General features: G+C 37.4%; 442 protein-coding genes, 2 tRNA genes, 1 other RNA gene, 6 pseudogenes, 5 riboswitches and 2 other annotated features (2 of these 458 running past the window's edge). Of the genes and pseudogenes, 370 read left to right on the top strand and 81 right to left on the bottom strand.

Annotated features, from left to right (window positions below; all coding sequences use genetic code 11):
- A protein-coding gene (locus tag AC4G3O_RS03280) for a DUF2339 domain-containing protein (RefSeq protein ID WP_490551296.1) crosses the window boundary here: on the bottom strand, positions 1 to 1160 show its 5' portion. It extends 490 nt beyond the left edge of the window; the window shows 1160 of its 1650 coding nt (coding positions 1–1160); it begins with the start codon at positions 1158 to 1160; its stop codon lies beyond the left edge, outside the window.
- Between the two features lie 289 nt (positions 1161 to 1449).
- Between AC4G3O_RS03280 and AC4G3O_RS03275 the strand changes: the two genes are divergently transcribed.
- The 5 genes and pseudogenes from AC4G3O_RS03275 (at position 1450) to AC4G3O_RS03255 (ending at position 4836) form a co-directional block, all read left to right on the top strand.
- Complete coding sequence (locus AC4G3O_RS03275; protein ID WP_491135800.1) at positions 1450 to 1731, top strand: YesK family protein; 282 nt, start codon at positions 1450 to 1452, stop codon at positions 1729 to 1731.
- Between the two features lie 232 nt (positions 1732 to 1963).
- Positions 1964 to 2487, top strand: a pseudogene (locus AC4G3O_RS03270) (DUF2199 domain-containing protein).
- 243 nt (positions 2488 to 2730) lie between these two features.
- Positions 2731 to 3534: a hypothetical protein gene (locus AC4G3O_RS03265; RefSeq protein WP_066107704.1), complete on the top strand. Its 804-nt coding sequence runs from the start codon at positions 2731 to 2733 to the stop codon at positions 3532 to 3534.
- 419 nt (positions 3535 to 3953) lie between these two features.
- Positions 3954 to 4406, top strand: a complete 453-nt coding sequence (locus tag AC4G3O_RS03260) for a WapI family immunity protein (protein WP_139891691.1) — start codon at positions 3954 to 3956, stop codon at positions 4404 to 4406.
- Between the two features lie 151 nt (positions 4407 to 4557).
- Positions 4558 to 4836: a DUF3784 domain-containing protein gene (locus AC4G3O_RS03255; RefSeq protein ID WP_066107697.1), complete on the top strand. Its 279-nt coding sequence runs from the start codon at positions 4558 to 4560 to the stop codon at positions 4834 to 4836.
- A 111-nt stretch (positions 4837 to 4947) separates the two neighbouring features.
- Here the strand turns inward: AC4G3O_RS03255 and AC4G3O_RS03250 are convergent, their stop codons facing one another.
- A complete protein-coding gene (locus AC4G3O_RS03250; RefSeq protein WP_308810535.1) occupies positions 4948 to 5871 on the bottom strand; it encodes an alpha/beta hydrolase in 924 nt (307 codons plus the stop codon).
- 131 nt (positions 5872 to 6002) lie between these two features.
- Positions 6003 to 6638 (bottom strand): class I SAM-dependent DNA methyltransferase, encoded by a 636-nt coding sequence (locus AC4G3O_RS03245; protein WP_139891998.1) that lies wholly within the window; start codon positions 6636 to 6638, stop codon positions 6003 to 6005.
- A 181-nt stretch (positions 6639 to 6819) separates the two neighbouring features.
- Here AC4G3O_RS03245 and AC4G3O_RS03240 point away from each other — a divergent pair, with 181 nt between their 5' ends.
- The 3 genes from AC4G3O_RS03240 (at position 6820) to AC4G3O_RS03230 (ending at position 10627) form a co-directional block, all read left to right on the top strand.
- Positions 6820 to 7062, top strand: coding sequence for a YqkE family protein (locus tag AC4G3O_RS03240; RefSeq protein WP_306821548.1), 243 nt, complete (start codon positions 6820 to 6822; stop codon positions 7060 to 7062).
- A gap of 237 nt (positions 7063 to 7299) precedes the next feature.
- Positions 7300 to 8997, top strand: coding sequence for a methyl-accepting chemotaxis protein (locus tag AC4G3O_RS03235; protein WP_066107687.1), 1698 nt, complete (start codon positions 7300 to 7302; stop codon positions 8995 to 8997).
- Positions 8998 to 9127: 130 nt separating this feature from the next.
- On the top strand, positions 9128 to 10627 hold the full coding sequence (locus AC4G3O_RS03230; protein ID WP_140461619.1) for an aminotransferase class V-fold PLP-dependent enzyme: 1500 nt from the start codon (positions 9128 to 9130) through the stop codon (positions 10625 to 10627).
- Positions 10628 to 10681: 54 nt separating this feature from the next.
- On the opposite strand, the gene AC4G3O_RS03225 is transcribed toward AC4G3O_RS03230, so the two are convergent.
- Together AC4G3O_RS03225 and mciZ are read right to left on the bottom strand one after the other, a co-directional pair.
- Positions 10682 to 11602 (bottom strand): aldo/keto reductase, encoded by a 921-nt coding sequence (locus AC4G3O_RS03225; RefSeq protein ID WP_491135799.1) that lies wholly within the window; start codon positions 11600 to 11602, stop codon positions 10682 to 10684.
- A 64-nt stretch (positions 11603 to 11666) separates the two neighbouring features.
- Positions 11667 to 11801 carry a Z-ring formation inhibitor MciZ gene (gene mciZ, locus AC4G3O_RS03220; protein ID WP_077248152.1) on the bottom strand — a complete coding sequence of 45 codons (135 nt, stop codon included), beginning with the start codon at positions 11799 to 11801 and terminating at the stop codon, positions 11667 to 11669.
- An 80-nt stretch (positions 11802 to 11881) separates the two neighbouring features.
- Here mciZ and AC4G3O_RS03215 point away from each other — a divergent pair, with 80 nt between their 5' ends.
- Together AC4G3O_RS03215 and AC4G3O_RS03210 are read left to right on the top strand one after the other, a co-directional pair.
- Positions 11882 to 12433, top strand: coding sequence for an NUDIX domain-containing protein (locus AC4G3O_RS03215; protein WP_139891700.1), 552 nt, complete (start codon positions 11882 to 11884; stop codon positions 12431 to 12433).
- Positions 12434 to 13609 carry an endonuclease Q family protein gene (locus tag AC4G3O_RS03210; RefSeq protein ID WP_066107675.1) on the top strand — a complete coding sequence of 392 codons (1176 nt, stop codon included), beginning with the start codon at positions 12434 to 12436 and terminating at the stop codon, positions 13607 to 13609.
- A 46-nt stretch (positions 13610 to 13655) separates the two neighbouring features.
- On the opposite strand, the gene AC4G3O_RS03205 is transcribed toward AC4G3O_RS03210, so the two are convergent.
- Positions 13656 to 14225, bottom strand: coding sequence for a GNAT family N-acetyltransferase (locus tag AC4G3O_RS03205; protein ID WP_066107671.1), 570 nt, complete (start codon positions 14223 to 14225; stop codon positions 13656 to 13658).
- 137 nt (positions 14226 to 14362) lie between these two features.
- Here AC4G3O_RS03205 and spoIIM point away from each other — a divergent pair, with 137 nt between their 5' ends.
- The 15 genes from spoIIM (at position 14363) to lysA (ending at position 27503) form a co-directional block, all read left to right on the top strand.
- Positions 14363 to 15004 carry a stage II sporulation protein M gene (gene spoIIM / locus AC4G3O_RS03200; protein ID WP_066107668.1) on the top strand — a complete coding sequence of 214 codons (642 nt, stop codon included), beginning with the start codon at positions 14363 to 14365 and terminating at the stop codon, positions 15002 to 15004.
- Between the two features lie 179 nt (positions 15005 to 15183).
- Complete coding sequence (fur, locus tag AC4G3O_RS03195) at positions 15184 to 15669, top strand: ferric iron uptake transcriptional regulator (protein ID WP_066107665.1); 486 nt, start codon at positions 15184 to 15186, stop codon at positions 15667 to 15669.
- A 112-nt stretch (positions 15670 to 15781) separates the two neighbouring features.
- Positions 15782 to 16012, top strand: a complete 231-nt coding sequence (locus AC4G3O_RS03190) for a YqzK family protein (RefSeq protein ID WP_066107661.1) — start codon at positions 15782 to 15784, stop codon at positions 16010 to 16012.
- A 6-nt stretch (positions 16013 to 16018) separates the two neighbouring features.
- A complete protein-coding gene (gene xerD / locus AC4G3O_RS03185) occupies positions 16019 to 16909 on the top strand; it encodes a site-specific tyrosine recombinase XerD (RefSeq protein WP_066107858.1) in 891 nt (296 codons plus the stop codon).
- Between the two features lie 313 nt (positions 16910 to 17222).
- Positions 17223 to 18398 (top strand): phosphopentomutase, encoded by a 1176-nt coding sequence (gene deoB, locus AC4G3O_RS03180; RefSeq protein ID WP_490551301.1) that lies wholly within the window; start codon positions 17223 to 17225, stop codon positions 18396 to 18398.
- A gap of 14 nt (positions 18399 to 18412) precedes the next feature.
- A complete protein-coding gene (locus AC4G3O_RS03175; protein ID WP_139891702.1) occupies positions 18413 to 19237 on the top strand; it encodes a purine-nucleoside phosphorylase in 825 nt (274 codons plus the stop codon).
- 765 nt (positions 19238 to 20002) lie between these two features.
- On the top strand, positions 20003 to 21181 hold the full coding sequence (locus AC4G3O_RS03170) for a D-alanyl-D-alanine carboxypeptidase family protein (RefSeq protein WP_066107653.1): 1179 nt from the start codon (positions 20003 to 20005) through the stop codon (positions 21179 to 21181).
- A gap of 123 nt (positions 21182 to 21304) precedes the next feature.
- Positions 21305 to 21655, top strand: coding sequence for an anti-sigma F factor antagonist (gene spoIIAA / locus AC4G3O_RS03165; RefSeq protein WP_066107855.1), 351 nt, complete (start codon positions 21305 to 21307; stop codon positions 21653 to 21655).
- Positions 21656 to 22102, top strand: coding sequence for an anti-sigma F factor (gene spoIIAB, locus AC4G3O_RS03160; RefSeq protein ID WP_066107650.1), 447 nt, complete (start codon positions 21656 to 21658; stop codon positions 22100 to 22102).
- A gap of 13 nt (positions 22103 to 22115) precedes the next feature.
- A complete protein-coding gene (sigF, locus tag AC4G3O_RS03155; RefSeq protein ID WP_066107647.1) occupies positions 22116 to 22871 on the top strand; it encodes an RNA polymerase sporulation sigma factor SigF in 756 nt (251 codons plus the stop codon).
- 137 nt (positions 22872 to 23008) lie between these two features.
- Positions 23009 to 23626 carry a stage V sporulation protein AA gene (locus tag AC4G3O_RS03150; RefSeq protein WP_066107645.1) on the top strand — a complete coding sequence of 206 codons (618 nt, stop codon included), beginning with the start codon at positions 23009 to 23011 and terminating at the stop codon, positions 23624 to 23626.
- Entirely contained in the window at positions 23619 to 24032 is a 414-nt protein-coding gene (locus AC4G3O_RS03145; protein WP_140461617.1) for a stage V sporulation protein AB, read from the top strand. The genes AC4G3O_RS03150 and AC4G3O_RS03145 overlap by 8 nt, the downstream gene beginning before the upstream one ends.
- Positions 24033 to 24054: 22 nt before the next feature.
- On the top strand, positions 24055 to 24657 hold the full coding sequence (gene spoVAEA, locus AC4G3O_RS03140; RefSeq protein WP_066107642.1) for a stage V sporulation protein SpoVABEA: 603 nt from the start codon (positions 24055 to 24057) through the stop codon (positions 24655 to 24657).
- On the top strand, positions 24617 to 26089 hold the full coding sequence (locus AC4G3O_RS03135) for a spore germination protein (protein ID WP_490558138.1): 1473 nt from the start codon (positions 24617 to 24619) through the stop codon (positions 26087 to 26089). Before spoVAEA ends, AC4G3O_RS03135 begins: the two co-directional genes overlap by 41 nt.
- Positions 26090 to 26195: 106 nt before the next feature.
- Positions 26196 to 27503, top strand: a complete 1308-nt coding sequence (gene lysA, locus AC4G3O_RS03130; RefSeq protein ID WP_490558137.1) for a diaminopimelate decarboxylase — start codon at positions 26196 to 26198, stop codon at positions 27501 to 27503.
- A 39-nt stretch (positions 27504 to 27542) separates the two neighbouring features.
- Here the strand turns inward: lysA and AC4G3O_RS03125 are convergent, their stop codons facing one another.
- Positions 27543 to 28415, bottom strand: a complete 873-nt coding sequence (locus AC4G3O_RS03125) for a DUF1002 domain-containing protein (RefSeq protein WP_066107633.1) — start codon at positions 28413 to 28415, stop codon at positions 27543 to 27545.
- Positions 28416 to 28788: 373 nt separating this feature from the next.
- On the opposite strand from AC4G3O_RS03125, the gene AC4G3O_RS03120 reads away from it, so the two are divergent.
- Positions 28789 to 29154 carry a GNAT family N-acetyltransferase gene (locus tag AC4G3O_RS03120; RefSeq protein ID WP_066107629.1) on the top strand — a complete coding sequence of 122 codons (366 nt, stop codon included), beginning with the start codon at positions 28789 to 28791 and terminating at the stop codon, positions 29152 to 29154.
- Between the two features lie 32 nt (positions 29155 to 29186).
- On the opposite strand, the gene AC4G3O_RS03115 is transcribed toward AC4G3O_RS03120, so the two are convergent.
- The gene (locus AC4G3O_RS03115) at positions 29187 to 29711 is read right to left on the bottom strand and encodes a DUF309 domain-containing protein (protein WP_148629915.1); all 525 of its coding nucleotides are present in this window, start codon (positions 29709 to 29711) and stop codon (positions 29187 to 29189) included.
- Between the two features lie 172 nt (positions 29712 to 29883).
- Positions 29884 to 29979, bottom strand: a complete 96-nt coding sequence (locus AC4G3O_RS03110) for a YjcZ family sporulation protein (protein ID WP_066107625.1) — start codon at positions 29977 to 29979, stop codon at positions 29884 to 29886.
- A gap of 175 nt (positions 29980 to 30154) precedes the next feature.
- Between AC4G3O_RS03110 and AC4G3O_RS03105 the strand changes: the two genes are divergently transcribed.
- The 7 genes from AC4G3O_RS03105 (at position 30155) to AC4G3O_RS03075 (ending at position 35495) form a co-directional block, all read left to right on the top strand.
- The gene (locus AC4G3O_RS03105) at positions 30155 to 30922 is read left to right on the top strand and encodes a segregation/condensation protein A (protein ID WP_066107623.1); all 768 of its coding nucleotides are present in this window, start codon (positions 30155 to 30157) and stop codon (positions 30920 to 30922) included.
- Entirely contained in the window at positions 30909 to 31487 is a 579-nt protein-coding gene (scpB, locus tag AC4G3O_RS03100) for an SMC-Scp complex subunit ScpB (protein ID WP_066107622.1), read from the top strand. Before AC4G3O_RS03105 ends, scpB begins: the two co-directional genes overlap by 14 nt.
- Before the next feature lie 12 nt (positions 31488 to 31499).
- The gene (locus tag AC4G3O_RS03095; RefSeq protein WP_139891710.1) at positions 31500 to 31877 is read left to right on the top strand and encodes a hypothetical protein; all 378 of its coding nucleotides are present in this window, start codon (positions 31500 to 31502) and stop codon (positions 31875 to 31877) included.
- A gap of 222 nt (positions 31878 to 32099) precedes the next feature.
- A complete protein-coding gene (locus tag AC4G3O_RS03090; protein ID WP_139891712.1) occupies positions 32100 to 32588 on the top strand; it encodes a DUF3907 family protein in 489 nt (162 codons plus the stop codon).
- A gap of 148 nt (positions 32589 to 32736) precedes the next feature.
- Entirely contained in the window at positions 32737 to 33606 is an 870-nt protein-coding gene (locus AC4G3O_RS03085) for a superoxide dismutase (RefSeq protein WP_491135798.1), read from the top strand.
- 155 nt (positions 33607 to 33761) lie between these two features.
- Entirely contained in the window at positions 33762 to 34274 is a 513-nt protein-coding gene (locus AC4G3O_RS03080) for a MogA/MoaB family molybdenum cofactor biosynthesis protein (protein ID WP_491135797.1), read from the top strand.
- 201 nt (positions 34275 to 34475) lie between these two features.
- On the top strand, positions 34476 to 35495 hold the full coding sequence (locus AC4G3O_RS03075; protein WP_491135796.1) for a ThiF family adenylyltransferase: 1020 nt from the start codon (positions 34476 to 34478) through the stop codon (positions 35493 to 35495).
- Positions 35496 to 35636: 141 nt separating this feature from the next.
- On the opposite strand, the gene moaC is transcribed toward AC4G3O_RS03075, so the two are convergent.
- Positions 35637 to 36125: a cyclic pyranopterin monophosphate synthase MoaC gene (moaC, locus tag AC4G3O_RS03070; RefSeq protein ID WP_066107605.1), complete on the bottom strand. Its 489-nt coding sequence runs from the start codon at positions 36123 to 36125 to the stop codon at positions 35637 to 35639.
- Between the two features lie 65 nt (positions 36126 to 36190).
- On the opposite strand from moaC, the gene AC4G3O_RS03065 reads away from it, so the two are divergent.
- The 16 genes from AC4G3O_RS03065 to AC4G3O_RS02990 all read left to right on the top strand — a co-directional run bounded on the left by AC4G3O_RS03065 (position 36191) and on the right by AC4G3O_RS02990 (position 51560).
- The gene (locus AC4G3O_RS03065) at positions 36191 to 37447 is read left to right on the top strand and encodes a molybdopterin molybdotransferase MoeA (RefSeq protein ID WP_491135795.1); all 1257 of its coding nucleotides are present in this window, start codon (positions 36191 to 36193) and stop codon (positions 37445 to 37447) included.
- 181 nt (positions 37448 to 37628) lie between these two features.
- On the top strand, positions 37629 to 38075 hold the full coding sequence (locus AC4G3O_RS03060) for a molybdenum cofactor biosynthesis protein MoaE (RefSeq protein WP_066107853.1): 447 nt from the start codon (positions 37629 to 37631) through the stop codon (positions 38073 to 38075).
- Complete coding sequence (moaD, locus tag AC4G3O_RS03055; RefSeq protein WP_066107599.1) at positions 38072 to 38305, top strand: molybdopterin converting factor subunit 1; 234 nt, start codon at positions 38072 to 38074, stop codon at positions 38303 to 38305. Before AC4G3O_RS03060 ends, moaD begins: the two co-directional genes overlap by 4 nt.
- Before the next feature lie 132 nt (positions 38306 to 38437).
- A complete protein-coding gene (gene moaA / locus AC4G3O_RS03050; protein ID WP_491135794.1) occupies positions 38438 to 39454 on the top strand; it encodes a GTP 3',8-cyclase MoaA in 1017 nt (338 codons plus the stop codon).
- Between the two features lie 255 nt (positions 39455 to 39709).
- Complete coding sequence (gene modA, locus AC4G3O_RS03045; RefSeq protein ID WP_139891720.1) at positions 39710 to 40492, top strand: molybdate ABC transporter substrate-binding protein; 783 nt, start codon at positions 39710 to 39712, stop codon at positions 40490 to 40492.
- A 9-nt stretch (positions 40493 to 40501) separates the two neighbouring features.
- Positions 40502 to 41158, top strand: coding sequence for a molybdate ABC transporter permease subunit (gene modB, locus AC4G3O_RS03040; RefSeq protein ID WP_066107591.1), 657 nt, complete (start codon positions 40502 to 40504; stop codon positions 41156 to 41158).
- Positions 41159 to 41480: 322 nt separating this feature from the next.
- A complete protein-coding gene (locus AC4G3O_RS03035; protein ID WP_491135937.1) occupies positions 41481 to 42608 on the top strand; it encodes a D-alanyl-D-alanine carboxypeptidase family protein in 1128 nt (375 codons plus the stop codon).
- Entirely contained in the window at positions 42601 to 43194 is a 594-nt protein-coding gene (locus AC4G3O_RS03030) for a nucleoside recognition domain-containing protein (RefSeq protein ID WP_066107588.1), read from the top strand. Before AC4G3O_RS03035 ends, AC4G3O_RS03030 begins: the two co-directional genes overlap by 8 nt.
- Positions 43194 to 43724 carry a spore maturation protein gene (locus AC4G3O_RS03025; protein WP_139891721.1) on the top strand — a complete coding sequence of 177 codons (531 nt, stop codon included), beginning with the start codon at positions 43194 to 43196 and terminating at the stop codon, positions 43722 to 43724. The genes AC4G3O_RS03030 and AC4G3O_RS03025 overlap by 1 nt, the downstream gene beginning before the upstream one ends.
- Positions 43725 to 43948: 224 nt before the next feature.
- Entirely contained in the window at positions 43949 to 44677 is a 729-nt protein-coding gene (gene rluB / locus AC4G3O_RS03020; RefSeq protein ID WP_066107581.1) for a 23S rRNA pseudouridine(2605) synthase RluB, read from the top strand.
- An 86-nt stretch (positions 44678 to 44763) separates the two neighbouring features.
- Positions 44764 to 45291 carry a thiol-disulfide oxidoreductase ResA gene (resA, locus tag AC4G3O_RS03015; RefSeq protein WP_066107578.1) on the top strand — a complete coding sequence of 176 codons (528 nt, stop codon included), beginning with the start codon at positions 44764 to 44766 and terminating at the stop codon, positions 45289 to 45291.
- Positions 45292 to 45306: 15 nt separating this feature from the next.
- Positions 45307 to 46965, top strand: a complete 1659-nt coding sequence (gene resB, locus AC4G3O_RS03010) for a cytochrome c biogenesis protein ResB (protein ID WP_066107574.1) — start codon at positions 45307 to 45309, stop codon at positions 46963 to 46965.
- Positions 46946 to 48124, top strand: a complete 1179-nt coding sequence (gene ccsB / locus AC4G3O_RS03005; protein ID WP_066107571.1) for a c-type cytochrome biogenesis protein CcsB — start codon at positions 46946 to 46948, stop codon at positions 48122 to 48124. Before resB ends, ccsB begins: the two co-directional genes overlap by 20 nt.
- 338 nt (positions 48125 to 48462) lie before the next feature.
- Entirely contained in the window at positions 48463 to 49182 is a 720-nt protein-coding gene (locus tag AC4G3O_RS03000) for a response regulator transcription factor (RefSeq protein ID WP_066107568.1), read from the top strand.
- Complete coding sequence (locus tag AC4G3O_RS02995) at positions 49182 to 50954, top strand: ATP-binding protein (protein WP_491135793.1); 1773 nt, start codon at positions 49182 to 49184, stop codon at positions 50952 to 50954. The genes AC4G3O_RS03000 and AC4G3O_RS02995 overlap by 1 nt, the downstream gene beginning before the upstream one ends.
- A gap of 120 nt (positions 50955 to 51074) precedes the next feature.
- The gene (locus AC4G3O_RS02990; protein WP_491135792.1) at positions 51075 to 51560 is read left to right on the top strand and encodes a mannitol dehydrogenase family protein; all 486 of its coding nucleotides are present in this window, start codon (positions 51075 to 51077) and stop codon (positions 51558 to 51560) included.
- 87 nt (positions 51561 to 51647) lie between these two features.
- Here the strand turns inward: AC4G3O_RS02990 and serA are convergent, their stop codons facing one another.
- Positions 51648 to 53231, bottom strand: a complete 1584-nt coding sequence (serA, locus tag AC4G3O_RS02985; RefSeq protein WP_491135791.1) for a phosphoglycerate dehydrogenase — start codon at positions 53229 to 53231, stop codon at positions 51648 to 51650.
- Positions 53232 to 53614: 383 nt separating this feature from the next.
- Positions 53615 to 53745, top strand: a riboswitch (FMN riboswitch).
- A gap of 177 nt (positions 53746 to 53922) precedes the next feature.
- On the opposite strand from serA, the gene AC4G3O_RS02980 reads away from it, so the two are divergent.
- Complete coding sequence (locus AC4G3O_RS02980; protein ID WP_066107555.1) at positions 53923 to 54510, top strand: ECF transporter S component; 588 nt, start codon at positions 53923 to 53925, stop codon at positions 54508 to 54510.
- A 54-nt stretch (positions 54511 to 54564) separates the two neighbouring features.
- Here the strand turns inward: AC4G3O_RS02980 and AC4G3O_RS02975 are convergent, their stop codons facing one another.
- On the bottom strand, positions 54565 to 54813 hold the full coding sequence (locus AC4G3O_RS02975) for a ferredoxin (RefSeq protein WP_066107552.1): 249 nt from the start codon (positions 54811 to 54813) through the stop codon (positions 54565 to 54567).
- Positions 54814 to 55032: 219 nt separating this feature from the next.
- On the opposite strand from AC4G3O_RS02975, the gene AC4G3O_RS02970 reads away from it, so the two are divergent.
- From AC4G3O_RS02970 to AC4G3O_RS02740, 47 genes and pseudogenes are all read left to right on the top strand, one after another.
- The gene (locus AC4G3O_RS02970; RefSeq protein WP_066107549.1) at positions 55033 to 56088 is read left to right on the top strand and encodes a YpbB family protein; all 1056 of its coding nucleotides are present in this window, start codon (positions 55033 to 55035) and stop codon (positions 56086 to 56088) included.
- Between the two features lie 2 nt (positions 56089 to 56090).
- Positions 56091 to 57566, top strand: coding sequence for a RecQ family ATP-dependent DNA helicase (locus AC4G3O_RS02965; RefSeq protein WP_491135790.1), 1476 nt, complete (start codon positions 56091 to 56093; stop codon positions 57564 to 57566).
- A gap of 4 nt (positions 57567 to 57570) precedes the next feature.
- Complete coding sequence (locus AC4G3O_RS02960) at positions 57571 to 58164, top strand: CPBP family intramembrane glutamic endopeptidase (RefSeq protein WP_066107543.1); 594 nt, start codon at positions 57571 to 57573, stop codon at positions 58162 to 58164.
- 113 nt (positions 58165 to 58277) lie between these two features.
- The gene (locus tag AC4G3O_RS02955) at positions 58278 to 58736 is read left to right on the top strand and encodes a YpbF family protein (RefSeq protein WP_066107539.1); all 459 of its coding nucleotides are present in this window, start codon (positions 58278 to 58280) and stop codon (positions 58734 to 58736) included.
- A 93-nt stretch (positions 58737 to 58829) separates the two neighbouring features.
- Positions 58830 to 59480: a CBS domain-containing protein gene (locus tag AC4G3O_RS02950; RefSeq protein WP_066107536.1), complete on the top strand. Its 651-nt coding sequence runs from the start codon at positions 58830 to 58832 to the stop codon at positions 59478 to 59480.
- A gap of 83 nt (positions 59481 to 59563) precedes the next feature.
- Complete coding sequence (locus AC4G3O_RS02945) at positions 59564 to 60349, top strand: metallophosphoesterase (RefSeq protein ID WP_491135789.1); 786 nt, start codon at positions 59564 to 59566, stop codon at positions 60347 to 60349.
- Between the two features lie 74 nt (positions 60350 to 60423).
- Entirely contained in the window at positions 60424 to 61014 is a 591-nt protein-coding gene (locus AC4G3O_RS02940; RefSeq protein WP_490558129.1) for an adaptor protein MecA, read from the top strand.
- Between the two features lie 263 nt (positions 61015 to 61277).
- Positions 61278 to 62543 (top strand): Glu/Leu/Phe/Val family dehydrogenase, encoded by a 1266-nt coding sequence (locus AC4G3O_RS02935; RefSeq protein ID WP_066107527.1) that lies wholly within the window; start codon positions 61278 to 61280, stop codon positions 62541 to 62543.
- 181 nt (positions 62544 to 62724) lie between these two features.
- Positions 62725 to 63699, top strand: a complete 975-nt coding sequence (locus AC4G3O_RS02930) for a YpdA family putative bacillithiol disulfide reductase (RefSeq protein ID WP_066107522.1) — start codon at positions 62725 to 62727, stop codon at positions 63697 to 63699.
- A 37-nt stretch (positions 63700 to 63736) separates the two neighbouring features.
- Positions 63737 to 64702 (top strand): asparaginase, encoded by a 966-nt coding sequence (locus AC4G3O_RS02925; protein WP_066107519.1) that lies wholly within the window; start codon positions 63737 to 63739, stop codon positions 64700 to 64702.
- A 108-nt stretch (positions 64703 to 64810) separates the two neighbouring features.
- The gene (gene prsW / locus AC4G3O_RS02920; RefSeq protein WP_066107516.1) at positions 64811 to 65491 is read left to right on the top strand and encodes a glutamic-type intramembrane protease PrsW; all 681 of its coding nucleotides are present in this window, start codon (positions 64811 to 64813) and stop codon (positions 65489 to 65491) included.
- 419 nt (positions 65492 to 65910) lie between these two features.
- A complete protein-coding gene (sleB, locus tag AC4G3O_RS02915; RefSeq protein ID WP_066107513.1) occupies positions 65911 to 66759 on the top strand; it encodes a spore cortex-lytic enzyme in 849 nt (282 codons plus the stop codon).
- Between the two features lie 10 nt (positions 66760 to 66769).
- On the top strand, positions 66770 to 68131 hold the full coding sequence (ypeB, locus tag AC4G3O_RS02910) for a germination protein YpeB (RefSeq protein WP_066107512.1): 1362 nt from the start codon (positions 66770 to 66772) through the stop codon (positions 68129 to 68131).
- A gap of 121 nt (positions 68132 to 68252) precedes the next feature.
- A complete protein-coding gene (locus tag AC4G3O_RS02905) occupies positions 68253 to 68912 on the top strand; it encodes a flagellar brake protein (protein ID WP_066107509.1) in 660 nt (219 codons plus the stop codon).
- Between the two features lie 49 nt (positions 68913 to 68961).
- Positions 68962 to 69141 (top strand): DUF5359 family protein, encoded by a 180-nt coding sequence (locus AC4G3O_RS02900; RefSeq protein ID WP_139891728.1) that lies wholly within the window; start codon positions 68962 to 68964, stop codon positions 69139 to 69141.
- Positions 69142 to 69269: 128 nt separating this feature from the next.
- On the top strand, positions 69270 to 69950 hold the full coding sequence (cmk, locus tag AC4G3O_RS02895) for a (d)CMP kinase (RefSeq protein WP_066107501.1): 681 nt from the start codon (positions 69270 to 69272) through the stop codon (positions 69948 to 69950).
- On the top strand, positions 69947 to 70528 hold the full coding sequence (locus tag AC4G3O_RS02890) for a lysophospholipid acyltransferase family protein (protein WP_066107498.1): 582 nt from the start codon (positions 69947 to 69949) through the stop codon (positions 70526 to 70528). Before cmk ends, AC4G3O_RS02890 begins: the two co-directional genes overlap by 4 nt.
- A 141-nt stretch (positions 70529 to 70669) precedes the next feature.
- Positions 70670 to 71809 (top strand): 30S ribosomal protein S1, encoded by a 1140-nt coding sequence (rpsA, locus tag AC4G3O_RS02885; protein ID WP_491135788.1) that lies wholly within the window; start codon positions 70670 to 70672, stop codon positions 71807 to 71809.
- A gap of 414 nt (positions 71810 to 72223) precedes the next feature.
- The gene (locus AC4G3O_RS02880; RefSeq protein WP_066107492.1) at positions 72224 to 72850 is read left to right on the top strand and encodes a YphA family membrane protein; all 627 of its coding nucleotides are present in this window, start codon (positions 72224 to 72226) and stop codon (positions 72848 to 72850) included.
- 285 nt (positions 72851 to 73135) lie between these two features.
- Positions 73136 to 74446 (top strand): ribosome biogenesis GTPase Der, encoded by a 1311-nt coding sequence (gene der, locus AC4G3O_RS02875; protein ID WP_066107491.1) that lies wholly within the window; start codon positions 73136 to 73138, stop codon positions 74444 to 74446.
- Positions 74447 to 74467: 21 nt separating this feature from the next.
- Complete coding sequence (locus tag AC4G3O_RS02870; protein ID WP_066107488.1) at positions 74468 to 75502, top strand: NAD(P)H-dependent glycerol-3-phosphate dehydrogenase; 1035 nt, start codon at positions 74468 to 74470, stop codon at positions 75500 to 75502.
- Between the two features lie 264 nt (positions 75503 to 75766).
- Positions 75767 to 75967: a DUF2768 domain-containing protein gene (locus AC4G3O_RS02865; protein ID WP_066107485.1), complete on the top strand. Its 201-nt coding sequence runs from the start codon at positions 75767 to 75769 to the stop codon at positions 75965 to 75967.
- Positions 75960 to 76703 carry a YphF family lipoprotein gene (locus tag AC4G3O_RS02860; RefSeq protein ID WP_491135787.1) on the top strand — a complete coding sequence of 248 codons (744 nt, stop codon included), beginning with the start codon at positions 75960 to 75962 and terminating at the stop codon, positions 76701 to 76703. Before AC4G3O_RS02865 ends, AC4G3O_RS02860 begins: the two co-directional genes overlap by 8 nt.
- A 284-nt stretch (positions 76704 to 76987) precedes the next feature.
- Entirely contained in the window at positions 76988 to 78466 is a 1479-nt protein-coding gene (gene spoIVA / locus AC4G3O_RS02855) for a stage IV sporulation protein A (RefSeq protein WP_066107482.1), read from the top strand.
- Between the two features lie 393 nt (positions 78467 to 78859).
- A complete protein-coding gene (locus AC4G3O_RS02850; protein WP_049670554.1) occupies positions 78860 to 79132 on the top strand; it encodes an HU family DNA-binding protein in 273 nt (90 codons plus the stop codon).
- 173 nt (positions 79133 to 79305) lie between these two features.
- Positions 79306 to 79872, top strand: a complete 567-nt coding sequence (gene folE / locus AC4G3O_RS02845) for a GTP cyclohydrolase I FolE (protein WP_066107479.1) — start codon at positions 79306 to 79308, stop codon at positions 79870 to 79872.
- A 32-nt stretch (positions 79873 to 79904) separates the two neighbouring features.
- Positions 79905 to 80132, top strand: coding sequence for a trp RNA-binding attenuation protein MtrB (mtrB, locus tag AC4G3O_RS02840; RefSeq protein WP_066107475.1), 228 nt, complete (start codon positions 79905 to 79907; stop codon positions 80130 to 80132).
- 127 nt (positions 80133 to 80259) lie between these two features.
- On the top strand, positions 80260 to 81018 hold the full coding sequence (locus tag AC4G3O_RS02835; RefSeq protein ID WP_491135786.1) for a heptaprenyl diphosphate synthase component 1: 759 nt from the start codon (positions 80260 to 80262) through the stop codon (positions 81016 to 81018).
- A 45-nt stretch (positions 81019 to 81063) separates the two neighbouring features.
- Positions 81064 to 81777, top strand: coding sequence for a demethylmenaquinone methyltransferase (locus AC4G3O_RS02830; protein WP_139891730.1), 714 nt, complete (start codon positions 81064 to 81066; stop codon positions 81775 to 81777).
- A gap of 33 nt (positions 81778 to 81810) precedes the next feature.
- Positions 81811 to 82773: a heptaprenyl diphosphate synthase component II gene (gene hepT / locus AC4G3O_RS02825; RefSeq protein ID WP_139891731.1), complete on the top strand. Its 963-nt coding sequence runs from the start codon at positions 81811 to 81813 to the stop codon at positions 82771 to 82773.
- 89 nt (positions 82774 to 82862) lie between these two features.
- The gene (gene ndk, locus AC4G3O_RS02820) at positions 82863 to 83309 is read left to right on the top strand and encodes a nucleoside-diphosphate kinase (RefSeq protein ID WP_139891732.1); all 447 of its coding nucleotides are present in this window, start codon (positions 82863 to 82865) and stop codon (positions 83307 to 83309) included.
- 192 nt (positions 83310 to 83501) lie between these two features.
- Positions 83502 to 84301 (top strand): annotated as a pseudogene (locus tag AC4G3O_RS02815) (CheR family methyltransferase).
- Between the two features lie 161 nt (positions 84302 to 84462).
- Entirely contained in the window at positions 84463 to 85635 is a 1173-nt protein-coding gene (gene aroC, locus AC4G3O_RS02810) for a chorismate synthase (protein ID WP_140461596.1), read from the top strand.
- Positions 85635 to 86750, top strand: coding sequence for a 3-dehydroquinate synthase (gene aroB, locus AC4G3O_RS02805; RefSeq protein WP_490551317.1), 1116 nt, complete (start codon positions 85635 to 85637; stop codon positions 86748 to 86750). The genes aroC and aroB overlap by 1 nt, the downstream gene beginning before the upstream one ends.
- Positions 86747 to 87112 (top strand): chorismate mutase, encoded by a 366-nt coding sequence (gene aroH, locus AC4G3O_RS02800; RefSeq protein WP_139891735.1) that lies wholly within the window; start codon positions 86747 to 86749, stop codon positions 87110 to 87112. The genes aroB and aroH overlap by 4 nt, the downstream gene beginning before the upstream one ends.
- 26 nt (positions 87113 to 87138) lie before the next feature.
- Positions 87139 to 88245, top strand: coding sequence for a histidinol-phosphate transaminase (hisC, locus tag AC4G3O_RS02795; RefSeq protein ID WP_491135785.1), 1107 nt, complete (start codon positions 87139 to 87141; stop codon positions 88243 to 88245).
- A gap of 20 nt (positions 88246 to 88265) precedes the next feature.
- Complete coding sequence (locus AC4G3O_RS02790; RefSeq protein WP_491135784.1) at positions 88266 to 89369, top strand: prephenate dehydrogenase; 1104 nt, start codon at positions 88266 to 88268, stop codon at positions 89367 to 89369.
- A 19-nt stretch (positions 89370 to 89388) separates the two neighbouring features.
- Positions 89389 to 90687: a 3-phosphoshikimate 1-carboxyvinyltransferase gene (gene aroA, locus AC4G3O_RS02785; RefSeq protein WP_066107439.1), complete on the top strand. Its 1299-nt coding sequence runs from the start codon at positions 89389 to 89391 to the stop codon at positions 90685 to 90687.
- Positions 90688 to 91123: 436 nt separating this feature from the next.
- Positions 91124 to 92371: a tetratricopeptide repeat protein gene (locus AC4G3O_RS02780; protein ID WP_254654729.1), complete on the top strand. Its 1248-nt coding sequence runs from the start codon at positions 91124 to 91126 to the stop codon at positions 92369 to 92371.
- Positions 92372 to 92398: 27 nt separating this feature from the next.
- Complete coding sequence (locus tag AC4G3O_RS02775) at positions 92399 to 92956, top strand: ReoY family proteolytic degradation factor (protein ID WP_066107436.1); 558 nt, start codon at positions 92399 to 92401, stop codon at positions 92954 to 92956.
- 189 nt (positions 92957 to 93145) lie between these two features.
- Positions 93146 to 93598: a DUF2487 family protein gene (locus AC4G3O_RS02770; RefSeq protein WP_066107433.1), complete on the top strand. Its 453-nt coding sequence runs from the start codon at positions 93146 to 93148 to the stop codon at positions 93596 to 93598.
- A 182-nt stretch (positions 93599 to 93780) separates the two neighbouring features.
- Positions 93781 to 94284 (top strand): Rieske (2Fe-2S) protein, encoded by a 504-nt coding sequence (locus AC4G3O_RS02765; RefSeq protein ID WP_139891739.1) that lies wholly within the window; start codon positions 93781 to 93783, stop codon positions 94282 to 94284.
- A gap of 13 nt (positions 94285 to 94297) precedes the next feature.
- Positions 94298 to 94972 (top strand): menaquinol-cytochrome c reductase cytochrome b subunit, encoded by a 675-nt coding sequence (gene qcrB / locus AC4G3O_RS02760; protein ID WP_066107427.1) that lies wholly within the window; start codon positions 94298 to 94300, stop codon positions 94970 to 94972.
- A 45-nt stretch (positions 94973 to 95017) separates the two neighbouring features.
- Complete coding sequence (locus AC4G3O_RS02755) at positions 95018 to 95803, top strand: menaquinol-cytochrome c reductase cytochrome b/c subunit (RefSeq protein WP_066107424.1); 786 nt, start codon at positions 95018 to 95020, stop codon at positions 95801 to 95803.
- Positions 95804 to 96052: 249 nt separating this feature from the next.
- A complete protein-coding gene (gene lhaT / locus AC4G3O_RS02750) occupies positions 96053 to 96658 on the top strand; it encodes a lipoprotein heptaprenylglyceryl N-acetyltransferase LhaT (RefSeq protein ID WP_491135783.1) in 606 nt (201 codons plus the stop codon).
- 59 nt (positions 96659 to 96717) lie between these two features.
- A complete protein-coding gene (locus tag AC4G3O_RS02745; RefSeq protein WP_491135782.1) occupies positions 96718 to 97512 on the top strand; it encodes a sporulation protein YpjB in 795 nt (264 codons plus the stop codon).
- A gap of 101 nt (positions 97513 to 97613) precedes the next feature.
- Positions 97614 to 98291, top strand: coding sequence for a zinc metallopeptidase (locus tag AC4G3O_RS02740; protein ID WP_491135781.1), 678 nt, complete (start codon positions 97614 to 97616; stop codon positions 98289 to 98291).
- Positions 98292 to 98336: 45 nt separating this feature from the next.
- On the opposite strand, the gene AC4G3O_RS02735 is transcribed toward AC4G3O_RS02740, so the two are convergent.
- Positions 98337 to 99209, bottom strand: coding sequence for a YitT family protein (locus AC4G3O_RS02735; protein ID WP_491135780.1), 873 nt, complete (start codon positions 99207 to 99209; stop codon positions 98337 to 98339).
- Positions 99210 to 99354: 145 nt separating this feature from the next.
- Between AC4G3O_RS02735 and AC4G3O_RS02730 the strand changes: the two genes are divergently transcribed.
- From AC4G3O_RS02730 to AC4G3O_RS02645, 18 genes are all read left to right on the top strand, one after another.
- On the top strand, positions 99355 to 99687 hold the full coding sequence (locus AC4G3O_RS02730; protein WP_491135779.1) for a nucleotide pyrophosphohydrolase: 333 nt from the start codon (positions 99355 to 99357) through the stop codon (positions 99685 to 99687).
- Between the two features lie 3 nt (positions 99688 to 99690).
- Complete coding sequence (dapB, locus tag AC4G3O_RS02725) at positions 99691 to 100485, top strand: 4-hydroxy-tetrahydrodipicolinate reductase (protein WP_066107408.1); 795 nt, start codon at positions 99691 to 99693, stop codon at positions 100483 to 100485.
- A gap of 13 nt (positions 100486 to 100498) precedes the next feature.
- A complete protein-coding gene (gene mgsA / locus AC4G3O_RS02720) occupies positions 100499 to 100903 on the top strand; it encodes a methylglyoxal synthase (RefSeq protein WP_066107405.1) in 405 nt (134 codons plus the stop codon).
- Positions 100904 to 100913: 10 nt separating this feature from the next.
- Positions 100914 to 101621 carry a bacillithiol biosynthesis deacetylase BshB1 gene (bshB1, locus tag AC4G3O_RS02715; RefSeq protein WP_491135778.1) on the top strand — a complete coding sequence of 236 codons (708 nt, stop codon included), beginning with the start codon at positions 100914 to 100916 and terminating at the stop codon, positions 101619 to 101621.
- Complete coding sequence (gene bshA / locus AC4G3O_RS02710) at positions 101618 to 102769, top strand: N-acetyl-alpha-D-glucosaminyl L-malate synthase BshA (protein ID WP_066107399.1); 1152 nt, start codon at positions 101618 to 101620, stop codon at positions 102767 to 102769. Before bshB1 ends, bshA begins: the two co-directional genes overlap by 4 nt.
- A complete protein-coding gene (locus AC4G3O_RS02705; RefSeq protein WP_066107396.1) occupies positions 102766 to 103950 on the top strand; it encodes a CCA tRNA nucleotidyltransferase in 1185 nt (394 codons plus the stop codon). The genes bshA and AC4G3O_RS02705 overlap by 4 nt, the downstream gene beginning before the upstream one ends.
- Entirely contained in the window at positions 103923 to 104915 is a 993-nt protein-coding gene (locus AC4G3O_RS02700) for a biotin--[acetyl-CoA-carboxylase] ligase (RefSeq protein ID WP_491135777.1), read from the top strand. Before AC4G3O_RS02705 ends, AC4G3O_RS02700 begins: the two co-directional genes overlap by 28 nt.
- 291 nt (positions 104916 to 105206) lie before the next feature.
- On the top strand, positions 105207 to 106043 hold the full coding sequence (panB, locus tag AC4G3O_RS02695; protein ID WP_066107390.1) for a 3-methyl-2-oxobutanoate hydroxymethyltransferase: 837 nt from the start codon (positions 105207 to 105209) through the stop codon (positions 106041 to 106043).
- Positions 106040 to 106882, top strand: a complete 843-nt coding sequence (gene panC, locus AC4G3O_RS02690) for a pantoate--beta-alanine ligase (RefSeq protein ID WP_491135776.1) — start codon at positions 106040 to 106042, stop codon at positions 106880 to 106882. Before panB ends, panC begins: the two co-directional genes overlap by 4 nt.
- Before the next feature lie 20 nt (positions 106883 to 106902).
- Positions 106903 to 107286, top strand: a complete 384-nt coding sequence (gene panD, locus AC4G3O_RS02685) for an aspartate 1-decarboxylase (protein ID WP_066107385.1) — start codon at positions 106903 to 106905, stop codon at positions 107284 to 107286.
- Positions 107287 to 107546: 260 nt separating this feature from the next.
- Positions 107547 to 110150, top strand: a complete 2604-nt coding sequence (locus tag AC4G3O_RS02680) for an exonuclease domain-containing protein (protein ID WP_491135775.1) — start codon at positions 107547 to 107549, stop codon at positions 110148 to 110150.
- Positions 110151 to 110251: 101 nt separating this feature from the next.
- Positions 110252 to 110422: a YpmA family protein gene (locus tag AC4G3O_RS02675; protein ID WP_066107380.1), complete on the top strand. Its 171-nt coding sequence runs from the start codon at positions 110252 to 110254 to the stop codon at positions 110420 to 110422.
- Between the two features lie 17 nt (positions 110423 to 110439).
- Entirely contained in the window at positions 110440 to 110916 is a 477-nt protein-coding gene (locus AC4G3O_RS02670) for a cell wall elongation regulator TseB-like domain-containing protein (protein WP_066107378.1), read from the top strand.
- A 17-nt stretch (positions 110917 to 110933) separates the two neighbouring features.
- Complete coding sequence (locus AC4G3O_RS02665; RefSeq protein ID WP_140461588.1) at positions 110934 to 112130, top strand: pyridoxal phosphate-dependent aminotransferase; 1197 nt, start codon at positions 110934 to 110936, stop codon at positions 112128 to 112130.
- 312 nt (positions 112131 to 112442) lie between these two features.
- Positions 112443 to 113735 carry an asparagine--tRNA ligase gene (gene asnS, locus AC4G3O_RS02660; protein WP_491135774.1) on the top strand — a complete coding sequence of 431 codons (1293 nt, stop codon included), beginning with the start codon at positions 112443 to 112445 and terminating at the stop codon, positions 113733 to 113735.
- Positions 113736 to 113835: 100 nt separating this feature from the next.
- A complete protein-coding gene (locus AC4G3O_RS02655) occupies positions 113836 to 114522 on the top strand; it encodes a DnaD domain-containing protein (protein ID WP_491135773.1) in 687 nt (228 codons plus the stop codon).
- 83 nt (positions 114523 to 114605) lie between these two features.
- Complete coding sequence (gene nth / locus AC4G3O_RS02650) at positions 114606 to 115265, top strand: endonuclease III (RefSeq protein ID WP_066107366.1); 660 nt, start codon at positions 114606 to 114608, stop codon at positions 115263 to 115265.
- On the top strand, positions 115262 to 115774 hold the full coding sequence (locus AC4G3O_RS02645) for a YpoC family protein (protein ID WP_491135772.1): 513 nt from the start codon (positions 115262 to 115264) through the stop codon (positions 115772 to 115774). The genes nth and AC4G3O_RS02645 overlap by 4 nt, the downstream gene beginning before the upstream one ends.
- 96 nt (positions 115775 to 115870) lie before the next feature.
- Here AC4G3O_RS02645 and AC4G3O_RS02640 read toward each other — a convergent pair whose 3' ends face one another.
- Positions 115871 to 116896, bottom strand: a complete 1026-nt coding sequence (locus AC4G3O_RS02640; RefSeq protein WP_491135771.1) for a Gfo/Idh/MocA family protein — start codon at positions 116894 to 116896, stop codon at positions 115871 to 115873.
- Between the two features lie 167 nt (positions 116897 to 117063).
- Between AC4G3O_RS02640 and AC4G3O_RS02635 the strand changes: the two genes are divergently transcribed.
- Genes AC4G3O_RS02635 through AC4G3O_RS02600 form a run of 8 tightly spaced genes read left to right on the top strand, consistent with a single transcriptional unit; the run spans position 117064 to position 124584 of the window.
- Positions 117064 to 118044 carry a helix-turn-helix domain-containing protein gene (locus AC4G3O_RS02635; protein WP_490551329.1) on the top strand — a complete coding sequence of 327 codons (981 nt, stop codon included), beginning with the start codon at positions 117064 to 117066 and terminating at the stop codon, positions 118042 to 118044.
- On the top strand, positions 118037 to 119203 hold the full coding sequence (locus AC4G3O_RS02630; RefSeq protein WP_490558122.1) for a Gfo/Idh/MocA family protein: 1167 nt from the start codon (positions 118037 to 118039) through the stop codon (positions 119201 to 119203). Before AC4G3O_RS02635 ends, AC4G3O_RS02630 begins: the two co-directional genes overlap by 8 nt.
- Positions 119200 to 119694, top strand: a complete 495-nt coding sequence (locus AC4G3O_RS02625; protein ID WP_491135770.1) for a hypothetical protein — start codon at positions 119200 to 119202, stop codon at positions 119692 to 119694. The genes AC4G3O_RS02630 and AC4G3O_RS02625 overlap by 4 nt, the downstream gene beginning before the upstream one ends.
- Positions 119691 to 120659, top strand: coding sequence for a Gfo/Idh/MocA family protein (locus AC4G3O_RS02620; RefSeq protein ID WP_491135769.1), 969 nt, complete (start codon positions 119691 to 119693; stop codon positions 120657 to 120659). Before AC4G3O_RS02625 ends, AC4G3O_RS02620 begins: the two co-directional genes overlap by 4 nt.
- Before the next feature lie 15 nt (positions 120660 to 120674).
- On the top strand, positions 120675 to 121535 hold the full coding sequence (locus AC4G3O_RS02615; RefSeq protein ID WP_491135768.1) for a sugar phosphate isomerase/epimerase family protein: 861 nt from the start codon (positions 120675 to 120677) through the stop codon (positions 121533 to 121535).
- A gap of 23 nt (positions 121536 to 121558) precedes the next feature.
- Complete coding sequence (locus AC4G3O_RS02610; protein ID WP_139891753.1) at positions 121559 to 122803, top strand: ABC transporter substrate-binding protein; 1245 nt, start codon at positions 121559 to 121561, stop codon at positions 122801 to 122803.
- 11 nt (positions 122804 to 122814) lie between these two features.
- The gene (locus AC4G3O_RS02605; RefSeq protein ID WP_139891754.1) at positions 122815 to 123744 is read left to right on the top strand and encodes a carbohydrate ABC transporter permease; all 930 of its coding nucleotides are present in this window, start codon (positions 122815 to 122817) and stop codon (positions 123742 to 123744) included.
- A 12-nt stretch (positions 123745 to 123756) separates the two neighbouring features.
- A complete protein-coding gene (locus tag AC4G3O_RS02600) occupies positions 123757 to 124584 on the top strand; it encodes a carbohydrate ABC transporter permease (RefSeq protein WP_139891755.1) in 828 nt (275 codons plus the stop codon).
- Positions 124585 to 124846: 262 nt separating this feature from the next.
- Here AC4G3O_RS02600 and AC4G3O_RS02595 read toward each other — a convergent pair whose 3' ends face one another.
- Both AC4G3O_RS02595 and recU read right to left on the bottom strand, forming a co-directional pair.
- Positions 124847 to 127591, bottom strand: coding sequence for a transglycosylase domain-containing protein (locus tag AC4G3O_RS02595; RefSeq protein ID WP_491135767.1), 2745 nt, complete (start codon positions 127589 to 127591; stop codon positions 124847 to 124849).
- 36 nt (positions 127592 to 127627) lie between these two features.
- The gene (gene recU / locus AC4G3O_RS02590) at positions 127628 to 128245 is read right to left on the bottom strand and encodes a Holliday junction resolvase RecU (RefSeq protein ID WP_066107357.1); all 618 of its coding nucleotides are present in this window, start codon (positions 128243 to 128245) and stop codon (positions 127628 to 127630) included.
- 667 nt (positions 128246 to 128912) lie between these two features.
- Here recU and AC4G3O_RS02585 point away from each other — a divergent pair.
- From AC4G3O_RS02585 to AC4G3O_RS02575, 3 genes are all read left to right on the top strand, one after another.
- Entirely contained in the window at positions 128913 to 129167 is a 255-nt protein-coding gene (locus AC4G3O_RS02585) for a hypothetical protein (RefSeq protein ID WP_066107354.1), read from the top strand.
- 70 nt (positions 129168 to 129237) lie between these two features.
- Complete coding sequence (locus AC4G3O_RS02580) at positions 129238 to 129600, top strand: YppE family protein (RefSeq protein WP_066107351.1); 363 nt, start codon at positions 129238 to 129240, stop codon at positions 129598 to 129600.
- Positions 129601 to 129666: 66 nt separating this feature from the next.
- A complete protein-coding gene (locus AC4G3O_RS02575) occupies positions 129667 to 130320 on the top strand; it encodes a YppG family protein (RefSeq protein WP_225983585.1) in 654 nt (217 codons plus the stop codon).
- A gap of 33 nt (positions 130321 to 130353) precedes the next feature.
- On the opposite strand, the gene AC4G3O_RS02570 is transcribed toward AC4G3O_RS02575, so the two are convergent.
- On the bottom strand, positions 130354 to 130794 hold the full coding sequence (locus AC4G3O_RS02570; RefSeq protein WP_066107346.1) for an Hsp20/alpha crystallin family protein: 441 nt from the start codon (positions 130792 to 130794) through the stop codon (positions 130354 to 130356).
- A 333-nt stretch (positions 130795 to 131127) separates the two neighbouring features.
- Here AC4G3O_RS02570 and AC4G3O_RS02565 point away from each other — a divergent pair, with 333 nt between their 5' ends.
- From AC4G3O_RS02565 to rnpB, 7 genes are all read left to right on the top strand, one after another.
- Complete coding sequence (locus AC4G3O_RS02565) at positions 131128 to 131910, top strand: alpha/beta fold hydrolase (protein ID WP_066107345.1); 783 nt, start codon at positions 131128 to 131130, stop codon at positions 131908 to 131910.
- Positions 131911 to 132001: 91 nt separating this feature from the next.
- Positions 132002 to 134296: a DEAD/DEAH box helicase gene (locus AC4G3O_RS02560; protein ID WP_066107342.1), complete on the top strand. Its 2295-nt coding sequence runs from the start codon at positions 132002 to 132004 to the stop codon at positions 134294 to 134296.
- A complete protein-coding gene (locus tag AC4G3O_RS02555; protein ID WP_066107339.1) occupies positions 134286 to 135587 on the top strand; it encodes a ribonuclease H-like domain-containing protein in 1302 nt (433 codons plus the stop codon). Before AC4G3O_RS02560 ends, AC4G3O_RS02555 begins: the two co-directional genes overlap by 11 nt.
- 290 nt (positions 135588 to 135877) lie before the next feature.
- Positions 135878 to 136189: a CotD family spore coat protein gene (locus AC4G3O_RS02550; protein WP_491135766.1), complete on the top strand. Its 312-nt coding sequence runs from the start codon at positions 135878 to 135880 to the stop codon at positions 136187 to 136189.
- Positions 136190 to 136257: 68 nt separating this feature from the next.
- Entirely contained in the window at positions 136258 to 136812 is a 555-nt protein-coding gene (locus AC4G3O_RS02545; RefSeq protein WP_066107337.1) for an SLOG family protein, read from the top strand.
- A gap of 73 nt (positions 136813 to 136885) precedes the next feature.
- Positions 136886 to 137194 carry a cell division regulator GpsB gene (gene gpsB, locus AC4G3O_RS02540; protein ID WP_066107334.1) on the top strand — a complete coding sequence of 103 codons (309 nt, stop codon included), beginning with the start codon at positions 136886 to 136888 and terminating at the stop codon, positions 137192 to 137194.
- 68 nt (positions 137195 to 137262) lie between these two features.
- An RNA gene (rnpB, locus tag AC4G3O_RS02535) (RNase P RNA component class B) lies at positions 137263 to 137646 on the top strand.
- A gap of 144 nt (positions 137647 to 137790) precedes the next feature.
- On the opposite strand, the gene AC4G3O_RS02530 is transcribed toward rnpB, so the two are convergent.
- The gene (locus tag AC4G3O_RS02530) at positions 137791 to 139035 is read right to left on the bottom strand and encodes an MDR family MFS transporter (RefSeq protein WP_139891763.1); all 1245 of its coding nucleotides are present in this window, start codon (positions 139033 to 139035) and stop codon (positions 137791 to 137793) included.
- A gap of 105 nt (positions 139036 to 139140) precedes the next feature.
- Here AC4G3O_RS02530 and AC4G3O_RS02525 point away from each other — a divergent pair, with 105 nt between their 5' ends.
- From AC4G3O_RS02525 to AC4G3O_RS02515, 3 genes are all read left to right on the top strand, one after another.
- Positions 139141 to 140790: an ABC transporter substrate-binding protein gene (locus tag AC4G3O_RS02525; protein WP_181162013.1), complete on the top strand. Its 1650-nt coding sequence runs from the start codon at positions 139141 to 139143 to the stop codon at positions 140788 to 140790.
- A 120-nt stretch (positions 140791 to 140910) separates the two neighbouring features.
- Positions 140911 to 142050 carry a THUMP domain-containing class I SAM-dependent RNA methyltransferase gene (locus tag AC4G3O_RS02520; RefSeq protein ID WP_066107325.1) on the top strand — a complete coding sequence of 380 codons (1140 nt, stop codon included), beginning with the start codon at positions 140911 to 140913 and terminating at the stop codon, positions 142048 to 142050.
- A gap of 904 nt (positions 142051 to 142954) precedes the next feature.
- Positions 142955 to 144463, top strand: a complete 1509-nt coding sequence (locus tag AC4G3O_RS02515) for a carboxypeptidase M32 (RefSeq protein WP_491135765.1) — start codon at positions 142955 to 142957, stop codon at positions 144461 to 144463.
- A gap of 528 nt (positions 144464 to 144991) precedes the next feature.
- On the opposite strand, the gene AC4G3O_RS02510 is transcribed toward AC4G3O_RS02515, so the two are convergent.
- From AC4G3O_RS02510 to AC4G3O_RS02500, 3 genes are read right to left on the bottom strand one after another with little or no spacing between them, the layout of a single operon-like run.
- The gene (locus AC4G3O_RS02510; RefSeq protein WP_066107318.1) at positions 144992 to 146647 is read right to left on the bottom strand and encodes a b(o/a)3-type cytochrome-c oxidase subunit 1; all 1656 of its coding nucleotides are present in this window, start codon (positions 146645 to 146647) and stop codon (positions 144992 to 144994) included.
- Positions 146647 to 147123, bottom strand: coding sequence for a cytochrome c oxidase subunit II (locus tag AC4G3O_RS02505; protein ID WP_066107315.1), 477 nt, complete (start codon positions 147121 to 147123; stop codon positions 146647 to 146649). The genes AC4G3O_RS02510 and AC4G3O_RS02505 overlap by 1 nt, the downstream gene beginning before the upstream one ends.
- A gap of 22 nt (positions 147124 to 147145) precedes the next feature.
- A complete protein-coding gene (locus AC4G3O_RS02500) occupies positions 147146 to 147295 on the bottom strand; it encodes a cytochrome c oxidase subunit 2A (protein WP_066107311.1) in 150 nt (49 codons plus the stop codon).
- Positions 147296 to 147608: 313 nt separating this feature from the next.
- Positions 147609 to 147725, top strand: a riboswitch (purine riboswitch).
- Between the two features lie 138 nt (positions 147726 to 147863).
- On the opposite strand from AC4G3O_RS02500, the gene AC4G3O_RS02495 reads away from it, so the two are divergent.
- Positions 147864 to 148460, top strand: coding sequence for a xanthine phosphoribosyltransferase (locus AC4G3O_RS02495; RefSeq protein ID WP_077248146.1), 597 nt, complete (start codon positions 147864 to 147866; stop codon positions 148458 to 148460).
- Positions 148447 to 149763 carry a nucleobase:cation symporter-2 family protein gene (locus AC4G3O_RS02490; protein ID WP_491135764.1) on the top strand — a complete coding sequence of 439 codons (1317 nt, stop codon included), beginning with the start codon at positions 148447 to 148449 and terminating at the stop codon, positions 149761 to 149763. Before AC4G3O_RS02495 ends, AC4G3O_RS02490 begins: the two co-directional genes overlap by 14 nt.
- 334 nt (positions 149764 to 150097) lie before the next feature.
- Here AC4G3O_RS02490 and AC4G3O_RS02485 read toward each other — a convergent pair whose 3' ends face one another.
- The 3 genes from AC4G3O_RS02485 to AC4G3O_RS02475 all read right to left on the bottom strand — a co-directional run bounded on the left by AC4G3O_RS02485 (position 150098) and on the right by AC4G3O_RS02475 (position 151345).
- Positions 150098 to 150523: a spore coat protein gene (locus AC4G3O_RS02485; protein WP_066107306.1), complete on the bottom strand. Its 426-nt coding sequence runs from the start codon at positions 150521 to 150523 to the stop codon at positions 150098 to 150100.
- A 33-nt stretch (positions 150524 to 150556) separates the two neighbouring features.
- Positions 150557 to 150988, bottom strand: a complete 432-nt coding sequence (locus AC4G3O_RS02480) for a spore coat protein (RefSeq protein ID WP_066107304.1) — start codon at positions 150986 to 150988, stop codon at positions 150557 to 150559.
- A 129-nt stretch (positions 150989 to 151117) separates the two neighbouring features.
- A complete protein-coding gene (locus tag AC4G3O_RS02475; RefSeq protein WP_066107303.1) occupies positions 151118 to 151345 on the bottom strand; it encodes a hypothetical protein in 228 nt (75 codons plus the stop codon).
- A gap of 250 nt (positions 151346 to 151595) precedes the next feature.
- On the opposite strand from AC4G3O_RS02475, the gene AC4G3O_RS02470 reads away from it, so the two are divergent.
- From AC4G3O_RS02470 to AC4G3O_RS02435, 8 genes are all read left to right on the top strand, one after another.
- Positions 151596 to 151727 carry a hypothetical protein gene (locus AC4G3O_RS02470; RefSeq protein ID WP_257469017.1) on the top strand — a complete coding sequence of 44 codons (132 nt, stop codon included), beginning with the start codon at positions 151596 to 151598 and terminating at the stop codon, positions 151725 to 151727.
- Between the two features lie 199 nt (positions 151728 to 151926).
- Positions 151927 to 152052 (top strand): hypothetical protein, encoded by a 126-nt coding sequence (locus AC4G3O_RS02465; protein WP_257469018.1) that lies wholly within the window; start codon positions 151927 to 151929, stop codon positions 152050 to 152052.
- Between the two features lie 110 nt (positions 152053 to 152162).
- Positions 152163 to 155804: a dynamin family protein gene (locus AC4G3O_RS02460; RefSeq protein WP_491135763.1), complete on the top strand. Its 3642-nt coding sequence runs from the start codon at positions 152163 to 152165 to the stop codon at positions 155802 to 155804.
- Positions 155776 to 156615: a sulfurtransferase gene (locus tag AC4G3O_RS02455; protein WP_139891772.1), complete on the top strand. Its 840-nt coding sequence runs from the start codon at positions 155776 to 155778 to the stop codon at positions 156613 to 156615. The genes AC4G3O_RS02460 and AC4G3O_RS02455 overlap by 29 nt, the downstream gene beginning before the upstream one ends.
- A 90-nt stretch (positions 156616 to 156705) precedes the next feature.
- Positions 156706 to 157596, top strand: a complete 891-nt coding sequence (locus AC4G3O_RS02450; RefSeq protein ID WP_066107294.1) for a 5'-3' exonuclease — start codon at positions 156706 to 156708, stop codon at positions 157594 to 157596.
- Positions 157597 to 157741: 145 nt separating this feature from the next.
- On the top strand, positions 157742 to 158206 hold the full coding sequence (locus AC4G3O_RS02445) for an NUDIX hydrolase (RefSeq protein WP_066107291.1): 465 nt from the start codon (positions 157742 to 157744) through the stop codon (positions 158204 to 158206).
- A gap of 139 nt (positions 158207 to 158345) precedes the next feature.
- The gene (locus AC4G3O_RS02440) at positions 158346 to 158615 is read left to right on the top strand and encodes a DUF6123 family protein (RefSeq protein ID WP_066107287.1); all 270 of its coding nucleotides are present in this window, start codon (positions 158346 to 158348) and stop codon (positions 158613 to 158615) included.
- A gap of 140 nt (positions 158616 to 158755) precedes the next feature.
- The gene (locus AC4G3O_RS02435) at positions 158756 to 159490 is read left to right on the top strand and encodes a DUF5694 domain-containing protein (protein ID WP_491135762.1); all 735 of its coding nucleotides are present in this window, start codon (positions 158756 to 158758) and stop codon (positions 159488 to 159490) included.
- 156 nt (positions 159491 to 159646) lie between these two features.
- On the opposite strand, the gene AC4G3O_RS02430 is transcribed toward AC4G3O_RS02435, so the two are convergent.
- Both AC4G3O_RS02430 and AC4G3O_RS02425 read right to left on the bottom strand, forming a co-directional pair.
- Entirely contained in the window at positions 159647 to 160042 is a 396-nt protein-coding gene (locus AC4G3O_RS02430; protein ID WP_491135761.1) for a VOC family protein, read from the bottom strand.
- Positions 160043 to 160092: 50 nt separating this feature from the next.
- Complete coding sequence (locus tag AC4G3O_RS02425; RefSeq protein ID WP_491135760.1) at positions 160093 to 160488, bottom strand: reverse transcriptase-like protein; 396 nt, start codon at positions 160486 to 160488, stop codon at positions 160093 to 160095.
- A gap of 130 nt (positions 160489 to 160618) precedes the next feature.
- Between AC4G3O_RS02425 and AC4G3O_RS02420 the strand changes: the two genes are divergently transcribed.
- Together AC4G3O_RS02420 and AC4G3O_RS02415 are read left to right on the top strand one after the other, a co-directional pair.
- Complete coding sequence (locus AC4G3O_RS02420) at positions 160619 to 161284, top strand: reverse transcriptase-like protein (protein ID WP_491135759.1); 666 nt, start codon at positions 160619 to 160621, stop codon at positions 161282 to 161284.
- An 8-nt stretch (positions 161285 to 161292) separates the two neighbouring features.
- The gene (locus tag AC4G3O_RS02415; protein WP_491135758.1) at positions 161293 to 161508 is read left to right on the top strand and encodes a zinc-finger domain-containing protein; all 216 of its coding nucleotides are present in this window, start codon (positions 161293 to 161295) and stop codon (positions 161506 to 161508) included.
- A 24-nt stretch (positions 161509 to 161532) separates the two neighbouring features.
- On the opposite strand, the gene cspD is transcribed toward AC4G3O_RS02415, so the two are convergent.
- On the bottom strand, positions 161533 to 161733 hold the full coding sequence (cspD, locus tag AC4G3O_RS02410; protein WP_066107270.1) for a cold-shock protein CspD: 201 nt from the start codon (positions 161731 to 161733) through the stop codon (positions 161533 to 161535).
- Between the two features lie 212 nt (positions 161734 to 161945).
- Here cspD and AC4G3O_RS02405 point away from each other — a divergent pair, with 212 nt between their 5' ends.
- A complete protein-coding gene (locus AC4G3O_RS02405) occupies positions 161946 to 162932 on the top strand; it encodes an HD-GYP domain-containing protein (RefSeq protein WP_491135757.1) in 987 nt (328 codons plus the stop codon).
- Between the two features lie 88 nt (positions 162933 to 163020).
- On the opposite strand, the gene metA is transcribed toward AC4G3O_RS02405, so the two are convergent.
- Positions 163021 to 163929, bottom strand: a complete 909-nt coding sequence (gene metA, locus AC4G3O_RS02400; RefSeq protein ID WP_066107265.1) for a homoserine O-acetyltransferase MetA — start codon at positions 163927 to 163929, stop codon at positions 163021 to 163023.
- Between the two features lie 151 nt (positions 163930 to 164080).
- Here metA and AC4G3O_RS02395 point away from each other — a divergent pair, with 151 nt between their 5' ends.
- The 11 genes from AC4G3O_RS02395 (at position 164081) to AC4G3O_RS02345 (ending at position 174620) form a co-directional block, all read left to right on the top strand.
- Entirely contained in the window at positions 164081 to 165769 is a 1689-nt protein-coding gene (locus AC4G3O_RS02395) for a formate--tetrahydrofolate ligase (protein ID WP_491135756.1), read from the top strand.
- A 37-nt stretch (positions 165770 to 165806) separates the two neighbouring features.
- On the top strand, positions 165807 to 166313 hold the full coding sequence (locus AC4G3O_RS02390) for a hypothetical protein (protein ID WP_139891778.1): 507 nt from the start codon (positions 165807 to 165809) through the stop codon (positions 166311 to 166313).
- Positions 166314 to 166372: 59 nt separating this feature from the next.
- Positions 166373 to 166849 carry a glutathione peroxidase gene (locus AC4G3O_RS02385; RefSeq protein ID WP_139892004.1) on the top strand — a complete coding sequence of 159 codons (477 nt, stop codon included), beginning with the start codon at positions 166373 to 166375 and terminating at the stop codon, positions 166847 to 166849.
- 122 nt (positions 166850 to 166971) lie between these two features.
- Positions 166972 to 167814 (top strand): DegV family protein, encoded by an 843-nt coding sequence (locus tag AC4G3O_RS02380; RefSeq protein ID WP_491135755.1) that lies wholly within the window; start codon positions 166972 to 166974, stop codon positions 167812 to 167814.
- The gene (locus AC4G3O_RS02375) at positions 167799 to 168425 is read left to right on the top strand and encodes an HD domain-containing protein (protein ID WP_257469019.1); all 627 of its coding nucleotides are present in this window, start codon (positions 167799 to 167801) and stop codon (positions 168423 to 168425) included. Before AC4G3O_RS02380 ends, AC4G3O_RS02375 begins: the two co-directional genes overlap by 16 nt.
- Entirely contained in the window at positions 168422 to 170314 is a 1893-nt protein-coding gene (locus AC4G3O_RS02370) for an ABC-F family ATP-binding cassette domain-containing protein (RefSeq protein WP_491135754.1), read from the top strand. Before AC4G3O_RS02375 ends, AC4G3O_RS02370 begins: the two co-directional genes overlap by 4 nt.
- A gap of 72 nt (positions 170315 to 170386) precedes the next feature.
- Complete coding sequence (locus AC4G3O_RS02365) at positions 170387 to 171529, top strand: conserved virulence factor C family protein (protein ID WP_491135936.1); 1143 nt, start codon at positions 170387 to 170389, stop codon at positions 171527 to 171529.
- A 204-nt stretch (positions 171530 to 171733) separates the two neighbouring features.
- Complete coding sequence (locus tag AC4G3O_RS02360; RefSeq protein ID WP_066107248.1) at positions 171734 to 172165, top strand: BrxA/BrxB family bacilliredoxin; 432 nt, start codon at positions 171734 to 171736, stop codon at positions 172163 to 172165.
- A gap of 130 nt (positions 172166 to 172295) precedes the next feature.
- Complete coding sequence (locus AC4G3O_RS02355; RefSeq protein WP_066107246.1) at positions 172296 to 173072, top strand: class I SAM-dependent methyltransferase; 777 nt, start codon at positions 172296 to 172298, stop codon at positions 173070 to 173072.
- Positions 173073 to 173159: 87 nt separating this feature from the next.
- A complete protein-coding gene (locus AC4G3O_RS02350; protein WP_139891782.1) occupies positions 173160 to 173753 on the top strand; it encodes a YpjP family protein in 594 nt (197 codons plus the stop codon).
- A gap of 102 nt (positions 173754 to 173855) precedes the next feature.
- The gene (locus AC4G3O_RS02345; RefSeq protein ID WP_139891783.1) at positions 173856 to 174620 is read left to right on the top strand and encodes a TerC family protein; all 765 of its coding nucleotides are present in this window, start codon (positions 173856 to 173858) and stop codon (positions 174618 to 174620) included.
- A 45-nt stretch (positions 174621 to 174665) separates the two neighbouring features.
- Here AC4G3O_RS02345 and AC4G3O_RS02340 read toward each other — a convergent pair whose 3' ends face one another.
- Positions 174666 to 174821, bottom strand: a complete 156-nt coding sequence (locus AC4G3O_RS02340) for a hypothetical protein (RefSeq protein ID WP_180349947.1) — start codon at positions 174819 to 174821, stop codon at positions 174666 to 174668.
- 309 nt (positions 174822 to 175130) lie between these two features.
- Between AC4G3O_RS02340 and AC4G3O_RS02335 the strand changes: the two genes are divergently transcribed.
- On the top strand, positions 175131 to 175829 hold the full coding sequence (locus tag AC4G3O_RS02335) for an anthrax toxin lethal factor-related metalloendopeptidase (RefSeq protein WP_491135753.1): 699 nt from the start codon (positions 175131 to 175133) through the stop codon (positions 175827 to 175829).
- 17 nt (positions 175830 to 175846) lie between these two features.
- Positions 175847 to 176803, top strand: coding sequence for a thymidylate synthase (locus AC4G3O_RS02330; RefSeq protein ID WP_139891785.1), 957 nt, complete (start codon positions 175847 to 175849; stop codon positions 176801 to 176803).
- 220 nt (positions 176804 to 177023) lie between these two features.
- Here the strand turns inward: AC4G3O_RS02330 and AC4G3O_RS02325 are convergent, their stop codons facing one another.
- On the bottom strand, positions 177024 to 177353 hold the full coding sequence (locus AC4G3O_RS02325) for a hypothetical protein (protein WP_066107225.1): 330 nt from the start codon (positions 177351 to 177353) through the stop codon (positions 177024 to 177026).
- Positions 177354 to 177636: 283 nt separating this feature from the next.
- Here AC4G3O_RS02325 and AC4G3O_RS02320 point away from each other — a divergent pair, with 283 nt between their 5' ends.
- The 10 genes from AC4G3O_RS02320 to AC4G3O_RS02275 all read left to right on the top strand — a co-directional run bounded on the left by AC4G3O_RS02320 (position 177637) and on the right by AC4G3O_RS02275 (position 183915).
- Entirely contained in the window at positions 177637 to 177897 is a 261-nt protein-coding gene (locus tag AC4G3O_RS02320; RefSeq protein WP_066107222.1) for a metal-sensitive transcriptional regulator, read from the top strand.
- Positions 177898 to 177965: 68 nt separating this feature from the next.
- The gene (locus AC4G3O_RS02315; RefSeq protein WP_491135752.1) at positions 177966 to 178442 is read left to right on the top strand and encodes a DsrE/DsrF/DrsH-like family protein; all 477 of its coding nucleotides are present in this window, start codon (positions 177966 to 177968) and stop codon (positions 178440 to 178442) included.
- Positions 178443 to 178514: 72 nt separating this feature from the next.
- On the top strand, positions 178515 to 178820 hold the full coding sequence (locus AC4G3O_RS02310; protein ID WP_139891786.1) for a rhodanese-like domain-containing protein: 306 nt from the start codon (positions 178515 to 178517) through the stop codon (positions 178818 to 178820).
- Between the two features lie 37 nt (positions 178821 to 178857).
- On the top strand, positions 178858 to 179436 hold the full coding sequence (locus tag AC4G3O_RS02305) for a sulfurtransferase TusA family protein (RefSeq protein ID WP_066107211.1): 579 nt from the start codon (positions 178858 to 178860) through the stop codon (positions 179434 to 179436).
- 2 nt (positions 179437 to 179438) lie between these two features.
- Positions 179439 to 180566: an MBL fold metallo-hydrolase gene (locus AC4G3O_RS02300; protein ID WP_491135751.1), complete on the top strand. Its 1128-nt coding sequence runs from the start codon at positions 179439 to 179441 to the stop codon at positions 180564 to 180566.
- Positions 180567 to 180588: 22 nt separating this feature from the next.
- Positions 180589 to 180816 carry a sulfurtransferase TusA family protein gene (locus AC4G3O_RS02295; protein ID WP_066107202.1) on the top strand — a complete coding sequence of 76 codons (228 nt, stop codon included), beginning with the start codon at positions 180589 to 180591 and terminating at the stop codon, positions 180814 to 180816.
- A 64-nt stretch (positions 180817 to 180880) separates the two neighbouring features.
- Positions 180881 to 181660, top strand: a complete 780-nt coding sequence (locus AC4G3O_RS02290) for a sulfite exporter TauE/SafE family protein (RefSeq protein ID WP_373925469.1) — start codon at positions 180881 to 180883, stop codon at positions 181658 to 181660.
- 229 nt (positions 181661 to 181889) lie between these two features.
- Positions 181890 to 182645: an SDR family NAD(P)-dependent oxidoreductase gene (locus tag AC4G3O_RS02285; RefSeq protein WP_491135750.1), complete on the top strand. Its 756-nt coding sequence runs from the start codon at positions 181890 to 181892 to the stop codon at positions 182643 to 182645.
- A gap of 12 nt (positions 182646 to 182657) precedes the next feature.
- A complete protein-coding gene (locus AC4G3O_RS02280; RefSeq protein WP_139892006.1) occupies positions 182658 to 183104 on the top strand; it encodes a MarR family winged helix-turn-helix transcriptional regulator in 447 nt (148 codons plus the stop codon).
- Between the two features lie 271 nt (positions 183105 to 183375).
- Complete coding sequence (locus AC4G3O_RS02275) at positions 183376 to 183915, top strand: hypothetical protein (RefSeq protein WP_066107189.1); 540 nt, start codon at positions 183376 to 183378, stop codon at positions 183913 to 183915.
- Between the two features lie 258 nt (positions 183916 to 184173).
- Here the strand turns inward: AC4G3O_RS02275 and AC4G3O_RS02270 are convergent, their stop codons facing one another.
- Positions 184174 to 184704 carry a CotY/CotZ family spore coat protein gene (locus tag AC4G3O_RS02270; RefSeq protein WP_066107185.1) on the bottom strand — a complete coding sequence of 177 codons (531 nt, stop codon included), beginning with the start codon at positions 184702 to 184704 and terminating at the stop codon, positions 184174 to 184176.
- Between the two features lie 121 nt (positions 184705 to 184825).
- Here AC4G3O_RS02270 and AC4G3O_RS02265 point away from each other — a divergent pair, with 121 nt between their 5' ends.
- The 18 genes from AC4G3O_RS02265 to AC4G3O_RS02180 all read left to right on the top strand — a co-directional run bounded on the left by AC4G3O_RS02265 (position 184826) and on the right by AC4G3O_RS02180 (position 201606).
- On the top strand, positions 184826 to 185185 hold the full coding sequence (locus tag AC4G3O_RS02265; protein WP_148629829.1) for a DUF1360 domain-containing protein: 360 nt from the start codon (positions 184826 to 184828) through the stop codon (positions 185183 to 185185).
- A gap of 250 nt (positions 185186 to 185435) precedes the next feature.
- On the top strand, positions 185436 to 185807 hold the full coding sequence (locus tag AC4G3O_RS02260) for a hypothetical protein (protein WP_139891793.1): 372 nt from the start codon (positions 185436 to 185438) through the stop codon (positions 185805 to 185807).
- Between the two features lie 71 nt (positions 185808 to 185878).
- Positions 185879 to 186817: a glycosyltransferase family protein gene (locus AC4G3O_RS02255; protein WP_491135749.1), complete on the top strand. Its 939-nt coding sequence runs from the start codon at positions 185879 to 185881 to the stop codon at positions 186815 to 186817.
- A gap of 193 nt (positions 186818 to 187010) precedes the next feature.
- Positions 187011 to 187946, top strand: a complete 936-nt coding sequence (locus AC4G3O_RS02250) for a glycosyltransferase (protein ID WP_066107176.1) — start codon at positions 187011 to 187013, stop codon at positions 187944 to 187946.
- Positions 187947 to 187999: 53 nt separating this feature from the next.
- Positions 188000 to 189028 (top strand): hypothetical protein, encoded by a 1029-nt coding sequence (locus AC4G3O_RS02245; RefSeq protein ID WP_491135748.1) that lies wholly within the window; start codon positions 188000 to 188002, stop codon positions 189026 to 189028.
- A 40-nt stretch (positions 189029 to 189068) separates the two neighbouring features.
- A complete protein-coding gene (locus tag AC4G3O_RS02240; RefSeq protein WP_066107169.1) occupies positions 189069 to 189845 on the top strand; it encodes a GT-D fold domain-containing protein in 777 nt (258 codons plus the stop codon).
- A gap of 91 nt (positions 189846 to 189936) precedes the next feature.
- On the top strand, positions 189937 to 190944 hold the full coding sequence (locus AC4G3O_RS02235) for a glycosyltransferase family 2 protein (protein ID WP_491135747.1): 1008 nt from the start codon (positions 189937 to 189939) through the stop codon (positions 190942 to 190944).
- A gap of 285 nt (positions 190945 to 191229) precedes the next feature.
- Entirely contained in the window at positions 191230 to 191718 is a 489-nt protein-coding gene (locus tag AC4G3O_RS02230) for a dihydrofolate reductase (RefSeq protein ID WP_491089634.1), read from the top strand.
- Between the two features lie 26 nt (positions 191719 to 191744).
- Positions 191745 to 192473, top strand: coding sequence for a lysophospholipid acyltransferase family protein (locus AC4G3O_RS02225; protein WP_491135746.1), 729 nt, complete (start codon positions 191745 to 191747; stop codon positions 192471 to 192473).
- Positions 192474 to 192748: 275 nt separating this feature from the next.
- On the top strand, positions 192749 to 194017 hold the full coding sequence (gene ilvA / locus AC4G3O_RS02220) for a threonine ammonia-lyase IlvA (RefSeq protein ID WP_491135745.1): 1269 nt from the start codon (positions 192749 to 192751) through the stop codon (positions 194015 to 194017).
- A 148-nt stretch (positions 194018 to 194165) separates the two neighbouring features.
- Entirely contained in the window at positions 194166 to 194360 is a 195-nt protein-coding gene (locus tag AC4G3O_RS02215) for a twin-arginine translocase TatA/TatE family subunit (RefSeq protein ID WP_066107160.1), read from the top strand.
- A 79-nt stretch (positions 194361 to 194439) separates the two neighbouring features.
- On the top strand, positions 194440 to 195183 hold the full coding sequence (tatC, locus tag AC4G3O_RS02210; protein WP_066107156.1) for a twin-arginine translocase subunit TatC: 744 nt from the start codon (positions 194440 to 194442) through the stop codon (positions 195181 to 195183).
- A gap of 330 nt (positions 195184 to 195513) precedes the next feature.
- Entirely contained in the window at positions 195514 to 196356 is an 843-nt protein-coding gene (locus tag AC4G3O_RS02205) for a DegV family protein (protein WP_066107152.1), read from the top strand.
- 142 nt (positions 196357 to 196498) lie between these two features.
- Positions 196499 to 198109 (top strand): sensor histidine kinase, encoded by a 1611-nt coding sequence (locus AC4G3O_RS02200; protein ID WP_066107148.1) that lies wholly within the window; start codon positions 196499 to 196501, stop codon positions 198107 to 198109.
- A gap of 125 nt (positions 198110 to 198234) precedes the next feature.
- Positions 198235 to 199335, top strand: coding sequence for a metallophosphoesterase (locus AC4G3O_RS02195; protein ID WP_066107145.1), 1101 nt, complete (start codon positions 198235 to 198237; stop codon positions 199333 to 199335).
- A gap of 157 nt (positions 199336 to 199492) precedes the next feature.
- Positions 199493 to 200077: an SCO family protein gene (locus tag AC4G3O_RS02190; RefSeq protein WP_175354300.1), complete on the top strand. Its 585-nt coding sequence runs from the start codon at positions 199493 to 199495 to the stop codon at positions 200075 to 200077.
- A 94-nt stretch (positions 200078 to 200171) separates the two neighbouring features.
- On the top strand, positions 200172 to 201035 hold the full coding sequence (locus tag AC4G3O_RS02185) for an SGNH/GDSL hydrolase family protein (RefSeq protein ID WP_491135744.1): 864 nt from the start codon (positions 200172 to 200174) through the stop codon (positions 201033 to 201035).
- A complete protein-coding gene (locus AC4G3O_RS02180; RefSeq protein WP_491135743.1) occupies positions 201010 to 201606 on the top strand; it encodes a YpmS family protein in 597 nt (198 codons plus the stop codon). The genes AC4G3O_RS02185 and AC4G3O_RS02180 overlap by 26 nt, the downstream gene beginning before the upstream one ends.
- A 53-nt stretch (positions 201607 to 201659) precedes the next feature.
- On the opposite strand, the gene AC4G3O_RS02175 is transcribed toward AC4G3O_RS02180, so the two are convergent.
- The gene (locus tag AC4G3O_RS02175; RefSeq protein ID WP_066107128.1) at positions 201660 to 202397 is read right to left on the bottom strand and encodes a DUF4397 domain-containing protein; all 738 of its coding nucleotides are present in this window, start codon (positions 202395 to 202397) and stop codon (positions 201660 to 201662) included.
- Between the two features lie 166 nt (positions 202398 to 202563).
- Between AC4G3O_RS02175 and msrA the strand changes: the two genes are divergently transcribed.
- The 3 genes from msrA (at position 202564) to AC4G3O_RS02160 (ending at position 204606) form a co-directional block, all read left to right on the top strand.
- Complete coding sequence (gene msrA / locus AC4G3O_RS02170; protein WP_373925470.1) at positions 202564 to 203088, top strand: peptide-methionine (S)-S-oxide reductase MsrA; 525 nt, start codon at positions 202564 to 202566, stop codon at positions 203086 to 203088.
- Positions 203089 to 203123: 35 nt separating this feature from the next.
- A complete protein-coding gene (gene msrB, locus AC4G3O_RS02165; RefSeq protein ID WP_066107820.1) occupies positions 203124 to 203513 on the top strand; it encodes a peptide-methionine (R)-S-oxide reductase MsrB in 390 nt (129 codons plus the stop codon).
- Positions 203514 to 203829: 316 nt separating this feature from the next.
- Positions 203830 to 204606 (top strand): DUF7683 domain-containing protein, encoded by a 777-nt coding sequence (locus AC4G3O_RS02160; protein ID WP_066107121.1) that lies wholly within the window; start codon positions 203830 to 203832, stop codon positions 204604 to 204606.
- A 118-nt stretch (positions 204607 to 204724) separates the two neighbouring features.
- Here the strand turns inward: AC4G3O_RS02160 and AC4G3O_RS02155 are convergent, their stop codons facing one another.
- Complete coding sequence (locus tag AC4G3O_RS02155) at positions 204725 to 205825, bottom strand: SGNH/GDSL hydrolase family protein (protein ID WP_491135742.1); 1101 nt, start codon at positions 205823 to 205825, stop codon at positions 204725 to 204727.
- Between the two features lie 148 nt (positions 205826 to 205973).
- Between AC4G3O_RS02155 and AC4G3O_RS02150 the strand changes: the two genes are divergently transcribed.
- From AC4G3O_RS02150 to AC4G3O_RS02110, 9 genes are all read left to right on the top strand, one after another.
- Positions 205974 to 206135 (top strand): YjcZ family sporulation protein, encoded by a 162-nt coding sequence (locus tag AC4G3O_RS02150; RefSeq protein ID WP_066107118.1) that lies wholly within the window; start codon positions 205974 to 205976, stop codon positions 206133 to 206135.
- Positions 206136 to 206344: 209 nt separating this feature from the next.
- Entirely contained in the window at positions 206345 to 207808 is a 1464-nt protein-coding gene (locus AC4G3O_RS02145) for an NAD(P)/FAD-dependent oxidoreductase (protein WP_066107115.1), read from the top strand.
- 320 nt (positions 207809 to 208128) lie between these two features.
- Entirely contained in the window at positions 208129 to 208353 is a 225-nt protein-coding gene (locus AC4G3O_RS02140) for a YozE family protein (RefSeq protein ID WP_077248138.1), read from the top strand.
- 102 nt (positions 208354 to 208455) lie between these two features.
- On the top strand, positions 208456 to 210210 hold the full coding sequence (locus AC4G3O_RS02135) for an ATP-binding protein (RefSeq protein ID WP_066107114.1): 1755 nt from the start codon (positions 208456 to 208458) through the stop codon (positions 210208 to 210210).
- A 386-nt stretch (positions 210211 to 210596) separates the two neighbouring features.
- Positions 210597 to 211295 carry a germination protein YodN gene (yodN, locus tag AC4G3O_RS02130; protein ID WP_066107111.1) on the top strand — a complete coding sequence of 233 codons (699 nt, stop codon included), beginning with the start codon at positions 210597 to 210599 and terminating at the stop codon, positions 211293 to 211295.
- Between the two features lie 225 nt (positions 211296 to 211520).
- Positions 211521 to 211841: a YodL domain-containing protein gene (locus AC4G3O_RS02125; RefSeq protein ID WP_066107108.1), complete on the top strand. Its 321-nt coding sequence runs from the start codon at positions 211521 to 211523 to the stop codon at positions 211839 to 211841.
- Between the two features lie 102 nt (positions 211842 to 211943).
- Positions 211944 to 212648 carry a purine-nucleoside phosphorylase gene (deoD, locus tag AC4G3O_RS02120; RefSeq protein WP_066107105.1) on the top strand — a complete coding sequence of 235 codons (705 nt, stop codon included), beginning with the start codon at positions 211944 to 211946 and terminating at the stop codon, positions 212646 to 212648.
- Positions 212649 to 213034: 386 nt separating this feature from the next.
- Complete coding sequence (locus AC4G3O_RS02115; RefSeq protein ID WP_066107103.1) at positions 213035 to 213844, top strand: M15 family metallopeptidase; 810 nt, start codon at positions 213035 to 213037, stop codon at positions 213842 to 213844.
- A 63-nt stretch (positions 213845 to 213907) separates the two neighbouring features.
- Entirely contained in the window at positions 213908 to 215389 is a 1482-nt protein-coding gene (locus AC4G3O_RS02110; protein ID WP_254654731.1) for a S41 family peptidase, read from the top strand.
- A gap of 81 nt (positions 215390 to 215470) precedes the next feature.
- Here the strand turns inward: AC4G3O_RS02110 and AC4G3O_RS02105 are convergent, their stop codons facing one another.
- Positions 215471 to 215719, bottom strand: a complete 249-nt coding sequence (locus tag AC4G3O_RS02105) for a DNA alkylation repair protein (RefSeq protein WP_066107097.1) — start codon at positions 215717 to 215719, stop codon at positions 215471 to 215473.
- A 227-nt stretch (positions 215720 to 215946) separates the two neighbouring features.
- Here AC4G3O_RS02105 and AC4G3O_RS02100 point away from each other — a divergent pair, with 227 nt between their 5' ends.
- Both AC4G3O_RS02100 and AC4G3O_RS02095 read left to right on the top strand, forming a co-directional pair.
- Positions 215947 to 216306 carry a FixH family protein gene (locus tag AC4G3O_RS02100; protein WP_139063859.1) on the top strand — a complete coding sequence of 120 codons (360 nt, stop codon included), beginning with the start codon at positions 215947 to 215949 and terminating at the stop codon, positions 216304 to 216306.
- 859 nt (positions 216307 to 217165) lie between these two features.
- Positions 217166 to 217648 (top strand): DUF6385 domain-containing protein, encoded by a 483-nt coding sequence (locus AC4G3O_RS02095; protein WP_066107089.1) that lies wholly within the window; start codon positions 217166 to 217168, stop codon positions 217646 to 217648.
- Positions 217649 to 217689: 41 nt separating this feature from the next.
- Here AC4G3O_RS02095 and AC4G3O_RS02090 read toward each other — a convergent pair whose 3' ends face one another.
- On the bottom strand, positions 217690 to 218157 hold the full coding sequence (locus AC4G3O_RS02090) for an Hsp20/alpha crystallin family protein (RefSeq protein WP_066107084.1): 468 nt from the start codon (positions 218155 to 218157) through the stop codon (positions 217690 to 217692).
- Between the two features lie 156 nt (positions 218158 to 218313).
- Here AC4G3O_RS02090 and AC4G3O_RS02085 point away from each other — a divergent pair, with 156 nt between their 5' ends.
- Complete coding sequence (locus tag AC4G3O_RS02085; protein WP_066107081.1) at positions 218314 to 219078, top strand: SDR family oxidoreductase; 765 nt, start codon at positions 218314 to 218316, stop codon at positions 219076 to 219078.
- A gap of 109 nt (positions 219079 to 219187) precedes the next feature.
- Here the strand turns inward: AC4G3O_RS02085 and AC4G3O_RS02080 are convergent, their stop codons facing one another.
- The gene (locus AC4G3O_RS02080; protein ID WP_066107078.1) at positions 219188 to 220552 is read right to left on the bottom strand and encodes an MATE family efflux transporter; all 1365 of its coding nucleotides are present in this window, start codon (positions 220550 to 220552) and stop codon (positions 219188 to 219190) included.
- 181 nt (positions 220553 to 220733) lie between these two features.
- On the opposite strand from AC4G3O_RS02080, the gene AC4G3O_RS02075 reads away from it, so the two are divergent.
- The gene (locus AC4G3O_RS02075) at positions 220734 to 220883 is read left to right on the top strand and encodes a YflJ family protein (protein WP_077248137.1); all 150 of its coding nucleotides are present in this window, start codon (positions 220734 to 220736) and stop codon (positions 220881 to 220883) included.
- Between the two features lie 64 nt (positions 220884 to 220947).
- Here the strand turns inward: AC4G3O_RS02075 and AC4G3O_RS02070 are convergent, their stop codons facing one another.
- Together AC4G3O_RS02070 and AC4G3O_RS02065 are read right to left on the bottom strand one after the other, a co-directional pair.
- Complete coding sequence (locus tag AC4G3O_RS02070) at positions 220948 to 221505, bottom strand: GNAT family N-acetyltransferase (protein ID WP_490994199.1); 558 nt, start codon at positions 221503 to 221505, stop codon at positions 220948 to 220950.
- Between the two features lie 278 nt (positions 221506 to 221783).
- Positions 221784 to 222584, bottom strand: coding sequence for an undecaprenyl-diphosphate phosphatase (locus AC4G3O_RS02065; protein WP_491135741.1), 801 nt, complete (start codon positions 222582 to 222584; stop codon positions 221784 to 221786).
- A 143-nt stretch (positions 222585 to 222727) separates the two neighbouring features.
- On the opposite strand from AC4G3O_RS02065, the gene AC4G3O_RS02060 reads away from it, so the two are divergent.
- The 6 genes from AC4G3O_RS02060 (at position 222728) to AC4G3O_RS02035 (ending at position 226986) form a co-directional block, all read left to right on the top strand.
- Positions 222728 to 223051 (top strand): DUF4870 domain-containing protein, encoded by a 324-nt coding sequence (locus AC4G3O_RS02060; protein WP_066107071.1) that lies wholly within the window; start codon positions 222728 to 222730, stop codon positions 223049 to 223051.
- A gap of 124 nt (positions 223052 to 223175) precedes the next feature.
- Complete coding sequence (locus AC4G3O_RS02055; RefSeq protein WP_148629809.1) at positions 223176 to 223982, top strand: hypothetical protein; 807 nt, start codon at positions 223176 to 223178, stop codon at positions 223980 to 223982.
- Between the two features lie 96 nt (positions 223983 to 224078).
- A complete protein-coding gene (dapF, locus tag AC4G3O_RS02050; RefSeq protein WP_491135740.1) occupies positions 224079 to 225062 on the top strand; it encodes a diaminopimelate epimerase in 984 nt (327 codons plus the stop codon).
- Positions 225063 to 225092: 30 nt separating this feature from the next.
- Entirely contained in the window at positions 225093 to 225770 is a 678-nt protein-coding gene (locus AC4G3O_RS02045) for a phosphatase PAP2 family protein (RefSeq protein ID WP_491135739.1), read from the top strand.
- Positions 225771 to 225922: 152 nt separating this feature from the next.
- Entirely contained in the window at positions 225923 to 226261 is a 339-nt protein-coding gene (locus tag AC4G3O_RS02040; RefSeq protein ID WP_139891815.1) for a hypothetical protein, read from the top strand.
- Between the two features lie 566 nt (positions 226262 to 226827).
- Positions 226828 to 226986 carry a hypothetical protein gene (locus AC4G3O_RS02035; protein WP_175354299.1) on the top strand — a complete coding sequence of 53 codons (159 nt, stop codon included), beginning with the start codon at positions 226828 to 226830 and terminating at the stop codon, positions 226984 to 226986.
- Between the two features lie 208 nt (positions 226987 to 227194).
- Here the strand turns inward: AC4G3O_RS02035 and AC4G3O_RS02030 are convergent, their stop codons facing one another.
- Entirely contained in the window at positions 227195 to 227791 is a 597-nt protein-coding gene (locus tag AC4G3O_RS02030) for a class I SAM-dependent methyltransferase (RefSeq protein WP_066107055.1), read from the bottom strand.
- Between the two features lie 124 nt (positions 227792 to 227915).
- A riboswitch (SAM riboswitch) is annotated at positions 227916 to 228017 on the top strand.
- Between the two features lie 94 nt (positions 228018 to 228111).
- On the opposite strand from AC4G3O_RS02030, the gene AC4G3O_RS02025 reads away from it, so the two are divergent.
- From AC4G3O_RS02025 to AC4G3O_RS02005, 5 genes are all read left to right on the top strand, one after another.
- Positions 228112 to 229971 carry a bifunctional homocysteine S-methyltransferase/methylenetetrahydrofolate reductase gene (locus AC4G3O_RS02025; RefSeq protein ID WP_491135738.1) on the top strand — a complete coding sequence of 620 codons (1860 nt, stop codon included), beginning with the start codon at positions 228112 to 228114 and terminating at the stop codon, positions 229969 to 229971.
- Positions 229968 to 233411 carry a methionine synthase gene (gene metH / locus AC4G3O_RS02020; protein ID WP_066107049.1) on the top strand — a complete coding sequence of 1148 codons (3444 nt, stop codon included), beginning with the start codon at positions 229968 to 229970 and terminating at the stop codon, positions 233409 to 233411. The genes AC4G3O_RS02025 and metH overlap by 4 nt, the downstream gene beginning before the upstream one ends.
- A tRNA-Ser gene (locus tag AC4G3O_RS02015) sits at positions 233410 to 233479 on the top strand. Before metH ends, AC4G3O_RS02015 begins: the two co-directional genes overlap by 2 nt.
- Positions 233480 to 233718: 239 nt before the next feature.
- Positions 233719 to 234465, top strand: a complete 747-nt coding sequence (locus AC4G3O_RS02010) for an SDR family NAD(P)-dependent oxidoreductase (protein WP_066107046.1) — start codon at positions 233719 to 233721, stop codon at positions 234463 to 234465.
- A gap of 188 nt (positions 234466 to 234653) precedes the next feature.
- Positions 234654 to 235649, top strand: a complete 996-nt coding sequence (locus tag AC4G3O_RS02005) for a hypothetical protein (RefSeq protein ID WP_066107041.1) — start codon at positions 234654 to 234656, stop codon at positions 235647 to 235649.
- 410 nt (positions 235650 to 236059) lie between these two features.
- On the opposite strand, the gene AC4G3O_RS02000 is transcribed toward AC4G3O_RS02005, so the two are convergent.
- From AC4G3O_RS02000 to AC4G3O_RS01990, 3 genes are all read right to left on the bottom strand, one after another.
- Entirely contained in the window at positions 236060 to 237280 is a 1221-nt protein-coding gene (locus tag AC4G3O_RS02000) for a dicarboxylate/amino acid:cation symporter (RefSeq protein ID WP_066107037.1), read from the bottom strand.
- A 289-nt stretch (positions 237281 to 237569) separates the two neighbouring features.
- A complete protein-coding gene (locus AC4G3O_RS01995; RefSeq protein ID WP_066107032.1) occupies positions 237570 to 238340 on the bottom strand; it encodes an NADPH-dependent oxidoreductase in 771 nt (256 codons plus the stop codon).
- A 314-nt stretch (positions 238341 to 238654) separates the two neighbouring features.
- On the bottom strand, positions 238655 to 239332 hold the full coding sequence (locus tag AC4G3O_RS01990) for a helix-turn-helix transcriptional regulator (RefSeq protein WP_066107029.1): 678 nt from the start codon (positions 239330 to 239332) through the stop codon (positions 238655 to 238657).
- A gap of 742 nt (positions 239333 to 240074) precedes the next feature.
- On the opposite strand from AC4G3O_RS01990, the gene sdaAB reads away from it, so the two are divergent.
- The 19 genes from sdaAB to trhA all read left to right on the top strand — a co-directional run bounded on the left by sdaAB (position 240075) and on the right by trhA (position 263482).
- Positions 240075 to 240773, top strand: a complete 699-nt coding sequence (gene sdaAB, locus AC4G3O_RS01985) for an L-serine ammonia-lyase, iron-sulfur-dependent subunit beta (protein ID WP_066107026.1) — start codon at positions 240075 to 240077, stop codon at positions 240771 to 240773.
- A gap of 23 nt (positions 240774 to 240796) precedes the next feature.
- Entirely contained in the window at positions 240797 to 241675 is an 879-nt protein-coding gene (sdaAA, locus tag AC4G3O_RS01980; RefSeq protein WP_066107021.1) for an L-serine ammonia-lyase, iron-sulfur-dependent, subunit alpha, read from the top strand.
- A 228-nt stretch (positions 241676 to 241903) separates the two neighbouring features.
- On the top strand, positions 241904 to 243223 hold the full coding sequence (locus tag AC4G3O_RS01975) for an amino acid permease (RefSeq protein WP_066107018.1): 1320 nt from the start codon (positions 241904 to 241906) through the stop codon (positions 243221 to 243223).
- 520 nt (positions 243224 to 243743) lie between these two features.
- Positions 243744 to 244967 carry a beta-ketoacyl-[acyl-carrier-protein] synthase family protein gene (locus AC4G3O_RS01970; RefSeq protein ID WP_066107015.1) on the top strand — a complete coding sequence of 408 codons (1224 nt, stop codon included), beginning with the start codon at positions 243744 to 243746 and terminating at the stop codon, positions 244965 to 244967.
- Positions 244964 to 246409 carry an ATP-binding protein gene (locus AC4G3O_RS01965; RefSeq protein ID WP_491135737.1) on the top strand — a complete coding sequence of 482 codons (1446 nt, stop codon included), beginning with the start codon at positions 244964 to 244966 and terminating at the stop codon, positions 246407 to 246409. Before AC4G3O_RS01970 ends, AC4G3O_RS01965 begins: the two co-directional genes overlap by 4 nt.
- Positions 246410 to 246578: 169 nt before the next feature.
- Positions 246579 to 247445, top strand: a complete 867-nt coding sequence (locus tag AC4G3O_RS01960) for a GNAT family N-acetyltransferase (RefSeq protein WP_066107013.1) — start codon at positions 246579 to 246581, stop codon at positions 247443 to 247445.
- A gap of 215 nt (positions 247446 to 247660) precedes the next feature.
- A complete protein-coding gene (sucA, locus tag AC4G3O_RS01955) occupies positions 247661 to 250501 on the top strand; it encodes a 2-oxoglutarate dehydrogenase E1 component (RefSeq protein WP_066107008.1) in 2841 nt (946 codons plus the stop codon).
- A gap of 16 nt (positions 250502 to 250517) precedes the next feature.
- Complete coding sequence (odhB, locus tag AC4G3O_RS01950) at positions 250518 to 251771, top strand: 2-oxoglutarate dehydrogenase complex dihydrolipoyllysine-residue succinyltransferase (protein WP_066107005.1); 1254 nt, start codon at positions 250518 to 250520, stop codon at positions 251769 to 251771.
- A 353-nt stretch (positions 251772 to 252124) separates the two neighbouring features.
- Positions 252125 to 252374: a binding site (T-box leader), on the top strand.
- 42 nt (positions 252375 to 252416) lie between these two features.
- Positions 252417 to 252652: a binding site (T-box leader), on the top strand.
- Positions 252653 to 252703: 51 nt separating this feature from the next.
- Positions 252704 to 254095 (top strand): anthranilate synthase component I family protein, encoded by a 1392-nt coding sequence (locus tag AC4G3O_RS01945; protein WP_175354298.1) that lies wholly within the window; start codon positions 252704 to 252706, stop codon positions 254093 to 254095.
- On the top strand, positions 254076 to 254669 hold the full coding sequence (locus AC4G3O_RS01940; RefSeq protein ID WP_066107002.1) for an anthranilate synthase component II: 594 nt from the start codon (positions 254076 to 254078) through the stop codon (positions 254667 to 254669). Before AC4G3O_RS01945 ends, AC4G3O_RS01940 begins: the two co-directional genes overlap by 20 nt.
- Positions 254662 to 255699, top strand: a complete 1038-nt coding sequence (trpD, locus tag AC4G3O_RS01935; RefSeq protein WP_066106999.1) for an anthranilate phosphoribosyltransferase — start codon at positions 254662 to 254664, stop codon at positions 255697 to 255699. Before AC4G3O_RS01940 ends, trpD begins: the two co-directional genes overlap by 8 nt.
- Positions 255684 to 256475 (top strand): indole-3-glycerol phosphate synthase TrpC, encoded by a 792-nt coding sequence (gene trpC, locus AC4G3O_RS01930; RefSeq protein ID WP_066106995.1) that lies wholly within the window; start codon positions 255684 to 255686, stop codon positions 256473 to 256475. The genes trpD and trpC overlap by 16 nt, the downstream gene beginning before the upstream one ends.
- Positions 256472 to 257089 (top strand): phosphoribosylanthranilate isomerase, encoded by a 618-nt coding sequence (locus tag AC4G3O_RS01925; RefSeq protein WP_066106992.1) that lies wholly within the window; start codon positions 256472 to 256474, stop codon positions 257087 to 257089. Before trpC ends, AC4G3O_RS01925 begins: the two co-directional genes overlap by 4 nt.
- Positions 257090 to 257094: 5 nt before the next feature.
- On the top strand, positions 257095 to 258297 hold the full coding sequence (gene trpB / locus AC4G3O_RS01920) for a tryptophan synthase subunit beta (RefSeq protein WP_491135935.1): 1203 nt from the start codon (positions 257095 to 257097) through the stop codon (positions 258295 to 258297).
- Entirely contained in the window at positions 258287 to 259087 is an 801-nt protein-coding gene (gene trpA, locus AC4G3O_RS01915; RefSeq protein ID WP_491135736.1) for a tryptophan synthase subunit alpha, read from the top strand. The genes trpB and trpA overlap by 11 nt, the downstream gene beginning before the upstream one ends.
- A gap of 122 nt (positions 259088 to 259209) precedes the next feature.
- Positions 259210 to 259695, top strand: a complete 486-nt coding sequence (locus AC4G3O_RS01910; protein ID WP_066106986.1) for a DinB family protein — start codon at positions 259210 to 259212, stop codon at positions 259693 to 259695.
- 564 nt (positions 259696 to 260259) lie between these two features.
- Positions 260260 to 260877 (top strand): 5'-nucleotidase, lipoprotein e(P4) family, encoded by a 618-nt coding sequence (locus tag AC4G3O_RS01905; protein WP_066106983.1) that lies wholly within the window; start codon positions 260260 to 260262, stop codon positions 260875 to 260877.
- Between the two features lie 431 nt (positions 260878 to 261308).
- Entirely contained in the window at positions 261309 to 262769 is a 1461-nt protein-coding gene (locus tag AC4G3O_RS01900; protein WP_491135735.1) for an NAD(P)H-hydrate dehydratase, read from the top strand.
- A gap of 68 nt (positions 262770 to 262837) precedes the next feature.
- A complete protein-coding gene (gene trhA / locus AC4G3O_RS01895; RefSeq protein WP_066106977.1) occupies positions 262838 to 263482 on the top strand; it encodes a PAQR family membrane homeostasis protein TrhA in 645 nt (214 codons plus the stop codon).
- Positions 263483 to 263540: 58 nt separating this feature from the next.
- Here trhA and AC4G3O_RS01890 read toward each other — a convergent pair whose 3' ends face one another.
- Positions 263541 to 264245, bottom strand: coding sequence for a type 1 glutamine amidotransferase domain-containing protein (locus tag AC4G3O_RS01890; RefSeq protein ID WP_148629792.1), 705 nt, complete (start codon positions 264243 to 264245; stop codon positions 263541 to 263543).
- 580 nt (positions 264246 to 264825) lie between these two features.
- Here AC4G3O_RS01890 and AC4G3O_RS01885 point away from each other — a divergent pair.
- The 6 genes from AC4G3O_RS01885 to AC4G3O_RS01860 all read left to right on the top strand — a co-directional run bounded on the left by AC4G3O_RS01885 (position 264826) and on the right by AC4G3O_RS01860 (position 271668).
- On the top strand, positions 264826 to 266121 hold the full coding sequence (locus AC4G3O_RS01885) for an ABC transporter substrate-binding protein (protein ID WP_066106955.1): 1296 nt from the start codon (positions 264826 to 264828) through the stop codon (positions 266119 to 266121).
- 86 nt (positions 266122 to 266207) lie between these two features.
- Entirely contained in the window at positions 266208 to 267167 is a 960-nt protein-coding gene (locus AC4G3O_RS01880; RefSeq protein ID WP_066106952.1) for a carbohydrate ABC transporter permease, read from the top strand.
- Positions 267164 to 268006, top strand: coding sequence for a carbohydrate ABC transporter permease (locus tag AC4G3O_RS01875; RefSeq protein ID WP_066106949.1), 843 nt, complete (start codon positions 267164 to 267166; stop codon positions 268004 to 268006). The genes AC4G3O_RS01880 and AC4G3O_RS01875 overlap by 4 nt, the downstream gene beginning before the upstream one ends.
- A 90-nt stretch (positions 268007 to 268096) precedes the next feature.
- A complete protein-coding gene (locus AC4G3O_RS01870; RefSeq protein ID WP_066106946.1) occupies positions 268097 to 269101 on the top strand; it encodes a LacI family DNA-binding transcriptional regulator in 1005 nt (334 codons plus the stop codon).
- 144 nt (positions 269102 to 269245) lie between these two features.
- On the top strand, positions 269246 to 270157 hold the full coding sequence (locus AC4G3O_RS01865) for an ROK family protein (RefSeq protein WP_077248133.1): 912 nt from the start codon (positions 269246 to 269248) through the stop codon (positions 270155 to 270157).
- A gap of 80 nt (positions 270158 to 270237) precedes the next feature.
- The gene (locus AC4G3O_RS01860) at positions 270238 to 271668 is read left to right on the top strand and encodes a glycoside hydrolase family 1 protein (RefSeq protein WP_066106940.1); all 1431 of its coding nucleotides are present in this window, start codon (positions 270238 to 270240) and stop codon (positions 271666 to 271668) included.
- Positions 271669 to 271983: 315 nt separating this feature from the next.
- Here AC4G3O_RS01860 and AC4G3O_RS01855 read toward each other — a convergent pair whose 3' ends face one another.
- Positions 271984 to 272331: a hypothetical protein gene (locus AC4G3O_RS01855; RefSeq protein ID WP_491135734.1), complete on the bottom strand. Its 348-nt coding sequence runs from the start codon at positions 272329 to 272331 to the stop codon at positions 271984 to 271986.
- Positions 272332 to 272504: 173 nt separating this feature from the next.
- Here AC4G3O_RS01855 and AC4G3O_RS01850 point away from each other — a divergent pair, with 173 nt between their 5' ends.
- A complete protein-coding gene (locus AC4G3O_RS01850; RefSeq protein ID WP_066103349.1) occupies positions 272505 to 272828 on the top strand; it encodes a hypothetical protein in 324 nt (107 codons plus the stop codon).
- 46 nt (positions 272829 to 272874) lie between these two features.
- Positions 272875 to 273432 (top strand): hypothetical protein, encoded by a 558-nt coding sequence (locus AC4G3O_RS01845; protein ID WP_491135733.1) that lies wholly within the window; start codon positions 272875 to 272877, stop codon positions 273430 to 273432.
- A gap of 471 nt (positions 273433 to 273903) precedes the next feature.
- On the opposite strand, the gene AC4G3O_RS01840 is transcribed toward AC4G3O_RS01845, so the two are convergent.
- Positions 273904 to 275106: an ROK family transcriptional regulator gene (locus tag AC4G3O_RS01840; protein WP_491135732.1), complete on the bottom strand. Its 1203-nt coding sequence runs from the start codon at positions 275104 to 275106 to the stop codon at positions 273904 to 273906.
- A gap of 398 nt (positions 275107 to 275504) precedes the next feature.
- Between AC4G3O_RS01840 and AC4G3O_RS01835 the strand changes: the two genes are divergently transcribed.
- From AC4G3O_RS01835 to AC4G3O_RS01760, 16 genes are all read left to right on the top strand, one after another.
- The gene (locus AC4G3O_RS01835) at positions 275505 to 276764 is read left to right on the top strand and encodes a PTS sugar transporter subunit IIC (protein WP_066104263.1); all 1260 of its coding nucleotides are present in this window, start codon (positions 275505 to 275507) and stop codon (positions 276762 to 276764) included.
- Between the two features lie 230 nt (positions 276765 to 276994).
- Positions 276995 to 277894, top strand: coding sequence for a DUF7916 family protein (locus AC4G3O_RS01830; RefSeq protein WP_066103358.1), 900 nt, complete (start codon positions 276995 to 276997; stop codon positions 277892 to 277894).
- A gap of 163 nt (positions 277895 to 278057) precedes the next feature.
- Positions 278058 to 278375: a PTS sugar transporter subunit IIB gene (locus tag AC4G3O_RS01825; RefSeq protein WP_302621338.1), complete on the top strand. Its 318-nt coding sequence runs from the start codon at positions 278058 to 278060 to the stop codon at positions 278373 to 278375.
- Positions 278376 to 278417: 42 nt separating this feature from the next.
- Positions 278418 to 278738, top strand: a complete 321-nt coding sequence (locus AC4G3O_RS01820; RefSeq protein ID WP_066103365.1) for a PTS sugar transporter subunit IIA — start codon at positions 278418 to 278420, stop codon at positions 278736 to 278738.
- A gap of 465 nt (positions 278739 to 279203) precedes the next feature.
- A complete protein-coding gene (locus AC4G3O_RS01815; protein WP_262365969.1) occupies positions 279204 to 279905 on the top strand; it encodes an NAD(P)-dependent oxidoreductase in 702 nt (233 codons plus the stop codon).
- A gap of 413 nt (positions 279906 to 280318) precedes the next feature.
- Positions 280319 to 281491 (top strand): amino acid deaminase/aldolase, encoded by a 1173-nt coding sequence (locus tag AC4G3O_RS01810; RefSeq protein ID WP_491135731.1) that lies wholly within the window; start codon positions 280319 to 280321, stop codon positions 281489 to 281491.
- On the top strand, positions 281491 to 282798 hold the full coding sequence (locus tag AC4G3O_RS01805) for a D-arabinono-1,4-lactone oxidase (protein ID WP_491135934.1): 1308 nt from the start codon (positions 281491 to 281493) through the stop codon (positions 282796 to 282798). Before AC4G3O_RS01810 ends, AC4G3O_RS01805 begins: the two co-directional genes overlap by 1 nt.
- A gap of 770 nt (positions 282799 to 283568) precedes the next feature.
- Entirely contained in the window at positions 283569 to 285128 is a 1560-nt protein-coding gene (locus tag AC4G3O_RS01800) for a response regulator (RefSeq protein ID WP_491135730.1), read from the top strand.
- A gap of 15 nt (positions 285129 to 285143) precedes the next feature.
- Positions 285144 to 286925 (top strand): sensor histidine kinase, encoded by a 1782-nt coding sequence (locus tag AC4G3O_RS01795; protein ID WP_066103380.1) that lies wholly within the window; start codon positions 285144 to 285146, stop codon positions 286923 to 286925.
- Between the two features lie 164 nt (positions 286926 to 287089).
- A complete protein-coding gene (locus tag AC4G3O_RS01790; protein WP_139891839.1) occupies positions 287090 to 288382 on the top strand; it encodes an ABC transporter substrate-binding protein in 1293 nt (430 codons plus the stop codon).
- 275 nt (positions 288383 to 288657) lie between these two features.
- Positions 288658 to 289473, top strand: coding sequence for a carbohydrate ABC transporter permease (locus AC4G3O_RS01785; protein WP_077248036.1), 816 nt, complete (start codon positions 288658 to 288660; stop codon positions 289471 to 289473).
- Positions 289466 to 290290 (top strand): carbohydrate ABC transporter permease, encoded by an 825-nt coding sequence (locus tag AC4G3O_RS01780; RefSeq protein WP_066103387.1) that lies wholly within the window; start codon positions 289466 to 289468, stop codon positions 290288 to 290290. The genes AC4G3O_RS01785 and AC4G3O_RS01780 overlap by 8 nt, the downstream gene beginning before the upstream one ends.
- A gap of 269 nt (positions 290291 to 290559) precedes the next feature.
- On the top strand, positions 290560 to 293724 hold the full coding sequence (ebgA, locus tag AC4G3O_RS01775) for a beta-galactosidase subunit alpha (protein ID WP_491135729.1): 3165 nt from the start codon (positions 290560 to 290562) through the stop codon (positions 293722 to 293724).
- 76 nt (positions 293725 to 293800) lie between these two features.
- Positions 293801 to 294055, top strand: coding sequence for a hypothetical protein (locus tag AC4G3O_RS01770; RefSeq protein ID WP_066103393.1), 255 nt, complete (start codon positions 293801 to 293803; stop codon positions 294053 to 294055).
- Positions 294027 to 295682 (top strand): beta-N-acetylhexosaminidase, encoded by a 1656-nt coding sequence (locus AC4G3O_RS01765; RefSeq protein ID WP_491135728.1) that lies wholly within the window; start codon positions 294027 to 294029, stop codon positions 295680 to 295682. Before AC4G3O_RS01770 ends, AC4G3O_RS01765 begins: the two co-directional genes overlap by 29 nt.
- A gap of 328 nt (positions 295683 to 296010) precedes the next feature.
- The gene (locus tag AC4G3O_RS01760; RefSeq protein ID WP_139891844.1) at positions 296011 to 297924 is read left to right on the top strand and encodes an NAD(P)/FAD-dependent oxidoreductase; all 1914 of its coding nucleotides are present in this window, start codon (positions 296011 to 296013) and stop codon (positions 297922 to 297924) included.
- Between the two features lie 207 nt (positions 297925 to 298131).
- Here AC4G3O_RS01760 and AC4G3O_RS01755 read toward each other — a convergent pair whose 3' ends face one another.
- Positions 298132 to 299283: a YhgE/Pip domain-containing protein gene (locus AC4G3O_RS01755; protein WP_139891845.1), complete on the bottom strand. Its 1152-nt coding sequence runs from the start codon at positions 299281 to 299283 to the stop codon at positions 298132 to 298134.
- A 129-nt stretch (positions 299284 to 299412) separates the two neighbouring features.
- Here AC4G3O_RS01755 and AC4G3O_RS01750 point away from each other — a divergent pair, with 129 nt between their 5' ends.
- The 3 genes from AC4G3O_RS01750 to AC4G3O_RS01740 all read left to right on the top strand — a co-directional run bounded on the left by AC4G3O_RS01750 (position 299413) and on the right by AC4G3O_RS01740 (position 301372).
- On the top strand, positions 299413 to 299997 hold the full coding sequence (locus AC4G3O_RS01750) for a TetR/AcrR family transcriptional regulator (RefSeq protein WP_066103403.1): 585 nt from the start codon (positions 299413 to 299415) through the stop codon (positions 299995 to 299997).
- A gap of 216 nt (positions 299998 to 300213) precedes the next feature.
- Positions 300214 to 300693: a metal-binding protein gene (locus AC4G3O_RS01745; protein ID WP_180349953.1), complete on the top strand. Its 480-nt coding sequence runs from the start codon at positions 300214 to 300216 to the stop codon at positions 300691 to 300693.
- 436 nt (positions 300694 to 301129) lie between these two features.
- Positions 301130 to 301372 (top strand): hypothetical protein, encoded by a 243-nt coding sequence (locus AC4G3O_RS01740; protein WP_066103409.1) that lies wholly within the window; start codon positions 301130 to 301132, stop codon positions 301370 to 301372.
- 389 nt (positions 301373 to 301761) lie between these two features.
- Here the strand turns inward: AC4G3O_RS01740 and AC4G3O_RS01735 are convergent.
- Together AC4G3O_RS01735 and AC4G3O_RS01730 are read right to left on the bottom strand one after the other, a co-directional pair.
- Positions 301762 to 302076, bottom strand: a pseudogene (locus tag AC4G3O_RS01735) (transposase); the annotation flags it as partial.
- 41 nt (positions 302077 to 302117) lie between these two features.
- Positions 302118 to 302567, bottom strand: a complete 450-nt coding sequence (locus tag AC4G3O_RS01730; protein ID WP_066103412.1) for a NanQ anomerase/TabA/YiaL family protein — start codon at positions 302565 to 302567, stop codon at positions 302118 to 302120.
- A gap of 354 nt (positions 302568 to 302921) precedes the next feature.
- Positions 302922 to 302968, top strand: a riboswitch (PreQ1 riboswitch).
- A 125-nt stretch (positions 302969 to 303093) separates the two neighbouring features.
- Here AC4G3O_RS01730 and queF point away from each other — a divergent pair.
- The 4 genes and pseudogenes from queF to AC4G3O_RS01710 all read left to right on the top strand — a co-directional run.
- The gene (queF, locus tag AC4G3O_RS01725; protein ID WP_066103416.1) at positions 303094 to 303594 is read left to right on the top strand and encodes a preQ(1) synthase; all 501 of its coding nucleotides are present in this window, start codon (positions 303094 to 303096) and stop codon (positions 303592 to 303594) included.
- A gap of 54 nt (positions 303595 to 303648) precedes the next feature.
- On the top strand, positions 303649 to 304320 hold the full coding sequence (gene queC, locus AC4G3O_RS01720; RefSeq protein WP_066103419.1) for a 7-cyano-7-deazaguanine synthase QueC: 672 nt from the start codon (positions 303649 to 303651) through the stop codon (positions 304318 to 304320).
- Positions 304320 to 304859 (top strand): VUT family protein, encoded by a 540-nt coding sequence (locus AC4G3O_RS01715; protein WP_066104272.1) that lies wholly within the window; start codon positions 304320 to 304322, stop codon positions 304857 to 304859. Before queC ends, AC4G3O_RS01715 begins: the two co-directional genes overlap by 1 nt.
- A gap of 50 nt (positions 304860 to 304909) precedes the next feature.
- Positions 304910 to 305070, top strand: a pseudogene (locus tag AC4G3O_RS01710) (IS3 family transposase); the annotation flags it as partial.
- A gap of 64 nt (positions 305071 to 305134) precedes the next feature.
- Here the strand turns inward: AC4G3O_RS01710 and AC4G3O_RS01705 are convergent.
- The 4 genes from AC4G3O_RS01705 to AC4G3O_RS01690 all read right to left on the bottom strand — a co-directional run bounded on the left by AC4G3O_RS01705 (position 305135) and on the right by AC4G3O_RS01690 (position 310407).
- Positions 305135 to 305845, bottom strand: coding sequence for a hypothetical protein (locus tag AC4G3O_RS01705; protein WP_066103422.1), 711 nt, complete (start codon positions 305843 to 305845; stop codon positions 305135 to 305137).
- Positions 305846 to 306237: 392 nt separating this feature from the next.
- Positions 306238 to 307899: an FAD-dependent oxidoreductase gene (locus tag AC4G3O_RS01700; protein ID WP_139891848.1), complete on the bottom strand. Its 1662-nt coding sequence runs from the start codon at positions 307897 to 307899 to the stop codon at positions 306238 to 306240.
- Positions 307900 to 308443: 544 nt separating this feature from the next.
- Entirely contained in the window at positions 308444 to 309496 is a 1053-nt protein-coding gene (locus AC4G3O_RS01695) for an SMI1/KNR4 family protein (RefSeq protein WP_077248010.1), read from the bottom strand.
- A gap of 341 nt (positions 309497 to 309837) precedes the next feature.
- Positions 309838 to 310407: a biotin transporter BioY gene (locus tag AC4G3O_RS01690; protein WP_139891851.1), complete on the bottom strand. Its 570-nt coding sequence runs from the start codon at positions 310405 to 310407 to the stop codon at positions 309838 to 309840.
- Between the two features lie 200 nt (positions 310408 to 310607).
- On the opposite strand from AC4G3O_RS01690, the gene AC4G3O_RS01685 reads away from it, so the two are divergent.
- Positions 310608 to 312140: a hypothetical protein gene (locus AC4G3O_RS01685; protein ID WP_139891852.1), complete on the top strand. Its 1533-nt coding sequence runs from the start codon at positions 310608 to 310610 to the stop codon at positions 312138 to 312140.
- A 103-nt stretch (positions 312141 to 312243) separates the two neighbouring features.
- Here AC4G3O_RS01685 and AC4G3O_RS01680 read toward each other — a convergent pair whose 3' ends face one another.
- On the bottom strand, positions 312244 to 312528 hold the full coding sequence (locus tag AC4G3O_RS01680; RefSeq protein WP_066103440.1) for a hypothetical protein: 285 nt from the start codon (positions 312526 to 312528) through the stop codon (positions 312244 to 312246).
- An 88-nt stretch (positions 312529 to 312616) separates the two neighbouring features.
- On the opposite strand from AC4G3O_RS01680, the gene helD reads away from it, so the two are divergent.
- From helD to AC4G3O_RS01640, 8 genes are all read left to right on the top strand, one after another.
- Positions 312617 to 314857, top strand: coding sequence for an RNA polymerase recycling motor HelD (gene helD / locus AC4G3O_RS01675; protein WP_490551474.1), 2241 nt, complete (start codon positions 312617 to 312619; stop codon positions 314855 to 314857).
- Between the two features lie 126 nt (positions 314858 to 314983).
- The gene (locus AC4G3O_RS01670; protein ID WP_066103443.1) at positions 314984 to 315892 is read left to right on the top strand and encodes an ABC transporter ATP-binding protein; all 909 of its coding nucleotides are present in this window, start codon (positions 314984 to 314986) and stop codon (positions 315890 to 315892) included.
- Positions 315889 to 316644, top strand: a complete 756-nt coding sequence (locus AC4G3O_RS01665; protein ID WP_066103446.1) for an ABC transporter permease — start codon at positions 315889 to 315891, stop codon at positions 316642 to 316644. Before AC4G3O_RS01670 ends, AC4G3O_RS01665 begins: the two co-directional genes overlap by 4 nt.
- A 26-nt stretch (positions 316645 to 316670) precedes the next feature.
- Complete coding sequence (locus tag AC4G3O_RS01660; RefSeq protein WP_222861897.1) at positions 316671 to 317573, top strand: DUF1848 domain-containing protein; 903 nt, start codon at positions 316671 to 316673, stop codon at positions 317571 to 317573.
- 47 nt (positions 317574 to 317620) lie between these two features.
- Entirely contained in the window at positions 317621 to 318481 is an 861-nt protein-coding gene (locus tag AC4G3O_RS01655; RefSeq protein WP_491135727.1) for a CvfB family protein, read from the top strand.
- Positions 318482 to 318492: 11 nt separating this feature from the next.
- Positions 318493 to 319056 (top strand): HAD-IA family hydrolase, encoded by a 564-nt coding sequence (locus tag AC4G3O_RS01650; RefSeq protein WP_148629781.1) that lies wholly within the window; start codon positions 318493 to 318495, stop codon positions 319054 to 319056.
- 524 nt (positions 319057 to 319580) lie between these two features.
- Positions 319581 to 320204, top strand: coding sequence for an ECF transporter S component (locus tag AC4G3O_RS01645; RefSeq protein WP_066103455.1), 624 nt, complete (start codon positions 319581 to 319583; stop codon positions 320202 to 320204).
- Positions 320205 to 320599: 395 nt separating this feature from the next.
- A complete protein-coding gene (locus AC4G3O_RS01640) occupies positions 320600 to 321313 on the top strand; it encodes an AAA family ATPase (protein ID WP_066103458.1) in 714 nt (237 codons plus the stop codon).
- A gap of 173 nt (positions 321314 to 321486) precedes the next feature.
- Here the strand turns inward: AC4G3O_RS01640 and AC4G3O_RS01635 are convergent, their stop codons facing one another.
- Positions 321487 to 323079: an ABC-F family ATP-binding cassette domain-containing protein gene (locus tag AC4G3O_RS01635; RefSeq protein ID WP_066103460.1), complete on the bottom strand. Its 1593-nt coding sequence runs from the start codon at positions 323077 to 323079 to the stop codon at positions 321487 to 321489.
- A gap of 352 nt (positions 323080 to 323431) precedes the next feature.
- On the opposite strand from AC4G3O_RS01635, the gene AC4G3O_RS01630 reads away from it, so the two are divergent.
- The 36 genes and pseudogenes from AC4G3O_RS01630 to AC4G3O_RS01455 all read left to right on the top strand — a co-directional run bounded on the left by AC4G3O_RS01630 (position 323432) and on the right by AC4G3O_RS01455 (position 365980).
- The gene (locus AC4G3O_RS01630; protein ID WP_066103463.1) at positions 323432 to 324301 is read left to right on the top strand and encodes a 3D domain-containing protein; all 870 of its coding nucleotides are present in this window, start codon (positions 323432 to 323434) and stop codon (positions 324299 to 324301) included.
- A gap of 244 nt (positions 324302 to 324545) precedes the next feature.
- Positions 324546 to 325640, top strand: coding sequence for an SEC-C metal-binding domain-containing protein (locus tag AC4G3O_RS01625; RefSeq protein WP_491135726.1), 1095 nt, complete (start codon positions 324546 to 324548; stop codon positions 325638 to 325640).
- A gap of 175 nt (positions 325641 to 325815) precedes the next feature.
- On the top strand, positions 325816 to 326367 hold the full coding sequence (locus AC4G3O_RS01620; RefSeq protein ID WP_066103469.1) for a mismatch-specific DNA-glycosylase: 552 nt from the start codon (positions 325816 to 325818) through the stop codon (positions 326365 to 326367).
- Positions 326368 to 326587: 220 nt separating this feature from the next.
- Positions 326588 to 326788, top strand: coding sequence for a cold-shock protein (locus tag AC4G3O_RS01615; protein ID WP_066103471.1), 201 nt, complete (start codon positions 326588 to 326590; stop codon positions 326786 to 326788).
- An 81-nt stretch (positions 326789 to 326869) separates the two neighbouring features.
- Complete coding sequence (locus AC4G3O_RS01610; protein ID WP_066103474.1) at positions 326870 to 327067, top strand: cold-shock protein; 198 nt, start codon at positions 326870 to 326872, stop codon at positions 327065 to 327067.
- A gap of 173 nt (positions 327068 to 327240) precedes the next feature.
- On the top strand, positions 327241 to 327897 hold the full coding sequence (locus tag AC4G3O_RS01605) for a GTP pyrophosphokinase (protein ID WP_225983575.1): 657 nt from the start codon (positions 327241 to 327243) through the stop codon (positions 327895 to 327897).
- An 83-nt stretch (positions 327898 to 327980) separates the two neighbouring features.
- Positions 327981 to 328397 (top strand): CBS domain-containing protein, encoded by a 417-nt coding sequence (locus AC4G3O_RS01600; protein WP_066103476.1) that lies wholly within the window; start codon positions 327981 to 327983, stop codon positions 328395 to 328397.
- Positions 328398 to 328662: 265 nt separating this feature from the next.
- Positions 328663 to 330972 (top strand): ATP-dependent DNA helicase, encoded by a 2310-nt coding sequence (locus AC4G3O_RS01595; protein ID WP_491135725.1) that lies wholly within the window; start codon positions 328663 to 328665, stop codon positions 330970 to 330972.
- A gap of 12 nt (positions 330973 to 330984) precedes the next feature.
- Positions 330985 to 331461, top strand: a complete 477-nt coding sequence (locus AC4G3O_RS01590; RefSeq protein ID WP_066103479.1) for a dCTP deaminase/dUTPase family protein — start codon at positions 330985 to 330987, stop codon at positions 331459 to 331461.
- 104 nt (positions 331462 to 331565) lie between these two features.
- Positions 331566 to 331715, top strand: a complete 150-nt coding sequence (locus AC4G3O_RS01585; protein WP_139063809.1) for a lmo0937 family membrane protein — start codon at positions 331566 to 331568, stop codon at positions 331713 to 331715.
- Between the two features lie 367 nt (positions 331716 to 332082).
- On the top strand, positions 332083 to 333228 hold the full coding sequence (locus tag AC4G3O_RS01580) for a histidine kinase N-terminal domain-containing protein (RefSeq protein ID WP_066103480.1): 1146 nt from the start codon (positions 332083 to 332085) through the stop codon (positions 333226 to 333228).
- Between the two features lie 641 nt (positions 333229 to 333869).
- Positions 333870 to 335411 (top strand): acyl-CoA synthetase, encoded by a 1542-nt coding sequence (locus tag AC4G3O_RS01575; protein WP_491135724.1) that lies wholly within the window; start codon positions 333870 to 333872, stop codon positions 335409 to 335411.
- 869 nt (positions 335412 to 336280) lie between these two features.
- Positions 336281 to 337153 (top strand): R2-like ligand-binding oxidase, encoded by an 873-nt coding sequence (locus AC4G3O_RS01570; RefSeq protein WP_139891860.1) that lies wholly within the window; start codon positions 336281 to 336283, stop codon positions 337151 to 337153.
- A 29-nt stretch (positions 337154 to 337182) separates the two neighbouring features.
- Positions 337183 to 338700, top strand: a complete 1518-nt coding sequence (locus AC4G3O_RS01565; RefSeq protein ID WP_148629779.1) for an aldehyde dehydrogenase family protein — start codon at positions 337183 to 337185, stop codon at positions 338698 to 338700.
- 35 nt (positions 338701 to 338735) lie between these two features.
- The gene (locus tag AC4G3O_RS01560) at positions 338736 to 339938 is read left to right on the top strand and encodes an iron-containing alcohol dehydrogenase (protein WP_066103486.1); all 1203 of its coding nucleotides are present in this window, start codon (positions 338736 to 338738) and stop codon (positions 339936 to 339938) included.
- 44 nt (positions 339939 to 339982) lie between these two features.
- A complete protein-coding gene (locus tag AC4G3O_RS01555; protein ID WP_491135723.1) occupies positions 339983 to 341500 on the top strand; it encodes a class I adenylate-forming enzyme family protein in 1518 nt (505 codons plus the stop codon).
- Positions 341501 to 341598: 98 nt separating this feature from the next.
- Positions 341599 to 343740 carry a sigma 54-interacting transcriptional regulator gene (locus AC4G3O_RS01550; protein ID WP_491135722.1) on the top strand — a complete coding sequence of 714 codons (2142 nt, stop codon included), beginning with the start codon at positions 341599 to 341601 and terminating at the stop codon, positions 343738 to 343740.
- A gap of 91 nt (positions 343741 to 343831) precedes the next feature.
- Positions 343832 to 344920, top strand: coding sequence for a CaiB/BaiF CoA transferase family protein (locus tag AC4G3O_RS01545; protein ID WP_066103489.1), 1089 nt, complete (start codon positions 343832 to 343834; stop codon positions 344918 to 344920).
- A 264-nt stretch (positions 344921 to 345184) separates the two neighbouring features.
- Positions 345185 to 346321 (top strand): acyl-CoA dehydrogenase family protein, encoded by a 1137-nt coding sequence (locus AC4G3O_RS01540; RefSeq protein ID WP_066103491.1) that lies wholly within the window; start codon positions 345185 to 345187, stop codon positions 346319 to 346321.
- Positions 346322 to 346334: 13 nt separating this feature from the next.
- Positions 346335 to 347486, top strand: coding sequence for a thiolase family protein (locus AC4G3O_RS01535; protein WP_491135721.1), 1152 nt, complete (start codon positions 346335 to 346337; stop codon positions 347484 to 347486).
- Between the two features lie 48 nt (positions 347487 to 347534).
- Positions 347535 to 348305, top strand: a complete 771-nt coding sequence (locus tag AC4G3O_RS01530) for a 3-hydroxyacyl-CoA dehydrogenase (protein ID WP_139891865.1) — start codon at positions 347535 to 347537, stop codon at positions 348303 to 348305.
- 22 nt (positions 348306 to 348327) lie between these two features.
- Complete coding sequence (locus tag AC4G3O_RS01525; RefSeq protein ID WP_491135720.1) at positions 348328 to 349110, top strand: enoyl-CoA hydratase/isomerase family protein; 783 nt, start codon at positions 348328 to 348330, stop codon at positions 349108 to 349110.
- 47 nt (positions 349111 to 349157) lie between these two features.
- On the top strand, positions 349158 to 349940 hold the full coding sequence (locus AC4G3O_RS01520; protein WP_491089583.1) for an enoyl-CoA hydratase/isomerase family protein: 783 nt from the start codon (positions 349158 to 349160) through the stop codon (positions 349938 to 349940).
- A gap of 149 nt (positions 349941 to 350089) precedes the next feature.
- The gene (locus tag AC4G3O_RS01515) at positions 350090 to 351265 is read left to right on the top strand and encodes an acyl-CoA dehydrogenase family protein (RefSeq protein WP_148629774.1); all 1176 of its coding nucleotides are present in this window, start codon (positions 350090 to 350092) and stop codon (positions 351263 to 351265) included.
- A 32-nt stretch (positions 351266 to 351297) separates the two neighbouring features.
- The gene (locus AC4G3O_RS01510) at positions 351298 to 352491 is read left to right on the top strand and encodes a thiolase family protein (protein ID WP_491135719.1); all 1194 of its coding nucleotides are present in this window, start codon (positions 351298 to 351300) and stop codon (positions 352489 to 352491) included.
- Positions 352492 to 352494: 3 nt separating this feature from the next.
- The gene (locus tag AC4G3O_RS01505; RefSeq protein ID WP_491135718.1) at positions 352495 to 353781 is read left to right on the top strand and encodes an acetyl-CoA hydrolase/transferase family protein; all 1287 of its coding nucleotides are present in this window, start codon (positions 352495 to 352497) and stop codon (positions 353779 to 353781) included.
- Between the two features lie 99 nt (positions 353782 to 353880).
- A pseudogene (locus AC4G3O_RS01500) lies at positions 353881 to 354994 on the top strand (acyl-CoA dehydrogenase family protein).
- 46 nt (positions 354995 to 355040) lie between these two features.
- Positions 355041 to 356213: an acyl-CoA dehydrogenase family protein gene (locus tag AC4G3O_RS01495; protein WP_139891871.1), complete on the top strand. Its 1173-nt coding sequence runs from the start codon at positions 355041 to 355043 to the stop codon at positions 356211 to 356213.
- Positions 356214 to 356397: 184 nt separating this feature from the next.
- Positions 356398 to 356969, top strand: a pseudogene (locus tag AC4G3O_RS01490) (nucleotidyltransferase family protein).
- Positions 356970 to 357377: 408 nt separating this feature from the next.
- Positions 357378 to 358445, top strand: a complete 1068-nt coding sequence (locus AC4G3O_RS01485; RefSeq protein WP_491135717.1) for a GntR family transcriptional regulator — start codon at positions 357378 to 357380, stop codon at positions 358443 to 358445.
- A gap of 221 nt (positions 358446 to 358666) precedes the next feature.
- Positions 358667 to 359746: a multiple monosaccharide ABC transporter substrate-binding protein gene (gene chvE, locus AC4G3O_RS01480; protein WP_066103512.1), complete on the top strand. Its 1080-nt coding sequence runs from the start codon at positions 358667 to 358669 to the stop codon at positions 359744 to 359746.
- 107 nt (positions 359747 to 359853) lie between these two features.
- Positions 359854 to 360933 (top strand): multiple monosaccharide ABC transporter substrate-binding protein, encoded by a 1080-nt coding sequence (gene chvE / locus AC4G3O_RS01475; protein ID WP_066103515.1) that lies wholly within the window; start codon positions 359854 to 359856, stop codon positions 360931 to 360933.
- Between the two features lie 80 nt (positions 360934 to 361013).
- A complete protein-coding gene (gene mmsA / locus AC4G3O_RS01470) occupies positions 361014 to 362549 on the top strand; it encodes a multiple monosaccharide ABC transporter ATP-binding protein (protein ID WP_066103518.1) in 1536 nt (511 codons plus the stop codon).
- A complete protein-coding gene (gene mmsB / locus AC4G3O_RS01465; protein WP_491135716.1) occupies positions 362546 to 363709 on the top strand; it encodes a multiple monosaccharide ABC transporter permease in 1164 nt (387 codons plus the stop codon). The genes mmsA and mmsB overlap by 4 nt, the downstream gene beginning before the upstream one ends.
- A 31-nt stretch (positions 363710 to 363740) precedes the next feature.
- The gene (locus tag AC4G3O_RS01460; protein ID WP_066103523.1) at positions 363741 to 364724 is read left to right on the top strand and encodes an aldo/keto reductase; all 984 of its coding nucleotides are present in this window, start codon (positions 363741 to 363743) and stop codon (positions 364722 to 364724) included.
- Between the two features lie 215 nt (positions 364725 to 364939).
- Positions 364940 to 365980, top strand: coding sequence for an aldose epimerase family protein (locus AC4G3O_RS01455; RefSeq protein WP_139891872.1), 1041 nt, complete (start codon positions 364940 to 364942; stop codon positions 365978 to 365980).
- Positions 365981 to 366062: 82 nt separating this feature from the next.
- On the opposite strand, the gene AC4G3O_RS01450 is transcribed toward AC4G3O_RS01455, so the two are convergent.
- Together AC4G3O_RS01450 and AC4G3O_RS01445 are read right to left on the bottom strand one after the other, a co-directional pair.
- Entirely contained in the window at positions 366063 to 366455 is a 393-nt protein-coding gene (locus AC4G3O_RS01450; RefSeq protein ID WP_066103528.1) for a DUF1648 domain-containing protein, read from the bottom strand.
- Between the two features lie 184 nt (positions 366456 to 366639).
- Positions 366640 to 367563, bottom strand: coding sequence for an NAD(P)/FAD-dependent oxidoreductase (locus AC4G3O_RS01445; RefSeq protein ID WP_066103529.1), 924 nt, complete (start codon positions 367561 to 367563; stop codon positions 366640 to 366642).
- A 152-nt stretch (positions 367564 to 367715) separates the two neighbouring features.
- Here AC4G3O_RS01445 and AC4G3O_RS01440 point away from each other — a divergent pair, with 152 nt between their 5' ends.
- Positions 367716 to 368504, top strand: coding sequence for an SDR family oxidoreductase (locus AC4G3O_RS01440; protein WP_066103531.1), 789 nt, complete (start codon positions 367716 to 367718; stop codon positions 368502 to 368504).
- A 330-nt stretch (positions 368505 to 368834) separates the two neighbouring features.
- Here AC4G3O_RS01440 and AC4G3O_RS01435 read toward each other — a convergent pair whose 3' ends face one another.
- Complete coding sequence (locus AC4G3O_RS01435; protein ID WP_066103533.1) at positions 368835 to 369710, bottom strand: phosphatase PAP2 family protein; 876 nt, start codon at positions 369708 to 369710, stop codon at positions 368835 to 368837.
- Between the two features lie 250 nt (positions 369711 to 369960).
- On the opposite strand from AC4G3O_RS01435, the gene AC4G3O_RS01430 reads away from it, so the two are divergent.
- The 5 genes from AC4G3O_RS01430 (at position 369961) to AC4G3O_RS01410 (ending at position 374148) form a co-directional block, all read left to right on the top strand.
- Positions 369961 to 370404 carry a hypothetical protein gene (locus AC4G3O_RS01430; RefSeq protein WP_225983572.1) on the top strand — a complete coding sequence of 148 codons (444 nt, stop codon included), beginning with the start codon at positions 369961 to 369963 and terminating at the stop codon, positions 370402 to 370404.
- A complete protein-coding gene (locus AC4G3O_RS01425; protein ID WP_066103535.1) occupies positions 370392 to 370682 on the top strand; it encodes a YxcD family protein in 291 nt (96 codons plus the stop codon). Before AC4G3O_RS01430 ends, AC4G3O_RS01425 begins: the two co-directional genes overlap by 13 nt.
- A 200-nt stretch (positions 370683 to 370882) precedes the next feature.
- Positions 370883 to 372025 (top strand): acyl-CoA dehydrogenase family protein, encoded by a 1143-nt coding sequence (locus tag AC4G3O_RS01420; protein WP_491135715.1) that lies wholly within the window; start codon positions 370883 to 370885, stop codon positions 372023 to 372025.
- An 84-nt stretch (positions 372026 to 372109) separates the two neighbouring features.
- Positions 372110 to 373729 (top strand): long-chain fatty acid--CoA ligase, encoded by a 1620-nt coding sequence (locus tag AC4G3O_RS01415; RefSeq protein WP_148629769.1) that lies wholly within the window; start codon positions 372110 to 372112, stop codon positions 373727 to 373729.
- 164 nt (positions 373730 to 373893) lie between these two features.
- Positions 373894 to 374148 (top strand): sigma-G-dependent sporulation-specific acid-soluble spore protein CsgA, encoded by a 255-nt coding sequence (locus AC4G3O_RS01410; protein ID WP_066103540.1) that lies wholly within the window; start codon positions 373894 to 373896, stop codon positions 374146 to 374148.
- 177 nt (positions 374149 to 374325) lie between these two features.
- Here the strand turns inward: AC4G3O_RS01410 and AC4G3O_RS01405 are convergent, their stop codons facing one another.
- Complete coding sequence (locus tag AC4G3O_RS01405) at positions 374326 to 375063, bottom strand: cyclase family protein (protein WP_139891876.1); 738 nt, start codon at positions 375061 to 375063, stop codon at positions 374326 to 374328.
- A gap of 419 nt (positions 375064 to 375482) precedes the next feature.
- Here AC4G3O_RS01405 and fbp point away from each other — a divergent pair, with 419 nt between their 5' ends.
- The gene (gene fbp / locus AC4G3O_RS01400) at positions 375483 to 377411 is read left to right on the top strand and encodes a fructose-1,6-bisphosphatase (RefSeq protein ID WP_066103543.1); all 1929 of its coding nucleotides are present in this window, start codon (positions 375483 to 375485) and stop codon (positions 377409 to 377411) included.
- A gap of 73 nt (positions 377412 to 377484) precedes the next feature.
- Here the strand turns inward: fbp and AC4G3O_RS01395 are convergent, their stop codons facing one another.
- Positions 377485 to 377826, bottom strand: coding sequence for a hypothetical protein (locus AC4G3O_RS01395; RefSeq protein ID WP_148629768.1), 342 nt, complete (start codon positions 377824 to 377826; stop codon positions 377485 to 377487).
- A gap of 226 nt (positions 377827 to 378052) precedes the next feature.
- Between AC4G3O_RS01395 and AC4G3O_RS01390 the strand changes: the two genes are divergently transcribed.
- Both AC4G3O_RS01390 and AC4G3O_RS01385 read left to right on the top strand, forming a co-directional pair.
- On the top strand, positions 378053 to 378631 hold the full coding sequence (locus AC4G3O_RS01390) for a copper resistance CopC family protein (RefSeq protein ID WP_139891877.1): 579 nt from the start codon (positions 378053 to 378055) through the stop codon (positions 378629 to 378631).
- A 3-nt stretch (positions 378632 to 378634) separates the two neighbouring features.
- On the top strand, positions 378635 to 379723 hold the full coding sequence (locus AC4G3O_RS01385; RefSeq protein WP_139891878.1) for a copper resistance D family protein: 1089 nt from the start codon (positions 378635 to 378637) through the stop codon (positions 379721 to 379723).
- 539 nt (positions 379724 to 380262) lie between these two features.
- Here the strand turns inward: AC4G3O_RS01385 and AC4G3O_RS01380 are convergent.
- The 5 genes from AC4G3O_RS01380 to AC4G3O_RS01360 form a co-directional block, all read right to left on the bottom strand.
- A complete protein-coding gene (locus AC4G3O_RS01380; protein ID WP_148629767.1) occupies positions 380263 to 380754 on the bottom strand; it encodes a hypothetical protein in 492 nt (163 codons plus the stop codon).
- A gap of 6 nt (positions 380755 to 380760) precedes the next feature.
- Complete coding sequence (locus AC4G3O_RS01375) at positions 380761 to 381177, bottom strand: hypothetical protein (RefSeq protein WP_066103550.1); 417 nt, start codon at positions 381175 to 381177, stop codon at positions 380761 to 380763.
- A 222-nt stretch (positions 381178 to 381399) separates the two neighbouring features.
- Positions 381400 to 381999, bottom strand: coding sequence for a DUF6944 family repetitive protein (locus tag AC4G3O_RS01370; protein WP_066103552.1), 600 nt, complete (start codon positions 381997 to 381999; stop codon positions 381400 to 381402).
- Positions 382000 to 382373: 374 nt separating this feature from the next.
- Positions 382374 to 382447: transfer RNA gene (locus AC4G3O_RS01365), tRNA-Arg, on the bottom strand.
- A 146-nt stretch (positions 382448 to 382593) separates the two neighbouring features.
- Complete coding sequence (locus AC4G3O_RS01360) at positions 382594 to 383082, bottom strand: STAS domain-containing protein (protein WP_066103554.1); 489 nt, start codon at positions 383080 to 383082, stop codon at positions 382594 to 382596.
- Positions 383083 to 383900: 818 nt separating this feature from the next.
- Between AC4G3O_RS01360 and AC4G3O_RS01355 the strand changes: the two genes are divergently transcribed.
- Both AC4G3O_RS01355 and AC4G3O_RS01350 read left to right on the top strand, forming a co-directional pair.
- Entirely contained in the window at positions 383901 to 385208 is a 1308-nt protein-coding gene (locus AC4G3O_RS01355; protein ID WP_066103556.1) for a hemolysin family protein, read from the top strand.
- A 73-nt stretch (positions 385209 to 385281) separates the two neighbouring features.
- Positions 385282 to 386343 (top strand): hemolysin family protein, encoded by a 1062-nt coding sequence (locus tag AC4G3O_RS01350; RefSeq protein ID WP_066103558.1) that lies wholly within the window; start codon positions 385282 to 385284, stop codon positions 386341 to 386343.
- A gap of 79 nt (positions 386344 to 386422) precedes the next feature.
- Here AC4G3O_RS01350 and AC4G3O_RS01345 read toward each other — a convergent pair whose 3' ends face one another.
- Complete coding sequence (locus tag AC4G3O_RS01345) at positions 386423 to 386566, bottom strand: hypothetical protein (protein ID WP_491135714.1); 144 nt, start codon at positions 386564 to 386566, stop codon at positions 386423 to 386425.
- A gap of 315 nt (positions 386567 to 386881) precedes the next feature.
- Here AC4G3O_RS01345 and AC4G3O_RS01340 point away from each other — a divergent pair, with 315 nt between their 5' ends.
- The 6 genes from AC4G3O_RS01340 (at position 386882) to AC4G3O_RS01315 (ending at position 397071) form a co-directional block, all read left to right on the top strand.
- Complete coding sequence (locus tag AC4G3O_RS01340) at positions 386882 to 389044, top strand: DNA topoisomerase III (protein WP_066104290.1); 2163 nt, start codon at positions 386882 to 386884, stop codon at positions 389042 to 389044.
- Positions 389045 to 389134: 90 nt separating this feature from the next.
- Positions 389135 to 390061 carry a manganese-dependent inorganic pyrophosphatase gene (locus tag AC4G3O_RS01335; RefSeq protein ID WP_066103560.1) on the top strand — a complete coding sequence of 309 codons (927 nt, stop codon included), beginning with the start codon at positions 389135 to 389137 and terminating at the stop codon, positions 390059 to 390061.
- A gap of 379 nt (positions 390062 to 390440) precedes the next feature.
- On the top strand, positions 390441 to 390896 hold the full coding sequence (locus tag AC4G3O_RS01330; RefSeq protein ID WP_491135713.1) for a YueI family protein: 456 nt from the start codon (positions 390441 to 390443) through the stop codon (positions 390894 to 390896).
- A 165-nt stretch (positions 390897 to 391061) separates the two neighbouring features.
- Complete coding sequence (locus AC4G3O_RS01325; protein ID WP_066103563.1) at positions 391062 to 393302, top strand: DEAD/DEAH box helicase; 2241 nt, start codon at positions 391062 to 391064, stop codon at positions 393300 to 393302.
- 86 nt (positions 393303 to 393388) lie between these two features.
- Positions 393389 to 393570, top strand: a riboswitch (cobalamin riboswitch).
- Between the two features lie 167 nt (positions 393571 to 393737).
- The gene (locus AC4G3O_RS01320; protein WP_491135712.1) at positions 393738 to 396002 is read left to right on the top strand and encodes a ribonucleoside-diphosphate reductase subunit alpha; all 2265 of its coding nucleotides are present in this window, start codon (positions 393738 to 393740) and stop codon (positions 396000 to 396002) included.
- 16 nt (positions 396003 to 396018) lie between these two features.
- Positions 396019 to 397071, top strand: coding sequence for a ribonucleotide-diphosphate reductase subunit beta (locus AC4G3O_RS01315; protein WP_491135711.1), 1053 nt, complete (start codon positions 396019 to 396021; stop codon positions 397069 to 397071).
- Positions 397072 to 397116: 45 nt separating this feature from the next.
- On the opposite strand, the gene AC4G3O_RS01310 is transcribed toward AC4G3O_RS01315, so the two are convergent.
- Positions 397117 to 397269, bottom strand: coding sequence for a YpzG family protein (locus tag AC4G3O_RS01310; protein WP_077248014.1), 153 nt, complete (start codon positions 397267 to 397269; stop codon positions 397117 to 397119).
- A 1088-nt stretch (positions 397270 to 398357) separates the two neighbouring features.
- On the opposite strand from AC4G3O_RS01310, the gene AC4G3O_RS01305 reads away from it, so the two are divergent.
- The 7 genes from AC4G3O_RS01305 to AC4G3O_RS01275 all read left to right on the top strand — a co-directional run bounded on the left by AC4G3O_RS01305 (position 398358) and on the right by AC4G3O_RS01275 (position 404219).
- Positions 398358 to 398960, top strand: coding sequence for a DUF6438 domain-containing protein (locus tag AC4G3O_RS01305; protein ID WP_139891881.1), 603 nt, complete (start codon positions 398358 to 398360; stop codon positions 398958 to 398960).
- A gap of 133 nt (positions 398961 to 399093) precedes the next feature.
- Positions 399094 to 400197 (top strand): branched-chain amino acid aminotransferase, encoded by a 1104-nt coding sequence (locus AC4G3O_RS01300; RefSeq protein WP_066103569.1) that lies wholly within the window; start codon positions 399094 to 399096, stop codon positions 400195 to 400197.
- A 174-nt stretch (positions 400198 to 400371) separates the two neighbouring features.
- Positions 400372 to 400803, top strand: a complete 432-nt coding sequence (locus tag AC4G3O_RS01295) for a MarR family winged helix-turn-helix transcriptional regulator (RefSeq protein WP_066103571.1) — start codon at positions 400372 to 400374, stop codon at positions 400801 to 400803.
- Positions 400804 to 400833: 30 nt separating this feature from the next.
- Entirely contained in the window at positions 400834 to 401700 is an 867-nt protein-coding gene (locus tag AC4G3O_RS01290; RefSeq protein ID WP_491135710.1) for a YitT family protein, read from the top strand.
- Between the two features lie 127 nt (positions 401701 to 401827).
- Positions 401828 to 402562 (top strand): gamma-glutamyl-gamma-aminobutyrate hydrolase family protein, encoded by a 735-nt coding sequence (locus AC4G3O_RS01285; protein ID WP_491135709.1) that lies wholly within the window; start codon positions 401828 to 401830, stop codon positions 402560 to 402562.
- 101 nt (positions 402563 to 402663) lie between these two features.
- Positions 402664 to 403143, top strand: a complete 480-nt coding sequence (locus tag AC4G3O_RS01280; RefSeq protein ID WP_066103576.1) for an acyl-CoA thioesterase — start codon at positions 402664 to 402666, stop codon at positions 403141 to 403143.
- 734 nt (positions 403144 to 403877) lie between these two features.
- Positions 403878 to 404219, top strand: coding sequence for a PTS sugar transporter subunit IIA (locus AC4G3O_RS01275; protein WP_218975783.1), 342 nt, complete (start codon positions 403878 to 403880; stop codon positions 404217 to 404219).
- A gap of 461 nt (positions 404220 to 404680) precedes the next feature.
- Here AC4G3O_RS01275 and AC4G3O_RS01270 read toward each other — a convergent pair whose 3' ends face one another.
- Positions 404681 to 404932: an alpha/beta-type small acid-soluble spore protein gene (locus AC4G3O_RS01270; RefSeq protein ID WP_066103579.1), complete on the bottom strand. Its 252-nt coding sequence runs from the start codon at positions 404930 to 404932 to the stop codon at positions 404681 to 404683.
- Positions 404933 to 405050: 118 nt separating this feature from the next.
- Between AC4G3O_RS01270 and AC4G3O_RS01265 the strand changes: the two genes are divergently transcribed.
- Positions 405051 to 405806 (top strand): exodeoxyribonuclease III, encoded by a 756-nt coding sequence (locus AC4G3O_RS01265; RefSeq protein WP_491135708.1) that lies wholly within the window; start codon positions 405051 to 405053, stop codon positions 405804 to 405806.
- 153 nt (positions 405807 to 405959) lie between these two features.
- On the opposite strand, the gene AC4G3O_RS01260 is transcribed toward AC4G3O_RS01265, so the two are convergent.
- The 3 genes from AC4G3O_RS01260 to AC4G3O_RS01250 are packed head-to-tail and all read right to left on the bottom strand — an operon-like array spanning position 405960 to position 409010.
- The gene (locus AC4G3O_RS01260) at positions 405960 to 406349 is read right to left on the bottom strand and encodes a DUF3021 family protein (protein WP_066103583.1); all 390 of its coding nucleotides are present in this window, start codon (positions 406347 to 406349) and stop codon (positions 405960 to 405962) included.
- 57 nt (positions 406350 to 406406) lie between these two features.
- Positions 406407 to 407681 carry an MFS transporter gene (locus tag AC4G3O_RS01255; protein WP_066103586.1) on the bottom strand — a complete coding sequence of 425 codons (1275 nt, stop codon included), beginning with the start codon at positions 407679 to 407681 and terminating at the stop codon, positions 406407 to 406409.
- A 12-nt stretch (positions 407682 to 407693) separates the two neighbouring features.
- Complete coding sequence (locus AC4G3O_RS01250) at positions 407694 to 409010, bottom strand: alkaline phosphatase family protein (protein WP_066103587.1); 1317 nt, start codon at positions 409008 to 409010, stop codon at positions 407694 to 407696.
- Positions 409011 to 409320: 310 nt separating this feature from the next.
- Here AC4G3O_RS01250 and AC4G3O_RS01245 point away from each other — a divergent pair, with 310 nt between their 5' ends.
- The 3 genes from AC4G3O_RS01245 to AC4G3O_RS01235 all read left to right on the top strand — a co-directional run bounded on the left by AC4G3O_RS01245 (position 409321) and on the right by AC4G3O_RS01235 (position 415197).
- Positions 409321 to 410139 (top strand): pyruvate, water dikinase regulatory protein, encoded by an 819-nt coding sequence (locus tag AC4G3O_RS01245; RefSeq protein ID WP_066103589.1) that lies wholly within the window; start codon positions 409321 to 409323, stop codon positions 410137 to 410139.
- Positions 410139 to 412802: a pyruvate, phosphate dikinase gene (gene ppdK, locus AC4G3O_RS01240; protein WP_491135707.1), complete on the top strand. Its 2664-nt coding sequence runs from the start codon at positions 410139 to 410141 to the stop codon at positions 412800 to 412802. The genes AC4G3O_RS01245 and ppdK overlap by 1 nt, the downstream gene beginning before the upstream one ends.
- A 214-nt stretch (positions 412803 to 413016) precedes the next feature.
- Positions 413017 to 415197, top strand: coding sequence for an ATP-dependent Clp protease ATP-binding subunit (locus tag AC4G3O_RS01235; RefSeq protein WP_491135706.1), 2181 nt, complete (start codon positions 413017 to 413019; stop codon positions 415195 to 415197).
- 103 nt (positions 415198 to 415300) lie between these two features.
- On the opposite strand, the gene AC4G3O_RS01230 is transcribed toward AC4G3O_RS01235, so the two are convergent.
- The 3 genes from AC4G3O_RS01230 to AC4G3O_RS01220 all read right to left on the bottom strand — a co-directional run bounded on the left by AC4G3O_RS01230 (position 415301) and on the right by AC4G3O_RS01220 (position 420352).
- On the bottom strand, positions 415301 to 416788 hold the full coding sequence (locus tag AC4G3O_RS01230; protein WP_139892017.1) for a potassium/proton antiporter: 1488 nt from the start codon (positions 416786 to 416788) through the stop codon (positions 415301 to 415303).
- 171 nt (positions 416789 to 416959) lie between these two features.
- The gene (locus AC4G3O_RS01225) at positions 416960 to 417961 is read right to left on the bottom strand and encodes a sugar kinase (RefSeq protein ID WP_066103594.1); all 1002 of its coding nucleotides are present in this window, start codon (positions 417959 to 417961) and stop codon (positions 416960 to 416962) included.
- 84 nt (positions 417962 to 418045) lie between these two features.
- Positions 418046 to 420352: a glycoside hydrolase family 2 protein gene (locus tag AC4G3O_RS01220; protein ID WP_490551541.1), complete on the bottom strand. Its 2307-nt coding sequence runs from the start codon at positions 420350 to 420352 to the stop codon at positions 418046 to 418048.
- Between the two features lie 217 nt (positions 420353 to 420569).
- Here AC4G3O_RS01220 and AC4G3O_RS01215 point away from each other — a divergent pair, with 217 nt between their 5' ends.
- The 3 genes from AC4G3O_RS01215 (at position 420570) to AC4G3O_RS01205 (ending at position 426365) form a co-directional block, all read left to right on the top strand.
- Positions 420570 to 421805, top strand: coding sequence for a helix-turn-helix domain-containing protein (locus AC4G3O_RS01215; protein WP_491135705.1), 1236 nt, complete (start codon positions 420570 to 420572; stop codon positions 421803 to 421805).
- 94 nt (positions 421806 to 421899) lie between these two features.
- Positions 421900 to 422571: a DUF3885 domain-containing protein gene (locus AC4G3O_RS01210; RefSeq protein ID WP_139891885.1), complete on the top strand. Its 672-nt coding sequence runs from the start codon at positions 421900 to 421902 to the stop codon at positions 422569 to 422571.
- A 296-nt stretch (positions 422572 to 422867) separates the two neighbouring features.
- The gene (locus AC4G3O_RS01205) at positions 422868 to 426365 is read left to right on the top strand and encodes a S8 family peptidase (RefSeq protein ID WP_066103602.1); all 3498 of its coding nucleotides are present in this window, start codon (positions 422868 to 422870) and stop codon (positions 426363 to 426365) included.
- Positions 426366 to 426402: 37 nt separating this feature from the next.
- Here the strand turns inward: AC4G3O_RS01205 and AC4G3O_RS01200 are convergent, their stop codons facing one another.
- Positions 426403 to 426558 carry a hypothetical protein gene (locus AC4G3O_RS01200; protein ID WP_175354253.1) on the bottom strand — a complete coding sequence of 52 codons (156 nt, stop codon included), beginning with the start codon at positions 426556 to 426558 and terminating at the stop codon, positions 426403 to 426405.
- Positions 426545 to 426874 carry a hypothetical protein gene (locus AC4G3O_RS01195; RefSeq protein WP_066103604.1) on the bottom strand — a complete coding sequence of 110 codons (330 nt, stop codon included), beginning with the start codon at positions 426872 to 426874 and terminating at the stop codon, positions 426545 to 426547. The genes AC4G3O_RS01200 and AC4G3O_RS01195 overlap by 14 nt, the downstream gene beginning before the upstream one ends.
- Positions 426875 to 427076: 202 nt before the next feature.
- On the opposite strand from AC4G3O_RS01195, the gene AC4G3O_RS01190 reads away from it, so the two are divergent.
- Genes AC4G3O_RS01190 through floT form a run of 3 tightly spaced genes read left to right on the top strand, consistent with a single transcriptional unit; the run spans position 427077 to position 429871 of the window.
- Positions 427077 to 427751, top strand: a complete 675-nt coding sequence (locus tag AC4G3O_RS01190; protein ID WP_140461504.1) for a PspA/IM30 family protein — start codon at positions 427077 to 427079, stop codon at positions 427749 to 427751.
- Positions 427752 to 427771: 20 nt separating this feature from the next.
- The gene (locus AC4G3O_RS01185) at positions 427772 to 428305 is read left to right on the top strand and encodes an NfeD family protein (RefSeq protein ID WP_066103608.1); all 534 of its coding nucleotides are present in this window, start codon (positions 427772 to 427774) and stop codon (positions 428303 to 428305) included.
- Between the two features lie 15 nt (positions 428306 to 428320).
- The gene (floT, locus tag AC4G3O_RS01180; RefSeq protein WP_066103610.1) at positions 428321 to 429871 is read left to right on the top strand and encodes a flotillin lipid rafts scaffold protein FloT; all 1551 of its coding nucleotides are present in this window, start codon (positions 428321 to 428323) and stop codon (positions 429869 to 429871) included.
- 103 nt (positions 429872 to 429974) lie between these two features.
- On the opposite strand, the gene AC4G3O_RS01175 is transcribed toward floT, so the two are convergent.
- Positions 429975 to 430427: an OsmC family protein gene (locus tag AC4G3O_RS01175; protein WP_066103613.1), complete on the bottom strand. Its 453-nt coding sequence runs from the start codon at positions 430425 to 430427 to the stop codon at positions 429975 to 429977.
- A 430-nt stretch (positions 430428 to 430857) separates the two neighbouring features.
- Here AC4G3O_RS01175 and AC4G3O_RS01170 point away from each other — a divergent pair, with 430 nt between their 5' ends.
- From AC4G3O_RS01170 to AC4G3O_RS01100, 15 genes are all read left to right on the top strand, one after another.
- The gene (locus tag AC4G3O_RS01170) at positions 430858 to 431808 is read left to right on the top strand and encodes a peptidylprolyl isomerase (protein ID WP_077248015.1); all 951 of its coding nucleotides are present in this window, start codon (positions 430858 to 430860) and stop codon (positions 431806 to 431808) included.
- Between the two features lie 153 nt (positions 431809 to 431961).
- Positions 431962 to 432534: a nitroreductase family protein gene (locus tag AC4G3O_RS01165; RefSeq protein WP_066103616.1), complete on the top strand. Its 573-nt coding sequence runs from the start codon at positions 431962 to 431964 to the stop codon at positions 432532 to 432534.
- A 144-nt stretch (positions 432535 to 432678) separates the two neighbouring features.
- Entirely contained in the window at positions 432679 to 433263 is a 585-nt protein-coding gene (locus tag AC4G3O_RS01160) for an RBBP9/YdeN family alpha/beta hydrolase (RefSeq protein WP_066103618.1), read from the top strand.
- Between the two features lie 28 nt (positions 433264 to 433291).
- Positions 433292 to 433936, top strand: a complete 645-nt coding sequence (locus AC4G3O_RS01155; protein WP_491135933.1) for an SDR family oxidoreductase — start codon at positions 433292 to 433294, stop codon at positions 433934 to 433936.
- A 408-nt stretch (positions 433937 to 434344) separates the two neighbouring features.
- A complete protein-coding gene (gene kamA / locus AC4G3O_RS01150; RefSeq protein ID WP_491089561.1) occupies positions 434345 to 435760 on the top strand; it encodes a lysine 2,3-aminomutase in 1416 nt (471 codons plus the stop codon).
- Positions 435757 to 436026 (top strand): YokU family protein, encoded by a 270-nt coding sequence (locus tag AC4G3O_RS01145; protein WP_066103622.1) that lies wholly within the window; start codon positions 435757 to 435759, stop codon positions 436024 to 436026. Before kamA ends, AC4G3O_RS01145 begins: the two co-directional genes overlap by 4 nt.
- A gap of 96 nt (positions 436027 to 436122) precedes the next feature.
- On the top strand, positions 436123 to 436782 hold the full coding sequence (locus AC4G3O_RS01140; protein WP_491135704.1) for a CoA transferase subunit A: 660 nt from the start codon (positions 436123 to 436125) through the stop codon (positions 436780 to 436782).
- The gene (locus AC4G3O_RS01135) at positions 436779 to 437435 is read left to right on the top strand and encodes a 3-oxoacid CoA-transferase subunit B (protein ID WP_066103624.1); all 657 of its coding nucleotides are present in this window, start codon (positions 436779 to 436781) and stop codon (positions 437433 to 437435) included. The genes AC4G3O_RS01140 and AC4G3O_RS01135 overlap by 4 nt, the downstream gene beginning before the upstream one ends.
- 85 nt (positions 437436 to 437520) lie before the next feature.
- Positions 437521 to 438867 carry an aminotransferase family protein gene (locus AC4G3O_RS01130; protein WP_490558021.1) on the top strand — a complete coding sequence of 449 codons (1347 nt, stop codon included), beginning with the start codon at positions 437521 to 437523 and terminating at the stop codon, positions 438865 to 438867.
- A 3-nt stretch (positions 438868 to 438870) separates the two neighbouring features.
- The gene (locus AC4G3O_RS01125) at positions 438871 to 440169 is read left to right on the top strand and encodes an aminotransferase class III-fold pyridoxal phosphate-dependent enzyme (protein ID WP_490558020.1); all 1299 of its coding nucleotides are present in this window, start codon (positions 438871 to 438873) and stop codon (positions 440167 to 440169) included.
- 3 nt (positions 440170 to 440172) lie between these two features.
- Positions 440173 to 441624, top strand: coding sequence for an aldehyde dehydrogenase family protein (locus AC4G3O_RS01120; RefSeq protein ID WP_491135703.1), 1452 nt, complete (start codon positions 440173 to 440175; stop codon positions 441622 to 441624).
- A gap of 22 nt (positions 441625 to 441646) precedes the next feature.
- On the top strand, positions 441647 to 443149 hold the full coding sequence (locus AC4G3O_RS01115; protein ID WP_225983725.1) for a M81 family metallopeptidase: 1503 nt from the start codon (positions 441647 to 441649) through the stop codon (positions 443147 to 443149).
- On the top strand, positions 443146 to 443622 hold the full coding sequence (locus AC4G3O_RS01110) for a GNAT family N-acetyltransferase (protein WP_066103634.1): 477 nt from the start codon (positions 443146 to 443148) through the stop codon (positions 443620 to 443622). The genes AC4G3O_RS01115 and AC4G3O_RS01110 overlap by 4 nt, the downstream gene beginning before the upstream one ends.
- A 498-nt stretch (positions 443623 to 444120) precedes the next feature.
- The gene (gene ahpC, locus AC4G3O_RS01105) at positions 444121 to 444684 is read left to right on the top strand and encodes an alkyl hydroperoxide reductase subunit C (RefSeq protein WP_066103636.1); all 564 of its coding nucleotides are present in this window, start codon (positions 444121 to 444123) and stop codon (positions 444682 to 444684) included.
- 174 nt (positions 444685 to 444858) lie between these two features.
- On the top strand, positions 444859 to 446526 hold the full coding sequence (locus AC4G3O_RS01100) for an FAD-dependent oxidoreductase (protein WP_140461497.1): 1668 nt from the start codon (positions 444859 to 444861) through the stop codon (positions 446524 to 446526).
- Between the two features lie 15 nt (positions 446527 to 446541).
- On the opposite strand, the gene AC4G3O_RS01095 is transcribed toward AC4G3O_RS01100, so the two are convergent.
- A complete protein-coding gene (locus AC4G3O_RS01095; protein WP_491135702.1) occupies positions 446542 to 446916 on the bottom strand; it encodes a hypothetical protein in 375 nt (124 codons plus the stop codon).
- A gap of 274 nt (positions 446917 to 447190) precedes the next feature.
- Between AC4G3O_RS01095 and AC4G3O_RS01090 the strand changes: the two genes are divergently transcribed.
- Positions 447191 to 448069, top strand: coding sequence for a GNAT family N-acetyltransferase (locus AC4G3O_RS01090; protein WP_491135932.1), 879 nt, complete (start codon positions 447191 to 447193; stop codon positions 448067 to 448069).
- A gap of 126 nt (positions 448070 to 448195) precedes the next feature.
- Here AC4G3O_RS01090 and AC4G3O_RS01085 read toward each other — a convergent pair whose 3' ends face one another.
- Both AC4G3O_RS01085 and AC4G3O_RS01080 read right to left on the bottom strand, forming a co-directional pair.
- The gene (locus AC4G3O_RS01085) at positions 448196 to 448432 is read right to left on the bottom strand and encodes a hypothetical protein (RefSeq protein WP_139891889.1); all 237 of its coding nucleotides are present in this window, start codon (positions 448430 to 448432) and stop codon (positions 448196 to 448198) included.
- A gap of 205 nt (positions 448433 to 448637) precedes the next feature.
- The gene (locus AC4G3O_RS01080) at positions 448638 to 449132 is read right to left on the bottom strand and encodes a hypothetical protein (protein WP_139891890.1); all 495 of its coding nucleotides are present in this window, start codon (positions 449130 to 449132) and stop codon (positions 448638 to 448640) included.
- A gap of 101 nt (positions 449133 to 449233) precedes the next feature.
- Between AC4G3O_RS01080 and AC4G3O_RS01075 the strand changes: the two genes are divergently transcribed.
- The 4 genes from AC4G3O_RS01075 (at position 449234) to AC4G3O_RS01060 (ending at position 454853) form a co-directional block, all read left to right on the top strand.
- On the top strand, positions 449234 to 450271 hold the full coding sequence (locus tag AC4G3O_RS01075) for a threonine synthase (protein WP_491135701.1): 1038 nt from the start codon (positions 449234 to 449236) through the stop codon (positions 450269 to 450271).
- 23 nt (positions 450272 to 450294) lie between these two features.
- Positions 450295 to 452169, top strand: coding sequence for a squalene--hopene cyclase (shc, locus tag AC4G3O_RS01070; protein WP_491135700.1), 1875 nt, complete (start codon positions 450295 to 450297; stop codon positions 452167 to 452169).
- A 93-nt stretch (positions 452170 to 452262) separates the two neighbouring features.
- Positions 452263 to 453078: a pyrroline-5-carboxylate reductase gene (proC, locus tag AC4G3O_RS01065; protein ID WP_491135699.1), complete on the top strand. Its 816-nt coding sequence runs from the start codon at positions 452263 to 452265 to the stop codon at positions 453076 to 453078.
- A 224-nt stretch (positions 453079 to 453302) separates the two neighbouring features.
- Positions 453303 to 454853, top strand: a complete 1551-nt coding sequence (locus AC4G3O_RS01060; RefSeq protein ID WP_491135698.1) for a hypothetical protein — start codon at positions 453303 to 453305, stop codon at positions 454851 to 454853.
- Between the two features lie 36 nt (positions 454854 to 454889).
- Here the strand turns inward: AC4G3O_RS01060 and AC4G3O_RS01055 are convergent, their stop codons facing one another.
- Positions 454890 to 455582 (bottom strand): LrgB family protein, encoded by a 693-nt coding sequence (locus AC4G3O_RS01055; RefSeq protein ID WP_139891895.1) that lies wholly within the window; start codon positions 455580 to 455582, stop codon positions 454890 to 454892.
- On the bottom strand, positions 455567 to 455956 hold the full coding sequence (locus AC4G3O_RS01050) for a CidA/LrgA family protein (RefSeq protein WP_139891896.1): 390 nt from the start codon (positions 455954 to 455956) through the stop codon (positions 455567 to 455569). The genes AC4G3O_RS01055 and AC4G3O_RS01050 overlap by 16 nt, the downstream gene beginning before the upstream one ends.
- Positions 455957 to 456723: 767 nt before the next feature.
- On the opposite strand from AC4G3O_RS01050, the gene AC4G3O_RS01045 reads away from it, so the two are divergent.
- The 4 genes from AC4G3O_RS01045 to uxaC all read left to right on the top strand — a co-directional run.
- Positions 456724 to 458133, top strand: coding sequence for an MFS transporter (locus tag AC4G3O_RS01045; protein ID WP_066103662.1), 1410 nt, complete (start codon positions 456724 to 456726; stop codon positions 458131 to 458133).
- A 284-nt stretch (positions 458134 to 458417) separates the two neighbouring features.
- Entirely contained in the window at positions 458418 to 459278 is an 861-nt protein-coding gene (locus AC4G3O_RS01040; RefSeq protein WP_066103664.1) for an SDR family oxidoreductase, read from the top strand.
- 88 nt (positions 459279 to 459366) lie between these two features.
- Positions 459367 to 460011, top strand: a complete 645-nt coding sequence (locus AC4G3O_RS01035) for a bifunctional 2-keto-4-hydroxyglutarate aldolase/2-keto-3-deoxy-6-phosphogluconate aldolase (RefSeq protein ID WP_066103666.1) — start codon at positions 459367 to 459369, stop codon at positions 460009 to 460011.
- Between the two features lie 33 nt (positions 460012 to 460044).
- Positions 460045 to 461373: the 5' portion of a glucuronate isomerase gene (gene uxaC / locus AC4G3O_RS01030; RefSeq protein ID WP_491135697.1), read on the top strand. It continues 90 nt past the right edge of the window; 1329 of the gene's 1419 nt are visible here — the first part of the coding sequence; it begins with the start codon at positions 460045 to 460047; its stop codon lies off the right edge, out of view.

The raw sequence follows: 461373 nt of genomic DNA, 5'->3' as shown, positions 1-461373 counted from the left end.
GCTATTGTCCCTAATATACTCTTCCTTATTTGAGCAAAATAGTAAACTAGTACGGCTTGCATGGTAAAGAGGATTAATTTTGATGATGGATCAATCACTATATCGTTTAGCAGTATAAATATGTAGAACATCGAAATAACAAAGAAAATGTTTTTTAGTTCAGTGTGACTTTTATTTTTCACGTAACTAAGCAAAGAGTATACGATGGCCATTATTGAATAGAACGTGTATTGGTAGCTTGGTGTTTGATCAAACACATCAACTCCGATTAAGAGCATGAATAATGAACCGATCGTGATAGCTGGAATATACATATTTTTAACAAATATGTTGTTTGTTTTAAATGTTAAATAAATAATAAAGAAATGCTGAATAGCGATTGTGAGGAACGTTAAGGTTGAAATTTCCCCACTGCCTACTAATCCAAAAAATAATACAGTGAACATAAATGCATAGTTTGCCACATTCCAAGTGATTTTATATTGCCCTCTAAGAGATTCTAGTATTAATCCTATAAATACAGCAGTTTCGTATATATAAAATACATATTCATTCCCTTTGTCTCCTGCAAATAGGAAAGGGTAAAAATAAGCACCTACTCCTATAATGGTAAGCAAGGATTGAGATTTGTATTTTCTCGATAGATAAACTCCTATATATATTCCGAGCGCTAATAAACATACAGTCACATAGAATGGGATAATGTGGTACAAAACATTACCGGAGAAGACAGATATAAGATAAACAATTATACTTCCGCCTAACAATACTATTCCTAACGTATTCTTTGCCTTTTTATATTGCTTTTCTCCAATGATATATAAGAATCCAGCTAATAAGAAACCAACTATTACACGAACCACGGGATTTATCCATCCGTTTTCAGATGCTGCCATAAAAGCCCAAATAACTCCTAAAATAAAAACGAATATAAATATTCTAGGTAACCAAGTTGAGATCATAGATTCAAAGCTGATTAATTCTTTTTCTGGTTTTATTTCAGGTTTTTTGATATTTCTTTTTATCTCAACTTTTTCACTTTTGTTTTCCACATTAAGATTAACTTCATTATGTATGGTTCTTAACTCTTTTTTTAACTCCACTAACTCTTCTTCCATATATCTTATTCGTTTGGATAAATCATAAATTTTATCGTCCAACCATTCCGCCTCTTCTCTGTTTAATCATTTACACACCTCTAAACTCAGAATTTTCAGTATCTCATTTCCCTTATTATACCAGTATTTTTTCTGTAAACATATGCTAAAAGGAGGTGGGTATTAATAATTCAATCTTTATGTTATTTACGTTTCGAATCCTAATATGTTTATTTAAATTTTCCCTCTTTCACTAAATAGGTCTAAGAGTATGGAAAAAACAACTTTAAATATTCAGATTATTGTGTTAGTATTAATCATCTTTAAAATGGAATTTTATAGGAGGTTTGTTATGTTAGTCTTTGTCCCGGTTGGTTTAGGTGTAATTATTGGCATTATCTTTATTGTTATAACTTATTTTCTTAAGAAATATCAAAGCGCTTATACAAAATTGCCCCCTTTTTTATCCTTACTAACTTCTGTTGTGATTTTCATCATCAGCTTTCAAGTAAGGGGTTTTGAAGGTGCTGCATATGGAATACTTGCAATTACTCTTTTATTTTTCACACCGTTTATCTTTGCTATGTCTTCTATAGGCAAAAAAAAAGGATGCATTCTTGTAAACAATGATTAACAGTTTTATCAATAAATTGTTAGACGTTGAGAATAAATGTATTTAAACAAACAGGGCGTTGATTTAAGAAGAATTAATGCCTTTTTGTGTTGAATTTCTAATGGAAGTAGGGGCAGGTGAGCTCTAAAGGGACTATGATAAAATTACAATAATAAATGTATATAAAAACCAATTAAGGTTTTAATCCGGGGAGATAAAGTTAATCGAAAACGATTTTATGGGGGATATTTAAATGAGTAAATATAATGAAGGTTATTTATGTGGCTGCTGTGGAAAGTTCCACGATGAGCTCCCTATGAGCTATAGTAGCCCTGTTCCTGACTATTGCTACGATATACCGTTAGAAGAACAAGAAGAACGGATTGAAATGAATGAAGATTTGTGCATAGTGAACGATGAACATTTCTTTATACGTGGATGTATAGAAATTCCTGTGAAAGACGGAGATGGACCGTTTATTTGGGATGTCGGGTTTCATTGAGTGAAACAAATTTTAATAAAACAATTGAATATTGGGCTGTGGAAGGAAGAGAAGATAAACTAGAACCGATGTTTGGTTGGTTATCAACTGATATTTCTTGTTACCCCAATACAGTAAATTTAAAAATAAATGTACACACTCGACCACTTGGAATCCCCCCTTACATAGAGATGGAACCAACTAACCATCCCTTAGCTATTGAACAAAGAAAAGGTGTAACAATGGAACGTATAAAGAAGGTTGCTGAAGAATTATGTAATGAAGAGGAACAATAATACCTCATTCTAATTCAGCTGACGGAGGCATTGATTCAAGAAGGTCAATGCCTTTTTATAATGGGCTTATAATTGGATTGGTAAAGATCAACGAAGTATCAAACAAATAGGGCGTAATAAAAGAACTCATAAGATAGGATATCAAAGGAGATTCTAAATAATAGAATTGCTTTTTTCGACATGGACAAATTTTCAGAGCTAGTATTTACCAAAATGGTAATTATATTTAAGGAGATGTGATAAATGCTTGGTATTTTACTTTTGATTTTGGGCTTGGCGGCGTATCTATATTTTAAGCGTCAAAAAGAAAGCCCAGTAAATCGAAATCAACAAACGACGCGTGAGGCTGAACCAATAAAACAAGAAACTATACAGACCGTTATGCCGCCAAAAAATGAGACTGCACAAGACGCTGAAATCTTAAAACAAGAGCAAGCGCCCGTTGTATCTATTGAACCTGTTGAACAATCAAGCCCGGTTGAAAAGCTGGAAAAAGAAACCGTTACCGTTACATTTTCAGATGGAACAACTAAGGAATATAACCTTAACTTAACACTTAATGACAGCCATATTTGCTTGTTATCTGACGGCGGGAAAACGTATCATACACACGTTAATTGTTTTAAGAACTGGCCTGCCGAATATCAAGAAAATTTTAAAGGATGGAAAGCAATAGCAACAGATGAAGCAGAAAAAATGGGCTACAGAAAATGCAAATATTGTAATGAAGCTGATAGAACAGAATGGGACTATTACAAGGACACTAAACCCCTTAAAACTTTCACTGTCACTCATAGGGATGAATTTGCTATTACAGAGATTTATAACGTAGGTAATGAAGTAAATACGGGCTATGATTTTGAAAAGGACAAAGACACGTTAGAAATAGACTATGAAGAAATTTGTTATATGCCAAAAAGCGCAAGAGATTTCTTTGATGAGAATTACGGCGATTATAAAATGTTTGTATTAGATGTGTATGAAAATGACAATGGAAAAGTGAAGCTTAAGATTGGAATATTTGAGGAATTAGGGAAAAATAATTGATGATAAAGTATAAAACCGCCTAATGGATAGGCGGTTTTATTATATGTAAGGCGAGGGTATCCTTAACGGGTTCTGTTGTGTAATACAAAAATGAACCTATTTCTAAGGTAAAGAAGTATAGTTATTAATTTTAGATATACATCGAGCTTCTAAAGTGTTAGATAAGAACAGCCCATATCTCTTATGGTTAAGTAAAGTCGATATTTTGATTTTTACATATGTTTAATTAACTAAGGGATATGATATAGAACTTTGTAGAATATGAAAAATCAGAAGAAGTTTTTAATTTCTATACCAATAGATTAGATGAAAAGGGACGATAGATAGTGGAGAGTTGCATTAAAACGAACTGGAGCATAGATCCAGGGAGGATTAATGTTCTTTTCTGTTGAACTCTTAAGGAAGAAATGGAATTCGCAATGGTTATTATTGAACATGAGCTTTCTGGGAAACGAGTTGAAACTATGAATGGTTTTACTGTTAAAGGCAATCAAGGCTTTATCCGAATTGAATCACAAAATATAAGTGGTTTTCCTGAAGATACAAGTCATTTTGGTGGTTATGATGCTGTGGGCATCGTTGAAATTAAGAGCGGAAACTATTATGTCTTAGGTGAATTGTGGTTTACGACTGGGGATATATATAAGTTTTATAAGCAATTAGATAAGTGCTATCGTGAACTTAAAGGAATGGCTACTTTTTGGAATTACGAAACTTCTCTTAAATTAGAGGTTGTATTCAATCAAATGGGGCAAGTTGTTTTACAAGGTTACTTTAAGGAAAAAGCACATATGGAAAATGAATTACACTTTGAAATGGAATGTGACCAAACTTTTTTATCCTCAACATTAGAGGACTTGAGATCATGTTGACCATTACGGAAATACAAATGGAATAAAAAAGTAAGTTCTTATCTTACTTAGGGCATTGTTCTAATATCAGGAGCTGTGTAGGGGCAGGTTAGCGAAAGAAATAATATTATAAGATATATAATACAAATGCTGTATAAAAGGAGGAGAAATGGTGGAGCTTTTTGTTGGTCTTATCACTGCAGGGTTTCATTTTTTGCTTGCTTATATCATTTGGGGAAAGGGGAAAGTGCATATTTTAGCAGGATATGTGGAAGGTCAAGTTAAAGATAAAAAGAAACTTTCAAAGTATGCGGGCATATTATTTATTGGCCTTGGCATTATATCTGTTTTTTTCCCTTTGGTTCCGGACAGTTTTTTCTATTATGTATTTGCATTATATATTTTATGGCTTTTGATTGGTATTGTTGTTATCAATGTCAAAATAAAATAGAACATATCCTTGGTCAACCTTATAATACGAATGGGGTTTAGTTGAATAACGAGTTAAATGAACAATAGCAAAAATAATCCTTACGAAAACAGCCATTAAAAAAGTGCCACCCTAGAAGAAAGGGGGCACATGTGCTTTAAGAAAAGAATCGATTACTTTTTCATAAGCTTCAGGATTCGTATTATAGGATTGGGCATGTTGGCCTTTTTCGGCTAGGTACAGCTGTTTCGGTCCTTTTTTGTGTTCATATAATTCCTCGCTCATGGTTGAGGGAATATACGCATCCTCTAAACTATGGATAAAAAGAACAGGGCTTTTTATATTCTCTACTGCCTTTAAAGGAGAAACCTCTCTAAATGAATAGCCATCTCTCCGTTTAAGCCACCAATCCCCGAAGGGAAGAACCATCCATTTTGGAAGACGAAAGTCTTTTTTTAGGCGGTAAGCTATTTGCTCGGAGAATTCGGAGAATGGACAATCCGCTATGTAAAAATCAGCTCCATCCTCAACGGTGCCGGCATATAGTAACAGGGTGACCGCACCCATTGATTCACCGTGGATACCAAGCAAAATATCATGACCCTTTTGAGCCTTTAATTCATCAACAATAGCGGCAAGATCATCTTTTTCATAATATCCGTAGCTGCTTGTTTTTCCTTCCGAATCACCATGGCGGCGATGATCATAAATGACGGTGTTAAATCCTTTTTTTGCAAATAAATTGACATAGCGAATCGAATTCCATTTATTTTCAGTGATTCCGTGCGCAATGATCATCCATTTTTTTGATTCCTTATGTGGTTCTGCAAATATAGCATGAATCCGGTATCCATGTTTGGATTGAATCCATTTCTCCTCCTGAGGCAGTTTTTGAAAGGAAGCAGTGTCAAAACGGCCTGCCTCGATTTCACGTTTCCGAACGACCTCAACATCTTTTCGTTTCATATACATCAGCATGTTAGAGAAGAATACGCCAATTCCGATTATGTATGCAATCATGACACCGAAGATAAAATACCATCTTTTCTTTTTCAAATGAAACCCTCCGAAAAACACATTATCATCCTTTAGTTTACCATTCTGCAGAGAAAACAAACATTGAAATAATAGGCAGATTCACAAACGAAAAACCCTATATTGCTATAGGGATAGATGCTAGTGTTTAATTATTGTTTAGTGGCATGCATGAGCCAGACAAATGTATTTAGCTGCTCAAATGTTACATGAAATTGATGCTTTTCCAGGATTGATTTCAAGTAAGGGATCGTCGTGTAATATTCAGTTCGTAAATCCTCTGCTAATCGATCGAAATTGTTGCGCTCAGCGTTATCAATGACCGCCTGCTGATCCTCTTTCGTTAAAAACATCGTATCCGCAAAAACGATTTTTCCGCCTGGTGTTAGAAGATTGGAGTATAGAGCAAAAGCTTTCTCTTTTTCCTCATCGGTTAAATGGTGAAAGGCATAGGTGCTTACAAATGTGTCGACTCCATTTTCAACCGGAAAGTGAAAGAAATCACCGTCTACAATTGATAAGGATCCGAGCTTTTTCTTTGCCTTTTTTCTCATTTCTGTGGAAGGCTCAATTCCGAGAACTTGGTTTCCTTTTTCCAGTAGCCGTGCAGTCAAATTCCCTGTTCCGACTCCGAATTCGATTACAGAGCCTTCCGCATGGGATGCAACTGTTTCTAGGATTTGTTCATAATGTAAAAAAACATCGGTATATTGGTCATCAGAACCGGATACCGTTTCATCATAATTAGCAGCCCATTCATCAAATAGCTGGTCAAATTCTCTGCCCATCATACCCCTCCTTTAGTTCCTAATAAATCATATCATATTTATATGAATAATATGGTATAAAGTTACAATTTTTGCCTTAAATAGGAAAAAGGAAATAGAGGCTATTAAAAAGTATTAAAACCATACCTGACTTAATTTGACTGACCCATTATAATAGAAAGAAAAAAGGAGCTAATATCCGATGATGAAACATAAACCATCCAAGAAAAACGATGATGGCTCAATTAGCTTGGGAGATCTGCTAAATCAAGATATTTTGAGCCAATTGCAGAATAAAAAAGGTGAATTAAAGGAAGAAGAGCAACGTCGAATACAGCAAATGGAAAAACAAAAGCGTGAGGAACGAAAACGCCGCGAGAAAAATAAAAGCTTTGAAGAGCTATTAAATGAGAGCAATCTGAACTGGAAGCAGTTTAAGGGATAAAGGAAGGGACCACCCTAAATGTAATGCACTCTTAAAAGGAAGTTGAACACTACCTTTTCGAGGCACTGCAAAGCAGGGTGGTCTTTTTATTTGTATAAGTAAATAGTTCTAACCACTATTTACCATTATTTCTGCAAAAAATTATAGGTTTCTCCACAAAATGGTTACATATTACGCAGAACTGGCCGATATAGATAACGGGAAGATATATCGGGAATTTTTGGAGGAATTTTAGAGATGAATATCAGGCGAAAAATTGTTATCACTTTTATCAGCGTTACTGTTTTAAGTTTAATAGTAGCTGCTGTTCTCGCTTACAATCTGTATTCGAATGAAAAGCGCATTCAGGAAATAAATAAGAGTTCCTTAGAGATTGTACTACTAACAGATCAAATGAAAGTCAATGTTATTCAGGTGCAGCAGGTATTCAAAGGAATCAGTGCTACGAAAGGCTCGGACACGATTGATACTTATTCGTTGGCTGATACGTATGCAGAAGAATTTAAGAATCATGCCGAGGATTTAAAAAAACTGGGTGTATCATCCGGAAAATTGGATTCATTAGCAGATTCCTTTACCGAGTTTTATCAATCCGGGCAGCTAATGGCTGAGAGTTTCACAGAAAAGGGGATAGAAGCTGGTAATGAGCCTAAGGTGATCTTTACTCAATTTGAACAAACTATGGAACAGCAGCTTGGTGACTTACAGAAACAGGCTGTTGATGGAATTCATAAGGATATAAATCAATTGACAGAGCAGACGAGAAAGGCCTTAACGACTGCGTTAACGGTTTTTGTTATGAACCTAGCGATCGGCTACACCATGGTTTATAGAGTGACACGTCCGGTTACGCGGGGAATAGAGAAGTTATCTAAACAAGTCATGTTGATTGCCAAGGGAAATTTAACAGAACCAATTGTTGCAGAAACAAAGGATGAAATCGGCACACTTGCGAGTGGAATGGAACAAATGCGTACAGAGCTTGTGTACTTAATAGGTGCCATCAAGGAATCATCTGATAAAATCCATGCCAATACCGTTAAGATGGCAGAGGGTACTCAGCAAACCGGTGTGGCTGCTGATCAAATTGCCACCACTGTTTCGTATATCGCATCTGGAATTGATACTCAATCACATAAAGCTAACCATATCTTTGAGACAATGGTGAATATTACAAAACAGGTTGAAACAGGGACTTATTTTACAAAAGAAACATTGGGCAATGCAGAGGAATCATCACTTATAGCAAGGGATGGACAAGTGATGATTCTCGAAGGACTGCAGGTATTAGTAGCACTTGGTGACGATATTGCTCATGCCAACGAACAAGTGAAGCATTTAGGCGAACGAGCAAATGAAATTGAAAATATAATTCGGTTTATTACAGATATTTCGGCCCAAACGAACCTATTGGCTCTGAATGCAGCTATTGAAGCCGCAAGAGCGGGGGAGCAAGGGAGAGGCTTTGCAGTAGTGGCAGATGAAGTACGTAAGCTGGCCGAACAGACAAATAAAGCTACTGAAGAGATCAAGGATTTAATTAATAAAATTCAAAAAGACACATTTAACACGATGAACGTTATGGAAAATAATTTAAATCAGTTCCGTACTCAGGTTGAAACAGTGATGGAAGGCAGCAGTACACTGACAATCATAAATGAAAAGGTTGGGTATACAAAGAATCATTTAGAGAAATTAACTGAGTCCTTTCAAATGATTAATGAAGATGTTAAAAGAGTTGAGGGCATGATTGAAGAGACATCCACAACCATTCAGGAATCAGCGGCTTCTGCTGAAGAAGTTTCTGCATCCGCAGAGGAACAGAATGCGATGGTAAAAGAGACAGCAGAATATGCTAATGGACTTGCTCAAATTACAAATGAACTTATTGCTCTGACAGGGAAATTTAAAACTGAGAAATCAATGGAAGAATAATGGAAGGCCCTCATCACTGAAAAGTGATAGGGCTTTTTTGTAAGAAAGTACTATTTTCTCCACGGCAATAACCAATAGGCTTTTTATTCATATACTGTTACTGACTTATGCAGATAGAAGGTGAACAGGATTGCTGAGGGCAAGAATTGGAAATCATCAGCGAGAATGGTTTGGAGAGCTGGAGCAATATTTCCATGATTTTCGCAAATACATTATAGGAAATGACAAAACGTTTTCAACCCCATACGGAGAAAAGCCGATTATATATGCGGACTGGACAGCAAGCGGAAGATTATATAAACCGATAGAGGATAAAATCACGAAGGAATTTGGACCGTTTATGGCAAATACCCATACGGAATCAAACCAAACCGGCTCATTCATGACGAATGCGTATCATCATGCAAAGAAAATCATAAAAGAGCATGTAAACGCTGGTCCGGATGATGCGATTCTCCTTGATGGCTTTGGAATGACGTCGGTCATTAACAAATTTCAACGTATACTTGGCTTGCGCATACCAGAAAAATGGGAATCGAGGCTTGAACTAAAGCCTGAGGAAAGACCGGTTGTATTTATTACCCATCGGGAACATCATTCCAACCATACCTCCTGGCTTGAGACGATTTCCGATGTAGTTATCGTGGAACCTGATCAAAAAGGGAATGTCAGTCCGGAGCAATTAGAACGGCAGTTACAATCCTATTCAAACAGACCGTTGAAAATCGGTGCTTTTACCGCATGCTCCAATGTAACCGGACTCATTACTCCATATCACGAACTGGCAAGCGTGATGCATAAGCACGGTGGTATCTGTGTGATAGACTTTGCTGCATGCGCTCCATATGTAAATATCAATATGCATCCCGAGAATCCTGCAGAACAGCTGGATGCGATTTGTTTTTCTCCGCATAAATTCCTGGGCGGACCCGGTACGAGTGGTGTTTTAATTTTTAATAAAAATTTGTATCACAACCACATACCTGATCATCCTGGCGGCGGCACTGTCAATTGGACGGATCCGTGGGGAAACAAAAGCTATTATGAGGATATTGAAACGAGGGAGGACGGTGGAACACCAGGAATCCTGCAATGCATTCGAACAGCATTATGTATAAGGCTAAAGGAGGAAATGGGGGTAGACAATATGTTGGCAAGAGAGAAAGAATTGCTTTCCATCCTTCTTCCGGGATTGTTATCCATACCTGAAATTAAGGTTCTCGAACCAGAGAAAGAAGAACGATTGGGTATTATTTCATTTATGATTCCGGGGGTACACTATAATCTGATTGTTAAACTATTAAATGACCGGTTTGGAATTCAGGTACGGGGCGGATGTTCCTGTGCGGGAACGTATGGGCATTATTTATTGGGAATCTCCAAGGAGAGTTCCCAACAAATCATGGAATTGGTTGATCAGGGCAATTTAGAGGTTAAACCTGGATGGATTCGATTTTCCATTCATCCAACCATGACGAATGCGGAAGCCTACCAATTTATTTCAGCCATGAAATGGATTGTTGACCATTTCGAAGAGTGCCAGCAGGATTATGTGTATGATTCAAAAACGAATGATTATTTTTATTGTGATTACCAACGGGAAGATTTCGACTGGTTATTCTATGTATAGGATAAAAATAAGAAAAGGAATCAGGCTATTTAGATGAAATAGCCTGACTCCCGTTTAATCGCGATGTGTCTCATATTTATTTGCTTTAGTTAAGGAGCGCAATAGTTCCAGCTCTTTGGCTGCTAACGGTTTGCTGTTTATAGCCTTTATATTTTCAAGTAATTGTTTTTCGCTGCTTGCCCCAGGGATCACAGCAGCTACCGCTTTAGAAGAGAGGATATATTGTAAAGCCAGTTCATTCATGGAACGGCTCGCTATTTTTTCTTGAATGGATGGAAGCAGAGACTCTAGCTCCTCATATGTATAGTCCAAATATCCATTTTCGCGGATAGAATCGGAAGCTTTATTTAACATTTCCTCTGTTAAAAGGCCTTTTGCTACAGGACCTCTGGCAATGATGCTGATTTGATGCTCCTCCAGTAATGGCATCCATTCCTCCGGTCTTCGATCGAGAAGACTGTATTGCATCATGACCGATATGATACTTGAGTGGTTTGCAAATTCCTTGATGACATTGGGACGGATGGAGGAAATGCCGTACTCACGTATATAGCCTTCTTTCTTTAATTCTTCAAAGGCGGAAATGGTTTCATCCAAGGGATCGTCTATTGTACCGCCATGAAGCTGGTATAAATCGATATAATCGGTCTGTAAACGCTTTAGGCTATCCTTTACGGCCTGCTTAATATAGGTTCGCGAAGGGTCCCAGGACCATGAAGTTTTCTCGTCATTCCATCTGTTACCTGCCTTTGTAGCTAATATCAGGTTCTGTCGATATGGTTTTAACACCCTTCCGACCATTTCCTCATTAAGGCCAAAATCATACAAATCGGCTGTATCAAAATAGTTGATTCCGTGTTCGATAGCTGTCTCCAGTATTAGTCGGGCTTGTTTTTCGTCTTTGCCGAGAGACATGCATCCTAGTCCCATCTCCGTAACATATAAGTCAGATTCTCCAATTTGTCTCTTTTTCACAGGAAATCTCCTTTCGCTATTACAGTGTGTCTTTTCTTTATTGTAATGGAAGGAGTTAAATCCGTCATTTTATTTGCCGAGCGGCCTGCAGCCAGTCCGTAACATACACATATTGATTGCTATATTGCTTTAATTTCTCTTTTACTTCCCAAGCTTTTCCGCTCAAAATGATTTGATTGTCACTGATCCATATTTTCATAACGCACCCCTTTGGACATGCTATATGGTAAAATGTATGAACAGAGGAATGCTTTTTAGAACAAAAGGAGAGATTTAACGATGTACAAATATGAAGAGAAAACGATCAAATCAGAACCTATTTTTAAAGGAAGAATTTTAGATGTACGTGTGGATGAAGTGCTTCTTCCGAATGGAAAGACGTCGACCAGAGAATTAATTAAACATCCTGGAGCGGTCGCAGTGATTGCCGTTACAGATGAAAATAAGCTCGTGCTTGTTGAGCAATACCGTAAGCCGATGGAAAAAGCGTTAGTTGAAATTCCTGCCGGTAAATTGGATGCCGGTGAAGATCCAAGAGATTGTGTGGTTCGCGAGATGGAAGAGGAAACCGGATATGCCTGCGAGTCCATTGAACATATTATTTCCCTCTACACATCGCCTGGATTTGCAGATGAGATTGTACATATTTACCTGGCTAAGGGTCTTTCTAAAAAGGAAGATGCAAGAGGCCTTGATGAGGATGAATTCGTGGACTTGATGGAAGTCACATTAGAAGAGGCTTTGGAACTGATTAAAGAAGAGAGAATTCAGGATGCCAAAACAGCCTATGCGGTTCAATATTTACAGCTCCAAGAGGCACTGTCTAAATAAATGAAGACATATTACGCGGATTTTCATATTCATGTGGGGAGAACGAAATCTGGGAAGCCTGTCAAAATTACAGGAGCGCGGACCCTAACGATTTCAACTATTCTTGAATATGCTGCGACAAGAAAAGGACTCGATATGGTTGGGGTCATCGACTGCCATGTTCCTGAGGTGATAGAAGAACTTGAGGGGCTCATGGCAAAAGGAGAGATGAAAGAACTCGAGGGCGGCGGTCTTCAACATAAAGACGGTACCGTTTTGATTCCTGGGAGTGAGATTGAAATCAATGATGCAAACTGCAAAGGGCCCATTCATGTGCTGGCTTATTTTCCTACTCTTGAAAAAATGAAGCTGTTTTCGGAATGGTTTGCAACGAGAGTTAAAAATAATACTCTCAGCTCTCAGCGTATTTATGAGAGTGCTACCGTATTGCAGAAAAAAGTAAAGGATTTGAGCGGGTTATTTATCCCTGCACATATTTTCACTCCCCATAAAAGTTTGTACGGCAGAGGGGTCTTAAAGAGCCTAAACGAGGTTCTGAATCCAGACTGGATTGACGCTGTTGAGCTGGGGCTCAGTGCTGATACGACAATGGCATCCAAGTTAAGCGAGCTGAACCGCTATCCCTTTTTAACAAATAGTGATGCACATTCGTTGCCAAAGCTGGCTCGTGAATATCAAAAACTGTTGCTGCAGGAGCCTAACTTTACCGAATGGCATAAAGCACTTCAACAAGAAGAAGGACGTGCCATTTTAGCTAATTACGGACTGAATCCGTATTTAGGTAAATACCATGAAACAGTTTGCGAGAATTGCGGCGAAACTCTAGCTGTGTATTCAGAGCGCTGTCCTTATTGCGGCTCTAATCAGGTGACACGTGGAGTAGCTGAACGTATCAATGATCTTGCAGATGCAGAGCTGGGAGATGTTCTGCAAGAGAGACCGCCTTATATTCATCATATCCCGCTTGAGTTTATTCCAGGGCTAGGACCGAGAACATTGGATAAATTAGTAGCTGGTTTTGGTTCAGAAATGGCTGTCATCCATGAAGCCAGCCTGGAGGAGCTAAAGGGGCTAGTTCCTGAAAAAATAGCCATGCTCATCTATCAGGCACGGGGTGGTACATTGTCTCTGCAAAAAGGCGGAGGCGGTATTTACGGGAAGATTATTACGGATTAATGGAGAAAAAGGGCAGTGAATAGCATTCACTGCCCTTTTTTCTATTTTACAAATCACTTCTGATTTTAGAGAAAATGCATGTATCACGAAGGGAGGTACCTGTAGAATCATAGCTGTCGTGTCTTAATGTCCCTTCAAGAGTGTAACCCAGTTTTTCAGGAATCCGTCTGGAGTTTATGTTTTTTGAATCACAGCGAATTTCCACCCGGTTAGCTAGTAATTTATCGAATGTGAAGTTCGTCAATAATTCAACAGCCTCTGTCATATATCCTTTTTTAGTGTAACGAGAATCCATCCAATATCCGATCTCGAACTTTCTTGTTTCCCAATTCATTCTATGTAGTCCGGTGGAACCAAGGAAAATATTATCTTCTTTTCTCATCACATATAGACGTATATCTTCTCTTAAAATAAACTCTGCCTGTGCTCTTCGTAAATTGTCCTCTGTCTCCTCTAATGTCTGATCTCGATTAGCCCAGGGCATCCAGGGTTTTAAATCTTCTTTTGAAGCCAATATGGCATCATGGACCATAGGCCCGTCTCCCGGCTTGCAAGAACGCAAATAAATTCGGCTTCCATCAAGTTTTTCTGGTATGTCCATCAGGATCGGATTCATGCCAATCTCCTCCTTTTATGTAAATTAAAGAGATTATATCATACTATTTAGACTAGTAAGAATTTATTTTTTACTAGAATACAATCTCTAGTAAATACATAGAATCTAGTAATGGAACCGGAGAGGAGAATTCCCCTGTGAAAAAATCGTATTATAAAAGAGCTTTGCTTTTTCATATTAAAGATCATTTATCTATTTTCATTTTTATTATGGTCCTATTCCTGATGGGAATCATTTTTGGGGCAATTATTGTCAACAGCTTATCTTTAACTCAGAAAGAGGACCTGTTTTATTATTTGTCTCAGTTCTTCGGAGAATTAAAGCAAGGGAAAGTCAGTGCAAGCAGTGAAATTTTCATCTATAGCTTTCAGGAGAATGCGAAGTTTATTATCTTAATGTGGATTCTTGGAATCTCGATTATCGGGTTACCAATGATTTTAATCCTTCTTTTTATAAAAGGAATCGTGATCGGCTTTACTGTCGGTTTTTTGGTTAGCCAAACAGGGTGGCAGGGCTTTATGCTTGCGTGTGTATCCATTTTACCTCAGAATATCATCCTTGTACCCGTAACCATTATCATGGCATCATGCGCCGTCATTATCTCCATTAAAATGATTAAACGCCAATTTTTAAAATCAAGCCGCGAAAAATTAAGGCCTTATTTTTTCCAGTATTCTCTGTTGCTTGGAATGGCCTTAGTGTCTTTTGTTGTTGCAGCCTTGATTGAATCCTTTTTATCACCGGGGCTAATGAAAGCTGTAATTGATAATATGAGTTAATAATAATTATTAGATAATAATCATTATTATAAGTTGTTTATAATTATTATATTTTACATGGACGTTTTTTTTGCTATACTATAAATGGTGATAGAAGGCCGGACTCATAATCCCTTTTTGCCTTCTTCTATAATATGATGATGAAATCCGGACAGATTCAGCGGCGAGGAGGAAAAGGGTTGGAATCTAGATTAGATCGAATAAAAAAGCAATTACATTCTTCAAGTTACAAGCTGACGCCGCAGCGAGAGGCCACGGTTAGAGTGTTGCTCGAGAATGAAGAAGACCATTTAAGTGCAGAGGATGTATATTTGCTCGTTAAAGAAAAAGCACCGGAAATCGGTTTGGCAACTGTATATAGAACGCTTGAATTGCTTACTGAGCTTAAAATAGTAGATAAAATTAATTTTGGTGATGGGGTATCCCGTTATGATTTGCGACAAGAGGGAGCAGCGCATTTTCATCACCATTTAGTCTGTATAGAATGTGGAGCAGTAGATGAAATTCTTGAAGATTTATTAGATGATGTAGAACCGATTGTTGAACAGAAATTCAGATTCAAAATTAAGGATCATCGCCTGACATTTCATGGGGTTTGCCATCGTTGCCAAGATAAAAAAGAAGAGCCGGAGACTGCAGGGTCCGGGAATAACCATGCAAGATAAGCCTTTCCGTTGTGGAAAGGTTTTATCTTTTACTCATAAAACGTGGATGATATGTATAAAACATGTCCAAACAGGCATAAATTGATAAAAAGGCCTGGAGGACTAGAGAATTATGAGAAATTTGATTAAATTATTTTGGCAAACAAGCAAGGTATTCATCATGTTTGTTGGCTTTACGATATTATTTTATTTTGCTATTGTTTGGTTTAATGAGGAATATGAAAATTATCATCGCTATGACGAGCCTAAGGGAACGGCTGTAAAGGTTTTTCAATCCATCAATGATGAAGAGGAGCCTGGATGGAGAGAAAGACTCTTTCTATTTTATTTAGATGGGGAGTAAATGAAAATGAAAGATCCATTGCAGGATTTTATCCATTATTTAACAATCGAAAAAGGGTTGGCTAAAAACACCCTCCTATCGTATAAACGAGATTTGGATTCCTATTATAAGTTTTTGAAAAATCAACAAATTGACAACTGGAAGGACGTTTCCCGTGTTCATATTGTCCAGTTCCTGGGTAAATTAAGGGATGATGGAAAATCGTCCAAAACGCTGGCACGCCATACAGCTTCCATTCGATCCTTCCATCAATTTTTATTAAGGGAACGTATTTCGGAAACAGATCCGTCTGTCTTGATTGAAAGCCCTCATACTGAGAAATCATTGCCAAAGGTTTTAAGCCAGGAGGAAACGGAGGCATTGCTGAATGCACCTAACCCAGCTGACGCTTTCGGTATACGGGATAAGGCTATTTTAGAGCTGCTCTATGCAACTGGTATGCGGGTTAGTGAATTAATAGAGTTAAATATTGATAATGTACATATAGAAATGGGATTTGTTCGCTGTATAGGGAAGGGAAATAAAGAGCGAATTATCCCGGTGGGGCAAATGGCCCTTGATTCGATTACCACCTACTTAACATCAGGTAGACCTAGATTGGTTAGCCAAAAGAATAAATCGGATGCTTTATTTTTGAATCATCACGGCGGACGTCTCAGCCGCCAAGGGTTATGGAAAATTATCAAGAAGCTTGCTGAGCAGGCGAATATTCAAAAGTCATTGACACCTCACACCCTTCGCCACTCATTTGCCACTCATTTACTAATGAATGGTGCGGATTTGCGGGCTGTTCAGGAGATGCTCGGACATGCTGATATCTCGACAACACAAATATATACACATGTCACGAATGTCCGTTTAAAGGATGTATACAGTAAGTTCCATCCCCGAGCTTAAAAGGGGATTCTCTAAGTTTAGGATAGTTACGGCGGCCTCCGGTAAGGGATGCCGTCTTTATTTTTGAACACGTTTCTAAAAAGAAATAAGCAGTAGGTCTAAAGACTTTTTGAATATTGAGTGAATACCGAAAAATAAAACTATTAAAATTTGGTAAACTTAAATTGGCAACGTTTCCCCGGTGATGTAAAATAAAGAAGTCAGACCTCTGACGCCTGCAACTTTTGACCCGTAAATTCCACTGAAATTTATGGAAGATTACAGGCGTTGAGAAAGGGTAACCTACATATAAAAGAAGCTGGAGGTTTCAGGTATGAAATTTAAGCGAGTATTTTTAACTGTAATGGATTCTGTTGGGATTGGTGAAGCGCCAGATGCAGAGAAATTTGGCGATAAAGGTTCGGATACACTTGGACATATAGCTGAAAAAATGAATGGGTTGAACATGCCTGTCATGGGTAAATTAGGCTTGTCAAACATCAGAGAAATTAAAGGGATTCAAAAGGCAGAAAAGCCAATGGCTTATTATACAAAAATGCAAGAGGCATCCAATGGGAAAGATACGATGACTGGCCACTGGGAAATTATGGGGCTGCGCATTGATACACCGTTCCGTGTATTTCCGGATGGATTTCCGCCGGAATTAATTCAGGAGCTGGAAGAAAAGAGCGGCAGAAAAATTATTGGGAATAAACCGGCGAGCGGTACAGAAATCCTAGTAGAATTGGGAGAAGAACACGTAAAAACCGGAGCATTAATCGTGTACACTTCTGCTGACTCCGTTCTGCAAATTGCAGCTCATGAGGATGTAGTACCTCTTGAGGAGCTCTATCGTATCTGTGAAATTGCCAGAGAAATGACTCTTCGTGAAGAATATATGGTAGGCAGAATTATTGCTCGCCCATTCGTTGGAGAGCCTGGTGATTTCAAACGTACGCCAAATCGCCATGATTATGCGTTAAAACCATTTGGACGCACGGTAATGAATGAGTTGAAGGATAGTAACTTTGATGTAATCTCCATTGGGAAAATTGCTGATATCTACGATGGCGAGGGCGTAACAAAAGCGCTTCGCACAACAAGTAATATGGATGGAATGGATAAGCAGGTCCAAACATTGGACATGGACTTTACTGGTCTAAGCTTCCTGAACCTTGTTGATTTTGATGCTGTATTTGGCCACAGACGCGATCCTATTGGGTACGGTAAAGCATTAGAAGAGTACGATGGAAGATTGCAGGAAGTACTGGATAAAATGAAGGAAGACGATCTGCTAATTATTACAGCAGACCATGGTAATGATCCGGTTCATCCTGGAACAGACCATACGAGAGAATATGTTCCTTTACTTGTATACTCCAAACAATTTAAAGAAGGTAAAGAACTGCCGATCCGCAGTACATTTGCGGACATTGGTGCAACCGTTGCTGATAACTTCGGTGTGAAAATGCCTGAGCATGGAGTAAGCTTCCTTAAGGAACTAAATTAAAAGGAGAGAACAGAATGTTTGAAAAAGTAAATGAAGCAGCAGCGCATATTTTAGAGGTATCCGGTCAAAAGCCGGAACTAGGATTGATTCTTGGTTCAGGGTTGGGAGTATTGGCTGATGAAATTGAAAATGCCACTGTAATCCCATACAGTGAAATACCTCATTTCCCAGTTTCTACTGTTGAAGGACATGCCGGCCAACTTGTTGTTGGAACGCTGGCAGGCAAAACAGTAGCGGCTATGCAGGGGCGTTTCCACTATTATGAAGGATATTCCATGCAAGAAGTTACATTCCCGGTACGTGTTATGAAGGCAATGGGAATGACGCATATACTTGTAACAAATGCAGCAGGCGGAGTAAATGAAAGCTTCAAGCCTGGTGATTTGATGATTATCACAGATCATATTAATTACATGGGCGCACACCCATTAATTGGACCGAATCACAGTGAGTTTGGACCAAGATTCCCTGATATGACAAGTGCTTATACAAAATCATTAGTGGAATTGGCAGAACAAGTTGCTTCTAAACAAAATATTGCGATTCAAAAAGGTGTTTACATTGGATTTACAGGTCCTACTTATGAAACACCAGCAGAAGTAAGAATGGCACGTATTTTAGGCGGAGATGCAGTGGGAATGTCAACAGTTCCTGAAGTTATCGTTGCTGCTCATGGAGGCATGAAGGTACTCGGTATTTCATGCATTACAAACATGGCTGCTGGAATCCTGGATCAGCCTTTGGCACATGACGAGGTAATTGAAACGACTGAAAAAGTAAAATCTACGTTCTTGAACTTAGTGAAATCAATCGTATCAGAAATGAAAATTGAAGCGTAAGTAAGTTTTAACAGGAGGCTGTCTAATAGTTTTTATTAGATAGCCTCTATTTTTTTACGGTTAATAGTAGGAGTAAGATGCCATGCGTAATGACATGCTAGGGTAAAATGAATAAATAATTCGCTTTTGCCTGATATAAATTGCTCTAGTGTCCAAATTTGGTTCAATTACTGTGTAAATCGTTCGTTCAAATGCTTAATGATCGCACAATAGCCATGCTAATCGCTTAAGAGTCTTACATGATCGCTCAATCACCGGAATTCCCGCTCAATTAACCTCATTTTCCGCTAATTGCTTTACCGTTCGCTCAATAAATTGAAATATCGCTCAATTCCACTCCCTTTTCGCTCAATTCCTTTCAAAATCGAACTATTGCTATAAAATTTCGCTCAATTGTTTATAGGTTGCCTGTTATATAGATGAAATTTAAATACTGATTATAAAAAGCAGACTGAAAAGTCTTCACTTTAACCAATTCCCTTTAAAAATAAGGATGTTTTTATGATTTACAGGCTCAAATTTCTCTCCTCTCGAGTTTTGCTCGATAATTTAATTTCAGAACATCTAATGTTAGTTAATTTGGTTCCTACTAACACAGAAATAGCTAGAGTTCCCTTTGAAATTAAGACTGCATATTTAAAATCTTCATTCAAATTAGTTAGGTCCTCATCAGGAAATATAATTTTATCTGAGATAAGATTCTGGACTGTATAAAAGTGGTGTTGTTGGTAAAACTGGAATTTATCATGAGTAGGAGGTCTGTCCATGAAACGGTATGTTTCAGCTTTATTAGTAGTAGTGTTCACTTTAAGTATGTCTGTACCATCATTTGCAGCCGAAAAAACAAAAACGGCGGAATTAGATTTAGCACCTAAAACGAAGTCAGCAATACTGATAGAAAAGGATACGGGTTCTGTCATATATGATAAAAATAAAGATGAGCGGCTGTCTCCCGCCAGCATGACGAAGATTATGACTATGCTGTTAATCATGGAGGCATTAGATCAAAAGCGTATAACGATGGAAGATAAAGTTCGAACAAGTGAATATGCTGCCTCAATGGGTGGTTCGCAAATCTTCCTTGAACCAGGTGAGGAAATGACAGTTGAGCAAATGCTTAGAGGAATTGCGATTGGTTCAGGGAATGATGCCTCCGTTGCCATGGCTGAAAAAATTGCTGGAAGCGAAGAGGAATTCGTGAAAAGAATGAATGCCAAAGTGCAGGAATTGGGATTGAAGAACACTAAATTTCAAAATTGTACGGGACTGCCGACAACTGATCATTACAGTTCAGCATTTGATATGGCGACTATAGCAAAAGAGTTACTAAAGCATGAGGAAATCACAAATTTTACGAGTTTATATGAATCTTACTTACGTGAGGATTCAGATAAAAAATTCTGGCTTGTGAATACGAACAAACTGGTGAAATTTTACCCAGGTGTGGACGGATTAAAAACAGGTTTTACACATCAAGCAGGATATTGCTTAACCGCAACAGCTAAAAAAGATAATTTACGAGTCATTGCAGTTGTATTTGGAGCTGAGAATCCAAAGGAACGAAATTCTCAAATTACAAAAATGCTGGATTATGCCTTTGCTAATTATCAATCACGTCCGGTCTATAAGAAAGAACAGCCTCTTGCACTTTTGAAAATTGAAAAAGGTCAACAGAAGAAAGTAAGTCTGGTCACAAACGATTCAGTTTCTCTTTTAAATAAAAAAGGGGAAGACAATGTGAATATCCGTCCGAATATCGTACTGAAAAAAGATGTACAGGCCCCAATCAAAAAAGGGGATCAGCTTGGTGTCTTAAAAATGATGAGAGACGACAAAGTAATTTCAGAAACCCCTCTTATTGCATCAAAAGATGTAAAACGAGCAAGCTGGTTTGATTTATTTAAGCGTTCTTTCGGCATGTTTACCCATACCGGCGACGAATAAGCATTGGTATGCGAAATTAAACGAATAGAAAGAGAATATCACTAGTTTTGTCTTTAAGAAGGAATTGAAGTGGAGCTTGGCGAAAATCACCACTATACTTTCTTTGAAGGGGGCAAAGGTACTGTGAGTCTAGAAATTGATATGAAGACGATTGAGGATATATTATGTATTCGCCTGAAGGGAGAATTGGATCATCATACGGCGGAGGATTTAAAGAACAAGGCATCTCAATTAATAGAAACTGGTGGCATTCGCCATATCATTTTAAATTTGGGCGAGTTGAGTTTTATGGATAGCTCCGGTCTTGGGGTGATCTTAGGCAGATATAAACAAATTCAGCAATTTGAAGGGGAAATGATTGTTTGTGCCATCTCGCCTTCTGTTCATAGGTTATTTGAGATGTCCGGAATGTTTAAAATTCTTCGTCTTGAATCTTCAGAGGAAGCAGCTATACAGGGATTGGGGGTAGCGTAAATGAAAAACGAAATGGCTATAGAATTTTCTGCATTGAGTCAAAACGAATCATTTGCACGGATTACGGTGGCAGCTTTCATCGCGCAATTGGATCCTACACTTGATGAGTTAACCGAAATTAAAACGGTTGTATCGGAGGCGGTCACCAACGCGATTATCCATGGATATGAGGGAGATGCCAAGGGCAAAATCTATATCACTGCGATATTGGATCTTGAGGAAGAAAGAGTGGAACTGACAATCCGGGATAATGGCATTGGAATCAGAGATATCGATGAAGCAAGGCAGCCTTTGTATACAACAAAGCCAGAATTGGAAAGGTCCGGTATGGGCTTTACCATAATGGAGAACTTTATGGATGAGATTTATATCGATTCATCCAGAGGTGAAGGAACAGAGGTAAGGCTTATGAAAAATCTTTCCAAAAGCAAAGCTTTATGTAATTAAGGAGACTAATACAATGGATGTGGAAGTCAAAAAGGGTAAAAAGACCGCCCAGCTTAAGGACGAAGAGGTAAAAACACTTATACTTCAAAGCCAGCAAGGTGACCAATTAGCTAGAGACGAAATCATCCAGAAAAACATGAGGCTTGTATGGTCAGTTGTACAAAGATTTCTTAACAGAGGATATGAACCAGATGACTTATTTCAAATAGGGTGTATTGGTTTATTGAAATCTGTAGATAAATTTGATTTATCCTATAATGTTAAATTTTCAACCTATGCAGTTCCCATGATTATTGGAGAGATTCAGCGTTTCATTCGTGATGACGGCACGGTAAAAGTCAGTCGTTCATTGAAGGAAATGTCCAACAAAATCAGAAGAGCGAAGGATGAATTATCTAAGCACTTCGGACGGACGCCAACCATTACAGAAATCAGTGAGTATTTGGATTTATCACCTGAGGAAATCATTATGGCACAGGAGGCAAGCCGATCGCCTTCTTCAATCCATGAAACGGTTTATGAGAATGACGGCGATCCGATTACCTTGCTAGACCAAATAGCAGATAGTTCAGAGACAAAGTGGTTTGAAAAAATTGCTTTGAAAGAGGCAATCGCCTTATTGGATGAACGAGAGAAATTAATTGTTTATTTACGGTATTATAAGGATCAAACGCAGACGGAGGTTGCAGAGAGGCTAGGAATCTCCCAGGTACAAGTATCTAGATTAGAAAAAAAGATTTTAAATCAAATGAAAGACCGTATGGACTAGAGTGCTGGTTCGTACGGTTTTTTTTGCGATTGAATGTATCTCTCTATAAACTAATTTATGATTTTTGGTATGGTTCCTGATTTTTCTAACCATACTATAAATACATGTGAATTTAGGAAATGGGGATGAAAATATTCATGGAGGAATGTGTTTATATCCGTTTAAAATATCGGGCGAAAGTTTTGCCGAACCATCCGATAAGACTTTCGGATATTGCCAATATAATTGGGACAGACGAAGTAAAAGAAAAGGTTGGAAGTTTAGTTCTGGGTGAATTTTCGAAGAATAAAAATGTTTTTATTCTGGATGTAACGGTTGTTCTCCAAGCAATTTTTCAGCATTTTCCCGAAATGAAAATGGACACCTATGGCCCATCGCAAACAATTGTAGAGGTAGAACGTAAAACGAAGAAAGTATCGAACCTTTTGTTTATTCTTGTGTGGATTGTCCTTTTTATAGGGGCTGGCTTTGCGATTATGAATTTTCATGAGGATGTCAGTATGAGGGAGCTGCATGAACGTCTCTATTATATGATTACCGGTAAGCATTCTGCAAATCCACTTGTATTTCAAATACCCTATTCATTTGGACTCGGAATTGGGATGATTTTGTTCTTTAATCATATTTTCACAAAAAGATTAAATGATGAACCAAGTCCAATGGAAGTAGAGATGTTTAACTATCAGCAGGATTTAGATCAATACATCATTATGAATGAAAACAAACATTCGATTACTTCCGTAAAAGATGACTGAGTTCGTTTTTGTGCTGATAGTTGGATTCTCAGGTGGGGTATCGGTCGGAGCCGGATATGTGGCTTTCCTGACTGTCCTTAATATTATACCAAGGCTTACACAGCTTACGAAGGTTAAATCTGTTCATTATTTTGAAAGTGCGGTTATACTCGGAGCAATAGGTGGGACCATATCCAGCTTATGGGACTTTTCATTGGGATTAACTCCGATACTCCTATCAATCATGGGCATATTTAGCGGCGTTTTTAACGGGATGCTAGCAGCAGCTTTGACAGAGGTTTTAAATGTCTTTCCGATCTTGGCAAAAAGAATCGGAATGCAGGAGCGGATTCTATATATTCTGATGGCGCTTGTTCTCGGGAAAATAATGGGCTCACTATTTCAGTGGATTGTTTATAATCAATAAAAGTCATAGGGCGGTGAAAGAGTTGAAAGGGAAGCGAAATATCATCATTATCACAGATGGAGACGAATATGCGAAAAGAACGATCGAACATGTAGCAAAAGAAATCGGCGGTCGCTGCATTTCATCCTCCTATGGAAATCCAACAAAAATGGGCGGAGCTGAACTGATTAAACTCATTAAATCTGCAGCCCATGACCCGGTGTTGGTTATGTTTGATGACAGTGGTCTGGTCGGAGAAGGGGCTGGTGAGCAGTTAATGAAATATGTTGCGGAACACCCTGATATCAATCTTCTTGGAATTCTTGCCGTTGCTTCAAAAACGAAACAGGAAGAATGGACAAAAGTAGATGTCTGTATTGATCGCGAAGGGAATCTTACCGGATTTGGCGTTGATAAATTTGGAATACCAGAAATGGATGTTAAACGAATTAATGGAGATACAGTCTATAGTATCGATTCTATTCATGCACCTATTGTTGTCGGTATTGGTGATATAGGCAAAATGTCTAAATATGATGATATTGCTAAAGGCAGTCCCATAACACTTAGTGCTGTAAAACTGATTCTCGAAAGGAGTGGATACCATGCAGGCCAATCAAAAGGAGAAAACACCCATATCGAGTGACATACAGGCCGTAAAGCAATACATGGAGAAAAATGTGGGTCTTGGAGTAAGTTTTGATTTAGGAGTAAGAGAAATCCTGATTCGCGATACAATGATGCAAATGTATTATGTTAATGGTTTGTGTGATACCAGTTTTATCATAGAGATTTTAGAGACATTGACTGATATTAATGAACAAGAAGACAATGCCTTGGATGTCCCTATCTATGACCTGGTTAAAAATCGGCTAGTACAACAATCTGTCGAGGTTGTTCAAACGATGGATGAAATGGTAGATCAGGTATTGTCAGGCTTGATTTCCATTATTGTTGCAGGCAGCGGAAAAGCTCTGATCGTAGATGTGAGGAGTTATCCGGGGAGACAGCCCCAGGAACCGGATACAGAGAGGATCACAAGAGGAGCAAGGGACGGTTATGTTGAAAATATTATTATTAACACTGCCTTAACACGCAGGAGAATTCGCGATGAACGTTTGCGATTCGAAATTATGCGTGTTGGAGAACGCTCCAAAACAGATATTGCGATTGGATATATTGATGGGGTAGCTAATCCGAAGCTCGTTAATATCATTCGGGATGAACTGAAATCAATTGAAATTGATGGATTGACGATGGCCGAAAAAACGGTTGAGGAATATTTGGTCAATCAAGGGTATAATCCTTATCCAATGGTTCGCTATACCGAGCGGGCAGATGTAGGAGCCAACCATTTACTCGAAGGGCATGTCCTTATTTATGTAGATACGTCGCCAAGTATCATGATTACACCGACGACCTTTTTCCATCATGTCCAGCATGCAGAGGAATACAGACAGGCAGCTTCAGTGGGCACCATTCTTAGATGGTTCCGTTTTCTCGGTATTTTTGCTTCTCTTTTTATATTGCCATTATGGTTATTATTTGTATTGGAACCCCATTTGCTACCAGAAACTATGAAGTTTATTGGTCCGCAGGATGATGCACATGTTCATATTCTATTACAGATTGCTGTAGCGGAGGTTGGAATTGAACTGCTCAGAATTGCTTCGATACATACACCTGCTCCTTTATCATCAGCCATGGGACTTATTGCTGCCGTCCTAATTGGTCAAATAGCCATTGATGTTGGTTGGATGGTACCTGAGGTATTACTATATGTAGCCATTGCATCGATTGGCAGTTTTGCCACTCCAAGCTTGGAGCTCGGCTTGGCCAATAAATATATGCGGTACCTGATTTTAATTTTTACTGCTTTGTTCCATGTACCCGGGTACATGGTTGCCAATACGCTCTTCGTTTTTTTCCTAACCAGATTAAATACGTTATCTACACCTTATTTATGGCCGTTTATCCCATTTGCACCTAAAGCGCTTTCGAATATTATTATCAGAAGGCCGGTGCCTGGCAGACATTTAAGACCGCGGATTTTACATCCGGTGGATCGTACAAAATAATTCATTTTGAATTAGGGTATTAGTGTGATAAAGTAGTTATACTATTCAAAAAATAGACAGCATTAATGGCTGTCTATTTTTGTTATAACGTCAAGGAGGAGTTTACATGCACTTTTATGGGACAGGAAAAATGAGTGAACATGGCCATTTAGAAATAGGGGGAGTAGATACTGTTTCTCTTGCAGAGCAATATGGCACTCCCTTATACATATATGATGTGGCTTTAATTAGAGAACGGGCAAGAATGTTCAGAGATACGTTTGGCAGGCTGGGTGTTGATGCTCAGGTGGCCTATGCGAGCAAAGCTTTTTCTTCCATAGCGATGTTTCAGCTTGCTATGGAAGAAGGGCTATCTTTGGATGTAGTTTCTGCAGGCGAATTGTATACAGCCCTCCAGGCCGGATTTCCGGTTGAACGGATTCATTTACATGGAAATAATAAAAGTGTTGATGAATTAGAAATGGCGCTTGAAGCGGGGGTTGGCTGTATCGTAATTGATAATTTTCACGAGATTGCTATTTTAGAAGAGCTGTGCAAAATGAAAGGTAAACGATGCTCCATACTTTTACGGGTAACTCCTGGAATTGAAGCGCATACTCATGATTATATTCTAACAGGACAAGAGGATTCTAAATTTGGATTTGATCTATGGAATGGCCAGGCGGAACAAGCTCTGCAAATTGTACTGCGGAGCGAGTATTTTGACGTACTGGGTATACACTGCCATATTGGTTCACAAATATTTGAAACAACCGGATTTATTTTGGCCGCTAAAAAGATTAGTGAACAAATTGCGAATTGGAATCAAACATATGGATTTTCACCAAAGGTTTTAAATTTAGGTGGTGGTTTTGGAATCCGTTATACAGAAGAAGATGAGCCTATTCCTGTCTCTCGCTATGTAGAAGAAATTGTGAGTGAAGTAAAATCCGATTTTGAAGAAGCTGGTCTGTCTATGCCGGGAATCTGGATTGAACCAGGGCGCTCATTGGTGGGGGATGCCGGAACAACCATTTACGAAATTGGATCAAGTAAGCATGTGCCGGGAACTCGTAAATATTGGGCGGTTGATGGAGGAATGAGTGATAATATTCGTCCTGCTCTCTATCAGGCAAATTATGAAGCTGCTCTTGCCAATCGCCTGAATGATGAAGTATTTGAAGAAGTAGCCATAGCAGGGAAGTGCTGTGAAAGCGGGGATATGTTAATTTGGGATCTTCCGCTGCCTAAGGTTAAGCCTGGGGATCTGCTGGCGGTCTTTTGTACAGGTGCATATGGTTACTCAATGTCCAATAACTACAACAGGCTCCGTCGTCCTGCGGTTGTGTTTGTAGAAAATGGGGAATCGCGTCTTGTTGTGAAAAGAGAGAGTCTTGAAGATCTAATAAAAAATGACCTGCCATTATATGAATAAATAATTAGAGGCTGCCATTTCCGGCAGCCTCTAATTGTATTAGGAGAATAAGGATTTAATTGCGTCGATTAGACTTACAAAAAATGCTTTTAATTTATCAAGGAAGGATTGCCCTTCTTCTGATTGAAGATAATTGGTCACTTTATCTTTAGCGGCATTTATTTGCTCTCCAACTTTGTTCCAGTCAATTCCTAGATCCTGAAGCTTGTTAAATAAATCGATTAGGCTCTGGATCTGTTGCTCCGTTAACGTGATGCCAAGCTGCTCTGCTGCCTTTTCGATGATGCTGCGCAAATCAGCATCATTTTGAGGCGGGTTAACAGCGATCTCTTCTTTAATGGACTCAACCAGTGATGTAGCTTCATCTGTACCGATTTGGTCACCTAGTTTGGCTGTTTCAACCATTTCTTCATTGGCGGCTTGTTTTTGTTCCTCAGATATTTTGGTGTCTGTTGTCACTTCGTATGCTTTAATTAAGCCCGTTAAGGCAGCTGTACCGGAAACTTCAAAAGGAGCCGTAACATAAATCTCTGCATCTTTTATACCGGCAGTTGCCAAGGCGTTTTTATACATATCTTCTGTTACCCAATTGATATTTTTCGTTTTGACCGTAATCCCGGAACCTTTGGCAGCAATCGTAATGGATGAAGAGGAGATTGCTTTTGTTCCAATCAGTCTGCTTGCAATTTTACCATCCAAGTATTTATGCTCTTCTGAATTAGAAACTGTTACAATCTCTACATCCTTTGGAGCGTCCATTTCAGCTAACAATAATTTTTTTTGTTCCTGAGTCAGGTTTTCGCCAAGTGTAACGACCATGTCGCCTCTTTGCATATCAGCCAAAGCTACACTAGGGATGAGAAAACTAACTGCCAACAAAACTGACATTAATTTTAAAAGCTGTTTTTTCATTGTGATAACCTCCCGTACCAGTTAGACGTAAAAAAATGATAAAAGTTTCATTTTTTTATGTTGTTATAGTAATCTAGGCAAACAAATTGCCAATTGTGTTAACTCTGTCATATTATAATGGAATTGGAAGATTGTCTATTCTTTCTTGCGTTCTTTTACAGTTATTTCTATCCATTTTGGCTATATTGTATAGGGTACGAATCGTTAGAATTGTATATATAAAGCCTTTTTGGGATAAAATGTATGTCTGTTGTCTAGCATGGCAAAGAAAGGACTTTGCATTTGTGTCAGTTGAATTCATTGTTAAAAACTAGTATGATAAGAAAGATTATTAAATACCATTCTATTATTCTCATTTAATGAGGGATCAAACATGTTAATTAGATACAAGAAGAGCTTTGAAAAAATCGCAATGGGTTTATTATCTTTTATGCCTGATGAAAAAGATTTAAAGAAGCTCCAGAATACTGTTAAATCATATGAAACAGAATCAGACAGGCAACTATATCTTTGGAAACAAGATGAGGACATTATAGGTCTGATCGGGGTAGATTTGGATGGAAAGACGGTTACGGTAACCGATTTATCCGTTAATCCCTCTCATAGGGGTCTGGGAGTTGGCCATGAAATGGTAAACTGTCTGATTGAATTATATGAGGGATACGAAATTATTTCCAGAGATATAACAGCGGAGTTTATTTCAAAATGTCTGGATTGTGAAGCCGATAATAAAGCATGAAAATAGAGAAACCCTTATTTAAGAGGGTTTCTCTATTTATTTTTGCTGCGCTTTTGAAGTTGCTTGAATCGTTCCTGAATAACATCTGTACGATCACGGGTAGAATGCCTATTCACTAATAATGGATCAGTAAGATTGCTGCTGCAATTCCATGAATATCCATATTCTTTGCAAATGGTTTGGCAGGCCGCGAGCAAATCTGGATCTTCAATCGGCAAAAATGGACTTTTGTATGGTTCATTGTTTTTTAACCTATGTATGGAGTCAGTCAGTAATTGGAGTAAACCATCTGAATCCATACCTAATTGATGCATTTCTTCGGTATGTTTGTTTAAAATTTGCTTTGATTTTTGTAAGGTGCGAATAGCTCCTGATTCATTATTTCTGCGGTAATGATACATACCGACGGCCAGCTGGATAAATCCGACCCATACAGATTCTCGATCTAACGGGAGATGTTTTTTCCAGTACTCTTCAAGTATTTCATGGCATTCAAAATAATCTCTGCTTCCATGAAATTCGGCTAAGTACTGAATGAACTCAATTGGGTAGTTCATTTGGTTATTGTCACCTCAATATCTCTCTATGATTATAGATAAATATACATGAACGAACATGGATAAGAAAAGAATAAGGATTTTAAATGGTGAGAAGAGCGGGATTATCTAGCTGATAACAATAGAAACAGGCTACCTAGTCGACAGCCTGTTCCTTAGATTAATCATTTAATTAACACCAAGCTACTCCAACAATTACGAGTAGAATGAATAACACTACGATTAGCGCAAATCCGCTACCGTAACCTCCAACTGCGCCATCTCCCATTTGTGAATCCTCCTCTTTGGATCTTTTCTTTACATTGTCATACTATGTAATCCATACTGGAATGTATGGGCTTTTGCCCACCTTTTAGAAAATCAATTTGTTCATTCTATTGGAAAGAAGCTTGAGTTAAATTATACTTAAACTAGTTGAAATAAGTAGGAGTGCCTATAAAGAGATGAGTTATAAAATAAAGATAGATGCATTTGAAGGTCCACTCGATTTATTACTGCATCTAATAAATCGATTAGAAATAGATATTTATGATATTCCTGTTTCTGAAATCACCGAACAATATGTTGCCTATATCCACACCATGAAGGAGCTGGAACTGGATATAGCCAGTGAATATTTAGTCATGGCGGCAACACTTTTAGCTATTAAAAGTAAAATGCTCCTACCCAAACATGAAGAGGAATGGGATGAGGAAGAGGATGAATTCTTGATGAGTGACGATCCTCGTGAAGAATTAGTTACACAGCTGCTTGAATATAAAAAATATAAAGAGGCGGCTGATGAGTTTAAAAATATGGAAGCTGAAAGGGCGTTATTATTTACTAAACCTCCGATTGATTTATCGCCATATACGGAAGATGTAAAAACGGAACGCCATGACTTAGATGTCAGCCTTTATGATATGCTGAGCGCCTTTCAAAAATTAATGAGACGAAAAAAATTAAGAAAACCGTTACAAACTCGAATTACACGTCAGGAAATTACGATAGATAAACGGATTCAGGAAATAAAGGATTATCTTAAGGAAAAAAGAGAAAAGGTCTTATTTACCTCTCTCTTTAACACAGAGGAAAAAGAGCAGTTAGTTGTCACCTTTCTTGCTGTCCTGGAATTGATGAAGCAAAATGAAATTCAGGTGGAACAAACAAATAACTTCGAGGAAATTTTCATAGAATGGAAGCAGGAGGATTTTACAGTTGGATATCGTTAATTGGAAATCAATATTGGAAGCATTACTTTTTGCGGCAGGTGATGAAGGGTTATCTCTTGAGCAAATTTCATCCGTAATGGAAGTGACAGAAGAAGAGGCAAAAGATGCGTTATATGATCTTAAAGAGCTATATCAAAATGAAGATCGCGGGATCTGTGTTGTTGAATTGGCCGGTGTCTACCAATTGGCGACAAAAAAAGTGCATGCACCCTATTTGAAAAAGCTTGTTGAAACACCTTCGGCACACACACTTTCGCAGGCTTCACTGGAAACATTGGCGATTATCGCCTATAAACAGCCTATAACCAGAATTGAGATTGAGGCTATCCGCGGTGTCAAAACGGAACGCCCTTTACAAACCTTAATGGCCAAGGCTTTAATTCAGGAAACGGGTCGTGCAGAAGGGGCGGGAAGACCCTATTTATACGGAACGACCAAGGAGTTTTTGGATTACTTCGGTTTAAAATCTTTGGACGAGCTGCCGGCGCTGCAGGATGACACAGATGATGGATTTAATGACGAGGAAGCAGATTTGTTTTTTCATAAATTCCAAGAGATGGAATAAGGAGGATGAAGCTTGAAAATCTTGTCTTGTATAGGATATGAGTTAGAAAAGGAAAAACCCAATTCACCTGAGGATTTTTTCAATCGTTCAACCGTGACATACAAGCAAAATGGAAAAATAAAAGAATTTCAGGTTATTTATCTTCGGTATTTTGAAGAAGTTTTGTTAGAACAAAAGGCTGAGTGGATGTCCCCAGTTCGGGAATTACTGACTGGATATACGTTGAGAGATATTGTTGCCCTCCTTTGTTTGTTGCAAAATTCGCATTTTCATGAAAGAAAACGGGTATATATAAATTCTGAGGCTATCTTTTTAACTATTTTTAAAGATTTACCATACGCCCGAATAAAAGAAATTTTAAATAAAATGGAAAAAAATCCAGAAGTTTGAGCTTGAATTGTCGTATAATAATGTAAATTATTCCTCCCTGAACGTTAATCAACAATAAAAAGTAGGTTGAATATGGTAAACTATTTAGTAACTGAGCTTAAAAGAAACGATTATGGCCAGGGAAGGTTAAGAGTTTGTTGTCCTATTAGAAAGTAAATGAACACAAGGAATAGTGGAGTTTTACATGATCAAAGTGTTTGAATTTTTAAGGGAGGGTTCCGGTTGGGTAATACATTAGTGAAGAGCCAGTTGGAGGATGTAACAACATTTTTGGAGCAAACAGTACAAACTCTCGAGATTTACATGAATGAAATGACAATTGATCGTTTGATGGAGGAAAAAAGCGGCGATGAGCTCTATTATAAGGGCTTGTTTTCAACAATCCGCAAGCTGCTGGTTTATTGTGAAGAAGGCTTAGAGGCTTGCAGGATTGTCCTTAAAAACGAACCATTTAATAAAGGCGCTGCAGAGCGAGTTCTTTACCGCGTATATCATAAATGTATTGAAGAATATTTTGCTCCAAAAAGTGATTTATGGTTTGAGGACAGCCGTTCAGCGTATACAGGGCGCAATTGTATAAAATTCCGTGAAGAAGCACCAGAAAGCTTGAAAAGCCTGATTACAAAACTGGAATTTGATGTTCAAAAAATCAGAGAAGAACTTGAATACTATGAAACCGATTATCGGACAAAGATGGTTCAATCAAATTAACAGGATATGAAGTGCGATTACGTATAGTGTAATCGCATTTTTATTTGGATTTATTTTTAATTGGAAAGTCATACCTATTTCATTGAAAAAATAAGAATTAAGTCAACCTCCTCTTGAATATTGTTGTATGACGGGGAGGTTGATGAATATGAATCCTTTTAAAAAGTATTGGGAAGAAGTAGATAAATGGAAGACTGCGATTGTTGAATGGGCAACCAATCAAGAGGAGTCATTTCGAAGCTTGATCATGGAGCGGGTTGATAATCTCACGGCCCTTTTAAACAGCATGAAAAATAAAACTCCATCCCAACATGAGCTAATAAAGCTTCAAAATATGATGGAGGAGCTGGATGAATCTGTTCAAAAGGCACATAATGGCGATTCATATGTACCGCCTGGAAGACATACCTTGCCGCCATTGCCATACTCCTATGATGCTTTGGAGCCCTTTATAGACCGGGAGATTATGAAATTGCATCATACTATTCATCATCAGACATATGTAGATGGTCTGAATAAAGCCGAAACTAAAATGAAAGAAGCCCGCGATAAGGATGACTATGACCTTTTAAAGCATTGGGAGAGAGAAGCTGCGTTTCACGGATCAGGGCATTATTTGCACACTATATTTTGGTACAATATGAAGCCTGATGGCGGTGGGGAACCAACAGGTGAATTAATGAACTTTATTAAAAGAGATTTTGGCAGCTTTGCAAAATTTAAAAAGGAATTTACCGAAGCTGCCAAAAAAGTGGAAGGTGTAGGCTGGGCGATTTTAGTTTGGTCCAATCGAGCCCATCGGCTGGAAATTTTACAATCTGAACGGCATATGATTCTGACGCAATGGGATACAATCCCTTTATTAGTATTGGATGTTTGGGAACACGCGTATTATTTACAATACAAGACCGATCGTCCGGCTTATATAAACAACTGGTGGAATTTGGTGAATTGGGACGATGTTAGCGAACGATTTGAACAGGCACGGAAAATTGGCTGGAAAATATATAAGAAATAAAAGTACGTTCAAATACACCAGGTTTATTCTTAAAGGTTGACCAAGACTTTGGTTGACCTTTTTAGTTGAGGTCTAGTTTATCCCCTTATACTTCCTTACTGGGCAATCTATTACTTCCAATATTTGTGATAATATGATGGGAGGGAGGGATAGGCATGAGTTTAATAGAGCATCGGGGATCGGCTCCGGATTGTGTGAAGGTAATGGTGCTTACGGTAAGTGATACAAGAGATGAGCATATGGATCGAAGCGGGCAGCTTATGATGTGTTTGTTGCAGTCAGCTGGACATATCATTACGCGCTACCAAATAGTGAAGGATGAGCAGGATGCGATTCAGCAGGAACTCTCAGCTGGGTTAGAGGATAAAGAGGTTGATGCCATTATTTGTAATGGCGGTACTGGGATTGCCTATCGGGATGTAACGATTGAAACAATTAAGGGTTTACTAGATAAAGAAATGCCAGGGTTTGGTGAGATTTTTCGAATGCTGAGTTATCAGGAGGATATTGGTTCCGCAGCTATTTTATCCAGAGCCATCGCCGGAGTAACGCAAGGGAAGGTAATCTTCGCAACACCTGGTTCCACTGGGGCAGTGGAGCTGGCAATGAATAAATTGATTTTGCCGGAGTTAGCACATGTCGTAAGAGAACTGAAAAAGGATCTATAAGGTATAAAAAAGATAAAGCCTTCATGTAATAGGTTTCATCTTTTTTAGTCAAATAATGATTCACTGGTGAGGTCTATTGTATTTAATTTTCTGATAATATAAAATGGAATACAATCCATTATCTGGTCGGCAGATTGGAGAACGTGTAAGACTATTAAAGAGATGAGTAGATAGTTCGTTTAAATAAAGGAGCCAATGAACATGGGTACCCGATTTTCTAGGCAAGAGTTGTTTAAGCCTATTGGCTGCGATGGTCAAATACGCTTGGCTGAATCAACAGTAGGTATTATCGGTTGCGGTGCACTTGGATCGGTAATAGCGGAGACACTTGTTCGTGCAGGTATAGGGGCGATACATTTAGTGGATCGTGACTTTGTAGAAATGTCCAACATACATAGACAGCAGTTATTTGTGGAGAAAGATGCTTTAAATCTGACAGCTAAAGTGATAGCTGCTGAGCAACGATTGAAGGAAATCCGTTCAAATGTTCACCTCTTTACGTATTTAGAAAATGCAGATGGTACACTCATCGAAGACATAGCAGAAAAATGTGATATCTTGGTAGACGCAACTGATAATTTTGAAACAAGAATGGCTATAAATGATGCTGCACATAAATATGGGATACCTTGGGTGTATGGGGCCTGTGTAAGTGCGAGTGGCACTGTTTTCACTTTCATACCGGGTAAAACGGCTTGTTTCAGATGTCTTTTCCCGGCTTTGCCCTCGTTAAATGAAACCTGTGATACGGTTGGAGTTATTGCTCCAGCCGTTCAAATTACAGCAGCCCATCAATGCACAGAGGTAATGCAATGGTTAACTGGTCATCCGGAGAAGTTGCGGGAAAAAGTATATCATTTTGATGTTTGGAATCGCACCAGCTTAGAGGTTGGAGTGGCTCGTATTAAAAAAGAGGATTGTCCTACATGCGGGCATTGTCCTGTATATCCTTCGCTCGAAAAAAGTGAAGAAATGAAATCGATGGTGTTATGCGGGAGAGACACTATACAAATCATCCCTCAAGCTAATCGCCGTGTATCTTTAGAAGATGCAGAGCGACTGGCAATAAGGCAGGGATATCGATTTAAAAAGACTCCTTATTTTATCCAATTTCATACAGAACAATATCGAATAATCTTGTTTACAAATGGGAGATTGTTAATACATGGGTTGAAGGATAGCACGGAAGGACGAAATTTATTTCATCAAATGTTTGGGTAGTACAGTGTCGGAAAAAGGTCATGGAAGACTGGACAACTGTGTCTAGCTTGCTGCAGGAGAAATGGAAGGAAGTCCATTCGGTTAACTTTTATAAAATATATAGCTAACCGAAAAGTGTAGCTAAACCTTCAATTTATCTCTTCAGCTACGCGTGTAATCACCGTTTTTGCCACCAGTCTTTTTCAAAAGCATGGTTGGCCCAATGACCATTTCTTTACCGGAGGCTTTACACATATCATAAATGGTTAATGCTGAAACAGATGCTGCCGTAAGTGCTTCCATTTCGACACCGGTCGCACCTATTGTTTTAACTTCAGTAAGAATACTAATTTCATAATGGGAGTTTGCTTCATCTATTTCCCAATTGAATTCGATATTGATACCAGATAGCGGGATAGGGTGACACATAGGAATAATAGAAGATGTTTGTTTGGCAGCCATAATTCCAGCAACCTGGGCAACGGCAAAGACATCTCCTTTTTTATTTGAATAATCAAAAATTTGAGCATAAATATGTTGGTTTACAAGAATAGAAGATTTAGCAAGAGCAGTCCGAACGGTTTTATCTTTATGGGAAACATCAACCATTTTGGCACGACCCTGTTCATTGAAATGAGTGAATTCTGTCATGGAAAAACATCCTTTCTATATGATTTATCCATAGTATAGCATTCTATTTGTAAGGAGATAAAAGAATGGTAGAAAAAAGAATACCAATTCCAATTTCAGCAGCAATAGAGAAAATTTTGCAAGAAATACAGCCTGCTTCAGCTGAAATGGTCCCTTTGTCAGAAGCTTATGGTCGAATTTTAGCGGAGCCGATTATTGCTAAACATGATGTTCCTCCATTTGATCGATCGGCATATGATGGATTTGCCATTCATTCGTCCGACTCAGTTGGAGCCTCAGACGAGCATCATGTATCTTTTCACGTAATTGATGAGGTTGGAGCTGGATATATTTCGAAAAAGACACTTGCTCCCGGAGAAGCCATTCGAATTATGACTGGGGCAATGATGCCTAAGGATGCAGATGCTGTTGTTATGCTGGAACAGGTGATAGAAAAGGAAGATCACATATCTATTTATAAATCATTCGGAATGAATGAAAATGTTTCTCCTAAAGGAGAAGATGCCAGGAAAGATGAACGGCTTATCGAAGAGGGGGCGGTCATTACACCAGGTGTGATTGCATTGCTGGCGACCTTTGGATATGCGCACGTGAAAGTAGCCAAGAAGCCAGTAGTTGGTATTTTATCTACAGGTACAGAATTATTGGAAGTAGAGGATGATCTTGTACCAGGCAAAATCCGCAATAGTAACGGACCCATGATTGAAGCACAGCTGAAACGGATGGGAATTGAAAATCATACATATGGTATTCAAGCGGATAATCTAAAGCAATCCCTACAAACAGTGGAAAGAGCAATTGAAGAGACAGATTGTCTTATTACAACTGGTGGTGTTTCAGTTGGAGATTTTGATTTTATGCCAGTCATTTATTCACATCTTGGAGCGAATGTCTTATTTAATAAAGTAGCCATACGCCCAGGTAGTGTTACGACAGTAGCAGTGAATAATGGAAAGTATTTATTTGGTTTATCTGGAAATCCATCTGCCTGTTATTCGGGCTTTGAATTATTTGTTCGTCCTACCCTGTTAAAAATGATGGGTAGCTGTAAACCGTTTATGCCAAACGTAAAGGCTGCATTAGCAGAAGATTTTTTGGATGCTAATCCGTTTACTCGTTTTATTCGAGCAACGTATGAAGTAACTTCTTCAGGATTAAGCGCGACTCCTGCTGGTTTTAATAAATCGAATGCGGTTACATCCATTGCTAGGGGAAATGCATTTATCGTTCTCCCCGGTGGAAAAAAGGGCTGGAAGGCTGGAGATGAAGTTGATTTATTGCTATTGGGAGTAGAGGAAGGTGCATCTCGATGGATGCTATGAAAGTTTGATTAATCGTAGGTTTATAAAAATAGGGGAAAACAACACTTATGGGAACCGGTTGGATATTATCAAAAAATCTATGTCCGTCAGTAAACATATGATGTCGCAGTCGGTAGAAGAAGAGTCATTGAATAGATGGATGCTAGTGATGGATGCTAGATTATACAGGGATGTGATGATCATGAAACCATTTGAAATAGTTCAAGATCCAATAGAGGTTCAAAAATATGCAGATTATGTATTACACGAGGGAGCGGGCGCAGTAACCGTGTTCTCCGGTCATGTAAGGGAATGGACAAACGGTGTTCGAACATTATCCTTGGCATATGAAGCGTATGGACCAATGGCTGAAAAAAAGCTGGCGGAAATTGGTAGAGAAATTGAAATGAAATGGCCGGGTACACGAGTGGCGATTGCTCATCGTATTGGACAATTGGAAATATCAGATATAGCCGTTGTTATAGCTATTTCTTCACCTCACAGAAAGAATGCTTATGAAGCAAACGAATATGCGATTGAACGGATTAAACAAATTGTTCCAATTTGGAAAAAGGAGATTTGGGAAAATGGGGAAGTATGGGTGGGGAATCAACATAAAAAGCCATTATCAGAGGAGTCAATAAAATGATAAAAATTCTCTATTTTGCAAGTATGCGAGACTTGACCGGTAAAGCGGAAGAGAACATCGAACGAATGGAATGGTCTGTCCGAGAGTTGCTGCAATGGGCAGAAGAAACCTATCCAAACTTCGAAAAGCATTCAGTCCTTGTTGCGATAAACGAAGAATATGTGACAGAAGATGAGAAAATTAGAGATGGAGATGTGGTGGTGTTTATACCTCCAGTTAGTGGAGGTTAAAGAAAACGCGTTTTTACAGCTGTTAAGGACAGTAAGAGTTAGATGGATAAATGAAATTCCGCCGGAGAATACAAAGGGTGGTATTTGATAATATCAATGACCTGGAAACCGAATGAAAAGAAGGGAATAACCATGACCTCACAGTCTTTATTGGATAAATTAAAAAGACCGATTCGTGATTTGCGGCTATCAGTTACGGATCGCTGCAATTTCCGCTGTACATATTGTATGCCTAAAGAAATCTTTGGAGATGATTATGCGTTTTTAAAGAAACAAGAGCTTCTGACATTTGAGGAGATAGAACGAACAGTCCGTTTATTTGCAGGTCTTGGTGTAAAAAAGCTGCGTTTAACAGGCGGGGAGCCCTTATTACGAAGTCATTTATCTAAATTAGTTGAAAGGTTAGTGAAAATAGAGGGAATTGAGGATATTGGTTTAACTACGAATGGTCTTTTGCTTTCAAAGTATGCTCATGACTTATACAATGCTGGGCTAAGACGTTTAAATATTAGTCTTGATTCTTTAGATAACGAAGTATTCGGTCAGTTGAATGGTCGTGGCATTCAGCCCTCTATTATTCTTCGTAATATAGAGAATGCCGTTAACCTTGGCTTTCAGGTCAAGGTTAATATGGTCGTACAAAAGGGAGTCAATGATCATGATATCATCCCAATGGCTTCTTATTTTAAAAAGATGGGTGTAACTCTGCGCTTTATCGAATTTATGGATGTAGGTAATGATAATGGATGGAGTTTCAAAGAGGTTGTAGCGAAAAAAGAACTATATGAAAAGCTGTCTAAGGTTTTCGATTTAGAGGCTGTTGATGAGCAATATTTTGGAGAGGTAGCTAAACGCTATCGCTATAAAGATAGCAAGAGCGAAATTGGTTTTATCACATCCGTGTCGGATTCTTTTTGTTCTTCCTGTACAAGGGCACGGGTTTCATCGAATGGACATCTTTATACGTGCTTGTTTGCCTCAAAGGGCTATGATTTAAAAAAATTAATCCGTAGAGGTGTAACAGATGAGGAACTGCTGGACCACATTCGTCAAGTTTGGGAATTGAGGGCGGACCGTTATTCTGATGAACGGACGGAACAAACGATATCTAATAGAAAAAAGATAGGGATGTTCTTTATAGGTGGTTAATAGATCAATTTACTAGATTTTTTTAGTGAAGTCCTAAGAAGGACTGGTCAAGGAACATAGGCTAAGAATATCACGTTATGAGGCTAAGCCTTTGTGACCCACACCCCCTGTTACCCATCTTAAAGGGGATCCATAAACCCTTGAGGAACCAGGAGACTAAGCTGGATTAAGTGAAATCAGAAACGCTCTTCATTAAAATTAGACTGAATCTTGAGATGATTTCTGTTTAAGTAGGTATACATCAAGGAGGATTACATGAAAAAATCTGTATCGATTTTTACAATGCTATTCCTTTTAGTCATTACTCTAGTTGCATGTTCTGAACAAGAAGTTAAAGAAGAAAAAGTAGAACTAAGAATTTCAGCTGCAGCTAGTTTGCAGGATGCGCTAAGAGACATTCAAGCTGTTTTTGAAAAAGAAAATCCAGAAATGAATATTACATATAATTTTGCTGGCTCCGGTGTGCTTCAGCAGCAAATCATGCAAGGTGCTCCTGTGGATTTGTTTTTATCATCTTCAGAAGATAAGTTTGAATCATTAATTACGGCAGAAATGATTGCGGACGGGGAGCATATCAATTTATTAGAAAATGAACTTGTTTTAATTGCTCCGAGTCCTAATGAAACTAACAAAATTAGTGGTTTTGAAGATTTAATGAATGGAACAATCGATAAGATCGCAATTGGTATTCCTGAATCTGTTCCTGCAGGAAAATATGCCAAGGAAACATTAGAAGTACTAGAAATATGGGATGAGGTAGAGAGTAAACTCATTTTAGCAAAAGATGTTCGACAAGTTCTGTCGTATGTTGAAACAGGTAATGTAGACGCTGGTATTGTATATAAAACAGATGCTCTTGTATCAGATAACAGTAGGATCATCTCGACGGCAAATAAAGAACACCATACACCTATTATGTATCCTTTAGGTATTCTAAATGATACAAAATTTCCTGTTGAAGCAAAGAGATATTATGACTTTCTTCAATCGAAGGAAGCAACGGCCATATTTGAGGAATACGGATTCATAGTGAACTGAGGAATGAATATGTTACATGAATTTTTATCACCTATTATTCTTTCAATTGAAATAGCAGTGGTTTCGGGAATAATTGTTATCATATCAGGGACATTTATTGGCCGCTATTTAGCTATGAAATCTTTTAAGGGAAAAGCGGCTTTTGAGACATTTCTTATGTTGCCTCTAGTTCTGCCGCCATCAGTAGTAGGATTTATTTTGATTGTCTTGTTGGGAAAGCAAAGTATCATTGGACAAGCAATTGAGTGGATTTTTGAGAAGCCAGTCATATTTACTTGGTGGGCGGCTGTCATTGCTGCTACGATTGTGGCTTTTCCCCTTATGTATCAATCAGCTAAGTCTGGTTTTCAAGGTATTGACCATGAAATCGAAGATGCTGCTCGAGTAGATGGAGCAAGTAAATGGCAGGTTTTTCTTCATGTTTCCCTTCCGTTAGCATCGAGAGCGCTTATGACGGGCGGTATTTTAAGCTTTGCTCGAGCATTGGGGGAGTTTGGCGCTACTTTAATGTTTGCTGGAAATATTCCAGGCGTTACGCAAACAGTTCCGATAGCTATTTATACAGCCCTTGATTCGGGCAACATGCTCATGGCATGGATGTGGGTTTTAGCTATATTCTTACTATCTTTTCTCATGCTGTTCGTGATTCAATTAAAAAAAGAGTGAAGATTCATCACTGATCGTAAATGGGCAACGAAGTTTACATAAACTTTTAGTTGCCTTTTTTTATGTAATTATTACCTGAAGAATTTTAGCATCCTCCTTCATACATAATCTAATTCACTTATCACTCACCCTGAATAACCTGTCTTCGAATATTTAAGAAATTAAGCGCATAGACTTGTACAAAAACATGAAGGGGACGAGTGTGGTGAAAGTGTACTCTTTCAAATATAAACGTAAGAAATATAACTCGAAACGTAATCTTTCAGTAAAGAACGATCCAATCCGCTTAGTGTTATGGAAGCTGGCAGGCACCATCCTCATTATGATTTTGTGTTTGGCAAGTTTACTTTCGCCGATAAAAACAGTTTCTGCACAAGCGCAAGAACTTGAAAGAATCCAAACAGGGGCTAAAAGTGCAATTATGATTGAGCAGAGCACCGGCCGGATTTTATATGAGAAGGATGTCCATACAAAACGAAGGATAGCGAGTATTACTAAAATTATGACCGCAATTCTTGCGATTGAATCGGGGAAGATGGATAAAACTGTAACGGTGACAGATGCGATTTTAAAAGCAGAGGGATCGGCGATCTATTTGCAGGTAGGAGAAAAAATAAAATTAAGCGACCTTGTTTATGGACTTATGCTCAGATCAGGAAATGATGCGGCGATTGCCATTGCTGAATATGTGGGAGGAAGTGTGGAGGGTTTTTCTGCATTAATGAATCAGAAAGCAGAATGGATTGGCATGAAGAACAGTCATTTCACCAATCCGCATGGTCTTGACGATTCTGATAACCATTATTCCACAGCCTATGATATGGCAATCCTAACTAAGTATGCGATGGGGAATAAAATGTATCAGAAAATTGCCGGAACTAAGATCCATCGGGCACCCAACCCGAATGAAGTATGGGACCGTGTTTGGAAAAACAAAAACAGGCTGTTAACGGAAAAATATAAATACACCACAGGCGGTAAAACAGGTTATACAAAAAAAGCGCGCCGCACGCTAGTGACAACTGCATCCAAGGATGGATTGGATCTTATTACGGTTACTATCGATGATTCTACAGATTGGGCTGATCATATAGCTCTTTTTGAGGCGGGATTTAACAATTACACATTAACTGAAGTAGTACCGCGTGGAGACATAAAAACGATAAAAAAAGGATTTTATAAAAATAAAGCTTATTTAAAATCATCGTTATCCTACCCGCTTACGCAAAAAGAACAAGAGGAGGTCGAAGTAAAGTATGAACTGAAAAAGCCCAAAAAACAGTGGAAAAAAGGAAAAAATCTTCCGGCTAAGGTTGGAAAGGTGAATTTAATTCTTGATGGACAAACGCTTATATCTAAACCGGTTTATCTACATAAAAAAGATCAAACTGTCTTCGATATATGGAAAGACGTCTTCTATACTTTTTCAGGTGTAAACACAAATGGTTAATTATATATGGGTCGGAATCAGTATAATTGGAATCATTTATGCGATGTTTACTGGAACAATGGCGGAAGTTAATGAAGCGATCTTTAAGAGTGCAAAAGAATCGGTCACTCTATGCTTCGGCCTTATGAGTGTCCTTGTTTTTTGGCTGGGCATCATGAAGATTGCAGAAGAGGCAGGTCTATTGGATAGTTTAACACGTTTGACAAAGCCAATCGTATCCAGGCTTTTCCCAGATGTGCCGCCAAATCATCCTGCAATGGGATATATCGTATCCAATATAATGGCGAACACATTTGGACTGGGAAATGCAGCTACACCCCTGGGTATAAAGGCGATGGAACAATTAAAGGACTTAAATGGCGGAAAGGATACAGCAAGCCGCTCTATGATTACGTTTCTGGCATTGAATACCTCTGGGCTGACGCTTATTCCAACAACCGTCATAGGAATCCGCATTCATTATAATTCAGCCAATCCGACAGAAATTGTCGGCCCGACCTTTTTGGCAACCGTCATTGCAACGATAGCAGCTATTATTTTAGATCGGTACTTCTACTGGAAAAGAGTAAGAAAGGGGATGGATTGATGCACTGGATCTCAACCATATCAATTTGGATGATACCTGTGGTTATCTTGCTCATCCTTGTCATGGGTGCCATAAAGAAGGTCCCGACCTACGAGAGTTTTGTGGAAGGCGGAAAAGATGGGATAAAAATCACATTTTCGATTATTCCCTATCTCATTGGTATGATGGTGGCCATTTCTATTTTTCGTGCTTCAGGTGCTATGGATTTGCTGATAGGCTGGATGAAACCGGTATTAAACTTCTTAGGTGTGCCTTCAGAGGTAGTACCTTTAGCCTTAATAAGACCCATATCGGGAAATGCTTCTCTCGGCATGGTCAGTGATTTGATTGCCACATATGGACCTGACTCTTTTATAGGGAAGGTTGCTTCCACAATCCAGGGGAGCACGGATACAACCTTATATGTCTTAACTGTTTATTTCGGTGCAGTAGGAATTAAGAAAATGGGAGATGCTTTAAAGGTGGGATTGTTAGCTGACCTCGTCGGGATTGGTGCGGCAATCTTATTAGCTGCTATTATGTTCCAATAGACACAAATTTGTCACAAAATGCTAAAAGAAGTGAAAAAATAGTCAGATTTAACAAAAATCGGTATAAAAAGCCGATTTTTTTGTGTTTCTTAGTAAGTAATGAAATAATATGCGTGATAGGACATATCACTTTCTGCAAAAACAAAGTATAATGAACAACTAGGTAGAATGCCTATTATTTGAGTAAAGAATACAGAAAAAGTAAAATTAGACAGGTGATTAAAATGGAAAGATTACAAAAAGTGATAGCACAGGCAGGAATCGCCTCCCGAAGAAAAGCGGAACAGTTAATCGTAGAAGGCAAAGTAACTGTTAACGGTAAGATTGTAAAAGAGCTTGGCGTTAAGGTTGGCCCAAATGATCAAATAGAGGTAAGTGGAGTACCTGTAGAAAAGGAAGAACCGGTATATTTTCTGCTTTATAAGCCAAGAGGTGTCATTTCCGCTGCCAACGATGACAAAGGGAGAAAGACCGTAACAGATTTATTTCCACTGATCAAACAACGGATTTATCCAGTAGGCAGACTGGATTACGATACATCAGGTTTGATCCTGCTGACGAATGATGGTGAGTTTGCCAATGCCCTGATGCATCCAAAGTACGAAATAGAAAAAACGTACGTAGCGAAAATTCAAGGTATTCCATCCCGCGAAATAATAAAGAAATTGGAACGTGGTGTTCAATTGGAAGACGGTAAAACAGCCCCTGCGAAAGCTAAATTGCTATCAATGGATCGCAGAAAACAGTCCTCTATTGTAGAGCTGACGATTCATGAGGGCAGAAACCGCCAAGTCCGCCGTATGTTTGAAGCGATTGGGATGCCCGTTATCAAACTTAAACGTGAAAGATATGGATTCTTGACGTTGCACGGTGTTAGTCCTGGAGATTACAGAGAGTTAACACCACATGAAGTAAAGCAACTGCGTTCTATGGCGCTTCATAAAGATAAGTAAATACAACCGTAGCGCTGCCCTAAATTAGTGCCTTTCTGGCAGCGCTATATTCTTGTGTGTCTAAAGCATAGCGGGAGGGAACTTTTTTGACCAAACAAAAGCGTAAATGGATGAGAATAGGGGTTCTGGCCCTTTTAGCTGGAGCCGTCATTTATGTGGTATTTTCGAGTTTAACCATGGACAAGGAAAAAACCCTTAAAATGAATGAAACCGCTCCAAACTTTGCTCTGACAGATCTTGAAGGGGTTAAGCATGTGTTAGAGGATTATAAGGGGCAGGGAGTGTTTCTGAATTTCTGGGGGACGTGGTGTAAACCATGTGAATATGAAATGCCTTATATTCAAAGTCAATATGAAGTGTTCAAAGATAAAGGTGTACAGGTATTAGCTGTCAATGTAAATGAATCTGATTTTGTCGTGAATAAATTTGTTCAAAGACATGGGCTTACTTTTCCGGTTGTCATCGATAAGGACAATCAGGTGCAGCATCAGTATCTGATTAATCCCTTGCCGGCCACATTTTTAATTGATAAAAATGGTAAGGTCGTAGATTCAACCACTGGTAGTTTAACTGAAGAGAAGATTCAAAAGATGATGGAGAAAATACAGCCATAACAAGGGGTAATAAGGATGAAGGAAATAACTTGTGAATGTGGTCATGTTAATCCATATGGAACGATATTTTGTGAAGCATGCGGTAAGGTGCTCAATAAGGAAGAAGAAGAAAAAAAATTATTGGATATGAAATATGAAGGCAGTGCCAGAAGATCGCAAACCTACAATAAATCAGTAGTTGATAAGATTTGGAATTTTTTCTCATCCGTAAAGGTTGGCGTAACCTTAATCATTCTTCCATTAATTGCAGCTTCTATCGGTACCATCTTCCCGCAAGAAATGTATATTCCAAATGGAGAACCCGCTGAAACGTTTTATGAAAGTAAGTACGGCTGGTTTGGTGAAGTGTATTATGAGTTAGGATTACATAATTTATATAGTTCATGGTGGTTTTTACTGTTAGTGTCCCTCTTAGGAGTTTCACTTGTTATCGCCAGTCTTGACCGCTTTATTCCGCTATTCAGAGCTTTAAAGAATCAGAGAGTAATCAGGAATGAGGGTTTTTTACGCAGACAGCGGATTTTTGGTGAAGCTGATATAGCAGAGGAAAAAGAAAACTATGAATTAATCAAAACGAGATTAAAAGAAAAGCGTTATAACATAAGAGAAGAGAACGGCAATATTTTAGCAGAGAAGAACCGTTTTTCGAGGTGGGGTCCTTATGTTAATCATATAGGCCTGATCATTTTCTTAATTGGCGGAATGTTGCGTTTTATTCCAGGGATGTATGTGAATGATTACCTCAGAATTCAAGAAGGTGAAAAGAAAGCTGTACCTGGAACGAATGGTGAGTACTTTGTTGAAAACCATAAATTTACTGTAGAAGTTTATGATAAAGATAAGGAAAAAGAAGAGTTTGAGGCAACGCTTGACCGGGTTGGTACGGTCGTAAAAAATTATCAAACAGATGCCACTCTTTATCAAGCGGTAGGGGATACCTTGCCAGGGGAAGAAGTAAAGCTTGAAAAAGTTAAAGATTATCCGATACGTGTAAATGAACCTTTGAAATTTGATTCCTTTGCTTTATATCAAACATCCTACGAGGAAAACATGACTAAAATGTCATTCACCTTAATTGATAAAGCAACTGAAAAGGAGCATGGCAACTTAACCGTTGATTTGAATAATCCGAAAGATAGCTATGACCTGGGTAATGGGTACTCCGTGCACCTGGAGAGTTATTTTCCTGATTTTGAATTTAATGAGAATGAGCAGCCGACAACAAAGAGTCGATTTCCAAATAACCCTGCGTTTATCTTCAAAATGGTATCACCAGAGCATCCAGAAGGAGAAGTTAGCTTTGTTGCGATTAAACAAACCCTTGAGCCTTTGGGTGAGACCGAATATAAACTTAAATTCAAAAATATAGAGACAGGTTTTGCAACTGTATTAACAGTACGTAAAGACCTAACTTTATGGGTACTTGCGCTCGGAGGGCTTATCTTTATGATTGGCGTTATACAGGGGGCTTATTGGAATCATAGGCGTATTTGGATTCAAAAGAGTGGGGATAAAATATTTGTGGCCGCTCATACGAATAAAAACTGGTTTGGTATCAGGCGGGAGATTAATGAAATATTAGAGGGGACTTCTATTCCATTACCGTATGATCAAGCCGAAGGGGAAGAGATTCAAGAAAGAGGGGGAAAACAGAGTGGCGACTTTAAGCAGTAATTTGCTATATATTGCTTTTGTGCTGTACTTAATAGCAACTTTTGTATTTGCGGGATCCATAAAAGGTAAGAACGATAAGTGGAGTTATGAAAAATGGGCAAAAGCTGGAATTATTATCACTATTATTGGATTTATTGCACAGCTGGGTTATTTTATCACACGTTGGATAGTGTCAGGACATGCTCCTGTCAGTAATCTATTTGAGTTTACAACATTCTTTGGAATGATGTTGGTTGGAGCATTTATAATGATTTATTTCATATATAAAACAGCCATTCTGGGAGTATTCGCGCTTCCGATTGCGCTGTTAGTTATTGCGTATGCCAGCATGTTTCCACGGGATATCTCGCCGCTTATTCCGGCATTAAAAAGTGATTGGCTGTATATACATGTTACTACTGTAGCAGCGGGAGAAGCTATTTTAGCAATAAGTTTTGTGGCCGGATTAATTTATCTGATACGGGCTGTTAAACAAACGAAAGCATCAAAAAGTACGTTTTGGCTGGAAGCCGTTTTATTAGGATTAATTTGTACGATTGGTTTTGTTGTATCTACTACTATGTTTTCTATAGCTGATTATAAAACTGAATATACTTGGGTCAATAAGAGCGGTGCAGAGCAAACAGAGGAATATAATATGCCGGCGTTGTTTGTCCCGAAGGAAGCAAAATTGGTTTCCGGTACAGGGATGGATCCGTTAATTGAATTGCCATTAATAATCAATTCAAAAAAACTGAATACAGTAGTTTGGTCCATCATGATAGGTGTCGTGCTATATGGAGTGCTGCGTTTAATTTTACGTAAGCGTATAGGAGCAGCTATACAGCCGTTGGCAAAATCAGTGAATTTAGATTTACTTGACGAGGTTGGATACAGATCCATTCTAATCGGATTCCCTGTATTTACTTTGGGAGGGTTGATATTTGCCATGATTTGGGCCCAAATAGCCTGGTCAAGATTTTGGGGTTGGGATCCTAAAGAAGTATGGGCTTTAATTACATGGCTATTTTATGCAGCATTTCTGCATCTGCGCATATCGAAGGGGTGGCATGGCGAAAAGTCAGCCTGGCTTGCAGTTATAGGATTTATTATCATTATGTTTAATCTTATCGCGGTGAATTTAATTATCGTTGGATTACACTCATATGCTAGCAATTAAGAAAAAAGAGGACTTCCAAGTATGGAAGCCCTTTGTTCTTAACTCTTCTTTAGAAAATCAGGCTTAAGCTATTAACTGCAATTATATTCCGATTTATGATGCTTTTACTATTTTTAAGTTGGATGACAACTGAATAGGAAGTTAGGCAAAATCTTATATTAAAAAAATCTGGTTGTATGATAGATATTATTTTTCTATAAATTTAACTTTATAGAATCGCTTTATTTATGTAAATATTCACTTTTCTATTCCTAAATATTTAGTATGCATGTATAATAAAACTGATATCGTGGATAAATTTGTATCGTTATTAGTTAATGCTTAAGGAGGTCCGGGTGATGGAAGAGAACAACATACGATTGCTTATAGTAGATGATGAGGACCGTATTAGAAGACTATTGAAAATGTATTTAGAGCGCGAAAAATATACAATTGATGAGGCTGCTAATGGGGAAGATGCTTTAGAACTTGCTTTGGCGAATGATTATGATTTAATCCTTCTGGATTTGATGATGCCTGGCAAGGATGGAATTGAGGTTTGTAAAGAACTGCGTGAAAAAAAGGCAACACCTGTTATTATGTTGACTGCTAAAGGTGAAGAAATAAACCGAGTGCAAGGTTTTGAAGCAGGCACGGATGATTATATCGTAAAGCCTTTTAGTCCAAGGGAAGTAGTCTTACGAGTGAAAGCATTGTTAAGAAGGTCATCGAAAAATTCCTATATTCAATCAGAGACCTCAACTAAAGATGTTGTCGTCTTTAATCATCTAACGATCGATAATGATGCGCATAGAGTATTGGCGGACGGTGTAGAGGTTGCATTAACACCTAAAGAATATGAACTATTATACTTTCTCGCTAAAACCCCGGATAAAGTGTATGATCGGGAACAATTGCTAAAAGAAGTTTGGCACTATGAATTCTTTGGGGATTTACGTACCGTTGATACACATATTAAAAGATTAAGAGAAAAATTAAATAAAGTATCTGAGGATGCAGCTAGAATGATTGTAACCGTTTGGGGTGTTGGTTATAAATTCGAGGTAGTCAACGACTAATGTTTTGGAAAAGTGTAGTCGGGAAACTTTGGATGACCATTATTTTGCTGTTTTCCTTCGTTCTATTCATCTTAACTGTATTACTGCTGGAGTTTTTCCATAATCAAAGTATGGAGGAAGCTAAATCTTCTTTGTTTCGAACAGCCAAACAAGTTGAAATGATTTTAGAGGAACATTCAGATATCGAGCAATCAACACAAATTGTTTGGCAAATCATCGATCCGAATAAGGATATTGTTATTATTTTAGATGATACCAATATATACAGCAGTTTGAATGATTTGAATAAGAAAGAAGTCTATCAACTCTTTTCTCGTGATGAAACCTTAAAAAAGTCATTAGTGAATGATAGACAAGTTTCAGAAACCACTTATCTATCGTCTATTTTGGGCGGGGATAATGTTACTCAGGGTACAATTGTCGGAATTCCAATCACTAATGACGGAATGGATGGCGCCATCTATGCATTTCAGTCTGTAGACTCGAGTGAGAGTACAAACGCACAAACGACAATCTTCATCTTGATAGCTGTCGGGATCGGGATTGTTTTAACGACGATTTTTGCGTTCTTCCTGTTATCAAGAGTGACTGCTCCGCTTAGAAAAATGAGGGAAGCAGCATCTGAATTGGCCAGAGGAAAATTTGACATGAAGGTTCCCATTTTAACAAACGATGAGATTGGCGAATTGGCGATTGCATTCAATCAAATGGCACGGCAGCTGAAGTATAATATGACGGCATTACAGCAGGAGAAAGAGAATTTATCGAATATTTTAATTAATATGGCTGATGGAGTGATCATGTTTAACAGAGACGGTGAAATTCTTGTAACGAATCCTCCAGCAGATGACTTTTTAAGGTATAGTTTTTTGGATGAAACCATTCAAAAAAAACAGTCTGGAAACCAAGTCCCTGATGCATTAAGCGATTTATTCCTCGAGGTTAAGGGAACGGGAAAAGCTAAAATAGCCGAGATTACCACGCAGGGGCACGATTGGGTAATACTTATGAATCCCCTTTACCGTCAAAATGATATCCGTGGAGCTGTAGCTGTATTAAGGGATATGACGGAGGAACGCCGGCTTGATAAGATGAGAAAAGATTTTATTGCCAATGTATCGCATGAGCTTCGTACGCCTATTGCTATGCTTCAAGGATATAGTGAAGCAATTATAGATGATATTGCGGAAACAGCAGATGAGAAAAAAGAAATGGCACAGGTCATATATGATGAATCATTAAGAATGGGACGCTTGGTTAATGAACTCTTAGACTTGGCTCGAATGGAAGCAGGACATCAGACTTTAAATATTGAGGAAGTAGAAGTTGGCAGCTTTCTTGGTAGAATATCGAAAAAGTTCCAGCGGGCAGCTCAGGAAAAAAATGTTGATGTCTATACAACCCTTGACCATCCTGAGGCGCTTGTTGAGCTGGACCCTGACCGCATTGAACAGGTATTCACCAACTTGATTGATAATGCCCTGCGCCATACACCTGGGGGAGGTGAAGTGCAAATTATCCAAAGAACATTGGATAATGGTACTCAATTTGACGTGAAGGATTCTGGTGTAGGTATTTCTGAGGAAGAGCTGCCTTTTGTTTTCGAAAGGTTTTACAAGGTTGATAAAGCAAGAACAAGAGGGAGATCTGGCACAGGACTTGGCCTTGCAATAGCAAAAAATATTATTCATGGTCATGGCGGTAAAATAGATGTCTACAGCAAGGTTGGACAGGGTACGACATTTACATTTTTCCTGCCAGCGAAAAAGTAGAATTAAGAAGATAATTCTTGTTACACAAGGAACTGTTTGATGAAAGCATATCACTTAGGTGATGTGCTTTTTTGCATTCTGATACTGGACATTTTATAGGAGAGCTATTGAATCCTGTTAGTGGTATTTAACATTAAAAACTCTACGGAACGGTGTACAAGCACTTTTCCGGATACACCTGGGCGGATCGCCACGGATACTTCACAGAAACTAGGAATCCGTTTTGGGGAGACTATCAAATCATATGTACAAAGAAATGACCTTCATATAACTGATTTAACATTTATTCCTTTAACGATTGCGGCTTGGTGCCGTTATCTACTTGGTGTGAATGATGCTGGCAAAAAAATGAACATCAGTCCTGATCCTATTTTAGAAGATTTGCAGCAGTATCTTCATGTAATCGGGTTCGGCCAACCTGAATCAGTCAGTAACCAATTACAACCTATTCTTTCAAACGAAAGAATTTTTGGGGTGGACTTATACGAAGTTGGCTTAGGGAATACAATCGAAGAATTTTTTAAGCAACTGATTGGGGGACCCGGAGCTGTAAGAGAGACATTGCATGAGCAAATCCAAAAACATGAGAGTAAAGTGGCTTATTGAACTGAGACTAAGTAATTTTAATAGAATATAAGAGGAAAGGGCATCCATAAGCTAAGCCAGCTTATGAGATGCCCTATTCTTATTATTCTATGCCTCACTCAAATTAATTGCTTTGGCGACGGATATTTCATCATTGCCGGCAAGTTCATTTATGACGGAATGAGGAATTTTTTCATCAAATGTAAGGATCATAATGGCTTCACCGCCGGCTTCTTTCCGTCCTACCTGCATGGTGGCAATATTGAGATTAAGATCGCCGAGTTTTTTACCGACAATGCCAATCACACCTGGTCTGTCGTGGTGCTGGATATATAGGATATGGCCATCAGGGTAAAAGTCGATTTTGAAGTCATCGATGGCAATGATACGCGGCCCATATTCTTTTATATAGGTTGCTTTCATTTCAATTTGTCTGGTATCGCCTTTAATTCTTACCGTTATACTATTTGAATAACCATATGTTTCGTTTGAGATTTTTTCACCTATAGTGATGGAACGTTCCTTAGCGTATAACAGGGCATTTACTTCGTTGATGGTGACATCAGCCCGTTCTTTAAAAAATCCAGAAACAAGTGATTTTGTTAAAATTGATGAATCAAAATCAAAAGCATCACCGCCATATGTAATGGAAATTTCTTTTATGCCTTCGTTTATATATTGTGATAGGAAAGAGCCAAGTTTTTTCACTAATTGATAATATGGCTGTATTCTATTAAATAATTCAGCAGGTATAGCTGGTAAATTGATGGAGTTTGACACTGGTATTCCATCCACAAATGAGACTACTTCTTTTGCCACCTGCTTAGCCACATTTAATTGCGCTTCAGCAGTGGACGCTCCAAGGTGAGGTGTGACAATGATTTGATCCAAGGACAATAATTTATTATTCACCGGAGGTTCTTCTACAAATACATCCAGTGCAGCTCCGGCTACTTTTCCCTCAAGAACCGCATCATATAAAGCGTCCTCGTCAATTATGCCTCCTCTGGCACAGTTGATCAGATAGACACCGTCTTTGCATTTATGTATTGTATTTTTGTTTAATAAGCCTCTTGTATCCTTATTTAATGGGGTGTGGACGGTGATGAAATCAGATACTTGAAGCAGGTTATCGAGTGAACCGACCGTTATGCCTAATTCTTTTGCCCGATCTGACGTAATGAAAGGATCAAAGGCAAAAATATTCATCTGAAAAGCTCTCGCCCGCTTGGATAATTCAGTACCAATTCTCCCCATACCAACGATTCCTAACGTCTTACCTTTTAATTCAGCTCCGGCAAAGCGATTTCGCTCCCAAGCACCATTTTTTAAAGATTGGTGAGCCTGAGGAATGTTTCGGGCCAGGGATGCCATCATGGCAAAAGTGTGTTCAGCGGTAGAAATTGTATTGCCATCCGGTGCATTGACCACAATGATTCCACGACTTGTACAGGAAGGAACATCTATATTGTCGACCCCTACGCCAGCCCGGGCTACAATTTTTAGGTTTGTCATTTTTTGAAGTAAATCATTTGTTACTTTTGTAGCACTTCTAACTAAAAGTGCATCAAACAGATGCAATTCACTGCTTACTTCATCTATCTTTTTTTGGACAACCTCGATGTCATTCCTGCCAATGAATGGTGTTAAACCATCAGGCTTTATTGAATCAGCTATGAGCACTTTAAACAATCTTGTCACCATCCTGTAGAAGTATTTAATCTTGTTTCCACTCTACAAGACTTATAATCTGTGTGTCAATCAAGATTCAACATTGCAAGCGCTTACTATTTTAAAATTTTGGAAAAGTCTAATTTTTGTTGCCGGCAGATACTAAAAAGACTTCATTTTCTATAATTTAGACGGCTTAGTTGGTTCGAGGAAAATAGAGGTGAGGCCATTAATTTATGAATTTTTTACAAATATATATTTTTTGATCTATTTATATAGTGATTCTAATCTCTTGTATTATTTAGTTTAGTGGGATAAAATCAATATAGAAATGGTCTAGTTAAATATACAGGTGGAATGTCTAGCCTGATTATTTTTCTAAAGCATTTTACTAATTAAATACGGTCTATCTTCGGGGCAGGGTGAAATTCCCTACCGGCGGTGATGATTTATAATCTAAGCCCGCGAGCCTGTAAAGGCAGGATTTGGTGAGATTCCAAAGCCGACAGTATAGTCTGGATGGGAGAAGATGGAGGTCTCTGTTAACGTTCAAAAAACGATCTTTCGTGAACGTTTTGTTTCACATTGCCTTTTTCTCCCTTTATCTAATTAAGATAAAGGGATTTTTTATGGCATGGCTTCATGATTGACGTTTTAGGCAGAGCCTTTCTTCTGGAAGAGGTAGTACCAAACCTAAAGGAGAGAGGAAATAATGAAAAGCAGTGGTGTAAGTAAGATTCAAAAAATGGTTACGATTGGGATGTTGGGTGCGATTGGATATGTTCTGATGATTATTAATTTTCCATTCCCTGGTTTTCCAACATTTCTACAAATTGATTTTAGTGATATTCCAGCTTTAATTGCGGCCATCATTTTTGGGCCGGTTGCGGGTATCCTGGTAGAATTATTAAAAAATATTCTGGATTACATGATGACAGGAAGCGACACAGGAATTCCGATTGGGCATTTTGCTAACTTTATCGGAGGCGTCGCGTTTATCCTTCCAGCCTACTATTTTTATAAAAAAATCGGCACCAAAAGAGGCATGGTGTACGGACTTGTAGGAGGCACAATCGTATTAGCTTTATTTATGAGTCTTGTCAATTACTTCATTTTGCTGCCAAGCTACAGTGTGTTAATGAATTGGAACATGTCTGGTACAGAGATTCGAGCAATGATCACCACGGCGATCATTCCTTTCAATTTAATAAAAGGAACCTTAATTGCCATTGTATTTATGCTGTTATTCACTAAAATGCAGGGCTGGTTTTCGAAGCAATCTGTATTGCGAAATGTATAAAATAGATTAAATAAAAGCCTCTGCGAAACCGCAGAGGCTTTTATTAATGGGAGACTATTCGAATTTTAATGCGTCTCCGTCAAAGGATTCGTCAGCAACTTTAATAGAATCTGTTGGGCAACCTTCGAAAGCATCCATCATGTCATCAAGCAGAACATCTGGAATTTCGACAATACCTTGGTTATCATCTAAAGTAACAAATGCAATACCTTCATCATCATAATCGTAAATATCTGGAGCTGCTGCTCCGCAAGCACCACAAGCAATGCAAGTTTCTTTGTCAACAATAGTAAATTTAGCCATGCTAAATACCTCCCAGGTAAAAAAATATATATTTTGATACCGAACTGGATATCAAACCCCTCACCTTATTGTAAAACTCATGGTATAACTTTTCAATAGCCAATATTTCGCGTGTTTTTAGCGAATAAAGGAAAAATAGGCTATTGAATTTTAAGCATGAGGGTACAACTATTTGGTAAGATAAAAAGTGTCAGACATGTAGGATAAAGGGGTTAAAACATGATTATACCATATTTTGACGGATTAATACTGTATTTAATAAATGCATTAAAGGGGCAAAGAACAGTATATTCCCCTTTACATATACTTAATGGGAAAAAATCCTCTCAGCCCATTCAAGATGCTCGTTTGTTTAATATATCTCGGTTTTTTGGCGTACTTCCAAAGTTAAAAAGAGAGACTTGGGATCAAAAGATTATTGAATTAACCAAAAAAGGATATATAAAAGAAACAGGTATTAATACCTATGTCTGTACGCAGCATGGTAAACAAGCACTTTCCTTTTGGGAAAAGGATTATCCTCAGTTAACTAACCTGGATGGTCGTACCTTTCAAGATGCAGCTCATGGATTTTGGATGAGGCTGCAATTATTGGTACAAACGTCGTCCTGTTTGCTAAATGGCAATCATTCTTTCATTGCGGTTTCCCGTAATCAAGAGGAACAACTGTTAGTGAAAAAATTATTTAAAAAGATTCCTCTCTCTTCAATGGAATTGGCCCAGCTTCTATATCAGGAGCTTGATGATTTATTAAGTAATGTAAATGAAGCCGGAGCAGAATTAATTGTTTCAGCCTTCTCAGGTCACCAGCATGCGGGTTTGACAATCGAACAGGCTGCACGAAAGCTTAATATAGATGTATTTTATGCGAGACTTCTCTTTTGGGATACTATTCATTATATGCTTAAAGCCAGTGTTCAGTCTCCTTATATACTATTGAAAGAACTTGTGCTTATAGGTAAACCTGTTCAATCTCTTTTAACTGCTTCTACGCAAAGAACATTAAAAATGCTGCAAGCCGGGATGTCCAAAGAAGAAGTAGCAGCCGTACGGAATTTAAAAACGAATACGATTGAAGATCATCTTGTTGAAATCGTTTCAAACGTACCTGATTTTCCGATAGATGATTTTGTAAGTGCAACAGAGAAAGAACAAATCAAACAGGCCATTGCTACTAATGAAACAAAACAGTTAAGATCTTTAAAAATGGTCCTTCCATCTGAGATAACTTATTTTAAAATCAGGCTCGTTATGGCAACTATAAAGGAAGTGTAAGTATGCAGCCGCTAGAAGCTCAATTAGAAAAAATGTTCGGATTCCAAACGTTTCGAACTGGACAGAAGGAAGTGATAGAATCCATTATCACCGGCAAAGATACACTTGCTATGCTGCCAACTGGGACCGGTAAAACCTTGTGTTTTCAGATGCCCGGATACTTGATGGATGGATTGGTTATTATCATTTCACCATTGTTGGCTCTTATGCAAGATCAGGTAGAACAAATGAAGGCGAAAGGCGAAAAAAAGGTTGCCTCCTTAAATTCATTTTTAACCCTGCAGGAACGGGATATGGTGCTGAGGTCATTATCATTATTAAAATTTTTATATATCTCGCCAGAAATGCTGCAATCCAGATTTATTTTAGATAAATTAAAAAAGCTCAACATTGCATTGTTTGTTGTAGATGAAGCGCACTGTATATCACAATGGGGTTATGATTTTAGACCGAGTTATTTGCAGCTCGGCCGTATTAGAGAAGAACTGAATAACCCATTGACCTTAGCTTTAACAGCTACTGCTACTCCTGAGGTTCAAGAGGATATTTTAAAAAATTTATGTATGGAGGATGCGGCGAGAGTAATCCATAGTGTGAACAGGGAGAATATCAGTATCCTGGTAGAAGAAGCCGCTGATTATCAGCATAAGCTTCAAATTTTAATTGATGCACTGAATAAAGTGCCAGGTGCAGGGGTTATATATGTATCCAGCCGAAAACTTGCTGAACAATTAAGTGGATTTCTACTAGAAAAGGGCTTTGGTGGTGTTGCTTATTATCATGGCGGTATGGAAACTAGTGACCGAATCCTGATTCAGCAGCAATTTTTATCTGGGCAGTTAAGAATCATAGTGGCCACCAATGCATTTGGTATGGGGATTAATAAAAATGATATACGATTTATTTTACATGTAAACATGCCGTTGAGTGTGGAGGCATATGTACAGGAAATAGGCAGGGCTGGAAGAGATGGATTGCCGGCAGTGGCCATATTGTTATATTCAGAAGGAGATGAATGGCAAGCTTCCCATCTGATTGAAAGAGATTTTCCAATTCGTTCAGAAATTGAATGGGTTATTCATCATGAGGCCTCCAATCTTACAGCTGAGGAGTTTATTGGTGATGACAAAATAGAACGGATAAAAGAATTAAATAAGGCTTTATTAAAGGGGAATATTCTTGACCCCTATGAACGAATTGAGCGAATAGATGTAGAACTGGAAAATCGAAAAAAAGAAAAACTCATGAAATTATATCTATTGAAAAAATGGATTCTTTCCACTGAGTGCAGAAAGAGCAGCATCGCTTCCTATTTTAATCAGGAGCTACAGAATAAAACAAAGACTTGCTGTGACCGGTGTGGAGCAACACTAGATGCACTTATCGCTATCCTTCCAAAACAACGGCAAGACATTCCTCGGGAAGATCAAAATTGGCGTATGCAATTGAAACAATTATTTACTGGAAGGGCAGAGTAAACAAATGAAAAATAAACAGGCAGAGCTCGTGAGTCAGTTAAAGGATGAAGAACTATACAAGGCATTGATTCAAACTCAATTGCTTTTGCTTATAATCTCCTCTTTTTTGGGGATATGGGTCTTTGATGATATACAGGAGTTTTTATTGTTATTTGATTTTCAAGATTGGTCTATCCTTCTTATAGGAATCCCAGCAGGATTGCTGGTAGTTCTCTACGACTTACTTTCGATGAGGTATCTTCCCGAGAGATACTTTAATGATGGCGGAATCAATCAACGTATTTTTAGTTCTCTCAATGGACGGCAACTAGTCTTTATTGTCCTTTTAGTTTCTATCAGTGAGGAATTATTATTCAGGGGTATCATTCAAACATATGTTGGTTTATGGATGGCCAGCCTCATATTTGCACTAATCCATATAAGGTATTTATATAATGTATACTTGTTTGTGAATATCTTACTGTTAAGTTTCTTTATTGGGTTTATCTATGAGTGGACAGGCAATTTATTTGTTACAATCGCGATGCATTTCACCATTGATTTAATCCTTGGATTTGTCATAAATAAGCAAGCTGGCAAGGTAAAAGCAGTCTTATAATAGATTTAGTAAAAGTAAGCATGTATAGGGAACGGGTAAATAAATAATGGACAAGAATTACATAATTGACCGCTTCTTTTCATAAACATGATTATGAAAAGGAGAGGTGGTTTATGGAAGCGTATATCAATGATTTGGACGAACATACCGATGAGGCTACAAAAATAATGCTCAACAATGTGGTGAAAAGAAAACGCAAGTTCGATCATTATAAATCCCGTCATTTTTTATTTATTTACATTACATTAGGTTTAACAGCAATTCTAGTTGTTTATGTATATAAGAACATTATTCCTCTTTATTCTTATTCTTTTATGTCCATGTATAACTATTTTTTTGACAATGAGTTTATCATTCTCTGTATGCTAATGCTTGCCTTTATGTATGGAGGGATGCTTTATTACAAAAAAAAGATGGACAAGGCAGAAAAGGAATTTCACGCACTGCGATGTGAGATTATAGATAGGAGTAAGGATCTATGGAAAAATGATGTAGCTTGGAAAAATAGACATATCCTCTTTAATAAATTTAAAGATTTATATGATATTAATCTTTTTCACGAAAATAAATAATTTTTCACAAAATAGGCAGGTAAAGTCTGAGATTTGTCGAATAAGTATCAATTATAGGGAATGTTTATACTAGATTGCGGTGGGGGTGCTTTGATGTTTGTAAAGAATATCATGATTTCAAAATATCATTGTCATACGGTTTCTTACAATGATACTCTTCAAGAGGTTTTCTCGGTGCTGGATGAACATCAAATTGAGGGAGTGCCAGTTCTTAAAGGAAATAAGTATATAGGTACGATCACAAGGTATCGAGTATACAAAGCAGCCTTCTTATCAGAGCTGCCGAGAGATATTTTTTTAAAGGAAACAAAAGCAGAATCGATCGCTGAGGTAAACAAAACATTAAAAGAAGACGAAATATACGAAAATATATTTTTGGACTTAAAAGAGACACCTTTATTAGCCGTAGTGGATGATTACGAGTATTTCCATGGCATTGTTACGCGCTATGATATAATTGAACAATTCCAGAGTACCTTTGGCGTTCATGTACCTGGTGTGAGGATAGCATTAACTACAGTCGAAACCAAGGGGCGTATTGCCAGGTTAACTGAGATTGCAAGGCAATATCAGCAACAAATAATTTCATTAGTTACCTTTGATGAAACCGATAAACTTTTAAGGCGCATTGTCATTAAAGTAGTGAAAGCGCCGAATGTAGATAAATTTATCCGTAAATTAGAGGAATCAGGCTTTAGAGTCTTGCATATTGATGAAAAAGTTTTGCATATTGATCAAAAATAAAGATATAAATAAATGTAGAGCTAGTCATTTATTAGGCTGGCTTCTTTTAGTTATAAGATATAAAGGATTGAAAGGGAGATACTATGGCAGTGCTGTTCTTTTTTGGTTTATTAATTGCTTTATGTGTGTGCTTACTCATATATATGTACAGGCTTGCGCATCAGGACCGAGTGATTGATCATACGTTTGAATTCAGTACATTTCCAAGTGATGAGACCATCACAATCTTTTTTATTTCAGATATACATAGGCGGGTCATCAGTAATGAAATTATTGGGCAGGTAAAAGGGAAGGCTGATTTTGTTTTAATTGGCGGTGACCTAGCTGAAAAAGGGGTACCGCTAGATAGAATAAAAGAAAATTTAACTAAATTAAAAAGTGTAGGTCCTGTTTATTTCATATGGGGTAATAATGATTATGAAATAGATAGACATGAACTGGATGCACTTTTTGTAGAGTTGGATATCCATGAATTACTAGATACAAGCGTACTGTTTGAAACAAAGGATGGCGGTAAAATACGCCTGCTTGGAATTGACTTTTATGATGAAGAGGAACAAACGGGGCGGCTTGATTTGGCAATGGAAGAAGTGGAATCTGACAGTTTTAGAATTCTAGCCAGTCATACTCCGAAAATTGAAAAGGAAATTGAGAAATCATATGGAATTGATTTAGTATTGAGCGGCCATACACATGGGGGACAAATTAGGATTTTTGGAATGGGCAGATATAAATTAGGCGGCGTCAGCGAGAGGAATGATACGACCAACCTAACAAGTAATGGATATGGAACAAGCTTACTTCCGCTGCGATTAATGGCAAAACCTGAGACTCATTTAATCCATTTAAAGAAGTTAACTCCTTCATGATTTTAAAACAAGGTACCGACTGTGACTCCCTTCATACAATGGAATGGAGAGAGTAGCTACAGGAGGATTTTTTCATGAAGCTTAAACAAATCAATCCGACATTGTTCAAACTATTTATTCCCTACGATGAATTGGAAGACAGAGGTGTTACCTGTCAGGTGCTAACCAGTCATTCGGTGGAAACCCATAGCTTTTTTTATCATATTATTCAAGAAGTGCTTGAAGAATGTGGGAATTTGGTTGCTGGATTTTTTCAGATGGATGTATACTCTTATCCATGCTACGGAATCTATATAATTTTAAAAAGGGATGCGTACAATTTAAACGAAGATCTCGAAGAAGAAGAAGAAATAGAAGGGTACCTATCTGTTAATATAATGAAGCGAGATCAAGTCATATATGAATTTGCGGAGTTTGATGATGTGGTACAAGCTTGCAGAATTATAAAGACTAGCTGGAATGTGAAAGGAATCCTTTATTTTTGGAAGTCCAAATACTATTTAGAGATAAAAGAAGATACTCTTATAAACCAAGCAACTCTTATGTCTATTCTTTTGGAGTTTGGAGAATTCTCGACCTTGAGTAAAGAATACCTGTCGGATTACGGACACAGGATAAGTAAAGAGAATATAATTACTATTATAAAAAAATATTTCCTATCATAATCGCATCTAAAAGATGTGGTTATTTTTATTTAATCTAAGCGTGTTTATAAAGGCCAAAACAGTACTCTTGCACTTTCCAGGCTTTATTAAGTATACTGAATTTATAAAAGCGAATAATAAATCTGAATATTTTTTCAAAAATTTTTGTTTTGTAATTTTTAACCCTATTATTCTATTATTTCACTTTCCAGACAATTGCCAAAGTTGTATACTTATGCTGGTAGGAAAATATTACTTATTATACATCTGTAGGAGGTACTATAATGACAGCCGACCATCATTCCACTGAGGACAAACTAGATGTTTTAAAATCGACTCAGACTGTCATCCATAAGGCTTTAGATAAGCTTGGATATCCAGAAGAGGTATTTGAATTATTGAAGGAACCGCTTCGTATGCTAACTGTGAAAATCCCTGTTAAAATGGACGATGGTTCTGTAACGGTTTTCACTGGTTATCGTGCTCAACATAATGACGCTATAGGTCCGACAAAAGGTGGAATTCGTTTTCATCCTAATGTTACAGAGAATGAGATTAAAGCTTTATCCATATGGATGAGTTTGAAATGTGGCATTGTAGACTTACCGTATGGAGGGGCAAAAGGCGGTATCATATGTGATCCGCGCAATATGTCTTTTCGGGAATTGGAAAGGCTTAGCCGTGGATATGTCAGGGCGATAAGCCAATTGGTCGGTCCTACAAAAGATATCCCGGCACCGGATGTTTTCACCAATTCACAGATTATGGCCTGGATGATGGATGAATACAGTCGTATAGATGAATTTAACTCTCCGGGATTTATTACCGGTAAACCGCTTGTTCTTGGCGGTTCACATGGCAGGGAATCAGCCACTGCCAAAGGGGTAACTATTTGTATCCATGAAGCGATTAAAAAACGTGGAATGGATTTAGTAGGAGCGAAAGTTGTTGTCCAAGGCTTTGGAAATGCAGGAAGCTTTTTGGCAAAATTCATGCATGATGCCGGTGCCAAGGTAATCGGTATTTCAGATGCAAATGGGGCTTTACATGATCCCGATGGCCTTGATATTGATTACTTGCTGGATCGTCGAGACAGCTTTGGTACAGTAACCAACCTATTCACGAATACGATAACCAACCAAGAATTACTTGAACTGGAATGTGATGTTTTGGTACCTGCCGCAATTGAAAATCAAATTACAGACGAAAACGCTCACAATATACGAGCGAAGATTGTCGTTGAAGCTGCTAATGGTCCAACCACTTTGGAAGGAACGCGTATTCTAACAGATCGCGGTATACTGTTAGTACCGGACGTTTTAGCTTCTGCCGGTGGTGTTACAGTATCTTATTTTGAATGGGTACAGAATAATCAAGGATACTATTGGACTGAAGAAGAAGTTGAGGAAAAATTACAAAAAGTAATGGTTAAATCATTTAATACCATCTACGATACAGCTCAATCCCGCCGTGTAGACATGCGCCTCGCTGCCTATATGGTTGGGGTACGGAAAATGGCCGAAGCATCGCGTTTCAGAGGCTGGATTTAATACTGCAAACAATAAGAAAGTTTTCTGTCCCTCGTGAGATAGAAAACTTTTTTGCATGTGGTGGATGAGTTTAGGTTCTAAAAATGTTATTCTAAAAGGGTTATTTAAATATTCATTGAGAAGTACTAGATACTACATACAAATTGAAATTCCAGTTTACGGTTATTTGGAGGAAAGAAGTATGCACTATGAAGAAGCAATTGTGATTGGCGGCGGACCATGTGGTATGTCAGCTTCCATTAGTTTAAAGGAAATTGGTAAAAATCCATTGATTATTGAAAAGGGGAATATTGTTAATTCGATTTATCATTACCCAACACATCAAACCTTTTTCTCAACCAGTGAGAAATTAGAAATTGGGGATGTCGCTTTCATTACTGAAAATCGGAAACCTATTCGACTCCAGGCATTAACATACTATAGAGAAGTAGCGAAGAGGAAGAATCTCAGAATAAATACATATGAATGTGTGGAAGTAATAGAAAAGCAGAAGAATGGATTATTTAGAATAAAAACAACCAAAAATGAATATGAAACACCATACTGTATCATTGCAACGGGCTATTATGATCAACCAAATATGATGAATATACCAGGTGAAAATTTGGATAAGGTATACCATTATTTCAAAGAAGGACATCCTTTCTACGATATGGATGTGGTTGTGATCGGTGGCAAAAATTCAAGCGTAGATGCTGCGCTAGAGCTTGTAAAAGCGGGAGCAAGAGTAACAGTCATATATCGGGGAAATGTTTATTCAAAAAGCATTAAACCTTGGATTTTGCCCGAGTTTGAATCATATGTCCGCAACGGAATTATCAAAATGGAATTTAATTCAGTCGTAAAAGAGATTAAAGAGCAAACTGTCATTTATGAAAAAGAGGGGCAAATAATCGAAATACAAAATGATTTTGTTTTTGCTATGACAGGGTACCATCCGGATTACAGCCTTCTAACCAATGTAGGTGTTGAAATACAAAGTGATACAGGGAAACCAATGATTGATGAGCAAACAATGGAAACAAACATAGAGAACCTATTTGTGGCTGGTGTGATTGTGGCCGGAAATAATGCTAATGAAATTTTTATTGAGAATGGAAGATTTCATGGTGGACAAATAGCAAATGCGGTAAAAGATAAGGAAGGGTTGGAGTAGCATTAAGAATGCTTGATTACTTGTTAAGAGGTGTAAAATGAAGAAAATTTCACTAATTACGACTGGTGGAACGATTGCCAGTAAAGAAATCTCTAAAGGACTTCTGAATTCGGGTGCTATGAGTGGTGAGGAATTAGCAGCACTCTGTCAGTTGCCGGAGGGTTTCGATATAAAAATTATAGATTTAATGCAAAAGCCTTCCATGCATATTGGTTTCGAAGATATGGTTTTAATAAAAGAAGCCATTGAAAAGGAATTGGAGGATGAAGGAGTTTGTGGAGTGGTAGTCACTCATGGAACGGATTCGTTAGAGGAAACGGCTTATTTTCTTGATCTAACAACTAAAGATCCAAGACCAATAGTGGTAACAGGCTCACAGCGCTCCCCTCAGGATGTCGGAACCGATGTATATTCCAATTTACGGAATTCAATCTATGTAGCCGCAAATCAACACTTAAAGCATAGCGGAGTTTTGGTTGTCTTTAATGAGCGGATATATTCTGCAAGATACGTGAAAAAAGTCCATGCTTCGAATCTCCAGGGCTTTGAATCATTTGGTTATGGATATCTTGGAATCATCGATAATGATGTAGTCAGCGTCTATCAAAAGCCGATCTATAATGAATCTTACAAAATCGGTCCGGAAATACCGCGCGTTGATATCGTAAAATGCTATACAGGTGCAGATGGGATTATGATTGATGCCGCTGTAAATGCCGGCGCACGTGGAATTGTGCTAGAAGGAGTCGGCCGTGGGCAAGTAACACCTTTAATGGTCAACTCAATCCAATCTGCTTTGGATAACGGGATAACAATTGTTATCAGTACAAGTGCGGAAGAAGGAAAAGTGTATCCTGCCTATGGATACCACGGCAGTGCTCATGACCTGCAAAATAGGGGTGTGATTCTAGGTGAGGATTATGACAGCAAGAAGGCAAGATTGAAATTGGCCATATTATTATCCAATGGTAATGTCGATATCAAGGCTGCGTTTAAGTTGTAGGGTTCGAATTACACTAATCACATGAAAGCTGTGAGAATTCTTGATTTTCTTTTTTTTTCGTCCGTGTTACGATTAAAGGACGAAAGAGTAAAAAAGAGAGGGTAATCCATGTTAAATATATTAACAGCGGGCGTTGCACCTGGTATAGCCTTGCTAATTTATTTTTACCTGAAAGATCAATATAACACTGAGCCTGTATCAGTTGTATTTAAAGTATTTATCTATGGTGCGTTATTTGTCATACCTGTTATGTTTATTCAATATGTCATCCAGGCAGAAGGGCTTTTTCTTTCTGTTTGGGCTGATGCCTTCTTTGAAAAGGGAATGGTAGAAGAGCTGATTAAGTGGGCTTTATTCCTTTGGTTGATCTATGGCCATGTTGATTTTGATGAACCCTATGATGGAATTGTTTATGGAGTTTCTATTTCTTTGGGGTTTGCAACATTGGAAAATATCCTCTATTTATTTTCGAATGGGCTTGAATATGCATGGGGAAGAGCGATGTTCCCTGTTTCAAGTCATGGACTGTTTGGGGTCATCATGGGCTTTTATTTTGGGAAAGCCAAATTCCAAACCCAGCCCAGGTTAAAGCTGACTTATATGCTGACAGCCTTGTTCATTCCGATTGCCTTGCATGGTTCCTTTAACTATATATTGATGGAGCAGGAAAAATGGTATGTATATTTAATTCCATTTATGTTCTGTCTATGGGGTCTCGGACTTTGGAAAGTAAAAAAGGCAAGAATTTTAACAGAAAAGGCTTTTAAACAGTCATTTGAATCAGTTTAATAAACTGTAAACTGCAGTAAAATAGAAACAAACACTAAATCTAAATCTGCTTCTTTTTAGGAGTAGATTTGATTAGGGTTTGTTTTTTTTATTTTAAAGGATGTTTTATCTATTTATGTTGTCTGCGGCTTTAATCCTCCAGGGTAAATAAAGGTCATGAATTCATCCTGAAATTGTTGCTTATTATGTTACAAAGAATATGCTTCATACCCCACTGCTTCTACAATCCTAAATGATTTTTCCCTACCTCCATTCAACTTTGCTTTTCTCTGCTATCAGCTCAAAAAGCTTTTGTATGCAACTTATTTTTATAATCATCAATCCTCTAGTTTGAAAATGATTTTCATGTTGGACTGAATATTTTATATGTGTTTGCAAAAACTACCCTTACTGTCATTAATTCTACAGGAGGGCATGAAATGAAGGGTTTAGTAAGGAAGTTAGTATCCTTTTCAATAATTGGTTGTTTTTTATTCCTCTCACCCATTTTTGATATCCAGACTGAAGCATTTACCAATCAAGTGATTCAAAGGGGAGCTGTCGGAGATGATGTCATCGAATTACAGGCGCGTCTTCAAAATATAGGCTTTTATCATGGAAAAATAGATGGGGTCTTTGGATGGGGAACATACTGGGCATTGCGTAATTTTCAGGAACAATTCGGCTTACCTATTGATGGGTTAGGTGGAGCAAAGACTAAAAGTAAACTGGTTAGCGCCTCTAATTACAATGCTTCCTGGGTGAAAAAACAAATCAATTCAGGAAATGAGTTTACTTATTATCAGGGAACTCCAATTGAGCATCAAGTTAAGCCAAAATCATCATCGAATAAAACGACAAAATCAACAAATACGGCGAAAAAGAACACATCCACAAAGACGACCGGTACAGCTGCAAATATACCAGCTGGATTTTCGGAAAGTGATATAAAGTTAATGGCGAACGCAGTTCATGGTGAAGCGAGAGGTGAACCATACGAGGGTCAGGTAGCAGTTGCTGCGGTTATTTTGAATAGGGTCCAAAGTTCATCGTTTCCAAATACAGTTTCAGGGGTTATATTTCAGTCGGGAGCATTTACTGCGGTAGCTGACGGACAAATCTGGCTTGAACCTAATGAGAGTTCAAGAAACGCAGTTATAGATGCTATCAATGGTTGGGATCCGACCGGTGAAGCTGAATATTATTTTAACCCGGAAACAGCGACAAGTTCATGGATATGGAGTCGTCCGCAAATAAAAAAAATCGGCAAGCATATATTCTGCAACTGAGGTGAATGTAATGATAAGAAATATCGTGATTGCTGTATTGCTAATCGGTTTAGTTGGAACAGCGTACTGGGCATATCAGGATCATCAAGAAAAAATAGCTATCATGAATCAAACCGAGAATAATTATCAGCGTGCCTTTAATGATCTGAACTATCAAATTGATGTGTTAAATGATAAAATCGGGACGACATTGGCTATGAATACAAAGGATTCTCTATCTCCGGCATTGGCTGAGGTTTGGAGATTAACAAGTGAAGCACATAATAATGTTGGTCATTTGCCCCTAACATTAATGCCATTTCATGAAACGGAGAAATTTTTAACAAATATCGGTGATTTCGCCTATAAGACATCTGTGCGAGATTTAGATAAAAGTCCGCTATCTGATGAAGAATATAATACATTAAAAGCTCTGTATAGTGACGCAACGGAAATAAGAGATGAGCTAAGGAGTGTTCAAAGGAAAATCAGCGACAATGATTTACGTTGGATGGATGTGGAAACAGCCTTGGCGGATACGAAGGGGGACAGCCAACGGGACAACCAAGTTATTGATGGACTTAAAACGATAGATAAAAATGTAAAGTCAATTGGACAAAAAAGTGAATATGGACCTACATTTACATCTGTGGAGGAAAAAAACATAGATTATAAAAATTTGTCCGGAAAAGAAATAACCCGTAAGGAAGCAATTGAACTGGCAAAAAAATATACAGGTGTCTCTAATGCTAAAACTGTCAGCGTAACTGCAAATAAGGATGGTTCAAAATACGAGTTCTATCATGTGAATTTGAAGAGTGCTTCTACAGGTAATATGATTGGAATCGATTTGACTAAAAAAGGTGGACATCCAATTTATATTATTAATGATCGTCAAGTATCCGATGCTAAGATCGGGTTAAACGATGGATATAAGAAAGCTCGGCAATATCTGAATAACATGGGCTATCAGAATATGGAGTTATTTGAAAGTACTCAATATAATAATGTTGGTGTTTATACGTTTGTAACGGTTAAAGATCAAGTGAGGATCTATCCTGAAGCAATCCGTATCAAAGTAGCACTAGATAATGGAGATATCATCGGATTGGGAGCAGACGATTATCTTCAAAATCATGATAAGGAAAGAAAAATTAATAAACCGGCTATCACTGAAAAAGAAGCTGAAAAGCAAATCAGTGGAAAAGTAATGATTATGGAAAAAAGATTAGCCGTTATCACAAATAATTTATATGAAGATGTACTCTGTTATGAATTTATGGGAACAGTAGGCGATGATACCTACCGAATTTTTATTAATGCTGAAAACGGGCATGAAGAAAAAGTAGAAATCATGCATGAAGCAAGAAAAGTGTATGATGATGTCTCATAAAAAATAATCTAAGGAAAAGGCTGGAAACGGTCTTTTCCTTTTTTGTATCCTCTGTCATAATAGTACATAAGTCCTTGTTTTGGAATATTCTTACACATGTCAGAGGGGAAATGGTTTAACTATGTTAACAATCGGAATGACCATCATACTTGAGAAGAGCCAATTAGATCAGCCTGAAACATATAGATGCAAGTTAATGGATGTTAGAGATGGGATTCTTTATATTGATTATCCAGTTAATATATATACGAACAGAATAGATTACTTAATAAATGGAACGAATTTCAGGGGAACATTTGTTGGAAAGGATCAAAATACCTATCTGTTTAATACGGAAATCCAGGGAAGAGTAAGGGAAAATATACCTTTGCTGCTTTTAGATTATCCTGGTGATGAATATCTGGAAAAAATTCAGCGAAGAGAATATGTGCGTGTAAGCTTGTCCACAAAAGTAAATGTACAGCCCATTAATAATGAATTCCCCCCCTTTACGGCATTAACAACGGATATTAGCGCAGGAGGAGCAGCAATCATTGTTCCTCAAAATTTAAAGATTGATACTCATACTAATCTAATACTGCAGTTTACATTTGAGATGAGAAATAGGGAAGTGTGTGAACTACCCATTCAGGTACAAGTGAAAAGAATTGTCGAAGTTTTGAATAATAGAAAAAAAGTATCTGTCGAATTTACCGAAATCACTGAAGCAGAACGGCAAATTTTGCTGCGTTATTGTTTTGAAAGGCAATTGGAGGAAAGAAACAGAGGTTTTGGGGATTAAATACATATCTGTATGGACAAACTCATAAGTAAGAGGAGGATTGTTCCATATGAATGCGGTAGAGCGATTTATCAAGAAAATGGCTATCATTCAACTTTTATTTTTATTATTTTTTCAGCTTGTTTTTCATCGTGAACATACCTTTACTAAATGGAAAACACTCGCAAGATATGAAGGCGTCATCGAAAATAATTATACAGCGATTATGGATGCAATTTCCAATAAATGAATATTTAGGTTTTCTAAAGACAAAGTAAAGTACTTTGTCTCATTTTTTTACATTCATATTGATTTATATCCTGTAAAGCTGTGTTAAAATAGTCATGATTAATTTTTGTGTACAACAAGGAGGAACAAATGAAAAAGAAATTATCGATTGCTATTGATGGTCCTGCTGCTGCAGGTAAAAGCACAGTAGCGAAAATTATTGCTAGAAGGCTAACATACATATATATTGATACAGGTGCAATGTACAGGGCTTTAACTTATAAGGCATTAAATAATGGAATAGATCCGAATAACGAAGCAGCTCTTTATGATCTATTAATGTCTACGGATATAAAATTGCAGAATAGTGAACAAGGACAAGATGTACTGGTTGATGGAGTTATTGTATCTGAAGAGATAAGAACGCCGAATGTAACTAAAAATGTTTCCGCTGTCTCTCAGCATAAACTGGTCCGTGAAGAAATGGTTCGACGACAACAGCTCCTGTCTGAACAAGGCGGCGTTGTAATGGATGGCAGAGATATAGGTACTCAAGTTATGCCAAATGCTGAAGTCAAAATCTTTATGCTTGCAAGTGTAGATGAGCGTGCCAAAAGAAGACATGAAGAAAATATCTTAAAAGGGTTTGACTCGGATATTGAACAATTAAAACAAGATATTGCGGCCCGTGATAAATTTGATTCAGAAAGAGAAGTATCTCCTTTGAAAAAAGCAGCAGATGCAATTGAACTTGATACAACAAGTCTTTCAATTGATGAAGTGGTGGATGCTATTATGAAGATAGCGAATGAGAAAGGAGTATATGGATGAGCTTTTATAGATTTGCCAGGGGCGTAGTAAAGATAGCTCTAACTCCCTTATACCGTGTCTCAGTTTCAGGAAGAGAACATTTTCCTGAGACAGGCGGTGTTTTATTATGCTCCAATCATATCAGTGAATTAGACCCGCCAGTTGTAGGGATGACGTGCCCGCGGGATGTTCATTTTATCGCTAAAGAAGAACTGTTTAATGTACCTGTTCTTAAAACTATTTTACCGCGTGTTCATGCCATTCCTATTAAAAGAGGTATGAGTGACCGGAATGCCTTGCGAAAGGGATTGGGTGCTTTAAAAGATGGACATGTCTTAGGTCTGTTTCCTGAAGGAACTCGCAGTAAGACAGGCGAATTGGGAGAGGGTCTTGCGGGTGCAGGCTTCTTTGCGTTGAGAACGGACGCTAAAGTTATTCCCTGTGCCGTGATTGGTTCCTATAAACCATTTTCTAAAACAAAAGTTATATACGGTCCTCCAATTGACATGGAAGAATACCGTAGTCAAAAAGCCTCCCCTGAGGAAGTGACGAAAGTCATAATGGCTCATATAAAGCAATTGATTGATCAAAACCGCTAAACATCCTGCTTGACAAATAGTACAAATTATAAGAAGTTAGAAAAAAGAGATTATTTAGAATATTGTTTAATACTGGCGGATTAGTGGTATTAAATATAAATTGAAAGGTAATTGAACCCGTGATCGTTAGGAGGAGTACATATGACAGAGGATATGAACAATATTAATGTAACCGAGTTTAATGTAGGCCAAAGAGTGCGTGGGACTGTAACTAAAGTTGAAGAAAAACAAGTCGTAATTGAAGTTGAAAATAGTAAGCATGATGGCATTGTCCCTATCAGTGAGCTCTCCAGTCTGCACGTTGAAAAAGCTTCAGATGTGGTGAAGGAAGAGGACGAGCTTGAGTTTGAGATTATCAAAGTCGAAGATGAAGCTCTGATTCTATCGAAAAGAAAAGTAGATGCAGAAAAAGCGTGGGGAGACCTGGTTGTTTCATTTGAAAATGGTGAAATAATTGAAACTGAGGTTAAAGACGTTGTAAAAGGCGGTCTAGTTGTTGACTTGGGAGTACGTGGATTTGTACCTGCCTCGCTTGTCGAAGATTATTTCGTTGAAGATTTCTCTGACTACAAAGGGAAAGAGCTAGCGTTTAAGATTGTAGAGCTGGACCAAGAAAAAAACCGCTTAATCCTTTCACACAGAGATGTTGTGCGTGAAGAGAAAGAAAAGAAAAAAATTGGCGTTCTGGAATCTTTACAGGCTGGCCAAGTCCTTAAAGGAACGGTTCAGCGAATAACTGATTTCGGCGCATTTGTTGATATTGGAGGTATTGATGGTTTAGTTCATGTATCTCAGCTTTCTCATGAACATGTGGACAGACCTTCAGATGTTGTCTCAGAGGGAGACAACGTCCGAGTCAAGATTTTATCTATTGACCGTGATACTGAAAGAGTTTCATTATCCATAAAAGAGACCCTGCCTGGACCTTGGTCAGATATTACTGATAAAGCAAAAAAAGGCAGTGTTTTGGAAGGGACGGTTAAACGTCTTGTATCCTATGGTGCTTTTGTGGAAGTATTCCCTGGTGTAGAAGGTTTGGTGCATATTTCTCAAATTTCACATAAACATATCGGCACTCCTCATGAGGTTATGTCTGAGGGAGATGTTATTAAAGTTAAAGTGCTTGACGTGAATGAGGATGAGCACAGATTATCTCTAAGTATTAAAGAATTGCAAGAAAATCCAGCTGCTGAAATGGATAACTATGAACTCCCTGAAGAAACAAGAGGCTTCCAATTAGGTGAAATGATTGGAGAGCAGTTAAAGAATTTAAAAAAATAAAGTAATGTGTTAGATGCCCTTACAGGCTTGCATGCTTTAGGTTTAATATTAAGTAAAAATCAGCCCTTCTCAGGTATAGAGAAGGGCTGTTTCTATGTATAAACAAAAAATCGAATAAAGTTACCAATCAGCGTTATGCTTCACTCTGTATTATTTAGTTTTGTGAAATGACCCGAGGATTAGAGTGTAACTTGGTCGTGATTGCGATTAAAGGGCCAGAATTAGCGTGGCTGAAAAAATCTGTTATGTAGAATATCTGTTTATGAAAGTGAGGGTGTCTTTGGGTATCTACTGAATTTATAGAAAAGAATCGAATGCCCTGCTTACCGAAGATGTGTTAAATAAATCAATTTCCTATTACATTTGAAATGTTTAAAAAAATTGAAAGTTGGCATACTGCTAAGGGAGGTTTTTATGCATGAAGGTTATTTATTTTTCAGTTTAATGTGGCTTGGGTGTTGGTATTTTATTTTTATATCAGATGAATCGGTTAAGATAAGACGGAGAGGAATGATCAGACTATTGGCAGGGATTTGCTTTGCCGGTCTGTCCATCCATATATTCAGTATACATTTAAATCTGTTTTTTATTGCGGCCCTGCTTTGGTCTTTTTATCAATGGAGACATTGGACGAATAAAGAATTAATTAGAATGACAGTCGCTATTTTTTTTATTACTATTGCCTTTATATGTATTAGAATTTATTCAGTTCTATATCCAGTATGGTTTATTGTAAACTGGATTTATATTGCGGCCGGTATGCTGGTTGTACTGAGTATAATCTTTTTAGAATCAACTAAAAGGGTCAGTATACTTAGTGTTGCCATTATACTTGGTGAAGCAGTTTATTCAGGGATTTTATATGTTTACGGGTTTCCAGTTAAAGCGATAGGTACATTTGAATCATTGGACCTTTTGTTACTGGCGATAACCATTACTATCCTTTTAAATAAAACCAATAATCTATGGACAAAAAGAATACCGAGGCGAAGGATTTATCATCAGCAGCATGTAGGGTTAAAAGGTAAGGGCGTTAGATAAAAACCTGTTGGATAAATTCCATTAAGAAAAGTAATTTAGTTTACTTTTTACCGAGAATATTGAAAGGAAAACTCCAAGGGAGTTTAAATTTCACGTCAAAAATAGTAAGGAAATATAGCAGAAGAGTTGTTACTTTGCGAAACGTTTGCTATCATAATATAGTTAGACCCTTCTTTATGATTAAGAAGGGTTCTTTTTTCATAAAATATAAATACATTAAACATGCTAACAATTCAGTGAAAATAAACAGGAATTTAGCTAGGATAGTTGAAAGGATGAACGACCATGCCAAAACCAGTTGTAGCCATAGTAGGCAGGCCGAATGTAGGGAAATCTACAATATTCAATCGGATTGTAGGAGAAAGAATATCAATTGTAGAAGACGTAGCCGGAGTAACCAGAGACAGGATTTATAGTTCTGGAGAATGGTTAAACCATGAATTCAATATTATTGATACAGGCGGTATTGATATAGGGGATGAACCGTTTTTAGAACAGATTCGTCAACAGGCAGAGATTGCTATTGATGAAGCGGATGTTATTATTTTTATGACGAGTGGCAGAGAGGGATTGACTTCTGCTGATGAAGAAGTGGCAAAAATTCTTTATCGTTCAAAGAAACCAGTAGTCGTTGCTGTAAATAAAGTGGATAACTTTGAGATGCGCGATCAGATCTATGATTTCTATGCATTGGGCTTTGGTGAACCAATAGGAATCTCTGGCTCTCACGGAATTGGAATTGGGGATTTGCTAGATGCTGTTGTACAAAGCTTCCCTGATCACCAAGCACCTGACTATGACGAAGATGTGATTAAGTTCAGCTTGATCGGTAGACCGAATGTTGGAAAATCCTCATTAGTTAATGCGATTTTGGGTGAAGAGCGCGTTATTGTAAGTAATATCGCAGGAACAACAAGAGATGCGGTCGATTCTCCATATAAATATAATGGCGATGATTATGTCATCATTGATACCGCTGGAATGAGGAAAAAAGGTAAGGTATACGAAAGTACTGAAAAGTACAGTGTTTTACGTGCATTACGAGCTATTGAACGTTCAGATGTTGTCCTAGTGGTCCTCGACGGGGAAGAAGGCATTATTGAACAGGATAAAAAGATTGCTGGGTATGCCCATCAGGCAGGACGAGCTATCGTTATTGTAGTGAACAAATGGGATGCAGTTGAAAAAGATGATAAAACGATGAAGAAGTTTGAAGAGAAAATCAGGGCTGAATTCCAGTTCCTTGACTATGCTCCAATTGTGTTCTTGTCTGCTAAAACGAAAGCACGTATCCATACTTTGCTTCCAATGATTAATTTGGCAAGTGAAAACCATGCACAGCGTATCCAAACGAATGTCCTGAATGATGTTATAATGGATGCAGTAGCAATGAATCCAACGCCGACCCATCACGGCAAAAGGTTGAAAATATATTATGCTACACAAGTGGCCGTTAAGCCGCCATCCTTTGTTGTCTTTGTAAATGATCCAGAATTAATGCACTTCTCCTATGAACGCTTCCTGGAGAATAAAATTAGAGATGCATTTGGATTTGAAGGAACGCCTATAAAAATATTTTCTCGACTACGTAAATAATTTTTTTGAGGAGTGGAGTCTATGCAACAATCAGTCACCATTTTGGGAGCAGGTTCGTGGGGAACTGCACTTGGAATTGTCCTTGCAGATAACGGACATGCGGTAAAAATCTGGGGGCATGAGTTAGAACATGTCAATGAGATAAATCGTGAACAGGCAAATATTCGTTATTTACCTGATGTCAAGCTCCCTTCCGCTATTAAGGCATACTATGATTTGGAAGAGGCATTGTCTGGCTCAGAGGTTATTGTTTTTGCTGTACCGACTAAAGCAATTCGTGAAGTGGCCCGCAAGGTTAAAGCGATTGTCCAGGATAAAGTGACAATCGTCCATGTAAGCAAAGGGATAGAGCCAGATAGCTTGCTGCGTATATCTGAAATGATAGAAGAAGAAATTTTGGATATAGCAAAAGATATCATTGTTCTCTCCGGCCCAAGCCATGCTGAAGAGGTAAGCAGAAGGATTCCTACAACCGTTACGGTTGCTTCTAAAAATATGGAAGCAGCAGTGCGTATTCAGGATTTATTTATGAACCAAAATTTCCGCGTGTATACAAACCAAGACTTAGTTGGTGTGGAAATTGGGGGTGCCTTGAAAAACATTATTGCCTTAGCAGCTGGGATTACGGATGGACTTGGATACGGAGATAATGCCAAAGCCGCTTTGATGACTCGCGGTCTTGCAGAAATCACTCGTCTGGGTGTGAAGATGGGAGCAAACCCGTTAACATTCCTTGGATTAACAGGTATCGGTGACCTTATTGTAACATGTACAAGCGTCCATTCAAGAAACTGGCGTGCCGGTAATATGCTTGGAAAAGGAAAGAATCTTGAAGAGGTTCTTGAAAGCATGGGAATGGTTGTTGAAGGCGTGAGAACAACGAAGGCAGCTTATCAGTTGTCGGAGAAATACCAAGTGAAGATGCCAATTACGACTGCCTTGTACGATGTCCTGTTTAATGACAAGGATATTAAGACAGAAGTAGATGATCTTATGACTAGAAGCAAGAAGCATGAAATGGAAGATTTGATGGATAGCATGATTAATAATCATTAATTAATGATTTTCTCAAAAAATAGGCATTTGTTACTTGCTGAGATGGTCATTTAAACATAGTATACTTTATAAAAGACTGAGCCAGCATAAACTTAGTCTAAGTCTATATATTTAGTCCAGGACGGAAGTTTGGGTATATAAAACCCGAGCTTCCGTTTTTGTTTTCTTTTAGGTATATTTTGGGTTATAATAGCAAAGGTTGAAAAAATATTATTCTTTTTAAAAATATGGTAAAAAGAATTGATGAAAAAGGGGTGCCGAATATTGAGCATAGCAATGCAAAAAATGTGGATTTCGATTGCTGGGATGGGCTTAATGGCAATCGCAGTGCTGGCTATATATCTAAGCAGATATAAATTAAAGGGTATATTAAAATATCTTTTAGCCACGATAGCCTATGTATCTATGTTTATAGCAGCCATTATTATGGTCATTATTATTGTGAGTGGTCCTACAAATGGATAAAGTGTTGAATAAGAAACTACATAAAATATCTGGAATGACATTCTTGCTGTGTACAATTCTTTTTCTATCCGGGTGTATGTATCCGCAGGAGAATTTACAGCAAAACCAGGTACCCTATGAAGATCAGGTCGAATCCGTTCAGAAAGCTGTTTTGGAATATAGAAATGATAATGGCGGCAACCTGTTGCCGATTGTGACAAAGGATCAAGATACACCGTATTATATGAAATACATAATTGATTTTCAGAAATTGGTTCCAAAATATATGTCTGAAATTCCGGGAAATGCCTATGAAAATGGCGGGATTTTTGAATACACACTCGTTAATGAAGAAACAAATCCAACTGTTAGGCTGATTGATTTACGTTTAGCCGAGACAATACGGGATACCAAGCTGCAAATTCAATCACAGGGCTATCCTGCGTTTGAAGAAAAAATTGGTACCAATGTCTATGCACTCAACTATAAAAATATGGGATTTGACAAGGAACCTACCGTGAAAAGTCCCTTCACAGGTAAATCGTTACACCTTGTTTTAGGCGAAGATGGCGAATTGTACATTGACTATACACCGGATTTATATGATTTACTTATTGATCGTTCGGCGGGATTTAAAAAGGGTGAAGATATAAGAGCAGAGTTAGTGAAAGACAGCCTCTTTGTTCCTGCCTATTCATTGCCTTATACATGGGATCAAATAGCAAATAAACCTGTCTTTATGGCAATTGAGGAATAACCTTTCTTTTACAAAATATATTGTAAAAGAAAGGTTTTTTTTATTCCAGATTGTATTTTAAATTTTGACATCTCCTGAATAATTCGGTGCTTTATCATGATACTCCGAATAATTGGTTCATTTTTAATCAAAATAGCAGTCGGTTGTTTACATAAAAGGAGAGGAGAGAAAAAACTAGTCATAAGTTTAATGGGCTATAGCATAAATATATAGTGTCCAAGTTTATAAGACTATCAATAATTACGTATATGTACTCATATATGGAGGAATCGGGAGGGGATCTCTTGGAAAGGGTCGATATATTTAAGGATATAGCCGAGAGAACCGGCGGCGATATATATTTAGGAGTAGTTGGAGCCGTTCGGACGGGTAAATCTACATTTATTAAGAAATTTATGGAGTTGGTTGTTCTTCCTGGTATGAAAAGTGAAGCTGAAAAAGCACGTACGATTGATGAATTACCACAAAGTGCAGCAGGAAGAACGATCATGACTACGGAACCTAAATTTGTGCCGAACCAGGCAGCGCAGGTTCAGGTAGACGAAGGGTTAGAGGTCAATATTCGTATGGTTGACTGTGTAGGATATACCGTTCCTGGTGCGAAAGGATATGAGGATGAGAATGGGCCAAGGATGATTCATACGCCTTGGTATGAAGAGCCAATTCCGTTTCATGAAGCAGCTGAAATTGGCACTCGTAAGGTCATACAGGACCATTCTACAATTGGCGTTGTAGTGACGACAGATGGGTCAATAGGAGAGATACCAAGGTTAGACTATGTAGATGCTGAGGAAAGGGTCGTAGAAGAGCTAAAAGAGGTTGGAAAGCCTTTTATCATGATTATTAATACAGTCAGCCCTTATCACCCGGATACAGAGATTCTGCGTGCTAAGCTTCAGGAAAAATATGATATCCCGGTGCTTGCCATAAGTGTTGAGAGCATGCGGGAAGGGGATGTGTTAAATGTCCTGCGGGAAGCATTGTTTGAGTTCCCTGTTCTGGAAGTGAATGTGAATCTACCTAGATGGGTTATGGTGCTTAATGAAAATCATTGGCTGAGGGTCAGCTATCAGGATGCTATAAGAGAAACGGTTCAGGATATTAAAAGGCTTAGAGATGTTGATAGACTCGTCCATCTTTTTGAAGAGTATGAGTTTGTTGGTCATGCTTCATTGGCTGGGATTGAAATGGGCCAGGGAGTAGCCGAAATAGATTTATCAGCACCTGATGAATTGTATGACCTGGTTCTAAAAGAGATTGTGGGTGTTGAGATACGAGGGAAGGATCATTTGCTTGAATTAATGCAGGATTTTGCTTACGCGAAAGCGGAGTATGACCAGGTCGCGGATGCCCTTAAAATGGTTAAACAAACGGGTTATGGTGTTGCTTCTCCTTCTCTGGCGGATATGAGTCTGGATGAACCGGAAATCATTAGACAGGGATCCAGGTTTGGAGTTAGGCTGAAAGCTGTGGCGCCATCCATTCATATGATAAAAGTAGATGTTGAATCAGAATTTGCCCCTATAATCGGAACAGAGAAACAAAGTGAAGAATTGGTTCGTTATTTAATGGCGGATTTTGAAGATAATCCTCTGAGCATCTGGAATTCAGATATATTTGGCCGCAGTTTGTCTACTGTAGTTCGTGAGGGAATCCAAGCTAAATTAAGTTTGATGCCGGAGAATGCACGATATAAATTAAAGGAAACGCTTGAAAGAATCATTAATGAAGGATCTGGCGGATTAATTGCCATTATTCTTTAACAGATACAGAGGGTTTTACGGACCGTAACGGATCCGTAATCCTCTGTATTTTTTTGCAAAAATCAAGTGTTTTTATAAATGCTTTAACTTTCAAAATACCTCAAATAAGAAGATATGGCAATAAAAATAGAAAAATAACCTACATTATTCGAATAAATGCCTGTAAATTCGCCAATTTACTTGATATGGTCTATGGATTATGATAATCTTTTATCAGAAATCAAGTTCAAAGCAAAAACCCTTATATATCAATGTTTATCAATGGTTTTTTATGTTAAAAATGATTAATGACAAAATATTTCAAGTTTTTGTTTTGACTGATGAAAATATTTCATTACAACTTAAAAAGTATTGAAGTAGAATGGAAGCATACTTTGGGAGGAGGTGAATGGCATGAACAAAACAGAATTAATCAACGCTGTTGCTGAAGCTAGCGAGCTTTCTAAAAAAGACGCAACTAAAGCAGTAGACGCAGTGTTCGAATCCATTTTAGAAGCTCTTAAAAATGGAGATAAAGTACAATTGATTGGTTTCGGTAACTTTGAAGTTCGTGAGCGTGCTGCTCGTAAAGGACGTAACCCGCAAACTGGTGAGGAAATCGAAATCAGTGCCAGCAAAGTACCTGCATTCAAACCAGGGAAAGCACTTAAAGACGCTGTTAAGTAATTTTTACATACGATTTTACTTGAATAAGCGCTATACGCGATTAGAGTCATTACCAATTTCTTTGGTAATGACTCTTTTTCTATTATGAAGTCCATAATCTATGGCTCTAAGAATAAAATGTGCTACTATGGAAATAGTTGAAATTAGGTATAGCAATGGGAGGAAGACATAAAATGAGTGAAATCAATCGCGGTAAAATAGAAGAAGCAGTGACAATGATTTTGGAGGCTCTTGGGGAAGATCCAACAAGGGAAGGGCTCCTGGACACACCTAAACGTGTAGCAAAAATGTATGAAGAGGTATTTTCCGGATTGAGACAGGATCCTAAAGAATATTTTGAAACGGTATTCGGTGAAGATCATGAAGAATTAGTCCTTGTTAAGGATATCCCTTTTTATTCTATGTGTGAGCACCATCTCGTGCCATTCTTTGGAGTGGCACATGTGGCCTACATACCAAAAGGCGGACGTGTTACAGGTTTGAGTAAATTAGCCAGAGCGGTCGAAGCAGTGAGCAGAAGGCCGCAATTACAGGAACGGATTACATCAACTGTTGCAGATTCTATTATGGACACACTGGCTCCTCATGGAGTGATGGTCGTAGTTGAAGCTGAGCATATGTGCATGACTATGAGAGGTGTTAAAAAACCAGGATCGAAGACAATTACTTCCGCAGTAAGAGGAACATTGGCGACAGACTCAATCTCCCGTCAGGAAGTATTAAGCTTAATTAATAAATAATCATGAGATAAAAGTTGAAAAGGAGTAAGAGAATGGAGAACCTTCAATCAAATGATTTTGTAGTTATAAAAGCATTGGAAGATGGAGTGAGTGTTATTGGATTAACCAGAGGTGAGGATACTAAATTCCATCATTCAGAAAAGCTTGATAAAGGTGAAGTGTTATTTGTTCAATTTACAGAACACACATCAGCTATGAAAATCAGAGGAAAAGCGGTTATGTACACGCCATACGGTGAAATAGAAAGTGAAAAGGAATAACCGATTATCTATTCTCTCCTTTTAAACCATTCGACAGCAATTTAAAAGGATAGTAAGATAAGTATGATGAATACGTAATGTGCCGATTATGGTACGGAATCAGAAGTGGAAGCATGGGTGATTACCATTGGATAGCATCAATAATGAAGTCATACAATTTAATAGTGAGATAAAGAAACTTATCTATCATTCTTTAATATTAGATCATATTGATCGGCCAGTCATAAATGATGATATGATAGCGGTTGTGGTTAAAATTCTGCGTGATGCTAATGTGGATCAAAAGTTTATGCCATATTACATAGTATCTGTCATGCTTATGCAAATTGCCCTGGATACCCATGAGGGAGTTTCAAACACAGAGGAATCCGAAAGTCCGGCAAAATTAAGGAAACGGCAGTTATCGATTTTGGCTGGAGATTATTATAGCAGTATGTATTATCATATATTGGCGAAAACAAAAGATATCGAGTTTATTAACCTAATGTCCAGGGGAGTTCAGGAAGTGAATGAGGCTAAGGTACACTTATATATGGATAAGGATGCTGATATAGATACATTAGTAAAGTATCTTAAACAGATTGAAACCATACTGGTCGAAAAAACAGCTGAGTATTTTAACGTAATTGAACAAAAGGATTTGTTTATAGACTTTTTATTATGGAATAGATTAATGGCAGAATTGGACGGTTATCAAAATAAGTGTAACTCTAAATTTATTCAAGCCTTACAATCAATACATAGTGTAAATGATGAAACTGCTGATAAAATATCAGATTTACTTAAAAGGGAAATTACAAAGGTAAGTGATAGATTAAGATCAGCTATGTTGCAATACAATTTTAAGGATGAAATGGTTTTACGGATTGAGACAAGTATAAGGTAATCTTGAAAACATATAAAAAGACGATGTGGGGAAAGGGAATTCATAATGAAACAACAAACAAAAGAGGAACGTGTACACGGTGTCTTTGAAAAGATTTCTGATAATTATGATTCTATGAATTCAGTAATCAGTTTCCAGTTACATAAGCGTTGGCGTGCCGATACGATGAAAAAAATGGATGTTAAACAGGGAGATCAGGCACTGGATGTATGCTGCGGTACAGCTGACTGGACGATAGCGCTGGCGAGACAGATTGGCGACTCTGGTAAGGTAACGGGTTTGGACTTCAGTAAAAATATGCTCAAGATTGGCGAACAAAAGGTTAAAAAGGAGCAGTTAAATAATGTGGAACTGCTTCATGGGAATGCAATGGAGCTTCCCTTTGAAGATAATACATTTGACTTTGTCACAATTGGATTTGGTCTTCGGAATGTCCCTGACTACTTAACGGTATTGAAAGAAATGAACCGTGTTCTGAAACCGGGTGGCATGGCTGTTTGTTTAGATACTTCTCAACCGACGTTACCGGTTTACAGACAGCTATATTATTTTTATTTTAAGCATATTATGCCTCTCTTGGGTAAATTATTGGCTAAGAGTTACAAGGAGTATTCCTGGCTGCAGGAATCTGCATCTGATTTTCCAAGTGCACCGGCATTGAAAAGACTCTTTGAAGAAGCCGGTTTTGTGAAGGTTAAATATAAACCTTATTCCGGTGGTGCAGCTGCGTCTCATTTTGGATTCAAACAATCAAAATAAAGGGCGCATATTAGTTTAACGGGAAGTGGAACTATGAAATTACCAAAATTGTATTCAATTTTCAGACAGGATATCCAATTAATCGAAAAAGAGCTGCGTTCATCGATACAAACTGAATGCAGACCACTTCAGGAAGCATCTATGCACACTCTGAAAGCTGGAGGCAAACGCATACGCCCTGTTTTTGTACTGCTCACCGCAAAATTTGGAGAGTATGATATTAATCAAATTAAGCATGCTGCAGTTGCTCTGGAACTTATTCACTCAGCATCATTAGTACATGATGATATCATTGACGAAGCCAAACTGCGTAGGGGATCACTGACGGTTCGTTCCAAATGGGATAATAAAATGGCTACTTATACAGGAGATTACATATTTGCCAGGGCTCAGGAGCTTATGACTCATATTAAAGATCCATTGGCACATCAGGTAGTAGCTAAAACCATCATGGAAGTCAGCATTGGCGAAATAGAACAAATACGTGATAAATACAATTTTGATCAAAATCTACGTAACTATTTAAAGCGTATTAAACGAAAAACGGCTGTCTTAATTGCGGCCAGCTGCCAATTAGGTGCGATCAGTGCAGGGGTATCGGAGGATATACACAAAAAATTATTCTTGTATGGATACTATGTGGGCATGTCCTTTCAAATAATGGATGACATACTTGATTTCACGGCCTCTGAAAAAGATCTGGGGAAACCTGCGGGTAGTGATTTGTGGCAGGGGAATATTACCTTACCTGTTTTGTATGCCTTACAGCAACCGCAATTGGCCAAGCTTATCCGAACTGTTCACGAAGATATGAGGTTAGAAGAGTTGCAGCCTATACTCGAATCTATCAAGCAATCAGGAGCAATCGAGAAATCCATCGACTTAAGCAATGCTTACCTGGATAAAGCATTTGATATTCTAGAATTATTGCCAGAGTCGAAGAATACGGATTATTTATATGAAATAGCAAGATTTATCGGAAAAAGGAAATACTAAAATGCTATTTCCTTTTTTGTTTGCTTTATACATGTAAATAATGGTATTATTCTTTCTGAAAGCCCATACATACGAACAGAGGTGTAATTATGGAAAAAACATTTTTAATGGTTAAACCAGATGGTGTACAAAGAAATTTAATCGGGGAAATTGTATCACGTTTAGAAAGAAAGGGCTTTCAGCTTGTTGGAGCGAAATTGATGATGATTCCAACAGAGGCGGCTGAAAAGCATTACGAGGAACATAAAGAGCGTCCTTTCTTTGGTGAATTGGTTGACTTTATTACATCAGGACCAGTTTTTGCAATGGCATGGCAAGGGGAAAATGTGATTGCGACTGCTCGTCAAATGATGGGATCTACCAATCCAAAAGATGCTGCTCCTGGTACAATTCGCGGAGATTATGGTGTAACGGTAGGCAAAAACATTATCCATGGCTCTGATTCACCTGCAAGTGCCGAGAGAGAACTTGGAATCTTCTTTAAAGAAGAAGAGCTTGCTGAATATACAAAATTAGCGAATGAGTGGATTTATTAAGTAGATAGATAAAGATTAAGGGCTGTCAACAAGGTTGGCGGCTTTTTTAATTGCATACCTTACCGGTTTATGGGGGTTTATAGAATAGATCATGTGATCGTTATGGGCATACGTAATAAGTGTGGTTATATCATTGAATCTGCTAATTTTGTATACTTATAGTAAAAGAATTTATTGGAGTCGTAGGGGTATATGATAAAAATTAATGATGACTATCAGGGGTTTGTTAAAGGGATTAACTATTTAACAGGAATCAATTTATCTTTATATAAGGAAGCGCAAATGAAAAGAAGAATTACCTCCTTATATGAAAAACAAGGTTTTAATGGGTTTCAGGATTATTACAATCATCTTCGTAAAGACCAGTATTTATTAAATGAGCTTCTGGACCGTATGACGATTAATGTTTCGAACTTCTTTCGGAATTATAGAAGGTGGGAGGTTTTGGAGAAGGAGATTCTGCCAGAATTATTGTCTGAAAAAAAGACTTTGAAAATTTGGAGCGCCGCTTGTTCAACTGGTGATGAACCCTATTCACTTGCCATGGTGCTAACCCGCTTAAATGCCCTGAATCGTGTCTCTATCCTGGCAACCGATATAGATCAGAATGCCTTAGAAATTTGCAGGAGAGGCATTCAGAAAAATCTTTGGGGGAAGTACCAGTAGAGTTAAAGAATAAGCATTTCGAATTCGTGGATGGATTTTATCATATTAATCAACAAATAAAAAATGCGGTCACGTTCAAGAAACATAATTTACTGGCTGATTCGTATGGCCAATCATACGATTTAATCATATGCCGTAATGTTTTGATTTATTTTACGGATGAAGCAAAGGGTTTATTATATAAGAAATTTTCCCAATCACTTCGTCCTGGCGGAGTTTTGTTTGTGGGCAGTACTGAACAGATCTTCAACCCAACTGTATATGATTTTATCAGTACAAATACGTTTTTTTATAAAAAGAGAAATCATCATAGGGTACATAGCTAATAGACATACTGAAATGAAAGATAATCAGGAGACGTCGGCAGAGAGTGAATGGTAGTACCTTGTTAATCTGATGTACAATATAAGCAAGAAAATTACCATAAGAATAACAGTATATGATATATTATTACATAAATGCTTTAAAGTGATGAAGGAGGAGCCTTATGAGATATATAACTGCTGGGGAATCCCACGGCCCCCAATTAACAACTTTAATAGAAGGATTACCTGCAGGAATGCCGTTGTCTGAGGAAGATATCAACAAGCATCTTGCCAGGAGACAAAAGGGATATGGACGCGGTAGAAGAATGCAAATTGAAAAAGATACAGTAGAGATTACAGCAGGAATTCGTCATGGCAGGACATTAGGATCACCTGTTGCTCTGCAAGTTAAAAACCGGGACTGGACTCATTGGACCCATGTCATGGGAATTGAGCCAATTGATGAAAAGGCAGAAGACGAAATTAAACGTAAAATCACAAGACCGCGCCCAGGGCATGCTGACCTGAATGGCGGTATGAAATATGGACATAGGGATTTGCGCAATGTTTTAGAGCGCTCGTCTGCAAGAGAAACAACTGTCCGAGTGGCAGCGGGAGCTGTTGCGGTGAAACTGCTTAGTCTGCTTGGTATAGAAATTGTTTCGCATGTTGTTGAAATCGGTGGCATTAAAGCAGCTGAAACAGAGGTTAAGGATATTAAAGAGATCCAACAGCTGGCAGAGGATTCTCCGGTTCGCTGTCTTGATGAAAAAGCTGCTGAGAAGATGATGGAAGCCATTGATTTGGCTAAAAAGAATGGCGATACATTAGGTGGTGTCGTTGAAGTAGTGGCGACTGGAATGCCTGCTGGTGTCGGGAGCTATGTTCATTATGATCGTAAACTAGATGCAAAAATTGCAGGTGCAATCCTTAGTATTAATGCATTTAAGGGTGTCGAATTCGGGATTGGCTTTGAAGCGGCCAGAATTCCAGGCAGTCAGGTGCATGATGAAATCATTTGGGAGGAAGGACAGGGATATAGCCGTAAAACGAATCGCCTAGGCGGTTTTGAAGGCGGAATGACAACTGGAATGCCTGTAGTAGTGCGTGGAGTTATGAAACCAATCCCTACCTTGTATAAGCCGCTCAAAAGTGTGGATATTGACACGAAAGAGTCGTTTACAGCCTCGATAGAACGCTCTGATGCATGTGCTGTTCCGGCAGCGGCAGTCGTTGCTGAGCATGTGGTAGCATGGGAGCTTGCCAATGCAATCATTGAACAGTTTTATTCTGATCGGATGGAGACATTGGTTGAATCCGTTAATCAGCAAAGAATGTATGCGAGGGAATTCTAATGGAAACTATTCAAATTAAAACTTCTTCAAAGGAGTATCCGATTTTTATAGGTGATGGAGTGATTGAAGAGCTCCCTATATTTTTGGAGAAAAATTTCAAAGGAAAACCAAAAGTATATATGATATCGGATGAACTGGTATCGTCTCTTTATTCTGAGCTGATTAAAACGTTGTTGGCCAAACGTGGCTATGAAGTAATCATCCATGCCGTACCAACAGGAGAAAGAGCAAAATCATTCTCTGTATACGAAGAATGTTTAACGGTAGGATTTGAAAATAAACTTGATCGTGACAGCCTCGTGTTAGCTCTGGGCGGGGGAGTGGTTGGAGATTTAGCTGGATTTGTAGCTGCGACCTATATGAGAGGTATTCCCTATATTCAACTGCCAACAACCTTGCTGGCTCATGACAGTGCAGTTGGAGGAAAAGTGGCTATTAATCATCAACTGGGTAAAAATCTAGTAGGCTGTTTCTATCAACCGGAGGCAGTCTTCTATGATAGTTCCTTTTTATCCACTTTACCAGAGAAGGAATGGCGCTCAGGATTTGCCGAGTTAATTAAGCATGCCCTACTATGCAGTAAATCCTTTTATGACGATTTAAGAAATCAGTATTGCAGTATTTCTGACCTGCAATCCAAATCATTGGCTTCGTATATAAAAAAAGGGATTTCTGTTAAAGCTACTATTGTATCGGAGGATGAAAAGGAGAAAGGCTCGCGTGCTTTTCTTAATTTTGGTCATACATTAGCTCATGCGATTGAAGGGGCAGCTGGATATGGAGTGGTAACCCACGGGGAAGCTGTAGCCTTTGGTATGTTATTTGACCTATATTTGAGCCAAAAGTATGCTGATTTTTCTTTTAATCTAACTGCATTTAAGGATTGGTTAACCAATTTAGGCTATCTACAAATACCAAAAGAAATTTTATCAGCAGAATTATTGCTGCCATTTATGAAACTTGATAAGAAAAATAAACAAGGGACAATAGCGACGGTCCTTTTAAATGATTATGGCAGCCCAGCCTTACATTCCTATTCTGATACGGAAATACAAGACGAATTAACCTATTTCTTAAACAATATAGTCGGAAGGGAGAATGGTTATTCATTATGATGAGAGGCATCCGAGGAGCCATTACCATAGAAGCAAATAAAAAAGAACTCATTGAAAATAAAACAGAAATCTTACTTCGAGAAATGATCGAACAGAATCATCTTCAGGCAGAGTCTATTGCATCTATATTCATATCTGTCACAGATGATATAGATGCAGGGTTTCCAGCTGCTGTTGTTAGAAAAATAGATGGATTTACATATGTTCCCGTTATGTGCATGCGTGAAATTCCAGTACCGGGTTCCTTATCATTGGCCATACGGATTATGATTCATGCCAATTTGGATACAGCCCAAAAGAATATCAAGCATATTTATCTGGAGGGGGCTACGGTCCTTAGACCTGATTTAACAGAGAAATAGACAATAAAAAAGGGGGAACTGGAGCTTTGAAATGGAAGAATCATTTATATACATTAGAGCCTTATAAGCCAGGCAAACCAATTGAGGAAGTAAAAAGGGAGTTTGGGTTGGAGGAGATCATCAAACTGGCATCAAATGAAAACCCATACGGATATTCATCCGAAGTCGCAAAAACGCTGAAGGAAACAGAATGGTCACTTCCCTTGTATCCGGATGGCGGAGCCGTTAATTTGCGTGAAGTCTTATCTAACTATTTAGGAGTTGAAAAAAATCAGCTTATCTTTGGAAATGGTTCAGATAATATCATCCAAATGATAGCAAAGGCGATTCTTGCTCCAGGTGTGAATACGGTTATGTCTACGGGTACCTTTAGTCAGTACAGCCATAATGCCATTTTGGAGCAGGCAGAGATCAGGGAGGTGCCGCATATAAATGGCAGACATGATCTTGACGGCATGCTTCGTCAGATTGATGCTGACACGGGGATTGTGTGGATTTGTTCTCCTAATAATCCGACAGGCGAATACATAAGAGGTGAGGAGCTTCTCCCATTTTTGAGTCAGGTTCCTAACGATGTATTAGTTGTATTTGATGCAGCTTATTATGAGTACGTCACAGCTATAGATTATCCTGAAATCTTGCCGTTAATTAATCAGTTTGATAATTTAATCCTATTGCATACTTTTTCCAAGATTTACGGGATGGCGGCTTTGCGTATTGGTTATGGAGTGGCTAATTCCGATATTATCCGTATGCTTGAGCCTGCAAGAGAGCCGTTTAACGTCAATGCATTAGCTCAAAAGGCTGCGATTGCTGCTATAAGTGATCAACAATTTATTGAGGAATGCAAACAAAAAAATAGAGATGGCCTTCAGCAATATTATGAATTTTGTAAGATTCATAACTTAAGTTACTATCCATCACAGGCAAATTTCATCTTAATCGATACAGGTCATGATGGGGATGAAGTCTTTCAGTATTTAATGAGAAAAGGCTTTATCGTTCGTTCCGGCCAGGCTTTGGATTTCCCTACATCCATTAGGATTACAGTTGGTTCTGACCAGCAGAATGAAGCTGTTTTGAAAGAGCTGAAAAATTTCCTTTTGATGAAAGAAAATAAAGAAACCAAATAGATAGTAGGTGAGGTGCCTCCATGCGTGGGAATGTATTAATGATAGGTCTTGGTTTAATTGGAGGATCCATTGCTTTATCTATTAAAAAGGAACATCCGAAGGCATTGATACTAGGGTATGATGTGGATCGAAAACAGGTGCAGCTGGCAAAAGCATTAAAAGTAATAGATGAAGAGACTTTGGATTATAAAGAGGCAGCTGGAAGAGCAGATGTTATCATTATCGGAGTCCCGGTGCAAGCTACATCAACCGTTATGGAAAGCCTGTCAGCATGTACGCTGAAAAAAAGCGTTATAATTACGGATGTAGGAAGTACAAAGGCAAAGATCATGAAAGAAGCAGAGCGTTTGTTTAGCATGAATTATACGTTTATAGGCGGTCACCCAATGGCTGGATCTCATAAAAGCGGAGTAGCTGCGGCAAAAGTGCATCTTTTTGAAAATGCTTTTTATATATTGACAGCTTCTGCTCATGCAGGTGTTAAAGAGGTTGCTGAGCTGAAGATGTGGCTGAAGGGGACGAAAGCCAAATTCATTGAAGTGGATGCTCATGAGCACGATTTAATGACAGGTGTCATCAGTCATTTGCCGCATATTATGGCAGCCTCGATTGTTAATCAGGCTGAACAGGCTGAAGCGAAACATGATTTAGTTGCAAGACTTGCTGCCGGAGGATTCAGGGATATTACCCGAATAGCTTCATCCAGTCCTCAAATGTGGAAGGATATTCTGATTCAAAATGATCAAGTATTAATCGATCTTTTGGACTCCTGGATAGATGAAATGTCAGAGGTGAGAGAATGGATTCGTACGAAGGATGAGGAAAGATTATATTCCTTTTTCCAAAGTGCAAAAATGTTTCGTGATGAGATGCCGGCCCGTAAAAAGGGTGCAATTCCTTCCTTTTATGATTTATATGTGGATGTCCCGGATTATCCAGGAGTCATTTCGGAGATTACCGGTTATTTAGCAAAATCTAATATAAGTATTACTAATATAAGAATCATTGAGACGCGTGAAGAAGTGTACGGTGTATTGGTGATCTCCTTCCAATCAGGTGAAGATCGCAAACTAGCGGTGGAATGTTTACGTGATGCAACTAATTACGATACTTATTATGACTGAGATAAAAAGGAGGAAAGGCATGGGAAAAATCCTATTATTCAAAAACCCCCAGTTGAAAGGCACGATTGAAGTGCCGGGAGATAAATCTATTTCGCACAGAGCGGTCATGTTTGGGGCAATAGCGGAAGGGAAAACGACGGTATATCATTTCTTAGAGGGTCAGGATTGCTTAAGTACTATTGAGTGTTTTCAAAAAATGGGTGTGGATATACAAAGAGAAGGCGATAAGGTCACCATCCAGGGTAATGGATATGGCGGTTTAAAGGAGCCGATTGGCTTGCTTGATGTCGGCAATTCAGGGACAACCATCCGACTGCTTATGGGGTTACTCGCCAACCAGCCCTTTTCTATCACTTTCACTGGTGATGAATCCATTGCAAAAAGGCCAATGAGAAGAGTGGTAGATCCGCTGAGGAAAATGGGAGCAAGAATATCCGGAAAAGAGGATGGTAACTTTATACCGCTTGAAATGAACCAAGGTGAGCTGTCAGGTATTGAATATGAGCTTCCGGTAGCAAGTGCCCAGGTGAAATCAGCTATTCTTTTGGCTGGATTACATGCGAAAGGAACCACAACGGTCATTGAAAAAGCAGCCACGAGGGATCATACTGAACGGATGATTGAATCGTTTGGGGGGAGCATCCATATCGACGGCAATATGATCAGAGTTACAGGAAATCAGGTGCTGAGCGGAAAGGATGTTCATGTTCCCGGAGATATCTCCTCTGCAGCGTTTTGGATGGTTGCCGGTACCATTGTACCAAACAGTGAGATTATATTAAAGAACGTTGGGCTGAATCAAACAAGAACGGGGATTATTGATGTTTTGAAAGAAATGGGAGCAAATATTGAAATTCAGTTAGACAAACTCGGAGAACTTGCGGAAGAATCCGGTACGGTTACAGTAAAAACTTCCTCTTTAAAGGGGATAACAATTGCCGGAGATATCATTCCAAGGTTAATTGATGAGCTGCCTGTTATTGCCCTGTTAGCTTCACAGGCTAAGGGAAAAACCGTCATTAAAGATGCTGCTGAGTTAAAGGTTAAAGAAACAAATCGAATTGATGCCATCGCTACTCAATTGGGTGCGCTTGGTGTTGATATAACTCCAACAGACGATGGTTTAATCATTGAGGGAGAACAAACCTTGCATGGAGGTACGGTGGACAGCCTGGGGGACCACCGTATCGGAATGACATTGGCGATTGCTTCACTGCTTTCCAAAGACTCTGTAGTATTAAACAATGCTGATGCCATTTCAGTATCCTATCCAGGTTTCTTTGATGATTTAATTAAGCTTGTATCCATTCAGAAATAAAAGAGAGGGGAACCTCTCTTTTTTGGTACTAAAATTTCTGATAGTTTCATAGCATGTCTAAAAGAAAGTCAATGAAACCCTTGCCTTTACACATGTAAAAATGGTTGATAGGGCGGTGAAAATGTAATCAATTAAATGGATAGATAGAATGAAATGGAAGAGTACGATTCGGTCGCTTTTTGTTAAATGATAAAGTATACTTATATAACCTTAAAATTAAGACTCCAAGCTCTATACCACAAAAAAATCATTTAATTTCCTTATCAGATAAATATTTTTTTCTGGAGTTTCCATTAGCTCTTTATACAGGTTAAAAAAAGTGAGTATAATAGGGGTAATAACAAAATTTTAGAGGCTCCGGATTGGACGAACATTATTTTGCCGAATGACCAGCAGATTTGTTATAGATTTAGGGAAACAGAAAGGAATACCAATGATGAAAATTGAATCAATTATAAAAAAACTGATGCAAGGTGAATTTGAAGAAGCTAAAAAACATATAAATCAGATTAAGCAATCCAACAATGATGACGATGTTTATACCTTGGCGGAAGAAATCGCTTCACTTGGGTTTATGGAAGAGGCAAAGGAGCTTTTTGAAGAATTGCTGAAGCGTTATCCCGATGAAGGAGAGATTTTATTTTCATTGGCTGAAGTATCAACTGAATTGGGGCAGGAAGAGGAAGCATTGTTGTATTTAGAGAAAATTGATCAGGAAGATCCGATGTACCCAGGAGCACTCCTATTATTAGGGGATTTATATCAGGGAATGGGTATGGAGGAGGTCAGTGTTCAAAAGCTGAAAGAGGCCAATCGAATTTTACCGGATGAACCTATTGTAAAATTTGCTCTTGCAGAACTTTATTATCAACAAGGACATTTCCGTTCGGCTGTAGAATTATATAGCAGTATCTTAAAGAATGAGACTGTAATAAATGGCGTTTCAATTTATAAGAGATTAGCCTTATCACTTGTATCATTGGGCGAATTTGAAGAGTCGCTCCCTTATTTCAAGAAAGCTGGCAGGGAGGATGATGACGTAAATTTATTGTTTGAATATGGATTTGCTGCGTATCATGCAGGAGAATTTCCAACGGCAATAGCTAAGTTTACAGAGCTTAAGGAAATAGACCCTGCCTATCATTCACTTTATTTGTATTTAGCCATGGCCTATGAAGAGTCCCTTGATTTGGAAAAAGCACTGGATGTTGCAGAAGAAGGGATTAAGGAAGATCCTTTCAATAAGGAAATATTCCTGTATGGTGCTGAGCTAGCAACTAAGCTTGGAAATACAGAGAAAGCTATTAAATGGCTATCGGAGGCTATTGCGATTGATCCGGGTTACCTCGAGGCAATTCTAACTTTAGGCAAGCTTTATTTACACGAAGAAATGTTTGACCATGTCATTGATTTGGTATCCTCTGTTAGAGCGATGGGGGAGGATGACCCGCAATTTAATTGGCTCCTGGCAACGGCATATTCAGAGCTTGAGGAGTATAGTGAAGCATTATCATGTTACAAAGAGGCACATGAATTTTTTGGAGATAATAGAGACTTTTTACATGAATACGGTTATTTCTTGCTGGAAGACAGTAAATTTGAAGAGGCCAGGTCGATATTTAAGACATTACTCCACGAAGACCCAAGCAATGATGAGTATATTGATATTTTAGAACGAATTTAACTAATTTGTACAGAGGAGGGCTCCACCTTGAAAACCCCTGTTTCTGTCGATGAGAAGAAGGAATTTATACGCTGGTTTCTGAACCATTACCAATTAAAGCGCAGAGAATGTGTATGGATATTAAATTACTTAATGAGTCATGATCAGCTCATGATGAATGTTCATTTCGTGGAAGGAGCTAAGTATTGTCCAAAAGGAATGGTCATGTCCACTCATTGTGTGGAAGATGTGCCATTTAGATTCTATAAGAGTAATATCATGACAACTGACGCAGAGAAGTCATTCCATGATATACGGCTTAATAAGGACGAGGATATCTACATACAATTGAATTTCAGGACAGCCTACTCATCCTATCAGTATGCAGCCGTACTTGAGGAAAATCCTTATCAGCCAAAAAACCTCCCCGGTAATGAACAGGATCAATATATTGCAGAAAATATTTTAAAAATCAGTCTATCAAGATTCGAAGAGGAACGGTTAGCACAGATGATTGATGAGGCAATTGATAACCGTGATATAGAATTATTTAATAAATTAAGCAGTCAGTTGAAAAGAATCCGATCTCAGGAATCTTTTAACTAATAGCAGCCACACATATTTCTTTGAGAGAAAGAGATTATGTGTGGTCTTTTTTATGCTTCCACGCTTGATTTGGCAGTTGCTTATCCCAGCAGGATGAGGAACAAAGATTTCTCCCTGAATTGTAAGCTTATTTGTATATATTTTACTTATTATGTTTTACAATGGAAAAAGAAGTCGAGGGGGAAAATTATGAAATATCAGTCAGTTGATACAGAATTATTTAGTAAATCCAAAGAATATATTGATACTATAGTTATCCCGTTAAATCCGGTTGATTTTGATGATACATTTAGCCAGACGGTATCATCCTATGAATTTATGACATTGCTGACGCATGAGCTCGAAAAAGAATTAAAGGGCCGTCTATTTTTAGCCCTACCTCTGCCATATATTAAAAATAGTAAGACAGAGGAGAAATTAAATCTCTTGTCTGTTTGGGTAGATTATTATAGAGGTCAGGGATTTAAATATATCCAATTTCTCACTACTGACAGTAAATGGACAAGTATAGATGAGAGCGGACATGTTTTATGGATACCGGCAATCCCCATCGAAAAAATGCCTCTTGATGCGATTAAAACAGTTATAAGTGATCAAATGAAACAGCTTGTTGATATACTAACAGAATCCTGGAATAAATGATGTTTTTGTAAGTAAATAGTATATTGGTATAAAACAGGAAAAATAAAACATGTATTTCCTTAACTGGGAGTTTATTGACCTATTAAAAATATTAGGATATTATTGTAATGTCCTAGTTTTATGGAGTTTGTGCAATTTTCTATTTTGTATGACTTTTTCGATATAAGGGGGGGAGAAATTTTATGAGCAGCCAAAAAGTATCAAGACGCCAATTTCTGAATTATACGCTTATGGGCGTTGGGGGGTTCATGGGAGCGGCAACACTTATGCCTATGCTGCGTTTTGCAGTCGATCCAGCTTTGAAAGCGAATGCATCTGGGGAGTTCATTAATACTGGAATGAAAATATCTGAGATTACTGAAACACCAACTCGTGTCGATTATAAAACTGAGGTTAAAGATGGTTGGTACGAAGCTGAAGAGACAAGAACAGCATGGGTTTACAAAGATGAGAACGGCAAGATAGTTGCCCTTTCTCCGGAATGTAAACACTTGGGGTGTACGGTGAACTGGGAAGGATCAGAAGATCATAAGAATGAATTTTACTGTCCATGTCACGGGGGGCGTTACGAAAAGAATGGTAAAAACATTCCGAAAACACCTCCAATCGGGCCGCTCGATGTTTACGACAAGCAGGAAAAAGATGGAGTATTATACTTGGGCAATGCAAAAGAAAACGAAGTGTAGGGAGGCATAATCAATGCTTAATAAAATGTACGATTGGATTGATGAGCGATTGGATATCACGCCATTATGGCGCGACATTGCTGATCATGAAGTCCCTGAGCATGTAAACCCTGCCCATCACTTTTCGGCATTTGTTTATTGTTTTGGGGGATTGACGTTTTTCATCGTAGTCATTCAAATTTTATCCGGAATGTTTTTAACCATGTATTATGTGCCGGATATTAAAAATGCATGGGAATCTGTTTATTATTTACAAAATGAAGTTGCTTTTGGTCAAATTGTTCGGGGCATGCATCACTGGGGAGCAAGTGTCGTCATTGTCATGATGTTTTTACATACTCTTCGTGTGTTCTTCCAGGGTGCCTATAAAAAGCCACGTGAACTAAACTGGATTGTTGGAGTATTAATTTTCTTTATAATGCTAGCTCTAGGATTGACAGGGTATCTGCTTCCTTGGGATATGAAAGCGTTATTCGCTACAAAAGTAACGTTGACCATTATCGATTCGGTGCCATTCATCGGGCCATACTTAAAAACGTTGCTTGCTGGTGACCCTACGATTGTCGGGGCGCAAACCTTAACGCGTTTCTTTGCGATTCATGTATTCTTCCTTCCAGCGGCGCTTATTGGACTAATTGCAGCTCACTTCTTAATGATACGCAAACAGGGAATATCAGGACCGCTATAAGATATTAGTTGAAAATGGAAATGTTACGAAGGAGGGGATATCCTTATGCATCGTGGTAAAGGAATGAGATTTGTAGGGGATTCAAGGATAAGCGCAGATAGAAAACCGAATATTCCAAAAGATTATTCAGAGTATCCAGGAAAAACAGAAGCCTTTTGGCCCAATTTCTTGCTGAAAGAATGGATGGTAGGTGCTGTATTTTTAGTAGGTTTTTTATGTCTTACAGTTGCCCATCCATCACCGCTCGAAAGGATTGCTGACCCAACAGATACGGGATATGCGCCTTTACCTGACTGGTACTTTATGTTTTTGTATCAATTGCTTAAATATTCATATGCTTCCGGGCCATATAATTTAATCGGGGCTTTGGTTATTCCGGGACTAGCTTTTGGTGCATTAATGCTTGCACCGTTTCTGGATCGCGGACCGGAACGCAAACCAACTAAACGGATTTTCCCAGTAGGTTTTATGTTGCTTGCATTTGCAGCTATATTTTACCTAACATGGGAAACTGTTTCTCAACATGACTGGGCAGCAGCAAAGCTGCAAGGACAAATTGTTGAGGATGTAGCAATCGATAAAGAGTCAGAGGGATATAAATTATATCAAGGACAAGGCTGTGTAAGCTGTCATGGGGACTCCTTACAGGGTGGAAATGGTCCTAAATTACTTGGTACAAAATTAGAGGTTGATGAAATCGGTCATATCGCTGTAAATGGTACCGAAAATAAAAAAATGCCACCAGTTTTTAAAGGTTCTGATGAAGAATTAAAAACTCTGGCAGAATTTATTAAGGGAGCAAATGCAGGCGGAGATTCAAAAGGGGAATAATGTTTTTTTGAGGGGTGCTCAGATGAGTACCCCTTTTGTCTGCTAAGATGATCGCCATAGTCGTCGTAATCATGTTGACAAATGAGGTATAGTTATTTGTATTATTAATAATATGGGGCGGCCAGTGAGCTTCCACCTGAATTGAAAAGCTCATATTTAGAGAGAAATTTAGAGTAGGGATGATTTGGCTGAAAATCAAGTAATCGAGCAACTTTATTTGGAATAATTCAGATTGTGATGGAGGATATTATGAATAGCTGGCTTTATGCTGTATTAAGAAATCAGACATTTTTATGGATCTTATTCACTGTTAATCTTTTGGGAACAATATACGGATATTATTGGTATAAAGGGCAGCTTGAAATAACACCAGTAGCCTTTCTTGCTTTTGTACCAGACAGTCCAACTGCCAGTTTATTTTTTTGTATTGCTGTTATTGGCTGGCTTTTAGGGCGCAATTTTGGTTTATTTGAAGCCTTAGCAATCGTTTCTCTTTTTAAATATGGTATTTGGGCAGTTGTCATGAATATATTAACTTTCTCTGTAGAGGGTTATGTATCTTTGATCGCTGTCATGCTGATTCTATCGCATGCTGCAATGGCAATTGAAGGAATTCTTTATGCTCCATTTTATCGGGTTAAACCATGGCATTTAACCGTGGCTGGGATTGTCGTGTTACATAATGAAATCATTGATTATGTTTATGGGATGATGCCGACGTATAGTGTTTTGTATCAGTATATCCCTCAAATTGCTTATTTCACTTTTTGGCTGAGTGTACTTTCGATTGGAGTAGGGTATTGGTTTACTCTTCGTAAAAATCGGGAAATATACTCCATTCATCTCAGGCAATAAATGGTTCTAGTCTTGTCCCTTCACACATACGATTAAGTAGTATGAGGAGGGATATTTTTATGAAGTTTAAATCTTTATTTATCTCAATAGCCATTATAATATCATCAGGATTCATTACGACCTATGCTAACGGACCTGATAAACAAAATTCGTTAGAGACCCTTGCTGATCAATCCCTTCAATTTGCAAAAGTAGATAGACGTGATGAAGCAGAGCGTTTATTGGAAGCATTTTCAGATAAATTTTATGATCAGGCAATTGAGAGCTCAAACTATACAATGGATGAAATTAATATTATAACGATTGCCTATGAGGAAGCCATTCAAACTGTGAAAAATGAAGAAAAAACAGATGATGAGGTAATCAATGAAATAACGAAATTCCGATTAGTACTTGATGCAGTTCATAGTGATGGCGCACCATTATGGGCGAGTTTAAAGGATAGCATGATCTCTGCTGCAGGGGAAACAAAAGTATCGATCCAGAAACAGGATTCCATTGCTTTTCAGGAAAAGTTAAATCATTTATTAACGATTTACAATATTATATATCCATCGTTAAAAATAGATGTTACACCTGAACGTTTTCAGCAAGTGGATGCCCATATTCAATTCATTGATCAATATCGTCCACAAGTCTTTTCTGATCAATCACAAACTGATATGATTTCCTTAGAGGAGCAGCTGCGTGATATATTTGAGGAAGCAGAAAAAGATGATGCAGATCCATCCCTTTGGTGGGTAATCATTTCAACAGGAAGTATTATAATTATGACCTTATCCTATGTTGGATGGAGGAAGTATAAAGCTTCAGATGATCAGCTTCATACAAAAAAGAAAAAACAGAATTTTTGATAAAATTTTGAATAATATCTATCCATTGACAGATGTAATACGACATTATTACAATTACCATAACACAACTATAAATAACAGAAATGAAATGGAGGATATAAATGAGCTTTTTAATTTATTTTATACTGCTTTTAATTATCCCAATTTATGCACAAATGAAAGTTCAAAGGGCTTACAAGAAATATTCACAGGTTCCTGCATCGAATGGTTACACGGGTGCGGAAGTTGCCCGTAAGTTGTTGGACGAAAATGGTTTGTACAATATACGAGTAGAAGAAACACATGGAGTATTAAGTGACCACTATGATCCTACAAATAAAGTGGTAAGATTATCATCAAGTAACTATCATGGTCATTCACTCGCCGGCACCGCTGTCGCAGCTCATGAGGTTGGCCATGCCATTCAGGATAAAGAAGATTATTCCTTTATGAGAATCCGTCATAAGCTAGTACCAGTTGCTAATATCGGTTCTAACTTTTCCTGGATTTTAATTTTAGCTGGGCTGTTGCTTGGCAGCTTAAATCTAGCATGGCTGGGAGTATTGTTTATGGGGGCAGCCGTGTTATTCCAATTCGTTACACTGCCGGTTGAATTCAATGCCTCTAACCGTGCTATGAAACAGGTTGTTGCTTTAGGTGTAATCGGGGCTGATGAAGAAAAGGAAACGAAAAAAGTCTTAGATGCCGCAGCCTTAACATATGTTGCAGCTGCAGCAGTTGCTGTACTTGAATTGTTACGATTTGTATTTATGCTAACCGGCATGAATGGTGAAGATTAATAAGAGAAACCCCCTTCGTATATGAAGGGGGTTTTCCTATATTGCTTATTTTTCAAGCGGATTTTTATTTTCATCCAACGTAAATCCTTCACCAAGTACATCATGTACGACAGATACGGAAACAAATGCATGTGGATCAATGGATGTAATAATGCTCTTAAGGCGTACAATTTCATTGCTGCCTACAACGCAATAAATCACATCGCGCTCCTGTTTGGTATATGAGCCAACCCCTTTGAGTAATGTAACACCGCGTTCCATTTGTTGATTAATCTTTTCAGCTATCACGGAATTGGAGTTGCTTATAATCATCACACCACGGGCTGCATATGCACCCTCTTGGATAAAGTCAATTACACGGCTGCCAATATAAACGAGGACAAGTGTATACATGGCTTGTTTATATTCCAAATACGTTACGAGTGATAAAACGATAACGCAGAAGTCAAACATAAACATGGTTTTTCCCATGCTCCAGCCTTTATATTTGAACATGAGCCGTGCGATGATGTCGACTCCGCCAGTCGTTCCGCCGTAACGGAAAATAATTCCTAAACCGACACCGATGCACACACCTGCAAATAAAGCCGCGAGCATTAGGTCATCCTTTAAAGGAATATGCATTTGATATTTTTCGAAAATCGCAATAAATACAGATACAGCGATGGTACCGATAAGTGTATACAAAAAGGTTTTTTTGCCCAACAGTTTATATCCTACAAAGAAAAGAGGTATATTTAATAAAATATTGGTAATCGAAGGGCTAATACCAGTTAAGTTATAAATTAAAAGGGTAATCCCTGTAAATCCCCCTTCACCTAATGCGTTTTGCATATTAAAATGAACAAGGCCAAAAGACATTATTGCAGCCCCTAATAATATCAGTATGACGTTTTTAAGCTTTAAGTTGAAAAACACATTCTAACCCCTTCCTTGCTAACTCAATTATTATTATAGTGTACAATTGAGGAAAAATAATGAATGATATCCTTTTGCATTCTATCATATTTATTGTTCGAAAACTAAGAAATACGCTAACATTAAGAGAAAAGGGTGTAACTGTATGGAACATAAGAAAACAATCGCTGACTTACAGCAGGAAGTAGATCAATACATAGGGCAATTTAAAGAGGGATACTTCAGTCCGCTTGCCATGACAGCGAGACTTACAGAAGAGCTTGGAGAATTGGCGAGAGAGATTAACCATTATTATGGTGAAAAACCAAAAAAAGAATCTGAAAAAGAAAAAGAGATTGAAGAAGAATTGGGAGATGTTTTATTTGTGCTAATTTGCATGGCCAATTCGCTGAATATTGATTTACAGGATGCACATGACAGGGTGATGGAGAAATTCAATTCCAGGGACAAAGACCGCTGGACAAGAAAGGAAGAATGATTGATGATTAATGTCATAATTGCAGGGCCGCGAGGTAAAATGGGGAAAGCAGCAGTAAATTTAGTGATGAATACAGAACATTTTCATTTAGTAGCTGTATTGGATCATAAGAATGATGGGTTGAAATTAAGTGAAATAGATGGATTTACCGGTATAGATGTTCCAATTTATACAGATCATGAAAAATGTTTCTCAGAAGTTAAAGCGGATGTACTGATTGATTTGACCACTCCGGAGTCTGGAAGAATCCATACATTGTCAGCATTATCACACCATATCCGTCCGGTTGTTGGAACGACCGGCTTTTCAGATGAAGATTTAAATGAAATCAAAAGAATTTCAAAAGAAAACGGAATTGGGTGTATTATTGCACCGAATTTTGCTGTTGGTGCTGTGTTAATGATGAAATTTGCCAAGCAGGCAGCTAAATATTTTCCGGATGTCGAAATTATTGAATTGCATCACGATCAAAAGCTTGATGCTCCTTCAGGAACAGCTATAAAAACAGCACAATTAATTTCTGAAGAAAGACAAATAAAAAAACAGGGACATTTAAATGAAAAAGAAACAATAAAAGGTGCACGCGGTGCAGACTATGAAGGAATGAGAATACATAGTGTACGCTTACCTGGCCTTGTTGCGCATCAACAGGTCATGTTCGGCGGAGAAGGTCAGACATTTACTCTAAGACATGATTCATATGATCGAAACTCTTTTATGAGCGGAGTTAAATTGTCGGTGGAAACCGTCATGAATATAGAAGAATTAGTATATGGATTAGAAAATATTATTGATTAAGGAGCACTGTTCCATGAAAATCGCATTGATTGCACATGACAAAAAGAAAGACGACATGATTCGATTTACGCTTGCTTATAAACATATCCTAAAAGAGCATCAGCTTTTTGCTACCGGTACAACGGGAAAGCGAATACAGGATGAAGCAGGCCTGTCAGTTCATCGTTATCAGTCCGGACCACTCGGGGGAGATCAACAAATTGGGGCGATGGTTGCAGTAAATGATATTGATATTATTATTTTCTTCAGAGATCCATTGACTGCGCAGCCGCATGAACCGGATGTGTCCGCTTTAATGCGTTTGGCGGATGTTTATTCCATTCCATTGGCAACTAATATGGGAACGGCTGAAATGTTAATACATGGTTTAGAACGCGGAGACCTTAAATGGAGAAATATTGTTAGGGAAAAGGAGTAATATGCCCACAATGAAGACAGACATACTATGTTTTGGCGCCCATTCCGATGATGTGGAAATCGGAATGGGGGGCACAATAGCAAAATATACAGAATTAGGCCATTCCGTTGTCATCTGTGACTTAACCGAGGCGGAGCTTTCATCGAATGGTACTCCCACAAACAGATTGAAGGAAGCCAAACAGGCAGCTGCTATCTTAGGTGTAAAGGAACGCTTGAATTTAAATATCGGAGATCGGCAATTATATCCCACACCTGAAAACATCTCAAAGATTGTTTCTGTTATAAGAACATACAAGCCTGAAATCATCTTTGTACCCGCTGTTCCTGACCGTCATCCGGATCATGGACATTGTGCAGCTTTGGTCGAAGAGGCTGTCTTTTCAGCTGGTATTAGGAAATATGAGGATGAAAGTAAGCTGAAGGCCCATAAGCCGAAGCATGTTTTTTATTACATGATCAATAGCTTTCATCCGCCCGATTTTTGTGTGGATATCAGCAGCTATTTTCATTGTAAATTATCCAGTTTAAAAAGCTATTCCTCTCAATTTATTAAAACGGATGATGGGGTTGTGACCCCTCTTACAGAAGGATATCTCGAAGCAATCGAAGGCAGAGAGCGGGCATATGGAAGAGAGGCAGGCGTGTTATTTGCAGAAGGATTTAGAACGAAAAAACCTCTTTTACTTGATCAAGATTTGTTAGGTGGAAAGAAATGAAAAAGTTAAAAATTGGAATTGTTTGTTATCCTACTGTCGGCGGATCAGGGATTGTTGCGACCGAATTAGGAATTAAGCTGGCGGAGAAGGGACATGAGATTCATTTTATAACATCCAGTGTACCGTTCCGCTTAAAAAAGCGATACTCAAATATATATTTTCACCAGGTTGAAGTTAATCAATATGCCGTTTTTCAATATCCTCCATATACCTTGTCATTGGCCAGCAAGATAGCCGAGGTGGTCAAAATGGAAGAGCTTGATATCATTCATGCCCATTATGCGATGCCGCATGCCGTTTGCGGAATTTTGGCCAAGCAAATGACCTCCTCTGGCCTAAAGGTAGTAACGACTCTCCATGGTACGGATATTACGATACTAGGGTATGATTCTTCTCTGCAGGACATGATTAAGTTCGCTATTGAAAAATCCGATGCGGTTACGGCCGTGTCTCATGAACTTGTTAAAGAGACATATGAATTAATTCAACCGGATCAAGAAATCCAAACAATTTATAATTTTATCGATTATCCGGCGCCTGAACCGGATGCTGGTAATGTGGCTAATTTAAAAGCAGAGCTCGGAATTAAAGAAGATGAAAAAATTGTCATTCACGTCTCGAATTTTCGGAAGGTGAAGCGTGTACCTGATATCATTGACACTTTTGGAGCCGTGGCAGACAAAATACCGAGTAAACTTTTATTGGTAGGCGACGGACCGGAAATGTCTTTTGTAAGTAAAAAAATTAAAGCAATGGGCTTACAGGAGAAAATAATTCTGTTAGGAAAACAGGAAAATCTACAGGAGCTCTATTCCATTAGTGATGTATGTGTCCTTATGTCAGAAAAAGAAAGTTTTGGGTTAGTACTTCTTGAGGCGATGATCTATGGCGTTCCATGTCTTGGAACCAAAATTGGGGGAATTCCTGAGGTTATTGAAGATGGGATTAACGGATACACCATCGAGCTAGGAGATATCGAAGATGCCTCTATGCGATTGTTGGAATTGCTTGAAAATGATTCGCTGAGAATAAATATGGGTAATAACGCTATTCATAAAATTAAAGATCATTTTCAAACCGAACATATCGTGAATCAATATGAGGACTTGTATTATTCATTATTGAAAAATGGGGAGAAGGATGAATGAACCAGGAATTTATCAGAGCGCGTCCTGTTTTGGATCAGTTAACGGCGAAGGGCTATGAAGCCTATTTTGTTGGTGGAGCCGTTAGGGATACTTTAATGGGGAAGGAAATTGATGATGTGGATATTGCTACCTCCGCCACTCCCGAGCAAGTAAAGGAAATTTTCACCCATACAGTAGACGTTGGTATTGATCATGGAACTGTATTAGTGCTTTATAAAGGAGACTCGTTTGAGATCACGACATTTAGAACAGAATCTGCATATAAAGATTATCGACGGCCAGATTCAGTCATCTTTGTAACCTCTTTGCATGAGGATTTAAAGAGAAGAGATTTTACGATGAATGCAATTGCCATGGACCAGGATGGAAAATTGTATGATCCATTTGATGGAGAAAAAGCTATACATACAAAGGTAATCGAGACGGTTGGTCCGGCGGATGAACGATTTAGTGAGGATGCGCTAAGGATTCTTCGTGCTGTTCGATTTGTAAGCCAGCTAGGGTTTACATTGCATGAAAATACACGATCGGCATTACGGAAAAATGCCGATTTACTCTTACATATAGCACAGGAACGGAAAACAGCTGAGTTTCAAAAAATGGTTCTTGGGCAATATCCAGAAAAAGGGTTAAAAATTGCTGCAGACGAAGGTTTGCTAGCCTATTTTCCGGGTTTTGGTCAATTTGCGGCTCATATAGAGCAGTTTCTTGCACTACCCTTAAACCGTTGTGAATCATTTGAAGAATGGATGGCTTTGATTGCCCTCTTTAATGGTCAGGATCAATCCCTATACAGTCACTGGAAGCTTTCTTCAAGTCAAATGAAAAAAATAGGTCTGTTGATCCGTGAAACGAAGAAAAGAGAGAGTTCCTCATTTACTCCCTATACCATTTATCAGCTTGGCCTTGAAAACACCCTGAGCGTGGAAAGGGTTTGGTCAGTATATCATCATGCGGACCCAGACTACGACGCAATCACTGATCTGCATGCTCGTATGCCAATTCATAAGGAAACTGTTATAGAGGTTTCCGGAAACGACCTGATGAAATGGGCTGATAAACCAGGTGGACCGTGGATTAAGGAGCTTATGCATGAAGTGATTAACGGAATTCTGGATCATAAGGTCCCGAATAAAAAGGAGTTAATTAAACAATGGCTCATTCAAGAGAACAAACTTTAAAGCATGAGATTGCCAAAGCATTTGCGAAAGCTGGAGAGGATTATATATCAGGACAGGCATTAGCTGATTTAGTTGGCTGTTCAAGAGTGGCGATATGGAAGCATATTGACCAGCTGCGTCAGGAAGGCTACGAAATTGAGGCTGTAAAGAAAAAGGGGTATCGGCTCTTGATGAAATTAGATTCTCTAAGGGCCACTGATATTCTAATGGGGTTACAGACTGAATTTGTAGGACAATCTATATATTCTTATGATACAGTCTCATCCACTCAAGTTGTTGCCAGAGAACTTGCGGGAAGCGGAGCTAAAGATGGTACAGCTGTGATTAGTGATGAACAAACGGAAGGTACAGGGCGATTAAAAAGAAAGTGGCATTCTCCTTCAAATGGAGGGATCTGGTTAAGTATGATTATGAGACCTGATATTCCTCCCTACCATGCCCCTCAGCTCACGTTGTTAACAGCTGTAGCTGTTGTTCAGACACTAAACAAATTTGGTGTGAATGCAGGAATCAAATGGCCAAATGATGTGTTGGTAGAAGGAAGGAAGATTGCGGGAATACTAACAGAGCTTCATGCGGAGTCCGATCAAATTCATCATGTGATTATCGGCATTGGCATGAATATAAACCAGCCCCTTGAATCGTTTCCTGATGAGTTAAAAGAGATCGCTACTTCTGTCTTAATCGAGAAGAAACAAAGAGTAGATCGATCTGAATTTTTACAAAGCTTTTTTAAGAATTTTGAAGATATATATCTACTTTATTTAGAAAAAGGTTTTGAACCAATAAAACAGCTTTGGGAAAAGCTTACCATTACCATTGGGAAGAAGGTCACCGTCCAAAGCCTGCGAGGATCTTTAACTGGCTTGGCAACCGGAATTAATGATGATGGTGTATTGATTATCATGGATGATGAGCAAAAAAGCCATTTGGTTTATTCCGGAGATATAACTGTGCATCAATAATGGACAATATTAAGCGGTTGTTTTTAAAAAAAGAAATTAATTGAAAATGAGTTAATATATGGCATATAAAAATGACTGAATGTTATAATTCATAGAAGGGCGGGAGCGGAAACGACCTGCACCTTGTATAGTAGTCATTTTAAATAGATTTATAATTCTGCCTGTATCCAAGAAAGGACCGGGACAGAGGGATAAAAGCTATTATGCCAATCCATCCTTCTGTAATTAGAAGGATTTTTTATTTGGTAAATAGGTTTTTCTCTCCTCGGAATGAAAAGGAGGAAAGAAAAAATGAAATTTGCTGTGGATTTTTTGAAACTAAAAGAAAACAGAGAAAAAATTTCAATGCTGACTGCGTATGATTATCCATCTGCTAAACTGGCAGAACAAGCGGGGGTCGATATGATTCTTGTAGGTGACTCTCTTGGAATGGTTATTTTAGGATATGATTCTACTGTTCCTGTCACTATCGAGGATATGATTCATCATACGAAGGCTGTTAAAAGAGGCGCACCTAACACATTTATCGTGACGGATCTGCCGTTTTTGACGTATCACACAACAAATGAGGAAGCGTTAAAAAATGCTGCAAGACTTATGCAGGAGGCAGGGGCTGATGCGGTCAAAATGGAGGGTGCCGGAGATGTTATTAGCAAAATAAAAGCGATGACAGATGCAGGTATACCGGTAGTAGCGCATTTAGGCTTAACACCGCAATCAGTTGGTGTACTTGGAGGTTATAAAGTCCAGGGTAAAACAAGTGAGGCGGCAATTAAACTTTTGGAGGATGCGAAAAAGTGTGAAGAAGCCGGGGCAATGGCCGTTGTGCTCGAATGTGTACCTTATCAGGTCGCTGAACATATATCGAATGAACTAATAATCCCAACAATCGGGATTGGTGCTGGTAACGGTACGGATGGTCAGGTTCTCGTTTATCATGATGTTTTATTATATGGTGTAGGCAGAGTGGCCAAGTTTGTAAAATCCTATGCTAATTTAAATGATGTGATTGGCTATGCTTTGTCTGAGCATATAAAAGAAGTGAAATCGGGAATTTTTCCGGATCGTGATCACTCATTCACGATGAAGGAAGAAGAACTAGCCTCATTGTATGGAGGAGAAAAATGAAGATTATCAGCCAGATAAATGAACTGCGTGAAGTACTTGATTTAGAGAGGGAAAAGAAACATTCCATCGGATTTGTCCCAACTATGGGATATTTGCATGAAGGACATCTATCACTTATTCAAGAAGCAAGAGAGAAAAATCATGTGGTAGTTATCAGTATATTTGTAAATCCGCTTCAATTTGGTCCTAATGAGGATTTTGATAAATATCCACGCGATATGGAACGGGATGAAGAGCTGGCACGAAATGCAGGGGTGGATTATTTATTTTATCCAACAGTTCAGGAAATGTATGGGGATAAGCAAACCCTGACGGTAAAAGTGCATGAGCGCACCGATGTACTTTGCGGAAAATCCAGACCGGGTCATTTTGATGGAGTGGCGACTGTTTTGACAAAATTGTTCACTATTGTCCATCCGACTCGAGCTTATTTTGGGCTGAAGGATGCTCAACAGGTTGCTGTAGTAGAAGGGATTATCCATGACTTTAATTTCCCGATTGAACTGGTTGGTGTTGAGATTAAGCGTGAAGAGGATGGTCTTGCATTAAGCTCCAGAAACATTAATTTAACAGAGCAGGAAAGAGAAGAAGCTCCATTTATCTATAAAAGTCTTTGCAAAGTGAAAGCTGAGCTGCAAAAAGGTGCCAGTCCCGCGGAAGCGCTTGAAAAGGGGAAAGAGTATTTACAGTCCCATATCAATGGTCAAATCGATTATTTTGAAGGATTATCCTATCCGGACTTGAGTGAGATTACAGAGCATGATCAAAAGATAATCTTTGCAGTGGCGGTTCAATATACGTCTGTTCGTTTAATCGACAACATTATCATAAATTTATAGTCATACAAGGGGGTAAGATTATGTTTCGCAATATGATGAAAGCAAAGCTTCACAGAGCAACAGTTACTGAGGCAAACTTAAACTATGTAGGCAGTATCACAATTGATGAAGATTTATTAGATGCGGTAGATATGCTTCCAAATGAGAAAGTTCAGATTGTAAATAATAATAATGGTGCACGTTTTGAAACATATATCATTCCCGGTAAGAGAGGCAGTGGTGTAATCTGCCTAAATGGAGCTGCTGCCCGTCTAGTTCAGGAAGGTGATAAAATAATCATTATATCCTATGGATTAATAGAAGAAGCTTATGTAAGAAGCCATCGGCCTAAAGTGGCTGTTCTTGATGAGTATAATACAATTGTTGAAATGCTTGGAGCCGAACCAGAGGCAACGATCATTTAATGACTTTGTTAATGAACAAACGCTGATCCCCTTAAATCTTTAAGGGAACCAGCGTTTGTTTTTTATTAACCAATAGTCTTCATTCTTCTTTGATTAATAAGGCTGGTTTTGATATAACAGTAGATAATGGGTAACGATAAATGATATGAAGAGTGTATGATAGGGGACCCAAAAAATAAAATGGAAAATAAGGTGCCATTGTGAATTTTTCCATCAGCTAAACAGAAGCAAGTTAGAGAAGAAGTGAGCAGGTGTTAAATATGAAAAGTAAGTATGTAGTAATCGACTTGGAGACTACAGGTAATAACCCTAAAAATGGTGATCGCATCATTCAAATTGCGGCTAACGTCATTGAAAATGGTGAAATCACATACCAATATTCATCTTACATAAATCCAGGGAGGTCCATCCCTCTATTCATACAGGAATTAACCGGTATTACGGATGCAGACGTGGAGAATGCACCGACATTTAAAGAGTTGGCACCCTACATTATTGGTGTATTGGATGAGGCTGTTTTTGTTGCTCATAACGTATTATTCGATTTGACATTTTTACAGGCTGAATTGGAACGTGTAGGGTATGAGCGTTTTCTTGGATATACCGTAGATACGGTGGAACTAGCAAAAATCGTCAATCCTGGAATGTCGAGTTTTAAACTAGAGGAGTTAGGAAAAGCCTATGGCTTTCTTCATGAGCGGCCACATCAAGCAGACAGTGATGCTTATGTAACGGCTCTTTTGTTTATCGAGTTTTACAAACAATTAAAGAAATTGCCGAAACCTACCATTAAATCATTATACAGATTATCATTTTTATTAAAAAGCGAGCTTAAAGAATTATTGGCTGAGATATTAAATGAATATTCAACGATGAGTGAGCCATGGAGACCAGATCTAGATATTTATCGTGGTATCGCAATTGTTAGGCAGAAATCAATTGAAAGCCTAACACAACAGGAGAATGAAAAAAAACATATTTCTCTTGATGAATCAGCGTTACATAACATATTAAAGAAGAGCTTTAAGAGTCATAACGTTAGTTTAGTAGAAGATGGGACACGGGATTTTACCGGACATATAAAAGCCTTTTATGAATATGCCAATGAAAATCATGTACAGGTAACCATAGCTGCCCATACTAAACATACAGCTGAACAGTTAATGGGTATTTTTCAGAGGGATTATTCTTCTAAAATGATTCAAAATCAAGTTAGCATATTGCATTCTAAGGAGCAGTATTTAAGTTTGCCGAAGTTCGAGCAATCGATGCGGGAAAAACAACAAAATTACGAAAGTACAATCGCAAAAATGCAAATATTAGTCTGGTTAACCATGACAAATACAGGCTGTTTGGAAGAGCTTAATTTATCCTCGGGGGGAAGAGAATATTGGAAGGAAGTAGCCCACCATGCCCATTTGCATCCACGCTTGCTTAAGCCGTGGACGGAACGGGATTTCTATTCGAGACAGATGCTGGCTGCTAAGCAGGCAAAGATTATTCTTAGTACTCATGACAGTCTAATTTCGGATATTCAAACAGGGGATTTCTTAAGCGAGTGCCCTAATATAGTACTTGAGGAAGCTAATTATTTTCCATCCTCTGTTGAAAGCGGATTAACGAAAGAGCTGAGCTATGTAGAAGTGAGGAATCTCTTGAATAAAATTGGAACTTTGGATAATCGGCAATTACTGAGATCTGTCATATTACTTTTAAAGGAAAAAACAACCGGTCCATATAATGAAAATCAACTGGCTGTTTTATTGGAAGAAATCGCATGCAGTGTGGAGAGTTTTTTTGAGGCATTGTTCACATATGGAATGAAAAGCAAAAAGGATATGGACGGACCTAGAGTGCAATGTAAGCTTGATTTTTCTGAGCTGGAGAATAAAAAATACATGGATCAATTATTAAAAGAAGCCAATGATCTGTATGACTCTCTCGGTTTATTAGTAGTACAATTTCAACAGATCCTTGGTGAGTTGAACCAAGTACCAATTGAAAAATTAAAGCGAAGTCAATTTAACATTATTGATGAATTAACAAAATTATCGGGGGAAATAAATTTAATCCGAGTTACTTTAAATAGGTTTTTTAAGAGTCTGGATACAAATGATGAGGTTTGGGCGAGTTGGAATGTAAAGGGAAATAGAAATTCAGTCCAAATATATGCCCAGCCCTTATCGGTCTCAAAATGGGTTAATCGAAACTTATTAAAGCCGGATAGCCATATTTTATTTATTTCAGATGTCTTGACGGTAGGTGGATCCTTCCATTTTATTTCACAACAATTAGGTGTTCAGGAAAACAAGTTGAGTAGCCTGGTGATCCCCCCGGTAAAAGAGCAATATTTAACGATATTGACTCCATTGAAGGAAAAGTCGGGATATACGCTGATTGATTTTGTGAAAAAGCAACAAAAGCCCTTAATCCTTCTTTTTCAATCACAAGAATCATTAAAAACAATATATAATGATATGAAGGGATTAGCAGAATTTACGCACATACAGTTGCAGGCTCAGGGACTATCCTCCGGTTCTGCCATGAAAATGCTGCGAAATCATCTTGCTGTTGACCAATCAATTCTCTTAATGAATTACACTGGCTGGGATCAGGTTTGGCATACTTATAATGGCCGATCAATGATTTTAATGGTTGAGCCTCCAGTCGAAATGAACAGCACGATTCCAGATGAGGATTTAATATCTGAGTTAATCATTAATTTAAGAAGCTTGCTTAATACTTCTCCGAATTATAAAAAAGACAGCAAATGGGTCTTGATCGAGAATGATTTGATTCGGAGTGATAGAAGTATGTTTGAACATGGTCTAAATTACGTAAAGCCAATATACAGGAATATGTAAGGAATTTAATGTTTGGCTCGCTTTTTTAGTAAAGTAAAGCTATTTGCAATTTTATTTTGGTATAATGTGTACGAGAGCGCTACGTTTTGGGAGGACTTACAATGGAGAGTAAGGTAGAGCTATTATCAAGTGTTAAATTGACATACACGAATGATTTATATAAAATCGTTGATTCTTTAAATAAAACGTTGAAAAAAGAGAATTTAATGTTTGGCTTGGCATTAGATAAACAAGATCAACAAACAGCTGTTTTTTCAATATACCGTACATAACTTGAAAGGAAATAGATATGAAAAAAGTAATTTGGAGCATAGTGATTATTATCCTGATTGGCAGTGGCTTTTTTATTCAGGCTATCTATGCTGGTGACAGCACCAGGAAAGACGCTGAAAAGAGTGCAGAAGATATTGCCAGAGAAACAGCTGGAATGACAGAAGTGGATGATTTCTATTTATATAATGGAAATGAGACATGGAGTGTAATAACTGGCAAAACAGCAGATGGCAAAAAAATCGGTGTTTGGGTGCCGGATGATAAGAAAAAGAAAAGCCAGATTATTGCCCTCTCAGAAGGTATTAGTAAAAATAAAGCCATTGCAATCGTGAAAGAAAAAAAGAATGTGAAGAAGATTGTGTCTGCCCATTTGGGAATGGAAAATAATCAACCCTTATGGGAAGTAACCTATAAAAATAATAAAGACCTTTATGGGTATTATTACCTGAATTTCAAAACAGGCAATTTAATACGTAATTACGATAATCTGTAGGATGGAGATGGAACCGGATGAAATTAGCAAAAAGAGTATCAGCATTAACACCATCATCAACACTAGCAATAACAGCCAAAGCAAAAGAGCTTAAAGCCCAAGGTCTGGACATTATTGGACTTGGAGCAGGAGAACCAGATTTCAATACTCCAGCTAACATACTCGAAGCAGCGCAAAAGTCCATGCGGGATGGCCACACAAAATATACACCTTCTGCTGGATTGCAATCCCTGCGCAAGGTTGTCGCAGATAAACTGCAAAAAGATCAAGGACTAACATACAGTAACGGCCAAATTTTTATCGCTTCAGGTGCCAAGCACGCTTTATATACACTTTTTCAGGCAATTTTGGATGAAGAGGATGAAGTGCTGATTCCTACTCCATATTGGGTAAGCTATCCGGAACAAGTTAAATTGGCAGATGGAGTGCCTGTTTATATTGAAGGTAAAGAAGAAAATCAATTTAAGGTAACGCCTTTACAGATTGAAAAAGCAATTACTGAAAAAACGAGAGCGCTTATTATCAATTCACCAAGCAATCCTACCGGTATGATATACACAGCTGAAGAATTACAGGCGATTGGTGAGGTATGTTTAAAACATGATATTATTATAGTTTCAGATGAAATTTATGAGAAATTGGTCTACCACAACCATGAACATGTATCGATAGCAGAGCTTTCCGAAGAGCTTAAGCAGCAAACAATCGTCATTAACGGTGTTTCCAAATCCCATTCTATGACAGGATGGAGAATTGGTTATGCGGCAGGTGACCAAGCGTTAATTAAAGCAATGACGAACTTGGCAAGCCACAGTACGTCCAATCCGACAACGACCGCACAATATGCAACAATTGAAGCCTATACAGGACCGCAAGATCAAGTTGAAATTATGCGAAGTGCGTTTGAACAAAGATTGGATGCTATTTACGATCAATTGCTTGAGATACCGGGATTGACTTGTCTGAAACCTCAGGGGGCATTCTACCTGTTCCCAAATGTCTCAAAAACGGCAGAGATGTGTGGATTTAACAGTGTAGATGATTTTGTAGAAGATCTATTGGAAAATGCTCTGGTAGCCGTAGTTCCCGGTTCTGGCTTTGGTGCTCCTGATAATATACGCTTATCGTATGCTATATCGTTAGAAGCACTTCAAGAAGCTGTTAAGCGTATAAAGGAATATGTGATTAATAAATCAGCAACAAAGGCTGAATAAATAGGATTCACAGGGAGACGGTAAACGAAACGACCCCTTAAGGAAAATTCCTGGATGATCTTAAAGGGGTTTTTTGAGTGAATGGTATTAATTTAAGCCGCTTCATTACCTTACTGACTGATGGTAAATGAGGGGGTTAAGGATTAATTTAAAAAACGAGCAAGCGAGAATGGATGTTTTCTGCAAAGGATCGATGAAATAATGGATTATTTCATGTACAGGTGAAATTTTGTATTTGCTTGTCCATTTTGGTACTTGTATAATGAATAGGGTACATAACCTGGTTTTGTTTAAGCTTTGGAGGGAAAAAATGTGAAATGTACAATTAATGAAGTATATAAATATGTTAATGAAGAAGTTAAGATAGGTGCTTGGATTGCCAATAAACGTTCTTCAGGAAAAATTGCTTTCTTGCAGCTGCGCGATGGTACAGGCTTTATTCAAGGCGTAGTTGTCAAAGCAGAGGTTGATGAAGAATTATTCAATACCGCTAAGAAGATTACTCAGGAAACGTCCGTATGGGTGAAAGGTATTGTTCAGGAGGATGAGCGTTCCCCATTTGGTTACGAACTACTTGTAACAGGACTTGAAGTAATTGCAGAAGCAGTTGACTATCCGATTACACCGAAACAGCATGGCACTGAGTTCCTTATGGATCACAGACATTTATGGCTTCGTTCAAAGCGCCAGCATGCTGTCATGAAAATTCGTAATGAGATCATTCGTGCTACGTATGAATTCTTTAATAAAGAGGGCTTTGTAAAAGTTGACCCGCCGATTCTTACAGGAAGTGCTCCAGAGGGTACTTCAGAATTGTTCGCAACGAAATACTTTGATGAAGATGCTTATCTATCTCAAAGTGGACAATTATATATGGAAGCGGCAGCAATGGCACTTGGGAAAGTATTCTCCTTCGGTCCAACATTCCGTGCTGAGAAATCCAAAACGCGACGTCATTTAATCGAATTCTGGATGATTGAACCAGAGATGGCATTTGTTGAGTTCAATGAGAACTTAGAAGTTCAAGAGCAATATGTTTCCTATATCGTTCAATCTGTACTGGAAAATTGTGTGATTGAGCTGAAAACGCTAGGAAGAGATACTTCCAAATTAGAAAATATCAAAGCACCATTCCCTAGAATTACCTATGATGATGCAATTAAATTCTTGCATGAGAAGGGCTTTGAAGATATCGAGTGGGGCGATGATTTCGGTGCTCCTCACGAAACAGCAATTGCAGAAAGCTATGATAAGCCTGTGTTTATCACCCATTATCCTACAGGAATTAAGCCGTTCTACATGCAGCCTGCTCCTGACCGTGATGATGTTGTCTTATGTGCAGATTTAATTGCACCGGAAGGCTATGGTGAAATCATTGGTGGATCAGAACGTATCCACGATATGGATCTATTAAAAGCAAGACTTGATGAACATAATTTAAGTATGGATGCTTACAAATGGTATTATGAATTACGTCAATATGGTTCCGTTCCTCATTCTGGCTTCGGTCTTGGGCTAGAGAGAACGGTTGCTTGGATAAGCGGTGTGGAACATGTTCGTGAAACGATTCCATTCCCTCGTCTTTTAAATCGTCTATATCCTTAATAGTCAAATAAAACCTGGCAATTTATTTTATTGTCAGGTTTTGTTTTTCCGTACTTCAAAATCAGCATACATGGTATACTAAAAGGTGAGGTGTCGAATTATGACTATAAAAAATCTGTCGAATTGGATTAAGCAGGCGAATGTTGTCATACCCTCTTATTTGTTAAGCAGTTACAAAGAGATGGGATTAAATGAACAAGAGATGATGCTTTTACTACATGTTGAAAACTTTTCGATGAACGGGAATTCATTTCCCACTCCTGCTGAAATCTCTTCTGTAATGAACCTCACTGAAATGGACTGTACTAACCTGCTCAGAAAACTGGTTCAGCATGGTTTCTTAGATATTACAGAGGATGAAAAACCAGGTTATGAGAGCTATTCAATCAAGCCATTATTTGAAAAATTGGCCTATCATTATTTAAAAGAAGCTAAGCAAACCGACTTTGAAGAGAAAGTAATTAAGAGTGAATCCTTATATACCATATTTGAAAAGGAATTTGGCCGCCCATTATCACCTTTTGAGGGTGAAACATTAACGATGTGGCTGGATGAGGATCAGCATTCACCTGATTTGGTTAAGGCTGCTCTTAAAGAAGCCGTTATCTCCGGAAAGCTCAGTTTCAGATATATAGATCGTATTTTGTTCGATTGGAAGAAACACAGTATCAAAACGTTGGAACAAGCCAAGGCGTATAGTGAACGCTTCAGAAGCTACACGAAAAAAAGTCCTGCTAAAACTGTTCCCGTTGCTAAAGAGTTGCCATTATATAATTGGCTAGAATAGACTTTAATCGATAGACCAGGATAGATCCTTTTATCCGGTCTTTTTATTCGCGAAAAATAAAGAATAAAGGGAGGGGGATTTAGATGCTTACCAATACACAAATTCGTTATTGTCTCGACGAAATGGCAAGAATGTTTCCTGAGGCCCATTGCGAATTAAATCATTCCAATCCATTCGAATTAACCGTGGCGGTAGTATTATCGGCACAATGTACGGATGCTTTGGTGAATAAAGTAACGAAAAATCTCTTTCAAAAATATAAAAAACCAGAGGATTTCCTTTCTGTACCGCTGAGTGAATTGGAAAATGATATTCGTTCAATTGGTTTATACAGAAATAAAGCGAAAAATATTCAAAAGTTATCGCAAATTATTCTGGAAAAATACAATGGAGTTGTTCCGAATGACCGGGATTTATTAGTTGAGCTACCCGGAGTGGGAAGAAAGACAGCGAATGTGGTTGTTTCAGTAGCGTATGGAACACCTGCAATCGCTGTGGATACACACGTGGAGAGAGTAAGTAAAAGGCTTGGTATATGCAGGTGGAAGGACTCCGTCTTAGAGGTTGAAAAAACGCTGATGAGAAGAATCCCAGAGGAAGAATGGTCGATTACCCATCACCGATTAATTTTCTTTGGTAGATACCATTGCAAAGCTCAATCGCCAAAATGTGAGGAGTGTCCTATGCTTCTACTGTGCCGTGAAGGGAAAAAAAGAATGAAAGCAGCAGGAAAAGGAAAATGAATATTCCAGAATTAAATCTTGAACCTTTTAATTTTGAGTACAATCAACTTGATAAAAATGATTTTTTGAGATGGAATAAAGATATTTTTAATCTTGGTTTTCCATATGATTATTATTATTATTATTATAAAGGCAATGATCTGTACAGGCCCTGGGAGGATTTCTCTGTTATAAGGGAGCAGCTGACGAATGAATGGGCGGAAATCGTTCGACAGTTGGAAATAATGTTCGCTAACAGAGAAAAGCAGGAAATTAAACCATATATGTTAAAAGGAATTGTACTATATGTTTCGTTTATGTATTGGTCGAATCAAGTACCTGTAAATTTATGCGGCTTCCCTGCATGTCTAAAGGAATTAAAGGGGAAACCGGTTAATGTGGAAGAGCGTTTGCCCTTTATATTGGCAAGGCCATACTTTTACCCAAGCTTTATGCAATTAAAAAGCCTAATGGAAGAGCAAATCAAGATTGCGGCCAAAATGGCAGCTTTAAATAAGTATACAAAATGATGTATGTTAATAGTAGTAAATAGAAGCCACACAGGTTTTAATAACTCTGTATGGCTTCTTTCTATATTGTAATTATATGGGATGGCTTTTGTCCTCCTATAAATATAGCAATTTTCCATATTGGTTTGCGGATTCTTGCTCTTTTTCTGCTATATATATGGTTTCTTTTGTGCTTTCTAACGGAATTGCATCTTGGGCACTGGTATTCAGCCTTATTGCTTCAGCGAAATGTTTAATTTCGAGATAATAGCCGTCTTCTTTTGATATATCAGGCACAAATTTTTTACCCTCGGCAGGATAGTCAGTTAGTACATTGTTTTCTAAAATAATGGTTCCTTTTTCAAAGTTCACTCTGTAGCGCATTTCAAATCCAAAATCACCTTTAATTGTCCAGTCATCCTGGGCATTTACTACTTTGCCATCGAGATAGTGATAGTTGGTAGAGACAATGTCATATCCATTACCTTCAAAAATCACTTTTCCGCTTGTAGATACAGCTACAGGTTTACCGAATAACCAATTGATAGTGTCCACATCATGGATATGTTGATCGAGTAAGCATCCACCTGATTTCTCCTTTTGCAGGAGCCAGTTTTCCCAAGACCATATAGGTGTTGAACCGCCTCGGAAGAATGAAGCACTTATTACAGGACCATATCTATTTGTATCAATTGTTTCTTTTAAGTACTGATAACTTGGGAAAAAACGAAGAGTCTGGCCTATCATTAATTGCCGGTCATATTTCTTAGAGGCTTCAATCATTAAGGAGCAGTCCTTTGTTGAGATTGCCATCGGTTTTTCACACAAGACATGGACACCTAATTCCATTGCTTGAACGGCCAGTGGAGCATGTAGGTACGTTGGAAGGCATAAGTCTACATAATCTAGGCTTTCTTCCTTAATCATGTCTTCCATTTTTTCATAGAAGGTGAACCGTCTGAAATCTACCTGCTCTTTACCAGTCTCCAAATTCCCCTCCACTACTTTACCATGCCGCTTTTTTTCATCCACATCACAAATAGATACTAATTTAATGGGGTATCCTTCCTTTTCCAGTCTCAAATACTTCTGTAAATGAGCACTTCCCATAAAACCTAATCCTACAATTCCTACTTTTAACATGGGCAACCTCCTCAGTCGGTTTCAAAAGTATTTTATTTAAGATATAAATCTTCTTTAACCTTACCTATCAAGAAGTCTTTTGATATTTAGAATTAAAGCCCCATTTCTTGTAAAAAAGGACTGAATTAGTAAAAAGTAGTACCTATATTAGGGAAATACTGTAATAATTGGAAATAAGTATTCTGAAATTTCCGATAAAGGTGGCGATTCTTCTGAGGGCTGATTTTTTTAAGAATATTTATCCACCGCAATATCTAATTGAAATTGAGAAGATTTTAACATTATATTATTTTGAGTTCTCTAAGGATTATCGGTATACGGGTGAAAAACATGATTTTTGGGAATTTGTCTATGTAGATAAGGGGAAGTTAGAGGTTTCTGCTGATCAAGAAGGCTACGAATTAAAAGAAGGAGATATTATTTTCCATAAACCGAACGAATTTCATAATTTGTGGGCGAATGGAATTTGTGCTCCTAATGTCTTAGTCATTAGCTTTGTTTGTAAATCTCCAATCATGTCTTTTTTCGAAAATAAAATCATGAGGGTCGCAACTGGAGAAAGAGAATTGTTGGCTAAAGTTTTAAAAGAAGCAAAAGATGTATTTCAGCCAAGTCTAGGAAGGATATATCGAGACGATATACGCCTGCCAAACCCTAGGGTTGGAGCGGAACAGATGATGTATTTGTACTTAAGTGAGTTTTTAATACGATTGATAAGAGATGAGACTTCGGAAATCAATCAGCAACGTGTCAGCGGAGCAACTAAGAAAAAGTTTGAAAAAAAGATTGTGAATGACATTATCGATTTCATGAATGAACGATTACATAAGCAATTATTTTTAGATGATATATGTACCCATTTTTTTCTTAGTAAGACATATTTGAAGAAAATATTTAAAGAAGAAACGGGATATACCGTGATGTCCTTCTTTAAGGCGCTTCGAATGGAAGAGGCAAAAGTCTTAATCAGAGAAAATAACTTGAGCTTTACACTTATTGCTCAAAATCTAGGGTTTGATTCAGTTCATTATTTTTCGAATTGCTTTAAACAACAAACTGGATTAAGTCCGAGTGAATATGCCAGGTCGATTCAAGCATTTGAACATAAATTGAGGCTGAAAGAAGAAGGGGAGAAAGCAGTTGATTAGGTTCGGAGTTATAGGATTAGGCAATCGAGGCAGTAAATTCGCTCTTCAGTCCCTAATTCCTCATCCAGAAATAGAAGTAGTCTATGTATGTGATCAACAAGGCACAAATTTTAACTTATTTGAAGAAAAACAAATTCGATCAACCACTGATTATCGAAACTTGCTAAAGAGCACGGAGGTGGATGCAGTTTTTATCGCTACTCCGGATGATACCCATGCTGAAATTATTTTAGAAGCGATAAAATTTAGCAAACATATTTTATGCGAAAAACCTCTAGATATTTCATTGCAAAAAATCTCTATGATTCGTTCCGCCTTAAAAGATTATAAAAAAGTTTTTCAGGTTGGTTATGTCCTGCGATACGCACCATTATATTTTAAAGCAAAAAGCTTAATAAGCAGTGGAATTATCGGCGATATATTCCTTGCAAATGGAACAGACCACATTAACTATGGTGGTTACGCATTCTTTCATGATTGGCATAGGCTTAAATCTAAATCCTACAGTTTATTACTTCAAAAGGCTACACATAGTCTGGATATTTTATCTTGGATGATTGGAGCCAAGCCGGTAAAGGTGGCAGCATTTGGAGGTTTAGAAGTGTTTGGTGAACCTGGGTCCATCAAAAAATTTGGATCTCCTTTAAAGGAAGAACTGCACTGTCGAACATGTCAGCATAAATGGACATGTGAGGAGAGCCTAATTAATATCAAGAAGCATAAAGGAATTGAGTGGCAAGAAAGTTGGCCAGATCACTGTGTGTTTGATTCTGAGGTAAATGTAGATGATCATCAGGCTCTGCTAATTCAATACCAAAATCGAGCGAAAGTTACGTATACATTATGCCAATTTGCAGCTTATTATCGGAGGGAATTTCAGTTTTTTGGTACGAAGGGTGAGCTATACTTTGATGATGAGAACAATAGAATCATAGTTCATGATCGTTTGAAAAAAGAAAAGTTAGTCTACGAAATAGAGAATACAGTTGGCCATGGTGGAGGAGATGCTGAAATGATTTTGGATTTTCTTCATTGTATTCAAACAGGGGCTCAACCGCGTTCTAATCTGGAAAGTAGTTTCACCGTTTCTGAGCTAGTCATTGCTGCACAACAATCAATTGAAGAGGACAAATATATTGTAATGGAGGGTTCTCTGTGAAGTTAGAAGATCAAGCTGCCCTAAGAGAAGTCCGAGAAGGGAATGTAGGAAACGTTACCTTTATTCGATATAACTTCCATGCTCCAGAAAAACCATTTGAAATCATCACCCAGCATATAAAGGAAGCTTTATATTGGATATCTAATATTCATATAAATCAAGATTTGAAAGATATTAATACGTCTGCAAACCAAGAAAAAAATGTTTGGCTAATCACTTGTCAATTTACGGATAGGACGGTAGCTAACCTCTTTTTTGATTTTTCACTAAGTCGATCAATTTACATAAAACAAATGGAGATAGCCGGAACAACTGGGTTGTATGTGTTTGATTCGTCAGTTGAACAAGCTTTACAATCAGATTTTCTGCAAGTGCTTGAGATTAATCCTGAATATATGAAGGATGATCGTGTTGAGAAATGGTGGGGTAAAGCATTCCAAAGTCTTCAGACAGGGCAAGTGGCTTTGGTAGAGAAAGGAGGATCTTCATGAAAGTAGGAATCATTGGTTGTGCTCATATGCACGTGTATAGCTACACATTATGTTTAAAGACACTTGGAATTGAAATTGTCGGTATTTATGATCGGGATAAGGAGAAAATGTTTCAATTTAGTGAAAAGTATGGGATTTTCCCATATGAACAATTGGATGACCTTTTGCAAACAGATATTGATACGGTTCTGATCTGTTCAGAGAATGTGTTTCATTGTGAATATACTGTTTCAGCTGCTGCTTATAAGAAGCATGTGATTGTCGAAAAACCGATGGCACTTTCGGTTGAAGATGCTGAAAAGATGATTTCGGATTGCTACGCCGCTGGTGTTAAATTGATGGTTGCTCATCCAGTTCGCTTTTCTCAACCTATGCAGTCCTTAAAACAATTGATAGACGAAGGGACATGCGGAAAGCTAATTGCAATTAATGCCACGAATCATGGTAAATCACCTGGTGGTTGGTTTGTAGAGCAAAAACTCTCAGGCGGAGGAGCTATCATTGATCATACGATTCATATGGCAGATCTAGTAAATTGGTTTTTTGCTCCTCAAATAGATTCCGTATTTGCTAGAGGTGAGAATTTACTTGGTGAGTCATATGTGGAGGATACAGGGCTCTTGCATGTGACATTTACGGATGGGACATTTATGAGTCTGGATACATCATGGAACAGACCTAAAGAGTATCCAGTATGGGGTGATGCCTCACTTACATTGGTCACAGATAAAGGGTGGATTCACGCCGATGGATTTGGAAGAAAGGCATTACTCTACAATCAAAAAGCAAGTCCTGCTTTTACATATTACGAAGAAGATATGGATATGGCCATGATAAAAGCTTTCAAAGACGCCATTGATCAAAATATGCCTTCACCAGTATCAGGAGAAGATGGCCTATTCACTGTAAAGATGGCGAGGATGGCCTATCAATCGATTGAAAAAGGAAACAGAGTAATTAATTAAAAGGAGGCTGGGAAAGTGAGAAAAGGTATAAATAGCTGGTGTTTTTCACCTGATTTATCATTGGAAACTATTTTTAAAGTAACAAAGGAAGCTGGATTCGATTCAATTGAACTGAATATGTCTGAAAGTATGCCTCAGGATTCCATTACTTCTGAATTAGGCTTAATAGATAATCCAGCTTTAACCCTTGATACTACAGAGTTAGAGCTTGAGACAATCAAAAATTTATCAGTGACTTATCAGTTACCAATCAGTAGTATTGCGACAAGCTTACATTGGACATACCCTCTGACATCAAACGACGAGACAGTAAGGAAAAAGGGAATCGAAATCGCTAAGAGTATGATTGAGGTATGTGCTGTCCTTGGTGGAGATACTGTATTAATCGTCCCTGGTGTTGTAACCGAAACAAATAGTTATGATGACTGCTATGACTTGGCTCAATCGGCTCTAAAAGAATTAGCTATATATGCAGAACCACTCGGAATTGTTATAGGTGTGGAGAATGTTTGGAATAAATTTTTACTTAGCCCACTTGAGATGCGTCGTTTCCTTGATGAAATCAATCATCCTTCGGTAAAGGCTTATTTTGACGCAGGAAATGTGTTGCAATTTGGCTTTCCAGAGCAGTGGGTGCGCATTTTAGGTGAACGAATCACGAAGGTACACATTAAAGATTTTCGCCAGGATATAGGGAATATACGTGGATTTACGGGTCTTTTAAGCGGAGATATGAAATGGTCGTCTCTTATGGAGGCTCTAAGAGAAATAGGATACAACGGGGATGTGATTTGTGAGTTAAGTCCTTACAAAGAAAACTCGATACAACTAGCATATGACACCAGCAATGCTATGAAATATATATTAAGCAAGTAAGACCAAATTAAAGGGGGATATTTATGAAAAAGGAAGTAAAGTGGTTAGCAGTCTTTTTCTTGATTATCAGTGCAATGTTGGTTGGTTGTTCGAATGATTCTAAGTCCGATGCTAAAGGGGACGGAAAAGAAATTACTTATGCTTTATGGGATAAGGAGCAAGCGCCAATTTATGAAGAGCTCGCAAAAGAATTTGAAGAGGAAACAGGTATTAAAGTAAAGTTTGAAATCACACCGTGGGCGCAATATTGGACAAAATTAGAAACAGCCATAACAGGAAATAATGCCCCAGATGTTTTTTGGATTAATTTCCCGCGTGTACCTGATTATATTGATAATGAGGTTGTCCTTCCCTTAGATGACATTGAATTTGATAAAGATAAGTTCCCTCAACAATATTTGGATTCCTATACAAGAAATGGGAAGCTATATGCAATTCCAAAGGATTTCGATTCACATGCACTTTACTATAATAAAAAGATTTTCGATGAAGCAAACATTGCCTATCCGGATGACACATGGACTTGGGATACATGGAGAGAAGTAGCCAAGAAGCTTACAAATAAAGACAAGAATATTTATGGCATGGCTGCGCCAGTAACGTGGCAGGGTGGATATTATGAAACGTTATTACAGAGTGGAGGAGCTCCGTTTGCTGAGGATGGGACAAAGTCTGGTTTTTCTGATTCAAAAACGATAGCTGGCGTACAATTTTGGTATGACTTTGTTAAAGAAGGATCCAGTCCAACAGTTGAAGAAATGGCTAGTACGACAGTATCCGAATTGTTTTTAAATGGACGTATTGCTATGACTCTGGATGGTTCTTATATGGTACCAACGTATTTTACTGATGAATACGGGATAGAGAATATTGATGTGGCACCTATGCCAAAAGGTGAAATCCGAGCTACAACGTCAAATGCCTTAGCGAATGCTATTTCTGCCAAAACAGAAAATGAAGAAGCTGCTAAAAAATGGGTTGCTTACCTTTCTACTAAAGAAGCGAATGAGCATACCGCTAACTCAGGAAAGGTTCTATCAGCCTATGAAGGCTCACAAGAGGGATGGATGAATGCTTATCCAGATAAAAACCTAAAAGTATTCATAGATGCTGTCGAGTATGCAGTACCGCTTCCGAATAAGAAAAATAACTCAGCTGCCATTGCAATTGAGGCTGATATACTAACAAAAGCATGGACAGGTGAAATAACAGTGGAAGAAGCGTGTTTAGAATTGGCCAAGCAAGCGGATGAACTATTGAAAAAATAATCGAGTAGGGAATGATTGATTTGGCAAAAAACGACGGTAACGTAATCCCTTATAAAAGATCGAAATATAAGAGAAGAGATATATTGGCAGCTATATTTTTTATCGGCCCTCTATTTCTTGGATTGTTCGTTTTCTATCTTTTTCCGATGATTCAAAGCGTTTTCTATTCATTTACAAAATGGGGCATGTTCGGTGGAAATACTTTCACCGGACTTGCTAATTATAAGAAGCTAATTGGAGATGGAGAAGTATTATCAGCTTTGAAAAACACCATAATCTATTCTATATTTACTGTACCTATTTCGATGGTCATTTCATTATTAATCGCAACTCTTTTAAATAACAAAATAAAGGGTGTATCTTTTTACCGGGTTATCTACTTTCTTCCGGCTGTTACGATGACATCTGCAGTCGCTATGATTTGGAAATGGATGTATAACTCAGACTACGGAATTATAAATCAAATCCTTGCTCAGGTTGGTATTCAGGGACCAGCTTGGCTGACAAGCTCAAACACAGCCATGATTTCTTTAATTATTGTAGGTATATGGAGTTCCCTTGGTACTTCAATAGTTATATTCTTAGCTGGATTACAAGGAATATCGAGATCTTTCTATGAAGCGGCAGAAATAGATGGGGCTGGTTCCTTGCAAAAGTTTTTTAAGATTACGTTACCGATAGTAACTCCGACAATCTTTTTTAGCTTGATTACGTCGCTGATTTCTGCACTGCAGGTGTATGACTTGATTTTTCTAATGTATTCCCAGACTAATCCGGCTCTTGAAAGTGTCCAATCCCTGGCCTATTTATTTTATAAGCATGCGTTTATATTAAATGACAAAGGATATGGCGCCGCTATTACCGTTGTTTTATTACTTTTAACTATGATCATTACCGTTATTAATTTTGGATTTCAAAAGAAATGGGTGCATTATGAATAAGAGGTGGACAAGATGATGAAGAAAAAAAACAAAGGAAAATGGGTTGTTCACGTATTACTTATATTTGGTTCCATTATGATGGTGTTCCCCTTTATTTGGATGGTGCTAACTGCACTCAAGACAAAAAGTGAATCAATCAGTATTCCTCCAAAGTTTTTTCCTGAAGTTGCCCAATGGAATAACTTTAGCGACATCTTTACACTTTTACCTTTTAGTCAATATTATTTAAATACTTTCGTTTCTACGGCGGTCATCACATTAGGACAAGTGTTTCTTTCTGCAATGGCGGCTTATGCCTTTGCACGAATTGAATTCCCCTTTAAGAAGACATTATTTATCCTGATGTTATCCGTTTTAATGGTTCCTGGGCAAATATTTTTACTTCCACAATACTTAATCATCCAAGATATGAATCTATTAAATACAATTCCAGCTTTATTTATTCCAGGTCTGTTTTCAGCTTTTGGTACATTTTTGCTGCGACAGTTTTTTATGACAATCCCAAAAGAATTGGAAGAGGCCGCCGTTATTGATGGTTGCTCCAGGTTACGTATATTTTTCAGTATTATCCTGCCTTTGTCTAAACCTGCGCTCATTTCAGTATCGATTTTTGCGTTGCTATATGGCTGGAATTCTTTGCTTTGGCCGTTGATTGTAAATACATCCCCAGACAAAATGACGCTATCTGCGGGCTTGGCAACTCTAAACGGACAATATGCTACTAATTATCCTTTAGTGATGGCTGGATCATTCATGGCAATTATTCCACTAATTATCGCCTTCTTTATTTTCCAAAAGCAGTTTATTGAAGGGATTGCATTAAGTGGATCAAAAAATTGATGTAGTAGTAATTGTATCTTTTGAGGATTGGAGTATATTGTGGTGAAGCAGGGGGGATGAAATAAAGGTGACTTCTGCAGTTAGATAACTTTATCTATAGGCAGAGTTATCTATTGTGATTAGTTTACAGTAGAAAGTTATTCGCATATATAGCATAAAAAAATGCACTTCATTGTTAGAATAAGTCTAACCATGAAGTGCATTTTAGTTGTTGTTTATAGGAATTTGAAACTTTTCATTTCAAAATGTTCTGGTTTACGGTTTAGGCAATTTTACGTATATGTCTAGGCATTTCTTGAATAGCAGGTGGAATCAGATAGGAAGTTTCGTCAGGCTGGGAAGTACTATTACTTCTCGCAGCAGGCTGTTCTTGCCCATCCTCATCCTGTGGTTCTGGCTGGCCTTCACCAGGGTTAGTACCTTCGCCAGGATTGGTGCCTTCACCAGGGTTAGTTCCTTCACCAGGGTTAGTTCCTTCGCCAGGGTTGGTGCCTTCGCCAGGGTTGGTGCCTTCACCAGGATTAGTACCTTCTTCAGGATTGTTACCTTCATTCGGATCTTCTTCATTACCTGTGCCATTGTCTGGGTTAGGTTGGTTTGGATCCTCTGTATTGTCCTCAGTCGGCTCTTCAGGCTGTTCTTCCTCCTCTGGAGCAGCTTCAGGAATAGAAACAGATGTAGATGCTGAGTCACTCTCCTGGCCGTCTACAGTAGCTGTTACATAGAACGTATACTTTTTCCCGGCTTCTGGAGCATCGAGACTAAAGGAAGTTTCCTTTGTAGTGGTTAACGTTTGTCTGTCTCCGCCATCCACGGCAACCTGAACATTAAATTCTGCGTCATTAGAAGAATCATATTTCCAGCTCACGTTTATTCGATTAGATGCTTCATCAAAAGCAGCGTTGAGACCAGAAGGCGCATTTGGTTTTGTATATTTTTCTGATGTTTTAGTAGGTTCATGTCCCTTTACAAAGTACTCATATACAATTTGATCACTTGGTGTATATTCACTTGCTTTAGCGTTTGTTCCTTTTTCAAGGGCAACTTTGACAACCGAACTTGGCTGTTTGAAATTATCAGTTGTCACATTCTCAGACATTTTGCCCATCATTGTTTTAAAGATTTTTGCGGCTATTTTTGTTTCCTGCTTACTCATCGGATTTTTTAATTGTTGATCATAGCCCGTCCAAACAGACATGGTGTAATTCGTTGTATATCCAATAAACCACGCATCCGGTGAACTGCTCTTACTAATATTATATTTTGCCCGGTCTTCTGCAGAGTAGTTTGTTGTTCCTGTTTTTGCTGCAATGTGAAGACCTGGAATATTGGCTGCAGTTCCTGTACCTTTAGTCACAACATCCTGCAAAATGTTTGTAATCATAAAGGCTGTATAATCCTTCATGGCAACTTGTGGTTCCGGTGCCGTTTCAATAACAGTATCATTGTCTCTTAGAACTACTTTTTTTACGACATGCGGTTTATTATAGATACCCTCGTTACCAAATGCAGCATAGGCACCTGCCATTTGTAGAGGGGATGCTGCTTTGTCTACACCGCCGATTGCGGATGCTTCGTAAATTTCCCCAAAGTCAACACCTAATTTTTTTGCAAATTTACCAGCTTGATCTTCACCAACCTCTTGGAGTGTTTTAACGGCAGGGACGTTAAGTGATTTATAAAGCGCCTCACGAATCGTTACATTCCCTTTATAGGTACCCGTTGCACTACCAATTGATTGTCCGGAACTATATTTATATGGTTCATCTTTAATAATATGAGCAGTCGACCATTTCAAATATTCAATTGCTGGACCGTAATCAAGAATTGGTTTAATGGTTGAACCCGGCTGCCTTGTTTTTAAATCTGTTGCATAGTTAAAGCCACGGGCTACTTCTTGGTTTCTTCCACCGCCCATTGCGTTGATTTCTCCGGTCTTTGTATCCATAAAGACCGTCCCAGCCTGGAATTTATCATTCGGGTAGTCGATATATTTATCGCTATTCAGTATTTCCTCCATTAGTTCCTGTGCATCAGGATCGATGGACGTATATACCTGAAGGCCATCTGTGTATATATTGTAGTCTCCAATTTCTTCCACTTCATCGATGACTTGATCAACAATAGCATTATATTTTGTGTTTGTTGTTTTCTCGCGTTTTTCTTCTGGTACTAAGCTATCTTCAACACTTTCGGCTTGCGCTTTTTCGTGTTCTTCCGCAGTGATGAAACCTGCTTTTTCCATTAGTTTAAGTACGATGTTTCTTCGTTTTTCCGCTTTTTCCGGATACGTAAACGGGTTGTAATTATTTGGGCTTTGCGGCATACCTGCCAGCGTGGCAGCTTCAGATAAGGTAAGCTCATTCAATTCTTTGCCAAAGTACAGCTTGGATGCTGTGGAAAACCCATGGACTCCGGATGACATATATACTTTGTTAACATACATTTCAAAAATTTGTTCTTTAGAATATTTTTGCTCAAGTTGAAAAGCAAGGTACATTTCCTGTACTTTACGTTTAATCGTTTTTTCTGATTTAAGGAAAGAGTTTTTCACTACCTGCTGGGTAATGGTGCTACCTCCCTGAGAGCCGAAGCCGCCTGTTATGTTTCCAATTAAAGCTCCGCCAACGCGAATAATATCAATTCCATGATGTTTATAAAAACGCACATCTTCAGTTGCCAGGATGGCATTTTCCATCAATTTAGGAACATCCTTATAATCGACGTAATCTCTTGTTTCTGAGCCTACTTCTGTATATATATCTCCGTTTTTATCATAGATTTTCGAAGAAATAGGATCAATCAGGGCGCTGTCATCAATCTCAGGAGCTGTGACAGCCCAGTATGCAAAAACTCCTCCAACTGAAATACCTGCAATAATAAATAGTGCAGCTAAAACAATTAAGGTTCTTTTTAATAATGATTTTGATTGTTTCTTTTGTTTTTTATTTCTTTTGGAATTTGCATATTTTCTTTTTTCTGTCCTTGTTTTATATTGATCTGACATTGTGTTACATACCTTCCTTTCAGGATAAAGGACCATTTAAAATAGTTGGGTACCATATTTTTTGTCAATTATCTTAATATAGTCAATTCTTGGTGAAAACCCAAGCGGAATCACTTCACCTGTATGTTCAATATCCTTTTTTGGTATAGATTTTCTACCGCCAGATAGCATCTCTTCCCAATAATAGATCAGTGTCTCAGCCGGTAAATAGTAAATTTCCTCTGTTACACTGAAGCGCATAATAATAAAGGCTATCCCACCATGTTTAATGATATTGCGCATATGGACAATTTGGTGTTCATGAAAATTCTTTAAAGGGAAAGAGGTTGTTTGTCTGGTTTCCTTCGCTTCAAAGTCAATGTATCTGCCTTTATATACACCATTATAATCCGTTGTGGAGGCTTGCTTAAAATAGGCTTCTTTTATGACTGCAGCGCTCCTCTTAGGATAAGACACATTAACAATCTGAACGGGTGTTGGCTTTTTGTGAACAATTGCGATGTTATTCTCTATATAATAAAGATTTGTTTCGTTTAAGTCATCCTCCAATGTCATTCCCCGATTAGAATAATTCACTTTTTTCTGTTTCAGTACTTTGCTGCCGGTTTTCGCAATCGGGTTATATTGTTTTCCATTAGGATATTTTATAGACATAGTATCCCTCCAAGCCCATCCTTATCATAACAAAAATAGCATCAAAATTGTAAAATTCATTATTACTTACATAGAAAGTTTAAATAATTAGTACAGATACTCATTTATGTAATTTTATAATAAGATAAACGTGTATTTCTCTTTCAATAAATACTAAATTGATAGAATGTAAACGAAACTAAGGCACTTCGAAGTTTATAATAAATTGGCTGGATTCGTCAAAGGTACTTTTTAGATAAAAAGGTTAGAGTATATGATTATATAGAAGAATGTTATCGAGGTCATCTTTTAAGCGACATAAGTGAAAGAGAATAATAAAAAGCCGGAGAATATAAAATCCTCCGGCTATTAAGTAAGTGGTAGCTAATGTTTTAAGTTGATGGTTTATCTGGACCATCTAGTTTTGGATTGCCTGTATGCTTGCTGGATGCGTTATTGCTTTTCTTTTTTTTCTCTTGAGCAGCTGATGTATTTTTCTTCATGACTACACCTCCTATTCATTAGGTTGTCTATGTTTAGAGAGTTTATGCAAGTTGTCGAAGGAAGCATTTACGTGCGCCGTCTCTGTTTTCTTTGCCGATACTCTTCTAGTTTTGTCGTCTATGAAGGGATTGAAATAGTTAAATCGAAACCTTAAGTGTATAAGAATGAGGAAAGGGTGAGGTGCATGAGTTCCAAAGAAAATATCATCACATTGCTAAGGGAATTGGAGCAGGAAATAATAGCCCTTGAGGAAGAAATAATTAGAAAAACAGATAATGAAGTAAATGATACAATAGCCGAGTTCACGTATACAATCAAAACTGAAGCCAGGAAGATTGATATGGATATGGCAGATATTCAAATTAAAATGAATAATTTTATTGATGATTACAAACATGATACACAACTGTCTATATTGAAATTGGCTCATTTAACGTAAAATACAAGATAGTATCATTTTTTCGGAAATTCTGTTTAGATTAGGTAAAAAGAACAAGGGTGTAATGTAAATGAAAGATAACTTTTATCAAAAGACAATCGATTTGATAGAAATCGTTAAAGATGCTGAAAAAATCTATAGAGAAGCACGCGAAACGGAAGAGCGTGCAGATTTCCACACTGTGATTAAGCCGTTTGCCGACCATACTAAGCAGCTGGCAGATGAATGGCTTATTGAGGCTGAGCAATGGGTAGCTGATAAAAGACCTAAATATCTATCCCTCATGCAGATTAAGAATACCCATAATAATGTTTTACAAGTTTCTGTCCATTGTTACTTTCCGGAGTCAAGCAAGTCGAGATTCATTAAACATTGCAATGCAGCTTTGTTTGTACTCGAACAGATTCGGATGGAAGAAGTGAACGGGGAGTAACGGTATAGCACCCAATCCCAGATGCTGCATACTGTATAAGTATATAGTTAGAGCGGAGGGAGAGTTATGCTTAAACCACTTCTTGAGAAGAAAGCTAGAAGGCGTAATGGTGATTTTAATCCTTATTATGGAATGCCGGCTGCATCCCGCTTGCCTCCATATGAATATCGAAACATCTATCCGGCTGGAACTGGGGCTCCTCAAGTTCAACCACAGGGTAGTTGGGGGCCGGAGAGCATTCAGCAACAACAATTGAATCCTTTTGAAGGAAACCTTGCTTACCAACCCTACTATCCTAACCAAATGTATCAACAGCCATCCTTTAATCCATACTATATGGAGCAATATCCAGGAAGTATGCCAATGTCAGGCGGTATGATGGAGGATCAACATTTTTACGGCTATCCGCAGCAGGAAATGCCGAATCAATACCCAAAAGAACAGGTGAATCCATTTCAAAACCCATTATACTCTAAGGATGAAGATTTTTATCCTTTACAGCAGATGAATACAGCTATTACTAATCCATATCCTAAACAAAGCTTTATGCAAAAAAATCAGGGCAGTAATTTTTCATCGGTTCTTAATCAATTTAAAACACAGGAAGGCAGTATCGATTTTAATAAAATGATTGATACTGCGGGAATGATGTTAAATTCAATGAATCAGGTATCCAATTTAGTAAAAGGTGTAGGTTCTATATTTAAAGTAACCACATAAAAAACTGCCGGTTATAGATCGGCAGTTTTTTATTTATCGGATAGATATGCGTTTCTTTTTTGATTTGGGGACTTTGACTGTTAATAAGCCATTTTCGTGGCTAGCCTCAATTTGTTCTTCGTCAATTGGGTAATGGAATGTAAAGCTTCTCGATTTCTTTTGTTTTTCTGTAGCATAGATTTGATCGCCTTTATTTACTTTTCGTACAGTTTCATATGATATTGTTAATTTACTACCCGATATATCAATTTCAATGTAATTTTTGTCGACACCTGCGATAGGAGCTTGAATAATATAATGGGTTTCTGTTTCTTCCCATTCAACGGGAAAGCTTGCAAACATTTTTTGGTTCTGGAAAAAATCATCCATAGACTGTAATAGTCCGCTCCTTGTGTTCTCGGTTAACAAATCATCCATTTGTGAAATGAAGTTACGGAGCGGTTCAAATGCACCATTCTTCTTGTTTTGAGCCATATATTCTCCTCCTCTGATGATTCTATCTTTAGCATATGCAGGCTATTCTTAATTGTTAAATAATTAGGGTGATAAAGGAGTACGATGTAAACGAAGATATCATAGTCATTTGGCTATATAATGGCGGTTTTGCTTTATATTTAAGCAATGTTATAACAGGAGGGATAATGGTAAAATGAATGGGTAAATATAGAGAAAGTTTTAGAAGTTGAGCTTGTCTCTTTTTAATATCGAATCATACATACATGTAAAAGACTCCACCCTGAACGTAGAAAATATGCGGGGACGGATCTTTAGATTTAATTATCATTAAATGAAAAGGTGTGGAAGTAAATGGAGAATAATCTTGTGAAATTAGCTTTTAAGGAAGAAGGCGCTGGAAAGCCTATTATCTTACTGCATGGTTTTTGCGGAAGCAAGGATTACTGGGAAAAAGTGATTCCTTATTTAAGGAAATTCTACCGAGTAATTGCTGTTGATGTAAGAGGTCATGGCGAAACAGATACTACAAAGATTGGATACGATATTCATGATATGGCAGAGGATTTGTATAATTTCTTTATTGAACATGATTTAAAGGATGCTTATCTATTTGGTCATTCAATGGGAGGATATATTACCCTTGACTTTGTGGATCACCATCCCGATCTTATCAGCGGATATGGACTCATTCATTCCACTGCATTACCAGATTCCCCTGAAGCAAAGAAAAAACGGTCAGCAGGTGTCTCTACAGTAGAAGAACAGGGAGTTTCCTTTTTCGTTAAGGATCTGATCCCTAAATTGCTGTCAAAAGAAACAAGGGAAAACGAACAAGAGATGCTGAAAACTTTGTATGATATTGGCGTTGAAACGAGACCAACAGGCATCATCGGTGCTTTAAAGGCTATGAAAAATCGTGAAGATAAGAATTATGTGCTGCAAAGGAACGATATCCCAGCTCTTCTCGTAGCCGGTGCAAGAGATGAGGTTGTACCGATAGAGAAAGTATTTACTGTGAGCGGAGAGCATATTACACAAATAGTTATTGATAAAGCCGGGCACATGGGAATATTTGAGACCCCGGAGCAAGTATCCACGGCTATTACCTCATTCATAGAAAAAGTGAATCAATAATTGGAAGGTCGTATCTTGAAAAAGATGCGACTTTTTCCTTTTCAAGGGAACGTTCATTCGGTACAATGATGACAGAAATGAGGTGTGCATCATGTTTGGGAAGAAAAATTTAGTGGAGTTCATAGATGATTTTTCACAGGATGAACAATACAAAGACAATATTGCTTTTTGGCATACCATCGATGAAAAAAAAGCTACGTATTCACCCTTTCCAACTGAATTAAATGAAAAGTTAAAGTCTGCCCTTGAAAAAAGAGGGATTGAAGCTCTATACAGCCACCAGGCCGAAGCTTATAAATATATAAGAAATAATAAGAATATTGTGGCGGTCACTCCTACTGCTTCAGGGAAAACATTGTGTTATAACTTACCGATTCTCCAATCGATTCTTGAGAATGCAGATACAAGAGCTCTTTATTTATTTCCGACAAAAGCATTGAGCTATGATCAAAAATCTGAATTAGAGGAACTGATTGATGCTGCAGATGCAGATATTAACAGCTATACGTATGATGGTGATACACCGACTAGTATCAGGCAAAAAATCCGCAAAGCAGGCCATATCGTAATGACAAATCCGGACATGTTACATTCCGGAATATTACCCCATCATACGAAATGGGTCAGTTTATTTGAAAATCTGAAGTATATTGTTATTGACGAGCTTCATACGTACAAGGGAGTATTTGGAAGTCATACGGCTAATGTGATCAGAAGGTTAAAGCGAATTTGCCGTTTTTACGGAAGTGATCCGATTTTTATTTGTACGTCTGCAACGATTGCCAATCCGAAGGAACTTGCAGAACAATTAACGGAATCTAAAATGATCTTAATTGAGCGGAATGGTGCACCAGCAGGCAAAAAGCATTTTGTGTTTTATAATCCGCCAATCGTCAATAAACCTTTAAATATCCGCAGAAGCTCCATATTAGAGGTCAGAAAGATAGCTAGCACTCTTTTAAGGAATAAAATCCAAACAATTGTTTTTGCGCGCAGCCGTGTCCGTGTTGAAATATTGGTTACGTACTTACAGGAATTAATTTCGAAACAATTGGGACCGAAGGCGATTACGGGTTATCGCGGGGGATATTTGCCGACACAAAGGAGGCAAATTGAAAAGGGATTGCGAGATGGATCAATCTATGGGGTTGTCAGCACGAATGCACTTGAACTGGGCGTGGATATAGGACAGCTCCAGGCATGCATTATGACGGGGTACCCAGGCTCAATAGCCAGTGCCTGGCAGCAAGCAGGCAGGGCAGGAAGGCGTCACGGCGAGGCGTTGATTATCATGGTTGCGAGCTCCAGTCCATTAGATCAATTTGTCATCCAACATCCTGATTACTTCTTTAATAAAAGTCCGGAAACAGCGAGAATTAATCCTGATAATCTGGTAATCCTTGTTGATCATCTAAAATGTGCAGCTTTTGAAATCCCGTTTAAAGAAGGGGAGGAATTTGGCGCTGCAGAGGTTACGGAAATTCTGGAATATTTGGCAGAGGAGCATGTATTGCACAAAAATAAAGATACATGGCATTGGATGAATGATGCTTTCCCAGCACATGAAATCAGTCTTAGATCTGCTTCGCAGGAGAATGTGGTCATTATAGACCGAACTAATCCAAAAGTGCAGGTTATCGGAGAAACGGACCGATTCTCAGCTATGACTCTTCTACATGATGAAGCCATTTACTTACATCAAGGAATCCAATATCAGGTAGAGTATTTGGATTGGGAAGAAAAGAAGGCATATGTACGCGAGGTCAATGTGGATTACTATACGGATGCAAATCTTGCAGTTCAGGTAGATGTGCTGGAAATTGACCGAACAAACGTTAATCCGAAAAGTGAAACTACATTTGGAGATGTTTCCGTTCGAGCTATGGCAACCATCTTCAAGAAAATCAGATTTGACTCACATGAAAATATTGGTTCGGGACCAATCCATTTACCAGAAGAAGAAATTCATACGAATGCATGTATGCTCTCTCTAAAGGAAGGGAGTGTCGATTGGAAGGAAGAGCGGCTCGAGGAAGGGCTAATGGGTGCTGCTCACGCTCTGCGAGGCATCATTCCAGTCTATGTGCTGTGTGATCCGGGGGATATTCATGTTTACCCTCAAGTAAAGGCAACACATAACGAGCTTCCGACCATTTTTATTTACGATCATTATCCGGGAGGAATTGGTTTAAGCAAGCATATGTACGAAAACAGTGAACAAATTATTCAGGAGACGATTCAGGCAATTAGAGTCTGTCCATGTGAAAATGGCTGCCCATCCTGTGTCGGAATGGAAGGCACTGGCTCGTCTTTAAAGGAGGATTCCATTAAAGTGTTATCCATTCTTGGAAACCGAATGGCCGGTGACAAATTACATGTCCATTAAAAATAAACTAAACCGGATGAAAAAGCATTTGAATACAAATGTTGGCGAAGGCTCAAAAAAACGTATGGAAGTATGCTCTGAACCTGAACCCGATACACCTATTAAAAATGTTGTCATCCCTTTCTTTGAGCAATGGAGCGAATTCGGGGCCTTTCCTGTTATTTACGAGAATGAATATTGCCTAATCAGGGAGGTCAGCTATCCACTTAATTATCAGCATGGAAAGTATACATTTGATATGCTTCCACAAATTGTGAAGATTTGGAATGAGAGCGACCTAAAGCACCCTCTTTCCGCCAAAGGATTTGAAGCAAATCAAATGTTTTTCTTCGATACAGAAACAACCGGGTTAGGTGGCGGAGCAGGGACTTCCATCTTTTTGCTTGGATATGCTTTTTTGGAGGATGAGCATATCAAGGTCAGACAACATTTTCTCCCTAGACCAGGGTTTGAAATTCCGTTTTATAAGACCTTTTTAGAAAAAGTGAATTATGAGACGTTGGTCACCTATAATGGAAAAGCATTTGACTGGCCGCAAGTAGTTACGCAGCATACTCTTTTGCGTCAGCACTTGCCAAAATTACCGGATTTCGGTCATTTCGATTTATATCATGCTTCTAGAAGACTGTGGAAAAATAAATTGGATCGAGTAAAACTATCAGTTGTTGAAAAAGAGGTACTTGGTTTCGAGAGAAAGGATGACGTACCGGGATACCTGGCCCCTATCATTTATTTTGATTATGTTGATAGGCAGAATCCTGAAGCTGTCTTTAAAATAATGAAACACAATGAATGGGACATTTTATCTTTAATCACATTGTACATTCATTTGTCTGCCCTTTTATTAAACGATAAAACATTGGAGCATGAGGACTCATTTGAACTGGCAAGGTGGTTTTCTTATTTAAAGGATCGGGAGCGTGCTATAGGTTCCTTTGAGAAAGGAATTACTGAATCCAAGCATGATGAAGAACGCTTGAAGGTACTCTTTCATTTGGCAAACGAATATAAAAAAAGTAAAAATGAAGAAGCGGCAGTAAAGCTTTGGGAAGAGGCGAGCAATGCACAGACGCCAGTAATTGTTTGCTGTTCCCTGATTGAGCTGGCAAAATATTTTGAACATAAGAAAAAGGATTATGCTAAAGCTCTGAAATATTCAAAAAAAGCTTTGGTGAAAATTAGAGAATATTCATTTCATAAGCATGGTATTCATGAGAAATCAACCCTTCACCGCATCTCCCGTCTGGAGCGGAAACTTGATAATGAAAAAATTGGAATAAAAGAAAACTAAATAATGGTTGTTATGTTTGTGCATCCCATGTAAATTAATGTTATACACCTTTGTTAATTTGCAGAAGGAAGTGAACATAAATCGGATGTATAAGGTTGTCTTTTATTTATTCTTTGTTGTTATTGGGTTATCGATGGTAATTTTTAATTCTATTTAATTATAATGTAGCAGTTCTGATGCTGAAACATTTTTTTATAAACGGAAAATAGGTGATTGCCTTAGTACAGTCTTATCCACCTTTTCATAGTCTATTTATGTAAGCTATATAGATAATGAAAGGAGAGACGCGTATGTTCGGTCGTCGTCATCATCAACATCATTGTGGTCCTATTCAAGTACCAGGGTGTAACAAAGTGCAGGTGTGCCCACCGGTTTGCCACCAGCCGATTCAATTTGTTAAGGAAAATTGCTATACACATATAGTACCGCATGTGCATCCAGTTCAAACTCTTGAAGTGAATAAGCATGTGTATCAACATCAACATCATTTCCCACATTCTTTCCAAAGTGCCAATAGTGTTCATAGTCAATCTAATCAATTTGGTACACCAACTCCCCCGCGACCTGGTTGCTCAGGTAGTGGCAGTGGCTATGGCTTTTAAAAGTAAGAGGCGTAAAGCCTCTTCTTTTATTATTTAATGTATAATGTAATAAATGGATGTGAACTTATATGGGAAAAGTCGTATTCGTAACAGGATATAAGGCCCACGAGCTTGGTATTTTTGATCAAAATCACGAGGGTATAAAATACATAAAAAAAGCACTGCTGAGTCGCCTGTTAACTCTTCTCGAGGAAGGAATGGAATGGGTAATCATTACAGGGCAGCCCGGAGTGGAGCTATGGGCTGCACAGGTGGTCTTTGATTTGCAGGAAGAGTATCCAGATCTTAAGCTCGGTGTTTTATTACCCTATTTAAATCAGGAAGAGAATTGGAAAGAACCGGTTAAAGAACTGTATGAAGAAATACTGCTTCAGGCAGACTATGTGGAGGCTATTTCGAAGAAGCCATATGAAGGACCATGGCAGTTAAAGCTGAAGAACCAATTTATTGTCGATAAAAGCGATGAAATGTTAATATTGTACGATGATGAAAAGGACGGAAGCCCTAAATATAGTTGGTTTGAAGGTAAAAAGAAACAGAATAAACAGGATTATCCTATCATTCAAATAACATTTTGGGACCTGCAAAGTTTAATTGATGAGGCACAATGGGAAGATTATTAAGAGGGAAATTGACAAACAGCACTTTTTTTGAAAAAATATTATATATTAGTCGTATGAATTTGAGGTGAATAAAATGCTCTCAGATAAAACAAAGTTGACCGCAAAGGATATCTTAGAGAAAGAATTTAAAACGGGTGTCAGAGGATACAAACAAGAAGATGTTGATCAATTCCTGGATTTAGTTATAAAGGATTATGAGGTTTTTCATCAGGAAATTGAATCACTTCAGCAAGAGAATATGAAGCTGAAAAAACAATTGGAAGAACAGCCGAAAAGAACTGTACAACCAGTTCAGCAAGCAACAGGTACCACCAATTTCGATATTTTAAAACGCTTATCCAACTTAGAAAAGCATGTGTTTGGAAGTAAGCTTTACGAATAAAATATCTTCCAAATGATAACAGTTGTTTTATAGTTGAAATGAGGGTATAATGAATATTGCATGTGATAACGTCTGGGTAATCGCTGCAATGCAAATTGTAGAGGAAAGTCCATGCTCGCACAGGCTGAGATGCCTGTAGTGTTCGTGCCTAGCCCAATAAGCTAGGGCAGTCTGTTTCAGGCTGACGGCTGGGAAAGTGCCTAAGTTCTTTTAGAATATGGCACCGGTACCTATAAAAGTGCCACAGTGACGGAGCCTTTTTGGAAACAAAAAGGGTGGAACGAGGTAAACCCCGCGAGCGAGAAACCCAAATTTGGTAGGGGCGCCTTTCCCAAGGAAATGAACGAGGGGAAAGGGCAGACTCGTAGGAGTCTGAAGATAGATGATTACCACCGGAGTACGAGACATTCCAGTCGATTGCAGTACGAAGGAACAGAACATGGCTTACAGGACGTTATCTTGGAAATGTATTACCTGAATAAAACTACTTCCACTAAGGGAAGAATGAAAGGCTGCCGATTAGATCGGCAGCCTGTTTTAATGCGGTACTTTATGACAATCATTATGCTTCAGGTAAAGCTTGACTCAAATTATTACTATGTATTTGTCTGGATGTTTCTTTGATATTTTTCTTTATAAAAAAGGCTGAAATATACAAGAGAAGTTCCGACCGCAATAACCAGGCCGATATAAACGGACATCATCATCGGAGCGGCAAAAGCGCCTATTATGATGGTTGATCTTGCAATTAAGTCGGCGCCATTATAGGATATATTACTAAAAGCAGAATAAGAACCTCTTTTATCCTCAGGAATCATATTTGCCTGTTCAGTATTATAAACAGGTGAATACATCAATTCGCCAATCGTGGCAATAAACCCAAATAATAAGAGCATATACCAGCTATTGGCTGATGTAACAAATGTATACCCTACACCATAAATAAGCAGGCCAATGATTAACACACGTTTATTTGAAAAACGATTCGTAATATTGGAAACAATAAACGTTAAAAGGACGACTAATAACATATTTTCTATATTCATCAAACTTAACATTTGGACACCGCCAATTTGGTATCCGAATACGTTAATGACTTCAAAGGATTCTGATAATCGAACCCCAATATAACTATTTAGTGAGAATTCAGCGGAAAGGATAAACATGAATCCAAGTACGAGTTTTACAAAGCGAGTATCCTGAAGGGCAATTTTATAGTTATGAAGTAAATCAATCAGAAAGTTTTTATGTGATTGCTTTAACTGACGGACCGTACCTTCAATCAGCCAAATTTTATAAGCAATGGCAATGAAGGTGGATGTACACGTTAAGATGATAAATAATTCAAGTTGATGATTACTGTATAAAAGTCCTCCCATTGCTGCCCCAATGGCCATGGATAAATTAATGAGCCAATAATCAAGAGCATAAACAAATTTTCTTGTCTCTTTTGTAGTAGAATCCATAATAATTGCACTCATGCTTGGCCTTCCAAGACTACTTGAAATCATATATCCAACATAGCAAATTGCAAATAGCCAAACCCAGTCATTCTCAGGGATTAAGGTCAAAGTCATCATCAAAAACATGAAGGCACTTGTAGAGGAAGTCATTAATAAAATTTTCTTCCTTTTGAAACGGTCTGATAGATATCCTCCCAGCAGGTTAGCAACGAATGTAATAAGGACGGTAAAAATCAAGAAGACACCTGCCCAGATTTTGTTCAATTCATGAGCAAAATACAAAGCCATAAATGGCATCACAGAGCTTGATGCCATTCTGTTAAAAAAAGATGTGCCTAACCGTACTTTAATATTTTGTGGCAAATTCTTCAATTTCATATTGTTTTACCCCCTTTGTATCGATTATATTAAACTAGACTGATGCTTCTGAAAATAGACAATTAATTGATAAATGTCTACTTTTATGGTGAAAAGGGGTAGATGATGGAACCTAAACTACTGACTCTTTGGCAGCATATTCAAACGGGATATGTAAGACAGGCAGAGATAGCGGATTTACTCGAACTTAGTCCAAAGCAAACCTCCAGATATATGCAAAGATGGCATGAGGAGGGGTGGTTTAGATTGCAGCCAGGAAAAGGACGGGGACATTCAACTAAGATAGAGTGGGTCAAAAATGTGGAATCCATATATGAAAAAGAAATGGAATATATAATCAATCATGAATCAATTGAAAAAAGTGCAAAATGGCTAACTCTGCATTGGTCCTCTGAATGCAAACTACGTCTGATGAGACTCTTTCAAACTAAGCTTGGATTTAATGATGAGGGAAAGGATAAACTCATCATTCCTAGAAAGGATCCATTTTTGTCCTTTCATCCTCTTGAAGCTCTCGATATACATAGCGCTAACTTAGTTTCTAATATTTACAATCGCTTGATTTACCTGACTGAAGATAATGAAATATGGCCTGAGCTTGCTCATAGCTGGGAAAGCTCGAATCGCTTGTTAAGACTTTACATAAGAAAAGGAGTCAAATTTCATGATGGTTCCTACCTTTCAGCAGATGATGTTGTAAGGTGCTTGGAATCTTTGCGTGATCATCCAATTCACAGGGATATATGGTTTATTGTCCAAAGAATTCATTCCCCCGCACAGTATGTGGTAGAAATTAACTTGAAACAAAAGTGCAGCTATATATTGCATCTCTTAAGCACCATAAACTCAAGTATATATAAAGTAAACAATGGAAAATTAATTGGAACGGGCAGCTTTTATCTGGAAAAAAATGATGAAACAAAAACAATTCTTCGTGCGTTTGAAGACTATTACAAGGAAAGAGCTCTGCTCGATTGTATAGAATTTGTTCAGATGCCGATGGGGTTTGAGACTATTTATCGATCCTCTGTAAAAGAGGATGATATCGAAACATATAAGGTTGAGAGTGATTCAGGGTTTGGTATTGTGATTATGAATGCGTACCGCAATTCAGATATAAATAAGCAGGAAGTAAGAGATTATATCCAATATGTTATCAGTGCAAGGAGAAATGAAATTAATCAATTGGATCCAAAAATTATACCGAATCAAAGTGGTATTTTGCGCTCTCCATCTGACCCATACATAGTGGATCAAGTTCCATTTATAGAGGTATCCAAACCACTTGTTCTACAGACTACTCCATATACAGAAAAGCTTATCTTTTGGTTAAAGGGGATTTTGGAAACCGCAGGTATTCCTGTTAAATTAAAAGAGATCACGTTTGAAGAAAGTCTGCAAAATGGATATACAGATCATGGTACAGATTTTTTTATCCATGGAGAAGTATTTGAAATGAATCATAGCTTATCTTTTTTTCATTTTTTATTGTTGAGTTCCTCTCCGCTTGCCCAAGTCCTAGGAGATAAAGGAGAGCGATTCGAGATATTAAACCAGTATGCTAATACTCCTTTTGAAAAGTGGAGTGAGCTTCATGAACAAATGGAACGAAGATTAATGAAATCTGCTTTAATATTGCCGTTATACTATTCCAAACGAAGTGTACTGTTTTCAGATGATATTATGAATATTAGCATTAAGAATTTTGGCTATGCAGATTTTTCGAAGCTATGGATGAAACCAACCACAATTTAATGCGGTAATATAGACGAGAAATGCTGATTTGGTTTGCATTCAAAATGTATGAGTTGTATGATAAAAGACGCGAACGACTTAATTTAATGGAAAAGTAATATGATTAGATAGGGTGAAACAATGAAGATTACATTAATAGCTACAGCAGCAATGGGTCTTGAGGCGATTGTCGCACAGGAAGTACGTGACCTTGGGTATGAATGTACAGTCGAGAATGGACGAGTACTGTTTCAGGGAGACGAGCTTGCCATTGCCAGAGCCAATATGTGGCTTAGAACAGCAGACCGGGTGAAAATTCTTGTAGGCGAATTTAAGGCCTATACATTTGATGAATTATTTGAAGGTACAAAAAAACTTCCTTGGGAGAATTATTTGGATGTCACGGCTGAATTTCCTGTATCAGGTAAATCGGTCAAATCTAAATTATTCAGTGTTCCAGATTGCCAGGCGATTGCGAAGAAGGCCATAGTGGACCGCTTGAAAAAAGCATATAAAAAAGATGGATGGTTAGATGAAAATGGACCATTATATCGTGTAGAAGTATCGCTTTTAAAAGATAAAGCCACATTAACGATTGATACAACCGGCCCTCAGGCCCTTCATAAACGTGGATACAGAACAGGGCAGGGTGAAGCGCCATTAAAAGAAACCCTTGCAGCAGCATTAGTGAAGCTGACGAATTGGACTCCGGACCGTCCATTTGTTGATCCATTCTGCGGATCGGGTACGATTGCGATAGAAGCTGCGTTAATCGGCCAAAATATTGCGCCTGGATTTAATCGTGATTTTATTTCCGAAGACTGGCCTATTATTGATTCTTCTATTTGGGATAAAGTCAGAGAGGAAGCAGAAGAACTGGCCAATTATGATCAGGAATTAGACATTTCGGGGTTTGATATTGACCATAAGATGATTGAAATCGCAAAAGAAAATGCTATGGAAGCAGGACTTGGGGATTTAATTAACTTTAAACAAATGCAGGTCCGTGATTTTACAACGACCAAGGAATATGGCGTAATTGTTGGGAATCCTCCATATGGTGAACGCCTCAGCGATCGTCCTTCCGTTGAGAAAATGTATAAAGAGATGGGGGAAGCACTCCGTCCATTTGAAACTTGGTCTGTTTATATGCTGACTTCTGATGAAAACTTTGAGCAGTTTTATGGCAAACCGGCCACTAAAAAACGAAAGCTGTTTAATGGTTTTATCCGTACGGATTACTATCAGTATTGGGGAAAGAGACCGCCGAGAAAAGGTTGATATGACGTCATTTCCAGAGATATTAAATAACCTGATTTTACGTTTACCACATTATAGATTGACGATTCTTATAGAGTCGTCTTTTTTTTGTCTTTCTCATCTTTTTTGTGTAGGAGCTGATTATTTTATGTGGTCAAAAATATAATTGGTACATGCCTAATTGGTCTATTTTGCGGCGTCTTGCTATACAAATAATCATAGTCACTACTTCTCTTCTATTTGAAAGGAGTTGATTCTAATGCTTTGGACTATCGCTGTAGTATTAATCATCATTGCTTGTTTGATTTACATTTTTTAGTTTCGTTTACTTCTTGGAAAAAGAAAAGCCCAGATATGAGGACTTACTTCTTGCCTTGTAATACAAAGCCTTAGAGACGCAATTAGTGACTTCATAAAATAAAGGAGGCAAAGGAAATAAGTTAGTCTTGAGGGCAGAAATAAGCACCCTTTAGGGATTTATTTTGTGTATACCATATTTCTATAGCTTTATCTGTCCTAATTAATTTTTTATCCAGCCTGTTTATGGTTTTTATATGCGAAAAAGTAATCAGGTAAAAATATCTGAAATAGTACTCGTAAGTGATCAAGAAATTCATGTGTTATCAAACACGCCACGAAAAAACGAAAGGTATTCAAGGATTTTATTTGTACAGATTTATTTTCAATATTGGGGAAAGATGCCGCGGAAAAAACACAAAGGGAATTTGAAGACAATCAGCAATAAAAGTAAACGCTAACCCCAAGGGTTGGCATTTTTTATTTAGTTTGAAATGGTGGAATACTAGGTAATTAGACTTTTTCAGGACTGGTAGGAAAAGTACGCATATTCGTATATAAAACTATCTACCTAGTATACTTAATATGGTAAAATATTCAGTATACTTTAAGGAGAAGGGGGATCTATATGACAAACCTATTAGAAAAAGAGTTTTTAGACTATATACATACCATGGATGCATTCAGAGAAGCATCTGCACTGATTGGATGGGACATGCGCACTGGGGCTCCAAAGAAAACGATTGATAAGAGAAGTCAAGTGCTATCCATCTTATCGAAAGAACATACTGAAATGGCAACCGGAACTAAAATGGAACGATACATAGAAGAGTTATCAAAGCCTGAACTGAAGGAGCAGTTGGATTCAAATACAATTGTCATTGTTGAGGAATGTAAAAAAGAATACGAGAAGATGAGTAAAATCCCCGCAAATGAGTATAAGGAGTATGTTGAACTACAGTCCAAGGCTGAAAGTATATGGGAAACGGCAAAAGAAACATCTGATTTTTCGTTGTTTATGCCATATTTGGAACAATTAATTGATGTGAATAAGAAATTTTTATCCTATTGGGGAAAAGCTGATCATCCTTATGATGGATTACTCGATTTGTATGAACCGGGTATGACAGTTGAGATATTGGATGATGTATTTGCCAGGCTAAGAGAAGAAATTGTACCGCTTGTGAAAAAGATTGGTGAATCGAATAAGAATCTAGAAACGAACTTTATATATAAGTCATTTAGTGAAGAAGCACAGAAAAAATTATGTATGGAATTGATTCAGGAATTAGGTTATGACCTGGAAGCGGGACGTCTGGATAATACAGTCCATCCGTTTGCTACAGCTTTAAACGCAAATGATGTGAGGATTACAACGAAATATGTTGAGGAAGATTTCCGTGTTGCTCTATTTGGTACCATACACGAATGCGGACATGCCGTATATGAACAAAATATTAATAAAGAATTAGAAGGAACACCTTTATGTACCGGTACATCAATGGGTATCCATGAATCTCAGTCCTTATTCTTTGAAAACTTTATCAGCCGTAATCTTAGCTACTGGAAACATAATTTTGATAAATTAAAAGATGTCTCGCCTGAACAATTTGATAATATTGACCTCGATACGTTCTATAAGGCTATTAATGAATCAAAGCCTTCCTTAATTCGGATTGAGGCTGACGAACTCACGTATCCTTTGCATATTATGATTCGGTATGAATTAGAAAAGGGATTGTTTAATGGAGATCTAAAAGTAGCTGATTTGCCGAAGCATTGGAATGATAAGTATGAAGAGTACTTGGGAATCCGGCCTGAAAATGATGGTGAAGGAGTTTTACAGGATGTCCATTGGGCAGGTGGCATGTTTGGGTATTTCCCATCCTATGCACTCGGATATATGTATGCAGCTCAATTCAAAGCTGCAATGCTGAAGGATATTCCGAACTTCGATGAAACTATTGAAAATGGAGACTATAACAAAATTACTGGATGGTTAACGAAGCATGTCCATCAGTATGGAAAGTTGAAATTGCCTTTAGAGATTATAAAGGATGCTACGGGAGAAGGATTAAATCCACAGTATTTGATAACGTATTTAAAAGAAAAATATACTGCACTGTATGATTTATAAACAATAAAAAGGTGTTCGTTAAGTAGAAGTTTAGATGCTTGACGGCGCCTTTATTTATTGCTGAGGAAAGGTTTTGGCTTGTTCACTTGCTGTGGAGAATGGATGACAGGGGAAGAAAGAGGCTGATTATGACGGTTGGAACGGATGAATTAGTTTAGCTCAATCCTTAAATAAATCGCTCAAAGGCTATTTTTAAAGCTCAATTAGGCTCAAAACTGCTCAATTATTTTCCCGTTCGCGCAATTAATTCTGATGATGCTCATATAATTAAGAATTCGCTCTTTTAAGTTGAAAATCGCACATATATGATGGAATTCGCTCATATACTTCATTTTTCGCTCAATAATGGTTAGCTAATCAGGTATCTCTTAGATTAGGTAGAATAATTGATACTTTAAAGCGTACACCAATATATGAAAATACAATTTTATAAACAAATAAACTCTCAAATATCAAAATAATTAAAATAACAGATGCAGAGAACATATTTGTCATCCGCATCTGCTATAGTTTTTTGTCATAGCACCTTTACCAGAGCTTAAATCCTTTTGACCCAGGTGGTGCATTTTGGATCATGTCTACAAATGGCAGGGTATAGGCGAGAATGATTAAAACTGCTGTAATACCAATCCATAGCTTCCAATTTTCAAGGATGAAAGGTGTTTTTTCAGCCTTTTCTGATACTTCACCAATCGGAAACTCTTCATCACCTTTAGGGGCAAAGAAAGCTAGATTAACGAAGATAACTAAAATCAAAATGATACCAATGAAGAGGATGGAGCCTCCAACGGCCTGAGCGATTTGATATGGAATCCATTCAGCAGCCTGAGCGGAACCGCCATATGTGGAGTAGGATGATCTTCTTGGTGCACCCAGCAGACCTGCAAAATGCATGGCGCCAGACATAAAGGTCATTCCAACTGCCCATGTCATAGCTTGGATGATGGCTAATTTATTCATTTTTTTAGTAAGCTTACGGCCGGTTAAATGTGGAACCAACCAATACATGGCACCAAAGTAAGTTAAGACAACAGAGGTAGCAAGTGTTAGATGGAAATGTCCTGTTACCCAAATCGTATTATGTACAACCTGGTTCAATTGGTTGGAAGCATTGACAATTCCTCCTGCACCAGCAGGGATAAAAGCAACCATTCCGATAAAAGGAACCGTAAAGCGCGCATCACCCCAAGGAAGGGCTTTAAACCATCCAAAGATTCCTTTATAGCCTTTTGCACGTCCTGCACTTTCAAAAGTGGCGAACATGGAGAAAGCTGTCATTAAGGATGGAATGATGACCAGGAAAGTTAAAATAACCTGTAAAAATTTCCATGCAGGATCAATCCCAGGCTCCGTTAATTGATGGTGGAAGCCAACAGGTACAGAAAACAGTAAGAATAAAATAAACGATAATCTCGCCAATGAATCAGAGAATATTTTTCCGCCAATTACTTTCGGAATGACGACATACCAAACCATATAAGCCGGCAATAACCAGAAATATACGAGCGGATGTCCAAAATACCAGAATAACGTACGGCTAATAAGAACATTAATAGAATCAACCCATCCAAGTGACCATGGAATAATCTGTACCAACACAGTAGCCGCGACACCAAGGGTAGCTGTAAACCATAATACATTATTGATAATGACCATGAATGATAATAAAGGTCCAACTTTACCCTTATTTTGTTTTCTCCAGTTAATATAAGCTGCAACCATAGCTCCGCCGTCCAGCCAGCTTCCCACTACAACAAATACCAGCCCGAAATAAAAAATTGGATGAGCCTGTAATGGTGCGTAAAAAGTATAAAGAACGGATGCTTCATTAAGTAGAATCATTGTAGCTGACATAGCTGTACCGATGGTCATCATCCAGAAACCAATCCAACCAACCGTTCTTGCCTTTTTAGATAGTGTTCCGCTTGTTTTGCTGATTGCTGCAAATTGAAAGCCCATTATAAAAAATGTAGTCAGTATAAGTCCAAGTAAAACACCGTGAACAGTAAGAACTTGATAATATGTAATTCCGGCAGGCAGTGTGTATTTTCCTGATCGGACAAGAACCTGTAAAAGGCCAGCGAATCCTCCAAGAGCCAGTGCGATAAATGCCACATAGAAGTGGGCCATAGCGAGCTTACCATCAGCTCTGTTTACTTTAAGATCAGTTTGATTCCTATTCATTAGTCAACCACCTCGATTTTAGACGTCATCATGGTATGGCCCGTACCACAATATTCATTACATAAAATTAAATATTCACCGGTTTTATCGAATGTCTTTGTATATTCATTCACATAGCCAGGCTCAATCATCATATTGACATTCGTTCCTGCCACTTCAAATCCATGAACAACATCCGTTGAGGTAGCCATGAATTTTACAGTTGCACCTTTAGGAATTTGAACTTCACCTGGGTCAAATTTAAACGCGGAAACAACGAATACTAATTCGTAATCCCATTCTTTCCCTTCAACTTTATGTAAACCCGGTTTATCAAAAGGTTTAGTTTCTGTTACTTTTTCTGGATCAATCGTCACCAGGCAGCTTGCCGGTTGGTTTCCATCATAAAATGCACTGACCCCTAATACAGTTAAAAATACAAAAAGTGCTGTTACCCCTAATATAAGCCATATCTTTTCAAATTTATGGATATGCATGGCCGATAATCTCTCCCTTCTTCTACAGACGATCTAAAAATAAAAAGTAAACGCTTGCCCATACAATTAAAATGAATGCCCCAAGTGTTAAGACAGAAATCAATGTTCCGGAAAGATTAGTTTCTTCGTTCTTCTTAACCTTGACGGGTACGTTTAATTTAGTTTTTGCCACGTTTTTCTCCCCTCTCGAAAATAATGGAAATGTGCTTTGAGTATATTCTACTAGATAATATTGGAAATGGATGATGGTTATTTCATTTTCACAAATCGTTCACCAATAAGGTTATTACTGTATTAATAGTGTAAAATTGATATAACAAGCGTTTTATGGGTAGGATGAATGAAATAAATATGGCTGAATTGTGAAAAACAGTTTCTTTATAGAAGATTCGTCTTTTATTTGGACACAAATATTGGACAATATAAAAGTAGTTTTTGACGAAAAAACACTTTGCAAACGAGTATTTTGTTGATATAATTCTCAACATACTAATTACATACGCACTCATATAATAGCAGGGATATGGCCTGCGAGTTTCTACCAGATTACCAGTGTGGTTCGCCACCGAAATAATCTGACTATGAGTGGGAAACAAGCGCCCGAGTTAATAATGCGCTGTTCATATTTGTCCGGATATAAAGGACCTATGAATTGTTGTACCCACTTTTAGGTAGGTGACAATTTGTAGGTCCTTTTTATTTGTTCATTTATTTGAAGCAAGGGATTGGAGGAGTAAAAGTTGAAATTGTTAAAAGCTAAAATTATGGAGGAAGGGCAAGTCCTTTCAAGTGAGGTCCTAAAGGTAGATACGTTTTTAAATCATCAACTGGATCCTGAATTAATGGTGGCGATAGGTAAAGAATTCGCGAAGAGGTTTAAGGATGCTGGGATTACGAAAATTTTAACCATTGAGTCATCTGGAATAGCTCCATCGGTTATGGCAGGGCTTGAGCTTCAGGTCCCAGTTATTTTTGCCCGCAAGAAAAAATCATTGACCCTGCAAGACGACTTATATACGTCCACTGTTTATTCATTTACGAAAAAAGAAGAAAATACGATCTGCATTGGCCAAAAGTTTTTAAATGAAGAAGATGTTGTATTAATCATTGATGATTTCTTGGCTAAAGGACAAGCTGCTTTTGGTTTGGTTGATATTGTGAACCAAGCGAACGCCAAAATTGCCGGACTGGGAATTGTTATTGAAAAATCCTTCCAGGATGGCGGTGAAATTTTAAGAGATAAAGGATATCGGGTGGAATCACTCGCTCGTATCCAATCCCTTGAAAAAAATAAAGTAATCTTTTTGGAGGAGGAAACAGCCAATGCAAATGAATAAATGGAAAACCGCTTCACTGGGTATCCAGCACGTATTAGCTATGTATGCCGGAGCAGTTGTAGTACCTTTGATTGTTGGTGGAAGTATTGGCTTAACCCCGGAGCAATTAACACATTTAGTTTCAATCGATATTCTGATGTGTGGAATTGCGACACTTTTGCAGGTATGGAAGAATCGATTCTTTGGTATCGGGTTGCCTGTTGTCCTAGGCTGTACATTCACGGCAGTGGGTCCAATGATTGCGATTGCAGGAGAATACGGAATACCGGCTATATACGGAGCTATTTTAGCATCAGGATTATTTGTTATTTTAGTAAGTAAGTATTTTAGTAAGCTGTTGAAATTTTTTCCTCCGGTTGTGACTGGATCAGTGGTAACGATTATTGGGATGACTTTGATTCCGGTAGCTATGAATAATATGGCTGGTGGGGAAGGCTCGAGTGATTTTGGCTCAACATCTAATATCCTGTTGGCATTTGGTACATTGCTATTTATTATTATTTTTTATAAGTTTTCAACAGGTTTTATAAGAGCCATCTCTATTTTACTTGGATTAATTGCAGGTACAGTCGCAGCAGCTTTCATGGGAAAGGTGAACATCCAAGCTGTAATCGATGCCGATGCACTCCTAACTCCTACTCCTTTTTATTTCGGGATGCCAACCTTTGAATGGGCACCAATAATTACGATGATTCTCGTGGCACTTGTTAGCTTAGTAGAATCAACAGGTGTTTATCTTGCTTTATCTGATATTTGTGAAAAGGATTTAAAAGAAGAGGATTTTGCTAAAGGTTATCGGGCAGAAGGGTTAGCGATTGTGTTCGGTGGTATCTTTAACTCTCTTCCTTACACGACATTTTCTCAAAACGTTGGATTAATCCAAATGTCCGGTGTACGTTCCAACAATGTGATTTATACGGCAGGTGCATTTCTAGTCCTGATTGGCTTCAGCCCAAAAATTGGAGCAATCACGACAATTATACCTTCATCCGTACTGGGCGGAGCGATGGTAGCCATGTTTGGAATGGTGGTTGCAGCAGGTATTAAAATGCTGAGTCAAGTAGACCTTCACTCTCAGGAAAACTTGCTGATTATTGCTTGTTCCTGCGGAATCGGTCTTGGGGTATCTGTTGTTCCGGAAATGTTTGCTAATCTGCCAGATACATTGAAAATCCTGACTGAAAACGGAATTGTGGCTGGAGGAGTAACTGCGATAGGATTAAATCTATTGTTTAATGTAATCTTCAAAAAGACCCAAAAAGATAGTCCACTGATTCAAAATAAGGAAGAAATAGTTTATTAATTCGATTTATTTTGAGGTAAGTTTATCTATTTTAATGCCTAAAAACTGTTGGATTGTCCGCGTGTCCTATCAAATTACTGAAAAGGTAGTATTCATTTTGTTCAACAAAGTAAAGAATAATTAAATAGATGTGAAGAATCAAGTGGTATTTGTTTGATAGAGCATAACTCTGCTAGAAGGCAGGGGAATGGCGAAAATGTAAGTGACCGGCTTATTAGTAAATTTCCAAGAGTTTATTTCAAAATAGTGATTAAAAAGTAAAAAGACATGAGCTAGTCATGTCTTTTTACTATATTATACAGGTTATCCATCTTTAGTATCTTGAGCATCATCTTTATCCAATATCTAGTCTAGCAACAATAGCCACAAGAATTTGGATTAATACTTGTATATTTAAAGCTATTTGAGTATCCGTACTTTCGACCCTTACACACTTTGAACCAGTAATAATTGTTTTTTGGGTATTTCGTTGTTTAGATTTGAAAAATTGTTTTAAATCTTGAACTACCCCTTTGCCGGCTTCATTATCCCCAACTGATATACTAATAACAATTGCGATTGCTACTTGAATAGCTGCTTGTAAAGATAATGCCACTTGAGTATCTGTTGTATGCACTTCTACATCCTCTGAATCTTTGACGACGATCCATTCATAGGATTGCTGTGTGATTGATGTGATTTGATCAGCCTCTTGGGTGACTTCCGCATCATCATTTTTACATTTGAAATTGTCTAATGCTCTCCAATTCTTTTCACTCATTTTTCTTCTCACCTCTTATTTTATTTTTTGAATTTACGCGATATCTAATCTGGCTACAATAGCTAGAAGTGCTTCTAGCATTACTTGAAGGTTTGCAGAGATATCTGTGTCAGTAGTTGTAACCCTAACGTCCCTTGAATTTTCGATATGAATTTTTTGTACACTCTTTTGCTCAGAATTAAAGTGCTGAAGAAGGTCTTGAACAACACCATCGCTATCATCTGAATCTGCAATTGAAATTTCAATTACCAATGCGATTGCGAGCTGCAAAGCTAATTGGAGGGACACTGCTGCTTGAGTTTCTGTAGTTTGAACAAACACGTTACCTGAATCCTTGATAATGATTAATTCATCTGATTCTTGGATTTCAGAAGTGAACTGATCAGCGTCCTGGGCTATCTCTGCCGTGTGCCGCTTTTCCTCATCCCTTTCCCTTTCACAATTGTCACCAAAATAATTTGACATTTTTCTACCACTCCTTTGTGATTTGGTCTTTATAAAATATGAGGATGTCCTTTGTTTTGATTGGACAAAAAGCTCAAATGTGTTTGTCCATCGAAAAAAAACGCCTGCTAATCAGGCGTTTTAAAATGATCATTTTTCATTGCTTTTGTTATCCTCGGTTGATGAGGATTTTACAAATGTTTCCACCTGGTTAGTCAAATCACTAACTAACTCTTTTATCATTTGCTTTTGTTCATCGGATAACTTTTCTTTAGCCTTCTCAGCGTTAATTCCATTTTTCCGAAAAAGATCACTTACTAGTAAATTAATTAGCTGCTGAGGGATCAACTGTGGGGATTGATTCTGGTCATCACTCACAAATTTCACTCCTTTTATTAAAATATAATCAGAATCATCATATGTACGTCATCAATATTATTCCTGTACAATCTACATAAAATTAGAACAGATAAAAGTAAATAGGCATATGCAATTGATATAATGCTTCTTTTTGGAGTGGTTTACAGTTTTAATAAAGAACAAAGAGAAATGAATTAATATACTCTAAATGAGGAACCAGCAACCATCATATTACATATACTGTATGTAAAAAAGGTGGATACACCATATGAAAAAGTATTATTGTATTCATTGCCATTCATTACATGAGATGCTGAAAGTCTGCCATGTCTGTGGACAGGACCGATTGAAGGAAATTTTTATAACGATTCAGCATAACGAAAAGAAGAGCGGCAATTAACCGGATAAATCATGAACAATCTGTCTTGGTATTCAGGGGAGATTGTTTACCTGTTGTTTAGAACTTACATAAAGCACAGGCGTGTATAGGTAATATCTGTTTTGAACAGAATTTTGATTGAAAATGATTATCATTGATGATACACTGGAACTATAATGAGAGACGTTATCAATTAACTACATGACAGGGAAGGTGCATGATGATGATTTGGGTATTTGTAGGTGCAACGGTAACAGCCTTTAGCGGAGTCATGGTTCATGTTTTAAATAATGTAGCAAATCCTAAAGTTATAGCAGCTCAATCACAAGCTAATCAAAGTATGTAAGTTCAGACAAAAGTCTGAACTTATTTTTTTACCAAAATAGATATTTATGGGCAACTATTCCAATTTTCGATAAAATAGATAGATAAATGATTATTAATAAGGGGATAAGTATGAGACTGCATACAAGGGAAGTAACACTTAACCAGCTTTACGCTATTTATAAGTACTTTGAACAAGATGGGGATCAAGTACGGGCACAAAAAACGATCGATATTATGAATAAGGTTAATGATAATGAGTATAGCTTGGCATTTTGCGGACATTTTTCGGCCGGAAAATCTACGCTTATTAATTATATTTTGAAACAGCCGATATTGCCTTCCAGTCCCATTCCGACAAGTGCTAATATCGTGAAAATAAGGAGCGGCAATGGAGAAGCCAGGGTCACTTTAAATGATCAAAAATGTCTAATCTTTCAGCCGCCAATTGATTTTAACAAAATTAAAGAATTTGCGAAAAACGGAGGTTCCATCCAAAAGATCGATTTGATGATTCAGAATTTTCCGTATGCAGACAACTTAGTTTTATTGGATACACCAGGGATTGACTCAACTGATGAAGCCCATGAATTGTCGACTGCCTCCTCATTTCATCTGGCAGATGCGGTTTTTTATGTGACCGATTACAATCATATTCAGTCAGAAATAAATTTTCAGTTTACAAGAGATCTGGCACGTATGGGGAAAAGAATATATGTCATCATTAATCAAATCGATAAACATCAGGAGGATGAGCTTTCTTTTACATCTCTTAAACAAAGTGTAAAGCAAGCTTTTAAGGATTGGGATATACCAGTAGAAGAGTTTTACTTTACTACTATGAAAGCGGAGGATCATCCCTTTAACCAAGCTCACCGTGTAACTGAAAAAATAGCTGAATTAGCTGGTATTGCGCCAGCTTATGATGTGAATTCACTTCTTAACCATTTAATAATGGAGCATCTAAATTGGAAAGAAGCGGATTCCAATCAAGCCAGAAATCATCTGGAGCAGCAGCTGCATGACAAACAGAATCATCACTTGTTAGAAATTATTGATTCTGCTGAAAAATTTAGTAAAAGCATTATTAATTTCCGTGAGCATGAGGAAGATAAATTTGATGAACAAATTGGGCATATTATCGAAAATAGCAATATCACTCCATATGAATCCAGGGAACTGGCGAAATCATATTTGGAATCAATGGTTACATCTTTTAAAGTCGGGAGAATATTTGGAAAAAGTAAAACAGAACAAGAAAAAGAAACTCGTAAAGCTAATCTGATTCAAAATATTAAACAGCAGACTGAATCGACAATTTTGTGGAATTTAAATGAATATTTTCAAAGAATGATGAACGATTATCCAGGACACAAACAGGAGAGTCAGAATATCATCCAGTCATTCGACTATGATATTCCCTATGAAACGATCATTGAGGTAGATCAGTTAGCTTCTGTTACCAGTGACTTGGTGTTGAATTTTTCCAAGGATTTGGCATCTTCCATTAAAAAAGCTGCGGGCAAGCAAGCGTTAACTCTTTTCAATACCTTGGTGAGTCAGTGGGAAGAGGAAAGAGAGCAGCGTCTCACCCGGGTGAAGGAGGAATTAAAATCGGACCATTCTATTCTTCACATTTGGCAGGATTGGCAAGTACAGCTGACTAATCAGCGGAGCTATAAAGATAAAATTATGAATGAGTTGACTAAAAGATCCAGATATAACCTTACAGAAGTCATGGAATTCCTGCAAAGCCAGCAAAAAGAGGGTTCAATTGTGGAGATGGATATTAAAGAAGTTAAAGATATTGAACCTGAGCCAAAGCCTGAACGGATTATAAAAAAAGTGGAGACGGCACAGCCGATTTATACATCTGAGCAAGTGGCTTTAAAGCTGCAAAAAGCTTCCCAGGCTTTGAACCACTTACCTGGTCTTGAGAAATTAGCGCAGGAGCTGAAAAATAGGGCAGATTCACTGATGAATCAAACTTACACTTTAGCTCTCTTTGGTGCTTTCAGTGCAGGGAAATCCTCATTTGCCAATGCACTTTTAGGAGCAAACGTTTTACCCGTTTCACCGAATCCTACTACCGCTGTCATTAATCGTATTTTGCCGCCAACGAGCCTACATAAACATGGTACTGCTACCATTCATGCTAAGACGGAGACCATGCTGCTCGATGATTTAAATGAACTGTGGTTTGAGGATGGTTTAAAAGTACAGGATCTAGCGATGGCAAGGAAACAGGCGCAAACCATGCTCAAGAAACAAAGCTATGCGCTAGGATTAAAGGTTTCTTTCCTGGAGGCATTTTTAAAGGGGATTGACTCCTTTGAAGAAAATCTTGGTAAAAGTTTTGCCGTTTCATTGGATGAGTTTTCTGTGTATGCAATAGATGAAACAAAATCATGCTTTATCGAACGCATTGATTTATATTATGACTGTGATTTAACGCGAAAAGGCGTTATTTTAGTTGACACTCCCGGAGCGGATTCTGTTAATGCGAGACATACAGGTACCTCCTTCAATTATATAAAGCATTCAGATGCGATTTGCTTTATTACGTATTATAATCACCCATTCGCACGGGCTGACCGAAATTTCCTTGATCAACTGGGACGGGTTAAGGATTCATTCAGTATGGATAAGATGTTTTTCCTTTTGAATGCGGCTGATTTGGCTGAAAATCTGGAGGAGAGAAAGGTGGTTGAGGATTATTTACGCAGTGAATTGCAAACTTCAGGAATCCATCATCCACGGATTTATCCAATTTCAAGCCGTGCAGCGCTACAACAAAGGACTGAAGAACTCAATTCAGGAAATGAGGCATATATCGAGCTGTTTTCCCATTTTGAATCAGCTTTCTATTCATTTATTCAGGAGGAGCTTAAAGGTATATTAGTTAATGCAGCTATGCTGGATTTGGATAAGGCACTTCAGCTTACCAGTCGACTTGTCGAGCTGTCCAATGAAACCGAGGAGCAGAAGACGAAAAGACGTGTCCAATTGCATGAAAACTGGGAGCGAGTGTTAGCGATATTAAATGAAAAAAGATTTACTCATGAAATGGCCAGGATGAAGCAGGAAACAGAAGAATTGATTCATTATAGTAAGCAAAGGATTAACCTGAACTTCCCGAATTATTTTAAAGAATTTTTTAATCCCGGTACATTAAAGGACCATCGGCAGTCCCTTTTAGCCTGTACGAATCGTTTACTTGATCAAGTCAGAATTGAATTGGCCAATGAAATACAGGCTACATCCTTGCGTTTAGAGGTTATGGTCAAAAAGACCATGCATGATACCTATGTCCAGTTAGTTCAAGAGATTCAAACCATCCATAAAGATTGGTCATTCAGTGAGCCTAAGTCAGATTTACAAAACGAATATAATACCGACCGAGCGCTATTAAATTTAACGGCAGATGATTTCAAAGAAGAACTGAGACTTTTCAAGGGTACCCAGCATTTCTTTGAAAAGAATGGTAGAAAACCAATGGCTGATGCCTTTTTGGAGAAGTTAAACGACTATCTAGATGTTTATTATACAGATCAACAGAACAAATTGTTTGAGCATTTTGAATCAGCCATTCAGTATATAAGTCTTTCATTAATTGAGGAGATGAAAACCGAAGGCAATGAACGATTGAAAAGTATGGAATTGACATTAAACAAGAAATCTAATCCTCAAATTTACCTGGAGGCTGAAAAGCAAATCAAGTTAATTTTAGAATCGGAGGAGGAGAATGCAGTTGCAGCTGGTAAAAGAGTCTGAATGGTTATTTGAACATTTGAGTGATCCTGATTTACGTATCATCGATTGCCAATTCCATTTATCCAATAAAACAGCGGGACGAGAACAATATAGAGAATGCCATATACCGGGAGCTGCTTTTATGGATGTTGCTCAGGATTTGTCCGGTCCAATTAAGGAACATGGAGGAAGACACCCGCTTCCTGCGAGAGAAGACTTTATTGAACTAATGAAAGCCATCGGTATACATGAACAGACAACCGTTATTGCTTATGATGGCGGCGAGGGAGCTTTTGCCGGTCGCTTTCTATGGACAGCCCAATTATTTGGATATGAGCGTGTATATGTACTTAATGGAGGATTAAAGGCTTGGCTGGAGAAAGGATATCCAGTAACCGAGGATATTCCTGTGCTGACACCAACAGATTATGCCCCTGTCATGAATAAGAATCTATTAGTCACTTACCCTGAAGTGAAAGACTGGGCAGAGAATGATAGACCAGGTTATTTAATAGATTCCAGAGAATCAGACCGCTATAAAGGAATCCATGAGCCGATTGATCATAAAGCTGGGCATATACCCGGTGCAATAAATATGGATTGGACTGAAAATTTCAGGAACGGTAAATATTTGCCTGTACCAGAGTTGGAAAACCGTTTTAATCACTTGAACAAAGATGAGCCAATCATTGTTTATTGCGGTTCCGGTATTACAGCAACTCCTAATTATATTGCACTCAAGGAAGCAGGTTTTACGAATGTGAAAATCTATGCCGGCAGCTTTAGCGATTGGATATCCTATCCGGAAAACAGAATAGAAACGGACCAGTAAATTGATTTGATGGGAAATTTTTAAGAAGAGAATAAGGCCCGGATATGGTACAATCTGATAACAGAGAATCAGAACATCAGGGGGATTAGGATGAATCAAAATACCAATACATTATTATTAATAGATGGTTTTAACTTACTTAGCAGAGGTTATTTTGCAACTGCTTATGGGAAAACAGAAGATCAATTATATCGAAATAAAAATGGGATTTATACCAATGCACTGCGCGTGTTTTTTCAAAAAATGTTCAGCCTTATTAAAACTCACCAAGTAACGCATTTAGCTGTTGCTTGGGATGTAAAGCGCGAAGAATCGTCCCGCAGACAAAAATTTGATTTTTACAAAGCGACACGCGGAGAATTGCCGGCACCGCTCATTATGCAATATGAAACATTGCGTTCAAGTCTAGAACGGATTGGCGTTAAGCAGCTGTCTGTGCCTTCCTATGAAGCAGATGATGTAATCGGTGCGATTTCTACTATGTGGAGTACGAATAACATGGGGAAATGCTTAATTTACAGTAATGACCGTGACCTGTTTCAATTGCTGAATGAACATACGAGTCAAATTATTGCCAGTAAAACAGGAGATCGTGTTTATACCATTGAAGATTTTCGTGAGGATTATGGAATAGAATCAGCGCAATGGGTCGATGTAAAAGCACTGCTGGGCGATGCAAGTGATAATATTCCGGGCTGTCCTGGTATTGGTGAAAAGACAGCTTTACCACTTATCCAGCATTACCAAACGCTGGAGGGGCTATATGAACAGCTGGAATTATTAGATCCAAAATTCAATCGATGCAAGAAAAAGCTGGCGGCAGGACAGGAATCAGCCTTTATAAGCAAAGAATTGGCCCAAATTATATGTCAAATAGATGTATTTGAGGATTGGACTCATGAACATCTCATGTATGAGATTAATCATGATATTTTGGCTGATGAACTGGAAGAATTAGAATTAAGAATTCGTGTCAGCTAAAAATATATTGAGTAGTCATGATCGAGCTTTATGCCTGAAGGTTTAGGGCTCGATTTTTTTTTTTGATTGATTCATATAAACATGCAAAATCTTCGCTGTTACATTGATTAGTATTACAGAGCGGTAAATAAAAGGAGAGATGAGATTGGGCTATATTGAAGATTTAAGAGCTATTGTGGGTCATCGTCCCTTAATATTAGTTGGATCAGTCGTCGTTATTTCTGACAAGGAAGGCAGGCTGTTGTTGCAGCAAAGAAAATTTCCGAAGGAGTCATGGGGGCTCTCAGGCGGCTTAATGGAGCTGGGAGAAACGACCGAAGAAGTAGCCAGACGTGAAGTGACAGAAGAAACCGGCCTTACGCTGGGCAAGCTGCATTTTATTAATGTATATTCCGGACCGGAGTATTTTGTAAAGGCTGCTAATGGAGATGAATTCTATTGTGTCACGATTGCGTATTATACAAATGAATACGAAGGTGAATTAGTTGTAGATGAAAGTGAATCTATAAAGTTTGAATTCTTTTATCCACATGAATTACCGGGAAGAATCGTTAAAAGCCATAAAAAAATCATTGATGAATATTTATTAAAATTGGATACCGGGAAATAAGGGAAGGGTTAATTCAGTTGTAAAAGTCACCTGGGTGATCAACCTTTTTCAGACAATTCGACAAAAACCTGTATTCAACTTTTTAAAAATGTTTTACAATAAAAGAGTAATTTTGTGAAGGAGTGTGTTTGGGGGATACATGGAAAAATTAGAAGACTATATTTGTAGATTATCTTCGAAAGGATTTCGTCTTGGAGAAGAGGCAATAGGATTTATCTATTTTGGAAAACAGTTGACTTCAGCACCAGACTGGATCGTAAACATTGCACTGGAAAATACATTGAAAGCTCAAAAGAGATTTGATGGAGGTTTTTATATATCACTGCTGGAAACCTTGGTGAATGGTAAAGTTTCCAACAGAAAAGAAGCAAATCAATTAATGAAGGAACATGGCTTACAGGTATCTTGATTTCAATAAATCAAGGTATTTTTTTTTGGGTATTAATCCATATATAAACTAGTATTGCCAGCTTTATTGCTAAAAGATAGCTTTTTAGGCAGGATTTTTCCTGAATATTGTCTAATAAATGGATGATTAGGAGGGATATCATGTCGAAAAAGCCAAAAGTAATGATTCTCGGAACTTTTCATTTGCGATATACACCAGATTTTCATCGCGGAGATTTCGATGAGTCTATCATAACGGATCAGCAAAGGGAAATTGAAGCAGTCGTTAAATGTCTGAAAGAATTTAAACCGACTAAAATAGCCCTTGAAGTCGTAAAAGAAGAACATACTTCTCTAAATGACGAGTATGATAAATATCTGAATGGTGAGTTGAGAAATGAGGTCAACGAAATCCACCAATTTGGATTCAGGACTGCTGCTGAATTAGGTCATAAGGAAGTTTATGCGGTCGATTGGATGGAATCGGTTGGGAATAGGGGACTTGGTCAGGTATATGATTGGGCAAAAGAAGAACAGCCAGATAAATATGAATTTATTAAGGACCATTACTGGTCAAAGTTACATAAAAGCTTTGATCACATTGATATTTATGAGTTAGTTAAGGCGTGCAATACTGAATCAAGAATTAAACTAGAGCATGAATTGAATATGATAATTGCACAAATAGGAAAAGGTACGGACTATATCGGGATTGATTGGCTAAGATGGTGGTATCAGCGGAATTTAATTATTTATGCGAATCTTGTTGAAATGACTGTTTCACCCAAGGATAGAACACTTTTAATAATAGGTTCAGCCCATATTCACCTATTGACTCAGTTCATCAAAGAAAGTGGAACAATGGATGTTATTCCTGCTATAAACTATTTTAAATAGTCGTATCTTAAAAGGATTCTGAATTTTTTCATACTGAACTGACAACAGTATGTATATTGGTTATAAAATGACATTCTTACTACAAAAATTCTCCCTTGAATAGTTGGCATGATGCATTTATACAACTCTCCATTAGAACAACTAACCAAAGTGAGGTTAGGGTGCTACTAATTCAACTTTAATTCTGTCAGGATCTTCGAAAAAAACGGCATAATGATTTTTCCCACCTGCAAATGGATGTTGATCCTGATAAAGAATTAGTACATCCTTTTCTTTTAATTTCTTTGTTAGATCGTCTACCTGTTGTCTGGATTTGGCATAGAACGCCAAATGGTTTAATCCCGTTCGACATCTGTGATAAGGGATATCCATATATTTTTCCTCTGTCTGAACGAAGACTATATAGGTATCCCCGATTCTAAAGCTTTGTCCACTGTCCCACTCCTGGTAAAGTTCATATCCCAATTCAGCTAGAAGCCTGCCCCAAAAGTTAATGGATTTATTTAAATCTGATACATTGATTTCAATATGATGGATAAGCCCTTGCGACAATGATTTTTCCTCTTTTCTATCTTTATTCCATACTGTTTAAAACCGAATAATTATTTCTGCTCGTTCATTTGAATAGCCTGTCGGGATAACAAATCAGCTGATTTGTTTTGCGATTCTGGGATCCATTTGATGAAAAATAAGGAGAATTGAGACGAAAGCTCCAGTGCCTGATTGAGTAATTGTCTAAAGGATTCTTTTTTTACATACTCTTTTTCCATTGCATCCGCCACATGCTTTGAATCGGTTCGCACAGAGATGACATCGTATTTTTTTTCCAGGCATATCTTCAAAGCATGGATTAAGGCGAAGTATTCAGCTTCATGATTATTATGGATGCCAAGGGGTATGGAATATCGGTGGACTTCACCATCTGCTTTTATAAAAATACCGGCACCGCTTGGACCTGGATTTCCTTTAGCTGCGCCATCTACATATACTTCTATCATAAGAAAACATCCTTTCAAGTTAAAAAGTACATGAATTTTTATTAAATGTCTACTGTCATAGTTTTAGTGGTATCAGGATAATTTATATATAATGAATTAATTGTATAAAGGATTGGGAAGGGAGAAAGAAATGAACGTAACAGTAAAGGGTATCTACAACAAATCAAAAATACCTCCTGTAACCTTCACATCAGAAGAGATGGAAAGTCAATTTGCTTTAAGGCTTGTCAATGATCTCGAAAGCACGGGAAGATGGAGAGATTTCATTTTTATTGATGAACTGGGACAGGAATGGACAAAGAAACAGTTTCAGAAGCTGACAGAGGAAATAGAAGAAACCCCACAGAATGTAACGATTTATTTTGATGGAAGTCATAGACCAGGTGAAACTTTTGCAGGAGCTGGCGTTGCGGTTTACTACACACAAAACAATAAAAAGTTTCGCGTACGGAGCAATGAAGTCTTTGATTATATAGAGGACAATAATGAAGCAGAATATTGTGCGTTATTAGCAGCTGTCAAAAGGCTTGATGAACTGGGGGTTAAACATCAAAAAATTATGATAAAAGGGGATTCTCAGGTTGTATTGAAACAATTAACAGGAGAATGGCCTTGTTATGAAGAAAATTTAAATAAGTGGCTGGATCGGATCGAAGAACAGCTTAAGAATCTTGGCTTGCACTTTGAGACAATGTCAGTTCCAAGGAAAGATAATGAAGAAGCACATCGACTGGCATCACAGGCACTCGAGGGAATTGAGGTAGACAGTCAACTTGAATTACCAAAAATGGGGTGACATGATTAATGAATAAGAAAAAGGGGAAAAAAGAAGCACTTAAACAGGTTGATTTTTTGTTAAGTACGTATTGTGAGGGCTGCTTTTTACACAAACAGCTTGTCCGGGATAATGGCCGCACTCATGCACACCGTTTTTGTATCAATCAGTGCACAGTTGGTGAATCATTGAAACATATAGGCGGAAATTTGAATAAGAAAACAGAAAAGCCGCCTATCCAATAGGCGGCTATTAATTTTGGTTCATTATTAGGCTTTTTGTACGTTAGTAGCTTGAGGTCCTCTTTCGCCATCTACGATTTCGAAAGTAACTTCTTGGCCTTCTTCTAAAGATTTGTATCCTTCACCTTGAATAGCTGTGAAGTGTACGAATACATCATCTCCGCCTTCAACTTCGATAAAACCAAAACCTTTTTCGTTGTTAAACCATTTTACTTTACCGTTTTGCATAGATTTATTCCTCCTAAAACTGTGGCTCAAAAGCCAATTGCTATTTATCATAAACTTTAGATAAGTCATGATAATTTCAATATACAACATTCAAATATACAGTGTCAAAATGGATTTTAAAAAATATTGAAAATTTTTAAGAGGTGACTGGATAATTGGGTAAATATGGTATAATTGTTAAAATGAAATGAAAACATATGTCGGGGTGTCTGATGGATACACATCATAATGGTTTTTCTAATTATTTGCTGGAAAGAGTTTATATGAATCAATTACAAAAAGAAATAAGAGATAGGGTGGAACAAAAAACACCTTCTATCAAAGATAATGGGGAATTCCGAATGATGACGACAGAAGAGGTTTCTTTATGCATGGATCAGGCATGTACGGATATTCGGCATATATTTAAGGATATAAAGAGACGTGGAGAAATTTCCGTCAATCGGGTTAAACAGGAGATTATCCCTGTTATCAAGAGTGCATCATCGAGTCCGCGAATTTTTGAATTGCTTCATCAAACTAAACGTAAAGAGGAGTATACATACTGGCACTCCATTTGCGTAGGAATTCTATCCGGTCTAATCGGGAGATGGCTGAGATTGCCTATAGATGAGCTGGAAGACCTTATGATTTCTGCTGTTTTGCATGATATCGGCATGACCATGGTTCCGGAGAACATCTTAGATAAATCAGGTAAACTTACCTCTCAGGAATATAATATAATGAAACAACATACCGTCTATGGGCATGAACTATTAAGTAGTCTCGACCATATCCCTGATTCGGCTGCCATTGTTGCCTTGCAGCACCATGAGAGAGAAGATGGAATGGGGTATCCTCATGGATTAAAGGGTAAGCAAATTCATTACTTTGCTAAGATTGTCGCCATAGCAGATATATATCATGCGATGTCCTCAGAAAGAGTTTATCACGAAGCAACACCATTTTATTTAATCATCAAACAAATGCAGAATGATGTATATGGAACATTAGATGCTCATATTTTATTGGTTTTCATGGATAGATTGCTTCAGGCGCTGGTGGGCAAAAAAGTAAAGCTGAATAATGGCGAATATGGTTCGATTCTTCTCATAAATCGATATAATCCACTTAAGTCTTTAATAAAGACTGAAAGGGGAATCATAGATTTAATGGCATTTAGGGATATTGAAATCGTTAAGATTATTAATGAAGTATAAGAGGATATTGGATATTAGAAGAAAAAGACAGCTGATAGGCTGTCTTTTATATTTTATATAAGAATTTCTATTGTAAGAATACTTATCATTATTTCCACTGGTAAGGTGTCGTCTGATAGACATAATAATTCAGCCAATTAGAAAATAGAAGACTTGCGTGGCTTTTCCATGTATGAAATGGGAGCTGCAGCGGGTCGTCCTCAGGAAAATAATTTTGAGGAATAGGGGCACCTGAGCTCTTTGATAAGTCACGCTTATATTCATGGGACAAGGTAGCCAAATCGTATTCTGGATGACCGGTTACCATAATTAATCGTTTATCCTTAGAAGCGACCAGGAACAAACCTGCTTCCTCCGATTCTGCTAAGACGATTAACTCCTCATGATTGCGGATCTCTTCTGCTTCAATATCTGTATATCTTGAATGCGGAGCGTAAAAAACATCATCAAATCCTCTTACAAGGCTTTCGAATGGTTTCAATACTTTATGCTTATAGATGCCTGTACATTTTTTATTTAATAATTGCTTTGATATTCCAAAATGATGGTATAGGGCTGCTTGGGCTCCCCAGCATATATGAAGGGATGAGGTTACATGCTCCCTTGACCAATCCATTATGTTGATTAGCTCATTCCAATAGTGAACTTCCTCGAAGTCTAGCTTTTCAACCGGCGCTCCAGTAATAATTAAGCCGTCGAAGCGCTTCGTTGATACTTCGGGGAAGGTTGAGTAGAATTGTTCCAAATGTGTATGGGGTGTGTTTTTACTTTCATGTGTTTCCATTCGTAAAAAGGTTATTTTGACTTGCAGAGGAGTATTGCTTAGTAATCGAAGCAGCTGTGCTTCGGTTTTCTCTTTTTCAGGCATTAAGTTTAAAATGAGAATGTTTAAAGGTCGGATATCCTGACTAAGAGCTCTGTTATCATCCATTACGAAAATATTTTCTTCTTCTAAAATTTGTTTGACGGGTAGTTTATTTGGAATCGTAATCGGCAAGATATGGACCTCCTTGTTTGTTTAAATTTTCAAAATATTAAATAATATTACCATTGTATTCATATTTTTGAGAGGTTGTAAATAATAATGTGTGTTTGATATATATTTTTTGTTAAACTAATTATGACTATTGATTTTTAGGGGGCTCAGCATGAATTTGGACACAATTGTAAAAAGTGATATCGAGATTGCTTTAAATGCAAAAATGAAACCCATAAAAGAAATTGCTGAAACGATTGGATTAAAGGAAGAAGATTGGGAAGCTTACGGGAAACACAAGGCGAAAATCTCTCTTGATGTGTTAAAATCCCGCAGCACCAAAAAGGATGGGAAATTAATTCTCGTTACTTCCATCAATCCTACTAAAGCAGGGGAAGGGAAATCAACGGTAACCGTTGGTCTAGGAGATGCGTTTTCTCTTCTTGGAAAGAAAGCAATGATAGCGATGAGAGAACCTTCTCTTGGACCAGTCATGGGTGTAAAGGGAGGTGCAACTGGCGGCGGTTATTCACAGGTACTCCCAATGGACGAAATTAACCTGCACTTTACTGGTGATTTACATGCCATCACAACAGCAAATAATGCACTGGCAGCTCTGATTGATAATCATATTCAGCAGGGAAATGAACTGCAGATTGACCAGCGGAAAATTATTTGGAAAAGGGTCCTTGATATGAATGACCGTGCCCTTCGGCATATTGTAATCGGGCTTGGCGGGGATAAGCACGGAATTCCCCGTGAAGATGGCTTTGATATAACCGTAGCATCTGAAATCATGGCAATTCTTTGTCTCGCGATAGATTTAGATGACTTAAAAGATAAATTAGGGAAGATTGTGATTGGATACACCTATCAGGATACACCTGTTTCTGTTTCAGACTTGGGTGTAGAGGGTGCACTAACTTTATTGTTGAAGGATGCTTTAAAGCCTAATTTGGTTCAAACTATTGAACATACGCCTACGCTAATTCATTGTGGTCCGTTTGCAAATATTGCACATGGATGCAACAGTGTACTTGCTACAAAAACAGCCCTTAAGCTAGCTGATTATTGTGTTACAGAAGCAGGATTTGGTGCGGACCTTGGCGGAGAAAAATTCTTGAATATTAAGACAAGCGCTGCTGATCTTACTCCGGATGCTGTCGTTATCGTGGCAACATTAAGAGCCTTAAAGATGCATGGTGGCGTACAATCGGATAAATTAAAAGAGGAAAATCTAAATGCGATTGAATTAGGGTTCCAGAATTTAGTGAAGCATTGTGAAACGATTCAAGCTTTTGGATTGCCTTTTATCGTCGCTTTAAATAAATTTTCTGCAGATACTGATGCAGAGGTGGAACGATTCAATACTTTATGTCAGAAACATGGATTACCTTTCTCTTTAACAGAAGTGTGGGAAAAAGGTGGGCAGGGCGGATTGGACCTTGCAGCAAAACTTGAAGACCTTATGAAGGAGAATACCAATACATTTAAACGTCTATACGAATCAACGGATTCCATTCAAGAGAAAATTGAAAAAGTCGCAAAAATTGTATATGGGGCACAAAAGATTGAATATTCTCCTGAAGCTCTGCAACAAATACATAAATATGAATCAGAAGGATGGGGGCAGCTCCCTGTTTGTATGGCTAAAACCCAGTATTCATTATCGGACAATCCAAGTCTGTTGGGCAGGCCTGAAGGATTTACATTGTATATCAAAAAGCTAAAGCCTTCTGTAGGAGCAGGTTTTATTGTGGTACTTACTGGAGATATTATGACAATGCCTGGATTACCTAAAAGACCAGCTGCTTTAAAGATGGATGTCGACGAGAATGGCAATGCGGTCGGATTGTTTTAATAAGGGTAGGTAGATTATGTAAAATGGGGGTGATCTCATGTTTGATCCATCAGTTTTTGAAAACCTGAAAGTAGTAGTTGAAGGTGCCTTTTATGATTTAGACTTAGAAGGCGAGTTAGCCATCATAGACAGGCATGATTATGTTGACTTAGCCTATATGTCAAGAATTTTTGAGATTAGTACAAGGCTTGATACTTCGATGGAAAAAGCGGTTGAATGTACACTTTCTTTAAGTGCAGGTTTACAAGCTTTCTCGTCAGAAAAGCTATCATCCATAACGAAACGCGAGCCGGGATGTGATCTTAAAATTAAATTTAGGTATATCGATCCTGAGCATCCTCTCCGCAATATTCATATATTGAAGCAGATCTGGGATAAAGGGTATCATTACCGGGTTTTTAAACATACTCCGATTGGATTTAAACATGAAGATCCATTCGTAACGATTGAAATTAAGCAGGATAAGCCAATTTATGAGGATGAAATTGATCAATTACATACCTATGTCAGCCAAATCCATCATATACTGAAAGCAGAAGGTTAGATTTTTTTGAACGAAAGTAAAACTTGATCAGTCATGTATTTTTAGCGGGAGTGAAGATGATGAACATTTATGATTTTAAGGCTAACTTAATCACTGGAGATGAAGTTTCCTTTGAAAGTTATATGGGGAAGGTCCTGCTTATTGTGAATACTGCCAGTAAATGTGGGTTTACTCCACAGTATAAAGAGTTAGAATCCTTTTACCAAAAATATAAGGAGCAGGGCTTGGTTATTCTTGGATTTCCGTGCAATCAATTTATGAATCAAGAACCCGGAGATGAAATGGAAATCCATTCATTCTGCCGAACTAATTATGGAATTACCTTTCCTATGTTCGCAAAAGTGGATGTAAGAGGAGACCAAGCTCATCCATTATTTAATTATTTAACAGAACAGGCCCCTGGTGTGATGGGTTCCAAGGCGATTAAATGGAACTTTACAAAGTTTCTCATTGATCGAAATGGAAAGATAGTAAAACGTTTTGCACCCTCTACAAAACTTTCTGAAGTAGAGAAAAGTATCGTTGATTTATTATAGGACAGACCTCTCCTTTGCTAGGAGAGGTCTTATATTTGTATCTTTTTAAAAACGCTTTTGGTTATAATAGGAGTAACGCCATTTATCGGTTATGTATTCCATGAGGTATGGGGGTTGGTTGCATGATGAAAAAAGTAGCGTGGGTAACAGACAGCTCTGCTGTATTAGATGATGAACTTAGAGCCAATAAAGATGTTTACGTTTTACCGGTCCATATGATGATTGATGGAAAGTCTTATTTGGATGGTGTAGATCTAACAACCGATGAATTAGTTGAACACATAGAAAAGGGATCCACTCTTACCTCATCGCAGCCATCGATTGGCGATTTCAAAAAGCTTTACGACAAGTTGGCTGATACCTATGACTCTATCTTCTCCTTTCATATCTCTGATAAATTAAGCGGTACATATTCTACAAGTGTTCAAGCTGCCGAGCTGGTGGATATCCCGGTTTTTAATGTGGATACTCATTATCTTGCTTATCCATTGACGTTATTGATAAAGAAAGCTATTAAAATATGGGAAACTTCAAATGAACCTACAGAAGTTGTGGAAGCAATCCATGCGCTTAAATCTAAGTTAAGAGTGTATGTTTGGATAGGATCTCTTCAGCAGCTTCATAATAGCGGCAGGCTTAACACCTCAAGCTATTACCTGGGAAGTCTTTTAAATATAAAGCCAATTGTGACCTTCCAGGAAGGAAGTCTACAGATTAAAACCAAGGTTCGTACATGGAAAAAGGCAACAGAAAAAATCCAATCCTATTTAAAACAATCCCTCGGGTCCTCCCAGATTGAAGAAGTTTTTATGCTGTATGGAAAACAGATCAGTCAAACAAGCGATTGGGTCCGGATGGTTGAAAGAATCAGTGAGGAATTATCAATTACGATACATCCGCTCGGGACTGCCCTTTGCCTTCACGCAGGCGTTGAAACAGTAGGAATCGGATGGATAGAAAAGTAAAGGAGTTTATTATGCGCGAAGCTATTAAAGCAGCGGAAGAATTCGTGAAAAAACGTTTTATTAACGATACAACGGGCCATGACTGGCAGCATATGGATCGTGTCAGAAGGCTATCCTTATTAATCTATCAAACCGAGCAAACAGGCGATCCTGAGCTAATTGAACTGATCGCCCTACTGCATGATCTATCCGATTCCAAATTAAATGGGACAAAAAAAGCGGGAGAAGCGGTACTTAGCGAATGGCTCGAATCTAATGTGAAAAATGAAGAAATTAGGGAAAAGATTAAAAGGGATGTCTCCAGTATCTCATTTAGTGAGGGTTTAAGAGAGGGCTTATCCCCTGAAGCAGCCATTGTGCAGGATGCGGACCGTCTGGATGCATTGGGAGCCATTGGTATAGCCCGTGCTTTCGCATATGGCAGTCATAAGGGGCATCCTATTTATTTACCGAAGGATGATTCTGCCCCTAGTACATTCACGCATTTTTATGATAAATTACTACTATTAAAAACCTTGATGAATACACGTACAGGTAAAAGGTTGGCAGAAGAACGTCATCAATTTATCTTGTTGTTTTTAGAACAGTTTAAAAAGGATATGATGGAATGAAAGTATTAAAAGGAATCGACATTAAAAAGGAATACGGAGAGAAGACTCTCTTTAAGGATATTAACTTTAGCATAAGTGAAAACGAAAAAATTGGTTTAATCGGCTTAAACGGAACAGGGAAATCTTCACTGTTAAAAATCATTGCCGGCATTGAAGAAATGGACGGGGGATTGATTGATAAGCCAAAGGATTACCGGATTTCATATCTAGGACAGAATGTTGAAGTAAACGAAGATGAAAAGGTATCAGCCTTTATTTATAGAAATGACTCACCTGTATTTCAAACTGTACGAAAGTACGAAGAGCTATTGGAACATATGAAGGAGTCCCCAAATGATTCAGCTCTTCTTGATAAAATGTTTCATTTGCAGGCTGAAATGGATGCAAAAGGTGGCTGGGAGATCCATTCAAATGCACAAATTATGTTAAATAAGCTAGGAATCAAAGACCTTAATGTTAGAATGGGTTCTTTATCCGGAGGGCAAAAAAAGCGTTGTGCTTTAGCTAAAGCATTAATGGAAAAAGCAGATTTGCTTATTTTAGACGAGCCGACAAACCATTTGGATTATGACAGTATCGAGTGGCTGCAGGAGTATATCCAAGGATATCAAGGCTCGGTTTTATTTGTAACTCATGATCGATATTTCTTAGATGCCGTGACTAAAAAGATTTGGGAGCTTGATAAGGGGCAATTGCATTCTTATGACGGAAACTACGAGAAATTTTTAGAAATCAAAGCGATCAGAGACGAGATGGAAGCAAAATCAGCTCATAAAGTTTCAAGGCTGTTCCAACAGGAATTGGCCTGGATGCGGAAAGGGGCAAAAGCGAGAACGACGAAACAAAAAGCGAGAATTCAGCGCTTTGAATCCTTGCAGGAGGAAGCGAATGCTGGTAATGCAAGTGACGATTTAAGTTTGGATGTTGCTTCAACCAGACTTGGGAAAAAGGTGTTGGAGCTGGTTAATCTTTCAAAATCCTATGGAAATAAACTCTTAATCGATCAGTTTTCTGTCATTTTACAAAAGGGAGATCGAATTGGTATCCTTGGAGCCAATGGCAGTGGAAAAACAACCATATTAAGAATGCTTGCCGGTTCTGAGTCTTTAACTAGTGGCTCAATTGATCGGGGTTCTACGGTATTGATTGGCTATTATACTCAGGAAAATGAAGATTTACCACTCAATAAGCGAATGATTGAATATATCCGGGAAACAAGTGAAGCGGTCACGCTTGCAGATGGTGAGCGAATTTCGGCCGCACAAATGCTGGAACGTTTCCTTTTTGAGCCACATACGCATGGGACGGTCATCGGGAAGCTTTCAGGCGGAGAAAAAAGAAGGCTTTATTTATTGAAGATATTGATGGAGTCTCCAAATGTACTTTTATTGGACGAACCGACAAATGATTTGGATATTCAGACATTAACTGTTTTGGAAGAGTATCTTCAGCATTTTCCGGGTGTTGTTATAACCGTATCACATGATCGATACTTCTTGGATAAAACATGTCATAAATTATGGGTATTTACAGGGAATGGACAGATTCAGCAATACTATGGGCAGGCAAGTGATTACTTGGAATGGAAACAGGAGCAGGAAAGACTTGCAACTGCCGTTGAGAAAGAGTCAACTCCTAAAATAAAACGTGCAGAAGAGACAAAAACGAAAAAACGGCTATCCTATCATGAGATGAGAGAATGGGAAGGCATCGATGAAAAAATAGAAGCGGTTGAAAAACGACTGGAGGAAGTAGCTGCCGAACTAAATAAAGCAGGCAGTGATTTTGAACTGGCGAATAAATTAGCTGAGGAAGAAATTCAATTAAATGAAGAACTGGAACATTTGATTGAACGATGGTCCTATCTTTCAGAAATACAAGAAGGCTAAATCGTAAGTATGTAAATATTTTGATAGATATGCTACAATCCCCCTAGATAAATAGATCAGGGGGATTTTATGATGAGGATTGTCTCGATTGAGCCGACACCGAGCCCGAATACGATGAAGGTTATCTTAAATGAAGAATTGCCGGCTGGGAAAAGTACGAATTATAAAAAGGATACAATTGATACCGCACCTTCATTTATTAAAGAAATTTTACATATTGAAGGTGTTAAAGGTGTATACCATGTAGCAGACTTCCTGGCGGTTGAAAGAAATGCTAAATATGACTGGCCTGGTATATTGGCACAGGTTCGAACCGTTTTTGGTGAGTCAGTTGAAGACACTGGAACTAATCCAATTAATTCTGGCAAAGGATTTGGAGAAGTGAAGGTCCAAATTCAAGTTTTTAAAGGAATCCCTATCCAGATTAAAGCAAATAGTGACCTGGAAGAAAAACGATGGGCTATGCCGAAAGCATTTATGGATGCTTTCCAAAAATCTCAGCTTGAGGATGATAATGCTGTGTTAATCCGTAAATGGAGTGATTTTGGAAATCGTTACGGGGAGCTTGAGCAGATTGGGAAAGAGGTGATGGATGAAATCATCGCCTTATATCCAGAAGAACGGTTAGCGCAGCTTGTTGCAGACGCTCAGGACACCACCAAGAAGGCAGAACCCGTTAAGGTGAAAAGAAGAAAGCTAACGGAAGCTGATTTGGATCAGGAAGACTGGAAGGCCAGATTTCAAGCTTTGGATCAGATGGAGGATCCGGATGTTTTGGATCTGCCGCTGCTCAATAAAGCTTTGGAGGATGAAAAAGCATCTATCAGAAGGCTTGCTGTGGTCTATTTAGGAATGATTGAAGACACGATCGTTTTGCCATACTTATATAAGGGACTAAAAGATAAGAGTGTAACGGTCAGAAGAACAGCGGGGGACTGCTTGTCTGATTTAGGCTTCCCGGAAGCTGAGCAGGCTATGATTGAAGCTTTAGCTGATAAAAGTAAGCTAGTACGCTGGAGAGCGGCCATGTACTTGTATGAAGTTGGTGGGGAAAATGCCTTGCCAGCGCTTCGTAAAGCGGAAAATGATGAAGAATTTGAAGTGGCTCTGCAGGCGAAGATGGCCAGTGAGCGTATTAAAAATGGTGATGAAGCCCTTGGGTCTGTATGGAAACAAATGACCGAAGCCAGAAAAAATAACAAGGTTCAAGAATAATAGAGCATATCAGGAAGGCAGTGTCGAATCAATTGGCAGCTGCTTTAGTTGAGCATAGGAAAGAGTATATGCCTCCGTTTAAACGCGGGGAGTTTACATCTATATTAGGTAATGTTACATACAATATTAGGGAATACATGGATTGCACATGTAAGCTATCTAATGTATCCTACAAATGTAAGACTTTGAATGGGGGAATTATGAATGTCTATGGCATATGAAGAATATATGAGACAAATGGTTAAACCAATGAGAGCAGAGTTGACTGAAGCAGGCTTTGAAGAATTAACGACTTCGGAACAAGTAGATGAATTTATGGAAAAGGCAGAAGGTACTACATTGGTTGTAGTCAACTCCGTATGCGGATGTGCGGGCGGCTTGGCAAGACCGGCTGCAGCAGAAGCAGTAAATGCTGAAATTAAACCGAATCATTTTGTAACAGTCTTTGCCGGTCAGGATAAAGAAGCAACAGCCAGAATGAGAGAATATCTTGGGGAAGTTCCATCTTCACCTTCAATGGCTTTATTAAAAGGAAATGAAGTGGTTCATTTTATTCCAAGACATGAGATTGAAGGACATACTTTAGAAGACGTTAAAGAGAATTTATTAAATGCTTTTTCTGAGTATTGTAAATAAACGTAAGGGAATGCTCACATGAGTATTCCTTTTTTTAATATGAGCCTGAGGGTAAATAAGTTTCTATCGGTTTAGATTTAAAGAAGCCTGCTCAACAAGAAATCTTGCAGATTTTAAAGGAGTTTTTTATGTGTTTGTCACTACGATTGAAAAAACGAATAATGTGCTGAATCAAAAAGCATTAAGAACAGCTGAACAATTAGGGATCCCGTATATTGAACGCAATAAAAGAACGATTAAACAGTTGCAATCTTACTATAACCAACCATGTCTGGTAGTGGGGAAGATCAAAACAGAATTATATGACCTGCATGGAATAGATCCATTATTTTTCCATCCAAATATGGCCGCAGTCCGTATGAAGAGAATTGAGAAAGGGGAAGTGGATCCATTTGTCAGGGCAGCCGGATTAAATCAAGGGATGTCTATTCTTGATTGTACACTTGGTATGGGAGCGGATGCCTTGATTGCCTCTTATATCATAGGGAGTAGTGGGAAAATAACTGCTTTAGAGTTAAATCCGTTTGTTTACTTTGTTATTAAGGAGGGACTGCAAAATTATCCTTTTAAGAATGAGAAATTTGGCGAAGCTGCCGGGAGAATTGAAGCTGTGAACATAGACTATTTAACCTTTCTTAAAAAAGCTGAGGATCGCTCCTATGATGTCGTTTATTTTGATCCAATGTTTACAGAAAGAGTCATTGAAAGTGCTGGAATTCAGTCTTTAAGTTCATTTGCTTCCTACAAGGAGTTAACAGATGAAGCAGTAGTGGAAGCCAAGAGAGTTGCCAAAAAGAGGATTATTCTTAAGGACCATTTCAGGAGTGATCGATTTTCCCGGTTTGGATTTAGCGTTGAAAAAAGAAAAACTGCAAAATTTCATTTTGGTGTGATAGAATTAGAATAGTTAAAAAAATCAAAATTCGCTCTTCCAATATTAATAAAACGGGGTGAAGAAATAGCCCGTTTTGCTGAATAGGCAGGTGATTTTAATTTGAAAAATTGGTCAAGTATTCTTAAGAAATCCTTGGTAGTTGGGCTTTCTGTTTTAAGCTTTGGAATTATATCTCCATCTCAGTATCAGGAATGGTATGAAGGAAGTACTGTCAAAGAAGCCAAAAACAATCCTGTTATTGGCCAAACTGATTATGTAAGCAGCGAATCTCCTGTAACGGTATTTAGTCAAAGTGATTTTTTATCGTATGCTATGCTTCGCGCTGAGGAGCAATCCTTTGAAAAGTTTGGGAGTAGAATTGGTCCCCATATAAAAGATGAATTTTATACGAGTGTATTACCGAACATTGAATCCGCCTTGCAGGAATTTTCATCTGATGTACCGGAAGAAAAGCTGCTGAATATGGCGATATCAGAAAAGCCAAGCGGCGGTTTAAGTGAAAAAATATTTCATGTTTATGATCGGGAAACCAATGAAGACCTCATCAGATTTCATGTCAGGAGAGAGAACCCGCCCGGAGAAGGCCATTGGTTTGAATTTCATTACCATACATACAAAGATAATTTTGACGCCCATCACTCGATGGCAAGGATTTATTGGAGTCAAAACACTCCTCCTAAGTGGATTAGCTAAGCAGATCATTAATTGATAGATTACTATTTTCAGGTTAATACGTTGTAATCAACGTATTTTCTTTTTTGTGTTAAAGAAAATAATCAGGAGATGAAGACAACCATGAATGAATTCTTTTCACAGTTAATAGAAACATACGCTATGTTTTTTGATGGGCAGATGTGGATAGAGGTATTGTCTGACCCAGTCAGTTGGGGATTAATTGGTACACTGGTTCTGATGGAGGGCTTGCTATCATCCGATAATGCTCTCGTCCTTGCTGTAATGGTAAAGGATCTTCCGGAAAAACAACGAAAAAGAGCTTTGTTTTATGGGTTGATTGGAGCTTATTTATTCCGTTTCCTAGCTATAGGAGTAGGTGTCTATTTAATTGAAATTTTGTGGGTGAAACTGATTGGAGGAGGTTATCTTGCATGGCTTTCCATTCAGTATTTTTACAAAAAGTATAAACATTTTGAAACGACTCCTGATGTTCCGGACGTAAAAAAATCTGGCTTGCTCAAACGATTGTTCGGTAACTTTTGGGGGACAGTTGCATCCGTAGAGTTGATGGATATCGCATTCTCTGTAGACAGTATACTGGCTGCCTTTGGTGTAAGTAATCAAGTCTGGGTTTTGTTCGTTGGAGGCATATTAGGTGTTTTAATGATGAGGGGTGTGGCAGGTGTATTCTTAAAGTTAATCGATAGAATACCAGAGCTTGAAAGTGCTGCTTATATTTTGATTGCCTTTATCGCTGTTAAAATGGTTGGTTCCAATTTTGGTCTACATATCGATCATACTATGTTCTTTTTCATTATCATTGTGATTTTTGGCGCAACCATTCTGTTGCACTTTTATAAGAAAAGAAAGAATCAGTCGGCATAGAATATGTTAAAAGAATTCCTGATCAGGATATGATCAGGAATTCTTTTAAGAGAGATGAATGAAAATAAAGCCTATGCAAAATCCAAGAGCAATTAGACTATCGAATACCACTAATCTCCAATCTGTCATAGCAGAATACAAATCTTCCATTAATTCGTCATCAAGATTATATTTATCAGGATGGAACCGTATCTTAACCACCTCTCCCTGGATACTTTATTGTAAAAGGGGATTGCTGGAATGCTGTGATGGTGCTGTTTAGCTGCAAACGGTCAGATGAACTTCCATAATTTTTATGACCACTCGTTCACTTCGAAACTCTCATCATATGGTATAATTTTTAATGATTTGTCGAAATGGATCTATGCCATTGTTGATAAATAGTTAAACCATACATATACGCCTATCTGGATTTCTTCACGAAGTTTTATACATAACCCTATATATTCTTCAATGACTGGTAATAGGGTTTTTTTATGATATAAAAATTAATCTTCGGAGTGAATTGTGATGAAGGCCAGAAATTTACTTGTATTCATTATGGTAGCCACTCTTATATTATTTCCATTAGGGCAAAATTATGCAGAGTCAGTTTATTTAAAGAATTTATCTGGCATTGAGAATAAATCATTGGTATCAACTATAATTGTTTTGCCTGATGATCAAGATCAATGGGATGAGGCTGAGGTTATTATAGAAAGAATAAGTGGGTTACCTGAAGGCTTACTTCAAGTATTAAAAAAGAATAGAATTAAGATTAAGTTATTTACGGGAGCATTGACGGATCAACGGGAGGCTGCCCATTTAAAAGGAGTTCAGCCAAGAGGGTATTCCTCGAAAAATTGGGATGAAGTACCCGGAATGGGTGGCAGTAAAACAGTCTTAGTAAAAATCGGGCACAGTGAAAAAGGAGCGGGCCATGGTTCAACTAATCTAGAACTACATGAGCTTGGACATTCAGTCGATCAAATTATATTGAATAATATTAGTGAAACGGGCTACTTTCAAGATGCTTGGTTAAAAGAAGTGCAACAACTATTCCCGAATCAAGCATACTTTATTGATTATTCAGAGGAGTACTTTGCTGAGGTTTTTGCGATGTATTACTTCAATCAAGAAACTAAAGCAGAATGTTTGGAAAAGGCCCCTCTCACATACGAAATCATAAAAAATATTGAAAAGAATGGGTACACAGTAAAAGAACAATAAAATAGGAGGATCAACAAATGGTGAAAAATGAACAGGCCTATTTAAATCTTTGCCAGCATGTTCTAAATAACGGGACAAAAAAAGAAGACCGTACAGGGACAGGTACAATCTCTGTATTCGGCCACCAAATGAGATTTAATCTGAAGGATGGTTTTCCATTATTAACAACCAAAAGAGTACCATTTCGCTTGATTGCAAGTGAATTACTGTGGTTTATTAACGGAGATACGAATATCAAGTTTTTGCTACAGCATAATAATAATATTTGGAATGAATGGGCCTTTAAAAAATGGGTTGAAAGCTCAGAGTATAAAGGTCCTGATATGACTGATTTTGGTATTCGTTCTTTACAGGATGAAAATTTTAATCAATTATATTTGGAACAAATGGATTTATTTAAAGAGAAAATCTTAAGTGATGATGCCTTTGCGGCGAAGTATGGAGAGCTTGGCAATGTATACGGGAAACAATGGAGAGAATGGAAGACGTCAACAGGTGAAACGATTGACCAGCTTAAAGATGTGATTGAACAAATTAAAAGAAACCCATCTTCCAGAAGATTGATTGTATCTGCATGGAATCCGGAGGATGTACCAACTATGGCTTTGCCGCCATGTCACAGTTTATTCCAGTTTCATGTGGCAGACGGCAAGCTGTCCTGCCAGCTGTATCAAAGAAGTGCAGACATCTTCCTCGGTGTACCATTTAATATTGCCAGCTATGCATTGCTGACTCATTTAATTGCAGCTGAATGTGGTCTGGAGGTTGGTGAATTTGTCCATACTCTTGGTGATGCACATATCTATTTAAACCATGTAGAACAAGTGAAGACTCAATTGGAAAGAGAACCAAGATCGCTTCCTGAGCTGGTGATTGACTCTTCATTTACAAGTATTTTTGATATGAATCTGGATCAAATAAAAATTGAAGGATATGACCCGCATCCAACGATCAAAGCACCGATTGCTGTTTAATTTAGAGTGCTTACGGACAGCCTCATAACTGATAGCAAAAAGGCGTACAGAATAGTGATATTCTGTACGCCTTTTTATATAAAACTGCAGGGATATGAGTTTGTTTCATAATTTCAAAAAGTAATGAGTACTCGAATCTTATCTATTCAGTTATCGGGTGGAAATAATAGAGATATTGTGATGCAATTGGATTAGACTAAAGGGTTACTCAGTTACTAAGTCACTTAATTAAGTGGATATGGTGAAACGAACTTTGTATTTCATTCCAATATTCCGGATAGGTATCCGTAAATTTTTGAAAAGCTTCGTGAAGATTTATTACTAAATAATCATAAGTAACCTTACGATCTTTTCTGGTTTTTTTTAAATCAAAATATAAGGCAAACGGGCGTGTATAATAGCTGGTAAGCTGATGGGGATTTAAGGTTGCAATTTCTATATTTTTTTGACAGATAAAATCATTGACAGATTTTAATGGGCAATGTTTCACAAAATTTGGGACTTGGATAATAGGACATTTCTCATCCAATAATATAATACCTCTATACATAAATTTCTCCTTGAAAAATCAAACAAAGTTAAACATAGTATGGCCAAATTTTTTAAAAATATACGGTTTGCTAGTGTTTAAAAAGCCCATAACATAAACAAATACATGGCAACTAATGAATATAAAATATGAATCTAAGCAGGTACTTTTAATCTAGAATGTCAGTATTTTTTTAGGGCATGAAAGGATGTGAAGAATTTATTGAGCATTCTGATTGACCAATTACCCATAGGGGTATACGATGGGCATATCGATATAATACAACTGAGAGGGGGAATGATGAATGAATTATGATGATAAAACGAAAGTGAGATTAAGAAGAATGGAAGGTCAGCTTCGTGGCATACAACGTATGATGGATGAAGGACAGGATTGTAAGGATGTGATCACCCAGCTTTCAGCGGTACGTTCCGGAATAGAGCGAACAATTGGTATCGTCGTCAGTGAAAACTTAATTGAATGTGTACGTGCGATTGATGGAGATGAGGAACAGATGAATGAATTAATTGGACAGGCGGTAAACTTGCTCGTTAAAAGCAGATAACAGGAAAAGATTATATTTTTTTACAATAATAAATACCTATAGGGGTATATGTATTCTAAGGAGGAGCAATGGAACAGAAATCAACTAATATCATTTTATTCCACGGGGATTATGATAAGGCGATGGCCGCCTATATTATTGCAAACGGAGCGGCTGCCTATGACCATGAAGTGACAATCTTCCATACATTTTGGGGAATCAATGCATTACGTAAACAGGAGCCAATGAAAGTAAAGAAAAGCCTCCTTGAGAAAATGTTTGGCTTTATGATGCCAAGAGGTGCTGAAAAACTAGCGCTTTCTAAAATGAATATGATGGGCATGGGACCAAAAATGATTAAGCATGTCATGAAGAAACATAATGCACTCACCTTAACAGATTTGATTGACATGGCACAGGAACAAGAGATCAAGCTAGTTTCGTGCACAATGACAATGGATTTATTGGGTCTAAAAAAAGAAGAGTTGCTGGATGACGTTCATTATGCCGGAGTTGCCGCCTATCTTGCAGACGCAGAAAATGGAGCAGTCAACTTGTTTATTTAAATTCAAGTAAGATCTGTTAGTTTTCTAAGGTTTAATTTAATACTTGTAAGGATTTGAGGAAGGGTGAGCTAAATGAAGGAAATTACAGCAAGAGAAGTTCAAGAACGCTTAGAAGCAGGGAAGCTACTAAATTTAATTGACGTACGAGAGCCAGAAGAGGTGGCTGAGGCTCATATTGAAGGCATTATCCATATTCCGCTTAGTGAGCTTCAGGACCGTATTGGTGTACTGGATAAAAATAAGGAATACATTCTCGTGTGCCGTTCAAGCGCTCGAAGTGGCAATGCTGCCTCTTATCTGGAATCGATTGGATTTCAGGCAACTAATATGGTTGGAGGTATGCTTGTTTGGAAAGGGAAGACGGTCAAAAATTTTTAAACAACAATATACCCTATGGAGTATAGGAGGAATCATAATGTCAATCAAAGCAGATGTTCACTTGGACGCAAAAGGACTCGCGTGCCCAATGCCTATCGTGAAAACGAAGAAAGCGATGAAAGAATTAGCTGTGGGCAAGGTATTGAAAATTACGGCAACAGATAAGGGATCAAAGGCCGATCTTGCTGCCTGGGCGGGATCAGCTGGCCATGAATATATTGGTACAAATGAAGATGGCGAAATCCTTATTCATTATATCCGTAAGGGTGGTGCAGATAGCGAGGTTGATAAACCATTTGAACGAACAATAACAAATGAAGATCTTGCAACAAGTGAGGGTATCATTTTAGATGTTCGTGAGGAAGCCGAGTATGCCTTTGGGCATGTGCCTCAGGCAAAGTCAATTCCTCTTGGGGAATTGGAGGAAAGAATGAGTGAACTAGATTCCAATCAAAATATTTACGTCATTTGCCGTACAGGCAGACGTAGTGAACTAGCTGCTCACAAACTTGTCGAAAGCGGATTTCAAAAAGTATTCAATGTATTCCCTGGCATGAAAGATTGGAAAGGCGAATTAATAAAAGAAACGAATAAAATCACGTCAGGAGGTAACTGAAAATGAAAGTTTTGAAATGGACAGCTACCGATGTGGCTAAATATGTGATTGAAGATAAGGACTTATTTATTTTGGATGTTCGTAATCAAGATGCATTTAAGGATTGGAAGATTGAGGCTAAGAGCTTTGAATATATGAATATACCTTATTTTGAATTACTAGATGGTGTAGAGGAAATTCTTTCTGAAATCCCGGTGAATAAAGAAGTTCTTGTAGTATGTGCAAAAGAAGGATCATCTGTCATGGTTGCTGAAATGCTGGCAGAGGCTGGCCGACCTGTTGCCTATTTGGAAGGTGGTATGAAGGCATGGAGTATGCACCTTGAGCCTGTAAAGGTAGATGATTTGAAAGGTGGAGGAGAGATCTATCAATTTGTACGCCTTGGCAAAGGCTGTCTCTCCTATATGGTCATCTCTGGTGAGGAAGCGGCAATCATCGATGCAGTCCGATTCACGGATGTATTTATCGACTTTGCCAGAGAAAAGGGAGTGAAAATCAAGCATGTATTTGACACACACTTGCATGCTGATCATATCTCTGGTGGGCGCCAAATTGCTGAACAGACAGGTGCACAGTATTATCTTCCACAGCAGGATGCTGAGGAAGTTGTATATAATTATACGCCATTAACAGACGGGTTAACGGTGAAGCTTGGCGAATCAGAGATTGAAGTCAATGCTATATACTCACCGGGGCATACAATCGGCTCCACTTCTTTTGTCATTGGCGGAAGTTACTTACTTACGGGGGATATTCTTTTCATCGATTCAATTGGGCGCCCGGATTTAGCTGGTCTTGCCGAGGATTGGGTGGACGATTTACGTGAAACATTGTATGAACGATACCGTGTGCTTGCGGATGAATTAATTGTCCTTCCTGCTCATTTCATGATTATGGATGAAGTAAACGAAGACGGTACTGTTGCCAAACGGCTTAGAACTTTGCTGACTGAAAATCATGGTTTAAATATTGATAATGAAAATGAATTCCGTAAGATAGTCACAGAAAATCTGCCACCGCAGCCAAATGCATATGAGCAAATCCGTCAAGTGAATATGGGTAAAATTATACCCGAACTAGATGAACAAACTGAAATGGAAATTGGTCCAAACCGCTGTGCAGTTCGCTAATTTAACAAAGGGAGAGATTGATATGAAAATCACTAAAACATTAGATGCAAAAGGGCTGGCTTGCCCAATGCCAATTGTTAGAACAAAGAAGGCAATAGCAGCAATTCAATCCGGAGAGGTACTGGAGGTACTTGCCACAGATAAGGGTGCGTTGAACGACTTTACCGCATGGTCTAAATCTGGCGGGCACACCATCGTAGAGCAAACAGAAGAAGCCGGGGTACTGAAATTCTATATTCAGAAGGCATAAGAATATAGCGGACGTCCGTAACTTTGGAAGTCCGCTTTTTTTATTGGAAAGGAGTGTAATACATATGGATATTTTATTTTTAGTAGTTATTTTTATGATAGGTTTCATCGGTTCTTTTATCTCAGGGATGCTGGGGGTTGGCGGTTCAATCATCAAATACCCGATGCTCTTATATATTCCGCCATTATTCGGTCTTGCCGCATTTAGTCCGCATGAAGTTTCCGGTATTAGTGCAGTCCAAGTATTATTTGCCTCCATTTCGGGTGTCTGGGCTTATCGAAAGGGCGGTTACTTAAACAAGCAGCTCATTCTTAATATGGGGGGATCCATTCTGGCGGGAAGTTTTATAGGAAGCTATGGTTCTCTTTTTTTATCAGAGAGTGCTGTCAATATTGTATATGCTTTGTTGGCCGTTATCGCGGCAATTATGATGTTTATTCCTAAAAAACAAATCGATGGCCAGCCGCTTAATGAAGATACGTTTAACAAGCCACTCGCCGCTATTCTTGCCTTTATTGTCGGGATTTCTTCAGGAATTGTTGGTGCAGCAGGAGGATTTATGCTTGTACCAATCATGCTTGTTGTTCTAAAAATACCAACAAGAATGACAATCGCAACAAGCCTTGCGGTTACATTCATTTCCTCTGTCGGTGGAAGCACTGGTAAGATTCTGACAGGACAAGTTGATTATGGACCAGCTTTGATCATGATAATCGCAAGTATCATTGCTGCACCACTTGGAGCAAGGGTGAGCAAATCAATGAATACAAAAGTTTTGCAGTGGATTCTTGCAGTCATCATTGCAGCTACAGCGGTTAAGCTTTGGATGGATATCCTTATGTAAGTAAAGTGCTCAATCAGTAAATGTGTATTATGTTAAAAGCAAATTAATTATGAAGCAAGAAAGCTCATATAGGTTTCTTGCTTTTATTATGCCAGCACGTTTTATTTTATGAAGAAGTTTTTATAAATGAAAAACCAAGCAAGCTATTAAAAATGAAAGCGTATTAGTTTATTAATAAATAGTTTATTGTTAAAATATAGTTTAATAAGAAAATAAAGGGGAAATTGTTATGGGGAAACTTCAAGAAAAAGTTGTCATTATTACAGGTGGTGCAGGGGGTATTGGGCTTGGTATGGCGAAAGCAATGGCCAAGGAAGGTGCTATCCTCGCGATTGTCGATGTAAATGAAGAAACAGGCAAAGCGGCGGAAAAAATTCTGCAGGACATCTCTCCAAACTCCATGTTTGTGAAAGCTAATTTAATGGATCGTGAAAACTTACCAAATATTATTCAAACAGTTGTTGATAAGTATGGCAAACTGGATGTGTTAGTCAATAATGCACATGCATCTAAACAAAAATTATTTGAAGAGATTACACATGAGGACTTAGAGCTGTCACTTGGAACAGGATTCTATCCTACATTCTACTTGATGCAGGCAGCCCTTCCTTATTTGAAGGAAACAAAAGGAAACATTATTAACTTTGCCTCTGGAGCGGGTATTAATGGTGACCAAACACAAGCTGCCTATGCAGCTGCGAAAGAAGCTATCCGCGGAATCACTCGTGTTGCCGCTAATGAATGGGGACGCTATGGTATTAATGTTAACCTGATCAGTCCGATTGCTGATTCTGAAGGCGTACGTACATGGGCAAAAGCGCAGCCGGAATACTACCAGGCTGTTGTGAATAAAATTCCGCTTGGCCGCTTCGGCGATGTAGAGGAAGATATCGGCCGTGTGGCAGTCTTCCTAGCGAGCGCAGACTCTCAATATATTACTGGGCAAACCATCATGGTCGATGGTGGAGCAACTATGCTTCGTTAAGAAGTGATGATGATGGAACAAGATAATCTATTTGACTTAATTCATTCCATTGAACAAGTCTCCAATGAGCACATCGTGGATTTCACATCGCGTTACTCTTATCCAATCGGTGTATCGGCAGTACTCGTTCTGGCTGAACTTAGTGATGGCAAGACATTAAGGCAAAGTGAACTCGCTGATATGCTTGGCTACACCAAAGGAGCAGTCACGCATATTGCCTCAAAACTCGTTCATTTTGAGCTGGCTGAGCGGCTATATGATGAAGGAGATCGACGCACTGTTTATTTAAAGATTACCGAGCAGGGATGTATAGCTTTAAACGAGGCCCAAAAGATTGGTGAATCGATTTTTTTAGAACTATTCGAGGTACTTTCCAAAGATGAACTGCTTGAATATTTGCGCCTTCAACAGAAATTGCTAGAGGGGATGAAGAACAGGCGGTTATCTGGGAAGAAGTGAGAAAATAAAGAGAACAAGGCCGATTGCTTTAACTTGCAATCGGCTTTTCTGTGTCGATAGGGTGAGTTTCTATCCTTAAAGCATAAGAAGATAAGGTTACCACTGTTATAACAAAAACAAGACGTAAACCAATTCACACCTCACTTCTTGTCTCAGAAAATGTGTCCTTTAGGCTAAATGATAAGGCTTGTTTGTTACAACTAATTTGTCAAAGGACAAAGGCCATATGCATACATATAAAAATGACCCATTAAGGAAAGGAAGAAAAACAATGAATGATAATGAAATGGAAAATAATAAAAAAGAACCGATATTTTATATTATCCAACCAGTGAATAAAGGTAAATTGATTGCTCAGAATATGCAGGAAGTTTATCACAGTAAGGGAAGTATCAAAGAAAAAGAGGATAATAAATTACAAGAAGAATATAGTCTACAAGAGGACGAAGCAGCTGTAAAAAATGAACTTACAGAGAAGTTGCATGAAGAAGCATTAAAAAAAGATACTGATAATATCACAGAAAATTTGTTTATAGGAAAAACAAGCCAAGGTGAAGAAGATTTCAAGTCGGATGAAAATATTGAGGTTCAAGTCGAAAGTGATCCTCTAAAAGATGATCTTCGTATGAAATTAATAAGGTTAGCAAGGTATCCATCAGTAGTGGAGAAGCCTTTCTGTGAAATAAAAATTGAGGGAGAAACCCTTGTTGGGCAAATAGAGAGTAAACGTGGAGAATTTTTAAAGGTAAAAGTAGATGAAAAAATTAGATTAATTGCCATAGATGATGTTGATGAACTTTCTATTATATAGATTAAACATAACAATGACCTTATTTTTCTTGAAATTGAAAAATAGGTCATCTTTTTATGAATATGTTGGCTATCGCCTAATCAAAAAAAGGTAAATTTCATAAGATGTATCAGAAGGAAAGGATAAGCCTAAAGAGGATAAGCCTAAAGATAATAAATCGAATCAAAAGTGAAGGTAATAAAAATCAAACACAAAAAGAAAACCTGAGGAGATACCCCCAGGCTGTAAATATATGAAAGTAAATTATAACCTGCCAGTTTATTTACAATCATGATGGATAGCTACAGGACAAAGGCAAGTAACTGCACCAAACATCTTCAAATCAACAGTAATATAAGCATCGGTTCCTTCGAGTTCCTCAAAATAATGATCTTCTTTATGATTATCTTTATAATCATCTTTATGATTTTCATAATGATGGTCATCTGAGTCTATACCTTTTGGAAAATGATCTTTTTTCTTTAATAATTCTAAGGTTGCACAACAAGAATCAGAATCAACATTGTCGATGCGGAAAATTTTGGATTCAACAAAATAACATTTTCCCTTCTTTTTAGTTGTTCCATGCCCCTCAAATAGTTTTCCGGTGTTAAATACAGTAAGCATAATTGGAATCGTGTTATATTTGTATCCTCCAAAAAGTTTACCATTATTTAATTCGTTAATTGCTCTTTCGCAGCCTTTTCCAAGAGTTTCTTCATCGGGTTTTACTAAATCTTGAGCTTCCACAATAGCTAGTAAAGTATCACAAATACAACTGGATGTTTCAAATTCAGAACCGCAGCTCATATCTTCTCCTCCTTGATGAAATCATTTCTCTAACAGGTTATGAAAATAAGAGTATAGTTGTTTGAGTATATAGCCTATTTTTAAATGTATTTATAAAAATTGAAGAAAAAGGGGATTAATAATGGAGCTAGATATTGTAAAAATATTCATAATAGGATTAGCAGCTTTTCGATTAACACGCCTATTTGTGTTTGATAAAATCACTGAATTTATCAGAAAGCCATTTTTTGAGGAAATCAGTGAAGTTGATGAAGAAGGTAATGAAATAATTTTATATATGGTTAAAGAAAAGGGAATCAAACATTTTTTTGGAGAATTACTAAGTTGTCATTGGTGTACTGGAATATGGGTTAGTATAGGCTTAGTAATGGTCGATTATTATATTCCAGTAGTTAGCTATTTTTTATTGATGGTTTTGTCTGTAGCTGGGATTGGTTCGGTAATTGAAACAATTATTGGAAAGTTAAATTCAGAAGAATAAATATTACTTCAGTTAAGAAGTTGCGTAAAGCTACGGTAAAAATTTAATTTTCTAATGATTCATAAGGTGACCTCTAAAAGTTAGATTTCAACTCTAACTTTTAGGGTGAAGTACATCATCAATAAAAATGGTCATTTTACATAATAAATTTTTTAAAAGTTATAGGACAAGCAAACAAGCTATCATAGAAAATCTCCATATAATTAAATTACGGCTAATTATAGCTGAAACATATGTGAGGTGAACAAAAATGGCAGAGTGGAACCCTGAATCTAAGCAGACTCCATCTGGAGCTATTACAAGTGCTTCCTTAAAACAACTGTTAACAGAGTATATAACAACGACTCAAGAAATGGCCAGGAATAATTCTGAATCGACCCTATCAAGGTCTATTGCAAGAGTATCCTTTAGACAGCTACTACGACATTATTTAAGAACGGGTCAAGAAATTGCAGAAGTTCATGTCAATAGATCTCAATTTAATGGAGAACCTGATTTAACTAATGTACAAGTTGTTAATGTAGGCAATGATTATGCTGAATTTAGACAAGTTGATTCTTCATTTGGAGGAAGGACATTTATCGTAAGATTTAATCAAATCACTTCTCTTGAACTTCCTTAAGTTATTTAAAGATAATGTGGCTTCATGTGGTTTTTATAAACACATGAAGCCGCTTTAAGGAGGATATGCGTTTGATTAAACAATTAACCATTTTATTTATTACAAAAAGATTCCATAATCGGGTTAATAAAAGTACAGAATACTTTGTCTCAGAACTTCAAAAACAATGTAACTTATATATATGGGAAAATGATGGTGATTTAAGCGGAATACTTAGTAGACTGCCGCAGTCACCTTTATTTATTCTTTTAAATGATTTTAAGCCGGATTATACACCTACAATACGTGGTATAAGGGATACCTCTATACCTGTAGGGGCTATATTACATGAGATTAAATATAAACCTTACCGTCGCAGACTGTTTTATGAGCGGGAGTACATTCAGCATATTTTTACACATTATAGGGATGCAAGCAACCGTATCCTCCCCGAATTAAAGGAAAGGTACATTTGGATGCCCCATTTTGTTCCACTTGATATTTTCAGAGACTATGGGCAAGAGCGGGATATTGACTGTTTAATGATGGGGATTCTAATCAAAAGGGTATATCCAAAACGATTTGCTATGTATGAGCAGTTGTTAAATTATCCAGGCTTTAAGTATTTCGATCATCCAGGTTATGGAGAATTACCAGCAAATTCGAATCGTTTAACAGGAATAACATATGCCAAAGAATTATCAAGAGCAAAAATATTTGTAACATGTGATTCTGTTGAAAAGCTGCCTCTTATGAAATATTTCGAATGCCTGGCCTGCAAAACATTATTGATGGGAACGGGATCAAATGAGTTAAAAGAATTGGGGTTTATTGATGGGGAAACATTTGTTGAAGTAGATGAATATAATGTACTTGAAAAAGTGAATTATTATTTAGAGCATGAAGAGGAAAGAAAACAAATAATTGATAAAGGCTATAAATTAGTTGCAGAAAGACACTCTGTGGAAAAGAGAGTAGAGGAATTTCTGTTTACGGTAAATGAAATTATTTCGAATAGAAGAGATAGATAAGGATATGAACACCTTATCTATATCTGTGGCTGTCGACAAAATCGGCAGCTGTTTTTTTGCCGGAAATAATTTAAAAAAATTAGTTTAGCAGTTCTAAATACACGATTTGGGTATTTATAGTTACCTTTTGCGAAGTTATTCATAGTATGAAAAGACAAGTTGTAATTTCTAATATTTTTAAGGAGGGAAACAAGTGCGAAAAATAAACCTTCTTGTGACGACTGGTGATTTCAGCAAATATATATCCCCAGAGTTTCACTATTTATTGATGGAGGTAGCCAAGCTAACAAATTTAACTGTTTGGCATGAGTCAGGCGATATTAAGGATATTCTGAAAAAAGTAGAAGTTCAACCGGATTTTATTTTCATAAATGAATTCGGAGAAAGTAACTCTCCAAAAATTACAGGCCTCAGCACTTTGGAAATCCCTTTTGCAGTTAATTTATATGATATTCATTATCATATTAAGGATAGGAAAGAAGCTCTCCATGCTGATAATGTAAAGCATATATTTGTGTATTATCGCGATAAGTTTCTCGAGTGGTATCCGGAGTTTGCGCATATGATGAAATGGCTGCCCAAACATATTAATCCAGCTATTTTTAAAGATTATAAGTTAGAAAAAGAAATAGATTATTTGTTAATGGGGGCGGTACACCATCGGGTCTATCCGATTAGACATAAAGTTGTACAAGCTATGAAAGATAAGCCTGGATTTGTTTATCATGAGCATCCTGGTTATCGAAATATAGATGATGACGAAGAGAATGTATTTGCTGGTGAAAAATATGCAAAAGAAATAAACCGCTCCAAAATGTTTTTTACATGTAATTCAAGATATGAGTATGTTCTTACAAAATATTTAGAAGTACCGGCCTCCAGGACTTTGTTGCTAGCTCCCTCATCGAACGAGTTAGAAGACATGGGATTTGTACCAGGAGTGCATTTTGTGGAGATCAATGAAGATAATTTTCAGGAAAAGGCGCAGTATTATCTGGAGAATGAATCAGAAAGGTATAAGATTTCTAAACAAGGCTATTTGATGGTTCATGAACACCATACGACGAAAAAGCGTGCAAAACAATTTGTCGAGTTGATTCAGGAAATAATAACAAATGAACAGAAGTAAGGAAGATAGATTAATGATAAATGCTTGTGCTTATTATGAGAGGAAGGAATTGAATGTCTGAACTTAATTCTGATGAGATTGCAAAGATTCTGAGCTTGGATTCGTTTGAGATTTTGGAAAGAGAGTTGATACTTGACGCCTCAAAGAGAATAGAGCGTATCAAATGGCGGGAAAATAAAAATGCTATACCCGAACAAATATTAATTAAATATGGAAGAGATTCAGCGATACTGGTTGAGGTGCTTTTTTATAGTAAATTATCTAACTCTGTAAAAGAACAAATCCCAAAAATCATAGCCTATGATGCCCATAATAATGTAAAGGTCCTGATTCTAGAGTGGATAGAAGGAGTAAACCCAGATTTTAGTGATCAAGCAATCGTTAAAAGGGTTTATAAAGATTATGGGAAGTTTGCAGCTAAGTGGGGAAATCAAATAAATGAGTTTGATAATGATAAGATTGATAAATTGATAAATACGAACGAAGATTATAGAGGGAAGTTAGATCACTTTATTGACAAAATATCTATTCGTAACCATATTGATGAAATCTATGAGGGCATTAAATTCCGTGAAAGCAGAGAAGATCTTTTGAAAATGATTGGCGGATCTGAATTTTTAGATTTAATTAAAAGAATGGATCAAAAATGGATATTGCAAATAATCCATAAATTATACGGAGTACCATGTACATTGCATCCTGGTGATGTTTCGAAGTTTAATACGTTAATTAGCTATTCTAATGACCAGGTTTTAATTATTGATTTTGAGAATATGAAAATTGGACCGATGACTTTATTGATGGAATATATTGGTGAGGGAGATATTCATGTTCCTACAAGTCAGTTAAATGAAACAGCTTTGAGGTCCTATGTTGACGGATGGAATAAATACAGTTCACAGCCAGTTAAGTGGGAACCATTTTATGGTAGTTATCTCGCAGCACGAATCCTTTATAAATGTTATTTAATTCAATGGTATTTAAATAAATTTGAGAATAATAGTCGGAGAACTCCTGAGCAATCATGGGTTACAAAGCATGTAAATGATTTACTAAGCTACTGTAAATGGATGGAAAAATAATCTAATATATGTGATTTTTTTAGCGAAGGGAGAGAGAAATTTGTCAAACCAATTATCAAGCGGTGAAATAATGGACCGTATTTTAAGAAGTTTGAAAAAACAAAGGCCTCTATCGATTGTATCAGTCGGTCAAACCGAAGCCGTTGTGATGGGACAAGATCAATTCGATAAGGATCCTATTTTAAATAAATTTCAAGGCCATTATAGAAAGGAAAAAAAGATTGCCAATAAAGATGTGAAAGAAGGCTTTTATCATCGTGGAATAAGGTTTCCAAACCCCATTGCTCAAATGGAAGGGATTGCCGCGGTGAATAGTGCTGATATTGTGGGTTATAACACAATTGAAGAAAATTCCAAGGAAATCACGGAGCGTGTTTTTTCAATTTATAATATCCAACCAAAAGAGTATTTTGAAGCTAATATTAGAAGAGTTTTTATGAAGTCGCAAAAAGATAAGTTTGAAGAAATATTACGTAACAGAAAAGTATTATTAATTGGATCACTGGCTGAAAAAGCTAAAAAGGGTATGGAAGATAAGTATGGAAAAACATTAGGTGTAAAAGTAGTGGGAGCACTACCTATCTATTCCTATGATGATATACCAACTGTAAAAAAACAGCTTAAAACAATCGATTTTGATATATGTTTTTTAGGAGCAGGAATAAATGCACTTATCCTTACCCCATATATAGCATCCAGGTATGGAAAAGTAGCATTCGATATAGGTTCAGGAATGCAGACATTTATTACGGATGAAATTGTTACTGATTCTTGGATCAATGAAATAATCGGGTTAGATAGATTAATGAAAATGTAGATGTGCTGTTTCTGGCTTATATTGATGGGCTTGGAGAATGAAAATTGGATTGATATCGGAAAATATGATTAGGTAAGTGAGTTGAAAAATCGTGAAAGTATCAATTGTCATTCCGAGTCACAATCGGTATGAACAGCTTAAAAATACAATTGAAGCATTACGGAAACAAAGTTATGATAATTATGAAGTGATGATTGTGGATGATGCATCAGATGATCGCACCAGTACAATTGATCTTCCGAATCATTTTCGTATGATTCGAAATAATAAAAAAATGGGACTTGCAGAAACAAGGAATAAAGGGATTGCCAATACAGATGGGGATTTAATCATTTTTCTTGATGCGGAGATGTTGGTTTATCCTGACTATATTGAAAATCATGTTAAAGGGCATGAGATATGTGAAAACTTGGTTTTAACTGGTGCTATGTATTATTATTTTATAACTCAAAGAGCCCAAAAAAAAATCGTGGACCAGAATATAAACTTCCTAAGTGAAGAATTTCAAAACTTAATCCGTTTTAAAGATTATTATTATTCTAATATCATTGTCCCTTATGGGGATGAATTGGACAAATTTCTGATTCCTTGGGTTGCCTGCATGGGTGGTAATCTTTCAGTGAAGCGTACTTTATTAGACCAGGCGGGAAGGTTTGATCCAAAGTTTATTGGCTATGGATGGGAGGACTGGGAATTAGGGTACAGGCTCCACCAGTGTGGTGCTACATTTAAAGTGGATCGTGCTGTGGGGACAATTCATCAAGAACATGAAGTTAACAAGAAAAGATTACAGGAATCTTTACTAAATTATCGCTATTTCATGGATAAACATCCTTCAATTGAAGTGTATGCTATGAGTTTAGAGCTGATTAGCGAGCAAGTAACAATAAGAGATATTAATCAATTACTCCATAAATATGACCAACTTTACAACAAGGACCTGAGGTTAGCATTTTACGAAATTATAAAATATAATGCCCGTTATGTAACAACGGAATTCCAAAAACCTTTTATTTCTAAAAACACAATAAATCTAAATCATCTACCGGAGGGGATTTTGAAAGAAGTTTATATCATGTTACTGAATAAACATGTATAGATTGTTAGAAATTTGACCTTGCAAATCCGTTATTTAAATGGTTAAATAGGTCCATTGACGATTAAGAAGTCAGTAATATTTAATTGTTTCGTATATCAAGTAGTAAATGACTTTTAGTAGTCTGTTAGTCGTAAATATCCAAGTCAATATAACCGTTCCCGACTGTGGTTCGGTTTTTCTCTTATATGTTACTCGATATATGAGATAAAATGATATTAGCAATGATTTTTCGAAGACGGATATTTAAAATTTAACAAGAGAAGATTAAACAAAAGGAGGATTAAAATGTTTTCAATTGTTGTAGCACATGATCGAAATCGCGTTATCGGTATCAATAATAATCTTCCATGGCGTATTCCTGCCGACATGGCCCATGTGAAACAAACCACGATGGGTAAAATTTTAATTATGGGTCGAAAAACGTTTGAGTCTATAGGAAAGCCTCTTCCTGGCAGAACGAATGTCGTTTTAACGAAAGATCCATCGTGGGTCGTTGATGGAGTAAAAGTCGTACACTCAGTGGATGAAATTCTTCAGATAGAAAAAGATACCGATACTGAATGTGTCATATTCGGGGGACAAGTATTATTTGAACAGCTTCTTCCGTATGTATCAAAAATCTATTTGACATATATTGATCATCATTTTGAAGGAGATACATTCTTCCCAGTTCAAAATTATGATGAAGAATGGGAATTGCTTTCATCTGAAAAAGGACCAAAAGACGAAAAAAATCCATACGATTATTATTTTAAAGAATACATACGCAAGTAGGGTTAGATACAGGAGGTTTTATTACATTGCTACGGTTAATTTATATGGTTATTTATTTATGCGGCTTTTTATTGTACAGCTTACCAGGACTATCTAAAATGAAGAAGGTTTATGAGAAAAATAATGCTCATGACGATGTGGAAATTCAACAAATTCCGAAAAAATGGGCAAAAGGATTTTTAAAGAATTCAGGCTGTGAGCTGGAAGTCGTAGGGTCCGAAAATATTCCGGATGGGCCAGTATTATTTGTAGGAAATCATGAAGGGGATTTTGATATACCCGTATTAATGGCTGGTATCTCCAAGCCGTTTGGCTTTATTTCAAAAATTGAAGTAAAAAAAATTCCGATTGTTGCTGGCTGGATGGAAGTAATGGGCTGCGTGTTTATGGATCGTAAGGATCGACGTGCTTCTATACAGGCTATTAGAGAAGGGGTACAGAAATTAAAGGATGGCCACTCAATTCTCATTTTTCCAGAGGGTACTCGCAACAGAGGTAAGGAGATTGGTGAATTTAAAGCGGGCTCATTGCGTCTTGCTAAAGATACTAGGGTGCCGATTGTACCTTTTATGATTACAGGTACTGCGGACTTGTTTGAGAATAACAATAATAAGATAAAGCCAGGGAAGGTTAAACTTGTTATATTGCCCGCGATTACCTCTGAACAATACGAAGAAGAGGGAATGACAGCAGTGGCTGAACATATTCATACTAGAATCAAAGAAGAAAGAAGCCATCTTTTAAAAGGTGCATAAATTAAACTAAAAGCATACGTATCACTAGTGCTAGAACGACAAAACAGGTGGAGAAAATTCTACCTGTTTTGTCGTTTTTTTTGAAGCTTTTAAAAAGTGGTCAGCATTTCATCAAGTCATCAATGTAGCAAAATTAATCACACGGAATTAATTTGTAAATTATTAAAAGTATATCAGTTAAATTCTATTATATTGATTTTTCTAAAAATTCTGTTGATTTATTATTCGTACCTGCTATAATTTTATAAATTAATAAAAGTAATGGAGGAGAGCATATGAGGCATCTGGTGAAAACAAATGAAGGAGTATCACCTGAACAAATTTTAATTGCGTATCAGCAATTAAAAGACAAGGTTGCTCACACTCCTTTGCAAAGAAATAAGAGGTTGTCAGAAAAGTATCATTGTAATGTTTATTTGAAAAGAGAAGACCTTCAATATGTACGTTCTTTTAAATTGCGTGGGGCATTTTATGCGATGCTAAATCTATCGAAAGAGGAATTGCAAAATGGCATAGTATGCGCCAGTGCCGGCAATCATGCTCAGGGAGTAGCTTACGCATGTAATGAATTAAAGGTGATGGGTAAAATCTACATGCCTACAACCACTCCAAGACAAAAAGTTAATCAAGTGGAGTTATTTGGAAAAGAATATGTGGAAATTATCCTGATTGGTGATACGTTTGATGATTCATTTATAGAAGCAAGGAAGTGCGAGGAAGCAGAAAATAGAGCATTCATTCATCCGTTTAATGATCAAAATGTCATTTCTGGACAAGGTACGGTAGCTGTAGAGATATTTCATGATATAGACGTACCCGTTGACTATATTTTTGGTAGTGTTGGCGGCGGCGGATTGATGTCAGGTATAGCTGCATACAGTGCAAGTGTCTCTCCCAATACTGCCTGTATCGGTGTGGAGCCAGTTGGGGCACCATCTATGCAAACTGCGATCAAAGAGGGACAGGTGGTTAAACTTCCGCAAATTGATTCCTTTGTTGATGGAGCTGCAGTAAAAGAGGTTGGAGAGAAAACATTTGCTATTTGCCGTGACTTGCTTAAGGATGTGGTTACTGTGCCGGAAGGGAAAGTATGTACCACGATTCTGGAATTATATAATGAACACGCGATTGTGGCTGAACCGGCCGGAGCTATGTCCGTTGCAGCACTGGATTTGTATCAAGAGCAATTGGTGGGAAAAACGGTCGTGTGCATCATTAGCGGTGGCAATAATGATATTGGGAGAATGCAGGATATTAAAGACCGCTCTCTTCAATATGAAGGTCTCCTGCATCATTTCATTGTTCATTTCCCACAGCGGGCGGGTGCTCTGCGAGAATTTCTCGATGAGGTGCTTGGACCGAATGATGACATAACCAGGTTTGAATATACGAAGAAGAATAATAAAGACAATGGTCCTGCACTTGTTGGCATCGAATTGCAAAAAAGAGAGGATTATAATGGACTGATGCAGCGAATGGAGACTAAAGGATTCCAGTTTGTTGAAGTAAAGAAAGGAAGCAGCCTTCATCAATTTTTAATATAAGTTAGAATGGTAGATTTATTTAACAAAACGAATTCCTAAATAAGTAAAAGTTAGTATATTCTGTTTGTATATGAAATTATTACTTTTCTTTACCTTTAAAACAATTATAATAGAATTAGATTCATTTCAGCTTGGGAGGGAGAAAAGAATGTTTTCAAATATTGGTGTACCAGGATTGCTGTTAATCCTTTTGCTTGTCCTGATTATCTTTGGACCTAAAAAGCTACCTGAAATCGGCAGAGCTTTCGGTCAAACATTACGTGAATTTAAAAATTCTACAAAAGATTTAACCAGTGATGTAGTGGATGATATAAAGGATGTTAAAAAAGAGATCAATAAATAATTTAATAGTTTATTTAAAAGAGGTGTGAGAATTTATTCTTGCACCTCTTTAAAGGGATTCAGAAAGGCGTGACTCTAGTTTGGAAGAGAAAGAATTAAATATGATAGAGCACCTTGATGAATTGAGAACAAGGTTAATCATCACAGTAACTGCTTTTATACTGTTTTTATGTGTATCTTTTTTCTTCGTTAAAGACATATATAAATTTTTTACTCGTAATGTAGATGAGAAGCTTATTGTACTTGGCCCTAGTGATGTTATGTGGATTTACTTTACAATAGCCTCCATAGTGGCTATTGCCTGTACAATACCTGTTCTAGCAATTCAACTCTGGCTGTTTATTAAACCTGCACTTTTGAAACACGAACAAAAAATTGCATTATCCTATATACCTGCATTATTTCTTCTGTTTATAGCAGGATTATCCTTTGGCTATTTTGTCATCTTTCCAATCGTTATGAGTTTCTTGACAGATTTGGGTAATGATGTGATGACGACATCCTATACGGCAGATAAATATTTGAAATTTATTATTCATATGTCATTGCCGTTTGCATTTCTCTTTGAATTGCCAGTCGTCATGATGTTTTTGACGTCCTTGGGTATCTTGAATCCGTATATTATGGCGAAGTATCGGAAATACGCATATTTTGTGTTAATCGTGGTTGCGATTATTATTACACCGCCTGAATTTTTATCTGATTTTGTAGTTTCAGTTCCGTTATTGCTGTTATATGAAATCAGCATTTCACTATCAAAATTTGTATATAAACGAAAGCTAATAAAAGCAGAACAGTACGAACTGGAACAGGATTTAAATTAAGTACGAAATTTGAATGCAGCAGAGTGTGAATCTACAGTGATTCACACTCTTTTTATTTTTAATAATAGAATAGCTTGGAGTTTATATACATGATGAGGGGAAATAATAAATAGTTAAATTTAGGAAATATATATTTAGTACAGCTGCATGCCAGTTATGCTTTCGTTTAACGTAAATCGATTAACAAATTTACATGGTAGGATTTGCTGGAATTGAGTATTTGAATTATAAGAATTTTTCATAAACTTATATTAAGGAAAATGAAATTCATTTAAATTTAATTTTCTACCATGTATAATATGATTAGTCATACATATAGGAAGTGAAACTATGCCAAATATTAAAATTGTTACTGATTCCACGCTTGATCTGCCAAAGGAGATCATCGCAGAAAATGACATAACAGTTGTACCACTCTCAATTACAATAAATGGCGAAACATACATTGATGGAGTAGATATTACATCTAAAGAATTTATTACCAAAATGCAGCAATCAGAAGAATTGCCAAAAAGTTCCCAGCCCCCAGCAGGTGAATTTCTGGAAGTATACAATAAACTTACAGAAGATGGAAGTGAAGTGTTGTCTATTCATATGACTGCTCAAATGAGCGGTACTGTGCAATCGGCTCAAACTGCTGCCAGAATGGCTGATGGGAAAGTTGCAGTAGTTAATTCCAAATATATATCCAATGCACTGGGATTCCAGGTACTAGCGGCATCTGAAATGGCAAGAGAAGGTAAAACGATGGATGAGATTGTTGAAAAATTGGATCATATTAGGGAAAATACTCGACTTTTTGTGGTGGTGGATACCCTTGAGAATCTAGTTAAGGGCGGCCGAATTGGAAAAGGAAAAGCTATGTTAAGTTCTCTCTTAAATATCAAACCGATTGCTTCACTTGATACAGGAGAGTATACTCCTGTAGCGAAAGTGAGAAGTCAAGGCCAAATCGTGAAATTCTTAGTAAAGCAGCTTATGCAGGATATTGAGGGGAAAGTTCTAAAGGGGATTGGCATAACCCACGCAGATGCAATCGAACTTGCAACAAAATTGAAAGAAATGATCATCCGTGAACTTGGTATAGATGATGTACCAATTTATGAAACAACACCGATTATTAGTACACATACGGGAATTGGGGCAATCGGCTTTATGTATTACGCCGACTAATGTAACAGTAAGAGAAATGCACTATCCAAGATCGAGATAGTGTATTTTTTTTTGATTTTGCGATTATTTTATATTTATTACAGGAAAACTGCCTAATTTTGTCTAATTATAGATAGATACTATGAAACTGTGTGAGGGATCTATGAAGAATATAAAAAAGTCGATGTCAATCAAACGCAAAATTTTGACGCTATTAGTCTTGTTAATGCTCATTACTATCATTCTTATCTCGATTATTGGGTATAAATTAATGAATGCTTATACAGAAGATATATTGTATGAAAGAGGTAAGGGGATGGTTATGTTTGGCTCATCAATGATTCCCTCCCGATTAATAAATGAAGCTTCAGTTAATACTGATTCCTCAATAGGTGCAAGGTCTAAACTGAAAACCTATCTGAACGAAATGGATAAACAGAGTAATCACTTATTTTCCGGACATATTATTTTATATAACGAAAATAAAAAGCATTATGAAATCATCAGTGCATCAGATGGTACTCAACCTAATGGTATAAAGGAAGGGTCTCCCTTTATACCAAGCAAACGAACCCTACCTTATATTCAAAAGGTCATACATGGTGAAAATCCGCAAATAACAGAAATATATAAGGAATCTTCGAATAAATGGGTCAATGCCTATGCTGGAATTGATGGATTAGAAGGGTCTAATAAAGCTATATTAGCGGTGACAATCAATGCAGATGAAGTGTTCACGAAAAACTTGTATTGGTTACTCCTATTCATTGGAAGTATATTAATTATTTTTTGTATGGCATATGGTGTCCTTTGTCATTATTTAAATAAATTAATGGGCCCTGTTCATAAGTTGATTATAGGGATAACGAAGGTAAGTCAGGGTGAATTTAATATTAAGTTAACCGAAGATTCCTCAACAGAATTTGAGGAGCTTTTTGAACAATTCAACTATATGGTTCATCAGCTTCATATTTTATTTGAAAAGCTTTCAATTACTTCAGTACAAATTGGTTCTAAATCTAATAATGAAATGCTGATTAATAATTTTGATGAAGCCATAAAGGAAATTGATAATATTGTATATAGGACGAGTATCCAAAAAGAGCTGCAACAAGCTGAAAAAATGAACGCCATTGGACAATTAGCAGCATCTGTTGCTCATGAGATTCGAAATCCTATGACCGTTGTGAAAGGATTTCTGCAAATCTTCCAAAATAAAAGCAAGTTATCTGAAGAGGAATTATCATATATAAAATTAATGGTGGACGAAATCAATCGGGCTGAAGGAATTATTAACGATTATCTATCTCTTGCCAAGCCGGACTTAGGATCGAAGGAATATGTGATGTTATCAGAGTTCTCAGCTCATATTGTTGATTTAATGAACGGATATGCCTTAATGGTCAGCAATATTCATTTACACTTCGAATTGGATTTTGACTTGGAAATATACATAAATACAAACGAAGTGAAGCAGGTATTAATCAATATTATGAAAAATGGGATTGAGGCAATGAAGGATGGCGGCGAACTGACTTTATCCATTCAGAAAGAAGGAGAGTGTATAGTCTTTTCGGTATCAGATACAGGTAATGGTATGAGTGAGGAACAAATAAAACGTTTAGGCACAGCCTTCTACTCATTAAAAGATAAAGGAACCGGCATTGGATTGATGGTTTGTTATCAAGTTATCGAGAGAATGAAAGGGAAAATTGAAGTCGAAAGTGAGAAAAACAAAGGAACAACTTTTAAAGTGTATGTCCCTTTTAGTTGATATGGAATAAAATAAAAATCAAATAAATTAACAATCAAGAATAGGTAAGTCATAATAAAGTAGGATGTTACCTTATTAAACTAAAATGATAAAAGTCATGTGAAAAGGAGTCTTATGGAATACATATGTTCATTCTTATTCTGATTATTGCACTGCTGCTTTATGGTGGCCTCGTCTACTATATAGGCTGGCGGGGATATCGTTGGCTACGACCGGAATCTTCAAGCCGACGATTTAAAATCCTATACAGCCTCATCATTATACTTGCAGCAAGCTCATTTATAATTGGCCGCTTTTCTGGGCTGACATTTTTAAATATTGCTGGAGCTTATTGGATGGCATGCTTTTACTTACTGTTAATGCTAGTTCCTCTTGCTCATATTACAGTTATTCTTCTACGCCTGACACGGCTGCATCGGCCGAAAACGCAGTTATGGGCAGGGATCATCACTTTAGGGCTGTTAATAACATTTATGATATACGGTACATATAATGCCTATAGCCCAGTCGTACGTAACTATGAAATTAAGATGGATAAAGGTTCCTCGTCTCTCGAAAACCTACATATCGTGATGGCTGCAGATACACATTTTGGGTTGCTATCGGGTAAAGACCATGCGGAGCGTTTTGTAAAGAAAGTTAACGAACTGAATCCTGATTTAATCCTTTTGCCTGGAGATTTATTTGATGATGATGTTCAACCATTCCTTGATCAGAAGATCGATCGGATATTATCCAAGCTTCAGGCACCATATGGGGTGTATGCATCCCTTGGAAATCATGATAAGCACGATGGTACGATGCAGGAACTGATTGAAGCGGTAGAGCGCAGCGGAATTCAAGTGCTGTACGATGAAACCGTAGAGGTTAAAGAAGAATTCACTCTCATTGGGCGCAAGGATCGAACTGAGGAAGATAGGTTGCCTTTAGAAAAATTAATGAGCGGTGTAAATCTCGAAAAGCCCGCCATTTTGTTGGAACATCAGCCCTATGAACTTGATATTGCGCAGCAAGAAGGCGTTGACTTAATGGTTTCCGGTCATACCCATCGCGGCCAGATTTTTCCGGGAAATCTAATTACTGAAGCGATATATGAAAATGATTGGGGCTATTTAAAAAAGGGTCAGATGGACTCGATCGTAACATCCGGTTTTGGTTTTTGGGGACCGCCTATTCGGATTGGTACACGCTCTGAAATTGTGACGATTCAAATTCAGTTCGAGTAGGGTTTTATAACGAGTCAAAGAAACTCAAACGAAACTACCAATGTTTAAATCTCAAAAGGATAAAACAATCTGTCAATCAAAGGCAAAATACTTTTGTGAAAATACAGATTTTGATAAAATTAACAGTATTAGAGATTAAACACAGGGTGGTTAATTCATGAACTATTTTGGCAAAATAGCAATGGTATTTTTTCTGGTTTTCATTATTAATGGTTGCTCTCAACAAGAAATACCTAATGCGGTAAATTGGAAGGTAGAAGATTTTACTTTTACAGACCAAAATGAACAAAAAGTATCAAAAGGTGATTTAGAAGGAAAAGTATGGATCGCTGATTTTATCTTTACAAATTGCAATACAGTATGTTTGCCGATGACTTCCAATATGAAAAAGCTTCAAAATATGATTACTGAAGAAGGTCTTGAGGATGTACATTTTGTTTCCTTTAGTATCGATCCGGAAGTAGACAATCCTTCTATTTTGAAAAAATACGGGGAAAGCTTTCAGGCGAATTTCGATAATTGGAGCTTCTTAACAGGGTATGACCAAGAAACGATTGAAAGCCTGGCGAAGGATAGCTTTAAAGTATTGGTGCAGAAGCCTGCTGAAGGGGACCAGGTAATTCATGGAACGAGCTTTTCATTGGTCGATCAAGAGGGCACAGTTGTTCAGCAATATTCTGGTGTTGAAGGTATTCCATTCGAGGATATTATTAAACATATAAAAATACTACAGTCAAATTAGGGGCAGGGGAAACCTGTCTTTTTTTATATGATAAGGATATTTATTGTAACTATAATGAATATAATAAAGAGTAATCTTTAGGCAGGTGACAGCTATGTTTTGGAAAACCTTGATAACTGTGATTATGATATTTATGCTTTCAGGATGCAGTCCTTATCGATATTTTTTTGGAAAGCAAGTGGAAGAACATTCAGCCTCATCTATAACAAAAGCATTAAAGCGGGAAATTCCGAATGATTTCTTTCCAACCGATGTGAAGGTAGTTTCACTGGGGGATTCATTGACCCAGGGTGTTGGGGATAGCAGTGATCAAGGGGGATATATTCCTTATTTAGTCTCCTATTTAGAACAAAATAAGGGGATAAGAGAAGCGGAATTTACCAACCACGGTATCCGCGGCAATCGATCTTCAGATCTTTTAAGACGGCTGAATACGCCACAGTTAATAGCCGATATACAAACTTCTGATGCCATTATCATTACGATTGGCGGAAACGATATCATGAGAGTTGTAAAAGAACAATTTACAAATTTAACCATACAGGATTTTAATCTGGAGGCTATTCAATATGAAGAGCGACTGAAAGAAATCTTTAGTATAATTAGACAATATAATAAAGAAGCAGAAATTTATTTTGTTGGCTTGTATAACCCTTTCGGGAAATGGATATCAGCATTTCAGGAACTGGATATTATCATGGATGATTGGAATAGCGTCAGTGAGGGAATAGTTTCTGAGGATCCAAATGCTTTTTTTATCCGAATTGATGATGCATTCTCAAAATCAAATGAAAATCTTTTATACAAAGAGGATTATTTTCATCCGAATGACAAGGGCTATGAGATTATTGCTTCACGTATATATGAGAAAATGAAAGAGAGTACTGTTAAAAACATAAATACGATGAGGATGGTACAAGAGGGGGAGAAGAATGAGGAGAATCTTCAAAATAGATAACAAGTGGAAAGGACTTTTTTTTGGGCTATTGGCAATCAACCTAATTGCAGCCTGTATCCTGATTTATTGGACGACTCGTCCGATAAAGGATGAAGAATCATTAAATAAACTAGCCACTAACGATGAAAAAGTGGAGATACCGTTTACATCCAATAAGGAAGACCTTAATCGGATTATTAATTATTATATTGAGGAAGAAAGCTCAGATAGTCCAATTAAATATGAGGTGCTTTTAAAGGAAAGTCTTGAATTGTACGGAACATTATCCGCGTTTGGCAGAAATGTCGAAATCAAGGTGTTATTTGAACCAGTTACACTCGAAAATGGGGATTTACTTTTAAAGCATGAAGCTATTCAAATTGGCGGTATGAGCTTGCCGGCAACATTTGTATTGAATTACATTAACGAAAAATATGATACACCTGAATGGGTTATGATACGACCTAAAGAAAAAAACATATATTTGGCATTAAGCCAAATGGATCTTAAGAGTGGAATCACAGTTAAAGCAAAGTCTTTTGATCTCAAAAATGATGAAATTAAGTTAAGTTTGTTAGTTCCGGTAGAATAATTGTAAAAAGAGGAATTGTACCATGAGTCCATGGATGCAATTCCTCTCATTTTTTAAATAAACACAATTTCCGGGTCTTTATGTTCGTTTCCCGAGCTTAAAATAAGCATTGTGTATATTTGGTCGGGATGGAGGGTGACGGAAAAAGGATCAAGAATCATTTCTTTCGATTTTGAACATTTCACTAAAAATTCTACTGTCATCGGAGTCAATCCAAGATAAGAGCTGGGCTTTTTATAGGCTAAATTAGAAAATATGGTATCTCCACCTGTTACAGCGATATCGATACCAGCCGAATCAGGATTTAGATTTAAACAGTTTAACTTTGTCTCCCTGGTCGGAAGAGTAAGATTATCCTCGATTGAAAAGAGAGAATATCCATTTTGATTCGCTGCAGCAATAATGGTATAAGGGGTTCCTTCTTTAATGTCTACTTTTCTGCTTAACAAAGCGGAATGTGATTGGCCGCTCGGATAAAGGTCAAATTCATATTTCCCCTCAGGCAGTGATAAATAATGACTAACAGATTTAGATGGGACGTTCTTGAAAATCCGTGTTCCATTTATATATAAATCTATGCTTTTTACAGATGGAAGGGCATGGAAAAACTTTATCTTACCAAGCGTAGTCCGCTCATTTCCTGCCCCTTGATGAAGTAACTGTTCCATATAATGCAGATGTCTGTAGTAATACTTAATATACAAATCAGGATTTGTATATTTGTAATACTGGGAGAGTAAATCGTATTCCTTTGCCTTCTGATAATAGCTTTGTCCATTCATAGAGGACATTGGTCTCACTCCTTGCACTTCCAAATTATATTCTAGCTATATGCAAGAGAGCTTAGGCATGTGTCTTTATATGAGAAAAGTCTTAAGCAAACCATTTTCTTAATTAACAATAAAAGGGTAGAATATCAATACGTTTATAAATATAAACTCAAAAGGGGGTAGGATGATGGAAAAAGCAATATTTGCCGGTGGGTGTTTTTGGTGCATGGTAAAACCCTTTGACACATTTCCAGGAGTAAAAAGTGTTATTTCAGGCTATACAGGCGGACATAAAGAAAATCCTACTTACGAGGAAGTTTGTTCAGGTAGTACTGGACATGTAGAAGCAGTAGAAATTACATTTGATCCCGCTATTATAAAATATAAATCAATTGTGGAGTTATTCTGGCAGCAAATTGACCCAACAGATGCAGGCGGACAATTTTGTGATCGAGGAGACTCCTATAAGACAGCCATTTTCTATACAACCGAGGAACAAAAGGAAATTGCGGAGCAATCCAAAAAAGAGTTGGGTAACAGCGGTAGATTTACAAAGGAAATTGTAACACCGATTCTTCCTGCCAAAACCTTTTATCCAGCTGAGGAGTACCATCAGCATTTCTATAAGAAGAATAAAGATCATTATGAATCCTATCAAGTAGGTTCAGGGCGTTCTGGGTTTATTAAAGAGCATTGGGGTGAAAATAATTGACCAATTATTCTGATCGTCTAAAAGAACTAACACCTATGCAATATGACGTAACCCAGCGAAGTGGTACAGAACCGCCTTTTCGAAATGAATACTGGGACAACCAACAAGAAGGGATCTATGTGGATATCGTTTCGGGAAAGCCACTCTTCAGTTCAAAGGATAAATATGACGCGGGGTGTGGTTGGCCAAGTTTCACAAAACCTATTGATGAGTCTGAAGTAATCGAAAAGGACGACTATTCACACGGCATGCGTCGCGTAGAAGTCCGGAGTAATGAAGCGGATTCTCATTTAGGTCATGTATTCCCCGACGGTCCGGGTCCTGCAGGGATAAGATACTGCATTAATTCTGCTGCACTAAAGTTTATACCAAAAGAAGAATTGGAAAAAGAAGGATACGGGCGATATGTAAAGTTGTTCAGCTGATATTAAATTGTAAAGGATAATCTCTCTAAGTGAGGACACCGTTGCCTGCTTGGGTGATTATCCTTTTTGTTATGTAATCCGTATTCGTAATAGAGCAAATGGGTTTTGGAAAATGTGAATCTGTTATTTTTTCTTTATGATATATTTTTACATCATATACCTAACGGGTTCTCGTTTCATTTTAAGAGCTTTTATAGCCTTAAATTCCCTTGCAAAACACGAGATGTTAAAAAGAAAACTCCTGCAATTTGGAATTTCAATATGAAATTTAATGTAAATGATATACTTTACTTACGGAGAATGGAGGAGGGGCAGGGTGGTTAAACAAATAAATTTTCAGTGGTGTGTCACAAAGTTTAATCCTGATTTTAGGGATGAAAATGGGTACTATACCATAGCGGAGGAATGGACTTGTCCTTCTGAAATAGGGGAATTTATTAATGGGAAGGAATTCACTTTTCATGAATATCTTCAGGTTGAGACAGCTTATATAAATTCCATGATTAAATTCATGGAGGAAAGTAATATTGATTCACTAAGAATTTTGCAATTGGATAAGAAGATTTCTGAAGAAGACCTTACATCACCTTTATACGAACAGGAATTTGAAAAGCTGGTTCTCAAAGAAGACCTGTTGGTAAACAAAAATGAATTGCGTTTGATTTGCAAAATGATTTTGCGAAATTTTATATGGTGTAAGCTCTATAGTAAAGATCAATTCTTCATACACTTTGGCTATGATTACTATATGTATATTGGGTCTAATGTAAATTGTCAATCCGCTATTCAATTTGCTGAAAGTAATGGACTGTTTGTTGAACAATGTACGTCGCCATATTTTTTCTCTGAGGAAGAAACAACTAGGATGATTCAATGGAACGAAATTAGTGATGAAGATAAGATCGTTATTGGTGAAGAGGAACTAGTATCTATTCCATTAGATGACTATCGCAGGATTTTCAACCTATCAGCAGAGCATCCAGTTACAGGCTACTTTAAAATAGAAAAAGAACAAATGGGATTTTTTCAAACATTTTTGAAGCACAGGATGAATTTTTGTAAATATGAGTATTGCTTTTGCGGTGAAAAGTAATTGAAAAGAGGAAGCATATTCGCTTCCTCTTTTGCTGTTACGTGTTATTTTTTCTAGTGGAAAATGAATTGAGATTCTAAATTCAAAAAGAGAAACCGTAACAAACAGTAGTTCCTTATTAATCTTTATCCTTTTCAAGTATCCCAGAAATCCTAATATAAGATTCGTTCGTTGAATTGTATTTACTTTGAAGTCCGGTAGGAACAATCTTTAGTTCATGTGTACCTTCCCCGAGGTTATTGGCCAGATAAATATATCTTTCTTTTTGAAAGGGCCACCAAGTACTGATGGTACTATGAAATTGATCATCTATATAAATATTCGCCGTACCACCATCTGGACCGCGAAATAAAACGGCGCCAACAATTGGTCCATTAAATTGATAGATTAATTGACTCTTTTCTTTATTTGAATGGAGAAATCCATTATGTTTCGTAAACCCGTTATTATAATTGTATCGACCATTCATTTTTAATTGATACTCGTTTTGAATATATTTGGCTTTAGGCAGAGTCACTGATTTTTGTGCGTGATCCAATGTACTAAGGGTGTTAAAGATTTCATTCGCATATAAAGAGTACCCTTTTCCATTTGGATGAACGGAGTCCTTTGTTAATTCAGAAATCGATAATGGCGACTGTTTAAAGACTGCTCGCATATCTACTGGGACAGCTCCATAATGCTGGCTGATATCCTTGATTGTTTGGGCAAACCCCTCATCCGGCAAGCTGCTCTCAATCACAGTTATTACGTTTGCTTGTGGTGCACTGATTTTAGCGTGCCTGATTAGATTCTCATACAATTCGGCAAAATCGTCTTTCAGCATGTGTTTCCTGTCATTTTCACCAAAAACAATGAAGATTAAATCTGTGTATGGGGAAACCTTTGTTTCTTGCAATTTATAGATGCCTTCAAATGAAGTGGCACCGCTTTGAACAATATATTGTCCGTTCATTTTGCTTCCATATTTCTCATGAATCATGTTTTCTAATTGGGAGAACCAAGTAAGTTCAGGCTTTTCTGCTCCCGATCCGCGACCAATACTGTCACCTAATACTAAATAGCGAATTGTTTGTCCATTCTCTAATTTATCCATTAAGCCTTGTGTTTGGCTTTTGCTGTAAAATACATTAAAACTGAAAAAAAACAATAAACCTGTGGCAACCATCACAACAAGTAATAACCCTTGCTTGCGTTTGAAAATACGATTAACCCCCATTTTTCTTTCTATAATCTAGTCTGATGTTACAATAATGTTACAATATTTACATAAAAAAGGCAATCAAATTAGGCGAATGCACATACCTAAAGGGCGAATAACACATATAGTAAAAATGTAATGATGAACTTCTAAAGGAGTGAAACAAATGTATTACGGTGGTCAAGATGGATGTTTCAGCGGTTGCGGTGGATATGGTTACGGTGGAGGTTACGGACACGGAGGCGGTTTTGGTTCCGGATTCGCATTGATTGTTGTGTTATTTATCCTCCTTATTATTATCGGTGCTTCTTTCTGCAGCCCTTGCTGATTAAAGGGAAAAAGGACGGTTATCCGTCCTTTTTTAATGGATTGGTAAAAAAACATCTTATGTTTGGATAAAAACTACATATAAACACTTTAAAGACGAACAAAAATATAATTTACAAAAATAATGTTCGTATTTTCTGTTGACGGTTCATGTTCGCTTTGGTATGATTTTTAGTGCGGAGCAGACCTATAAATGGAGGAGATCCTCATATGAAAACGAATTATGATGTAATTATCGTGGGTGCCGGTCCTGCCGGAATATTTGCTGCCTACGAATTTACTCTAAAATTACCGGAAGCGAAGGTTCTTTTAATTGATAAAGGTCATGATATATATAGACGGAACTGCCCAATATTACAGAAGAGAATAGTTAAATGTCCGCCACCTACTAATCGAAAGAGCTTTGCGGGTTGTTTGCCTGCTTGTTCCATTACGAACGGATTTGGTGGAGCTGGTGCGTATTCTGACGGGAAATTTAATATTACAAGCGAATTTGGCGGGTGGATGACAGATTATTTATCAAAAAATCAAGTTGTGGAACTGATAAAATATGTAGATGCAATTAACATAAAGCATGGTGCTACTGATACGCTTACGAATCCAATGAGTGAAGAAGTGCGCCGAATTGAGAAGTCAGGCTATGCAGCAGGGTTAAAGCTATTGCGAGCTTATGTACGTCATTTAGGAACGGAACAGAATCTTGAAATTTTAAAAAGTATTTATGAATATTTAAAAGACAGAATAGATATGGTTTTTAAGGCAGAAGTAGAAGATGTATTAACTGAAAAGCAGGATAACCAATATGTAGCCAAAGGAATTGTTCTTAAAGATGGAGAAAAGCTATATTCTGATTATGTCGTGGTCGCACCGGGGAGAGACGGTTCCAAATGGTTAACAGAGATTCTTAAAAAACGTAAATTTAAAATGACGAGTAACCAGGTTGACATTGGTGTGAGGGTTGAAACATCCAATGTGGTAATGGAAGAAATCAATAAACATTTATATGAAGGTAAATTTATCTACAATACCTCTGTTGGTACGCAGGTTCGCACATTCTGCTCCAATCCTTCCGGGCATGTTGTAGTTGAAAATCATTCTGGAATTATGCTGGCGAATGGTCATGCTTATAAAGATCCTGAACTTGGCAGTGATAATACAAACTTTGCATTACTGGTATCCCATAAATTTTCTGAGCCGTTTGATAAGCCTACAGAATATGCCCATGAGATATCAAAACTGGCAAATGCCCTTTCAAATGGCGGTTTAATTATTCAAAAGTACGGCGATATTTTAAAAGGAAGACGATCTACTGTTAAGAGAATAAAAGAAGGTTTTATCGAGCCTACTTTGAAAGAAGCAGTTCCAGGAGATTTAGGCTTGGTTTTACCCTACAATACAATGAAAAGTTTAATAGAAATGACCGAAGCATTAAATAAAGTAACGCCAGGATTAGCATCTGAGCACACATTGTTTTATGGAGTAGAGGCAAAATTCTACTCAGCAAGACCAAATTTAGATGAGCACTTTCAGTCAGACATATTAAATTTATATGTAGGTGGAGACGGAGGCGGTATTACAAGGGGATTAGCGCAGGCAAGTGCCTGTGGGGTCTGGGTAGCGCGTGATATTATCCGTAAAGTTCAGGAAGTAAAAGTAGAACCGGTTTTAGTATAATGAAAACCTCGGATTATTCCGAGGTTTTTTTGTGAATTAATGTTATTCTGCAACATTTAATTGTTTTATAATATATGGAAATGTATTGTATTCATGTATACTTGTTACAGAATAGAAAGAAGAATTATCCGCAATATACATAGTACCAAAAAGATTTGGTGTCATTGTTGATTAACAAAATTATTATATAAATGAAGGTAATTCGTATCATTATTCGCGTGAAGTACCCCAAATCAACAAGGTAAATAATAGCATTATGTAGTTTTTTTAGGTAATATGTATAATGCATAATTAATGTTAAATGAGTGGAGCGAAAGCAAGTGAAATCTTTTTATCGATTTTTAAACACATATAGGCATGCCCTGGAGAAAAGTGAGATGTCCATGTTTGCTGAAAATGTTTTTCATGATCCCGGTTTTCCTAAGAATTCGTCTGATTATCATGAAATAAGTCTGTATCTAGAAATGAATGTTGACTATATATTGGACATGAGCCTATTTGACGATGCCTGGAATCTTTACCTTCAGCATATTGGTGAGTTATAGTTTGTAGAAAATCAGATTAACCATATCAAAGCTTTATTAAATTTTTAGTAGGATTCTTAGCTTTTTAGCAATTGAATTTAACAGAAAGAAACAGGTGTTCCTATGCCAGTTCGATTACAAACCCGTTTGTTAAGTTATTCTCTTATTATTTCAACGGTTCCTTTACTATGCCTTGGGATTATTTCGTATTCGACCCAGCGATCGTTAATTGAAAATCAAGTTAGAATGACATTGCGAACGGCCGCTTACCATGCGGCAGATACAACAGATCGTTTTATAGATGAGAGAATCAGTGATCTAGTTTATTTAAGTCGGCATTCCGATATAGAAAGTGACAATAAAACGCATTCATTGAATTTTTTGAAGGAATATGTTGAATCAAAGCCGATTTACTCTGGATATATCTATGTTAATAAGGACGGGGATGTAATTCCCTCGGAGGAGTATAATGATATCACTCCTTATTTTATAAATAGTAAATCCTTCGAAAAATCAAGTGCAGGCATTCAGTATTTGTCTAAAGTGTATAAATTAGATCGTGAAAAGCCATTTTTTTTGATTAGCACACCAATTTATACGAATGATAATGAAATAAATGGAGTATTTGCTCCAACAGTTAATTTATTTTATCTGTGGAAAACGATAGAGTCTAATTTAACACTTGAGCGTGAAAAATTTCCTTATACAGCGTTTATGATTAATCACGAGGGCTGGATTGTATCAGAGCAAAATGAAGATAATATTATGAAAACAAACTTTCTGGAGGAAAATAATCTTTCACTAGATGATTTGATTGCCTCTGATAAGCAAAATGAATTAATTCAATCCAAAGATGGCAAGCAGTTATTTGCTGTGAAACCAATCAAGGAAAGAACTGATGCCCAGGAGCAGTGGTATGTGGTTACCGAAGCTAGTAAAAAAGTTGTATATGCTCCATTGCTGCAATTAATTGATCGTTATCTAATGATAGGGTTAATACTGCTGATTGGTATTTTACTATTTGTCTATTATATATCTAAAACAGTAGTTAAGCCTGTTGTCAGGATGGCAGAAGGTGTGGAGAGATATACGAACGGAAAAAAATATAACCAAATTGAAAGTACATATCATGAGCTAAATGTACTTAATAGGGCCTTTATTTCCATGATAGAAACCTTGGAACAACGGGAAAAGGAGATTCTCAGAACGGAGAAGCTTAAATATGTTGGCCAATTAGCGGCCGGAGTAGCCCATGAAATCAGAAATCCTATTACGACGATTCGGGGGCTTTTCCAACTATTAAGAGATCATCCCTATGATGAAAAAATATTTAAAAATTATATTGATATCATTATAGAAGAATTAAACCGTATGAATAGAATAGTCGGCGAATTATTGAATCTATCAAAACCATATCAATTAATCTTGAAAAAATATTCAGTTACTGAGTTGATTGAAGAAATTATTTTACTGCAAAGAGCGGAGTTAAATAAAAATAATATAACAATATTAAAAGATATTCATCATGAAGGAATCATTTATACAGATCGAAATCGTCTTTATCAAGTAATTTTAAATATAATCCAAAATTCTCGAGATGCTATGAAAGATGGCGGAACGATCAGCATTTTAACAGATTGTTTTGAGAATAAAATGAAATTAATCATTAAGGATAATGGACCGGGTATTCCAGCAGAAACGTTATCCAAGCTTGGTACCCCATTCTTTACGACTAAAGAAAATGGTACCGGATTAGGACTGGCAACGAGCATGAAAATCATGGAAGAGTTAAAAGGTACATTTGAAGTAACGAGCGTAGAAGGAGAAGGAACGAGCGTTATTCTAACCATTCCTTCCGATGAAGATATTTCTACTTAACTATCGCATGAAAATTTCTTGGCAATCTGCTTATTCATATTTACTTGAATAAGTGGATTGCTTTTCTTTTTTACGAAAAAGATTGTATTAGTTGAAATTAAAAACTATGTCTTTTTCCGACAGTCATAGAATGGGTAACAATTGATTTACTGTAAATACAGTAGGGGACAGGAAGAAAGCAGCCAACTCTGTCACAAATCCAGTCTAAATCGGTGAATTAAGCCAAAGTCAAAAATATAAATCTTTCCCCAATTTAATCCTTTTACTGAATCAAGTCTTGTTTTTTCGGGAAGATGGCTAAAAGAGTTTAAATAATAGGCTTCCCCTCAATTAAAGAGCTGCATATACTGATAAAAATTCTACCCGAACTGCGAGGGGTGGCAGCAATGGGCAAGCGTAATAAACCGAAGTTTGCAATTGGTAATTCAGTAGTCATACTTGTGAACGGAATCGTGGGTAAAGTGAAGTCTGTTCAGGAATTTAATCAAACCTATGTATATGAGGTCCAAGGTGCTGATGGAGTATTTACGGAATCATCCTTAATGCTTGTTGAGGATTTTGAAGGGCTTTTATTTGAAGCAGAACATGTAAATATTGATTACAAGTATTTTTTTGGAGATTTAGTGCAAGTGAAAGGGTATGGAAAGGAAATCTTTAAAGTCATTGGGTTTCGAACTGAAATTTGGAGATATAAAGAAGAATCGTGGGAAGATATTATTTATGAATTATCTAGAATTACAGACAATGAATGGCTAGAATGCAATGAGGATGATTTGATTTTTCTTGCAGATGCGAAAGATGCAGAACAATTTTTGAAGAAACATGCTCTTAATCAAAAATTGAAATCAAATCAGTATAAGAAACTAACAGAGCCCTCACCGCTCGCACATTTAAATAAAAATGGTAACCAGGAGTCTGATCATCAAGAGAAAATTAATCATCTTCTCGATATTTATAATGATTATCGAATTTTACGTGACATGTTTGGTGATGAAACCTATGGGAAAGTGATGAAAACTGCTATAAAAAAACTAGAAAAATTAGTGGCCGATCAAACAACAAGAGAGAAAAAAGAGCCTCACTAAACAAAAAACAGACTTCTCCTGGTCTGTTTTTTGATTCAACAAATATATGCAGATTGTAAATTGTTCTCTAACCACAGGGGTGTAAGCATTTAACAGCATACTTTATAAGAAAAGACTAGGCCAAAACTCATAAATTTAGGATTCGACAAAACTAGAAGTTTTTCATTGCAGGAATTTGTTATAGGAAGGGTAAATTTAAATAACAAACGTATTAGGAGGGAAATTATGCTTAAACAAAGAATTTTAAAGTGGTCGGCTTTGCGAAGAAGAGAATATGAAATCGCCATTTTTCAAACAGAACACCCTCGGGATAAGAAAGGATATAAACAGGTATATCAAGGCTACATAGATGGAGAAAGTCATACGGAAGTCATTAATAAATTGTTTAGAAAGTTTAATATAAGAGATTTAATACCTGAGAATTATAAGGGAAGAACCATATCAAGTGGTGATATCATTATGATCGGGGATAAGTACGAGAAAAAGAGTTATTACCAGCTTCAATCTGGCGGTTGGGCTGTAGTGAACCGAATTCACGTTTGTTAAAATCTGAATTATCGGTAACTTTATCTTTTTAAAAAGCCTATGGTATAGTTATAGTTGAATATAGACATTTTTGTCTTTACATAAAGGAGGAAATATTCAAACATGAGTATACATATAGGCGCTAAAGAAAACGAAATCGCAGAAGCTGTGCTATTGCCGGGAGATCCATTGAGAGCAAAATATATAGCTGAAACATTTTTGGAAAATCCTGTTTGTTATAATGAAGTTAGAAACATGTTTGGTTATACTGGTACTTATAAAGGGAAAAAAGTGTCTGTTCAAGGGACAGGTATGGGAGTTCCGTCCATCTCTATTTATGTAAATGAATTAATGCAAAGCTATGGTGTACAAAAATTAATTCGTGTTGGTACATGCGGTGCGATTCAAAAAGATGTAAAAGTGAGAGATGTTATTTTAGCCATGACATCATCAACGGATTCCAATATGAATAAATTACTTTTTGATGGAATCGACTTTGCACCTACAGCTGATTTTGGTTTATTAAAAAAAGCATATGACACAGGTGTGGAAAAAGGACTTCAATTAAAAGTTGGTAATGTATTTACTGCAGATCAATTTTATAATGATAAAGCAGACCATGAAAAATGGGCACAATATGGTATCCTAGCCATTGAGATGGAAACCACTGCGTTATACACTTTAGCTGCTAAATATGGCAGACAAGCATTATCCATTCTTACTGTCAGTGACCATATCCTTACAGGTGAAGAAACGACAGCTGAAGAGAGACAAACGACATTTAATGACATGATCGAAGTTGCTTTAAATACTGCTATTGAATCTTAATATTATAAAAACAAGAAAGCTCTGGTGAAAACCAGAGCTTTTTTTTATAATTGTACTATTGATGTATTATTTGAATTTTGATATTGAATTATCAACTTAGATTTTTTGAAAAAATCAAGCAGATCGGGAACATTTCAGCTATACTTGAAAAGGATTAGTGGAAACATCAATATATCACTATTTAAAGCAAATGTGTTCGAGTGACCAAATAGTACACTCCTTGATGATTAACAGTTTGTTTGAATTTTTCAGAAACTTAGTATAATACAAACAAAACTTAAAAACATATCAATTTAAAAAGTTACTAAAATAATAAATAGCATAGGCTGATTTAATGGTTTTTTGAAACAATAAACAGCTAGAGAGAGAATTGTGAGGGAAGAGAAATGAGAAAGATACTTCTTGGGATGATGATGGCAACGGCTTTATTACTCACAGCATGTAATGATTTATCCATTGACACAGATCAATCGAAAAAAGAAGAGAACGAGAACCATACGCAGGAAACGATTGGAAATGGACAAGGAAATCAAGGGTCGGAAGAGGATGATAATAGTGTGAATCTGGCTGCTGAATTCTTAAATGATATTAAGGTTGAGGATGGAGTGAACTATATCCAAAATCCTGATAATATTCTTGTGTTGGTAAATAAAGAAAATAGTCTGCCGATTGGTTACCGAGCAGATGATTTGGTGAAACCGAATGTTACTTTTTCATTCGTAGGAGAGCATGAAAAACAGCTGATGAGAAAGGAAGCTGCAGAGGCGCTTGAGAAGATGTTTACTGCAGCCAATGAAGAGGGAGTACAATTAGCAGCCGTGTCAGGTTTTCGTTCCTATGAAAGACAGGTACAGCTATATAATGCGGAAATTGAAGCATCCGGTATAGAGTATGCCCAACAATCGGTAGCGGAGCCTGGTAAGAGTGAGCATCAAACAGGTCTAACAATGGATGTATCGAGTGCAGAGAATAATTATCAGCTTAATGAAGATTTTGGCTCTACAACAGCCGGACAATGGCTTGCCCAAAATTCTGCAGAATATGGATTCATCATCCGCTATCCAAAGGGTGACGAGAAAACAACAGGGTATATGTATGAGCCCTGGCATATTAGATATGTGGGAAAAGCCTATGCCACTGATATGAAAAAACGTGGCTTGACCTTGGAGGAATACATCCAGCTGGCAACAGAGTAGGATATCATTTGGAGTTCTGATATAATATAGTTAATTTTAAGGCAGTATAGTTCAGTGAAAGTGGTGAACCAGTTGGATTCAGAACAAGATCAAGAACAAGCAAACAAGCCGAAGGGCTATATTAAAGTTAGATGGATTTATCTTATTTTAGGATCAGCTTTACTCATTATCCTTAGTGTTTTTGCAACAAGGTACATAATGGATAACACGCAACAATCAACATCAGGAATCAAGATTCCGCTTAGCGGATCTAAAAACGATATGGAGAAAATCAAAAGTGCTATGGATACCTTGGAAAATAGTTATTTCCAAGAAGTGGACCGCGATAAATTAATTGATGGTGCCATTAATGGAATGGTAGAATCACTTGATGATCCATATTCGGACTTTATGACACAAGAAGAAGCCGCCAGCTTTCATGAAAGCATTTCCTCTTCTTTTGAGGGAATTGGGGCAGAAATAATGTCAGAAAATGAACAAATTGTAATTGTTTCACCGATAAAAGGTGCACCTGCTGAGAAAGCCGGATTAAAAGCGGGTGATATTATTTTAAAAGTAAATGATAAAAGCCTGCAAGGGATGTCGTCCAGCGATGCCGTGCTCTTAATCCGTGGAAAAAAAGGGACGGAGGTTAATTTAGTAATCCAGCGTCCGGGTGCAAGTAAGACAATGAACGTTAAAATAATACGTGATACAATTCCTGTAAATACAGTTTATAAAGAGAACTTAACGGATGATATTGCAAACATACAGATAACCAGCTTTTCTGAGAATACAGCTGAAGAGCTTGAAAAAGTATTACGTGAAGTGGAAGAGCAAGGTATGAAGGGAATTGTGCTTGATTTAAGACAAAACCCGGGCGGATTGCTTGACCAAGCTGAAAAAATAGCGAATATGTTTGTTCCAGCCGGTGAAAATCTCGTACAGATTGAAGACCGCAGCGGGAATAAACAAGTAGCAAAAGCGACAGATACCGGTTATAAATTTAAATTGTCAACGGCTGTACTAATTGACGAAGGCAGTGCTAGTGCATCTGAAATAGTGGCTGCAGCGTTAAATGAATCTGCTGATATTCCGATTATTGGTGTGAAGTCATATGGGAAGGGAACTGCTCAATCAGCAATGGACTTCACAGATGGATCCAATTTGAAGTTTACGTATGCAAAATGGCTGACACCGGATGGCAACTGGATTCATAAAAAAGGCATCAAGCCGGACATTACTGTCAAAATGCCTGATTATGCAAATTTATCGTTTATTGATCCTGAGGAAAAGCTAGAGCTTTCAAAAATGTCGCCAGAAGTTGAGAATGCTGAAAAAATGCTTAAAGCACTTGGATATAATCCAGGTAAAGCCGATGGATATTTTGATGAGAACACTGTAACAGCGGTTAAAAAGTTCCAAAAGGATCATGATTTAAAAGAAACAGGTGTGATCCAGGGAGACACAACAAATAAATTAATGAATGAATTAAGAAATAAAATTACTGAAGAAGATCCACAGCTAGAAGCAGCTAAGAAAAAATTGGCTGAGGATATAAAATAAAAAAATCGCTTCTCCATTCCAGGAGAGGCGATTTTTTGGTTAATGTTTCAGGAAAGAATATGAATGCGCTTTGAATCAACATTATTTAAACGAGCGTTCACCAAATGCAATAAATGTTTTTTCATCTTCAATTAAACCGCAGGCAGCGCACTGGATTCTTCTGACAGGTCCATTATAGGGTAAATGAAAGGCGTCTAATTCATCGTCTGCGTACATTTGAATAACAGTGCCTGATTGGGGATCAAGTTTCACGTAAATGGGAGTTTGTTCAATCACATTAAAACGTGACCGGTTTGTTTTACAGTTTGGACAACAATATGGATGGCTCACATGTCTAACCTCCTTTTAGTATAGGTTTTGTAACCTCATCCAGAAATATACAAGTAGGGAATAAAGAAAAAAATGAGAAAGAGAAAACCTGAATATTTGGTGAATTTTCCAACTAATTACTGGTCTCTAATTCCAGTTTTGGAGTATTATTAGAATTAGTGGATTGTGAATGATAAGGGGTTGGAATTAAGTTGTTTAAAAAGAATGTATTATTTTTGAGTCTATGTATGATCACAGTAATAATCCTGTTCGGATGTCAGGACAAAGCAGCAGATGAAGAAATGCCAGCTATCATTGATGTCCAGGTAAAACTTTCACCTGAGGCGGCCATAGTGAATGAAAATGTACTTTTTGAGGTGACCGTAACACAGGGGAATGATAAGGTGACGGATGCTGAATCTGTCGAATTTGAATTTGGCAAAAAGGATGGTTCGGATAAAGAGAAAATTGCCGTTAAGCATAAAAAGGATGGTATATACAGTCTTGAAAAGTCATTCTCTCAGGAAGGGGACTATTATATGATCCCTCATGTGACAGCAAGAGGAATGCATGCAATGCCAAAGAAAGAATTTACTGTTGTTAATTAACGATTAATGGATAATCTCAGGATGATTACTCTTTCGTAACCATGATTGCTAATAGTTTGAAATAGAGGAGCAGCTTCTTTGCTGTCTCCTTTTTCTGTTTACGTACCATAATCTTCTTTTATTACTGATTATTGATGCTGACTCTATTATTAGGAGGTGTTTTTAAATGTTTAACTTCCCAAAACTAACAATGATTAGATTCACTAAACTGTTAATTCATTCCGTTATTCTTATTATCACCCTTACTTTTTTAGCTTTATTAAGTGCAGACATAATTGCGTGGGTTATCGGAAGACCTATTGAAAATAGCACAGGTTACGTAACTTTAATTACGATAATTTGGGTTTTCTTTGCTTTACAAAGCGAAAAATATAAGAAACAGTCTGTGTGAATCATTTTAATTATTAAAAATAGAATCGTATAAATAGAAGAAATCTGCGAATATCTTAGGGTAGAAATTTTCAAATGTATGTTTGTGTGATTGTTCCTTTATCTTGCCTTATTCGGCTAAACGGACAGTCATCGGAGCATTAATATCAGAAATAGAAATATGGTTAACGAGACATTTACTCCAAGTAGGATCAATGCCCCATTATATGTTGTACTCCTTATAATACAAACTGGTCAGGTAAGCACAATAAGCATGTTTAGAACAGTTACAGTCTAAATGAAGATGTTCTCCGCCAGGAGAGTGATAATATTGTATAAAAAATGAGTAACATAAATTTTAAATATTCTATTGGTCAAAAAGTTATAGAAGTACACTGATAAGAATTCATTTATGCCTTCTTTTCCGAAAGATTGATGCATACACATATAGTTAATTACGTTATGCATCGATAGAAAGGAAGGGTCTATCTTGACAATTCAGGAGAATGATAAAAAGGTAATTGAACCATCGCAGGTGTACAAATTACATAGGGAAGAAAAACAATATACCGCTGAAACGCATAATCAAACAGAATTCAGGATAAAAGAGATTGCAGGATTGGATGTTGGAGAGTTTAATAATAATGCGCATATAAAAAGGGAAAATCATGAATTTGTTAATATAAAAAAAGAGTTGTTTTTTAAATCAAACGGCAATGCACATATCATTTTTGATGTCCACAAATTCAGGTATTTTACAGTTGCAACTGCAAATCCAAATGATAAAGGAATCCATGTTTCCTTATCAGTAAGCCCTGATAACACGATTTATGCCTCTTTGATTGAAAAGCGATTGGTTAACCAGGGTAAATTAGAAATATTGGATTGCCCTAACAGGCTTAAATATATGAAGGTGGAATTCAATGGGAAACCGGGAGATAAAGTTCTTGTATTTTTACAGGGAGAAAAATAAAGGATAGTAAAAAACTGGCCCTGTCATCCAAGCCAGTTTTTTTACCATTCAGGAATAGAAATTTCTGAATAGTTTGATTCATTTACCTTAAAGAGAATGATTTCCAGGATTTCATCCCGATATGAAGATTTCGCTCCCTTTTTTTTTACCGGAGCAGGTAGATGAAAAGAGTGTTTCTCCTCTGGATCCGGGGGTAATCCGGATAGGAGAAGCTTTGTAGAAGTATGGTATACCTTAACGTTAGGTAAATGATCCTCTTTTATTGGGATTCTAATGAAAAGATAATCATGTGTTTCCAGAATATCTACGGAATGTTTTGAATGGACCACCGTTTGCTCATCTGGTTCTGGACTTGATTTAAATTGTTGGTTGATCATTCCTCCTAATTGATCAGGTGATAGCATGGAGAATAATTGTTCCATCTGCTTTTCCATACCTGGCTGATTAAGGAACTTCATCCAATCTGGCATTTGGTTTTGATTTTTGGGAAAAAGGTTCCACGGAAACAATTGATCACCTCGACTTTCAAGAGACATATTAGGTTAACTTACTATATGCGATAAGGGTAATTGTCGTTAATGCAGAAGTCAGCTTTTGATTAACGGAAATGTCATCTTTCAATGTATAATACAGATAGTAAATACTGCCTGTAGGGGGAGAAGAAGTTGACTCGGAAAACGGCTTTAATTACTGGTTCAGCAAGAGGACTGGGCAGAGCTACAGCAAGGCAATTAGCTATGGATGGGATAAATGTCATTACGACCTATCGTACTAATCAAAACAGTGCCATCCAAGATATGCAGGAATTAGCTCAAAACTACAACGTGCAAGCTTATGCTTTGCCATATGATGTAACAGTTCAAGATCATCATCGCAAACTAATTCATCAATGCTATGAATTATGTGGTGGAATTGATATTCTGATACATAATGCTGGTCCATATATACAGGAACGTAAACCAATGATGGAATATATGGAAGAAGAATGGGAATATCTTATTAATGGGAATTTATCGAGTATGTTTTACTTAGCCAGATTGGTTATTCCCTATATGCGAGTGAATAAATGGGGAAGAATTATTACCATGGGGTTTGATCAGTCAGACCACGCTCCGGGCTGGAAATACCGTTCTGCTTTTGCTGCTTCCAAAACGGGATTAACCTCCTTGACAAAAACGCTGGCTTTGGAAGAGGCGGAGTATGGAATCACAGCCAATATGGTTTGTCCAGGGGATATTGTGGATCCTTGGAAGGAAAGCTTTCGTGTAGAAGAAGGTATAGTATCAGAAAATGTTCCAGTTGGAAGGCCTGGAACTGGCGGTGATATCGCACGTGTCATTTCGTTTCTATGTGCGGAAGAAGCTGACTTTATTACAGGAACGGTTATTCCAGTAACAGGTGGGCAGGATGTTTTATCAAAAACCAGATAAGCAGCTTGGCCTTGAAAATTTAGTATGTGTAACTTTGTCTGAAAAATCATCGTAATAGATAGTAAATAAAAAAGTTCGCTTGGTTTATTCAAGCGAACTTTTTGTATGGTTAGCTATTTGAAGTGTGCACAAATTTTCTTTTTTGAACGTATAACAATCTCAATGTTAAACCAGTTGCCCCAACAGCTAGGCCGGAGATTAATCCAATCCAATAACCAAATGCTCCAAGGTCGGTATAGTTAGCAAGGAATATGCCAAGTGGAAGCCCTATAATCCAATAGGATAACAGGGACATAAAGAACGTGATATTCACATCCTTATAGCCTCTCAAAGCACCCTGGATTGGTGCCTGAAGAGCATCGGAAAGCTGGAAGAAGATGGCGTAAATTAAGAACTGAGCTGTTAATGAAGCTACCACAGGATCTTTAGTGTATAGAAGAGCAATATAATCTCTGAAAATAAATAAGAAGATAGCACTAATGCCTGCAAAACCAATCGCACAAAAAACACCAAGTATTGAATATTCTTTAGCTGCTTTATAGTTCTTGGCACCTGCCTCATGGCCGACAATGATGGTCAATGCCATCGCAAAGCTAAGTGGTACCATATACAAGAAGGATGAGAAGTTCATGGCAGCCTGATGTGATGCAATCGTAATCGTATCATATGAGCTCATAGCCAGCGTAACTGCTGCAAAGATGCTGGTTTCAAAAAAGATGGACATACCTATTGGGAATCCAATTTTCATTAATTCAACCCATTCCTTAAAAACGGGCAATGGCCATGATTTTAAAATGCCAAAACCGGAGAAAGGCTGTAATCTAATGATAATCACTGCTGCAACCAGAGTGATAACCCAATAAGTAATTGATGCAGCGATTCCTGCACCAATACCGCCAAATGCCGGAACACCTAACTTTCCATAGATAAACATATAGTTAAGTACCACATTGACTGGGATCGCAATAAGGGTGATTAGCATGGAGACAGTAGTTTTCCCTAGTGCGTCAATAAATGAACGAAGTACATTGTAAATCATAATTGGTAAGATTCCGAATGCCAAAGCAACTAAATAACCATAGGCTATTTGATAAACATCCGGCTCAAGATTCATGCCTGTTAATATCGGTTTAAGCACTAAAGCACCAGCGCCAATTAGAATGATGGACATTGCGACAGCTACATAAATCGCCTGCATAACAGAAAAGCGAATTTTATCCGCTTTTTCTTTAGCCCCAATTAAGTGGGCGACGATTGGTGTTACTCCCAGTAAAATGCCGGCAAGTCCATTATAGAAAGGACTCCATATAGACGTGCCTATGGCTACTCCAGCTAGGTCTTCAGGACTTGCTTGCCCGGACATAAACGTATCAAAAAAGCTGATAGCGAACAGTCCCAGCTGTGTAATTAATATCGGGAGGAATACCGAAATTATTCTTGAAAAGTTACTCTTTGTAAAAATAGATAAATTCATATCCATGCCCCCCGTATAAAGTAAGTATGACAATAAAAAATTATACCACAAAATAATTCTGCTTTTTAAACTTTAATTTTTACTTAAATTGGCTGGATTATGTTTATTCAGTTATGTGTCATATTAGTTAGAATCACTCATATATTGTATAACGAATAAAACAGAGTGGAGTGAGGAGAGAATGGCATACATAGGTTCGAAGGGTTGGTATGTGGCCAAGCTAAAAGAAAATGGTATAAGAAGGCATCCTGTTGAACGGAGAAAGCTGGAGTTGTACAAAACATATATCTTGAGAAAATTATACGAACAGCAAAAGATAACAAAAGAATAAGGGGCGCTATTACGAAAAAAGGTGTATGCACAGTCTATTAGGCAGACTATGCATAACACCTTTTTTAAGCTTCTTTTATATCAAATACAGACACCTCTGCTGGTTGTCGCATTTGTGATAAAGTGAAGTGGTCCTTTGTTATCTCGAATAAATCAAATGAATACTCCCCTGAGTTGATTTCTTCATATAAGGCTTTTCGACTTTCGTTTGCAAGCATAGTATAGGGCATCTTTTGAGCTGCTTTAAAAGAACGAATATTTTCTTTCTTTATTCTCAGAAAGACCGTTTCAATCTCAAGCTCAAAAAACAATTCTTCAAAGAAATGCTGTTTAGCCAATTGGTTATATCCTTTCCCATGATAGGGTTTCCCTAACCAAGTACCTAAAAAGCCAGCCTGATTGGATACATCATAAAGCGTTATCGTGCCAATTGGATTTCCCCACTCATCGAGAATGGTACGTGAAATCAGTTCGCCACGCTCCTCAGCTTCAATCATTTGTTTAGTAAGAAAGAGATATTCTTCATATTGATGCGTTTTATGGCGCACAAAAGGGAAGACATCGGGGTGAATCATTAAATCAAACAATACAGGACAATCAGATAATTCACGTTTTTTCAACATACAGATCCCTCCGTATGAGGGCAGCCGCTAACTGCGATTTCCCCTCGAAATTTTTTAATGTAATATCAAAAAATTTCGGGGTGGGAATCGAACCCACTAGGACCATTACTGGTGGCGCACCATTTGCCTTCCCTAATTTTCGCTTATACAATTTTCAAAAATAAACTATTTCTGAAAGTATCATACAAGATTTTTTAGTAAAATGAAATAGTTTTTTTTCGTCATTTTTTGTACATTTTTTTAACAAAATTTAATGCCTATTTATCGTAAAAATAAAGTTAGAATATATTTAGGTGCTGAAGTATTAATATGACAGCTCCCAATAGAATGACATAGATAGCAAAAGGCTTTAAGGAATGATTTTTAATATATTTAATCATCCAGGAAACAGCAAGATAACCAAATATAGCAGAAAAAATTGTACCGAGAAATAAACCTTGGAATGAAATTGCTTCGACGGGTCCTGTCAATAAATCTCTACTCTTAAATAATATTCCTCCGAATATTACCGGTATGGAGAGGAGGAAGGAAAAGTAAGCCGCAGTTTCACGGTTTAGCCCGCTGAAGAGGCCCGCTGCCATCGTAAAACCGGATCGAGAGATGGCTGGGAAAATGGCGGCCGCCTGGAAAGTACCAATAAATAACGCTTGTTTATAGGTAATGCTCTCTAAATTTTTATTTTGTTTGGGCATAATATCTGCATACCATAAAACAATCCCAGTTATAAGAAATTCCCAGCCAATTGTAATCCCGGATTTAGAAATGCCTTCAAAATAATCATTGAATAGTACACCTGCTAATACTGCAGGGATTGTCCCGATTATCAAAAGGAATGTCATTTTTGAAAATGGTTTTTTAAGAAGTTTTATAATTTCATGCCCATAAAAGATCAGCAATGCAATAAGTGTCCCTGTATGAAGCAGGGTATCCAGTAATAATCCTGCTTCATCAAGACCGAATAAATGTCTCCCTAAATATAAATGACCCGTACTGGAGATAGGGAGAAATTCAGTAAGACCCTGGATGATCCCCAGTACTATTGCTTTCCATTCTTCAAACAAATTAGCCAGCCTCCTCATGCAGGTTACAAAACCAAATTTTTATACTTGTCTATAGTTTCTGTATAGAGTGTATGAAGAACTAAAAGAAATCATGAAAGCTTTGAAACCTAAATGTTGAATGAATCGCATAAATTTATATAAAGATACGGGAGGTTTTAATGATGCAAAATACAAATGATAAATTATGGGCAGTAGCCATCTATGTCAGCAGTTTTTTCTTAGTGCTGGTTGGGCCACTCGTTATATGGTTAATTAAAAAGAATGATTCAGATTTTATCGATTACCATGGTAAGGAATATTTAAACTTTTTAATCAGCTATACGATTTACACCTTTATAGCATTTATATTGGCGTTCATCGGTATTGGTTTTATCCTTGCTTGGCTGATTGGAATATATGTGTTGATATTTACAATAGTGGCTGCTGTAAAGGCATATTCTGGAGAATATTATCAAATCCCATTAACACTTCGAATATTGAAATAGCAATAGCTAAAGACCTTGGCATTATTTCTGCCGGGTCTTTTTTAAATCCGTTACTATTTTGGACATGTCCAGCATAGAATGTATGGATGGTTATCAGGTTTAAAAAATTGGCGGTGAAAAATCCTTGACTACTAAGCATTATTACCAAAAAATTCATAGCATATATACAGCAGAATTAGTTGCATACTTTGTAGTCGGTCTTCTCTGTTTTTTGTTTGCCTGGTTGAATGGATTCGATATCATATTAGCTGCGTGTGTTACCTGTCCTTTTATAGTGCTGGTTCTTTTTTCTATCAATCGTAATTTCAGACTGAAAAGCAGAATGAAGAAACTTCCGGAAGCGAAAGTGGCTGATGAGGAAGGCTCACCGCTGACGAACAGCCAATATTTCCTTGGATTTTTACCAGCCCCGACCCTTCATATGGCTATTTTCTCACCAGAAGGTAATCTGGTTGGATCTCTTAAAGATAAACGGGAAAATATTTGGATGTGGATTATTCCAGCTTCATTGCTTATTTTTTTACCGAGAAGATATATCTTATCTGACAGCAACGGCCATGTATTATGTGAGTATCGAAGCCGTTTTGGGTTAAATGGGGATATTGAAATTTTAACGTCTGAGCAAGAACAATTAGGCAGGTATAAGCAATCTAAACAACTGGGAAAAAAAAGTACAAGCAATGTGGCAAACCCATATGGAATCCGGCAATATGGCGGTGAAATCCTTCATGGATCTGAATTCATTGTTGAACAAACATATGATAAGCGGAAAATTGTACATTATTCTTGCGGATGGATGCCGGCATACTACAGTAAACATTTTCTTGATCCCAATACACCTCTCCTGACATTTACGGAAGGAGCAACAGAGGATGAAAAGAGAATAGGCTATTGCTTTTGCCTTGATTACCTTCAGCAGCAAAACCACTGACCACTCCTATAAACGTCGCTAAACTTTAGCTTGTTGCACAATATGTTTTATAATGGTGAAATAGTGAAGAGAATGTTGTTTGAAGGGAGCAGGAGAATGGATATAAAGATAATTAAAGTACATGGTTCTAACAATGATTTTTATTTAATCGATGAAATGGATACCAAGCTGTCATTAACAGATGAAGAACGAAGCCAATTGGCTATAAATATGTGCAAGCGGACGGGCACAGAGGGAGCAGATGGAATTCTCTTTGTGTTAAACAGTGAGGCCTCAGATGCCAGAATGAGAGTCTTTAATGCAGATGGTTCAGAAGCATCCATGTGTGGGAATGGACTCCGTTGTGTAGGTCGGTATGTTCAAGAAAAATTGAAGAAAAATAACCTGCTGATAGAAACGATGAAAGCCACCCTGCAGGTTAAGAAAGAGCCGGACATGTATAAGGATATCCCTACATACAGCGTCGAAATATCTCCGGTTATCAAGGCAACGAGTGCATTGCCCATGAATACTGAAATGGACGAAATCATCAATCAAAAACTGCCGTTTATTGACGAGAATCTTACGTTCACAACCCTGTCAGTACCAAATCCACATCTGATCAGTCTTGTTGATAAAGAGGTAATCCATTCGGATAGACAAGAGAAAATAGCAACTATGCTGAATGGTGAGAATGACTGGTTTACAGATGGTGTGAATGTCAGCTTCGTGTCCCGTCTGGAGGAAGGATCCATTTTTGTTCGCACATTTGAACGAGGTGTTGGCTTTACGGATGCTTGCGGAACGGCAATGTCAGCTTCAAGCCTTGTTACGAAATGGATTGATGAGTTGGCTGATGAAGCAGTTCTGCACGTCTATAATCCAGGCGGAATGGTACTATGCCAGGTCCATGATTTGCCAGATGAAACGTGGATTGATTTGATTGGCAATGCAACGTATGAGTATGAAACGGTTGTTCAGTTAAATTTGGATACACTACATGTTAGCTTTGGAGAAAGGAAAGTCTATAAAGAAGAGGCAGATGCTTATTCAGCATTCCAACAACATGCTAAAGCATTTGTAGAATCTAAAATAGGTTGAGCTGATACATATTAGAATAGGAGGGCAGAAATGAAGAAGCAGACGAATACCTTTTTAAATGTTCATGTAATCACCTTTTTCGTATTAATCGCCCTCTTTATTGTGTGTACCATCCTATTCGTAGATATTGCAGAGAACATAAATGAGAATGAGCTTTATCATTTTGATATGACAATCATCCAGGCTGTGCAGGGGAGTATTAATGAATTAAGCACAAAAGTACTTACCTTTATAACTAATCTTGGATCAGTTGATGGCAATATTCTATTGGTTATCCTATTCTCTGTGTTTTTATTATTTAAAAAACGTGTATTAAGTGTCATATTCTTAATCATCACGACATTATCGGGCGGTTATGTTAACCATTACTTAAAATGGATTTTCCAGCGGGAGAGACCAACATTGAATCCATTGATCGAGGTAAATGGCTTCAGCTTTCCGAGCGGTCATGCTATGTCATCTTTTATCCTATACGGCGCACTTATGATCATAACTACCAGAATCACGAAGAATTGGCCCATTAGATTGGCTGTCTATGCGATTTGTATTTTTATGATTTTAACGATGGGCTACAGCCGAATCTACTTGGGTGTCCATTATCCGAGTGATGTAATTGCAGGGTATATTGCAGGATGTGCATGGCTTGCTATCATTGCTACTGTATTTACGTTTGGGGAATATCGGAAAACAAAAGGTTCGAAATCGTAATAGGCTGTCCATAAGCCATAATGGCTTATGGACAGCCTATTTTTTTAGGAATCTTGGCGGTCTGAAAATAACAAAACGTTTCTAAGGAAATATTTGTTATAATAATTTATAAAGAAAAAAATTCTGGAATAAGTAAACAAGGGGATTTTAGTATGATTGATTTGATTATTGGGTTGTTAATCAATGGTTTAGTAATAGTTGCGTTTTTAAACATCAACAAATTTAATGCCCAAAAACTAAAATTATCAATAGTAAGTCTTATATCAACTATTATTGTTGTAGTTGTTCCTACCTTAGGTTATCGATTTGATAAGAGTATTGGTGATTATTATTTCGGTTTTCCTGCTGATATTTTAGTTTATCATGGTGGAATGCTGTTTTCTTTAGTCTCGTTTGGCTTTTTGTTTAACTTCTTTTTCTTTTATTGGGTGTTTAAACTAATAGTTAAATTAGGAGTGCTTATTAGGCCTGTGAACAAGGGAAATTATTGATGTTATTTAAAAGGGGTTGCTTAGGCTGCTCCTTTTCTTATAGGGTTCCCATTTCGCTTAATGCAGCAGCCAAAGTTAGTTACTTCAGTGTGAAATAGACGTAGCGGTAAAACCGCAATATCGGTTAACGATGTTATGTTGGGATAGCTGAAGAAGAGAAAGTATAATTTTTAATTAAGGTAATATTAAGTGATAATCGTTGAATGCCTTTTTGTGTTGAACTTCTTATGGCAGTAAAGGTTCAGGATAACGAAAAAGAGTTTTACATAAGAATAAGGAATTGATAAAAATCAATTTAATAGGGAGAAAAACATGGGGCATTAGTTGAATAATTGCGACAATAAAAAAGCTGTCTCTCTTTAAGTCATCAGCAACAATACTTGTGAACAGAGAGCAAATAAAAGAGATCCATTAGCAAGGGATAGGAATTTTCAATCACCTAAAAAAGACAACCAGAGTCATTATGTTATCAATAACATATATGGTATAATTTTCATGCAACTACTTGGTGCGGGTGGTATGCGCCTTCTTTTCCTTATATAAAGGAGAAGGGAGGTGATATACTTATGGATTTTCTAATAGCTCTGGCAAAAGATGTAGCAATGATCTTTTTCACGACCCTTGCTGCCGGCATCGCCACGCGATTCGCCAATCTTCAGCTAAAGGGCAAACGAAAAACCACCCCGCGCCGACCAAAGCATAAGGGTGGTTCCTCTAAGAACTAAACTATTTGCATACCACTCGCTAGTAGTTGTACCAGGGAGTATCCAGCTCTCTGGTTTTTTAATATATGTGTATATGTTTATAATATACCCTAAATAATAGAAATTCAATCAAAACTGATGGAGGAGCTTATGGTTTTTATAGGTTGAAAAGGGTCAGATAGAAAGAGTGTCTAAGCTTGAGTGGAATTTCTAATATTCATAAAAAGGGCTATTTGATGGCTGTGACATTTATAGATAAGCACGGTTTGAGTGGTTTCGTTTGAACCTTAATAGACTTAAAGCCTGTATTAGTTAGCACCTCTCTAATCTCTTCGGCAAAGGCATGAGCCTGTTCTTCGGTTGCTTCTTCCTGCCTTGGCTGCACGGTTATAGTCAGTTTTCCATTTTCTTTTAATAAAGAATGTATTTTTTGAATACAAGCCTCTTGATCTTCCCATAATGGATAGCTATTTACACTAAATATTTTATCGTACACCATTGGATTGGGAATCCCGAGAACAGTTCCATTAAACAAACGAAGCTGATTGCGGTTGAGTTGTTCTTGATTTCGTTTGCTCGCATTTTTCACCATTTCTTCTGATGGATCGACACCATCTATTTGGATGGTAGGGTACTTCTCAAAAAGCATGTGCATTCCTTCACCTGGGCCAAAACCAACTTCTAGCAGTGTGTCATTTGGGGTAATAGTCAATTGATCAAATGTCCATTCGTATAATTCCTCATTTTCATAGGCCATTATTTTACCTGCAATCTTTCCGAGGACACCAGTTGGATTTTTAAACTGATTCGTTATTATTTCCTTCATCTAACATCACTCCTACCCCATACATACCCAAAATACTAAATCGTTAACTCTTTTGGATTAATTATCAAAATAGATTGAAATAACTGAAAATTTATAGTAAATTAAGTAAATATATAATTTCATATTCTTATCTAGAGAGATGGAGGGACTGGCCCGTTGAAATCTCAGCAACCTGGATGGTAATCCAAGGTGCTAAATCCAGCAAGCAATGCTTGAGAGATGAGAGACCTTAGGAAAGAGGGCTTTCATGATGAAAGCTCTTTTCTATTAGTCTGTTTTCCTCATCAGAGACATTAACCAACTAATTAGGGGGAAAGACAGTGAAACTACTGGAAACGTTAAATGAAAAAATTCTAGTCGCAGATGGGGCGAGTGGAACACTTTTATATTCATTTGGAATTGATAGTTGCTTTGAAGAGCTTAATTTGACAAACCCCAATCAGATCAAAAAGATGCATAGAAGTTATATTGAGGCTGGTGCTGATGTGATTCAATCGAATACATTCGGCGCAAATTTTCATAAATTAAAGCGCTATGGTCTCGAAAGGGAAGTTTCTCAAATTAATAGAGCCGGAATGAAAATAGCGAAAGATGCGGCTGATCCAAACACATTCATCATCGGCACGATTGGCGGCTTGCGGAGCTTTAGGAAATCAGAATTAACACTAACGGAAATTAAGGGATATTTCGATGAACAGCTGACCGCTTTATTGGATGAAAAGCCGGATGGCATTTTACTTGAAACCTATTATGATTTAGACGAATTATTAACGGTAATAGAGTCGGCTAGAAAAATGAGTGATCTTCCTCTTATCGCGAATATTTCTCTGCATGAAACAGGCCTTTTGCAAAATGGTATGCATGTCAGTGAGGCGTTTTCTCTTATGAAAAAAACAGGCGCTGATGTGTTAGGCATCAATTGTCGGATGGGTCCCTATCATATGATTCGCTCATACGAAGAAGTACCTTTATTGGAAGATACCTATTATGCGGCTTATCCAAACGCCAGCTTACCTGATTTATCAGATGGAAGATATGTCTATTCGACAGAAGCGGATTATTTCATTAATAGTTCAAGGCAGCTTGTGAAGCAGGGGGTCCGGCTGCTAGGTGGATGCTGTGGTACAACTCCTGCCCATATTCAGGCCATTCGTAAAGGAATCGAAGATCTTCATCCTGTAAAGGTGAAAGATTTTGTAGCCAAGCCGAAGCATCAGCCTATATCATATGAAATCATTCAATATAAACGAAAAGGTCCAGATACAATTTCAGGTAAGGCAAAAAAACAAACGACGGTTATCGTGGAGTTGGACCCGCCAAAGACGTTCGGCCTGGAGGATTTTTTAATAGGAAGTCGCTACCTATTAGATTCGGGTGCCGATGCGATTACACTTGCGGATAATTCATTGGCGTCACCGAGAATATCCAATCTTGCGGTAGCGTCGATTTTACAATCAAAGTTAAATACGGTGCCTCTTGTTCACTTAACTTGTCGAGATCATAATCTGATTGGCTTGCAATCTCATTTAATGGGCATGCATTCCCTTGGATTATCAGAGGTGTTGGTGGTGACTGGGGATCCTTCAAAAATTGGTGATTTTCCGGGCGCGACTTCTGTATATGATCTTTCTTCAATGGACCTGATTTCATTGGTTAAGCAATTGAATGAGGGGCGCTCCTATTCAGGAAAATCGCTGGGTAGCCGGGCGAATTTCGATATCGCAGCTGCCTTTAATCCAAATGTAAAGTACATAGATAAAGCCGTACAGCGAATGGAAAAGAAAATTCAGGCTGGAGCTGATTATTTCTTAACCCAGCCCGTGTTTAGTATTGAAAAATTAGAGGAAGTATACGCGGCAACCAGGCATATAACAAAGCCGATTTTTATTGGCATTATGCCTTTAACGAGTCACCGGAATGCAGAGTTTTTACATAATGAAGTGCCAGGTATTTCATTGCCGGTTCATGTTAGAGAGGCGATGGAAAGAGCCGGAACGGATAAGGAAGCCTGTGCTCGCGAAAGCTTTGCCATTTCAAAAGAATTAGTGGACGCGGCAAGTGAACTATTTAACGGTATCTATATTATTACACCTTTTATGAAATATGAATTAAGCGGGCATTTGGTTCGGTACATCAAAGAACAGAAATCAGTTGTAAATAAGGAAGTGCATCTATCATGAGAACAGAAAAATTGAAAGAGTTATTGGCTGAAAGAATAGTTATTCTAGATGGAGCAATGGGAACCATGATTCAGGCGCATCAATTAATAGAGGATGATTTTGGCGGGGAACAATACGATGGGTGTAATGAGTATTTAACGCTAACCCGCCCGGATGTAATCCAATCGATTCATGAAGAGTACTTGGCAGCAGGTGCGGAAATTATTGAAACAAACACATTCGGGGCAACTCCAATTGTACTGGATGAATATAATCTTGGTCACCTGGCATATCAGCTGAATAAAGAATCAGCTCAATTGGCTCGAAAAGCAACAGAACAGTTTGACAGTCCTGACAGCCCTCGCTTTGTTGCAGGTTCGATGGGACCTACGACCAAAACCTTATCCGTAACAGGCGGAGCCACTTTTGAACAATTGGCAGATTCATATGAAGAGCAAACGAAGGGCCTGCTTGATGGGGGAGTTGATTTGCTTCTCTTGGAAACATCGCAGGATTTATTAAATGTGAAAGCAGCTTATATTGGAATGAAAAGAGCATTCTCATCTTTAGGCAGGGAAGTTCCATTAATTATCTCAGGAACGATTGAACCAATGGGGACTACTCTAGCCGGTCAAACCATTGAAGCTTTTTATATATCGTGTGAGCATATGAATCCTCTTGCAATCGGGCTTAATTGTGCAACTGGTCCAGAGTTCATGGCTGACCATATCAGGTCTTTATCTGAATTAAGCACTGCTGCAGTAAGCTGTTACCCGAATGCGGGATTACCAGATGAAAATGGCCAATATAATGAATCGCCTTCCTCCCTAAGCAAGAAGATCAAGCAATTTGCCGAAAAAGGTTGGATTAATCTTGTTGGCGGCTGCTGCGGAACGACTCCTGATCATATTCGAGCTATTAAAGAAGCGGTTACCGGAATTGAAGCGAGGCAAATTAATGGCAAACAGGGTAATCATGCTGTCTCTGGTATTGATGCCTTAATCTATGATGATTCAATGAGACCTTTATTTGTAGGTGAACGGACAAATGTGATTGGATCCAGAAAGTTTAAGAATCTGATTAAGGACAGGAAATTTGAAGAAGCTTCCGAGATTGCTAGACAGCAAGTCAAAAAAGGAGCCCATGTAATAGATGTGTGCCTAGCTGATCCAGATAGCGATGAAGTGTCTGATATGGAAGAATTCATGAAAGAAGCGGCTAAAAAAATAAAGGTGCCTTTTGTTATCGATTCAACCGATGAAATGGTCATCGAAAAAGCACTCCGCCATTCTCAGGGTAAAGCAATCATTAATTCGATAAATTTAGAGGATGGGGAAGAACGCTTTGAGAAAATTGTTCCATTGGCAAAAAAGTATGGTGCAGCCTTGGTTGTTGGAACAATTGATGAAAAAGGGATGGCCGTAACAGAAGAACGAAAACTGGAGGTTGCCCAGAGATCGTATCAACTGTTAACAGAAAAGTATGGAATCGTACCGGAGGATATTATTTTTGACCCGCTTGTTTTTCCGGTTGGTACTGGTGATGAACAATACCGGGAAGGAGCTGCGGAAACGGTAAAGGGACTGGCGGCCATTAAAAAAGAGCTTCCGAGAACATTAACGATTTTAGGCATCAGTAATGTATCGTTTGGACTGCCGAATGAGGGAAGAGAGGTCCTGAATGCCGTTTATTTATACCACTGTACAAAGGCTGGCTTGGACTATGCGATTGTCAATACAGAAAAATTAACTCGATTTGCGTTAATCCCTGAGGAGGAAGTTAAATTATCAGAGAATCTTTTGTTTCATAACTCAGAAGAATCTCTTGCTGAGTTTGTTGCTTTTTATAGGACAAAAAAGCCTGTTCAAAAGGAAACGAAAGAAAAACTTCCATTAATGGAGCGCCTGCCTGAATACATTATCGAAGGGACAAAGGACGGGTTGAAGGAGGATATTGATGAAGCTCTTGAAAAAGGGATGGAGCCGCTTGATATCATCAACGGTCCATTAATGGCCGGTATGTCGAAGGTTGGAGAACTATTTAATGATAACCAGTTAATCGTAGCTGAAGTATTGCAAAGCGCGGAAGCCATGAAAGCAGCCGTTTCGCAGCTTGAACCATTGATGACTAAATCAGGTACAACGTCTACAAAAGGAAAAATGGTGCTGGCAACCGTGAAAGGGGACGTACATGATATCGGGAAGAATCTCGTTGATATCATCATGAGTAATAATGGCTATGAAGTGGTTGACTTAGGCATTAAAGTAGCTCCGCAAACCTTGATTGAATCCGTCCGAAATGAGAACCCAACTATTATTGGCTTGTCAGGCTTGTTGGTAAAATCAGCCCAACAGATGGTTATTACCGCTCAGGATTTAAGAGAAGCGGAAATTGATGTTCCGATTGTAGTAGGTGGAGCAGCTCTTACCAGGAAATTTACTAGAGGGCGAATTGCTCCTGAATATAATGGACCGGTCTTTTATGCAAAGGATGCCATGAATGGACTCGATTTAATCAATCAGCTCCATGACGATGAGAAAAGGCTATCCTTTCTCGCTCAGCTAGAGGCAGAAACGAATGAGCAAGCAGCAGTGATTTCGATTGAAACGAAAAGGGATATTCAAGTTACAGAAAACCGTGATAAAACAGTGAAGGATCAAGAGAATATACCAGTCCCCGAGGACTTAAACCGGCATATTCTGCAGGATTACCCACTATCTCTGGTGTACCCATATGTGAATAAACAAATGTTATTTGGCCATCACCTTGGGATGAAGGGGAAAGTGGATCGGTTGTTTGAGGAAGAGAATCCAAAATTATTAGAACTTGCAGCCATAGTTGATGAGATTCTCGAAAACAATCAGATTAAATTATCAGCGATGTATCAATATTTTCCTGCAAAAAGTGATGGAGAAATTCTAAAAATATGTTCCCCAGCTAATCCGGATGAAGTCCTCGAAACATTTGATTTTCCGCGACAGTCCAAAAAGCCTTATCTGTGTTTATCTGATTATGTGAAGGACCAAGAGTCAGGTGTACAGGATTATGTGGGATTGATGATTGTCACAGCAGGTAAAGGTATAAAAGAAATAGCAGAAGGATGGAAAAAAGAAGGACAGTATTTAAAGAGCCATGTCATCCAATCACTCGCACTCGAATGTGCTGAAGGCTTAGCTGAACGAGTCCACCATCTTATGAGGGATGCTTGGGGAATCCATGACTCTATCGATATGACCATGAAAGAACGATTGAGTGCTAAGTATACCGGTCAGCGTTATTCATTCGGGTATCCAGCCTGCCCGAATCTCGAGGATCAAGAAAAGCTATTCAGGTTGCTGAAACCAGAGGATATCGGAATTCAGTTGACAGAGGGATTTATGATGAATCCTGAAGCATCTGTTTCCGCGATGGTCTTTTCGCATCCGGAGGCTAGGTATTTTAATGTGGGGCGGGAGGAGTAACGAGATAACGTAAAGGCATAGATAAACGGCCTTCTAAGCCGTCGGTCGGGAGTTCGAATCTCTCTTCGGATGTAATAGATAGCATGAATAAGTCCATATGAATAGTAAATTTCAATATAATGGGGTACAAACGGAGATTAGCACCAAGCGTTTGTGCCCCTTTTTAGTTATCTTGAAGTCTACTATTGTGAAGTTTATATGCAGGGATCAAAAAATCAAGCAATATTTCTACTATTTGTGGATAATAAATGGTCAAATAATCTTTCTTTAGAAAGTATTTAAATAAGAAAAAGGGAGAGAAGTTAGTATGTTTGAAATCAAAGGTAAAGTAGCTATTGTAACTGGAGGGGCAAACGGAATTGGTAAAGAAGCGGTAAAAGCTATTCTCAACAAAGGTGGAATCCCTGTTATTGCAGACTTCAACGAGGAGTTGGGAAATCAAACTGCCAAAGAGTTAAACGTTGAATTTTTGAAAGTAGATGTATCAGACGAAAATCAAGTAAAGGATATGGTGTCACACGTGGTTGAAAAATATGGACACCTTGACATTATGATTGCCAATGCAGGTATAGGAGGAGGAGGTTCTACACTAGATCTTCCAACTGATGAATACGAAAAATACATAGGGGTTAATCAAAATGGTGTATTTTATTGCAGCCGTGAAGCGATTCGACAGATGGTTGCACAAGGCATGGGTGGGGCGGTTATTAACGTTTCTTCAATTCTTGGCTTAGTAGGTTCAGCCGGTGCTTGTTTCTACAACGCTAGTAAAGGTGCAGTAAGATTAATGACAAAATCAATGGCCTTAGAATTTGCTCCTTTTAACATTCGAGTAAATAGTGTCCATCCTGGCTATGTTATTACAGGTATGGTAAATGAGGATGTTGCAGGAGCAGAAGGAATCGAAATGTTAAAATCACTTCATCCGCTATCAAAAGGACTTGAACGTTTGGGTAAACCTGAGGAGATTGCACATGCAATCATATTCGCTATTGAAAACACTTTTATGACAGGAGCGGAAATTGTCGTAGACGGAGGATACACTGCTCAATAATAAAGCATACATAAAGAGATACTATGAACACCCACTATTGAATGTGGGTGTTTTGTTTTATGTATATTAAGTATCAATCTGATATATAAAAATAATTTAATTTAAATGTGTATATATTTAAGTAAATTCAAACTGGGTATTATTAATATATCAATATAAAATTAATATTCCGGAAGGTGGAGATTAAAATGAAGAAAGGCTTGGCATTATTATTTATTTTAATTACTTTCATAGGAATATCGGGTTGCAGTTCAAAGGAAAAAATTGATTTAACCGAATATGTAACAATTGAAGTAAGTGGTTATGATGGTGAAGCAACAGCAAATGCTAATTTCGATTCATCTCGTTTTGAAGAAAAATTACTCAGTATTGATGGAAAACTTTTATTTTCTTCACTTGAAGAGAATATAGAAATAAAGTTAAATAAGGAACAAAATATTAGTAATGGAGATAAACTTGTAGCAGATGTATCTTATACGGCTGATCAAGGGGAATTAGAGGTTAACTTAAAAGACGGAAAAGTAAATAAAGAAGTGAGCGGTTTAGAAAAAATTGCACTCCATGAGGCAGATAAAGAAATTCTAAATGCTGATTTAGGTACTAAAGCCATCCAAATTTTTGACTTCATATGGACGGAAGATACAATTGTTCAGGATTTTATTGATGCTGGATTTAATGTTGTCTATATGGAAAGTAAGACACAGGAAAGTGATAAATCAATTGAAGAGGTTTGGATTGACGATAGTTTTGGGTTCTCACCACTAATCAAGGTTTCCAAAAATGAATTTGAATTATTTCTTGAGCCTGTTAATCCTACTTATGAGGAAACAAGTGAATCAATTCCGTTAGTTGAATGTCATGTTACTGCTGACGGTGCTATGAGTGACAATCCTGGGGTGCATTTAAGCGTAAAAGATGAGGATGTCATTACTAAAATTAAAGGTGCAGAAGTAGAATCACAAGTATTTTTTGTGAAAGGTTTAACTGTAGGAATGACAGAAGATGATTTGTTGGATAAATTACCGGAGAGTTCTAGTAAGAGGGATTCAGGGAAAAGAACTTTATATTCCTACTTTAAATTTGGAGAAGGCGGTTATGACTACATTTTTTATGTAGATAAGGAAACTAAATTAATTGTTGGAATTACCGGACCATTGGGCGGATTCCTACTTTTTAATGATTAATTCCACCTAGCTTAGGATATGGATTATTCTTAATAGTAGTTCGTAAACTATGAATTCCAGTTGTATTGCTGTAACTGTGAAAGTAGGGAGTAAAATTTGCAAGGAAACTGTAGAGTTACACTAAAAGCTTAAAACTGATAAGGGTATAAAGGAAATGATTTACCAAACACAACCATTATAGTTGTTTATTTTTAAATGTATAGTAAATTTATAGACCTTAAACTCTGACTAAAAGAGCAGATAAATCTCCTGTTTTTGGATTTTACCTGCTCTTTTTTGAATTGAATATAACTATTATTATAAATAAAACAATAATAAGAAAACTGCATCTTTATCGATAAGATCTCTATCAATAAAGATGCAGTGGATATAAGGATTATAAAAATAGAATAGAATACTAGAGTTTATGACTATGCAGCGCTTTCTTTTCTTTTTTCTTGTTCGTTGATCATGACAGCACAAGCTGCATCACCTGTAATATTGACAGATGTTCGTGCCATGTCAAGAATACGGTCGATTCCAAGGATTAGCCCAATACCTTCTACAGGTAAATTAACTGAGCTTAGAACCATTGCAAGCATAATTAGACCTACACCAGGTACGCCTGCTGTGCCGATACTGGCAAGAACTGCCGTTATCACGACTGTAACTAAGGCAGTGAAGGATAAATCTACACCATAGACTTGAGCGATAAAGATGGTGGCAACACCCTGCATAATGGCTGTTCCGTCCATATTGATTGTCGCGCCCAGAGGTTGAACAAAGCTAGATATTTCTTTTTTAACACCTAAATTGTCCTGTGCCGCTTCCATGGATAGAGGTAAAGTTGCATTACTGCTGGAAGTACTGAATCCAACCGTCATGGCAGGTGCAAAGCCTTTAAAGAACCATATTGGACTTTTACGTGCCAAAAAGAGAATCGTTCCACCATAAATAAGGATAGTATGAATGATTAGTCCAATTACAACGACAATCATATATAATGCCATCGCTTTCATTGCACTGTAGCCTTGTTCTCCAATTGCTGATGCTATAAGACCAAACGTTCCATAAGGAGCTAATTTCATAACCCAGGTTACAAGAAACATAACCAATTCATTACCTTGTTCAACCAATTTTACAATTCCTTCTGTCTTTTTTCCTAAAACAGTTAATGCAAATCCAATTAAAGCAGCCATGAAAATGATTTGGAGCATATCTCCTTCGGCCATAGCCATGATTGGATTATCAGGAATAATGTTAAGGAACGTTTCTCCGATTGAAGGGGCTTCTTCAGCCTCAAAAGTTGCATTTTCTGTATCAAATTCACCTTTGGTTCCCGGTGAAATTACCATAGCAAGAACGATAGCCAATATAATGGCTATGGCTGTAGTACATAGGAAGTAGAAAACGGTTTTAAAACCGATGGATCCTAATTTTTTAGGATCTCCCAGGCCAGCTACACCTAAAATAATAGAAAACAATACTATTGGGACTACTAACAATTTAATCAGATTGATAAAGATGGTACCTAATGGATCGAAAAGAAATTTGTTGAATGTTTCAAATAAAGATGGGGAGAAAATATTTAGGGAAAGACCTACAAGGGCACCAAGTATCAGTGCATAGATTATCTTCTTCGTTAAGTTCATATGATTCCTCCTAGCTCTCAGCCATAAATTCTGACACTAAACTATTATATTTATCCTTATATTCCAAATTCCGAGAATTAATAGATATTTTACCACGGAATTTGAAATTACTCATCTAATATAACTTTTAGGGCATATTAATCTTCTTTATAGTGAAATAAGGAGTATTAAGTCCTAGAATAATGTGAGGATATTTCTATCGATTTTTATTACTAAAGCAATCAAGGCAAGGTGAAGGGATCATCAAGAGATTTGGGAGATACAAAGTGAAAAAAAGGAAGAGGAGCGTTTAGGCTTCTCTTCCTTTATCTTTAACATCTATTTTTTTCGGAATCTGCATTTGTTGATTAATTGCTTCATCAACGCCCTGATAATAGATTTTACTATAAAAGCTGGCTACAGCTTTAGTCCATGTCCCAGTCTGTGTACCCTGGGAACGCTCTGACAGGTAATCTGAAAATGTTTGATTATATGATTCAATGTCTTCTTTTATATCATGCTGATAGGTTTCGCTATGATAGACCGCTTTAACTGGCAGGCGTGGTTTTAAGCCGGGATCCTCTGCAGGATAGCCGATACATAAACCTGAAATGGGTAAAACAAATGGAGGAAGGTTGAGTTCCTTTATGACTTTATCTAAATTTCTGCGTATACCGCCAATGCAGACTGTACCAAGGCCTAATGATTCGGCTGCAGTAATGGCTGCTTCAAGAGCAATCCCAACATCTGTAGCACCGACCAATAATGTATCAATATTTTCTGAGACAGCAAACGGTGTTTTTTCGATTTCGCTGGATATATATGCTCTATAAAAATCTGAGCAGAATACGAGGAATACAGGGGCCTCTTCAATATGCTTCTGCCCGCCGCATAGCTCTGCGAACTTCTTCTTCCTTACAGGATCTTTAACAGCAATAATGGAAACCTGTTGTCCATTTATCCAACTCGGGGCAGATTGGACAGCTTTAATGATTTGTTCCAGCTGTACATCCTCGACTGGTTTGTTTTTATAAGATCGGATGGAGCGGTGAGATAATAAGGTTTGCATTATTTCGTTCATGTTGAGGTCCTCCTTCGCTATATGGTTTCGTTATTAGTATAGTACAAACGGGTTTATTGTTTATAACAGAACCATTACAGTCGGACTGTTATCTAAGTGTTATATTGGGGTGTAGAGCTTCAATGAAAGGATGAAGTTACTTCTATTAGGAGATCAAGCAACCTAGATAGACTTCGAGATGTAAATTTTTCTGTAGGATGACAACCTATATGACTTTTTGAAGTGTGGAAAAAAGTGGATGAAAAATAAGCTGGGAAGTCTGCGAGATATCTAGTCTTTCCTCGGACTCTCCAGCTTAATTGACATGCACTTTATTATACCGGTACTGCTTTTTTGCTTCGTGATACCATTTGAAGGTAACGATAAACACTGGACTCGGACATTCCCATTATATCTGCCACTTCACTTATTGTGCCTTTCATATCAAATATCCCATACTCTTTTAATTTTGAAATAGCAAGCTTCTTTTGGTCAGGTGATAATTGGGCTCCAGATTCGAGGATATCTCTATCTATTACTGTATAAATGATATTACTTACATTATCTTGAAGCTTTTCTACAGGTTTCTCTTGTTCAGTTTTCATTTCAATATGTTTAATATCAAAGCTTAGATTGGCTAAACTTAGTATATCCTTGGCGACTTTTCGATAAACGTCTGCATCAAAATTTATACATAAAAGTCCCTGTAATTGACCTTCATGATCTTTTATAAACAAAGTGGATGAACGAAATTTTTTACCCCGCGGTCCTTCCCCAACATATCCAACAACATAATCATTGTCTAAATAAACCTTATCGTTGATTAACTTTTTTGCATAGTTAGTCAATGGGCTATTTAAGGACCTTTCGCTCAAGTCAGCATTGACAATATGACCGATATGAGAACCTCCATTAGGATTTAAAACATGTAATACAAATTCATAATTAGGTCCTAGAATTTCTCCAAAATAATTCATTATAGTTTGATAATGTCGAAATAGATCTTTATCCAATTAGGTTTTCCTCCTTTTAGGAAACTCTTTTTAATGGAACATCGAGATCAAATAATATTTATCAATTATTCTACGAGCATAGTAAGTTAGACCCTACATGCAAGTTTTCAGTTTTGCACTTATATTTGTGCGCTTGCTCAGTGGTTAGGGAAGTGATGATTATCAATTGCATCAAGTAAGTCCTTGATAATAAAACCAATTTAGACATAATCTACTAATAATTATAGCAGATTGTAAAGGCTTTCTAATAATAAATTTTTACAAAAATAAGTTTTTACTAAATCATATTGACATATTAAACCAATTATGTGATACTTTGAGCGAGTAGTAAATAATAACTACTGTAAGAAATTATTGTAAATAGATTAATAGATTTCCATGGTCAGCTTGAAACACTTTATATGGATTTTTTTAGGGCAGTTGCGGTACCGTTTTTACCTTATGCTTTTCTAAAATATGCTAAAGGTGGTGTATCTGGAATCGGATTTATTGAACAACTAGGAATTGCTACAAATTATGTTTTGATGGCATTAAGTTGCTAAGAAATGTTTGCAATGCTAGTTAGTATTCAATATAAATACGATTCGATTTTATTGGTTAGTAATGAAAACCTTTTCAAATAGAGCGTAGTTAGGAATAACTCTAGTAAGCTCACTAGTACAAGCCATGTTCATCCATTGAAGTTTACAGTGCAAAATCAATTTTAAAGATCAAGTAATTTAATGGGGTGGGGGAATTTTATATGAGTATTAATGTAGCACCCGTTAAAGAAAAAAAGATTATTAATTATAAAAGTTGTTTTGATGTAATTGGTCCGGTAATGATAGGGCCCTCGAGTTCGCACACAGCAGGTGCCTTAGCTATTGGAGCTGTTGCCAATAAATTATTTCAAGGTCTTCCTAAAAAAGTTTTAGTCAGATACTATGAATCATTTGCTGAAACTCATAAGGGTCACGGAACTGATTTTGCCATTGTTGCTGGTATATTAGGATTTGCTGCTGATGATAGCAGAGTGCCGGAAGCTATTAAAATAGCAGAATCTAAGGGTATCCAGATTGTTTTTATTGAAGAAGTGATTGATAGTCCTGCCGGTCATCCCAATACTGCAGATGTTTATCTGGAGGATGAAAATAGAAGTATTAGAACGATGGGAATTTCGGTCGGCGGCGGTATGGTTGAAGTCAAGCAGATTGAAATGGACGGGTTTAAATTGAATCTCGAAGGACCATTGCCAGTTATACTAGCGATTTCTGAAAAAGATGACCTTGAATTTGGGTTACGCAGGATTCTTAAAGAAAATGATGTCGATATTAACAGCTTTATCAGTTTAGAAAAAGACGGAAAACACCTCTTTGAATTTACATTAGATTCTCAATTACGTAACAATGTTCAGCAGAAATTGAAGGACCTTAGTAATACAGCTACTATTATTATTCTTTAAAATCTTAGGGAGGTGAAAAGTTTATGTACATGACCATAAAAGAAATCGTGGATGCAGCTAATAAAAGGCAAAAACCCATTTATGAATTAGCCATTGAGCAGGAAATCCAACAAACTAGATCCACCTATGATGAAGTTTGGATCAAAATGGAAAAAAATCTACTCACCATGGAAAATGCCATAAATAAAAGTATTGAGGGAGACGGGGTATTTTCTCCGACCGGTTTAACTGGTGGCGATGCTGTTAAAATCAAAAAATATCGCGAACGTGGAAAAACTCTTTCTGGAGATATGATGGTATTTGGGGTTCAACATGCAATTGGTGTTAATGAAGTAAATGCTTCGTTAGGGGCAATTTGTGCAACTCCAACAGCAGGCGCGAGCGGAACAGTTCCTGGGGTCCTATTCGGTATTAAAGATACGTTGCAGTTAAGTCACGAAGATATGGTTCATTTTCTATTCACTTCTGCTTTATTTGGAATGATAGTAGCAAATAATGCTTGTATTGCTGGAGCATTTGGAGGATGTCAAGCTGAAGTAGGCAGTGCCTCGGCAATGGCGGCAGCTGCCGCAGTAGAAGTTGCCGGCGGAACACCGCAGCAATCATCGGAAGCGTTCTCAACCGCCCTTCAAAATTTGCTTGGTTTAGTATGTGATCCAGTCGCTGGATTGGTAGAGGTTCCTTGTGTAAAGAGAAACGCTATAGGAACTGCCAATGCATTAGTTGCAGCGGACATGGCATTGGCCGGCGTAGATAATATCATAAGTGCCGACGAAGTTGTTGAAGCCATGTATAAAATAGGCAGACAAATGCCACGCGAGTTAAGAGAGACAGGTTTAGGAGGAGTGGCAGCCACACCAACTGGAATTGCCATTAAAAATAAAATTTTTGGAGAAAAGTAAGAAGAAAAGACAAATATAGAAATAAAGGAATTTAATACTATACAAATACAATATTTTGCAAACGCCAACAAATAAACTAGAATGGTAGATAAACCAATTTCTCAGTGCTAGCATTCTCATTTAATAATTTCTATTGTCCGAATCTTATAAGTAATTTAATTTTAAAAAAATATCCATATTTATAAGCCTTAGCAGAAAGCTAGGGTATATATAAGGAGGAACCTTATTATGCATGGAAATACAGCAAAAAAACTCGAATTACCAGTTGAAGATCATTCAGTAATACAAGAGAATTTTCCAGATGCGAAGAAATGGCATAAACAAGATACAACCTGGGCTTTGAGCCTTTTTGGAACAGCAATTGGAGCGGGTGTACTCTTTTTACCTATTAATGCAGGATCAGGCGGATTAATATCATTATTGTTAATTACTATACTAGCCTTTCCGGTAATGTACTACTCGCATAGGGCACTTGCTAAAATGATAGCTGCTTCAGATTCTGCTGATGAGGGAATTACCGGTACGATAAGGGAGTATTTTGGAAATAAGGCAAGTATAGCCTTTAACATAGTTTATTTCTTCTCTATTTATACGATCGTGCTGATGTATTCAGTTGCACTTACAAATACAGCAAGTAGTTTTATGGTAAATCAATTGCATATGAACGAGCCGCCAAGAGCCATTTTATCACTTGTATTAATTCTCGGTCTTATCGTCATACTAAATTTTGGACAAGATATAACTGTAAAAGTGATGAGCATGCTAGTTTATCCATTTATAGCTTCTCTGTTATTTATCGCAGTATCTTTAATTCCACAGTGGAATACATCGATTTTTAGTTCTGCAAGTGTTTCTACTGCTTCATCAGGATCCGGATATTTTGGAATTATACTGTTGATATTACCAATTATAGTATTCTCGTTTAACCATTCTCCTATTGTATCGTCATTTGTAATGAAACAGCGGGCAACTTATGGAAAAGATGCGACTGACGCGAAATGTGCCCAAATACAAAAAGTATGTTATATTATGACATTCTCTGTTGTCATGTTCTTCGTTTGGAGCAGTGTCTTGAGCTTAACTCCAAGTGATCTTGCCATGGCAAAGCAACAGAATTTATCAATCCTATCTTATCTTGCGAATGAACTTGGTTCACCAATAATTGCTATTGCAGCGCCTATTATTGCATTCGTGGCCATCACAAAGTCCTTCCTTGGTCATTATGTAGGAGCTTACGAAGTAATGCGTGACATGATTGTGGCATCAGGAAAAGCACGCGGAAAAAGTATTAAAGAAAAAACAATTAAAACTGCAATTCTAGTATTTGTGGTATTAACATGTTGGTTTGTTGCTTATACAAATCCAAGTATTCTAGGATTAATTGATACACTCAGCGGACCTCTAGTTGCTGCTATCTTATGTGTATTACCAATGTATGCAATCCGCAAAGTACCAGTACTAGCTAAATACAGAGGGAAATTGAGCAACGTATTCGTCATTGTTGTAGGTTTGCTTACGATCCTAGCAAGTATTAAAGTATTCTTCTAAATCACTTTAATGAATGAAGGTTTTAGAAGAGGATTATAAGTTTTAAGCAGTAAAAAGTTAAGAAGTGTTTGATGCTTGAACCATAGATATGGCTGTATTCCGGGATTTTACGGTATGCAGCTTTTTTATATTCAATGATTCTTATTACTCGAAATTTGTCCCCGGTTGGTTAGGGCTCAGGACTGCTATCAACAATATTTGATGTTAGCAGGGAAATTTGATAGATTAAAGAATTTATATTATTGATGGCTAATAACATTCTTGTTGGGGCTGATATCTCACTAGAGTTCCAGGTATTTGAACATCTGAAATGAAGTTACTTTATCTCCCAAACAAAAAGCTCAACGACATGTGGTATCAACATACGCTTTTGATTGTTTTATAAAGTAGTATTAATGATTTATTTAAACTATTTAGATTATTTAAATATATTTTTAATAGTTTTTTCCTATAGTCATTCTGAAATATTATCTGCTATAATTTTCTTAGGTAAATATTCTCAACTAAGGCGGAAAATTACATGAAAATAGTAGTTAGTGGCTACGGGACAATAGCCCCGAATACAAGGAATATCGATGAATTTCTATTTAATTTACAGCATGGTGTGAACACACTGGAACTAATAGATGGAGAAGGATATAAAGGTGAGTCCAATATAGTTGGTTTAATAGATAATGGATTAGAAGAGTTAGAGAAAGATAGGAGAATTAATCGATTGCCTAAAGTGTCTAAATTAGGAATCGTGGCAGGGAAAGAGGCGTTGAAATCAGCAGGGGTAGATTTGGCAGGAAAAAAAGTAGGGGTTTTTTTTGGAACTTCACTTGGTTCCATTACAGAAAGACCCTTCCAGGACTCTGTTATACATATCAATAATGATGAATATAGAAAAGTACCCATTACATTCCCTCACTATGTTAATTATCATAGCATTACCTCATCGATTGCTTACTTTTTAGGTGCAAAAGGTATAACTAGAACCATTACTACCGGCTGTACATCTAGTCTGGAAGCAATTGAATCAGCATTGCTATATTTGAGGTCCGGTAAAATTGATATAGCTATAGTAGGCGGAACGGAAAGCTCCATTGACAGAACGGTCACATATGCATTTTCTAGAACACGAGTGTTGCCATTGGACCAAGAAATGAAAGATGGAGCTGTACCTTTCCAAGAAGATAGTAAAGGGTTTGCAATAGCGGAAGCTGCCGGTGCCATTGTATTAGAAAGAGAAGAAGATGCACTTCTTCGCGGAGCCTCTATTAAAGGAGAATTCGTAGACGCTATCTCGAATAATGATGGAATTTACATTTATAGCACAGATGAAACTGGGGAAGAAATGGTCAATGTGTTAAAAGAAATCACAAATGGACGTTCCCCAGATTATATCAACAGTCAGGCGCTAGGGATTCAAATAAATGATCGTATAGAGGAAAGGTGCTCAAGGGAATTATTCAATCATCAAACGCCTTACACCTCAATAAAGAGTATGTTCGGAAATCCTCTTGCGGCCAGTGGAATCTTACAAGTTATATCTTCACTATTGAGTGTGGAACATAATTTTATCCCACCAACCATAAGAACAACCAAAAAAGGTTATGAAGATATGAATATTGTAACCGAAACAAAATATCAGGAAATTAACGAAGTAGCTGTTACTAATCATGGACACGGTGGAAATAACGCTTGTGCTTATATCCAAAAATATAGACCAAATCATTCAGCAATGGAGCGCGAAAATACATGATTATCGGATTGTTAGTATGTAGCATTGGTTTAAGTCCTTTACTTGTTTCTTTTGTTATTAAAAGTATGTATAACAATTCAAGTTTGTCATCAGGTCTTTTTTTATACTTGTCCTTTATTACCATTTGGCAACTTGATATTGGAAGTCTATATTTTTTAGATACTTTCTCTGAAAGTACCATTCTATGGCTTTTTAAGGTTCTGCGCATAGGGCCAACTTTTGGAGTGCCCATTGTTCTCTATTTAGCATACAAAATCATAAAGGATCAGCCAACCATGTTAAAAGAGACTGATTGGTTGTTGAGAGTTTCTCGGGTGCTGCTTACTAAAAAGTCTCTCATTTTCTTTACTATTTGGAGTGGAGTTTTATATGTTATCAACCTAACAAATTTAGGGATTAGTGGGTTAACTGTAGAGAAGGCTGCTTCTTCCAGTTTTTATTATCCGGTATATGGGCCTTTAGGTTGGATATTCATTGCCCATATGTTTGGTTTTATTATCTTCGTATTCCTAGTCTTTTTGATTTCGAGGAAAATCTCTAACCCGAGCTTTAGAAACCTTTTAACAGCCATATCGTTAGCTTCCATTTGGCTAATCATACTCGGTTTATTTAATTTTTCTCCAGCTATGGGTGCCATAACGAGTAGTATTGGAGTCATTATATTCTCCATTTCGATTTTTCATTTTTATGTTAAGTTGAACACCAGTCTAAAAGAGAGTTACTATGATTTGATGGAACGACAAAAGAAGCTGGACTATACTGGGAATCTGGCAGGGAGTTTAATCCATGAAGTGAAAAACACCAACCAAATCATCAAGAGTTTTTCTAATCTTCTTAGTCTTAGTGGTGACTTAAATGACACAGATAAGAGAACGTTGGATATGATTCAAAAGTCTTCAGATCATTTAGGTAAACTGACCAATAATTATAAGGATTACATGAAGTCATCCAATCTAGTTCTGAAAAAGGAAAACTTAATGGAAGTTATTGAAGAATCCATTAACCTATCTTCTGAAATGTTGCGTACAAAACAGGTAGACATTGAATTTCAGAACAAATATCAACCATTAATTACCTATGTAAATAGAACGAATTTGGAGCAAGTTTTCATTAACTTAATCAAGAATAGTGTAGAGGCTATGCCAGTAGATCGAGCGAATAAGAAAATAATGATAACAACAGAATTAAAAAATGAACTAATTCTAATTCATTTCATTGATACCGGAAAAGGAATTCCACCAGCTAATTGGGAAAGTGTATTTGATCCCTTTATATCAATAGATAAGCGGGGAATGGGTTTGGGATTACCTTTTGTTAAGAAAACGATAATAGAGCATTTGGGTACCATTTCGATTACCGAAAGCTGTCCTGAAGGAACTCACTTTATCATCGAATTACCACAGAACGGTATATTGGATATGATGGGCAAAGGCAATGCATAAATAGGCAATGTTTTAACAGCAATCCTTACTAGGGTTGCTGTTTTTGATACACGACAACAAAATACAAAAAGGTTAATTATAAAAATATTATGTAAACTACAAACATTTAAATTAAATTGTTTGAAATATATAGATGTAGGAGGATAATGGAAAAAAGGAGGATGAGAAAATGAATATCGTATTCTATGACACGATTAAACCTTTTAAGGACAAAGTCGAACCTATTCTTTTAAAGGAAGAAGTGAAGCATAATGTCATCCTGGGATTGGTGAATAAATTGATCCAAAATCCATCAGATACTATAAAACTTTTCATGTGTACAGTGGAGGTAAAGGATCAGACTGTCCTGATTTTTTTACGAACTCATCCACATAATCTGCTTATTGCAGGCGATCCAAACCAAAAAGAAGCTATTTCCTTTGCTGTAAATAAATTTGTTGAAGAAGGGTTCATGTTTCCAGGGATAACAGGCGAAAAGCAATTAGCGCATTTATTTGCTGATGAATGGAAGTGTGTAACGGGAATTGAGGGCTCTATTGGCGTGGAACAGGGAATCTATAAACTGACAAAACTGAATTCTGTTCAAATCACAAAAGGGTATTTACGTATGGCAGGCCATGAAGATGCTCCCTTAGTAGCTGATTGGATTAAAAAGTTCACTAAATATACGGTTGATAATCTCACTTACGAAGATTGTCAGGCAAGGGCAAATGATTATATCAAGGAGAAGTCCTTACATTTATGGATTGATCAGAACAGACCGGTATCGATGGTGAAGTGGGCTCGGCCAACGCAAAATGGAATTGTAGTCTCGCTGGTTTATACTCCCGATGAAGAGAGAGGGAAGGGGTATGCGAGCTCGGCCGTTCACACTTTTTCGAAACAACTTCTTGAAAACTATTTATTTTGCAGTTTATATACGGATTTATCAAATCCAACTTTAAATTCAATTTATCAAAAAATTGGCTATGAATGGGTATGTGAATCCAGCATGATTCAATTTGGAATTAATCAGAAAGGAGAGTTGGTTATATAATCAATTCTCTTTTTTTGCTATTTCATAATAGCTGATTTTTTAGAAAGTTTTGATTTTCTCGTAAATTAAGTGCAAACCTTTGGGTATATTCACCAAAACATGGTAGAATAATGTCGGAAATGTTTTATCCTTCCGACTCTTTCGATAACATTATTATTATATATTATTCAGTCGCAGGATTAAGGCAAAACAATGTTTAACAGGGGGATTTCATAATGAAACTTGATACACCTGTAACAAACCCTTGGCTAGAGTTTCAGGGGCCAAACTTGGGTTACGTCCAGGAAATGTACGAAGTTTTTTTACAGGACCCAGAGCAAGTGGATCCGGATTTGGTGAGATTATTTGAAGAATGGGGACCTCCAAGATTAGAGGAAACCGAACAAACAAGGGGTAATCAAAGTAAGGAAGTTTCAGACGGTCAGTTCACAGCAAAAATGATGTATAAAGTATCGCAGGCTATCAAATTGGCTGAGGATATTCGAATAAACGGACATTTGGCCGCTGATATTTATCCATTGTACAGTAAGGTAAAGAAAGATATTAATTTAGGATTGGGTAAATATGATTTAACGACTGATGATTTGAAAGCGATGCCAGCTTCCTTAATCAGTGATGTTTTGCCTGCAAACATTCAAAATGGCCATGAAGCCATCGAATATTTAAAAGTTTTATATACGAGAACGATTGCTTTTGAATTCGATCATATCCATGACATGGAAGAGAAAAAGTGGCTTACACAAATGGTTGAACAAACAGCCTCCGGTTTTGCAATCTCGGCAGCTAAAAAGAAAAATTTGTTGAAGCGCTTAACTGAAGTGGATGGATTTGAGCGATTCTTACATAAAACCTTTGTTGGACAGAAGAGATTTTCAATTGAAGGTGTAGATTCTTTAGTTCCACTTCTTGATGAATTAGTTTCAAGATCCGTTCGCGGCGGAACTAATTCTATTAATATCGGAATGGCACATAGAGGCAGATTGAATGTACTGGCTCATGTGCTGGGTAAACCGTACAAAAAAATATTCTCTGAGTTTCAGCATGCTCCAGATAAAAAGTTGGTGCCATCTGAAGGATCCATTGGTGTTACATTTGGATGGACTGGCGATGTGAAATACCACTTAGGCGCAGATCGTAAAATTAAAGAAGAGAATACAAGAGAAGCGGTTATAACGTTAGCAAATAATCCGAGTCACTTGGAATTTGTTAATCCCATCGTAAATGGATATACAAGGGCTGTACAGGATGACAGAAGCCAAAAAGGATTTCCTGTACAGGATTCGAATTCCAGTATGTCAATTATTATTCATGGAGATGCAGCATTCCCAGGTCAGGGAATTGTGGCGGAAACCTTGAATTTAAGTCGCCTTAATGGGTATCAAACAGGAGGCACCGTTCATATTATCGCGAACAATATGATTGGATTTACAACAGAAAGCCGGGATTCCCGATCCACTCGATACTCAAGTGATCTGGCGAAGGGATATGAAATCCCGATTATCCATGTCAATGCGGATGATCCAGAGGCTGTATTAGCAGCAGCTTATGTAGCTATTTTATATCGTCAAAATTTCAAAAAAGACTTTTTAATAGATTTAATTGGATACAGACGTTATGGCCATAACGAAATGGACGAGCCAATGACAACCAATCCGGCCATGTACAAGATGGTGCATGAGCATCCAACACCTAGAGAGGTGTATGCAAAGAGACTAGTCGATGAAGGACTTGTAACGGAAGAAGAGGTCGCTCGTCTGGATCAGGAACATTTTGATATGTTGAAAGAGTATTATAATCAAGTGGGTGAAAAGGAAGATTCTCCGCTTGAAGCAGCTGATGTTCCAAAAATTATTGAATCCGGGATTCCGAATGTAGATACAAAAGTAGAGCTTGACGTATTAAAGCAAATAAATGCGGAGCTTTTAAAACGACCTGAGAACTTCAAGGTATTTAATAAACTGGATAAAATCCTTATGAGAAGACAGAATGCTTTGGAAGAAGGAAATAAGGTAGACTGGGCTTTGGCTGAAACGTTAGCATTTGCAACTATCTTACAGGATGGTACACCGGTTCGCCTTACTGGACAGGATTCCGAGCGCGGTACATTTGCTCATAGAAACATTGTTTTACATGACAGTGAAACCGGAGAAACCTATTCACCGTTACATGGACTTGAAGGGGCAAAAGCTTCCTTTGCGGTTCATAACAGTCCGTTGTCCGAAGCAGCTGTGATTGGATTTGAATATGGATACAATGTTCAATCCCCGGATACGCTCGTTTTATGGGAAGCCCAATATGGTGATTTTGCCAACACTGCGCAAGTATTATTTGATCAATTTATTGCTGCTGGGAGAGCGAAATGGGGCCAAAAATCTGGCTTAGTCATGCTATTGCCTCATGGTTATGAAGGCCAGGGACCGGAACACTCCAGTGCACGTTTAGAGCGCTATTTATCATTGGCAGCGGAGAATAACTGGACTGTAGCTAATTTAAGTTCAGCAGCTCAATACTTCCATATTTTAAGAAGACAAGCAGCTATTTTAGGAAAAGAAGAAGTACGCCCACTGGTATTAATGACGCCAAAGAGCTTGCTGAGAAATCCGACTGTTGCGAGTACTGCTGAAGAACTGAGTGACGGTGAATTCAAGTCCTTTATTGAACAGCCAGGCTTAGGAACAAAAAAAGACAGTGTGGAAAGAATCGTTTGTTGTACAGGTAAAATGGCAATTGATTTATCTCAGGCTATTGAAGCTCAAGAAAATCTTGATTGGCTTCATATTGTGAGAATTGAAGAAATCTATCCATTCCCACTTAAAGGGGTTCAAGAATTATTTGCATCCTACCCGAATCTAAAAGAGATTGCATGGGTACAGGAAGAGCCTAAAAATATGGGCGCGTGGAATTTCGTTGAGCCACGTTTAAGAATAGCAGCACCAGAAGGGGTTAAAGTTGAGTACATCGGCAGAAGAAGACGATCCAGTCCTGCAGAGGGAGATCCAACCATTCATAAACAAGGACAAAATCGTATTATTAACAGCGCATTAACTCGCGAATAGAGGAGGAAATATAGAGATGGCAGAGGTAAAAGTACCAGAATTAGCGGAATCAATTACAGAGGGAACAATTGCACAATGGCTTAAACAACCGGGTGAAAAGGTTGAAAAAGGTGAATATATCGTTGAGCTTGAAACAGATAAAGTAAATGTTGAAATCATCTCCGACTATGAAGGAGTTTTGACAGAGCAATTAAAAGAAGAGGGAGATACGGTTCTTGTTGGGGAAGCAATTGCGATGGTAGATGCTGATGGAGCGCCTGCACAGAGTGAAAAACAAGAACCTGTTGCAAAAGAACAAGTAAAAGAAGAGCCAAAAGCAGCACCTGCTCCTGAACCAAAAGAAGAAGAGAAAAAAGGAAATAAAACAGTTGCTTCTCCGGCTGCACGTAAATTAGCAAGAGAAAAAGGAATCGATTTGGATGAAATCCCTACAGTAGATCCACTTGGAAGAGTGCGCAAGCAGGATGTAGAATCCTACAATGGTCATGCACAAGCCAGCGCGCCTGCATCTAAGCCTTCAAAACCGGAAGCTAAAAAAGCAGCATCAGCACCGGCTCAGGTATCTGGTAAACCGGAAGAACGTGTGAAAATGTCACGCAGACGCCAAACAATCGCGAAACGTTTGGTTGAGGTTCAACACAATACAGCGATGCTGACTACATTTAACGAAGTAGATATGACGAATATCATGAACCTTCGTAATAAACGTAAGGATGCATTCCAAAAAGAAAATGATGTGAAATTAGGGTTTATGTCCTTCTTTACAAAAGCCGTGGTTGGTTCACTTAAGAAGTATCCACTGTTAAATGCAGAAATCCAAGGTGATGAGCTGCTTATCAAAAAATACTATGATATCGGTGTAGCAGTATCTGCTCCAGAAGGCTTAGTAGTCCCTGTTGTCAGAGATGCGGATCGTATGAACTTTGCTGAAATTGAAAAAGAAATAGGTAGCTTGGCTAAAAAAGCACGTGATAATAAATTGGCCCTATCAGATTTACAGGGTGGAACCTTTACTATCACAAATGGCGGTGTTTTCGGTTCCTTAATGTCAACACCTATTTTAAATGGAACACAAGTAGGTATTCTTGGAATGCACGGTATTAAAAAGCGTCCGATTGCTGTTGAGGATGACAAAATTGAAGTTCGCCCAATGATGTATATCGCATTATCTTACGATCACCGTATTGTCGACGGAGCAGAAGCAGTTAGCTTCCTAGCGAATGTGAAAAAATTAATCGAAGACCCTGAATCTTTATTGCTTGAGGGATGATTGTTTAACTAACAAAATAAATTAATAATTAATGTTGTATCATACAAATGATATTTACTTAAAGAGTGCCAGTTCTTACTGAATTGGCACTCTTTTTTTGAAAATCGTATAAACTACACCCTTCTATCAAGCCTTTGTATTGTAATTAGAGGATAGGAAAACGCAATAATACTTAAAGTTGCTTGTTTCTAATAGATAAATTAATACAAAATCTATGAGAGATATGATCCCTTTCATTAACATATAGTCATTTTTCACTTTGTCTGACTAAAAATGCATCATTTTACCTATATTTAACTGAATAGATTGACAATTCAAAAGAGTTAATTTAATATTAACAATAACTTAAACATAATAATGCGTTGATGAAGAGTAGTAGCATTTGAAGGAGTTTTAGAGAGCCGATGGGTGGTGGGAATCGGTACGATTTCATTTGTGAATGGACTTCGGAGTTGCCGAGCAGAACGTGAGTTATTCAGTATGCTTTGGTCGATTTAGCCAATCGTTAAAATAGGCTGACAGTTATTTCCATAGTCTGTCATAAAGTGGATTGCTGAATTCAGCAATCAATTAAGGTGGTACCGCGGGTCTCTCGTCCTTTTTTCAAGGATGTGAGGCCCTTTTTGTATGGGATAAAATTGAATAAATAAAACGTTAAGAAATAGGAGTAGCATAAAAACATTGCACTACAGAGAGCCGGAGTGGGTGAGAACCGGTATGCAGGCTTTATGTGAATGGGCTTTCGAGTGATTCCCTGAAAGATTAGTAGGGGAATACGGGATTCCGCCGTTAAAAGGATAGGATATTAAATGATGGATTCCTTCCTCATCGTATCTGAAAGAGATCCAACGGGGGTGGCACCACGATTATACGTCCTCCATAAGCAATTTATTTGCTTATGGGGGATTTTTTTATTTTCAGGGGGGATTAGATTGAGGAAACCTAACATAATTAGGCAACGACTGAAAGCCGAGGAAAAGAACAAACTTAGAAATATAGAAGACATTGCTAAGTCTTATAAAGCTGTGCTTGAATTTCCATCTCCGAGCGGTGGCAGGACAAAAATTGTTGCCTTTAACCTATATGCAGAAATCATGACGAGTATAGATGGTACGTTCTTTAAAAAAGGTCAAATGAAAAAGAAAGTGAATAATCCGCATGAGTTTATAAAAGCGTCCCTTGCAATCGATGATGCCCTTTATCCTGATCTGCCATTTATAGGAGGTTCCATTGGATTTGCCGGTTATTCGTACAGTTTTCTCTTTGAAGAAATAGATTCGCCGGAAATGAATCCGGTTGGTATTCCGGATTTTCATTTTCTCTATCACACAGATTATTTTATTTACAGCGGTGATGATTTCTCCGAATGCAGCCACCTCCATTTAGACTATGAAGGTGAACGATCAGAGGAAGAATTGGCTAAAAACATGAAGTACTTTCGGGAAAAACTATCCACATATAGCCAGGCTTCTGGAAATGAAATGTATTTGATTCACGGAATTAAAAGCAATACGAATCAGGAGAAATTTATTGATACGGTTAATGAATTAAAATCCAGAATACGGAACGGCGATATATTCCAGGCTGTCTTGTCGCAGCGATGGACCGGTTCATTTAGGGGAGACCCGGAAGATTATTATGGGAAGTTAAAGCAAGAGCATCCTGATACATTCCAGTTTCATATTAATTTTGGCTCCTATCACATTGTGGGTTGCTCTCCTGAACGATTGATTGCGATCGATCAGGGCGTTATTCACTCTAATCCGATAGCTGGTACAAGACGAAGAGGCTCTACTCTTCAAGAAGACGAAGAACAGATTGCCAGTTTAATAGCGGATGAAAAAGAGAAGGCAGAACATGTCATGCTGGTGGATCTTGCTAGAAATGATTTGGGGAAGATTTGTAAGCCGGAAAGCTTAAATATTAAACGGTTTATGGAGATTGAATCATTTAAAAATGTAATCCATCTTGTTTCAGAAATTACAGGCCAATTAAACGAAGCGATTCATCCAATGGACGCAATTAAAGCCTGTTTGCCGGCTGGAACCGTATCGGGCGCGCCAAAGATAAGAGCGATGCAGTTAATCTCAGAGGCTGAACAGGAAAGAAGAGGGGCTTACGGCGGCGGTGTTGGTTTTATCTCCTATGGTGGTGAATTGGACCTGGCCTTAGCAATCCGAATGATGGTAATTAAAGATCAACAAATTCATTTCCAGGCTGGCGCTGGTATTGTCTATGATTCCATTCCGGAAAATGAATGGTATGAAACACTTCATAAAGTTGGATTTAAGGAGGATGGGATAAATGATTTTACTTATCGATAATTTTGATTCCTTTACGTATAACCTCTATCAGCTTTTATTAGAACTGGGGGAAGAGGTACTGATTAAACGAAATAACGCCCTTACGATTCAAGAAATAAAAGATTTATCACCAACATCAATTGTCTTATCACCCGGACCTGGTCGGCCTGAAGAGAGTGGGATATGTAAAGAAATGATTAAAGCTTTTTATAGCCATATTCCTATTTTAGGCGTTTGTCTAGGGCATCAGGCCATTGGCCAGGTGTTTGGTGCTACGGTAAGTCGAGCTGGAAAGATCAAACATGGTAAATCATCAAAGATCATCCATACAGGAGATGAAATTTTTAAGGGTACACCTCAAGGGTTTCAGGCAATGAGATACCATTCTCTAATTATAAAAGAAGAGACATTGCCAAATGAGTTTAAGATTATAGCAACTTCAGAGGATGATGACGAGATTATGGCCATTCGTCATAAGCAGTATCCCTTATACGGCGTTCAATTCCATCCTGAATCAATAGGAACGCCCTATGGAAAAACAATAATTACTAATTTTCTTAATAGTACTGTGAAGGAGGCAGTCTTGCATGAATGAGTATCTTTTCAAATTAAGTAAAGGAAAGAGTTTATCAGAGGGAGAAATGACAGATGCTGCAAAACAAATGTTAAGTCCAACTGTTTCTGAAGCGGAATTGGCTGCATTTTTGATGGCTATTGGATTGAAGGGATACGGGAGTAAGGAACTGTATATTATCGCAGAAATGATTCGAAAAGAATCGACACATCAGCTAGGAACTATCCCGGAAGCCATGGATAATTGTGGTACCGGAGGCGATCGCAGCAATAGCTTTAATATCAGTACGGCATCAGCATTTGTTTTGGCAAGTGCCGGAATCAAAATGGTGAAGCACGGAAACAAAAATATGACGAGTCAATCCGGCAGCATGGATGTGCTGAACGCATTGGGCATTAATACGATTAATCAAAAGGAAGAAGCCAGGAAAGCTATTCATCAAGCTAACTTAGTATTTTTGAATGCTGGACATATCCACCCAAAATTAAAAAGAATCGCTGCAGTTCGGAAGCAATTGGGTATTCCTACGATTTTCAATGCAATCGGACCCTTAACAAACCCAGTCCATTTAACCTATCAAATGGTTGGTGTGTATGATGTAAAACTATTAAAGCTGTATGGAGAAGTATTGTTGAAGGCTGGGAGAAAAAAGGCTGCCATTATCCATGGAGCGGGTAATATGGATGAAGCTTCATTGTCTGGCGAAAACAAGCTATATTTTGTTCAGAGTGGTCTAATAACAGAAGAAGCCATCCATCCCAATGACGTTGGATTGAAAGTATCGGACAATAGCCGTTTGACCGGTGGTGAGCCGTCTGAAAATGCAAAAAAAATGATTGGTATCTTCTGTGGGGAAAAGAATCCATGTCGTGATGCCGTCCTTCTAAATGCAGGAATTGGTTTATTTGTATCAGGGAAAGTTTCTACGATCCAGGAAGGAGTCATGTATGCGGCTGAATTAATTGATTCAGGTGCTGTCTATCGGAAATTACTTGAAGTTAGGGGACCGGTTCAAACGAAAGGGGCCAATGATATATGCCAACCTATTTAATGAATATCGTGGAGCACAAGAGGAGAGAGTTAAGCAAATCAACCGCAATTGAATTGTCAAATGACATCAAACGAATGCAGGTAAGAGATACTTTTGCTGAACGAATCAGAAGTCAGTCTACCCTTGGTGTGATTGCAGAATTTAAACGGTCATCTCCATCAAAAGGAATCATTCAATCTTTGGCCGACCCAATAGAGGTAGCTAATCAATATAAGGAAGGCGGCGCTGACGGCATATCTGTTTTAACGGATAAAGAATATTTTAATGGAAGCTTTGAAGATTTACAGGTTGTAAGCAGTCATATAGATCTGTCAGTCTTATGCAAGGATTTTATATTGGAAGAATCTCAGATTAATCAAGCCTTTTTATCGGGGGCAAGTATAGTCCTGTTGATTGTAAGAATTTTATCACCTGGAAAATTAAAAGCATTGTATGAGTATGCTCTCCATCTACATTTGGAAGTTTTACTGGAAGTGCATGATGAGGAGGATTTAATGGCAGCTCTGTCCCTTAAACCGCAATTGATTGGCATAAATAATCGAAATCTTCAAACATTTAACACAGATTTAGCTGTTACTGAAAATTTAATCAAATTGATTGACGATCCGTCGACTATTGTCATTAGTGAAAGTGGAATCAAGAATGTTAATGATTGTTTACGTGTTGCCAATGCAGGCGTGGATGCAATCCTAATTGGGGAGGCATTGATGAAGCATCAAGATCCCGCTCAATTTGTAAAAGAAATCAAGAAAATTGAAAGAAGGTACAGTCGGTGAAGGTGAAAATCTGTGGAATACAAACCGTCGAGCATGCATTAGCAGCTGAAAAAGCAGGTGCGGATGCCCTTGGATTTATGTTCGCCGAAAGCAAGCGAAGAATTATTCCTGAGAAGGCCAAACCAATCATCTCCAAACTGGAAGGTGAAATCTGGAAGGTCGGTGTCTTTGTTAATGAAGAGGTAGAAACGGTGAAACAAGTGGCACGATATTGTGGATTGACAGCCATTCAGCTTCATGGAGAAGAAAAGCCGGCAGACTATTTGGAGGTTGGATTGCCGATCATTAAATCGCTAGGAATTAAGCCTGCTCAGGCAGACTTAGATGTTGGTGATGTTAAGCATGCTGATTATATTTTATTGGATGCTGAAGCACGGGAATATAGAGGTGGAAACGGAGTGGCATTTGATTGGGAAAAGGTTAGAGGACTAGGAGCTAAATATCCTACTATCATTTTAGCGGGAGGCTTGAATTCTGAAAATGTAAGAGTTGCGATTGAGGTTGTAAATCCGTTTATGGTTGATGTGAGCAGTGGTGTTGAGGTAAATGGGAGAAAAAATACGAGAAAAATCTTTGAATTTATAAAAATGGCAAAAGAGGGGGAAATCAAGTGAATCAAATAAAAGAATATCCAGATAAAACTGGCCGATATGGGGAATATGGAGGAAGATTTGTACCGGAAACATTAATGCCGGCTTTGTTCGAATTGGAGGAAGCCTATAAAACGATTGCGCAGGAAGAGTCATTTATTACTGAATATCAATTACTTTTGAAGGATTATGTAGGAAGAGAGACTCCGTTATACTATGCGGAAAATTTGACCGAACATTTAGGTGGTGCGCGGATTTACCTTAAAAGGGAGGATTTAAATCATACCGGGGCTCACAAAATTAATAATACACTTGGTCAGGCCCTGCTTGCCAAAGTAATGGGCAAAACAAGAATTGTTGCGGAAACAGGTGCCGGCCAGCATGGAGTCGCGACTGCTTCAGCCTGTGCCTTGCTTGGTTTGGAAGCAGTAATCTTTATGGGTGAAAAAGATGTGAAGAGGCAAAAACCGAATGTATTGAAAATGGAATTGTTGGGTGCAAAGGTAGTGCCTGTACAACAAGGAAGCTGTTCACTGAAGGATGCCGTAAATGAAGCTTTACGTTACTGGGTCGGTCATATTGAGGATACACATTATTTATTGGGATCTGTGATGGGACCCCATCCTTTCCCGCAAATTGTACGAGATTTCCAGAGTGTAATAGGTCGGGAAACCAGGGAGCAATTCTTAGCTTTACACAATCGATTGCCAGATGAAATTATTGCCTGTATCGGCGGTGGCAGTAACGCGATGGGGATGTTTTACGAATTTTTAGAGGATGAACAGGTTACTTTAGTAGGCGTGGAAGCGGCTGGCCATGGGTTAGATACAAATGAGCATGCAGCATCCCTTTCAAAAGGAGAAAAGGGGATTCTGCATGGCGCACTCATGTATCTCCTGCAGGATAAAGCTGGACAGATAGAGGAAGCTCATTCTATATCGGCTGGACTAGATTATCCGGGAGTCGGACCGGAGCACTGCTTTCTGAAGGACGAGGGAAGAGTTGAATATATATCTATTCGAGATGATGAGGCATTAGAGGCATTTAAGCTGTTAACAAGAAAGGAAGGAATTATACCTGCGCTCGAAAGCTCGCATGCGATAGCGGAAGCAGTCAAAAGGGCACCTAATATGGGGAAAGATCAGTCTATTGTGATTTGTTTATCTGGGAGAGGAGATAAAGATATGGATACCGTCATGAATGTAGTTGGAGGTGCGGAGCATGCCTATTAAGCTAGTAGATTGTTTTTCAGAGGCTAAAAAGAGTGAAAAAAAAGGGTTTATCCCCTATATTATGGGCGGTGATGGAGGGCTTGATCAGCTTGTTCCGACTATAAAGTACTTTGAAAGATTAGAGGCTTCCGCCATAGAAATTGGAATTCCATTTTCTGACCCAGTAGCTGACGGACCTAGCATTCAGGAAGCAGGTTTACGTGCCCTGGAACAGGATATTACTTTGGAGGATATATTAAATGAATTAAAGAATACTGAGGAAATTATTGAAATTCCGTTAATAATGATGACGTATGCAAATCCTGTTTTACGCCTTGGGATTTCAAAATTTGCTGCCAAGTGCAGAGAAGCCTCCATTAGTGCCTGTATCATTCCAGATGTTCCCCTGGAGGAAGAGCAGATGTTTAAGAAAGAGCTCAGTAATGAAGGGATTGTGTTAATTAGACTCATACCTTTAACGGCAAATCCAACTCGAATGGCAAAGCTTTGTGATGGAGCGGAAGGTTTTATTTATGCAGTAACGGTAAATGGGACAACAGGAGAACAGGCACAGTTGAATGATGAAGCCTTTAAAGAACAAATCCTACAACTTAAGCAGAATACGGATTGTCCAATCTATGCGGGATTTGGAATATCCAATGCAAAGACGGCCAATCAATTGTATGACTATTGTGATGGAATTATTGTAGGGAGTAAGGTTGTAAGTTTACTGCATCAAAAGGGCCATAAGGAATTGGAGTCCTTTGTTAAAGAATTGATTAGAAATAAGGCAAAACAAACAACCAGCTAACAATTTGTATGTTATCAGTCCAATAAGCCGTTTCACTTCTGTTTTTTTTCAGGAAAGATAGGGTATAAAGGATAGCAACCCATATCTTGTGAAGGGCAAAAAGAATTAGTGGAGGGGATTATATGGAAACGACTGGTATGCAAAAACAATTTGAGTTGACCAGAAGTAAGCTACAGGAAATTTTAGAGGATTTATCTGAAGCGGAGGCTGATCTTCAACCAGAAGGTTTTAATAATACGATTCGCTGGCAATTAGGGCATGTACTGGTAAGTGCGGAATCCTTCTTGTTTGATTATCCTGGCAGCGGTTCACCGCTTTCAGAGTTATATGGAGAATTTTTCAGAAGCGGAACTTCGCCAAAATATTGGCAAAGAAGTGCACCTTCTTTGAATGATATCAAGTCCAATTATCAATCTCAGGAAAAGAGAATTAAAGATTTACCGGAGGAATTCTGGAGAGAAGAGGTAACAGGTCCTCTTGCAAAGTTTGGTATTAAAACAAAAAGCGAATTGTTTCACTTTTTACTGAGCCATGAAGCGATGCATCTAGGTCAGATTCAATCATTAAAAAAATTAGTTGAACGACATAAGACTACTAATCAATATTAATAAAGAGAGCGGGGAAGTTGTCATACCCTAAAAGTTAGAGTAAAACTAACTTTTAAGGGGCGGTATCGCATTCCCCGCTTTTTTTATGTTTCTGTTTATTTATTAAGCAAAAGATCTGAGAAATTCTTTGCACCCGTATCTATAAATAGAACAAGAATGATACCGATCATCAACAAAATAAATGGTTTTTTAAACAAGAATATCACCCCTATATTTATGAATATTAGTTCTTATGAATTCTAAGATATGTATACCAATGGAGATAAATAGTTTTACAATTCGGCTCCTCATAATAAAGACCCTGATTAAAGATTAAAAAATTTCTGGAAAATAGGTTTATTCTGTAAATTCCGACTGATAAAATGTTCTGTTTTACGGTTTCTTTGAGGATGTTTAGTAGTATTTTAATAAGAAAAAGAAAATTCTAAATCAATCAGTAAAGATCTCAAATGAGGTCTTTTTTTCGTATCCAATACCTACTTTATTTAAGCAGATTCGCTATTCCAATATAAATTTTTCATGAAATGAAAAGTCTTTGGAAAAACTGTTCGAGAGGTGATTGGAATGAAAAAGAATGGCATCAGAAAAGGAAGTATACTTATTACTGTATTTAGTGTTTGGATAAGCTTACCTATGAACTGGATAGAAGCTAGTCCGTATAAGAATCAACAAGAAGAAAATATAATGCACGTCCTTAGGTACCAACAATCTACGACTGATGCGTCATTTAGTAAAGGTTATAAAGTGGCTAAACATAGACTCGATCGAGCTCTGCAACAAAAGACGGATGAGGATAAAGCCATTATTTTAGATTTAGATGAAACCGTATTGAATAACCGCCCTTTTTTAGCTAAGTTGGCTCAAAAGAAAAGCTCCTTTAATGATAAAGAATGGGATGCATGGGTCTACCAAGCAAATGCCAAACCTCTGCCTGGTGCATCAGAGTTCCTTCAATATGCGGATATGAAAGGAATCCAAATCTTTTATGTGTCAAACAGGAAAAAACATTTATATGAGGCTACTGAAAAGAATCTGAAGAGGGCTGGATTACCGCAAACGGATCAAGGACATCTTATTTTACTGACAGATGAAGTGAATACAGAATCAAGAAGGAAAGCAATCGAAAAGAATCATAGCGTCATTCTGAACCTCGGTGATAATTTGATTAATTTTTCCAAGTAAATTGATACTTATGATCATCAAGAACGAATGCAGCAAGTTGGATAAAAGAACAGGCAGGAAATAAGTATAAGTGTTATCAACTTCATACAGGGGAACTGGAAAAAGGAGATACGTTATTTACTGGAAGTTGATGGTTAAACAAATGTCAGTTCCGATTGTGGAGCTGACTATTTTATTTTAAATCGAAAACTTATACCGGAGCTTTACCCCACCTATATCACACCTATCCCCGGTCAAAGGTGGCGTAAAGGTATGGGAAAGGTGGGAGAAAGGAGGAATCCCCTGGCTATGGACCATCTACCCACCTATGCTACCTCTCTCCTAAACCTATATCTGATCAATAGATATCAGATCCCTTACCTTACTATATCGTTTAAATTTCCTATTCCTATTGTTGTATACTAAAAATATAAGAAGAGAGGTGGTCGATGATGAATATTTATTTTGCGAATGATATCAGAGAAGTCGACAGTAAAGCTGACGCGAATGGGCTATCCATCTTTACTTTAATGGAAAACTCTGGACAGGCTTTGTTCAGAGAAGTATCCAGTTTAATTCAGAGGGAAGATGAAGTTGGAATCATCGCTGGGCAAGGAAATAATGGAGGCGATGCGATTGTCCTTGCGAGATTATTGCTGAATCACGGTTATAAGGCGACGCTTATTTTGCCGTTTGGATTGCCAAAGTCTGAAGTTGCGCAACAGCATTTTTCTTATTTTATTACTTGTGGATACCCATACACCCAAACGATTAAAAATGAATATGATGTTCTGGTAGATGGGCTCTTTGGAATTGGGTTTAAACCGCCGTTTTCCAGTCATGCGGATCGAGTGCTTGCCTACTGGAACCAATCATTGGCTCTGAAAATTGCGATTGATATTCCTTCAGGTGTTGAAGCAGATAGAGGTAATGTAGTGACTGCCTTTAAAGCAGATTACACATTATGCTTACATGGGGTTAAGCCTTCAGCTTTTTTAGTGCCTTCGGCTGAATACTATGGGACAGTCAAATCGTTGGATATTGGATTGGTACAGCAATCAGGCTGGAGAGTATGGACAGAGGAAGATGTTAAACAAACATGGCCTGCTTTACCAAATAATCCGCACAAAGGATCATTTGGAACCGGATTATTAATTGCTGGCAGTGAGGAAATGCCAGGTTGTGCACTTCTGTCTGGTCTTGGTGCTATGCGTTCCGGAATTGGCAAACTGACAATCGCAACCGATAAAAGTGTAGCACAAATTGTTTGTCAGAGACTTCCTGAAGCAACCTATTGGTATCACACGCTTCAACAATTAAAAGAAAATAAACAGCTATCCAGTATGAAAGCAGCAGCAATCGGTCCTGGTTTGGATTTGGATGAACAATTGGAGGATAAAGTTCAATTTTTATTGAATCAACCTGATTTGCCTCTTATTTTAGATGCCGCTGCCCTGCAAAAAAGAGAGTATCCAAAAGGGCGTCCGGCACCGGTCATTTTGACACCTCATCCCGGAGAGATGGCTCGAATTACAGGATTATCTTCTAGGTGGATCAATGAAAACCGCATTTCGGTTGCTCGTGATTTTGCTATTGAACATGAGGTAACAGTTATTTTAAAAGGAGTAAATACGGTTATCGCTTTTCCAGATGGAACTGGCTATATCAATCAAACGGGAAATCGCGGTCTTTCAAAAGGCGGTTCTGGAGACACATTGCTTGGAATTATTTTAGGATTACTGTGTCAATCTGAACCTTTCTCACACTATACAACAGCCGTGTCGAATGCGGTTTATCTTCATGGGAAATCGTCAGAATATTGGGCGATTGAACGTGAACCTAGCGCAATGCTAGCAACAGATATTATGGAGGTCTGGCCATATCTTTTAAAACAATTAAATCTTAAAAAATAGGTAGAAAGGTATTAATTTAGCAAAAAAACGGGAATAGACAAATAAAAAACATGGAAAGGAGTCTCTTGATGAATCGAGTCTATACTTACACCAAGAAAGAAGAAGTCGTCAATGCGATTACGCATGGGATAGGAGCAGCTTTATCCTTTGCGGCCCTAATCTTAATGATTGTTTTTTCTATAACGAATGGAGCTGGCGATAGGCTATCAGTTGTTTTGGTCTATGGAATATCGATGTTGATGCTTTTTACATTCTCGACTCTGACTCATGCATTTCCTGAGGGCAAAGTCAAAGTGATTATGGAATTCTTTGATCATACCTCCATCTATTTATTTATTGCAGGAACGTATACACCGTATGCAATCATTGCGATTGGAGGGAAAACAGGATATGCATTATTGGCGATTATCTGGACGTTGGCAATAGCCGGAATTGTTTTTAAGGCCATTTTCCTAAGGAAATTTGTCATTCTCTCTACAATAATCTATATCATCATGGGCTGGTTAATTGTTGTAGCATGGGAGCCGTTAAAAATGGCAGTTCCTCCAACTGGATTAATGATGCTTGTGTATGGCGGATTATTATACACGGTAGGAAGCATCTTTTATGTATGGAGAGGGTTTCCATATCACCATGCGATTTGGCATCTGATGGTCTTGGTTGCTTCTATTCTGCACTTTTTATCTATCTTTTTGTATGTATTACCTATGTAAATTAAAAAAATGTCGATTCAATACTCCAACAAAGGTTTGGAGTTTGAATCGACATTTTTTAATATCTTTTTTGATTTTGTAAGAAATGTAACGTTTTCTCACCAACTGCTCGTGCGCTTTGTGGATTTTGTCCTGTAATCACTCGCTCATTTTCCACCACATGTGATGTGAAAGGAACGGTTGATTTTGTGAATTTTCCAGCTTTAGCGGTTAACTCATTTTGAAGCTTGAATGGTATTTTATGTGATGCAAACATGATCGTTTCTTCCATATTTGTATAACCGGTTACTGTTTTTCCTTCCAAGAGATGAGTCCCATCTGATAATACAACATTTAATAAAGCAGCAGGTCCGTGGCAAACAGCCGAAACGACACCGCCTTTTTCATATATTTCAGCGGTTAACTTTTGAATGCTGGACTGGTTAGGGAAGTCCCACATCGTTCCATGTCCGCCGGCAAAATAGATGCAGCCATACTCGTCAGATGTTATTTCATCGATAGAAGTGGTTTTATCCAATCTACTAATAAAATACGGATCCAGATAGTATTCCTTTGTCCTGTTATCCAGCAAGACAGGGAGAAGGCTTTTCGGATCAAGTGGTACTTTTCCTCCTTTTGTGGAAACTATATCAACCTCATATCCTGCCAATTTTAAACAATCATAAAAATGTACAAGTTCGCTTAACCATAAACCCGTTTTGTCTTTTTCATTTTTCATATATTCATGGCTCGTCACAACAGCCAATACTTTCTTTTTCGCCATTAAAAATCCTCCTATCTGTAAAGTGTAATTTTAACATAAATTGACTCTATTGACCTATTATTATGGTGTTGTGAAATAAAGGAAGGGGTAAGGTTTGTTATTTGGTACTTATTATGGAACGTTGCCCCACTAAGGACAAGTTATAGTGCTGTATTTCTTAAAAATTGCTAAATTTCATTGGTTAACTTTCCAATAAAAAAAGAATAAAAGCTCTAATCTACTCTAGAAACTCAAGATACAAGAGGAACGATACTTCCAAGTTTTATCTAGATTTAACCAAAGAATATTTAATATAAATTAATTACGAAAGCGATTTCCAAAATAATGGTCATTTTTCCCAATAAATGGTTGATTTTTCCGAATAGTCGATTTATAATCACTAATGAAAGCGGTTTCTAATCTCTGATAATGATATGATTTAAATTCTTTTTGGAAACCGGTTTCTAAACGGTGGTGCTATTATCATTTTTTTAAAGATTAATATGGTAAAGGGGGTTAAGCAGTACAGAATCCAAATTTATATTTATTGCATCATCCATTGGATGATGGTCTGACCAAATTATTATAGGGGGTTTTACAATTGAAAAGCTTAAAAAAATTGGCTGCAATCGGATTATCAACGGTCCTGGCGCTGTCGTTGGCAGCATGTAAGGATGATGAAAAGACTTCTTCAAACGGTGGTAAAAGTGGGGAAAAAGTTACTCTGGATTTCTGGACTTTCGGAGCTACGAATTATGAGGATCTTGCGAAGGAATATGAGAAGGAAAATCCAAACGTCACGATTAAAGTAAGAGCAGCTGAAACAGCAGATCATCATGATGCTTTATTTACTGCTTTATCTGCTGGAAGTGGAGCACCTGATATCACGATGTTGGAAATTGACCAACTGGACCGTTTTAAAGGAGCGCAGGATCGCTTTGAAAACTTATATGATCTTGGTGCAAAAGATATTCAGGATCAGTACTTAGATTGGAAATGGAAAACAGGGGAGAATGATAGTGGGGATTTCCTGATTGGTCTGCCAACAGATATTGGACCGAAAGCCTTATACTATCGTGCAGATTTATTTGAAGCTGCAGGTCTTCCAACAGATCCTGAGGAAGTAGCCACACTGATTAATTCACCAAAAGCTTTTGAAGAAGCTGGTGTGAAGGTGAAGGAAAAAACAGGCAAGGTATTTATAGATAGTATCGAAATGGCATTCAGAGCTTACTTGGATGGTGCAGAAACAACATTCCTTAATTCTAAAGGGGAGTTATTGATCGAAGAGGACGGTAACGCTGTTAAAGAAGCTTATGATTATGCTGTGAAATTGAATGAAATGGGTATTGTTGGTAAATTTGAAATGTGGTCTCCGGAGTGGGCAAATGCTGTAAATAAAGGTGAATTTGCTGCTGAATTAGGGGCTGGATGGTTAAAAGGCTGGATGGAAGGGAATGCGCAAGAAGCTTCCGGTAAATGGAGAGTTGCGACATTGCCATCTGAATTTGCGGCAAACTGGGGTGGCTCATTCATCTCCATACCAAGCGAAACGAAAAATGCGAAAGAAGCATATAAATTTACTTCATGGTTAGTTTCTCCAGACAATCAACTAAAATCCTTCCAAGACAAGGGACTTTTCCCTTCCGCACAAGCTGTATATGAAATGGATGCTTTCAAAACAAACGAAGATGCTTTCTTTGGCGGTCAAGCAACAGCACCTGTATTTGCAAAAGCAGCACAGGATATCAGTGGGGCTGTTTATAAAGGAGAAAAATACTTCCCAATCTATTCAGAAGTATTGAATGGCTTAAAGAACGTTCAAAATAAAGGAACGGATCCTGAAAAAGAATGGAAAGCCGCTGTTAAACGTTCCAAGGGCTTACTAAACCGGTAATTTCAATAGATTACTAATAAGGTGGGAATCGGCGTGACTTTCATGGATACGTCGCTCCCATCTTTGATAAGAAAAGAGGTGTGAAAATGGATCCAGTGAAAGCGAATCCTAGTATGAACGAAATCAAAGTTAAAAAGAAGCGAGCTAGATCTGAGGCAAAAAAAGATATGTATTCCGCTTATTTATACATTGCTCCTTTCTTTATCATTTTTGCGATTATTGGTTTATATCCTATGATTTTCAGTATTTATTTAGCATTTCAAAAGTGGAACGGTCTCAGTCCCATGGTCTCAGTGGGGTTGGATAATTTTAAGGTTGTTTTAACAGACCCTCTATTTTGGAAGGCTGTTTATAATACGATTGTTATGGGCATTATGGGCACGGCTCCGCAAATTGTGTTTGGAATCATTTTTGCTTATCTGTTAAATCTAGCCTTCCTAAGATTTAAAAACTTCTTCAGAGTCACTATTTTTATGCCTTATATTACATCAATGGTTGCGGTAGCCTTGATTTTCAGTGTGCTGTTTAGTAATCATGAATCCTCCTTAGCCAATTATGTTCTTAGTTTAGCAGGTCTTGATCCAGTAAGCTGGGCAAGTTCAGAATGGGGAACGAAAATTGCGATATCCATTATGGTCTTTTGGCGATGGGTTGGCTATAATACAATCATTTACCTAGCAGGGATTCAGAGTATTCCCAATGATTTGTATGAAGCTGCCACGATTGATGGGGCAAATAAAACCCAACAATTTCGTTACATAACCATTCCTATGTTAAAACCATTTATTATACTGACTGTCTTTACTTCTACCGTTGGAGCTTTGCAGCTGTTTTCCGAGCCTACTATATTTATGGGAACAGGCGCCTTTACAAGAGATGAGGCTATGACGATCGTTATGTACCTGTATCGTGATGCTTTCAGATTGCAATCCTTTGGTACTGCTTCTGCAACAGCTATTATTTTGCTGGTATTAATCTCAGTGATTGCAGCAATCAATGTATACTTAACTTCTGGAGTTGGAAGAAAAAGGAGGGGTGGGAAATGAATAAAAATAAAAAAGTGAGGAAATTTTCCATAAGCAAACTATTAGTTTATACCTTATTGGGCATCTCCTCCTTATTATCCTTGTTCCCGTTTTATTGGATGTTTGTAATGGCGACTAGTCCAAGCTCGGCCTTTAACTCGATTCCTCCCACCCTTACACCGGGGAATATGTTAGTTGAAAATTTTAAAAAGGTATTAAATCAAATTGATTTCTTCGGTTCGATGTGGAACTCATTTGTCATTTGTGCCATTGTAACAATCGTTGTTCTATTCATTAGTTCATTGGCCGGTTTTGCCTTTGCTAAGTTTACATTCCGGGGAAAAAATGTACTATTTATCGCGATTTTGCTAACGATGATTATTCCGCCGCAATTGGGTTTAATCCCTCAATATTTCCTTATATCAAAGGCGGGCATGCTTGATACATTACCAGGGGTAATGGTGCTGTTCTTTTTAAATCCTTTGGGTATCTTTCTCATGAGGCAATATATTAGTAAATCGGTTCCTGATGAACTTATCGAAGCAGCAAAGTTAGATGGCTGTTCGAACTTTAGAATTTATCGCAGTATCATCGTGCCGATTACTCTCCCTGCATTTGCAACGTTGGGTATTATTGTCTTTACGGCAGTATGGGGTGAGTTCCTATGGCAGTTTACCGTGTTAAGAGATCCGGAAAATTATACGATTCAGGTAGCATTGGCTCAATTAAGCAATACACATAATGTGGATTTTGGAATGATTATGTCAGGTGTATTTTGGGCAACAGTACCGTTATTACTAGTATTTTTATTTTTCAACAGGTTGTTTATTTCGAGTATTACTGAAGGCTCAGTTAAATAAACATTCCTTCCAAATTTTATGCTTAACTATTGAAACTCCTATTAACCTAAAAATGGGTAACCAAACTACTCGCATTTAGAAGGGATTAACATGAATTTAACGATTAAAGATATTGCACAAATGGCCAATGTATCTCAAGGTACAGTTTCAAAAGTAATCAATAATTATGAGGGAATAAGTGAAAAAACGAAAAAAAAAGTGATGGATATTATTAACCAAAGTGGTTACGAGCCAAACTTTTCTGCCAGATCATTGGCTACGAAAAAGTCAAATCTAATTGGGTTAATTTATGCCGGAAGAATTAATGTTGATATGACCCATCCTTATTTTAATGAGGTTATCTCTTCATTTAAAAAGAATATAGGTTTACTGGGTTACGATATTTTAATGTTTTCAAACGAACATTTTCAGTCGGATAATGGAAGTTATTTAGCAAGATGCCGGCATTTTAATGTGGATGGCTGTTTAATTATTGCTGGTGAAGAGGTGGAGGAATCTACCTACGCTTTAGCTTTAGCCGGCCTGCCCTGTATCGGAATCGATATTGAATTAAAAGGGCCAAAGGCTAGCTATATTATGACTGATAATTTGGGCTTGTCGAGAAAAGTGGTGGAATATCTGTATCTTCATGCTATTAAAAAGATTGGTTTTATTGGCGGTATATTTGATTCTCCTGTTTCGATCTTTCGCAAAAAAGGTTTCCTGGAAGCACTGAATCAATTTGGACTCGAAATTTGTGAGGACTGGATTCAATACGGTGATTTTCATGAGGAAAGCGGGTATGCGGCAATGAAGAAAATCCTGTGCTCTAAAACGCTGCCAGAAGCAATTTTTGCGACATCAGATATGATGGCCCTCGGAGCTTTGCAAGCTATTAAAGAAGCAGGCTTAAGCTGTCCAGATGATATCCGGTTAATTGGCTGTGATGATATTGCAGCCTGCCGTTATAGTTCTCCAAAATTAACAACGGTGAAACAGGATAAGGAAAAGTTCGGTAAATTATCCGCCTATATGCTCGACGATTTAATTAATGATAGATCCCAATTAAAACCGGTATTTATTGATTCCGAATTAATTATCCGAGAATCCTGTTAATCAAAGTTTCATAGACTTCGAGGTTCACAGAAGCTGATAAATTCTGATGTTTTCGATGTATGAAGCTATTTTATAACCCATAAGAAACACAGATATATTGGATATGATAATTGTATGAAAAATTGGGTTGCTGGAGGTTATATAGTGAATTACTATGCGGTACTTGATGTTGGTGGCTCTGCCATTAAATATGCACTTATGGATGAAACGGGATGTTTTATTGAAAAATCCTCACTTCCAACTCCTAAAGAGAGTCTTACCGAATTTATAAATACAATTGATATGATCGTGAAGGATTTTAAAAATAAATATGTGATAAAAGGTCTGGCGGTGAGTATGCCTGGTGCGGTAAATATTGAAACCGGGATCATAGAGGGGATCACAGCACTCCCTTATATCCATGGCCCTAATATAAAAGAACTCCTTCAGGAACGGACAAATTTACCGGTAGAATTGGAGAATGACGCTAATTGTGCTGGTTTGGCGGAGGGCTGGATTGGTGCAGCAAAGGATGTACAGGATTATCTTTGTATAGTGATTGGCACCGGTATAGGCGGTGCCGTCGTACTCGATAAAAAAGTTCGGCATGGGAGAAATGGGTTTGCTGGAGAATTCGGATATATGAAGATGGAGGGCTATTTGGGAACACAACCAGCAGAAACCTATAGCACGTTGGCAGCCGTAGGAGGCTTGATCAAGCAGGTTGCTAAACGAAAAGAGAGAGACCCCGATACTTTTACCGGTAAGATGATCTTTGAGCTTGCTGAACAGGGTGACACAGAGGTACAGGAAGAGATTGATAAGTTTATGCGTCGGCTTGCTGTTGGCATATATAATCTACAATTTATTCTGGATCCGGATAAGATTTTGATTGGCGGTGCAATCAGTAATCGCGAAGCATTTATCGACAAGATTAATGAAACATTAAACGAAATGAAATATGAAACAGATGGATTAACGGTCAAAGTTGAAAAATGTCAGTTTGGAAATGATTCGAATCTAATTGGTGCTTTGTATCATTTTTTACAGCGGCAGAAGGACTCCATTTTGGTTTAAAGCTAGATTGGGAGAATGTCTAAGTGACTATGTTATAAAAGGAAAAGACAACATTCAGACGGAAGGGAGACTAAAGCGATATGTATAAAACATTAAAACCGTTTCCGACAGACTTTTTATGGGGAGCTGCTTCTGCTGCCTATCAAATTGAAGGTGCATGGGATATAGACGGAAAAGGGGTTAGTAATTGGGACCAATTTGTACGTATCCCGGGTAAGACATATAAAGGGACGACGGGAGATGTCGCAGTAGACCATTATCATCGTTATAAGGAAGATGTCCGTTTAATGGCAGAAATGGGTTTAAAGGCGTACCGTTTTTCTGTATCATGGCCGCGTATTTTTCCAAATGGAAGAGGTGAAATCAACGAGCAGGGACTCGCCTTTTATGATGATTTGATTAATGAGCTGCGAAAATATCAAATTGAGCCTATCTTAACCTTGTACCATTGGGATTTACCACAAGCACTTCAGGACGAATATGGCGGATGGGAGTCCAGAAGAATCATTGAGGATTTTACGAATTATAGTGTGGAATGTTTTAAACGCTTTGGAGATCGTGTGAAGTACTGGGTCAGCTTAAATGAACAAAATATTTTTACTCGCCATGGATATGATCAAGGTTCACATCCACCGGGTGTAAAGGATACAAAGTTATTCTACCAAGTGAATCATCACGCAAACCTGGCCAATGCCAGTGTCATCAAAGCATTCCGTCAATATGTCCCGGATGGACAGATTGGTCCGAGCTTTGCCTATGGTCCAGCTTACCCGGCATCTTCAAAGCCGGAAGATATTTTGGCTGCTGAGAATGCAGAGGAGTTGAATAGCCATTGGTGGATGGATATATATACTTGGGGAAAATACCCGAAGGCAGCATGGAACTACTTGGTTGAAGAAGGTCTTGCTCCTGAAGTGGAAGAGGAGGACTTTGTTTTATTAAGAGAAGGTAAGCCAGACTTTATGGGCTTAAACTATTACCAAAGCTCGACCTTTGAAGTCAATCCTTTAGAAGGCGGAGTGGGTGCCGGTGAAATGAATACAACCGGGATCAAAGGGACATCAAAGGATTCTGGAATTCCAGGACTATACAAAACTACGAAGAATCCAAACCTTGAACGGACGAATTGGGATTGGAATATTGATCCGCAAGGGCTGAGAACTGCGCTGCGCCGAATCACAAACCGATATGATTTGCCGATATTGATAAGTGAAAATGGACTCGGTGCATTTGATAAGGTAGAGGAACATGACCAAATCCATGATGATTACCGGATCGAGTACCTTCAGGCTCATGTGAAAGCAATTCAAGACGCCATTTCTGATGGTTCCGAAGTGATTGGCTATTGTGTCTGGTCTTTCACAGATTTACTAAGTTGGTTGAATGGTTTCCAAAAACGCTACGGGTTCGTCTATGTTAATCAGCACGAAGAAGGCACGCATGACTTACGCCGTATCAAAAAGGATAGCTTCTATTGGTACAAGCAAGTCATTGAATCGAATGGAATTTAGAGAAAGCGGAGGAATACTTCGCTTTCTTTTTTATGCAATCAATTAAGAGTTTTGTTTCTATTGCGATTAAAAAACTTCTGTATACATTTCTTTGAAAAAGTAAGTATATGAATTGAAGGTAAATAGGGTCGACGAAAGGCACAAAGTATATTTTTAAGGGCAAAAAAGCATTTATAATAGCTTTCATCGAAAATGATGGATTTAACTCAGTCTACTTGACCATGCAAATAATGCTTGTCTACATACAATATTTTATACCAACAAGAAAGGAGGAAATATCAATGAGTTCAATCAGAATTGAGGATTTACTTGCATTTATACAAGCTCAACTACAAAAGCAACAACAGCAACAATTAAGCAATCAAGAAAACGATCAAGATCAAGATCAAGATCAAGAAACAGATCAAGAAACAGACCAAGATCAAGACCAAGACCAAGACCAAGACCAAGACCAAGATCAAGACCAAGATCAAGATCAAGACCAAGACCAAGATCAAGACCAAGACCAAGATCAAGACCAAGATCAAGACCAAGATCAAGATCAAGATCAAGACCAAGACCAAGATCAAGACCAAGACCAAGAACAAAATCAACGAACTGAACAAAAATTCCATTTTGATGTGAAAAATGGTAACGCGTTTGTTCAAAATAGTGGTAATTCAAGGGCTAGAAAATAATTTAGCCAATGGTTGTATTATAAACCTTTTGCTAAATAAGTAACAGTATTGCTGGAAAACCTAGGAAACGTTAAGTTTCTTAGGTTTTTTTAGGTCCTGTATCTTTAGCCTATACAATAAGATAATACTTTCATACAAATATAAAGTGAGGTGATTTCCGTGGATGAAGGCCAAGAAAAGTTAATAAAAGATATGGTGGAAGAACAGGTTAAACAATATTTTGAGCAAATAGAAAATAATTTTTCCGCAGTATTAAAAAATGAAAATGGGAATGCAAGTGTTAAACAAAGTGGAAATGGTATTGTATATATTGATAATACTGGGATTGCCTATGCGATGATCTTATTTTATCAATATTTTATTGGAAAGAACGATGATAAGATAGATATCGATTCATTATTCATTAGATTAGATGCCTTATTAGATGAAAATCGTAAGTCATTTAAGGATTTGATTAAATCCATAAATAGTGAAGCTGATTAATTTTACGGTCCTAAGCAGACATAATGTTCTAAAAAGGAGGAGGGGGATGAATAAACAATTAATTAATTCAATTAAACCTGGACACATTTATGTCCTTTACTTTAAAAACGGAAAAAAAATAATACTGAAAATAACACATGTTAATAGTCGGAATGGATCTGTAAGAGGTTACGATTGTTTTGGTATGCAAATGATACTTTGTATTCATTGTATATATGGATTCGGAACATTAGCATCGTTTCCTAGGTTATGTCCTAAAATGGAAAAAAACAAAGGAATTCAAGATGTGAATGTGACACACAAATCAAATAAATCTTATGATGAATCACCATTAGAAAGTGAAAGAGTCATTGTACCCAATCCACCTTTAGATATTAAAGGCGAGAAAACAGCGGATGTAGATTTAATACAAGAACAAAATAATCCTTTGAGTTCAATAAAATATTCAAATAACAACAATCCTCAATCTATCCATAATTTGCCGAATAATATTAAACATGAGTCGATTATTGCAAAAGAAAGAAATACATTACTGTCTATAAAAATCATCAGTATTAATGGTAATTCAAGTATAGAAAAAAGTGGTGGATCAATTGCTGATTAAGATTGTATAATAATTTGTGAAGAGTTCGTTACCGCATATTGAAATTTTCATCAGACACCCACAAATGTTTGTTATGTTTATCTCATTTAGAGAAGAATAGACCAAGTCTTTCTCTTAAAATCCCTCATATAACGAATTTATGACGAATTCAATTATTTAGAAAAACAATAAAAGTATCATCTCAGATTGGTTATCAGGGTATCCACAGGGGAGTGACTTGCCAAAAAGGTAAGTCATTTTTATTTTAAAAAATACTCCTATACATTTATTAAAAGAGGCTGGGACAAAAGGTTTCCAGTAACTAAAAAAGCCGAACTATTATTAAATGCAGTGTTAGCATTATTTATAATAGTTCGGCTTTTTCTATTTAGATTAATAAAAATCCAATACATCATTCGGCTTTAGACATAATAAATTTAGTTATGTCCCAGCCTCTTTAATTAAGTATGAGCTACTTCTAATCTTTTCTTACTAGCTTTTTATTTTACCCTTTAACAAAAAGTTGGAGATAGCGAAACTGCATGCTCCAAGAGCGCCATTTATATCGGAATATTGTTTAAATGCAATGTCCCAAGTATGGCTGAGGGGAAGTAGAATGTTATTTTGATTTAAACAATGGCTAAGCAGATTGTTTAATACGGGTTCGTTAAATAGCTCTCCGTGTAAAATGATTTTATTTGTATCAATCAACATCGGTAAATTATTGATTGTAATAGACAGGTATTTAATGGCGTTATTAAGGATGTTGGTGACTCCTTCATCCCCCATTTTATAAGCACTTAAAATGGTTTCAATTGTGATGCTATGTTTATCTGGGGTTAATTGCCCCAAAAAAGTTGTATTCGAACTCTCATAAAGTATGCGGGATTTTTTTATAATCCAAGCCTCACTAGCGTATGTCTGCAAGCAGCCCCTTTTTCCACACTCACATAGTTCTCCGTCTGGGTGAACAATCGTATGACCTATTTCGCCTACCAAAAATTTGTTTTCTCCATAAGTATGTCCCTCATAAATATAAGAACAGAACATCCCTCTACTGACATGAAAGAAAATGAAATTATCATCTATATGATTCTTGCTGAATAGTCTCTCCGCGTTGGCCATACAATGAACATTATTTTTAAAGTAGATTGGTAATTCTACATTTTCCAGTAGAAGTCCTAGATTAAAGTTTTTCCAGTGTGTATTGTTGCTGTAAATGGTCTTACTTTTATCATTAAAATGTCCAGGCAATGCAATTCCGACGGCCTTTGGCTGATAGCTGTGATGACAATGAATAAAATGATTTAACTCCTCTATAAAATGAGCTTCTGTTAAAGCATCATTTTTATTTCCTGCATTAAACTTAATTACCTTCTCAGCATAGATTTTTCCGATATTATCACTTAGGCAAAACGAAAAATATTTTTCAGATAATTCACATCCAATATAAAAACTGTGATGTGCGGCAATATCTAAAAGAATCCGTTTACGTCCCGATTTATTATTTTCAGAAGAGTCTTCTCCTAATTCATAAATTAGGTTTTCTTTAAGTAAAGATCCAGTTATCTCACTAACTGTAGCAGGGGTAATACCTGTATGATTTGAAATCTCTATTCGTGAGATAGGACCATGGACATAAATTTTATCTAAAATTTTAGTACGCAGTTCTCTTTGTTTAGTTGTGAGTGTCATGATAATCTCCGTTCTTATTCTTATCTTAATTAATTATAAATTATAATTAATTTACTATTTAAAATCAATTTTCAAAAAACTTTTTCTTCCTTTATATATGGAAAGGTAAATGTGCGAAGTAAAAAAATACTAATACTATCAATAAATTGAAAATTCTTGATTGACAAAAGCGCTTTCATTAATTAGTGTTAAGATAGTTAATTATATTTTATTATTATTTAAATGATAAAAATAAGGTATTTTTATAGTCTTTGATAATAATTTATAAATAAAGGAAGATATTTTGATTTTCAAAGGAGGCTAAGAACGATACAAGGATTACTTATAAGATTAAAAGCATTCTATAAATGTAATTCATTTGGATATGAACCTTGAGGAGGAATTAAACAGTGAGCAAAATGAATGAACTGTTGGAAAATAAAATGATGCCCATTGCTGGAAAATTAGGTAGTAATAAATTTCTGATTGCTATACGAGATGGTATTACGTTTGCAATGCCGTTAATTATTATTGGCTCACTTTTTATGATTATAGCTAGTTTCCCGGTGCCAGGTTGGGAAGCATGGTTGGGTAAGATGGGAATCGCAGACTTTTTATGGAAAGGCACTGACAGTAGTTTTGGGTTAATTGGTTTAATAGCCAGTTTTGGGATTGCTTATAGTTTAACAAGGCAGTTTAATGTAGACGGAATCGGTTCAGGCATTATCTCATTGTCTGCATTTATTATTGCAACTCCATTTATTTCTTCTGATGCTGGAGCTGGAATGCCAATTGCTTATATGGGAGCGAAAGGTTTATTTATTGCTATAATTATGGGTTTGCTTAATGGCTATATATATCAATGGTTCATTAATCGTAATATTCAGATTAAACTTCCGGAAAGCGTTCCGCCAGCTGTAGCCAGAAGCTTCAGTGCCATTATTCCGGGTGCAGTAATTATAACGATGTGGTTAATTATTTATTCTATTCTAAGTACGTTTGATTTACCAAATGTACATGACATTGCGCAAGTCATCTTAGGTAAACCATTAGGGTTATTGGGAAATAACGTTTTTGGTACAATCATCGTGGTAGGTCTCAATAGTTTATTCTGGTTTGTTGGTATCCATGGAGGTAATGTAGTTAACTCAGTTATGCAGCCTGTATGGATTGCCAACTTAGATGAAAATCGTGTGGCTTATCAAGCTGGTCAAGAATTACAAAATATTATTACACTACCCTTTATGGATAACTTCGTCTATATTGGCGGGGGCGGAGCTACGATTGGTTTAGTTTTAGTTCTCGGATATTTAGCACGTAAAAAGAAAACGAGCAAACAAACAAAAGCATTGGCACCGATTACCGTTGTACCAGGTTTATTTAATATTAATGAACCGACTATGTTTGGTATACCAGTAGTATTGAATGTAATGTTGTTCATTCCATTTATTCTTGCTCCAATGATAAATGTAGTGGTCACGTATTTAGCAATGGCCTCGGGTTTAGTACCGTTAACTAGAGCAGCAGCCTCCTGGACAATGCCTCCAATATTCAGTGGATTTTTAGTTACAGGTGATATAAGCGGGGCGATTTTGCAGATTGTTTTAATAATACTGGATATCTTACTTTACTTGCCATTCGTTTTAGCTGTTGAAAAGCGTTTCAAATCGCAAGAATAGTTTGACTATATAAAGTTACTGAACTACTAATTTATCTTTTGATTTGTTCTCAATGATACTAAAAAATATAGGGATCAAATGATAGTTCCAATGCAAATAATGATTCTTGATTAATTAAGAATGAAAACATACTCTGGGCTACCACTATTAATGAAGAGATTGAAGTGTAAAAGTATGAATGATCAGGATTAGTGGATTAGTTCAAAAAAGCAATGAAGGGGACTTTAAAAATGAAAAAACGATTAATCAGTGCAAATGCATCAGAAATATTGGAAATGACTGCAGTAGAGTTGAAGCAAAGTATTAAAGCATGCGAAGGACGCGTTATTATGTCTGAAAATGTTGCGGTTCGTGAACCTTATATTGAAGATATTACAAATGCAGAAATTGCCCGCTCGTTTGGAGCAGACTTAATTCTCTTGAATGGTGTTGATGTGCTTTCGCCACATATTGCAGGATTAGAAAACGAAGAAGGTTCATTCGTAGAGGCACTTCACCGATTGGTCGGCCGTCCTATTGGTGTTAATCTAGAGCCAGTGGACAATTCAGCGAATATGGCAGAAGAAAGATTAATCATTTCAAAAGGTCGTCAAGCTAATCTAGAAACCATACAGGAAATTGAAAAATTAGGACTTGATTTTGTATGTTTTACAGGAAATCCTGGCACGGGTGTAACAAATGAGCAGATCCAAAAAACGATACAGCTTGCTAAAGAACATTTCTCGGGATTAATTATCGCAGGAAAAATGCATGGAGCAGGAGTGGATGAGCCAGTTGCAGATGCAGAAGTGGTGAAAGGTTATATTGATTCAGGTGCAGATATTATTTTAGTTCCTGCAGTGGGGACTGTTCCAGGCTTTGATGATGAAGAACTAAAGAAGATTGTAAAAAGTGCCCATCAACATGGTGCCCTTGTTTTATCTGCTATTGGTACAAGCCAAGAAAGTTCTGATGAAGACACGGTTAAACAAATTGCTATCCGGAATAAAATTTGTGGGGTGGATATTCAACATATCGGTGACGCGGGGTACGCCGGTCTTGCTCCTGTAGAAAATATATTTGCGATGAGTAAAGCTATTCGTGGTATTCGGCATACAGTCTCTATGGTTGCTCGTTCTATCAATAGGTAAGGCTCATATACTTAGTTTACTAGACAATAGAGGCATAAGCCCAATGCCTTGCCTGCTATAGTTCGTTATTTTCATTGGAAGAAATTTGCGTGAACAGATATTTATATATCCTTATTAACTGACATCTTTAAACTAAAGAATGAAATCAAAGGAGGAACTAACAGTGAAAACTATTATGTTAGTATGTGCAGCAGGAATGAGTACAAGTTTATTAGTGACAAAAATGCAAAAGGCAGCAGAAGTGCGTGGAATCCAAGCTGATATTTTTGCCCAATCAGCACAAGAAATGGAATTTACTCTCGAACAGAAAAATGTAGATGTATTGTTATTAGGACCTCAAGTGAAATATATGCAAAATCAAATTGAATCAAAACTGGTCGGGAAAAACATTCCTGTAGCAGCAATTAATATGCAATATTACGGTATGATGAATGGTGAAAAGGTCCTTGATCAAGCACTGCAAATAATTGAAAACAAGTAATAAAAGGATAGCTGTTAATGGAAGGCGAGAAGGGGGGATACTATGTCATTAGAAGCAAATGATTACTATACTGTGGCGTTTAAGATTATTAGTAACGTAGGTGCGGCTAAAAGCTTAGTAATGGAAGCGCTTTATGCGGCGAAAGAAGGAAAATATGAATTAGCAGAAGAAAAGTTAGCTGAATCAAAACATTTCTTTGTAGAAGGTCATAAAACGCACGCCTCTTTAATTCAAAGAGAGGCAAATGGAGAAAAGCTTGAGTTCTCGCTTATATTTATGCATGCGGAAGACCAGATAATGAGTGTTGATACGATTACAATTCTAGTTACAGAAATGATTGAACTATATAAGCGTACAGCATAGAAGATGTGGACTGCTTACAAATTTGCATACATTTAAAATAGCTGAAATACACATAGCCACAAAAAGGGCTATGTGTATTTCGGCTTATATTTAGTTACGGTTTTTTTAAACCCAGTTTGTATAAAAGATTTCTTCTAAATCACATCGTTCCCAGATATGGACACTAGAGTAGTGCGGAAATAGGCTGGCACTGGATGTTCTAGTCCGATTATTATCGTAGTAGATTAAAGGAGTACTAAATATGGAAAGAATCCCTAATTGAATACCCTAGCATACGATTTTACGCTAGTCATTTTGAGCTATTCTACTATAATGAACGTCACTGATAAAGAATTGTTTTTATAAGTAGTGAAAATTGATAAAACCAACAGATAATTATATGATTATATTAAATAGTCAATCAAGTGTAAGTAGGTATGTTTAATACAGAGAACAATCCATAGTTTTCCTTAGAATGACTCAGGAATGGATAAAAGTATTGGTCCAAGAAATGTGCAGTGGGCATTCTGGGAATGTTGGGATGATAATAAGAAAGGGTGGTGGATTGTTATGAAAATTATCGTGTTTGGTGCAACAGGTGGTGTAGGTCAATCTGTTGTGCGTCAAGGAGTTGAGGCTGGTTTTGAGGTGACGGCGTTTGTACGTACTCCGGCCAAGCTAGACTTTTCCCATGAAAATTTAAAGATTATACAAGGAAATGCTTTTAATCTAGCGGAAGTAACAGAAGCGATTGCAGGTCATGATGCTGTTATATCTTGCTTAGGCTCGAATCAAGGGATGAAAAAATCAATCGAGCTTCAAGAGATGATAAAAAATATTGTTACTGGTATGAAGGAGCAACATGTAGAGCGGATTATCTACACTGCATCTGCGGGAGTCCATAAAGAATTAACAGGGCTAAGTGGTAAATTGGTCATGAGAATGCTTAAGAATCCTCTAATTGATCATCGGGCTGCAGTTGAATATATTCAATCACATGGATTGAACTACACCATTGTTCGACCGATGGGGCTAACGAATCATACCTTTACAGGAAAGTATAGAGAATCTGCAACAAGTGTACCAGAGAAATCAAGATCAATACCGCGTGCTGACGTCGCACATTTTATCTTAAAAGCATTAAAGGATAGCCGTTATGAACATACGTCAATCGGCATCTCTACTTGAGTTCCAAAACACGTTCGTTTTAACAAACTGAGAGGGTCAGGGTGTTAATCTTAAACTACTCAGTACTGTGTATATTATTAACTATTACTTTAATGGGAGATTCAAAAATTCCCGCTAGATACATTACAGCAACTGCATTATAAGTAAGAGCATGGGTATGTTTGTTTATTAAAACTTCCTATATTAAGTCTAAAGCCATTGATGAGTTCACTATATCAATGGCTTTTTTAACTCCATGAAAAAGTATTGGTAACACCCTTAAAAAACATCTACCGCTATAATATAAGATAAACTTTTTATGCGTTTATCTTTCCTTGAAAACGTAATTGTTATAATAAGTCTGAATATTTTGAATAAGTTCTATTTTTAATCATGCTCCTCGTTTATTATGAGAATGAGAGGTGGTGGTGTTAGTGGTGCTATATGAATTATCAAAGGAGTTATCTTATCCAGCCCTTTTGCTGGATTTAGATGCTTTAGATCAAAATTGCAGGAGAATCGCTGAAAAAGCAAATGGAAAAACGATCAGAATTGCTACTAAATCGATACGGTCTATTCCAGTTTTAAAAAGAATTCTCCAATCCAATCCTGTCTATAAAGGAGTAATGTGTTATAGCCCCTATGAAGCTATTTTTCTTGCAGAACAAGGCATTGAGGATATCCTGATAGGTTATCCATGCTGGGATTCCAAACCTCTTAGCAAAATAGCTGAACTAAATGGAAAAGGTCATCAAATTTCCTGTATGGTCGATTCCTTTGAACAGATTAAACATTTAAATGCGATTGCTAAGGAAGCAAATGGATTTTTTTATTTATGCATCGATATTGATATGAGCACCACATTTGGTAATCTCCATTTTGGAGTAAGACTTTCCCCATTAAAAACAGAAGAAGGCGTGATTCAGCTAGTACGAATTATACAGGAATATCCATCGCTAAAGCTTCTGGGAATCATGGGTTATGAAGCACAAATAGCTGGGGTAGGTGATCATTTGCCATCTCAGAGGCTTAAAAATATGGCTGTTGCTTTTATGAAAAAGAAATCAATTGATAAAATCAAACGGCGAAGGGAGAGGATTGTTCAATCTCTTAAGAGTGAGGGTGTACAATTAGTATTTGTTAATGGAGGAGGAACGGGAAGTCTTGAAACTACATCAAAAGAAGAGGTTGTTACGGAACTGACAGCGGGATCAGGTTTCTATGCTCCTTTGTTGTTTGATTATTACCGAAATTTTCGCTTCACACCTGCCTTATATTTCGCATTGCCAGTCGTTAGAAAACCAACTCCAAATATTTATACTTGTCTTGGAGGTGGATATGTCTCATCTGGAGTGCATGGTCAGGATAAGGTGCCATTGCCTATTTACCCGCCGGGTGGTAAATTATTGTCATTTGAAGGAGCTGGGGAGGTGCAAACCCCTGTTTATTATGAAAAGGAAACGTTGGAAATTGGAGATGTCATTATCTTCAGGGCAGCGAAAGCTGGAGAAATTTGTGAACGGTTTAATGAAATCATTTGTCTTGCTAATCAACAAATCGTTGATCGATTTCTTACCTATCGGGGGGAAGGGAAATGCTTTCTGTAATGAAGACGATACAAGGCAAACGATGGAGAAATTGGTCTCAAACATGTGAAAGTATCCCGGAAAAAATCCTGTATCCATCCTCAATTGAGGAGGTTGCTTCAATCGTTAAAGAAGCGTCGAAACAAGAGAAAAGAATCAGAGTTGTAGGAGCTGGGCATTCATTTACGAGTTTAGTGAAAACGAATGATTGGCTCATATCTCTTGATTTACTTAGTGGAATTGAACAACTCGATGAGGCAGCCAGTGCAGTTACCGTCTTGGGTGGTACCCGGTTATTTCAATTAGGAGAAGCGCTTGGACAAGAAGGATATTCTCAGGAAAATTTAGGCGACATCAATGTCCAAAGTATTGCGGGTGCTATTTCAACTGGAACGCATGGAACTGGACTGAAGTTTGGTAATATTCCAACCCAAGTAGTAGAAATCGTCATTGTTACAGCATCTGGAGATGTTCTTACCGTCTCCGAGGAACAAAATCCTCAATACTTCAAGGCTTGTCTCATATCGCTTGGAGTTCTTGGAATCATTGTAAAAGTAAAACTGAAGATAATTAAAACACTTATATATGAATACAGAAGTGAAAGAAAAGAATATCCACTTTTTGAGCAACAGCTTGAATGCTATATCAATGAAAACCGTCACTTTGAATTTTTTCTATTCCCATATTCAGATTGTGTACAAGTTAAAACGATGAATATTACGAATCGTAAACCAAAGGGTTTATTCTTTCATAACTTAAAAAATCTCATTTTTGAAAACTATTTATTTTTTGTACTGTCAGAGGTATGTCGTGTGTTACCAAGGAGCAGTCAAACCATAAGCAGAATATCTGCAAAGGCCGTAGGAACAACAACCATTACGGCAAAAAGCTATGAGATTTTTGCTAGTCCAAGACTTGTGAAGTTCAGGGAAATGGAATATTGTATTCCACTTCATTACTTTAAGCCGGCCATTCAAGAGATTCGGAAGTGTATTGAAGTAAAGAAGCATAAGGTTCATTTTCCGATAGAATGCAGGACGGTCAAGGCAGACGACATTTGGTTTAGTCCTTCTTATCAGAGAGATTCCGCCTATATTGCTTTCCATATGTATAAAGGCACGCCATATGAAGAATATTTTCAAGAGATGGAAGCGATTATGCGGAAGTATGAAGGAAGACCACATTGGGGTAAAATGCATAGCCTAGGTAAAAAAGAATTATATTCCTGCTACCCCAAACTGCCGGATTTTCAAGCCATAAGGTATGAACTTGACCCGCAAGGAATTTTCCTAAACGACTATATTAAAAAGATAATTATTGATGAATAAGAGAATGGCCTTACTATAATCTAATTCTTCTTTACAAGTGAAATGGCGGCCAGATGTTCAGCAAGAGGAGGGTACGGAATCAGTGGTATGCTCCCTACCGCTACTAAGTATAGTTGCCTATCAAGTGAAATCTTCAACACCTATCAAACAGAAAAAAAGCTGGAGTCCGATTCGATGTTATCGGATCGGGCTGTTTCGTTTGCTATATTGCTGCTATTCTTGTATGTTCCTCAATTACTCGGAAGTTTCCACTTTATTTGGAACAATAGAGTCCCCGTTGTAATGCAAAAAGGAGTGCCTTTCCAAAATGTCGAAATAAGTATGTTATCAGACAAACACTAAGACCCTAATAACAACCTGCTTAAATGTTTTTTTTCACGAGTGGTTTCGACTTGTTTTTCCATGAATTGACAAAAACTACATTTTAGACTGCCTGTCGAACTTTATTATGCCGCTGATATCACTCAAGGTAATTTTGAATCAATAAAAGCATTTCAGCAATAAAAAGAGACTTATCATACAGAGAACCAGAATTTATAATTTAAGGTATAATACGGAAACTTCTATTCCATCAGAGGCAGCTATTTGAAGCGTCCTAACTAGGATAAGTTACTCCTTTGTTCTTAAAAAGGTATAAAATATACAGCTTCATTAAGCTATTTCTGTAGGTATTATCATAGAAGATATGGTAGCAACAACTAATGTTACTACTTAAAAGCTTATAAATAATAAATTGAACGATTAAAGTTGTCAGCATTTGGAGGTAGATTATGGTAAAAGACGATGGAATTTGCAGAATACTGATTGTAGATGATGAAATACTAATTAGACAGGGAATTAAGCATTATTTAGATTGGGAGTCTGAAGGTTTTCAAATCGTTGGAGAAGCTTCAAATGGTCAGGAAGCATTGGAAATGATAGAAGTTTTGAGTCCGCAAATCATTATTACAGACATCGTCATGCCTATCATGAATGGAGAAGAATTAACACGAGTCGTTAAAGAAAAATATCCCCAAATAGAGGTCATTATCCTGAGCAGTTATGGCGAATTTGACTATGTACGCTCGGCCTTTCAATGTGGAGTGGTCGATTATATTTTAAAACCAAAGCTCGAGGCGCAAAGTCTATTAAAAGTTTTAAAAACCGCTGTTAAAAGAATACCAGGTTTTCAATCAAGGGAAAAGGAACTGAATGTAAGTCTATCTATCGATCAAATTATCAACAGGTTAGTTTTAGGGTATGATGTACATTTTGATTCAAAACAGATTATTAGAGCTTTTCCTTACAGTCATTACAGTTTATTGGGTGTGGACTTAAAAAAACACCCATCCAAGGGTGCTGCTGAATTTTTAATTCAAGTCAAAACTAAGGTTGAAAACGTATTCAACAAAAAGATAAGCGAGGTCTCTTACTATTCTTTTAACTATGATCCGCATATCATTGTATTTCTTTTGAATACAAATCAAGATCATATGACAAGGGTTAAGGATGTTGCTAATCAATTGGCAGCTTCACAGGTCGCATGTGGTTTTGCTTTAACGGAGGGATTCCAAAGTTTTGGTCAATTAGCAGGAATTTTAAAGAACAGCCTTCTAAAACTGTTAAACTATCGCTTTTATTTTCCTGATATCTTAGTTCTAACTGAACGATCTTTACCTAAGACTGTACATAGGAGTGAAAAATTCAATCTGGATTGGTTTACAGAAGAGTTCAGAAATAAGCACTTTGATTCGGCTTTTCACTATTTAAGGAATCATGCCCTAAAATTATCTAATTGTTTTTTTGTGGATGTTTTCGAGTATAAATCATTTATCAGTAACATCATATTTAACATTACAATCCTCCTTGGCAATATGAATTATGATATCAAAGAGCTTGAACAAAGCAGGTACTCGTTTTTCAAGCTCATTGATGAAGCACATTCTGTAAATGAGACAATTAAACTTTTGGATTGTTTTATTGAGGAAGCGAATAAATGCATATTCTTAATGGAAAATCGAGCAGAGAATATCACTATGAAGAAGTTTATGGACTACATTAAGAGTCATTATGCAGAGCCGCTTACCTTAACCGATGTGGCTACTTATTTTCATTTTAATCCTTCTTATATTTCAAGCTATTTTACAACTCATAATCATGAAGGATTTATAGATTCTTTGAATAGAATCCGGATTGAAGAGGCATGTAAGCTACTCCTTAACGAAACAGCTACTATCGCAGAAATAAGTGAAATGGTCGGTTTCTCGGAGCATAGCTATTTTTGCAAAGTATTTAAAAAAATAAAGGGGATGTCCCCTAGTCAATACAAAAGAAAACAATTTATAGGATAAGGGACGTGATTAAATATGAGACTTATACCCGAGCGATTTAAACACCACACTTTATTTATTACGATTTCCCTTATCACCTTCACCATTATCATTCTTGTTTCTGTGACGATTACATGGACAACAATTCGCATGTCGGAGGAATTCTTTTTTGAAAAATTCAGTATTACGAATGCGAAAATAATAAACGAAATAAAAGAACGCTTTGAGTCTTTTCATTATTCTATTGTCATTGCGTCAAATAATATTTTACAAAGCGGCACAATTAAGACCAACCTAACTGAGGAGCAAACGAATGCTCAAAAAATGATCTCATTTTATACGATGGGGGAATATATTAAACAAATTCAATCGAATATTGAAGCTTACGAGCTTGAAATCATCGTTAAAGGAGAAAATGGGGTTACCTTAACGACCAATCGTACCCACTGGCCGATATCTGATCAGGAGCTTAATGAAAGTATCTTAACAAGCAATACATTTAAAGAACCGAAACGGCTTCTGTATCAATATGATGAACGTAAGAGCGAAACGAGAAGTATTGAGGATAGAAGGTATGTTGTAGCTACAAAAGCGTTAATGGATCGACTTTCCGGTACTGTTTATGGCTCCATGTATTTTTCTTATAGGGAAAGTGAATTCAAAAAGGTCTATTCCAACTATACTAGCCCTGGGAATGATATTTTCATTATTGATAAATCAGGGAGGATTGTTTCCAGTAACCAGTCTCAATTTATTGGGCAAAAGGAAGTGGAACTCCTTCGGTATGCGAAAGAGAGTAAAAACAACTCAAATAATTATATGATTGGTAGTTTTAAAGGGAAGGATCAGGTCATTTTTGTAGAAGCACTTCCCTCTTTTGATATGTATTTATTTAATATTATTGATAAAGAAAAGACATTTGGAAATTTAATTGATAAGAGAAAAATTGTATTGATCTCGCTAGGGATTGTTTTGATAGGTCTGGTCAGTATATTTTTCGTATCAAAAAGATTGACTAATTCTTTATCAAGACTTGTTAGACAGATTGAAAATGCGCCAAAATCTAAATTTCGTCAAAACGTGGCTGTTTTAGGTACATATGAAACGAGGCAAATCGGAAATGCTTTTAATTCCATGCTGGATGAGCTGCATGAATATGTTGAGCAGTTAATGCTGTCGCAAAAACAGAAACGGAATGCGGAGCTGGCAGCCCTGCAGCGACAAATCAATCCACATTTCTTGTACAATACATTAGCTTCCATTAAATTTATGGTTCAGCAAGACCGCAAGGAAGATACGGAAGCTATGATTACTGCTTTGATTTCCTTACTTCAAAATACAATAGGCAATGTGAATGAAACGGTTACTGTTAAACAGGAACTGGATAATTTGAAAAACTATGTCTTCATTAATCAAAAACGTTATGGAAATAAAATACATGTAAGCTATATGGTTTCGCCAGATTGTATGGATTTTCATCTGCCTAAGCTAATTCTTCAACCTTTTATGGAAAATTCATTTTTCCATGGGTTCAATCGTAAAGCGGGGGGATCTATCCATGTCCTTATTTGGCAGGAAGAGAACAACCTGATTTGTGAAGTAGTAGATAATGGTGACGGAATAGCGGATGAGCAAGGTGAAAATCTTCCTAATCAAACGTACAAACGACAGCTTTTCTCAGGAATCGGTGTTAGGAATGTTCATGAGCGTATTCAACTTATATATGGAGAAGAATATGGAGTAACCATTTCCAGCAAACAGGGAGAAGGAACAAAGGTACGGATTATCATTCCTTCTCATATGGAACAAAAATCGTAATAAAATCTAAAGATATTCCAAATTCCCAAAAATGAATACGCTTTCAATTGGCAAAAATAATACAAGTTTACGAAAATATCTTCCTATCGAGTTGTAGCAAAGGGGTGCTAACATAATACATGTAGGATTGATAACGCTTACAATTAGAGATGGAGGGGATGTCAATGAATAAGATTTTTGCATTATTGTTAGCCAGTATTCTTTTGTTATCAGCTTGTTCTTCTGAATCAAAAACGAACGAAGAGGCTTCCGACACAGAAAAGGGTAGCAATGAATTAACGGTATGGACTTGGGATCCAAATTTCAACGTGAAAGCTATCGATATGGCAAAGGACTATTATAATAAGGAAAATTCCGAGCTTAGTTTAAAAATCATTGAAAATGCACAAGCAGACATTGTCCAAAAACTTAATACCAGCTTAAGCTCCGGTACAACTAAAGGAATGCCGAATATTGTCTTAATTGAGGATTATCGTGCGCAAAGCTTTCTTAAAGCGTATCCAGATGCATTCTTCGATTTATCAAAATATTATAAAGCGGAAGATTTTGCAGAATACAAACTTGCTCCTACCAGTTTAGAAGATAAGCATTATGGTATTCCATTTGATTCAGGAGTATCTGGATTTTATGTAAGAACAGATTATTTAGAGAAAGCAGGCTACGCTGTTGAAGATTTGCAGGGTATAGACTGGAACAAATATATAGAAATAGGCAAAAAAGTTAAAGAAGCCACTGGCAAATCTATGATTTCAATGGATCCTAAAGATCTTGGTCTTATTCGTCAAATGATTCAGACGAGCGGTTCATGGTATTTGAAGGAAGATGGCGTTACCCCGAACTTGGCAGACAATGAGTATCTTAAAGAAGCATTTCAAACTTACAAAGAGATTGTAGAAGCAGATATATCAAAACCGGTTTCCGACTGGGGTCAATATCTTGCTTCCTTTAATAGCGGTGAAACAGCATCCATTCTAACAGGTAACTGGATGACAGCCTCAGTAAAGCAGGAAGTATCTCAAAAAGGTAAGTGGGCAATTGTTCCTTTCCCTAAACAATCTGGTAATGCAAATTCTGTTAATGCTACTAACCTTGGCGGAAGCTCTTGGTATGTTCTTGATATTCCGGGCAAAGAGAAGGCTGCAGATTTGTTGGCAAAAACTTTCGGTTCGAACGTTAATTTTTATCAGGATCTAAATAAAGAGATTGGTGCAATTGGTACGTATAAGCCTGCTGCAGAAGGTGAGGCTTATAAAGCAGCAGATGAATTCTTTGACGGTCAGAAAATCACAGAAGATTTTTCTAAATGGGTGGCTGAAATACCACAAGTAAACTATGGTGCGCACACGTATGTAATTGAAGATATATTAGCAGTGGGAATGCAGGATTTCTTAAAAGGAAAAGAACTTGATAAAGTCTTGAATGACGCACAAACACAAGCAGAACAGCAAATTAAATAATAGGTTGGTCTCTGCTAATCTAGCAAATGAAAATTCAAGCCTCGGGAAATTGCCGGCTTCTCCTATAAGAATAGGAGCTACTTTGATCAACAGGCGCGTTTCCCGAGTTTTTTATCAATCTAGTAAGGAGTTGATGTATATTGTTCCCGGCTAAAACCAAACAAAGTTATCATACGAACACAACCGGCCAGAATGTAATACCCCAAAAAAACAGTCGGAAGCATCGGGTGAAAAATGCAACGATTGGATGGTCTTTTGTCGTACTGGCAGTCATCATGATTTGCACATTTACTTTCTATCCAATGATTCAGGCATTTATAATGTCTTTACAATCTGGCACGGGTACAAATCTTTCCTTTGTCGGATTGGACAATTATGCACGTTTATTTAAGGATCCTACTTTTTTGACAACAGTAAAAAATACGGTGATCTATCTCATTATTCAGGTCCCGATTATGATTATTTTTGCTTTGTTTATATCGGTTTTACTGAACAATCCGAAATTAAAGTATCGGGGATTATTTCGAACAGCCATATTCTTACCATGTGTAACGTCACTTGTTGCCTATTCTGTTATTTTTAAATATTTATTTTCTATGGATGGCATTGTAAACACCATGTTAATGAAATTAGCTCTTATCTCTGAACCAATCCAGTGGTTGACTGATCCCTTTTGGGCAAAAATAACGATTATTATTGCCATCACTTGGAGATGGACTGGTTATAATATGATCTTCTACTTATCTGCTCTGCAAAACATTGATTATTCTATTTATGAATCAGCAAAAATTGACGGGGCATCCTCATTTCAACAGTTTTTTAAAATAACCATACCATTACTAAAACCAATTATTTTGTTTACGTCCATTATCTCAACAATAGGGACACTTCAATTGTTTGATGAAGTCATGAATATTACACAAGGCGGACCTGGGAATGCAACGATGACCATTTCTCAGTATATTTATAATCTGTCATTTAAATATACCCCTGACTTCGGTTATGCAGCCACCGTCTCGTATGCAATTGTGATTATGATTGTATTCTTCTCCATCCTTCAATTTAAAATGGCAGGTGATAAAAATGAGTAAACTTAAAAGTATTTTTAACTATACTTTCTTAAGCATAGTCTCCGTTATTTCCATCTTTCCATTTATATGGATGGTAGTCAGTTCGACTAATAAGTCGGTGGATGTAACAAAGGGTCGGTTATTACCAGGGAGTCATCTGGTGGAAAATATTCGAAGTTTGCTGAATACCACCGATCTTGTATCTGTATTAAGTAATTCTATTAAAATAGCAGTTATTACAACAGTGCTTTCCTTGTTGATTGCCTCTTTGGCTGGTTATGGATTTGAAATTTTCAGAAGCAAAATGAAGGACTATGTTTTTAATTTCTTATTACTTTCCATGATGATTCCTTTTGCTGCTTTAATGGTTCCGTTATTTCGGATGTTTGGAACTATTTCCGAAGCTACTCCAATGGTGGGTATTGATACACTTGCTGCAGTTATTTTACCAACAAGTGTAACAGCCTTTCTGATATTTTTCTTCCGCCAAAGTACAAAGATGTTCCCAAGGGAAATTATTGAGGCTGGCCGAATTGATGGATTATCGGAGCTAGGGGTTTTCCTTAGGATTTATATTCCAACAATGAAAACAACATATGCTGCAGCCGCCATTATTACTTTTATGGCAAGCTGGAACAATTACATATGGCCGCTTGTAGTGCTCCAGTCACCAGAGAACCATACCTTGCCGTTGTTAATATCAAATCTTGGGTCAGGATATTCTCCAGACTTTGGAGTGATTATGACAACGATTGTTATTGCAACGCTGCCAACTGCACTGATATTCTTCCTTCTCCAAAAACATTTCGTTGCCGGCATGATGGGGTCAGTGAAGTAGTTGATTTTCGAGTATTCAAAAAGGAATTGGATAAAAGGCTGAGAAACTAGTTGTTCTTCATCATTCATGCAACTCTAAAATGGCTGACTTAATGAGATTATACTCAGTTTCTATAAGCGATTTCACGCTTTTACTGGACGAATAAACTTTTCGTTTCCGTTTAATTTGCTAACTGCCGATGAACTTAATGGCGAATGAATGATGAGAAAATACAGAGCAATCAAAAAGTAAGTAAGTATTCGATTATGTAGAAAGAAGGGTGAAGAGTTATGAAAAAAGAGTCGTATGATTGGGAAAACTTATCTGTTCTTCATGTGAATCGTTTGCAAGAGAGGGCTTACTTCTTTCCTTATACCAGTGAGTCATCCGCATTGACTTACGACAGAGGAAAAGCTGAGGAGGTTAAGGTGTTAAATGGCGTATGGAAATTCCACTACGCTGAGAATCCGTCTTTGACACCGAAGCAATTCATTGAAGAATCATATGATACTAGTCAGTGGGATGATCTGCAAGTTCCATCAAACTGGCAGATGCATGGATATGGAAGGCCTCATTATACAAATGTACAATATCCATTTCCAGTAGACCCGCCTCATGTTCCAACTGAAAATCCAACAGGCTCTTATAGACGTGAGTTTACCGTTCCAAGTGATTGGGCAGATCAAGCAATTATCCTACGATTTGAAGGTGTGGATAGTGCCTTTCATGTTTGGGTAAACGGCAAGGAAGTTGGCTATAGCCAGGGCAGCCGTCTTCCAAGTGAATTTGATATTACCAAGTTGGTTCATGAAGGAAAAAATGTAATAGCTGTTCAGGTTTATCAATGGTCTGAGGCGAGTTATATCGAGGACCAGGATATGTGGTGGCTCAGCGGTATATATAGAGACGTTTATTTGCTTGTAAGACCAAAGGCGCATGTCAGAGATTATTTTATCAAAACAACTCTCGATGAAAACTACGAAAATGGCGAATTAGAAATTGAAACCTATATATTAAACCAAAAGAATAATCCGATAACTAATTATCAGCTTGAAATAAAATTAGTAAACCATTTATATGAAGAAGTTGAAATAAGAGATTTAAAAAATATTACGATTGATGTGATGGATGAAGCAAAAATATCTTCTGTTATCCCGATTGACAATCCGAATAAATGGTCGGCTGAGAATCCCTACCTTTATCATCTGCTTCTTACCCTGAAAGATGAGAAAGGGAATGTGATAGAAGTCATCCCAACTAAAGTCGGTTTCCGAACAGTAGAAGTAAAAGATGGAGTTTTGCTAGTAAATGGGATAGCGGTCATGTTTAAGGGGGTCAATCGCCACGATCATCATCCTGATCTTGGACGAGCTGTTCCGATGGATTCGATGATTGAGGATATCCAACTGATGAAACTTCACAATATAAATGCGGTAAGGACATCCCATTATCCCAATGATCCACGTTTCTATGATTTATGTGACATTTATGGATTGTATGTCATCGATGAGGCGGATTTAGAATGCCATGGATTTGAGGAGATAAATAACTATAATCAAATCAGTGATGACTCAGCTTGGGAAGAGGCCTACGTGGATCGGATGAAACGGATGGTTGAACGGGATAAGAATCATGCTTCCATTGTTATGTGGTCGCTGGGGAATGAATCAGGATTTGGTCGAAATCACGTAGCGATGGCTGAATGGTCCAAAGCAAAAGATCCAACAAGACCTATTCACTATGAAGGTGAATGCCGTTTCATTATGGAAGAAGGCGAAAATATACCGACCAGGGATCCAATTGCTTCAGATGTCCACACAACTATGTACACACCAGTCGAGATCATGGACGAATTAGGGAAGAGAGACGACCTGAATAAGCCACATATTCTTTGTGAATATGCTCATGCGATGGGGAATGGACCTGGAGGATTTAAAGAATATTGGGAAACCTTCTATAAATATAGAAGATTGCAGGGAGGTTTCGTCTGGGAATGGATTGACCAAGGGATTAGACAGATAAATGATAATGGGGAAGAGTACTTTGCCTATGGTGGAGATTTTGGCGAAACACCGCATGATTCCAACTTTGTCATTGATGGCCTAATCAGGCCTGACCGGACACCATCACCTGCGTTAATAGAATACAAGAAGGTGATTGAGCCAGTTAAGGCAGAAGCAGTTGATTTAGAGAAAGGGATAATTGAAATTACCAACCGATATGATTTTATTCCTTTAGATCATCTGCAATTATCATGGTCTATTATATGTGATGATCAAATTCTTGATCAGGGGATGCAATCTGTTGAAGGTATTCAAGCAGGTGAATCAAAGTGCATTACTATACCGTTTACGCTACCTACTATTATAAGGGATCACACTGATTACTGGTTAAATGTAAATTTCCGGACGACTGTAGATACCTTATGGGCTAAAGCAGGTCATGAAATAGCATGGGAGCAATTTAAACTTCCAGTTTTAGCGACAGTAACTGAAAATAATACCTCGTTTTCTTATCCTATAGCGGTTAAAGAGTGTGACCGGTTGATTACGGTATCTGGAGATCATTTTGAATTTGCCTTTAGTAAAATCTTTGGCGTCATAGATTCATGGACTGTTGAGGGAATGAAGGTTTTTGGATCAGGGCCGAAATTGAATGTATGGCGGGCACCGACAGATAATGACAAGCTGGCTATTCATAAAAGTATAAGTTCAAAGGAAGTATGGCAAAAATATGGTCTGCACTGGATGCAGCATAGAATCACTGATGTAACGTATGATGTTTCATCTGATAAGAAGAGCGTGGATATTCATGTCACTGTCCGAATTGCGCCGCCAAGAATTGCTTGGGGGATCAACACCACATACACCTATACCATTTTAGGCAGCGGCGATGTTTTTCTGAAGGTAAAAGGTGAACCTTATGGAGAACTGCCGGAAACGATGCCGAGAATTGGGTTAACGATGAAACTGCCAAAAACGTTGGAGAATGTCAGCTGGTACGGGCGGGGTCCTGGAGAAGCTTATGCAGACAGCCGGATGGCCAATAAAGTAGGAGTATGGTCCAGTGATGTTGAAGGGTTATATACACCTTATGTCTGGCCGCAAGAAAATGGAAACCGTCATCAGGTTAAATGGGTATCATTAACGGATACAAACGGTTTTGGTCTTTTAGCGGTCGGTGAACCAGAAATAGATTTCAGTGCCCACTACTATACTGCTGAAAATTTTGAAAGAGCTAACCATACGTATGACTTGAAAAAACAGGATTTTATTACCTTTAATTTGGATTATAAACAACACGGTCTTGGCTCTTCCAGCTGTGGTCCAGATGTACTGGAAAAATATCGTTTAAGACCTGAAGCTTTTGAATTTAAAGTGCGTTTCAGGCCGTATAACAAATTTCAATTTTCGCCAATCGAACTGAGCAAGGTTTTGATTCAAAACAATAACTAAAAAAAGCAGCGAAATCCCGTGAGAGTACGTACGCTCATTAGGATTTCGCTGATTTTGAATAGAGGTGGAGGTAGCCATGCAAATACAATTAATTGGGTTGGATGAGCAATTGGATTCAGCTTCTCAGGAAATCTTAAATCTATTAAACATCAAGCAATCAGACAATGGGATTCCCATTTTAGTGGAATCTTCAGAATCTGGAATTCACGTTCAATATGATGGTAAAAGTGGAACGATTGCCTATCAAGAACCGTGCCAATTCTTCCGTGCACTAGGCCTATTGATAGAAGGGATGAAAAAGGATGAGCTCTTCGGAGAAACCAGTTTATAATTCCCTTGGGGTCTTAATTGACTGCTCCAGAAATGCCGTTTTAAAAGTCGAAACCTTTCAAAAGTTGATCAAACATTTGGCCTTAATGGGGTATTCTTCTGTGCAGCTATATACTGAAGACACGTATGAGATAAAAGAGTATCCGTATTTTGGCTATATGCGTGGCCGTTATTCGGGAGAACAATTAAAAAGTATGGATCTGTATGCAAGCAGCTTCGGAATCGAGCTGATTCCCTGTATTCAAACGCTGGCACATTTGGGTACAGCATTAAAATGGGAGACATTTTCCGATATCGTGGATTGTGATGATATCCTGCTTATTGATGAAGAGAAAACGTACGATTTGATTGATGCAATGTTCAGGACTATGTCCAAACATATTTCCAGCAGAAAAATCAATATTGGAATGGATGAGGCCCATATGGTCGGGCTTGGCAAGTATCTGGATAAACATGGTTTTCGGGACCGGTCGACTTTGTTGCTTAAGCATTTTGGCCGCTTGATGGAAATTGCCAGAAAGTACAGCTATGAGCCGATGATGTGGAGTGATATGTTTTTCCGGTTGGCGAGTTCGGGAGAGTATTACGATACCGAAAGCGCAATTCGAGAGGATGTTATAGAAATGATCCCAGATGACATATCATTAGTTTATTGGGATTACTATTCGGTTGAGTCGGAAAAATATGATGGTATGTTGAAAAAACATAAACAACTCAGTAACAACATAATTTTTGCTGGCGGCGCTTGGAAATGGACTGGCTTTTCCTCAAATAATCATTTTAGTCATCATGCAGGTGAAATTGCTCATAAAAGCTGCCTTCGTAATGGAGTTAAAGATGTATTTATTACAGCCTGGGGTGATAACGGCGCGGAAGCATCAATTTATTCCATACTTCCGACCTTACAGCTTTGGGCAGAGCTTTGTTATACGGATAATGCTGAAACAAGCCGCCTGGAGGAGCGCTTTACCACATGTGTCGGAGGGAATTACTCTGATTTTATGAGCTTGGATATGACGATGATGGTACCTGGTAATAAATTGCCGAATAACCATTCAATTAACTCGGCTAAGTATCTATTGTATCAAGATGTATTATTCGGGTTATTTGATAGACATGTGATACCTAATGAGTATGCTTCGCACTTTCAAAACTGTGCAGATCGTTTTAAAAAGTGTATAAATAGAACTCCCGATTGGCAGGCATTGTTTCTGACACAGTATTCCTTAAGCAGTTTATTAGCAATTAAGTGTGAGGCAGGGATAAACATTCGGCAAGCCTATCATAATCAAAATCGTGAAATTATGGAGGACTATTGTAATACCTTCTTACCTGAAATGAAAAAGTTAGCAGAGGAATTCATGAAAGCTTATCAAACGCAGTGGATGGAAGAGAATAAAATATTCGGTCTTGATGTATTCGATCTTCGGATGGGCGGCCTGCTGCAGCGGATTCAATCCGCCATTAACCGGCTCAATGACTACCTTAAAGGCAGGATAAACGAGTTGGAAGAATTAGAACAAGAGATTCTCTATTTTGATGGCCGGGAAAAGGATGAAGAAACAAGCGCTATCAGTGCTAACTTATGGCATACAATTGCAACACCTTCTGTTATAGCAGGAATATAGCATATCTTTATCCGATTTAAAGTTATATAGAAATGAATAAACAATATAAGAAATCATAATATGTTCTAAAACCTGTGTAAACAGCAGTCACGCAGAGTATGACTGCTGTTTTTTTCACAAACCGTACAAATAAAGCGTTTAAATCACATTGATTAAATTTATGGAAAAATTTACAATAATTGTATGGATGGTACTTATCTTTAAAATCCAGTCATCATTCTTTATGTGAAATATATCACATAAAATTATCTAATAATATATGAAAGCAAGGGGACGCTTCTGGCATGGTTTTGATCGAATTCGTCCCTTTTAATGAGGTGGCCACAAAATGTTGGTATTAGAACCTATTAAAGTCGGAAATTTGGAACTGAAAAACAGATTTGTTATGGTTCCAATGGGAGCAGAACTCGGAAATTTTGATCCAAGAACAGTAGATTACTATGTTACCAGAGCAAAGGGCGGAGCATCGATGGTGATGACAACCGTTATTGCAACAGAAGCTATCGATGGCCATACCCCTGCATCCACATTGACAGAAGAAAGTTTTGCAGGCTTTAAAGAGCTAGTGGATAGGGCCCATGAATTTGATTGTAAAATCTGCCTTCAAGTGGTGCCCGGAATTGGATTAGGTGGTATAGGAGAGGGCAGGCTAAAGCCTGCTTCAGCATCAGCTTTACCATTGTATCCCGGTGCTAATATAACCTTTGAAGAATTGACGATTGATGAAATTAAGTTTATACAAGGTGAAATCTCGAGAACAGTAAAATTAGCGAAGAGAGCAGGAGCAGACGCCATTGAAATCCATGCTTATGGCGGGTACCTGACAGATAAATTCATGACCAAACGATGGAATATCCGCCAGGATGAATATGGCGGAAGCTTTGAAAACAGGATGAGATTTTTAACAGAAATAATCGATGTCATCAAGGAAGACCTTGGAAGTGACTTCCCTCTCCTTGTTAAATTTACCCCGGATCATTTCTTGCCAGTAGAAGAAGGGTACAGGGGAATTGAAGAAGGAATAGAGATTGCCAAACTATTAGAAAGCAAGGGTGTCCATGCATTACATGTTGACGCTGGCTGTCATGATAATTGGTACATAGCAATGCCGCCTATTTACCAGCAGGATATGGTTCCACAAATGATTTCATCTGCTAAAATTAAGGCTGTCACGTCTTTGCCAGTTCTTTCAAATGGGCGCCTGGGTGACATTGAAAAGGCTGAAGCTGCACTTCGAAATGGTTGGATTGATATCGCGGGAGTTGGAAGAGAGTTTTTGGCAGACCCAAATTTTCCAAAGAAAGTGATGGAAAATAGAACGGACGAAATCAGACATTGCATTTATTGTAATGAAGGCTGTATTGCTACCGTTGCTGCTGGTAAGAGCATAAACTGCGCCGTCAATCCTCTTACGGGCTATGAGGGATTGAAAGAATTGAAAGCAGCAGATGAATCGAAGCGGGTTCTAGTGATAGGTGCTGGTCCTGGCGGCTGTCAAGCTGCCATAACTGCTGCAGAAGCAGGTCATGATGTGGAAATATGGGAGAAAAAAGCCTATCTAGGAGGGAACTTTCATAATGCCTGTATGCCTCCGTTTAAGCGGGATGGAATGAAAATTCTCGATTATTATCGGACAAAACTTGACCGGTTAAATATCTCGATTAGGTATTGTAAAGAGGCAACGGAAGAAGCGATATTATCCTATAAAGCAGATTTGGTGGTTCATGCTACCGGTGGCAATCCTATAATGCCAAGTGCAATCAAGGGACTGAATAAGAGCCATGTTTACACAGCAACAGACGTTCTGCAAAATCAAGCTCTTCTTGGAAAAAAGATATCGGTTATTGGCGGCGGGCTAGTCGGCTGTGAAACCGCAGTTGTGCTTGCAAATAAAGGAATGCAGATCACTATTATCGAAATGGCTGAAAAAATGTTACCTGAACCTTTATTTATACAAAATGCAATGATGTTAAACCAGCTTTTGCAGCACCCAAATATCACGTTTAAAACATCTGCTAAAGTAACAGAAGTACTAGATCAAGCCGTAGAAATTGAGGTAAACGGCAATAAAGAATGGAATGATTGTGATAGCGTTGTGGTAGCAGCAGGATTTTCGCCTAACAATCATCTATATCACTCTTTAAAAAATAAAACGAATATTGTTAACGTTGGTGATAGCGTGAAGGTTAGAAAAGTACTTGATGCAGTACACGAAGCATATGATGCGGTCTTAAATTTGTAGAATTATAATAAAAAGCTGAGATAAATCTACGAATGAACAAAAAAGCCGGCAGAATTTTACGAGGAGTAAAAATCTGCCGGCTTTGATTTTGAATCTAGTGATGTCCCTGCCTCTATTCAGCTTTATTTATATAAGAGCGCAGATCCAGTTGGAATGACTGAAGTCGAATATTTATAATGTTGTCAGAGCACATCATTATAAATAAGCTTATTTAGCATTAGTTTTTTTTGCACGCACTGGTTTAAAAATAGATAGAACATACATCACTAACCCTGCAATACCAATTCCTAAAATGGTGTTGAATGATTGGCCAGTGTAGAAGCCGCTGCCGAAGTAGAAAATTTCACGTAAACCTTCAGAGGCAAAGCGGATAGGAACCCAAGGGCGAATGAAGTTTACAAAGAAATCAGGAAGCATTTCTTGTGGTGTCATTAAAACACCCATACCTAACAGCATTACAACCATGAATAAGGTAATGGCTGGTTTACCGATCCATGCAGTTACTCCGGAGACTAATAAAAAGAAACAGAAGGCTGCAAACGATACGAACGAACCAACCAAGAAGTAGCTAGGCATATTAATACCAGCGATTAAACCAAGCGTTGCAACGGTAAAACCAGAGAATAGGGCAATAATTATGCCGAATAATGCTTGACCTCCCATTAGGTGTAACGCTTGTTTCCGAGTTAATAATTCTTTTTTCAAAATGTTTGAAGAAGCTAAAAATACTATGAAACCACCGATTAACGCACCTACCCAAGCAGGAACTGCCATTAAGGTTGGAGCACTTCCGTTTGCAGTTGAGGCTGTAACGGCATTGAATACTTTTTCTTCAGAAACAATCGGATTCACAAGTACAGCTGCCTTGTTAGCCTCGATTTGTTGACCGTCCATTTGCGCAATAAAATTTGAAGAATATTGGTTGTTTAATTGGGTAATTAAAGCAGTTAAAGCAGTCTTAGCATAGTTCGCACCAGTTATGTTATAACCTTGGTTAATATATACCTGTAAAGTTGCTGGAGAGTTGTTAGTCAGCGCATTTTGCAATGTATCATTATAACCTTCAGGAATGACTAATGCAGCATAATACTGTTTATCATCAAATAAATCTTCAATATCTTCTTCTTTTTCATTTGTAAAAGCTAACATTGGTTCTTCGCCGTCAGTGCCTTTACTCATTTGTTCAACTGCCGATTTCACGGCATCTACATGTACGCCTTCATCATTTACTATAAGTGCAACTGGTAAATTTCTTACTTGTGGGTTACCTTGAGCAAATAAATTTAATGAGAATAACGCAATAATTAAAATTACTGCAATAGGAGCAGCCCAAGCTAATTTTTCTTTAAATAATCTCAATCAATTTCTTCCTTTCTTAATAAACAACATATTGTTCAGTAATATTTATTCATTTTATAATCAAGGTATAAACAGAAGCAATGAACAAAAGTGAACAGCTTGTTCATTTTTAGAAATAGAGGGATTTTTGTGAGTATTTATGAAGAAAAAAACCGTAAAACTAAACAACTAATTCAAATGTCATTTTTGCAAATTTTAGAGAATAAGCCGTTTGAACAAATTACGATCGGGGATATAACAAAAACCGCACAAATTAATCGAGGAACTTTTTATTTACACTATCAAGATAAATTCGATTTGCTTGATCAAATAGAACAACAATTGTTTAGAGATTTAGGAAATCATATTGACGAATTACAATCTCGCTACTCCTCCATACATACATTTGAAAATGGACAAGAGCAAATAGCTGCTTCTCTATTTAGTTCAATTAAAATGCATGCACCAATATTAAAAATTTTCTTAAGCAATCATGGTAGAGCAGGTTTTCATATTAGATTCAGGGATGCCTTTTCAGAAAAAGTACGTTTGAATTTAGAGAAAAATGATAGCATTAATGCAAGGTTAAAGGCCCCTATGGAATATTTTTTATCTTTTATCACATCTGCTTTTTTAGGATTAGTCGAACAATGGGTTCAAAATGGTTTAGACAAAACACCAGAAGAAATGACAGCTCTATATATTGATATTATTTCTTTTATTCAAAAGAAGTAATGCGACTTTTGAATCTGGGAAAATTCATTCTACAATTCTGAATCATGCCTAGATAAAAAACCAAAATTATTGGCTTTTTTGTTTTTTCGACGACGAACAGAAGAGCGAACACTTGTTTTGAGCGAAAATGTGTTCCCAGCTCTGATTATCCCCTATAATGGAAAACAATGGCTGGTTCAGGAGAACCGTCATAAAAGAACAAAACGGAGGATTAGGGTGGCAAACGGAAAAGCGCATAAGAAAATAAACCTAGTATTTTTAGCTATTGGAATTGGGGCCGTATTGATCAGTTCTCAACAATATGTGCATGGGATTTCCGTGATTATAGGATATCTCTTCGGCACTTATTGGATGAACCCTGATTTGGATATAAAAAGCAATCCGTATCGGAGGTGGGGATTCTTACGGTTCATGTGGATTCCCTACCAAAAATTTAAGCATCGCTCCATCTGGACACATGGGTATGTGATTGGAGATATCATCAGATATCTGTATGTGATGGCTTGGATCATGCTGGGAGCAGGAGCGATGAGTATCCTGACAGATGTGCCATATGAAATTTATATCAATCATTTAGAGGAATTCGTTATTCAACATAAGTTGTCTTTCTTATCCTTTATTGTCGGGAATATGCTTTCATCTACCGCACACATTTTGACCGACCATGCTTCAACCACTTTCAAAAAGGTCTTTTAGCCAAAATCCAAATCCCTTTTCTGCTAGGAGAAAAGGGATTTTTAGCATTTCAAGATGGCTTGTCGTTCGTCAAACTTCAATATGTTCTCTCAAATCGAAGCCATTTTAAATACTCTTCGTCTTAAAAATAGGCTGTTTTCGTAAAGATTGTTGCTTTATAAAAAAGGCTGGTTTATATCCATTTTATGGTACGGTTAGATTATAGTAGCTTATTGAACAAACGGGGCAGGTTAGCGAAAAAAGGACTTATATTATTTTTAAAGACATATATATAATAATGGTTTTACATACCACCGGGAAAATAAACGACATATATAAAGACATCAAGCTTGACCAAGGCATTATAATTAAGTTCAAGAAAGAATGTCCTCAAAGAGAATATATTTATACAAAATGGCTTGTAAGCTATTTTGTCGAACGATTAGGGGGTAATATGGTGAGTGAAATAGATAAACGCAACAGATTAAAGGAAGAGCCATTCAATTACCAAATAACGAAAAAAGGGACAGTGATCATCTATTACGAAGGCAAGCAAATCAAAATTGTAAAGGATGGGAAGGCTGCGCAACTTATAGAAAAATTAAATGCAGCAGAAGATATAATGGAAGTACAGCTTTTATTAGCTAAAATTACAGGGAACTTTAAACACGGCAACGAAAAAAACGGTAAAAATAAATAAACAAATTCATTCCTCGGAGATTTGGCTATAAAAGACGCTGCTAGAAATTTATAAATAAGGATCTTTTATATATCAATGTTGATTATACAAAGACAGGATGGCAGTGAAAGACGGGCGATTCCTGCCCGAGCAGTGGGACAGGTTAGATCCCAAATTATTAAACAGTGGCGTTCATCCTAGAAAGATTAATGCTTTTTTGTGGTTGAATATCTTGTTGAAGTAAAGGGGCAGGTTCGTATTATATAGTTCAGCCAGAACTTTCTGGTTGAACTTTTTTCATTTGAATTTAATCTATCAGTAGCCAGGGTAGAACGTAAGGGGCAGTGGGACAAATGATCCCGTCCGCTAAACTGTTCACCCCCTACTTGTAGAAATATGTTTGAGGCTGGTTCATCTCTACCTCCACGCTTCTTAGCCTTTCTATCAATTGCTTCTCGGCCTTTGAAAGACTCTTTGAAAAAGGTCTCATCGCTTTCGAAAATTCCTTTTAAAGTTTGAAATCTCAATGAACGAAGGGCAAAAAGCACCTTATGTCGCCAGTAAAATGCGGTAGACAAATGGATTTTTAGTCTTTTGGCAATCTTCGGCAAGGTGTAACCCTCAACTATTAAATGAAAGAAAGTAGACCACTTTCCAAGATAACGAGTGCCAGATATAGGAGTGTTAGTTAGGTCGTTGAAAAACTTTCCGCAATCACGACAAAGATTAAGAGAGGCAAAATCATGAATTGATTTTGCCTCTTCCATTAATCACACAATACTTTTACTACTGCTTTTTTTACAGTTTGCGGTTGTTGCACACAAACACCTGGCATATGAGCATCTTGGGGCATAAACACAGCAAAACATCCTTCTTTCACGATAAGATGATTACCCTCGCCATTCAAGAACATAACATCATTTTCTTTTTGTTCCTCTACGACTTCTGTATCTTCCTTATTTGTATAAACCATTCTTTCCTCGCCTTTAATGACGTATTGGATATCCGTATATGAGTAATGAGCTTCCAGGCGACAGTCTTCAATGAGCTTTGTTTCATACTCTTGAATCATTACGAAGACCTTGTCATTTTCAATTTCATACTTTCCTACCGGCAAGGCTTGCAAATCATTTTCCATTAAAAAAGCGAAGGCTTTCTTTAATCTAGGATGCACTCCATCATATAATGGAGCATTTGATAACTGATCGATAATCATATATGTTTCCTCCGATACGTAATATAAGTATATAAAATAGTAACATAACCAGTAATAGCGATACAAGAACTTGTATACAAGTCTGGTTCGTATGATATGAAAAACCGAAGGAGAAAGAAATAATTGAGTTTGATTAATAAACCATCAAACCTTTAGATAATAGTCATCTGGCCATTTATTTGTGTAAAATTGCCAAAATACTTTTATCGTCTAACTTGTGTTTATCATTTTTAGCTCAGCTCCATATTTTATGAAACACCCGTGATTCAACTTACATCTGTTAACTTTTTTCCTTTTATAACCATTATCGGGTGTGATATGATAAGATGTAATTAAAATAATATCTGAAGATTTTCAGGAGAGGTTCATAGCGGATACCCTCTATAAAAAACTATGGATACATGTCATTCTCGCCATGTCCATATATTGGACGTGGCTTTTTTGACTTTCTAAGTAGTTATTTTTATAGAAAAAGAGTATGGCCCTCCTTGGAATGATTAGATATCTAATTCAAGGAGGGTTATTTATGTCTGGTCGACAACAAACAGAAGGATTAGAGGATTTAACGTTATTGGGAAATCAAAATGTGAAGTATGCATTTAATTATGCACCTGAAGTATTAGAGTCTGTAGATAATTTACATTCAGACCGTGATTACTTTGTTAAGTTTAATTGCCCTGAGTTTACAAGTCTTTGCCCAATTACGCAGCAACCGGATTTTGCGACCATGTATATTTCGTATATTCCAAATAAAAAAATTGTAGAAAGTAAGTCACTAAAATTATATTTATTTAGTTTCCGCAATCATGGAGACTTCCACGAAGACTGTGTCAATATCATTATGAATGACTTAATTAAACTGCTGGATCCTCGTTATATCGAGGTATGGGGCAAATTTACTCCACGCGGGGGTATATCAATCGACCCTTGGTGTAACTATGGCCGTGCAGGTACGAAATATGAAGAAATCGCAAATCATCGCTTAATGAATCACGATTTATATCCCGAAAAAATTGATAATCGCTAACTGAGTGTTACCACAATTCGTTAAAATCCTTTTATCTTGGGAGGGGGAAAGATCATGAAGCAAGAAAAAGCATTAGTCGTGTTTAGCGGCGGACAAGATAGTACGACATGCTTGTTCTGGGCAATGAAAAATTTTGGAGAGGTAGAGGTTGTGACATTTAATTATGGGCAACGACATGCATTAGAAATTGAATGTGCAAAACAAATCGCTAATGAATTAAACGTCCATCATCATATTTTAGATATGTCATTACTTAATCAACTTGCTCCGAATGCATTAACACGCGCTGATATTGAGGTGAAGGATGGTGCGGAAGGAGAGTTGCCATCAACGTTTGTACCGGGTCGCAATTTATTATTTTTATCTTTTGCAGGTGTATTAGCGAGACAAATTGGTGCAAAGCATATTATTACAGGTGTTTGTGAAACAGATTTTAGCGGATATCCAGATTGTCGTGATATTTTTATAAAATCATTTAATGTCACAATCAATTTATCAATGGAAGAAGCCTTTGTTATACACACACCTTTAATGTGGTTGAACAAAGCAGAAACATGGTCCTTAGCAGATGAATTAGGTGCATTTGATTTTGTGAAAGAAAAGACCTTAACGTGTTATCACGGTATTAAAGCGGACGGCTGTGGTGAATGTCCCGCTTGTAAGCTGCGTCTGCAAGGAATGCACACATATTTACATACCAAACAGCATATAGGAGGATCAATATGATACGCATTCTATTCTATTTAGTATCAATTGTAACGGCAAATGTACTGACAGCGCGCTTTGCTCCATTAGAATTTTGGATATTCATTATTCCAATGGGATCGTTCTTAATTGGTGCAACCTTTATCTTCCGTGATTTGGTTCAAAATAAACTTGGTCGTAAGAGGACCTATGGTTTTATTTTCTTAGCTTTAGTATTATCAGCAACTGCATCTTATTTATTAGGAGATACTCTAATTATCGTCGCAGCCTCTGCGCTATCATTCTTAATCGCAGAAACAACAGATACAGAAATTTATACACGTTTAAAACTTCCGATGGCTTGGCGTGTCTTTTATAGTGGAATGGTTGGTGGTTTATTAGATTCAGTTGTGTTCGTCATTGTAGGACTAAGCCCATTAGGAGCTGGATATATTCCTTGGTCAGCTGTACCAGCTGCAATTATTGGTCAGATTATCGTGAAAACGGTTATGCAAATGATTGGTGCATATCTATTAGGGCAAGGGTTGTCTTATAAAGAAAAATATCTGGCGAAAGTATAAAAAAGTACAATAAACAAAAAGAACTATCAAATGGCTTTTCCGATACGGTTAAGGGCTTATTGAAGTCCGAGCTTCTTTTTCTCCGGGAATTTAAGAGTTTGGAGTATTTTGAGAAAGAAATGGCGGACTATATCCATTATTACAATCACAAAAACAAATGAAGGCGAAATTAAAAGACCTGAGTCCAGTTGAATACAGAACTCAGGTCTTGAAGCAGCCTAATTATATATGTCTAAATTTCTTGAATCAGATCACACGGGAACCGCTTTTATTTCTTAATGTTTACAGGAAATCACTTTTACACTTTTGACTTTTCCTTTTACCGCTTCTGGCAGATATTCATACGTTTCAAATGGCTTTGGTTGGCCTTTTTTCAAGCTGTCCGCATAGCCTGACAAGACTGCGACCATTTGGTTATTTTCATCTAGTAAAACGGCTGCATAGGATGCATCAAACTCTTCATCTGTCGAATTCACAAGTTTGCCTGTTACTGTGTACATTTTGTACTCATCTTCTTTTAATACAGGGTTTTCCACATTAACACCGACATATTCCTCAGATGCCTTGTCATACTCAGGCACGCAATACACTTTGGCGATGTTCTCTTGTTTGATAGGTTCTTCAATAAAGAGGGTATTCGAAATATAGGTTTTCTCCCCTGGATTGACAATGTGCGGGTAACTGCTTCCGCCCATTTGGGCACCTAATACATTTCCGTCTTTGTCTTCTGCCGCTAAGTCAGAAGAATACAACACTGCTGGGATGTTGCTGGTATTTTCCAGTTCGGCATAGTAGTAAATGGTCGTGTCATCACCGGTTTCGATATAATATTTTTCTTGGGTGAATTCCAAGTTGACTTCCTGCTGATCGTTTTCTTGAACGTTAGTGGTGGTAGAAGTTGTTTCATTGTTTGTGTCTTTTGTTGCGTTCGAACAAGCCGTCAACAACAACGCTCCAAACATAATAATGAAAAATCGCTTCATCACTGTTGTGCACTCCTTTGGTGAAATTAGGATCTTATTATAGCATGGAAGGGGAAGGAATTTTACTGTAATTTCCATTTACGAATAATTACCAGTTAGAAGCGTTGCATTAATGAAGAACGAAGGTGGAGAACAACATGAATATATTTTTTGAGAACTGGTATGAATTTCCAAATAATCTAAAAAAACGTGAATGAAGCACTGAGTAAAAAAGAAAAAGTATCTGGTTGTTCTTTTTGTCTGTATTACCATGGAACGGTCTTTAGTATGGTTAATCATTTTAAAAATGGAGGTATTTTCTCCTTTTGTATAAAAGAAAAGAGATATTAATAGAAATAACAAAAGCATAAGAACTTTAGTTGTTCAAATGCTTTTGTCTGGGTTTAAAAAGTCTCTTATTTTTTATCCTTACAGTGCATGGAAGCTACATAACCAAAGGTCATACCCGGTCCCAATGTTGCTCCTGGCCCAGGATAAGAATGCCCCATAATGGATGATGAACAGTTACCACAAGCGTATACATTATCAAATACTGTACCGTCTTCTTTAACAACTCTTGCTAATTCGTCCGTAACTACCCCGCCTTTAGTGCCGATATCCCCTGGGTAGACTTTCATTGCATAGTAGGGAGCCTCATTGATTTCAAGTAAATTTGGATTTGGCAAAGAAGGATCCCCGTAATATCGATCATGTGGTGTTTCTCCTCTATGGAAATCTAAATCTTTTCCGTTTCGTGCAAATTCATTGAATCTGTTCATTGTTTTAACTAAATTTCCTTGTGGAATATTTAATTTGTTTTCTAATTCTTCGACTGTATTTCCTTTCAAAACAACACCATTCTCATAGTATGCTTGAGGGAAATCTTGCCCGGGGAATAGGCCAGTAAATATATATCTTTTCTTGGCTCTTGCATCTAAAATAATCCAGGAAGTGATGGCTTTACCGTCTGTTTTTTCATTATGTTCATACATTTTATCAACGAATTCATGATATGGAGTCGGTTCATTAATATATCGATTTCCGTCTTGGTCAACGATAATCATATTCGGCAAGCCTCTATCCGCTACTAAGAAAAATGGCATACCCAAATGATTAATGACAGTAGGTGCACCCCAAACTCTGTCCATTAAACCAAACTTCGCATTCAATTTTGCGAAAGGCTCAATAATATCACCAGTTTGACCTTTTGGTGAGCTTGTCCAACTCACATCTTGTGGACTTGGAAGATATTTATCTCTCTTTTCTTGATCCCGAGAAAATCCACCTGATCCAAAAATTAAGCCTTTATTGATTTTGATTGTTACTTGTTTACCGTTTTTGTTTACGATTAGGCCTGTTACTTTATCGTTTTCGTAAATAAAATCAACAAATGGTGAATCAAGCCAAATTTCACCGTTTAAATCTTTGTAAGTTAGAGCCAATCGAGCTATTAAAGCTCTACCTAATGCGGCATAATCTTTTTTGAATAATTTATGCTTAATTAATCGCCATCCAAGTGTTAAAGAAGCTCTTTTTCCTGCCCAGGACCTGGTGATCATATTCACTTTAACGAAATCCTGTCCTGTCATAACGAAACCTTTTGTATCCATAGCAGGAGGGAGAAGCTTGCTCTTCCAATCTTCTAATTTATTTAAATCAATTACTTTGGGCTCGATCGACCGGCCGATCCCTTTTCCACCCGGATGTGTCGGGTAATAGTCAGAGTAATTATTTGCATAGGAGAATCTCATATGTGGGCTTAAATTATGCATATAATCCAGCATTTCGATCCCTTTTTTCAAATAGGTTTCTTTAATTGTATCACTTACTAAATCACCTACAGTGGAATCTAAATATAATTTAGCCTCTTCAAAACTATCGGCTACACCAGCCTCAACTAAATATCTGTTATTCGGAACCCATACACCGCCGCCTGATAAAGCAGAAGCTCCTCCAAAATGCTTTTCCTTTTCAATTAGCAGTGTACTTAATCCCTCTTTTTTTGCAGTAATGGCGGCAGAAAAACCTGTTGCTCCAGAACCGACTACTACTACATCATATTCGTAATCCCAACCCATTAAAAAATCCCCCTTTGAGTAGTATCTGCGCAAAATAACAAAACCCCTAAATAGAAACCGTTAAATATTCAGACAATTAAATTTTACAGTATTTAGAACAGATTATACAATAATATTTGGAAATATTTATTAAATATCAATCAGTAGAAGGACTGAATTGACCCATACTTAATAAATGAGATAAGCATAGAGAGTGAAACGAGAGTTTATTGTAGAAAAATATATAATGTTACACCTGGTATTTAAGAATAATTTAACGAACAATGCCATTCCAATAGGGTGGAAGGTTAGTTTACCAATGGATGCTCAAAAGAAAATAATAGTTGTTATTGAGTTGGCACTTTGAAAATTACAAAATGGTAGATAAATTAGAATTGATGAAGATTAGATAAAGGAGGATCTCTGGATATGTTTTATCGTCTAGATATGTGAAGGGAAATAATCCAAAATAATCAGATCCCGATCAACTTTAGAGGTCAGGATCTTTTTATAGGTTAGAGTGCTCTAATTAGTACACTGTAATTTTTTCTTTTCTTAAAAAAGCTTATATTATCTTAACTTCTACCCAAGCATCGGTAAGAGGGATTCCCCCCAATGTTGCCTCTTTAAAGAATTGTTCTATTGAATCGAATGACTGATCTGCACCAGTGAGACTTTCCAATATCCATTTATTATCTTTCTGTATAACATGGTAGCTATTGTCTTTATACATAAAGCTGGATACGACATTGTAACCATAATCAGTATTTTCTCTTACCATTTCCATCTTTAAATCTTCTATAGAGTAATTAATTTTTTCTGTAATCATATCAGCATAGCTTCTCACATCAGAATCTGTATCATTTTTAAATAGTTCAATGAATTTCTTTAAGGTATCTTCACTAAATTGGTAAGTATAATCATTCCAAATTTTATTAGCTATAGAGATCCTTAAATCATCATCAGGATGTTCGCTCAATTGTAATAACTTTTCGCCATACCAATCTAAATCTGCTTCCTCATCAATAGTATCAAATTGGATAATTTCAGAAAGTGTTTCAGCATCATCTTGTTCGATTAACGATTCAAAGTCTTCCTTACTATATGTCACAATAGAATAGTCTTCGTCATCTGGTAATTCTATTTCCACTACATATAAGTTTTCTAGAAAATCGTCAAAGTTTCTAGCGAGTGTTATTACTTGTGAAATCTCATCATTATTATCTACGTACACAATTGGCGGATTTGAAGAAGTATGCCGATAATCAAAGGCCAGCCAGTAATGACCATCACCATTAAACAAAACAAGGCCTTTAGGCATTTTCCATTCTTCTATTAATTCTTCACTATCTAGTATTCCTCCATTTTTGCCAATTCCATCGAGGTATTCTACTTCTATGAATAAATCGTCAAATACTTCATGCTTGGGAGCGGGATGAGCATTGTAGATGATACTCCCGCCGTTTTGATCTTTTAATAATTTTATGTAGGATTCTGGAAGTTTAACACCCAGCTTTTTTTCGGCCATTTCAATAATTGAATCAGTGACCGGTAGTGGTTTGTAACCTACATCTTTATCCCATATGCTGCTTTTCAAAATCTCTTCACCTAATTTCATATAAATTATTGCTCAATATATAATTCTACAAAGTTCCATTTAATCCTTTACATATATTGGTTGATGGATAATCTTTTGTGTGACTTTAAATAAAATTTGTTTTTAAGAAAAAATGAAAGGAGTATAGAGGAAATGTTGACTAGTGGGCACTCAAATAGGGTGCCTTTTATTTGGTTTTACAGCACGAATTATATAGTTTTGCATATTTTCTATGGAGTATCTAGTTGCTTTTATGATAACTAGTAGAAATATAATCAGTAATAGAGAAGCTGATAAAAACATACTTTATATCGGCTTACAGATAATACCTTCCCAATATAGCAAAAGATACTCCACCTAATTCAAAGGGAGGAGTATCTTTTAGCTTGAGCTGGTAATAGTTTAGCAGAGTTCAAGCGCTGCCTTATAGTGATGCCGAACCATGCGGCTAGGAATGCTTTAATGATGCCGACTGGTAAAAAAGGATAAATACCTGTTACTAAAGCTTCCTGCCAGGTAAGTGCTGCAAATAGTTTTAACCAAACGCATCCAACGGTTAAGGTGATACACATACCGATTAGGTTTGCGAAAAAAGCTTGACTGTATGTATAGGATGTTTTTTCTAACCATAGCCCAATCAGAAAGGCTGTCGGAATGAATCCGATTAAGTAACCGCCCGTTGGTCCAAATAAAATACCTAATCCGCTTGTGAATTGAGAGAATACAGGTAAGCCTATAAGACCGAGTGTTAAATAGACTAATACTGTAATCGTACTGTGTCTGGATCCCAAGATGGTTGCCACAATCCCAACGGCTAATGTTTGTCCTGTAATAGGAATGAGAGGCAAAGGAATGGTGATTTGGGCTAACAGACAGATGATGGATGCACACATTGCTGCGAGAACTAGCTTTTTCGTTTTATCATGAGCCATAGACAGTCACCTCAACTGAAAAATAAGTAAACCAATTTAAATAATAGGTTAACATATTTTATGGGAAGTTAACAAGATTTGTTTAATAAATAAATGTAAAATTTAAACTATTATAATTTATTGAAAATTCTACCAAATTAAACTAATATAGTGATATTATTTAAATGAGTATAAAGATCTAGAGATTAAGGGGGATTCATTTGAGTAAGAAGGCTATAATTATACCAATTATTACAGGTTTTATCATGTTGCTGCTTTATTATGTGTACAATGTAAGACTGGAAACAACTCTGCCTGATGATGGGTGGGGAAGATCAAGCAATTTGAAAGCATCATCAAAATATCCAATGGAATATTACAGTTATCAAATAGATGATGAGTTACACATTTTTATGCCGGATGAGACAGATGTTTCTCACAAAGTATTGGATCAAAATTTCAACATGTTAAAAGAAGAATCTATCCAAGCCGAAGTGGCGCCGGCAGAACCAATTTGGGCGTCCGAGGGTCAGCTGATTTATATGGATGATGATAAGTTAACCATCAACCAAGAGGGAACGGATCAGGTAATCGCTCAAGACATTACTTCTTTTTCACCTACCCAAGCTGGAGTTCTCTTTTGGAATCAGAATGAACTAAAAGAATATAATGCAGGTACAGGTCAAACAAAGCTTATACATACATATGATCAACCTATTTACACAGGATTGCAGGCTAAAAATGGTAAGTCCTTTTTAGTAGGACTTCAAATATCTGATTCCGAGGTTCATTTTTATTCATTGTATAATGGAAAATTAAAAGAGCTGCTCGAGCATTCAGCAACTGGCGGGGAAACAATTGAGAATATCATCTATGATGCCGGAGACAAAAAAGCTACAGCTATTATCGAAAAATATTCGATGGCACAGGGACAAAGGGCCTATCAAGCGTTGGAGTTAAGCTTTGATTTAGCTACTTCAAAAGTTGAAAAAAATGAGAAGTATACTTTTTATGATGAGAAGAATGGGAGTGAGTTAGATAATCCTCGATATTTGCAGATTTCCTACCAGGATGATAAGCCGGCAATTTTATTTGTTGCTGAGGGCAGTCGAGTTGCAAAGCGTTCTGGGTATAATGTTTACTATGCCACGCAGCAAAAAGGAGCCTGGGTAGCTGAGAGGAGAAGTAATACGGAAGACACACCTGCCAGACCTCAATGGCTTGATCAGAATTATATAACTTGGCAAACGTTTGATGGGAAGGAATATGTGTTGAACGGCACAACGGATGATGATCGATATATCGAATCTTCACAAAAAATAACCAAAGAAGATTATACCTCCGCTCTATATTATTCTATTTCTGGCATATTCAGCGGCTTTTTTATGCTAGTGCTTGGACTAGTATGGGTTGTTCCTCCATTGGTCTTTTACGGAATCCTGTCGTTTATCAAGAGTGATATTTTCGAAAGGAATGAACGCAGTTGGGTAGAGCCGGTGGGAATTCTGCTCTATATCGGTACTATGATCTATATGCTGAATGAGGTCTTATCAGAAAGGTCATTCTTTGCGGCTCCATCATATTTAAACTTCGATGGTAGCTTGATTATTTGGCCTTTAATCATCAGTATTGTTACGTATATGATCTATCGCTGGGTGATGAAGGAAGATACAGGTTTATTTGCTGGATTATTTTACTACATAGGCTATAATTTATTAGTTATGACCTGTTTATTTGGGCCATACTTATTGTGAATAACGTTAAGAAGAATACCAGGCAATCATGAAACGATTGTCTGGTTATTTTGTCGTATCGGGTGTATGAATATAACGTTACCTGCAAAATCCCAAAATCAATTTAGTAAGAGATTTCACTGCTCGGTTTATATAAATCAATATAATGGATGGGTAAATCACTAGTGAATGTAATTATTCGTTTAAATATCTTAAAATGAGTGAAAAATTCATCAAATAAGAGAGTTTCCTGTGAATTAAAGTCATACACGGACAAAAATTGTTCCATTATTTCACACGTCTCCGGGTCATTCAATATTCCATGAACTTCAAGCGGCACTTCAAATTTTAAATAAAGATGATCTAACCCAAAATCAGAAAAGACCAAAGCGATTTGATTTCTGTACATGATTCCACCTCCAATAAGCAGTATGGTGATTTGTTTAGTCTTTCAAACAGGAATTCTTGAAATATATAAAGAAAGGATAGGTGAAAGAGTGATAAGTAGTATAAATCAGGAGATTGAAGAGGAGAAACAACGGCTCGAATTTATAAAAAAATACATGCAGGTTGTCATTGATACAGCTGAAACAAACAAAGAACAATTTATGGAAAAAATGAAGGACATTTTTAAAGATGAAGACTGGGTAGAGAGTGCGGGGTATTCGCAGCTTTTAACGAGTGCAAGCTTCTATCAGCTATCAAGGTCCGAACTGGAAAGTTTAATTAAGGCGATACCTAAACCATATTTTGCGCGGGTTGATTTCACTTCTCGTGAGGCTGGCGGAATGGAGAAGCTTTATTTTGGAAAGACATCCTTATTCCAACGTGACAATCAGGAGCAATTGATCATCGATTGGCGTTCACCTATTGCTAATTTATACTATGAAGGCCGGTTGGGAGAAGTGAGTTACACATCAGAAGGTGAAACTTATGACGGTACCATTAGTCTAAAAAGGCAATTCATCATTGAGGATGGAGAGTTGCTTGACATACGGGATATCGATGTTACGACGGTGGATGAATTATTGCAGGAGTCTCTTGCCGGCAGTTCTGCCAATCGATTAACAGAGATTGTTGCAACGATTCAGGAGGAGCAGAATCAAATCATACGAGCGGATTTAAATAAACCTATTATTGTGCAGGGAGCTGCAGGAAGTGGGAAGACAACTATTGCTTTGCACCGTATTTCATATTTTTTGTATCACTATAAAGATGTATTCCAGCCTGAGCAATTATTAATTTTAGCACCAAGCTTTTTATTCCTTGATTATATTTCAGAGGCACTCCCGGAACTCGGTGTTGAGAAAGTAAGGCAAATGACCTTTCAGGGATATGTGGAAGAGGTGCTGGGGAAGAAAATTAAATTGACAGAGGATACTAAGCTTCGTGACATCCTCAAGGATCAACAATTCGTTCACATCTCAAGCATCAAAGGTTCCTCTCTATTTCAAGGGGTGCTTGACCATTATGTTGAAGAAATAAAAACCAGTTTAATGGTGCATGAAGACTTTCGGGTTGATAAGTTTAAATTGTATACAGCAAAACAGTTTAATCATCTTTTATACAATGAGTATACATATTTGCCGCTTTATAAACGAATCGAGAAACTAAAAAAAGTCCTTCAAAATCAAGTACGTTTGAATAAAGATAAAATGCTGAAAAAAGTAGTTCAGCATTATGAGGTCAGAATTGACAGGGCCTTAAACTGGAAGGGTGATGAGAAAAAGCGGAAGCAATACATTTCGCTGGCTTTGGATAAAAAAGAGGCGAGGATCAATGATCTGAAAATGGAAATCAAAAAAGCCGTCCAGGATTATATGAGCTATTTTGATAAGAGAGATATATGGACACTTTATAAAGAATTATACAGCGACCCGGACAGGCTGGTTCAATACTCAGATCATAAACTCAGTAAAAAAGAGGCGTTAGAGCTTTGCGAAAGCAGTCAGAATATCTTTTCTAAGAAAAAATATGAGCTTGAGGACTTGGGCCCTATTCTGTATTTATATGCAAAAATTTATGGAGTTAAGCCGGAGAAAAAGGCAAAGAATGTAGTGATTGATGAGGCGCAGGATTATAGCTTTTTGCAGCTTCAAGGGCTTAAAACAGCTTTGGAAACAGATATGTTTACCCTTGTCGGTGATTTGGCGCAGGGCATCCATTCTTACCGGGGAATAACCGACTGGCAGGAAGTAAGAAAATCCATTTTTCCAAGAGCCATTTATCGAGAGCTGAAAAAGAGTTACCGAACAACCGTCGAGATTATGAATGAAGCCAATCAATTATTAAAACGGCTATCCACTTCATTTCCGGAGGTTGAACCAATCATTCGACATGGCAAACCACCTGTATTTTTAGAGATCACATCTGATGAGGAATGGGCTGAACAGATGTCTAATCAAGTAAGGAAGTTAAAGGAAGAAAAATTCAATACTTTCGCGATTATTACAAAGACTGAGGAAGATGCAGCGATTGTAAATTCCATTCTTAAACAGCATACTGAGCTAGACCTCTATTTACTTGAAGAAACGACATCTATTCCAAAGGATAAAATAGTAATTGTACCGTCGTACTTAGCGAAGGGATTGGAGTTTGATGCTGTATTTGCTGTCACATATAATGAAGTATACTCGGATAACCATGAGATCGATATTAAACTATTGTATGTTGTAATGACCAGAGCTCTTCACCGACTGATACTAATGGGGAAACAGAAGAGGGCATTTATTCTCTAACATTTGTTGGAGAAAATGTCCCTTTTTCTATTTGTTTTGGAAAACACGTTTACCGTATATAGGTAAGCGGTTGTAAGTAGTGTAAAATAGATAAGTAGATTGGATTAGGGAGGTAAGGCAGGGAGAATGAGAAATACAGTTTTAGAAGTCAAATCAATCAGCAAACAAATAGCTGGTTCTGATATCCTTAAAAATATCAGCTTTGAAATAGAAGAAGGCGAAATTTTCGGCTTAATTGGACCCAATGGTGCTGGAAAAACGACCTTAATTCGAGTGATTTGCGGACTTATGAAGAAAAATGCCGGCCAGATTAGAATCATGAATCACGAGGTAGGAACGTCTTTTGTTGACGCCATCAAACATGTAGGAGCTATTATTGAAAATCCAGCCTTTTACGATTATTTAACTGGGTGGCAAAATTTAGAATTATACGCTAATTTATATTCGAATATATCATCTGATAGAATAGAAGAAGTTGTTGAATTAGTCAACCTGACAGAAAGAATCGATGACAAGGTACATACATATTCGTTAGGAATGAAACAGAGATTAGGAGTCGCCCAGGCCATTTTGCACAAACCGAAGATTTTGATTTTGGACGAGCCAACAAACGGGTTGGATCCAGAAGGAATGCGTGACTTACGCAATCATCTTCTCTATTTGGCCAAAGAAGAGAATATATCGATTCTCATTTCCACTCATCTATTATCTGAGGTTGAAATGCTTTGTGATCGAATTGGCATCATAAAAGCGGGTGAATTATTGGAGATCACAAATGTAAAAATGGATCATCATGTGCTTATTATTGAGGTGGATGATATCCAACATGCTCTGGCTGTATTAGATGCAAATTATGAGGTTATTTCATATAAGGGAAATCTTATTCGCTTATCAGTTGAGAAAAAGGATATCCCGATGCTTAATGAAATGCTGGTTCTGAATAAAGTGAGCGTGTATCAGCTTGCTTATGACCAAAATCAGTTGGAAGACACCTTTTTACAGACGATTTCAGCGAGGGAGGTTGGAATTTCGTGAGGTCATTACTTTATAACGAACACTATAAAATGACAAATAACAAAATGGTCAGATACTCCTTTCTGGTGATGCCTTTGTTGATTTGTTTATTACCATTCTTTTTTACAAAACTGATTAAAGGAACAGACGGAAATGTGATTGACTTTATGTCTGTGCTATCCAACTTCCTAATCATCACGATATTTCTAGCGATTGGTTTGGCGGGGAGTATACTGGCTAATGAATTTCAAACAGGAACAATTAAACTGTTATTGATCCGTCCGAGAACAAGGTCAATGGTCTTATTTGCCAAATGGCTTACGATTCAATTGTATGGTATATATTTATTAACCACTACATTTATCTTTTCCTGGCTTATTGGAGGAATCATTTACGGCTTTGGAGCGGGCTATGGGCTTATGTTTCAAAAGTTATTGTTAACGTATGGAATTACGTTTTTGGAATTGATGCTGATTTCAACCTTTACATATGCAGTATCTGTCGTATTTAAAAATAGTGCCTTTGCAATTGGGTTTGGAATAGCTGCGTTACTTGGCGGGAAGTTTGTAACGGAAATTGCAGAGTTGCTGGAGCTGTCCCTTGGCAAGATTTTGCTCTTTGCCAATACACAGTGGGACCAATACTTATTCGGTAATACACCTATCCTGTCTGGAATGTCACCAGGCTTTTCGATCATCATCCTTATCATGCATTTCATTTTCTTTTATGGTGTTGCTTGGTTTTTCTTTGCAAAAAGGGATATAACAGTATAAAGTAAAGGCCTGAAAGGGTGAGAATGATGATTATTAGTGCCAGCAGGAGAACAGATATACCTGCGTTTTACTCTGAGTGGTTTATGAATCGAATCAGAGAAGGCTATTATATGAAGGTGAATCCTTTTAATCGTCATCAAACAAAGAAGGTTTCACTTTTGCCGGTAGATGTGGATGCAATTTGTTTTTGGACAAAGAATCCAAAACCGATGAATCCCTATATTCCTGAATTGGTGGAGATGGGCTACCGTTTAATGTTTCAATATACTCTAAATGACTATCCAAAAGAGATTGAGCCAGGGATGCCAAGTTTATCTAACAGAATGAAAGAGTTCCAGTATATATCTGATTTAATCGGGCAGGAGAAAGTAATCTGGCGATACGATCCCATTGTGTTAAGCAATAAAACGAATGTGGAGTATCATATCGAGCGATTTACTCATATAGCAAAACAATTATCCGGGTTTACTACGCGTGTAGTGATTAGTTTTCAAGATTTTTATACGAAGACAAAAGGTAGACTTGCTAATCTGGAAAAGGTGGAGGGCTATCAATTCGATGACTGGCTTGACCCTAACAATCGGTCAGCTTTAAATGCATTGACTCGTACCATTGGTTCAGTTTGCAAGCAATATGGAATGGTACCAGAGACTTGTTCGGAGATTATTGACTTGGATACACACGGAATCAAACATGGCGCGTGTATTGATAAAAACTTTATTGAAGAAGTATTTAACCTGCAATTATCCGGTAAAAAGGATAAATACCAACGGGCTGAATGTGGGTGCATGGAGGCAGAAGAGATGGGTTCATATGATACATGCCCATTTGGCTGCGTATATTGCTATGCGGTAAGAAGTCCGAAGCTGGTGCAGACAAATAGACAAAAACATGATCCAACTAGTCCTTATTTACTGATAAACGGGTAAAATAATGATATACTTAAGGATTGTATAAAGGAAGCGGTGAAGAGTTAATGAGTTATTTACAACCAGGTATTAAAGCAACATTAACAGTGGAAAGAGAGGTTTCATTCGGATACTTTCTTTCTAATGGTGAAGAAGATGTTTTGCTTCACACACATGAAATCGTTGGTGATCTTGAAATAGGGCAAGAAATAGAGGTTTTCTTATTTAACGATAAAGAAGGCCGATTGACAGCCTCCATGAAATTGCCAACCATTACTGAAGGTGATTATGATTGGGTTCCGGTCGTGGATGTTCATCCAAGCCACGGGGTTTTCCTTGATATCGGACTTCAAAAGGATTTATTGATCTCCAGTGACGATTTACCAAAATTAAAAAGCCTATGGCCAGAAGTAGGAGACCAGCTTTATGTTACATTAAAAGTCGACAATAGAGGCAGAATGTTTGGTCGTCTTGCTACTGAAACCGTTGTACAGGAATTAAGCGAGCATGCTCCTGAATCAATAAAAAATAAAGATTTTGAGGGAAGAGCTTACCGTTTATTAAAAGTAGGCACCTTTATTTTAACAACAGAAGGGTACCGCTGTTTCATTCATGAGAGTGAACGTGCGAATGAACCAAGGCTGGGTGAATTGGTCAAGGGCAGAATTATTGAAGTTAAGCCTGATGGCAGTACAAACGGCTCGTTGCTGCCACGTACGCATGAACACCTTGATGAAGATGCGGAAGCAATCTTTACTTATCTTGAAAGCCGCGGGGGCAGCATGCCTTATTGGGATAAATCGGATCCGGAGTCTATCCAAAAACGTTTTGGTATGAGTAAAGCAGCTTTTAAACGTGCACTCGGCCGACTAATGAAGGATCGCAGAATTACACAAGAGGATGGCTGGACGAAGATAACGAAACAATAAGGGGAATGGATATGAATATACTTTGGGACTTTGACGGCACTTTATTTGATACCTATCCCGGTTATGCGAGAATGGTCAAAAGTGCAGTGGAGACACCTCTTTCGGAGGAAGAAATCTTTTCCTTGCTAAAGGTGTCGTTTGGCCATGCGTTCAACGAACTTAAGCTAACCGAAGAACAAATTAAACATATTCATATACTTGAACGGCAGTTAAAGCCCTTGGATTTCAAACCGTTTCCGGGAGTGAAGAATGTGCTGGAGGCAGCGGATTTAAATGTAATCATGACGCATAAATACCGTGAAGGTGCCGAGAGTATTTTAAAAGCAAACGGAATGGATCAATATTTCACAGAAATAGTAGCCATTGATGACGGATATCCAAAAAAACCTCATCCAGCAAGCTATCAGTACCTGCACGATAAGTACCGTATTGATCTCGCGGTTGGGGATAGGGAGTTAGATATTTTACCTGCCAAAAGTATTGGAATCAAAACCTGCTTATTTCAGAATGATACGCCAGGTGCGGATTATTATGTTAATAGCTATGATACGTTTTTTGAGATTGTTAAAAGATAAGTTAAGTTCAACAGGTGGAGAGAGAACAAATTGTTCTTTCCCACCTGTTTTGCTTTTTATGGATAGATTATAACGAATCCCTTGCTGGAAATAGATTTTTAACATATATACTTTACTAATAAGATTGCTGGATTAGGAGAAAAGAATAGATATGAGGTTAAATAGCCATTAATAGAGCCGTTATTCAGAATAATAGAGCCAATTTTAGTGATAATAGAGCCGATTCTGACCAGAATTCAGCCGAATTCAGCAATAATTGAGCGAATCAGTAAGGAAATAGAGCGGATTAGTTTTCCATTGGATATTTTCTCAATCTTTAGGATGTATAGCGATAAATGAACATCCCATGAGTACAATTATGTAATTCAGTATCTGTAAGGGTTATTTCACATATTTAAGATTTACATTAAATTTTGAATCCTCAAAGCGAAATATCTTTACATACCAAATAATTTATCCTTATAATTTAATTTACTAATCAAAAGATAATTTAAAGAAATTTGATTACTGAAGGAGTTAGAAAGTTGAAAATAAAAGACTTTACTTTAACAGCCATTTTTTTATCTATTATTCTATTATTTGCGTTTACACCATTTGGTTTTATTCATTTAGGTGTAATTAAAGCAACCTTAATTCATATTCCAATTATTATTGCCTCTATTATTTTAGGCCCAAAGATAGGTGCGTTATTGGGATTAGTATTTGGATTTACTAGTATTGCTGTAAATACGATTACTCCGACATTATTATCATTTGCTTTTTCACCAGCAATTCCCGTATTAGGAACAGATCAAGGAAGTTTTTGGGCGTTATTTATTGCCATTGTTCCAAGAGTAATGATTGGATTTATACCTTACTATATTTTTAAAGCATTTCGTAATGCTATAACAAAGAAAAATTCGCTTCAAAAACCTGCTTTATTTATTACAGCTTTAGTGTCCACTTTTATGCATACATTCTTGGTTATGGGTTCTATTACCTTTCTATTTCAGGATGCCTATGCAGAGGCTATTAACGCTGGCAGTACAAGTGCCATTTATAAAGCTGTTTTAACTGTGTTTTTTACAAATGGACTTGCCGAAGCACTCCTTGCCGGGATGGTAACGATGGCGGTAGTTCCGCCTTTATTAAAGATTTCGAGAAGATAAACTCATGTCACTATTTCTGAATATCAATTAAGAAATGTCAAACTCACATATTAATTTGAACGCCATTTTGAATATCAATATTCAAAATGGCGTTTTTTATAGTTGCTGTTTGGATTGAACTTATTATCAAGTGTTATAGAAGTTACTAAGTATAGAGTAATTTCAAGGAAAATAAGCAGTACGTGTCGTCTATAATCAATTTTTCCAACTACGCGGCTTTATACTATTTTCGTGGGATTAAATTGTGAAAAGTAATGATATTTTGTATATAATTGTTAAATAAAGCGATCCGATTTGATTGTCGAATGCTATGCATGGTTTATTGTCTTTTTCATTCAGTTAAAGGGACGTTTTATTCGAAAAAAAAGTAAAAAAGGAAATCGTAGGTGATAGTGTTGTTCTTAAAGAGAATTCAACTTGAGCATGAAAACATACCTTCTTATAATGAGTATCCTTTCTCTATTCCTTCAATAAAGAATCTTCACCAATTGAATTTGAAAATCAATGTTACATTTTTTGTTGGGGAAAACGGTTCAGGAAAATCTACACTTCTAGAAGCAATTGCTGATAAATGTCAGTTTAATACAGCAGGTGGAGGGCGGAATAATACTTATAATGTTCATGCTTCAGAATCCGCACTTGGCGAATATATAAGGCTTTCGTGGCTTCCTAAAGTCACAGACGGTTTTTTTCTTAGAGCAGAGTCATTTTATAATTTTGCTTCTCATATTGATGAAGTAAAAGCTTATAATGCCTATGGCGGACGTTCTTTGCATCAACAATCTCATGGCGAGTCTTTTTTGTCCCTCTTTTTAAACCGATTTAAAGGGAGAGCCATCTATTTATTAGATGAACCAGAAGCTGCCTTATCACCCCAGCGACAACTTTCATTTTTGAAAATCTTACATGATTTAGTCACTGCAGGGGACAGTCAATTTATAATCGCTACACATTCTCCAATTCTTTTAGGATATCCCAACGCCACAATTCTAAGTTTTGATAACGATACAATTAAAGAGATAGATTATGAAATGACAGATCACTATCAAATAACGAATTACTTTTTACAAAATAGACACAAGTTTTTGCGAGAGATATTAGAAGATTAATCATCCAGAAGACACCGTATGTAGTCGTTTGATTAAGATTAAGGCTTTAATTATGGAGTATGAAATACAGAAGGATTTAAGCTGTTTTGTAATTTTTATATTTAACAAGGCACTAATCCAAATTATAAGAAAAAGACTATCAGTTAAAATTCACTGATAGTCTTTTGCATTCATTACTTTTTAACTGTCTCTAAATACTCATCATACGTCATTTGTTTGTCGATGATGCCATCTGGAGTAATTTCGATAATACGGTTTGCAATCGTTTGGATAAACTGGTGGTCATGAGATGTGAAGATCATGGCACCTTTGAAATTAATCATACCGTTATTGACTGCTGTGATGGATTCCAAGTCTAGATGGTTCGTCGGTTCATCCAAAAGAAGAACATTTGCTCCGCTGAGCATCATTTTGGATAGCATACAACGAACTTTTTCGCCACCGGAAAGAACAGACGGTTTCTTCATTACTTCTTCACCAGAGAAGAGCATTCTTCCGAGGAAACCGCGAAGGAATGATTCGCTTTCATCCTGTGGAGAGAATTGACGAAGCCAATCCACTAGAGTTTGCTCGTTTCCTTCAAAGAACTCAGAGTTGTCTTTAGGGAAGTAGGATTGTGAAGTTGTAACTCCCCATTTGAATGTTCCTTCATCAGCTTCCATTTCACCCATTAGGATTTTAAATAGAGCTGTTTTGGCATTATCATTTTGACCAACTAAAGCGATTTTGTCGTCTTTATTCATAATAAAGCTAACATTGTTCAGTACCTTTTCTCCATCAATCGTTTTGGATAGACCTTCTACACGCAGAAGATCATTACCAATTTCGCGCTCTGGAGTGAAGTGTACATATGGATAACGGCGGGATGAAGGTCTAATATCATCGAGCGTAATCTTTTCCAATAATTTTTTACGGGAAGTGGCCTGTTTAGATTTAGAAGCATTAGCACTGAAACGGGCAACGAATGCTTGTAATTCCTTAATCTTTTCTTCCTTTTTCTTATTGGACTCAGCTGTTAATTTTTGTGCCAATTGGCTGGACTCATACCAGAAATCATAGTTTCCGACATACAATTGGATTTTTCCGAAATCAAGGTCTGCAATATGTGTACATACTTTATTCAAGAAATGACGGTCATGGGATACAACAATTACCGTATTCTCAAAGTTGATTAAAAATTCTTCAAGCCATTGAATAGCTTTGATATCAAGGTGGTTGGTAGGCTCATCGAGTAATAATACGTCCGGTTTGCCAAATAAAGCTTGTGCAAGCAATACTTTTACTTTTTCTCCACCATCTAGCTCAGCCATCTTTTTGTTGTGTAATTCTTCTGGTATCCCTAACCCTTTAAGTAGGATTGCTGCATCAGGTTCTGCTTCCCAACCATTCAGTTCAGCAAATTCACCTTCAAGTTCTGCTGCTCTCATACCATCTTCGTCGGAGAAGTTTTCCTTCATATAAATAGCATCTTTTTCTTTCATAACTTCATAAAGTCGGGCATGTCCCATAATAACTACTTGAATCACTTCAATATCTTCATATTCGAAGTGGTTTTGCTTTAAGACTGTAAGGCGCTCTCCAGGGCCAAGGCTGACAGTTCCAGATTGAGGCTCTAGCTCACCTGATAAGATTTTAAGAAAAGTAGATTTTCCGGCACCGTTGGCGCCAATTAATCCATAGCAGTTTCCAGGTGTAAATTTAATATTTACATCTTCGAACAATTTTCGGTCTCCAAAGCGAAGACCTACGTTATTTACAGTAATCATGTATTTCATTTCCTCCGTTTGCTGGTATCTAGCAAATTATATCACCACATGTACACATTTTGAAAGAGAAGTACTAACATTCTCGTGTTTTAGTCAGAAAACAGTACTTTGACGGTGGTAATTTATGTAAAACAACTACTTCTTTAGCTATAAAGACAAAAAATCCAGTACTTACAGAATCAATAGATAAAGCGCTTACTTAGTTACTTTTCTGTAAATTTGTTACATTATTGTAATGTTAGCGACATATATGTAATAGGTTTAACATCTATTTGTTCTTAACAACTATTTTAGTTAGCTGGTAGGATAATGTCTGAAATTCATTCGGTCAAAATAAAGGAGGTTAAGCCCGATGAATCAATTGATTATTGCAGTATTAATCTCAACATCACTTGCGGGAGTCATACAAGGTGGCTTCGTTTCCTCATCCAATAATAATAAAACTCAACATATAGATCAGCAGCCAACAGCTGAAGTAAGTCAAGTAGTGAAAGATGATTTGACTGATTTTATGTTTATAGATATGCCTGAAAAAAAGACAAGCTCTACAATCATTCAGAATGATAAAGAGTTTGAGCATACTTCATATGAATCTATTAATTCAAGCATTAAAGATACAGAAATGAACATACAATCATCTGCTAACGCTGCTGCCGATGCAACAGATCGAGTCGAAACGAAAGACGTGCAATCGACTGAACGTAGAACAGACTTATCTAAGATAGAAAAGGCTGTAAAGACGGAAAAGACTCAGGAAAATAAGGTTATTAAAACACCTGCAGTTGAAGATAAAGATGAGGTAAAAGAAACATCTGTAAAATCACCAATTGAAGAAGAGGTAAATAAAAATACAGAAACTGCCGTAACTTCTGAAGTTGAAGAAGTAGATGAAGAAATAAATACATCTGCTGAAAACTCTGAGCAGGATGAGAAAATCATTACTGTTAAGGCAACAGCTTATACCGCGGATTGTGAAGGTGGAACTGGTGTCACATACACTGGTATAGATCTTAAAGCTAATCCTAATCAAAAAGTAATTGCTGTTGACCCATCTGTAATTCCACTGGGCACAAAAGTTTATGTGGAAGGGTACGGACATGCAATTGCCGGAGATATTGGAGGAGCAATTAAAGGTAATAAAATTGATGTTTTTATTCCATCACAAAGTGAAGCGGAAGACTGGGGTATTAAAACAGTTGATGTGAAAATTTTGGAAGACTGATAGGTTTTTTGATTGGTCATGAAAAGCAATCCAAGCATGCTGGATTGCTTTTTCCTTTCTATTCTAGTAAAAGAGGGGTAGTATCAATACCATATGTTTTAGTCAATTACATAAGTGTATAGAAGGAATTTAAAATTTAGGAATAGAGCGACAGTTTATTTTTTTCGTGATTTGTAGTAAAATTTAATTCTTTGACGGGGAATTATTATATTTTTAGTTTTTGAATCAATATGGAGGAATTCTGATGACAACTGCAACTGTAGATGAATATAATTTAGAGAGTTTGCTGGATTCATTAAAGATGGATGCTTTAAAGAATATCCGCAGAAATCTAAATTTAAAAAACATGAGTTCATTAAGAAAAAAAGAATTGGTAGCAGCACTGGCTGAGAAAATACCAGCTTCTGTCCCTGAGAAGGTTCAAATGATGGATCTTCATCAATACACAGCTATTGTAGCGATGATGACAAAAAGCGGGATTATGCCAATCGAACAAATTGGACTTGAAAATGTATTTTACTTATCAAGTATCGGATATATCCACCCTTCCAAAGTGGAAGATCAACCAGTGGTTGTAATGCCGACTGAAGTAATGAAACAATTTTACAATTTAAATCCAAAAGAAATCATGACTGTCATTAACCGTAATCAAAAAGTGACAAACATTCTTTTTGGGTTAATTCGTTATTATGGATTTATAGAGGTTGAAAAAGCTCATAAATTGATTGAAGGATATATCCAGGAAGAAGTGGATATTGAATGGCTGCACAATTACATTCGATATTTGGAAGATTTCTATGGAGATTTCCGTCTAGATGATGAATATATTATTCATGATACTATCAAGGAATTAGATGGATTTAAACAGGCTCAGGTAAGCAGAGTAGGCTTGAAATACTACCATATTCCTGCTGAAACTATGGTAAACGTGAACCGGTACGAGCCATTTGAAAGAACAGAGCAAATGGTTGAATTCATTCACTATTTATCAGATACGTATTCTTTGAGACAAGAAGAAGCAGCAGAATTGGCAGACCGTTTTATCTTTAAAGTTCAATTCGGAGAATCCTTGCCTGATGTGGTGAAATGGTTTGGAGAACAAATTGAATTTGAGTCAGAAAAAGATATTAATGCACTGGTTGAAAAAATGGTTACTGTCGTAAACAATACAAGACTATGGATTTTAAAAGGTCACACACCTTCTGAATTATCCTCTCCATCTGCTAGTAAACCTGCAGCTTCTGCTCCAGTTCTAAAAACTCAACCAAAAGTAGGCAGAAATGAACCTTGCCCATGCGGCAGCGGCAAAAAATATAAAAAATGCTGCGGTAAAGCTTAATCTCATACAGGTAACTTGTGAACATGGTGTGTACCTCGTGGCGTTTGCTACGGGGGATATGCCGTGTTTTTTATTTTTAACAAAGAAGTAGATGTAAGAACAGTCATAAGTTGATTACTTTATCATCATTCTTAAATGCGTTATAATCATCCAAAATAGAGCGAGGAGGGTATGAATGGAGGATTTTGAATCTTTAACATTGCCAACCTATATCAAGCCTGGATTGGATATTGTATTTTGTGGGATTAATCCTGGCAGAATTTCTGCTCTAAAAGGGTATCATTTTGCGAATCCAGCGAATTTGTTTTGGAAGGGTTTGTATTTGGGTGGCATTACGCCGTATCAGTTTAAACCTGAGGAGACGGCAAAACTCTTGGACTATGGTTACGGAATAACTGATATTGTCGGCAGGGCAACAAGATCTTCTTCTGATTTGAAAAAAGATGAATTTATAGAGGGTGCGGCTGACCTAAGGAATTTAATCACTCAATACAAGCCTAAATGTTTATGCTTCATTGGGATTACTGCCTTCCGCTATGCAACAAACCGTCTTAAAGGCAAAGTAGAACCAGGTCTTCAGGACGGCTTGTTTTTTGCTACACCTGATTGGGAAGGCTGCTATATCTTTGTTGTTCCATCTACAAGCGGGGTAAATGCCCATTATACGAGAGAAGAACGAATAGACTATTTCCGGCAATTATATGAGTGGAATAAATCTCAAAAATAAATAGGTATAATATCTGCTGACAGAGGCATGATATGGTTAGAAAGTTCAGCAGATTATTGACATTTCTGAAAATGTGCCGTATTATAAGGTATAATGTTTATCTTTATAAAATTGACCGTAAATAGACATTCACTTATTATAAAGTGTTCTCTTTTTTACAGAGCGGTACTTTTTATAATAGGTGAATCTTTATTTATCACACATTTTTGGAGGTAACAAAATGAAAAACGGTAAAGTAAAATGGTTTAATGCAGAAAAAGGTTTCGGATTCATTGAAGTTGAAGGCGAAAATGATGTATTCGTACATTTCTCCGCTATTCAAGGCGAAGGTTTCAAATCTCTAGAAGAAGGCCAAAGCGTACAGTTCGACGTAACAGAAGGCGCTCGCGGACCTCAAGCTGAAAACGTAATTAAGCTTTAAGAAGTATGCGAATAAAGGCTATCCCAGGTATGGATAGTCTTTTACTACATAATTAACTTCTAAAAGAAAGGTGTGCCGGTTATGTATAATCGAAAAAATGTTGAGGAAATAATCCCTGAAGAAACGAAGGTGTGGGAATGTACTTCTGATGATTGTAACGGTTGGGTACGTGACAATTTCAAAGCTACAGCAACACCTAAGTGTCCATTATGTGGTAGTGAGATGACAGAAGGAATTAAAATGCTTCAAGCGATTAATAATCCTAGACGGAACGATTAAGCCGTCCAGCTTTCTCACAGAAACAGACCATTGAATATGTGGTCTGTTTTTTTTTGTCTTGTTTTTTATTTTGTGAATTTAACAGTATTTTCAATAGATCAAAATGAAACCATTTATTCGTCTTAATCGTATGTAGGGGTATGTAAACACTACAGAAAAGAGGTATCCCAACTGTGAATTTGCCTTATGAACAAGAATTAAATGAATGGAAAGAATTTTTAATTGGCTATAAGTTTGCATTAAGTGAAATGAATACAAAACTGGAAATATTAAATCAGGAATTTGAATTGATTCACAATTACAATCCAATCGAACATATTAAATCGAGAATGAAAAGTCCACAGAGTATTATGAAAAAATTAAAACGAAAAAACCTAGATATTACGGTTGAAAATGCACAGCAGAATGTCCGTGATATAGCCGGGATTCGTATTTCCTGTTCGTTTACGACGGATATTTATGCGATTGTAGATGCCCTTGGAAAACAGGATGATATACATATTATTGAGATTAAAGATTATATTAAAAACCCTAAGTCAAACGGGTATAGGAGCCTTCATTTGATTACGGAAATACCAGTGTTTTTTTCGAACTGTAAAAAATGGATGCCGGTGGAAATACAAATTAGAACCATTGCCATGGACTTTTGGGCGAGCCTGGAACATAAAATTTATTATAAATTCTCTAAGGATGTACCTGAGCATCTACTCCAAGAATTAAAAGGGTCTGCCGATATGATTGCAGAATTGGACGATAAAATGCTCAGAATTAATGAAGAAGTTCAGATATATAAAGATATTGATAAATTAATGAGTGAAACCAAACTTTAATTAACCTCCTTCTTCCATTAAAAAAATGTGTCAAAAAGGTAAAAAAGGGGAAGATAGAGGTAAAAGGAAGTGAGGTATAGCTCATGACGATGTTAAGAGAAATTATGACCACAAATGTAGACTATGTTACACCGCTTGATAATGTATATGAGGTTGCTTTGAAAATGAAAGAAGATAATGTAGGAATCATTCCTGTCTGTGAGGATAATACATTGATTGGCATCATTACGGACCGCGATCTGGTTGTGGACGGAATTGCTGAAAAACGGCCAGGTTCAACTAGGGTAACAGATGTGATGCATCAAAATGTTGTGACTGCAAACCCTGATACAACAGAGGAGGAAGCAGCTGCACTAATGGCTCAACATCAAATTAGGCGTCTGCCTGTCCTGGAAAACGGTAAACTTGTTGGAATTGTATCCTTAGGTGATTTGGCCGTAAGCTATACCGGTAATGACGAAGCCGGTGAAGCTTTGCAGGATATTTCAGAAGAAAATTAAGAAAAAGCCGAGTATATATATTCTTCATAAAAGCGGAAATTAGAAATATTCATATTAAGTGATTATGTGACAAGGCAATCAAACAAAACAGGGTATTCTCAAAATCTGAGAATACCCTGTTTTAGTTACTATTAAGGGTGAAGCAAAGAGATTTCAATAGTCCCTACTTTATATGAATGATGTTCTTTCAATTTCATTTAAGTAAGAACATCTGTACCCTATATGGTATGATAATGGTACTATGACGCAGGTTGGGTGAGTGTACATGTTAGGTGAGTATCATATATCCATTAGACAGTTAGTTGAATATGTTTATCGGGGCGGCGATTTGGACGGACGTTTTCGCACGGCCAGTTCTATGATTGAGGGGACAAGAATTCATCAAAGAAGACAAGCAGAATATGAGGAGAACGATGAAAAAGAGGTACCTCTTAATCTGATAATGGAATACGGGGATATTCTTTATGAGATTGAAGGAAGATGTGATGGTATTTTACATGGGCGAGAAGGAACAGTCATTGAGGAAATTAAATCAACCTCTGGAGCTCTTGATGGGATTGATGAAAATACATACCCTGTACACTGGGCTCAGGCAATGTGTTATGGCTATATATACTGTTTGAATGAAGGTCTGAAACATATTGATATACAATTGACTTACGTACAAATATTGACTAATCAAACAGCCTCGTTTCGCAAAACCCTAACATTTAAAGAATTAGAACAATTTCTAACTCAAGTACTCGAAAACTTTACACCATTTGCAATCCTGCAATTAAAGATACGGAGAGAAAAGCTCAATTCAGCAGCAAAAATTGAATTTCCGTTCGGAAATTTTAGAAAGGGACAGCGAAAGCTCATAGGAGCAGCCTGGAAAACCATTTCTGAACGAAAAAAATTATTCGCATTGGCGCCAACTGGCATTGGAAAGACCATTTCTTTTATATTTCCATCCATAAAAATGATGGGAGAAATAGACCATAAGATTGAACGATTTTTCTATTTAACAGCCAAAACAATTACGAGGCAAGTGGCTGAGGATACACTAAACATCTTAATTGGCAAAGGTTTAAAAGTGAAAACTGTTACCCTTACAGCTAAGGATAAAATGTGTCCTGATTGCACCTCTGGGCAATGTATATATGGGGAGGGGCATTATGACCGAATTAATGCTGCTGTTTTGGATATTTTAGAAAATGAATGGTTAATGGATAGAGAAACAATTCTGGAATACGCTCAGCGCCACCGAGTATGTCCTTTTGAATATTCGATTGAATTAGCATACCTGGCAGACATTGTGATTTGCGATTATAATTATATTTTTGATCCACGAGTATTCTTGAAACGACTATCTGATGAGCAAAAGAAACGAACTGTAATTCTGGTTGATGAAGCGCATAATCTGGTGGAACGCGGCCGGGAAATGTTTTCTGCAGAGTTGGAAAAGAAAGCATTTCTAGATATAAAAAGGGCGTACGGCCAATTGAATCCAGAGCTATCAAATGCAGCTAAAGTAATTAATGCATTATTGATTCAGCAAAGGAAGAAATTGGGCGAAAGGAAATCAGCTGCTTATTCGGAAAAGCCGGACGAGTTGCTGGATGCACTGGAAGATTTCGTACTTCATGCCGGTGCTCAATTAACCAGGTATGGAGAAAATCATACGTCAAATGAAATTGATTTATTAGAAACCTTTTTTCAATCACAGAATTTCCTACGGATAGCTAAGTATTATAATGAGCATTATACGACGCATGTAATAAAGGGAAGCAATAATGTATACTTAAAGCTGTTTTGTTTGGATCCTGCTTTAAATTTGCAAAAGATGACGAAGGGATTTGCTTCCACTCTATTCTTCTCGGCTACATTGACGCCAATTGGCTATTACATGGATGCATTAGGAAGTGGTGATGGGGATTATCGGATTCAAATCGGTTCACCATTTTCCCCAGATCAGTTGGATATAGCAATACAGCCGCTTTCTACAAGATTCCATGATCGCTCGGTATCTAGTGTTCAAATTGCCAGAACCATTCATGCAATTACAAAAAACAGAGGTAATTTTTTAGTGTTTTTCCCGTCCTACCAATTTTTAAGAATGGTTATGGACGAACTGGAGGAATTTGAGGAACCTTCTAAAATTCTGATACAAAATCAAGGAATGAGTGAGCAGGAAAGAGAAGATTTTCTGTCAGCCTTTGAAGAGAACCTAGATATTCCTGTAATTGGCTTTACAGTATTAGGCGGAATCTTTTCTGAAGGAATCGACCTGGTTGGCAATAGATTGAGTGGGGTTATCATAATTGGAGTTGGATTGCCTCAATTAAATGAAGAAAGAAACTTAATTCGCGACTATTATCACTCAAAAAGTAAAAATGGATTTGATTACGCGTATGTTTATCCGGGGATGAACAAAGTATTGCAGGCTGCAGGTCGATTAATTCGCAGTGAACAGGATACAGGTACGCTTACTTTAATAGATGATCGATTTTTAACCGATAAATATCAATCTTTGTTTCCTGAAATGTGGAGTCAGTTTAAAATTATTAATAGTTACAAGGATATTGTTACATAAAAGGAGATTTATATGAAAGAGCAAAAAGTAAGAGGATTCGAAGTTGTTAATTCTGCGTATATCAAGGTTCAAATGACGGAGGATGAAGTCAAGCTCCCAATGCGCGGAGATGCCGGATCAGCAGGATATGATTTTTTTTCAAACGAAACCATTACATTGAATGTTGGAGGAAAGCATCTGTTTTGGACTAACGTCAAAGCCTATATGCAGCAAAATGAATTATTGGAGATACATATCAGAAGTAGTTTGGGAGTGAAATATGGGCTAGTTCTATCAAATGGGACAGGCATTATTGATTCTTCCTACTATGGAAACCCTGAAAATGATGGGAATATTGGTATTTCCATTACTAATCGCGGAGAAGCTCCGGTTCTTGTAAAAAAAGGGGACAGGATTGCACAGGGTATTTTTAAACAGTATCTATTAGCAGATGAGGATCAAGTACTACATGCAAGCAGAACCGGTGGATTTGGTTCAACCAAACGCTGATTGGTACGGTAATAAATTGTTATTAATAATCGCTTTTGTTTTAAATCTTTTCAAATGGGTAAAAATAGGTAAATGAAACCCTTATTGGAAGAGAGATGATTCAAATGCTTTGGACATTAGTTGGAATCTTATTGGCTATATGGTTATTAGGTCTTATATTTAAAATTGGCGGAGCAATTATCCATGTTTTCTTAATAGTGGCTGCGTTAGTACTTGTTTATAATATTATTAAAAACAGAATTTCGCAAAGGTGAATAGGCAGATCTAAAACTAAAGAAATCACATTAACTATATCAGCCAATTAATTGAGGACTATATAAGGACATTGCTTCCTATATATAGTCCTTTTTAGATGGACAGAATTGAGTATGTTTCGTTACTCGAGTTGTTTTTTGATTATCATTAAACATCTGACCTTATTTTTTACCTCTTTACATAGACGATAAAGCAAAGAAAAGTATATTTTAAGCGAAAAAATGGAATTACACGAAAGTAATCATTTTACATGAATATTACAATATTCTCAATCTGGAGATGTTTTAAAGTTAGTAAAGGATATCAGGTGTATTTGTCGAATATAGAACATACATGTAAAGCTAAGTGAAATGGTGGTCTAATGGAATGGAGCCAATTTTATTAAAGCAAAGTGAATATCAACAGCTGATTGAGGATTTATTGATTAAAGAAGAGGCGAGTTTATTTCAGGAGTATTTAGATTCGATTAAGGCGCCGAATAAAGAGGATTATCTAGAATCTTTGAAACAACCGCGTAAGATTATGTTTATGCAATTGATTGACACGATAAACGGGAAAATATCTGAAAGCCAAATTAAGGAAATGGCGGCAAGCACAGCCGTTGAGCGAATGGATGATATTAATATAGGAGATGTCTTATATAATATCAATCAGGGGCGCAGAATATTTGTGAATTTTGTGCTGAAGATGGATATACCGTCTTATGTACTACAAAGTACAGTTAATAATATCAATAGACAATTTGACACATTCAGCTATGAAATGGTTTCGACATGTATACACTTAAAAAATCAAGTCATTGATCAGAAGACTACGTTCATCAATGAAAACCATAAGGATAAATTAGCACTGCTCGGCCAAATATCATCAAGCTTTGTGCATGAATTCCGTAATCCGCTTACTGCTGTAATGGGCTTTAATAAGATTTTGAGAAAAGAATTTCCGGATATGAAATACTTGGATATCATGGAATATGAGCTTAATCAATTAAATTTTCGCATTAGCCAATTTTTGCACACATCAAAGGCTGAATTCAATGAAGAGATTATCATGGATATATCAATCAGAGATCTGATTGAAGAGATTAAACAATTAAGCTATGCGAACATTATCGACACCAATGTTAAGGTTGAAATCGATGTTCCGGAAGATTTAATTATAAAGGCAAGCAGAAATGGATTGAAGCAGGTTGCCCTTAATCTGTTTGTTAACTCAATTGATGCCTTGAAAAATCAGCCGCCTCAGCGTGTGATTAAAGTAAAATCCACAATTAAGAACAATCAATTAGTGATAAGTTTGTCCAATAATGGGCCAATGATTGCAAATGATATTATTGAGTCGATCTTTGAGCCGTTTTTCACTACGAAGGAATTAGGTACGGGTATTGGCCTGTATGTATGCAAAAAAATTATTGATAGTTATAATGGAGACTTATTATGCACATCCAATCCAGAATGGACGGAATTCAGTATTTATCTGCCCGATTCTATCATTATCAATCCTCCGCAGTGAGTTCTATTTAAGAGCTCTTTATTGTTCGGATTCGTTTTTCAAATTTGATATGGGTCATTTACATTTATTCGGTTAGTAATTAAAAATACCTCTAAAAGCAGTCCGGAGAGGCTGACAGGGCTGTATGAATGACTCAGGATCAATACGCTGTTTATTTGTATATGTAATAGAAATTAAGCAGCACTTACCCAATATGGGCAGGTGCTGTTTATTATGTTCTAAAAGGAAAAAGAGCAAGAGAATACTCATATAAATTGGCCCACAGGAACAGCAGAAGGAGTTTATCATGGCGCTCGGATTTAGATTCTTTTAAGGCACGTCGTTTTACACAATGGACAGTATAGAATACGAGAAATTCATTATTTTTCCATCAGATTCCATTATCATTATAAAAATAGACGTGGATAAATGTGTTAGACTATCAAACACCTGTAATCATTGATGTGTGTGATTTGAAGACATGAATAATTGAACATTAGCGTGTGATTGCCAAAATACAGATTGGCATCATAATTGCATTATTGTAAGTGATGGCAAAATACAATGGATGCTTGCCAATTCCCCATAGAGGATGATTTCATATTGAACCATTTAAGTGATTTTGTTCAAATAAATTAAAGTTTAAATATGGAGGGATTTATGTGACGACATCTAATTTGGATTTATCCAGATCATTGTTGATCGGAGAGTATCTACGCAGGTCAGCACACACAGCTCATGAGAGAGAGGCATACATATTTGGCAGTGAGAGACGGACCTATCGTGAGGCAGAGAAAAGAGCAACCCACTTAGCGGGTTGGTTGCAGGAAAATGGAATAGGATATCAGGATAAGGTTGGATTTATGCTCTTGAATGGACTTCCTTTTATTGATGTTTTCTTTGCCACCTCATTGGTGGGAGCATTGGGAGTTCCAATAAATTTTCGCCTCACAAAAGATGAGCTAGCATATATCATAGGGCAATCTGAGTGTAAAATATTATTTGTTGATCACGTTTTTTTACCTGTGATTGAGTCGATACGATCACAAATTCAGCTTGTAGACAGTATAGTTATCGTGAATGGAGATTCTTCCTCTTCCCATATACCATATGAGACAATATATGACCGCTCCTCAACGTATCGCCCATGCAATTCATTATCGGGTGATGATGGTGCGCTTATTATTTATACTTCAGGTACAACTGGGCGTCCAAAAGGAGCAGTTTTAACTCATCAAAATATGTGCATGAATGGGATGAACCAAGTCGTCACAGCAGGACTTAGCTCGAATTTTAAGCAATTATTAGTTGCTCCCTTATTTCACATTGCTGCTCTATCAACTCTTTTATACCCCATTAATGGAACTACCGTGATTCATTCACAATTCAACCCCGAAGCAGTACTTCAAACCATCGAGAAAGAGCGAATTAATTTTATCTTTTTAGCACCGACCATGTGGCATATGCTTGTAGAATTCCCTTCGATTGAAGACTATGATCTAACATTATTAGAAAGGTGTGCCGCTGGGAGTGCACCCTGTTCTCTATTATTGAAAGAGAAGATAACAAAATATTTTCCAAATGGGAAACTGCGCGATCCTTTTGGACAAACAGAAATGAGCCCAGTTACCACCTGTCTTCAGCCAGAGGACTCTATTAGGGTTGGTAAGCCGGTGGTCAACGTAGAAGTCCGGGTTGTTGATGACCATATGAATGATGTTCCGCTCGGGGATGTAGGTGAAATTGTCTACCGTGGACCAACCGTTATGAAAGAATATTATAAAAACCCAGAGGCAACAAGAGAGGCATTCCATGGAGGATGGTTTCATAGCGGGGATTTAGTTCGGATGGATGATGAAGGGTTTATTTATGTCGTTGACCGTAAAAAAGATATGATTATTAGTGGAGGAGAGAATATCTATCCAGCCGAAATCGAACAAGTCTTAAATAGGCATGCCAAAGTGGTTGAAAGTGCTGTGGTCGGTGCAGTTGATGAAAAATGGGGAGAAGTGGTTCAAGCATATATCGTTCTGAAGTCTGGTGAAATAATGACAGAGGAAGAAGTCATTCTCTTTTGCCAGAATCATTTGGCATCCTATAAAAAGCCTAAGCTGGTACATTTCGTAGATTCATTGCCAAGAAACGCAGCTGGGAAAATTGTTAAGACAGTCCTTAGAAAGGGATATTTAGAGACAGAAAAGTAGATAAGGTCAGTCATTTGAGCATGAGGCAGTGAGAGGCATATTTAGTGGCTAATCACTTCCTTTATTTATGCGACTTTGCTAGTTAAATTTTAATTTATAAGGGAGAAAAAAGGATCAACTATATGTGTCTATCGGGTAATTATCTATACTAATAGGCACGGTAGAATAATAATCGTTATAGTGGCTTAAATATAGAAGTATATCAAAAATGAAAATCTGCGCTTATTTGGCTTCTTTTCACACATACTCTCACTAATTTGATCATTACAAAGTGGTTTGGCTCAATTATGTTGAAGTTCGGCTCAATAATTAATTAAATCCGCTCTATTACTATTAATCCACGCTTTATTATTTACTTAAAGTACCTTTTAAGCTATGTATATGGATTGATTTTAAATGGGAAATCGTTTTTTCTAAATTAACAAGTCTTAATAAAAGAAGTAATGTATCACTGTTTCCAAAGAATAATAGTTTCAAAATTAAATCCTATGAATAGAAGTGTGGAAATTGATGATAGATTTATTCTATCTTTTTTTAGTTAGCTTACAAATTACAACATATTATGTATAGGTTTTAAGTTACAGTTTAAGTAAAGAAGTTCCGTCTGCAGGTCAAAAAGCCTATGATTGATATTCAAACAGCAAGGAAAAAAGGTTGTTTGGAAATCAATCATTTCTACATAAAAGCCATACTATTTTCCTGATTCTCACATGGATGGTGTGTTGGCACGGAACTTGCAATTAGTTAAGTGAAGGCTGTTCCAAGTGGATGCAACATAATGTAAGCGCTTTATTATTGGTGGGAGGAGGGAATACATACGAAAAGTATCCATGAAAATAAAACTAATTATTCTTAAAGGAGGGATACGAATGCGTGAATATGTAACTACCAAACAAATGATTAAAAAGGATTCACTCCCATATAGGCTATACCAAAAGGCAAAAAGACATGGGATATGGAATCCGGTTGATATTGACTTTAGCCAGGATAAAGAGGATTGGAAAAAGCTAAGTCCTGACCAACAGCAGGAAGTTCTGATTCAATTTGCACAGTTTATTGGCGGGGAGGAAGCTGTCTCGGAGGATATCCTGCCGATGATTATGGCTGTATCCAAAAAAGGATGGTTTGAAGAGGAATCTTACCTATCTACATTCTTATTTGAAGAAGCTAAGCATGCGGAGTTCTTTAGTTTATTTTTAGAAGAAATAGGCGTGACTGAGGATCTCAGCCATCTCCTGACATCCGGGCACAGGAAATTATTTGACGATGTCCTCCCTAAGACAATGAATAGATTACTCGTAGATCAGTCACCTGAAGCAATGCTGGATGCTGCGGTCACATACAATATCTTTGCTGAAGGTGTATTGGCGGAAACGGGATATTGGTTCTTCTATGAAGCTTTATCAAAAGCGAATTTGTTCCCTGGATTTATTGAAGGAATACGGAATGTAAAGAGGGACGAAGGACGCCATATTGGATTTGGCACATTCCTTATTCAGCGCTTGATTCATGAAAAGCCCGAGTTATTTGATCGTGTCCAAGTAAGACTCCAGGAGTTGCTTCCAATTGCCTATGAGCTGACAACCAGGGAAGATGGGGAAAAAGTGACAAGTCTCGGTATCGAGGAAGGAAAAGCAATGGAATATGCGCTAAAACAATTGAGTGCTCGGATTGAGGTACTATCACGTGCCCAGGAGAAAACGCTGGAAGAAATTCATGAAACTGAAGTTATTTTTGAGTAAGAAAATAGGTAGAAAAGGGAGGATATAGGATGAGTACAGACGTGAAGGTTCAGGAATTTGCACAATTTATTGGTGGAGAATGGACACCAGGCTCTACGGGAGAAATGTTCGATGTCATAAATCCAGCTACATCCGAAGTAATTGCTAAAGTCCCTAAAGGTACATCAGCTGATGTAAATAAAGCTGTTCTCAATGCAAAGGAAGTTTATGAATCAGGTGTATGGTCAAGGAAAACACAGGCAGAAAGGTCACAAATCATGGTGAATTTTGCCGGTAAAATAAAGGAACATGCACAGGAGTTAATTTATTTGGAAGGTATCAGTACCGGAGCGACCTTACGTAAAATTGGTGGAGCAGATATTATGCAGCTCATCTTATCTCTTCAGCAAACAGCCAATATGGCCCTTGAATATGAATTTGTTCAAGCATTGCCAGTAAGGGAAGTGTTCGGGGCAAATAGAGCTCAATTGGTTCGGGAACCATTAGGCGTTGTAGCCGCGATTACACCGTTCAATTTCCCGCTTGTCTTAGCAATGTGGAAGATTGCTCCAGCCATTGCTATGGGGAATTCCATTATTGTCAAGCCGGCATCTGATACCCCGCTTGGGACATTAAAACTGGCGGAGATTGCTGTTGAAGCAGGACTTCCTAAAGGAGTTTTCAATGTCATTACCGGTTCAGGTGCAGAGATAGGCGAGGCGCTTGTGACGCATCCGGAGGTACAGAAAATTGCGTTCACAGGTTCAACTGAAACAGGAAAGAAAATAATGGAGTTAGCCTCTTCAGGTGTGAAAAAAGTTACGCTCGAGCTTGGCGGAAAGGCACCTGCAATTGTTCTTCCGGATGCTGATCTGGAAGTGGCCATACCTGGGATTTTACTTGGCGTATTCTTCCATGCCGGTCAAGTTTGTGAAGCAAGCACACGTGTCCTGGTTCATGAATCGATGTACGATATCGTCGTTGAAAAATTGGTGGCCATGACTGCAAAAATAAAATTAGGCCATCCACTTGATCCAAGTACCGGAATGGGTCCAGTCATTTCTGAGAAACAAATGAATAAGGTCCTGGGATATATAGAATCCGGATTGGAACAGGGTGCGCGTCTTGTATGCGGTGGCAAAAAAGCAGAAGGACCAGGACTAGATCAGGGTTATTTCATCGAACCAACTATTTTTGCAGATGTCACAAATGATATGAAGATAGCACAGGAAGAAATTTTTGGTCCAGTCCTCTGCGTGATGAAGTATTCAACGGTTGAGGAAGCAATTGAAATTGCCAATGATACCATTTATGGCTTGACGGCAGGTGTATGGTCTCGTGACGTCGTCAAAGCTAATGAAATAGCAACACAGCTTAAAGCAGGCACGATTTGGATTAATGAATGGCATGCGTTCAGAAATGATGCGCCATTTGGCGGTTATAAGCAAAGTGGACTTGGACGTGAACTGGGAAGCCAGGTTTTCAATGAATATACAGAGCTGAAGAGCATCATTACAGCACTGACAACTGAAAATGAACAACGGGCAGCTTTAGGGCTGATATTCTAGCATTCTTTTAAAACTAATAGGAATGGGGAGATAAGATGAAGGTCACTTCGTATTATGAATTTATCCATCGATCAATCATTAAGAATGGGGCAGGGTCGCATATACTTATTCCAGACTTAATTCAATCATTGGGCGGTAAACGCCCGGTTCTATATTCAGATAAAGGCTTAACCCAGGCTGGATTGACGAAAAAAATCCAGCGTTTATTTGAGATGGTACCTGGTATCCAATTGGCAGGGGTATTTGATGATGTTACACAGGATGCCAAGTCCTCCAATATTAATAAAGGGCTGCAATATTACAAAGAGTGCAATGGTGATTCTTTGATTGCCATCGGCGGTGGTTCAGTTTTGGATACAGCAAAAACCATTAAATGGTGTCTTCATAAGAAAGTGAACAAGATCGAACATGCCATGAATGGAAATGTTTTAGAAGTTTGGCCAGAGGCTCAGCATATGGGTATTCCCCACATTTCGATTGCAACTACAGCCGGAACAGGTGCGGAGATATCAGGCATCTCGGTCGTCTACAATGAGCAATTAGGGGTGAAGTGTAATTTGCTCCATCCATTTATCAATTCAGATATCGCAATTCTTGATCCAGAGTTAACTGTTGGCTTACCGCCAAAAATTACGGCTTTTACTGGGTTAGATGCCTTAACCCATGCAGTCGAAGGGTATTTTTCCAATAATTCAAGTGCAATGGGAGATGCATTTGCACTCCATGCTGCTAAACTAATTAGAGCTAATTTGGAAACAGCTGTACATGAAGGCAGTAGCATCGCAGCACGTGCTACTATGCTGCAGGCGAGTGCGATGGCGATTACAAGCTTTGTCTTGGCATTTGCTGAAATGCCAATCCATAATATAGCCCATACTCTTGGTGCAAAGTATGGCATCCCACATGGTTTAGCCAATGCTGTTTTAATGCCGAGTGTTATGAAAAACTTAGCTCCTCTCTATTTACCTAAGATAAAAGAATTTGCTCAGGCGCTTGGCATTGAGAATATTGCCGATACCGAGGAAGAGTGCTTACAGCAATGTATAGAAGAAATTGAAGCACTTCGTAAAGCTGTAAACTTACCAGATGATTTTTCTGAATATAACATTGAATCTGCCGATATATCGGAACTTATATCTGCTGTCCAAAATGATCCTTCTGGTCAAACCTATCGTTTGCCAGAAGAGGTAATTGAGCAGGTTTGCCGAGAGGTTTTAGGCACAAAAGTAAGTGTTTAATAGGCGGAAATATAGATTCTATATTTTAAGGAGGTAGTTAATTTTTGAATATTGTTGAACTGCTAACGTCCACTGTGTCGCGTTTGCCCAATCAGCCCGCTATTCATTACCGGGAACAAGTGATGACTTATCAAGAGCTGAGAGATCAAATTTTCAGTGTTGCAGCCGGGTTAAAAAATAAAGGCATTACTCAGGAGACAAAAGTAGCGTTGATGATGACCAATCGACCGGAATATATCATTACGTATTTTGCTATATTAGCAACTGGTGCAACAGTCGTACCCATTAACCCTACTTTTAAAGAAAAAGAAACAACCTATATTATTAATGATTCGGAATCGGAATATTTAATTACGGAAGTTGCTGCATCCGCTGTCATTCAAAACTCTATGAATGACTTTAAACAGATGAAAGAAATCTATTATTTTGGAGTAGAGGAAAATCATCCATTTACTGACTGGCAGGAATTGCAGTCTCTATCTCCTATCAGCAAGGTGGCCCCTGTTCATGCGGAGGATGTCGCGCAAATCATTTATACATCCGGGACAACCGGTAATCCAAAGGGAGCCATGATTACACATGCCAACTTGAATTGGATGACAATTACGGCAGCCGTCATTAATCAATTAACGCCAAAAGACAGGGTCCTTTGTGTATTGCCTCTTTTTCATGCTTATGCCAAATTACAAGGATTCCTAGCGCCGATTGCCCACGGAAGTACGATTTATTTAGAGGAACGTTTTCATCCTGTTGATACACTTGAAAAGATATCAAACTATCAAATCTCGATATTCTTGGGCGTCCCAACTATGTATGCTTTCTTTCTTCAAAATCCAGCCATTTCAGATTTAGACTTTTCTCATCTTCGGACAGCTGGTTGTGGTGGTGCGAGTTTGCCTGCTGAGATCCTCCATAAGACCAATCAATCACTTGGTGTAGAAATATCAGAAGGATATGGTCTGACAGAAAGTACAGTTATGCTAATGACCACACCTCGAGATATGGCTAAAAAATTGAATTCTGTTGGAGTGCCTATTCCTGGCGTCGATTTGAAAATTGTTGACCCGGAAGGTGAGGAAGTAGAGTCTCACGCGGTAGGGGAGATTATTTTCAGAGGACCGAACATGATGAAGGGCTACTATAAGAAGGAAGATGATACGATTAACACGATTAAAGATGGATGGTTATATACTGGTGATTTGGCCTATTATGATGAAGATGGATACCATTTTATTGTGGACCGGAAGAAGGACATGATCATCAGAGGCGGCTTTAATATTTACCCGCGTGAGTTAGAGGAAGTATTGTACACGCACCCTGATATTTTGGAGTGTTCCGTTATTGGCAGGCCTGATCCGGTCTTTGGCGAAAAAACGGTGGCCTATGTAGCAAAGAAAAAACCAGAGTTACAGGAAGAAGAGGTAGTTTCCTATTGTAAAGAGAGACTGGCAGAGTATAAGGTTCCTGATTATATTTGTTTTATTGACCAACTACCGAAATCAGGAACAGGAAAAATGCTAAAAACTGTTTTAAAAGATTACGATAAAAATACTATTAAATAATAAATGATTTCAGTGGGGCAAAATCCTGATTCTTAAACGAGAAGGATTTTGCCGATTTTTATTCCCTTCCTATATTTAGAGGAGTTTTACACGTATTTGTGGAAAACGTATATAGAATCTTAAAGGGGGAGAAAACTATAAAGCCCGTTAAAGAAATTATGAGTCCGCTCGAACATTGTTTATCACCAACGAACACATTGATGGAAGCGCTATCTATCATGTACAAGCAAAAGTGGAATACAATCCCGGTGACAAACAGTTCAGGTAAACTGATTGGCGTATTTACAAGAAGTTCATTGTACCAAATGATTCTGACGGATGTTTCAAAAGATACGACAATCAGTGAGTATATCAAAAAAGATGTAGGAACGGTTTTGGAGGATGTGAACGCTGAACTGTTGGAAAAGTTAATATCAAAAAGCAGGGTTGGCACGGGGATTGTTGTGAACAAACAGGGTGCACCTGTAGGTATTTTTACAAAAACAAATGCGGTTATGAATTACGTGAGAGAAACGAAATTATTAAAAGAACAGCTTGAAAAAGTTTTACAAACATCCAATTTGGGAGCCATTATGACAGATGGAAAAAATCAAATTATCTTTGTGAATGAAAAAATCACTGAGATGATTGGAATCCCTTATTCATCACTCATCAATGAGAACCTCGAGATTTATATCCCTCAATTAGATCACTTTTCCGAGAAAATGGAAGCTCATTTTCCAATGGTTTTTCAATCCGAACATTATATGGTACGTCTGTCGAAGTATGATTTAGAAAATGGTAAACAGGGGTATATCACACTTTTTCAAAATGTATCTGAATTAGAGAATTTAACAAGAGAATTAAAATTTCAAAAGAAATGGAAAACCCTTTTGCAATCAGTTATCCATAATGCTTATGATGGCCTCGTCATGATTAATGAAAACGAAGAAGTTACTTTTATCAGCCCCTCGTTAATTGAGCTGTTTGATCTTTATGAACAGCAATTGGATATGAGGGAAATCGAATCGGTTTTACCACATCTTCATTTGCCGCATGTGATGAAAACGGGTGTAGCGGAAGTAAGTGAGTTTATGCAGGTTAAAGGAATAGACTATATCGTTCACCGTATACCCGTTTATCAGGATGAGCAAATTATCGGTGCCATTGGTAAAATCGTTTATCGCCAACTGCACGAAGTCCGTGAGTTATTCAAAAGTGCAGAGATAAATGATAGGAAGAATCTGAATCCTACCAAGCTTGAGAAATCAAGATTTACTTTTGATCAAATCCTGTCACACGATAAGCAAATGGATAAGTTTATGAGGAGTGGGATGAAAGCAGCCAAGGTAAAGACCACGGTATTAATTTTTGGGGAAAGCGGAACAGGTAAAGAGTTGTTTGCCCATGCCATCCATAGTGCCAGTCCATTTGGAAAGGGTCCGTTTATTACGGTGAACTGCGCAGCTATACCAGAGCATTTATTGGAGTCAGAGTTTTTTGGATATGAAGAAGGCGCTTTTACAGGCGCTAAACATAAAGGGAAGATCGGCAAATTTGATATGGCTAATGGTGGCACACTTTTTCTCGATGAGATTGGGGATATGTCCTTACCCATTCAGGCCAAGCTGCTTCGTGTCCTGCAAGAAAGAGAGTTTTACAGAGTAGGCGGAACAGAACGGATCAGTGTAAATGTCCGAATCATTGCCGCTACCAATCGTCCCTTGGAAAAAATGGTTGCTGAAGGGGAATTTAGGGAGGATTTATTTTACCGCTTGAATGTCATATCCTTCGAGATTCCTCCGTTAAGGCGGAGAAAAAAGGATATTCTCCTCCTAAGCGAAGCTTTTATTAAAGAATTTAATAAACAAAACGGGACAAGTATTACAGGGTGGAACCCATTGTTCGAGAAAGCAATATTGGAGTATGACTGGCCCGGAAATATCCGGGAATTGCGGAATGTTTGGGAGAGAGCCATGATTTTTGCAGAGGATGGCAAAGTCGGCCTAGAGGACATTCCAGAATATATTCTGCAGAAAGTTGGCTATGATTTTTTCTTGAATGAAGAGGAGGAAGATGAAACACAGCCTTTATTAGAGAAAGCGGAGCAGATGGCCATACAAAAAGCATTGGAAATGTCAGGAGGGAATAAAAGTAAGGCCTGTCTTCTGCTTGGAATCAGCCGATCTGTATTGTATGACAAGCTAAAGAAGTATGATTGGTTACTGCCTGAATCTTCCCACTTAAAACAGCAGAAATGAAGGTGTTTGAAAATCAGACATTCTTTATGGATGGGATAAATTCTATATTTTAACAGGATATGAATTAGGTGAATTTAAGGAGGAAGCGTACATGCTTAAGGGAATTAAAGTAGTTGATTTCACCCAAAACTTGCCCGGACCCTATGCAACCCTGCGGCTGGCAGATTTAGGAGCAGAAGTCATTAAAATAGAGCCTCCAACTGGAGATCATGCGCGTATGCCATTGGAGGATGATCAAAAAGAAAATTATCTTTTCCGGTGTATGAACCGAAATAAAAATAGCTTGGCCCTAGATTTGAAAAACGAAGCGGACAAAGAATTGGCGATTGAGTTGATCCGTAATTCAGACATTTTAATTGAAAGCTACCGTCCTGGTGTAATGGCTCGCTTAGGGCTTGGATACGAAGATATAAAAGTCCTGCATCCATCGCTTATTTATTGCTCCTTATCCGGCTATGGTCAAAAAGGAACCATGCACCAACTAGGCAGCCATGATTTGAATTACATGGCTCTTAGCGGTGTATTAGCTCAGTTAAAGGATGGGAATGGCAGACCCATTCAACCGTCACTTACATTTGCTGATTTGATCGGTGGAACTTCAGCAACCGAAGCTATACTAGGTGCCCTCTTTCAAAGAGAACGATCAGGCAGTGGAAGCTATTTAGATATTGCTTTATTGGACACGACTGCTGCATTAATGAATTACCATGTGTTTATTGAATCAGCAACAGGCAGAAAAAACGGAATCCCTACTTTAAATGGTAATGTGATTTGTTATGGGATTTATGAAACCAAAGATCACAGGTATATGACGTTATGTGCGTTGGAGACAAAGTTTTGGAGAAATTTTTGCGCGGCAACAAGACAGGATGTATGGATAAATGCTCAATTTTCTAAGCCGACTAAGCAAAATGAAGTTTATCAGGAAATAGTTCAATTGTTTGCAAGTAAAACATTCGAGGAATGGATTCATTTCTCTATGGAAGTGGATTGCTGCATGGCGCCTGTCCTTGAAGCCGATGAGCTAAGCGAACATATCTATATGAAGGACAGAAATCTAATTCACGAGAAAGATTCATATCGATATATGGTGACTGGATTTCAATCAGGAGCATTTTCAAATGAAATAATCGGTACCTATCCAAAGCTTGGCCAGCATAATCGAACCTATCAAAAATAAACGCTAGTAAACTGCTGTGTATGAATACCGGCAGTTTTTTCTTTATAGATTGATAATTAGCGTATTTTGCTAGGCGCCGTTTAAACCAACCTGCTACAGCAAGCGACAATGGACGAAACGAGACACTAATGAATGGGAAGGTGTACAGATTTCATACAACCAATCTCACAATCTGGCGGAATACCCATTTAACAAGTTGGCATGATAATTGCATGTATATAGGGTGTACAGATATAAGACTATGAATAGAAAGGGAGTACAAATATGACCGGTTATTTAAAGGAAGAGCATCGTATTTTTCGTGAATCAGTTCGGAAATTTCTAGATAAGGAAGTGATTCCTTACTATCTTGATTGGGAGAAGGAGAAAAGCACACCTGGAGATTTGTGGAAAAAGTTGGGAGACCAAGGGTTTCTTGTACCGTGGGCAGATGAAAAATATGGTGGGTTTAATGCAGATTTTGCCTATTCAGTCATTCTTGCTGAGGAGTTTGAAAGAGTCGGAAGCGGAATTGGAGGATGTGTTTTACATAATGATATTGTTGTTCCATATTTATATGAATTCGGTACAGAAGAACAAAAACAAAAATGGATTCCAAAGTGCATTACGGGTGAATATTCAACGGCTATTGCAATGACTGAGCCGGGAACGGGATCAGATTTAGGGAATTTGCAGACAAGAGCTGTTAGAGATGGGGATCACTATATTATTAATGGGCAAAAAACATTTATATCAAATGGGCTCAGGTCCGACTTAACCATCGTAGCCTGTAAAACAAATCCAGAAGCAGGACATAAAGGAATCAGTCTCATTGTAGTCGAAAAAGAAACACCTGGATTTATACGTGGTAAAAAGCTGAATAAAATCGGTCAGCTTGCGGGTGAAACGACTGAGTTAATTTTCGAGGATGCAAGAGTACCGGTTAGTAATTTATTAGGACAAGAAAATAAAGGCTTCTATTATTTGATGGCCAAACTTCAGCAGGAGCGGTTAATGTGTGCGATTCAGGCCTTAGCAGCAGCCGAGGAATCGTTAAAAATCACGATTGATTATGTCAAACAGCGGACTGCCTTTGGTAAATCAATCAGTGAATTTCAAAATACACAATTTAAGATTGCTGAAATGGCGACTGAGGTGGAGATAGGCCGTACATTTATCGACGGTTTAATCGTGAGGCATATGGAGGGTCAGGATATTGTCACCGAGGTGAGCATGGCTAAATGGTGGATAACCGATATGGCAAAGAGATTGGTCAGCCAATGTATGCAATTGCACGGTGGTTACGGTTTTATGGAAGAATATGCGATTGCGAGAAGATATCGGGATATAGCGGTCACCTCGATATATGCAGGTACAAATGAAATTATGAAGCAAATAATCGCTAAAAAAATTGGATTATAAGGGGGAGAGTTATATGAGGGAGGCCGTAATTGTTGAAGCAGTCAGAACACCGGTAGGAAAGCGTAATGGAGTATTGAGCTCCATCCGCCCGGATGATTTGCTCGCAAACGTTTTAAAAGAAGTAGTAAACAGGGCAGGTGTTTCTTCTGATTTGATTGAGGATGTCATTATTGGGTGTGTATCCCAAGTGGAAGAACAAGGGTTAAATATTGCACGTTCAGCTGCCTTGATGGCTGATTTCCCCATTAAAGTACCTGGCACGACGATTGATCGACAATGCGGTTCCAGTCAACAAGCGGTTCATTTTGCCGCACAAGCCATTTTGAGTGGAGATATGGATATCGTTATAGCGGGTGGAGTGGAGAGTATGTCACGAGTGCCGATGGGTTCAACAAGAAAGCATTCACAGCCTAGTGAACAGCTGTCTTCCCGTTATGAATTAATCAATCAAGGACTATCAGCAGAAAGAATTGCTGAGAAATGGGGCTTTAGCCGCAATCAACTTGATGAATTTTCTCTATTGAGTCATCAGAGAGCTATTCAAGCCCAAAATGAGGGGCGCTTTGATCGTGAAATCGTGCCAGTGGAAGTATTGGATGATTTGGGAGCAAAGACTTTAGTTACACAGGATGAAGGCCCACGTCGGGGAACCTCTCTTGAAAAGCTGGCCACTTTGCCTACAGTTTTTAGAGAAAATGGTGTGATACACGCTGGGAATGCCAGTCAAATGAGTGACGGAGCTGCAGCCCTGTTAATTATGTATAAGGAGAAGGCGTTGGAATTAGGCTTAAAACCAAGATTTTCGATAATTGCCCGAACGATTGTAGGATCCGATCCAACCCTGATGTTAACTGGACCGATAGAGGCGACGAGAATGGCACTTGATAGAGCAGGACTGACGATACAGGATATGGATTTATATGAAGTCAATGAAGCCTTTGCACCAGTTCCGCTCTGTTGGAAGGAAGAACTTGAAGCAAGCATGAATAAGTTAAATGTAAACGGAGGAGCGATTGCACTCGGTCATCCTCTTGGTGCAAGTGGGGCAAGGGTCATGGTTACTTTAATGCATGAACTTGAAAGAACGGGTGGACGATATGGATTACAGGCTATTTGCGAGGGTGCCGGTATGGCCAATGCAACGATTATCAAACGAATTGAATAGAACAATCAAACAGGTATGATTGAAAACTAAAAAATGGAGGTTGGTTGTATGAAGATGCAAAATATAATTGCTGTTGTAACAGGTGGAGCTTCGGGTCTGGGAGAGGCTACAGTCAAGAATATTGTGGAAAATGGCGGGAAAGTAACGATTATCGATCGCTCGGAAGATAAAGGGTTGGCATTAGCCGAATCACTCGGTCATGAAAATGTGATCTTTGTAAAAGCGGATGTAACCAGTGAGGATGAGATTCGGACTGCCATTGAGAAAAGTGTTGAAACGTTTGGGAAAATCAATACGGTCGTCAATTGTGCAGGAATTGGAGTAGGTGAAAAAGTCGTCTCTAAGGATAAAGTTCATGATCTTGGCAGATTTAAAAAAGTGATTGAGGTCAATTTGGTTGGGACATTTAATGTAATTCGTCTGGCTGCAGAACAAATGATTAAGAATGAACCTAATGAAGAAGGGGAAAGAGGTGTTGTCATTAATACAGCTTCAGTAGCAGCTTTTGATGGACAAATTGGCCAAGCAGCCTATAGTGCTTCAAAGGGTGGAATTGTTGGCATGACCTTGCCGTTGGCAAGAGATTTAGCGAGAAGCGGAGTTCGTGTTATGACGATTGCTCCGGGCTTGATTGACACACCTTTGTTTGGGGGATTACCAGAGCAGGCCAGGAGTGCCCTCGGTGCGATGGTACCATTCCCGCCAAGGCTCGGATATCCCTCAGAATATGCCATGCTCGTCAAAAGTATTATTGAAAATCCAATGCTGAATGGAGAAACAATTCGCCTGGATGGGGCAATTCGTATGCAGCCAAAATAATAGATTAAGAGGAGGCAGTGCTATGTATTCATTGCTGCGTGTTGAAAAAGAGAATAATGTCGCAACGGTCGTCATTAATAATCCACCGATGAATGTTTTGAGTGAACTACTGGCAAGTGAGCTTTGTGATGCCTTTACTGAACTGAGAGATGACCATTCAGTGGTTACGGTTATTTTAACAGGGGAAGGTGACCGGGCATTTATGGCGGGAGCAGATATTAAGGAGTTCCCCAACATGATCAACCAAAGCACGGAAGCCAAAAAACAGCCCAGTAAGAAAAATGAGGTTTTTCGATTGATATCCGATTTTCCAAAGCCTACTATTGCCTATTTAAATGGAATAACACTGGGCGGTGGATTTGAACTTGCACTTGTCTGTGATCTGCGTATTGCCAAGGAGACGGCCCAACTTGGCTTGCCTGAAGTGAAGCTCGGCCTATTTCCAGGTGGAGGGGGAACGCAAAGGCTGCCCCGTTTAATCGGTTCAGCTAAAGCAAAAGAGCTGATGTTTACAGGCGATTCGATAACGGCTGAAGAAGCGCTTCAGCTCGGGATCATTAATCAAATTGCTACAGATGAAGAAGGGATTGAAGCTGCCCGCAAACTGGCCCGGAAAATCAGCAGGCATTCTCTTCAGGCTTTACGAAGAATCAAGCAGGCAGTTAATGAGGGAACAGATAGCCAATTACAGGATGGGCTCGAATTGGAATCAAACCTGTTCCAGGAAATCTTTACAACAGAGGATATGAAAGAGGGAGTAACTGCATTCCTTGAAAAACGCCGTCCGGTATTTACTCATCAATAAGCATGTAAGTGTTTGCTATTGGGAAGAAGTCTGGGGGAATCATCTGTATGAAGTATGTTGAATGGAAACGGGTCGGTGTGGAGGGGCATATAGCCGAAATACGATTAAACAGACCTAAAGCGCTTAATGCCTTTGATACAGAGATGGCTAAAGAAATTCTTGGCGCGACTCAAATTATTTCTGAAAGTGATGCAAGGGTGGTTTTAATCACATCGTCCAATAAGAAAGCTTTTTGTACCGGTGCAGATTTGAAAGAGCGCAACGAGCTGAATGAGGAAGAGTGGAAAAATCAGCACCAGCTATTTCGGGAAATGTTCACTGCTATAGCATCTCTTAAGCAACCGGTTATCGCGGTAGTGGATGGGTATGCGTTGGCTGGAGGATTTGAACTCGTTTTGAATTGTGATTTTTTAATTGCGGCAGATACGGCACAGTTTGGATTGCCAGAAGTGACGCGTGGAATTATGCCTGGGTGTGGCGGAACGAGATTGCTATCAAAGCGAATACCGGTTCACCGTGCAAAGGAATGGATATGTACAGGACGGATTGTGTCGGCTTTAGAAGCGGAAAAGGATGGATTATTGAACAGGATGACCAGTTCTGCTGAATTATATGAATCAGCACTCGAATTTGCTGGGGGTATTGCCCGTAATGCCCCTATAGCTGTCCAGCAAGCAAAAGCAGCAATAGATTCCTTGTTTGTATTAAAGAATAATGAAGCAAAAATTATAGAACAAGAGTACTATAACCGATGTTTATCAACCTCGGATCGACTTGAGGGAGTAAGAGCATTCGTCGAGAAACGGTCGCCTAAGTTTATCGGTAAGTAAAATCAGGAGAGCCTGTCATTATTAAAATATGTTTCCGGTGAGCTACCTTTAAGCAAACATTAATAAATTGTATAAACAGGAGCACTTATTCTAATTTTTCTCTTGGTTAGACGTGTTAAGTAAACAATAGGTGATAGGAGGTGAGATTGGTGAAATCTGTTCCGCTGGAAAAAACAATCCAATTTAATAAAGAGCTGCGTCACAGTGTACGAAGAGTATGTCAACGATTCTCCGGCTCTTATTGGAGAGAGCTAGACATGAAAAATGCATACCCTGAAGAGTTTGTAAATGAAATAACGAGAAATGGTTTTCTATCAGCTTTGATCCCAGAAGAGTATGGTGGTTCTGGATTAGGTATTGCGGAGGCTTCTATTATTCTTGAAGAAATTAATCGAAGCGGAGGCAACGCTGGTGCCTGTCACGCTCAAATGTACATAATGGGGACGTTAGCCCGGCATGGAAACCAGCAACAAAAGTCAAACTATTTACCTCGTATCGCTGACGGTACATTACGATTGCAGGCTTTTGGAGTCACAGAACCAACGACAGGAACCGATACGACTAAATTACGGACCTTTGCAGAAAGAAGAGGAGATCATTATGTCGTGAATGGTCAGAAAGTCTTTATTTCAAGAACAGAGCATTCTGATTTAATGATGCTGCTAGTGAGGACTACGCCAGTCAGTCAAATTAAGAAAAAAACGGAAGGATTATCTGTTCTGCTTGTTGATTTGAAGGAAGCAATAAACAATGGTATTACCATCCGTCCCATTCAGACGATGATGAACCATTCTACCACTGAATTATTTATCGAAAATTTAAAGGTACCAGCCGAAAATTTGATTGGTGAAGAAGGAAAAGGTTTTTCCTATATTTTAGATGGTATGAATGCAGAACGAATATTAATTGCGGCCGAATGTATAGGGGATGGACGATGGTTTATAGAGAAAGCAACTCAATATGCAAACGAAAGAGTCGTTTTTGATCGGCAAATTGGGGAAAATCAAGGAATTCAATTCCCGTTGGCGAAGGCACATATCCAAATAGAGGCAGCGGACTTAATGCGTAAGGAGGCATCAAGGCTATTTGATCTAGGTATAAAATGTGGGGCTGAGGCGAATATGTCAAAATTGCTTGCCGCTGATGCGTCTTGGGATGCTGCTAACACAGCACTGCAAACGTTTGGAGGATTTGGTTTTGCGGCTGAATATGATGTAGAAAGGAAATTCAGAGAAACACGCCTTTATCAAGTGGCACCAATTTCAACCAATATGATTCTTTCTTATGTAGCGGAGCATGTCTTAGGTTTGCCTAAGTCTTACTAGTATGATACTCAAGGTTGATGGGAGGATGTAGTATGAGAAATGCGGTGATTGTTGAGGCTGTTCGGACGGCGGTTGGCAAGATAGGCGGATCGTTAAAAAATGAGGAAGTGGATTATCTTGCTTCTGCCACCATAAACGGATTGATTGAACGCACAGGAGTACAGAAAGATGAGATTGATGAAGTCATTATCGGTCAGGCGAAACAAAGCACAGATCAGCCAAACCTGGCAAGATTAGCTTTATTGCGTGCCGGACTTGCAATAGAAACACCGGGTTATACGGTCCATCGCCAATGCGGATCAGGAGTGCAGGCTATTCATAATGGTGTCCAGCAAATCATGTGCGGTTTATCGGACATAGTAATTGCCGGTGGTGCTGAAAGTATGAGTCAGGCACCATTCTATTTACGTAATGCTCGTTATGGGTTTGGCACAGGTAATACGGAAATCCTTGATTCCAATACGGAAAGTCAGCCGCGTGCACAACCAATCGAGACATACGGTCATTTAACCATGGGGATGACAGCAGAAAACCTTGCCGAAAAATATTCAATCACCAGAGAAGAGCAGGATGAATATGCGCTTTTAAGTCAAGAAAAGGCTGAACGTGCTATTTCTTCTGGCCTGTTTAATGATCAGATCATTCCATATCAGATAAAGACGAAGAAAGGGACAGAAATATTTAAAGTGGATGAACATCCAAGAAAAACGAGTATGGAGCAATTGGCGCGGCTTAAACCTGTTTTTAAGAAAAATGGGACTGTAACGGCAGGGAATTCAAGCGGACGGAATGATGGCGCAGGGTTGGTTATGCTAATGGCAGAAGAAACAGCTATTCAAAAGGGCTATAAATGTAAAGCAAAAATCATTGCTCAGGCAGTTGCCGGTGTTTCTCCAGATATTATGGGAATCGGTCCTGCACCAGCTACGAGAAAAGCACTGAAGCTAGCCGGATTGAAGTTAGAGGATATAGGGCTGATAGAATTAAACGAAGCATTCGCTGCTCAAACCTTAGCTGTGATTAAAGAAATGGATTTGGATTTGAGGCGATTGAATGTAAATGGTGGAGCGATTGCGCTTGGTCATCCAATTGGAGGGACAGGAGGTATCCTAATGACCAAGCTTATTCATGAAATGGAGCGCAGGGGAGAAAAATATGGCTTGGTTACCTTTTGCATTGGCGGAGGTTTAGGAATATCCTCAATTGTTGAGAATCTGCAGGTTTAGGCCATGCAAGAGAACAAAGGGTTAGATCTTTACCGTTCACGTATCGTCACTGCAGAAAAAGCAATCTCTCTTATAGACTCCTCCTCTCACAATGTCTTTTTGGCACCTTTTTGTAATGAACCGCAACAGCTGGTAAAGGAACTTATTCGACAAAAGGAACGGTTTCATTTATTAAATTTATACACGTGTATTGTTGGGAGTCCCTGCTTGTATGCTGAATCGGAGGGGAATCCTCATTTTTTTATCAAGACATTCCTTGGATCCTCATTACTAAAGGGGGTTTTTCATGCAGGAAATGGTGATTATATACCTTTAAATTTATCCGAATTACCGGAATGGGTGGAAACAAATAAAATTGATTTTGCCATGATTCAGGTTACTCCTCCCAATCAAAATGGTTATTGTAATCTGGGAATCTCAGTCGATATTATCCATTCACTTAGTAAACATGCTGGTAAAGTCATTGCTCAGGTCAATAGCAATCTTCCCAGGACATTTGGGGATTCAGAAATTCATGTATCAGAGATTGATTATTTTGTTGAATCAAATGATAGTTTATTGACGATTTCATCTGGAATTCCAAACAAAATAGAAGAGGCAATCGGTAAAAATGTTGCACAATTAATCCCTGATTATGCAACGATTCAAGTTGGGATAGGTAGAATTGCAGATGCCGTTCTTTTGGCCCTTAAGGAAAAGAAGGGATTGGGTGTTCATTCCGGTACTATAACAGACGGTGTCATGGAAATGATGAAGCGAGGAGTTATTACTAATGAAAGAAAAGAAGTGATGACTGGTAAAACGGTTTGTACCACTTTAACTGGAAGTCAGCAGTTATATAGCTTCGCCAACCTCAATAAGGATATTTGCTTATACCCAGCAGATTTTACACATAATAGCTTACAAATTTCAAAGATTACGGATTTCTATTCAATTAACTCAGCTTTGGAAGTCGATTTGACAGGACAAATAAATGCTGAGCAAATTGGCAATTATCCATTAGCTGGAGTTGGCGGCCAAATGGATTTTATTCGTGGGGCCAGACTTTCAAAAGGTGGAAAAGCTATTATTGCCCTTCCAGCGACTGCAATGGGAGGTACTAGGTCGAGAATAAAAAATACTGTATCTTCTGTTACATCCTTAAAATCAGAGATTGATTATATTGTGACAGAGTACGGAATTGCTTCCTTGTTTGGCAAATCACTTAAAGAACGAAGACAGCAAATGCTGAACATCGTACACCCGAATTTCAGAGAAAGTTTAAGTGCTAATCTTACATCACAGTTGTAGCAATAATCTTTTTTACATGGAGGGGTTTAGGTGTCAATCAAGGTGAAACAGGATCAGATAAAAAGGGCAAGACGGCCATTTTTTACTGATGAACATGAAATGTTCAGGAAATCACTCGTGAGTTTTTTACAAAAAGAAGCTGTTCCCTATTTTGAAACATGGGAAGAGGAGAGATTGATCCCTCGATCCTTTTGGGAGAAGATGGGTGAACAAGGTTTTATTTGCCCGTGGGTCAGTGTGGAGTATGGCGGAATGGGTACTGATTTTGGCTTTGCTATTATTTTAAGTGAAGAATTAGCAAAAATAGGAGCTGGTTTGACGGGCATTGGAACTCACAGCAATATCATTGTTCCTTATTTACATACATTTGGCAATGAGGAACAAAAGCATAGATTTTTGAAAAAATGCGTTAAAGGGGAACTGATTACTTCGATTGCAATGACAGAACCAGGGGCTGGATCAGATTTGGCAAGCATCCAAACTACGGCTATCCGTAAAGGTAATCAGTATATATTAAATGGTCAGAAAACATTTATTACAAATGGAATCCATTCTGATTTGATAATTGTTGCCTGTAAAACGGATCCAAAAGCTGAACCAAGACATAAAGGAATCAGTCTTATATTAGTTGAACGAGATACCCCAGGGTTTACGCGTGGGAGGAAGTTAAATAAGGTGGGAATGCACAGCCAGGATACGAGTGGGCTAATATTTGAAGATTGTATAGTGCCAGTCTCAAATCGATTAGGAGAAGAAGGAAAAGGCTTCCGCTATATGATGATGAATCTTCAGGAGGAACGGCTCTTATGCGCAACAAATGCGGTCGTAGCTGCTGAAGATATGCTTCAATTAACCATACAATATGTAAAAGAGAGAGATGCCTTTGGAAAGCCAATCAGCCAATTTCAGAACACTCAATTTACGCTGGCCGAAATTGCTACAGAAATAAAGTTTGGTCGGACTTTTGTCGATGATTTAATCAAAAAACATATTGATGGAAAAGAAATTGTGAAGGAAGTAAGTATGGCTAAATGGTGGACGACAGAGATGGCAAAACGTGTCTCCACCCAATGTATGCAGCTTCATGGCGGTTATGGCTATATGGAGGAATACAAAATTGCCAGACGGTATAGAGATATACCAGTCACATCCATTTTTGCAGGCTCGAATGAAATTATGGGTCATTATCTCTAAACAATTGGGACTCACTTGAAAGCTGGATAGATCAAATTAAAAAGAAGAGAAGGGAGAGAACGAGTTTGGACTTTACCTTATCAGATGAAACGATAAAAATGAAAAAGATGATCAAACATTTCATTGATGAAACGGTCGATCCGAAAGCAGACTTAATCGAGAAAAATGATCATATACCTGAGGACATCATGCAGCTAAGCAGGGACATGGGTCTATTTGGTTTGAGTATTCCGGAAGGCTATGGCGGACTTGGCCTCGATATGGTTGGAAAATGTGCCATATATGAGGAGCTTGGCCGTACGCATAATGGCTATACGACCATCATTGGAGCACATACCGGTATTGGCTCTGTTGGGGTTGTTGAGATGGGAAATGATAGACAGAAGCAAAAATATTTACCCAAAATGGCAACTGGAGAATTAATTGGTGCATTTGCTTTAACAGAGCCTGAAGCTGGTTCAAATGCTGCTGCGATTAGAACGAGAGCCGTTCGAAAAGGAGACAGCTATCTTCTAAATGGGTCCAAGCACTATATAACAAATGCATCAATTGCCGGTTTATTTACCGTGATGGCTGTGACCAATCCGGCTGCAGGTCCTAAAGGAATTACTTCCTTTTTGATTGAAAAGGGTACAAAAGGAATGATTATTGGGAAAAAGGAAGAAAAAATGGGCTTGAGAGGCTCTCATTCTTTCGAAATCTTTTTTGAAGACTGCGAGGTTCCGGCAGATCATATTCTGGGGCAAGAAGGAATGGGATATGTGAATGCTCTAAAGATTCTAGCTAATGGCCGCGTAGGTCTGGCCGCTAGGAATCTTGGATCCTGTCAAAAATTATTGGAATTATCGGTCCAATATGCATTTGAACGGCACCAATTCGGAAAGCCGATTTTTGAACAGCAAATCATCCAGCACTATTTGGCTGATATGGCCTTGGACATTGAATCGCTCCGTGCATTAACCTATAAGGTTGCCTGGATGGTAGACCAAGGAAAGAATGTTGTTAAAGAAGCGGCTATGTCTAAATTGCTAGGTTCAGAAATATTTAATCGAGTAGCTGATAAAGCCGTTCAGATTCATGGAGGCCTAGGATATATGAAAGGATATCCAATCGAGCGATTTTATCGTGATGCAAGAATCACCAAAATTTATGAAGGTACTTCAGAAATCCAGAAAAATATCATTGCTGCTCAAATAAAGAAAGATTTCTATAATCATTCACAAATGATGTATACATAATTCTTATTAAGACAGACAGGCATTGATATCAAAATAAAAATGGGCAGGATTCCAACGGATGAGTGGAATCTATTTTTTTGCTTTGAGGTGTTTTTTTAAAAGCATAAAATATTACGGCATACTGATTATATTTTTTGTTAAAATTGGAATATATGTTCGATTGTGGAAGGTGGGTGGTTTTAAGATGTTAAAGAATGAAGCAGATGTTATTAGGTTAATTCAAAACGATGAAAAAATGATGGAGATTATAAAGGCTGTAAGCACATTAAATTTACCTGACTGGTGGATATGTGCAGGATTTATACGTTCAAAGATTTGGGATGCTTTGCACGGATTTAAAGATCGTACTGAAACACCGGATGTTGATGTTATCTATTTTGATAAATCAATAATTAATGAGGATATGGAAAAAGAATTTGAGATAAATTGATTAGTATTATGCCTAATATACCTTGGTCTGTGAAAAATGAGGCTAGAATGCATACGATTAATAACTTTTCTCCATATACTTCTTCGCAAGATGCCATATCAAAATTCCCAGAAACAGCGACAGCTCTAGGGATAAAGTTAGATCATGAGAATAAATTAATCCTTATTGCTCCATATGGATTAGATGATGTCATAAATTTAGAGGTTAAGCCAACTCCCCATTTTCGTGAGTCAAAAGAACTGGCTGTTATTTATAAGGACCGAATTTCAAAAAAGAATTGGAAGTCTATTTGGCATAAAATTGAAGTTCGCGATATATCTGATTAAGAATGATAGACTCTCATTTACGTTCCCTCTTTTTAATAGTATCTCTATAAAATCTATCATTTTGATATTTTACCGTTTATTAATCTCCTCTTTTTTTTGAAATGTAAAATTCGCAAACCATCCTGATCATTTTACATCGACTTTCCACTGTCCTATCAGCCGACCGAATTATTTTTATGGAAAATGGAAAAGTAATTGAGACAGGTACACATAGGGAACTGTTTGAGAATAAACATGGGGTATATTCAAGGTTATTTAGCAGGGAAGCTGAAATGGGCAATCAAACTGTAACTATAAAACTCTACAGAATCGTAAGAATTGGATGACTCACGCCTCTAACATGTACTTACAAGTTATGGTAAACTATTCATGATTCGCGTTTGTTCATAGTGAGGGGTGATTCATATAATGAAAAAATACGAACAAGTAAAGATGGAGATTAAGAAGCTCATCGAAGAAGGCGATTATATACCCGATCAGCGTATAAGTTCTGAATATAGTTTAACTCAGCAATTTGGAGTTAGCAGACATACAGTGCGTAAAGCAATTAATGATCTTGTAAATGAAGGCTGGTTGTATACAGAGCAAGGTTCAGGCACCTTTTGTGCTGACCGGAACACAAATCAACCATCTGAAAAAACAATTGCTCTTTTGACTACATATATATCCAATTACATCTTCCTCTCCATCATTAATGGAGTTGAGTCCTATCTAAGCAGTAAAGGATATACTCTGCTCCTTTATAGTACAAATAATGATTTAAATAAAGAAAAGTTGTGTTTGGAGAATATTTCAAACAGGGGGATTGCCGGTTTAATTGTAGAACCGACTAAAAGTAATTATTATAATCCGAACCTGAAATATTATTTAAATTTAGAGAGGAAAAAAATACCATATTTAATGATTAATGCTTATTATCCAGAGCTACACCCTTATAGATTAACGGTAGATGATGAATTAGGCGCTTATATGGCAACAGAACATTTGATTAAATTGGGGCATGGACGCATTGCTGGTATTTTTAAAACGGATGACCAGCAAGGTGTTAAGAGGATGCAGGGATTTATCAAAGCGCATAGGGAGTATAGCATCCCCATCTTACCCAATATGATCCTACCTTGTACAACAATAGAAAAAGATAAAGTACTGAATAAAGAATTTAGGAAACTACTAAATTCTGAACAAAGACCTACAGGGCTTTTCTGTTATAACGATGAAATAGCTTTGTCTGCTCTTGATGTTATTAGGGAATATGGAATTAGTGTACCTGATGATCTATCCATTGTAGGGTTCGATGACTCAAATTTAGCGACTGCATCTGAAGTGAAATTAACGACCATCAGACATCCACAATTTGAAATGGGTAGACAAGCTGCAGAAACAATTATCCAGCTGATTGAAAATAAAGTAGATGGAGATCCTTCAATCCGTTATAAACCAGAGTTAATATTACGAAATTCAACGAGAAAATTATAGGAATTTCTTTTTAAAAACCCACCAAAATGGGTTTTTTATTTTGTTCACAAATGGTTGTAAAAAATATGCAAAGGAGAATAATTTATGTAGCGTACTTGTACTAACAAGTAGTATGATATTAATGTAAGCGCATGCATTATTTTGAAAGGTTTCTATATTCATAATGTTTTGGGAATAAATTGAATGAGAGCCTTATTTTACAAAAGGGAGTGGTTAATAACATGAGGAAGTTTGTTACTGCAATGATGATGTTTGTACTGGTATTTACCTTAGCGGCATGTGGCAGCGATGAAAAATCCAGTGGGGAAGAAAAAGGGTTTGTTGGAATTGCCATGCCAACAAAGTCATCGGAGCGCTGGGTATTTGATGGAGAAAATATGGTCAAGGAATTTGAAAAGTTAGGCTACAAGACAGATCTGCAATATGGCGAAGACGTTATTGAAAATCAAATTGCCCAAATTGAAAACATGATTACTAAAGAAGTAGACATTTTAGTAGTTGCCTCTATTGATGGGGAATCTTTAACAGAAGTCCTTCAAAAAGCGGCTGATCAAGATATTAAAGTTATTTCCTATGACCGATTAATCAAAGGGACAGATAATGTGAGTTATTATGCCACATTTGATAACTTCAAGGTTGGTGTTCTACAAGCCTCCTACATTGAAGACAAGCTAGGACTTAAGGACGGCAAAGGACCTTTTAATATTGAGTTGTTTGGCGGGTCTCCAGATGATAACAATGCATACTTTTTCTATGATGGTGCAATGTCTGTCTTAAAGCCATACATAGACTCAGGGAAATTGGTTGTTAAAAGCAAACAAACAGATATGAAGCAAATTGCTACTTTGCGTTGGGATGGCGCAACTGCACAATCTCGTATGGACAACTTGCTAAGTTCACAATATTCAACTGATCGTGTAGATGCCGTTTTATCTCCATTTGATGGAATCAGTATCGGTATTATTTCTTCTCTTAAAGGGGTTGGTTATGGAACTGGAAGTAAACCATTACCAATAATTACTGGACAGGATGCTGAGTTGGCATCAGTAAAATCTATTATTGCCGGTGAGCAAACCTCAACCATCTTTAAAGATACGAGAGCATTAGCTAAAAAAGCAGTGGAGATGGCTGATGCAGTTCTAAAAGGTAAGGAAGCGGAAGTAAATGATACTGAAACATATGACAATGGAAATAAGGTTGTACCTTCTTATCTATTGGAACCGGTTTCAGTTGATAAAGAGAATTACAAAGAAATTTTAGTAGATAGCGGATATTACACAGAAGAAGAATTAAGCAAATAAAAGAAATAGTGGGTCTCGTTTTTTTCAAAGGTTTCTATATTCCAAGCTTTATGGGGCTAGCATAAATTAGAAACCTTTATTTTTATCAAAAGGGAGAGGTTCAAAACATGAGAAAATTTGTTACTGCAATGATGATGTTTGCACTGGTACTTACCTTAGCAGCATGTGGCAGCGATGAAAAATCCAGCGGTGATGAAAAAGGGTTTGTTGGAATCGCTATGCCGACAAAGTCATCAGAGCGTTGGGTATTTGATGGAGAAAATATGGTCGAAGAGTTTGAAAAGCTAGGCTACAAAACAGATCTTCAATATGGCGAAGATGTCATTGAAAATCAAATTGCCCAAATTGAAAATATGATTACTAAAGGAGTAGATATTTTAGTAGTCGCCTCTATTGATGGGGAATCATTGACAGAAGTTCTTCAAAAAGCAGCTGACCAGGATATTAAGGTTATATCCTATGACCGCTTAATTAAAGGGACAGATAATGTGAGTTATTATGCCACATTTGATAACTACAAAGTTGGTGTTTTACAAGGCTCTTATATTGAAGAAAAACTTGGTCTTAAGGACGGCAAAGGACCATTTAATATTGAATTGTTTGGCGGATCTCCAGACGATAACAACGCATACTTTTTCTATGATGGTGCAATGTCTGTTCTAAAACCATACATAGATTCTGGGAAATTGGTTGTTAAAAGTAAACAAACAGATATGAAGCAAATTGCTACTTTACGCTGGGATGGCGCAACAGCGCAAACTCGTATGGACAACTTACTAAGTTCACAATATTCATCTGATCGTGTAGATGCAGTCTTATCGCCAAATGATGCATTAGCTATTGGTATTATTTCTTCTTTAAAAGGGGTTGGTTATGGATCGGATAGCAAACCATTACCGATTATTACCGGACAAGATGCTGATTTGGCATCAGTAAAATCAATCATTGCCGGTGAACAAACCTCTTCCATCTTTAAAGATACGAGAGCATTGGCTAAAAAAGCAGTTGAAATGACAGATGCAGTTCTAAAAGGCAAGGAAGCAGAAGTAAATGACACTGAAACATATGACAATGGAAACAAGGTTGTACCATCTTATCTTTTAGAACCAGTAATAGTAGATAAAGAAAATTATAAAGAAATTTTAGTCGATAGCGGATATTACACAGAAGAAGAGCTAAGCAATTAACAGAATGGATGGCGGATGCTGTTTGATTGTAATGTAAACGGTTAAACAGCATCTAAATTTATACAGTTGAGGTGAATGGCGTGTCATCAATTTTATTAGAAATGAAAAATATCACGAAGACATTCCCTGGGGTAAAAGCTCTTGACCATGTGAATTTAAAAATTAAAGAAGGCGAAATCCACGCCCTTTGCGGAGAAAATGGAGCTGGTAAATCTACTTTAATGAAAGTATTGAGTGGAGTGTACCCACATGGCACTTATTCAGGAGATATCTTATTTAATGGAGAAGTGTGTGAATTTAAAAATATTAAGCAAAGTGAAAATCTAGGCATTGTAATTATCCATCAAGAATTGGCTTTAATCCCTTATCTATCTATCTCTGAAAATATATTTATAGGCAATGAACAAACAAAACATGGAATCATAAATTTTAATGAAACAATTGTAAAAACATTAGACTTACTGAAAATTGTTGGGTTAAATGAATCACCGAATACACCGGTTAATCAACTGGGTGTAGGAAAGCAACAATTAGTTGAAATAGCAAAGGCATTATCCAAGAAAGTGAAATTACTTATATTAGATGAACCAACTGCAGCTTTAAATGAGAATGATAGTGAAAATCTCTTAAATTTAATGCTTGAATTTAAGAAACAAGGAATGACCTCCATAATAATCTCTCATAAATTAAATGAGATTGCAAAGGTGGCCGATTCGATAACCATCCTTCGTGATGGTAAAACTATCGAAACTCTTGATATGAAAAAAGGTGTTACGGAGGACCGAATCATTAAGGGGATGGTAGGACGTGACTTAACGAATCGGTATCCTGAACACACACCAAATATCGGAGAAACCATATTAGAAGTGAAAAACTGGACGGTTCAGGATGAAAACAATTCCGATCGTAACGTGGTTGATGATGTAAGTTTCCAAATAAAAAGCGGTGAAATTATTGGCATAGCCGGATTAATGGGAGCTGGGAGAACCGAGCTGGCGATGAGTTTGTTTGGAAAGGCTTATGGTAAAAAAATCTCAGGCCAAATAATTAAAAAGGGAAAAGAACTGAAGCTGAAAAATATTACACAAGCAATCGATAATGGCATTGCTTACGTAACTGAAGACCGTAAATCATATGGACTTGTATTGGAAGAAGATATTAAAACGAATATCACATTGGCAAATCTGGGTAAAATATCTCAAAAACTAGTTGTAAATGATAATCAGGAAATTATTGAAGCAGAGCAATATCGCAAAAAAATGAATATAAAGAGCCCAAGTATCTTACAAAAAGCAATGAATCTAAGTGGAGGAAATCAACAAAAAGTCGTGTTAAGCAAGTGGATTTTTGCTGAACCGGAAATCTTGATTTTGGATGAACCAACACGTGGGATTGACGTTGGGGCAAAGTATGAAATTTATTCTATTATTAATGAATTGGCCGACAAAGGAATGGGAGTATTGGTCATTTCATCAGAACTGCCTGAGATATTAGGAATATGCGACAGAATTTATGTCATGCGTGAGGGCACATTTACCGCAGAATTTGACCGGAATGAAGCTTCACAAGAAAAAATTATGAAATACATGACCAGAACAGGGGTGGAACAGCTGTGAAAACACTGACTAGTTTATTGAAAAATAATATAAGACAGTATGGAATGGTATTGGCTCTGATCTTTATCATGGTGCTATTTCAAGTATTAACGGATGGCATATTACTAAAACCTCTTAATATTACAAATCTTATTCTGCAAAATAGTTATATTCTTGTTTTAGCAATCGGGATGTTGTTGGTCATTATATTGGGGCATATCGATCTTTCCGTTGGTTCGATTGTAGCCTTTGTTGGAGCTATGTCAGCGATATTTATGATTGAAATGAACATGCCGGTTTGGATATCTGTCATTCTTTGTCTTATTATAGGAGCTTTAATAGGAGCTTGGCATGGATTTTGGGTTGCATTCCTTAAAATCCCAGCATTTATCGTTACACTCGCAGGGATGCTGATTTTCCGCGGACTTACTATGCTTGTTCTCAATGGGCAATCCATTGCTCCGTTTCCTGAGTCCTTCCGCCAAATGAGTACAGGGTTTATACCGGGGCTGAATAAAACAGGAGAATTAGATTTACTGACTATGATTGTCGGAGTTTTAATCTCTCTCGTACTATTATGGAGTGAATTTAGAAAGCGTAAAAAACAACAGTCTTACAATTTTGAAGTACTTCCAATGTGGTTATTTGCTTTAAAACTGGTATTTATAGTAGCAGTAATGAATATATTTGCTTATTTCCTAGCTTCATATGAAGGTATTCCTAATATTTTGGTGATTTTAGTTGTATTAATTGTTGCTTACTCATTCTTTACAAATAAAACAGTCCCTGGTCGACATTTATATGCGCTTGGCGGTAATGAAAAAGCAGCAAAATTATCAGGTATTAAAACAAAATGGCTTACCTTCTGGGTATTTGTAAACATGGGTGTATTATCTGCCTTATCAGGATTATTATTTGCAGCTCGGTTGAATGCAGCAACTCCTAAAGCGGGTAACTCTTTTGAATTGGATGCGATCGCTGCGGTCTTTATTGGCGGGGCATCCGCATATGGCGGTATAGGGACTGTTATAGGCGCTGTCGTTGGTGGTTTGGTAATGGGTGTATTAAACAATGGTATGTCGTTAATTGGCTTAGGCGTGGATTATCAACAGACAATTAAAGGACTGGTATTGTTGCTAGCTGTAGGGTTTGACGTGTATAATAAAAATAAATCATCGTAAGTTTATTTTAACAAAAAGAGGTGTTTGGAAAGTGAATTATCGCAGACTTGGCAATACCGATTTATCTGTAAGTGAGATTAGTTTTGGGACATGGGGAATTGGCGGTGATTGGGGAAAGGCTGATACCCAGGATGCTCTTCTTGGTTTAAATCGCGCTATGGAGAATGGAGTTAACTTCTTTGATACGGCGGATGTATACGGAAGTGGTAGAAGCGAAGAACTGTTAAGGGAAGCGACGAAAGGCAAAGAGGATACGATCCATATTGCTACGAAATTTTGTCGAGCCGGTGATATTCATGATCCAGATACATATTCGGAAGAGGCAATTCGGGCATATTGTGAGGGCAGTCTCAAAAGGCTTGGCCGCGAACGGATTGACCTATATCAAATTCATTGTCCGCCCTTACATATTTTAAAGAATACGGATGTATTTACTGTGCTGGATAAGCTTCAGCAGGAAGGGAAAATTCGCCATTATGGCGTGAGCGTAGAGACTGTTGAAGAAGGTTTATTCTGTCTTACCATTCCAGGTGTCAGAGCATTACAGGTCATTTTCAATATATTCCGGCAAAAACCGCTTGAAGAACTCTTCCCGACAGCTAAAAAACAGGGGGTTGGTATATTAGCCCGCGTACCACTGGCCAGTGGTTTGCTAACAGGAAAATTCAGCACCCAAACAAAATTTGAAGAAAATGATCACCGTAGCTTTAATGCAAATGGAGAAAAATTTAATGTTGGTGAAACATTTGCAGGACTTGAGTTTTCAAAAGGAGTTGAGCTTAGCAATCAGCTTTCCTGGATTGCGGATGGAAGAGGTACCATGGCTAATTCAGCTTTACGATGGATTCTGGACCATGAAGAAATTACATGTGCAATACCTGGTTTTAAAAATGCGCAACAAGTTGACCAAAATTTAAAGGCGATTCAAACTAAATCCTTTTCAAAAGAAGAGTTAGATAGGCTGCAAACGTTTTATATGAATGAAGTACATGATTATATTCGCGGACCTTATTAATGCCAGTTAAACGGGAGATTGAAACGATTAATAGATAATCAATAAAAAAGGAGCAGGTATTAGAGATTTATATATTTTCTAATGCCTGTTTATTTGCACAATTTATATCTTCTGAAATAGACTAATAATAGCGTTTTCAATCACGTTTGTTGTGAAGGAATACATACAAAATATAAAATTAGGTTACACCTCTATATGATAAGGAGAGAAAGTACATGCAAATTGAACAGAAGGTATTTGGTGAAATTGAGAATCAGGAAGTTGTGCAATTTTCAATTACTAATAAATCAGGATTTACCGTTCGTTTTATAAATTATGGTTGTGTGATTACAGATATTATTGCTCCTGACCGTGAGGGAAATATGGAGAATGTCGTATTGGGGTTTGATTGTATGGAAGATTACGAGAATCATTCACCTTATTTTGGAGCGGTTGTCGGCAGAATTGCAGGACGAATCGCAAATAGTCAGTTCACTCTTAACGGGAAGTCCTACCAGATCACTAAAAACGAGGGGGATAACCACCTGCATGGAGGGGTTAAGGGGTTTAGCCATGTTCTTTGGGATTATAAAGTAGTAGAAGAAAAGGATGCTGTTGGGGTTGAATTCAGCTATACAAGTAAAGCAGGAGAAGAAGGATTCCCTGGCAAGGTAGAGGTTACAACGACTTATTTAGTAAATGAAAACAATCAGCTTGATATTCGCTATAAAGCTACCACCGATGAAGATACGATCATCAATTTAACGAATCATACATATTTTAATTTAAGTGGTGACTTGAGCAAAACAATCAAAAATCACGAATTACAGCTCGAAAGCAGTCGATATATTGAGCTTAAGGAAGATTCTATTCCGACTGGTCGATTAATTCCTGTCGAGGGAACACCGTTTGATTTTACGAATAGCAAGCCGATTTCTCAAGGTGTCGATAGTGGCTACAAACAAAATGAGTTAGCAGGCAATGGCTTTGACCATCCGTTCGTTTTGGATTCCAATTTTAATAGAGAAATAGAATTATACGATCCTGAGAGTGGACGTAAATTATTAGTGGAAACGGACCAACCAGCCGTTGTTATTTATACTTGCAATCAATCGGAAGGGGATTATGAAATCAGGGGTGTCCGTCCGCATCATCATATGGCTATATGTTTGGAAACACAGGGATTCCCAGATGCTATTAACCAACCTGATTTCCCTCCGGTCACACTTAAAAAAGATGATGTATATCAAGCGCATACGAGATATATTTTTAAATAAGGCTATGTTTAAAGAGAGTGATGCTTTTAATGGATTAGACGAGGACCTTTAAGATTGGGTCCTCTTTTTGTGTCTCTGCTTATTACAAAACCGATAGGATAATTCTCCAGTTAGCTATGACAAAACAAATTACAATGCCATTTTTAATTGCATTTACGAGAATTCTATTGTATTTTAACTCTTTCGATTTATCGTCATTTCGATACAAAGGTAGGTTAATATTATGCGGATCCTTTTCAATGAAATTGAATACAAACCAAATTAATAATCCGAAGAACGGAAGAGCTAAAATGCTTTTTTTCTCCCCCCAATGTGAAACATGACCGTTCGAATCGAATGTCATAGGAATACTATTGGGTATATCTGACCATCTAATCATTATGTATACAAAAATGATTATAAGTAGGATTAAAGATACTATATTAAAACTAAATTCAAATAATGTTTTTTTGTTTTCGATGGGATGCTTGACCATTTACGCCCTCCTTTTAAAATAGATAACCTAATTTTACCATATAACCAAATAAACGTAATGCAACTATACGAGAATCCTACAAAGTATTGAAAACTTTGGCAACCATTATCTTTAAATAAACAAAAAAAAGAGAGAGCGGGGTTTAATATCCGCTCTCTCTTTCTAAAATAACCAATATACTGGTCTACAACAATCCTTTTCGTTTGTATTCCATTAATCGCTTATTGATCCAAATGGCCGCCTGTGTCGCATCCCCCATGGCAATCGTGGCCTGTTCGGAGTGCGATACAATATCTCCCGCTGCCCATACATTTTTAACATTGGTTTCTTTTGTTCGTGCATCCACTTTAATATGTCTGTTATTCTCTATATGAACACCAATTTGACTGGCCAATTCTGTATGAACTTTATTGCCGCCAAAGCCGATAAAAGCTCGATCAGCTTGCAGGGATTCACCATTTTTTAAATGGACGCCTGTAAAAAAGTCCTCTGATTCTTTTGACACAGATTCTATTTCCTCTTCTAAGTACGTAATATGATGTTGGTTAAGTTTAGATAGAATGTCCGCTGAGACAGGTGTTTTCTCATGATTGATATAGGTTATAACATCCGTCCAATTTAATAAAGATACTGCAAGATTGGCACCTGGATCACCAGCACCCATCACAATAATTTTTTTATCCATCGCTTCGTAGCCATCACAATCTGTGCATATATAAATGGTGCTGCCCAAGCACTCTCTTATATTGGGGATATCAGGTATCCGATCGGTAACGCCTGTAGCCAGTAAAATAGTCTTGGTTTGATACGTTTCGTTATCAGTCGTTATCAAAAATTCATCATCTCTTTTAGATATTTGCTTCACATCAGATTTGATGAATGTAACTCCTGTTTCAGATGCTTGCTGCTGTCCTTTTTTTCGTAATTCTTCACCACTGACGCCTTCAGGCCATCCGATGATATTTCGATAATCCTTACATAAATTAGACCGTCCTGCTTCCTTAGAATCAATAACTAAACAATTAATTTGGCTTCTGCCCATTTGTATTGCCGCCTGAGTGCCGGCAATACCTCCACCTATAACAATACATTCCCAAGAATTTCTCATAGTAGTACCATTGCCTCCTGCTTAACGTCATCCCTTAGTATCAGGATGAAATAAGATATTATACCCTTCTATACCCATTCATACTGTATTTTGACAAACAATTGGTCGAAATGTAAAAATTAGATATCCGAATAAGAATGGAGGTTGAACGATTGGATCTTAAATTAGCAGGAAAAAACGCGTTAGTGGTTGCATCTAGTCAAGGTTTAGGAAAAGCTATTGCGCAAAAGTTAGTGGAAGAGGGCGCAAATGTGATGATAACTGGCAGACATGCAAACAAGTTAGAAAAAGTGGCAAATGAACTAATCCCTTTAAACAAAAAAAGCAGGGTTGTCTATTGTGAAGTTGACATTACAAGGCCTGAACAAATTAAGGACTTGGTAAGGAAAACGGTGCAAGAGTTTGGAACAATTGATATTCTACTCAATAATGCAGGAGGACCGCCGGCAGGGACATTTATGGAATTATCTGATGAGGACTGGCAAAACTCGTTTGAATTGAATTTATTAAGCTATGTTCGAATGATTCGAGAAGTGTATCCTTATATGAAAGATCAGGGTGGAAGGATTCTTAATATGGCTTCTATTTCTGTTAAGGAACCAATTCAGGGATTGCTGTTATCCAATACATTCCGCCTTGGTATTACCGGTTTAACGAAAACATTAGCATCTGAATTTGCTCAGGACCATATCTTAATAAATACGATTGCACCTGGTGTTATATCCACAGGTAGGATAACCTATTTGGATGAAAAAACAGCCGAGCGTCAAGGGTTATCCATAGATGAAGTAAAAGAAAATGCACAAAAGCAAATTCCGCTTGGCCGATACGGAGAACCAGAGGAATTTGCTAACTATGCAGTATTTCTGTTATCAATGCTCAATACGTATGTAACCGGACAAGTATTATTAGTCGATGGTGGAAAAGTGAAGGGAATTTAATTTCTATTAGAGTTTGAAAGAATACCCGTCCATTTGTAAAAGATAGAGATTGAATGAGGAGATTTATTGAAATAAATAATTGTGTATTCGCTTTATATTTTTTTTGAATTTATTCAGCATAGCAAGTGGTTATTCTAATGAATCTCTTTGGAACTTTATATGAAAACCATTAATAATTTTGAACGGCATCGTCAACAACGATGCCGCTTTTATATGGTTCCTTTTTAATAAGATTTAATCTATGATTTTTCTTTTCCTGATAAAGAAGCGGAAATTTTAGGTGTCTCTTCGAATAAGTCTTTAAAGTCCTATTAGGTTGATAATTCAACATTAGTTCGCTTGCTTTTCGGATTTAATCTTTGAAGATACGGTTTTATTTTTGATGAAAAGCAGGTTGGGTGTCATTTTCCCTTCCATTCGCGCAGACTTACTTACCAATATAGAGATCAAATTGGCCATCGTAAAGGCTGTAATAGCAAGAAGTACTCCTGCAGCCATATCTGTCAGCCAGTGTATGCCAAGATAAATAGTGGAGAACATGATTATTCCCACACTGCCAGTCATAAACCATTTAAAAGGCTTATTGTTCGACTTATAGCTTAAGAATAATAAAGTCAGTGAAATCGAGTTATGCAGGCTTGGGAAACAGTTATTCAATCCTGATACATTCCGATATTGAGTCTCAAAGTCCGGATAAACTTCCGGGATTAAAAAGTGTACCTGAGAATGGACATACCATACCTCATTAACAGGTAAAAAAAGATAAAAGGGTATGGCAATAAGATAATTCAGCCCAACGGCATAAATAAATGTATAGAATAATTGCTTGTTTTGTTGGATGAAATAGAGGACAAATGATGTTGAAATCAAAGTGACAAATATAATGATGTAGAAAAAAGTTGTGATTTCTGTTAACCAAATATTATACAATAGGTTTTGGAAATTAGCCAGTAATTGCCCTTCATACTGCTGAATAATATGAGAATAGTCCCCGATATGAATAAAATTGCTCTCTATTTGCAATTCCAGTTTATTGATTAAAAGTATAGTCCCAAGTAATGCAAAATGAATCCATGATTTTTTGTTCTTTCGGCTATCCCATAAAATCTTAAATACGATGAAAGGGTTACGCTTTGATAGGATAATAACTAAAAAAACCGTCATAATCGTGATGGTGATAGCAATCGTAAACATAGATTGATACATATACAGACGTTCCCTTCCTGATTCAATATATTCATAGTGTATATATTATAACGTTTTGAATTGTAGGAATAGTAAAAAGGGTCCAATTTTTACATATTTTATTTGAATTGAATGTTAAGCTTACAAATTTTATAAAAATCTATATAAATTTTGAAGAAAAATGAAAAACAATGAAACTTCTTAAAACTTGATTCGTAAATACAAATATGGGAAACTAAGCCTGACTACTAGAATTACAGGAGGAATTACTTTGTTAAAGAAAATGTTAACTGCTTTTATGTTGGTTACCTTTGTATTTGCACCGGTGGCTGAACATGCGTTTGTAGGAACTTCACACGAGGTTAGTGCAAAATCATACCGTTCAGGTAAAAAATCGTTCAATTCAAATAATAACCAATCTAATTTCAACCAAAACAATTCAACAGTTAATAAGCAAAAATCAACAACAAACAGCAATGCCAAAGCAACTAAAACAAATTCATTTAATAAAGGTGGATTCATGAAAAGTATGATGCTTGGCGGTATTGCCGGTTTATTATTCGGCGGTTTGCTAGCTAATATGGGTGCCATGGGATCCGTACTTGGTTTATTATTGAATGTACTTGCAATTTTGCTGATTGTTGCTTTAATCAAAAAAATCTTTACACGTAGTAACCGTCCACGAAAAGAGGTTGACGGAACGTGGAGACAATAAAAATTTCAGAGAATGAGATTATTAATTCACTTTGTGTTTATATCGCAGCTAAAAAGCAAGTCAATCCTGAACAAGTTGAAATTGAATTATTGTATGACGATAAATATGGGTTCTCCGCAGAAGCACATGTTAATGGAAGATCCCAAATTCTAATCACCGCAAACATGATTGAAGCACTGCGTTTTTATATTGAGCATGAGCTGAATATGGATCCATTTGCTGCAGCTATTGAACTTGAATTAGATGACGAGGAAGGCATTATTGCCTACGTTCAATAAAAGTATGAAAAGAGGCTTAGGCCTCTTTTTTATTATTTAAAATGATTAGCTTATAATCAGTCTATTCATCAATTGACTGGGACTGTTACGTATTTTTAGAAAATTATAAAAATGTTCGTGACTTTATACATATTGGTCGCTAATATAAAAAGCATAAGAAATTATTTAAGCGCTTACATACATATAGGAGGAAATAAAAGATGCATCCTTATTTAAATGAAGAGCATGACATATTTAGAAAATCCTTTAGAAAGTTTCTAAAAAAAGAGGCGTATCCATACTATGACCAGTGGGAGAAAGAGAAACTGATTCCAAGAGAATTTTGGTCCAAGCTTGGTCAAGAGGGATATTTATGCCCGGATTTACCAGAGCAATATGGCGGCTTGGAAACGGATTGGGGTATATCAGTTGTCATTAATGAAGAACTCGAGCGCCTTGGTTCCGGTACAATCGGGATTGGTCTCCATAATGATATTGTTGTGCCGTATATTAACGCCTATGGTACGAAAGAACAAAAGGAGAAATGGGTTCCCAAATGTGTCAGCGGGGAAATCATCACAGCTATTGCCATGACAGAACCAGGTGCAGGCTCTGATCTTGCTTCCTTATCTACATACGCAGAATTAAAAGAGGACCATTATATTTTAAATGGACAGAAGACCTTCATTACGAACGGAATCCACGCAGACCTCATCATTGTAGCTTGTAAAACGGATTTACATGCTATACCCAAGCATAAAGGAATAAGCCTGCTTGTTGTCGAAAGAGATATGGAAGGCTTCTCAAGAGGACGTAAACTAGAAAAAGTGGGTATGCATTGCCAGGATACAGCGGAGCTCCTATTTGAGGATTGTATCGTACCAAAGGGAAATTTGTTGGGAGAAGCAGGGAAAGGCTTTATGTATATGATGGATAAGCTCCAGCAGGAACGGTTAATCGTAGCTATTTCAGCTCAGGTTGCTGCTGAGGATATGCTTCAGATGACGCTCGATTATGTTAAGTCAAGGAAAGCATTCGGAAAATCAATCAGTGATTTTCAAAATACGAAGTTTAAGCTGGCTGAAATCGCATCCGACATAAAAATGGGAAGAGTATTTCTTGATCAATTAATTGCAGATCATATAGCCGGGAAGAATATAGTAGCAGAAGTCTCAATGGCCAAGTGGAAATTAACAGATATGTCTAAACGCATCTCGGTTGAATGCATGCAGCTACACGGTGGATATGGCTACATGGAAGAATACAAGATTGCCAGACGATTCAGGGATACCCCGGTTGCCAGTATTTATGCCGGTACAAATGAAATTATGAAGACGATCATTGCTAAGAACCTTGGACTTTAATGGGGGAAAGTGAATTAGCATTGGACTCAAGGTCAGGTGAGATTTAAGAGTACTATATTCAATTAATAGGAGGAAGGGGTAATAATGATGATGCACGTGCCATTAACTGTACATTCTTTGCTGGAAAGAGCTGAAAAAGTATTTCCGAAGAAAGAAGTGGTATCAAGGACTCATGATAAGGTGCAGCGATTAACGTACAAAGAGATCGGTGAAAGGACAAGAAGGCTGGCGGATGTACTCCAGAAAATGAATGTATCAAGAGGTGATAAAGTCGGTACGCTGGCGTGGAATCACCATCGCCATCTCGAAGCATATTTTGCAGTACCTGGCATTGGAGCTGTTGTCCATACCATTAATATTCGTTTATCCGCAGAACATATTACCTATATTATTAATCATGCAGAAGACAAGGTACTATTGATTGATGAAGATATTGTACCCCTAATAGAAAAAATCGCCCCAGCGCTGACAACCGTCAAGGCCTGTATCATTATGACGGATCAGACAGAAATACCCTCAACAAGTCTTAAACCCGCATATTCATATGAAGAACTTCTAGCAGTCGGCAACCCGAAAACTCCATTTATAAATGATTTAGATGAAAATGAAATAGCAGGAATGTGCTATACATCAGCAACAACTGGGAATCCAAAAGGTGTATTGTATTCGCACCGGGGGATTGTGCTGCATAGCTTCGCACTCGGCCTAGCAGATACAACAGCTGTTTCTGAACGTGATGTGGTCATGCCTGTTGTGCCAATGTTTCATGTGAATGCCTGGGGATTGCCATTTGCGGCCACCTGGTTTGGAGCAACTCAGGTTCTGCCTGGACCTCAATTTAATCCTAAATTATTAGCCGAATTTATCCAATCAGAAGGTGTGACAAAAACAGCTGGTGTGCCGACAATTTGGTTAGGTCTCCTGCAGGAGCTTGAAAAAGGTACATATGATACCAGCACATTGGAATTTATTTTATGCGGTGGCTCGGCTGCACCAAAAGGATTGATTAAGCAATTTGAAATTAAATATAAAATACCATTCCTACATGCTTATGGAATGACAGAAACGGCACCATTGGCAACTGTATCACGTCTGAAAAGCTATCAGTTAGACTTACCGGAAGAAGAGCTGCTCGATATTAGAGCTAAGCAAGGCTTGCTTGTACCAGGCCTGGAAATGAAAGTGGTCGGCTCTGAAGGAGAAGTGAACTGGAACGGATTGGATATGGGTGAGCTGATGTTACGGGGCAACTGGATTGCAGATGAATATTATCGTGATGAACGGACTGCTGAGGCATTTAAAGACGGATGGCTGTTGACTGGTGATATAGCAACTGTAGATGAAGAGGGCACAATCAAGCTGGTCGATCGAACAAAGGATTTAATTAAGAGCGGCGGTGAATGGATTTCATCTGTTGATCTGGAAAACGCCTTAATGGCTCATGAGGCGATATTTGAAGCAAGTGTCGTAGCCATACCGCATCCCGAATGGCAGGAAAGACCGGTCGGGTGTGTAGTTCTTAAGCCTGAATTTCATGGAAAGGTTACCGAAGAAGAGATTCAAAGCTTCCTTAAGCCGCAATTTGCAAAATGGTGGATTCCAGATGAAATCATCTTTATGGATGAAATCCCGAAAACCTCCGTTGGTAAATTTCTAAAGGCTAAATTGAGAGAAATGATTCAAGAGAGAGTATCTAATAACTAATAGTGGATAGGTAGGGGAGAAGTCTAAACCATCAAGGATATGGTTTAGGCTTTTTTATTGCGGTTGCTTTATAAATCTAAGGATGAATCGGTAAATGCTGGTATGATTTGTTCTCTCCTGTAAAGAATAAAGGAATAACTACTATTCATTAAGGAGTGTACTTTATGAACCAGTCATTAGGATATGTGAAGGAAATTTTATCAGCACATACGGAGGACAGCAAAGTTGGCAAGCATATTTATAATATGATTTCTGACGGAAATTACGACAGCGGAGAACAGTTTGTCAGAGATTTATCAGTGGGTGAAAGTCACTACCTAAATAGGGTTTTACAAAATGCCATTGCTTATTCAAACCAAGAGCAGGACGAAGAACGATCCAAGCATTTAAATGAGATTTATGAGTTGTTGTTTGTTTGAAGAATTTTTATTTCGCACGACTTCAAGATTACAAAATCAAGCTTTGCTGACATCATACGTTTCAGGGAGAAGGCAGAACGATTCAATTATTCCAGAGACACTATATAAGATTTATTTACTAAAAATTGCTCAAGAAGAAAGGAGGTGCATAGCAACTCCTTTTTTATATTTGTCCTATCAAGGCAAAATAGAGAACGAACGTACTGGGAAGCCTGACGCTTTTTCAGGTTTCGGTACGATATTAAAGATGATAGCTCCTTTAGGAGGCAACTTGTCCAGGTTTTTCATGAGTTCAATTTGATACGTATCCTGAGAAAGTACATAATATTCGCCTCTAAGTTCCCCATTTTTACGGAAGTCAATAGCTGAATCGGTGTCAAAGGTTTCATGGCCAATAGCTTTGATTCTTCGTTCTTCAAACAAAAATTTCAACGCTTCATAGCCCCAGCCAGGGATATGATTATGGCCTTCCTCATCTTTGTTGGAGAAGGCCTCTTTGTCTGGCCAGCGCTTGCTCCAGTCGGTGCGCAAAGCCACAAATGTATTTGCCTCAATTGTTCCGTGTTCTGTTTCAAAATCTAAAATATCATGGATGGTGAGTGTGAAATCAGGATTCTTCGCCGCCTCTTTTGATTTGTCAATCACAATCAAGGGCAACACAAGCTCCTTTAGTTCCAATTCGTCCAAATACCGGGTGTCTGGCACGAAATGAATGGGAGGATCAATATGGGTTCCATATTGACCAGCGAACGAATAACGCTGTGCCATGAATCCGTCTTCATGAGTAAATAAAGTATCAATCTGTGCGTCATCAAACATAAAGAAATGAGGGGAATCTGGTCCAAATGTATGAGTGAGGTCCACCCACTCCTTAGATTTCAAGATATTAAGTACCTGCAACAGATTGTTTACCATCTACTCAGCCTCCATAATTTTCAATTTTCAAATAATTATTATATACTTTATCATAGAGGTGTAACGGCAACAAGCTCTCCCTTTAAAAAGAATATCAGGTATGATATTTTTTATTACACTTGCAATAGTTAATATCATTACAGATAAGAGAATGGTTAATGAATTGAGCATGATTTTTACCAATAGTGAAATAGAATTATTCATTCTTAAAAAACTTATCCCGGTCAAAGTTATTATTGCAAAGACGGTTTTACTATTAGAAATTTAAAAAATCTGTATTCAACTATTGGTTAAATAAATTATAATTAAATTACTATATTCGCTAATTCGGGGAATTTACAAATGCATTCGCTTTCCCCTTTTATTAATTAGATCCAATCGATTAGATTGATAGAAATATCGAAAGGGGATACTTATATTTGAATTCAAAATACCTGGACTTACTCGTCCAAAAATATGATTGTGAAGAAAAAGTAGTAACAGAAATTATTAATTTGGAAGCCATCCTTAACCTACCGAAGGGGACAGAACATTTTGTCAGTGATTTACATGGGGAGTATCAAGCTTTTCAACATGTACTGAGAAACGGTTCCGGGAATGTAAAACAAAAAATCAAAGACTTGTTTCAAGATGTTTTATTAGAAAAAGAAATTAATGAATTTGCGACATTAGTTTATTATCCTGAAGAGAAATTAAAGTTAATTAAAAATCAATTTGATAATAAAGAAGAATTGAATCAATGGTATATCGTTATTATTGAGCGGATGATGAGACTTATTTCTCATGCTTCATCCAAATATACCCGTTCGAAATTAAGAAAAGCATTGCCAAAGCAGTTTGAATTTATTATCGAAGAACTGCTGTACAAAACGAATCAAGCAAATAAGGAAAAATATTATAATGAAATTGTTGAGCAAATCATCTCCTTAGGCCAAGCTGATAAACTCATAACAGGTCTTGCCTATACAACTCAGAGATTGGTTGTCGATCATCTTCATGTTGTTGGCGATATATATGACCGTGGACCTGAACCTGATAAAATCATGGAAACTCTAATCAATTATCATTCGGTTGATATTCAGTGGGGTAACCACGATGTACTTTGGCTAGGTGCTTATTCTGGTTCATTGGTTTGTCTTGCTAATATTATTCGTATTTGTGCAAGGTATGACAATCTCGATATTATTGAAGATGTGTATGGAATCAATTTGAGGCCTTTGTTAACTCTGGCTGAGAAATACTATGATGACAATCCGGCTTTCAGACCAAAGGTACATTCAGATCAGAAACTATCTAGTCATGAAAAATTACAAATAACGAAAATTCATCAAGCAATTGCGATGATTCAATTCAAACTCGAAATGCCTATAATAAAGAGACGTCCGTGCTTTAATATGTCAGATAGGCTTTTATTAGAGAAAATTGATTATGATAAAAATGAAATAACGATTTATGGGGAGACTTACCCTCTTGAAAACACTTGCTTTGCCACGGTTAATCCCGAACAGCCTGAACAGTTATTAGAGGAAGAACAGCAGGTTATGGAAAAGCTATTATTCTCAGTTCAGAATTCAGAAAAGCTCGCGAGACATATGAATTTCCTTATGAAGAAAGGAAGCCTTTATTTAAAATATAACGGGAACCTATTAATACATGGGTGTATTCCTTTAGATGAAGAAGGAAATATGGAGAAGATGACCGTCGATAATAACACCTATTCAGGTCGTGAGTTACTTGATGTTTTTGAGCAATATTTACGTTATTCTTTTGCACATCCTGAAGAGTCGGGTGATCTTGCGACGGATATGGTCTGGTATTTATGGACGGGAGAATATTCGTCACTCTTTGGAAAAAGAGAAATGACAACTTTTGAGAGGTACTTTATTAAGGACAAGTCAACCCATAAAGAAAGAAAGAATCCATACTATCATTTACGCGAGAATGAAGAAATTTGTCGCAAAATACTAGCTGATTTTGATCTGGATCCTGACACAGGTCATATCATAAATGGCCATACACCAGTTAAAGAAATAGAGGGAGAAAATCCAGTTAAGGCAAATGGAAAAATGATCGTAATTGATGGAGGTTTCTCCAAAGCATACCAATCAACTACAGGCATAGCAGGATATACATTGCTATATAATTCTTACGGTATGCAATTGGTCGCCCATAAGCATTTTAATTCAAAGGAAGATGTCTTACTTAACGGGACAGATGTTTTATCAATAAAAAGATTGGTAGATAAAGAATTAAAACGGAAAAAGGTTAGAGAAACCAATATTGGAGAGAAAATAATTCAGGAAATTTCAATATTAAATAGTTTAAGGGAATATCGCTATATGGATTGATAGCAGCTTGTACTTAAAAAACAGGAACAGTGTTCCTGTTTTTTTTGTTTAAGCAAAATCAATATGGTTAACTTTATACTTCATGTATCGGTCTTCCAAATGTGTTTATACCTATATTCTTTAATTGCTTTTCTAAATGTTCTGGCTTCACTTTCCCGTTCTCTTGGCAGTAAGTTGGATAGTAATAAGGTGAGGCGACATGTGCGTCTAAATTCAGCCACACTGTAAGATAGATATTGTGTACATCTCTTACGGGTAAAAATTCTCCGCTTTCCAATTCCACATCATCATCTACACCATATTCGAACCGGCAACAAGAACATATTTCAAAAGAACCCACTTGTAACTGTTTGGAATCATAATAAGCGGGTTCATCAAGCCCTTTATGACCGCATACGGGGCAAATATATTTCATAGTTTATAATCTCCTTGTTAATTGTGTGACTTCTAAATAAAGGTAAATGACTTCTTTGTTTTCTTTATTTCCTATATTATAGTGAGGGGTTCCTTAAATTATCAAACCTATTGTAATCTATAATTTACAAATAAGTCTGAATACGCTTATCTTATTATTTGGGATACATGTAAACTTTGCAATAATTAGAATTGATTTCAAGAAATTACGAACAGGGGGAAATGTTTTGAAGAAAATTATACTAATCATCGCAGTACTGTTAATGGTTTCTTTTGTACCTGATGCTTTTGCGCATTCTCATTTAGAGAGTTCTACACCTAGTGACGGAGAAGTTATTTCAGAAGAGTTACGTGAAATAACATTAATATTTAGTGGGAAAATTGAACAAGGCAGTACTTTTAAACTATTGGATTCCAAGGAACAAGCTGTTTCAGTTGAAAATATTACGATCACGGACACTGAAATTACAGGAACAATTCCTGTTAGTTTGATAAATGGAAATTATGTTGTTGATTGGAATATTATTAGTGCAGATGGCCATCAAATGGAAGGGGAGTTTTCATTCGAGGTGAAAATTGCTGAGACTGAATCTCCACTAGCTAATAACGATGAGGAAGAACAAGTGAGTAAAAATGTAGAAAATCATGAAGGAAATCAAGATGGTTTAAATGAACAGGATTCGAATGAAAATGTTGCTAATGATCAAACAGAAAATGATATATCATCCAATCTCGTTCCTATTATTATCGGTGTTTTAATAGTCACTATTATAATCACCTTTATTGCATTAAGGAGAAAAAAATAAACAATGTCCTCTGTAATTTTTAGCGAAGTTGCCCTATATCTTTGTCTTTCCATATTAATGGGCAGTTTTATTCTATCCATTGTTCCAAACCATCATCGGCCTAGCATATCTGTAGGAAAGAAATATATGATCTTAGCTGCCATTGGTGTTGGATTATTTTCTTTTTCACCCGTACTCATTCGAATCTTGAACTTACAGCAAAGAGTAGACTGGCAGGGGAGAATACAAACGGTATTATTAACGTTCGAAATTGGCAAGGCATGGATTTTTACAACTATTGTGATGTTAATTTTACTCCTGTTTATTGCTAAATTTCACCAAAGAGAAGATTCTAAATACTCTTGGATTGGATGTATTTTAACCATTCTTTTGATTATGGGCCTTGCTTGGTCCAGTCATGCAAGTACATCGGAACAGATCATCGGTTTTTTAACTCATTTTGTGCATGTTACTGCTGTAACGGTCTGGGTTGGTATTCTATTTGTTATAAGTTGGTTCTCAAAAAATCAAGAGAATTGGCTGCAGTTTTTGCGATGGTTTACCCCAATCGCAATTAGTTGTGTCCTAGTGACAGCTGCTTCAGGAATAGTCCTTATGACATTTGTTATAGATCTATCGCAATATCCAAATTCTTGGATGGTTGATTATGGACAATTTTTATTGATAAAACATATTCTTATTATGGTGCTGCTTGCCTACGCTTTCGTTAATGGCATACTCATTCGACGGAGGTTAAGGGAGGACGAAACCTTTAATCCAGTTCCCTGGGTGAAAGCCGAAAGTATAGTAGCACTACTGATTTTTTCGGCAACTGCTGCAATGAGCCAGCAATCACCGCCAAGTGCAGGTACATTGGAACATGAAGGATTATCTTTTCTATTCGAACTCTTTTATCAAGGTCAGTATTATTCAGGAATGGATGTTCAGATGAGTGTAAATTCAATCAGTATCTTACTTATTACTATTGCTTTTCTATTTTTAGCCTTGCTATTTTATGCGTTTATTAAAAAAGCTTCATCAATGATTACATTAGTGCTTAGTATCTTCTTTGTCCTTTCAAGCTATTTGGCTTTGATCATGAGTGTTAGTTAAAAGGGAATTATTATAAATTTTTCCGTAGGTTTTAAGTTAGCGATTATAAAATGAGTTTATTTTTAACAAAATGGGTGCCATTCATGAATGGATTGGCCTTTTTCTATATAAGGAATATATGTCGATGTACGGGCTACGCTGAAATTGAAAAAGCGATTAAATCGGTGATTAAACGTGAAGCAATAGAGTAACGAATAACTACAAAGTATTCATAGGGTGTGGTCATCAAGCAAAAAAGATTTAATCGCTTTGCCAACTATATTTTATATTCGTTCTTACGAAACGAAAGTCAGCAGAAGCATAATGAATAGGAACGTCCTAGGCATTTATAGGACGTTTTTATTAATGAGAAATATAAAAATTATTTATGGATATATGCATACAGACTATTAATTGCAATTTACTCACAACTATGCTCAAAAACATGTGGAGCTTATTGTATGGTACTATCTGAAATTATAAAGATAAGTATATAGCTGATTCGATTGTGAGGATATAGGATATATCCCATTGAGATAAAGAAACGTGTGGAAATACATTTAATTATATCTAGCATATAAAAAATTTTGTATATGACTAACTTCATTTTTTAATGAATTAACTAACGAAAATAAAGCATTCACATCATTTTGCAATAGGGTAATCTGGTTCTCGATTTTTTTAAATTGTTTGTTTTGTTCTTCCCTGTATGTTTGCTCATTCTTTTCATTTAATTCTGATTGTTTTATATCCAGAAAAGTACCGCCAATAGATACTAAATCACCAATTGTTATAGTACTTGCTCCAATTAATGCAAGGATAAAACCTAAGTTGGATTCATTGGCCTGGTCAGGGGGGGGAGAAGAATCTGCCGTATTTTCTAATTGCTCTTCTTCTTCAATTTCCTCAACTTCGCTTGCCTCAAAGCTGATGCCGAGAACTGTAAGAAGGTTACCTATTGTGACAATCATTTGGCCAAATAAATCAACCTTATCTCCAAATTCAACAGGCAAAGATTCGATAAATTGATTTTCTGAGTCCTTTTTAATCAACTCTAATCACCTACTTGATTGTAGCCTGATTTTCTCCATAACTTTTAATGTAGTTTGATTTAAATCCTCTTGAATTCTTTTTAATGATGAAAAATCTTTCTCAAGTTCTATTTCATTTAATTCAAATAAATGATCCATACTATCAGTGTTAAATACGTTGTTTAGGCAATTTAGAATCCCTTGGAAGGATGATACTAGTTGAGTATGTTCAATGACTAAAAATGAGGGAGGAATTGTATTTTCTAAACAAAGAACGCTAGTCTGTGCAACATTTACTGCATTTTTTAAATCTATATAGTATTGTTCTGGGTTTATGATTAAACCATTATCAGCAAACTGTGGATAGATTTTATTTGATATATAGACTAAGTTACCGCCGGCTAATTGAAGAGCATGCCCATATTGTTTTATAGTGTTTGCCATATCTTTTCCCCTTTGATCTATAAAGTAAGTTAAAACAATATATGCCCAAAGATTAAAGAAGTTCCAAGAGTATATAATCTGGATGCCATTGTGATTACAGATGTCTTTTTTCAAATGATTAATATATGAATTGTAATATTCCACCAAATAAAAAAGGAGTTCCAATAAATCGTCAACATGACTTTTTGGAACGCCTCTATTTATAAAGAAATGCAATTTTATCTATTTATAGTATACAACTGAATTAACGGTTTGAAATTTGGAAAGATCCGACTCACTTATTGTTTGAGCGATTGCTTGGATGATAGCACCAATAGCTTGTATCCAGCTGCCTATGGAATTGAATTGCTGTCTCTTAAGACTGGTTGATGGTAAAAATCCCGCTATTACTAACATATTAATCCCAATGGTTTGTAACAAACCTCCGAATGCATTATATAGATTAGCAAGTTTGGTGATTCTTTCCAATGAATACATAAAAGACAAAACCGTGCCCAATGCTTGTCCTTCATTTCCTATATTGAATACGGTTTGTTGTGCATTTGAATCACTAAATGGAAGGATATAACCGGCCACTTCCGCAGACAAGCCGCCCGCCTGAATTATATTACCAACTTTATTTAGTGTCAGGACGCTCTCAGTGTCAACCAGGACTGTCGTAGCCGCAAGCTGAAGATTGTAACCAATTAAATTGATATCAGATGAGGCCTTATTATCGAGTGATATAGGTGGTGTATTCCCAATAGCAGTTACAATTCTGCCAAACGCGCCTACCCACATTGCACCTGTTGTAATCTGTGTTTTGGTTTCTATTTGAATCACCAACTTAATTTGTGGTTTTAGTCATACACCATCGTATTCAAATATGTAAATTTATGTTCTGCTAAATTAAATAACGAAAAATTCATGCAGCATGGTCCTATTTCCAGAATTTCTTCAAGAAGGATGTAAATAAAAGTGATGAATATGAACTTTGTTTTTTATAATAGCGAGAAATTTGAAGGAAATGTACCTACTTATATATGTAAGCATAAAAGTAATAAGTTGGGGGGCTGCCCGACCAACCGACATTGGGACACCACTAGAAATATTTCAAAATGTATAATCTCATCTATTGTTTTCGGCAGATTATCGGCAAACGTTAGACAGCTACTTTACACACAAAAAAAAGCCTTGATAAATCAAGGCTTTTCGTACGTCCCAGAGAGGATTCGAACCTCCGACCTACAGTTTAGGAAACTGTTGCTCTATCCTGCTGAGCTACTGGGACTTATGTAAGATACTTTATAATTATAATAATTTTATTACTAAAGGTCAACTTTATTAACCAATTAATATTCTAAATTAATAAATATGATTTTGTTTATTACGGAAAATGTTATAGGGTGTTAAATTCCATATCACTGAAATCTCGATCTATTTCAGTGATTCCTTTACCATAATAAGACCCTTTTCTTTCATTAAACATTCCAGTGCTGTTTTAAAGGTTGAGAATGCATGTAGTGAATTGGTAAAAGGTAATTGGGAAGAGACTAAGTCTTTTACAAATTCTGGTGATAATCCTACAACAAGGACTTGTATTCCCATCACTTTTAAGGAGGATATTAAGTTTCCTATATTCTCACCCATCAGTTCTAAATTATCACAATCTTTTAGAACGAAACCGGAAAAATCAAGTACAATGGAATCGATTTCTGAGTTGTTTACATAATTTAATATGATTTGAATAACCTGATCAAAGTAGGCTACTGAAACATCAAAAGTTAAAGGAACAAGTAAGGTGTCGGGTATGATGGAAGCGATCATCGGGACTGAAACTTTACGGTCCTTAGCTTCCAACTCCCTGACTTTCTCGGTTAAATCATTTATTTGCTTAAGAAGTAATTCTTTTTCGTTAGTCTCCATCTTCAACCTCGCTTATATAAAATATATACATTGACTTCAGGTATATTATTGTTTAATTCGGTAGTAACACAAGTAAATCCTTTATTTTTAAAAAAACTTCGAAATTAAACCGACTGATAAGAATACTATATATAAGGGTGGATTGTTTAGACCTAGAGTTTACATCTACACAGTATAAAAATATTTTTAGAGTACTGCTAAAGATTCTGTAGAGTTATATATTTGCATTTACGTATACAAAAAACTATAAACCCAATAATAATTTTGAAATGGATATTTTTATAGGATTATCTAAATTATAAACAAATAAAGGTTTATTGCCTTTTTATTAGGATTGTTTAGTACTCAAAGGATGTTATTTTAATAAAATATGTGAAAGTTTTTTGAACTTTTAGATGAGGTTTATTATATTCATAAGTGGTTTCATTTTATATTATCATTAGTTTTATGTTATAGTTTTTTTTAACTATATTATTCAAGGAGGCTTACTTGATAGAAGGTGAAAGGCTTAGAATGATAATCCAATGCAACAGACTCCTTTTAAAGATGTTTTTCAATAGAGAAGGATCTTCCGCTTAACTCTTCTTGAATCGTGTCCTACCATGGTAAGGAAGGATAACGATTAATTTCTACTTTTAATTATATTTTCACCCAATTTGAGAGCATATAACATTCTCGGTTTGGTCTTTTGCATGCAGAAGAGTATTTAGAGATTATAAGGATGTAACCAAAACTAATAACAAAACGTAAAAAACTATGAAACTAGTAAAAATTTTTAAAAATAATTTGGAGGTGAATCCCTCTTAAGAGGGAAATAATTGGACATAACCACGATAATCAATCTTGTTTTACTTGTAGTACTAATAGGAGCCTCAGGGTTCTTTGTAGCATCTGAGTTTGCGGTAGTAAAAATTCGGATGTCCCGTATTGATCAATTAATTTCAGAAGGAAACAAAAAAGCAGTGCTTGCGAAAAAAGTAGCAAGTGACCTTGATTACTATCTTTCTGCCTGTCAGCTTGGTATTACCGTAACCACTTTAGGACTTGGTGCACTGGGTAAACCAGCGGTGGAAGGTCTATTGTATCCTTTGTTTAATCTTTTTAATGTGTCTGATGCTGTTGCATCAGCATCGTCCTATGCGATTGCATTTATACTGGTTACTTTCTTGCATGTTGTAGTGGGGGAAATGGCACCAAAAACGCTTGCGATCCAATTTGCCGAAAAACTCACACTAATGCTTGCGCCGCCTTTATATTGGTTTGGCAGAGTGCTGTCACCATTCATTAAAGCTTTGAATGGGACATCGAGAGTCATTCTTCGTGCATTTGGAGTCAAACCTGCTGGACATGAAGAGGCATATTCTGAGGAAGAACTAAAGATTATTATGACTCAAAGCTTTCAGGGCGGGGAAATTGATCAAACGGAATTGGAATACATGGAAAACGTGTTTTCGTTTGATGAACGTGTTGCCAAGGATATTATGGTTCCAAGAACTGAATTGGTTACGCTCGATTTGAATATGAATTATGACGAAATCGTGAGTATTATTGATGAACATAACTACACACGTTATCCGGTTGTTGAAGATGGGGATAAAGACAAGATTGTCGGTGTAGTAAATGTGAAAAAAATGCTGACTCATATTGCTGCCAAAAGAGAACGTAAACTTGAAGAATTTGTTAGAGACTTGCCTTATGTTCTTGAAGCAACCCATATACAGGATGCACTGTTGAAAATGCAACAGGAACGGGTACATATGGCTTTAGTCATTGATGAATACGGAGGCACTTCAGGAATTCTTACGATGGAAGATGTTCTGGAAGAAATTGTGGGAGAAATCCGCGATGAGTTTGACGCTGATGAAGTGGCCGATATCCGTAAAGTCGGAGAAAACCAATATATGATTAATGGACGAGTCCTTTTGAGTGAGATGGAGGAACTGTTTGGTTTAGAGTTTGAGGACAGTGAAGATATAGATACAGTTGGAGGCTGGATTCAATATCAAAAAATTGATACTGTTCAAAATGGAGACTCATTGGAGCATGGTAAGCATCTATGGGCTGTAAAGGAAATGGATAACCACCAAATTAAACAAGTATTGTTTACTCAAAATGTCAAGAAATAATCAAATGAAAATATTGGAACAACAAATTTTTTTACTATTCTTGGAGGTGAATCCCCCTTTTTGGGGGAAATAATTGGACGGATCAATCGCTTTAAATTTATTTTTAGTAGCTATATTTATTGGGCTTACTGCATTCTTTGTTGGTGCTGAATTTGCCATTTTGAAGGTAAGGATGTCCAGAATTGAACAATTGATATCTGAAGGCAACAAAAAGGCGGTTCTTGCCAAAAAAGTTGCAGAAAATCTAGACTATTACCTGTCAGCATGTCAGTTGGGTATTACGGTTACAGGATTAATATTAGGTGCGTTGGGGGAACCAACAGTCGAAAAAATGCTCCATCCCGTATTTGATGAATGGGGGATCTCAGATTCAGTATCTACTGTCCTGTCCTATGTAATTGCTCTTACGATCGTCACGTTCTTGCATGTTGTTATAGGTGAACTTGCTCCTAAAACATTGGCGATCCAATTTGCAGAAAGATTATCCTTGCTTTTATCGCCGCCGCTATATTGGTTCGGAAGAGTAACAAAACCTTTTATTAATGCATTAAATGGTTCTGCGCAATTTATCCTTCGAATTTTTGGTGTACAGCCTGCTGGACATGATACAGTCCATTCGGAAGAAGAATTGAAACTAATTGTCACTCAAAGTTATGAGAGCGGAGAGATAAATCAAACTGAGCTGGCTTATCTAGAGAACATTTTTGCATTTGATGAACGTATTTTAAAAGATATTATGATTCCAAGAAATCAAATTGTCACTTTGGATAAGCAAATGTCTCTTGAAGAAATTCTTGAAACGCTTGATCGCTATGAATATACTCGCTATCCTGTTACGGAAAATAGCGATAAAGATCTTCTGGTTGGATTTATTAACACAAAAGAAATGCTGACAAATATAGCAGCAGGGCGTGAAAGACCGATTCAGGATTTTATTCATGATATGCCGCGTTTGAAATCAACTACTCATATCAAGGATGTATTATTAAAAATGCAGCAGAGTCGGGTGCACATGGCTATCGTTGTAGATGAAAAAGGCACTATAGCCGGCTTGGTCACGATGGAAGACATTTTAGAAGAAATTGTTGGAGAAATTAAAGATGAATACAATGGAGATGAACTGCCTGCAACTTAATGGCAAGTTCGTTCAATAGTATGTAGAAGGAGGGAGGCTGTCCGTTGAGTCGTTTGTAAGACTTATCGGTGCCTCTTTTTTATGCATTTAAATAGTGGAATACTGCTTGTTTTAAGTAATTATACTGAGATTCATTGGTGTCCGAAGACCATTTAGAGCTTGATTTTAAAGACCATGAGTTAAGCAATGCCTTCTTTATTTGAGGAAGATGCTCAGTCTCCATACAAATACCTCCTTTATTTAATTTGATCTATTAGTAATGTCCTCAAAACTTTTATCTATAAAATAGCCTAAATTTCGGTGAAAAGTTAATAGTAAATGAGTTACGAAGATATATATGCTTTTTAATTATACTCTAATCAATCAAAGTTATCCATCAATTACCAGTTTAAACTTTTCAGAAACCTTGTAGTAAAATAGAAGTATCTTTAAAAAAACAATAAAAATGATACTATTAGCAAGTGGACTTTTTTAATTAGATTCTTAAGCTAAAGTAATGAACAAATTTTCATAGAAGGAGTTTGACCTGAAAATGGGAATCCCATTGATTATTGCGGAGAAACCGGATCAAGGAGTTACACTGGCATCTCCATTCTCTTTCAAAAAAAGGGACGGGTATTTAGAGATTGCTCCTAATGAAGTATTTCCGGAAGGGGCATTATGTTCATGGGCCATCGGACATTTAACCGAATTATCCTCACCGGAGAAATATAAACCGGAGTGGAAAAGATGGGCTATTGCCACTTTGCCAATAATCCCTGATAAATTTACATATGAAGTAACAAAATCAAAAACGAAGCAATTTAACATTATCAAGCAATTATTGAAGCGACCAGATGTCGAATCAATTATTCATGCAGGTGATGCTGGGAGGGAGGGTGAATTAATCGTACGCAATATTATTGCGGTGAGCGGCGTTCGTAAACCGATGAAGCGTTTATGGATCTCTTCTTTAACGAAAAAATCCATATTAGAAGGATTTAACAGCCTCCGTGACAGCCAGGAAACCATACCTCTCTATCATGAAGCCTATACAAGATCGTGTGCAGATTGGCTTGTTGGCATGAATGCATCAAGAGCCTATTCCTTGCTGCTTAAACAAAAAGGGATGAATGATGTATTCTCTGCAGGAAGAGTACAGACACCTACACTAGCTTTAATAGTGAAACGGGAATTGGAGATTGAAAAATTTGAATCTAAGCCATTTTGGGAAGTCATTGCTACGTTTGATATAAATGGGCAGACTTATGAAGGAAAATGGGAAAAGGATCAGGAGTCCAGACTGGATAAGCAGGAGATGGCTCAAAATATTGCAGCTTTTTGTAAAAATAAAGATGCGAAAATTATAGAAATGAAGACGGAGCGTAAAGAATTCCAGCCGCCCTTATTATTTAATTTATCGGCCTTACAGGCAACCGCCAATAAAATGTATAAGTACTCACCAAAACAAACGCTGGATATCACGCAAAAACTGTATCAAAAGGGAATTGTCTCTTATCCGCGGAGTGATTCAAACTACGTGACTAAAGGAGAGGCGGAAACATTCCCGGAGATCCTATCGAAACTTGCTCAGTTCGAGGAATATAAATCATTCATACCCGTTCCAAACGAATCCATTATCAATAACTCTAGGTTTGTTAATGAAAAGAAAGTATCGGATCACTATGCGATTATTCCTACTGAACAGGTGACGAATCCAGCCAAGCTTTCAGGAGAAGAAAGGAATATCTATGATTTAATTGTGCGTCGTTTGATTGCTGCTCACTATGAATCAGCCATATTTGACTATACAACCCTCATAACATTAGTTGATGGAAGAGCAGAGTTCATTTCAAAAGGAAAGCAGCAAATACGAGAAGGCTGGCGACAAATTATTTTCCAGCAAGAAAAGGATGAAGATACCATCCTTCCGAATGTCCAAAAAGATGATGAAGGTAAAGTGAAAAGCGTTAAAGTAAAAGAAGGAAAAACGCAACCGCCTAAACGATATACCGAGGGACAATTAATTACGTTAATGAAAACGGCCGGTAAGCATCTTGATAATGAAGAACTCGAAAAAGTGCTAATGAAATCAGAAGGACTGGGAACGGAGGCAACAAGAGCGGGAATTATTACGATGCTGAAGGATAGAAAATATATAGATGTTAAAAAGAATCAAGTATTTGCGACTGATAAAGCGAAAGTGTTGATCAGAGCGATAGGCGACGAGATATTGGCTTCACCTGAAATGACAGCTAAATGGGAGCAGCGCTTGGCCGAAATCGGGCAAGGGAAAGCATCAGCTGCTCAATTTATGGAGCAGACAAAGAAATTAACGGGGAAGATTATTGAGGATGCTGTAAAAGGCTTTGAAACCTGGGATTTTACAGGATTAAAGGTTGAAACGATTGAACGTACCTCTTCTAAGTTTACAACAGGGAAAAAGGTAGGCGCCTGTCCGCTGTGTAAAGGGGATATAGTCGATAAGGGTGAATTTTATGGATGTGCGAATTATAAGCAAAACCAGTGTAAATTTACATTTTCGAAAAAAATCCTTGGAAAAAAGATTTCCCAAACCAATATGCAGAAATTATTAAAAGATGGGAAAACCAATGTCATAAAAGGGTTTAAAAAAGGAGAAAAATCATTTGACGCGGCGATTGAATGGAAGGACGGTAAAATTAATTTCCTGTTTTCAAATGAAATTGCTCCAAAAACTTAAAAATTTTTGTGCATTCAGGTATAATGGTCGAAGAAGTTTCCATTTGCGCTGGTAAATGGAGTACATATTATATTAAGGGAGTTTTTGTAAATGAGTAAAGTATTGATTTTTGGACATAAAAATCCAGATACTGACACAATTTGTTCAGCAATCGCTTATGCTGAATTAAAAAAAGAGTTGGGTGTTGAAGCAGAACCGATTCGACTTGGTGCGATTAATGGTGAAACACAATATGCACTTGATACATTTAAAGTGGCAGCTCCCCGTTTGGTTGAGAAGGTTGCGGAAGAAACACAGGAAGTTATTCTTGTAGACCACAATGAAAGACAGCAAAGTGCGGATGATATCGATCAGGTTCGAGTATTAGAGGTTATTGATCACCACCGTATTGCAAATTTCGAAACAGCTGATCCATTGTATTACCGTGCTGAGCCGGTTGGATGTACAGCAACCATTTTAAATAAGCTATACAAAGAAAACGGAATTCAAATCAAAAAAGAAGTAGCTGGCTTAATGTTATCCGCTATTATTTCTGATTCTTTATTATTTAAATCTCCAACTTGCACGGAGCAAGATGTTGCTGCTGCAAAAGAATTGGCTGAAATAGCTGGTGTTAATGCAGAAGAATACGGATTGGAAATGTTAAAAGCTGGAGCAGATTTAAGCAAGAAAACTATTGCAGAATTAATTTCTTTGGATGCTAAAGAGTTCTCCATGGGCACATCAAAAGTAGAAATTGCACAAGTGAATGCAGTTGATACAAACGATGTAATGGCGAAGCAAGCTGAACTCGAAGCAGCTATGCAGGCAGCTATTAATGAAAAGGGTCTGGATTTATTTCTATTAGTTGTAACAGATATCCTAACAAATGATTCTGTTGCCCTTGCTATTGGTGATAAAGCTGCAGCTGTTGAAAAAGCTTTCCATGTAACATTGGTAAATAATACAGCTGTTCTAAAAGGGGTTGTTTCCCGTAAGAAACAGGTAGTTCCAGCATTAACAGAAGCATTATCGTAAATTTTACTTGCAAAATTTCTGGCATGATGTTATATTAATATATGCGATGAGCTGAATTGTGTAAGTCGAGCACATACCTTATGGTACACACTATGTGGAGTGTGGTGACTCGCCTCAATTTTTTCGAACAAGGCACCTGTTTTTAACAGGTGCCTTTTTATATATTCATATCCAGAGTGTCGATTGGACATATCAATAATGGTACACAAATAGCGAGCTTTAAAATACATAATGCAGGCAGATCAATCAAAAAATAGTAAAGATAATAATCAGGTTTTCCGAATAGGGAATCGTTGAGAAGGCATTTAACCAAACTAATACATAAGCTCAAGTTAAGAACGATTTACATATGTTAATTAGTATTCAAGGAGGAAATAAAATGAATAAGAAAACAGTAGATGATTACTTACAGGAAGGGATACATGGCGTTAAAGAAATAAAGCCTGCTGAACGGAAAGAATTTCTTGGGAGCTTACGTGAACGTGTGGTTGTCGCATTAACACAGGCTCAGGTTTTTCAAAAACAAATCCCACATGGATTTATTGACCTATTGAAAAAAAATAAGGACGCTAAGCTTTATTTAAATGGCCACATTAATTATTCCCATCTATCGAAATTCGTTAAAGCAGCAGATGAACATGGGATTCAATTTAAAATCGTGACCAATAAAGACTATAATTCACCTAATGGTTTGGTATTGGCCTATGATCATGCAATTAATAACGATAACATTACATTAGAAGAACCGGCACAGGAAGAAACTAATACTGAGGAGACAGAAAAAAAGACAGGTTTTTTTGAATCACTTAAGCAACTCTTTACAAAAAAATCATAAACAAAATGTCATAACTGTGCACCCCTTAATACGAGAAACAATACGGTGTCTGGATGCATGTTTCGGTTAGGTGAGTATGTGCCATCGACTATTCTAGTTTTAGTTTGTATGGTATAGTTATCAAATTAGAGATAATTTAGGTTTATGATTTGAGGGGCACAAAGAATGAATTCAACACAAGAGTATATTGAAGAATGGCAGGAAGCACTTGAAGAAGAGATTCAGTATTTAAAAAAATATGGAAGTACCCGCTATCACCTGATGAATGGCAATAAGATTATGTCAGGTGATTCTTTTACGTACTATTTTGAGTCATCCAGTATTTTGCGTATACCTGTTGGAACGATTGCTAAGCTGGAATGGGGCGGGAGTCGGTTTGATGCCAGAATCCTATCCTCTGAGGGCAATAGTTTGCTTCTGTCTCTTGAACAATCAATAGGTGAATTGATTGAAGAGGCTACGATTTATCATGACCCATGGGAACTTTTAGATCAGCTGATTGAAAGACTGGATGATATCAGGAAAAGTAAGCGGAAAAGAAGTCGGGTTAAACGGATCATGGAGCCTTCCATGCCTGATAAACGAACGGACAAAACAAGTAAAAGCGCGGTACGCGAATTATATGCCAGATCAAAATATAACCCGGTCACATATGTTTGGGGACCGCCTGGTACAGGAAAAACGTATACTTTAGCACGAACGGCAGCCAATAAATATTTTAAAAAGAAACGTATATTAGTTCTCTCTCACAGTAATCAGGCTGTGGATGTCCTGCTTGCCGAAATTACGGCATTTGTTAAACGAGCGGATCGTTTTCATGAAGGAGATATTTTACGTTACGGCTCTCAAACTGGTGAGGGTCTTCTGATGCATGGGGATATATTGCCGGCTAAATTATTGGAAAGTCATGATGGACATTTAGTGAAGGAAAGGGATTCGATTAATGAAGAAAAGAAACTGCTAAAAAAAGATCTGTCTCTGTCTTTTAGCGTACGTGACTCGGAGCAGCTTCTTGACCTTGAAAAAAAACTGGGCAGAATCTTAGAGAAAATAAGGCAAAAAGAAATTCATTTAGTCAAAAATGCCTTCATTGTTGGGACTACCTTGGCGAAAGCAGCAATGGACCCGAGTATTTTTGAACAAGAGTATGATCTAGTTATCATTGATGAAGCCAGTATGGCCTTTATCCCGCAAATTGCCTTTGCCGGCGCACTTGCCAAGCGTTGTATTATTTGTGGGGATTTTAAGCAATTACCTCCTATTGCGGTTTCGAGGGGAGAGCTTGTAGACCGCTGGCTGAAGGAGGACATCTTCCATCGTGCCGGTGTTGCTGATATTGCACGTGGGGGAAAACTTCATACTCATTTGTTTTTATTAAAGGAACAGAGGAGAATGCATCCGGATATCTCCGCTTTTACGAACCAATATGTTTATAATTCACTGGTTGGCGATCATCCAAGTGTTCATATAAATAAAAAAGATATCGTTTCAAAGACACCTTTTGTAGATCGTGCTTCCGTACTGTTAAATACGAGCTTCACAGGGGAACACTGCTTTACGGGCACTTCCTCTGGTTCTAGAATGAATTTGATGAATCTATTGTTATCCTTTCAGGTTATTCATGAAGCCTACAGCAATGGGAGTAAATCAATCGGTTATGCAACCCCTTATCGTGCGCAGGCACAATTGATGGAAACATTAATTAAAGATCTATATGAGGAAGAGAACGGCCTGCATGATATATTGGCTGCCACTGTCCATCGTTTCCAGGGAAGTGAACGGGAAGTAATGGTATTTGATAGTGTAGATAGTTATCCGCAAAATCGGGCAGGGATGCTTTTAACGGGCAGGGAAAGTGAACGGCTGTTAAATGTTGCAATTACCAGAACAAAAGGGAAACTGATTCATGTCAGCGATGTGGAGTTTATAGAATCAAAAGTTTCGCATACAAAAACTCTTCATCAGCTCGTTCAATATCAAATGAAACGGAATCAAATGGTCAATATGGATCAAATAGGCAAATGGATTGCCAACCATCATCCAAAATTACAATGGATTTATGCAAGAAATTTGGAAGGGTTCTATCAGGATTTAAAAAAAGCCCAATCTTCCATTATCCTTTCCTTGCCAAATTCCAGTGTGTTATCATCGGATTTTGTTCAAAGAGTGAAGACGAGGAACTCAAGAACAAGACTGATGATGTATTCTCCAGATTCCCATTCCTATTTGGATCCGGATATCCATCTTCAGAATGGGCCAAGCTTCACATTTGTCATCCTTGACCAAAAAGTATTGTGGTTGGGGGTTCCTCTTGAAGCCAATAAACGTGTTCATCCGCCATACATTGGAATTCGATTGGAATCCGAAGCATTTATCAATCAATTTCTCCAGCAATTGCCTAAATAAATTGTCGGAATTTTAGTTGCTATTTTCACATATAAGATTTATAATTCTATATGTTGTTATCATTTTATATCTAAAATACTATATATTGATTTTAACGTGTTTAAGGTGTCGTATTACGACTTAATAGGGAATCCGGTTAAAATCCGGAACTGTACCCGCAACTGTAAATGCTGATGAAATAAGTAAACCACTGTAGAGAAATCTATGGGAAGGACTTAGAGTAAAGCGAAGCATGAGTCAGGAGACCTGCCTTTTTCACTGGTTTGCCTTTATCGGGAGCAATGAGGGTGGAACGGATGAAATAGCAATATTGAACAGTTCAATCTTGTTATTATTTCTTTTCCCATTGCTTATTTTTAGGCAATGGGATTTTTTGCGTGGAGGGAACAGACGTTTTTAATCGATTTATCGGCAAACAATAAGGGGGAAATTAGTATGGCAGTATCTTACGAATCAAACTATGCAAGTCTGGAAGTCATAAATTTAAAAAGCATAGAAACATACATAAAGGAATGTGTTAGTTCCTATACATCTATTTATTCAGCAGAGGAATACTTAGAAAAAATCAAGACAGCACTTGAGTATAAGTCTGACTATAGCAAGAAAGAGTTGGTGAATTTACTGGTACTAAGCGCCGTAGAGCGTATCTCTGCTGATGAGCCTGATTGGACATTTGTGGCGGCAACTATTTATTTAGACCAGTTATATGATAAAGCTTCAAAAAGCCGGGGATATGATTTAACACACAAATATGGGAGCTTTCATCAGCTTGTTGAACTATTGACTGATATGGGGATTTATAATCCAGCATTGTTAAATGAATATACGGAAGACGAAATCAATGAACTCGAAGCAGTCATCGATTCATCAAAAGATCAGTTGTTTACGTATATTGGCATTCGGACGCTGGCAGATCGCTATTTAGCCAAATCTCATCATGGAAGCTTATATGAACTTCCTCAGGAACGGTTTATGATTATTGCCATGACATTAATGATGAATGAGCCTAAAGAACAGCGAATCAAATTAATAAGAGAAGCATATTGGGCCTTATCCAATCTATATATGACGGTGGCAACTCCTACGCTTGCTAATGCTGGGAAAAGCTATGGCCAATTATCCAGTTGTTTTATCGATACTGTTGATGATAGTTTGCAAGGTATCTATGATTCAAACACCGATATTGCCAATCTATCTAAAAATGGCGGAGGAATAGGTGTTTATTTAGGGAAAATTAGAGCGCGAGGCAGTGATATTAAAGGATTTAAGGGTGTTTCCTCAGGAGTTATACCATGGATGAAGCAATTAAATAATACCGCCGTCAGTGTGGACCAACTGGGCCAAAGACAGGGTGCCATTGCAGTTTATCTGGATGTTTGGCATAAGGATATATTTGCCTTCCTCGAAGCGCGTTTAAATAATGGGGATGAACGTTTTCGAACGCATGATTTATTTACTGGTGTTTGCATTCCGGATTTATTTATGGAAATGGTCAAGGAGCGGGGTACCTGGTATTTATTTGATCCGCATGAAGTAAGAAAAGTAATGGGATATTCTCTTGAAGATTATTTTGATGAAGAAGCAGGGGATGGCCAATTCAGACAAAAATATACTGAATGTATCAATCATCCGCAGCTTTCCAAAAAAGAAATACCTGCCATTGAAGTGTTTAAGGCGATCATGATTTCTCAGCTTGAAACAGGAACACCTTATATGTTTTATCGGGATACGGTCAACCGCTCTAATGCTAATCGCCATAAAGGAATGATATATTGCAGTAATTTATGTACGGAAATTATGCAAAATCAAAGTGCTACCAAAGTTATTGAACAAAGAACCGAGGATGGGAAAATTATTATTGAAAAAACACCGGGTGACTTTGTTGTATGTAATCTTTCGTCTATCTCCCTTGCCAAAGCTGTAAAGGAAGATGTCCTTGAACGCTTAATTAAGATACAGGTGAGAATGCTTGATAATGTCATTGATTTAAATAATATCCCGGTCATTCAGGCAAATATAACGAATAAAAATTATCGTGCTATAGGACTTGGGACATTTGGCTGGCATCATTTATTAGCACTTGAGGGCATTGCCTGGGAATCAGAGAAAGCCGTTGAGTACTGTAACCGATTATACGAAAAAATCGCTTATTTAACGATTAAATCAAGTGTGGATTTAGCTGGTGAAAAAGGTGCTTACCCATTTTTTGAAGGATCTGATTGGGAGACCGGATCTTATTTTGACCAAAGAGGCTATGATTCAGATGCTTGGAGTCAATTGAAAAATAGAGTGCATACATCCGGAATTCGAAATGGCTATCTTATGGCCGTAGCACCAAATTCTTCAACTGCGATTATTGCCGGTTCTACATCCGGAATTGATCCAATTTTCAGAAGGGAATATTCCGAAGAGAAGAAGAATTACCGTATTCCAGTGACTGCACCTGACTTGAATCTGGAGACAATGTGGTATTATAAATCCGTTTATTTAATTGACCAAAAATGGAGCATTCTCCAAAATGCACGTCGTCAAAAACATATCGACCAAGGAATCTCGTTTAATTTGTATGTCCGTAATGATATTAAAGCACGTGATTTATTAGACTTGCATCTGCTTGCATGGGAGACCGGATTAAAAACAACATACTATGTACGTTCTACTTCAAGCGCTGTTATAGAAGAATGCGAAAGCTGCCAATAAGGATGGGGGAAATATAATGGATACAAAAACAATAGTGGAAAAACGTAAATTAGTCGATCGGGTAGCACCGAATAGTCTAACGGGTATTATTAATGGCAGAAATTCAAATATTTTAAATTGGGATGATGTGCGCTATCCATGGGCATATCCTAAATATAAAGTAATGCTATCTAATTTTTGGACGCCTTTTGAAATTAATATGGTGAATGATGCGAAACAATTTCCAAATCTTTCAGAAATTGAACAAGAATCCTTTCTAAAAATTATAGGCTTGTTGGCATTGCTTGATAGTATCCAGTCTGACTATGCCAGTAAAGTCGCCGACTATCTGACCGATTCATCTCTGAATGCATTGATGATTATGCTGGCGCAGCAAGAAGTCATTCATAACCATTCCTACTCCTATGTATTGTCAAGTATTGTCCAGAAAAGCAAGCAAGATGAAGTTTTTGAATATTGGAGAACTGAAGAGATTTTGCGTAAACGAAATGATTTTATTACTGATGGCTATCGGGATTTCACAGAAAACCCAACAATTGAAAATCTGCTTAAATCGATTATCTATGATGTAATCCTAGAAGGGCTCTTCTTTTACTCAGGCTTTGCTTTCTTTTATAATTTGGCCAGAAACCAAAAGATGGTGGCAACTTCAACGATGATTAATTATATAAATCGAGACGAGCAGATCCATGTTGGGCTGTTTGAGAAGATTTTTAAAGAAATATTGGCTGAACATCCTGAAACAAATACAGAAGAATTGAAAAATTTTGCGATTGAAACCTTCCGAACTGCTGCAGAGCTTGAGATTGAATGGGGTTATAAAGTTATAGGAAATAAAATCGAGGGAATTACGATGGCTGAGCTCGAACAATATATCCAGTTTATGGCTAATAAGCGTTGCAATCAATTGGGGTATGGAAGATCTCCGTTTCCAGAGGTTCCGAACAAAAATCCATTAAGATGGATTGTTGCCTATCAGGAAGTGGATTTAGGCAAGACGGATTTCTTTGAGCAGAAATCAAGACAATATACAAAAACAACAGATACCAATGGATTTGATGAACTGTAAATGTAAAAAGACGCCATTACGGCGTCTTTTTGCTTGAAGGCATCCTTACCAGCGGTGAGCTTTCGCATTGCTCCTCAAAATGATATTGGTTTGGGACATTGCAGTATGTCCGTTAACCTGTGATTTTGAGCGCTTCCGCCTTGTCCAGTTATGGTGAAAAAGAGAAGAGTGTGGATCTAAATGATTCCGATAACTCATTGCTTATCACCCCATCAGTAGGATACGTTCTGATGTCCCTTTTGAGGACATCAAGTATAGGATATACAAAATGAGTGCCTTTTAATCTCGGGAAAAGTTCACGAATTATTTTCTATATTATGATAAAATATATATAATATGGATATTGATGGTGGATAATTATGCGAAATTTGGAATATGAACAATAATAACGGAGAAATCTATGCCGCGGTCTCCCATTTTGACAGAATGATTTATAAAATCATCTGTTAAAGGGGAAAATACGATGAAATAGCACTGAAAGAAGTCCGGAAGAATGATATGACTGTTGTTTATAGTCAAGAAGCCTATCCAATCCAACGTTTTATGATGTTGGTACTTTTATATCTAAAAGCCATTCCCTGGAAAGTACCGAGTTTTGAGTTGGATCATTAATTGGATGTATGATATATAATCCACCAGATTATTCAGGCGGATGGGTACTTTGATGTAACACATCATCGATTTATCCTTATTGCGGAACCTGTATAAGTAAATGTGTTATTGAATAAAAGTCGGGCTTTCTTATAGTTTGTTTTCTGCTTATGAGCCAGCACTTCTTTCAGATAAAATTTGTCCAAAAGAAAGATTGCTGTTTCTAATTTTCGTAAAATTAAAGTTAGCATATTTATCTGAAACATCAATTTTTACAGATATGTTATAGTAGCTTAGTGATTGATTTTAATTTATTGGCAGAAATCCATACAGAAACATTCCTCGATATTGTCAAGAAAGATCAGCTTGTTCTCTTTTCAATTTCTTCACCATGTAAAATACACTCTCCCGCAAAATGATAACTAACATCTAAAGAGGTATGTTATATTTTTTTAAAACTATATTAATTTAGGAAATTTAACTCATATTATACTTGTAGCAGCCAGCCTTAAATAGATACTTTTGGTCTTTAATTAATGTGTCAGTTGGCTTATTATAAATGGTATTGGTCTTTCATAGTATATATGGTAGACCTATTATAATTTGGAAAATGTTTGAAAAGTGAGCACGTGATAAATATATAGATATCTAGCACTCTAAAGAATCAGTTTGTACTAATAGGAGGAAGTATAAAGTTGTTTAAAGAATTTTCCATCTCGCGGACATCATGTCTTGGCAAATCCCCGATTTATCAGGCAACCATCACAAGTGAAGGGCATGTAAGTTGGCAGGGTGAGAAGTATGTTTCATATATAGGCGTTAAGAACTTTACGGTTTCTAAGCAAAGAGTTAAAAAAATTGAAGATCTCTTGCTATCATTTGATTACAAAAACTTCATTTATAATACTACTGCACAAATTGTGCCGGATAGCCCGACTTGTGTTACCCGATTGGTATATCAATTTGGCGAACATAAGACAGTGGTACATGATTTGGGTGACGAGGATGCTGCTTGTGATAATAGTAAGCATACATTGAAAAAATTGGATGCCTTTGAAAGAAAAATGGAAGAATTATTGGGATTAAAGAATTTAATTAAACAACCTCTCTATCTCTTCCATATTAAAAGAAAGTCGAACTCACATGAGGAATATGTAATATCCAGCTCCAATCAAGCTGATGCATTTCAAATGATTAATGTGAATGAGGCTAATTATCATAACTGGCAGATTGATAAGTTAGGAAAAGATAGTACAGGTCGTATACATCCATATATCATTATGAGCTCGGAGCGCTAAAACATTTGATTATGAGAAATAGTCGATGAATTGGAGTTTTTTTATTAATTTTAAGTTTGCTACTTGCAGGTTCTCTATTTGAGGAGTACAATTAATTTTATTAATTATTCTGACAATTTAAAGGGGACATCACATGGATACTCAACTAATTTCTATCACAAAAACCAATTATAAAAAAGAAAAGCCCAATCCTGAAACACTTGGCTTCGGAAGAATTTTTACGGATCATATGTTTATTATGGATTATGATGAAGAATTGGGTGGGTGGCATGATCCGAGGATTATTCCCTATCAACCTATTACACTTGAGCCTTCCTGCATGACTTTTCACTATGGACAAACGGTTTTTGAAGGGCTAAAAGCATATCGTACTCACGATAATCGGGTTTTTCTGTTTAGACCGGAAAAGAATTTTGAACGGATGAACAAATCTAATGATCGTTTATGCATCCCCCATATAGATGAGTCGTTTGTTATCAAGGCATTGGAAATCCTAATCGATATTGATCGTGAATGGATTCCGGACCGGGAAGGTACTTCTTTATACGTACGGCCGTTTATTATTGCAACAGAACCTTATTTGGGTGTTGCACCGTCCAAGCATTATCAGTTCATAATCATTTTGTCACCAGTGGGAGCGTATTATAAAGAGGGAATCAATCCCGTTCGAATTGGTGTTGAGAAAGATTACGTACGATCTGTAAAGGGCGGTACAGGGATGGCCAAAACAGGCGGTAATTATTCATCCAGTCTTAAAGCACAGGAATTGGCAGAAGCACTTGGCTGTTCACAGGTGCTTTGGCTTGATGGAATTGAGAAAAAGTATATCGAAGAAGTCGGAAGCATGAACGTCTTCTTTAAAATAAATGGTGAGGTTGTCACGCCTGCATTAAACGGCAGTGTATTGGATGGTGTGACTCGTCAATCAATTATTCAGCTATTACAACATTGGAACATCCCAGTTACAGAACGTCGAGTTTCTATGCAGGAGATTATTGAGGCTAATAAAAATGGGAAATTGGAAGAAGCCTTTGGGACAGGAACAGCAGCAGTAGTTTCGCCAATTGGTGAATTATTATGGGATAATGAAATTTTAACCATCAACAAAGGGAAAATAGGAACGTTAACGCAAAAATTATATGATACCATCACAGGAATACAAAATGGAAAAGTAGAAGATCCATTCAATTGGATAAAGGAAGTCAAAGAAGAAAGCCAGATACATGTATATAAATAAAAAGTTTTGAAAGAGAATCGTGGGTAACCACGGTTTTTTTTATGCCTTTTTGTTTGGTTAATATTAATTTGGAAAGTGTATATATAAGATAGTTAAACTATTTAATTATAATATGGTATAATAATTAAGCAAAAAAATTAAAATTATTCTCGATGTAAGAGAGGACAATATAGGATGGATGGTAAAGAAAATCAAATAGAAGAATTTGAAAGTATATTGATTTCAACAATTAGAACAATCATGTCGGAGATTACGCAGCATCAGGATTTGGGGATTACCGGATCGCAATTTCATTTGTTAAATAAAATTGAAAAAGAAAAAGTGACAAACGTTAAACATTTAGCGAAAATCCTCAATGTGAAACCAAGCGCGATCACCGTCATGCTTGAAAGGCTGGTGCAGCATGGATTTGTTTCAAGAGTTCAAGATGAGAAGGATAGAAGGTTTGTCGCTGTAACACTTACCGAAGAGGGGGTTCAAGTTCTTCAGAAGGCAAGAGAGAACTCCCGAGAAATTTTAAAAAAGTATGCAGCTTTACTGGATGAACACGAACTGAAGATATTAAATTCTATTCTTCAAAAATTTACTGATTATCAATCAAAATAATAAATATTTATAAAGAAAGAAGGAATAGTTTTGCCAAAAACACATAAAAAAGCATCTATATTAAAAATACTAACAAGATTTTTCTTCATTACACTTGGTGCAGTCATGATGGCTGTTGCATTGGAACTCTTCTTGGTACCAAACAGTGTCATTGATGGTGGAATAACTGGGATATCTATCATGCTTTCGCATATAACCAAACTACAGCTGGGACTATTCATCTTTATTATTAACTTGCCATTCCTATATATTGGATACAAACAAATAGGAAAAACTTTTGCGATTTCCTCTATTTATGGTATCGCCGTGCTTTCTGTTAGTACAGCAATGTTGCATCATGTTGAGCCATTTACAGATGAGAAAATCCTGGCGGTGTTATTTGGAGGATTGATTCTTGGGCTTGGAGTTGGGATTGTTATTCGTGTTGGAGGCGCCCTTGACGGTACAGAAATCATAGCGATTTTATTATCTAAGAAATTAAGATTGCCAGTTGGACAAATCATTATGTTCATAAATGTTTTCATCTTTATTGCTGCGGGTTTCGTGTTTGAATGGGATTCTGCAATGTATTCTATTTTCGCGTATTATATGGCCGCTAAGGTTATGGATATCGTAGTAGAAGGTTTAAATGAATCTAGATCTGTAACGATTATTTCCAACGAATATGCAGAAATTTCAGAGGCTATTCAGGATCGCCTTGGAAGATCGACCACGTTTATTTATGCAAAGGGTGGCTACCTAAAGGAAGATACGCAAATGGTTTATTGCGTAATGACACGTCTGGAATTGGCTAAATTAAAAGATGTTGTACATGATATTGATGAAAATGCCTTTATAGCGATTCAGAACGTTTCTGATGTTATGGGCGGTAACTTTGAAAAGAAAAACATACACTAATATTAATATGATAGCAGCTCATCATTGGGCTGCTATTTTTTATCAGTTGAATAAATTACAAATATTTCTAGAGTAAAAATAATATTTAATGGGAATAGAAGTGAGAGATTAAGGGAGGAATTTAGATATGAAAAATGATAAACCGATTATTGGGTTAACAAGTAATATATTAAAAATAGAAGGAAACAATACAACAACTGTATTTTTAAGTTATTCAGAAGCAATAAAAAAAACAGGTGGAATTCCATTGATTTTTCCATTGGGTAATGAGGAACTCGCTAAGATTTGGGTTTCGATGGTTGATGGGATTTTATTAACGGGTGGTATTGATGTGAATCCGATATTTTACAATGAACCACCAAGTGAGGATTTAGGAGACACACATAAGGGGCTAGATCAATCACATTTCCAAATCATTGAAGAAGCACGCAAGCAAGGGAAACCGTTATTTGGAATATGCAGGGGTTCACATTTAATTAATGTAGCAGTAGGTGGAAGTCTCTACCAGCATGTTGAAGAAGATAAAGAAGATGATAATTCTGATGATTTGAAGCATCTATCAAATGTAGAGCGGCCTGAGCCAGTTCATACAGTTTTTTTAGAACAGGATAGCCAACTATATAGTATTGTCAAAAAGGATAAAATGGATGTGAATAGTTTTCATCATCAGGGCATAAAAGAGTTAGGTAAAGGCTTAAAACCAGTCGCGAAGGCTGAAGATGGATTAATAGAAGCGTTTGAAGGAATTGATGATTCAATTATGGCAACTCAATTTCATCCAGAAGAATTGCGTAAACATGATGCCAGCATGGATCAATTGTTAAGACATTTTATTGGTGTTTGTAAGCAAAACGCTTTATGAGAAATTAAGTAAGCTAAACGAAAAGACTGTCATTTGGCAGTCTTTTTCTATGTGTAGTATATTGGGATAAATAGAATATAATAGGTTAGGGGTCGAGCGCCATGTTGGATGAAGGCAAAGTACCAAGTAATTCAAAAGCTTATTTGACTGATTTAGTTTTACCTGCTGATACAAATCAGTACAATTCGATTTTTGGTGGTAAGGTAATGGCGTATGTTGATAAAATTGCAGGAATTGCTGCGATGCGTCATTGTAGAAAACCAGTGGTTACAGCTTCAAGTGATTCGTTCGATTTTCATGCTCCTATTAAATCTGGGCAGGCTATCTGTTTGGAGGCGTTTGTTACTTGGTCACACAATACCTCAATGGTGGTGTATGTAAGGGTTGAAGGAGAGAATCTGATGACTGGAGAGAGAAGACTAACGTCTGAGGCATTCTTGACAATGATTGCGATTGATAAAGATGGAAGGCCCTCTTCAGTTCCTAAAGTACTGCCTGAAACCGAGCTTGAAAAAGAGCTGTATAATCGTGCTGAAGCGAAGTATCAAGAACGGAAAATGAGAAAGCAGAAATCTAAATAAGGGAGTCACCAAAGCCTTGGAAATATGTTTTTCAAGGTTTTATGATGATTTTTGTAACGGCTAATACTCCTCAATTATTCCTGCTTTTTAAAAAGAAATAGTCCTAAATTAGAAGGAAATTTCTAGAGATGAATAGCTATAGTTGAGTTACTTCTACCAAAGAAGAGAGAAAACATATACATAGATCCAGACCGAATTCAGTAACCTGAGGGAGCTAGTTTACTATTATAGAGATTAACACAGATGATAACAGGGAGGGCTGAGGCCTTCCCTTTTTTATTTCTGAAAAATAAATAATGGTATCTGACTCCTCTAGATATTTCATATTAACCATGTGTATACCTCCGAAACTGAACAGGGTTTACAGAGAGTGATATAGACTCAAGATCAGATGTTCCCAGTATTAATTGGATGATTATCCTATCATAAAAATCTTAGGATCGTCAGATATAAATAACTCAAACGAAGGTACTATATTATATGAAAATACTAATTGTGAATGCTGATGATTATGAGATTTATTGCATTTGAAATTTCTGGTTAGTAAGCCTTTAAAAAGGGTATTGTTTTATCAACGTTATGAATGATTTTTCGACTATGGAATATTGATTGGAAATTCCAATCTGATACGTATTAAAAGATATGAAAATATGGATAGCATAAGATAAAGCAGGAGAATCAGAGATGAGGACTGCAATATTATAAAATATCAAATCTATCTAAATGGAGGGAAAATGATGAATGAAGTAGAAAAATTCAGGTTAATTCTCCATGGTGGAGACGGTCGAAGCTGTGCGGTGGAAGCAATTGCTGCAGCGAAGCACGGAGATTATAGCCTAGCTCACCAAAAATTGAAAGAATCAACAGATGCTATTCTAATGGCTCATCAAACGCAAGTTTGTTTATTACAGAAAGAAACGGAAGAAGTTATGAATGTATCATTCTTAATGCTACTTGCACAGAATAATCTGATGAAAACCTTGACAGTTAAGAATATGGCTGCTGAATTTGTAGAATTATATGAAAGCAGCGAGTTACACACCGGAATTGATAGAAGAATTTATAAAAATGTATGAGGAATAAATTGGCTGTGAAGGGATTATGGTTTACCGATATTGAAGATGGCAAATAAAAACTGGAAAGAGTAGGAGCGTTGCCAAATTAAAAAGAAGGTTTGCTTGTATTATCATTGAATTGATGGGTAGAAAGGCATTACAACAAGCTGTCAATGAATAAAGGAGCAATCAGGAAGTTTACTCTATGACAGCGTTGTTGAAATCAGCTGTATTATTACAAGTAAGGGCCTTACCAATAGCAATTGGCGATCTTCCGGTTGCGTCTGAGTACAGTAAAGTAAATTAAATCATTTGAGAGTGAAACGGTAATTTTGGAAAACAGGATTAGCTGTAATTGAGTTAACGAGCAATCAACTTGTATCTTCGGGGGTTAACAAAATAGTTGAAAAACTCTGTAGCTCTATAAATTTCAGCTTTTATAATTCTTCACTTAACTTTTTTTGAAGCCTGAGAGGCTTTTTTTATTGCCTCAATATATTTTCCTTTGCCAATTTGGTTAATTCCTTCACCATGCTTCCACCTAGTTTACCGCCGATTTTTCCTGCATCTGCTGCAGCAATGCGACCATTATATCCTTCATTGAGGGGAATGCCAAGATCTTTAGCTACTTCATATTTTGCTCTGTCCGGGTGGTCAGCTTGCGCCACTTTTGCTTTCAGCTGATCTAATTGTTCCCTGGATTCAGGTACTAAAATCTTTCTGCGTTTGGCCATCGTTAATCACGTCTCCTTTAAATATAAGGTGCCCAAACCGCATTTTATCTACTCGATTTGTTATAATGAATTTTATATGAATTAGATAGAGATATTTAGCAGGGGGAAAATTGAAGTTATGAAATTTGTTTCTTGGAATGTGAATGGGATAAGAGCTTGCGTTGGAAAAGGTTTTTTGGATACTTTTAAAGAATTAAACGCTGATATATTTTGTTTGCAGGAAACTAAACTGCAGGAGGGCCAGATTAATCTGGAGCTGGATGGCTATTATCAATACTGGAATTACGCTGTAAAAAAAGGATACTCAGGCACGGCAATTTTTACTCGTCAAAAACCATTATCCGTTAAATACGGGATTGGGAATGATGAGTATGATGTGGAAGGCAGAGCCATTACATTGGAATTTGATCAATTTTTCATTGTAAATGTGTATACACCAAATTCACAGCGTGACCTGGCAAGGCTTGGGTACCGTTTGGTTTGGGAAGATTTACTTTATGCTTACTTACATGAATTGAATAAAGAGAAAGCAGTGATTTTAACGGGAGATTTAAATGTTGCTCATAAACCCGAAGATTTACGAAACCCCAAATCAAATAAAGGGAATTCTGGCTTCACAGATGAGGAACGAGGTAAGATGACAGCTTTATTATCTAGCGGTTTTGTTGATTCCTTCCGTTATCTCTATCCTGATAAAACAGAAGTGTATAGCTGGTGGTCTTATATGAGCAAAGTCCGCGAACGTAATATTGGGTGGCGGATTGACTACTTTATTGTGTCTGAATCAATCGCTAATCTAATTACCGAAGCAGAATTCCACACGTCAATTATGGGTAGTGACCATTGTCCAATTTCTTTGGAAATGAAAATTTGAGTCGATGTAATTTTTAGTTAGTCGTATAGAGAAGTCCATATTCAAAAGTAAGGCATTAATCTAAAAATTATTTGAAAACAAAGAAACACTTTCAGCATTTCGAGAAAGTGTTTCTTTTTGTTTGTTAAAGCATTCTGTAAATCTCTTTATGGTTTACCGTTTGATTAGAATACCAAAAATGAGGTAGAAGATACTCCATAAAGTAATTCCCCATATCAAAAAGATACCCAATAAGGCTGCAATATCCATTAAAGATTTTATTTCAAACCATCCACTGAAAATAAGACATGGAAAAATGGTCAAAAGCATAAAACCAAAGTGAATTATACTCTGCTTCTTCAACGACCAGCCGTCAATACTGTATATAACTGAAAAACCTGCAACTAGAGCACTGATTATACCCACAATAAACGTACTTCTTACCTCATGAACCGGTCCAGAGCCGTAATAAAGAACAATTGATATACTAGTCAAAATTAAAAAAGGTATAAACGCTCTTATCATTCCTGCCGTTACATAAGCTATTGTCTTCACCTCGTTCATATATCATATTCACAAGAGTAGACCTTACCAATAAACAGATTATATTTGTTAACATATTTATAATTTTGCCGTAACAGTAGGGGCATGCTGGGCAGTATTTGGCACACGGAGCATGAAGAGCCCGCCAATGATAAATAGGACCACTAAACTAAGCACACCAATATTTGTATTGCCGGTAATTTGCGTTGTGATTCCCATTAAAAATGGACCGGTAATAGCAGCAAATTTTCCAAAGATATTATAAAAGCCAAAAAATTCATTTGAAGACTCTTTTGGCACAAGTTTAGCGTAATAGGAGCGGCTTAAAGCTTGAATCCCACCCTGTGACGTACCTACCAGGATAGCCAATATCCAAAAATCAAGCGCTGACGTAATAAAATAAGCGTAGATACAAATAAATGTGTAGATTGCTATACCTACTAAAATCATGATTTTTTCATTGTATTTAGCTGCCAGTCTGGCATATAGCAAAGAGAATGGAGCGGCTATGACTTGCGTGACAAATAAAACAATTAACAAGGTAGTCGAGCTAAAGCCTAAATCAGTTCCATAGGCAGTCGACATCGTAATAATCGTATGCACACCATCAATATAAAAAAAATAAGCAATCAGGAAAATAAATAAATGACGATAGGCTCTGATATTTTGGAACGTAGCAAACAGGCGTTTAAAACTCATCCTGATTGGGTTTCTAACCCGTTCAATATAATATGTTTGTTGTACATTTCTTAACAGCGGAATCGTAAATAATCCCCACCATAGTGCTGTGATTATAAAGGCTGCTTGCATTGCTGCTGTAATGGAGAGTGGAATGATTTTTTGTTGAGCGAGCAGGGTGAGGGCAATCCCAATGATAAATGGAATGGTACTTCCTATATACCCCAATGCATATCCGTGAGCAGAGAGTTTACTCATTTTATTATCATCGGTCACATCTACTAAAAAGGCATCATAAAAAATATTTGCGCCTGCAAAACCAATGGAAGTGATGATGTAGCAAATCAATAAAATGATCCATTGATCAAAAGGTACGATTGCTAGCATGAAAGTGAAGAGTATCCCCAGTGAAAAAAAGAAAATAAAGAAACGTTTCTTAAATCCTTTAAAATCTGCAATTGTACCCAAGAGCGGTGCCAAAATAGAGATTAATAATGTACCAATAGAATTGGCATAACCCCAATAAGCAGTTGACGTAGCATTCGATATATTCGCTGCATCTGCGGCTGCTTTGAAATAAATAGGAAAGATGGCTGTCACGATTACAATTGAATAGGCTGAATTTGCCCAGTCATAAAAAGCCCAGCTTTTCTCCTGCTTTGTTAGTGAACTCATACCTTACCTCCTTTATTCTTTTGGCTGGATAAACGCTTCTATCACCTTTCCATCTGTTTCTCCCAGGGAGAGACCCAGCATAGCAGCTAATGTAGGACCTATATCGACAAGGTGCATGTTTGGAATGATTTGTCCGCTTGTGACTCCTTTGCCTGCTGCTATAAATACGGTGCTGTAATCTGGTTTTTGAGGAGAATATCCATGTGTGGCCAATGTATATTTGGGTTCACGCTTCACATCTTCTGCGCTTATATGCTTAATGAAATCGCCTTCATAAGATTCCGTGAAATAGAACCCTTTTCTTGCTTCAAGCATGAAGGCACAAGCTGGGTCTGCCCCTAAATTTTCTGCTTCAGTACCAGTCAGGATTTGTTCAATCCCGTTGTCTTTGTTCTCCATTAATTTAGTCAATAATGACTGAACTCGCTTGTAGGTACCGATATCTTCTTTATCTTTTACGTAAATATATGCTGATCCATCACAGGATTTACAATAAGCCTTCCAATTGATCAATTTTCCTTGTTTGTTAATATGTATAAAATTTTCCCGTTTAAATAGGGTGTTTACTTGTATCGCTTTATTTTCATCTAATGCACTGTGATCCCCAAGGACAATCACTGTTGTTTCTTCATATAATTGTATTTCTTTCAATGTGGTAATAATTTGGCCAAGACGTTCATTATGCCTTGTCAGTGCTTCATTAGCTTCGCTGGAATCAAATCCATGGTCATGTCGCTTTGAATCCAAATCTGTGAAATGAACAAGAAGTAAATGTGGCTGCTTCGTTTTGATTGTTTCAAGGCAAGAGGCCAGCACAAAGTCATCTAAATGTGGTTGACTCAGTCCCTGCCTCAGATGGCCGAATTTTTTATTCAGCTGCCATTGGTAGAGAGGACTGCCGCTGAAGAGTGAGACAAGCAGTTGAGTTTGCCAGGGTCTGTTTGGAAAAATTTCCGGCAAATTGTAATCGATGTTCGCACGGCCAGTGACAGGCCATAAAAGGGAAGCGGTTGTTAGGTTGGCCTTTTTTGCCTGATCATATAAAGTAGTGCCTTTAATAGAAGATCTGTACCATTGCCAATCAGGAGATTTCCGGCCGGGCTGAATAAGCGTATTGTTGATAATCCCATGTCTTTTCGGATAATTACCTGTGATGATGGATGTATGACAAGGATAGGTTAAAGAGGGGTAGATGGTTTGAACATGGTTTGCATAAGATCCTCTCTCAATTATATCCCTGAAGTGCGTTAAATTAGTTAATTTAGGAAAATCCAATGCAGATAAGCAATCAAAAGATATTACAATTATTCGCTTTGTTAGGCCGTTCATAGATACCTCCTTTCCGCTTTATCTTTTATTTTACTATTGTGTAATGAATTGTATAGTTTATTTTTTTGAAAATACATAAAATTGAGATATATTTATATATAATAGATGATTTTCAAGAAGTAAATTGTGTTATACTAATTGGTAAAAAGTATAACATATTAGTTTGAATTTTAAAAAAGTGGTGATACTATTAAGTTAACGAAAAAATTAATTGAGGTTGATTTAGAGAGGGAGATGAACAGAAAAATAACAGTCATTGCTTATATATTACGAATACATAACTAATTTATGGATAGAAGGGAATTGGCTGATGAACAAGAGGGAAATTGTATACGTTATATCTGATTCGGTAGGAGAAACAGCAGAATTTGTCGTAAAGGCGGTTGCCACACAGTTTAATGGCGGACAAGTAGATATTAGAAGAAATTCATATGTAAAAAGTGAAGAAGATATTGATGAAATTATCAATTTAGCAAAACAGGACTCCTCCATTATTGCGTACACCCTTGTTATTCCTTCCTTAAAAGAGCATGTGGATTTGCGGGCTAAAGAAGCGAATGTAGTAGCAGTTGATCTGTTATCTCCATTATTAAATGCATTTGAGGAAAAATTCCATAAGCCAGCCAATCATCTTTCAGGATTAACCAGACAATTGGATGAAGACTATTTTCGTAAGGTTGAAGCAGTTGAATTTGCCGTCAAGTACGATGATGGTAAAGATGCAAGGGGTCTTTTAAATGCAGATATTGTGATAATAGGAGTCTCAAGGACTTCAAAAACTCCATTATCGATGTATTTAGCACACAAAGGGTACAAGGTAGCCAATGTGCCTTTAGTTCCAGAAGTTTCACCGCCTGATGAGTTATTCAAAATTAAAAAGAGTAAATGTGTTGGTCTGATTATAACTCCAGACCAGTTAAATGCAATCCGTAAAGAAAGATTAAAATCATTAGGTTTAACCTCTCAGTCTAACTATGCCAGTTATGAGCGAATATTAGAGGAATTGGATTATGCCGAGAAAATTATGAAAAGAGTCGGCTGTCCGATCATTAATGTTTCCAATAAAGCTATTGAAGAAACAGCGAGTATTATTTTGGATATTTTAAAAGGTGAGAGGAGCTATGTATGATGACTAAATATGTTTATCTTTTTAACGAAGGAAATAGTAATATGAAAGATTTATTGGGTGGTAAAGGAGCTAATTTAGCTGAAATGACGAATATCGGTTTACCTGTACCATTTGGATTCACCATCAGTACAGAAGCCTGTAACTCTTATTATGAAAATGAAAAACAAATTACTGAAGAGATGGAAGAGCAAATTCTCGAGGCACTCCAAAATCTTGAACAGAGCACTGGTAAAAAGCTTGGCGACCCAACTGATCCCCTCTTAGTTTCTGTTAGATCAGGATCCGTCTTTTCAATGCCGGGTATGATGGATACTGTCTTAAATCTCGGTATGAATGATAAAACGGTTGTTGGCATGGCAGAATTAACAGGAAATCCAAGGTTTGCTTATGACTCTTATCGTCGTTTCATTCAAATGTTCAGCGATGTGGTTTTGGGAGTTGATGGATTTTATTTTGAGCAATTGCTGGAAGATATACGTGAACAAAAAGGGTATCAAAATGATCCTGAATTAACCGCCGAAGATTGGAAAACAGTTATAGAAGGTTATAAAAATATTGTTAGAAAGCACACGAAACAAAGTTTCCCCGAAGACCCTCGTGAGCAAATGTTTTTAGCTGTTAAAGCGGTATTTGATTCTTGGAATAATCAGCGTGCAAAAGTGTACAGACGTTTAAATAAAATTCCTGGACATTTAGGAACAGCAGTTAATATTCAAAGCATGGTTTTTGGGAATATGGGTGAAGATTCCGGAACAGGAGTGGCATTTACCCGAAACCCATCCACCGGAGAGCATGTTTTATATGGGGAATATTTAATTAATGCTCAGGGAGAAGATGTAGTTGCGGGAATCAGGACACCACAGCCTATACATACCTTGGAAAATGATATGCCAGATGTTTTTGAACAATTCGTAAATACATGCAAGCAGCTTGAAAAACACTATTTGGATTTGCAGGATATAGAATTTACGGTTGAGCGTGGACAATTATACATTCTTCAAACGAGATCCGGTAAACGTACTGCACAGGCAGCCATTAGAATTGCTGTAGAAATGGTGCAGGAAGGGATCATCGATAAAAAAACAGCGCTGTTAAGAGTAGATCCGGAGCAATTGGATCAGCTACTCCACTCCCGAATTGATGACACTTATGAACGAAAACAACTGGCTAAAGGCCTTCCAGCATCACCAGGATCTGCTACAGGCCAAGTAGTATTTGATGCGAATGAAGCAGAAAGATTGGGCAATGACGGCCAAAAGGTCATTCTTGTCCGTCCTGAGACGACACCTGATGATATTCATGGAATAGTTGCTGCCCAGGCAATTGTTACAACCCGTGGGGGAATGACAAGCCATGCTGCCGTGGTAGCGAGAGGTATGGGAAAGCCATGTATCTGCGGCTGTGAGCCATTAAAGATTGATTTAAAAGAAAAGCAATTCAGAGTTGGCGATATAGTAGTGAACCATCATGATACCATTACGATAGATGGATCTACAGGTGAAATCATGCTTGGAGAGATTCCAATGATTGATCCAGAATTATCGGATGAATTTTTAACTTTATTATCATGGGCGGATGAAACTAGAAAACTAGGGGTACGTGCAAATGCCGACAATCCAGAGGATGCAAGAAAGGCTCTCGAATTTGGGGCTGGCGGAATCGGACTATGTCGAACAGAGCATATGTTCATGGATGCAAAACGTGTACCGTTTGTCCAACAAATGATTCTTTCTGAGACCATTGCGGAAAGAAATAAAGCATTAGAATATTTATTGCCAATGCAGCAAGAGGATTTTGAAGGCATTTTTGAAGCCATGCAGGGAAATCCGGTTACTATTCGCTTATTAGATCCACCATTACATGAATTCTTACCTGATAAAGAAGAATTAATCATCGAAGTGACGAAGCTTCAAATTACTGATCCTGATTCAAAGGAATTAATGAAAAAAGAGCAACTGTTAAAAAAGGTTCGTCAATTGGATGAATTTAATCCTATGCTTGGACATCGCGGTTGCCGATTAGGCATGATTCATCCAGAAATATACGGCATGCAGGCAAAAGCTATTTTCTATGCGATTGCTAACTTAATGGAGCGCGGTATTCCGGTTCAGCCTGAGATCATGATTCCGCTTGTTGGACATGTGAATGAATTGAAACAAATGCGACAATTGGTGATGGATACAGCGATTCAGGTAGAGGCAGAAACGGACAAAAAGTTCCAGTACACGATTGGTACTATGATTGAAATCCCAAGGGCAGCACTTACTGCTGATCAAATTGCCAAAGAGGCAGACTTCTTCTCATTCGGTACTAACGATTTAACCCAAACAACTTTTGGATACAGCCGTGATGATGCGGAAGGGAAGTTTTTACAAACATATATAGAAGAAAAAGTCCTGCCTGAAAACCCTTTTGCAGTGTTAGACCAAGATGGTGTAGGTAAGCTGGTCGAAATGGGAGTGAAATTGGGCAGACAAACAAAACCTGAATTAAAAACTGGCATATGCGGGGAGCATGGCGGAGAAAAAATATCAATCGACTTCTGTTATAAAGCCGGTTTAGACTATGTAAGCTGTTCGCCTTATCGTGTTCCATTGGCAAGGCTGGCAGCTGCACAGGCAACTTTGCGATATGATGATATAAAGGAAGCCGTGACTAATTAATTATTTGTTTATCTAAGAAGCGCTGTATCAGGCGCTTCCTTTTTTTATGATTAAAAAATAAACAAAGGGGTATAAAATAGTTGAAAGTCAAAAAAGGTCAGAGTATAATGTAATTAAGGTCAAAGATAGTCAAAGTCAAATTGACCAATTTTCAAATGAGTTTAGTAACTGTAAAACGATAAAATAAATTTAGAATTATAAGGAGGATACATCTATGGTTTGCGAAAAATGCCAACAAAACCAAGCAACTGTACAGATGCAATTAAGGGTGAATGGACATCAGGAAAATCATCATTTGTGTTCTTCATGCTATAAAGAGGAACGCAATAAATTAGGAGCTCAAATGGGAGGAATGAATTTACATCCATTTAAGCCATTTACATTAGAATCATTTTTCAACCAGGGTAACGGAGATTCATTTATGTCAGATATGTCTGGCTCAATGGACCAGACAAATCACAACCAGCATAAACAGGTCAGAACACAAACACAGCCGCCTAATGGTGGAGGATTACTTGATCAATACGGTCGTAACTTAACTTATAATGCAAAAGCAGGACTCATTGATCCAGTGATTGGACGTGAAGAAGAGGTTAAACGTGTAATTGAGATATTGAACAGACGTACGAAAAATAATCCAGTCCTGATCGGTGAACCAGGGGTTGGTAAAACAGCGATTGCTGAAGGACTTGCGCTTAAAATTGCGGAAGGGAATGTTCCCTTAAAACTAAAGGATAAAGAAGTATATCTGCTTGATGTTGCTTCCTTAGTATCCAATACTGGTATTCGTGGGCAATTTGAGGAACGGATGAAGCAGCTTATTCAAGAATTGCAAACAAGAAAAAATGTGATTCTGTTTATTGACGAAATTCATCAGCTTGTAGGTGCCGGATCTGCAGAAGGCTCCATGGATGCAGGGAATATTCTGAAACCAGCGCTTGCGCGTGGAGAGTTACAATTAGTAGGTGCAACAACATTAAATGAGTATCGTCAAATTGAAAAAGATGGGGCACTTGAAAGACGTTTCCAACCAGTAATGGTTAATGAGCCTACAACTGCAGAAGCGTTAGATATTCTAAAAGGATTAAGAGAAAGATATGAATCCTACCATTCTGTTGAATTTAGTGATGAAGTATTAGAAGCAGCGGTAGAACTGTCACACCGCTATATTCAAGATCGTTTCTTGCCGGATAAAGCCATTGACTTAATGGATGAAGCTGGTTCTAAATTGAATTTGACAATTGAAAATCAAGGTGAAGAATCAGTAAAAGAAAGATTGGCGCAAATTCACAAAGAAAAAGAACAGGCATTAAAAACAGAAGCCTATGAACAGGCTGCCAAACTTCGAGACGAAGAAGAAAAACTTGAAAATATGCTTAAAACAGGAACTGGTGAAAAGCCGAAGGTAACTGTAGAAGATATCCAGAAAATCATCGAACAGAAAACAGGTATACCAGTAGGTAAGCTACAAGAGGATGAAGCTGTTCGAATGAATAAGCTTCAAGAGGAACTTAAAAATAAAGTAATCGGTCAGGATGAGGCCGTTCAAAAAGTGGCGAAAGCTGTTCGTCGGAGCCGTGCCGGCTTAAAAGCCAAAAATCGCCCAATTGGATCATTCTTATTTGTAGGTCCGACTGGAGTTGGGAAGACTGAGCTATCAAAAGCATTGGCAGAAGAATTGTTTGGCACAAAAGACTCTATGATTCGTTTAGATATGAGTGAATATATGGAGAAACACAGTGTGTCTAAATTAATCGGTTCTCCTCCGGGATATGTCGGACATGAAGAAGCCGGACAATTAACCGAAAAGGTTCGCCGTAAACCATATAGCATCATTCTTTTGGATGAAATTGAAAAAGCTCATCCAGATGTGATGCACATGTTCTTGCAAATCCTTGAAGATGGACGTTTAACAGACAGTCAGGGACGCACAGTAAACTTTAAAGACACAGTGATTATCATGACAAGTAATGCAGGAGTCGGTGAGAAAGTTAAGAAAGTTGGTTTTGGAGCAGGAGGAGTAGAGGAAGAAGTATCTATTCTTCAATCTCTTGGCAGCTACTTCAAGCCTGAATTTTTAAACCGTTTTGATAGCATCATTGAGTTTAAATCATTAACAAAAGAAAACTTACTTGAAATTGTAGATATTATGCTTGCTGAACTATATGAAATGCTTGATCATGAAGGATTTAAACTGACCATAACAGATGAAGTAAAAGAAAAACTGGCTGAGCTTGGATATAATCCTGCTTTTGGAGCACGTCCATTACGTCGAGTTATTCAGGAACAACTTGAGGATGGAATTGCGGATTGTGTCTTCAATCACCCACACCCAGACAAGAGAACATTTAAAGCAGAAGTGATCAAAAACGAAATAAAAGTAGTGACTGTCTAATAAAAATGCCTCCTATCCTTGAGATAGGAGGCATTTTTTGATGAGATTTTGTTCTTTAAGCTATCATAGTTTTGAAATAGGATACTAACTTCTAATCTTACTATTATTCTTCATTATCAGTATTTTTCTTTCGCAGTAACTGTTTTACGCTGCGTTTTTTTAACTTAGGTGTCAATACATAGAGAAAATCGCCTTCTTTGATCACTGTGTCACCGGTAGGGGTAACCAATTTGTCATCTCTTATGATTGCATTGACCAATGTATGGTCAGGGAATGGTATTTCAATTAGTGTTTTCCCAATCAAGAAAGAGTCCGGTTCCATTTGATATTTCACCATTTCAGCATTGGCCTTACCCAGTGAGACAATTTCAAGTGAATGCTTAGGGGTTTCACTGGCAGGCTCGGCTAATCCAAGTTTGCCAGCCACGAAGGATATGGTGGATCCTTGTATTAAACAACTTGTTAATACAACAAAGAAGACAACATTAAAAATCAGGTGGCTGTCTCCAATGTTTGCAAGTAAGGGAAATGTCGCCAGGACAATTGGTACGGAGCCTTTTAAGCCAGCCCAGGATAAAAATACTTTCTCTTTAAAATTGAAATTCATTTTAATAGTAGAAATGAATACAGCTGCCGGCCTTGCAATCAGGATTAAAATAACAGAAAGCAATAAGCCTTTTAAGATAATTTCAAGTGAAAATAAATCGTCGGGATTAACAAGTAAGCCTAATATAATGAACATTAAAATTTGCATCATCCAGGCAAATCCTTCGGCAAAGAATTGTGTAGCTTTTTCATAGGCGACCTCAGAGTTTCCAATGATAATAGCCATTACATAGACGGCCAGTAATCCACTTCCGTTTAGATTCGCAGTAATACCGTATGTTAATAAAGCGAATGTAACAGCGAAAACAGGGTAAAGGCCAGTTGATTCCAAATTGATCCGATTAAGCACAGCAACGGCTATTTTCCCGAATATCCATCCAAGCAGTAAACCAAGTCCCATCTGGACAATAAAAGATCCAATTAGATTAACTACATTTACTTCAGAAGAGGTAATCATTTCAATACAGGACACGGTTAAAAAGATTGCCATCGGGTCATTGGAACCAGATTCAGCCTCTAATGTTTTACCTGAATGGTCTTGTATGTTTTGTCCTTTTAATACAGCAAATACTGCTGCTGCATCCGTTGATCCAACAATTGAACCGAATAACATAGCTATCAGCCAATCAACATTAAGAATATAATGAGCTGCTATCGTAACTATTGCAGAGGTTATCAAAACACCAATGGTTGCCAGTGAAAGGGAAGGGAGAATAATTGGCCGCAATGATTTCCATTTAGTTTGTATTCCACCTTCAAACAAAATAATAATCAAGGCCAGAACACCAATCGTTTGTGCTAATCCTGCATTCGAAAAATTAATTACGCCGAAGGTATCATTTCCCATGGCCATTCCGACCAGTATAAAAAAGACGAGTGAAGGGACTCCTAATTTTGCTGAGAATTTGGTAGACAGAATTCCGAGGATTAATAGGATCGCTGCTATTAAAATATAAAAATCAGTTGTTAGTACTTCAGATGGCATGAACAATCGACTCACTTTCTGTAAATCTATATAAGCTGTTAATAGAATATATATACCTATCTCCATAATTGCATAATCTTTAAACTTGTTTTTCGAGAATTGCTTTTTATTGAAAGGGAGCAGAAGAGGGGAGAAAATGAAAAACAGGTGCTTTTTTAGCACCTGCTTTCATTAGCGTTTGATAACTACTTTTTCATTTTCAACATCAAATTGTTGAACATCCGCCTTGCTGGCAATTTGAAAATCGCCGATAATGGTATGTTTTAAGGCGAATGATGATAGGGCAAAATTAATGATTTCTTGAGGACTGTATTGATTGTTGATTCCATATAATACGCCAGCTACAAATGAATCGCCCGTACCGATTCGATCAAGAACATTTACTTTAACCGGACCTGCTGTGAAGTGCTCTGTTTCAGTTATAATGGCACATCGTAATTCTTGTACATTGTTACCAAGAATATTTCTTTCAGTTGTGTAAATTTGGTCAAACTGATACTCTTTTTGAAACTCTTTTAATAAAGCGATTTTTTCTTCGAATGTGTTAACTTCTCTTTTTTCCTGTCTGATTGTTAGAACGTCCAGGTAACTTCCGATAATAACATCAATATATGGCAGGATTTCGATGTAAGCTTTTCTTGCTTCATCTAATGTCCATAATTTTGCACGATAGTTAAAGTCAAAGCTGATTTTAATGCCTTTTTGTTTTGCCGCCTTGACCAATTCCATAGTCGTTTCACGTGCATTTTTACTTGCACCTAAACTAATTCCGCTGACATGGAGCCATTTAACTTCGGAAAGCATCGCTTCAAAATCATAATCATTTGGCAAAGCTTCAACAAAAGCGGAGTTTTGGCGATCATAAGTGACTTCTGTAGGTCTGATGGAATGACCTTGTTCAACAAAATATAAGCCCATTTTCTTGCCTTTATAGACGATATGATTAGTGTTTACACCATATTTTCTTAACTGTGTGACAGCGGCAAGTCCAAGGTTATTATCTGGTAAGCAAGTAGCATAGGAGGTTTTTTCACCCCAATGACTGAGAGCGACAGCAATATTTGCTTCAGAACCACCATACATCATATCCAGCTGGCTTGCCTGAATTAACATTTGATGATTGGTTGGTGTTAAACGCAACAGCATTTCACCAAATAACATGATTGATTTCAATACGTGCACCTTCTTTATTTGACTAAGAATATAGGAAAGATAGCGACCGGGTATAAACCCAGATCGCTATTTCCATTTTTTAAATTAAGCTTTTTTAATTTTAATTAACTCTTTGTTAATGGCATACATCATTTTTTCAGTAAATATATCATCCGCCATGGATGCCAGCATATCAATTGACATACCTTCTGCCATACCGAACATTGGATTATCCTCATTGAATCCTTTTAAATACTTCTCTAATACTTTCTTAGTTTCTTCATTTTTATATAACTCACCGAGTGTATTGCGAGTAGAATATACATCATCAGTGATAACAAGTTCTTCAATTTCCATGTCTTCATCTAAATCAGGCATGTCAAACCAGTTAGCAACCACTCCGCCAGCATCACTTTCTGGAACTAGGTAGCTTGGATTTGGCTCATCCACTTTATTGAAGTGAGCAGTATCTTCGAATGTATTTCCTTCGGATGTACCGATTGCCTTTACAGTATTCATGCCGTCTTCCAGTGCCACATCATTAAAGGTAAAGGCAGCGCGGTTACGTTCTGTTGTATAGGTAGTCCCGTTTACTACTAACGTTACATCCTCGCAGTTAGAATACACTTTAACTGTAATTTTTTCGTCTGCACGGTCTACAAATCGTTTGCTTGTAATATGCACGAATTTTTCATCAGACCAATTTGCTTTGTACATATAGAATGCATCTTTTTTAATTTTACGGTCGTAAGTCATTAAACCTTTATTATTTCTGCCTTTTACACCGCCTTCATCACGAATGTTGGCTCCGAAATCAAACATATTCCATACATATGTTGACCAAAGGAATGGGCGGTCAGCGAATATATTCCATACAGTTTCATGATATAGAGTATGGTATTCTTCTGTGTAATCTTTTACTTTTGGATCGTTTGTATGGTACTGGATAATACCTTCTGCACCGTACTCAGAGATACCAAGGCTAACTTGTGGGTTCGTTGCATGATAAGCATCAATCCACTCAGCAAAATCTTCTGCCTTACCTTGATACCATCCGTAATATTTATTGTAACCAATCGTGTCGGTGATATAGTTGTATTCATCTGTATCAGGAACAAACATAACGTTGGCCTGTGTAGTTAAACGTGTTGGATCTTCTTTTTTCGTTAACTCATTAAGTTCTTTAACAAGTTTTCTTACTTCTGGTCTGTTACCGCCAATTTGAATCTCATTTTGAACACCCCAGAACATAATGGAAGGGTGGTTGTAATTTTGTCTGATTAACTCAACCATTTGTTGTTTAGCGTTTATACCCTCAAGCTCAGTCTTGGACATGATAGAGATAAACGGAATCTCGGCCCAAACAACCATACCTTCACGGTCACATAAATCATAGAAATATTGATCGTGTTGGTAGTGAGCCAAACGAATGGAAGTAGCGCCCACTTCTTTGATAAATTCCATATCTTCTTTGTGCTCTTTTTTGGTGATTGCCCAGCCCATATCTTTACGATCCTGGTGACGGGAAACCCCATTCAGACGAAGGTGTTCTCCATTTAAGAAGAAGCCTTTTTCAGGGTCCACTTTAAAGTAACGGACACCAAATGGAATGGAAAGTTCATCAATTACATCGTTATAGCTTGTTAAAGATAGGTTAGCTTCATACATATAGGCATTTTTACGGCCATTCCAAAGGATTGGGTTTTCGATTTTGATTGGCAATTCAACAACAGTAGTTTGTCCTGCTGGAAGAACAATCTCTTTTGCTCCATAAGCAGCTGTCTTACCTTCTGCATCAAGCATATCAGCCCATAAACGAACTTTTTTCTCTTCTTCATGATCATTTGTAAGTCTAGTTTTTAGGGTAATGGATGCTTGTTCCTTCGTCACTTCATCTTGAACGATATAAACACCTTGGGAACCATGATCCATTAAATCAAAGTGAACATGGCTAGCAATAACTAAATTAACATCACGGTAAATTCCGCCAAAGAAAGTGAAGTCAGCCATTTGAGGATATACATCTTCAACAACTGTATTGTCGACTTTTACGGCAATCGTATTTTTACCTCCGAAAGTAACAACATCTGTAATATCGAATCTGAAAATAGAGTAACCGCCACGATGTTGGCCAAGGTGTTGTCCATTAACATAAACGTCTGTGACACTATTGCTTCCATTAAATTCGATATATACTTTATTGCCGGCATTTATAGTATCTACAGTAAATTCTTTTCTGTACCAGCATGCTCCTTTATAAAAATCAAATCCATTTGCGCCATCAATCGCATTCCACGTATGAGGGACGTTTACGGACTCCCAATTAGCATCATCATAAACTTGGTTCATTGCATCTTGTACGTTTTCTTTAATGAATTTCCATGCGTCATTCAGATTAATTACTTTTCTCATGTATTGAACTCCCTGTTTATAAATTAATTCAGTAAACAATCAGGATATAAGAACAGATTGTCTTCATATATAGTGTTTACTGAATTAATTTCATTATAGGTATTAATTTTAGAAAAATATCGTACAATTTTTGTTTTTTTAGTATTATTTTTAGTTCGTGATGGCGTTTTCATTGTATAATGAAAATAAAAAAGTGAATTTTAAAGGATGATTTAGATTGAATCAGGAACAGATAAAAGTATACGCTCAGCTATGTAATCTGGTCAGTTCAATTGTTAAATTGGATGTAAAACTGCTTGACCTGGATGGAAATAAAATTATCCTAATGGCTAAACACCAGATACCAAGTGGATTGGCAAATAACGAAGAGGAAAATAAATCAATCACGAAATTTTTAAAGGCAAGTAATAAAAATGAATATTTACATTATATTAATTCGGCTAAATTGGAATGTATTTTTGCTGGAATCTGGAAAGATGATCAATATGCAGGCACAGTGATGGTTGGCCCTTTTTTGTCTGATTTACCTTCAGATTTATTTATCAGCCAAATTATCTCCTCTCAAAGTTTACCCATTAGTGACAGAAAGCAATATCAAGATTTCTACGAGACTTTATCAATCCTAAGTGATGAAGAAATAAGAAGTATTGGAGAGTTATTAGTAAATTTGTGTCCTCACGACTATATTTCGTCATCACAGCTGGTTACACCGACTATTAATAAACAAAGTAATCCAGTAAAACCTATTCAGCATGAAGAAGAGGATCGTGAAAAGATCATTGAACACCGTTATAAAATAGAAAAAAGAATTATAGATGCCATTGCAAGAGGGGATAAGGAAGGGGCATTAAACCAATTAACGGGTTTAACTGATGTACATCTAAAAAATAGGGTGCCGGAAAATCCAATTCGATCGACTAAAAATTTAACGTTTGTTCAGAATACATTATTTAGAATTGCTGCTGAAAAAGGCGGAGTTCATCCGGTTTATCTACATGATATTTCAGAAAAATATGCTATTCTGATTGAAAGAGCAGATAATCTTCCATATTTACACAAGCTTATGAGGAGTATGCTTGATGCATATTGTGAACTCGTCAATGAGTTCTCAACACGAAAGTTTAGTCCAATTGTCAAAAATGCTGTGCAATATATTAATTTCAATTTGGAAAGCCCCTTGATGCTTAATGAAATAGCAGAGTCTATTCATGTGAATCCATCACATTTATCAAAAAAATTTAAAATGGAGACAGGCAAAAGTATCACCGATTTCATCAATTTAAAAAGAATAGAGGCGGCCAAGTTATATTTATTAAATGGAAATATGTCAATCACAGATGTTGCTTACCTAGTTGGATTTAATGATGTAAATTACTTTAGTAGGATTTTTAAACGGATTACATCTATGACACCTTCTCAATATGTAAAAGGAACCGGATTAACAGGTGAGTAAATTTTTTTCTACGGCATAATAGACCCGAATTAATAATTCTATTTAATTAGTAAGATTGGCCATACACTTAATAATAGAAAGAGAGAATCAATCTTTGAAAGTAATAGACTATCTGAAGGAGAAATTTCCATCTATCGAATTAATGCCAAGTATATATAATCAATGGGACATAGGAATCCACTTTACGCTCGGTGGCACTAATTATCAGTTCAAAAAAAATGGTGAACTAAATTGTGAAAGATTTAGGCTAGTGTACAAGCAACTTGATACGATCTTTAATCAATTATTTGAGCAATATGATGACGTATTCCTTGTAACGAATATGTACACGTATAAAACTAATGTAAAGCATACGAGAAAGTTGAAGGTATATGAACCTTTTCTAAAGTATAGAAATTCTTTAAATCATATTCAGGTGAGAACATGTCCATATCCTTTTGAGTTAGATGAAGAAGAATATGAAACGCAGCAATTTTCCTTATTGTGTAAAACAAAGGACATACGCATAACTGAATTATTAAAAGCAGCAACTCACGAAGATTTTCCTCTAAAGCCAAGATTCGGAGGGGACGCCATTCATTATCCGGATGTCTTCTTAGTGAACATCACTAAAGACCTTATTTTATTTGTCTATGATGACCGTGGGTGTGAGGTTGTTGCTATAGACGCTGAACGACTGCGCCCGCTATATGAACAACATAAGGATTGGGTGGAAGATGTGGATCGGCAGAAGATTGAACGAGCGTTGAACCGGAGAAGCAATTGATAAATTAAAAGAAGTGCAGTCATCGTCTATGATGCTGCACTTCTGCTGTATTGCTTATTTTTTCTGATGCAATATATACATATTACCTTGGTCCCAGTTTAATTAATAAAATCACCTTAAATTATAACTGGCTGTTTGGCATAAATGCTGAACAGTTTTTTTGCCGATTTCAAAATAGCAGAGAAAGAATTTTGTCGAATCTTTTTCATAATTAATAGCAGGTTATTTACATAAATGTAACGAAATGGTAATAGTCTTCAATTTAAAAATCAGTGAAGACAAAAAGGGGAGAAAGAATGAAAAAGATAGTAGCTGTCATAGCCGCTACCGCATTGCTGCTCACGTCGGGTACAAGTGGGGTATTTGCTGCGGCAAAGGTGAGTTCAATAAACCAAAAGGGAGATGAAATCCGCAGTTCCGAAAAAATTTACAAACCAACAACGAAGAAATATGACGAATATATTCAGGCAGACACCTTGGTTATTAAGCATAGTGGATCGTTATCTAAGAAAACCCTGACCAAATATAAGGGGAAAGTGATGAAGGCTGGCGGGAACCTTGGTTATTCAGTTGTAAAATTTAAAACAGCATCCGCAGCTAAACAAGCTTACACGGAATTAAGTAAATCTAATTCGGTCACATCGATTTCGCCGAGCGTAAAGTATAAAACTTCTTCTGTCAAAACCGATCCTAAGATCAGTCAACAATATTATAACAAGCTGTTAAACTTACCTGCTGCACAGAAAAAAGCAGGGAAAAATAAAGTATTGGTGGCTGTGATTGATACGGGAATTGATAAAAATCATCCTGAATTAAAAAACAAAATTGTATCAAGCTATAATGTCCATAATCCAGTTAACGCCTCATTGCCGGAGGATCATGGCACACATGTAGCCGGCATAATTGCAGCTGAGAAGAATAATGGAATTGGCGGATATGGCATAAATCCAAATGCCTCGGTTTTATCTATTGATGTATTTAATAGAGAATGGGGTGCGTATGATTACAATATCGCAGAAGGTGTTTTATATGCGATTAAAAAGAAAGCGAAGGTAATTAATTTAAGCTTAGGTGGCCCATTCAGTTCACCGGTTCTTGAAGCCGCAATCAAAAAAGCGAAAGCGGCTGGAATTGTGATTGTTGCTGCGGCTGGTAATGAAGGATCTGATATGAAAGGTTACCCGGCTGCATATGAAGGAGTCATTAGTGTCGGTGCTGTGAATAAAAGCAAAACACTGACATCCTGGTCATCCTATGGTGTATCGACAGATTTGGTAGCACCTGGGGATAATGTTTATGCACCAATCTATGATTATGAGAAAAAATCGACTTTTGCTTCATTTAGCGGCACATCGATGGCAGCTCCAATGGTGACTGGTACGGTTTCTTTATTATTATCTAAATATCCTAAATTAAAACCGGAACAGGTAGAATACATCTTGAAGAAAACAGCTACCGATTTGAGTACGAAGGGCTACGATAAGAAATATGGATATGGACTAATCAACCCATCATCTGCTTTAAGCTTTGATATTAAAAAAATTCCATCCTTAACTACTGCCGTGTGGAATAAGGATACAATTATGAAAAGTGCTAAAACGGTTGGCAGCAGCTATACGGTGAAAAAAACATTTATGAAACCTTTGGAACAGCACTGGATTAAGCATACCGTAAAAAAAGGTGAAACATATCAAATCAATTTAATGGGATCTAAAGTGTTTGATTCCCAATTACTTGTGAATATGTATGGAAAGGATAAATCAAGCACGAAAAAAATCGATGATGTCACTGAAGGTAAAACAGAGGGTTATTACTTTAAAGCACCATACGATGGTACTTTGACCGTTGGTGTTAAAGATATTAGCGGAAATTACGATGTGGCCGGAAGCAAATTATCTGAATATGAATTAGTATTCAAAAAAGTAACTGTTTCAAAAGATGAATCCGGTAAAGAAAACCCGATTATAATACCAAAATTGTCATATGATACTACCGGTAAAAAAATGCATCTTGTTGGCGAAAATGGAGATGATGATTATTTTCAATTTACAACGGGTGAAAAAGAGGAAAACATTAAGCTTTCTGTAAATGGTACACCTGGTGCAGACGTCAGCATGTTTGTCTATGCTTTGACAGACATTAGAGATGAAGAGGAGTTGGAAGAAAAGGAGGAAATTACTGAAGGTGAGGGTATGAGTAAGGAAGCAGATGGAGACATAGAGGATGGTAACTCAGAAGAAGAGCCAACGCATGTTAATATTCTTGAACAGGAAATTAACAGCGGCACCATCGGAGAAAGTGAACAGGATGTATTCACTGCTGAGCCTAAAACAACCTATACCATTAAAATTTCTAACAAATATGAAGGATATTCCGAAAGTTTCTTTGACTTTTTTATCCTTTCAGAAGGATTCGAATCATCGGCTACCAAGATAACTGGTGCAATCAGACAAAACGGTGATCCCTATATTTTCAAGGCCAGCCTAGTCAAAATGCCAGCGGACGAGGATGGAATTCATTCCATTTATGATCGTGATGAAGAGTATGACGAAGAAGAAGAATATGTTGGTGATGATGAAGAATATTGGGAAGAAGAAGGCGACGATGAAGTAATTGAAATGCTGAATGAAATGGCCATTCCGTATAAATTAACAAGTGAAAAATCGGGTTATTTACAGTCACGCTATGATGAAGATTGGTATAAAGTCAATGTAACATCAGCAGGAATCCATGCCTTTGATTTAGGTACAGCTAAACATTCGTACTCCATTTATCAGGTCGTTGAATCTGAAGGTGAAGACGGAAATGAAATCCGTTTACTAGAAGCAGTTGCTGATAATTATGATCCATTTACCGGCAAAAAGCTTAATACGTTTTATGCCTCACTTGAAGCTGGAAAAACCTATTATATGAAGATTGAGATGGATTGGATGTCTGATTCCTATTCTACGGATAAATATTTCTTTGAATCAAGATTGGTAGGTAAGCCTGCTGATAAATACGAGAACAACGATTCTATGAAAAACGTAAAGACTCTTCCTGGTACTACTGTTAAAGGAGATTACGCAAAATTATCGGATACGGATCTGTTTAGATACACAGCCAAAGCATCTGGTAACTATGCATTAACGGTGGATAATAATAAACCAAGCACACCAGGACTCCCTGCACTAGTTAAAGGTGATGTTTATTCGTATATTGCCGTAATGGAAGATAAAAATAATAACAAGAATGTAGATGATGCGGATTTAGATACGATTAAATATATAGATTCCTATTATGATCCTGCAGGTGCATATGGCTCACATTATTTCCAAAAGGGTAAAGCGTATTTTATCGCGATTATGGGTGATGGGGAATATTTACCATTCTCTTTAACTCAATATACGTTTAAGCTCAGTCAAGTGAATCACAAAGATGAAGATGCCGGGACTGTTATTAAGAAAAATAAACCATCAAAACCAATCAGCTTTAAGAAATCGAAGGGAAAATGGGAGAAAACAGGCCGATTTAACGCATTTAATACAAAGAAAAATGATGAAGATTGGTACAAGCTTAAAGTGGATAAAGCCTTCAGCGGTCAAATCACTTTAAGTGGCGGCAGGGAATTGGATGGAGCCTTTGAGGTTTATCAAAATGGCAAAAAAATCGCCGGCTCTGACCGATATGCTGGAAATGATACAGAAGTTTTAAATATCAGTCTTAAAAAAGGTACCTATTATATAAAATTAAAAGATGCTCAAGGTTCTGCTTCTCTGTCACCGTACACAATCCGCGTGCAAGAAAAGAAATAGGTACTTAGAAGGTTTCCAGGTTTTCTGGAAACCTTTTTTACACTTCTTCCTTCTGAATGGGGAGTTGGTTTTGAAGATTTCGTTCGTTTTTAATTAGTTTGACTAGAATGCTCCAGAATTGTTTTTGGATAATGGGATCTGATGTGATTGGCTTAATTTTCTCCCATAAATGATGAAGGTCATTCTGTCTCATGTTTTTCACCCCACTTTTGCTTTGCCATCTTTTTGCATATTTTTTTGATGAAACGATTCGGATGAGAATTGGATAGTTCTTTTATTAGTTTGGATGCTATTTCTTGATCTGTTTGGTGTTGACTTTGAGAAATCAATATACGAGCCATTGACGAAATAGCCATTATATCTGAATCTCTTAATGTAGCCAATTGGCTGGCCGCCTTTAACTCTTCCGGTGTTTTTTTAAACGGTGAAAGAGTAGTTAAAGAGTAGCTTATTTCATTATTTAAGTCACTTATAATTGCATCGATTGATTCTGGTTTTTCTATATTCAATGAAAATCTCCTTTCAGAATAACTATGTTGTTATTTTTTAAGCTTACTATAAAGGCTATTGCGGAGTAAAAGATTGAGCAAAAAGCATGATTAGATTATTCATGGTGAATTTTTTGAATTATTATAATATTGTAAAATAATTGAAACTTTCAGTGATATTCAACCGTATAAAATGGTAAGATTATCCTAGGAGGTTGATAAGATGTTTGAGTTTTTTAAACGAATGAAGACGGTGGTCAGTTCAGAATTGTATGCACTCATTGAAAAAGCAGAAGATCCCATTAAAATGGCCGACCAATACCTAAGAGAAATGAATCATGAAATTGAAGAAGCAGAGAAGACAACTGCAAAGGTCATGGCTGAGGAGAAATTAACCCACAGAAAAATCACCGATTTAAAATTACTGATTGAAAAACGTAATACTCAGGCAATGGAAGCCATTCAAGCTGGTAAAGAGACGCTTGCAAAACAAGCTTTAGAAAACAAACTTCAGCTCGGGATTGAGCTTGCCTCATTGGAGAATTTGCATGAACAGGCTAAACAAAATGTCAAGGATTTGCAAAATCGACTGCGAGAAATGAAAGCTGATTATCAGGAACTTGTGATGCGCAGAGATACATTAAAGGCAAGAGCGCTTTCTGCTAAAGTGCAAACTTCAGTAAATCGTTCTTTCCATACAGAAAGTCGAAATTCGGCCAAAGCTGGATTTGAACGAATGGAACAAAAAGTAATGGAATATGAAGCAGAAGCGGAAGTCAGTAAAGAGCTTAAAAGTAATCATCTTGAAATTGATAATGAGTTTAAAAAGATGGAAACCGAAAAATTAGTTGAATCAGAATTACAAAGATTAAAGGATTCATTGAATAGCGAAAAATAACTGATAAAGGGTTGATTAGTATGGAATTTTTAGGGGTGGAATTAGCTGATTTTTTCTTATATTCACTGATTATATCCGGTATCCTTACGTTTTTCTTCATATTATTTAATGATCTGTTTGCCGGATTAGACCTCCCTGACTTTTTAAACCCAACCCTTATACTAAGCTTTTTGACCATTGCAAGCGGATCAGGGTATGTGCTTGTTTCTTTAACCTCATTGCGGGCACTTCCCATTTTTTTTATTTCCTTCGCAATTGCTTTTATACTTGTCTCTATTATTAATCTATTCGTTTTAGTCCCCTTGTCGGCAGCTCATGAATCTTTAACGATAACCGAGGATGAACTAAAGGGACGGTTGGGAAAAGTGATAACATCAGTACCTGTTAATGGGTATGGTGAAGTATTAATAACAAGTAAAAGCGGAACGTTTTCAAAGCCGGCCGTAAGTTTTGACCAAGAAGCGATACCATCTGAGACAAAGGTATTAATCATTGATATCCAAAATGGTGTTCTGCATGTCAGTCCACATGAAGAATTAAATGAACTGGGATAGGAGAGTGGGAGTAGTATGACATTAATCTACGGTATTGTTGGTGCAGTGGTATTTATTTTATTAGCCCTTATAGGAGTTTTTGTTACAAAATATAGAACAGCTGGTCCTGATGAAGCATTGATTGTCACGGGCAGTTACTTAGGCAGTAAAAATGTACATATTGATGAATCCGGAAATCGAATCAAAATTGTACGCGGAGGAGGGACCTTCGTTCTTCCAGTATTCCAGCAAGCTGAGCCGTTGAGCTTATTATCGAGTAAATTAGAGGTTTCAACACCGGAAGTATATACCGAACAGGGTGTGCCGGTAATGGCCGATGGTGTATCCATTATTAAAATAGGTAATACCATTTCTGAAATTGCAACGGCTGCTGAACAATTTTTAGGGAAAACGAAGGATGACCGTGAACAGGAAGCAAGAGAAGTACTGGAAGGGCATCTACGCTCCATTCTTGGTTCGATGACAGTTGAGGAAATCTATAAAAACCGTGAAAAATTTTCACAGGAAGTGCAGAGGGTTGCCTCACAGGATTTAGCGAAAATGGGATTGGTTATCGTTTCATTTACAATTAAAGATGTACGTGATAAAAATGGATATTTGGAATCGCTTGGTAAACCGAGAATAGCTCAGGTGAAAAGGGATGCGGATATCGCAACAGCCGAAGCCGATAAAGAAACACGGATCAAACGGGCTGAAGCATCCAAGGAAGCGCAAAAAGCTGAACTTGAACGTGCAACTGAAATCGCAGAGGCAGAAAAATTAAATCAATTGAAAATTGCTGAATTCAGACGTGAACAGGATATTGCTAAAGCAAAAGCCGATCAGGCATATGATTTGGAGACTGCACGTTCTAAGCAAGATGTTACGGAACAAGAGATGCAAATTAAAATCATTGAGCGGCAGAAGCTGATTGAATTAGAAGAAAAAGAAATTTTACGCCGTGAAAAGCAATATGATTCTGAAGTGAAGAAAAAGGCGGATGCAGATCGCTACGCAGTTGAACAAGCAGCTTCTGCGGAAAAAACAAAGCAATTAACTGAAGCCGATGCCAATCAATATCGCATCGAAGCAATGGCGAGAGCGGAAGCAGAGAGAGTACGTTTAGATGGTCTTGCAAAAGCGGAAGCACAAAGAGCACAAGGGGTTTCCGAAGCGGATATCATTCGTTTAAAAGGTTTGGCGGAAGCGGAAGCAAAGCAAAAAATCGCAGAAGCCTTCGAGCAATTTGGTCAGGCTGCTGTTATGGATATGATGTTAAAAATGCTTCCGGAATATGCAAGGGAAGTGGCTAAACCGCTGAGCAGTATTGATAAAATTACGATTGTTGATACAGGGAGCGGCGGTACAGGCGGCGGCGCCAATAAAGTGACCGGATATGCGACGAATTTAATGGCAACTTTACAAGAGTCATTAAAAGCATCCTCCGGTATCGACATGAAAGAGTTAATTGAAAGCTTTGCAGGTAAAAATTCAGGCGTCAGTCCCAGAATAAACCTTGAAGAAGAGTTGGCTAAAACTGAGATTCCTATTGTTAAGGGACTTGATCGTACTCCAGATCAACTCTAAATAAACAATAAACAAACCTGAGTTCATATGGGCTCAGGTTGTTTCTTGTTTATTACGGATATTAGGATTGAATAAACTCAAAATCTTCTAGAGTATATAACCATTATTCAGAAATACGCTTAACCGTGATTTCTAATTCTATGTCTACATTGTCTTTGAGAGCACGGCTGACCATGCAGGATGCTTCAGCTTTTTGGGCTAGTTTTTGGACAAGTCCGATATCTTCTTTTGTTGCAGAGTCCTTTAGTATAATCGTTGGCCGATGAATGATCTTTTTATAGGTAAACACACCGTTTGTTACATCGACAATTCCCGCTGACTGTAAGGTTAACCCTTCTTTTTCTAAATAGCTGCGTTCCATCATGGCTGCCAGCGTAATAATATAACAGGTTGCTGCAGCACCAAGTAACATTTCATCAGGATTTGTTCCGATTCCAGGTCCATCCATTTCCTCCGGTATCGAAACTTTCGTATGAAGGTTTTTAGTATGTATTTCTCCTATATCGTTTCGTAATCCAGGCCAAACAGCCTCTAAAATAAATTGATGCTCTGCCATTATAAAGTCCCCTTTATTTTACTATTATCTTCATTTTAATGCGTAAATGAATCTAATTCACACAAAGTGCTTAAATATAGTTGAAAAGGAGTTTTTATTTTTAATCGTCTAACCATACTTTAGGACAAGGTTGGAACATATTATTATGTTAGAAAATTAATGATTGAAGATCTATTTTTGTAGACCAGTATCCTTTAGGGAGTGAAAACATACAGTGCAAATTCAACTAGTGGTTATATTTTCACTTTATGATATTTTTATATACTATATTAGATAATATTACATATAGTAATGCTAATAATATTCATTGTTTCATTGACTAAACAATATTTGACAGTGGGTATTTTATATTTGACATATTCCTGACACATTATATGATTATAGTATTGTTAACAGACAACATAAATTTTATTTCGATAGGAGTTATATTATGACCAACGAGACAAAGAATACTTCAGATACAGAAGAGAAAGCTACTGAAATAAAAACAGATCAAACAAAAAAACGTAAAAATAAAAAATGGATTGCTGGTATTGCAGCAGCTGCCGTATTAACTGCAGCTATAGCTGGCGGGGCATATGCTTATACTAAATCTCAAACAGTAGGCAGTGTCAATGGCGACCGTATTACTAAAAGTGAATTATATGACACAATGGCCAATGTGTATGGAGCTTCTGCTGTAGATAGCTTAGTTACGATGAAGGTTATTGAAAAGGAAGCAGATGAGCGCAATATAAAAGTTAATGATAGTGAAATTAATAAAGAAGTAGATGCATATATAGAAAGCTATGGTGGAGAGGATGCTTTAAAATCAGCACTTGAAGCTAGCAGTTTAACTCTTGATGATTTAAAAGAGGATATAGCGGTAAATATTAAAATCGAAAAGTTAATGCAGGAAGATATTGAAATCACTGAGGATGAAGTAAAAGCTTATTATGAAGAGAATAAAGCAAATTATGATCAATCTGAACAAGTTGAAGTTAGCCACATCCTTGTTGAAGACGAAGACAAAGCAAAGGAATTATTGAAAAAAATCAAAGACGGCGAGGATTTTGCTGAACTCGCCAAAGAAAATTCCACTGATACAGCATCTGCTGAAAATGGTGGAGAGCTCGGCTATATTTCTGAAGGAGAAATGGTAGAAGAGTTTGAAAAAGCAGCATTCGCTTTAGAAGTTGATGAAGTAAGTGATGTGGTTAAATCAGAATATGGCTACCACATTATTAAAGCTACAGGCCATAAAGAAGCAAAAGAATCCACTTATGAAGAATCAAAAGAGGATGCTAAAGAAGCCGCTCTAAGCGAAAAGATATCTTCTGAGTACAGCACATGGTTGGAAGATTTAAAGAAAGATTATAAAATTAAAAATAAATTTGAATAATTATGTATAAATGATTAAGAGCAAGCCGTTACTGGTTTGCTCTTTTTTGTTTGAGAAGAAGAAATTTTTGTACTTTCTAACATAGGGATATATAGTATAGTAGTAACTAAATTTTACAAAATATAGAGAGAAATAGATAGGGAGGTAATGTTTATGGAACTATTTGAAGCCATTAAAGGAAGAAGAAGTATTGGCAAGGTTAAAAATGAGCCGATACCTGATGAGCTCATACATAAAATTATTGAAGCGGGAACATGGGCACCATGTCATCATCGTACAGAACCATGGAAGTTTTTTGTTTTGAAAGAGGATGGCAGAAAAATCCTCAGTGATGTGTTAGTGGATATCCTGAAATCTGAATTAGATGATCTTGAGTCAGAAGAAAGTAAAAAAAGATTAGAAAAAGTAAGCAAGAATCCCTATCGTGCTCCTGTTATCATAGTGACTGCCGTTGAACCAGTGAAGAATGAAAAGGTTCTGATTGAAGAAGAATACGCTGCTGTCCATGCAGCTACACAAAATATCCTGCTGGCAGCTCACGCTCTTGGACTGGGTGCCGTATGGAGAACCGGGAAACAATGCCATGATAAACGGATGAGTAAGGCTTTTAATCTCTCTGAGGATGGTGCTGTAACTGGGTTTATCTATTTAGGATATCCAGATATGAATCCTAAAGAAGGTTCAAGAAAATCTATTGATGAAGTGACCACATGGATAACCAATTAAATTAACGAAAGCCGGTACAAAGAGGATATTCACTCTGTACCGGTTTATTTTTTGGAAAAAGTTTGATTACTATAAAAGTAGACATAAAATATATTAATCTGATAAACTTAGTGTGGAATAAAATCGGTAAAAGGAGGGGTTAATATGGACCGAAGTTTTCTCATAATACATGGACTTGGCGGAAGCGGACCTGAACATTGGCAATCCTGGCTGTATAATGAGCTGGTGGATGCAGGTGAAACAGTTTATTATCCGACCCTTCCTGAATATGATGATCCTTATAAAGATAAGTGGATAAAAAAATTGGAAGATACCTTTCAAACTATTACCTCAGACCATATAACCGTTGTTGCTCACAGTTTAGGATGTGTCCTATGGCTTCATTTTGCTCTCAAAAATGCTCATAAGATAAAAAAATCGGTTAACCGTGTTATTTTAGTGGCACCGCCCTCTCCCTATTTAAAGCATGAAATCATCCAAAGGTTTTTTCCCCTTCCAGTTAAGGGTAAAGAATTAATACAGTCTATTGATCATACACTGCAAATTCAATCCACAAACGATTCTTATTGCTCTGTTGAAGACAGTCAATTTTATAAAGACTTGGGTATTATACAACTTTTGGTTGTGAATAAAGGTCATATCAATATCGACTCCGGTTTTGGAAAATGGCAGTGGATTCTTGATTATTGTCTGGATCAAAATCATGATTTTGCAGTAAATGAAGGCTGAATGTATGGATAGGACGGTGATTGTTTCTATGAATATAGTAGTAGTTGGTGCAAATGGACAAATTGGCAATCAATTGGTTCACCTCATTAAGGAAGATGGACAACACAATGTAAAAGCGATGATCAGAAAAGAAGAGCAGGTAAAATCATTTGAAAATAGTGGTATACAGACTGTTCTTGCTAATTTAGAAGATAGCGTAGAAAATCTGGCGAAGGCAATTGAAGGATCAGATGCGATATGCTTCACAGCTGGGTCAGGAGGAAGCACAGGTCATGACAAAACGCTTTTAATTGATCTTGATGGTGCAGTGAAAATGATGGAATCAGCTGAAAAGGCTGGAATCAAACGATTTATTTTGGTCAGTGCCCTTCAGGCTAACAACCGCGAAAACTGGAGCGATGAAATTAAACCTTATTATGTTGCCAAGCATTATGCAGATCGAATTCTGGAAAACAGCCCATTAACATATACGATTATAAGGCCGGGTGGATTGCTGAATGAACCTGGAAACGGGAAAATCCGTACTGGGGATACAATAAAGGCTGGAACGATACCGCGTGAGGATGTGGCACGAACTATTTTGGCTTGCCTCACGAATGAGGCAAGCTATTATCGTTCTTTTGATCTAATATCAGGTGATACCCCGATTGAGGAAGCTCTTAACCAACTATAAAATTTGTCGAAGCAGTTCAGTTTTTAGCTGAACTGCTTTATTTGTTTGTCATAAAAAATATAAAAATCTTTCGACTTAAATTGTCAAAATTTTTTGTCATTGACAGTGTAAGGTTAGAGGTGATAGGTTGAGATTGGGTTAAATACACCATATTTTCATTCACTCATATATTAGATTTTGTATCTGTAAATCAAAATTAAATGTTAATCTTCATTCCGTAGGAGACTTCTTTTCAGCGCTCAGCTCAGGAGCTGAATGATTTAGAATGAGCTTACCATTCAGATGGAGTACAATTTACCAATCGAATGACAATAAAGCCACCGATATGGTTTTTCTGAGCAAAGCTCGAATAATTATCCATTCACATAGCCGAGATGTTATGGAATACGTACCATGGGAGGGAGAATAGTGGACTATAATTTATACAAACCTAAACGCCATTGGAGTGAAATCGAGTTATGGAAGGATGTAGCGGATGATCAGTGGAATGACTGGATTTGGCAGTTAACCCACACCATCAAAACACTTGATGATTTAAAAAAGGTGATTAATCTTACACCAGAAGAGGAAGAAGGTGTACGGATCTCAACTAAAACGATTCCCTTGAATATAACGCCCTATTACGCATCTTTAATGGATCCTGATGATGAGCGCTGTCCAATCCGTATGCAATCCGTTCCCATAGGAAAAGAGCTCCACAAAACGGTGTATGATTTAGAGGATCCCTTACATGAAGATGAAGATTCCCCAGTTCCAGGGTTAACTCACCGTTATCCGGACCGTGTCTTATTTTTAGTAACAAATCAATGCTCCATGTACTGCCGTTATTGCACAAGAAGAAGGTTTTCTGGTCAGATTGGTATGGGAGTTCCGAAGAAGCAGTTGGATAAAGCAATCAATTACATCAGCCAAACACCGGCAGTCCGGGATGTTTTAATCTCTGGTGGTGATGGCCTTCTCATTAATGACAGTATACTGGAATATATATTAAAAAACTTACGCGCCATTCCTCATGTAGAAATTATTCGTATTGGAACTAGAGCCCCGGTCGTGTTTCCGCAAAGAATCACTAAAGATTTATGTACCATTCTTAAAAAGTACCATCCCGTTTGGCTGAATACACATTTTAATACATCGATCGAAATTACAGAAGAATCAAAGCGTGCCTGCGAGCTGCTTATTGATTCGGGAGTACCTGTGGGCAATCAGGCGGTTATTTTGGCTGGGATTAATGACAGTGTCCCAATCATGAGAAAATTAATGCATGATTTAGTCAAAATAAGAGTTCGTCCTTATTATATTTACCAATGTGATTTATCAGAAGGAATTGGACATTTCAGAGCTCCTATTAGTAAAGGCTTAGAAATTATGGAGGGACTGCGCGGCCATACAAGCGGATATGCTGTGCCGACTTTTGTGGTTGATGCACCAGGCGGGGGTGGGAAAATACCGCTTCAGCCGAACTACATCATTTCTCAAAGTTCAAATAAAGTGATCTTACGTAATTTTGAAGGTGTGATTACATCATATCCAGAACCTGAGAACTATGTGTCCGGCCGTGCAGATGAATATTTCAAACAAACATACCCAAATGTATATGAAGATTACAACAGCACAGGTATCTTGTCTATTATGGATGATGAAAAGTTTAATATTACACCGGATGGTTTAGAAAGATATAATAAGCGCAGCGCCTATCAACAAAACCCGGAGCATACATCACTTAAAGATCAACGAGATAAACGGGACGTTCTAAAAGAAAAGAAATTCAAGGCCCAACAAACAAAAACAACTAAAACTGATCAAGAGGATTCAAAAGTATGAAATGCCAATGGTGTGAACAAGATGGGGCAATTGAGACCAATACCACTGTATTTTGGGAGCTGCCAGATGGAACGCAATCACTAGAAATAAAGGAAACACCAGCCATCCATTGTGGCAATTGCCAAATGGAATATTTAACGGATGAACAGACTGAGGAGATTGAGGACCATTTATTGCTCATTAATACAAAACAATTAACAGGCACTGTACATTTTGAAGAATTGATGAAAGTACCAAGGTTATTAAAGCGAAACTATTTCAAATAGACAAAATATATGTAAGCGATTTCAGTTATTCAACGTCAAAGAAAAGCTATATTCTTTGGCGTTTTTATTAAAATGAAATGGACAGAGGTGAATAGGTTGAAACCGGTACTTTTACCTGATGCAGCAGCATCCTTGCTAAAGAGCGGAGCCCGTATCATGGTTGGGGGCTTTGGATTGGTGGGATGTCCAATAACATTGGTACACGCTCTTGACCGAAAAGGGATAAATAATCTTGAAATTATCAGCAATAATCTCGGTGAGCCAGGCAGGGGACTTGGAGTGCTTGTTCAAAAAAAGAAGGTAAGAAAGGGGATAGGTTCTTATTTCACATCCAACCCGGATGTAGTGGAGGCTTATTTGGGGGGAGAGCTTGAGATTGAACTTCTGCCGCAGGGCACACTGGCAGAAGCGATTCGTGCGGGTGGAGCTGGAATACCAGCATTCTATACACCCGTTGGAGTAGGCACTGACTTATCAAATGGGAAAGAAGAAAAAAATTTCAATGATAATAAATATATATTGCAACATTCTTTGAAGGCTGATTTTTCACTGATTAAGGCCTATAAAGCAGACAAACTTGGTAATTTAATTTATATAAAGTCTGCCCGGAATTTTAATCCTGCTATGGCGACGGCCGGGAATATCGTGATTGCTGAAGTTGATGAAATAGTAGAAGCGGGAGAACTCGATCCTGAGGAAATTATCACACCTCATTTGTATGTTGATTACTTAGTGTTAAAGGAGGAGTCGTTGTGAGTGCAAAAGAGACGATTGCCAAACGTGCTGCACGATTCCTTGGAAATGGTGATATTGTCAACTTGGGGATTGGGATTCCAACATTGGTGGCAGATTTTATCGCTCCTCATCTATCCGTATTTCTACATACAGAGAATGGGATTCTTGGGGTGGGACCTACCCCATTAAATGAACCAGATCCCAATTTGGTGAATGCAGGAAAGCTTCCTGTAACTGTCATGACTGGTGCATCTTATTTTGATAGTGCATCATCTTTTGCGATGATACGTGGGGGCCATATTGATGTCTCGATTTTGGGTGTTCTGCAAATGGATGAAATGGGCAGGATAGCAAATTGGGCAGTTCCAGGAAAAGCGGTTTTGGGTGTAGGAGGAGCGATGGATCTATTAGAGGGCTCTAAAAGAATTATCGTAACAACCTTACATACAACAAAAGCGGGGAAGCCGAAGCTCGTTAAGAATCTTAATTATCCGCTTACATCTGAGCGCAGAGTGGATTTCATTATAACTGAATTGGCCGTATTTGCAGTCGATGATAGGGGGCTTATTTTAGTGGAAACTGGTCCAGGAATAACAGTGGAAACTGTTAAAGAAAAAACGGAAGCGGATTTCAGAATTCAATTAAACAGTGAATTTGTTGGCTTTGATATGTAGCATAAAAAAGTCTTGAACTTGCTTTTTAAGCATATCTTGTATGTAGAAAAATGATAGAACATCTCTATGAAATGGAGAGACGCAAATGGCTGACCATGTATTTCATCGTGATTTTACGAATAAATACCCAATCATAACGCATGGGCAAGGGATTTATTTATACGATCAGGATGGCAAGCAATATATTGATGCATGCTCCGGTGCTGTTGCCGCAAATTTAGGTCACGGGGATGTGAAAATTGCTGAAGCGATGGCTGAACAGGCAAAAAAAGCAGCCTTTGTACATTCGATGCGTTTTGAAACCGAGGTATTGCATCTTCTGGCAGAGAGAATTGCGGAGATTGCTCCCGTTCCATTAAACAAGGTTTATTTCACCTGTGGCGGCTCGGAGGCGAATGAAAGTGCTATTAAACTTGCAAAGCAATATCATAAAGGTGCAGGAAATCCGGAAAAACATATTGTGATTGGCAGATGGCAATCTTATCATGGGAATACTTTAGGATCCTTGTCTGCTGGAGGCGATATTAAAAGAAGGCAGGTATACACTCAAAATCTACTTGATTTTAAACATGTTTATTCCCCTCATTGTAAACGATGCCCATACCAAAGAAAGCTCGATGATTGCAATCAACAACACAATTGGTCATGCATTAAGGATATAGAAAAGTTGATTATTGAGATAGGTCCGGAACAAATTTCTTGCTTCATAGCTGAGCCAATCGTCGGGAGCCAATTGGGAAGTGTAAGTCCGCCAGACTCGTATTTTAAAGAGGTCAGAAAGTTATGTGACGATTATAATATTCTTTTGATTGCAGATGAAGTGATGACGGGTTTTGGGAGAACAGGGACCTATTTTGCTGTAGAGCATTTTGATTTCATACCGGATATTATTACGTTTGGCAAGGGAGTATCAGCCGGCTACTCGCCTCTTGGCGGTATGATTGTTCACGATCGATTAATTAAAGGGATTATTCAAAACAGCAAGGGGAAATTTGCGCATGGATATACATACAGTGGCCATCCGGTCTCTGTCGCTGCCGGATTGGCAGTTCTGAAAAAATTAGCTCACAATAAAATCCTTCCCAACGTAGTTATGCAGGGTGAATATTTAATTAAACAACTTAAACTGCTTCAGGACCGTTACCCTGTCATTTGGGATATAAGGGGTAAAGGCCTTTTGATAGGCATTGAATTTGCTTCCAGTCCGAAAGGAGACCCATTCCCTCCCTCTAGCTCAACATCTGAAGTGATTAATCGGATTGCCATGCAAATTGGAGCTGTCTTTTATCCTGGAAGTGGATCAATCAATGGCTATGAAGGTGATCATTTGTTAATTGCTCCGCCTTTAACAGTCTCCAGGGAAGAAATCGATGCAATCATAAATATATTAGAACTTGCTCTGCAACAATTTATGTATTCGAGGGGGAAGTAAATCATGAGTCATTCTGAAAAAGTTACTGAATTAACAGAGAAAGCGAGAAAACATATATCTCCAGTTAGCACAAGAGTGACGGAATTAATTATAGATCGAGGTAAGGGAGCACGTTTTTGGACGAAGGATGGAGAAGAGTATATTGATTTTGTTTCAGGGGTAGCAGTTAATGCACTCGGCCATTCTCATGAAAGAATCGTTAACGCTATAAAAACACAGGCGGAGCGACTCGTTCATTTTGGTTTGAATTATGGCTATTACGAGACTGTGATCGGCTTGGCTGAAAAGCTGGCACAAATCACGCCAGGTAATTTAGATACTGTATTCTTCTCAAATTCAGGCGGTGAAGCCATTGATGGAGCATTGAAGCTGGCACGTGCGGCTACTGACCGCCCGGGAATTATCGCTTTCAATGGGTCCTTTCATGGACGTACGTTAGGTGCTACTACTGTAACAGGATCAAGCAGTAAATATAAAAAGTACTACGAACCGCTGGTAGGAGAGGTTTACCATACACCTTATCCATATCCCGGTTTAGTAAAAAATATCGATAATGCTGATTTGACAAATTATTGTATTAACCAATTACGTTCGTTATTTGATTTACATATTGACCCATCGAGAGTGGCTGCTATACTTGTTGAACCGGTTTTGGGGGAAGGCGGTTACTATCCCGCACCTCCATTGTTTTTACAGGAATTAAGGAGTATTGCTGATGAGCATGGTATTTTATTAATATTTGATGAGGTTCAAACAGGATTTGGCAGAACTGGGCGGATGTTTGCTTCGGAACACTCAGGAGTAACTCCAGATATTCTCGTTTTAGCAAAGGCTTTATCAGGCGGACTGCCTCTTGGTGCAATTGTGGCAAATAGGGATTTACATAATAAATGGCCTGTAGGGGGGCATGGCTCCACGTTTGGAGGCAACCCAATCTCATGTGCAGCTGCCCTAGCAAGTATACAGGTGATTGAAGAAGAGAATCTGGTAAAGAGGAGTAAAGAACTCGGTGAGCAAATTGTTAATAGGCTGCAAAATAGTTTGCTAGGATACGAGCCAATAAAAGAAGTCCGCGGAATCGGTATGATGATTGGCATTGAATTCAATGAATCCGATAAAAAGTCCATTGTGCCGCTTATCAAAGCACGATGCCTGGATAAGCATTTACTAATCATGAACTGCGGAGTTAACGGGCAAACCATCAGGCTCATGCTGCCATTAAATATATTAACAGAAGAATTGGATGCTGGGTTAACCATTCTCGAAACCGTTATTGGAGACGTGGTAAAGGAGGGTATTTAGTAAATGTCCAAAGAATTTACAAAACAGCTGCTTTACATGAATGGTCATTGGACTCACGATTTAAATCAGAATTATCGGGAAAGCAAGAATCCTGCAACGAATGAAGCGGTGGGTATGTATGCAATCGCAACTTCAAGCCAGGTAGACCAGGCTGTACAGCATGCTCACCTTGCCTTTAAAAGCTGGAGACGAACACCCGCGCCGGAACGTGCTGTGTTTTTATGGAAGGCAGCAGAATTATTTGAACGAAAAAGAGATCAATTAGCCGAAGTTATGACCAAAGAAATGGGGAAAGTTCTGGCGGAAACACGCGGGGAAGTGAATGTCGTCATAGAAACATGCCGCTATATGGCTGGGGAAGGTCGCAGAATGTATGGTGAAACCATTGCTTCCGGCAACAACAATCGAACGATTACGATGAATCGTGAGCCGCTTGGTGTAGTTGCATGTATCACTCCGTGGAATTTTCCGGTAGCGCTTGCCGCTTATAAAATTTGTGCTGCTTTAATCAGTGGGAATACGATTGTGTGGAAACCAGCTTCTGAGGTTGCACTCTCAGCAGGTATATTTATGCAAGTCTTTCATGAAATTGGTCTCCCAAATGGGGTTTTAAATCTCATTACAGGGAGCGGCAGTCAGGTGGGAATGCAGCTTGCTGAACATGAAGATGTCAAAGTGATCTCTTTTACAGGCTCTACTGAAGTAGGCTTGCTGCTTTCACAGGTAGGTGCCAAACAATTAAAAAGGGTTTCCCTTGAGCTAGGTGGGAAAAATGCAGCAATTGTTCTACAGGACGCTAATTTAGATTATGCAGCAGAGTGTATTGTTAAAGGTGCATATGGAACAACTGGCCAAAAATGTACGGCGACAAGCCGGGTTATTGTTGAACAATCGATTAAAGAGGATTTATTGAAAAGGGTCGTAAAGTTAACGAAGGAATTGAAAATAGGTAATGGCCTTAATGAAAATATAGATATAGGTCCTTTAGTAAATGAGCAGCAAATGAAGGTGGTTGAGAAATACGTAAGGATAGCTACAGAAGAAGGAGCCTTATTGGAGTGTGGAGGAAAGAAATTAGCGAACGAAGAAGGGTGTTTTTTTGAACCAACTATTTTCAGTGATGTGAAAAAGGAACATACGATTGCTAAAGAAGAAATATTTGGACCTGTTCTTGCCTTTATTGAAGTGGACAGCTATGAAGAGGCGATTGAGGTTAATAATGATACGAAATATGGACTGTCGACATCCATTTTTACAAGCAGTTTGTCTATTGCCAACCGAGCTGCTGCTGAAATTGAAAGTGGATTGGTTTATGTGAATAACGGAACTGCTAATGCTGAAATTGGTGTTGCGTTTGGCGGGATGAAGTATTCAGGGAATGGCCATCGTGAAGTATCCCATCATGCTTTGGATAGTATGACGGAATGGAAATCAGTGTATATGACTTATCTATAGGAGGGATTCCCTTGTGAAACAAATGAGGATTGGAATAGCTTTTTTTTATCATGAATCCCATAGTTTCTCTAGAACTAAGACGACTATTCAGGATTTTAAGAATGAGGGTTATTTTAAAGGGAACCAAATTTTTGACGTTTATACAAATACAAGGACAGAGGTTGGCGGGTTTATTGATGTTCTGAGGAAACTTGAAGAGGTAGAGATAGTCCCCCTTCTTTGTGCAGCAGCTGTTCCTTCGGGTCCGGTAACCTATGAAACATACGAAGAAATTGAAACAGAGCTTATGGGTTTAATGGAAGCGGCAGGAAAGCTTGATGGATTATTGATTGCCCTGCATGGAGCAATGGTCATTGAGGGAATTAATGATGCAGAAGAATATTTACTTTTAAAGATTAGAGCAAAACTTGGGGTAGATATCCCGATTGCAACGACCCTGGATCTACATGCCAATATTAGTCCGGCCATCGTTGGAATTACACCCTATCATTTTGGATTTAAAACCTATCCGCATATTGATATGTATGAGCAAGGAGTAAATGCCGCGAATGCATTAATGAATCATCTTTCGCTTGGCGTAGATTATGTAGCGAGATGTGTTAAAATTCCCATGCTGCTTCCCTCAATCAATATGAAGACAATGGAAGGTCCAATGGCAAAAATGATGAAGCTTGCTCACCGTTATGAAGAGGAAGATGGTATTTTAAACATTTCCGTATTTGGTGGATTTCCATATTCAGATGTACCGAGCGCAGGTGCAAGTGTGATAGTAATTGCTAAAAATCAGTTGTTGGCCGAACGTACTGCCAGTGACTTGGCCAAAATATTTTGGAAACTAAGGGAAGAATTTATCGTCAAATTGCCTGATGTTAAAGAAGCATTTCAGCTTGCGTTAGCAATGAAGAAAAATAAACCAATCGCATTAGCTGATATTTCTGATAATCCGTTGAGCGGAGGCAGTGGAGATACAACGAAGCTTTTGAGAGAATGTATAGAATACAATAGAGAGAAAACGCTTTTTGGAGCATTAACGGATTCTAAGGCAATTGATATATGCAGGAGTGTGGGAGTTGGTGGAACCGTCCAACTGTCACTTGGCGGGAAAATCTATCCTGAGTTTGGATTACCGGTTAATGTGCAAGCGACTGTTATCAGGTTAACTGATGGTGTATTTTATAATAGTGGACCATTTAATAAAGATTTGAAAGTAGATGTTAAGGGTGCTTGTTGGATTCGAGTAGGAAATATAGATATTCTCCTAATTGGAAGACCTATGTCTGCTAATGATCCTGAACTTTTTCGTCATATTGGGATAGAACCAAGTGCGTACAGGTATTTGATATTGAAAGCTAAAAATCATTTCAGGGCAGCTTTTGATCCGTTGATAAGTGAAGTCATTTATGTTGATGCACCGGGCGCGGCCGCTAATAACATCGCACAGCTACCCTATAAAAATATCCCGGAACAAACATGGCCCTTAAAAAATATAGAATTTCTAAAGGTAGAAGAGAGGAAAAAATCATGACACAAACGAATTCGATGTATTACATTGAAATACCCGAATCCCTAACGCCTGCACAGCAGAACATGATGATGGAGCTCGAAAAGGATGCATTTCCTGGGTTGGGAGCGGTAGATGAACAAACACTGGTTCCTTTGGCGAGATACGGAAAACTAATCCTTTATAGACAACAGGGGGATGAACGACCAGTTGCGGTTTGTGAATGTATGAGAGATTATAATCAGCCGGATAAAGCTTATATATTTGGCTACTATGTACGGTCAGATCAGCATGGGAAAGGATTGGGGACACAATTTTTACATGAGGTTCTGAGCATTCTGAGGGATGATGGTTTTCATAAAGTCAGTTTAACTGTAAGCGAAGCAAACACGGCTGCTGTTAAATTATATAAAAACATCGGTTTTACTGTAAATGAATTAAGGTATGGTGAATTCGGAGACGGTGAGGATCGGTTGTATATGGAGAAAATTTTATAATCAACAACAGGACGTGTGACTAATCACACGTTTTTTTCTTTGATGATTATTGGCTGCAAAGGGACTATTACAGCCAGTGTGGCTCTTCTTTTTATAAAACAAAACCTTCAAATGAAGATAAAAAGTACCTTGATAAATAGATTGTATTGAAACATAAACAGATGAAAAAAATGAACGTTTTTGGGCATACTAGCAAGTGAAAGAAAAAAGCAAAATAAATTATATTTATATAATATAACTCGGTGATTTCCCTCACGTTTTATCATTAAAATACAATTCAATTGATAAATTTACTGTATCGACAGTAATTATGTTTGATCCTGATTACCGTTTATATAGAGAGTTTTTATTGAGTTTACCTAATGGAAAGAGCGGAAAATTTTAAAGGAATATGATAATAATTATAAATAAGCAATTGACAAATTTCTTTTTAATAATTATTATAATATAGTATTAAACATCACTTAGATGATGATATTGTTTAGGAGGATATACGATATGTCACTTATTAATAAAAAATTAGAGGATTTTACAGTACAGGCTTACCATGATGGAGAGTTTAAAGAAGTAAGTCTTTCAGATGTTCAAGGTAAATGGTCAATCTTTTTCTTCTATCCAGCTGATTTCACTTTTGTGTGCCCAACTGAATTAGCTGACCTGCAAGATAATTATGATGCCCTTAAAGAAATTAACTGCGAAGTGTACTCCGTATCTACGGACTCTCATTTTGTACATAAAGCATGGGCAGACGCTACAGATACAATCGGCAAAATTAAATATCCTATGCTTGCAGATCCGGCGCATGTTCTTTCTCGTCAATTTGAAGTATTAATTGAAGAAGCTGGTCAAGCGCTTCGTGGAACATTCATTGTGAATCCTGAGGGTGAAATTAAAGCATATGAAATTCACGACCTAGGTATTGGCCGTAATGCTGAAGAAGTTGTGCGTAAAGTACAAGCTGCTCAGTTTGTTGCAGAACACGGTGATAAAGTATGTCCAGCAAAATGGACTCCTGGTGAAGAAACACTTGAGCCAAGCCTGGACCTAGTAGGTAAAATATAATTATTAATCATTTGCATTTATCTTTCTTAATGGAAGATGAGTGCAAATTTTATCTTAAGGACTGACAGCTGCTTGTCCAGTTTTTGAATGTTTTTTCTATCAGATGATCAAATGAGGTACTTAAAATGATAAGTACCTTTTTTATTAAAAAGTTTACTAAATTAGGTGAGTATTTTGACAAAAGGAATTTTAGATTTAATTATCATTGGCGGAGGTCCTGCTGGATTGTCAGCGGGTATTTATGCCGGACGTGGAAAATTAAACACTCTTATTATTGAAAAAGGAAATATGGGTGGCCAAGCTGCAACGACAAATGAAATTGTTAACTATCCGGGTGTTCGTAAGACGACTGGACCTTTATTAATAGAAGAAATGAAAAAACAATGTGAAGATTTTGGTGTTAAATTTACCAAAACAGATGTTACGGATGTTGACCTATCCGGAGAAGTTAAAATAATCAAAACGATCAATGGCGAGTATCAGGCAAGATCTGTAATCATTGCAGCAGGTGCAGGTCCTCGTAAACTTGGATTCCCTGGAGAAGCAGAATTCACGGGCCGTGGTGTTGCCTACTGTTCAACATGCGATGGTGAATTCTTCGAAGGATTAGAAGTGTTTGTCATTGGAGCAGGATTTGCCGCAGCTGAAGAAGCGATGTATTTAACCCGTTTTGCCAGCAAGGTTACCATTATTGCTCGTGAACCTGAGTTTACTTGTGCTCCTTCTATCGCAGATAAGGTTTTTGCCAACGAACATATAGAAGTTAAATTTAATACGGAATTGCTTGAGGTTTCAGGGGTGGAGATGGTTCAGCATGCCCGATTTATTAATAATGTAACGAAGGAAGAATGGGAATACACAGCGAAAGAAGAAGATGGCGCATTCGGTGTATTTGTTTTCGTGGGATATCAGCCTAAGACAGAGATCTTTAAAGGTCATGTAGAAATGGATGAACGTGGTTACATTATTACAGATGAAGAAATGAGAACAAATATTAAAGGTGTATATGCTGTTGGAGATCTTCGTCCAAAATCTTTACGTCAAGTTATTACAGCTGTTGCCGATGGGGCGATTGCCGGAACAGACGTACAGAAATATGTTGCTGAAGAAAAAGAGCGTCTTGGCATTGTAGATGAGCCAAAAGAAGAAAAACCGGCAGAGAAAAAAGAATCTGCACCAAAAGAAACAGCTAAAAGTGGTAAGAGCAGCTTACTAAGCGATGCCATCAAAGGACAACTAAAAGGTATTTTTGCCAAAATGGAGAATGATGTAACATTAGTAAGTATTGTGGATGAAAGTATGCCTAAATCTGTAGAATTACGTGATTTCTTGATCGATGTTGCTGAACTTGGCGATAAACTTCATCTGGAAGTTTATCCAAAAGGCGAAAATACTGAAATGGAAACGAAAATCAATGCTGATAAATTCCCGGTTGTTTCGTTGCTTGATCATAAAGGGAATTACAGTGGCGTGAAGTTCCATGGTGTACCGGGAGGACATGAGCTTAATTCCTTTATCTTGGCCATTTATAACCTGGCAGGTCCTGGACAAGCGTTAGATTCCTCAATCAAGCAGTCTATTCAGGCAATCGATAAAAAAGCAAATATTAAGATTATGGTATCTTTATCATGCCACTACTGCCCTGATGTTGTTGTCGGTGCTCAAAGAATTGCAATTGAAAACCCAAATGTCGAAGCAGAAATGATTGATATCAGCAACTTCCAAGATATTAAAAAGAAATATAAAGTAATGAGTGTTCCAGCCATGATTATTAATGATGAACAAGTAGTCTTTGGCGCTAAAAAAATTAATGAAATTGTAGCAGTGTTACAACAAGCTTAAACAATTAACCCAGCCTTACATCAAGGCTGGGTTTTTGTTTCTCCAGGTTTTTATGATCATGGTAACAGATGCAATGAGTGAAAGTAAAAAGATGATTATGCCTGCCATCTCATACAAATGCATGAATAAAATGAAGGCAATTATTTGAGTGACAGCAATGATTATTCCATAAATTGCGTTCTGTTTTTGATTCTTTTTTATGGCAATGAAGAGCTGGAGTGTAATGAAATTACTGATAACCATAATGGTAATTGCCAAAGTATAGTCCATTGTGGTAATGTTTGTCCCTTTTTCAACTGCGAAGATCGAATAAATCGAAATGGGAAGGGCACAAAGATTTATGCCTAATAAAATCAATACCCATATTATACGATACAAAATTTTTTGCATATATTAGACTCCTTGTTATATTCTATTTTACATTTTGTGCAATATAGAGATGGTTATACCCGACTATAAATACTTCAGTTTATATTGTTTGTATTCTTAAACAAATAACTAAATAAATGACGTGTAACTTGTAAATTATGGTAGAATTCACTTGATAGTTACAAAATTTAGAACTATTCATCAGTTTATCCATACGAATTTTGAAAAAGGAGATTACAACTTGATAACAATTGAAAAAGCAATCTTTTGTGACGCTGAAAAATTAACAGAACTAATGAAGAAAACATTTGATGAAGAAGCAAAAAGATGGCTTATAGATCAAGAGATTGTGGATTGCAATATCCAGCCTCCTGGCTATACTTCAGTTGAAATGACTAAATATATGATCGAAGAATTATCCTATTACAAAATCATCTATAAAGAGGCTATAGTTGGTGGAGTTATCGTGACGATTACCGGTAAGTCATATGGAAGAATAGACCGTATATACGTTGATCCAGATTTTCAGAATCTCAAAATCGGTTCCAGAGTAATGGAATTAATTGAGGAGAAATTTCCAAGCGTAAGACAATGGGACCTTGAGACATCCAGCAGACAGCTTAATAATCACCATTTTTACGAGAAATTGGGCTATAAAACGATCTTTAAGTCGGAAGATGAGTTTTGCTACATAAAGAGGAAAGAGAGTTTGACAAAATCTGATAATTCGGTAGAAAATCATGATATTTCAAATAAACCATATGAAAATTGTGATATGGCATATACAGAATGGTACCAAGTCAACTTAGAAGAGAGTTCTTTTAGTAACAGTAACTTGAGAAGTACTCATTTCAGTAACTGTAATCTTAGTCAGTCAAAATTCCAAAACATAAATTTAAAACACTCCTATTTTGCAGATTTAAACCTATCCTTTTCTAAAATGAGATTAGTTACCCTTGCAGGAATCGAATTTATGGACACAAATCTTGGAGATGACAAAAATCCGATATCCTTTGTAAGATGTGACCTCCAGGAATCAAAGATTAGGAATTGTGACCTAAGTAATCTGGAAATCACGGAAAGTGAGATAACAGGAATGAAAATCAATGGTATTTCAGTGGAAAAATTGTTCGAAGTGTATAACCGAGAGTTGAAAAAGGAAAGTTTCGAATAGGTATATGATCAATTGTTTGAACAAGAATCACATGATCATATAAGGGGAAATTATTTAAATCAAGTAAGGTTAAAACTTAAATAATCACAAAGAAAAAAGAACGAAGATGGTGCGACTATTCACCATTCATCCGTTCTTTTTTGCGTTCTCTTCAAGTTTACTGATTCTTTGTTCGAGTTCTTCCATCCCTAATAGTTTGGATTGTCCATCCAGAAAAATATTGCATATTGACGTTAATAGGAAGCCACCGCCCAAACCAACAAGACACCCTACACCTGGAGACCCAATGGATAGTCCAATTCCAAGGCCAGTTAACAGACTGCCTGGAATAAGGTATTCAGTTAGTGAATGCTGTTTAGCCAACAAATCTCCTCCAATCTTTTTCGAAAGTTTATGTATTCTGGTTAATATTATAACAACTTTAATTTGCAGAATATATACATATTCTTGAAATTAACCTTATTTAACCATTTAGTATCTATAAACTTATTATTCAGCAGGAAACAGTTTTAAAAAAACGCCATGAGGATAGTGGTGAGGTTTCTCGAATAAGTAAAAAGGAGGTGGTTTACATGCTAATACAGCTAAGGTCATAAATTGTCAGATCATAAAATGGACCTTTACTGTCTTCTGATGAGATAACAATACCTTTGTAGCCGTTAGAGGTGAGCATTTCGCGAAGCAAGCTGCCTATTTTAAATTCGGTATCTCTAATAAATAATTTAATGTTTGTTCTGTTATTAACTCCAGATAAATTACGAATTTTATCGAATTGTTTATGGTATATATATGCACTTATCGTTTCGTAAGGTTGTACGAATTCATTGGTAAATGAATCATATAATTTAGCATAGTCCTCATCTTCAATAAATAAGAAGTATTCCGTATTGACGCGAAACTCTATGATGTTTGGTCCAAACTTTTTAGCCCAATGTTTACGTGTCGTGGCATAAATAGCATCACCATGCTTTTTTCCATGACTGAAAGAGGTCCGTAGTGTAAGGCCTTTATCGAGAATTTTTTCATAATTGGTAGTAGAGGTTCCATGAAATACATCAATCATCTAATCGCCTCCATATTTTTATTAATACCATCATCATAAATGAAAAACGCAAACTTTTCCATCTTAATATGTTGATTAACTGATTAACGAGAGGAGCAGGAATGAGTGAAATTCAATTTATTTGTGTAGATTGCCAGGAGCTATTAATGGAGGAAACGGATAAAAATTGTTGTACATGCGGCGGTCTGTTAATAATCAAAACAAGTAAAAGCATTTTTAAGGATAATTGGATTGTTGGTGAGAACCAGACGATGTGGAAGTACTATCTAGTAGTATCAGTACAAGCAAACAAACGTGCATGGGAGAAGGTTTCATTAGGTGAGGGGAATACCGTGCTCGATAAATTGGACTCGGACAATCAGCACATCTACTTAAAATTAGAAAACACTTTACCAAGCCAATCTTATATAGATAGATGCTCAGCATTATTAGTGACTAAGTTACTAGAGAAAAAGATACAAAACATCCTTATAACGGAAGCCACTTGTATGAGTCTTTCTGTTGCTAAATATGCAAAACATGCTCAAATTGCCTGTGAGTTAGCTTTACCTGAAAATACAGCCTGTCAGCTGGTGGATGCATACAGAAATGAAGGAGTCAGAGTAAGCGATTTTGTTTCTGATCAAGAATCTGCTGCAAATAATTTTATTTTACCCGACTTTCACCCCTATATGATTGAGGGAGCAAAAACATATGCATATGAGATATGGGAGCAGTTGGGACACCGTCATCCTGATATCGTTACGTTCTCGGTTGAAACCAGTATGTTAGCAGTAGGTACTTATTATGGATTTAAGGATCTTTTAGAACATCATTTAATAGGAAAACTCCCCAGATTTATCATTGTCGACATTCAATCAACTTCTCTGCCTGTAAAAAGTAAAGCGGTATCTATCCCTCAACCCCTATATAAAGAATTGATAAAAATGATTAAAGAGACAGATGGACACTTACAGACCATTACGAAAACTGAAATCATTCAAGCCAGTAAAGCGCTTTTTATGAGAGGTTATCAGATAGATGAACAAAGTGCAGCAGCCTACGCAGGATGCATGAGATATTATCGAGACTTTTCAATCAAAAATGAATCGATTGTGATACCCCTTAGTAATTTTAGCGAGATAGGAAAATCCAAATAGTTTTTTGGGGTGATAAGATAGTTATGACAAAATCTAACGTTGAGAAGTATATAGCCTCCAAGCTAGAAAGGCTGGAAAAAACACAAAATCAATCAGGTTCATGGACATTCAACTTTGAAGGATCTTCATTAACGGATTGTTTTATGATCTTACTTATACGGACCTTAGGAATAGATGAAGAAGAATTAATGCATCAACTAGTGAAACGGCTGCTGCGCACTCAAAATGATAATGGGTCTTGGAGTATCTATCCGGATGAGAAGGATGGTAATTTATCTGCCACCGTTCAATCTTATACAGCCCTGCTTGTGTCAGGCAAATTTACTCGGATGGATGAGGAGATGAAGCGAGCTGAACAATTTATAATTAAGCATGGTGGAGTATCAAAATCTCACTTTATGACTAAAATGATGCTCGCAGTCAATGGAATGTATAATTATCCAAGCTTTTTTAAATTTCCGATGAGTTATTTTATGCTCCCGCCCCATGTACCTTTTAACATGTATCAATGCAGTAACTATGCCAGAGTGCATTTAACTCCTATGACCATCTGCATTAATAAACGATTTATGTATGAACACAAGGGGATAGATAAGAGTTTCCTTGATGGACAAGAAGGTGGATGGTTTAGAGAGGAACGTTTTTTTCAGACAGAACAATTGATTAATCAACTAAAGATCCTCAATTTTTCTCCATCCTCTTGGCAAAAAGCAGGCTATCAATCTGCAGAAAAGCTAATGATTGACCGGGTTGAGAAAAATGGGACACTGTATAGTTATAGTTCGGCTACCTGTTATATGATTTATGCTTTACTTGCCTTAGGGTATAAACGAAACTCACCGATTATTCTTAAGGCGATGGAGGGAATGAAGAGCTATTTAACGGATACACCTTATGGCCTTCATTTGCAAAATTCACCCTCCCTGGTGTGGGATACAGCTTTATTAAGCTATTCCTTACAAGAAGCGGGGGTTAAGGCAACCCATCCTGTTATCGATCGAGCAAATGCGTATTTGCTGAAAAAACAACAAAGCACGAGAGGGGATTGGACAGTACATGCTCCAGATGTGATTCCTGGGGGATGGGGATTTTCTGACAGCAATCATTATATACCGGATAATGATGATACAAGTGCGGTTTTACGAGCATTAACAAAGCAAAGTAAATTGAACCAACAAGCAAATCTTGCTTGGAAAAAAGGTTTCTCGTATTTGAAGGGCATGCAAAATAAGGATGGAGGATGGGGAGCCTTTGAAAAAGATGCCTATAATTCTTTATTTGCTTATCTACCAATCGAAAATGCAAAGGATGCCATCATTGACGATTCTACCGCAGACCTGACAGGTCGTGTTTTAGAATTCATGGGTAATTATGCTGGATTAACACATGACCATTCCTTTATTAAAAGAGCAGCTGCCTGGCTTCTGAAAGAACAATTATCAGATGGTAGCTGGTATGGAAAATGGGGTGTTTGTTATATTTATGGAACGTGGGCAGCGGTGACTGGACTATGTGCAATCGGAATCAAGCCTGAGCACCCTTCTATCCAAAAAGCAATCAGATGGCTGGAGTCTATCCAGCTGAAAGATGGAGGATGGGGAGAATCCTGTATGAGTGCAGATAAAGAACGTTATATCCCATTGTCCTACAGTACTCCATCCCAGACAGCCTGGGCATTGGATGCTCTCTTAGCAGTTAAGCGGGCAACTTCACCAACCATTCAGAAAGGGGTTAACTTTTTAATAAATGAAGAGTTATACCATCCTAATGCAAACAGGTATCCAACAGGTCTCGGTTTACGGGGTGGTTTTTATATCATTTATGAAAGCTATAATTATATTTTTCCTCTGTTAGCACTGGGTCATTATGAAAAGAAACTGATTACTGACCATACATAGCTACATGGGAATGAGCGCGCTAATCCTAATTTTCTATTTTTTACTTGTTTTATGTTAGAATAGTGGCAAATGAGGAAGAATAGGTGTTGAAACATGAATAAAAGAATAGGTTTTATTGGCTGTGGAAATATGGGAAAAGCGATGGTTGGTTCTTTGATTAACAGTAATCAAAAACTCGCTGATCAATTGTTGGTATCTGTGCGCTCAGAAGAATCAAAAGTTGCTATTTCGGAAAAGTGGCCGATTCATACAACTCTGGATAATAAAGAAGTTGTCCTAAATTCAGATATAATCTTTTTAGCAGTTAATCCAAACCAATATGAAGAAGTTATTAAAGAAATAAGAGAATATGTTACTGATAAGAAGATTCTTATTTCGATTGCTGCCGGAGTTAAAATAAAGCAAATGGATGACTGGATTGGAGCAGAATCAAAATTTATATTGTCTATGCCTAATACTCCTGTCCTGGTGAATGCAGGGATGACGGCTATTTGTCCAAATGACCATGTCACAGGAGAAGAGTTAGAGGAAATCTGCCAGTTATTTAGTGTGTTTGGAGAATATGAAATTCTTAAAGAAGATGATTTCGAAGCGTTTATTGCTTTATGCGGTTCTTCTCCAGCCTATATTTTCGTATTAATTGAAGCAATGGCAGATGCAGCTGTGAAATTAGGGATAGATCGAAAAAAAGCCTATCGAATGGCTGAACAAACCATTATGGGATCGGCAAAACTCGCTTTGAAAACAGGGATTCATCCAGCAGAACTGAAGGATCAAGTTTGCTCCCCAGGTGGTGCAACAATTGCTGCCATCACAGAACTGGAGGCACAAGGATTCAGAAATTCTGTCATTAAAGCGATGGAGGTTTGTGCTGAACAATCAAAGAAAATGAATGATGAAGTTTACTAGAAACGAAAATAATGCAGCATCCATTTTACCTTTTAGGGATATGGATGCTGTTTTTTATGCAGTGATTATTCATGGTGTAGTTAAACCATTCTTTGTCCCGCTTTTTATGAATTACACTCCTATCAATCCGTATTAAATTGAAAAAGATTTACACTCACATGTATATTAACAACTATTTCCATGTTAAAATATTTCTATCCGTTAAGGCCGGGAGAGTGAGTACTATGGATGGAACTTTATTATCTAACAGTATCTATTCGTTGAAAGGAACCGATTTACGAATCATTTATAGTTTATTAACGAATTTAAATCTAAAAGAACTAATCCCATTTAATATTAACAAAATCATTTCTAGGAAACATAATACTGATTATGTAAACTGCCTTCTTGAAAAAACCGATGAATATTTTCATCTCTCAGATGAGGCATTGCAGGTCAGTTTGTTTCAGGAAATGAATAAAACACTTGAACTAGAAGGTGTTTATTATAGTGAAGCTTTCCATGTGGATAATCAATGTGAAGAAATTGTTGAAAAAGTATATCAAATATATATAAATCAGGAAAAATCATTCCTTCAAAACACGGAACAAATTGAGTTTACAAGGATCCATCACATTATTCACTATCAGCTCAGACAGCTATTTTATGAGGTGGAATATCGCTTTCAAAATCTTTCAGTTGAGGATCAGCAGGATTTTTTAAACACTATATATGAATTTATAATTCAGCTCTCAGAGGATGAAAAATGGATCCTTCTTCAACAATTGCCTGCAAATTATTTGTCAATTGAGGTTTTTAAAGAAATAGAATTATCCACTTTACTTATTCAGGTATCAAATATCAGTCTTCCTTCATTTTTTGATATGTTTACAAAGCTTTTAATGAACTACAATGAAAAGCTTCCAATGAATATCCCATTAATCAATCAAGAAAATATTTCCCCTACGACAAAATTATTAACTTCTCCATATTTTATTACACCCTATGTCCTTGGAGGCAGAGTCCTTCAAATAAACTATCAGCATCATGCCATAAAAAAAAGGCTAATGCCTTTTATCCTAATGCAGATAACTTTAGCGTATTTATGCGATGAAAATTCTGTGTCCAGTCCAGTTTTATTCCTGAATGAATGGAAAAGAAGGGTAGAGGAATACCGTCAATTGGAGTATCATTCTGATTTATTAGAAATGAAACATATCGAAATGAGTTCATCTGTCCATAAATCCCGGCAGCGGATAAACGAATTTGCAAATCAAAAAAATCATATTCAGGAACGATTGAATATCGAAATGTACAAGCTTAAATCAACACTCCTTTTTATGGATATAAATGAGTTGACGATAAATCAAAGTTTTGAAAAACATCGTACTGAGTACATTCACATCCAAAAAAAATTAAACCAATTAGCTGCATCCAAAAGCAATGAAATATTGGAAACCAGTTTAATCAAACAATTTACTAATAAATTGCTGAATATGTCAGTTACACTTGATCAGCTTGGTAAAGAGAAAAAAGTGGATGAGCTTCTTGAGAGCTTAGTCCGAGATATTTTAGATTCGGATAGTGACTTTAAACGGGCTGATCGAATTGGGATTAAACAAATACAGAAGGAATTAACGGATATTGATTTCATGATTGAAACGGAGAATAAGATTAAAAGTAAATATGAAAAGGAGCTTATCAAACTGAATCAACAATTACAGGAATGCAGCGATAAGGTGAAACAAATTGAGAATGAAAATTACGGGATTAAAGAGGTAGCGCAAAGTATATGAAAAGTCCGTTTCAGCAAAAACGGACTTTTTTTACCCCTAGTTAATAAAGAGGTTCATGATAATTGGTCCTAAAATGGAACCAAAAACTGCGCTTAATGTCATGGAAATCGAACTCATGGAAAAGGTTAATTCACCGAATTCAAATGCCTTTGAGGTACCAATTGCATGCGATGCGCTGCCTAAAGCAATGCCTTTACTAACGGGATTTGTTATGTGGAATAAATTTAAAATAAGCGGACCTAAAATAGCCCCGGTTAGACCTGCTATCATGACAAAAATAGCTGTTAATGCCGGAACCCCGCCTAACTCCTCGGAGATCTGTACAGCAACCGGGGTAGTTAATGATTTTGGCAATATGGAAACGGCAGTCTCCTCGGCTATACCAGCCAGCTTACTAAATAGAAGTCCACTAACCATTCCTGCCAATACCCCAAGAAAGACACCTCCTAAAATGACGAATATATGATCTTTTAACATTCTCCATTGTTTATAAAGCGGAAAAGCAAGTGCAACTACTGCCGGACCAAGTAATTGATTAATCCACTCTCCGCCAATCATGTATGTATCATAAGAAATATTAAAAACTGAAAGGATGCAAACAATTAAAATGGTTGTTGTTAAGATTGGCAAAAGAAAGGGATAGGAAAATCGGATATAGAGTTTATTTAATAAAAGAAATATGATGACAGTTATAATAATAATTGTAATGGCAATCAGTAATTTCCCCATTTATTTTGATCCTTTCGTTTGTTCACTGAATTTTCGAGTATCTGACTGGTTCCTCCGGATATCAGCAGGGTAAAGATTGTACTAATAAATACGACAAACATAATGATGAAACCTTTAGAGGAGAATAGCTCGGGATACTTTATAACACCGATACAGATTGGAACAAATAACAAAGGTAAGAAACCAATTAAAAAACCAGCTCCGCGATTAATGTATTCAACTGGAATCACTTTGAATTTCAAGCAAACTAACAGTAATAATAACCCGATGATACTTGCAGGGATGGGAATGCTAAACAGCTCTTGTATGAATACGCCGATATAATAAAAAAGAAAAAGAACAACGATTTGCGAGCATATGACTAAATGTTTCATGAACGTATTGGCTACTATAGAGTGAAAGTAACCTTCACCTCCAAATTTAAATGATAATTTGATATTACGCTTCCCTTCTGACAAGTCAAACAATTTGCACTTTATGGAAATTGCACTTGTACTTTAGCTAGTACATCTTATTAGCTTTTTGAATCCTGTTAAATCAGAGGCTCTGTTGTTTAGCTTTTCTAATTATTGCTTCTAATTTAAGCAAAGATAAGAGGATAAAAAGAGGGTGAGGAGTAATTTAAAGCTTTACAATCTAGAAAAACGTAATTCCGTATATGTCCGGCCAGTATCTTTTTAAAGCTTCCCGTATGAAAACGGAAACAGAAAAATTAGTGAGGATTCTTGTTTGGTTTATTTTACCTCATAAAAAATTAAAAAAAGGTCTTTTAATCTTATCATGCGCATGCTAGTATACTAGTGTAAATGAACGAAACATAGTTTGAACCAAGAAGAAGTTTCAAACATTTATTTTACTCTTGTTTGTGAAATAATGAGCAATAGTAATTATAATTTATTTTTACACGAAATATTAATGATCAGTTTTAGAACAATTTTACCTCCTGCATTTTATTTTACTTTTCTTTGTGAAATAATGAGCAAAATGAAATGTAAATAAAATTTAGGAGTAAGTATATACTACCAGTTAAGAAGCCTTTACTGTTTACAAAAGATTGATGGAAGTATGGAGTGTAAGTGTTTGAACCTGCTTGGCGGTATTTTCGTCATTTATAACTATTATAGTATTTGGAGGTAATTAAATGAGTGCAGAAGCTTTGAAAAAACAAGGCTCACCAAAAGAAAACCCTACTCCTAATGTTCGTCCTTTCGGCATGAGGGACAAAATTGGATATCTATTAGGTGACTTTGGAAACGATTTCTTTTTCTTATTGGTAAGTGCTTACTTAATGGTATTCTATACCGATATTTTTGGCATCAATGCAGCGACAGTTGGTGCGCTCTTCATGGCTGCTCGTTTATGGGACGCAGTAGCAGACGTAACTTGGGGACGTTTTATTGACACTAGAAAACCAACTAAAAATGGTAAATTTAGACCATGGGTACTAAGAATGTCATTCCCATTAGTTTTCTCAGGGGTTTTAATGTTCGTTACGATTCCTGGTATGGGTGATGGTTTCTACTTGGCATGGGCGTTCGTAACATATATCGTTTGGGGTACTTTGTACAGTACAGTTAATATTCCTTACGGGTCTATGGCATCTGTTATGACAGATAATCCAGTTGAACGTACTTCTTTATCTACTTACAGAACAGCTGGTATGATGCTTGCGAGCTTGATCATCAATGCAGTCGGACCAATGATTGTCTTTGTTGATAACAAAATCGATGCAAATCGTATGTTCATGGCTGCTTGTATTTTTGGTGTGTTGGCAATTTCTTGTTACATCGGTTGCTACAAATTAACAACTGAACGTATCGTTCCTGAAACAAATGATGCAGAAAAAATGGATCTTCGTAAAACGCTTAAAGCGATCGGTCAAAACAAACCACTTATTTGGATTTTAACTGCATCTTTATTATTCATGACAAACAGCATGCTTATGGGAGCAGTAAACGTATACCTATTTAAAGATTATTTCACTAGCACTGCAGCGTTAAGTCTTGTTGGTGTTATGACTACAGTTACAGCATTTATAGCAATGCCGTTGGTTAAACCATTAGTTGCTCGTTTCGGTAAAAAAGAAATTGCTTCTATTGGTATGGGATTTGCGGCTATCATTTACTTCGTACTATTCATGCTGAAAGATATTGATGCAATGACATTTGTATGGATTGCAGCACTTGGTATGTTTGGTACAGCATTCTTAAACGTTGTTATTTGGGCGTTTGTAACGGATGTTATTGATTATCATGAGTTCTTAACTGGTTTACGTGAAGATGCAACGATTTATTCAGTTTACTCCTTCGCTCGTAAAGTAGGTCAAGCCGTTGCTGGTGGTCTTGGCGGTTTCTTGATCGCTGCAGTTGGTTACAATGCAGCACTTGAAACACAAACAGAAGGTACGTTAAATGGAATTCATGCACTTGGTACATTAGCACCAGCGTTGTTCTATGCAGTTATTTTCTTAATCCTAATGTTCTTGTACCCATTAAACAAGAAACGTACAGAGCAACTTGCAATTGATATTGCTGAAAGACGTAAAAAATAATTAGTAAAGAGATAGCTCTTAAATGGGCTATCTTTTTTTGTTATTGGGGAATTTGTAAAAAGAAGAAAAGGATGTAAAAGGAAGAGTATTTAATGAATTACGTACATACTTTGAATCTGGTAGAGCATGATAAGTAATGGGCATTTAATGTATGAGTTATGTTCAAATTTAGAAAAATAAATTATTGATATAACTCGTCAAGTATGCTAGTATACAAGCATGCAATAACACGTATACATAGTGTTTATGAAAATTTCAATGCAAATATATGGAGGTATGACGAAATGACTACTTTACCTTTTAAAGTTGATTTAACAGATAAAGTTGCGGTTGTTACAGGCGGCGCTGGAATCCTTTGCGGAGCATTTGTTGATGCTTTGGCTGCATGTGGAGCGAAAGTTGCCATTCTTGACCGCGCTTTAGAAAATGCTGAAAAGAAAGCTGAAGAAGTTCGCCAAAAAGGCGGAATTGCGATTGGTGTTGAAGCAAACGTATTAGATAAAGAAAGCCTAAAAGCTGCACACGCAGTTGTAAAAGAAAAATTAGGACTTTGCGATATCTTAATCAACGGTGCTGGTGGTAACCATCCACTTGGAACTACTACTAAAGAATATTTATTCCCAGAAGATTTGAATGGTCAATTGAAAGATACAATCACTTTCTTCGATTTAGATCCAGAAGGAGTTCAATTCGTATTCAACTTGAATTTCTTAGGTACTTTATTACCTTCTCAAGAATTTGCAAGTGATATGGTAAATCGTAAAGGTGCAACAATCATCAATGTATCTTCTATGAATGCATACACACCATTAACAAAAATTCCTGCTTACAGCGGTGCGAAAGCTGCAGTAAGTAACTTTACACAATGGTTAGCGGTTCACATGTCTAAAGTTGGAATCCGTGTTAATGCAATTGCTCCAGGATTCTTCGTTACAGCACAAAATGAAAAATTGTTGAAAAACGAAGATGGCTCTTACACTGAGCGTTCTGAGAAAATCCTTCGCAATACGCCGATGGATCGTTTTGGTGAAGCGGAAGAGCTTGTTGGAACAATGTTATACCTTGCAAGCCATGAAGCATCCAGCTTTGTTAATGGCGTAATCATCCCAGTTGATGGTGCGTTCTCTGCATATTCTGGTGTTTAATTAGGGCTAAAAAATTGAAAACAAATAGCGATTAATCTATCGCTATTTGTTTTGTTGATATCGACTCGAAAACTGGAGTGTGAATGTTATGTTACCAAAATTTGAAGTATTAAATGAAATGCGCAAAGGCTATGTTGTAGCAGTTGTTCGCGGTAAGACAAAAGAAGAAGCTGTTGAAATTGCTAAACAAGCATATGCAGGCGGTATTCGTTCTTTAGAAATTACATTTACAACACCTGATGCAGGTGACGTTATTGCTGAACTTGCAAGCATGAATGATGACAACATGATCATTGGTGCTGGAACAGTATTAGATGAAGCTACAGCTCGTCTTGCTATTATGAAGGGTGCACGCTATATCGTGAGTCCACACTTTGATAAAAACATTTCATTAATGTGTAATCGTTATTGTGTTCCTTACTTACCAGGTTGCGGATCCGTAACTGAAGTAATGGAGGCTGTTACATACGGTTCTGATGTTATCAAAATGTTCCCTGGAAGCCTTCTTGGCAAATCCTTCATTAAGGATGTACACGGACCACTTCCACATGTTCAAATGATGCCTTCAGGCGGTGTTAGCAAGGATAACTTGGCTGACTGGATCGAAGTTGGTGCATTTGCAGTAGGTATCGGAAGTGCCTTAACGAAGAATGTGAAAGATGGAGATTACAGCTCTGTCCAAGCAGTTGCAAGAGAGTTTATGGACCATTTAGCAACACTTCAAAATAAATAATCAAGACCTGCTACATAAAGGAGGGTAAAGCGGATGAGTTCATTTATACATGAAAACTTTATATTGCAAAATGAAACAGCTGTGAAGTTGTATCATGAATACGCTAATAATATGCCTATTTATGATTACCACTGCCATTTATCCCCAAAGGATATTGCAGAGAATCGTAAATTTAAAAATATAACTGAACTATGGCTCGAAGGTGACCATTATAAATGGAGAGCAATGAGAGCACATGGGATTCCTGAAAAGTATGTTACTGGTGATGCCGATCCGAAGGAGAAGTTTGAGGCTTGGGCTAAAACTGTTCCATATACAGTTGGAAACGCTTTGTATCACTGGACTCATATTGAGTTAAAAAACTACTTCGGTATTGAAGAATTATTAAACGAACAAACATGGGAAAGCATTTGGAACCGTTGTAATGAATTGTTGCAGCAAGATGATTTTTCTGTTCGCGAACTCATCAAACGCTCAAATGTAAAAGTAATTGGCACGACAGATGATCCGACGGATGATCTTATGTATCATGCGCAAATCGCTGAATTGCCTGATTTCCCAGTGAAGGTTCTTCCTTCATTCCGACCTGACAAAGGATTGGAAATCAATAAAGCTACATTCGTTCCATTCGTGGAGACTCTTGAAAAGGTTGCTGACAAATCATTAGCAACTTATGCGGATTATATTGCGGCTCTATTGGATCGAGTTCAATATTTCCACGAAAAAGGCTGCAGAATTTCTGACCATGGCCTATCAGAGGTTCCATTTGCTGAATTCGATGAAAGCGAATTAGATGGAATTTATCAATCTGGCCGTAGCGGTAAAGCTGTAAGCCTAGAGGATGAAAATAAATTCAAGACAGCCATCATGATTGCTCTTGCAAAGGCCTACACAGAAAGAGGCTGGGCAATGCAGCTTCACTTTGGTGCAATCCGCAATAACAACACAAAAATGTTCAAAAGATTAGGACCTGATGCAGGCTTTGACTCCATCAGTGATCAAGGCGAAGTAGCCGCACCATTAAATGCGCTGCTAGACGCGTTAGAAATCAGGGATTCCCTGCCTAGAACAATTGTGTATAATTTGAATCCTGTTTATAACGAACTGATTGGTACAACGATTCAAAACTTCCAAACAAACGAAGAAGGAATCGCGGGTAAAATCCAATTTGGTTCTGGTTGGTGGTTCAATGACACTAAACCAGGCATGATTCGCCAAATGACAGCTTTAGCTGATCAAGGATTATTAAGTCACTTTGTAGGGATGCTGACAGATTCACGTAGCTTTATCTCTTATAGCAGACATGAATACTTCCGCCGCATTCTATGTAACTTAATAGGTACTTGGGTAGAATCTGGCGAA

The sequence above is a fragment of the Bacillus sp. z14 (2026) genome (assembly GCF_058313575.1).
This window is presented reverse-complemented; position numbering and strand designations above follow the sequence as displayed.

Coding starts and splice junctions, on each gene's coding strand:
- AC4G3O_RS03275 (WP_491135800.1), top strand. CDS start 1,450: ATGTTAGTCTTTGTCCCGGTTGGTTTAGGTGTAATTATTGGCATTATC.
- AC4G3O_RS03265 (WP_066107704.1), top strand. CDS start 2,731: ATGCTTGGTATTTTACTTTTGATTTTGGGCTTGGCGGCGTATCTATAT.
- AC4G3O_RS03260 (WP_139891691.1), top strand. CDS start 3,954: ATGGTTATTATTGAACATGAGCTTTCTGGGAAACGAGTTGAAACTATG.
- AC4G3O_RS03245 (WP_139891998.1), bottom strand. CDS start 6,638: ATGGGCAGAGAATTTGACCAGCTATTTGATGAATGGGCTGCTAATTAT.
- AC4G3O_RS03240 (WP_306821548.1), top strand. CDS start 6,820: ATGATGAAACATAAACCATCCAAGAAAAACGATGATGGCTCAATTAGC.
- AC4G3O_RS03235 (WP_066107687.1), top strand. CDS start 7,300: ATGAATATCAGGCGAAAAATTGTTATCACTTTTATCAGCGTTACTGTT.
- mciZ (WP_077248152.1), bottom strand. CDS start 11,801: ATGAAAATATGGATCAGTGACAATCAAATCATTTTGAGCGGAAAAGCT.
- AC4G3O_RS03215 (WP_139891700.1), top strand. CDS start 11,882: ATGTACAAATATGAAGAGAAAACGATCAAATCAGAACCTATTTTTAAA.
- AC4G3O_RS03210 (WP_066107675.1), top strand. CDS start 12,434: ATGAAGACATATTACGCGGATTTTCATATTCATGTGGGGAGAACGAAA.
- AC4G3O_RS03205 (WP_066107671.1), bottom strand. CDS start 14,225: ATGAATCCGATCCTGATGGACATACCAGAAAAACTTGATGGAAGCCGA.
- AC4G3O_RS03190 (WP_066107661.1), top strand. CDS start 15,782: ATGAGAAATTTGATTAAATTATTTTGGCAAACAAGCAAGGTATTCATC.
- xerD (WP_066107858.1), top strand. CDS start 16,019: ATGAAAGATCCATTGCAGGATTTTATCCATTATTTAACAATCGAAAAA.
- deoB (WP_490551301.1), top strand. CDS start 17,223: ATGAAATTTAAGCGAGTATTTTTAACTGTAATGGATTCTGTTGGGATT.
- AC4G3O_RS03175 (WP_139891702.1), top strand. CDS start 18,413: ATGTTTGAAAAAGTAAATGAAGCAGCAGCGCATATTTTAGAGGTATCC.
- AC4G3O_RS03170 (WP_066107653.1), top strand. CDS start 20,003: ATGAAACGGTATGTTTCAGCTTTATTAGTAGTAGTGTTCACTTTAAGT.
- spoIIAB (WP_066107650.1), top strand. CDS start 21,656: ATGAAAAACGAAATGGCTATAGAATTTTCTGCATTGAGTCAAAACGAA.
- sigF (WP_066107647.1), top strand. CDS start 22,116: ATGGATGTGGAAGTCAAAAAGGGTAAAAAGACCGCCCAGCTTAAGGAC.
- AC4G3O_RS03150 (WP_066107645.1), top strand. CDS start 23,009: ATGGAGGAATGTGTTTATATCCGTTTAAAATATCGGGCGAAAGTTTTG.
- AC4G3O_RS03145 (WP_140461617.1), top strand. CDS start 23,619: ATGACTGAGTTCGTTTTTGTGCTGATAGTTGGATTCTCAGGTGGGGTA.
- AC4G3O_RS03135 (WP_490558138.1), top strand. CDS start 24,617: ATGCAGGCCAATCAAAAGGAGAAAACACCCATATCGAGTGACATACAG.
- lysA (WP_490558137.1), top strand. CDS start 26,196: ATGCACTTTTATGGGACAGGAAAAATGAGTGAACATGGCCATTTAGAA.
- AC4G3O_RS03125 (WP_066107633.1), bottom strand. CDS start 28,415: ATGAAAAAACAGCTTTTAAAATTAATGTCAGTTTTGTTGGCAGTTAGT.
- AC4G3O_RS03120 (WP_066107629.1), top strand. CDS start 28,789: ATGTTAATTAGATACAAGAAGAGCTTTGAAAAAATCGCAATGGGTTTA.
- AC4G3O_RS03115 (WP_148629915.1), bottom strand. CDS start 29,711: ATGAACTACCCAATTGAGTTCATTCAGTACTTAGCCGAATTTCATGGA.
- AC4G3O_RS03110 (WP_066107625.1), bottom strand. CDS start 29,979: ATGGGAGATGGCGCAGTTGGAGGTTACGGTAGCGGATTTGCGCTAATC.
- AC4G3O_RS03105 (WP_066107623.1), top strand. CDS start 30,155: ATGAGTTATAAAATAAAGATAGATGCATTTGAAGGTCCACTCGATTTA.
- AC4G3O_RS03085 (WP_491135798.1), top strand. CDS start 32,737: ATGAATCCTTTTAAAAAGTATTGGGAAGAAGTAGATAAATGGAAGACT.
- AC4G3O_RS03080 (WP_491135797.1), top strand. CDS start 33,762: ATGAGTTTAATAGAGCATCGGGGATCGGCTCCGGATTGTGTGAAGGTA.
- AC4G3O_RS03075 (WP_491135796.1), top strand. CDS start 34,476: ATGGGTACCCGATTTTCTAGGCAAGAGTTGTTTAAGCCTATTGGCTGC.
- moaC (WP_066107605.1), bottom strand. CDS start 36,125: ATGACAGAATTCACTCATTTCAATGAACAGGGTCGTGCCAAAATGGTT.
- AC4G3O_RS03065 (WP_491135795.1), top strand. CDS start 36,191: ATGGTAGAAAAAAGAATACCAATTCCAATTTCAGCAGCAATAGAGAAA.
- AC4G3O_RS03060 (WP_066107853.1), top strand. CDS start 37,629: ATGAAACCATTTGAAATAGTTCAAGATCCAATAGAGGTTCAAAAATAT.
- moaD (WP_066107599.1), top strand. CDS start 38,072: ATGATAAAAATTCTCTATTTTGCAAGTATGCGAGACTTGACCGGTAAA.
- moaA (WP_491135794.1), top strand. CDS start 38,438: ATGACCTCACAGTCTTTATTGGATAAATTAAAAAGACCGATTCGTGAT.
- modA (WP_139891720.1), top strand. CDS start 39,710: ATGAAAAAATCTGTATCGATTTTTACAATGCTATTCCTTTTAGTCATT.
- modB (WP_066107591.1), top strand. CDS start 40,502: ATGTTACATGAATTTTTATCACCTATTATTCTTTCAATTGAAATAGCA.
- AC4G3O_RS03035 (WP_491135937.1), top strand. CDS start 41,481: ATGATTTTGTGTTTGGCAAGTTTACTTTCGCCGATAAAAACAGTTTCT.
- AC4G3O_RS03030 (WP_066107588.1), top strand. CDS start 42,601: ATGGTTAATTATATATGGGTCGGAATCAGTATAATTGGAATCATTTAT.
- AC4G3O_RS03025 (WP_139891721.1), top strand. CDS start 43,194: ATGCACTGGATCTCAACCATATCAATTTGGATGATACCTGTGGTTATC.
- rluB (WP_066107581.1), top strand. CDS start 43,949: ATGGAAAGATTACAAAAAGTGATAGCACAGGCAGGAATCGCCTCCCGA.
- resB (WP_066107574.1), top strand. CDS start 45,307: ATGAAGGAAATAACTTGTGAATGTGGTCATGTTAATCCATATGGAACG.
- AC4G3O_RS03000 (WP_066107568.1), top strand. CDS start 48,463: ATGGAAGAGAACAACATACGATTGCTTATAGTAGATGATGAGGACCGT.
- AC4G3O_RS02995 (WP_491135793.1), top strand. CDS start 49,182: ATGTTTTGGAAAAGTGTAGTCGGGAAACTTTGGATGACCATTATTTTG.
- AC4G3O_RS02980 (WP_066107555.1), top strand. CDS start 53,923: ATGAAAAGCAGTGGTGTAAGTAAGATTCAAAAAATGGTTACGATTGGG.
- AC4G3O_RS02975 (WP_066107552.1), bottom strand. CDS start 54,813: ATGGCTAAATTTACTATTGTTGACAAAGAAACTTGCATTGCTTGTGGT.
- AC4G3O_RS02970 (WP_066107549.1), top strand. CDS start 55,033: ATGATTATACCATATTTTGACGGATTAATACTGTATTTAATAAATGCA.
- AC4G3O_RS02965 (WP_491135790.1), top strand. CDS start 56,091: ATGCAGCCGCTAGAAGCTCAATTAGAAAAAATGTTCGGATTCCAAACG.
- AC4G3O_RS02960 (WP_066107543.1), top strand. CDS start 57,571: ATGAAAAATAAACAGGCAGAGCTCGTGAGTCAGTTAAAGGATGAAGAA.
- AC4G3O_RS02955 (WP_066107539.1), top strand. CDS start 58,278: ATGGAAGCGTATATCAATGATTTGGACGAACATACCGATGAGGCTACA.
- AC4G3O_RS02950 (WP_066107536.1), top strand. CDS start 58,830: ATGTTTGTAAAGAATATCATGATTTCAAAATATCATTGTCATACGGTT.
- AC4G3O_RS02945 (WP_491135789.1), top strand. CDS start 59,564: ATGGCAGTGCTGTTCTTTTTTGGTTTATTAATTGCTTTATGTGTGTGC.
- AC4G3O_RS02940 (WP_490558129.1), top strand. CDS start 60,424: ATGAAGCTTAAACAAATCAATCCGACATTGTTCAAACTATTTATTCCC.
- AC4G3O_RS02935 (WP_066107527.1), top strand. CDS start 61,278: ATGACAGCCGACCATCATTCCACTGAGGACAAACTAGATGTTTTAAAA.
- AC4G3O_RS02930 (WP_066107522.1), top strand. CDS start 62,725: ATGCACTATGAAGAAGCAATTGTGATTGGCGGCGGACCATGTGGTATG.
- AC4G3O_RS02925 (WP_066107519.1), top strand. CDS start 63,737: ATGAAGAAAATTTCACTAATTACGACTGGTGGAACGATTGCCAGTAAA.
- prsW (WP_066107516.1), top strand. CDS start 64,811: ATGTTAAATATATTAACAGCGGGCGTTGCACCTGGTATAGCCTTGCTA.
- sleB (WP_066107513.1), top strand. CDS start 65,911: ATGAAGGGTTTAGTAAGGAAGTTAGTATCCTTTTCAATAATTGGTTGT.
- ypeB (WP_066107512.1), top strand. CDS start 66,770: ATGATAAGAAATATCGTGATTGCTGTATTGCTAATCGGTTTAGTTGGA.
- AC4G3O_RS02905 (WP_066107509.1), top strand. CDS start 68,253: ATGTTAACAATCGGAATGACCATCATACTTGAGAAGAGCCAATTAGAT.
- AC4G3O_RS02900 (WP_139891728.1), top strand. CDS start 68,962: ATGAATGCGGTAGAGCGATTTATCAAGAAAATGGCTATCATTCAACTT.
- cmk (WP_066107501.1), top strand. CDS start 69,270: ATGAAAAAGAAATTATCGATTGCTATTGATGGTCCTGCTGCTGCAGGT.
- AC4G3O_RS02890 (WP_066107498.1), top strand. CDS start 69,947: ATGAGCTTTTATAGATTTGCCAGGGGCGTAGTAAAGATAGCTCTAACT.
- rpsA (WP_491135788.1), top strand. CDS start 70,670: ATGACAGAGGATATGAACAATATTAATGTAACCGAGTTTAATGTAGGC.
- AC4G3O_RS02880 (WP_066107492.1), top strand. CDS start 72,224: ATGCATGAAGGTTATTTATTTTTCAGTTTAATGTGGCTTGGGTGTTGG.
- der (WP_066107491.1), top strand. CDS start 73,136: ATGCCAAAACCAGTTGTAGCCATAGTAGGCAGGCCGAATGTAGGGAAA.
- AC4G3O_RS02870 (WP_066107488.1), top strand. CDS start 74,468: ATGCAACAATCAGTCACCATTTTGGGAGCAGGTTCGTGGGGAACTGCA.
- AC4G3O_RS02860 (WP_491135787.1), top strand. CDS start 75,960: ATGGATAAAGTGTTGAATAAGAAACTACATAAAATATCTGGAATGACA.
- AC4G3O_RS02850 (WP_049670554.1), top strand. CDS start 78,860: ATGAACAAAACAGAATTAATCAACGCTGTTGCTGAAGCTAGCGAGCTT.
- folE (WP_066107479.1), top strand. CDS start 79,306: ATGAGTGAAATCAATCGCGGTAAAATAGAAGAAGCAGTGACAATGATT.
- mtrB (WP_066107475.1), top strand. CDS start 79,905: ATGGAGAACCTTCAATCAAATGATTTTGTAGTTATAAAAGCATTGGAA.
- AC4G3O_RS02830 (WP_139891730.1), top strand. CDS start 81,064: ATGAAACAACAAACAAAAGAGGAACGTGTACACGGTGTCTTTGAAAAG.
- hepT (WP_139891731.1), top strand. CDS start 81,811: ATGAAATTACCAAAATTGTATTCAATTTTCAGACAGGATATCCAATTA.
- ndk (WP_139891732.1), top strand. CDS start 82,863: ATGGAAAAAACATTTTTAATGGTTAAACCAGATGGTGTACAAAGAAAT.
- aroC (WP_140461596.1), top strand. CDS start 84,463: ATGAGATATATAACTGCTGGGGAATCCCACGGCCCCCAATTAACAACT.
- aroB (WP_490551317.1), top strand. CDS start 85,635: ATGGAAACTATTCAAATTAAAACTTCTTCAAAGGAGTATCCGATTTTT.
- aroH (WP_139891735.1), top strand. CDS start 86,747: ATGATGAGAGGCATCCGAGGAGCCATTACCATAGAAGCAAATAAAAAA.
- AC4G3O_RS02790 (WP_491135784.1), top strand. CDS start 88,266: ATGCGTGGGAATGTATTAATGATAGGTCTTGGTTTAATTGGAGGATCC.
- aroA (WP_066107439.1), top strand. CDS start 89,389: ATGGGAAAAATCCTATTATTCAAAAACCCCCAGTTGAAAGGCACGATT.
- AC4G3O_RS02780 (WP_254654729.1), top strand. CDS start 91,124: ATGAAAATTGAATCAATTATAAAAAAACTGATGCAAGGTGAATTTGAA.
- AC4G3O_RS02770 (WP_066107433.1), top strand. CDS start 93,146: ATGAAATATCAGTCAGTTGATACAGAATTATTTAGTAAATCCAAAGAA.
- AC4G3O_RS02765 (WP_139891739.1), top strand. CDS start 93,781: ATGAGCAGCCAAAAAGTATCAAGACGCCAATTTCTGAATTATACGCTT.
- qcrB (WP_066107427.1), top strand. CDS start 94,298: ATGCTTAATAAAATGTACGATTGGATTGATGAGCGATTGGATATCACG.
- AC4G3O_RS02755 (WP_066107424.1), top strand. CDS start 95,018: ATGCATCGTGGTAAAGGAATGAGATTTGTAGGGGATTCAAGGATAAGC.
- lhaT (WP_491135783.1), top strand. CDS start 96,053: ATGAATAGCTGGCTTTATGCTGTATTAAGAAATCAGACATTTTTATGG.
- AC4G3O_RS02745 (WP_491135782.1), top strand. CDS start 96,718: ATGAAGTTTAAATCTTTATTTATCTCAATAGCCATTATAATATCATCA.
- AC4G3O_RS02740 (WP_491135781.1), top strand. CDS start 97,614: ATGAGCTTTTTAATTTATTTTATACTGCTTTTAATTATCCCAATTTAT.
- AC4G3O_RS02730 (WP_491135779.1), top strand. CDS start 99,355: ATGGAACATAAGAAAACAATCGCTGACTTACAGCAGGAAGTAGATCAA.
- dapB (WP_066107408.1), top strand. CDS start 99,691: ATGATTAATGTCATAATTGCAGGGCCGCGAGGTAAAATGGGGAAAGCA.
- mgsA (WP_066107405.1), top strand. CDS start 100,499: ATGAAAATCGCATTGATTGCACATGACAAAAAGAAAGACGACATGATT.
- bshB1 (WP_491135778.1), top strand. CDS start 100,914: ATGAAGACAGACATACTATGTTTTGGCGCCCATTCCGATGATGTGGAA.
- bshA (WP_066107399.1), top strand. CDS start 101,618: ATGAAAAAGTTAAAAATTGGAATTGTTTGTTATCCTACTGTCGGCGGA.
- AC4G3O_RS02705 (WP_066107396.1), top strand. CDS start 102,766: ATGAACCAGGAATTTATCAGAGCGCGTCCTGTTTTGGATCAGTTAACG.
- AC4G3O_RS02700 (WP_491135777.1), top strand. CDS start 103,923: ATGGCTCATTCAAGAGAACAAACTTTAAAGCATGAGATTGCCAAAGCA.
- panB (WP_066107390.1), top strand. CDS start 105,207: ATGAAATTTGCTGTGGATTTTTTGAAACTAAAAGAAAACAGAGAAAAA.
- panC (WP_491135776.1), top strand. CDS start 106,040: ATGAAGATTATCAGCCAGATAAATGAACTGCGTGAAGTACTTGATTTA.
- panD (WP_066107385.1), top strand. CDS start 106,903: ATGTTTCGCAATATGATGAAAGCAAAGCTTCACAGAGCAACAGTTACT.
- AC4G3O_RS02680 (WP_491135775.1), top strand. CDS start 107,547: ATGAAAAGTAAGTATGTAGTAATCGACTTGGAGACTACAGGTAATAAC.
- AC4G3O_RS02675 (WP_066107380.1), top strand. CDS start 110,252: ATGGAGAGTAAGGTAGAGCTATTATCAAGTGTTAAATTGACATACACG.
- AC4G3O_RS02670 (WP_066107378.1), top strand. CDS start 110,440: ATGAAAAAAGTAATTTGGAGCATAGTGATTATTATCCTGATTGGCAGT.
- AC4G3O_RS02665 (WP_140461588.1), top strand. CDS start 110,934: ATGAAATTAGCAAAAAGAGTATCAGCATTAACACCATCATCAACACTA.
- AC4G3O_RS02655 (WP_491135773.1), top strand. CDS start 113,836: ATGACTATAAAAAATCTGTCGAATTGGATTAAGCAGGCGAATGTTGTC.
- nth (WP_066107366.1), top strand. CDS start 114,606: ATGCTTACCAATACACAAATTCGTTATTGTCTCGACGAAATGGCAAGA.
- AC4G3O_RS02645 (WP_491135772.1), top strand. CDS start 115,262: ATGAATATTCCAGAATTAAATCTTGAACCTTTTAATTTTGAGTACAAT.
- AC4G3O_RS02640 (WP_491135771.1), bottom strand. CDS start 116,896: ATGTTAAAAGTAGGAATTGTAGGATTAGGTTTTATGGGAAGTGCTCAT.
- AC4G3O_RS02620 (WP_491135769.1), top strand. CDS start 119,691: ATGAAAGTAGGAATCATTGGTTGTGCTCATATGCACGTGTATAGCTAC.
- AC4G3O_RS02610 (WP_139891753.1), top strand. CDS start 121,559: ATGAAAAAGGAAGTAAAGTGGTTAGCAGTCTTTTTCTTGATTATCAGT.
- AC4G3O_RS02605 (WP_139891754.1), top strand. CDS start 122,815: ATGATTGATTTGGCAAAAAACGACGGTAACGTAATCCCTTATAAAAGA.
- AC4G3O_RS02600 (WP_139891755.1), top strand. CDS start 123,757: ATGATGAAGAAAAAAAACAAAGGAAAATGGGTTGTTCACGTATTACTT.
- AC4G3O_RS02595 (WP_491135767.1), bottom strand. CDS start 127,591: ATGTCAGATCAATATAAAACAAGGACAGAAAAAAGAAAATATGCAAAT.
- recU (WP_066107357.1), bottom strand. CDS start 128,245: ATGTCTATAAAATATCCTAATGGAAAACAATATAACCCGATTGCGAAA.
- AC4G3O_RS02585 (WP_066107354.1), top strand. CDS start 128,913: ATGAGTTCCAAAGAAAATATCATCACATTGCTAAGGGAATTGGAGCAG.
- AC4G3O_RS02580 (WP_066107351.1), top strand. CDS start 129,238: ATGAAAGATAACTTTTATCAAAAGACAATCGATTTGATAGAAATCGTT.
- AC4G3O_RS02575 (WP_225983585.1), top strand. CDS start 129,667: ATGCTTAAACCACTTCTTGAGAAGAAAGCTAGAAGGCGTAATGGTGAT.
- AC4G3O_RS02570 (WP_066107346.1), bottom strand. CDS start 130,794: ATGGCTCAAAACAAGAAGAATGGTGCATTTGAACCGCTCCGTAACTTC.
- AC4G3O_RS02565 (WP_066107345.1), top strand. CDS start 131,128: ATGGAGAATAATCTTGTGAAATTAGCTTTTAAGGAAGAAGGCGCTGGA.
- AC4G3O_RS02560 (WP_066107342.1), top strand. CDS start 132,002: ATGTTTGGGAAGAAAAATTTAGTGGAGTTCATAGATGATTTTTCACAG.
- AC4G3O_RS02555 (WP_066107339.1), top strand. CDS start 134,286: ATGTCCATTAAAAATAAACTAAACCGGATGAAAAAGCATTTGAATACA.
- AC4G3O_RS02550 (WP_491135766.1), top strand. CDS start 135,878: ATGTTCGGTCGTCGTCATCATCAACATCATTGTGGTCCTATTCAAGTA.
- AC4G3O_RS02545 (WP_066107337.1), top strand. CDS start 136,258: ATGGGAAAAGTCGTATTCGTAACAGGATATAAGGCCCACGAGCTTGGT.
- gpsB (WP_066107334.1), top strand. CDS start 136,886: ATGCTCTCAGATAAAACAAAGTTGACCGCAAAGGATATCTTAGAGAAA.
- AC4G3O_RS02530 (WP_139891763.1), bottom strand. CDS start 139,035: ATGAAATTGAAGAATTTGCCACAAAATATTAAAGTACGGTTAGGCACA.
- AC4G3O_RS02525 (WP_181162013.1), top strand. CDS start 139,141: ATGGAACCTAAACTACTGACTCTTTGGCAGCATATTCAAACGGGATAT.
- AC4G3O_RS02520 (WP_066107325.1), top strand. CDS start 140,911: ATGAAGATTACATTAATAGCTACAGCAGCAATGGGTCTTGAGGCGATT.
- AC4G3O_RS02515 (WP_491135765.1), top strand. CDS start 142,955: ATGACAAACCTATTAGAAAAAGAGTTTTTAGACTATATACATACCATG.
- AC4G3O_RS02510 (WP_066107318.1), bottom strand. CDS start 146,647: ATGAATAGGAATCAAACTGATCTTAAAGTAAACAGAGCTGATGGTAAG.
- AC4G3O_RS02505 (WP_066107315.1), bottom strand. CDS start 147,123: ATGCATATCCATAAATTTGAAAAGATATGGCTTATATTAGGGGTAACA.
- AC4G3O_RS02490 (WP_491135764.1), top strand. CDS start 148,447: ATGCAAATGAATAAATGGAAAACCGCTTCACTGGGTATCCAGCACGTA.
- AC4G3O_RS02485 (WP_066107306.1), bottom strand. CDS start 150,523: ATGAGTGAAAAGAATTGGAGAGCATTAGACAATTTCAAATGTAAAAAT.
- AC4G3O_RS02480 (WP_066107304.1), bottom strand. CDS start 150,988: ATGTCAAATTATTTTGGTGACAATTGTGAAAGGGAAAGGGATGAGGAA.
- AC4G3O_RS02470 (WP_257469017.1), top strand. CDS start 151,596: ATGAAAAAGTATTATTGTATTCATTGCCATTCATTACATGAGATGCTG.
- AC4G3O_RS02465 (WP_257469018.1), top strand. CDS start 151,927: ATGATGATTTGGGTATTTGTAGGTGCAACGGTAACAGCCTTTAGCGGA.
- AC4G3O_RS02460 (WP_491135763.1), top strand. CDS start 152,163: ATGAGACTGCATACAAGGGAAGTAACACTTAACCAGCTTTACGCTATT.
- AC4G3O_RS02455 (WP_139891772.1), top strand. CDS start 155,776: ATGCAGTTGCAGCTGGTAAAAGAGTCTGAATGGTTATTTGAACATTTG.
- AC4G3O_RS02450 (WP_066107294.1), top strand. CDS start 156,706: ATGAATCAAAATACCAATACATTATTATTAATAGATGGTTTTAACTTA.
- AC4G3O_RS02440 (WP_066107287.1), top strand. CDS start 158,346: ATGGAAAAATTAGAAGACTATATTTGTAGATTATCTTCGAAAGGATTT.
- AC4G3O_RS02435 (WP_491135762.1), top strand. CDS start 158,756: ATGTCGAAAAAGCCAAAAGTAATGATTCTCGGAACTTTTCATTTGCGA.
- AC4G3O_RS02425 (WP_491135760.1), bottom strand. CDS start 160,488: ATGATAGAAGTATATGTAGATGGCGCAGCTAAAGGAAATCCAGGTCCA.
- AC4G3O_RS02420 (WP_491135759.1), top strand. CDS start 160,619: ATGAACGTAACAGTAAAGGGTATCTACAACAAATCAAAAATACCTCCT.
- AC4G3O_RS02415 (WP_491135758.1), top strand. CDS start 161,293: ATGAATAAGAAAAAGGGGAAAAAAGAAGCACTTAAACAGGTTGATTTT.
- cspD (WP_066107270.1), bottom strand. CDS start 161,733: ATGCAAAACGGTAAAGTAAAATGGTTTAACAACGAAAAAGGTTTTGGT.
- AC4G3O_RS02405 (WP_491135757.1), top strand. CDS start 161,946: ATGGATACACATCATAATGGTTTTTCTAATTATTTGCTGGAAAGAGTT.
- AC4G3O_RS02395 (WP_491135756.1), top strand. CDS start 164,081: ATGAATTTGGACACAATTGTAAAAAGTGATATCGAGATTGCTTTAAAT.
- AC4G3O_RS02390 (WP_139891778.1), top strand. CDS start 165,807: ATGTTTGATCCATCAGTTTTTGAAAACCTGAAAGTAGTAGTTGAAGGT.
- AC4G3O_RS02385 (WP_139892004.1), top strand. CDS start 166,373: ATGAACATTTATGATTTTAAGGCTAACTTAATCACTGGAGATGAAGTT.
- AC4G3O_RS02380 (WP_491135755.1), top strand. CDS start 166,972: ATGATGAAAAAAGTAGCGTGGGTAACAGACAGCTCTGCTGTATTAGAT.
- AC4G3O_RS02375 (WP_257469019.1), top strand. CDS start 167,799: ATGGATAGAAAAGTAAAGGAGTTTATTATGCGCGAAGCTATTAAAGCA.
- AC4G3O_RS02370 (WP_491135754.1), top strand. CDS start 168,422: ATGAAAGTATTAAAAGGAATCGACATTAAAAAGGAATACGGAGAGAAG.
- AC4G3O_RS02365 (WP_491135936.1), top strand. CDS start 170,387: ATGAGGATTGTCTCGATTGAGCCGACACCGAGCCCGAATACGATGAAG.
- AC4G3O_RS02360 (WP_066107248.1), top strand. CDS start 171,734: ATGTCTATGGCATATGAAGAATATATGAGACAAATGGTTAAACCAATG.
- AC4G3O_RS02345 (WP_139891783.1), top strand. CDS start 173,856: ATGAATGAATTCTTTTCACAGTTAATAGAAACATACGCTATGTTTTTT.
- AC4G3O_RS02335 (WP_491135753.1), top strand. CDS start 175,131: ATGAAGGCCAGAAATTTACTTGTATTCATTATGGTAGCCACTCTTATA.
- AC4G3O_RS02330 (WP_139891785.1), top strand. CDS start 175,847: ATGGTGAAAAATGAACAGGCCTATTTAAATCTTTGCCAGCATGTTCTA.
- AC4G3O_RS02325 (WP_066107225.1), bottom strand. CDS start 177,353: ATGTATAGAGGTATTATATTATTGGATGAGAAATGTCCTATTATCCAA.
- AC4G3O_RS02320 (WP_066107222.1), top strand. CDS start 177,637: ATGAATTATGATGATAAAACGAAAGTGAGATTAAGAAGAATGGAAGGT.
- AC4G3O_RS02315 (WP_491135752.1), top strand. CDS start 177,966: ATGGAACAGAAATCAACTAATATCATTTTATTCCACGGGGATTATGAT.
- AC4G3O_RS02310 (WP_139891786.1), top strand. CDS start 178,515: ATGAAGGAAATTACAGCAAGAGAAGTTCAAGAACGCTTAGAAGCAGGG.
- AC4G3O_RS02305 (WP_066107211.1), top strand. CDS start 178,858: ATGTCAATCAAAGCAGATGTTCACTTGGACGCAAAAGGACTCGCGTGC.
- AC4G3O_RS02300 (WP_491135751.1), top strand. CDS start 179,439: ATGAAAGTTTTGAAATGGACAGCTACCGATGTGGCTAAATATGTGATT.
- AC4G3O_RS02295 (WP_066107202.1), top strand. CDS start 180,589: ATGAAAATCACTAAAACATTAGATGCAAAAGGGCTGGCTTGCCCAATG.
- AC4G3O_RS02290 (WP_373925469.1), top strand. CDS start 180,881: ATGGATATTTTATTTTTAGTAGTTATTTTTATGATAGGTTTCATCGGT.
- AC4G3O_RS02285 (WP_491135750.1), top strand. CDS start 181,890: ATGGGGAAACTTCAAGAAAAAGTTGTCATTATTACAGGTGGTGCAGGG.
- AC4G3O_RS02280 (WP_139892006.1), top strand. CDS start 182,658: ATGGAACAAGATAATCTATTTGACTTAATTCATTCCATTGAACAAGTC.
- AC4G3O_RS02275 (WP_066107189.1), top strand. CDS start 183,376: ATGAATGATAATGAAATGGAAAATAATAAAAAAGAACCGATATTTTAT.
- AC4G3O_RS02270 (WP_066107185.1), bottom strand. CDS start 184,704: ATGAGCTGCGGTTCTGAATTTGAAACATCCAGTTGTATTTGTGATACT.
- AC4G3O_RS02265 (WP_148629829.1), top strand. CDS start 184,826: ATGGAGCTAGATATTGTAAAAATATTCATAATAGGATTAGCAGCTTTT.
- AC4G3O_RS02260 (WP_139891793.1), top strand. CDS start 185,436: ATGGCAGAGTGGAACCCTGAATCTAAGCAGACTCCATCTGGAGCTATT.
- AC4G3O_RS02245 (WP_491135748.1), top strand. CDS start 188,000: ATGTCTGAACTTAATTCTGATGAGATTGCAAAGATTCTGAGCTTGGAT.
- AC4G3O_RS02230 (WP_491089634.1), top strand. CDS start 191,230: ATGTTTTCAATTGTTGTAGCACATGATCGAAATCGCGTTATCGGTATC.
- ilvA (WP_491135745.1), top strand. CDS start 192,749: ATGAGGCATCTGGTGAAAACAAATGAAGGAGTATCACCTGAACAAATT.
- AC4G3O_RS02215 (WP_066107160.1), top strand. CDS start 194,166: ATGTTTTCAAATATTGGTGTACCAGGATTGCTGTTAATCCTTTTGCTT.
- AC4G3O_RS02205 (WP_066107152.1), top strand. CDS start 195,514: ATGCCAAATATTAAAATTGTTACTGATTCCACGCTTGATCTGCCAAAG.
- AC4G3O_RS02200 (WP_066107148.1), top strand. CDS start 196,499: ATGAAGAATATAAAAAAGTCGATGTCAATCAAACGCAAAATTTTGACG.
- AC4G3O_RS02195 (WP_066107145.1), top strand. CDS start 198,235: ATGTTCATTCTTATTCTGATTATTGCACTGCTGCTTTATGGTGGCCTC.
- AC4G3O_RS02190 (WP_175354300.1), top strand. CDS start 199,493: ATGAACTATTTTGGCAAAATAGCAATGGTATTTTTTCTGGTTTTCATT.
- AC4G3O_RS02185 (WP_491135744.1), top strand. CDS start 200,172: ATGTTTTGGAAAACCTTGATAACTGTGATTATGATATTTATGCTTTCA.
- AC4G3O_RS02180 (WP_491135743.1), top strand. CDS start 201,010: ATGAGGAGAATCTTCAAAATAGATAACAAGTGGAAAGGACTTTTTTTT.
- AC4G3O_RS02175 (WP_066107128.1), bottom strand. CDS start 202,397: ATGTCCTCTATGAATGGACAAAGCTATTATCAGAAGGCAAAGGAATAC.
- msrA (WP_373925470.1), top strand. CDS start 202,564: ATGGAAAAAGCAATATTTGCCGGTGGGTGTTTTTGGTGCATGGTAAAA.
- msrB (WP_066107820.1), top strand. CDS start 203,124: ATGCAATATGACGTAACCCAGCGAAGTGGTACAGAACCGCCTTTTCGA.
- AC4G3O_RS02155 (WP_491135742.1), bottom strand. CDS start 205,825: ATGGGGGTTAATCGTATTTTCAAACGCAAGCAAGGGTTATTACTTGTT.
- AC4G3O_RS02150 (WP_066107118.1), top strand. CDS start 205,974: ATGTATTACGGTGGTCAAGATGGATGTTTCAGCGGTTGCGGTGGATAT.
- AC4G3O_RS02145 (WP_066107115.1), top strand. CDS start 206,345: ATGAAAACGAATTATGATGTAATTATCGTGGGTGCCGGTCCTGCCGGA.
- AC4G3O_RS02135 (WP_066107114.1), top strand. CDS start 208,456: ATGCCAGTTCGATTACAAACCCGTTTGTTAAGTTATTCTCTTATTATT.
- yodN (WP_066107111.1), top strand. CDS start 210,597: ATGGGCAAGCGTAATAAACCGAAGTTTGCAATTGGTAATTCAGTAGTC.
- AC4G3O_RS02125 (WP_066107108.1), top strand. CDS start 211,521: ATGCTTAAACAAAGAATTTTAAAGTGGTCGGCTTTGCGAAGAAGAGAA.
- deoD (WP_066107105.1), top strand. CDS start 211,944: ATGAGTATACATATAGGCGCTAAAGAAAACGAAATCGCAGAAGCTGTG.
- AC4G3O_RS02115 (WP_066107103.1), top strand. CDS start 213,035: ATGAGAAAGATACTTCTTGGGATGATGATGGCAACGGCTTTATTACTC.
- AC4G3O_RS02100 (WP_139063859.1), top strand. CDS start 215,947: ATGATCACAGTAATAATCCTGTTCGGATGTCAGGACAAAGCAGCAGAT.
- AC4G3O_RS02080 (WP_066107078.1), bottom strand. CDS start 220,552: ATGAATTTATCTATTTTTACAAAGAGTAACTTTTCAAGAATAATTTCG.
- AC4G3O_RS02075 (WP_077248137.1), top strand. CDS start 220,734: ATGGCATACATAGGTTCGAAGGGTTGGTATGTGGCCAAGCTAAAAGAA.
- AC4G3O_RS02070 (WP_490994199.1), bottom strand. CDS start 221,505: ATGTTGAAAAAACGTGAATTATCTGATTGTCCTGTATTGTTTGATTTA.
- AC4G3O_RS02065 (WP_491135741.1), bottom strand. CDS start 222,584: ATGAGGAGGCTGGCTAATTTGTTTGAAGAATGGAAAGCAATAGTACTG.
- AC4G3O_RS02060 (WP_066107071.1), top strand. CDS start 222,728: ATGCAAAATACAAATGATAAATTATGGGCAGTAGCCATCTATGTCAGC.
- dapF (WP_491135740.1), top strand. CDS start 224,079: ATGGATATAAAGATAATTAAAGTACATGGTTCTAACAATGATTTTTAT.
- AC4G3O_RS02045 (WP_491135739.1), top strand. CDS start 225,093: ATGAAGAAGCAGACGAATACCTTTTTAAATGTTCATGTAATCACCTTT.
- AC4G3O_RS02040 (WP_139891815.1), top strand. CDS start 225,923: ATGATTGATTTGATTATTGGGTTGTTAATCAATGGTTTAGTAATAGTT.
- AC4G3O_RS02035 (WP_175354299.1), top strand. CDS start 226,828: ATGGATTTTCTAATAGCTCTGGCAAAAGATGTAGCAATGATCTTTTTC.
- AC4G3O_RS02030 (WP_066107055.1), bottom strand. CDS start 227,791: ATGAAGGAAATAATAACGAATCAGTTTAAAAATCCAACTGGTGTCCTC.
- metH (WP_066107049.1), top strand. CDS start 229,968: ATGAGAACAGAAAAATTGAAAGAGTTATTGGCTGAAAGAATAGTTATT.
- AC4G3O_RS02010 (WP_066107046.1), top strand. CDS start 233,719: ATGTTTGAAATCAAAGGTAAAGTAGCTATTGTAACTGGAGGGGCAAAC.
- AC4G3O_RS02005 (WP_066107041.1), top strand. CDS start 234,654: ATGAAGAAAGGCTTGGCATTATTATTTATTTTAATTACTTTCATAGGA.
- AC4G3O_RS02000 (WP_066107037.1), bottom strand. CDS start 237,280: ATGAACTTAACGAAGAAGATAATCTATGCACTGATACTTGGTGCCCTT.
- AC4G3O_RS01995 (WP_066107032.1), bottom strand. CDS start 238,340: ATGAACGAAATAATGCAAACCTTATTATCTCACCGCTCCATCCGATCT.
- sdaAB (WP_066107026.1), top strand. CDS start 240,075: ATGAGTATTAATGTAGCACCCGTTAAAGAAAAAAAGATTATTAATTAT.
- sdaAA (WP_066107021.1), top strand. CDS start 240,797: ATGTACATGACCATAAAAGAAATCGTGGATGCAGCTAATAAAAGGCAA.
- AC4G3O_RS01975 (WP_066107018.1), top strand. CDS start 241,904: ATGCATGGAAATACAGCAAAAAAACTCGAATTACCAGTTGAAGATCAT.
- AC4G3O_RS01970 (WP_066107015.1), top strand. CDS start 243,744: ATGAAAATAGTAGTTAGTGGCTACGGGACAATAGCCCCGAATACAAGG.
- AC4G3O_RS01965 (WP_491135737.1), top strand. CDS start 244,964: ATGATTATCGGATTGTTAGTATGTAGCATTGGTTTAAGTCCTTTACTT.
- AC4G3O_RS01960 (WP_066107013.1), top strand. CDS start 246,579: ATGAATATCGTATTCTATGACACGATTAAACCTTTTAAGGACAAAGTC.
- sucA (WP_066107008.1), top strand. CDS start 247,661: ATGAAACTTGATACACCTGTAACAAACCCTTGGCTAGAGTTTCAGGGG.
- odhB (WP_066107005.1), top strand. CDS start 250,518: ATGGCAGAGGTAAAAGTACCAGAATTAGCGGAATCAATTACAGAGGGA.
- AC4G3O_RS01940 (WP_066107002.1), top strand. CDS start 254,076: ATGATTTTACTTATCGATAATTTTGATTCCTTTACGTATAACCTCTAT.
- trpD (WP_066106999.1), top strand. CDS start 254,662: ATGAATGAGTATCTTTTCAAATTAAGTAAAGGAAAGAGTTTATCAGAG.
- trpC (WP_066106995.1), top strand. CDS start 255,684: ATGCCAACCTATTTAATGAATATCGTGGAGCACAAGAGGAGAGAGTTA.
- trpA (WP_491135736.1), top strand. CDS start 258,287: ATGCCTATTAAGCTAGTAGATTGTTTTTCAGAGGCTAAAAAGAGTGAA.
- AC4G3O_RS01910 (WP_066106986.1), top strand. CDS start 259,210: ATGGAAACGACTGGTATGCAAAAACAATTTGAGTTGACCAGAAGTAAG.
- AC4G3O_RS01905 (WP_066106983.1), top strand. CDS start 260,260: ATGAAAAAGAATGGCATCAGAAAAGGAAGTATACTTATTACTGTATTT.
- AC4G3O_RS01900 (WP_491135735.1), top strand. CDS start 261,309: ATGAATATTTATTTTGCGAATGATATCAGAGAAGTCGACAGTAAAGCT.
- trhA (WP_066106977.1), top strand. CDS start 262,838: ATGAATCGAGTCTATACTTACACCAAGAAAGAAGAAGTCGTCAATGCG.
- AC4G3O_RS01890 (WP_148629792.1), bottom strand. CDS start 264,245: ATGGCGAAAAAGAAAGTATTGGCTGTTGTGACGAGCCATGAATATATG.
- AC4G3O_RS01880 (WP_066106952.1), top strand. CDS start 266,208: ATGGATCCAGTGAAAGCGAATCCTAGTATGAACGAAATCAAAGTTAAA.
- AC4G3O_RS01875 (WP_066106949.1), top strand. CDS start 267,164: ATGAATAAAAATAAAAAAGTGAGGAAATTTTCCATAAGCAAACTATTA.
- AC4G3O_RS01870 (WP_066106946.1), top strand. CDS start 268,097: ATGAATTTAACGATTAAAGATATTGCACAAATGGCCAATGTATCTCAA.
- AC4G3O_RS01860 (WP_066106940.1), top strand. CDS start 270,238: ATGTATAAAACATTAAAACCGTTTCCGACAGACTTTTTATGGGGAGCT.
- AC4G3O_RS01845 (WP_491135733.1), top strand. CDS start 272,875: ATGAATAAACAATTAATTAATTCAATTAAACCTGGACACATTTATGTC.
- AC4G3O_RS01840 (WP_491135732.1), bottom strand. CDS start 275,106: ATGACACTCACAACTAAACAAAGAGAACTGCGTACTAAAATTTTAGAT.
- AC4G3O_RS01835 (WP_066104263.1), top strand. CDS start 275,505: ATGAATGAACTGTTGGAAAATAAAATGATGCCCATTGCTGGAAAATTA.
- AC4G3O_RS01830 (WP_066103358.1), top strand. CDS start 276,995: ATGAAAAAACGATTAATCAGTGCAAATGCATCAGAAATATTGGAAATG.
- AC4G3O_RS01820 (WP_066103365.1), top strand. CDS start 278,418: ATGTCATTAGAAGCAAATGATTACTATACTGTGGCGTTTAAGATTATT.
- AC4G3O_RS01815 (WP_262365969.1), top strand. CDS start 279,204: ATGGATAAAAGTATTGGTCCAAGAAATGTGCAGTGGGCATTCTGGGAA.
- AC4G3O_RS01805 (WP_491135934.1), top strand. CDS start 281,491: ATGAAGACGATACAAGGCAAACGATGGAGAAATTGGTCTCAAACATGT.
- AC4G3O_RS01800 (WP_491135730.1), top strand. CDS start 283,569: ATGGTAAAAGACGATGGAATTTGCAGAATACTGATTGTAGATGATGAA.
- AC4G3O_RS01795 (WP_066103380.1), top strand. CDS start 285,144: ATGAGACTTATACCCGAGCGATTTAAACACCACACTTTATTTATTACG.
- AC4G3O_RS01790 (WP_139891839.1), top strand. CDS start 287,090: ATGAATAAGATTTTTGCATTATTGTTAGCCAGTATTCTTTTGTTATCA.
- AC4G3O_RS01785 (WP_077248036.1), top strand. CDS start 288,658: ATGATTTGCACATTTACTTTCTATCCAATGATTCAGGCATTTATAATG.
- AC4G3O_RS01780 (WP_066103387.1), top strand. CDS start 289,466: ATGAGTAAACTTAAAAGTATTTTTAACTATACTTTCTTAAGCATAGTC.
- ebgA (WP_491135729.1), top strand. CDS start 290,560: ATGAAAAAAGAGTCGTATGATTGGGAAAACTTATCTGTTCTTCATGTG.
- AC4G3O_RS01770 (WP_066103393.1), top strand. CDS start 293,801: ATGCAAATACAATTAATTGGGTTGGATGAGCAATTGGATTCAGCTTCT.
- AC4G3O_RS01765 (WP_491135728.1), top strand. CDS start 294,027: ATGAGCTCTTCGGAGAAACCAGTTTATAATTCCCTTGGGGTCTTAATT.
- AC4G3O_RS01760 (WP_139891844.1), top strand. CDS start 296,011: ATGTTGGTATTAGAACCTATTAAAGTCGGAAATTTGGAACTGAAAAAC.
- AC4G3O_RS01730 (WP_066103412.1), bottom strand. CDS start 302,567: ATGATTATCGATCAGTTATCAAATGCTCCATTATATGATGGAGTGCAT.
- queF (WP_066103416.1), top strand. CDS start 303,094: ATGTCTGGTCGACAACAAACAGAAGGATTAGAGGATTTAACGTTATTG.
- queC (WP_066103419.1), top strand. CDS start 303,649: ATGAAGCAAGAAAAAGCATTAGTCGTGTTTAGCGGCGGACAAGATAGT.
- AC4G3O_RS01700 (WP_139891848.1), bottom strand. CDS start 307,899: ATGGGTTGGGATTACGAATATGATGTAGTAGTAGTCGGTTCTGGAGCA.
- AC4G3O_RS01695 (WP_077248010.1), bottom strand. CDS start 309,496: ATGAAATTAGGTGAAGAGATTTTGAAAAGCAGCATATGGGATAAAGAT.
- AC4G3O_RS01690 (WP_139891851.1), bottom strand. CDS start 310,407: ATGGCTCATGATAAAACGAAAAAGCTAGTTCTCGCAGCAATGTGTGCA.
- AC4G3O_RS01680 (WP_066103440.1), bottom strand. CDS start 312,528: ATGTACAGAAATCAAATCGCTTTGGTCTTTTCTGATTTTGGGTTAGAT.
- AC4G3O_RS01670 (WP_066103443.1), top strand. CDS start 314,984: ATGAGAAATACAGTTTTAGAAGTCAAATCAATCAGCAAACAAATAGCT.
- AC4G3O_RS01660 (WP_222861897.1), top strand. CDS start 316,671: ATGATTATTAGTGCCAGCAGGAGAACAGATATACCTGCGTTTTACTCT.
- AC4G3O_RS01655 (WP_491135727.1), top strand. CDS start 317,621: ATGAGTTATTTACAACCAGGTATTAAAGCAACATTAACAGTGGAAAGA.
- AC4G3O_RS01650 (WP_148629781.1), top strand. CDS start 318,493: ATGAATATACTTTGGGACTTTGACGGCACTTTATTTGATACCTATCCC.
- AC4G3O_RS01635 (WP_066103460.1), bottom strand. CDS start 323,079: ATGATTACTGTAAATAACGTAGGTCTTCGCTTTGGAGACCGAAAATTG.
- AC4G3O_RS01630 (WP_066103463.1), top strand. CDS start 323,432: ATGAATCAATTGATTATTGCAGTATTAATCTCAACATCACTTGCGGGA.
- AC4G3O_RS01625 (WP_491135726.1), top strand. CDS start 324,546: ATGACAACTGCAACTGTAGATGAATATAATTTAGAGAGTTTGCTGGAT.
- AC4G3O_RS01620 (WP_066103469.1), top strand. CDS start 325,816: ATGGAGGATTTTGAATCTTTAACATTGCCAACCTATATCAAGCCTGGA.
- AC4G3O_RS01615 (WP_066103471.1), top strand. CDS start 326,588: ATGAAAAACGGTAAAGTAAAATGGTTTAATGCAGAAAAAGGTTTCGGA.
- AC4G3O_RS01610 (WP_066103474.1), top strand. CDS start 326,870: ATGTATAATCGAAAAAATGTTGAGGAAATAATCCCTGAAGAAACGAAG.
- AC4G3O_RS01600 (WP_066103476.1), top strand. CDS start 327,981: ATGACGATGTTAAGAGAAATTATGACCACAAATGTAGACTATGTTACA.
- AC4G3O_RS01595 (WP_491135725.1), top strand. CDS start 328,663: ATGTTAGGTGAGTATCATATATCCATTAGACAGTTAGTTGAATATGTT.
- AC4G3O_RS01590 (WP_066103479.1), top strand. CDS start 330,985: ATGAAAGAGCAAAAAGTAAGAGGATTCGAAGTTGTTAATTCTGCGTAT.
- AC4G3O_RS01585 (WP_139063809.1), top strand. CDS start 331,566: ATGCTTTGGACATTAGTTGGAATCTTATTGGCTATATGGTTATTAGGT.
- AC4G3O_RS01580 (WP_066103480.1), top strand. CDS start 332,083: ATGGAGCCAATTTTATTAAAGCAAAGTGAATATCAACAGCTGATTGAG.
- AC4G3O_RS01570 (WP_139891860.1), top strand. CDS start 336,281: ATGCGTGAATATGTAACTACCAAACAAATGATTAAAAAGGATTCACTC.
- AC4G3O_RS01565 (WP_148629779.1), top strand. CDS start 337,183: ATGAGTACAGACGTGAAGGTTCAGGAATTTGCACAATTTATTGGTGGA.
- AC4G3O_RS01560 (WP_066103486.1), top strand. CDS start 338,736: ATGAAGGTCACTTCGTATTATGAATTTATCCATCGATCAATCATTAAG.
- AC4G3O_RS01545 (WP_066103489.1), top strand. CDS start 343,832: ATGCTTAAGGGAATTAAAGTAGTTGATTTCACCCAAAACTTGCCCGGA.
- AC4G3O_RS01540 (WP_066103491.1), top strand. CDS start 345,185: ATGACCGGTTATTTAAAGGAAGAGCATCGTATTTTTCGTGAATCAGTT.
- AC4G3O_RS01535 (WP_491135721.1), top strand. CDS start 346,335: ATGAGGGAGGCCGTAATTGTTGAAGCAGTCAGAACACCGGTAGGAAAG.
- AC4G3O_RS01530 (WP_139891865.1), top strand. CDS start 347,535: ATGAAGATGCAAAATATAATTGCTGTTGTAACAGGTGGAGCTTCGGGT.
- AC4G3O_RS01525 (WP_491135720.1), top strand. CDS start 348,328: ATGTATTCATTGCTGCGTGTTGAAAAAGAGAATAATGTCGCAACGGTC.
- AC4G3O_RS01520 (WP_491089583.1), top strand. CDS start 349,158: ATGAAGTATGTTGAATGGAAACGGGTCGGTGTGGAGGGGCATATAGCC.
- AC4G3O_RS01510 (WP_491135719.1), top strand. CDS start 351,298: ATGAGAAATGCGGTGATTGTTGAGGCTGTTCGGACGGCGGTTGGCAAG.
- AC4G3O_RS01505 (WP_491135718.1), top strand. CDS start 352,495: ATGCAAGAGAACAAAGGGTTAGATCTTTACCGTTCACGTATCGTCACT.
- AC4G3O_RS01485 (WP_491135717.1), top strand. CDS start 357,378: ATGAAAAAATACGAACAAGTAAAGATGGAGATTAAGAAGCTCATCGAA.
- chvE (WP_066103512.1), top strand. CDS start 358,667: ATGAGGAAGTTTGTTACTGCAATGATGATGTTTGTACTGGTATTTACC.
- chvE (WP_066103515.1), top strand. CDS start 359,854: ATGAGAAAATTTGTTACTGCAATGATGATGTTTGCACTGGTACTTACC.
- AC4G3O_RS01455 (WP_139891872.1), top strand. CDS start 364,940: ATGCAAATTGAACAGAAGGTATTTGGTGAAATTGAGAATCAGGAAGTT.
- AC4G3O_RS01450 (WP_066103528.1), bottom strand. CDS start 366,455: ATGGTCAAGCATCCCATCGAAAACAAAAAAACATTATTTGAATTTAGT.
- AC4G3O_RS01445 (WP_066103529.1), bottom strand. CDS start 367,563: ATGAGAAATTCTTGGGAATGTATTGTTATAGGTGGAGGTATTGCCGGC.
- AC4G3O_RS01435 (WP_066103533.1), bottom strand. CDS start 369,710: ATGTATCAATCTATGTTTACGATTGCTATCACCATCACGATTATGACG.
- AC4G3O_RS01420 (WP_491135715.1), top strand. CDS start 370,883: ATGCATCCTTATTTAAATGAAGAGCATGACATATTTAGAAAATCCTTT.
- AC4G3O_RS01415 (WP_148629769.1), top strand. CDS start 372,110: ATGATGATGCACGTGCCATTAACTGTACATTCTTTGCTGGAAAGAGCT.
- AC4G3O_RS01410 (WP_066103540.1), top strand. CDS start 373,894: ATGAACCAGTCATTAGGATATGTGAAGGAAATTTTATCAGCACATACG.
- AC4G3O_RS01405 (WP_139891876.1), bottom strand. CDS start 375,063: ATGGTAAACAATCTGTTGCAGGTACTTAATATCTTGAAATCTAAGGAG.
- AC4G3O_RS01395 (WP_148629768.1), bottom strand. CDS start 377,826: ATGAAATATATTTGCCCCGTATGCGGTCATAAAGGGCTTGATGAACCC.
- AC4G3O_RS01385 (WP_139891878.1), top strand. CDS start 378,635: ATGTCCTCTGTAATTTTTAGCGAAGTTGCCCTATATCTTTGTCTTTCC.
- AC4G3O_RS01375 (WP_066103550.1), bottom strand. CDS start 381,177: ATGGCAAACACTATAAAACAATATGGGCATGCTCTTCAATTAGCCGGC.
- AC4G3O_RS01360 (WP_066103554.1), bottom strand. CDS start 383,082: ATGGAGACTAACGAAAAAGAATTACTTCTTAAGCAAATAAATGATTTA.
- AC4G3O_RS01345 (WP_491135714.1), bottom strand. CDS start 386,566: ATGGAGACTGAGCATCTTCCTCAAATAAAGAAGGCATTGCTTAACTCA.
- AC4G3O_RS01335 (WP_066103560.1), top strand. CDS start 389,135: ATGAGTAAAGTATTGATTTTTGGACATAAAAATCCAGATACTGACACA.
- AC4G3O_RS01330 (WP_491135713.1), top strand. CDS start 390,441: ATGAATAAGAAAACAGTAGATGATTACTTACAGGAAGGGATACATGGC.
- AC4G3O_RS01325 (WP_066103563.1), top strand. CDS start 391,062: ATGAATTCAACACAAGAGTATATTGAAGAATGGCAGGAAGCACTTGAA.
- AC4G3O_RS01320 (WP_491135712.1), top strand. CDS start 393,738: ATGGCAGTATCTTACGAATCAAACTATGCAAGTCTGGAAGTCATAAAT.
- AC4G3O_RS01315 (WP_491135711.1), top strand. CDS start 396,019: ATGGATACAAAAACAATAGTGGAAAAACGTAAATTAGTCGATCGGGTA.
- AC4G3O_RS01310 (WP_077248014.1), bottom strand. CDS start 397,269: ATGAGTTATCGGAATCATTTAGATCCACACTCTTCTCTTTTTCACCAT.
- AC4G3O_RS01300 (WP_066103569.1), top strand. CDS start 399,094: ATGGATACTCAACTAATTTCTATCACAAAAACCAATTATAAAAAAGAA.
- AC4G3O_RS01295 (WP_066103571.1), top strand. CDS start 400,372: ATGGATGGTAAAGAAAATCAAATAGAAGAATTTGAAAGTATATTGATT.
- AC4G3O_RS01285 (WP_491135709.1), top strand. CDS start 401,828: ATGAAAAATGATAAACCGATTATTGGGTTAACAAGTAATATATTAAAA.
- AC4G3O_RS01280 (WP_066103576.1), top strand. CDS start 402,664: ATGTTGGATGAAGGCAAAGTACCAAGTAATTCAAAAGCTTATTTGACT.
- AC4G3O_RS01275 (WP_218975783.1), top strand. CDS start 403,878: ATGATGAATGAAGTAGAAAAATTCAGGTTAATTCTCCATGGTGGAGAC.
- AC4G3O_RS01270 (WP_066103579.1), bottom strand. CDS start 404,932: ATGGCCAAACGCAGAAAGATTTTAGTACCTGAATCCAGGGAACAATTA.
- AC4G3O_RS01265 (WP_491135708.1), top strand. CDS start 405,051: ATGAAATTTGTTTCTTGGAATGTGAATGGGATAAGAGCTTGCGTTGGA.
- AC4G3O_RS01260 (WP_066103583.1), bottom strand. CDS start 406,349: ATGAACGAGGTGAAGACAATAGCTTATGTAACGGCAGGAATGATAAGA.
- AC4G3O_RS01255 (WP_066103586.1), bottom strand. CDS start 407,681: ATGAGTTCACTAACAAAGCAGGAGAAAAGCTGGGCTTTTTATGACTGG.
- AC4G3O_RS01250 (WP_066103587.1), bottom strand. CDS start 409,010: ATGAACGGCCTAACAAAGCGAATAATTGTAATATCTTTTGATTGCTTA.
- AC4G3O_RS01245 (WP_066103589.1), top strand. CDS start 409,321: ATGAACAAGAGGGAAATTGTATACGTTATATCTGATTCGGTAGGAGAA.
- ppdK (WP_491135707.1), top strand. CDS start 410,139: ATGACTAAATATGTTTATCTTTTTAACGAAGGAAATAGTAATATGAAA.
- AC4G3O_RS01235 (WP_491135706.1), top strand. CDS start 413,017: ATGGTTTGCGAAAAATGCCAACAAAACCAAGCAACTGTACAGATGCAA.
- AC4G3O_RS01230 (WP_139892017.1), bottom strand. CDS start 416,788: ATGCCATCTGAAGTACTAACAACTGATTTTTATATTTTAATAGCAGCG.
- AC4G3O_RS01220 (WP_490551541.1), bottom strand. CDS start 420,352: ATGAGAAAAGTAATTAATCTGAATGACGCATGGAAATTCATTAAAGAA.
- AC4G3O_RS01205 (WP_066103602.1), top strand. CDS start 422,868: ATGAAAAAGATAGTAGCTGTCATAGCCGCTACCGCATTGCTGCTCACG.
- AC4G3O_RS01200 (WP_175354253.1), bottom strand. CDS start 426,558: ATGAGACAGAATGACCTTCATCATTTATGGGAGAAAATTAAGCCAATC.
- AC4G3O_RS01190 (WP_140461504.1), top strand. CDS start 427,077: ATGTTTGAGTTTTTTAAACGAATGAAGACGGTGGTCAGTTCAGAATTG.
- AC4G3O_RS01185 (WP_066103608.1), top strand. CDS start 427,772: ATGGAATTTTTAGGGGTGGAATTAGCTGATTTTTTCTTATATTCACTG.
- floT (WP_066103610.1), top strand. CDS start 428,321: ATGACATTAATCTACGGTATTGTTGGTGCAGTGGTATTTATTTTATTA.
- AC4G3O_RS01175 (WP_066103613.1), bottom strand. CDS start 430,427: ATGGCAGAGCATCAATTTATTTTAGAGGCTGTTTGGCCTGGATTACGA.
- AC4G3O_RS01170 (WP_077248015.1), top strand. CDS start 430,858: ATGACCAACGAGACAAAGAATACTTCAGATACAGAAGAGAAAGCTACT.
- AC4G3O_RS01165 (WP_066103616.1), top strand. CDS start 431,962: ATGGAACTATTTGAAGCCATTAAAGGAAGAAGAAGTATTGGCAAGGTT.
- AC4G3O_RS01160 (WP_066103618.1), top strand. CDS start 432,679: ATGGACCGAAGTTTTCTCATAATACATGGACTTGGCGGAAGCGGACCT.
- AC4G3O_RS01155 (WP_491135933.1), top strand. CDS start 433,292: ATGAATATAGTAGTAGTTGGTGCAAATGGACAAATTGGCAATCAATTG.
- AC4G3O_RS01145 (WP_066103622.1), top strand. CDS start 435,757: ATGAAATGCCAATGGTGTGAACAAGATGGGGCAATTGAGACCAATACC.
- AC4G3O_RS01130 (WP_490558021.1), top strand. CDS start 437,521: ATGGCTGACCATGTATTTCATCGTGATTTTACGAATAAATACCCAATC.
- AC4G3O_RS01125 (WP_490558020.1), top strand. CDS start 438,871: ATGAGTCATTCTGAAAAAGTTACTGAATTAACAGAGAAAGCGAGAAAA.
- AC4G3O_RS01120 (WP_491135703.1), top strand. CDS start 440,173: ATGTCCAAAGAATTTACAAAACAGCTGCTTTACATGAATGGTCATTGG.
- AC4G3O_RS01115 (WP_225983725.1), top strand. CDS start 441,647: ATGAGGATTGGAATAGCTTTTTTTTATCATGAATCCCATAGTTTCTCT.
- AC4G3O_RS01110 (WP_066103634.1), top strand. CDS start 443,146: ATGACACAAACGAATTCGATGTATTACATTGAAATACCCGAATCCCTA.
- ahpC (WP_066103636.1), top strand. CDS start 444,121: ATGTCACTTATTAATAAAAAATTAGAGGATTTTACAGTACAGGCTTAC.
- AC4G3O_RS01095 (WP_491135702.1), bottom strand. CDS start 446,916: ATGCAAAAAATTTTGTATCGTATAATATGGGTATTGATTTTATTAGGC.
- AC4G3O_RS01090 (WP_491135932.1), top strand. CDS start 447,191: ATGAAGAAAACATTTGATGAAGAAGCAAAAAGATGGCTTATAGATCAA.
- AC4G3O_RS01080 (WP_139891890.1), bottom strand. CDS start 449,132: ATGATTGATGTATTTCATGGAACCTCTACTACCAATTATGAAAAAATT.
- AC4G3O_RS01075 (WP_491135701.1), top strand. CDS start 449,234: ATGAGTGAAATTCAATTTATTTGTGTAGATTGCCAGGAGCTATTAATG.
- shc (WP_491135700.1), top strand. CDS start 450,295: ATGACAAAATCTAACGTTGAGAAGTATATAGCCTCCAAGCTAGAAAGG.
- proC (WP_491135699.1), top strand. CDS start 452,263: ATGAATAAAAGAATAGGTTTTATTGGCTGTGGAAATATGGGAAAAGCG.
- AC4G3O_RS01060 (WP_491135698.1), top strand. CDS start 453,303: ATGGATGGAACTTTATTATCTAACAGTATCTATTCGTTGAAAGGAACC.
- AC4G3O_RS01055 (WP_139891895.1), bottom strand. CDS start 455,582: ATGGGGAAATTACTGATTGCCATTACAATTATTATTATAACTGTCATC.
- AC4G3O_RS01050 (WP_139891896.1), bottom strand. CDS start 455,956: ATGAAACATTTAGTCATATGCTCGCAAATCGTTGTTCTTTTTCTTTTT.
- AC4G3O_RS01045 (WP_066103662.1), top strand. CDS start 456,724: ATGAGTGCAGAAGCTTTGAAAAAACAAGGCTCACCAAAAGAAAACCCT.
- AC4G3O_RS01040 (WP_066103664.1), top strand. CDS start 458,418: ATGACTACTTTACCTTTTAAAGTTGATTTAACAGATAAAGTTGCGGTT.
- AC4G3O_RS01035 (WP_066103666.1), top strand. CDS start 459,367: ATGTTACCAAAATTTGAAGTATTAAATGAAATGCGCAAAGGCTATGTT.